This is a genomic window from Pseudomonas sp. B21-047, assembly GCF_024748775.1.
Taxonomy (GTDB): domain Bacteria; phylum Pseudomonadota; class Gammaproteobacteria; order Pseudomonadales; family Pseudomonadaceae; genus Aquipseudomonas; species Aquipseudomonas capeferrum.
On the sequence record NZ_CP087169.1, the window covers coordinates 3,301,101 to 3,757,805 of the forward strand.

Consider the following 456,705-nt stretch of genomic DNA (forward strand, 5'->3'; position numbering starts at 1 on the left):
TTCATGGCCCAATGAGCGAGGTCGAAGCATGCCGTCGGCTGGCGACCGAGCAGCCTCCATGCTCAAATAACCTTCACCGCACGGCCTATGAACTTCACCGGCCCGGTCGGCCGCCCGGTGGGCGAGCCACCGGCTTTTTCAAGCGTCAGCTCGAACAGTTGGTCGGGTTCTAAAGGCGGCATGCTGCTGGCGGGGACGCGGTATTGCTCGCCTGGCTTGATCAGCCCCAGCGAAACGGGCGCGGGCCATTGCGAGCCCTTGGTCCAGAACTGCAGCGCCATGCCGTCAGGTACAGCGTCCTGGCCCAGGGGGATGAGCTCCAAGGCCCGCCCATCGCTTGCCTGCACCACCCATCCCGGCACCTGGTCCGTCGGTGCAACCAGCACCACCAGGTAGCGCGGCGACGGTGCCTGGCTGACCAGCAACAGAAACGTCAGCACCAGGCTCGCTGCGATGCCCACGGCACTCACCCCTTGCCACAGGCGAAGACGCTGCCACCACGCCACGGACGGTTTGGCAAACCACCCCGCGCGCTCGTCCAGGCTGCGCTCTATACGCCCCCATAAGCGGGGGCTGGGTGTCGAGGGTTGGGCAACACGGGTCAGGGCCAGCAGGCGTTCTTCCCACGCATCCACAGCCCGCTGCAGGCGCGGGTCATGCGCCATGCGCGCGGCCAGCGCCGCGCGCTGGTCGGCAGGCAGTGTGCCGAGTACGTACTCCCCTGCCAGCGCCTCCAGCGCGTCCTGGTCTTGATCGGCAGCATCCGCTTTCATCCCATGCACTCTCTGAGAGCCTTGAGGCTTCGCTTGATCCAGGCTTTGACGGTACCTAGTGGCGCGTCGAGCAGGCTAGCGATCTCGATGTGGCTGCACCCGTCCACATAAGCATGCAGGATGCACCGTTGAGGTGACGGCTGCAGTTGCTCCAGGCAGCGGTAGATCCTGCTCGAACCCGACCATGCCTCATCATCGGCACCCGGGAACACGGCGCCGATGGCGTCGATATCGCTTTCGTCAAAAGCGACTTCAAAGCGCACGTCACGTATGTGATTCAACGCCAGGTGCCGGGTGATGCTGTATATCCAACCCCGTGCCGAACCGCGCGCCGGGTCGAAACTCGCGGCGCGGGTCCAGATGCGGATGAAGGCATCGTGGACGATATCCTCGGCGGTTGCGTCATCCCTGGCGATGCGCCGCGTGACGCCCAGCAAGCGTGCGCCTTCATGGGTGTAGAGCGCCTGCAAGGCGCGCCGATCGCCTTGAGCGCACGCCGCCAGGCATGCCTGAAAATCGAAAGGGGTAACAGGCAGGTTCAACGTTCGATCACTCCTAGCATTACCGAGTGCAGCCCCAGCCTTGAGGCCAGGTCTGGCGGTAAGGGTAGATGATCAATCACCCGCCGGCTGCCACAACATCGATCATTTGGCGGCCCAGAACACGTAGTCAGCTTGGTACTTGACGATTTGTCGCTCGCCTTTGTTCTGCGCCATGCAGCCACTTTGCGGCGCAACGCCGCCACGGGTCGCAACGCGCTGGATGTAGCTGACGCCGTGCATGGCACCCGGGCCTTCGGCGGGGTTGGCCTTCACCAGTTGATACGGCAGCGCGGTCTTGTCCACGGGCGCCACAGCGAGCTGGGTCCCGGTGATTTTCGAACCGTCCTTGGCTTGCCAGGTGGCAGGCGGGCCGAAGTAGTCGCCCACTGCCTTGCCCGAACGGTCATTGAGCACCGCTTTCGGGCCTACGAATACCCACTCGGTCTGCCCCGGCATGCTGGCCTTGTCGCGGCATTCGTAGGTGATTTCGCCCACGCCCACGGTTTCCAGGACCACCTTGTGGCCTTCGGGCACCTTCACGGCATCAGGCAGGCCTTGTTGAGCGTGGGCTGTGTGTGAGGCCAGAACCAGGGCCAGGCCAGCGACGAGCGAGCAGGAAACGGATGTGAAGGTCATCGTGCAAACTCCTGATAGGGGGGGGGCGGGGCTGCAGCAAGGCGGCCCTGTCCTGATTACCCGCCACCGTCCTGTTTGGATGCACCCCTGTACAAAAAAATGTGAGGACGCTGACGCACAGCGTCGGAACTTTGCTTGCTTGTCGCAGGCCTTCTTTCTCAGGTGTATTGATAAAAGGAGATACCCGATGAGTGCGCAACTCAGTGGCAAGCGCGTGGCCTTTCTGGTCACCGATGGTTTCGAACAGGTGGAACTGACCGGTCCTCGTGATGCCTTGAAAGATAACGGCGCAGTGGTCGATATCCTGAGTGACACGCCAGGCACCGTTCGCGGCTGGAATCATGACAAGCCTGCCGACGAATTTACCGTGGATGCAACCTTCGACGATGCCCAGCTCGACCTCTACGATGCCCTTGTACTGCCTGGCGGCGTACAAAACTCCGACACCATTCGCCTGATAGCCGGCGCGCAGGAACTGGTAAAAGCCCACGATTCGGCCGGTAAACCATTAGCGGTGATCTGCCATGGTGCATGGCTACTGGTGTCCAGTGGCCTGGTCGAAGGCAAGCGGATGACCAGTTACAAGACACTGCAGGATGATATCCGCAACGCCGGCGGCACCTGGGTGGATGAACAGGTGGTGGTTGATGGCAACCTGATCAGCAGCCGCCAGCCAGATGATATTCCCGCGTTCAACCAGCAGTTGATCAGCGCCCTGGCAGGCTGAACCTGCCCCTTGCAGCCCCTTGCATCGCTCAAGGGGCCTGCACGTCTCTTGCATGTGAACCCGCAAACCATCGAGCGCTATGGCCAGACCAGGGAGGCCGTGGCCTGGAAAATGGCGTTAGGTGCGTTAAAGGACAGCGATGCCCCTGTATGGGCTGACCCGACTGGGTCACTACTACGAGCGCTGGCTGCGCGGGGACCGCGCCTGAATAACGGACACTTCATGAGGGCCACAGTCTCGTCCTGGGTTTACTGAACCAGGATGGCTTGGTGAACCTCGATAGACGGGACGGGCACCACACTGCGCCGCGTCGTCAGCCACTCACGCATCCGTGCGGTATCGAAGATCTGCCCCTCTTCCATCATCACCAGAATCAGCGCTTGGGACATTCGGTAGCACCCGCATTGCGAACAGTGACGCTCTTCCCACCCCGTCGAACACTCGACGGATTCGGCACTTCCCGCGCAAATCAGACAACTCATGAAGCCCCCTTCTGCTTATTTTTGGTAGGAGGTTGAAACAGGGTTAATGAGATGAACTATTTCTGATAGTTACCATGAGATTTCCATGCCAATTCGAAATTCCCTGTTTTTTTTGGGGGGGATTGCATTTGGGCTACAAGGTGCTCGCCAGTGCATTTTTAGCGCCTGTCAGATCGAGCGCCGCGCGGGCGGCGCTTGATCTTCGCAACACCTCCACGCCCAAGACAAGCACGCCAACCATCATCCTTGTTGAACCCTGCTGCACACGGTCGACTCAATGCCTAGTAAGTCTGTATTAACCCGCCCGCACTGAGGTGACGACATGAATGCTATCGATCTGCTGGTTCAAGACCACAACGTGGTTAAAAAGCTGCTGGAAGAACTGTCTTCGACCACTGAACGTGCCGTAAAGAAACGCGCTGAACTGCTGCATCGGATTGAACAGGAACTGCAAGTCCACACCGCCCTGGAGGAAGACATCCTCTACCCTGCGATCAAGCAGGCCGGTGGCAAGGAAGAAGCCAAGATGTATTACGAAGCGAAAGAAGAGCACCGCACCGTCGATTCATTGGTGCTGCCTGATCTGCTTCATACCGAAACCGGCACCCTCGAATTCGCCGGGCGGGTCAAGGTGATGAAAGAGCTGCTGGAGCATCACATCGAAGAAGAGGAAGGCGAGCTGTTCCCGACGGCCAAGAAGCTGCTGGGCAAGGGCCAGCTTGAAGAGCTGGGGCTGGCCATGGAGGCGCAGAAGAAACTGCTCAAGAGCGAGCAGCGCGCCGCTTGAATCGAGTGCACCGTGCCGGGGCCCTCTCGGCTCGCCCTGGCAGGCGCCCAGTAAGAAAATGCGTTGGGGTTGGCGTTGATGGCGAACTGGATCGAATTGCTGGAATGGCCTGCCATGGCGGTCACGGTACTGGCCGCCTGGTGCATAGGCTCGCGCCGCGCCGGGCGTCGCAAGCTTGGCTTCTGCTGTTTCATTGCCAGCAACCTACTGTGGTCAGTCTGGGGCTGGCACGCTCAGGCCTGGGCGTTGATTGTGCTGCAGGTAGTGCTATGCCTCATGAACCTCAGGGGCTGGAAGAAGAACACGGCGGCGGAGCTCCAGTCGTGACGTTCACCTTGGCTGCAGGGGCCTGTTAACCCAGCAACTGGCTCAATACCGCGCGCAATTTCCCCGGTTTGACGGGCTTGTTCAACAGCGGCGCACCGAGCTTTTGCAAAGCACGCCGGCACTGATCGCTGCGGTCTGCGGTGATGATCACCGCAGGGATGGTGGCGTTGAAATGCTCACGCAAGTGCCGGACCACCTCGCAACCCACAACCCCGTGATCCAGGTGGAAATCCGCCAGGATCAGCTCCGGAGCCTGCCCCTGCAAGGCCAACAAGGCCCCTGCCTGGTCGGTCGCGGTCACCACCTCGCAGCCCCACTGAGCCAGCAGCGCGCGCATGCTTTCGAGAATGCTCACTTCGTTGTCCAGCACCAGCAGCCGGCGGCCGGGCAACGGGTTACCGGCGCCGGGCTGCGGCGCGCCCTTGTGGATTGGCAACGGTACTTTCTCGCCGATCGGCACCTCGATGCTGAACATCGAGCCACGGCCGGGCCATGACCGCACCTGGATCCGGTAACCGAGAATCTTGGCGATCCGCTCAACGATGGCCAAACCCAGGCCTACGCCTTTGCGATCAGCGGCGCGGCCAACGTCCAATTGGTTGAACTCAAGGAAAATGGCCTCCAGCCGATCCTGCGCAATGCCACGCCCGGTGTCCCACACCTCCAGGCGCAAGCAGGCGCCGCGACGCCTGGCCCCCAGCAAGATCCGGCCCTGGTCGGTATAACGGCAGGCGTTGCTGAGAAAGTTGCGCAGGATCCGCGTCATCAGCCGCAGGTCGGTGCTGATAGCGTAGTCACCGATGCGTGCCCGCAGTTTAAGGCCTGCCGCGTCGGCCACCGAGCGGAATTCCGAGACCAGCGGCCCGAGCAGTTCATCGAGGCGGTACAACGCCACGTCAGGCTTGACCGCCGCCTGGTCGAGCCGGGAAATGTCCAACAGGTCGGTGAGCAGGTCTTCGGCGCCCTCCAGAGCCTGATGGGTACGCTCCACCAGCACCTGCTCGGCCTCCGGCAATGGCCGTTCGCGCAAGGTCGAGATCAGCAGGCGTGCGGCATTGAGCGGTTGCAGCAGGTCATGGCTGGCAGCAGCCAGGTACTTGTCCTTGCTGCGGTTGGCGGTTTCCGCGGCGTCGCGAGCGTCGCGCAGGGCTCGGGCGATCTGTTTACGCTCGGTAATCTGCTGTTGCAGGTTGCGGTTGGCCTCCAGCAGTTCATCGGTACGGGCAGCCACCCGCTGCTCCAGTTCGTCATTGAGTTGTTGCAGGCGCTGCTGGGCCTGTTTGCGTTCGGTGATGTCGGCGACAAAACCTTCCACCAGCCCTTGCTGGCCGGGTTTGAGTAGCAGGTTCATCAGCACATCGAGGTGGCTGCCGTCCTTGCGCCGCAAACGGGTTTCGTAGCCATGCAGGCTGTGTTCACGTGCTAGGGACGCGGTAATGGCGTGCAGCTCCTCGGCACCGCCGACAAACAGGTTGGCGGCCAGGTCGGTCAGGGAAAACAACACCGCCTGCGGGCTCTCGTAGCCGAGCATGCGCGCCAGCGCCGGGTTGGCGGCACGCATGCCCTCTTGCAGGCTGGCTTGGAAAATCCCGTGGACGGCGTTCTCGAACAGCCATTTGTAACGGTTGCGCTCGGCTTCCAGTTCGTCCAGGCGCGCCGCCAGTTCCGGGTAATGGCTCTTGCGCGCCGAGTGGTCGCCCAGCCCCAACAGCCCGGCCAGCGCCCGCTGCTGCTCGTCAGAGGGCCTCGCCATAGACGACCTCGACATCACGTTGGCTCGACTCACGAGGGTTGGTGAGGATGCACGGGTCACCCATCGCGTGCTGCGACAAAAACGGAATGTCGGACGTGCGCACCCCGTGCAGGCCCAAGGTTTCATGGAAGCCGATAGCGCGCTTCAACGCGATCAGGTGGTCCACCAGGCGCGCGCAAATCTGCCGGTGGTTGAGACCGCGGCAGTCGATGCCAAATACCTCGGCAATCACCTTGAAGCGCTCCGGGGCCGAGCTGTAGTTGAACGCCACCACGTGCTCCACCAGCACGGCGTTGCACAAGCCATGGGGCAAGTCGAGGAACCCGCCCAGGCTGTGGGACATGGCGTGCACCGCGCCAAGAATCGCATTGGAGAACGCCAGGCCGGCCTGCATGCTGCCCAGCATGATTTTCTCGCGCAGGGCGATATCGCCCGGGTTGGCGATCATCTGCACCAGGTTGCCATTGATCAGGCGCATGGCCTCCAGCGCATGGGGGTCAGTCAGCGGGCCGTGGCCGGTGGAGACGAAGGCTTCGATGGCATGCACCAGCGCGTCGATGCCGGTGCAGGCAGACAGGAAGGGGTCCATGCTCAGGGTGGTTTGCGGGTCGATCAGCGAAACGTCCGGCACCACGGCCTTGCTGACGATGGAGAACTTCATGCGCTCCTGCTGGTTGGAAATGATCACGAACTGCGAGACGTCGGCCGAGGTACCGGCCGTGGTGGGGATCAGAATCAGTGGCGGGCTGGGCACCCGGATCATGTCCACGCCTTCGAACTCAAGGATGCTGCGCCCGTGGGCGACCACGATGCCAATCGCCTTGCCGCAATCCATCGGGCTGCCGCCGCCGACGGCGACAATCACGTCGCAGTGGTTTTCCCGGTAGATCTCGGCACCGAGCATTACCTCTTCGACCCGTGGGTTGGGCGACACGGCGCTGTACAGGCAGTAATCGATGCCTTGCGCCTGCAGGCTGGCCTCGACATCCGCCACCCAACCGGCGGCAATCACGCCGGGGTCGCTGACCACCAGCACCTTGCGGGCACCGAAGGTCTTGGCGTAGTTGGCGACGTTATGCCGGCAGCCGGCACCAAAGATGATTTCAGGCGAAACGAACTTGCGAAGCGGGCTGAAGCTCTGGCTCATCGGAAAGCCTGTTTTTTTTGTTCTGAAAGGTAACCGCCAGCGTAAAGCATCCCGCAACGAAAGCAACCAGACCAAAGGGTGGCAAGGGCTCAGCCCCGAAAAATCAGGCGCGACGCCTTTTCGTTGCGCAAGGTCAGTTGCACCATGCCCTGCCCCGCTGCCTGCGCCTCCTCCCGGGCCTTGAGGATGACGCCGTGGTGCGGCGACTTGCTGCACACAGGGTCGGCATTGGCCGCATCGCCGGTGAGCATGTAGGCCTGGCAGCGGCAGCCACCGAGGTCCTGGTGCTTTTCATCGCAGGAGCGGCAGGGCTCCTTCATCCAGGCCGTGCCGCGAAAACGGTTGAAGCCGAAGGCGTCGTTCCAGATATGCTCGATGCTGTGTTCGCGCACGTTGGGGAAGCTCACCGGCAACTGCCGGGCGCTGTGGCACGGCAGCGCGGTGCCATCCGGGGTGATGTCGAGAAACAGATTGGCCCAGCCGTTCATGCAGGTCTTGGGGCGTTCTTCGTAATAGTCCGGCGTGACGAAAATCAGCTTGCATGGATGTCCCTCGGCCTCCAACCGCTGGCGATAACCCTGGGTAATGCGTTCGGCCCGTTGCAACTGCTCACGGGTCGGCAACAGGCCTGCACGGTTGAGCTCGGCCCAGCCGTAGAACTGGCACGTCGCCAACTCGACGAAGTCCGCCTGCAAGGCCAGGCACAGCTCGATGATCTCGGCAATCTGGTCGATGTTATGCCGATGGGTCACGAAGTTCAGCACCATCGGATAACCCTGGGCCTTGACCGCCTGGGCCATCGCCAGCTTCTGCGCGAACGCCTTGCGCGAGCCGGCCAGCAGGTTGTTGACCGCCTCGTCGGCGGCCTGGAAGCTGATCTGGATATGGTCAAGCCCGGCGCGCTTGAAGTCGCGGACTTTCTGTTCGGTCAGGCCGATGCCGGAGGTGATCAGGTTGGTGTAGTAACCCATGCCCCGCGCGGCCTCGATCAGCACTGCCAGGTCTTGGCGCACCAACGGTTCGCCGCCAGAGAAGCCCAGTTGCGCGGCGCCCATCGCCCGCGCCTCGCGGAACACCCGGATCCATTCTTCAGTGGTCAGCTCCTCGCCCTGTTGGGAAAAGTCCAGCGGGTTGGAACAATACGGGCACTGCAGCGGGCAGCGGTAGGTCAGTTCCGCCAGCAACCACAGCGGCGGCCCCGGGCGTGGCTCATTCGATCCAGTATTTGGCACGAGCCACCTCCAGAAACGCCAGCACATCTTCATCCAGCCCCGACACGCCGGGGAAGCGTTGCGCCAGTCTGTCGATGATCAGCGCCACGCTGCGCTGGCCGTCGAGCAATTCGAGGACCCAGCCAGCGCTGGCATTGAGGGTGATCATGCCTTCGGGGTACAGCAGCACATGGCAATCCTGGCGTGGCTCCCATTGCAGGCGAAAACCGCGGCGCAAGCCCAGCACCTGCTCACGCTCGATCAGCTTCACAGGGTAATCCTCCGATGCCAGACGTTGTCCCGAGTGACGCTGTGATACGGCAGCCGCTGCAGCCCATACGCCATGCTCATGGCATCGAGCATGCTCCACAGCACATCGAGCTTGAACTTGAGGATGTCCAGCATGGGCTGCAATTCCCAGAGAAGAAACGGCCATCGCAACGATGGCCGCAAGGCCATCAACGATTGGCGAAGTACATCGTCACTTCGAAGCCAATGCGCAGGTCGGTAAAAGCGGGTTTAGTCCACATGGGGCAGTCCTCTTCTAATGCCGGGCGATTCCGGTAGAGGCATTAATGCACGGGGGGCGACGGGGCCGAATGCTACTTTGGAACGAGCTGGCGGGGTGCGTTGGTAGGGGGTGACACGGGACATTACGCAAACGGGTGACGCGCGCGGGGAGGCGCCCACCCAGAGCCCTCCCCGCGTGCGTCGTTGCATCCAGGCCCAGCGGCACCCTACCGCTGGGCCTGTGTGCGCTTAGAAGAAGCCCAGCGGCTTGATGTCGTAGCTCACCAGCAGGTTTTTGGTCTGCTGGTAATGGTCGAGCATCATCTTGTGGGTCTCGCGGCCCACCCCAGACTTCTTGTAACCACCAAACGCCGCATGCGCCGGGTACAGGTGGTAGCAGTTGGTCCACACGCGACCGGCCTTTATCGCCCGGCCCATGCGGTAGGCGCGGTTGATGTCGCGGGTCCACAGCCCTGCGCCCAGGCCGAACTCGCTGTCGTTGGCGATCGCCAAGGCTTCGGCTTCGTCCTTGAAGGTGGCCACGCCCACCACCGGGCCGAAGATCTCTTCCTGGAAGACGCGCATCTTGTTGTGGCCCTTGAGCAGGGTCGGCTGAATGTAGTACCCACTGGCCAGGTCGCCGTCGAGCCGCTCGGCGCCGCCGCCGGTGAGCAACTGCGCGCCCTCGTCCTGGGCGATCTGCAGGTAGGAGAGGATCTTGTCGTATTGCTGCTGCGAAGCTTGGGCGCCGACCATGGTTTCGGTGTCAAGCGGGTTGCCGCGGGTGATCCTGCCGATCTTCTTCATCACCTCGGCCATGAACGGTTCGTAGATCGACTCCTGGATCAACGCCCGTGACGGGCAGGTGCAAACCTCGCCCTGATTGAAGAACGCCAGCACCAGGCCTTCGGCGGCCTTTTCGATGAACGCAGGTTCGGCCTGCATGATGTCTTCGAAAAAAATATTCGGCGACTTGCCGCCCAGCTCCACGGTGGACGGGATGATGCTCTCGGCCGCGCACTTCATGATGTGCGAGCCCACCGGGGTGGAACCGGTGAAGGCGATCTTGGCAATGCGCTTGCTGGTGGCCAGGGCCTCGCCGGCTTCACGGCCGAAGCCCTGGACGATGTTCAGCACACCGACGGGCAGCAGGTCGGCGATCAGCTCGGCAAACACCGTGATCGACAAGGGCGTCTGCTCGGCGGGTTTGAGCACCACGCAGTTACCGGCGGCCAGGGCCGGGGCGAGTTTCCAGGCGGCCATCAGCAGCGGGAAGTTCCACGGGATGATCTGCCCGACCACGCCCAGCGGTTCATGGAAATGGTAGGCCGTGGTCAGTTCGTTGATCTCTGCCGCGCCCCCTTCCTGGGCACGGATGCAGCCGGCGAAATAACGAAAGTGGTCCGCTGCCAGCGGCACGTCGGCATTGAGGGTTTCGCGTACGGCCTTGCCGTTGTCCCAGCTTTCGGTCACAGCGAGCACTTCCAGGTGCTGCTCGATGCGGTCGGCGATCTTCAGCAGCACCCGCGCGCGCTCCTGCACCGAGGTCTTGCCCCAGGCTTCGGCGGCGGCGTGCGCGGCGTCCAGGGCCAGGTCGATGTCCTGAGTGGTGGAGCGTGGGAATTCGGCAATCGGTTGGCCATTGACCGGCGAGCTGTTGGTGAAGTACTGGCCACCCAACGGTGGCACAAACGCGCCGCCGATGAAATTGCCATAGCGGGGTTTGAAGGCCACGACAGCGCCTGGCGTTCCGGGTTGTGCGTAGATCATGCTGAGCCTCTGCGGGTCGATGCCTGTCCGACGACGGGCGATGGAGCCATGGTAAAAAGCTCCGCGTGCCGGACGAATGCATCGTTGGCAGTGGAGGTCTCGTCATTTGGTAGTAAGGGCACGAAGGGTCGGGGGGTCAGTTTGAGGGTTGTGGTGGTGCGTATATCCTGATCCCTACAACCCCACCCTACCCCCATCAACGCGCTGCAACCGCTGACGTTCGTAACGCGGATAAAGATGGCTGACACTGCGGATCAATTCATACCGGCTCAAGCTGATACTGGCAAACCGCTCGGGAATCGGGCTGCGGATCATCTCGACCATGTCATCCCCCCGCGCTGCACCCTCACGCATCAGGCCATCGAGCCAGCCCAGGTAGTCGCGCATCTGCGCAAACGGCCGCGCATCGCTGGCCACCGGCCCGTGCCCGGGTACAACCCGCTTCCAGGGCAAGGCTTGCAGGGTATCCAGGTCCTTGAGCCAAACCTCCAGCCCCGGGCTGTTGGGCGTGGTCAGAGCACGCTCATGGAACACCAGGTCACCCGCAAACAGCACGCCCGTCTGCTCATCGAAAATCGCCAGGTCAGCGCCGGTATGCCCGCCCAACGCCAACAGCCGCAGCCGGTGGCCGCCAACCTCATGAACGCCTGGTTCCAGCACTCGGGTCGGCAGCACCACCTCGGTGCCGCGCATCCAGTCGCCGACCAGTCGGTACATGTTCTCGGCCATGGCGTCGCCCTGCTGGCGCAAGAGCTCGCTGGTGCCTGCCAGTGCGCCGATGGGCACATCGGCAAAGGCCTGGTTGCCCAACACATGGTCGGGGTGATGGTGGGTCAACAGCAGTTCGACCACCGGCTTGTCGGTGGTCGCGGCAATGGCCTGGCGCATAGCTTCGCCATAGCGTTTGGACGGCCCGCTGTCGATCACTACCACGCCGCTGTCGGTGACGATGAACGCCGTGTTGACGACATTGCCGCCATTGCCCTTGGCGAAATTGTCGGTGCTGCCCTCCAGCAACCAGGTACCCTGCGCGATCTGCCGGGGCGTGAGGCGATAGTCCAGGTCGGCCCAGGCCGGCAGGCCCAGGCATAGCAGCAACAGCAAGGTCCAACGCATGGCGGGCGCCTCGGGTCAGGGAATGAAAGCGAGCAACACGCTCAACGAACGGTCGCCTCGAAGCGGTTGCCACTGTTGTCCTGCAACACCAGCCGGGTCAGCCCAGGGCCCTGGATATCGAAGCCCAGGTTGGGGTTTTCGCTGACCGCCGGGTACAGTTCCAGGCTGGCCAGGCGCTGGCCATCCGCGTCTTGCAACTCGGCATGGTTTAGGAAGAATTCGGGGATGCCGCTGACCAGGCCGTTGTCCATCGGGTGGGCCACCTGCAAACGCAGGCGGCTGGTATCGCCTCGCGGGTAGCGACCGCCCAGCACTTCACCCAGGTGTTCCTCCCAGCCGGGCTGGCTGCGCACCACGCTGGGCGCCGTACAGCCTCCACCTGCAGCATCGATCAAGGTCGAGCCGACATGCCAAAGGCCGTCGCGGGTCAGCACCGCCGCACGCAGCGGCGTGGCCTGCTCAATGCGGATGCGCACCGACAGCCACGGCAGCACGCGCTCGCCCGGCTCGAAATCGACGATGCGCGGCAGCGGGTTGAGCTCGGCCCAGGCAATGATGCGTACCACCTCGCCGGCGAACGCCCGGGCGTCGATTTCCAGCGGCACCTGGCGTGCGTCCTCGGCAAAGGGCGGCGCCAGCAGCTTGACCCGATCATCGAAGACGAAAGCGGCCTGCCCCAGCAACTGCTTGTGGTAGAAGTCCCACATCACCGACGGTACCGGGTCCGGGTGGGCACTCGCTTCAGTGGCCAGGCCCTGCGCTGCCCAGGGCATCCAGCAGGCCAGCAGCATAGTCGTTCGCCAGTTCATCACCTGCTCCTAGGGTTGTCACTCCTCGACGTGCACGCTGTCCAGGTAGGTGCGCACTGCCCACAGGGCTTCCTGGCTCAGGTAGTCGGCCATCTTTGGCATGTACACCCGCCCGTCACGCACCGCGCCGTGGCGCACCCGCTCGACAAACCACTCATCCCCTGCCTCGCCGACATCGAGCATGCGCAAATCCGGGGCGATGCCGCCGGACTTGGCTTCCAGGCCATGGCAGGCAGCGCAGTTCTGGTTGTACGCCGAGGCGCCGATTTCCACGGCCTTGTCGTGCTCGGCGGAGGTACGGTACGGGTTGACCGCCGCCCAGCCGTCGCCGTCCAGGCTGACCCCGGCGTCCTTGATCGGGGTCAAGCCCTTGGTTTCCACTGCCTGGGGCACCACGTTGCCATGGGCCCAGGCCGTACCGGTCAGCAAAGCGCCGGCCAGCAGGCCTGTAGCGAGCAAGACGTTGCGTTTTGTTGTCATTGTTATGCCCTCAAGTTGCACGCAAGGCCTCAACCACAGAGGCCGTGCCGCCATCTTAGAAACAGCCCGCAGGCGGCCGTATGCTGCTTTGGTGGCCGGGCTGTACTCCCTTGGTAGTAGGGCTTGTGGCGAAGGGCCAAATGAGGTGCCGACCGGGAACTTTTCCCGGCAAGTGCGGGACTTTTTCCGTATCCCCGACAGCCGCCCCGCCCCACCCTGTGCAGGCCAAAACTCCACAGGGAACTGCAACCATGACAATAAGATCGCTACCCGCCCTTTCCCCTCTGGCCCTGGGCGTGCGGGCCCTGCTGCTGGCCGGTAGCCTGGCCCTCTGCACGGCGGCCACGGCGGCCAGCGCGCCTGCGGCACCGGCCGGCAAGAACGTGACCTGGGAAGACATCGCCAACGACCACCTGACCACCCAGGACGTACTGCAGTACGGCATGGGCACCAACGCCCAGCGCTGGAGCCCCTTGGCCCAAGTCAATGACCAGAACGTGTTCAAGCTGACCCCGGCCTGGTCGTATTCCTTCGGCGACGAGAAGCAGCGCGGCCAGGAATCCCAGGCCATCGTCAGCGACGGTGTGGTCTACGTCACCGGCTCGTACTCACGGGTGTTCGCCCTCGATGCGAAGACCGGCAAACGCCTGTGGACCTACAACCACCGCCTGCCGGACAACATTCGCCCGTGCTGCGACGTGGTCAACCGCGGGGCGGCGATCTACGGCGACAAGATCTACTTCGGCACCCTCGACGCCCGCCTCATCGCCCTGGACAAGCGCACCGGCAAGGTGGTGTGGAACAAGAAGTTCGGCGACCACAGCGCCGGCTACACCATGACCGGCGCCCCGGTGCTGATCAAGGACAAGACCAGCGGCAAGGTGTTGCTGATCCACGGCAGCTCCGGCGATGAGTTCGGCGTGGTCGGCCAGCTGTTTGCCCGTGACCCGGACACGGGCGAAGAAGTGTGGATGCGGCCCTTCGTGGAGGGCCACATGGGCCGCCTGAACGGCAAGGACAGCACGCCGACCGGCGACGTCAAGGCGCCGTCCTGGCCAGACGACGCCACCACCGAAACCGGCAAGGTCGAGGCCTGGAGCCACGGCGGCGGCGCCCCTTGGCAGAGCGCCAGTTTCGACGCCGAGAGCAATACCATCATTGTCGGCGCAGGCAACCCTGGCCCCTGGAATACCTGGGCGCGCACCTCCAAGGATGGCAACCCCCACGACTACGACAGCCTCTATACCTCGGGCCAGGTCGGCGTCGACCCGAGCACCGGCGAGGTGAAGTGGTTCTACCAGCACACGCCGAACGATGCCTGGGACTTCTCCGGCAACAACGAACTGGTGCTGTTCGACTACAAGGACAAGGACGGCAAGGTGGTCAAAGCCACCGGCCACGCCGACCGCAACGGATTCTTCTACGTGGTGGACCGCAACAACGGCAAACTGCAGAACGCCTTCCCCTTCGTCGACAACATCACTTGGGCCAGCCATATCGACCTCAAGACCGGGCGCCCGGTCGAAAACCCCGGCCAGCGTCCGGCCAAGCCACTACCGGGTGAAACCAAGGGCAAGCCAGTGGAAGTCTCGCCGCCGTTCCTGGGCGGTAAAAACTGGAACCCCATGGCCTACAGCCAGGACACCGGCCTGTTCTACATCCCCGGCAACCAGTGGAAAGAGGAGTACTGGACCGAGGAGGTGAACTACAAGAAGGGCTCGGCCTACCTGGGCATGGGTTTTCGCATCAAGCGCATGTACGACGACCACGTCGGCACCTTGCGCGCCATGGACCCGAGCACCGGCAAGCTGGTCTGGGAGCACAAGGAGCACCTGCCGCTGTGGGCCGGCGTACTCGCGACCAAGGGCAACCTGGTGTTCACCGGCACGGGCGACGGCTTCTTCAAGGCCTTCGACGCCAAGACGGGCAAGGAGCTGTGGAAGTTCCAGACCGGCAGCGGCATCGTCTCGCCGCCGATCACCTGGGAACAGGACGGCGAGCAGTACATCGGCGTGACCGTGGGCTACGGCGGCGCCGTGCCGCTGTGGGGTGGCGACATGGCCGAGCTGACCAAGCCGGTGGCCCAGGGCGGCTCGTTCTGGGTGTTCAAGATCCCGAGTTGGGACACCAAGACCGCTCAGCGTTGATCCCTGCGGGGCGCGGCCAGCCCGCGCCCCGCAACAGCCCTCCTTTCGCCGAGAGCCTTTTGCCATGAACTACCTGACTTTTGCCCTGCTGCTGGCCCTGACACCTGCCCTGGCCGCGAACGCCGACGACGATGGCAACGATACCCCCTTGACCGTCAACGGCTGTGTCATCGCCGAAGCGAGCCAGTGCCCGGGGGCCAATCTGCGTGGCGCCAACCTGGCCAACCAGGACCTGCGCAAGATGAACCTGGCCGGCGCCGACCTGCGCGAGGCCGACCTGCGCCATGCCCAGCTGGACCTGGCCAACCTGGAAAAAGCCCGCTTGCAGGGCGCCAACCTGACCCGCGCCAGCCTGCAGCAGAGCAACCTGCGCTTGGCAGACCTGAGCCATGCCCGGCTCATTGCCATTCAAGGCTGGGGCTTGTTCGCCCAAGGTGCGCAGTTTGAAAGTGCCGACCTGAGCGCTGCGTACCTGCAGTTCGCCCGGCTTTCTGGGGCGAAGATGCACCAGACCAACCTGCAGGCGGCGGACCTGGAGATGGCCTGGCTGAGCAAGGCTGATCTGCAAGGGGCCAAGCTTGGCGATGCCAACCTGCAGGAAGCCAAGTTTGGCCAGAGCAACCTGGCAGGGGCCGACTTGCGCGGGGCGCGGCAGCATTATGGGAATTTCCAGGAGGCGAATATGGAGGGGTGTGCGGGGTGTCCTGAGACTTGGGATAAATGAGTTGGGAGGGGCTGCCAGATTTTTTGTGTGCCCCCCCACAATCCTCATCCCCACCCTCACCCCGCCACCCTCACCACCCCCATGTCGATCCCCAGATGCACCAGCTCGGCATGGGAACTGACTTGCAACTTGCTCTTGAGCAACGTCAGGTGGTTGGACACCGTCTTGGCGCTGATGCACAACTGCTCGGCAATCACCCGCATCGGTGTGCCCTTGGCCAGCATCACGAAAATCTCCATTTCACGCTGGGTCATGCGCCGCATGCGCGGGTCGCTGCCGCGCTGTTGTGGGGTACACGCCAGCTGGGTGGCCAACGCTTGTTCGATGTAGGCATGCCCGGCCAACACCCGCTGCACCGCTTCGATCAACACCTCGGGCGCCGCGTTCTTGGTCAGGTAACCCGAGGCCCCCGCATCCAGCGCCTGGCGCACCAGGGGCAGTTCATCGTGCAGGCTGAAAAACAGCACCCGCAACTGTGGCAGGCGCTGGCGCAGGCGGCGGGTGGTTTCCAGGCCGCTGATGCCTGGCAAGCCAAAGTCCATGATCACCAGGTTCGGCACTTGCTCCTGAACCCGGGCCAGGGCCTCTTCGCCGCTGGCGGCCTCGCGCACCTGCAACGCCGGCAGCACTGCCCGCAGCAGGCTGGCGTAACCTTGACGGACCACCGCGTGGTCATCGACCAGGACGATATTCATCAGACCTCCACGGGCATGTTCAGGGCCAGCGCCCAACCGGCACCCGGCCGGCTGAGGATGCGCAATTCGCCGCCCAGGCTGCGGGCGCGCTCGGCCATCGAATGCAGCCCCACCCCGGGGCGCTGGGGCTGGCATGCGCCGCAGCCGTTGTCGCGGATCAGCAGGCGCACGCCCTTGGCGCTGCGTTGCAGGCGTACCCGCACCTGGCTGGCGCCGGCATGCCGGGCGACATTGGTCAACGCCTCCTGCAGCAACCGATACAAGTGCACCCGGCTTGCCCCACTCAGCGTCGGCAGGTGCTCAGCGACCCGCAGGCGGCAATCGATGCCCTGGCTGGCCTGCCATTGGCTTACCAACTGGCCGAAGGCTTCGGCCAGCGGTACCTGGTGCAAGGCCACCGGATACAGGTCGTGCACCAGCGCACGAAAGCCCTGCTGCAGGTATTCGCAATGGAGTGCCAGGGCCTGCGCGGTCTGCTCCACCCGCGCAGGCTGGTAGGCCACCCTGCGCAGCAGGCAGGCCTGGGCGCGGATGCCCGCCAGGTATTGCCCGAGGTCGTCGTGCAGGGCCTGCGCCAGCCGTGTGCGCTCCTGCTCCTGCACCGCCAGCAGGGCCTGAGTCAGCTGGGCATTGGCGGCCTGGGCCTGGGCCAGCTCATCCAGCAACCCCCTGCCCCGGCGCACCGCCCAGCGGATCTGTAGCAACGGCAGAAGCAGCACTTTGACCAGGCGCATGGGCGGTTCTCCTCAAGGGTTGCGCGCCCAGCCTGGGGTGCGCTGCTGCCCATCGTAGAACCGAGCACCCCCAGCGGATTTACTACCTTGGTGCCGGGTAACCGCTACTTTCTGCATAGGCCCGCAACCCACTGGGGTCATCAGCCACGGCCAACTACTACTTTAGTACTGGCTTTGCTGTCTATCGTCGCATTCACAAAGCACCCCTGCTGGCATGTAATGGGCCTATAACAAAAAGGACAAAGCCCATGCCACGTGCCCTGCCCAGGCTGCCGCGCCCTTTGCTGGCGGCCCTTTCGCTGAGTCTGTCGCTGGGCGTCGCCCAGGCCGACACGACGCCGCTGTTCTCCGCCGAGGGCTATCGCACCGCCCTCTATCGCAGCCCGACCCCGCACCAGGTCGAGGGCGCCCAGGTTATCGATACCGCCACACTGCAGGGCCTGCTGGGGCAACAGCCCAGGCCGGTACTGGTCGATGTCTATCGCCGGCAATGGCTGCAAGGGCGCTTCATCGAAGACCACCCCCACACCAACCTCCCCGGCAGCTACTGGCTGGCCAACACCGGTGACGGTGAGCTGAGCCCGCCCTGGCAAGCCTACTTCGCACGCCATCTGCAAAAAGCCACCGGCGGCCATGTGGATCAACCGCTGGTCTTTTACTGCCGCGCCGATTGCTGGTTAAGCTGGAACGCGGTAAAACGCGCAGCGACCCTGGGCTATAAGAACCTGTATTGGTATCGCGATGGCCTGGACGCCTGGCAAAACGCCAAGCTGCCGCTGCAAGCCGCGCAGCCAGAGCCCTTTCCCTGAACTGACCGCCTGCGAACGCGTGCCCGCCCCATCCAATAACAACGAGGTGAAAAGGCCATGTACAAAATTCTGATTGCCGACGATCACCCACTGTTTCGCGAAGCCATCCACAACGTCATCAGCGATGGTTTCCAAGGCAGCGAAGTCATGGAAACTGCCGACCTGGACAGCGCCCTGGCGCTGACCCAAGCGCATGACGACCTCGACCTGATCCTGCTCGACCTGAACATGCCAGGCATGCACGGCCTCAATGGCCTGATCACCCTGCGCAACGAGGCACCGACCACACCGGTGGTGATCGTCTCGGCCGAGCAGGAAAAACAGATCGTGCTGCAGGCCATCACCTATGGCGCCGTGGGGTTCATCACCAAGTCCTCGCCGCGCTCACAGATGATCGAAGCGATCGAGCAGATCCTCAACGGCAATGTCTACCTGCCCCCAGACATCATCCGCGCCCAGAAGCCCGGCACCAGCCGACGCCTGAACGAGGCCCCGAGCTTCCCGCCGGAGATGCTCCAGGCCCTGACCCGCAAGCAACTGCTGGTACTGGAACGCATGACCAAGGGCGAGTCGAACAAGCAGATCGCCTACACCCTGGATATCGCCGAAACCACGGTCAAGGCCCATGTCTCGGCGATTCTGCGCAAACTCAATGTGCACAATCGTGTACAGGCAATCCTCAGTGCCGGCGATATCGACTTCGGCGACTACCTACGCCGCTGATCAGGCTGCGTGGCGTTGCCGGCCAGCAGGTGGCTCATCGCGGTCTTGAGTTTCATCGGCCGCACCGGTTTGTGCATCAGGGTGTGGCCCAACTCACGGATCTGTTGCTTGAGTTCGTTGCTGTAGTTGGCGGTGATCATCATCACCGCCAACGGCACCGCACGGCGGGCATTGATCCGCGCCACCGCATCAACGCCATTGCAGCCGTTGCCCAGGTGGTAGTCGGCGATCAGCAGGTCGGCTTCGGCGTGGTAGTTGTCCACCTGGCGCGCCAGGTCTTGCTCCGAGAGTGCCGTGACCACCCGGCAACCCCAACCTTCCAGCAGCGTGCGCATGCCGGCGCAGATCGCCGCGTCGTTATCCAGCACCCAGACCCGCGCCCCGCGCAGGCGTTCGAGCATCGGCTCGCTGATTGCCAGGCTCGGCTGTGGCTTGGGCGCGGTGGCGCTCAGCGGCACCTCGACAGCGAACACCGAGCCCTTGCCGAGCCATGAGCGCACACGGATCCGATGGCCGAGGATGCCGGCGATCTTCTCCACGATAGCCAAACCCAGGCCCAAGCCTCGGTCCTGGTCCGGGCGCTGCACATCGCCACGTTTGAACTCCTGGAACATTTCGTCAAAGCGTTCTTCGGCGATGCCGATCCCGCTGTCCCACACCTCGATCCACAGGCCGCGGTGCTGGCGCCGACAGCCCAGCACCACGCGGCCACTGCGGGTGTAGCGGATGGCATTGCTGAGCAGGTTGCGCAGGATCCGCGCCAGCAGCTGGATGTCGCTGTGCACCACGGCCGAACAGCCCACGAAGTGCAACTCAAGCCCTTCGCTGCGCGCCACCTGGGCGTACTCGGCAGCGAGGTTGTCCATCAGCTCGCTGAGGGCGAAGGGTGCGATATCGGCCTTGATAACCCCGGCATCAAGCTTGGAAATGTCCACCAGGGTGCCTAACAGGTTTTCCACGTCTTCAAGGGAATTGCTGACATTACGCACCAATTGAACACTCTGTTGCGGCTCGCGGCGCTCGAGCAAGGCGCTGGTGAACAGCCGCGCCGCGTTCAAGGGTTGCAGCAGATCATGGCTGACGGCGGCGAGGAACTTGGTTTTCGACAGGTTGGCCTGCTCGGCCTCGCGCTTGGCCTCGCGCAAGCGCGATTCAGCGTGGCTGCGCTCATCGATCTCGCGCAGCAGCTGGTCGTTGAGGCGGGTCAGTTCGGCGGTGCGCTCGCGCACCCGTTGCTCCAGGTTCTGGTAGGCCTGGTGCAGGGCCTCGGCGGTCTTGCGGCGCTCGGTAATGTCGCGGATCAGCACGAAGATCCCCACCACTTCACCGTTGGCCAGGCGGTTGGGGACGTAGGAGCGCAGCATGTAGCGCTCCTGATCGTTGATGTTGGTTTCGGCAAGCTCGAACGTCACGCTCTCCCCCGCCAGCGCCCGCGCCACGTAGGCTTCAAGGCGCTGGTAATGCTGCTCGCTGTGGGCCTCGCGCAGGCTCTGCCCGAGCATTACGCCGCGCGGCCAGCAATACCACTGTTCATAGACCTTGTTGGTGAACTCGTAGACCAGGTCGGCATTGAGGTAGGCGATCAGCGCCGGCACATGGTCGGTAATCAGCCGTATCCAGCGCTCGCTTTCGCTGAGGGCTTCGGCGTGCTGGTAGCGCTCGGTGATATCGGTGAAGGTGTTGACGAAACCGCCGGTGGGCAGCGGATGTGTACGGATTTCCAGCATGCGCCCGTCGTACAGGCGTTGTTCGCACTCGTGGATGACCCGCCCGTTGGCGTCGCGGCTGTCTGGGGTCAACAGGCTCAGTTCGCTGTCGCCGATCACCTCGGCAAAGGGCCGGTGGGCAGCGACTGGAGCCAAGCCGCTGAGCTCCAGAAAACGCCGGTTCCACAGTTCCAGAACCCCCTCGGCATTGACCATGGCCACCCCCTGGGACAGGTTGTCCACCGCCCGCTGCAACAGGTGCGACTTCTGTGCCACGGCCTGCTCGCGGCGCAGGGTTTCGCTGAGCTTGACCTCGGTGATATCGGTAAACAGGATCACCCGCCCGCCTTCGCAGGTCGGCCGTTCACTGACTTGCAGCCAGCGCCCGTTGTACAGCCGGTACAGCAGGTGCTCGTCGGCGTGCCCGCGGGTTTCTTCGCTGAACAGGCCACTGGCCGTCATCAGCCGCTTGACCTCGGCCAGGCGCATGCCGGCAATGATGCGCACCCGGGTGTTGGCCCAGAAGGCCTTGAAGCGGCTGTTGCACAGCACGATCCGCTGGTTCTGATCGAACAGCACGAAGGCGTCCGAGATGCTTTCGATGGCGTCTATCAGGTGCTGGTGGGCCGTCTCGGCCCGCAGTCGGGCTTCGCCGAGCAGATGGTTGCCGGCCTTGAGCTCGGCCATGGCCTGGTTCAGGGCATCGGTGCGTTCACGCACCTGCTCGGCCAGCACTACCGAATGCTGGAACGCCGCGTACGGGTCGTTGCCACGCGTCACGCCGGACTCGATGCGCTCGATCAGTGCGCCATTGATCCGCTGCAGCTTATGATTTTCGTGCTGCAGCCGGGCGACCTCGGCCTGCAGTTCAGCGGCTGAGCGCAGCTCGGTTGCGGGCAATGGCGACCCCGGTGAAGGTCTGGTTGATGTGCATGCCATTGAACTGCTCTCCGTAGGTGTTGAAGCCCATCACCCGCTGCTCGCGCAAGAACCCGCCGACCTGCGCCAGGCTGCCCTGGGCTTCCAGCTCCAGGCGCCGCAGGAAGCAGTCACAGCCGATGGTCAGCAGCAACGGGCCGAGGCGCCGGTGCAAGCCATCGAACACGTTGTGCAGGTTTGGCAACAGTGGCCCTGGGGCCATGGCCGTGAGCACGATGCCGTTCTCCACCGCGCAGTAGAAGCTCAGGCTCAGGTCCGGGTGCACTTGCTGGATCGCCCGCACGTAGTACTGGTCGTGGAGACGTACTGCCAGCGGGTGGGCGGCGAAAACCCGGTGATCGAGCTCGGCCACCGGCACGCCGATGTGCCGGGCGTACTCCTCGGCAGCGGGCTCGGCATTGAGCTCGAAGACCCGGCGCTGGGCACTGTCGGCGCCGGTCACCACCAGCTTTTCCTGGCGCGGCAGGATGTGGTGGGTGGTGAACACTTCGAAATCGAGCCAGGTGTTGACCAGCACCACCACCGCCGCACCGCTGTGGAAGGCGCCGCCGAAGTACACATGGGTGCGGGTCAGGTAGTTGTCATCGCCGGCCGAACCGCCGAAATGCGGGATGTCCCCCAGTGCTGCGCTAAGGGCGGCGAGGATCATCTCCTCGCGGCTGGACAAGCCGTCGAGCAGGGTCAGGGCGAAGCTGTGGCCTTTGATCGGCGCCAGGGTATTGCTGCGGCAGGTGCCGACCAGGCGCTCGACCCGCTGTTGGGCGTCGATCAGGCTGAAGCGCTCCATTTCATCGATCAGTTCGGTGGCGATGGAGAAATGCCGATGATCGAACCCCACTGCCGTCACGCAATTGCGGCCGTAGCCCAGCGGGGTGATTTCGCCGGCACTGGTGCAACCGACCAGGCGGATGCCGCCGAAACCTTGTTCGAGGGCCTCGCCCAGCTCGCGTAGATTGTATTCGGCCGAACAGAAGAACAGCACGAAGCCCAGGTGCGGGTGCAGCAGTTGCCGCGCCAGGTCCTGGGCCGCCAGCCGCGCGTCGGTTGCCTGGGACATGGCGCTGACAACACCATCGTTTTGGGCCTGCTGCATCGTGGTCTCCGGCGCGGGGTGTCTGAGGCTTGAGTGTACGGAGGGCGCACGGGGGGACGAATGCTACTTGGGTAGCGGGTTTGGGGTTCGATGGGTGTAGAGGGGGCGGATTGGGGCTTGGCCAGCCAAGGGCCAATCCGTGTTTCGTCCGCCGGCCATTTGCCTAATGCCAGAGCGCTTCTATATTCAGAAAGGCCTCACTGCCGGTTGATCAGAGCATCATGATGTCCACACCCGAGCAATTGATCATCTGCGAGCACTGCGATTGCGTTTATCAGAAGGCATTGCTCGCCAAACATCAGAAAACCGTGTGCACGCGCTGCGGCGGTGTGCTGCAGCGGCACAACGGCTTGACGGTGGAACAACGCCTGGCATTAAGCTTCACGGCTGCGGTGCTGTGGTTGTTTGCCAACTTCTACCCGGTGATGAGCATCAGCCTGCAGGGGCTTAAAAACAGCGCCACGTTATGGGACTCGGTGCTGGCGTTGAGCCAGGGGCCGATTACCTTCATGGCCATGGTCGCGGCCATTTCGATCATCATCGCCCCCGCCTTCCAGCTGCTGTTGCTCATCTGGGTGCTGGGTTTTGCCCTCACCGCCCGCCGCTCCCCCGCGTTCAAGCTGTGCATGCGCTGGCTGGAGACCTTGCGCCCCTGGAGCATGCTCGAAGTGTGCCTGCTGGGGGCGATGGTGGCGGTGTTCAAGCTCGCCGGTATGCTCGATGTGCTGCCGGGTATCGGCCTGCTCGCACTGGCTGTGTTGAGCCTGTTGATGATCCGTATCGCCGGGCGCGATATTCGTGACTTGTGGGACATGCCATGAGCCGGCCACCAACCGCCAGCGAGCTTGACTTGTGCCTGTGCCACAGCTGTGGCCTGGCCTGCGACATGCACGACGAACCGCACCAGTGCCCGCGCTGCGACGCCCCTTTGCATCGGCGCAAGACCAATTCTCTGGGCCGCACCTGGGCTTACCTGCTGGCCGCCCTGGCCTTCTATGTACCGGCGAACGTGCTGCCGGTGATGAACACCATGATGCTCGGCAGCGGCGCCGACAGCACCATCATGAGCGGCGTGCTGGAGTTCTGGGAGCACGGCGCCTGGGACATTGCGCTGATCATCTTCATCGCCAGCATCGCTGTGCCGGGGGTGAAGTTCGTGGCCCTGTCGATACTCTTGATCACCGTCCAGCGCGGCAGTACCTGGGCGCAACAGCAGCGCTCGAAGCTCTACCGTTTCGTTGAACTGATCGGCTATTGGTCGATGCTCGATGTGCTGGTGGTAGCGCTGGTCGCGGCGCTGGTGAAGTTTCAATCGCTGGGTGACATCGAGCCGCGTCCGGGCATCCTGTTCTTTGGCCTGGTGGTGGTGTTCACCATGCTCTCAGCAATGAGTTTCGACCCCCGCATGATCTGGGACACGCCACCTGACAAGGAGCTCATGGATGACCCCATCCAGCAATGACCGCCCGCCCATTCCCGGCCCTGCACCGGTCAAGACTCGGCGCTTCGGCTTTTCCCTGGTGTGGATCGTGCCCATCGTGGCCGTGCTGGTCGGGCTTTCCCTGGTCGTGCACAACCTGATGCAGGAAGGCCCGACCATCACCCTCACCTTCAAGACCGGCGCGGGGCTGGCGGCCAACAAGACCGAGGTACGCTACCGTAACGTGGTGATCGGTCACGTCACCGAAGTGGCCCTGAGTGACGACCAGAAAAACGTCAACGCCACCGTCAAGCTCGACAAGCAGGCCGAGAGCTTCACCCGCGAGGACTCGAAGTTCTGGGTAGTCCGCCCGCGCATCGGCGCCGGTGGCGTGTCGGGCATCGACACCCTGCTTTCGGGCGATTACATCGGCGCCGACATCGGCCAGTCGAGCACCCGCGTGAAGCACTTCATTGGCTTGGAGAACCCGCCGGCCATCACCTACGGCGAGCCCGGCAAGCACTTCACCCTGCACACCCAGGACCTGGGCTCGCTGGACATCGGTTCGCCCGTGTATTACCGCAAGATCCCGGTCGGCCAGGTGGTCGCCTACGCCCTCGACCAGGAAGGTAAAGGGGTGGACGTGGAGATCTTCATCCATGCACCCAACGACGCCTTCGTGAGCGCCAACACACGCTTCTGGAACGCCAGCGGCATTGATGTGGAGGTCGGCGCCAATGGTTTTGCGTTGAAAACCGAGTCATTGTCGTCGATCCTGGTCGGCGGCATCGCCTTCCGCGCGCCGGACTACAACCCGAACGACACGGCCGCCAGCGAGAACCAGCGCTTTGAACTGTTCGCCGACCAGGCTGGTGCATTGGCCCCGCCCGCCGGCAAGGCGCAGTACCTGGCGCTACGCTTCGACCAGGCGATGCGCGGCCTCAAGGTCGGTGCGCCGGTCGAGTTCCTGGGCGTGGAGATTGGCCGAGTGGTCGCGGTGAACCTGGACTTCGATGAAGTCAAACGCAGTTTCCCGGTCAATGTCGGCATCGTCATCTATCCGCAACGCTTGGGCCGGGCGCACGAGAAGATGCTCAAGGTGTTGCAGCACGACCCCAATGACGAAGCCTCCGCCGCCAAGCTGATCGGCACCTTTATCGACAACGGCCTGCGTGCCCAGGCGCGCAGTGGCAACCTGCTCACCGGCCAACTGTACATCGCCCTGGACTTCTTCCCCAAAGCCGAGAAGGTGGCCTTCGACCCGGCGGCCCGCCCGGTGGTCATCCCGACCATTCCAGGCAGCCTGGAGCTGCTTCAGGAGCAGTTGCAGACCATGGTCGACAAGCTCAACCGGCTGCCGCTGGAGCGTATTGCCGGTAACCTCGATGCCAACCTGGTAGAGCTGCGCAAGGGCCTGACCCAGTTCAACGCACGGACCTTGCCAGGGGTGCAGAACACCCTGGCAGAGGTCAGCAATACCTTGAAGTCGGCCAATTCGACCCTGGCAGAAGACTCGCCACAGCGTGAACAGCTGACCCAGACGCTCGACGAGCTGGGGCGCATGTCGCGCTCCCTGCGCGAGCTTGCCGACTACCTGGGCCGCAACCCCGAGTCGCTGATCCGTGGCCGCCCGGACAACGCAGGGCCAATGGACCTGCAAGGGCCGCCCCGCAAATGACCACAGGAGTGTTGAACATGACCCCGTTGCCAAGGATTACCCTGCTGGTCGCGCTATTGGCCCTGGGCGCTTGCCGCAGCGACCCGATCCAGTTCCATACCCTCACGCCGGCGCAGCCGGCACCCACGTCGCACAACGCTGCGGACGAGATCCTGATCGAAAGTGTCAGCGTTCCACCACAGGTCGACCGGCCACAGCTGGTGATCCGCCAGGGCGACAGCAGCCTGGCGATTCTCGAGACGCAGTGGTGGGGCGCCACGCTGGTGGATGAGCTGCGCAGCGCGTTGGTCGACCAACTGAGCAATACCCGCCCCGCTCGCAAGCTGACCCTGCGCGTGGATGTGCAACGTTTCGATTCACTGCCGGGGCAGTACGCACTGCTGGACGCCAGGTGGCGCTTGCGCGCCCGCGAAGCCAATACCCAGCTGACCTGCCGCAGCACCTTGCAGACCGCCGCTGGCAGCAGCATCGATGACGTGGTGATTGCCCAGCAAGCCAACGTCAAGCGTCTGGCGGCCCTGATCAGCCAGGCCGCCGCGTCGTCGAGCGGCACTTGCCCTGCCAATGGTTGAAGCTGCGCATTTACCGTGCCGCCCCTAGCGCCGCCGTCTGCGCTGAGGGCCGCGCCAGCAGGCAGGAGAACACCAGCACAGGAAGCACCGCACAGCTGGCGGCCACCCACAACAGCGCACTGTACCCCCCGCTGACCAGTTGCCCGGCCAACGCCGGCCCTGCCATGGAGCTCAGGGCAAACGCCCCCGGAATCAGCATGATCGACCGGCCACTGCTGTCCAGACGCGCGATGGCCGCAGTCTGATACACGCAGCCCCAGGTGAACCCCACCTCCCAGATCCAGGCGCCCAAGGCATAGCCCAGAAAGCCCTCGGCATTGGCCAGCAGCAACAGCCCGGTGCCCAGAACGGCCAGAACCACCCCATGCGGCAAGCGCACACCCAGGCGGTCACCGACCAAAGCCAATGCGAGGGCCGCCGCGCCGCCCAACAGCTTCAACACGGCGAATACGACCCCCAGTTCAGTCGGCTGCAGGGCCAGGGCATGCCCCAAACGCTCCAGAAACGCCCACAACCCGATCTGCCCGGCACCAAACAGAAAAAAGCATGCCAGCGCGGCATAGGCGGCGGGTGGGCAGCTGAAGCGTGAAAGCAGCGACCCGTGGTGGGCCGGGCCACCCTCACCGACGAAGTCCTCGCGCCTGGGCAAGGCCAGAGCGCTGCAACTCAACAGCAGAATCATCACGGCCAACATCAGCGCTGCGCCGGCGTAGTGAAAGTGCGCAATCAGCAACGGCGGCAAGGCGAACAACACGGCCGCCACCACCGCCAGCTCAATCCCCAGGCGCATACCCAGGGCACGCTCCTTGTTGGCCATCTGCCCCATGATGCGCATGCCAAGGCAGGTCATCAGCGCCGCAAAGAAACCGATCAACGCCCACACCGGCAACTGCGCTGCGGCGGGCAGCCAGGACGACATCCAGTAGGCCGCCGCAGCGCCGAGGGCACAGCCCAGCGTCAGCCCACGCCAGTTCATGCGGTCGATCAACGCCACAGCCACCACGGTGCCCAGCAGGTAACCGGCAAAACACACCGCCCCCAGCATGCCGATCTGCCCGGCATTGAAGCCCAGGCTGTCGACCATCGAGCCGAGCAGGATAGGCAAGGTGTTGAACGGCAGCCCTCCAATCGTCGAAGCGAAACTGGCGGCCAGCATGATCGCCAGCGTTTTACGGCCATTCATGTTCATTGCGCACTCCTGCTCATCTGGGTATCAGCGCTGGCCGACGGTGATGATTTCGCGCCGCTCGGCCATGGCAGGGGGCACGCAGGCTTCGTCCATGAAGAACTGCTCATACCATTCACGCAGCTGATAGACTGGGCCATCGCCTTGCGCCAGGACCGGGTTGTTGACCCGGACCTTGTGCGCCCAGATGTCCACGTCCTGGTAGAACGACTCGCGGTTGCGCATCACGTAGTCTTGAGCTAGGGCGCGGTTCTGCTCTTCGCTCCAGCCATCGATCTTTTTCACCATGCAACCAAAGCGCAGCTCGAAGCTGTTGGCGTTGATCGGTACATGGCAGTTGAGCAGGATCGAATGGATCTCCATGCCCTCGAACACCGCGCGCATACGGGTAAAGTGGGTCGCCGGGCCGTAGTAGGCCGACTCCGCCACCAGGTCGCCGCCCAGGCGCTCGGAATCGCCATGGAAAATCTGCTGGGCAATATGGCCTTCGAAGACGTTGGCAAAGTACTTGGTCGGCGTGCCGTGGACCGGGCCGAAGTGCTGGGCGTCTGCCAGGTTGTCGACCAGCTCCCGCGGGTTGGTCTCGATAATCAGCTTGTCCATGTGCCAGTCGTGCAGCCAGGCGTCGCTGTCTTGCTCCGGCAGGTGCGGGATCACCACGTCGGCGGCCGGGGCGTTGCCCTCCGGGTTGTTCCAGACGAACAACAGGTTGTTTTCTTCACAGGTCAGCCAGCTGCGGGTCTTGGCCTTGGGCGGTATGCGCTTGCAGTAAGGAATTTCCACGCATTTGCCGGTCGCATCGTACTGCCAGTGGTGGAAGGGGCAGACCACCCGATCGTTCTCCAGCGTGCCGCGCGAAAGGTCGGCGCCCATGTGCGGGCAGTGCGCATCAATCACGCTGATCTGGCCCGCGGAGGTGGCGAAGGCCAGCAAGCGCGTGCCGAAGATATTCAGGGTATGCAACTGGCCGTCACGGTAATCGGCCGCTTCACCCAGGCAATGCCAGCCTCGGCCAAAGCGAGGGGCCAGAACACTGTCGACATTGATTGCTGCGAGCTTGGTCATTGTTATTGTTCCTCGTGTGGAAATCCCCGGTAACTTGCCCGGCCAATCTTCACCGAGCAGGCGCCGAGGCTCATCCTCCGCATGGACTAGATAGCCCCCACACAAGCCACTTCGCAGGCTTTGTCTCAGCGCCAGTCGTCGACGATAGCGTGCTCCAGGGCAAAGAGTTGCGCGGCAATCGTGCGCCGTTGGAAGCGTGCGGCCTGCTCCGCAGTGGCCAGCCATACCATTACCTGAGCCGGCACCTGCGGCGGCGCCGTGCCGCTGCGCATGGCCAGCACGCCGCGCTCGCCCAGCGTGGCCTTGAGCGCATCGGTGGTGACTACACCGGGGTTGAGCGTGAACGCGCGAACCCCCTGCCCGCCCAATTCGGCGGCGATGACCCCGCTGGCCCTGGAGACTGCCGCCTTGCCGGCCCCATACGCATAGCCCCAGCCCCCGTCTGCCGCCGCCATCGGCGGGTCGCTTTCGCCAGCGCCCGAGGTGACGTTGATCACCACCCCGGCGCCTTGGGCAAGCATCGCCTTGAGTACCGACTGGGTCAGCAGCATCGGTGCCAATACATAGGCCCTGTACACGCGGTCCAGGGTGTGCGCCTGCAGGCTCATGTACGCCCCGTTCAGGTCATTGCCTTGATAGATGGCGTTATTGACCAGCACATCGATCCGGCCATAGGCCGACAATACCGCCTGGCTGGCCTGCAATACCGATTTGCTGTCGAGCAAGTCCATGGGCACCACCAACGCCTGGCGCCCCAGTGCACGAATGGCTGCCGCGGTGTCGTTGAGGCTGCCGGGCAAGGGCTTGCCTTGCGCATCATGCAAGCGGTGCTCCAGGTGGGTGCCCTCTTCCACCGTGCGGGCACTGATGGCCACATCGAAACCCGCCCGGGCAAAGGCCAATGCCGTTTCGCGCCCGATACCGCGGCTGGCGCCGGTAATGAATGCCACCTTGGTCATGCGTGCTCTCCCTGGGATAAAAGTCAGAAGCGTGCCGGGCGAACCCTGGCATCCATTCCGCCATCGACGAATACCACGCTGCCGTGCACGAAACTCGCCTGCGCCGACTGCAGAAACACCACCACCTGGGCGACTTCCTCCGGGTGGGCCGAGCGCCCCAGCGGCGCGACGAACTCGCGTACCGCCTTGGCGAAGCGCGGGTCGTTGAGCGCCGCCTGGTGCAAAGGGGTCTCGACCGCCCCCGGGGCCACCACATTCAAGCGGATGCCCTGCCGGGCCCAGTCCACCGCCTTGCCGCGCGCGTTGGCGGTCACGGCATATTTGGAGCAGGCGTAGGCCACGTGCGACTGTTCAAGCGCATTGGCCTGCTCCAGGGCGAGGGTTTCGTTGCCCGCGAGCATGGCGGCAACCATCGGCTGCTGGTCGGGGTTCACATGGGTTGCCGCAATCGAGGCGATGACCACCGCTGCCGGCGCCTGGCCTTTGGCCAAGGCCTCGGCCAGGCCATCGAGCAGCTCGGTGACGCCAAAGTAGTTCACCGACACGATGGTATCGGACAACGCGCTGGAGCCCACACCGGCGCAGCAGACCAGGCCGTCGAGCACACCCTCACTCTGTTCGAGCACAGAGGCGATGGCGGCCTGGCGCCCGGCGGCGCTGGACAGGTCGGCAAGCACCTCGGCATTTGCCCGGTCGATGCCGATCACCCGATGGCCTGCGGCACGCAGCAACTGGCACACGGCGGCGCCGATCCCTGAAGCAGAACCGCTGACGGCTGTAACTGGCATAACGTCGTTCCTCGTTAAATGACGGTGCGGGCTAGTATTGGTGGCGCAGCCACCCGCCAACATCGTCCGCACGGACTAAAACGCCCCGGCCTGGCAGGCAGGCGCGGGGCGTTCGTGTGGTGACCGGTGAGGGTCAGGCGCTGTTGCGCAGCGGCGGTGCCAGCTTCAAGGCAGGTGCTTCGAGCTTATCGGGTGCCAGCAGGGCTGCCTTGGGCTTTCCCAGGGCAACCACGCTGTTGAGGATGATGCGCACCAACTCCGTCTGGCGGCGTACGCCGGTCTTGGAAAATATCGAACGCAAGTGGGCGCGGGCCGTGTTGCGGCGCACGTTCAACACTTCGGCCGCTTCTTCAAGCGACAGGCCGTTGGCCAACTCCATGGCCAGCGCGGTTTCGGCGCGGGTCAGGTTGAACAACTGCTTGGTCACGGTCTCGTTGGCCATGGAGCGACCCACCGCATCACGGATATACACGACCACCACCGGTTTGGTTTTACCCTCTGCCCAGTCCTGGGTCGGAATGGCCTCGACCACCACGCCAAGGTTGACGTTGCCGGACGGCCTGGCCACCGACATGGCCTCGGCAGCGGCACTGACCTTTTCATTGCCCATGTCGCGCGCAAAGGCACTGCGCACCAGGCGCTGCAATTCGCGGTTATCGCTGGGGTAGGTCGCTTCCAGGCGCCCGCCGACCAGTTTCAGGCCATCGGCGCGCTCAAGCAGCTCCCGGGCCACAGGGTTCAGGCGCAACACGCTGCCCGTCTGGTCAAGCACGATGGTGGCCACCGACAAGCGGCTGATCGCCTGGGAGTACAGCTCACTGATGGACTCGCTGCGGTCGAGCAGGTTGTGCACGTGCATGGCCCGCCGAAGGTGCGGCAGGAACATCTCGCAGAGGGTGCGTTCGGCCGCGGAAAATTTCGGCGCGCTTTTCGGCCGGGTGATGCGAAAGCGCAGTTTGCCGCCATCAGGCGTGGAGATGTCGGCGCCCATGACATGGTAGATGTCCTGGCTGATGCAGTAGGTCTTGAAGTAGGCCGACCCCGTCCACTCGGCCTCGGTCATCAGGTCTTCGACGGTGAACACACGGTCCAGCGGCTGGTTGCTGAAAGGCGTGACCGCTTGCGGGTAGGCCCAGTAACTGACCTCGCCTTCGCCTTCGATGTCGCCCACCACAATCATCAAGCCCATGTCGGGCTGCTCGGGCACGCGCAAGATCAAGGTCACATAGTTGGCCTGGAACAGACCGCGGATGTGCCGCAAGGACTTGGCCATCAGCTTCTGGTCTAGCGCACCGTCGTAAAACTCGCCAATCAGCCGATCGTACTCATCAAGCTCCAGGCCCATTTCGGCCAAGGCTTGAACGCTCAAGCTGGCATTTTCCATCGCCCGTCTCCTCGCAGGGCACAGCCCAGGCCGTGCCCGTTTTTATTGTTATGATTCGAACACTTGCGCATGCGGTGTGCGGCCAGGCTTGGCCAGCACGAGGGGTTTACCCTGATTGAACCAGGCGGCCAATGCCGGCAGCAGGAAAATCGCCCCCAGCACATTGACCAAGAACATGAATGAAAGCAAGACCCCCATATCGGCCTGGAACTTCAGCGGTGCGAACGCCCAGGTGCACACGCCGATGGCCATGGTCAGGGCCGTGAACACCGCCGCTGTGCCGCGTTGGCACATGGCTTGGTAAAACGCCTGGCGCAGGTCGGCACCGGCAGCCATTTCGTGCTGAATGCGCTCATAAAGGTAGATGCCATAGTCCACCCCTACCCCGACCCCCAGCGCCATCACTGGCAACGTCGCCACCTTCAGGCCGATACCGAGCATGGCCATCAACGCATTGCACAGCACTGCCACGATCGCCAGCGGCACCAGAATGCACAGCACCGCCCGCAGTGAGCCGAAGGTCAGCCAGCAGAACAGCCAGACCGAGCCGAACAGCGCCACCAGCATCACCACTTCGGCATGTTTGACGGCATCGTTGGACGCCGCCATTACGCCGACGTTGCCCCCGCCCAGCAGGAACGTGATCTGCGGCACCTGCACCTGCGCAATGATGCGCTGGGCCTCCTTGACCACATGGGCCACGGTGGCGCCATCGTGGTCGGTGAGAAACACCAGAATCTGCATGTGCTGGCAGCCATCGGTCACCAAGCCGTCTTCGGGTACATAAGCCCGCGCGCCTTGGCTAAGGCCACGGGCCGAGCCCGGAATGGCCGCCCAGCGCGGGTTGCCTTCGTTGTTACCGGCAATCACGGTCTTGCCAAACCCTGCCACGCTCTGCACCGACTGCACCCCGGTGACGCTGCGCATCTGGAAGTCGAACGCTTCGACCGCGCGCATCACCGTCGGCGACAGGCAGGCCTCTTCCACACCTTGGGCCTGAACGAACACGGCCAATACATCCAGACCGATGGAGTAACTGCTGATGATGTTCGCGTTGTCCTGGTTGTAGCGCGATTCGGCACGTAGTTCCGGCGCCCCGGCGCCGATGTCGCCCACCTCCAGCTGCCGCGCCTTGACCACCGCAACACTCAGCAGCATCACGCTGAGCACCAGCACCGCCAGCGCCGGGCGTGGCTCGGCCAGCGCCGACAGCCGCCACCACAGCGGGTGCCTGCCGTGTTGCTGAACCTGCCCCTTGCGCAACACCGCCGGCTCCAGGCGCAGGTGCGAAATGATGATCGGCAGCATCAACTTGTTGGTGATGATCATCAGCATCACACCAATACAGGCTGTCACCCCCAGCTCATGCACGATGGGGATATCGATCAGCATGATCACGGCAAAGCCCAGCGCATTCATCAACAACGCCAGCGAACCGGGGATGAAGATCTTGCAAAAGGCCGACCGCGCCGCCTGCAGCGAGTCCTTCCCGGCCAGTACTTCCTGCTTCCAGGCGTTGGTCATCTGCACCGCATGGGAGACGCCAATGGAGAAAATCAGAAACGGCACCAGGATCGACATCGGGTCGATGCCCAGGCCCATGAGCGGCAGCAAGCCCAACAGCCACACCACCGGCAGCAGCGCCACCAGCAAGGCCACCACGGTCAGGCGCAGCGAGCGCGAGTACAGCCACAGCAACGCCCCGGTGATCAGGAAGGCGACGGCAAAGAAGCCGATGACCGTCATCAACCCCTCGACCACATCGCCCACCAGCTTGGCGAAACCGACGATGTTGATCTCGACCTGGTCGCTGGCGTACTTGGCGCGAATGGCTTCCAGGCGCTCGGCCACTTCAACGTAGTTGACCGCTTTCCCCGTTTGCGGGTCGATGTCCTGCAGGTCGGCACGCACCATGGCCGATTTCAGGTCATTGGCCACCAGGCGGCCCACTTGCCCGGAACGCGCCGCATTGCTACGCACCTGGGCCAGGTCTTGCGGGGTGCCGGTGAAGCGCGGGGGCACCACCACATCGCCAAAAAAGCCTTCTTCGGTAATCTCGATGTAACGCACATTGGCGGTGAACAGCGAGGTCACGCTCGCCCGGCTGACGCCATTGATGAAGAACACATCATCGGTGACCTTGCGCAGCGTCTCCAGAAACTGCGGGTTGTAGATGTCACCTTCGCCTTTCCACTTCACACTCACCAGAAAGCGGTTGGCGCCGGTGAAGTACTGGCTGAACGTGAGGAAATTGACCATGTACGCGTGGCGCACCGGGATCTGCTTGTTGAACCCAGGGTCGAGTTGGGTGTGCGTGGCGCTGTAGCCCAACCCCAGGGTCAGCAGCATGAACAAGGTCAACAGCAGTTTACGGCGAGCCAGCAGCAAGTCGGCGCAACGCTCGACCTTGCGTTCAACCCAGGAATCAACGCGCTTCATGTACAGCCCCCCGCTTGCCAAGGGCGGCAACGCTGTTACCGTTTCCCTGGAATACACCACGCTCACCGGCCACCAGCACCTGGTCAGCCCCCATGACAATGGCCGAGGTCAACGTCCCCAGACCGGGTTGACGATGAATACCGAGCAATCGGCCCTCCCCATCCAGCCGTACCATCGAGCTGCCCGCACCGACAATCAGCACACCTGCGTTGTCGGGCAGCAGCACATGGCCGTACAGCGGTTGGTTACTGCCCACCTTGAGGGCTTGCCACGACTGACCGAAGTTGTCGGTGACAAAGACATTGCCACGCATGCCATAGGCCACCCAGCGTTCGGCGCTCAGGCGCACCACGCCAAACAGTGAGCCGCTGTAGAAGGCAGGCAGCTGCTGCCAGTGCAGGCCGTTATCGACGCTGAGCATCACCAGGCCCTGCTCGCCCACCAGCATGCGCCGCCCGTCCGGGCCGCCATCCATGGCATTGAGGTGCGCGCGGTCGACCGGCAGCGCCAGCGCCTGCCAGCTGAGGCCCGCGTCATCAGAGCGATAGAACTTGCCATAACTGCCGAAGGCGAAGACCTGCTGGCCGCCAGCGGCCCACACACCGAGCAAGGGCTCGCCGGCATCGGCCTCGATATGCACCTCGTGCCAGCTGCTGCCGGCGTCCTGCGAGCGCAGGATCAAGCCGTCCTGGCCAACCGCGATCAGTTGCTCGGTGTTCAGCGCTGCCAGGGCGGTCAGGGAGATATGCCGCTGCGGTTCAACAGTGGCCTGCTGCCAGCTGTGGCCGCGGTCATCGCTGATGAGAATGGTGCCGCGCTCGCCGACCGCGACCTGGCGCTTGCCGAGGTTGAGCAGCCCGTTGACCTGCATGCGGCCAGTGTCGAGCTGGGTGTCGGCGATGCTCACGGGCTGGCGAGGCGTGAACGCCAAGGCAACCACCCCGGCGACCGTGATGCACACCAGATAGGCAATCAGCTGGCGCATGGGCGACTCCTTGCAGCAACATCCAGGCGCTCGACATTATCCATACGGCCCACCCTCTTCTTGTAATAGTGAATCAGCGCCCCGAGGTGCAGTGCGCGCAACGGGTCGTGACTGAGGTGTGTAGATAGTCCGTCTGCTTGGCTGCCGGTACATCGTCCAAATGGCCTAAGCCGGCGCCAAGCAGGCAAGTCCTGGTTAGCAGAGCCTGGTCAGCAGACCTCGAACAGCCCCGCCGCCCCCATGCCGCCGCCGATGCACATCGCCACCACCACGTAGCGCACGCCCCGGCGGCGCCCTTCAAGCAGGGCATGGCCGACCATGCGCGCCCCCGACATGCCGAATGGGTGGCCAATGGCGATGGCGCCGCCGTTGACGTTCAGGCGTTGCGGGTCAATCCCCAAGGCGTCGCGGCAATGCAGCACCTGACAAGCGAAGGCTTCGTTGATCTCCCACAAGCCGATATCGGCGGCCGACAGGCCAAAGCGCTTGAGCAACTTGGGTACCGCCAGCACGGGCCCGATGCCCATCTCCTCTGGGGCGCAACCGGCCACCGCGATACCTCGGTAGATGCCCAGAGGCTGCAGGCCATGCTCAGCGGCCTGGGCGCGGCTCATCAGCAAACTGGCCGAAGCGCCGTCGGAGAACTGCGAGGCGTTGCCGGCGGTGATGAACTCGCCTTGCGCTACCCACTGGCCGTTCTTCCACACCGGCTTCAATGCCGCCAGGTCTTCGGCCCGGGTCGAGGGGCGGTTGCACTCGTCGCGATCGGCCAGCACCTGCTCGTGGCCGTCTGGCTGGCCCTCCTTGTCGAAGCGCAGCTTGTGCGCCTGTAGGGGCACGATTTCATCCACGAACAGGCCATCACGCTGCGCCGCAGCCGTGCGCTGCTGGCTTTGCAGTGCATAGTCATCCTGGGCGGCGCGGCTGATGCCGTAGCGGCGTGCGACGATTTCGGCGGTTTCGATCATCGGGATGTAGGCGCTGGGCATGCAGGCCAGCACCGCCTCGGACTGGTTGCGATAGGTGTTCTTGTGCTTGTTCTGGGTCAGCGACAACGACTCGACGCCACCGGCCACGACAATGCTCATTTCACCGGCGATGATGTTCTTCGCCGCCACGCCGATACTCATCAGCCCAGACGCGCACATGCGGTCCAGGGCCATGCCGGGCACGCTGTCAGGCAGGCCGCCGGTGTAGGCGCACAGCCTGCCGATGTTGTAACCCTGGGTACCTTGCTGCACGGCCGCCCCCATGATCACGTCATCGACCGCCCCCGGTTCGATACCGGCGCGCTCGACCACCGCACGTACTACATGGCCACCCAGTACCGGCGCTTCGGTGTCGTTGAACGCGCCACGGAAGGACTTGGTCAATGCGGTACGCGCAGTTGCAACGATCACTACGTCATTCATGCTCATGTTCAGGCTCACTCACTCGTGGGGTTGAAGGTGTAGCGGCTGATGGTGTCGACCACGCAGCCGGGGCGCTCGGCGCCCTCGATCTCGATACTGATGCGCACCACCACCTGCACTGCCGTGCCGACCCTTTCGGCACTGACGACCTGGCCCTGGCCGCGTACCCGCGCACCCACCTTCACCGCTGCCGGGAAACGCACGCGGTCGGTGCCGTAGTTCACCCCCATGGCCAGGTTGTCGATGGCCATCAGTTGCGGCATGAACAGGTTGGCCAGGGCCAGGGTCAGGTAGCCGTGGGCGATGCAACCGCCGAACGGGCCGCTGGCGGCGCGCTCGGGGTCGACGTGTATCCATTGCTGATCGCCGGTGGCCTCGGCAAACAGGTTGACCCGCGCCTGGGTCATCTCCAGCCAGTCGGTCACGCCCAGGTTCAGGCCCTGGGCCGCCAGCAGCTGCGTGGCATTACTGAATCGTGTGCTCATGGCTTGCCCTCACGCCTGTTGTGAACTGACCGACAGCACTTCGCCGACCATGTACGAGGCGTAATCGCTGGCCAGGAACACCATCACGTTGGCCACCTCCCACACCTCGGCGGCGCGGCCGAAGGCTTCGCGATCGGCCAGCGTGGCCAGCAATGCTTCGCTGGCGGCCTTCTTCAAAAACGCATGCAAGGCAATCGACGGTGCCACGGCGTTGATGCGTACGCCGTACTCGGCGGCCTCCAGGGCACTGCAGCGGGTCAGCGCCATGACCCCGGCCTTGGCGGCGGCGTAGTGGGCCTGCTCCTTCTGTGCACGCCAACCGAGCACCGAGGCGTTGTTGACGATGGCGCCAGTACCGCGCCGTTCCATGTGCGGCAACATCGCGCGGGTCATGCGGAAGGTGCCGGTCAGGGTCACGTCGAGCACCCGCAGCCATTCCTCATCGCTCATGGCAGTGACGCGCTTCTGCCCACCCAGGCCTGCGTTGTTGATCAGCACATCGACCCCGCCCAGGGCCTGTTCGGCGGCACTCACCAGGGCTTGCACCTCATCCTCGATGGTGACGTTGCACAGCTGGCCATACACCGCCTGTAGCCCGGTTTCGGCTTTCAGCTGCTCGACCGCCTGCTCCAGCCGGCGGGGGTGCACATCGGAAATCATCAACGCCCGGCAGCCTTCTTCGGCGCAGCGCCTGGCAGCGGCATAGCCGATACCGGCACCTGCCGCAGCAGTGATGAGTACGGATTTACCGGCCAACAGCTGATGGCCGGGTACATAGGGAGGGGCTTGCTTCACGATGACTACCTCTGACGGAATACAGGTTGCCGACAGGTATAAAGCCCGAGGCCATCGGGCACATCGTCAAAACGGACGGGGGAAGGCATTGCGGGCTGGGTTTTGCAGCGGGCTGACGCACACAGGCGCGGGGTTGCCCCACGCCTGCACCTTTGGGGCTTCAGGCGCCCCAGACCTTCTGCGCCTTGGGCGCTTCGTGCAAGATGGCGGCAACCACTTCGCCCACCTCGCCGACCTGCCAGCGCGCGCCCTTGTCGCGGGTCACCCCGGTTCGCCAACCATCACCCAGGGAAATCCGCCCGCCCTGGCTCTCGAACAGCTGACCGCTGACATGCCCGGATTCAGCACTGCCCAGCCACACCACCAAGGGCGCGACGTTCTCGGCCGCCCAGGCATCGAAGCTGTCGTCGTCGGGCTTTTTGACCATGTCGGGCATGGCACTTTCAGTCATCGACGTGCGCGCCGCCGGGGCCAGGGCGTTGGCAGTGACGCCATAGCGCCCAAGCTCGGCGGCCTGTACCAGCGTCAGTGAGGCGATGCCGCCTTTGGCGGCGGCATAGTTGGACTGCCCGATCGAGCCTTGCAAGCCCGCGCCGGAGCTGGTGTTGATGATCCGCGCCGGTACCGGTGTACCGGCCTTGGCCAGGTCACGCCAGCGCCGCCCGAGAATATTGGCCAGGCAGTAATGCCCCTTGAGGTGCACGCGCATCACCAGGTCCCAGTCTTCTTCCGAGAGGCTGATGAACATGCGGTCACGCAGGATGCCGGCATTGTTGACCAGCACATGCACCTCGCCAAACGCCGCCAGCGCGGCGTCGACGATGTGCTGCGCGCTACTCAGGGTGGTGATATCGTCGTCGTTGGCGATGGCCTGGCCGCCCCGCGTGTGTATCTCGTCCACCACCGCCTCGGCAGCCTCGCGGCGGATGTCGTTGACCACGACATTGGCGCCCTCGGCGGCGAACGCCAACGCATAGGCGCGGCCCAGCCCGCCACCGGCGCCGGTGATAATCACGGTACGGCCTTCACAGATTGCCATGGGAGTGCTCCTGTTGCTGAGTGTTAGCGGCTTCAGAGCCGTTCGATGATGCTGACGTTGGCCTGGCCGCCGCCTTCGCACATGGTTTGCAGGCCATAGCGCCCGCCCGTGCGCTCCAGCGCATGCAGCAAGGTGGTCATCAAGCGTGCGCCAGTGGCGCCCAGCGGGTGGCCAAGGGCAATGGCGCCGCCGTTGAGGTTGGTGCGGGCCGGGTCGTAGTCGAGCTCCTTGGCCCAGGCCATGACCACCGACGCGAACGCTTCGTTGATCTCCACCAGGTCGATGTCGGCCATGCGCATGCCGGCCTTCTTCAACGCCGCGCGGGTCGCGGCAATTGGCGCGGTGAGGTGCCAGATCGGGTCATCGCCCAGTACCGACAAGTGATGAATACGCGCCCTGGGCGTCAGGTTGTAGCGCTTGAGCGCGGCCTCTGACACCACCAGCAAGGCCGCCGAGGCATCGCAGGTCTGGCTGGAGACGGCCGCCGTGATCGAGGGGTATTCCGGGCTAACCGGCTCAAGGCTGGCCATCTTCTCCAGGCTGCTGACACGCGGGGTTTCGTCGTGTGCCAGGCCTTGGCAGGCCACGATCTCGCGGGTGAAGTAGCCGGCATCGGCTGCTGCCAGCGCACGCCGATGGCTTTCCAGGGCGAACACTTCCATGTCGGTGCGGCTGAGCTGCCAGTGATCGGCAATCCGTTGCGCGGCGTAGAACTGGTTGACCGGCTGGCTGCCGAAGCGGGCCTGCCAGCCCTTGCTGCCCGAAAACGGGTCACTGAAACCCAAGGGCTGGCCGGCCAGCATGGCCGACGAAATCGGGATCTGGGTCATGGTCTGCACCCCACCCACCGCCACCACATCCTGGGTGCCACTCATCACTGCCTGGGCGGCAAAGTGCAGCGCCTGCTGAGACGAACCGCACTGGCGGTCGACCGTGGTACCCGGCACATTCAGCGGCAGGCCGGCAGCCAGCCAACTGGTGCGGGCGATGTCACCGGCTTGCGAGCCGATGGCATCGACGCAGCCGAAGATCACATCGTCATACTCCTCGGCCGGTATTGCATTGCGCTCGACCAGGGCCTGCAACACATGTGCACCCAGATCGATGGCATGCACATCGGCGAGGCTGCCTTTGCGCTTGCCGGTCGGGCTACGCAGGGCATCGACAATATAGGCTTGGGGCATGGCTCATTCCTCGAAGGTGGCGCCCGGCCCAAGCCGGGCCTGATCGCTGAGTACATAGGCGGCTACGCGGGCCTTGTGGGTGGCGCGGTCACCCCATGACGGGTCAAGCGACCAGACGCGCTTCATGAACATCTGCAGGTCCACCTCCCAGGTGTAACCCATCGCGCCATGCACCTGGATGCCATGGCGCGCCGCCAGCCAACTGGCATCACAACAGGCCAGCTTGGCTTGCGAGACATACACATCGGCGCCCCGCTCGCCGTGGGCCAATGCGTAGGCGGCGCGATAAAGCGCGGGCTTGGCGAACTCGATCTTGCTGGCGATATCGGCCAGGTGATGCTTGACCGCCTGAAAGCTGCCGATCGGCTTGCCGAACTGCTTGCGCTGGGCCACGTAGTCCACCGACAAGTCAAGGATGCGCTGGGCCAGGCCAAGCAACTGGCCGGCAACCGACAAAGCGCCGCGGTTCAAGGTTTCGGCCCACAACACGCGGCCTTGCTCCCCCCCGATCAACAGCGTATCGGGGCTTGGCTGCCAGCTGACCTTTCCGAGCCGGCGCGAGGCATCTATACTGGCGTTGGCCTGCACATCCACCTGTGCACGCGGCACCGCATGTACCTCATCGCCGTGGGCAAGTATCAGCCACTCGGCCACAGGCGCATCGGGCACCAAGGGGTTGATCGGGTGCCCGATGGCCATGCGCACGCTGCCTTCGGCGATGCGCGGCAACAGGCTGGCTTTCACCGGGTGCTCGGCGGGCAGGCCGTTGAGCAGGCCGGTAACCACATAGGCGGTATCGGCCAGTGAATCGGGAATGGCGTAATACCCCAGCTCCTGGGTCATCAACGACCAGGCCACATCGTCCATGCCCAGGCCGCCGAACTGTTCGGGCACCGACAAGGCGGTCAAGCCCTGTTCGGCGATCTTGCCGCGCAGGTCGGCAGAACGGCCCACGTCGGTTTCCCAGATCTCGCGGAGCATCTCCGGCGCGGCTTCGGTCATCAGAAAACGGCTGATGGCCTCACGAAACGTGAGCTGATCATCGGTAAAGGTAAAGTCCATGGCCGGCTCCTATTTCGGCAGGCCGAGCATCCGCTCGGCGATGATGTTGCGCTGGATTTCGTTGGTACCGGCATAGATCGGCCCGGCCTGGGCAAACAGGAAGCCTTCGAGCCAGGCCCCCGCGACCGCTTGCGGGGCGCTGCTCAACAACTCGCCGTGGGCGCCGAGGATGCGCATGGCGGTGTCATGCATCTTCAGGTCAAGTTCGGACCAGACGATCTTGTTGATGCTCGATTCGGCGCCGATCTGCGCGCCACGGCTCAAGCGGCCCACGGTGTGGTAGGAGGACAGCGCATAGCCTTCGGCGCCCAGCCAGGCCTCGACCACCGCCTCACGGATGCTCGGGTCACGGTCTGCGCTTTCCCGGTTAGCGTGGTACAGCTGCACCAACTTGCGCGCCGTGGCCTGGAACCGCGCCGGCGAGCGCAACAGCAAGCCACGCTCGAAGCCGGCGGTGGCCATTGCCACCTGCCAGCCCTGGCCTTCTTCACCAATGCAGTTTTCCACCGGCACCCGCACGTCGTCGAAGAACACTTCGGCGAAGGTGTTCTTGCCGTTGAGTGCCTTGATCGGGCGAATGGTCACGCCCGGTGAGTCGAGCGGTACGGTGATGAACGACAGGCCATGGTGCCGGCTGGAGTGCGGATCGCTGCGGAACAGGCCAAACAGCCAGTCGGCGAACAGCGCCCGGCTGGACCAGGTCTTCTGCCCATTGAGCACGTAGTGGTCACCGTCGCGAATGGCCTTGCTGGTAATCGCCGCCATGTCCGAGCCGGCATTGGGCTCTGACCAGCCCTGCGCCCACATGTCGACGCTGGAGGCCATGCGCGGCAAGAACCGTTGCTTCTGCGCCTCGGTGCCAAACTCCATCAGGGTCGGGCCGAGCATCAACTGGCCGTTCTGGTTTACGCGCATCGGCGCATCGGCGCCGTAGTACTCTTCCTCGAAAATCAGCCACTCGATCAGGTCACATCCCCGCCCGCCCAAGTGCTTGGGCCACATGACCATCGACAGGCGATGCTCGAACAGCTTGGCCTCCCAGGCGCGGTGCTGCTCGAAGCCCTCACGGGTGTCGTAGCTGCCCAGGGGGCTGGTCGGCAGGTTTGCGGCCAGCCATTCACGGACTTCCTGGCGGAAGGCCTTCTGCTTTGCGGTATAGGCTAGTTCCATGGCGCTCTCTCAGAACTTCGCGTCGCGTTTTTCGACGAAGGCGCGGCGGGTTTCGGCGGAATCCGGGCTGGTATAGGCCTGAAGGGTGAAGCCCTGCTCCCAGCGGTACTTGTCTTCCAGGTTGCCGTCTTCGATGCCGTTGAGGGCTTCCTTGGCAATACGGATCATCGCCGGGCTCTTGGCGGCTATCTTGGCGGCGATTTCCAGGGCGGTTTCGCGCAGTTGCTCGCGCGGCACCACACGCTCGATAAAGCCGTACTGCGCTGCCTCGCCCGCGCTGATCTTGTCGCCGGTGAAAAACAGGTAGCGCACCTTCTGCACCGGGAACAACCGCTGCAGGTGCGCACCGCCGCCCATGGCGCCGCGGTCCACTTCAGGCAAGGCAAAGCTGGCGCACTCGGAGGCGACGACAATATCGGCCGCCCCGGTGATGCCAATGCCGCCACCCAGCACAAAACCATGCACGGCGACGATGACCGGCACCGGCGTGCGATGCACCGCCTTGAACGCGGCGTAGTTACCGGCGTTCACCGCCACGATCCGCTCGGGGTGGGCATCCAGCTCCTTGATGTCGACGCCTGCGCAAAAGCCGCGGCCCTCGGCACGGATGACGATCACCCGCACCTGCGGGTCGTTGCCCAGTGCCTCGACGTGCCGCGCCAGGTCAAACCACTCCTGGCTGTCGAGGGCGTTGACCGGCGGTTTGGCGAGCACCAGTTCAGCAATGCCCGCCTCGATTTGTGTAGTAAATGCTTGATTCACGGTGGTTCTCTCCAAGGCTCAGCGGGGCAATTCAATTAACGGCTCAGGCAGGTCCTGGTCGCGATGGCGGGCCAGCAACGCCTCCAGGCACTGCTCGGCTTCCTGGACGATCTCGTCGATCACCTGCTGGCAAGTTTTCAGTTCGCCAATCGCGGCCGCGACCTGGCCACTGGGCAAAATGCCCTCGTCCGGCACGCCATCGATCATCGAGCGCTGCAACAGCACTGGCTGATTCGCCGCCATCACCGCCTGCGAGACCGCGCCAGGGTCCTCTGCCAGGGCCTGACGCAGCACCGACACCAGGTGCGCCAGGCTCATGCCGGTGTGTTGCTTCCACTTCCAGGCACTGCGCAGGGCAATGCCCAAGCGCCCAAGCGGCCCGGCCTGTTCCAGTCGGTTGATGTACGGGTTGTCGATCATGCGGTGGCGCATGCCATCGACAGCGGTGGTCACCCGCACCCGCTGCGGGTCGTTGACGTTGAGGTAGTGCACCAGGGTGGTCGAGGGCGTGGGCGAGTCTCGGCTCATCAGAAAACGCGTGCCCATGGCAATGCCCACGGCGCCTGCTGCCAGGGCACCTGCCAGGCCACGGCCGGTGGAATACCCCCCGGCGGCAATGACCGGCACCGTCACGGCGTTCAATACCTGCGGCAGCAGGATCGAACTGGGCACGCCCCCGGTGTGGCCGCCGCCCTCGCCGCCCTGGATGGTGACCATGTCTGCGCCCAGCGCCACGGCCTTGATCGCGTGCTTGAGTGCCCCCACGGTGGGGATGCACAGCACGCCGGCAGCCTTGAAGCGGGCGATGGTCTGCTGGTCTGGCCCACGGCCATAGCTCACGGCACGCAGGCGGTGGCGGATGGCCAGGTCGACGCACTGCGCGGCGTTTTCCTGGAACATGTGGAAGTTCAGGCCAAAGTTGCGGCTACCGGTGGCGGCAATCACCTTGTTGATCTCGCCCTCCAGGGCATGTGCGGCGATGGTGGCCCCGGCCAGAAAACCAAAGCCGCCGGCCTTGGTCGTGGCAATTACCAGGTTGGCATCGGCCACCCAGCCCATGGCGGTTTGCACAATCGGGTAACGACAGCCCAACGCGTCGGTCAATGGCGTGTTCATCCAGCGGCTCATGCCTGCTCTCCACTGGCAGCCTGCTTGTTGGCCTGGGCCATGGCCTTGGCATCGAAGCCGCCCAGCTTGTCGCCACTGAGCAGTTCATTGTGGGCATGGGCAAAGTGGTGCCAGGCAAACGCGGCATCCATCGCCGTACGCTTGCCCTGCAGGTCTTCGACGTGGTTGATCGCCTGCTTGGTCAAGGCCAGCCCCATGCGCGGCTGACGGGCAATGTGTGCCGCCAGCGCGTAGGTGCCCTGCTCCAGCTCTGCGCGCGGCAGCACCCGGTTGACCATGCCCATCTGGTAGGCGCGCTCGGCGCCCATGCGGTCGCCGGTAAACAGAAACTCCTTGGCGATGCGCGGGTTCAGCTCATAGGGGTGGGCGAAATACTCGACCCCCGGGATGCCCATGCGCACCACCGGGTCCTGGAAGAAGGCATCGTCGCTGGCGACGATCAAATCGCACACCCAAGCCAGCATCAGCCCGCCCGCCACGCAGGCGCCGTGCACCATAGCGATGGTCGGTTTGGGCAGTTCGCGCCAGCGCCGGCACATGCCCAGGTACACCTCCTGCTCACGTGCATACAGCTGCTCGCCGCCCGGCTTGTTGGTGTGGTCCCACCACAGGTGGGCGCGCTCGAACGGTCGGTTGATGTCACGCCCGGGCGTCCCGATGTCATGGCCCGCGGAAAAGTGCTTGCCCGACCCGCGCAGCACGATGACCTTGACGCCGTCATCGTCGACGGCCTGGCGCAGCGCCGCATCCAGCGCGTAGGTCATCTGCGAGTTTTGCGCGTTATTGAAGGCTGCCCGGTTCAGGGTCAGCGTGGCAATGCCGTCGGCCACGCTGTACAGCACCGGTTCTTGCGTTTCATAGACCGCGTGGTCTTCACGCTGGACGAATTCACTGTCAGGGCTGTTCATGCTCACCTCCCTCCCCTACACCTGACGGATGCCAGGCGGATTGCCCTTGATCGCCGCGCTGCGGTAATCGTGGGGGTCAAGCCGACGGATCAGGGCCAGTTGCGCAGGCGTCGGTGGTGCGGTTTCCATCAGCGCTGGCGACTTGAGCAGCGGGAAACCGGTCTTCTCCTGCACCTCTTCAAAGCTCACCCCAGGGTGCAAGGTGCGCACCTGCACCGCGCGTTCCGGCCCTTCGAAGTCCATCACGCAGAGGTCGGTGACGATGCGGCGGATATCCATCAGGTCACGGCGCACGCCCTGCGGCCAGCGCTCGGCCTTGAAGCCGACGCCAGACACCATGTCCACCTCGCCGCTGACGAATACGCGGGTGTTATGGTTAGGCACGAAGAACGAGTTGATGTGGTTGATGCTGTTGCCAGGCAGGCCACGCACGCCGAGCATGGCCGCCTTGGGCTGGTGATAGTCGCCCACGCAGGACAAGTTGCTCTGGCCCCACCGGTCGATCTGGGTCGGGCCGATCATGGCGTGGCGGCGCCCGCCCCAGACGCACTCGAACACGCGCTCGAAACTCAGGTAACCCGAGTACTTCGGCACGTAGTCACCGCGCGGCCCCAGCGGGATCGGCTCTTCCACCAGGAAGGCCTCACTGTCGGTCATCAGCAGTTGCGGGCTGTGGCTGAGCTTGGCCAGGCTCGCGCCCAGGCGCGGCACCACGCCCAGGCCCGAAGCCAGCCATTCCCCATTGTCGCGCCAGGCCTCGCTGGCGGCGACGATCAACAGTTCGGCGAGGGTGAAATCACAGGGGTTCGTCATGTTCATACTCCTCAGAACACCGGCAGGGGCAACGCGCCCATGCGTGCGGCACCGCCATTCTTGTCGTGATAAGCCGACTCGCCCGGAACCACGAACGCGTCGACATAGGCCTGCCAGCCCCCCGCCTCTGCGGCACTGGCTGCATACTGCTTGAGGTGGTTGAGGTCCCAGCCGTACTCGGGCTGGCAGCAGGTCGGGTGGGCGCCGAACGGTGCATGAATCACGCCGCTGACCAGGTAACGCTCAAAGGTGTTGCCGCGCGCTTGTTCGGCTGTCAGCTCCAGGCGCTCGTGCAGCTGCTCGCAGGACACGAAGCACTGTTGCGCGGCACGGGCAAACAGGTGATCGAAGTACGGGTCCGGGCCGGTCAGCAGGGTGTTGCCCAAGCGGTCGGCGACATTGACGTGGACAAAGGCCACATCCAGGTTCAGCGCCGGCATGGCCAGCAGCACTTCACCATCGGCATAGGGTGACTGAATGGTTTTCAGCGCAGGGTTGAGCGTTGTCACGTCCGTGGCCAGGCCGCAGCGGGTGGGCAGGAACGGCAGGCGCATGGCTGCGGCACGCAGGCCCCACTGGAACATGCCCTCATCGACCTCCAGCAGCTCCAGCCCGCCGGCTTCACGCGCCTTGCGGTAGTAAGGCTCCAGCGGGATGGCATCGAGCGTGGCAAAGCCGAACACCAGCTTCTTGACCTTGCCTGCCGCGCACAGCATGCCCACCTCGGGGCCACCGTAAGCCACCACGGTCAGGTCCTTGACCGCAGAGCGCAGGATCTCGCGCACAACGGCCATGGGCTTGCGCCGCGGGCCCCAGCCGCCGAAGCCGATCGTCATGCCATCGCGCAGTTGGGCCACCGCATCGGCCGCTGTCATTTGCTTGTTCATTGCGTATCTCCTTGCTGTTGGCCGACCGAAAAATCGTGCCCCCACACGCTCACGCGGGTGAATTCGAAGGCCGAGTGCTCGGCCCAGTCCACTTGCAGGCCGCCGTAGCCGTACTCCAGGTCGAAGCCGGACGGGGTTTTCATGTAGAACGAGGTCATGCGGTCATTCAGGTGCTGGCCGAGGGTGGCCGACAATGGCACCTGGTGGGCCTGGCGCCGGTCATGGGCGCGGCCGACCTCGGTCATCGAGTCGACTTCCACCATCACGTGCACACAGCCCGAAGGCACGGCGAACTCGGCCAGAGCCAAGGAGTGATGGCGGCTGTTCTGGCAGTGCAGGAAGTGAATGCGGATGGGTGCTGCCGCCGGGTCCGGACGGAAGTTGAAGATGTCCGACAGCTCGAAGCCGAGCACGTCCTTGGCAAAGGCCACGGTGGCGTCGAAGTCCGGGGCAGGCAGCACGGTGTGGCCCAGGCCCATGTCGCCGGTGAGAAAGCACGGCACACCTTGTGGCGACACGAACGGCAGGCAATCGGAGCGGTGGCCCCAGCTCAGTTCGTGGCGGTTGCCAGACGGGTCGACCACGCACGCCAGGGCTTGCACGCCACGCTGCTCAAGCTCGGCGGCGCTGCCGGCTTCCCAGTGCACGCCAGCCTCGTCCAGCGAGCGCAGCGCGGCGTTGAACGCGCGTTCGCTGGCCAGCTCCCAACCGGACGCCAGGTAGCCCGCCTCGGCGCCTTCGACGATCAACATGCGAAAGGGCCGCTCATCCATTTTCACGTACAGACCGCCGCCGGGTGCTGGCGTGACCATCATGCCCAGCACGTCTTCGGCATAACGTTGCCATTGACTGAGGTTTTCGATTTGAGCGACGAAGTAGCTCAGACCCCGGATATCCATCATGCCTTGCTCCCCAACGACTGGACCTTTGATGAAGTCCATTGTGCTGAGGGCAAGCCATTGCCTCATCGTCCGTTGAGACTAAGCAACTGATCGGAGTGGGAAAACAAACCGGCGCCGGGCAAAAGCAAAAGGGGCGCAGCGCGCCCCCGTGCCGTCATTGCCGGCGCCTACAGGTACAGGATCACCAGGTCATTGATGACCGAAGGGCGCTCGCTGCCGACAACGTGGGTGTTCACCTCCAGGGTCAGTTGCATGCCACGCTTGCCCTGCGCCACCTGCTTGACCCTGGCCCGCGCGTGGATCCGCGAGCCTGCTGGCACCGGTGCCGGGAAACGCAGGCGGTCGGAGCCGTAGTTGACCAGGGTGCTGAAGCCGGTGATCTCGAAGCCCAACGGCAGTTTCAGCCGCGACTGCAACACCTGCACCAGCGCACCGTGGGCAATGGTGCCGCCAAACGGGCTCTCCTTGCGGGCGCGCTGCGGGTCGGTGTGAATCCAGTAGTCATCGCCCGAGAGGCTGGCGAACGCGTCGATCAACGCCTGGTCGACAACGATCTCGTTGCTCCAGCCGGTGAAGGTTTCGCTGACCAGGCTTTGCAGTGCCGGCTCATCGTCCATGGCCACTTTGCGCACGGGGGGCGCTTCGGGGGTGGCTTCGGCGTGCACCTGCTGGGCGCCTGCCCAACGTTGCAGCGGCAATGGGTCGTTGCCCAGGCCGGTGAAACGCAGCAAGCGCGATCCTTGGGCATCGACTTCGGCAAACACGGGCTTGAGGCGCATGCCGACCTTGATCGCCTGCTCGTCCAGCCCCACCAGCGTGGTGTTGATCCGCACCCCTTCATCCAGCTCGACCACCGCCAGCATCTGCGGCATCTCATCGACGAAGTCCGGCAAGGTGGCAATCCGCGCCACGGTAAAGCTGTACAGGCTGGCGCCACCGCTGACCTCACGCCAGCTCAGGGCATGGCCCAGGCAGCGTGGGCAATGACGGCGTGGGTAGAACACCCAGTGGTCGCAGGCAGTGCACTGCTGGATCAACAGCCGCTGTGCCTTCAGGCCCTCCCAGAACGGTGCCGAAATCTCGGTTGGCACCGGCATTGGCTTATTGTTCGACATGCTGGTCATGCTCCCTGAAGAATCAACGCGGCCTGCTCGCTCATCACCCCACCGGTACCAGAGACATACACGCTGTCGCAGCGCTTGAGCTGCCGCTCGCCGGCCTCGCCACTGATCTGCGTCAGCGCCTCGATCACCTGCGACATGCCCCCCGCTGCCCCCGCCTGGCCGAAGCTGAGCTGGCCACCGTGGGTGTTCATCGGAAAGTCGCCGCGCCAGGTGAGGTCATGTTCACGGACAAAGTGCATGCCCTCGCCCTTGGCACAGAACCCGGCATCTTCCAGGGTCAGCAAGGCGGTGATGGTGTAGCAGTCGTAGATTTGCGCGGCATGCACATCGCCAGGCTTGAGCCCGGCCATGTCGAACGCACGACGTGACGCGGGGCCAATCGGGGTGTCGAGCATGTCCTTGGCATAGGAAGGCGACTTGAACGCCAGGTGTTCACCAAAACCGGTAATGAACGCCGGCCGTTTGCGCGCCCGGGCGGCCACCTCCTTGGAGGCGACGATCAGCGCTGCGCCACCGGCCACCGGCATGACGATTTCCAGAATGTGCAGCGGGTCGGCCACACGCTTGCTGGCCAGCACCTGTTCGATGCTCAAGGGCTGGCCGTGGAACATGGCCTGGGGGTTGGCCAGGGCATTGGTGCGTTGGTCGACCGCGATCTTGGCCAGCGCCTGCGGGTCATAGCCGTATTGCGCGGCGTAGCGCTGGGCGATCATCGCATAGCCGGTGTTCTGGCCCATGTGGCCGTAGGGCAGGTCGAATTCCGCCTCGGGGGCGCCAAACGCCGTGCTGTGCCCGCCGTAGCGCATGGCGCGGGCCATGGCGCCAGGGTCTTCATCCGGCCCCATCGGCGCCAGCCGTGCGGGGAGTACGCACAGTACCGCCTGGCACAAGCCAAGCTCGATGGCGGCAGCGGCGCGCCATACCATGCCCACGGAAGTGCAACCGCCGAGGTCGACCACTTCGGCGAAGTTCACGCTCAGACCCAGGTACTCGGCGGCCATGGCCGGCACGAATACCGACGCCTCGTGGAAATGCGGGCCATTGATCACCAGGCCGTCGAGGTCTTCGGCGCGAAGGCCCGCGTCTTGCAACGCTTGCGCGGCAAGATCGGCGACTTGTTCGAGGTGGAACATTCTCGGCGCGGTGGCGTATTTTTCTGGTTTGTACTGGGCGGCGCCTACAATCGCCGCATGACCTTTCAGACCCATGTATCCCTCGCTCGAAGGCTTGTGAATCAGGTTTTTGTTGTGGGGTGACGATGACACAGTTGGGGGGAGCGGGTAATCGTCCGTTTTGATTAGGGGAAGGTTGGGGATGGTGGGGGGGCTAACTGGGGTTCGCCAATGCATTTTCAGCGCCTGTGAGATCGAGCGCCGCCCCACTGCCCCCAAGCCAAGCACCTCAGAAGCTGTACTTCACCGAAAACGACCCATAATCACGGTCCGCCAGTAAGCGCTTGACCGGGTCGGCATCCCCCAGGTAGCTGGTCACACGCAGCGCGACTTCCAGGTTGCCCAGGTACTTGAAGGTCGTCCCCACACTCAGCCGACGATCCCCCTGCAGCCCAGAAATGGTGCCTGCCATCGGCGTGGCCCCACTGAACACGTTGGAGAAGTTCACCGGCACCTCCAGGTCCCACCCTTCGAACACGCCCGGGTAACTGAACGACGCACCCACGGTATAGGCGCTGGCCGTCTTGCTACGCCAGCCCGATGCGGTCTTGTAGGTGTAGTCGTCCGACGGCTGCACCAACGGGCGCATGGAGGGGATCAAGCTGTTGCCCAAGCCCAGCAGGTTCGGCGCCGCAGACGCCTCATCGACGCTGTCGACCCGTACATGGACGATTTCGGCAGTGAGCGACGTCTGGCTGGCCCACGGCCGGTCGCCGAGGATGCGGATGGCCGAAAGCTGCATCTGCTGGCCCTTGCCACGTGCCGGGGTAGGCCCCAGGCCGGTGTTGACCATCACCGGCGCACCGTCGCGGTACGACCACTCGGCCCCCACCTGGGTCTCGCCGATCTTGGTCGACGCACTGACACCGGTCAGCTTGATGTCCTCGAAGTAGGTGATCCGGTAACCGTCCGGGCTACCGAAAAACACGCCAGGCCCGGCCGGATTGACGCGATACCCCACCAAGGCAGTCGCTGGGTTCTTGTCGTGGTAGTTGACATGGAACAGCGACAGCTCCAATGCCTGCACCGGGCGAAACCGCACCTGCACGCCCCACTGCCCGCTATCGCGCGGCTCATCGGTACCCCGGTAGTTGATCCGCGAGCCATCGGCCCCCAGGATAAAGTCGCGCCCCGGCCCGACCACATCGCTGGTGGACAGGTAGCTGCCCACCGGTGGCAGCTCTGTGCCCAGCCACTCGTACTGCACGTAGGCGCCAAAGCTCAGTTGCGGGTTGAGGCGATAAGACGCCGAGACCTGCCCGACCGGCAACAGCACTTCTTTGACCTCGACGCCCGGTTGCGCCGCCTTGACCGCATCGGACGGGCTCTGCACACCGCTTACGCCCGGATAGAACAAGCTCTCGCCCCAGGACTCGACATGCCGGCCCGCCTTCACATCGAGCATCGAGTCATTGGCGAAACGCCAGCCACCGAACACATAGGCATCGAGGAATTTGCTACGCCCGCCGCTGTAGTACTTGGTGTCGCTGGTGAACTCGTTGAAGTCACCGTCCTTGTTCACCGTGCCCGGCGAATCGTTGTCGTTGCTGCGGTGGTACACATCGTCATAGAAGGTACTGGCTCGCAGCACCGCACCGTAGTTGTCCTTGCGCAGGATCATCTCGGCCAGGGCGCCAATGCGGTTGGTGACCAGGCTGCCCTTGTCGAAGTTGCGGTCGCCGTCGTCGGCGTTCAGCGTCAACAGGTCCTTGTCCGGGCTGGCCAGACGCACCCCCAGGCCATAGCTGGTGGTCACGGTCCAGTCCAGCGTTGCACCGTTGTCGAACTCGATGGTTTCGCCCGCCCAGGTTGGCGTCGCCACCAGCCCCATCGCCACCACCAGCCCCGACAACGCGACGCCCGGAACGCGTGGGCCAGCACCTTTCTTGTTGTTTTTATTCGTCACCATGCCTCTCCCGTTTTACGGCCCAGTGGCCGCGCTTGAGTGCAACAACACCACGTCTCGTTCACCCGCTGCTCAGAGCTGCCCCAGCACAGGCCGAGCAACGGCACCCACCGGCGTGCGCCCGTAACGGAACACCCCGTCGATTTCTTCACGCCCCAATTGCCCCTGGGCAATCAGGTAATTGAGGTGCGCCAGGGTCTCGCCCAGGGCCATCAGTTCATCGAATTGCCCGTTCACCTTGGGGAACAGCACCGCCATCAGCTGCACTGCGCTGCGCGGCGCTGTGCAGGCGTCCAGCAGTTGCTGCAGATGCACCAGGTGGTGGTCACGCAATTGGTCAAGGCGCAGGTGCAGGTTAAAGAAGGGCCGCTCGTGCGCCGGCAGTACCAGCACGTCATCCGGTACGCCGCGCAACCCTTCGATGGAGTCGAGCCATTCACGCAGCGGGTTGGCATCCGGCTCGGTCACCTGCACGCAGACACTCGACGTGATACGCGGCAGCACCTGGTCCCCGGCAATCAGCAACTGGTCTTCGGCGCAGTACAGGCAGGCATGCTCCGGCGAATGGCCACGGCCAATGCGCACCTGCCAGCGGCGCCCGCCAATGTTCAGTTCGCTGCCTTCGCTCAAGCGGTGAAAACTGGTGGGCACTTGCGGGCGAAAATGCGCCGAGTTCAGCAACGGGAACAGCGCTTCGGTCTGCTCGGTGCTCAAGCCCGCCCTGCGGTAATGCTGACGAAAGGCCCAACTGCTGCTGGGGTCGTTGTTGGCACCGAGCTGGTGCATGGCCTGGTACTCACTGGCGCTCATGAACACCGGGCAGCGAAAGCGTTCGGTCAGCCAACCGAGCACACCGACATGGTCGGAGTGAAAGTGCGTGCAGATCACCGCCAGCAATGGCAGCCCGCCCAGCACCTGCTCGAACACCCGCTCCCAGGCGTCGCGGGTTTGCCTGTTATTGAGCCCGGTATCCACCGCGACCCAGCCTTGTGCATGCTTGAGCAGGTACAGGTTGATGTGATCGAGCCCGAACGGCAGTGGCATGCGCAGCCATAGCACGCCTTCGGCGACGGCTTGCACTTCACCGTTGGCGGGCGGCGTGGGCCACGGAAAGCGCAGCCCTGCACGCCATTCGTGGCCGTGCGCGTCGAGGCTACTCACGGGCATCACCGGCGAAGGCAGCCAGGCCGAGGCTGGCCAGTACATCGCTGCTGTAGGGCACGTAGCTGCGGCTGCTGTCGTCGCGGATGAACAACGGGTCGCTGAACGCCGAGGGCGCATAGCCCTGGCGCTGCAAGTCGACCTTGCGCAACTTGAAGGTGCTGGTCAGGTCGGCGGCGGCCGACACCCGCACGAACACCGGCGCGGCATAGCGCGGCAGGCGCTGTTCGGTCAAGGCATAGAACGCGGCCGGGTCAAAGCACTGCCCAGGCTGCATCAGTACTGCGGCCATGCCCGCCCGCCCCTCTTGGCCAGGCACGCGCACACCATAGATATTGATCAGTTCAAGGCCGGGGAAATCGCCCAGAGCGGCAGCGACCTCCTGGGTCGAGACGTTCTCGCTCTTCCAGCGGAAGGTGTCGCCCACACGGTCGACGAAATAAAAGTAGCCGTCTTCGTCATAGCGCAGCAGGTCCCCCGAGCTCCAGTAGGCATCACCCTCTGCGAACACGTTGCGACGGATCTTGCTGGCCGTCGCCTCGGCCGAGGTATAGCCCTCGAAACGACCGCCACCGATTTCCGGGTGGTCGATGATAAAGCCCAGGGCCTCGCCGACTTCGCCCACCTCGCACAGCTGGTAGAAACCCTGTTCGTCCCGTGGGTGGCTGTCGGTTTCCACGTCATAGCGCACCAGGCGCAGGTTGCTCTTGTCCCAGAACGGTACCCGTCCACAGGCACCCAGGTAGTTGTCGACGTTGACCAGGTTGGCATTGGACTCGGTCGAGCCCCAGCCCTCGAACACCTGGATATCACCAAAGCGCTGCACCCAGTGTTGCCAGGTGTCGCGTGAAAGCCCTGCCCCCAGCATGCAGCGCAGGCCATGCTCGCGCTCGTCCGCCACCTCAGGCTGGTTGAGCAGGTAGCGGCAGATTTCACCGATGTACTGGAACACACTGATCTGGTGCTCGCGTACGTCCTTCCAGAACTCGCGCACGCTGAACCTGCGCCGCACAACGATTGCCGCGCCCGTCTTCAGTGCCGTGGAGGTCACCGAGGTGGCGGCCGCACCGTGGTACAGCGGCAGGCAGCAATAGAACACGTCGTGCGCCGTGGTTTGCAAGGTGACTTCCATGATGTCGCCCGTCGACATCCAGCGCATGTGGCTGTAACGCGCCGCCTTCGGCAAACCGGTGGTGCCCGAGGTGAAGATCAGCAAGCTGGGCGTTTCTGCCGGCAGGTTGGCGCGCAGGTCACGCGGGAACGGCGTGGCCGGGGCGTTGGCCAAGGCCTGGCTCAAGCCCGTATCGAGGTTGCCCGGCAATGCCCCGGCCCAGGGGCGTTCGCTGTCCGCCGCCAACCACAGGGGCAGCGTCGGCAAGCCTTCGGTGGCGACAAAGTTGCCGAGCACCTCCTCGCCCACGATCACCGCCTTGGCCGCGATGGCGTGCAGCGCGTGCACCAGCGGCTGGCCGCTGACCTGGGTATTGACGAACCCCACCACCACACCCAGCTTGGCCAGGGCGAACCAGCAGCAGAAAAACGCCGGGCGGTTCTCCATGGCCAACGCACACACATCACCCGGGCGCAGGCCGCGGGCGTGGAACACATGGGCCAAACGGTCGGCCTCGGCGTTGACCTGGGCGTAACTCAGCCGCTGTTCGCCATAGATAATGAAGGGCCGGTCCGCATGACGCAGCGCCTGCTCTTCCACCCGGTCGGCCAAGGTGTAGCGGTCGGCCGGTTTGATCCGTGCGCTGGCCTCGGCCCGGCGATCAAGGATGGCCTGCGTCTGCTCGCGCGGCACGGGGCCGAACTCGACACTGGACCGTAGGCTGGCGTTATTGAAATTGTTCATCCCTACCTCCGAAAAACCGGCTGTTCATGCAGGCGCTCAGGCGTGATTCGGGTAGTCCGAATAGCCTCGCGCACCTTTCGTATAAAGTGTCTTGCGGTCGAACCCCGCCAGCGGCAGGCCTGCGCGCAGGCGTGCCACCAGGTCTGGGTTGCCGATGAAGTGCCGGGCAAACGACACCGCCACGCCCTGCCCTGCCTCCAAGGCAGCCGCCGCCGAGGGGCCATCGAAACCGTCATTGAGAACCAGCCCGCTGCGACTGTGGCGCCGCGCCAGGGCGAAGGCGTCCAGCTCGGCCAGGGGCGAGCGCATGATGTGCAGGTAGGCCAGGCCCAAGGGGTCGACGGCCCGGCACAAGGCAGCAGCGGTAGCGGCCGGGTCGGCGTCGCTGATGTCGTTGTAAGGGTTGCCCGGGCACAGGCGCACCCCCACACGCCCGGCACCGATGGCCGCGCTCATGGCCTTGAGCACCTCGACCGGGAAGCGCACGCGGTTCTCGACCGAGCCGCCATAGCCGTCGGTGCGTTGATTGCTGCCCGAGGCCATGAACTGCATCGGCAGGTAGCCGCTGGTACAGTGCAGTTCGACCCCTTCGAACCCCGCCTCACGGGCATCCAACGCCGCACGGCGGTAGTGCTCGATCACCAGGGCGATGTCTTCCGGTGTCATGGCCTGCGGCTCATCGGTGTCCACCAGGCCGGCACTGTCGCTGAACAGCTGGGTCCGTGCGCGTATCGCCGATGGCGCCAGCGTGCGCGCCCCGTCCGGTTTGTTCAGCCAGCTGGCCGCGCGGCCTACATGCATCAACTGCAACACCATCTGCCCGCCCGCCTCGCGCACAGCGCTGGTCACCTTGCGCCAGCCGGCAATCTGCGCGCTGTTGTAGATCGCCGGTGTGCGGCAATAACCCAGGCCATCGGCAGACGGCGCGGTGCCTTCGGCAATGATCAACCCGGCACTGGCACGCTGGCGGTAGTAGTCGACCATTTCGGCCGTGGGTACCGCCTGGTCGGTGGCACGGCTGCGGGTCATCGGGGCCATGACGATACGGTTGGCCAGCGCCAGCTCACCGAGGCGCACCGGTTCGAATAAAAGACTCATCGGGGGTCCTCAGCGCACGCGAATTTTCGGCGCCGAGGCGCCGCGTCGCAGGGTGGCCAGAAAGTGTTCCAGCGGGGCCGCAGCGGCCACGTCCGGCAGCTGTGCCTTGTCGGGGCGATGCGCCCAGAACTCGGCCCAGGACGGGAACAGGTCATGGAAGGTGCCGGCATAGGGCTCACGCCCTGGCCAGCGCATCTTGCGCTCGCCGATCGGCGGTTTGTTCAGGTCGCTGGCATACCAGTAGCACGGCAGGCGGCGGCGAAAGTACCAGCGGCCCTCGATGCGCTCGTAGTCATCCCAATAGAGCATTTGCATGGTGACCCACTCCGGGCCGGTCTCGTGCTCGTTCTTGGAATACACCACACCCACCGCGTGGTCGGCGTCGAGCAGCTCGATCAGGTGCTGGCCCAGGTGGTGCGAGGTGCCGCTGAACTGGCCACGCAGGGTGGTGTCGACCCAGGCCTTGAGGTGCGCACGCCCGACCTTCTCGCGGCCCACGCGGATGTCTTCGGCAAACAGGTTGACGTGTGCGTCGAGGTCGCGCATGTCCAGCGACAGCGAGTACTTAGCGGCCAGCTGGCGGATCTCTTCGATCGACTCGAGGCGCTCGATGCGTGCCAACAACAGGTTCGGCTCCATACTCATCACTCCAGCACCGTGTAGAGTTCCGAGCTGCGCCCGCCATCCACCGGCAGGCAGGCGCCGGTGATATAGGACGCTTCGTCACTGACCAGAAAGACGATCGCGTTGGCCACCTCAAGGGGCAGGCCCACCCGACGCAGGGGGATCAGCTTCTCGGTGTTGGCGCGTGCGCGTGCATCAGCGAGCATGCCCGCCGTCGCCGGGGTGTCGATCACCCCTGGCACCACCACGTTGCACCGCACATCATGGCTGGCGCCCTCGCTGGCGGCCGCGCGGCTGAAGTTGATCACGGCGGCCTTGGCGGCGGAGTAACCGGCCATGCCGGGGGTGCCGAACAGGCCACAGATCGACGCGATATTGACGATCGCCCCGCCGCTGTGAGCCTTCATCAGCGCCATTGCCGTGCGTGTGCCCCAGAACGTGCCGTCGACCGTGGTGCTGAAGTTGGCGTGCCAGTCAGCGCGGGTGGTGGCCTCGATCGGGCCCCAGGTGTAGGCCATGGCATTGTTGACCAGAATGTCCAGGCGCCCATGGCGCTTGGCAGCGGCCTCGATGGCACCGACAAAGGCCTGTTCATCGCTGACGTCGGCCACAGCCGATTCGGCCTGGCCGCCGGCCTCACGAATGGCACTGGCCACCGCGTCCAGGGGCGCCAGGGTGCGCCCGCACAGCACCACCTTGGCGCCTTCCTCAGCCATGCGCGTGGCGGTGGCAGCACCGATCCCTGAACCCGCGCCGGTAATGAATGCCACCTTGCCTTGCAGTCGTCTGCTCATGCTCTGCTCCCGGTTCAAATGAAGGCCATGCCGCCGTTGACGGCGAGGTTCTGACCGGTAATGAAGCTGGCGTCCGCGCTGGCCAGAAACACCGCCGCCCGGGCAATTTCATCGGTCTCGCCCATGCGTCCGAGGGGGATGGCCTTGAGCATGTCCTGCAGCCACTGCTCGGGGATGTCGGCCATCATTGGCGTGTTGGTAGGCCCAGGGACCAAGGTGTTGACGCGAATGCCACTGGCCGCCAGCTCCCGCGCCATGCTGCGGGTAAGCCCCATCACACCGGCTTTGGCCGCGCAGTAATGGCCCGGGCCTTCACCGGTCATGGCCGCCGTGCTGGAAATATTGATCAGCGCGCCCTGGGTGGCGTGCTTGTGCATCAGGCGCACGCCTTCGCGGCTGCACAAGAAGGTGCCCGTGAGATTGACGCCGATGACCCGCTGCCAATGCTCATCCGGGGTGTCGACCAGGGTGTCGACCGAGCCCACACCGGCGTTGTTGACCAGAATGTCCAGCCGCCCGAAGCGCGCTTCGATTGCCGCCATGGCCGCCACCACCGAGGCGCTGTCGGCGACATTGCAGGCCAATGCCAGGGCGTTCTCGCCCAGGCCTTCGACCGTTTGCCGGGCAGCCTGCAGGTTGATGTCGGCCGCCACCACCCAAGCGCCGGCCTGGGCAAAGCGCTGGGCGATCGCCCGGCCCATGCCTTGCCCGGCACCGGTGATCAGGGCCACTTTGTTCGCTAACTTCATCGTTGATCTCCCGCATGCCTTGGCTACCTCGATCGCCGGCACGGTAGGCCGGGCGGTCGAGCACGGGACAAATCATCAACGCTGGCCAACACCCCAACATCGTCCGATAAGACTACGCAGCGTCGTTTACCCAGCGCAGGGCACGCGGCTGGTCTGAATGGACGATGCAGGCGGCTGCAAGAAGTGCGAGGCTCCTGCTTACTAGAACAAGACCGGGAGCATCCGTTGTGAACTCATCGATCCGCGTCACCTGGCGCAGCCACTACGCACTGTTCGTGCTGGCCGTGATTTACATCTTCAACTACATCGACCGGCAACTGATGGCGATCCTGATCGAACCGGTCAAGGCCGAATTCGGCATCTCCGATACCGGCATCGGCCTGCTCTCGGGCGTGACCTTCGCGGTGTTCTACACCCTGTTCGGCTTCCCGCTGGGGCGGCTTTCCGACCGCATCGGGCCAAAACCGGTGATTGCCGCCTGTTGCATCGCCTGGAGCGTGATGACCATGGCCTGCGGCCTGGCCACCAGCTTCTGGCTGCTGGTGCTGGCGCGCATCGGCGTAGCCGTGGGCGAAGCCGGAGGCACAGCGCCTTCGGTGGCGATGATCTCGCAGCTGTACCCGGCGAAAAACCGCTCTACCGCGCTGTCCATCCTGATGCTCGGCTCCAGTTTCGGGGCAATCTTCGGCCTGGGTTTCGGCGGCTGGATCGCCCAGCACTATGGCTGGCGTTCGGCGTTTCTGATCATCGGCGTACCGGGCATTCTGCTCGGGCTGCTGCTGTGGCTGACGGTACGCGCGCCGAAAATCGCCAGCCAGGCGCAACTCAAGGTCGAAGTGATTCAGGAAGGCTGGGCCACCACCGTAGCCAAACTGATGGAAACCCCCTCGTTTGTCTGGCTGCTGCTGACCGGTGCTTCCAGCGCGATTGCCGGTTACGCGATCGGTACCTGGAGCCCCAGCTTTCTGATCCGCTCCCACGGTTTGAACTTGCAGGATGCCGGGTTCCTGGTCGGCGTGGTGGGCGGCACAGGTGCCACCTTCGGCACCTTGGCCTGCGGCATCATCTCTGACCGCATGGCCCGCCGCGACGCGGGCTGGCAAATCGGTGTGCCGTTGCTGGCCACCCTGGTCAGCATCCCGTTCGGCCTGGCGTACTTCCTTTGGCCTACCGGCATTCTGTTTCACCTGGGCAACACGCCGGTCCCTACTGCGTTCCTGTTCTATGCAGGCTTTGCCTTCTTCGGCACCTGGTGGGCAACCCCGTGCCTGGGCGCGGTAACCCACCTGTTCCCGGCCGCGCGCCTGGCCCAGGCCACGTCGATATTCGTCATGGCCATGACCTTGCTCGGGGTTGGCGTCGGCCCGCTGCTGATCGGCGTGCTCAGCGACTGGTTCGCCCCGGCCCTGGGCACTGAAGCCTTGCGCTATGCGCTGGCGACGTCGATATCAATGCTGATGCTTTCCACCGTATTCCTGGGCATGGCCCTGCCGCGCTACCGCGCTCGCATGGTGCAATCGGCAGCCCAGCCCGCCGCCCCTGAAACCGCAGTAACCGCCTGATGAATGGAGAACAGAAGATGTCAGAACAAGACCTACCGCTGCCCGTAGGCCACTTCGTCACCCTGGACAACGGCCTGCGCCTGCACTACCTCGACGAAGGCAGTGGCCCCGTGGTGCTGTGGTTGCACGGCAGTGGGCCAGGCGCCAGTGGCTACAGCAACTTCAAAGGCAACTACCCCGACTTCGTGGCCGCCGGCTTTCGCAACCTGGTCATCGACCTGCCCGGCTTCGGTCGCTCGGACAAACCCGATAACATCCAGTACGACCTGGACTTCTTTGTCAGTGCGGTGTCCGCCCTGCTCAAGGCCCTCGACATCCAGCGCTGCACCCTGCTCGGCAATTCCCTGGGCGGCGCCATTGCCATCGGCCTGGGCCTGGCCGAGCCCGCGCTGCTCGACAAGCTGATCCTGATGGCACCGGGCGGTGTCGAAGAGCGTGAAACCTACTTCAAGAAGATCGGCATCCAGCGCATGGTCGAGCTGTTCAATGCAGGCCCGCTGGACATCGACAAAATGCGCCAGATCATGAGCCTGCAACTGTTCGATGCCTCACAGCTGCCCGACAGCCTGCTAGCCGAGCGTGTGGCGGTAGCGGCGCATCAGCCGCGCTGCCTGTTCTCGACCATGATGGTGCCGAACATGACCGAGCGCCTTGAAGAGTTGCAGGTGCCGATCCTCGGTTTCTGGGGCACCAACGACAACTTCAACCCAGTGGGCGGTGCCATGAAAGTGCTCGACAACGCCCCCAACGCCCGCTTTATTGTGCTCAACCGATGCGGCCACTGGGTTCAGGTCGAACACCGTGAGTTGTTCAACCGCGAGTGCCTGGACTTCCTTCGCCACGCATGAGCCCTGTGCGGCAGCGACAGCCTGGTCGCTGCCGCACACGCTCGTTACCTCCAAGGGCTGAGATAACAATGACAAACTTGTCCCACTTGCTTGCACCTGGGCGAATAGGCCCGTTGCAGTTGCGTAACCGCCTGATCATGGCGCCCATGGGCTCCAACTATGCCGAGGCCGACGGCCACTGCGGCGAACGCATCCAGGCCTACTATGAAGCCCGCGCCGCCGGTGGCGCGGGCTTGCTCATCATGGGCGTGTGTGCCATCGCGTTTCCGGCCGGCACTGCCGAACCATACCAGGTCGGCGTCTCTTCCGATGCGTTCATCCCAGGCCTTGCGCGCCTGGCCGAACGCGTGCACAAGCACGGCGCAAAAATCGCCATGCAACTGCAGCACGCGGGCAAGAACGCCATACGCGACATGGCTGCAGGCCGGCCGTTGTGGGTGCCTTCGCTGCCCCCTGCCAGCAGCTCCGACATGATGCAGGCCCTGACCCCGGAAGAGCTGGCCTCGTTTGTCAGCGCCGTGCGCGGGCGCAAGGGCGGTATCGAAATGCGCGTGATGGACCAGGACGACATCGCGCAGATGGTCGAATGGTTCGCCGCCGCAGCCGAGCGGGCACAGCGGGCGGGTTTCGATGGCGTCGAGCTGCATGCCGCGCACAACTACATCCTCGCCGGGTTCCTGTCGCCGTATTACAACCGCCGCGAAGACCAGTACGGCGGTGTGTTGGAAAACCGCGCACGCTTGCTGCTGCAAGTGCTGGCCGCCGTGCGCGCCCGGGTCGGGCCCAGCTTTGGTGTGTGGCTGCGGCTGGATGCCGAAGAAATGCACACCCCTGGCGGTATCACCTTGGCTGACGCGCAGGCAGTGGCGAAGCTGGCCGAGGCCTCTGGGGCGGACGCCATCAGCGTGTCGGCGTATGCCGCCACCACCAGTGGCGTCGCCTTCACGCAAGCGCCGCTGGTGCAGAAACCCGCGGGGTTTCTGGAGTGGACAGCAGCCATCAAGCAGTGTGTGAATGTGCCGGTGATCGCGGTGGGGCGCATCGAGCCGGAGGTCGGCGAACAGGCAATTGCCACCGGCCAATGCGACTACATCGCCATGGGCCGCAAGCTGCTAGCCGACCCCGAGTTGCCCAACAAACTCGCCGCTGGCCAGCTGCAGGCTGTCCGCCCGTGCATCTATTGCTATGTGTGTGTCAGCCAGATCTTCATCAATGAACGTGTGAAGTGCGCAGTCAACCCGCAAACCGGTCACGAGGTCGAGCGGGTGATCAGCCCGGCCACCACCGTGCAGCACGTGGCGGTGGTCGGCGCCGGCCCGGCCGGCCTGGAAGCCGCACGTGTCGCCGCCTTGCGCGGGCACCGGGTGACCTTGCTGGAACGTGGCGAGCGCCTCGGCGGTACCTTGTTCTTTGCCGCCCTCGCCTACCCGGAAAACGGCCGCCTGCTCGACAACCTGCAGCACCAGGTCCGCCAACTGCCCATCGAGGTGCGCCTTGGCACCGCGGTGGATGCAGCGCTGCTGCGTGAGCTTGCGGTCGACCAGGTGATCGTCGCCACCGGCGCCCAGCGCGCAGCCCCCGACATACCCGGCGCCGACCAGGACCATGTGTGGAGTGGCGATGAGCTGCGCCGCTTGATGACCGGAGATCGCGCCGAGGCCATCGCCAAACGCAAACTGTCGCTGGCCCAGCGCGCCATGATGAAGGCCGGCAGCCTGATCGGCGTTACCGACAGCACCGAAGCCATGCAGAAGCTTTCGCATGTCTGGATGCCCCTGGGCAAGCGCGTGACTATCATCGGCGGTGGGCTGGTGGGGCTGGAGCTGGCGGAGTTCCTCATCGAGCGTGGGCGCCAGGTGTGCGTGCTGGAAAGTTCGAGCCACCTCGGCCGGGAACTGGCCATCGTGCGCCGTTGGCGGGTACTGCATGGCATTCGTGAACATGGCGGGCAACTGTTGACGGGGATTACCGTCACGGCGATTGAAGGCAACCGCGTGCGCTATCAAACGGCCGAGGGTGAAGCGGGCGAGGTGCGCGGCGATTCAGTGGTACTGGCGAGCGGTGCAATGCCGGATACCACCTTGAGCGATGCCCTGGGCCGTGCCGGTTTCAAAGTCGTCAGTATTGGTGATTGTGAGAACTTGGGTTATATCGAAGGGGCGATTGCAGCGGGTCACCGGGCGGGGCGCGAAGCTTGATCTCGTTAGTGTGGTGTTTCATTGGCACTTCTGAAACACCACACTAGGCTTGCGCTTCATCAAGCGCAGAGGGATGACGGGTTGCATTCGATATTTGTCGCAGTAGCGGCGTAGCACTTCGGCGTCGTAGCCCGTGTCAGCAAGCAACCATTTACAGCGTTTGCGCGGGCGGCCACGTTGGGTTGACGGAATGCTGACTTCGTCCAGCAGCAGCTGGGCGTAATTGATGTCTGGCTTGACCGCCAGAGAGTAGGAAGCGCAACGCTATCCCGTTGGCGTCGCAGAGCATGTGGATTTTGGAGGCTCGGGGTACACGTACTGCGGTTGAGTCAATCATCACGTTTTTGCATGTCGATCAAACCTTGATGATTGAGCTTGAGGTGCAGGACGGGAAAGGGCCGCAAAGCGGCCCCAAATGTAACCGGTGCAGGCCCCGTTAACGCCCCATCGCCCGCGCCGCATCAGCGGTGTACATGTCCGGGGTGAACTTGGCTTCGTTGAGGACCGGCCCCTTCTTCGCTTCGTTGGTCATGCCGTAGCCGGTGTACTGGCCCGAGTTCAGGTCCATGAAGAACTGCGAACCCGCTTGCCAGGCGCTCATGTCCGGGTGGTAGTAGTAGTTGACCATCGCATGCTTCCACAATGCGCCACGGCTGTCGTAGTTGTCCGAAAGCACCGAGTTCCAGGTGTCCTCGTCGATGAACAGCACGCGCTTGCCATACACATGGCGATAGCCTTCTTTCAAGGTTGCCTCCAGCACCCACACCCGACGCAACTCATAGCGCATGTAGTCCGGGTTGGGGTGGTTAGGGGTCAGCAAGTTTGCGTATTTCACATCGCCGGCGTTGGGCTTGTACGCGTTGGCGGGTACGTAGATCTCGCGCTTGCCGATCAGCTTCCAGTTGTAGCGTTCGGGCGAGCCGTTGTACAGGCGGTCTTCATCCACGGTCATGGTGCCGTTGGTACCGATCATCGGTTGGTCGTAACCGTACCCGGGCAACTGCCGCACGCGCCGCGTCGAAGGGCTGTAGCTCCAGGCCTGGCGCGGGTTGGCGAGGAAGTTGTAGGGCTCATGCGAGATGCTTACCACACCATTGTCCCGGGCAGGCTTCAAGGTGGTGTTCCAGCTCATCGCCTGGACCGAGTCCTCGGTCTTGGGCTCGACCGTCGGTGAGTTGGCCTGCGACATGTTTCGCGCATGGGCACGCCCCCAGCCGATGCTGCCGTTGGGCAGTACCGACGCCAGGTCGCTGATCTTTTCTTCGGTATAGGCACGCGCCGGAAGTTGGTGATTCCACAGCAGCTCCAGCCCGTTCCTGGGGATCGGGAACGGCACCTGGCCGAGGCCTTCGATGCCCATGCCGTCGTCGACCAGCTTGGCATTCAAGGCGTTGTACTTGACCCGCTCGCAGACGTAGTCCGGGTAGCGGAAGTCGCGATGGCCTGGGTAGATGTTCATCTTGTAGGTGGTGGGGTAACGCTTGAGCAATGCCTTCTGCCCTTCGGTCAGGTGGCTTTCGTACTGGCTCATGTTCTGCGCCGTGATCACCAGGATCGGCTGCTCGTTCGCGTAGGGGTCCACCGGTTGATCACCGGAGAATTTCACATGGTTCCAGCCCGGCACTTCTCCCAGGTACTTACCGGTGTAGGGCGGGATGGTACCTTCGGCGTTGCCGGCTTTTTCTGCACCGACACAGGTGAGTTCCTTACCGAGCTTCGCCGCTTCTTCGGGCGAAACTTGCGCAAGTGCGTTGCCTTGCAGGCCGACATTGACAGCTAATGAAGCTACGAACATCACGCCTTTTGTTATTTTCATCGGGTGGCTCCTTCGCAGACCAGGACTACTGGGGTACTCCATTGTTCCTGATCTGCTGGGGAGAACATCGTCCGGAAAGACTACACAGTCACGCGCCGACCACCAATTGCCTGACCTGCGCCTTGACCAGTTTGCCCGACGCATTACGCGGCAACGGGGTGTACGCCGTATGGACCTCTGCCGGGACCTTGTAGGCTGCCAGGCGCTGGCCAATGAAAGTGCACACCTGCTCGCTGGAGGGCGGTGGCTGCAGCTCGCTGCGCACGACCAGCGCCAGGCGCTCACCCAAAGCCTCGTCGGCTACCGCAAAGGCGGCCGCTTCAAGCACCCCAGGCATCTCGCAGATACAGGACTCCACTTCACTGGCAGAAATCATCTCGCCGGCGCGGTTGATCATGTCCTTGGCCCGGTCGGTGATGAACAGGAAGCCCTCCTCGTCCAGATGGCCAATATCGCCGGTGTCCAACCAGCCGTCCTGCAGCGTCTCGGCGCTGGTCTGCGGCAACTGCCAGTAGGCCGTCATCAAGGTCGGCGAGCGCAACCAGATCAGCCCCGTCTGGCCCGGCGGCAGCGGCGACGTCGGGTGGGGGCCGATGCACACATCGACGATCGGCAGCGGCCAGCCGACCGAGTCAGGTTTGTAGACGAACTGATCGCCGCCCACCGCCGCGCAGATGCCATTGCTTTCGGTCAGGCCGTAGCCACTGCCGCTGATGGCCAGGGGCTTGCACTTGGTGATGTGCGACAGCAGCCGGCCGGACGCCGCCGCACCGCCCAGGCCAAGGCCGTACAAGCTGTCGCTGTCACGGCTGTCGAAGCGCGGCGAGCCGAGCAACTGCTGCATCATCACCGGCGCGCCATTGAACTGGGTGCAACGCTCGTCGCGGATCAGGTCGAAGGCTTTTTCCACGTCCCACTTGTACATCAGCAACAAGCGCCGGCCACTGCGCAGCGCCAGCAAGAACTGCGCATGCAACCCACTGACATGAAACAACGGCACCGCCATCAGGTTGGTCGGCGCCAGGCCGCTGGCGATCACCGCCTTGATCCGCTCGGGCGAGCTCATGGCGCAGAACGCGGCCTGAAACTCCAGCGCTGCCAATGCCTGGCAAATGGCCCGGTGACTGGAAAGCACACCTTTGGCGCGGCTCGTGGTACCAGAGGTGTAGAGGATCAGCGCAGGGTCATCCGGGGCGATGGTGATCGCTGGCAAGCTCAGCGCGGGGGCCTCGATCAGCGCCTCGAAACGCTGGCAGTTGGCTGGCAGCGGTTGCCCTGGCGGCATGCCGACCACAATACTGAGTAGCCGCTCTTCGAGCAGGTCGCCTGCCAGCAGCTGCTGGCGCTGTTCGTCGCACACCAGCACCTGGGCGCCGCTGTCCTGCAGGCCATGGAACAACTCGTCACGCAGCCCCCAGCTGTTGAGCGGTACACACACCGCCCCACAGCGCTGGATGGCGACGAACGCCACCAGCCACGCCGGCTGGTTGCGCATGGCGATGGCTACCCGATCACCTGGGCGCACCGCAAAGCGCTGCACCAGTTGCGCGGCCAGCCGGTCGGCCTGGTCAAAGAACGCAGTGAAGGTCAGGCGCTGCTGCTCCCATACCAGAAACTCACGCTCGCCGTGCGCACGGCCAATATCGATGGCCTCAAGCAGGTTCGCGGCCGCATTGCGAAAATACCGTACCCCACCCTCGGCCGCAGACACCACCTCGTACGGCGAGCCTGGGCCAATCAACTGCTGCCAGGTGGTACGCCACTGTTGCAGGTTCATTGTTCACTTCTCCAAAGACTTGAGGGCGCCATAGCGCGCGCACTGAAAGTCACTGTCACCCAGGCAGGCCTGAGCCACCCGAATGCGCTTGAGGTACAGGCCGACGTCCAGCTCGTCGGTGACGCCGATGCCGCCATGCATCTGCACCGTTTCATTGCTGACCTGCGCCGCGGCTTCACCGGCCTTCCATTTGGCCAGGCTGACCAGGCGGCCACGTTCGCTGGCGCTCAGCGTGCCGTCATCCAGTGCCGACAACCCGGCCATCACCGCGCTGCGGGCCAGCTGCAACTCCACGTACAAGCGTGCCGCCCGGTGCTGCAGGGCCTGGAACGAACCGATCGGCACATCGAACTGCACGCGGGTCTTGAGGTATTCCAGGGTCATGGCAAACAGCTGCTCGGCAGCGCCGAGCATTTCTGCCGCAAGGCACACCCGGCCGCGGTCGAGGGCTTCGTCCAGCGCTGCCCAGGCCGCGCCTGCGCTGCCGAGCAAGGCATCCTCGCCAAGGTGCACGGCACTCAGGCGCAGCCACGCGCAGTTGCGTGAATCGATCAACGACAGCGCATTGGCCTGCAGCCCCGGCGTGTCGGCCGGCACCAGGAACAGGCTGACCCCCTGCTCTTCCCCAGCCTGCCCGGCCGTACGGGCCGCCACCAGGTAGGCATCCGCGCCAAGGCCGTCAATCACGAAATACTTCTCGCCATCCAGGCGGTAACCGCCCGGCACGGCCGTCGCCGCCAGTGCGGTGTGGGCCGGGTCGTGCCGTGGCTTTTCATCCAGCGCCAGGGCCAGGCGCCGCTCACCGCTGATCAGCGCCGTCAGCCACGGGTCCTGCTGCGCAGGTGAGCCCACCAAGTGCAGCAGCGACCCCCCCAGCACCACGCTGGACAACAACGGCGACGCCGAGAGGTTCTTGCCAATGGCTTCGAAAATCGGCCCCAGGCCCATGCAACCAAAATCCAGCCCACCCAGGGCCTCGGGAAACGGTATGCCAGTCCAACCCAGGCCAACAGCCTCTTGCCACACCTGCCGGTCATACCCCGGCGGCTGTGCCAGGTCTCGCAGCTGGCGCTGCGCCGCTACCGGGCTGCGCGCCGCCAGAAACTCATGGGCACTGTCGGCCAACAGGCGTTGCTCATCGCTATACACCAGACTCATGGTCAAACTCCCCTCAGGCGCTTGGCAGGTTCAAGACCCGCTTGGCGATCACATTCAACTGCACTTCCGACGAGCCGCCAGAGATGGTCAAGGCATAGCTGTTGAGCCAGCCGCGGGTAATCGCCAGTTCCTGGGCACTGAACGGCTCATCGGCAACACCCAGCGCGCGATAGCCGAGGGCGTCGAGCAGCACCTCGAACTTGTCGCGCTCCTGCTCGGTATGCACCAGCTTCATGATTGCCATCAGCGCGCTGGTGTCCCGGCCGGCCCGCCCCTCCTCGCCCATGCGCTGCACGGTCAGGTTGTAGGCGTGCTCGTTCATCGCACAGGCCTGGGCACGGGCGCGCAACGCCTGGTCGGCGGGTGCCTGGCTGGCGGGCAGGTATTGCTCGATCAGCGGCAGCAGGTGGAAATGCGTCGGCAGGCTGAACTCGCCGAACTTGGACATGGCCTTGCGCTCGTGCTGCAACAAGCGCTTGCCCAGGTCCCATCCGCCGTTGAGCGGGCCGATCAGCTGGCTTCGCGGAACCCGGACATTGTCGAAGAACACCTGGCAGAACGCCGACTTGCCGCTGATCAGGTCGATCGGCGCTACGCTGACCCCGGGGCTTGTCATGTCCAGCACGATCAGGCTGATGCCCTGGTGCTTCGGCGCCTTGGGGTCGGTGCGCACCAGCGCATACATCCAGTCGGATTTGTCACCGTAGGAGGTCCAGATCTTGGTGCCATTGATCACGAAGTCATCGCCCTCGGCGATGGCCGAGGTTTTCAGGCTGGCAAGGTCGGAGCCGGCATTGGGTTCGGAAAAGCCCTGGCACCAGCGCACTTCGCCGCGGCACATCGGCGGCAGCAGTGCCTGCTTCTGTGCCTCGCTGGCAAATTCCAGCAGCACCGGGCCGAGCATCCAGATACCCAGGTTGATTTGCGGCGGCCGGCACTTGAGCCTGCGCAGTTCGCTTTCGAGCACGGCGTTGTACTCGGCACCCAGGCCTGCGCCGCCGTACTCGACGGGCCATTGTGGGCAAAACCAACCTTTGTCGCGCATGCGCTCGAACCACACGCGGGCATCGTCGCTTGGGAAGTCCACCTGACGGCCGCCCCAGACGATCTCCCCGTCGGGGGTAGGCGTGCGCAGCGACGCGGGGCAGTTGGCCTCCAGCCAGTCACGCGTCGCTTGCCTGAATTGCTCGATTGCGCTCATTCGTTCACCTTGCAGGGACGTTATTGTTATTCATCTGGCGGTGGTTCAACGCTGCGCGCGTGGCATGCCCAGACCAAACTGGGCGATCAACTCGCGCTGGATTTCATTGGTACCACCACCAAAGGTCAGGTTCACCGAAGCCCGCACTTCATACTCCAGCTCACCCTGCAGGTAGGCGGCTGCTGAGCCTGCCCGGGTCAAGCCACTGGCACCGACGATGGCCGACAACTTGCGCAGGATCTCGATAGCCGACTCCGAGCCATAAACCTTGGTTGTCGACGCGAGCGCGACATCAACCCGGTCGCGCTCAAGGTCGGCGGCGATGCGGAAGTTGATCAGGCGCATGGCCTCAAGCCTGGCATAGCACTCTGCCAGATCACGCCGTACCCAGGCATGGTCGGTGGCACGCTGGCCCTGCTCGTCGGCGCAACGCGCCCACAGGTACACCCGGCTGAACAGGCTGACCACTTTGTCTGACCAGGCGCCCAGGCCCAGGCGCTCGTGATTGAGCTGCGCGGTGATCAGCTTCCAGCCACCGTGCAGCTCGCCCACCAGCATCTCCCGGGGGACCCGTACGTTATCGTAATACGTGGCCGCCGTGGGGTTCCCCGAGGTCGGGATCAACGTGCTGGAAAAACCCTCGGCCTGGGTGTCCAGAATCAGGATCGATATGCCCCTGTGGCGCGGCCGTTCGGGGTCGGTACGGGCCGCCAGCCAGATGTAATCGGCCGAGTCGGCGCCGGATGTCCAAAGCTTGCTGCCATTGACCAGAAAACCCTCGGCATCTTCACGTGCGCTGGTTTTCAGCACCGCCAGGTCGCTGCCGGCGCTGGCTTCGGAATAACCGATGGCAAAGTTGATTTCACCGGCGGCGATACCGGGCAGAAACTTCTCTTTCTGCAGCGCCGAGCCATGGGCCATCAAGGCCGGCCCGACCGTGCTGATGGTCACGAACGGCAGCGGCGCACCGGCAATATTGGCCTCTTCGAAGAAGATCAACTGCTCGGTGGCCGCGTAGCCCTGGCCGCCATAGGCTTTTGGCCAGCCTACGGCGAGCCAGCCGTCACGGCCGATCTGGGCGATGGTGCGGCGAAACAGCTCGCCGCCTTCGGTGCCGCGCATCTGCTGGCGCAGTTCGGGGGTCATCAGGTTCTGGAAATAATCCCGAACCTTCAGGCGCAGCGCTCGCTGCTCGGGGGTAAGGTCGACGAACATGGGGGCACTCCTCAAACCGCGCCGAGAATCAGGCCGCTGGTGGGCACGCCGGTACCGGCGGTGACCAGCACGTTTTCTACATCGGCCACCTGGTTCACGGCCGTACCGCGCACCTGGCGTACCGCTTCGGCGATGCCGTTCATGCCGTGGATGTAGGCCTCGCCCAACTGGCCGCCATGGGTATTGATCGGCAGCTTGCCACCACGGGCATGGTGGCCGGCGCGGATGAACGCCTTCGCCTCCCCGCGTTCGACAAAGCCGAACTCTTCCAGTTGCGGCAGCACGAAGGGGGTGAAGTGGTCATAGATGATCGCCGTCTGAAACGCGTCCGGGCCCAGCCCCGACTGGCCGTACAGCGCCTTGGCAACCACGCCCATCTCGGGCAGGCCGGTAATGTCGTCGCGGTAGTACGAGGTCATGACTTGCTGGCCGGCACTGATGCCCTGGGCGCCGGCCTTGATGATCACCGGTTTTTGCTTCAGATCACGGGCACGCTCGGCCGAGGTGATGACCATCGCCACCGCCCCATCGGACTCCTGGCAGCAATCGAGCAGGTGCAAGGGCTCGCAGATCCAGCGCGAGGCCTGATGCTCTTCCAGGGTAATCGGCTTGCCGTAGAAGAACGCCTGGGGGTTGCTGGCGGCAAAATCGCGCACGGCCACCGCCACCCGGCCGAAGTCTTCGGAGGTGGCGCCGTAAGTGTGCATGTAGCGTTGCGCGAACATCCCCACCCAAGCCGCCGGGGTATGGAAGCCATGCGGCATGTACCAGCCGTAATTGACGTTCTCGAAGGTCGGCGTCGAGGCGAAGCCATAGTTGCCGGTGCCAAAGCGGTACCAGGAGCGCTCGTTCATCGCCCGGTACACCACCACCACCTTGGCCACACCGGTGGCCACGGCCATCGCCGCGTGCATCACCGGCCCGCATGCCGCACCGCCGCCGTGCGGCACCTGGGAGAAGAACTTGACGTCCTTGCAGCCCAGCAAGCGTGCAATCTCGTACTCGGGCACCTTGTCCACCGAGTAGGAGCTGAAACCCTCCACTTCGCCGGGGTCGATACCCGCGTCCTTGAGCGCGGCCAATGTGGCTTCCATGGCAAGGCGCAGCTCGGTGCGCCCGGAGTGCTTGGAAAACTCGGTCGCGCCCAAGCCGACAATGGCGGCGCGCCCGGAAATCGACGAATGCATCATCTGTGTTGTCCCCGCGAATTAAGGCAGAACCAGCGCGACCGTGCCGGTCACGTGATTGCCCATGGAGTTCTTGCCCCGGAGGGTCACTTCCAGGCTGCGCGTCGCGGCATCCTGATGCGTCACTTCACCACTGAAGGTCATGCTGTCCCCGGGGTAGTTCGGTGCCCCCAACTTGATTTTCAGGGCACGAAACTGCACTTCGGGGCCGGTCCATTGCTCGATGAAGCGTTGCACCAGGCCATTGGTGGTGAGGATGTTCATGAAAATATGCGGTGAGCCCAGCGCCTGGGCCGCCTCCAGGTCGTGATGGCCCGGGAAGTAGTCACGGGTGGCAATCGCCCCGCCGGCAATCAGGCCGACGGTGATCGGGATCGTCAGCTCCGGCAGTCGTTCGCCGGGCTGCACGTCGTCAAAGCGCTTGGTGTTCTTCGAGGTCATATTTCCATCCCAAGGTGTCGTTTTCGTTCAGCCAGTCGCCAAGCTGCTCCAGGATCGCCGACGACCCTCCCAAAGCACTGCTCAGGGCGCGGCTCCAATACAGGAACCGGTGAATCGGGTACGTCAGGTCAACCCCGATGCCGCCATGCACGTGTTGTGCGGTATGGCCGATACGGTGCCCGGCCTCACACGCCAGGTACGCCGTGGCCAAGGCCTCGCTGGGGGCCGGCAGGCCCGCGTCGAGGCGGTAGCACAGCTGCCAGAGCGCGCTGCGCAGCACCTCCAGTTGCACATGGGTGTCGGCCATGCTCATTTGCACTGCCTGAAAGCTGCCAATGGCGCGGTCGAACTGCTGGCGCTCGCTGATGTAGGCCACCGTGCGGTGCACCTGCTCGGCGCTGACGCCCAGTTGCAACGCGGCCAATGCAGCAATCGCACGCGGCGCCAGCCAGCCCAGGGCCGCTTCAGGCAGCACCTGGCTGGCGCTGATGCGCACGCCCTGCAGGTGTACTTCAGCGTGCGCTTCGCCATGGGTCATCACCCCCGGCACCTTGCAGACACCGGCTTGAGACAGGTCCAGCAGCACCAGCCGCGGCTGCCCCAGCACCCGCGCCGGCAACAGCGCTGCCGCCGATTGTTCGGCCAGTGGCAGCGCTGCAACGCGCCCGCTCAGCTGCCAGTCAGGCCCGTCGGCCGTCGCCAGCAGCTCTATACCGCGCACGTTGGTCAGGCCGTCGAGGGTCAGGCTCAGCAAACTGCTGGCCGTCGCCGCTTGCGCTACCCAAGGCGCCAGGGCCGCACCGCCGAATTCAGCCAGGGTGGCCGCCGCCAGCTGATGCCGCCACAGCGGCACCTGCGCCAAGGCACCGCCCTGGGCATCGAGCACCTGGATCAACTCGGTCATGCCCAAGCCACTGCCGCCGGCAGCCTCCGGGATGGCCAGTGCGTGCAGGCCGGTTTCGACACAGCTCGCCCACAGCGCTTGCATGTAGGGCTGCCCCGACAGGTCCCAGTCGCGCAGGCACTCGTCGGTGCAGTAATCGCTCATCAGGCTGCCTGCCATTTCGGCAATGGCGCGCTGGTCTTCATTGAGTTCGAAATCCATGCTGCCCCCTACTCTGCCAGTGGCCGGAACAACGGCAACGCCAAGTCGTCGTCGAAGGTCTGGAACTCGACCTGCACTCGCTGACCGATGCGCAGGTCTTCACGTGCGACCCCAACCAGGCCGGCGATCAGGCGCACGCCTTCGTCCAACTCGATCAGACCGATCGGGTTGGGGTGGTCGAACGGCGCCACTTCGGGGTAGTGCATGACCACGAAGGAATACAGCTGCCCCTTGCCGCTGGCCGCCAGGGTGTCCCATTCGAAGCTGTGACAGGCGATACAGACCGGCGCTGGCGGGTGGCGCAAGGTCGCGCACTGGGTACAACGCTGGATCAGCAACTGGCCTTGCTTGCAGCCGTCCCAGAAGTACCGGGTGTCATCGCTGACCCCAGGCTTCGGCCGCTTGGCCAGCACCGGCTCCGGTTGGGCGGGCTTGTCGGGGGTGTGCGCCTGGGCTGGGCGGAACTTGAACACCCGGAACAGCAGTTCGCCGACTTTCTCGTCACCGCTGGCCTGTTGTGCGTAGTAGTCCATGATCAAGGTGACAAAAAAACCGGTGCCCAGGCCGGTGGTTTTCTCATCGCCGACCGATTCCAGGCGCGTGGTGTAGTAGAGCTTCTCGCCCAGGCGCAGGTTGCGCTCGAAGGTCAGCTCGGAGTTCACCGCCACCACCGAGGGGTAGCCATAACGCTCGATCAGGCCGAGCACTTCGTAAGGGTTTTCGGCAGTCGACCCTGGGGCATAGTTGTTGATATGGAAGCCTTCCATGCACCAGATCTGCAGCATGGGCGGCGGTGCGACAATGCCGTCGTTGCAGCTGTTGGCTGCAGCCACAGGGTCGGTGTAGAGCGGGTTGTCCAGGCCGATGACTTCGCACCACTGGCGAATCATCGGCGCGTTGACCTCGTCCCAGGCATTGACACGCCCGTATTGGCGGCCGATCAGGGCGCGCACTTCGGATAGCAATTGTGGATCAGCCAAGTTCGTCTCCTGCGTGTTCTAAGCGGCGCCCACGACTGCAACGCCGACGTGGGTCGATCAGTGCGGCGCGACCTGCGCCACGCCGAGATAAGCCGGGCGCTCGCCGCCCCCGTGCAGCAACAGGTTGCAACCGCTGGCGTAACCGGCCAGGGGGGATGCGATGTACAAGCAGGCGTTGCCGATATCTTCGGGCGAGGCCATGCGCCCCGCCGGGATGCCGGCACTGACCGCCGCGATACCGGCATCGTCGCCGTAATGCAGGTGGGCAAGCTCGGTGCGTACCAGGCCCGGGCTGACCGCCACCACGCGCACCTTGGGTGCCCATTCCGCAGCAAGCGACTGCACCAAGGCCAATACACCGGCCTTGGCGGCACCGTAGGCGGCCGTGCCTGGGGAGGCGCGCAAGCCGCTGATGCTGCCGATGAAGACGATGCAGCCGCCGTCGGCCTGCGCCTGCATCAACAGGTTGGCCTGCTGGGCAACATTCAACGGGGCAATCAGGTTGAGGCGGATCACCCCCTCATGAAACCGTGGCGAGGCACTGGCGGCCTCTGCCGACGGGCTGCCGCCGGCGTTGTTGATCAGCACATCCAGGCGCCCGTAGTCCTTGCGCAGGGTGTCGAACAGGCCTTGCAGCGCGGCCAGGTCGCGCACGTCGGCGGCGATGAAATCGGCCTGGGCGTACCCCACGCGGGGCAATTGCTCGGGCGCTGTGCGGCCACACACGACCACCTTGGCGCCGGCCGCCAGAAAGCTGCGGGCAATGCCTGCGCCGATACCTTTGGTACCCCCGGTGACCAACACCACCTTGCCTGTGTAATCCAGCCCCGCGTGACTGCTCATGGCGCATTCCTCAGCCTGTATTGAGCTTCACTCTAAGGGCAATGTGCGCCGCCCTCGTCGTCTGAACGGACGATGAAAACCGGGGGCGTGATCGCAACAATCCGCGCAACGGCGCCCGCCCGCTGGCGCCTTCTGCCTGAGGTTGACCATGTCTGACTCACTGAACGCGCCGGTACTGCTGGAGTACCCGGCCCAAGGCGTCGCCCTGGTGCGGCTCAACCGCCCGCACGCCACCAATGCCCTGAGCCTGGCGTTGCAGGCATTGCTGTCGCAGTACTTCAGCGAGCTGGCCAACAACAGCGAGGTGCGCTGCATCGTGTTGACCGGCGGCGACACAGTGTTCGCCGCCGGTGGCGACATCAACAGCCTGGCGGGGGTGGGGCCGATCGACATCTACCAGCGCCATACCGAGCGCGTCTGGGCACCGATCCAGCATTGCCCGAAGCCTGTGATTGCAGCGGTGTGTGGTTATGCCTACGGCGGTGGCTGCGAGCTGGCGATGCTGGCCGACATCATCGTTGCTGGGCGCAGTGCGCGGTTTTGTCAGCCCGAGATTCGCATCGGCATCATGCCCGGCATCGGCGGTACCCAGCGCCTGGTGCGCGCGGTGGGCAAGGTCAAGGCCATGCGCATGGCGCTGACCGGGCAGCCGATCACAGCCGAAGAGGCCTGGGTGGCAGGGCTGGTCAGCGAGGTGGTGGAGGATGACCAGGTGCTGGCGCAGGCGCTGAAGCTGGCCGACGTGATCGCCGCGATGCCACCCTTGGCGGCCGAGCAGATAAAAGAAGTGATTCTGGCCGGGATGGACGCGCCGCTGGAAGCCGGCCTTGCCCTGGAGCGCAAGGCCAATGCCCTGCTGTTTGCCTCGCGCGACCAGCAAGAAGGCATGCAGGCGTTCATCGAGAAACGCCCGGCACGTTTCGAGGGGCGTTGAAGCCCACGGCAAGGGCGGCGCAACGCCGCCCTTGCCGTTTCAGGCACCCACTGCGTCGCGCAGCTCACCCTTGACCACTTTGTTCGATGCATTGACCGGCAATGCCTGGAAGAAGCGCACATGCCGCGGCACTTTGTAGTTGGCCATGCGCTCCCGCGCCCAGGCGATGAGTGACGGCGCGTCCAGCTGCTGGCCCTGGCGCAGCACCACACAGGCGCAGCCCACCTCCCCCATGCGCTCATCTGCCACGCCGATGACCGCCACCTGGGCAATGGCCGGGTGTTCGATCAGGCCGGCCTCGATCTCTGCCGGGTAACAGTTGAAGCCCCCGACGATGAACATGTCCTTGAGCCGGTCGGTGATCTTCAGGTTGCCATTGGCGTCGAGGTGGCCGATATCACCGGTGTGCAGCCAGCCGTCAGCGTCGATGGCCTGCGCGGTGGCCTCGGGGTCGTTGAAGTAGCCGCGCATCACATGGAAGCCGCGCAGGCAGATCTCCCCCGATTCGCCGGCGGACACCGGTTCGTTGCGCCCCGAGCGGATGCTCACTTGGGTGTCCTCGATCGCCCGACCGCTGGTGCCCGCGATCACTTCTGCCGGGTCATCAGGGTTGCAGATGGTGGCCAACCCGCCGCATTCGGTCAGGCCGTAGGCAGTGGTCACCACGGCCACGCCGAGCTCATGGCGCATGCGCTCGATCAGCACCGGCGGTATGGTCGACGAGCCGGTGACGGCAATGCGCAGGCTCGACAGGTTGGTCTGGGCCAGGCGCGGGTGCGCCAGCATCGACAGGTACAGAGTCGGTGGCCCGGGCAGTACGCTGATGCGCTCGGCGGCAATGCGCTGAAACACCGCTTCGGCATCGAACACGGCATGCGGCAGGATGGTGGCGCCGGCCAGCAGGCAGGTCAGCCAGCCGGCCTTGTAGCCAAAAGCATGGAAAAACGGGTTGATGATCAGGTAGCGGTCGCCTGGCTGCAGGCCGATGACCTTCACGTACTGGTGAAAGGCGCGCAGGGTTTGCCCATGGGCGCTCATCACGCCCTTGGGTTTGCCGGTGGTGCCGGAGGTGAACAACAGGTCGGACAAGTCCCGTGGGCCGACCCCCGCCGCACGCTGGCGCGCCTGCAAGTCACTGACCGCAGCGCCTTTGGCAATGAACGCCGGCCAGTCCAGGTCTACGCCCGCACAGGCCTGCGCTGCCCCCAGCAACACCCGCTGCTGCAGGCTCACGGGGCACAGTGGCTGCAGCATTGCCGGGTAGTCCACACCCAGAAACTGCCCTTGCATCAGCAACACACGGGCCTCGCTGCGCAGCAGGATGTCGGCCGCCTCGGCGCCTTTCATACGCGTGTTGATCGGGACCAGCACCGCGCCGGCGCAATGCACGCCAAGCGCGGCGATCACCCAGTCGCGGCAGTTGGGCGCCCAGATGGCCACGCGGTCGCCCGCTTCGATGCCCAGGGCCATCAAGCTGCGGCACACCTGCAGGGCCAGCGCGGGCAGGTCACGGTAATCGGTAACAACACCCTGCTCCTCGATCGCCGCCCGGCCGGCGTAACGCTCGGCACTGGCGAACATCAGAGCGGGGATCGATAGGGGCAACGGGTCCCAGGTATTCAGGGTGCCTGGGGAAACGGAACATGCTGTCATGGTCACGGACTCGGCAGTCGGGTTATTCGGGGAAGAGCACGCGCAGATGCTCACTGCGGGCCAGCGACTGGCACGCCAGCGTCCAGCCCTGGTCAATTTCGTGGGGTTCCAGCGCGTCGTTGCGCAGCATCTCGACGGCGCCGCTTTCAACGGTGCACATGCAGGTGGCGCAAGCGCCGACCAGGCACGAACTGGGCGGCCTCAGGCCCGCACGGCGCATGGCATCGAGCAAGGTCTCGCCCTCGGCGCACGGCACCTCGAACTCCTCACCGTCCAGGCGTACCGAAAGCAGGCTGGTGGGGTGCGCGGTGTCGACGACGACAGGCACGGCAACCGCCCCCTCTTCGGGCAACGAGACAAAACGCTCCACATGCACCTTGGCCGCCGGCATACCGAGGGCCTGCAATGCGCTGACCGTCGCATCCATGAACGGCCCGGGCCCACAGATAAAGGCTTCGGCATGGGCAAACGGGCGTGCCAGCTCGGCCAGCTGGGTGGCCGACGGTATGCCTTGCACCGAGTCCAGCCAGTGGATCACCTGCAAGCGCTGCGGGTGGGCGCACGCCAGCAGCTTGAGCTGTTCGCGAAAGATCACCGAGGCTTCATCGCGGTTGGCATAAACCAGCAAGATCCGCCCGCTACCGGCCAACAACGCCGAGCGCAGGATCGACAGCATCGGCGTTACCCCGCTGCCGGCACCGAACAGCAGCAGGTCGGTGTCCAGCTGCGGCGGCACGAAGACACCGGCCGGGGCCAGCACCTGCAGGCTATCGCCGGCTTGCACGGCATCGCACAACCAGTTCGAGGCGCGCCCGTCGCGAACCCGCTTGATGGTCACCCGCAGCGGCTCATCAAGCAGTGGGGTGCTGGACAGCGAGTAGCAGCGCGGTAACCAGCCGTCACCGCAGGGCACACGCAAGGTCAGAAATTGCCCAGGCCGGTAGCGAAAATGCGCGGCTTGCGCTTCAGGTAGTTCGAACTCCAGCGAACGGCTGTCAGCGGTTTCTTCAATTACGCGCGTGACGCGCAGGGTCAGGTAATTCAGGCTCATATCAGCGGCTCACGGCTGTGGACTGCGCTGCGCGCCACGGCAGCGGCCGCCGCCTGCCCCGCACGCCGTCCGGAAAACACACAATCGGCCAGCGACAAGCCGCTGACGTACAAATGCGAAGGGATACCGATTGCCGTACGGCCCGCCGCGAACAGGCCTGCGATGGCCTGCCCTTGCCCATCAAGCACGGCGCCGTTGTGCTCATCGACCTTGAGGCCGCCGAGGGTCAGCGCGCCCAGCGGAAACAGCGGGTTGCCCACCGAGATGTCGCAGGCATAGAACGGCCCCTGGTCGAGCACTTGCCGGCTTTGCACAGACTTGCCGAAAGGGTCGCTGGCATCGCCGCGGGCTGCGGCGTTGTAGGCCTGCAGTGCATTGCGCAGTTCATCGCTGCGCATGCCGGTGGCCTGCGCCAGTTGCTCGATGCTCTGGCCCTTGCGCGCCTGCAACAGCATCAGCACCAGTGCTGGCAAGCTCTGGAACCACCAGTAACCGGAGAACAGCGCTTGCTTGATGGACTGCTTGCGCAAGCGGGCGTCGAGCACCAGCCATGCCTTGCCCCCCTGCTCTTCGCACAGCGGCTGGCCCAGGGTGGCGCCGTAGACCTCTTCGTTGACGAAGCGCCGGCCCAGGGTGTTGACCACGATGCCCTTGGGCCAGCACAGCGGCGGGTTGATGAAGCGCCAGGCAGAAACCCGCGCCAGGCGATCGGCCACGGCACCGACACTTAGCCCAAGGCGCAAGCCACTGCCGTCGCAGCCGGTGGCACCTACCTTGAAGTTGCGACGAAACTTCGGCGCATGCTGGCTGATCAGTTCGCGGTTGAAAATGAACCCACCGGTGCTCAACACCACGCCCCGCCTGGCCCGCACCAGCCGTGGCCTGGCAAAGGTGCGCTCGAGGTGGTGCAGGCGCTTGCGCAACGTGTCGCAGTAGCGCGGTGCGAAGTTTTGCAGACGCTCGGCACGTGCTGCCCATTTGCCGTGCAGCCGCGCCTCTTCGCTGCCAGCAGGCAGGCACCAGAGCTCCGCGCCCAGCACACAGCCGCTGCCATCGACCACCAGGCGCCGGGCCGCAGCCTGCACCTGGGCGCGCACACCCTCGCGCAAACATGCAGCCTTCAGGTGCGAATACAGCACCGCGCCGCACTGCCCCTTGCCCACGGTACGGTGGCCACGCGGGGCGGGTGGCAAATCACCGCAGTGCGAAGGCACCGTCTCATTACCGGAGTAATACAGAAAATAGCCATCGGGTGGGTACGAGGTCTTGCCACCGGGCGGCATGCGGTGGTCGTAAGGCGCACCCTGGTGCTCCAGCCACGCCAGGTTGCTGGCGCTGTCCTGGCAAAAGCGCTGCAAGGTGGCGTCCGCCACCACGCCCTGGGTCTCGTGCTTGAGGTAGGCGAACATCGCCTCGGGCGTGTCGTCAAAACCCGCAGCACGCTGCTGGCGAGTGCCACCGCCGGCATAGACTACACCGCCACTCTTGGCGCTGGCGCCGCCGCCGGTGAAGCGGTCGGCGACCAGTACATCAGCGCCCTGGGCGCGCGCTTCAAGGGCTGCGCAGGCACCCGCAGCGCCCCAGCCAATCACCAGCACATCACAGTGCTCATCCCAGCGCAGTGCCTCGGCATCGGCCACCTGCAGCGCGGGTTGGATATCGGTGCAGGTTGATTTGTCAGCAGCAGACATGGCGAATCCTCACGCATGGGCGGCAATGTGCCTGGCCGCGATGTAACCGAAGGTCATGGCCGGGCCGAGCGTGCCGCCGGCGCCGGGGTAGCTGGTGCCCATGACCGACGCCGAGCAGTTGCCAATGGCATACAACCCCGGGATCGCTACGCCGTCCTGGCAAACCACCTGGGCATGCTCGTTGGTCAACAACCCACCCTTGGTGCCGATATCGCCGGCGTCCAGGCGCATGGCGTAATACGGGCCCTTGCTCAGCGGTGCCAGGCACGGGTTGGGTTTGACGTTGCTGTCGCCGTAATAACGGTCGAAGACGTTGCCGCCACGGCCGAATTCGAGGTCGACACCGCTTTGCGCGTAAGCATTCATGCGCGCCACGGTCTGTTGTAGCCCCGCTGCATCGACGCCGATCTGCCCGGCCAATGCCGCCAGGCTGTCCGCTTTGAAATACAAGCTATTGAGCCACTCCTTGCGCAAGCGACTGTCGGGCATCACCTGGGCCGGCATCAACGGGCCCATGGCGTAGTTGAAGCGAAAGTGCCCATCGAAAATGACCCAGGCCGGAATGCTCTTGCCGCCGCCCTGGTTGTCGCGGTACATGGCATCGACAAACTCCAGGTACGGCGCGGCCTCGTTGACAAAACGCAGGCCCCGCCCGTTGACCACGATGGCGCCGGGGAAGGCGCGCTCGGCAAACACCCCGCGTGGTTTGTCTTCGCCGGGTACCGCAATGGTCGGTGCCCACCAGGCCCAGTCCATCAAGGCGGTGGCCGCCCCCAGCGCCTGGCCGGCCTGCAAGGCCGCACCGGTGTTGTTGCCCGGTGGCGTGGCGCTCCAGTCGCGTTGGGTGGGTTGCGGCAGGTACTGCTCGCGCAGCGCCTGGTTCTGCTCGAAGCCGCCCGAACCGAAGATCACGGCATGCCGGGCATGCAGATCAAGGGCTTGGCCGTCACGGCGTACCTGCACACCGCTGACGCGGCCGTTTTCGGTCAACAGCGCTTCAAAGTCGGTGTTCAGCCACAGCGGTACCTGGCGGTCCATCAATGAACGGCGCAGCGAAGCGACCAACGCGCTGCCCAATGCCGCACGGCGGTCACGGCGGCCCTTGCGCCGCCACTTGAAGTCCAGCTTGTAACGCAGCATCAGCCCCACGATCAGCAAGCGCCAACCGAATGAGCGCGACATGACTTTATGGGCATGCCGGGCCGTCCAGGCCACCCGGCCCATGAGCAAGGTCGAAGGCGATGGCTTGCGCAGGTTTTCCAGCTCGTCGCCGAGCAGGCTGGTGTCGAACAACTGCGGGTCGAGGGTGCGGCCGCCTTGCAGTGCGCCGGGCAGTTGCGGGTAGTAATCCGGGTACTTCTCGGCCACGGCGTAGCGCACATGGCTGCTCTGCTCCAGGGCATGGATCATCTGCGGCGCATGTTCAAGGTAGGCGCGCAAGCGCTTCTCGTCGCCGTGTTCACCCGTGGCGGCCTTGAGGTAGCGCAGCGCCAGGTCGACACTGTCGCGGCCGCCCTTGGCAGCAAAGTAGTGGTTGTTGGGGATCCAGATACCGCCGCCGGAAATCGCCGACGTGCCACCAAACTTGTCGCTTTTTTCGACGACCAGTACCGAGAGGCCCTGGTCGGCCGCAAACAGGGCCGACGTCATCGCACCGGCGCCGGAGCCAACGACGATCACGTCATAGTGGGAAGCAGGCTGAGCGTTAGCGTTCATTGTTGTTATGCCTTGGCTGTGTGATCGGATAATCCCGGCGCTGCGGCCAGGGGGCTGCGGGCACGGCTCACACGTAGGGGTCAGGGTTGGGCAGGCCCAGTTGCACCGCCCCCAGGCTGCGGCTGAAGGCCATGTAGTTGTTGGCAATGTGCCCGCGCGCCTGGTGCAGGTCGCGGAACAGCCTGGCCACCGGGTTGGTGTTGTACAGCCCGGACGCGGCCATGCAGCGCAGCAGCTCGTTGACTTTTTCGGCACAGATATTGGTCACATAGGAGGACTGGTAGCGGTACAGCAGACGGGTTTCGACGTCCGGGTACTCGCCCGCCTCGGCCAGCGCCAGCAGGTGCGCGTAGTTGCGCTCCAGCACCAGGCGCAGGCCATCGACGATGATCGTCGCCTCGGCCACCGTGGTTTGCGCCACCGGGTCGTCGGCCGTGCGCATGCCATGCTTGCCAATGTGTGCGGCAGCGTTGGCACGGAACTCGTTGATGGCCCCTTGCAAGGCGCCGATGGCCGATGACGACACGGCACGGGTAAACACCTGGGCAAAGGGAATGGCGTAGATCGGGTTGGTGTTGACCAGGCGCCCCGGTGTCGCCTCGAGGGTGCAGTTGTTGGTGCGCTGCACCCGGTGCGCCGGCACGAAGGCGTCTTCGACCACGATGTCGTGGCTACCGGTACCGCGCAGGCCCAGGACGTCCCAGTTGTGTTCGATGCGGTAGGCACTGCGCGGGATCAGGAAGGTGCCGTGCTCGGCGGGCTGCTCGCCGCTTGCCGGCAATATGCCGCCGAGGAAGCACCATTGGCAGTGTTCACTGCCGCTGGAAAACCCCCAGCGGCCGCTGATGCGGTAACCGCCTTCAACCGGCTCGACCTTGGCCACAGGCATGTAGGTGGACGAGATCAATGTGGCCGAGTCCTGGCCCCATACCTCGCGCTGGGCCTCGACCGGGTAGCGCGCCAGTTGCCAGGGGTGCACACCGATCACCCCGTAGATCCAGGCCGTGGACATGCAGCCTTCGGCGAGGGTCATCTGGATCTCGAAGAAGGTGCGCAGGTCCACTTCGTAGCCACCGAATGACCGCGGCTGCAAGGCCCGCAGCAAACCGGCCTGCTGCAGCTCGAACATCGTCTCGTCAGGTACCCGGAACTCTCGGTCCGCCTGCGCCGTGCGGCTTTTCAGCGCGGGCACCATACGCCGGGCGCGTTCCAGCAGTTCGACTTCTTCGGGCGTTTTTACTCGCATGCTGTCCATCCGTTCGTTCTCCCAATCTCGTTGCGCGGTTGCGCGGGCGGTGATTGATGATCGAACGCAGCAAACGATTATTCATCGTCAAAGCGGACTAGAGCACAGGCCTGGGGCGCCTTCCGTGGCACCGTCTGGTTACACCGGGGCGCGGCGCGCAGCCCAGGGGCGGTCCTGTTCCAGTTGCGAAGCCAGGCGCAGCAGCACGTCCTCGCCACCGAGTCGTGCGGTGAACATCATGCCCACCGGCATGCCGCTGTCGCTCATGCCCAGCGGCAGGGAAATCGCCGGTTGGCCACTGACGTTGGCGAGCACGGTGAAGCCGGCACTGCCCATGGCTTTTTGCGCATAGCTTTCGTAGGGCTGATTCAGCGACAGCTCCCCCAGGGCCGGGGTAAGGCCGGAGGTGACGGGCGACAAGATCACATCGAACCGCTCGAACTGTTGCTCCATGGCCATGCTGATATCTTCGAACGATTGCCGTGCGCGTACCACGCCCTCGCCCGTGACTTTGCTGGCGCGCGCCAACACGCCAAAGGTGATCAGCTCCAGGTCTTGCTGGCCCAAGGCTCGGCCGAGCGCTTTCTCACGGTCATTGACCATGGCCAGCAAGGCATTGCCCATCGCCGCACCATGGGCGCCAAACAACTGCTGGGGCGCAATGGGCAAACGCAGTTCTTCAATCTCATGGCCCAGGTCGAGCAATTGCTTGACGGTTTGTTCGAGCACCTTGGCAACCGCAGGGTCCAGCGCGGCACCGGTCATGGACTCGCGTACCAGGCCCACCCGCAAGCGGCCCGGGTCGCGGCCGAGCTCTTGCACATAGGGCCGTTGCAGCGGTTGCGTCCAGTAGGGGCTGCCAAGCTCGTGCCCCTGCCCGGCGTCGAGGAACAAGGCCGTATCCCGTACGCTGCGCGACACCACGTTGGCGACGCTGGCACCGAACGAGGCTTCCAGGCGCATCGGCCCGCTGGGTGTGCGGTAACGCGTCGGCTTTAACCCCACCACACCGCAATAGGACGCGGGAATACGGATCGAGCCACCGCCGTCGGTGGCATGGGCGACCGGAACAATGCCAGCGGCCACTGCGACACTGGAGCCACCGGACGAGCCGCCGGCACTCATTGCCAGGTTCCAAGGGTTGCGCGTTTGCCCCCAGAGCAGCGACTCGGTGGTGGTGGTCAGGCCAAACTCGGGGCTGGTGGTCTTGCCGAACGGCACCGCGCCGGCCGCTTCATAGCGGCTGATCAAGGTGCTGGTGACACTGGCCGGCGGCGCATCCTTGAACAAGCGGCTGCCGTTACTGGTGCGGGTGCCCTGCAGGAAGGTGTTGAGGTCCTTGAGCAGAATCGGCACCCCTGCCAGCGCGCCCTGGCTCAGGGTGCCCGCCTGGCGCCTGGCGGCAAGCAGCGCCTTGGCGTAATCATCGTGGCGCATATTGACCGCGTTGAGCTTCGGGTTGACCTGCTCGCAGCGCGCAATGGCCGCCGCCAGCAGGTCTTCGGCGCTGAACTGGCCGGCCTGCAGGCCCTTGACCATGTCCCAGGCGTCCAGACCAAGGTAATCGCTGGCCGACAGGCCCGCCGCCCGAGCATCGGCAAAACGCCCCAGCAGCCCTACCCCCACGGCCACGGCACCGGCCTTGAGGACCTGGCGCCGCGGCCACACCTGCACGGCCCCCTCAGCTGCCAAGCCTGCACTGTCGCCGAGGGGCAAAGAGTTCTTTTCCATGTACTGAATTCCGCTTTTTTGTTGTGATTGTCATGTGGTCAGTGCACCTGCGGGCACAACCGCGCTCAGTCCGGTGTGATCTGCGCCACCATGGCTGCCAGAAAGTGTTCGCTGTACGGCGGCAACAAGCCCCATTCGCGGCGTGGGTCGTGCTCGGGCGCCTTGAGCACCGTGCGCATGTGGCTGAATTCGAGAAAACCTTCACGGCCGTGGTAATGGCCCATGCCAGAGGCGCCCACACCGCCGAACGGGGCGTCATGCAGGGCGGCATGCATCATGACGTCGTTGAGGGTGACACCGCCCGACAGGCTGTGCGACAGCACGTGCTGCTGCTCTTGCGGGTCAGTGCCGAAGTAGTACAGGGCCAGCGGCCGCGGCCCGGCGTTGATCCGGGCCAGCACGGGGTCGACCTCGTCATACGGCAGTATCACCATCGCCGGGCCAAAGATCTCTTCACGCAAGATCAGGCTGTCGGCAGGTGGGTCGATCACCAGTTGCAGCGGACGGCGTCGGTTGCCCGCATCGGCCGCTAGCGCGTAGGGCAGGCTCACCACGCGGGCACCGGCGCCCTGGGCCTGCTGGACCAGGTTTTCGACCCGCGCCAGGTGCCGGGCATTGACCACCGCGACCACATCCGGGTTGTCGCTGACCTCAGGAATCAGCTCGCGGTAGGTACTGGCAAACGCGTCGAGAAACCCTTCAAGCTGCTCACGCGGCACGTAGACCAGGTCCGGGTTGATGCACACCTGGCCACCGTTGGTGGTCTTGGACACGGCAATGCGGTACGCCGCCGTGGCCATATCGGCACTGCGCCCGACAATCACCGGCGACTTGCCGCCCAGCTCCAGGGTTACCGGCACCAGGTTGTCGGCGGCGTGGCGCATCACCGACTTGCCCACCTCGGTGCCGCCGGTGAACACAAGATGGTCGAAAGGCTGCGCGGTAAACGCCTTTGCCAGGTCTTCGCCACCGGTGACCACGGCCACTTCGAGCGGGTCGAACCAATCGCCTATCAGCTGGGCAATGAGCGCGGCGGTATGCGGTACCACCTCCGAAGGCTTGAGGATAGCCCGGTTGCCCGCCGCCAGGGCCGAGGCCAAGGGGCTCAGCAAGGTATACAGCGGGGCATTCCAGGTACCCAGGATGCCCACCGTGCCCTTGGGCTGATGCATCACCCAGGCCTCGGCGCCCAGTTGGTCGTACGGCGTGAAGACTTGCCGAGGCTGATCCTGCATCCAGCCCTCCAGGTGATCGCGCGCATGCTTGAGCGACCCCAGCGAACCCAACACATCGTTCATCAGTGAAAAGCCCTGGGGGCGGCCGCCAAAATCGGCATCCATGGCCTCGGCCAACGCCATGTGGTGCGCAACCAGCATGTCGATCACGCGCTGGATACGGGACCGGCGCGCCTGCGCGCTAACGGCCCCTGCTGCGGCAAACGCAGCCTTTTGCTCTGACAACAGGGCCGACAGACCGTCGACGGATGAAATTGCACAACCCATTGGTGCCTCCTCAACTGTTCAAAGGCCAGCATGTGCGCGCTGTACCCACCATGGCCGCCCACCTCGACGCCCTCACCGCAAACTAGCCCCAGACCTGCGCCGGGCGCCTCGTCCATGTGGACGAGTAGGCCGCAAACGTTAGTCCATTGAGACGATGTAAAGCCCCGTAACGCTGGGAATACTGCAAACACGCACAACCACTCCATGAGGCCCATCATGGCAACGCCTGCCTGTTTCGACCCCCAAGCGTTTCGCGCCGCGCTCGGCACCTTTACCACAGGGGTGACCATCATCACCACTCAGGCTGAAGACGGCACGCCGGTTGGCATCACCGCCAACAGCTTCAACTCGGTTTCGCTCAACCCGCCGCTGGTGCTCTGGAGCCTGGCGAAGAATGCCAGAAGCCTGCCGGTGTTCAGCGGTGGCCGCCACTGGAACGTGCACGTGCTGTCCACCGAACAGGAATGCCTGTCCGGGCGCTTCGCGCGCCAGGGCGAAGACAAGTTCGCTGAAATCGAGCTGGACACCGGCATCAGTGCCGCGCCCTTGCTGCAGGACTGCACCGCGCGCTTTCAATGCCGCACCGCCTTCCAATACGAAGGTGGCGACCATGTGATCTTTGTCGGTGAAGTACTGGCCTTCGACCACAGCGACCGCGCGCCGCTGGCCTTCCAGAGTGGCCAGTACGCCCTGGCGATGCGCAAGCCGCGCAGCGAACTGCGCCTGGCCACCACCCCACCGCCGCCTGAATGCAGTTACACCGAAGACCTGCTTGGCTACCTGCTCGGCCGCTCGCACTACCAGATGCTGTATGCCTTGCGCCGGCTGTTGAAAAACCAACAGCTCGACGAGCACGCGTTCTTCATCCTTTCGACGCTGTGCATCCGCGACAACCTGAGCCTTGATGAAATCAACGCGTTCGTCGGCTACACCGGCCACGTGGTCAGCGCGTCGAGCATGCGCTTTCTCGAACGGCAGAACCTGGTGGCCAGGGAAATCGACGACAACCAGGTGCGCTATGTGCTGACCGCCGATGGCCGCGCCGCCTCACTGCAGGAAGTGGCACTGGCCAAGGCCGTCGAGCAGGACATCGCCGCGCGCCTGGGCGCCGGCGATGCCCAGGCACTCAAGGTGTTGCTCAAACGCCTGATCGCCACCTCGGACCCAGGCTTGCCGGACCTTTGGGCGCCACGTTGAGCCAGCCCCGGCAGCACCCCGACAGCCCCCTGCATTGAAAGGACAGCCATGAGCATTCTGCAACGTTTCAACCTCACCGGCAGTGTCGCCATTGTCACCGGCAGCGGCCGCGGCATCGGCCGTGCCATTGCCCTGGCCTACGCCGATGCCGGCGCCGATGTGGTCTGTAGCGCGCGGTCACTGGCCGATGTCGAAGCCGTCGCCGACGCCGTGCGCAGCCGAGGGCGCCGCGCCCTGGCGATCAGCTGCGATGTCACCGACAGCGAGCAGCGCATCGCCCTGGTCAGCCAGGCCCGCGAACAACTGGGGCGCGTCACTCACCTGGTCAACAACGCCGGCGGTGGCGGCCCGAACGACCCGCTGACGATGAGCCCCGAGGCCTTCGAGCAGGTGCTCAGCTTCAACGTCAGCGCCGCCTATGCGTTGTCCCAGCTGTGCGTGCCGCTGATGCGCGAAGCCGGCGGCGGCAACCTGATCAACATCACCTCGGTGGCAGCGCGCTATGCCCAGCGCCACTTCAGCGCCTATGGCACGGCCAAAGCGGCATTGACCCACCTGACACGGCTGCTGGCACAAGAGTTTGCTCCGCAGATCCGGGTCAATGCCATCGCCCCTGGGCCGATCCTCACCGACGCCTTGGCCGGCGTGATGCCGGCTGCCATGCGCAGCGCGATGGAAGCCAACACCCCGCTCAAGTGCCTGGGCCAGCCAGAGGACATTGCCGCAGCAGCCCTGTACCTGGCGTCGCCCGCCTCGGCCTGGGTCACCGGCAAGATCATCGATGTCGATGGCGGCGCCGACTCCAGCGTCTGGCCGGGCTGAGCCTCGTTGCCGCGGCTGGCGCAAGCAGGCTGGCCTTTCGTTCACTTGTCACAGAGCGACCTTTCCATGGATGCGCACCTGATTGAAGCCTTGGGCGACGAGTTGTTCAACGCCCTGCAAACACGCAAGAGCGTGGCACCGCTGACCCAGCGCCACGCCGACATCAGTCTGGACGATGCCTACCGCATCTCCCTGCGCCTGCTCGCCCGGCGTGAAGCCATGGGCGAGCGGGTGATCGGCAAGAAGATCGGCGTGACCAGCCGCGCCGTGCAGGAAATGCTCGACGTGCATCAACCGGACTTCGGCTTTCTCACGGACCGCATGCAGGTTGCCGGCGACAGCGACGTCAGCTTTGCCATCCACCGGTTGATCCAGCCCCGTGCCGAAGGCGAAATCGCCTTCGTGCTGGGCGACGACCTGAAAGGCGGCGAGGTCAGTGCAGACGATGTACTGGCGGCCACCGAGTGGGTGCTGCCGTGCTTCGAAATCGTCGACTCACGCATCGACAACTGGCAGATCCGCATTCAGGACACGGTGGCCGACAACGCCTCCTGCGGGGTATTCGCCCTGGGCCAGCAGCGCATCAACCCGCGCGAGCTGGACTTGGCCCAGGTTCAACTGCAGCTGTTCAAGAACGGCCACACCGCCGGCAGCGGCCTGGGCGCCGCCGTGCAAGGTCACCCTTGCAATGCCGTGGCGTGGCTGGCCAACACCCTGGGCAAGCTGGGCATCCCCTTTCGCAAGGGCGAAATCATCCTGTCCGGTGCCCTGGCACCCCTGGTGCCCGTCGCAGCGGGGGATTTCGTCAGCCTGTCATTGAGCGGCATGGGCGTGCTGCACCTGAATTTCGTGCCCTGACCCGCTCGCTTCAACTTCTTCTGATCGAGAACAATGCCATGCGCCAAAAGATCAAATGCGCCCTCATCGGGCCCGGCAATATCGGTACCGACCTGCTGTACAAGCTCAAACGCAGTGAAGTGCTGGAGCCGGTGTGGATGGTGGGCATCGATGCCAACTCCGAAGGCCTTGCCCGCGCCGCCGAACTGGGCCTGAAAACCACCAGCGACGGCGTCGACGGCTTGCTGGCACATGTCCTTGAAGACGGTATCCAGATCGCCTTCGACGCGACCTCCGCGTATGTGCACGCCGAAAACAGCCGCAAGCTCAATGCCCTGGGTGTGCTGATGATCGACCTGACACCCGCCGCCATCGGCCCTTACTGCGTACCGCCGGTCAACCTCGAACATAACCTTGGCCTGGGCGTGATGAACGTGAACATGGTCACCTGCGGTGGCCAGGCGACCATTCCGCTGGTGGCTGCGGTATCCAGCGTGCAACCGGTGGCGTATGCCGAAATCATCGCGACGGCAGCGTCCAAGTCGGTCGGCCCCGGCACGCGCAAGAACATCGACGAGTTCACCCGCACCACCGCTGCGGCGGTCGAGCAGGTGGGCGGGGCGAAAAAGGGCAAGGCGATCATCATCGTCAACCCTGCCGAGCCGCCGCTGATCATGCGCGACACCGTGCATTGCCTGACCGAAGGCGAGCCCGACCAAGCCGCCATCAGCACCGCCATTGCGAACATGATCGAGCAGGTGCAGCGCTATGTGCCGGGGTACAAGCTGGTCAACGGGCCGGTGTTCGACGGCAACCGGGTGTCGATCTTCATGGAAGTCGAGGGCCTGGGCGACTACCTGCCCAAGTACGCCGGCAACCTCGACATCATGACCGCTGCCGCCGCGCGCACCGCCGAAATGTTTGCCGAAGCGATGCTCAAGGGCGAACTCGCGCTCCCCCGCCCTGCCCCCCACCCTGCCACCGTTTAAGGAGTGCGCCATGGACCTTCACGGCAAACGCATCACCGTACACGACATGTGCCTGCGCGACGGCATGCACCCCAAACGCCACCAGATCTCCCTGCAGCAGATGAAAGACATTGCCTGTGGGCTGGACGCCGCTGGTGTGCCGCTGATCGAAGTGACCCACGGCGATGGCCTGGGCGGCAGTTCGGTGAACTATGGCTTCCCTGCTCACACCGACGAACAGTACCTGTCGGCGGTCATTCCGTTGATGACCCACGCCAAGGTCTCGGCCCTGCTGCTGCCCGGGATCGGCACGGTCGACCACCTGCGCATGGCGTTCGAGCTCGGTGTCAGCACCCTTCGGGTCGCCACCCACTGCACCGAAGCCGATGTTTCGCAGCAGCACATTGCCGCTGCGCGAACGCTGGGCATGGACACTGTCGGCTTCTTGATGATGGCCCATATGAACAGCCCGGAAGGCCTGGCCCAGCAGGGCAAGCTGATGGAAAGCTACGGCGCCAATTGCATCTACATCACCGACTCGGCCGGCTACCTGCTGCCCCACGATGTCAGCGCACGGGTGGCGGCGCTGCGCGCAGCGCTCGAACCCGGGACCGAAATCGGCTTCCATGGCCACCATAACCTGTCGATGGGGGTGTCCAACTCCATCGCCGCCATCGCTGCGGGTGCCACGCGCATCGATGCGGCCTGCGCCGGCCTGGGCGCCGGTGCCGGCAACACGCCGATGGAAGTGCTGGTTGCGGTGTGCGACCGCATGGGCATCGAGACCGGGGTCAGTGTCTTCGGCATCCAGGATGTGGCCGAAGACCTGGTGGTGCCGATCATGGACTTCCCCATCCGCAGCGACCGCGATGCCCTGACGATGGGTTATGCCGGCGTCTATGGCTCGTTCCTGCTGTTCGCCAAACGCGCCGAGCAGAAATACGGCGTGCCGGCACGGGAGATTCTTGTGGAAATGGGCCGCCGTGGCATGGTCGGCGGCCAGGAGGACATGATCGAAGACACCGCCCTGACCCTGGCCAGGCAACGCAAGGCACACGCCTGACCTCCCCTGTCGCCCGGGCGCAGCCTGGGCCTTCGCGCTCGGCACCTGCAGGAGTCACCCATGCGCACTACGCCTGTTTCGCCCCTTGGCTGGCGCAGCCATGGGCTGCTGTTGCTGCTGGCGATGATGTACGCCGACAACTTTGTCGGCCGGCAGATCATTGCCGTGATGATAGAGCCGATCAAACAGGAGTTCGCAGTCAGCGACACCGCCATGGGTCTGGTTTCAGGCCTGGCATTTGCGGCCGTGTATGTACTGCTGGGCCTGCCCGCCGGGCGGTTGGCCGACCACATGCCGCGGACCCGCCTGCTGGCCGCGTCCACGCTGTTGTGGGCGCTGGCGACCGTGGTCTGCGGCCTGGCCGGCAGCTTCGCGATGCTGGTGATCGCCCGCATGGCCGTGGCGGTCTGCGAGTCGCCCAGCACCTCTACCTCGATGTCGCTCATTGCCGACCTCTATCCACCCCACCGACGTTCGTTCGCCATCGCCTGCTACACCGCTGCGCCGACCTTTTCCACGATCATCGCCTTGTGCGTGGGCGCCTGGGTCGTGGATGAATACGGCTGGCGCAGCGCCTTTTTTGCGGTCGCCGTGCCCGCTTTTGTCATCAGCGCGCTGTGCGCCTTTGTCGTGCGCGACCCGGCACGCGGGCGTTTCGACCTCACGGTACAGGCCGCCCATCCCTTGCCGGGCCTGTGGGCCAGCGCCCGTGAACTGTGGGCGCAGCCGCCTTACCGCTGCCTGGTGCTGGCCTGCGGGCTCACCACCTTCAGCGCCTATGGCTATGCGATGTGGAACGCCAGTTTCCTGGTGCGCTCGCACGGTATGCCGCTGCAGTACGCCGGCATCCTCGCGGGGCTGGTGGGCGGCACCTGTGCCGGGCTCGGGGCCTTGTTCAGTGGCTGGCTGACCGACCACCTGGCCGTGAGGAGCCTGCGTTGGCACATTGGCGTACCGGTGATCGGCCATCTGCTGGGCAGCAGTGCGCTGATCATCTACCTGCTGTGGCCCCGCGATATCCTGATGCAGGTGGGTAGCATTCCGGTACCCAGCGCGATGCTCTGGTGCGCACTGACCAGCTTCTTCTCGGTGTGGTGGGTGGGCCCTTCGTTCTCACTGCTGACGCAAATGGTACCGGCCTCGCGCCGGGCAACGGCGGTAGCGTTGCAAACCATTGTCTCGACCTTGTGTGGTGTCGGTATCGGCCCGCTGGCCACAGGGTTGCTCAGCGATGCCCTGATGCCGGTGTTTGCCGAGGAATCGCTGCGTTACGCCTTGCTGCTGGTCAGTTGCACGATCGTCATACCGCTGGCGTTGCTGTGGCGTACCCACCAGCACCTGAACGGCCACGTCCGGGGGGCCAGCTATGCCTAAGCAAGGCAACTTGGCGGCGGATGCCGAATGCGCACGGTTCATCATTGACGCGGCCACCGAACTGCTTGCCGAGGTGGGTTACGGCGCCATGTCCATGCGCCAGTTGGCAAGCCGCGCCGGCTTGCTGCCGGGCAGCCTCTACCACCATGTGGCGAGCAAGCAGGACTTGTTGTCGTGGGTACTCATGGACCTGCTCGAAACACGCGACAGCGCCTGGCGCGCGTTCCAAAAGCGTCGTGGCGTACTGGGTGAATTGCACAGTTTCATACGCTTCGTTCTGGCTTGGCAGGCCGCGCACCCGCTGCACGTCAAGGTGCTGGAGCGCGAACAGCATCACCTGGAACCGCACCTGCAGCAGTGGCTGGCACGCCGCCCGGATAACCTGCGGCTGCAGTTGCAGGCCCTGGTGCACAAAGGCCTCAAGGAAGGGATTTTTGCAGGTATCGAAGCCGAGTCGGCCGCGCTGGCGATCATGGCCCTGGTGGGCACCGCCGACGCGCTGCGCCACACATCGCCGGCGTGGACAGCCTCACGCCTGGAAGCGCACTTCGTACACATGACCCAGCGCCTGCTCCACGTACAGCCCCAGCCGCCCCTCTAGCAGTTGTTCACAGCGTTGAAACTTTCCCAGCGCAAGCCCAGTCCAGACCCCTATCGACCACAGCACGGGAGCAGACAATGACGGGCACGGTAGGCGACTTTCTGGTGGAGCGTTTGTATCAATGGGGGGTGCGGCGCATCTTCGGCTACCCCGGCGACGGCATCAACGGCGTGTTCGGCGCGCTGAGCCGGGCCAACGGCAAGATCCAGTTCATCCAGGCGCGCCACGAGGAGATGGCCGCGTTCATGGCCAGTGCCCACGCCAAGTTCACCGGCGAACTGGGCGTGTGCATTGCCACTTCAGGCCCCGGCGCATCGCATTTGCTCACGGGCCTGTACGACGCGCGCATGGACCACATGCCGGTGCTGGCCATCGTCGGCCAACAGGCACGGGCGGCACTGGGTGGGCACTATCAGCAGGAGCTGGACCTGCTGTCGATGTTCAAGGACGTGGCCGGTGCATTCGTCCAGCAGGCCTCCACACCTTCGCAGGTACGCCACCTGCTCGACCGCGCCGTGCGCACTGCCGTCGGCGAGCGGCGGGTGACGGCGGTGATTCTGCCCAATGACCTGCAGGACCTGCCCTACCACGAACCGCCACGTGCCCACGGCACCGTGCATTCGGGCATCGGCTACAGCAAACCCAAGGTGGTGCCCTATGACAGCGACCTGCAACGCGCCGCCGACGTGCTCGACGCCGGGCGCAAGGTCGCCATCCTGGTGGGCGCCGGGGCCTTGCAGGCAACCGATGAAATCATCGCCATCGCAGACACGTTGGGCGCTGGGGTGGCCAAGGCGCTGCTGGGCAAGGCTGCAGTAGCCGATGACCTGCCCTGGGTGACCGGCGCCATCGGCTTGCTGGGGACCGAGCCCAGTTACCAGATGATGAACGAATGCGACACCCTGCTGATGGTCGGTTCGGGGTTCCCCTATGCCGAGTTCCTGCCCAAGGAGGGCCAGGCCCGTGGCGTGCAGATCGACCTGCAACCCGACATGCTGAGCCTGCGCTACCCCATGGAGGTCAACCTGGTCGGTGACGCTGGCGAGACCTTGCGAGCATTGCTGCCCCTGCTGCAACACAAGACCGACCGGCGCTGGCGCAAGAAGGTCGAGGGCTGGCGCGCACGCTGGGACAACACCCTGGCCAAACGTGCCATGGTCCATGCCGAGCCGATCAACCCGCAGCGCGTGGTGTACGAGCTGTCCCCGCGCCTGCCAGACGACAGCATCGTGACCAGCGATTCCGGCTCTTGCGCCAACTGGTATGCGCGCGACCTGCAGATTCGCCAAGGCATGCAGTGTTCATTGTCCGGCGGCCTGGCCTGCATGGGCGCCGCCGTGCCCTATGCCATTGCCGCGAAATTCGCCCATCCGCAGCGCCCGGTGGTGGCCCTGGTCGGCGATGGCGCGATGCAGATGAACAACCTGGCCGAGCTGATCACCGTGGCCAAGTACTGGCAGCAGTGGGAGAACCCGCAATGGATCTGTGCGGTGTTCAACAACGAGGACCTCAACCAGGTCACCTGGGAACAGCGGGTCATGGAAGGCGACCCCAAGTTCGAAGCGTCGCAGTCGATTCCCGACGTGCCCTACCACCTGTTCGCGATCTCCATCGGCCTGCAGGGCATTTTCGTCGACCGTGAAGAAGACATCGCAGCCGCCTGGGAACGCGCACTGAACGCCGATCGCCCGGTGCTGATCGAGTTCAAGACCGACCCCAACGTGCCGCCCCTGCCGCCGCATATCAAGCTGGAACAGGCGAAGAAATTCGCCAGTACCTTGCTCAAGGGCGACCCTGACCAGGCCGGGGTCATCGTGCAGACGGCCAAGCAGGTGCTCAGTTCGGTGCTACCGGGGAAGAAGTGACGGCAGCTGGGCAGAAACGCTGAACGTTTGCCCGCCAGGGTCAGTCGCACACCGTAGACGCAGTCGACTGTGCGACCCCCAACCGTGAGGACACCCAATGAGCGCAAACTCCCCCCAGAGTGGCGAAGCACATCCCCTCCGCCTGACGATCAACGGCCAGGCCAGGTCGCTGCAGGTTCACCCCTGGACGACACTGCTCGACCTGCTGCGCGAGCAACTGGATCTGATCGGCACCAAGAAAGGCTGTGACCATGGCCAATGCGGTGCCTGCACGGTGTTACGGGACGGCAAACGCGTCAACGCCTGCCTGACCCTGGCCGTCATGTGTGACGGCGCTGACGTGGTCACCATCGAAGGCCTGGCCGAAGGTGACAAACTGCACCCCCTGCAGCGCGCATTCATTACCCATGATGCCTTCCAGTGCGGTTACTGCACCCCAGGCCAGATCTGCTCCGCCGTTGGCCTGGCAGAAGAAGGGCGCGCCTGCACGCGCGAAGCCATTCGCGAGCAGATGAGCGGCAACCTCTGCCGCTGCGGGGCCTACAGCAACATCATCGCGGCGGTGGAAGAAGCACTGCCGCTGATGCGCGCCAAGGCCAACCTGCAGGGAGGGCCGCGCGCATGACGCCGTTCAGCTACCACAAGCCGGCATCGGTCGGCGAAGCCGTCGGCCTGGCCGACGTGTCCTCACGTTTCATCGCCGGTGGCACCAACCTCGTCGACCTGATGAAAGAAAACGTGGTGCGCCCCGAGCGCCTGATCGACATAACAGGCCTCGGGTTGAACGGTATCCAGCCCACCGCGAACGGTGGCGTGCTGATCGGCGCACTGGTCAGCAATGCCGAGCTGGCCTGGGCCTCTGTGATCGAACAGCACTATCCCCTGCTGGCCGAGGCCATTCTGGCAGGCGCCTCGCCGCAGTTGCGGAACATGGCCAGTACCGGCGGCAACCTGTTGCAACGCACCCGCTGTTACTACTTTTATGACACCGGCACACCCTGCAACAAGCGCGCGCCAGGCAGCGGCTGCCCGGCGCGCACAGGCCTGAACCGCATCCACGCCATCCTCGGTGCCAGCGATGCCTGCGTTGCGACACACCCTTCGGACATGTGTGTGGCGCTGGCAGCGCTCGAGGCCGTGGTCCATGTTCAGGGCCGGGCCGGCAAACGCCAGATACCCTTCGCCGACTTTCACCGCCTGCCCGGGGACGCACCGGAGCGCGACAATCAGCTGGCCGCCGATGAGCTGATAACCGCCCTCGAACTGCCGCCCCCCACGTTCGAAGACCACTACCGCTATTTGAAGATCCGCGATCGGGCGTCTTATGCGTTTGCACTGGTATCGGTTGCCGCCGGGTTGAACCTCAATGGCGGCGTGATCCAGGACGCACGCCTGGCGCTGGGTGGCGTGGCCCACAAGCCCTGGCGAGACCCGGCTGTCGAACGCACGTTGATCGGCCAGGCGCCCACGCAGGCGCTGTTCACCCAAGCGGCCGACGCCCTGCTGCAGGGGGCAGAACCCTTGGCCCACAACGGCTTCAAGGTGCCCCTCGCGCAACGTACCATCGTGCGCGCATTAAGCGATGCGGCGCTCGGGGCAAAAGCCAGGGGGGCAACTTCATGAACATCAAAACAGCGGTAGTGGGCACGGCCATGGACCGTGTCGACGGTGTGGCGAAAGTCACCGGGCAGGCGCGCTATGCGGGCGAGTACCCACAGGCCGGGTTGCTGCATGGCAGCGTGGTGTCCAGCACGATCGCCCGTGGGCGGGTGCTGAGCATCGACACTGCCCAGGCACTGAGCGTGCCGGGGGTAATCGCCGTGCTGGACCATGCCCATCGCCCTCGCGTTTCCAGCTACGACAACGATTACAGTGACGCCGACTCGGCCGAGGGCACGCCCTTTCGGCCGTTGTTCAACGATCGCGTGCTGTACAGCGGCCAGCCCCTGGCGCTGGTGGTCGCGCAAAGCCTGGAGCTGGCAAGGTATGCAGGCTCGCTGGTGAAGGTCGAGTACCTCGAAGAACCCCATGAAACCGACCTGGCCAGCGTACTCGACAAAACGCACCCGGCACCCGCCGAAACGCCCGACCCTCGCGGCGATTTTGCCGGGCAGTTTGCCAACGCCGCGGTGCAGGTAGACGCGACCTACCTCACTGCCAACGAACACCACAACCCGATGGAGCCCCATGCTTCGACGGTGCTGTACCAGGCCGACGGCAGCCTGGAAATCCATGACAAGACCCAAGGTACGCAAAATTGCCAGGACTACCTGCACAAGGTATTCGACCTGCCCAAGGAAAAAGTCCGGGTGCTGGCAGCGTTCGTCGGCGGTGCCTTCGGCTCGGGGTTGCGCCCGCAGTACCAGCTGCCCCTGGCGGTGATGGCGGCCTTGCACCTGCAACGTTCGGTGCGTGTCACGCTGACCCGCCAGCAGATGTTCACCTTCGGCTACCGGCCCCGCACCCAGCAACGGCTGCGCCTGGGGGCCGATTCGCAGGGGCGGTTGCTGGCGATTGCCCATGACGCGCTTGGCCAGACCTCACGCTTCGAGGACTTCACCGAGCACCTGGTGGAATGGAGCGGCATGCTCTACCAGTGCGACAACGTTGCCCTGAGCTACCGCCTTGCGCCCCTGGATGTGTACACCCCGCTGGACATGCGCGCACCAGGCGCCGCGTCCGGGATGATCGCCCTGGAATGCGCCATGGATGAGCTGGCGTGCGCAGCCGATATCGACCCGCTAGAGCTGCGCCGTCGCAATTTCGCTGCCATCAATGGTAACGAGGGCAAACCCTATTCGAGCAAGGAGCTGTTGGCCTGCTATGACCAGGGTGCCCAGCGTTTTGGCTGGGGCAACCGCCGCCCACAACCTCGCAGCATGCGCCATGGGCAGCAGTTGGTTGGCTGGGGCATGGCAGGCGGGGTCTGGGAGGCCATGCAGATGAAAGCCAGTGCCAAGGCGCGCATCGATGGCGCAGGGCATTTGACCGTCAGCAGCGCGACTACCGACATCGGCACCGGCACCTACACCGTCATGACGCAGATCGCGGCCGACGCCGCTGGCGCCCGTGTGCAAGACGTGACCTTTGTGCTGGGGGACTCTTCGCTGCCGACCGCGCCGCTGCAGGGTGGGTCTTTCACGGTGTCGTCGGTAGGTTCGGCCGTCCGCCAGGCGTGCCTGGCCCTGCGCAGCAAGGTGCTTGCGCATGCACGCCAGCTTTACCCTGAGGTCGGCAACACGCCGGTGGAAGCAATCGCGTTCGCTGACGGCTACCTGCTGGCAGGTAACCACCGCCTTGCACTCGTGGACATCGTCGCCAGTGCCCCCGAGGGGTTTTTCGAGGTGCAGGTCGAAGCAGCGCCCAGCGCCAAGCGCAAACCCTTCGCCACCGCGACCCATTGCGCCGTGTTCGTCGAAGTGCAAGTGGATGAAGACCTGGGCTCGGTCAAGGTCACCCGGGTGGTCAGCGCTGTGGCAGCGGGCCGCGTCGTCAACCCCAAGACCGCACGCAGCCAGATACTCGGCGGTGTCATCTGGGGTATCGGCATGGCATTGCACGAAGCGACGCAAACCGATCACCGCTTGGGGCGAATCCTCAACCACAACCTGGCGGAATACCACATACCGGTACACGCCGACAGCGGTGAAATCGAGGTCATCTTCGTCGAAGAGCACGACGACATCGTCAACGAACTGGGCTCCAAGGGCGTGGGGGAAATCGGCGTGGTCGGGGTGGCAGCGGCGGTGGCCAACGCCATTTACCACGCCACCGGCAAGCGGGTGAGGGAATTTCCGATCACGCTCGATAAACTGCTGTAGCACGCCCTCAGCTCAGGCAGGCCAGCGTTGTCAGGGCATTGCCCAAGGCTGCGCCCGAAGCGGTATTGTCGAAGATGCACCAGGTTTTGCATCGGCCTCAAAGCGCGCCGGGCTGGCAGCCACTCAGGCGATCTGAAAATCAATCATCCTGGTGTTCCTGAATGAGGTGCCGGCGCTGTAACACGCCCGTATGCATGCACAACGGGGGTATGAAAAGCATGATAATCCAGGCCCGCCACCGCCTTGAGAAAGGCCCAATCGGCCAGGCGCCGCAAGTCACGCCACTCTTGCCATTCGATCAGGTGCAAGCGGTCCATCTCATCGGCCTGGCGTAGCAGCTGCTCGTGGTAGCTGCTGGGGCAATCGCGGCGCAATTGGTGGTCATCGAAATGCTGGAACCATCGGTTGATGGCTTCGAGGCGGCGCTGCGCCAGCCCTGTCTGCTGTGTAAACGCATTCATCCCGGTCATCCCGCGCGCTTCTGACAATCGAGCCGTCGGCAGCACGATAGGTTCATTCAGAACTATCAACGGTCGAAGTCGCCGCTGAACCTGTTGGTCTGAACTTTGCCGTGCCCGCCAGTTTCCTCTGCTTAGCCTCGTACATCCACCACTGCAGGAGATGCATGCCATGAGAGCGTTGACCTATCACGGAGCCAACGATGTCCGGGTCGATACCGTGCCTGATCCCAGCCTTCAGGAGCCGGACGACATCATCCTCAGGGTGACGGCAACCGCCATCTGCGGCTCGGACCTGCACCTCTATCGGGGCAAGATCCCGCAGACCGAATCGGGCGATATCTTCGGCCACGAATTCATGGGCATCGTCGAGGCCACCGGCAAGGACGTCACCCACCTGCAGGTTGGCGACCGTGTGGTAATCCCCTTCGTCATCGCCTGCGGCAGTTGCTTCTTCTGCCAGCACGATTTGTTTGCCGCGTGCGAAACCACCAATACGGGGCGCGGCTCCATCGTCAACAAGAAAGGCATCCCACCGGGGGCAGCCTTGTTTGGCTACAGCCATCTGTATGGCGGCATTCCTGGCGGGCAGGCCGACTATGTGCGCGTGCCCAAAGCCAATGTCGGCCCCTTCAAAGTGCCCACCGACCTGGCCGACGACAAGGTACTGTTTCTCTCCGATATCCTGCCGACCGCCTGGCAAGCGGTGGTCAATGCTGAAGTCGGCCCGGGTTCGTCGGTGGCAATTTACGGTGCCGGGCCGGTGGGGCTGCTGAGCGCTGCCTGTGCGCGAATGCTTGGGGCACAGACCGTGTTCATGGTCGATGACAATGACTACCGCCTGGCGTATGCCCAAGAGGCTTACGGGGTTGTCCCGATCAACTTCGAGCAGGATGACGACCCGGCCGACAGCATCATCCGCCACACACCGGGGATGCGCGGTGTGGATGCCGTGATCGATGCAGTCGGCTTCGAGGCCAAGGGCAGCACCGCAGAAACCGTGATGACGGCGCTGAAGATCGAGGGCAGCAGCGGCAAGGCCTTGCGCCAGAGCATCGCTGCCGTGCGTCGCGGCGGCGTGGTCAGCGTGCCCGGGGTGTATGCCGGCTTCATTCATGCCTTCATGTTCGGTGACGCGTTCGACAAGGGCCTGACATTCAAGATGGGCCAGACCCATGTGCACAAGTACTTGCCTGAACTGTTGGAGCATATCGAGGCCGGGCGCTTGCAACCGGAGATGATCGTTACGCACCGACTTGCCCTGGAAGAAGCAGCCCTTGGCTACAAGCTGTTCGACCAGAAACAGGACAGTTGCCGAAAAGTCATTCTTGTTCCGGGGGCGGCACCCGGAACCCTGGGCAGCGAGTTGGCATAGCGCTGATGAGGGCGGTGCAATCAGGCCCCGCCCTCCCCAACCGATCAGGCCAGCTGGATGTACACCGCGTAAGTGCCCAGCAACACCCAGAAGCCAAGAAAGATCCAGGGCGTGCGAAGTGAGAACAGCAGGGATTTGCGATGTCCCGCCCGGGAGGTTTCAGCCTCACAGAACAGCGGCGATTCATCGTAGGCCAAGCCCATCATCGGCTCACTGCGCAGCAGGTGGCTTTGCTTGAGCTGCCAGTGATCGATGATCCGATAGGCAGCGCGAATACCCGGCCAGGCATTGAGCGAACTCAGAACACCCAGCAGCGCGAGAAAGGCAGGCACGATCAGGGTGAACATCTCACCCCAGCTCTGGTTCAGGTTGCCCATGGATGACACGAACGCAATCACCAGAAAAGACTGTGCAGCAAGATAGGCGTCGGTCCGGTTGGCCAGGATGGTGGTTTCGTACTGGATTTCCCTTCGATAGAAATCAAGACGTTCCTTGGCGGTACCAAACATTCTTGCATTCTTTTCCTCGACCTCATGTTCAGGCGTCGATGGCGTGATGATACGAGGCACTTGCAGGCTCCGGTGTCGTTAAGCCTTGCGCGAAATGCGGGCTGTTCAGCGATAGAGCCATCAAGCGAGCGAAAAATTCAGTGTATCCGCGTGGCCTGACCGTCCGTCGTTGAAACCCGGCATCCACTCCAACACTCGCGATACGACCCTTTCGAATCGGTATGAACGTTCTCAACTGAAGGAGCTTCTGCCATGCGCGACTACCCCACCCCACCCTTCCCGTCACAGCCGCAAAACGTGCCAGGCGCTCAACGCAAGATGGAGCCCTACCCCGATTGTGGCGAGCAGACGTACACCGGCAGCGGCCGCCTCGATGGCAAGATCGCGCTGATTACCGGTGCCGACAGCGGCATCGGCCGTGCGGTGGCCATTGCCTATGCCCGCGAAGGGGCAGACGTTGCCATTGCCTATCTCGATGAGCACGACGATGCGCAGGAAACCGCGCGCTGGGTCGAGGCCGCAGGCCGGCAATGCCTGCTGCTGCCCGGTGACCTGCGGCAAAAACAGCAGTGCTACGACATCGTCGACAAGACCGTGGCGCAATTTGGCCGTATCGACATCCTGGTCAACAACGCGGCGTTTCAGATGGCACATGAGTCGCTTGATGAAATCGACGATGACGAGTGGGTGATGACCTTTGATGTCAATATCACTGCTATCTTCCGCATTTGCCAACGGGCTTTGCCGTCGATGCCCAAAGGCAGCTCGATCATCAACACCAGTTCGGTCAACTCCGATGACCCCTCGCCCAAGTTGCTGGCCTATGCCGCCACCAAAGGCGCCATCGCCAACTTCACTGCAGGCCTGGCGCAATTGCTGGCAGACAAGGGCATCCGGGTCAACAGCGTGGCACCTGGGCCAATCTGGACGCCGCTGATCCCAGCGACCATGCCCGATGAGGCTGTGAAGAACTTTGGCTCGGGCTACCCGATGGGCAGGCCGGGGCAGACCGTCGAGGTGGCGCCGGTGTACGTATTGCTCGGGTCCGATGAGGCCAGCTACATCTCTGGCGCGCGCTACGCAGTAACGGGCGGCAAGCCTGTGCTGTGAAATGCCCTGGCCCTTGCCAGCTCAACCGCTGCCGGCGAAGTTCACATCATGGGCATCGTCGTAAGTGTTGCGGGTTGCACATTCGAACTCAGCTTCGGCGCGTGTTGGAAAACTCAAACTGAGGCGGATCTTGTCTTGTGTGTCGTATAAGTCGTAGCCCTCACCCAGGGCACTGGGGAAACCGATGCGCCGAGGCAAGATCTCTTGTTGACGAGGTACGGCGGGAACCACAACAAAGCGCCTGTGCATGATCAGCCCTCTTCCGGCAGTTCTTTAGTATTAGTCCGACTATGACAAAGACTCAAGACGACTCATGCAAAGTTTTTTATTTCGCAGCATCCAATGCCAACAGCACCGAGGCTATTGGAGCCACAAATGCCGCTCCCCCAGTTGTTCAGGCGTTTTGTCTGAAACTGGCGCGATAAATGAACAGCCTCAAACGGTCACGGAGTCACAACTGAACACAGACCTTCCTGTGTTCGAATAGAGGTATGCGGTCATGGCTAACAATCAGGACAGGGGCGCAAATCAAGGCGACAACGCCGACTCCAAGGCCGGCGATGCAGGCCAAAGAGGTGGCCAGGGTGCAGGCGGTGACATGCCCGACAAACAAAAAGGCAGCCAGCAACCTGGGCAAAAGCCTGAAGACAAGATGAACAAGGATTGGGAACGCTCCAGCGACACCGGCAGCCAGGGTGGGCAGGCAGGTACTGATCAATCCACCGGGCAAAACCCGTCTGGCCCTGGCCGTATGGGCGGCGGTCAAGCCGATCAAGGCGATACGCAGCACCAGGACAAAAATCGTTGATGCCATTGGCCCCGGGGTGGCATTGCTGCCCTGGGGCCAGAACGCAGGCGCATGTCGCTAGAGTTTGAAGCGCACGTGAATCGTGCTTTTACGTTCACTGCGATCCACCGTGATCGCCAGGCTGCCATAGCCCGAATAGCTTTTTACCAGGCGCATGCCCAGCCCGGTACCGGTAGGTTTGGGGTAAGACTCCGGAAAGCCATCGCCCTCGTCCGAGACCGTGATCAGGGCATGATCACCGTGGCCCATTACGCTGACGTCCACCGTGCCTCTTCCATACTTCAGCGAGTTGGTGATCAGTTCGGATATCACCAGGCCCAGGGGCGCCATTCTTTCGGGCGCAAGAATGAACGTGTCAGCATGCAGCACTATCTTGCGGTCGGCCAATGCCTTGCCCAGATCACCCAGCAGCGCCTCTAGATAATCCGAAACGCGCACGTGTTGCGTTTCAGCATTCTGATAAAGACGCTCATGGACGCTGGCAATAGTCAGTACGCGGGTCGCGGCTGTTTCCAGTTGCAGTTTGACCGCTTCATCAGCGGCCATGTTTGCCTGCAACAGCAATAAGGTGTTGACCAAGTGCAGGCTGTTCTTCACCCGGTGGTGGATTTCTTCCAGGTGCAGGTCGGTTTTATTCAACTTGGTATTTTGTGCATCGATCAACGATAACAATTGGGCTTCATGATGCCGACGTTCGGTAATGTCACGCGACACGGCGATAATCTTTGCAAATTCGCCCTGCTCGCCAAATATTGGCGCCACCGTCACATCCCACCATTTCGGCTCATTCTGCAGGGTTGGGCAGAACGCCTCGAAGCGCGCTGACTCCCCACCCGTTACTCTTCTGATAGCGTCCAGCACCACACTGCGGGATTCATCTGGCCAGATCTGCGGCCACGCCACCCCACGTATCTGAGCGAGGTCGCCGATGTGCAACAGGCACATGCCGGCCTCGTTCATGAACTCGATGTCGCCGCTCGCCGAGAGGATTATCACGCAGTCGGGGCTGGCGTTCAGCACACTTTCGGAATACGGGTCCGTAGACTGCATGTCTGCGCCTGCCGTGATCCTTTCCACCGCCATGGAGATGACATTGGCAATGCCTTCCAGGAACACCAGGTCGCTTTCGATGAAGTCCTCGCCATTGCTGCTGTCCGCTTCGAGTACACCGAATGGGGCGGTGGTGCCTCGAATAGGCACGTTGATCGCTCGCTCGATGCCGTATTTCTTGAGCAGCGAGGGGGTTCTGAAACGTTGCTCCTGCCCCAGATGGTTCGACAGCACAGGCCTGTAGGTCGAGATGGCGTAGCCCGCAGGGCTGGCGATATCCCCCCCCACCGTGGCGTGCCCGATATCAGCGTCATCCCAACCCACACCATGGGACAGCAAAAACTCATCGCTGTCGGGTATCGGCGTAAGCACCTTGGCAAAGCGGGTGTCCATGCCCTTGGCCACGGCAGAGCAGGCTTGGGTCAGCAACGTATCCAGGTCAGACGACTTGAGTGACATGACGCCGTACTCGACCACCAGTTCATGCTGGCGATGAAGCCTGGCGTGCGACTTCTGCAACGCGGCGCGAATCGTTTCGTCAGGGGTTTGATGCATGGGGACGATATCCAAAGCTGGTTGAGATGCACGCTGAAACGGTTGCGCCGCTGTGCCAGACGTCACGTAACATAGCAGCAGATGCCAAGCTAAGAACATGGCTGACAGACGTGAATTCAGCTATCTGGTTTATCACCGCTCATCGCCTGGGCGCAACGACGAAAACAGTCTAACTGCGCGGCAAGCAGATGCACCCTGCGCTACCCAAGGCCTGTTCGCACCTTATGGAGCAGGTCACTGACCTGAAACGGTTTGATCAGCAGGTCCATCCCGGTATCCAGGAACGCCTGACGATCCAGCGCAGTCTCGGCGTAGCCGGTCATGAACAGCACCGGTAGCGCCGGGCGGTAACTACGTGCCATATCCGCCAGCTCGCGGCCGCTCATGCCTGGCAGCCCGACATCGGTCAAGAGCAATTCGATACTGGCGTCTTCACGCAGGCAGTCCAGCGCTTGTTCGGTGGTCTCCGCCAAGGTGCAACGATAACCCGCATCGGCCAGCACTTCTGCCACCGACAGGCGTACCGAGGCCATGTCTTCGACAACCAGCACATGCTCGCCGGCGCCCTGCTGGTTCAACGGCGACGCTTGCTCCTCACAGGCCACCTGACGGCTACTGGCCGGCAACATCAACGTCACCTCGGTGCCCTGCCCTGGCACGCTGCGGATCGACACATGCCCGCTCGATTGGCGGGCAAAGCCATAGATGGTCGACAACCCCAGCCCGGTACCTTGGCCGACCGGTTTGGTGGTGAAAAAGGGGTCGAAGACCCTTTCCAGAACCTCAGGCTCGATGCCAGCGCCATCGTCGCGTACGGTCACCGCCACATAGGGGCCGTCTTGCAGGTAGGCATTGCCGTGCGACCAACTCGCGGCAGTGTTGACCCAGATATGCCCACCCTGGGCCAAGGCATCACGGGCGTTGATCACCAGGTTGAGCACTGCGCTCTCCAGCTGGATCGGGTCGACCAGGGCAATCGTCGGCTCGCTGGAAAGCGCCAGCTGCAGCACGATACGTTCGCCAATGGTGCGGGTGATCAGCTCTTCAAGCGAGCGAACCCGTTCGTTGACGTCCACCGGGCGGGTGTCGAGCGGTTGCTGACGTGCGAACGCCAACAGCCTGTGGGTCAGCGATGCTGCGCTCATGGCCGAACTGAGCGCAGCGTCTGCGTAGGTGGGGATTTTCTCCAGTTGGTTTTGCCCCACCCGTTTGCGGATCAGTTCCAGGCTGGTAATGATACCGGTCAGCAGGTTGTTGAAATCATGGGCGATCCCGCCTGTGAGGCTGCCCAGGGCATCCATCTTCTGCAATTGCAGCAATTGCGCCTCGGTCTGCGCCCGCTGCGCCATTTCCCGCGCCAGGCGGGTATTGGCGTCGTCCAGGCGCGCCAGGTGCGAGCGCTCGCGGTGGCGATGCTCGGTGACGTCCTCGACAAACACCAGGCATAACCCCGGCGCCCGGTAGGGCGAGAGCTGCCATTCGGTGTCGCGTTGCAGGCCGCGCACGCTCATGCCCAGGGTGCCACGCCAGCGCCGGCCATCGGCCATGTGCTGGCGCAAGGCGACAATGGCGGCTTGCTGGCCGTCGACAAAGCACTCCTGCAGTGTGTCGGGGTTGCGGTTGTCCTGGATCAGCTGGGCAAATGCACGGTTGCACTCATGCACCTTGAGCCCGGCATCGAGCACGGCGATCGGTGCCGACACATTGTTGAAAATTTCCCGGAAGTTGGCCTCGCTTGCGCGCAGCGCCCGCTCGGTATCGCGCACCCGCATCAGGGTCCGAAGGGTGGCGACCAGTACATCCGGGTCCACCGGGTGCACCAGGTAGGCGTCGGCACCGGCATCGAGCCCGGTAATGATGTCGCCGGTCTGGATCGACGCCGCCGACACGTGAATCACCGGCAGCAAGGCGGTCTCAGGGTCGGCACGGAGCAACCGGACAATATCGAAGCCGCTCATGTCGGGCAGGTTGACATCCAGGATCAACCCATCGATCTGCTCACTGTGGATCAGTGCCAACCCGTCGCCACCGGTGCCCGCTTCAAGGATCTGGTAGCCATGCAACGCCAGGCGCCGGCGCAGCGCATAGCGGGTGGCTGCGTTGTCGTCGACGATAAGCAGGCGAATGTCAGGGTTCATCAGCGCTCTCCTGGGCCAGAGCCAGCGGAATGATGACAAAGAACGTGGAACCGGCGCCCGGTACGCTCTCCACCCCCACCTCGCCGCCCAACAAGGCCGCGAAGCGTTTGCACAGTGACAAGCCAAGGCCGGTGCCGCGCAGGCGTTTCTGCAGCGGCGAGTCGATCTGGGCGAAGTCTTCGAACAAGCCACCCAGCAGCTCAGGGGCGATGCCGATGCCGGTGTCGGTGACAGCAAAACGGATCTGGTCGTTGCCCAGCAGTTGCGCCGACACCCGCACCTCTCCGCGGGTGGTGAACTTGAGCGCATTGGCGATGAAATTGCGCAGGATCTGCGCCAGCTTCTTGTCATCGGTGTAGATCTGCGGCAGCCCCTCTGGCTCTTCGAAGATCAGGTCCACGCTACCGGTGTCGACGATTGGCCGGAACATCCCGCGCAAGGCGGCGAACAGGTCGAGCATGTCGAACCAGGCTGGCGAGATGGTGATACGGCCGGCCTCGATCTTGGCCAGGTCGAGCAGGTCGTCGACCATGTCGCTGAGTTCGCGCGTTGCAATGCTGACGAAGGCCACCTGCAATTGCTGCTCCTTGCTCAGCGGCCCGTCCACCTCATCGGCGAGCAGGCTGGTGATGCTCAGGATCGAGCCCAGCGGCGTGCGGAACTCATGGCTCATGTAGGAAAGGAAGCGGCTTTTCAGGTCCGATGCCTGGCGTAACTGCTCGGCTTGGGTGTCCAGCTCTGCATAGAGCGCCAGCACCCCCTGGTTGGTTTCTTCCAGTTCTGCGCGCAGCGCTTCATTTTCGGCCTGCAGGCGTGCCACACAGGCAGCCTGCGCGGCGCGGTTTTCGGGCGTTGACTCAGGCATGCACGGTCTCCAGGTCGAGCACCAGCACAGTCACATCGTCCCGCCCACGACAGAAGTCGCGATGCAGTACCGCAGCGATCACGGCCGGGTGGCGGTGTAGCAGGCCCGGGTAGGCTTGGAGGTTCCAGCGCGATTGCAGGCCGTCACTGAACATGATCAACAGATTCCCCTTCACATGCGCGTAGTCGAACACTTGCCCCTTACGGTATTGCCCGCCGACGATGCCCGGGTGAGAGGCCAGGCCACGCGGTCTATCGCCACCGACCAATGTTGCGCCAATGTTACCGATGCCGATGAACTTCACGCTGTCGTGCCCCCCTTCATACTGGGCAATCGCAACAGCCCCACCGCGCGTACCTGCCATGGCCTGGTGCAATTCGCCCAGCAGATGTAGCGGTGCACTGAACGGGCTCTGGGCGAACGCCTGGGCACCGGCCTTGGCGGCGCGTTCAGCCTCCTCGCCATGGCCCAGGCCGTCGATCAGCAACGCACTCAAACGCTGCTCGCCGAGCGTCACGTGCCACGTATCACCGCAGGCCGGGTCGTCATGCAGCGAATGCTGGCTGATACCCAGGCGAATGTCCCTGGGCGTATCAGCCTGTTTATAAAGGCGCGCCAGCACCACGGCCCCTTGGGCATCGCTGTGCACATCGAATACCTGCGCCAAGCGGCTGACAGCGCCCAGGCCAATACCCGCGGTTGCGCCGGTGGAGTAACCGTCGACCAGGCAATGGTTGAGGTCGAAACCTTGGCCGCGATCCACCGCCAGCAGTTCGATGCCAGGCTGGCTGGCAGGGCCAAGCACGCGCAGGTGCAGTTCGCCGCATTTGGCATGCTTGAGCACATTGCTGGCCAGTTCTGTCGCGACAATGGCCGCCCGGCCCGCATCGGTGGCGTCAAAGCCCTGCTGTTCGGCGAGTTTCTGCGCGACCCGTCGGGCGTGCCCGACCTGGGTGCCATCATCAATGCGCAGGACCTGGGTCAGGCTTGCGGTCAGGTTCATATCCATCGGGTGATCATTACCCGGGTGCCTTGCCCGGGCGCGGTATTCAGTTCGAACTCATCGACCAGGCGTCGCGCCCCGGTCAGGCCAAGGCCCAAGCCACTGCCGGATGTCCAGCCATCGGTCAAGGCCAGTTTGATGTCGGCAATGCCTGGCCCCTCATCCCGGAAGACCAGACGTACACCCGTACGCCCAGCCTCTTCGATGACCTCCCAGTCCATGTCGCCGCCCCCGCCGTACACCACGGTGTTGCGGGCCAGCTCACTCACGGCCGTGACCAGCTTGGTCAGGTCGACCAGGCGCATGCCGCAGTCACTGGCGAGCTTGCGCGTCAATTGGCGGGCCAGCACGACGTCCTGTTCGATGCGTACCGGCTGGCTGCCATGCTCGCGAATGGTCATGGGCGGCCTACCCGCTTGCGCAACAGGTGCATGCCCCGGTCGACATTGAGTGCAGTGCTGACCCCGGGCAGGGTTAGCCCGAGCTCCACCAGAGTGATCGCGACCGCTGGCTGCATGCCGACCAGGACGGTCTCGGCATCCATGATCCGTGACAACCCCGAAATAGTGGCGATCATGCGGCCGATGAACGAATCGACCATGTCCAGCGCCGAGATGTCGATCAGCACGCCCCGGGCGCTGGTGTGTTCGATGCGATCGGTAAGATCGTCCTGCAGGCGCAGTGCCAGTTGGTCATGCATGTCGACCTGGATGGTCACCAGCAGGAACTCGCCCATTTGCAATATGGGGATACGCTCCATTGCCTCACACTCGCTCGCCAGCAGTGGTACCCAGGCGCGACAACGCCAGTTTCAGCGCATCGGCCAGGTTGGACTTGGTGGTCAGGGTGCCCAGGTCCAGGCCCAGGTGCACGATGGTTTGCGCAATCTGCGGGCGCACGCCGCTGATGATGCAGTCGGCGCCCATCAGGCGGATGGCGGTTACGGTCTTGAGCAGGTGCTGGGCCACCAGGGTATCGACCGTCGGCACACCGGTGATGTCGATGATGGCGATTTCCGAGCCTGTGTCGACGATGCGTTGCAACAACGACTCCATCACCGTCTGGCTGCGCTGGGAGTCAAGCGTGCCGATCAATGGCAGCGCCAGTACGCCCTCCCACAGTTTCACCACCGGGGTGGACAGCTCCAGCAGTTCCTCTTGCTGACGCTTGATCACTGCCTCTCGGTTTTTTTGGTAGGTGCGGATGGTGTGCAGCCCGAAGGCATCGAACAGTGAAGATATTTCCCATAGCTGTTCGGCCAGCAGCGCGGGCTGCTCGCGGTAATGGGCTTGAAGCAGGTCGAACAGCGGCCCTTTCAGGGCAAAGATGAAGAACGCGGTCTGGTGGGATTCCTGACCGACCTGCGCACGGCTGGCAGAGAGTTTTTCCAGGAAGCGGCGCGTCTCCTCCCAGCCTTCGGCGCCAATGTGGGTGCCGCTCTCACGGCCCAGGCCGTCGATCACCAATTGCAGGAAATCACGGGTCTCCTGGCGCAGGTCCTGTTCACGGATATTACGCGCCGCCCCCTTGGCTTCGAGTGCTTCAAGCCAACTACGCTGCAACTGCGCCTGATTGCCGACAATCGCTTCCAACGTACTGCTTTGCAGTGCTGCCATGTCAAGTTCGCTCCGATATGCCTCGCCGGTGCCTCGAGAATCGTGCCGGCTCCGGAAAGTGACATTTGCCAATGAAAATAGTTGTGGCGATCGGCAATTAATTGCATTGCGCCGCCATGCGTGCCGCTAACTCTAGGCCATGTTTACGGCCCGCGTTGGCGACGAGCTATCTCCCGACAAGCAAATCGCAGCCCCCTACTTCCCCAGCCATGCATGAACCGCCGTTTAAACCTCGCCATCGTCGTGACCGCCGCCTCGCGGGCGCTACTGCCCGCCGGCTGCGGGCAAGCTGGCTAGAAATGCAGCGATCTGCCGGCTGCCGCGCAAGTGCACGGTAGCAACATCGGGCCCGATCGCCTGGCGCAGTGCATCGATACCTGGGCGGTAGCCACGGTCGAACTGCCACACGAAATTCAGGAACGTCAGGAACGCCCGGTCGAGCTTCTCTGTACACCCCGCGGGCAGGTCAGGCCGGGGCCGGTTCATCACGCTGCGTACGATCACCCGCTTGAAGCAGGTCAGCCGAGGCGTATCGAGCCAGATGACCAGGTCCGCACGGGGCAGGCGCAGGTCGAAGGTGCGCCGGGCATAGTTGCCTTCACACACCCAGGCCTGCCCCGCAATCGCCTCGCCGACCCGGGTGCGGAACTGCTCGGCGTCAGGCTCGACCCAGCCGGCCTCCCAGAACAAGGTGTCCAGGTGAACCACCGGCAGGCCGAGGCGCTTGCCCAGGGCGCGGGCAAGGGTCGACTTGCCGCTGCCGGCATTTCCCAGAATCACAATCCGTTGCATGGCGGCTTCCTGTGGCGAAAAAAGCCGGCAATTGTGCGGGTTTTGGCCAATCAACCCAAGACCAGAATGCGATCAAAGGCGCCGAATTACACTTTCTTACTCTTTCACGTGTACTCCAGGAAGACTGACCCTCACCAACTCGGCAAAGTACCGCGCACCGGTCATCAGTATTTCGTCGTTGAAGTCATAGCCGGCATTGTGCAGGGGCGTCGCTCCGTCCTGCCCCTCTGCGCCGTTGCCAATGAACACGAAGTTGCCTGGCACCGTCTGGATGAATGCGCCGAAGTCTTCGGAAATCATCATGGGTGACACCTCTGGGTCTATGGCCTTGTCACCCACCACATTGCGTGCAGCTGCAATGGCAATGTCGGTATTGTTCGCCCAGTTTACGGTCGGCGCAAACTCGTGGCTGTACTCGAACCGGCACGTGGCGCCATGCATTCGGCAAATGCCTTCACTGATTTCGCGCAGCGGCTGATGTTCTGGCTGCCGAGCAGCAGCAAGTCGTGTTGCAGCAGCTCGGCCAAGGCTATCTCGCTGCGCCCTTCGAGCGCCCATGGGTGCTCTGCGCAGACATAGGCCCGCAATGGCACCCGCCCCAGATAAAGGCTACGCAAGTCGCTGTCGAGGGCGCTGGGTGTAACCACCATGTCCATGCCTTGATGAAAGCGCTCAAGCAGTTCGGCATGAGGCGCATCCACGGTCAGGATCATCGGGTCGTCCTTGCCCAGCGTGGTGATGAAGGGCGCGATCAACTCACTGATGGTGGCAGGCGTGGCGGCGATGCGCAGGTCGCGCAGTTGGCCGCTGGCCAAGCTTTGCGCGGCAATGCTGATACTGCGCGCCTTCTCCACCAACTGCCGCGCCAGCGGCACGAGGGTATGGCCCGCAGCAGTCAGGGCCAAGCGGTTGCGATGGTGCCCGAACAGCTGCAGGCCCAGCTCCTGCTCCAGGGTCTGGATCTAACGGCTCAACGCGGGCTGAGCCAGGTGCAGTTTATGGGAGGCCGCGGTCACGGTGCCTAGATCGACCACTGCAAGAAAGCACTCGATCCGCCTGATATTCACTGTGCAGGTACTCTTAGGCCAATGCAGGACGTGCCCGTGAACAGGTCATCACAGCTAAGGAAATCACGGGTTCGCATGGCACGCATCATAACGGGCTTTGCAACATTGCTACAGAGGCTTGCGGATACGCCGACGGCGCTCATGCCCCCATGTGCATCTCGCGAATCAGCTTCTTGTTGATCTTGCCAATGCTGGTCTTGGGGATGTCGGCAACGAAATGCACCTGCCGCGGAATCGCCCACTTGTTGATCTGCCCGCAGTCGACGAACTGCTTCAGGTGCGCCTCGAGCATCGGCTGGTCAAGGCTGCCGCCTGATGCACGCACCACCAGGGCGATAGGCCGCTCGCCCCACTGCTCGTCAGGGATGCCGACCACCGCCACGGCGCTGACCGCCGCATGCTGGCTGATCAGGTTTTCCAGGGTCAACGAGCTGATCCACTCCCCGCCGGTCTTGATCACGTCCTTGATCCGGTCCTTGATCTCCAACACCCCGTGGCGGTCGATCGAGCCCATGTCACCGGTGTGCAGCCAGCCGTCCTGCCACAGTTCGGCGCCTTTGAGCGGCTCGTGCAGGTAGCCCTGGGTCAACCAGGGTGAGCGCACCACGATTTCACCCAGCGACTCACCGTCGTGGGGCATGGCGTAACCCTGGGCATCGATGATGCGCAGGTCGACCATCGCCACGGGGGCGCCGGTTCTGATCCGCTGCGTGACCTGCTCGGCCATGGGCAAGGCCAGGTCGGCTTCGCGCAAGTGGGTCAGGGTCAGCAGCGGGCAGGTCTCGGACATCCCGTAGCCACTGTAGATCAACATGCCACGCTCGCTGGCCTGGCGGGCCAGGCCGTGGGTCAACGCGCTGCCACCGAGCAGGATCTTCCAGCGGCTGAAATCGGTGTGCTGGCCTTGCTCGCAGTCCAGCATCATCTGCAACAGGGTCGGCACGCAGTGGGAGAATGTCACCCCTTCGTCGCGGTACAACCGCACCAGGGTGTTCGGCTCGTAGCGCCCGGGGTACACCTGCTTGACCCCCAGCATCGTGGCCACGTAAGGCACGCCCCATGCGTGCACATGGAACATCGGCGTGATGGGCATGTACACGTCGCTGGACCGTAACAGTGGCTGGCCATCGTAGGCGGCGAAGGTGCCCAGTTCGTTGAGGGTGTGCAGCACCAGCTGGCGGTGGGAGAAGTACACCCCTTTGGGGTTGCCCGTGGTGCCGGTGGTGTAGAACAGCGTCGCCACCGAGTGCTCGTCGAAGTCGTCGAACTCGGCTTCAGGGCTGGCGGCGGCCAGCAGCGCTTCGTACTCGCCCAGCACGGGCAACGAAGTGGCCGGCGCCTGCGCGTCCGTAAGCTGCACGTAGCCGCGCACGGTCCCCAGCTGACCGTGAATCTGCTCCAGCAGCGGCACGAAGTCGTCATGCACCAGCACCACTTCGTCTTCGGCGTGGTTCATGGTGTAGGCAACCTGCTCGGGGGACAGGCGCACGTTCACCGTGTGCAACACCGCACCCAGCATCGGCACGGCAAAAAAACACTCGAGCGAGCGGTGGCTGTCCCAATCCAGTAGCGCCACGGTATCCCCGGCCTGCACCCCGGCCGCACGCAGCGCATTGGCCAGGCGCCGGACCCGCTGGTCGAGGTCGCGGTAGGTGTAGCGCAGCTTGTCGGCGTAGACGATCTGCTGTTCCGGCTGGTGGCGGACCCCTGACATCAGCAGGCGTTTGATCAGCAGGGGGTAGGCATAGGCACCGGCTGCCGGCGGCATTATTTTTGTCTTGGCCATGTAGGTAGCTTCCAGTTGTTCGTGTTCGGTTCGACTAAAAGGCACTCACGCGCTCATCCGCGTGGGCGCCTGGGGTTGGCACACGCGCTCGTCAGGTGGCGTCGGCGCAGCACACGTCTCGGGCTCGGCGGCAACAAAGCGCTTGTCCGGCAGCAGGAAGTACGACAACGCCGGGATCAGCACCAGGGCACCCAGCATGTTCCACAGGAACATGAAGGTCAGCAGGATGCCCATGTCGGCCTGGAACTTGATCGGCGACCAGGCCCAACCGACCACGCCCGCCGCCAGCGTGATGCCGACCAGGCCGACCACCCGGCCTGTGAAGGCCACGGCGTTCTGGTAGGCCTCGCCCAACGAGCGGCCCTGGCGCTGGTAGTGCAACTGCACGCTGAGCAGGTACAAGGCGTAGTCCACGCCAATCCCGACACCCAGGGCGATGACCGGCAACGTGGCCACTTTCACGCCAATGCCCATCGCCACCATCAAGGCCTCGCACAGCACCGAGGTCAGCACCAGCGGCAACAGCGCCACCAAGGTCGCCCGCCAGCTGCGGAAGGTGATCAGGCAAAACAGCGTGACCGCCAGGTAGACGAACAGCAGCATGGTGCGGTTGGCGTCACGGACCACGATATTGGTTGCCGCCTCGATGCCGGCGCTACCGGCCGCAAGCATGAACTGGCGCTCTGGGGTGCTGTTTTCGCGGGCAAAGCGGTCGGCGATAGCCACCACATCGTCGAGGGTCTGGGCCTTGTGGTCCTTGAGGTAGGCGATCACCGGCATCAGCGAACAGTCGTTGTTGAACAGCTCCGGGGCGTTGACCGACGCTTGTTGGGCGGCATAGTTGAGCATGTCCTGGTTGCGCTGCAGGCTGCTCATCTTCGGGTTGCCCTCGAACGAGCCTGCGGTGATCTGGCGCACGGCGTTGACCAACGAAACGGTGGTCTGCACGCCCGGGTACTGCTGCAGCTCCCAGGCCAGGCGGTCGGCGAGCATCAGCGTCTGGTAGCTCAGGCAGCCTTCCGGTGGGGTCTTGATCATCACCGCAAACAGGTCGCTGGACAGTGCGTAGTGGCGGGTGATGTAGGCGTTGTCGCGGTTGTAGCGCGAGTCGGCGCGCAGCTCCGGCGCACCGCTGTCGAGGTCACCGATCTTCAGTTGCAGGCTTGCCCAGAAACCAACTGCGCCCATCAGTACGGCCACCAGCACCGCGCCGGTCGCCCACTTGCGCGTGGTGAAGCGGTCGAGCGCATCCCACAGCTTGCCAAAGCCGCGGTGCTCGACGGCGCGGCGGTCGATGCGCAGAGCACGCTCGGCGGCCTTGCGGCCCACGCCGACATACGACAGCGCCACCGGTATCAACAGCAACGAGGTGAAGATCAGTACCGCAACCCCAATGCTCGCGGTGATCGCCAGGTCCTTGATCACCGGGATGTCGATCAGCATCAGCACGGCAAAGCCCACGGCGTCGGCCAGCAGCGCGGTGACCCCGGCCACGAACAGGCGCCGAAAGGTATAGCGCGCGGCTACTTGCCTGTGCGTGCCGCGGCCGATGTCCTGCATGATGCCGTTCATCTTCTGCGCCGCATGAGAGACGCCGATGGCGAAGATCAGAAACGGCACCAGGATCGAATAAGGGTCGATGGCATACCCCAGCCAGCCGACGATACCCAGTTGCCACACCACCGCCGCCAGCGAACAGCACACCACCAGCAAGGTACTGCGCACACAGCGGGTATACAGGTAGATGATCAGCAGCGAAGTGCCCACCGCCAAGGCGAAGAACATCATCACCTGGACCAGCCCGTCGCTCAGGTCGCCCATCAGCTTGGCAAAACCGATGACCCGCACCTTGTACTTGCCGTGGCCCTCCTCGCCTGCCCTGCGCGCCTTGCTGTCGCCGGCGTACTCGTACTTGTCGCGCAGTTGCTGTTCGAGCATCTGCGAGAACTGCCGGTAGTCGATGCCGCGGCCGGTGGCCAGGTCGTGGTCGAGCAGCGGCACCACCAGCATGCTCGACTTGAAGTCGGTCGCCACCAGGCTGCCGACGATGCCGGCACGGTTGATGTTCTGCCGCAGCTGTTCGATGTCGGCCGGCTTGCCCTGGTAGTCGTCGGGCATCACCGTGCCGCCCTGAAAGCCCTCCTCGGTGACTTCGGTCCAGCGCACACCGGGGCTCCACAACGACTTCATCCAGGCGCGGTCCACGCCCTGGGCGAGAAACAGCTCGTCGTTGATCTGCTTGAGCACATTCAGGTACTCAGGGTCGAAAATGTCGCCCTGGGTGTTCTCCACCACCACCCGCACCGAGTTACCCAGGCCGCGCAGCGATTTGCGGTTGTCCAGGTAGTTCTGGATGTAGGGTTGGCTCTGCGGGATCATTTTCTCGAAACTGGGCCGCAACTCCAGGCGGGTCAGCGCCAGGTAGCCCAATACCCCCGTGACCAGCACCATGAACAGCATGAACAGCGGGCGGTAGTTGAAGACCATGCGCTCCAGCAGGTTGCCGGAGCGGGGATCGAAATCCTTCAGGTCGCGGATCACCGGCAGGGTGTCTTGCTTGATGTTGGCCATCACGAGTTCTCTTCGAATGCTCAGGGTTGTTATCGGGCCGGCAGCACGCGTACACCGCGTTCACCCACCAGTACGGTGCCGTTGCTGCGGGCCTGCACCGCAGCGGTCACCGGCGCCGGCGGCACCTGGGGCTGCACGGCAAAACTCAGGCCGCCGTCGCGGCTGCGCAGTACCTGGCCGGCCTGGCTGAACAACCAGTAGTCGCCGTTGCTGTCGATGCTGGCAGCCGTGATGCTTTGCGTAACCCCCGTGTTCACCCGGGCCCAGCTCTGCCCGCCGTCACTGCTGCGCGCCACATGGCCACGCAGGCCATACGCAAGCACTTCGCCGGGTTTGCCGAGCACCCCGAACCAGGTCCCCTGGTAGGGGCTGGGCAAGCTGACGAAACGCTGTTGTCCAGCCTGCCACTTGAGCAGCAAGCCCTGTTCACCGGCCACGTACAGCTCATCACCGATTGCATGGATGGCATTGAGGTGCAGGCCTTGCGGGTTGTCGGTGCGGTCCTGCATCGGCACCCAGCTGTTGCCGCCGTCGTCGGTGCGCAGGATCAGGTTGAACACGCCCACTACGTACCCGTGCCGGGCGTCAACGAACCACACGCCAAGCAAGGGTTTGTCGGCGCCCTCCTCCACCAGCCGCCGGCCTTCGGCGGCAAATGCCGGCCATTGGGGATCGTCCGGATGCGCCTTGGCCAAGGCCTGGTAATGCGCCTCGACCAGCGTGCCGATCTGCCGGCCGTCAAGCTGCCGGGCCCAGCTCGCCCCCCCGTCGCGGCTGTGCAGGACCACGCCATCGTTGCCCACCGCCCAGCCTTCGCGCGCGTTCGCAAAGACCAGGGCGTTGAGGTCGGCACTGACCGGCACACTGGCCTGGTGCCAGTCCTGGCCCTGGTTGTCGGAATACACGATGTGCCCACGCGGCCCCACCGCCACCAGCCGATCCCCCGCCCGCGTCACATCGCGCAGGGGGCTGAGCACCGCCTGCGCGCTCGGCTTGGCCGGCAAGTCCAGCACATCGACATACCCAGCCGCCCGCGCCGGGCCTTGAACGCCAGCCACAGCCATGGCCAACGCCAGCGCCCACGGCGCCCATTTTCTTGAACAAGCCATGCCACATCCTCTGCAGACTCTGCCGGCTGCCCTTCTGGCGCAGCCGGCAGGTTGATCGTCGGGGGTCAGCGAATACCGGCGCCGGCGAGGGCTTCGGGCGACCACTGCGCCTTGGACAGAGGGCTGATGTACTCGATACCACCGTGCGGGCCGATCAGGCCGTTGATGTTGTAGCTGCCGCCGACCAGGTCGTAGACCACATGCGGGTTGTTGTTGGGGATCTGCACGTCGTAGCTCTGTGTGAAGAAGCTGTAGGAGCCGCGATACAACTGGCCTCGGGCGTCGTACTGGTCGGACGCCAGGGCGAACCAGCTGTCCTCGTCCAGGTAGAAGCGGCGTTTGGCATAGATGTGCCGGGCATTGCCCTTGAGAGTGCCCTCGACCACCCAGACCCGGTGCTTCTCCCAGCGCACCTGGTCTGGCGCCAGGTGGTTGGGTGTGGTGAGGCTTTTCGGGTCGTGAATGTAGGTCAACCGGTAGGTGTTGTACGGCACGTACATTTCGCGCTTGCCCACCAGGTGCCAGTCATAGCGGTCCAGCGCACCGTTGAACACATACACATCATCGAAGGTACCGGAGCCGGCCGTACCGGGGTTTGGCGTGTCGTAAGCCAGGTTCGGTGCCAACTTCACCCGGCGCTGGCCCGGCAGGTACTGCCAGGCACGGCGTTCCTGTACCAGTGGGTTGGCGGCATCCTTGAGCATCATCGACTCACCGGCACGGCGTGCCGGGCCTTCGAAGTACAGCTTGGTCTGGAAATAGATGTCCTTGGCTCCGATGACCTTGTTCAGGTCCTCGTAGATCGGGTAGGCGTTGTAGGCCAGGCCCGTGGTGGCCAGGGCTGCCACACCGGCTGCGTCGACGTTCCACGAATCGTACTTGGCCTTCTGCGCTACGCCCTGGTAGCGCAGCAGGTGGTTCCACATGGCTTCGGCGCCCGACTGCGGGATGGGGAACGGCACGCCAGGCAACACATTCTCGATGGCCAGGCCATCCTGCAGCGACTTGGCGTTGGCGGCATTTTTCAGGGTGTTGTCCAGCAGCGCCTTGGGCAATGCCGCCGTACGGTGGCTTGGGTAGACCTCGATGCGGAAGGTGGGGAAGCGCTTGGCCAGCTCCACCGTGGTGGCGGTCAGCGAGCCCTGGTACTGGTCGACGTTCTTGCCATCGATCACCAGCAGTGGCTTTTCCGCCGTATAGGGGTCAGGCCGCAGGGTATCGCCTTGCTTGAAACCGGCAGGCGGGGTGTTCAGGCCGCCCTCGTAGGGCGGGATGGAGCCGTCGGCGTTGCCCGCCTGGTCGGCCCCCACCACGGTCAGGTCCTTGCCCAGCCGGGCGATGTCCTGGGCCGGTGCGCCCGCGTGGGCATGCCCGGCGAAGATGACCGCCAGCGAGGCGCACAGCAGGCTGTTGAGATGCTTCATCGCGTTTCTCCGCTTGTTGTTGTAGTGGCGTTTCAGAAGGTGGTCTTGAACGACGCGGTGACCATGCCGCGGTCCTTCAACAACGGCGCCAGGCCTGCCTGCGAGGTAATCTGGCCGGGGATGCACTGGTAGCGCCCGTTGGTGCCTGGGGTGTTGTTGTCGGTACCGGTTTCGCAGGTATCGAACTTGCCGAAGGAGTCGACATACTTCAGGTCGAACTTGTACTTCTGGTAGACATCGGCGGCGATGCCCACCGAGTAGCTGCCCGAATCCTCGTTGCCGCCCAGTTGCACGGCAGAGTTGCCCTTGAGGCCGACGTTGTAGGACAGCGGCATGGAGATATCGACCCCAGGCAGCGCCTGGAACCAGGTCGGCGTGAAGTTGACCGCCAGGGTGTAGGCGTTGGTGGTGACCTTGTCGACACCCTCGTAGCTGGAATCACCCTTGAAGGTCTGCTCACCCTTGTCGACGCTGACCAGGTGGGTCATGGCGCCCTCCACCGCCAGCGACGAGGCGTCCCACAGTGGCGTGGCACCGAACGTGACCAGGCCGTTGAGCACCACATGCAAGGTCTTGCCGCGGGCCAGGCCGGTCTCGCCGTTGCCCGGCACCTCGCCGATCAGGTTGGTGCCGCCCGCCGTGCCCGCCAAGGCCTGGTACAGCGGCCCGTTGATGGTGGTGAAGTTGCTGATCAGCGGCATGTTCTCGCGGTAGTTGACGTCCAGCCCGACACTCACCGGCCCGACGTTCTTCGCCAGGCTGATGCCGTAGATATCGATGTCGTCGGCGTAGGCCGCCATATAGCTGGTACCGTCCAGGCTGCCGGTGTGCAGGTTGGGCGCATTGATCAGCACGGCCGGGGTCGGGTCGGAGGTGTTGCGGTAGTAGAAGCCCAGGGTGCCGTCGAGCCATTCCGGGCTCCACTTGGCCATCAGGCCGAAGTCGCCCGCGTTGCGTGGCCGGATGTCATGCCCGCGGGGCGCACCGTAGAACGCACCGGCCCCGCCAACGGCATTGGGCACCGGCAGCCAGAAGATATCGCCACCCTCGCCGAGCATGTCGTAGGCGCCCATGTAGGTACCGCCTTCGGGCAGGCGCGAGTTGTCGAACTCGAGGAAGTACTGCGCCGCCAGCGTCAGCTCGGGGTTGACCGTGAAGCTCAACGACAGCTGCTTGCGCGGCAGGAACAGCTCTTTGGTTTCGGTGCCCGGCACGTTGTACAGCTTGGCCAGGTCCAGTGCCGACTGGCCATAGTTGATGCCGTTGGCGGCGTTGAACAATGTCTCGCCCCAGTACACCGAGTGCCAGCCAAGCTTGCCACTCAACATCGACTCGTCGCCGATCTCGGTGTTGTAGAAGACGAAGGCATCGAGAAACTCGCCGGACGGCCCATTGTAGTAACGGTCGCTGTAACGGCTCAGGCCATGATGACGCGCCGGGCCGCCGGCCAGCACGGTGCCCGCCGGCAAGCCTGCGGCCGGGCGCGCCAGCACCAGGTTGCCGGCATTGCCCTGCTGGCCGGGGAACGGGTTGCTGTTCGAGCCGACGTCGTCATAGGCATGGTCGTACCAGCTGGCGGCGCTGACGCGCATGCCCATGCTGCCCTGATAGACGATATCCAGCTCGGTGAGCAGGTCCAGGCGCTGGGTAACCGCGCTACCCACACTGAAATTCTTGTCGCCGTCATTGAGATTGGAGGTGCGGGCGACCTTGGCGTTTTCGCCTTCGACCCGCTGGCCGTAGCTCAGCTTGGCGGTGTTGTCGAAGCGCACGCTCCAGTCGGGGTCGGCGATGTCCAGCTGGAATGCCTGGGCAGCGGGTGCACCGGCGATCAGCAGCGTGGCCATGAGGTTACGGCGGGGAAGGCAGAAGAGAACGTTCTTATTGTTGTTCATGCGATGTCTCTGCTTGGGTGAGTCTCTGCTTGGGTGATAGATGCGCCCTAGTAATCGAGTTGCCGGATCAGGGCCTCGGCGTGGGGCCATGGGCCGTAGCCCGAGGCAGGGTTGAGGTGGCCGACGGCACCGAGCTCGAGCAGCTCGCTGCCCCACTGCGCGGCCATGCCGGCCACTGCGGCGGGGCTGGCCAGGTGGTCATTGCTGCTGGCCGCCAGCAGGCTTGGGAAAGGCAGCGGGCCGCCCGGCAGCGGCGCCCAGCCGTGGGCGCGCAGGCTGTCAGGGCTGGGGTAGCCTTGCGGCCAGTCGCTTTGCAGGTCAGGGGGGGCGGCGAGCAAGGCGCCCTTGATCGGGCGCTGATAACGTGCGGCCCAGTGCACCACCATCAGCACACCGGCACTGTGCGCGACCAGGATCACCGGGCCATCGATTGCGGCCAGTTCACGCTCGATCGCCTCGACCCGCGCCGTGCAACTGAGCCCGTCGGTTGTCAGCGGCGGCACGGCACGCACCTTGGCCAGGCGAGCCTGCAACAGGGTTTGCCAATGTTCTGCCACATGGTCGCGCAGACCGGGAACGATCAGCACGGTAGCGGCGGTTTGCAGTTTTTCCATGTCAGGGCCCTTTGCTCTGGATCACTCGGTCGATTGCCGACTGCTTGAGGGCCAGAGTAAAGCGTCGTTCCGGCACACGCTTTACATTGCGCGTCAGCCATTTTTCAGTTGATGACACAGTTGGCATGGCGGCCCGCACGCCCTTGGTGAGTGGGACCAGCGGTCTGAAAATGGCTTTGCATCCGATGACACAAACGCTATAAGTGACTACCCGCCAGCGCAGCGGGACGCCCATCAAGAACACGTGGAAAACAACAAATATGACCGTGCTCGCCCGTGCTGCTTCGCTGACCAATTACCTGGAAGTCTCCCGCCATCTGGGCCTCAATGGCCATGGGCTGCTGGCCCAGGCTGGCCTCAGCGCTTCATTGCTCGAAGCCCCCGACCAGCGCATTCCAGTCGCTGCTGCGATCAACGTGCTCGAAGAGTCGGCGCGCCTGAGCGGCTGCGAAGCCTTCGGCCTGCGCATGGCCGAACTGCGCCAGTTGTCGGATTTTGGTGAAGTCAGCCTGCTGATCAGCCACCAGCATTCGCTGCGCGATGCGCTGCAGGTGATCGTGCAATATCGCCATGTGCTCAACAATGCCCTGGCGATTCACGTCGAAGAAACCGGCAAGACGGTGATCATTCGCCAGGAAGTCATCACCGAGCAGCCCATGCACAGCCGCCAGGCCATCGAGCTGGCCATCGGTGTCATGCACCGCTTCTGCTCGGCGTTGCTGGGCGCGCACTGGCACCCGGTCAGCGCCAATTTCACTCACGCTGCCCCCGCCGACCTGGCCATCCACCGCCGCATCTTCGGCTGCAAGCTGGAGTTCAACAGCGACTTCAACGGCATCGTCTGTTCCGCCGCCGACCTGGACACGACCAACCCACAGGCTAACGAAGCCATGGCGCGCCTGGCCCAACGCTACGTGTGTGCCCTGCAGGATGACGGCAACCCTTCGCTGGTGCACGAGGTGCGCAAATCGATCTTTCTGCTGATGCCGATGGGCCGCGCCACCATCGAGCACATCGCCCAGACCCAGGGCATGAACGTGCGCACCTTGCAGCGCCGTCTGGAAGAAGATGGCGCCACCTTCAGCGAGCTGGTCAACAGCGTGCGCCGCGACCTGGTGCTGCGCTACCTGGAAAGCCCCGGCTATTCACTGGGGCGTATCGCCGACATGCTTGGCTATTCCATGCACAGTTCATTCACCCGCTGGTTCATCAACCAGTTCGGCCAACCACCGGCCACCTGGCGTGTGCAGCATGACCTGCACACGCCGCACAAACGCGCCCGCAGCGCCGCGCAAGGGCCTGTCACCACGCGTTGAGCGCCTGGTGTATTTGGGGCCACCAGGTGCCTGGCTTGGCATTTTCAGCGCCTATCAGATCGAGCGCCGCCCGCGCGGCGCATCGCGACGCAAGGCCGCTCCTACATCTGTTTCGGGCCAATTATTCCTGAGGCATTTGCGCGCGGCCCCTTGGTGCCCGCCTCAATGTTGCGTCGAACAAACAAGGCGGTCGCGCGCTTATGTCACAGGCATAACTGGCCCGAAACAGATGTAGGAGCGGCCTTGCGTCGCGATGCGCCGCGCGGGCGGCGCTCGATCTCCGCCCCACCTCCAAACCCAAGACAGGCACCTAGCCGCCATCATCCTATCTCCCGACAAGCACAAACCAGCCCCACTTCCCCAACATTCCGTGAAGAAACCTAAAAAAGCCGAGGCCATCCTGGCCTCCGTCGCCTGGGCAAGCGCCAGGCTGTTCATGACAGGGTCTCCTGGCAGGCCATCACGATGAACACCCGATCACCCTCCACCTCCACGGGGTAGCTGGCCACCTTGAGCGCCGTGGAATTGAGCAGGTAGCCGCTGGCCAGGTCGAAGCGCAGGCCATGGGCCCGGCACTGGATAACGCCACCGTCCAGCTGGCCGGCGCACAGCGACGACCCTTGGTGCGGGCAATTGTCGTCAATGGCCAACAAGCGCCCGGCGATATTGAACAGCGCCAGGCTTTTGCCTGCATGCTCGAACAACGCGCGCCCGCCGACAGTGGGCACGCGCTGGGCCGGCACCTCGATACGCTGCGTCATGCGTCGGCCCCCGCTGCTGCCGAACGCGACAGCGCCAGCTGCATGGCGTCGAGCAACGCCTCTGGCGGCTGCGCACCGAACACGGGCAGATGATCGTCGAACACGAAACACGGCACACCCCGGCTGGCGATGTTCGCGCTGGCACTGGCAAACGGCCGGCCATCGCCGCGCAGGCTGCCGGCCATCGCGGCAGGCGCAAAACCGCACTGCTCGGCAATACGCAACAGCGTGGCGCGGTCGCCCAGGTCTTCGCCCAGCCGGAAATACGCTGCAAACAGCCGCTCCAGCAGCGCTTCGAGCTGCTGCTCGCTGCCCAGCTCGGCGGCATGCAACAGCAAGCGATGAGCGTCTGCTGTGTTGGGCATGCGCGCAATGCGGCTGAAATCGAGCTGTTCACCTACCGCACTGGCGGCCTCCTGTACCTGGGCCTGGCGTTGGCGCACCGCCTCGTCACTGCCCAGGCGGCGCTGGTAGAACGCGGCGAACGGCTGGCCGGCCACAGGCATGTCGGGCAACAACTGCACGCCCTGCCAAGCCAGGTTGATCACGACCTCGGGCCGCGCTTCGCGCAACTGCGCCAGCGCACGCTGCAATTGCCGCTTGCCGATCAGGCACCACGGGCAGATGAAATCGACGTACACATCAATCGACAATGAAGGGTTCACGTTCGGGCCTCCAGTACAGGCTCGACAGGCGCTGGCATGCTTTCGCCCAGGGCCAGGCGCGCCATGTCACGGTGGTAGTGGCGCTTGGCGTAGAAGAACACCGCCGCGGCGGCGATGCTGATCAACGGCACCAGTTCAAAGGCGGCCTGCAAGCCGATCAGGTCGGACACCTTGCCGGTGATCAACGGGCCGGTGGCCAGGCCGAGCAAGTTGTTGCTCAAGGTCAGGGTGGCGAAGGCAGTGCCATGCACCGTGTAGTGGGTCAGGTTGGCGACCATGGCGCTGGACGGGCCATTGGTGCCGGCGGCTATCATCATGCCCAGGCAGATGAGCACCAGTTGCGGCATGCCCGCCGGCAAGGCGAAGGCCACCGACAGCAGCACGCAACTGCCCAGGCAATAGGCGATGGCCAGGCTGATCTTGCGATCAGGGCGGTTGCGCCCCATGCGGTCGCACAGCATGCCGCACAGCACGATGCCCACCCCACTGCACAGCACGATGAGCGCCGCCACCGCGCCGGCCTGGTCGGTGCTCATGGCGTAGTAACGGTTCAGGTAACTGGGGAACCAGACGATCACCGTGCCGCCGACGAACAGCTGCAAGCCGCTGCCCACGTAGGCGCTGATGACCGAACGGCTGGAATACAGCGTGCGCAACGGCCGCAATGCCTTCAGCGCAGCCTTGTCGGCGGCATCGGCCAGGCCCCTCGGGGCAATGCGCGCCTCACGCACGATCAACGGGTAGAGCACCGCCAGGGCCAGGCCAAAGAACGCCATGCCGGCAAACGCCCAGCGCCAGCCCAGGTGCTGGGCCATCACGCCGCCCAACGCCATGCCCAGCACCGAGCCGAACATGCCCCCGGCCATGAACGAGCCGGCCAGGGTGGCGCGCATCTCGCGCGGGAACACCGCCACCACCACGGCGATGCCGACGCTGCCGTAAGCGGCCTCGCCAACACCGACCAGAAAGCGCGCGATGAACATCTGCTGGTAGTTCTCGGCGACAGCGCAGCCCAGCGTGGCCAGGCTCCACATCACCGCCATGAAGGTCAGACTCTTGATCCGGCCGATGCGGTCGGCGAGCAAGGACAGCGGAAAGGTCAGCAGGCCGACCATCAAGGCGACGATACCACTGAGCAGGCCGAGCTGGCTGTCGCTGAGCTGCCACTCCTGCTTCAGCAGCGGGAACACGGCATTCAGCACTTGCCGCGACATGTAGTCGGAGATCAACAAACCGAAGGTCAGGGCAAAGACGATCCAGGCGTAGCGCCGGGGGATGCCCAGTGATGTATCAGTGCCGGGTTCTGACGCACTGGCGTGGTAGGTGGCCATGCTGCCTCCTCGGGTATCTGGCTTGGGTTGTTTTTGTTGTTATGGGTAACAGCCGATCAGGTACTACTGGAAGAACAACAGCGCGCTATGGGCCCTGCAAAAACATGTGGGAGCAACTGCCTTGCTCAAGCGGCTCCCACAAGCCCCTGCTCATTCATCACGCGCGCTGTGGCACGCCCTTCTGCCCTGGCCGGCGGTTCGGCGCCATGCCGTTGGCCAGCAAGGTTTGCTCGACGGTCGCGTACTGCTCGCCGATGCGGTAGATGGCGCGCGCTTCCTTGCCGCTGGCCACCTCACGCCCCAGTTCGTGCGCCACGCGCACGGTCTGCTGAATCTGCTGCACCGAGGTGAACGGCTTGCCGTGCTGGTCGATGATGGTGTCTTCGATGCCACAGCGCGGGTGCAGGCCCATGGCCAGGGCCATGGTGTTGAACGGCAGCACATTCTTGAGCAACGACTCCGCAGTCAGGGTGCAACCGTCCGGCGCCCGGTGCACGAAATTGAAGAAGTTGAACGGGTTGGGGCCGTCAAAGCCGCCACCAATGCCGATCCAGGTCAGGTTCAGCGGGCCTTTGTAAACGCCCTTGCGCACCAGGCGCTCGAGGGTTTCCAGGGCATGCATGCCGGTCAGCTGGAAGTGCGGCTGGATGTTGCTCGCCTGCAGGCGGCGCAAGTGCTCTTCGACCCAGGCCGGCCCCGCAGGCACGGTCATTTCACTGTAGGCGGCCTGGATCCCGGGGCTGGCCAGCGATGTGCCTTCCAGGTACTCCGGGTACAGCAGCTCCATGATGTTCATCTGGGTGGTGTTGATCGCCACCGTCACCTGGTCCGGCTTGGGGGTCAGCTCGGCCAGCATGTGCCGGGTGTCGTCGCTCAGCCACTTGGCCGCTTCACCTTCGCCTTCGGGCGCAAAGGAAATCGAGCCACCCACCTGGATGATCATGTCCGGTACCGCTTCGCGGACCCCAGCGATCAGTTCGTTGAACTTGGACAGGCGCTTGGAGCCGGTGCCATCGAGTTCGCGAACGTGCAGGTGGAGCACCGTGGCGCCCGCTTCATAGCAGTCGACTGCCTTTTGCACCTGCTCATCCATGGTGACCGGGATGTCCTGCGGGAAATCATCCGGCATCCACTCGGGGCCATAGGGCGCCACGGTGATGACTACCTTTTCCATGTTTTCCGGGTGCAGCGAGTCGTCGAAGAATTGCATGTCTGATCCTCAGTCTTGTTCTTGTCTGTTCAGAAGGTGCTGTCGCCCATGATCCCGGCACGCTCCATCTTGCGATGGCAGGCCGGGTAGTCCATGACGGCGTAATGCTGGGTGCTACGGTTGTCCCAGATGGCGATGCTGTTGGGTGTCCAGCGCCAGCGCACCTGATACTCGGGGATGTACACCTGGCTCACCAGGTAGCGCAGCAGGTCGGCGGCACCGGGGTTGGCGTCCTGGCCGAAACGCACACGTTCGGGGGTGTGGTAATTGCTGAAATGGGTGGCGAAGGCATTGACGAACAGCACCTTCTCGCCGGTTTCCGGGTGGATGCGCACCACCGGGTGCTCGGCGTCGGGGTAACGCGCCTTGAGCGCAAGGCGCTTGTCCAGCGGCATGGCCGCACCAAAGCTGGCCTCGATGCTGTGCCGGGCGCGCAGCCCTTCGACCCTGGCCTTGATCTCGGCCGGCAGGTTGTCGTAGGCCAGCACCATGTTCGCCCACATGGTGTCGCCGCCTACCGGTGGGCATTCGACGCAGCGCAGCACGCAGCCCATCGGCGGCGCTTCGCGCCAGGTGGCGTCGGTGTGCCAGGCATTCTCATAGCGGTCGGCCGGCTGATCGGGGCGCTTGTAGATCTGCACCAGGCCGGGGTGCTCCGGGTCGCTGCCGGCGACCGGGTGGTCTTCCAGCTCGCCGAAGCGGCGGGCAAAGGCCACATGCTCGGCGCGGCTGATGGCCTGGTCACGCAAGAACAGCACCCGGTGCCTGAGCAGTTGGGCGCGGATCTCGGCGAACAGGCCGTCATCATGAATGGCATCGGCCAGCCTGACGCCCACCAGTTCGGCACCGATGGCGCAGGTCAGTTGTTCGACTTGCATGGCAGTGCCCCCTCAGATGACGAAGATCGACGAACCCGTGGTCTTGCGTGACTCCAGGTCACGGTGGGCCTGCACCGCATCCTGCAGGGCGTAGTGCTGGTTGATCTCGATGCGGATGCGGCCACTGCTGACATGGTCGAACAGCTCGCTGGCCAGGCGGGCTTTTTCCGCCGGCTCGGCGATATAGTCGGCCAGGGCCGGTCGGGTCATGAACAGCGACCCCTTGATCGCCAGGATCTGCGGGTCGAACGGTTCGATGGGGCCGGACGCAGTGCCCACGCAGACCATCAGGCCGCGGCGCTTGAGCGAGTCCAGCGAGCCCATGAAGGTGTTGCGGCCAACGCTGTCGAAGACCACGTTGACGCCCACCCCGTCGGTCAGCTCACGCACGCGGCTGGCCACATCCTCGTGGCTGTAGTTGATGGTGTGGTCGCAACCATGGGCGCGTGCCACCTGGGCCTTGGCGTCGGTGGACACCGTGCCGATCACGGTCAGGCCCAGCAGTTTGGCCCACTGCGAAACGATCAGGCCGACGCCGCCCGCCGCAGCGTGCAGCAGGATGCTGTCACCCGGCTTGAAGTCGTACAGGCGGCGCATCAGGTACGACGCCGTCAGGCCGCGCATGGTCATGGCGGCGGCGGTCTCGAAGGACAGGGTTTCCGGCAGTTTGATCAGTGCTGCTGCGGGAATCAGGCGTTCGGTGCTGTAGGCGCCGAGGGTGTTGATAAAGCCGGTGTAGGTCACCCGGTCGCCAACAGCCACATGGCTGACGCCCTCGCCCACCGACTGCACCACACCCGACGCTTCCACGCCCATGCCATTGGCCAGCGGGATCGGGTAGGTGCCGTTGCGAAAATAAGTGTCGGCGTAGTTAAGGCCGACCGCCACGTGGCGCAGGCGCACCTGCCCAGGGCCCGGCTCGCCGACTTCGACGTCTTCGTAGCGCAGGACCTCAGGCCCTCCGGTTTCGTAGAAACGTACCGCTTTGGCCATGCCAATCTCCTTTCTTGTCGTTCTTGTTAACCGATAAACCGCGTGTTGAAGGGCAATTTAGGCCGTTGCGCCAAGCGGCGCTTATCATCGGACGACAACGGTTTTTCAGTTGATGACAGCGCGCATGGCACAAGCGCTCAGAGCGCTGAAAGGGCACCATCGACGGCGATGGCCTGGCCGGTCATGTAGCTGTTTTCGCGGGCACACATTGCCCGCCCCCCGTGGCGGCACGGGCGAGGATCTTCTTCGCCAGGCTCATTCGGTGCACTTCGTTGGGGCCGTCATAGATGCGGAAGCTACGGGCATCACGGAAGATCCGCTCGACAATCGATTCGCCCGTGACGCCCTGCCCGCCCAGCACCTGCACGCAGCGGTCGATCACCCGCCAGATGGCCTCGGAGCTGAGCACCTTGGCCATGCTCGACTCGAAATTGCCACGCTCGCCCTGGTCCAGTACCCAGGCGCAATGCCAGATAGCCAGGCGCGTGGTATGCAGGTCGATTTCGTTGTCGGCGAGCATGAAGCCCACGCCCTGATGCTCGCCCAGCGGCTTGCCGAACGACATTCGCCGGTTGGCATAGTGGCAGGCCTCGTCATGGGCGCGGCGGGCCTGGCCCAACCAGCGCATGCAGTGGGTCAGGCGGGCCGGCGCCAGGCGCACCTGGGCGTAACGGAAACCTTTGCCCACCTCGCCCAGCACATCGCTGGCCGGCACCCGCAGGTTGTCGAAGCGCAACACCGCATGGCCGCCGGCAAAGCAGCTGTCCAGCGAGCCCATCATGCGTTCCAGGATAAAGCCCGGGCGGTCGGTGTCGGTCAGGAACATGGACGCGCTACCGTCCTCCATGCGCGCCATGATGATCGCCAGCTGCGCGCCTTCGGCACCGGTGATGAACCACTTCTGGCCATTGATGACGTAGTCGTCACCGTCACGCACTGCCTGGGTGGTCAGCATCGAGGGATCGGAGCCGGCACCTGGGCTCGGCTCGGTCATGGCGAAGCACGAGCGGATGTGGCCCTGCACCAGTGGCCGCAGCCAGCGGTCTTTCTGCGCCGGCGTGGCCACGTGTTCCAACAGGTGGATATTGCCTTCGTCGGGCGCGTGGATGTTCAGGGCGACGGGCCCCAGTGGCGAATAGCCCGCCTCTTCGAAAATGATCGCCTTCTCGATATGGCTCAGACCCAGGCCGCCCATTTCACGCGAGGCATGCGGGGTCAGCAGGCCGTGTTCACGGGCCCTGTCGAGCAGCGTCTGGCGCAGCTCAGGCGATGGACCATGGGCTGTCTGGCGGGGGTCATGCTCCATCGGCAGTACCGATTCGGCAATGAAGTGCCGGACTTTGGCTTGCAGGGCGAGCTGTTCGGCTGGCAGGGCAAAATGCATGGTGGGGTTCCTTGTAGAGGCTCAGGCGTGCAGGCGACGCGGGTCGATGGCGGCATGCAACTGCTCCATGACGGTCTTGTCGATCGATGCCTTGCCGGGGTCGTAGGGGGTGTAGTTGAGGGTGCGTATGCACGCGTGGGTTACCTGCGCACCCGCCATGTCGATATCGACGATGTTCAGGCAGGCAGGGTCTTGTTCGAAAGCGGCAAGCCCGCCCAGCCCGGCACCGCTGGCCCAGGCCAGCAGGATGCGGTTGACGGCGTCGTGGCTGACCAGCAGCAGCGATGCCCAGCCGGGCTCGGCCAGCAATTGCTGAAAGCTGTCCAGCACCCGTTGCTGGAACGCCGCCCAGGGTTCACCGCGCAGAAAGGCAGCGCCGCGGTGGTCGGCCATTTGGTAGGCCTGGGCCACTTCGCGGTACAGGCAATCCAGGGGGATTTCCCGCAGGCGGCCGGCCCGCACCTCGCGCAAGGCGGCGCGCTGTTCCACCTCCAGGGCGCGGTGGCCCAGCAGTTGGACGAGGGTCTGGCGGGTGCGCGGGTAGTCCGAACACACCGCACGGTCGAACCGAGTGTGCGCCAGCACACGGCCCAACGCCCGGGACTGGGCCACGCCTTGCGCCGACAACGGTACAGTGCGCGGGTCGAGTGGGCGGCCGTCGGCGTCGAAGTAATCGACATGGCCATGCCGAACCAGATAGCAGCGGCGACGCTGTACGGGCAATTCAGTCATGGGCCAGCACCTTGGGGTTGCTGATGCTCAACTGCGCCCGGTTGATTGCCCGCAGTGCCTCCAGCAAGCGCGTAGCGAGCTGATCGTAGGCCCCTTGGCGAATGTTCCGCGCTAGCCACTCGCGGGCCTGCTCAAGCTCGGTCACTGCCTGGCCGCCCTGTGCCAGCAAGGCCTCCAGGGCCTGGCGCTCGACCTCGGTACAGTCCGCTGCCTGCGCCAGTTCGCGGCTGGCAATCAGCATGGCGCTGGCGACCATCCGCCCTTCGTAGTGCAACCCTTTCGGCAACGCCGGCAGCAAGTGCGTGAGCAGGGCTTCGCGCGCGGTCACAAGCAGGTCATGGGCATCGGGCTGGTTCATGCGTGGCCTCCACGGGTGAGCAAGATGATTTCCTGTTCCAGTTCACTGACCATCCGCCCGGTCAACGCCAGCTCCAGCGAACGTTGCTGGCCCGACACGTGGCGTTGCGCCTGCTGCAGGGCGATCACTGCCCAGCGCAGGTGGGCCATGACTTGCCAAAAGCGCAGCGCCTGGCGGTCCAGTTCCAGCGCCGACACGCTGCGGTACCCGGCGAGCAGGTCATCCAGGCGGCCGACGCCGCCGGCCTCCAGGTCCGGCCGGCCGAACCGCCAGCAACGTGCGGTGAACCAGCCCAGGTCTTCACGCGGGTCACCCCAGCCGGCGAACTCCCAATCCAGCACGCCGGTCAACGCGCCGGCCTCGACCAGGTAGTTGCCGGTGCGGTAGTCGCGGTGGATCAGGCACGCGGGCAAGGGCGCAGGCTTGTTCAGCTCGCACCAGCGCAAGCCCCACTCCAGTGTCGGGTGGCTACCTGGCAAGGCATCCAGAAAGCTACGGTACTGATCGACGCTGGCCTGCACCGCGTCAGGCGCTGCAGCGGGCAGAAACGCCAGCGCCGGTTGCGGCGGACGCAACTGATGCAGGCGCGCGAGGTTGGCGCCCAACTGCCGGCATAGCGCCGAGTTGCCCTCAGGCGCGGCGTGGTCGTGGGTGAGGCGGTGGCCGCTGGCATTGCCGTCGAGGGCCTGCATGATGAAGAAGCTGCGGCCGATCACCTGCACGTCCTGGCACAGCCAGAGTGGCTTGGGCACCTTGACGCCGGCCTGGTGAACGGCGCTGAGCACCGCGAACTCTTGCGCGCGGCTCAGGCTGGCGGCCACAGCGGACACCGCGTCAGTGCGCAGGACCCAACGCTGGGGCTTGCCGGCGACATCGGCTTCGAGTAGCCAGTTTTCCTGGATGGCACCGCCTGACAATCGTTCACTGCGGGTGATGTGCACTGGCGGGGTGTCGAATTGCTGAGTCAGGTAGGTAGACAGTGGCTCATGGGCGCTGGCGATGTCGAGGCGAGCGCTGGGTTGCGGCGCGTGGTGACGGGATGGCATAGGCGGTCCGGTTGGCTTGTTCGTAGGTGAACAGGGCAATAGCAAGATGACTGCCAGGTTTTTTGATATTTAGTTAAGTCTTGTTTATCAATGGGTTGGGTATGGTTTTGCGGGGTGTTCTGGGCAGGTTTGAACGGGGCGGTTTCATTTTTGAAACGGTTGTTCAGGGGTGCACGCTCGACACGACATCTTCAGCGCCTATGAAATCGAGCGCCCGCGCGGCGCATCGCGACGCAAGGCCGCTCCTACATCTGTTTCGGGCCAATTATTCCTGAGGCATTTGCGCGCGGCCCCTGGGTGCCTGTCTCAATATCGCGTCGTACAAACAAGGCGTTCGCGCGCCAATGCCACAGACCTCACTGGCCCGAAACAAATGTAGGAGCGGCCTTGCGTCGCGATGCGCCGCGCGGGCGGCGCTCGATTTACGCCCCACCTCAACACCTGAGCCAAGCGCCTTGCGGCCCCCTCACCCACCCGCCCCCCCAACCAATAACCAAAATTCCCCCCGCACCAAGCGCCCCCTCGGCTAGGATGTCTGGCTGACCCGACGGAGCACTGCTTGCCATGCACCTTCCCGCGCTCAAACCGAACCAGCTGCGCCCGCCCGTAGATCCCCCAAAGGGCCTACTGCGCATACGGTTGCTCGACCAGCTGACCAGTGCGCTGGACGACGGCGCTGTCATCCTCCTGCAAGCGCCCTTGGGCTATGGCAAAAGCACATTGCTTGGCCAGTTCGCCCGCCGCCTGGCAGGCCCCTTCGCCTGGCTGCGCCTGACCCGTGCCGAGAACCAGCCCCTGGCCCTGCTGCTGCACCTGCACGCAGCACTGCAGTTGCCCGCGCAAGCGCGTGACACGCCCCACGGCGAACTGCTGTGGAGCCAGATCCTGGCCGACCTCGAAGCCCACCAGGCACCCGTGACCTTACTGATCGACGACTTGCACCTGCTCAACGCCGCCCAGGCCTGGCACTACCTCGACACCCTGCTGCACGACCCGCCCGCGGCACTGCGCCTGATTGCCGCCAGCGAAGGCCCACCGCCACTGCCGCTGGCCCACCTGCGCCGTAACGGTCGGCTGGTGCTGCTGGGCGCCCGTGAACTGGCCCTGGACAGCGAAGAGACCCAGCAATTGGCACTGGCCCGCAACGTCAGGCTGGGCAGCGATGCGCTGTACCAACTGCGCGCTGGCAGCGAGGGCTGGCCCAGTGGCGTGCTGTTCTGGTTCGAGGCCTACCGCGAGGCACTGCACAGTACCGGCCAGCCACCCGCCGACCTGCGCCCGATCACCCGCCAGGCCTATGCCCATGCCCGGCAGTTTCTTGAAGAAGAACGCCTGCGCCACTTGCCCACGGCGCTACGCAGCTTTCTCGAACACACCGCCGTGGCCCAGGTGTTCGATGCAGGCCTCGCCCGCGAACTGGCCGCCGACACCGATGTCGCGGCCGCGCTGCGCCAGTTGCAGCGCCTGGACCTGATCATCGAAGTGCTGCACGCCAGCCACGCCGAATACCGCTATCACCCTGCCCTGCGCAACAGCCTCTACCAGCGCCTCGAACAACGCGACCCGCAGCGCCTGCGCCTGCTCCATCGCCAGGCGGCAAACTGGCTGCTGGTGCAGCGGCGCTACACCGAGGCGATCTACCAGTTCGGCCGGGCCAGAGACCTGGATGCCGTGCTCGGCATCGTCGACCGGCATGGCTTCGAGCTGTTGCGCGAGGGCAAGGTCAACACCCTGGTCGATGTGCTCGACGAAGTGGCCGGCCATGCCGGCAACGACAGCTTCACCCTGGCGGTGACCGAAGCCTCCACGGTGATGGTCACCAATGATATCGCCCAGGCGTGCCAATGCCTTCGCCAGCTGTACACCCTGCAGCGTCGCCAGGCAGTGCCGCGGCACCCCGAGCGGGTACAGCAGACGGTGATGTTCCTGCGCAGCCGCCTGGCCTACCTGGGCGGCAACCTGGCGCACGGCCTGGCCCTTGCGGCGCGGGCACTGCAGCAGTTCGGGCAACACAACGCGGCGCGTTCGGTGCTGTATTTCGACCGGGCCAACTGCCTGGCGGCCCTGGGTCAACTGCAACCGGCCCACGCCGAAGCCAGCCGTGCCCTGGTCGAGTTGCAGGGCTTCGGCCTGAGCGGCTACACCAACTTGCTGCAACTGCTGCTGGGCCAGATCGAGCTGGCCCAAGGTGCCAGCGAAGCGGCCTGGGCGCGCCTGCAGAACATGGCCGAACTGCCCGCCGCCGGCAGTTCGGGGCGTTTCTACGAACTGTTCCGGCACTTGGGTAAAGGGCTGGCGCTGCTTCAGGCCAACCAGCTGTCTCAGGCGCGCCACGCCTTGGCCCAGGCCGAAGTGCTGGCCCTGGGTTTCCCGCACAGCGCCGCGCTGCCCTGGGTGTTCCACCACCAGGCCTGCCTGCACTGGGCGCTGGGCGAGACCAGCCAGGCCAAGGCGCGCTGGGCCGAAGTGCGGCGCCTGGCCCTGCAGTACCGCTTGTTCACCCTGTATCGCCAGGCCGGGGCCTGGCTGGCGCGCCTGGCGCTGCGCGACAACGACACGGACTACCTGCCCGGCTGGCTCGACCAGTGGCACTGGTGCAACCGCCAGTATGACCAGCAACTGCTGCCGGAGGAGTGGCTGGCCTATGCCTGGGTGCAGCGCCACCTGGGGCAGCGGGACAAGGCGCGGCAGATCCTGGCAACACTGCAGGCTCAGGCCCAGGCCCAGCTGAACCGCCGGCTGTTGCTCGACACCCTGTTGCTCGACGCGGCCCTGCACCAGGACCGCAGCGCCCACGACGACGCCCTGCACAGCCTGGAACAAGCATTGCAACTGGCGTGTCAGCACAGTTTCGGGCAACTGTTGCAGTACGAGGGCGACGCCTTCCTCGAAGCCTTGCGCCAACTGCTGCTGCCGCAGGTTCGCGAACGCCTGGCCCTGGCCGCCCCGGCACCGCCACGCGAACGCCTCAACAGCCTGTTCCGCCCGTTGCTGGCCGGCCGAGAGCACGCCGACAGCGCGTTGATCGTGCCATTGTCACGCCGTGAGCTGGAGGTGCTGCAACGCATGGCACGTGGGCAGAGCAACGGGCAGATCGCCGAAGCGATGTTCATCAGCCTGAGCACGGTCAAGACCCACATCAACAACCTGTTCCGCAAACTCGACGTGGTCGACCGCGACAGCGCCTTGTGCTCGGCACGCGAACTGCAACTGCTGAACTGACTCCACCCCGCGCAACACCGATTCCACCCCCCATTCCACCGGGGGGGTGGACGCGGCGCCCAGGCCTGCCTGCTACAACATGCCGAGTCCACCAGCCAGGAGTCCGGCATGCCCAGCTACAAAGCCCCGTTGCGCGATATCACCTTCGTTGCCCAGGAACTGCTCGACCTGAGCAGCCACTATCAACAGCTGGCCGGCTGCGAAGCCCCCGACGCGGCCACCTTCGCCGCCATCGTCGAGGAAGGCGCCAAGTTCGCCGAACAGGTACTGGCGCCGCTCAACGCCGTCGGCGACCAGCACGGTTGCCAATGGCAGGATGGCAAGGTCAGCACCCCGCCGGGCTTCGCCGATGCCTTCCAGCGTTTCGCCGCCGATGGCTGGCTGGGCCTGGACAAGGACCCCATCTACGGCGGCCAGGGCCTGCCGCCCTCGCTGGGCTTCGTCAACCACGAAATGGTCTGCAGCGCCAACCACGCCTGGGGTATGTACGGCAACCTCACCGGTGGCGCCATCAGCACCCTCAGCGAGCATGCCGACGCGGCGCTGCGCCAGCGTTTGTTACCGCCGATGATTGCCGGCCGCTGGAGCGGCACCATGTGCCTGACCGAGGCCCACTGCGGCTCGGACCTCGGCCTGCTGCGCACCAGCGCCCGGCCCGAGGCCGACGGCAGCTACCGCATCAACGGCAGCAAGATCTTCATCTCGGCGGGTGAGCACGACCTGACGGAAAACATCGTGCACCTGGTGCTGGCACGCATCGAAGGCGCGCCAGCGGGGGTCAAAGGCATTTCGCTGTTCGCCGTGCCCAAGCGCCAGGTGGATGAAGCCGGTAACCTGGGCCAACCCAACGGCGTCAGCTGCGGCGCCATCGAGCACAAGATGGGCATCCACGGCAACGCCACCTGCGTGCTCAATTTCGATGGCGCCACCGGTTACCTGCTGGGCGAGGCCAACCGTGGCCTGAACGCCATGTTCACCTACATCAACGAGTCGCGGCTGGCCGTATCACAACAAGCCCAAGCCCACGCCGAAGCTTCGTTCCAGGGGGCCCTGGCGTATGCCCGCGACCGCCTGCAGATGCGCACCACGCCGCGCCTGCGGGCCGACCAGCCGGCCGACCCGATCATCGGCCACGCCGATGTACGGCGCATGTTGCTGACCCAGAAGGCCTACGCCGAAGGCGGTCGCATGCTCGCCTACACCTGTGCCAAAGGCGTCGACCTGCTGCACCACGGCGCCACCCGGGGTGTGCGCCAGGCGGCAGCACGCCGGTTGGCCCTGCTCACGCCGATTGCCAAGGGCTTCCTGACCGAGACCGGCAACGAGGCGGCGCAGCTGGGCATCCAGGTATTTGGCGGCCACGGTTTCATCCGCGAATGGGGCATGGAGCAGATCGCCCGCGATGTGCGCATCACCGCGATCTACGAAGGCACCAACACCATCCAGGGCATCGACCTGCTGACCCGCAAGGTACTGGCCGATGGCGGCGAGGCCTTGTCCGAACTGCTGGCTGAAATCGAAACCTTCATCCACACCACTTCGGCGTCGGCCGACCTCGCCCAGGCTTTGCACGACCGTGTGATCGCCTGGCGCGAGGTCAGCGAGTGGCTGCGCGACGCCAGCGCCACGGATGCCAACCTGGTTGGTGCCAGCGCGTACGACTACCTGATGCTCTGCGGCTACACCTTGATTGGCTACTTGTGGTTGCGTGCCGCCTGCGTCGCCGAACAGGCACTGGCGGCCGGCAGCGAGGACGTCGCGTTCTACCAGGGCAAACGCGAGACCGCGCGCTTCTACCTGCAGCGCCTGCTGCCCAGGGCAAGCCTGCACGAAACGCTAATCCGCACCGGCAGTGACAACCTGATGCGCATCAGCGACAGCGCCTTCGCCCGCTGACCCTGCACGGCAGCGGTTTTTCCGGTGGTGGCCAAGGCTCCGGGCCACCACCTGTTTTTCCAGGACACTCACAAGAAGGTTCCCATGCAGCTGATCGACTACCGTCGCGACAACCAACTGGCCCTGATCGGCCTGTGCAACGCCCCGGTCAATGCCCTCGGCCACGGCCTGCGCCAGGCGCTGATGCAGGCTTGCACACGGGCCGCCGCCGACCCTGAAGTGAAGGCCATTATCCTGCATGGGCACCACCTGCCGTTCAGTGCCGGCGCCGACATCAGCGAATTCGGCAGCCCACGCACCTGGCAGCAACCCGCCCTGCCCCAACTGCTGGATGAACTGGCCCGCTTCAGCAAACCGCTGATCGCCGCGCTCGACGGTGTGGCCCTGGGTGGCGGCCTGGAACTGGCCCTGGCCTGCAGACACCGGGTCGCCAGCGCCACTGCCCGCCTGGGCTTGCCGGAGGTGCGCCTGGGCCTGCTGCCCGGTGCCGGGGGTACCCAGCGCCTGCCACGGCTGATCGGCGTGGCACCCGCCCTGGCACTGATGCTCGGCGGCGAGCCGATCGATGCCCGCCAGGGCCTGACGTTGGGCCTGGTGGACCACCTGGTAGAGCCCGGCCAGGACCTGCTCGAACAGGCCTGCGCCTTTGCCCGCAGGCAGCTCGCGCACCCCGCCCCTGCGCTCACGCCTGCGCCGCTGTCACAGGGCCTGGCCGATGACTTCTTCGACACGCACGCGGCGCAACTGGCTGCACGCAAACCCGGCCAACGGGCACCGCTGCGGGTGCTGGCAGCACTGCGCGCGGCCTGCGAGCTGCCCTTGGCCGAGGGCCTGGCACGCGAGCAAGCACTGTTCCGCGAAGCCCTGCAAGACCCCCAGGCCACGGCATTGCGTCACCAGTTCTTCGCCGAACGCGAGGCTTTGCGGGTGCCGGGTATCGACGCTGCCACCGCGCTGCGCAGCATCGCTCAGGTCGCCGTGATCGGCGCCGGCACCATGGGCGCCGGCATCGCCATGAACTTCATCAACGCGGGCCTGCCGGTGCGCCTGCTGGAGCTCAAGCCCGAGGCGCTGGACCGTGGCCTGGCGCAGATCCGCAAACACTACGAAAGCAGCATCACCCGCGGCAAGCTCACCCCCGCGCAACTCGAACAGCGCATGAGCCTGCTGCAAGGCACCCTCGACTATGCCGACTTGGCTGACGCTGACCTGGTGATCGAGGCAGTATTCGAGGACCTGTCGATCAAGCAGTCGGTGTTTCGCACCCTCGACCGGGTGTGCAAGCCCGGCGCGATCCTGGCCAGCAACACCTCGACCCTGGATGTCGACCGCATCGCCGCCAGCACCCGCCGCCCGCAAGACGTGGTCGGCCTGCACTTCTTCAGCCCGGCCCATGTGATGCGCCTGCTCGAAGTGGTACGTGGCCGGGCCACGGCGCCCGACGTACTGGCCACCACGCTGAAAATCGCCAAGCGCATCGGCAAGCTGCCGGTGGTGTCTGGCGTGTGCTTCGGCTTCATCGGCAACCGCATGCTCGAACCCTACGCCCGCGAAGCCCATCGCCTGGTGCTCGAAGGCGCCTCGCCGGCCCAGGTGGACAAGGTGCTCACCGACCTGGGCCTGGCCATGGGGGTATTCGCCATGTACGACCTGGCCGGCATCGACGTGGGCTACCTGGTGCGGCAGGCGCGGCGCAACGAACTGGCCCACGACCCGAGCTACTTCCGCCTGGCCGACGAACTCTACAGCCTGGGCCGCCACGGCCAGAAGAGCGGGCGCGGGTTCTACCGCTACGAAGGCCGCGAGCGCATCGAAGACCCCGAGGTGGTGCAGATCGCAGCGCGACTGGCTGGCAAGCTGGGCATCACCCGGCGCAGCATCAGTGACGCAGAAATCCACGACCGCTGCCTGTTCATGCTGATCAACGAAGGCCTGCAACTGCTCGACGAAGGCATCGCCTTGCGCAGTGGCGACATCGACCTGGTCTGGACCAACGGCTACGGCTTCCCTGCCTGGCGTGGCGGCCCGCTGCACTATGCCCGCGACCTGGGCCTGGACAACGTGCTGGCAGGCATCGAGCAACTGCGCGAGCGCCTCGGCGCCTATGGCCAACTGTGGTTTCAGCCAGCGCCCTTGCTACGGCGCCTGGCCGGCAGCGGCAAGCTGCGCGTGCAAGGCCACTGAGCTGCAAAAACCCTCGCCAACAAGGAAAACCTGATGAAAGAAGCCGTCATTCTCTCGACCGCCCGCACCCCGATTGGCAAGGCCTTTCGCGGTGCCCTCAACAACCTGCGCTCACCCAGCCTGGCCGCCCATGCCATCAAGGCTGCCGTTGCCCGCGCCGGCATCGCCGCCGACGAAGTGGAAGACCTGGTGATGGGCACCGCGATGCCCTCTGGCACCGCCGGCTGGAACCTGGGCCGTATGAGCGCGCTGGCGGCCGGCCTGCCGGTTTCGGTGAGTGGCCAGACCCTGGACCGGCAATGCGCCTCCGGGCTGATGGCGATTGCCACCGCCGCCAAGCAGATCATTGTCGATGGCATGCACGTTACCGTCGGCGCCGGCCAGGAGAACATCAGCGCGGTGCAGGTGCGCAACCTCGAATGGGCCTTGGCCGAGCAAGACAACGCGGTCATCCAACAGGTACCGCACGCCTACATGCCGATGCTGCACACCGCCGAGCATGTTGCCCAACGCTACGGCATCAGCCGTGCTGCGCAGGATGCCTACGCCCTGCAATCGCAGCTGCGCACTGCCGCCGCCCAGCAAGCCGGGCTGTTCGAGGCCGAGATCGTGCCAGTGACCGCCCAGCAGTTGATCAAGGACAGGCACACCGGCGAAGTCAGCTACCGCCAGGTGACCCTGACGCAAGATGAAGGCAACCGCCCGCAGACTCGCCTTGACGACCTGGCAGGCTTGCAGCCGGTGGTCGAGGGCGGCTGCATCACCGCTGGCAATGCCAGCCAGCTGTCCGACGGTGCCAGCGCCTGCGTGCTGATGGATGCGCGCCTGGCCGAACAGCGCAACCTCAGGCCGCTGGGCCTCTATCGGGGTATCGCCGTGGCCGGCTTGGCGCCGGAAGAGATGGGCATCGGCCCGGTGTATGCGGTGCCGCGCCTGCTCAAGCAACACGGGCTGAAGGTCGCCGACATCGGCCTGTGGGAGCTGAACGAAGCCTTTGCCTGCCAGTTGCTGTACTGCCGCGACAAACTGGGCATCGACCCGGCGCGCCTGAACGTCAACGGCGGGGCCATCGCCATCGGTCACCCCTATGGCATGAGCGGCGCGCGGATGGTCGGGCATGCCCTGCTCGAAGGCAAACGGCGCGGGGTGCGCTATGTGGTGGTGACCCTGTGCGTAGGCGGCGGCATGGGTGCGGCCGGCCTGTTCGAAGTGCTGTGAAGAAGCCCCAGCCGTCCACAAGTCCCAGCTTGATCATCGAACAAGGAGAAACCATGCTAGCTACCCCCTTTACCCTGGCCGGCAAGACCGTGCTGGTGACCGGTGCCTCCAGCGGCCTGGGTGCCCACTTCGCGCGCCTGGCCCAGGCCGCAGGCGCCCGCGTGGTGCTGGCGGCGCGCCGGGCCGAGCGCTTGCAGGCGCTGGTCGAACAACTTCAAGCCCAAGGCGGAGAAGCGTTGGCCGTGGTGCTCGATGTCACCCGGCGCGACAGTGTCGAACAGGCGTTCGACCAGGCCGAGGCGCATTTTGCCGTGGTCGATGTGGTCATCAACAACGCCGGCATCGGCGACCCTGGGCGCTTCCTCGAACTGAGCGGGCAGGACTGGCAGCACATGCTCTCGACCAACCTCGACGGCGTGTTTCATGTGGCGCAATGCGCCAGCCAGCGCCTGGTGAAGGCCGGCCGCGCCGGGAGCATCATCAACATCGCCTCGATCCTGGGCCTGCGTGTTGGCACCGGCCTGAGCCACTACTGCACGGCCAAGGCCGGTGTGGTGCAGTTGACCAAGGCCATGGCGCTGGAGCTGGCCCGCCACCGGATCCGGGTCAATGCCATCGCCCCGGGTTACTTCAAGACCGAAATGAACGAGGCCTACTTCGACAGTGAGGCCGGCCAGGGCTACATCAAGGATCACGTGCCGATGCGGCGTCTGGGCCAATTGAGCGAGCTGGACGGGCCTGTGCTGTTACTGGCCAGTGACGCCGGTGGCTTCATGACCGGCAGTGTCCTGGCCGTGGATGGCGGGCACCTGGTCAACCCGTTATAGCAAGGAGCCTGCATGCCCGTTGCCGCCTACCTGCCACGCGTGGTCGCGCTGGTCACCCACTTGCGCCAACCACCGGCCCCCAGCCGCATGGCGCGCCTGATCGAACAGGTCAGCGCCGACTACCGCCAGCAGGCCCATATCGAGGTGATCGAAACCACCCTGGCCGAACTGCTGCCGCTGGCGCGCGACCTGGACCGCCACCAGCGGGCAGACATCATTTTGTGTTCCGGTGCCGTCGCCGAGTACTTGCGCCAGCACCTGACGACCAAGGTGCTGGCCCTGCACCCAGGCCAATGCGACCTGGCCCGCGCCCTCACCCTGGCCCGCAGCCGTGCCAAGCGGGTCGGCGTGCTCAACTTTGGCCAGCACCCCGGCCCGGCCACCCTGCCGCCACTGTTCGACCTGCGGGTTCAGCAACATACCTATACCAGCCTGGAACAAGCCCGGGCGCAGGTCGAGCGCCTGGTGCAGGACGGCGTCGAAGTCATCATCGGTTCGCCTACGGTCTGCCAGCTGGCTGATGCGGCCGGCGCCGAAGGCGTGCTCGCCCTGGACAGCGACAGCCTGCGCCAGGCCTTCGACCGCCTGCGCGCGCGGTCCCGGCGCGCGCGCAAGCCGCCCACCCCACAGCCGTTCACCACCCGCTATCGTTTCGATCAGTTGCTCGGCGATGCCCCGGCGTTTCGCGCGACCGTGCAACTGGCGCAGCGCTACGCCACCAGCAACGCCACGGTGCTGATCACCGGTGAAAGCGGCACCGGCAAGGAATGGCTGGCACAGAGCCTGCACCACGCCAGCGCACGCCAGCCGGGGCCGTTCGTGGCCATCAACTGCGCGGCCTTGCCTGAGTCGTTGCTCGAAAGCGAGCTGTTTGGCCATGAAGATGGCGCGTTCACCGGGTCGCGCAAGGGCGGCAAGCCTGGCCTGATCGAGCTGGCCCACGGTGGCACGCTGTTCCTCGACGAAGTCGGCGACATGCCCGTGGCCCTGCAAACCCGCCTGCTGCGCGTGCTGCAGGAGCGTGAGGTGCTGCGCCTGGGCGCCTGCGAGCCGACACCGGTGGATATCCGCGTGATTGCCGCCACCCATTGCGACTTGTCTGCGCGCATCGCCAGCGGGCAGTTTCGCGCCGACCTGTTCTACCGGCTGAACATCCTGCGCCTGGTGGTGCCGCCCCTGCGTGAGCGCGCTCAAGACATCCTGCCGCTGTTCGAAGCGCTGCTCGCCCGGCACGGCACGACACGGCTTGGCGCACCGCAGTTGCAGCCGCTGCTGCCCTTGCTGCTGCGCCACAGCTGGCCGGGCAACATCCGTGAGCTGGACAACATTGCCGAGCGCGCCGCCCTGTGTGCCCCCGCCCTGGAGGGCGCCGATGGCATCGCCCTGGCCAACCTGTTCCCGGAGTTTTTCCAACATCCGCAGGCCCCCACCCAGCCACTGGCCCTCAACGACAACCTGCGCAGCCTGGGCAAGGCCGCCGAGGCGGCGCATGCCCGGCGTACGCTGGCCAGCTACGACGGCAACATGGAACAAGCCGCACGTAGCCTGGGCGTCAGCCGCAGCACCCTGTGGCGGCGGCTGCGGGCGCAGCCCTGAGCAGCGGGCGCAGCCATGCTCAGCTTACGGATGACTTATCGGGTAACGCCCGATACCCTTGGCTTCTGCAGGCCTGAGGGTTTCAGGCCCACTCACTTCCCCCGCAGACGAACATGCCATGAAAACTGCCGCAGGTTTGCTGCTGTCGGCCATCGAGCTGGACCGCGCCAGCACCCTTCCCCTGTACCGCCAACTGTACCTGCAGATTCGCAAGCAGATACTCAACGGCAGGATGCAGGGCGGCGTCCGCCTGCCCTCGACCCGCACGTTGAGCCACGAGTTGGGGCTGTCGCGAATCACCATTCTCAACGCGTTCGATCAGTTGATTGCCGAAGGTTTCCTGGCCTCGCGCACCGGCGCCGGCACCTATGTCGGCAGCGAGTGGGAGAGCCGGGGCGGCCAGGCCGAGCAACAGCGGCCGCCACCGCGCCTGTCCGACCTGAGCCAGTCGATGCTGTCGCTGCGTAGCGACCATTTTCGCGGCATTTCGTACGCCGATTGGGACCCCGCCACACCGACGTCTTTCCTGCCCAGCCACAGCACCTATGAAGCGTTCCCCCAGGCGGTCTGGCGACGCCTGATGAACCAGCACCTGCTCAAACCCACCAAGGCGATGCTGGGGTACGGCGAGTTGCAAGGCTTGCACGCCCTGCGCAGCGCGATCGCCGAGTACGTGTTCGATGCCCGTGGCATTAACTGCGAGGCCGGGCAGGTGGTGATCGTGTCCGGCGCGCAGCAAGCGTTCAACCTGCTGGGCATGCTGTTGCTCAACCCTCAGGACAGCGTGTGGATGGAAGACCCGGGGCACATCGCCGCGCGCATTGCGTTGCAGGCGCAAGGTGCACGGGTGACGGCGTTGCGTGTCGACCCTGACGGGATCGATGTTGAACAAGGGCTGTGCGAGTGCCCTGAGGCGCGGCTGGTGTTTTGCACACCCTCGCGCCAGCACCCGCTGGGCGTCACCTTGAGCTATGCGCGGCGCCAGGCACTGATCGACTGGGCCGCACAGCAACAGAGCTGGATCATCGAGGACGATTGCGACAGCGAGTTGCGCTACAGCGGCCGCCTGCTGCCCGCGCTGTACGCACTGGACCAGATGGCCCGGGTGATCTATGTCGGCACCTTCAGCAAAGTGCTGTTTCCATCACTCAGGCTGGGCTACGTGATTCTGCCGCCGGCGCTGGTCGAGCCCTTCTGCACCCTGCGTGCAGTCATGGACCGCAGCCCGCCGACGCTGCTGCAGGCAACCACCGCAGACTTCATGGCCCAAGGTCACTTCATTGGCCACATCCGCCGCATACGCGGCCTGTACAAGGCGCGCCAGCAGGCGTTGATCGAACAACTCGAACTGCAGGTTGGCGGCTTCTTCACCCTCACCCCGGCCGATGCCGGCATGCACCTGATCGCCTGGTTGCCCACCCACCTCAGCGACGCTGACATCGCCCGGCAACTGGCCGAGCATGGCATCCACACCTACCCCTTGAGCGACTACAGCATCGCCCATGCGCAACCGCCGGCGCTGCTGATCGGCTTTGCCGGCACGCCTGAAAACCAGGCCGCGACGCGGGTCGAGGCGCTGGCCCGGGCCCTGCGCGCACTGGGGTATCTGCCCGGCAACGCTTGAGGCCGGGCAAGTGGTCCTATCGATTGATGGATAATGGATCTATCGAACGTTCCTGACTGGCGCGATAAAGACTGGGCCGGCAAAACCCGGCGCCTGAACCAGGAACGACGCTAATGAACAATAAGATCCAGGAACGTTTCAACGCCTTGCTCAGCCACAACGTGGTCGAACACGCGGCAGCCCCCGTGCTGACGCCCGCCTTGGCCCAACGGTTGCTCGAACGCCTTGCACAGGTGCGCCTGTTTGCTCACGCCTATCCGCTGTTGACCAACCTCACCCACGGCCACGTCACCCCCGCCGACCTGCTGGACTTCGCCTATCGCCACGAACTGCAAGGCCTGAGCCTGCACGTGCTCGACGGCGAGCAGAACAGCCTGAGCCAGATGTCCCCCGGCCAGCTCCAGGCGTTTGCCGACAAGGCCCAGGCACTGGGGCTGGACGTGCACGTGGAAATCAGCAGCACGCTGAAACAGGATGTCGACCAGGTGATCGCCATCGCCAAAGCCCTGGGGGTACGCAACATCCGCGTCTACTCGCGTTATGAGGGCACGCTGTCGCGGGTCATGGACATCATCGAGAGCGACCTGCACTACCTGGCGCAACAGGCCGACGCCCACGACCTGTACTTTGACTTCGAGCAGCACGAAGAGCTCAAGAGCGACGAGATCGCCCAACTGCTCAAGCGCCTCGACCACCCACGCCTGCATGCCCTGTTCGACTTCGGCAACATGATCAATGCCTGCGAACAGCCGCTGCAAGCCCTGCGCAACCTGGCGCCGCACATCCGCCAAAGCCACCTCAAGGGGGTGCGCATCGTCGCCGAACAGAACGGCTTCGGCCATTACGGCGTGCTGCAGGGCAGCGCCGAGGACGACCTGCCCAGTGCACGCATGCTGTACGAATTGCTGATGCTGGGCGACACAGCCCCGCAGGTGATCGCCTTCATCCTCGAACAGGAAAACCACTACGTGGCCCCGGCCTTCCGCCAGCAGCAGGAAGCGGCCGACCCCTTCATCGCTTATCGGGAAATGAGCGAAACACCGCTGCCTGCCGGTTTCACCCTGGCGCGCATGCTGGCTGACGAACACCGTTGGGCCAACAACCAGGTGGCCTACGTGCGCGGCCTGCTGGGCGAATTTCGCACCCTGGCCGAGCTGACCTTGGCCAACGCTTGACCCTGGCGACCCGATTACCTGCGGAGAACAACAATGACATCCCAGAACAAAGCCAAATGGCTCCGATTCCTGATCCTCATCCTGGGCGGCGGCACCGTCTACAAGCTGGCGAACCTGAAGGACGCCTTCTACGTTCCCATGCAGGAATTCATGGGCCTGAGCCACACTGAAATCGGCCTGCTGCTCAGTGCCAACGCGGTCATCGCCACAGCCCTGTTCGTGGTTGGCGGCCTGCTCGCCGACCGCTTCGAGACGCGCAAGTTGATCCCCCTCGGGCTGATCGGCACCGGTTGCCTGGGCGTGTACCTGGCGACCTTCCCCCCGTTCAGCAGTTTGTTGATCGTGTTCAGCCTGCTGGCCGTGTGCGCCGATTGCCTGTTCTGGCCCTCGCTGCTCAAGGCTATCCGCAACCTGGGTAACGACCAGGAGCAAGGGCGCCTGTTCGGCCTGCTCGAAGGCGGGCGTGGCGTGGTGGATACACTGGTCGCCTTTGCCGCACTGGGGGTGTTCGTTGCCATGGGCTCGGGCGAAAACGGCCTGAAGTCGGCGATCCTGTTCTACTCGGTGATCGACTTGCTGGCCGGCACCCTGACCTGGTTCCTGCTCAAAGGCGGCAACGCGCCGTCGGTGGCCAAACCGAAAAACAGCCTGGCGAACCTGATGGAAGCGATCAAGGTACCGGGGATCTGGCTGGTCAGCCTGAACGTGTTCATGGTCTACATCGTCTACTGCGGCCTGACCTACTTCATCCCCTACCTTAAGGAAATGTACGGTTTGCCCGTGGCGTTGGTGGGTGCCTACGGCATCATCAACCAGTACTTCCTGAAGATCCTGGGTGGGCCTGCCGGCGGTTTCATTGCCGACAAACAGTTCAAAAGCACCAGCCGCTACCTGAAATGGGCATTTCTGGCGCTGTTGCCAGTGATGGCGGTGATCCTGCTGATCCCCAAAAGCCCGGGCTTCATCTATGCCGGCATGGCCGCCACCCTGTCCTTTGCGCTGATCGTGTTCTCCATGCGCGGCGTGTTCTGGGCGCCCATGGGTGAAGTCGGCATACCCCAGCACATCACCGGGTCCGCCTTCGGCATCGGTTGCCTGATCGGCTACGCACCCGGCATGTTTGCCTACGTCATCTACGGCGCGATCCTCGACCACTTCCCTGGCCAGCAGGGGTATACCGTCGTCTTCACCTTGATGAGCCTGCTGGCCCTTGCAGGGTTCATGGTGTCCAGCCTGCTCTATCGGGCAGTGCGCAAGCAATCCGTGGCCTCTGATGGGATGCGTGCGGCCCAGGCCTGACCCGCGCAGCGCATGGGCCAGTGGCAAGCCTGAGGGGTTCGGTTCCATGTCGGTCTGGCATCTGACGCCAGCGCGCGGTACAACTGAACCTTTTGGGAGCCCACCATGCTTGGTGTTTTTGAACGACGGCTAGACCCCTTCCCGCCCGACGAGGCGCCACCCCCACCGGTCGGCCTGCTGCGCTTCCTCTGGGCGTGTACGCGCGGTGCCCGTGGCTATGTGCTTGCGCTGGCCTTACTCAGCGCGGCGGTGTCGATCTACGAAGCCTGGTTGTTTTCCTTCCTTGGCCAGGTCGTCGACCTGCTCTCGACCTGGCAGGCCGGCGGCGCTGCAGCCGGGCAGGAACGCCGCGTGCTGTGGGGTATCGGCATCGTGCTTATGACCAGTATCGGGCTGGTGGCACTGCGCACGATGGTGCAGCACCAGGTGTTGGCGATCAATTTGCCGCTGCGCCTGCGCTGGGACTTCCATCGCCTGATGCTGCGGCAAAGCCTGTCGTTCTTTTCCGACGAGTTCTCTGGCCGGGTCACCACCAAGGTGATGCAGACGGCGCTGGCGGTGCGCGAAGTGCTGTTCACCCTCATCGAGATCGCGCCCGGTATCGGTGTGTACTTCATCGCCATCATTGCCCTGGCGGGCGGCTTCGCCTTGAAGCTGATGCTGCCGTTTATTGCCTGGGTCGCGCTGTTCGGGCTGGCGATGGTGTACTTTGTGCCACGCCTGGGCAAAGTCGGCCAGGAACAGGCCCATGCGCGCTCATCGATGACCGGGCGAATTTCCGACGCCTACACCAATATCACCACCGTGAAGCTGTTTTCGCACTCCAAGCGCGAAGCGCACTTCGCGCGTGCGGCGATGGAGGATTTCAAGCAAACCGGCTTTCGCCAGATGCGCCTGGTGAGCCAGTTCGAGATCGTCAATCAGGCGCTGGTGGTCGGTTTGATCCTTGGCGCAGGCGGCTATGCCCTGTGGCTCTGGCACCAGGGTGAGGTAGGCACCGGCGCCGTGGCGGCGATTACCGCCATGGCCTTGCGTGTCAATGGCATGTCGCACTGGATCATGTGGCAGATGACCGCGCTGTTCGAGAACATCGGCACCGTGCAGGACGGCATGGCCACCTTGACCCGCGGCCCCAAGGTGCAGGATGCGCCGAACGCGAGCGTGCTGGAAACCCGCGGCGGCGCAGTGGCCTTCGACAAGGTCAGCTTCAACTACAACGGTGAACGGCAGGTGCTCGACGGCCTGAGCCTGAACATCCGCGCGGGCGAAAAAGTCGGCCTGGTGGGGCGCTCCGGCGCCGGCAAGTCGACGCTGATCAACCTGCTGCTGCGGTTCTATGACGTGGACAGCGGCGAGATTCGCATCGACGGGCAGAACATCGCCCAGGTCACCCAGGACAGCCTGCGCAGCGCCATCGGCATGGTCACGCAAGACACTTCCCTGCTGCACCGCTCGATCCGCGACAACATCGCCTACGGCCGCCCCGACGCAACCGACGCGCAAATCCGCACGGCTGCGGCCAATGCCCAGGCCGATGGTTTCATCGAACAATTGAGCGACCGGCAAGGCCATAGTGGCTACGACACGCTGGTGGGGGAACGCGGTATCAAGCTCTCCGGTGGCCAACGCCAGCGCATTGCCATTGCTCGGGTGATGCTCAAGAACGCGCCGATCCTGTTGCTCGACGAAGCCACCAGCGCGCTGGATTCGGAAGTCGAAGTCGCCATCCAGGAAAGCCTCAACGAGATGATGCAAGGCAAGACCGTCATCGCCATCGCCCATCGGCTGTCCACGATCGCGGCCATGGACCGGCTTATCGTCATGGATGAGGGGCGCATCATCGAGCAAGGCACCCACGCCGAACTGCTGGCCCGCAACGGCACCTACGCCAGGCTCTGGCAGCACCAGAGCGGCGGGTTCCTGGGTGAGGACCAGGGGGTGGCGGAGGCCATGGAGTAAGCCTGAGCGGTGGCAGCCGGTTGCGAAGGCTGCCCCTCACCCGGAAGGTGGCGCTGTTTGCAGGCGCTCGGCATCGGTTATACTTGTTAATCATTTTTTCCCTACCCCCTGACACACGAGACCGCATGAAGACTTCCCCTGCACTCCAATCGGGCGCCGACGGCAGCGAGGCCAGCGCGCCGGCAGACCTCAATGACCTGGTTGGCTACGCCTTGCGTCGCGTGCAGATGAAGGTGTTCCAGCACCTTGTCGATTGCCTGACACCGTACGAGCTGCGGCCCGCACAGTTCTCCGCGTTGGCGATCATCGCGCAGAACCCCGGCCCCACGCAGGCCGAGCTGGCCAAGGCGCTGAACATCGAGCCGCCCCAGGTCGTGCCCCTGCTCAACAAACTGGAAGAAGCCGGGCTGGCCCTGCGGGTGCGCAGCAAGGCAGATAAGCGCTCGTATGGCCTGTACCTGAGCAAGGCGGGTGAGAAGCTGCTGAAAACGCTGTACGGCGTCGCCGAAGAAAGCGACCGCGCCGCCACTGCCAACCTGAATGATGACGAGCGCCAGCAGTTGCTCGCCCTGCTGCGCAAGGCTTATTAGGCTGCCGGAAGGGTTGCCCAGCCCTTTGAACTGCGCTGTCGCGCAGAGAACCTGTGGGAGCGGGCTTGAAGGGGGGTGTCAGCCCACGAACGGCAATGGCAGCTGCGCCGCGTGCAGCCGCTGCAGCCGATAGGCAAAACGCAACCACAGATGGTCAAAGAAATACGCCGCCGTCTGGCGTTTGCGCCGGTAGAACGGTTGATCCGCGTGCACCAGTGCCAGGCGCGCCGACCGGGCCCAGGCATGGCCCAGCAACAACATTGCCAATGCCTGGAGAAAATCACCCGCAGCGCGGTAGGCGTACTCCTGGTCATCGTGCTCGACAAGCCCACCCACCCACGTCTGCAAGCCGTCGCTGGCAACGCGCAGCTGCTGCGCCCAGCGCATGCCTTCAGCGTCGCTGGCCAGGCCTGCTTCTTCCAGCACGTGGGCCAACAGTGCTTGCAGGGCCTCGCCACCATCGCCCAAGACCTTGCGCAGCAACAGGTCGTTGGCCTGGATCTCGTTGGTGCCCTCGTAGATCATCGCCACGCGGCTGTCGCGCACGGTTTGCTCGATGCCCGACTCGGTGACATAACCGTAACCGCCGAACACCTGCAGCGCGTCACTGGCCAGTTGAAACCCTTGCTCGGTGAAAAAGGCTTTGACCACCGGGGTGAGCAAGGCGATGCGCGCCTCCAGCGCTTGCCGGGCCATGCCTTGCGCCTGTTCGGCAAGGTCAATCAGGTGGGCGCTCCAATAACCGATGGCCCGCATGCCTTCGGTCATCGCCCGAGACTGCCAGAGCACCTGGCGCACGGCCGGGTGAAAAGCCACAGGGTCCGCCGCAGCGGCCAATGCACCTTCGGGGCGTAGCACCGCGCGCATCTGCAGGCGCGCCTGCGCATACGCCAAGGCGCGCTGGCCGGCGCTTTCGGCATGGGCCAAGCCCTGCAGGCCCACGTAGGTACGGGCACTGTTCATCATCACGAACAACGCTGCCAAGCCACCCTGCGGCTCGCCGACAAGCCAGCCTTCGGCCTGGTCGAAACTCAGGCTGCAGGTGGCGCTGGCGTGAATACCCATCTTGTGTTCGATGCCGGTGCAATGAACGCCATTAAGCCGGCCTTGCTCAGTCAGCTTGGGTACCAGAAACAGCGAAATCCCACGGCTGCCTGCGGGCGCATCGGGCAACCGCGCCAGCACCAGGTGCAGGATATTGTCGGTCAGGTCGTGCTCGCCGCCGGAAATGAATACTTTGTTGCCGGTCAGCCGATAAGCCCCGGCTTCATCTACCCGCGCCTGTGTGCGCAGCAGCCCCACATCGCTACCGGCCTGGGGTTCGGTCAGGCACATGGTGGGCAGGCACTCACCGCTGACGATTTTGCCAAGCCAGGCCTGGCGAAGCTCGGCAGAGCCAAACTGACGCAGGCATTCGTAGGCGCCATGGGCAATGCCGCTGTACATGGCCCAGCCATGGTTGCAGGCGTAGATCACTTCGTGCAGCGCAGCGCCGAGCAGCAGCGGCAGGCCCTGCCCGCCGTGCGCCTGCGCGCAGGCCAAGCCTGGCCAGCCGCCGTCCACATAACGCTGGTAAGCCTGGCGAAACCCGGTTGGCGTGCTCACATGGCCGTCCTGGAACCGGCAGCCTTCGCGATCACCTGGCCTGTTCAGCGGCACTAGTTGCTGTTCTGCAAAGCGCGCGCCCTCCTCCAGCAACTGTTGCGCCAGGGCACTGTCGACGCCAGCGAAGCGCTCGCATTCGGCCCACGCCGCCGGTGCCTGCAGCCAATGATCGATCACAAAACGGATGTCTTGCAGCGGAGCGCGATAGCTGTGCACGTGAAACTCCTTGTCAAACCATGGCCAGCGGGTTTTCCAGCAGCAAGGCCATGCCCTGGCCGCCACCGACGCAGGCCGAGACCACACCAAAACGCTGGCCACTGGCGCGCAGTTGCCGGGCCACACTGATGACCAGGCGCAGGCCGGTAGCGGCCAGCGGATGGCCCAAGGCGATGGCGCCGCCGCAGGCATTCAAACGCTCAGGGGCAATGCCCAATGCGTGCTGCACCGCTACGATCTGCGCCCCCTGGGCCTCATTGATTTCAAAGCAGGCAATGTCGTCCAGCGCCAGCCCAGCCCGCGCCAGCAGCAAGCGGATGGCCGGTACCGGGCCCAGCCCCATCACCTCGGGCGCCACGCCCACCACGCTACTGGCCCGCAACCAGGCCAAAGGCGTACGCCCGGCCAGCGCGTCGGCCGAACACATCAACACCGCCGCCGCCCCATCCACCACCGCACAGCTGTTGCCCGCAGTCTGTACCCCCTGCGGGTAAAGGGCGGGCAGTTGCTGCAGACGTTCGAACGCGGTCGCGCGTGGGTGGCTGTCTTCAGTGACGGCTTCAACGCCACGCGGCAGGCGAATACCGCGCGGCAGCAAGCCGGGCGCTTCGAACACTTCGCTGCAGACGTTGACGCATTCGTCGCTGAACCACCCGCGCGCCCGTGCCTCCATGGCCCGCGCAAAGCTCATGGCAGCCCAGGCGTCTACGGCCTCGCGGGGGATGCGGTATTGCCGGGCGATATTCTCGGCGGTCTGGATCATGCTGATGCCCACCGCAGGGTCGAACAATGCCTCCCACAGAAAGTCCTTGAAGCCGACCTCGCCGCCCAGCTTGAACCCGCCACGGTGGGTGTAGGCGACAATCGGGTTACGCGACATCGACTCGGCGGCCACGCACAGCACGGTGCCCGCCTCCCCCGCCTGAATCTGCTCACCGGCCTGGCGCAGCAGCTCGAAACCGGTGGCACAGATCCGTTGCACCATCAGCGCCGGCACTGCCTGGTCGACACCGCAATAAAGCCCGATATGCCTGGGCAGCATGTAGGCATCGAAGTCTGCCTGGGCCATGGAGCCGGCCAGTACGCTGTCGACTTCACCGGCATCGAGCCTGGCACGCTGCAACACCGCGCGGCCGGCCTTGATGCCCAGGTCGGTCGGCGAGACCAGGCCGAATGCGCCATTGATATCGACCCACGGCGTACGGATGCCCTCGAGCAACGCGGTCGCCGCAAACGTGCGGAACTGCCCCCGGGCCGTCATGGTGCGTCTACACGCAACGGCCCAGGCCCTGCATACAGGCTGTCGATCAGGCCGTGCCGCAATTGCAGGACCACGCGCTGGTTGAGCGAGCCCTTGTCGGTGATCTCACCACGGTCGATGGACGGTGCGTCGGCGGCCAGGCCGGCGAAGCGGATATAGCTGGCGTTGCCTGTCGCGCCCCGGTTGAGCGTGGCCAGCAGGCTGGCCAGCCAGTCACGCACGGCGGGCGATGCCAGCACCTGGGCGTCACTGGCCTGGGCGCCAAGCCCGGACAACTGCCGGCATTCCGGCAAGCGCGGGAAGATCAGCAAACCCAGGCATTCGCGGTCCGGGCCCAACACCACCACATCCAGCACATAGGGCGCACCCTGCAAGATCACCTGGGTGCGCATCGGCCCAACGCTGACGAACACCCCGGAGGACAACTTGAAGTCCTCGGCAATGCGCCCGTCGAACATCAAACCCAGCTGCGGATTGCCGGGGTCGCACAGGCGCACCGCATCACCGCTGCGGTAGAACCCCTCTTCGTCAAACGCCTCCTGGGTCTGCTGCGATGAGCGCCAGTACCCCGGCATCACGTGGGGCCCGCGAAACCTCGCCTCGAGCTTGCCGTCCACCGGCACCAGCTTGACCTCGCACCCCGGGGCCGGCAGGCCGATGTAGCCGGCCACCGACAACGGCCCGGTGGTGAAGGTGCACGACGGCGAAGTCTCGGTCATGCCCAGCCCCGCCATCATGCGGATGCGTTCGCCGCAGTGGGCCACGGCCACGGCGTCAAGGCGGTCCCAGATGGCCTGGGACAAACCGGCACCGGCGAAAAAGAACAGCTTCATGCGCTGGAAGAACCGCTCGCACAGGGCGCTGTCCTGCTCCAGTGCCTTGACCAGTTCCTCCCAGCCTTTGGGCACGGTCAGGTACGCCGTGGGGGAAATGTCCTTGAGGTTGTGCAGCGTCTGGGCAAAGCCCTGCGGCGTCGGCTTGCCATCGTCGATGTACAGCGTGCCGCCGTTGTACAGCACGATACCGACGTTGTGGCTGCCGCCAAAGGTGTGGTTCCACGGCAGCCAGTCGACCAGCACCGGCGGCACTTCGGCGAACTCCGGGAAGGTCTGCAACAGCATCTGCTGGTTGGCACACAGCATGCCCTGGGTGGTGACCACCGCCTTGGGCAGCTTGGTGGAGCCGGAGGTGAACAGGAACTTGGCCAGGCTGTCCGGGCGCAAGGCGGCAAAAGCCTGGTCGGCACAGGGTTGGGCGACGGTGGCCAGTACCTCGGCGAATGGCGTGCTCGCCCACCCCGCCAGCTCGTCCTGGCCCAGCACCAGGGTAATCGAGGGTTCGAACACCGCATTGATGGCCCTGCCGTAGGCGGCATCAGCCGCGAAGACCAGGCCCGGTTGCAGTGTCTGGACGATATGGCGCAGCTTGCCAAAATCCTGGGACAACAGTGAATACGCTGGCGATACCGGGCAATAGGGAATGCCGGCATACAGCGCGGCCGTGGCCAGTTGCACGTGCTCAAGGTCGTTGCCCGAGAGGATCAGCAGCGGGCGTTCGGCGCTCAGGCCTTGGCCCAGCAACCACGTGGCGATACGTCGAACACGCTGCAACATGGCGGCGTAAGTGATGTGCTGCCACTGCCCGTCGGCAGCGCGGCGTGCGACAAACGTCTGCTCGCTGCGCTGCTGCGCCCAATGCAGCAAGCGCTCCATCAGCCGTGCCGGGTAGGCGTCGAGCGTTTCCACGGGGTCCAGGTACAGCACGTCGCCCTGTTGGCGCACCTGTACCTGGGGCTGCCCGATCTTGACGGCGCGCAACGGCGCACGCTGGGCAACGGAGAGGGTTTCGCAGTCCATGAAGGCTACCTCTGCGTGAGTGCGCCAAGGGCCGAGGGGCCGCCAGGCGCATTCGCTATTGTTGTTGTGAGGTTGTGGGTCAAATCGGGTAGTGCCGCGCGCCATGCTGCACGGTAACCCAACGCAACTGGGTGAAGGCATCGATGGCCGCCGTGCTGCCGAAGCTGCCGTAACCGCTGGCCTTGACCCCGCCAAACGGCATCTGCGCTTCGTCATGCACCGTCGGGCCGTTGATATGGCAGATGCCCGACTCCAGGCGCTGGGCAAGGGCCAGGGCACGTTGGGTATCACGGCTGAAGATCGCCGCGCTGAGGCCGAACTCGGAGTCGTTGGCCAGGGCCAGCAGCGCTTCGTCGCCGCTGGCGCGCAGCACCACTGCCACCGGCCCGAACGACTCTTCGCGGTACAGCCTCATGCCCGCATTGACGTGGTCGAGCAGTACCGGCTGCATGACGCTGCCCGTACGTTCGCCGCCTGCCACCAGGGTCGCACCCTTGCCGATGGCGTCATCGACCAGCGCCTGTATGCGCTCACCGGCCCCGGCATCGATCAATGAGCCCAGCGGCGCGTCGGGTTGCGAGGGGTCTGCCGCACGCAAGCGGCGCACCTTCTCACCCAGCTTGGCCACGAACTCATCGGCCACCGCCTGGTCGACGATCAGCCGCTCGGTCGACATGCAGATCTGGCCCTGGTTGAAGTAGGCACCAAAGGCCGCCGCATCGACCGCAGCCTCCAGGTCGGCATCGGCCAGGACCAGGAACGGTGCCTTGCCACCCAGTTCGAGCACTGCAGGCTTGAGGTGACGCGCCGCCAGTTGCCCAACGATGCGCCCCACATGGGTAGACCCGGTGAAATTCACCCGCCGCACCGCCGGATGGGCGATAAGACGCTCCACCACTGCCGGTGCATCGTGCGGGGCATTGCAGATGACGTTGACCACACCGTCGCCCAAACCGGCCGCCTGCAATACCTGACCGATCAGGCCATGCACCGCCGGGCTGGCTTCGGAGGCCTTGAGCACCACGGTATTACCGCACGCCAGGGGCATGGCAATAGCGCGTGTGGCCAGAATCACCGGGGCATTCCAGGGGGCGATACCCAGCACCACCCCACAGGGTTGGCGCAGGGCCATGGCAAAGCTGCCGGGCACGTCGGAGGGGATGACACTGCCCTGTATCTGCGTGGTCATCGACGCCGCTTCACGCAGAATATTGGCCGCCAGCATCACATTGAAACCGTACCAGTTGGCCTTGGCCCCGGTTTCCCCGGCCATGGCCAGGAATTCGTCGCGCCGGGCATCCAGCGCATCGGCTGCCTTGAGCAAGCGCGCACGGCGCTCGCCCGGCCCCAGCGCGGCCCAGGCGGGGAACGCCGCCTGCGCCGCTTCGACCGCCGCGTCGGCGTCGGCCAGGGTGGCGGCGGCCACCACCGACACCACCTCGCCGCTGACCGGATGGCGACGCTCGAACGTGCCGTCGTCGCTGGCCGTACGGGCCTTACCGCCAATTAACAAGGGCACCTCGAACATCGGGCATTCCTCTTTTCTGATTGTTCGGGAATGAAAACCGCGGCTGCTCAGCGCTTGTAGGCTTGCAGGCCTGGCTTGATGCTTTTGTCGTCGAGGAACTGCTTCAGGCCTTGCGCGCGGCCGTGCTCCGGGTCACGCAGCTGGGCCTGGTCCAGCTTGGCGTACAGGTAGTCCTCGTTCTGCTCCCAGGTCAACTCGCGGCAGCGCTTGAAGCCGTTTTTGGCGGCACGCAGCACAACCGGGTTCTTGTCGAGAAGGTCCTGGGCGAGCAGCACCACTTCATCGCGCAACTGCGCCAACGGCACGCTCTTGTTGACCAGCCCCATCTGCGCGGCTTTGTGCCCGTCGAAGGTCTTGCCGGTCATGATGTAGTACAGCGATTCACGGTGGCCCACGGTGTCGGCCATGGCCTTGCTGACCAGGTTGCCCGGTGGAATACCCCAGTTGATTTCAGACAGGCCGAAGGTGGCCTCGTCGGCGCAGATGGCCAAGTCGCAAGCGACCAGCGGGCTGAAACCACCGCCGAAGCACCAGCCGTTGACCATGGCGATGGTGGGTTTGCTGTAGAAGCGTAGCAGCTTCCACTGCCATTCCGAGGCATCGCGGCGGATGCGCTCCTGAAGGATCTCGGGGCCTGCGTCCACCTCGCGGAAGTACTCCTTGAGGTCCATGCCGGCGGTCCAGGCGCTGCCCTCACCGGTCAACACCAGCACGCGTGCGTCGGCGTCCTGCTCGACGGTTTCCAGTACATCGCGCATTTCACGGTTGAGCGTTGGGCTCATGGCGTTGCGCTTTTCAGGACGGTTGAAGCTGACCCAGGCGATGCCTTGCTCGACGGTGACTTTCACGGTCTGCCAGCGGTTTTCGTATTGGCCCATCACACACCTCTTGTACTGATTGTTCGTTGTGGTTGGCCGAACATTAGCCCGGCCATATAGTTAAGTCAATTAACCATTAATAAAATTATCTATTTTACTTCGAATGCGTCGTAGACCACGGCGTTGCCCAGGCGCATGGCGCTGCCCACGCCCACCGTGCGGTTCAGCCAGGCGTATTGCGGGGCCGAGGTTTCAAAGCGCAGCGTGATGCGGAACTGGTACAGGCTGGGGTCGACGTCCTCGCCGGCGGCGACTTTCTTCATTACCTCGGGCGGGCCGAAGCGGTAGCCCTCGGTGCGCAGGTAGATCAACGCACCGTCATCGGTCTGCAGCAGGTAACGGGTGTCGATAATGGCCACCCCCTCTGGGGTGACCACTTGCCAGTCCGCGCCGTTGTTGAGGATGGTGCCCTTGAGCCGAGCGCCCTCGAAATGCCCACCCGTGATGGGGATGATGCGCCGCTTGCCCTGCCCGCTGGTGCTGCCCAGCTCCCAGATGGGTGCCACCAGGTCGACACTGAAGCGCGCCAGTGGCTCAAGCTTGAGCGGCGGCGGTTCATAGCTGGCCGCCTGGGCCAGTGCGGCGCAACCGCTCAACAGCATGACGGCAAGTGCTTTACCCAGGCTCATGGCGCAACACCTCCCGAGGCTGCAGCTTCGGCCTGCGCTGCACCGCGCCCCAGCAGTGCCATCGCCGCCACGGCAGCCACCACCAGCCCCGGTGAGGCCGCCAGCAACAAACCGCCTACGCCTGCGCCGGCAGCGAGGATCTGCCCGGCCGCCAACGGCCCGGCCATCGACCCCAACCGGCCCACGGCCACCGACGCGCCCACCCCCGTGGCGCGCACGTGTGTCGGGTACAGCGTGGGGGCCAGCGCATACAGCACCAACTGGCCGCCGATGGCGCAATAGCCTGCGGTAAAGCCCGCCAGCAGGAGCAAGCCGAAGCTGGTGGAGAGGCCCAGGCCCGCCAACGAGGCGAGCATGCCGGCATAGGCGATGCACACCGCACGCCCCGCATGGCCACGGTCCATCATGCGCCCGGTGAGGAATGACCCCGCTGCGCCGCCCAGGTTGAACAGGATCTGCACCGCGCCGGCCTGCGGCCGCGTATAGCCCTGGCCAATCAACAGCGAAGGCAGCCAGTTGAGCAGCATGTACAGCACGGTCAAGGTGAAGAAACACGCCAGCCACAACAGCAGCGTGCGGCTCGCCCGGCCTGGGCCGAACAGTTGCGCTGCCAGCCCGTTCTGCGTGCCCGTGGTCGCAGCCTGGGCCCGAAACGCCTGGGATTCAGGCAGCCAGGCCATCAGCACGAAGGCAATCGCGATTGGTGCGAAACCGCCGACATAGAACACCAGGCGCCAGCCCTCACCCAAGCCTGCCATGCCAATCACCGACGCGATGGCGCCGCCCAGGGGGACGCCGCAGTAAGTCAGGCTGACGGCCGTGCTGCGCAAGCGTTCGTGGGCCGCTTCACTGGCCATGGCGATGAGGATCGGCAATGCCGCCCCCAGCCCCAGCCCGGTCATCAGCCGGGCAACCAGCAGCGAGGCATAGTCCCAGGCATGTGCGGTGCCCAGGGAGAACAGCCCGAACAGCAATACGGCCATGATCAGGATGCGTTTGCGGCCCAGGCGGTCGGCCAGCCAGCCGCCAACGAAGGCGCCAGGCAACAGGCCGAGCAAGCCGGCACTGAACACCCACCCCAGCATCGCCGGGGTCAAGGCGAATTCCTTGGCCATGTGCGGCGCCGCAATACCGGTGGCTTGCAGGTCGAGCCCTTCGAGCAGGGCGACGAGAAAGCACAAACCGATAGTCAGTACCGGTCGGTGCGAATGTGCGATTGAACCACTCATGTGCAGCCCTCTTGTTGTTATGCGTAAGGTAATCAGAGCCTGAAGGTGGCGCGCATGGACACGAACGAGGCGTCGTCGCCCCCGGCATCGCGAATGGCAGCGCCTATGTCGTAGTACTTCAGGTCCAGGTCGAGCGTCAGGTTAGGCGTTGGCAACCATCGGGTGTTGACCCGGTAGATGGTGCCCACGTGTCGGCCAGTGCCGCGGGTGTTGGCAAGTACGCTCATGCCAGGCATGTATACCCCGTCGCTGGTGTTCTGTTTCCACACTTCGAACACGCCGGGCTCGAAGCGCAGGTTGCGCCAAGGTGAAAAACCGAAGGTCGGGCCAATGACGATGACGTTGCTCAAGGTGGTCAGGCTGGCCTCGCCGTAGACGCCATTGCGCGGGTACAACGGGTCGAAGGTACCGACCTTGCCATCGCCCACCTCGCTGTCACCACTGGCGGCGTCCAGGCGCATGGCCAGGCGCGGGTTCCACGGATGGCTGAAGGTGTACCCGGTGTCGCTGGACACCGCCCAGGCCCGAATGTCGGCGTTGCCCAGGTGCCCGCGCTGGGCCGCCAGGTCCCAGCTCCAGTCGATGGCTTGGTAGCGGCCGAACACGCGAGTGCCGAAGGTGTAGCGTTTCTCGTCACCGGTTTCCCCCGCCAGGGTGCGGTCGTCGGTTTCCAGGCCGAAGGCGAACAGGTCGATGTTCCACGCCAGGGTCAGCGGCAGCGTGCCATACAGGCCATAGAACTTGACTGCATTGTTGCTGCCGTCATCCCAGCTGTCCTCGCCGGTTTCCACGGGCCGCACGGCAAAGGCATCGAGCTTGCGCCCGTCCTTGAGGTTGAGGCTGGCGCGCAGCCCATCGAAAGTCTGGCGGATGTTGGGCGAATCGCGGTAGGTCACGAACACCTGGTTGCCGTAGGCCATTTCCTGGCGGCCGACGCGTGTGGTGTAGCGCCCACCAGTAAAGTCATGGTTCAGGTCGATAAAGGCCTGGCGCACTTCATTGCGGCTTTCGTCATTGGGCGAGTACAGGTCTTTGCCGAAGGCGCGGGTGTTCTCGACCTGCACGAAGGCGCGCAGCGCATCGTCGAACAGGTGCAGGTCGGCGTGCGCCTGCAGGCGCTGCATCAGGTAGGAATCGTCCTTGATGCCGCGCAAGCCGAAGAACGGTTTGTCCATTGCATCGGCGCGGTAGCGCGCCTCTGCGCCCAATTGCAGCCAAGCGCTGTCGGACAAGCGATGGTAGCGCAGGCCATCGAACGGATCGGTGGCTTTGCCCGGTGCATCCAGAAAGCGGTAGTCCTCGACCCAGCGCGGCGCGCCGGGACGCCCCGGCCGACTGTCCTCCAAGGGGCTGGCAGCCTGTGAAAGCGGAGCGATTGATAACAGCGCCAGGGACAGACATGCCCCCGTCAACGGCTTGGTCATCAGAATATCCTTTCTTGTTGTTGTGAAAATGGATAACTCTGTTAACGATTATTTTGATTAACGATGATGCCGTCAATAGGCGCCAACGCATATCACCGCTGGGGCTGCGCGATCAGTGTTCGCTGATCGAACACTTTTGAAACCCCCGATTCAGGGCCGTTGCCATGCAAAGCCCGTAAAGAAGCGTTTCAGCCACGGGCGCCTGCGGTTTGCATTCCTTGACAAGATCATTAAATAAAAAAATCATGTGGTGCATTCCACCCACAATAATAAAGAGAACCCCATGACACCCTCGAAGCCCTTGCTTGCTTTCGGCCTGCTTCTGCTCGGCGCGAGCCAAGCGTTCGCCGCGCCAACCGTTAAACAACCCAACATTTTGCTGGTGGTCGCGGATGACCTGGGGTTTTCCGACCTGTCTGCGTTGGGCAGTGAAATCGCTACCCCTCACCTGGACAAGCTGCTGGCGGATGGGCGCCTGATGCTGGACTTTCACGCCGCACCCAGCTGCTCCCCCACCCGCGCCATGCTGATGTCCGGCAACGACCCGCACCTCTCCGGGGTTGGCATGATGGCCGAGTCGCGCGGGCGCCTGCCGGCGGGCAGCGAAGTGCAACCGGGGTATGAAGGTGTGCTGGGGGCCAACGTGGCCACGCTCGCCGAGTTGTTGCGCGATGCCGGCTACCGCACCTACATCGCCGGCAAATGGCACCTGGGCATGACCCCGGCGCAGCAGCCGCAGAACCGCGGTTTCGACCAGGCTTATGTACTGCTCGAAGGGGGCGCGGCGCACTTCAAGCAAACCAACATGGGCCTGCTGCCCAACTACAGCTGGACCTTCCGCCACAACGGCGAGCCGGTGGAGCTGCCTAACGATTTCTACTCGACCCGCTGGTTCACCGACCGCCTGATCGACGCCATCGACCAGGGCAAGGCCAGCCACAAGCCGTTCTTCGCCTTTGCCGCCTACACTGCACCGCACTGGCCGCTGCAGGCGCCCGACGCGTACCTGGCGCAATACCGCGGCCGCTATGACCAAGGCTATGAGCAGATTGCCCGCGAACGGCTTGAGCGCCAGCGCAAGGCGGGGTTGGTGCCCGCCGACTTCCCGCTGGAGCCGCAACTGGAAGGCGTGCCGGCCTGGGCGTCGCTGAGCCCTGAGCAACAGCAGCAGTCAGCCCGCACCATGGAGGTTTACGCAGCCATGGTAGCGGCGCTGGACGCCGAGGTCGGACGCTTGGTGGAGCATCTGCGGGCCACGGGCGAACTCGACAACACCCTGGTGTTGTTCATGTCCGACAATGGCCCGGAAAATGCCAACCGTGTAGACCCGGCGTGGATCAAAAGCAACTTCGACAACCGCCTGGAAAACTACGGTCGGCCCGATTCTTTCCTGATGATCGGCTCGGCCTGGGCCCAGGTCAGCGCCCTGCCCAGCCGCCGCTACAAGATGACCACCTACCAGGGCGGCATTCGCGTACCGGCCTTCGTCCACTACCCGGCGACGATAAAACCCGGGCGCAGCGAAGCGCTCGCCAGCGTCCGCGACATCATGCCTACCTTGCTGCAGCTGGCCGGTGCGCCCTTGCCAGGCATCAAGTACCGCGACCGCGATATCGTGCCACCCCAAGGCACATCAGCTTTGGCTTACCTCGAAGGCAAGGACACCCAGATCCACCCCCGCGACGAGGCCCTGGGCTGGGAAATCAACGGGAATGCCTCCTTGCGCAAGGGCGACCTCAAGCTGTTGTTCGATACCACCGACGCAGCGCCGGCCTGGCGTTTGTTCGATTTGAGCAAGGACCCAGGCGAACGCCATGACCTGGCCCCGCAACAGCCCATGCAAGTGGCCGAACTGCTGCGCGACTGGAAAAGCTACGCCCAGCGCAACAACATCGTGACCACGGCCGAGGGGCGGCCTGTTTCCCCCGCGTTGGTCCGCAAGCCATGACTCCCCGGAGGCTCGGGGGTGTGGTACTCGCCCTCGGCGTGCTTGCCGCCGCGTATGCCGCCTGGCCGGTGCCCCCTGCACCGGCGCTGCTATGCAGCAGTTACAGCGGCGTGCCAGAGCCCCACCAGGGGCCTTGGCGAGACGGTATGGTCCGCGTTGACGGGGGCACGTTCAGCTTCGGCTCAGACCGCTTCTACAGCGAAGAAGGCCCGCCGCACCGGGCCAAGGTCTCGGCCTTCTGGGTCGACGTGCACCCGGTCACCAATGCCCAGTTCGCCCGCTTCGTACAGGCCACCGGCTACGTGACCCAGGCCGAACAGGGCATCGACGCACAGGCCGCCCCCGACCTGCCAGACCCGCTGCGGGTGCCAGGCGCAATGGTGTTCAAGCAAGGCGCGCAGGTGTTGCGGCCCGGCTGGCAATTCGTTGCCGGGGCGAACTGGCGCCACCCCCTGGGGCCCGGCAGCCACTGGCACGAGCGGGCCAACCACCCGGTGGTGCAGGTGACCCTGCGCGATGCCCAAGCCTACGCCCGCTGGGCCGGGCGCACACTGCCCAGCGAGGCGCAGCTGGAATACGCGATGCGCGGTGGCCTGCAGGATGCGGACTTCAGTTGGGGCACGGCTGAGCGGCCCAACGGCAACCCCATGGCCAATACCTGGCAGGGCCAGTTCCCGTATCACAATCAAGCGCTCGACGGTTTCACCGGCACCTCCCCGGTGGGCTGCTTCGTGGCCAATGGCTTTGGCCTGTTCGACGCGGGCGGCAACGTCTGGGAGCTGACGCGCAGCGGCTATCGCCCCGGGCATGATGAGGCACGCGACGCCGCCCTCGACCCCACGGGCCCGGCGCTGGGCGACAGCTACGACCCCGTACAACCCGGTACGCCGGTGGTGGTGATCAAGGGGGGGTCACACCTGTGCTCGGCAGATGCCTGCATGCGCTACCGGCCTTCGGCACGGCAGCCGCAGACGGTGTACCTGGCAACGTCTCATGTGGGGTTTCGGACGGTGCGGGCAGCTGCGGCCGACTGAGGCTGCCCAGCTCGCTTGCCGCCTGTGCCAGCCGCTGGGTGGCACGGCGGATCTCGTCCACATCGAGCGAGGCAAAGCCCAGGCGCAAGGCATTTTCGCGGTGGCCGAACGGTGAAAACTGGCCGCCGCCGCGCAGCACCAGGTCCAACTGCAACGCTTTGGCCGCCAACTGGTCGACATCGATCGCATCGTCGAACGTCACCCACAGTGCCAACCCGCCTTCCGGTGCCTGCACCGCTATCTGCTCGCCAAAGGCATCGCGCAGGCAATTCAACAAGGTCTCCCGACGCCGACGGTACTCGCTGGACACCCGCCGCAGGTGCTTTTTCAGCTCGCCGTCATTGATCAGGTCCGCCAGCATCCGTTGCATGACCGCATCCCCCTGCCCCAAGGTCAGCACCGCGGTACGCTCAAGCACCTCGATCACATTCGGCGGCGCCACGATAAAGCTGCAACGAAAGGTGCTGCCCAACGACTTGGACAGCGAACCGATGTAGATCACATGGCGCTGCGAAGGGTCGCTGGCCAGCGGCAAGTAGGGGCGCCCGGCAAAGTGATACTCGTGGTCGTAGTCTTCTTCGATCACGCAAAAATCATGCAGCCTGGCCAGCTCCAGCAATTGCTGCCTGCGTGCGGCATGCAGGCTGACTGTGGTCGGGAACTGGTGATGCGGGGTGAGGTACATCATGCGAACGTCGTGTGCCCGGCACAACGCGTCGACCTGATCGACCCGGCAACCCTCCTCGTCCAGGTCGACGGTAACCAGCCGCGCCCCCAACTGGCGGAATATCTCCCACGCCGGCGGGTAGCTCAGGCGCTCGACCAGCACCACATCACCCGGCTTGAGCAATGCGCTGGCCGTCAGGTACAACGACATCTGCACGCCTTGGGTCAGGCAGATGTGTTCTGCCCCCACGTTCAGGCTGCGGTTATGGCGCAGCATGTCGGCCAATGCGCTGCGCAGGTATTGGCTGCTGCCCTCGCAGCCATGGCGCACGGTGTTGGTGGTGAAACTGGTGCGCAAGGCCTTGCGGTAATAGCGATGCAACACAGCCTGGGGCAGCAGGCGATGGTCACAGGCGCCGTTATCGAAAAACAGCGCGCCCGGCCGATGGTGCAGCGTCGTCACCTGCTCGCTGTGGGTGAAATACGCCACCGCAGGCGCGTCGTTCAGCGCCAGGGCGAAGGCCGGCGGCGCGCCGCGCGCAGGCAGCGTGCCCGCCGCGAGCCGGGTACTGACGAAGGTGCCCCGGCGCTGCACGCTCTCCAGCCAGCCTTTGGTGACCGCCTCTTCGTAGGCGAGGATCACCGTCTTGCGATTGACGTCGAGCAGTTGCGCCATCTCCCGCGTGCCGGGCAACAGTGTGCCGGGGCGCAGGCGGCCCTCGACGATGGCGGTCACCAGGCCTTCGACGATCTTGCGGTACGAGGCCTGCGGCTGAGCCCCATCGAGCTTGAGCAGCGGCCGCCATTTGCGAAGCTGGACCATGTGAATTATCCAGAACTGGAGGTTCTTGTGGTCCTAGTCTAAACGCAACAATCAGGCCTCTCCAGCCCACCCTTGCGCCCTGAGGTCTGTATGCACGATCGCCATGTCATTGAACTCTCGCCCTCGGGCAAGCGCTTCGAAGCCGCCGAAGGCTTGCTGCTCGATGCAATGCTCGCCAGCGGCCTGTCCGTGCCCTTCTCGTGCCGCCGCGGCGCCTGTGGGTCGTGCAAGGTCAAGGTGGTGGCGGGCCAGTATCGGGCCAAACAACGCAGCGACGACACGCCCCCGCCCTGCTACCCCCTCGCCGCCAACGAGATGCTGCTGTGCCAAAGCCATGCCTGCAGCGACATGCGCCTGGAAATCCCCGGCTGGTCAGTGGACACGCCGACCCTGCAGATCAGCGCCCATGTGCTGAGCAAACGCGCCCTGAGCGTGGACATCACCGAACTGGTGCTGCAACCCACGCAGCCCCTCGAGGTACGCGCCGGCCAGTACCTGAGGTTTTGCCTGGCCAATGGCGATAGCCGCTGTTTCTCCATCGCCAACCTGCCAGCGCAGGACCAAGGGCGGTTGGTGTTTCATATTCGCACCCTCAGCGGCGGGCTGTTCACCGCAGGCACCCTGCCGTCCCTGCAGGTGGGCGACGCGCTGCAGCTCGAAGGGCCCGTGGGCGCCTGCACCTGGCAACACGAAGGTGAACGCCCCGTGGTGTTGTTCGCCACCGGCACCGGCTATGCCGGCATCAAGCCGTTATTGCTGACGGCCCTGTCTGGCACTGCCCAGGTCACGTTGTATTGGGGCGGTTCAGCGCAGGCCGACTTCTATGACAGCGCGTTTCTCGACCAGGCCAGCCAGGCACATCCAAGGTTTCGCTGGCACCGGGTGCTGTCGGCACAAGCCCGCGTGCAACAGGTTGCGCTGACGCATGCTCACCCGTGGGCCGACACCCAGGTCTATGCCTGCGGCAACCCTGCGATGATCAGCCAGGCCCGCGCACTATGCCTTGCAGCGGGCGTGCAGGCACACCGTTTTGTCGCCGAGGCGTTTGTGCCCAGCGGCGCATCGGTGCCGGCGACCGCGATGCTCGACACGCTTGACCCGGTACTGGAAAAAGTCGGCCCGCGCTACTCGCTGGACGGCATGCTCGCCGCCCGCGAGCAGTCGGTACGGGCCCTGGCGGCCATCGCCAGCCAGCTGAAAGTCGGCATGACCACCGCCGAGGCGTTGCACATGGCAGGCCAGACGTTGCAGGCAATGGGCGCGTCGCACACCTGGCACCCGACCTATATCCGCTTTGGCGACGACACCATCCGCACACCGCGCCAGGGCATCGACCTGCAGCGTCGGCTGCGTGCCACCGACATCGCCGTGGTCGACCTCGGCCCGGTGTGGGATGGTTATGAAGGCGACTATGGCGACACCTTCGTGTTCGGCGAGCACCCGCTGTATCAGGCCTGCGTCACCGCCCTGCACGAGGTGTTCGAAGAGACGCGCCAAGCCTGGTGCGACGGGCTGACCGGCCGTGAACTGTACGACGTCGCCGAGCGCAGCGCCCTGGTCAAAGGCTGGCAGCTGGAGCGCAACCTGGCCGGGCACCGCATCGCCGACTTCCCCCATGCGCTGTTCGGCCAGGACAAACTGGCCGATCTGGACATCGTACCGAGCGAGATGGTCTGGGTACTGGAGATTCAGCTGTGCCACCCCACGGAGCCGGTCGGGGCGTTTTTCGAAGACATTCTGGTTGGGCAAGCCAGGCCGGCCAAATTTGTGGTGCTTCAGAAACGCCAATGAAACGCCTGGAGATTCTATTCGGGGCCACCAGGTGCCTGGCTTGGCATTTTCAGCGCCTATCAGATCGAGCGCCGCCCGCGCGGCGCATCGCGACGCAAGGCCGCTCCTACATTTGTTTCGGGCCAATTATTCCTGGGGGATTGGCGCGCGGCCCCTTGGTGCCCCCTCAATATCGCGTCGTACAAACAAGGCGGTCGCGCGCAAATGCCACTGGCCTCACTGGCCCGAAACAAATGTAGGAGCGGCCTTGCGTCGCGATGCGCCGCGCGGGCGGCGCTCGATATCTGCCCCACCTCCAAACCCAAGACAGGCACCTAGCCGCCATCACTACATCTCCCGACAAGCACATTTGATCGTGCTTCCAGGGCGCCCTACCCCTGGGCCGAGAACAACGCGAACAGCTGGCTGCGAAAGTGGATGCCTAGCCGGTCGAACGCCCGGTTACGGTAAGTCTTCACAGTACTTTCCTTGATGCCCAGGTCGGCGGCGATGCCAGCGTGGGTCATGCCCTGTAGCAGGCGGGCACAGATGTTCAACTCTTGCGTGGTGAGCTCGGGGCAGCGCTGCAGCAACTGCTGCTGAGGGTTCTTGACCGGGTTCAGGCTGTTCAGCGCCAGGTGCCCGCGCAACAGCTGCAGCAGCGCCGGGCTGAGCGCTTCGCACATCTGCAATTCCTGGTCGTTGAAAAAACCCTGATCATGGTGCCGGTAGAGGTTGAACTGCACTGGGCGCGCCTGTTCGTCCAGGTACACGCTGGACAACCGTTCGATCATCCCATTGCGCTGGTAGATCGCCTCGCGGTATGGCCCATGGCGGATGTCCTGGGCCAGCAGGTGGCCGACCTGCCCGGGGGCCTCCTTCAACGGCTCGAACAAGGGGTCATAACGATGGTAGTGCTCGATGTACGCCTGGCCGCAGCGCAGCACCAGGCTGGCGTCAGGGTGGCGGGTGCCGGCCGCCAGCAGCTGCGGCCGCGCCCCGTCCATGCGCAACACGGAAAAATGCTCGCAGGCCGCCCACTGGCCCAGGCAGTCCAGCAACGCAGCGGGAAAGCCAGGCGTGCCCAACGTGCGGGTCAGGTCGCTGAAAGCGCGAATTTGCGCGGGCAAGGTCGATGCCTGTGGGGTGCTGAGACGAATCATGGCGGCACTCGGCTATTTATTGTTATTGGCTCGGGCAAACAGCGCCCGATAAATAGTTAACCTATTAACTATCAGTCTGCCGCCAATCCACGGCCTTGTCCACCTCACGGGTGACAGCACTGGCAAACGCGCGTCCGTAAGCTGGCCCCGACAACGACAATAATCGGGAACACCCATGAACCAGCACCCACTGAACCTGCGCGTCACGCGCTACGCCGCAGAAGCCAAGGACGTGGCACTGATCGAGCTGCGTGCAGACGATGGCCGGGCACTGCCGCCCTTCAGCGCGGGTGCCCACCTGGAAATCCTCGTCGCAGGCGACCTGCCGCGCCACTACTCACTGCTCAACGCGCCCGATGAACGCGACCGCTACCTGATCGGCGTGGGCCTGGCACCTGATAGCCGCGGCGGCTCGCGTTTCATCCATCAGCAACTGCGCCTGGGCGACACCCTCGCCAGCAGCCTGCCGCGCAACCACTTCGGGCTGGACGAGCACCTGCAACGCTATTGCCTGGTGGCGGGCGGCATCGGCATCACGCCGATACTGGCGATGCTGCGCTGGTGCCAGGCGCACGACAAGGACTGGCGATTGGTGTACAGCGCCCGCAACCGGCAACGCGCCGCGTTCTACGAAACCCTGCGCGCACTGGACCCTGCCCGGGTGCAACTGCACTTCGACGACGAAGCGGGCGGCCATCTGGATACCGCGCAACTGCTCGACACCCTGCGCGATGACGAGCACCTGTACGCCTGCGGGCCAGCGCCGATGCTCGACGCTTTGCAAGCCGCTGCCGGGCCACACGCCGATCGCCTGCACATCGAACGCTTCAGCGCCGCACCGGCCAGCGCCGAGGGCGACCGTGGCTTCACCGTGCACCTGAACCTCAGCGACCGCAGCATCTGGGTCGCCCCCCAGCAAAGCATCCTCGAAGCCCTCGAGGCCCACGGCATCGAGCTGCCGTTTTCGTGCCGGGCCGGCATCTGCGGCAGTTGCCAGACCCGCGTCTGCGCAGGCGTGCCAGACCACCGCGACCTGATCCTCTCGGATGCCGACAGGGCCGCAGGCCACAGCCTGATGATCTGCGTCTCGCGTGCCCTGGGCGACAGCCTGGTGCTGGACCTCTGAACCGCCTCACCCTTCTTCAAGGAGCATCCCCATGTCACTGCCCACCAGCAACCTCATTGCGCATGCCCGCAAAGCCAGCGAACCGATGGCCAACCGCGAGACCCCGTTCATCTACAACGAGTGGTATGTCGCCGCCTTTGACGATGAAGTCGGCCGGCACTTGCTGGCCCGGCGCCTGCTCGACCGCCGCGTGGTGATGTACCGCACAGAGGCAGGCGAGCCGGTCGCCCTGGAAGACCGCTGCGCGCACCGCTCGTTCCCGCTCTCGCGCAGCCATCTGCAAGGCGACACCATCGTCTGTGGCTACCACGGCTTCCGCTACGACGCCGCCGGCGACCTGACCGAGGTGCCGTCACAGAAAAACTGCCCACGTGGTATTGGCGTACGCCGCTACCCGCTGGTGCGCCAAGGGCCGTTACTGTGGATCTGGCTGGGCGAGGAAGCCCTCGCCGACGCGGCGCAGATCCCCCATCAGGCATGGATCGACGACCCGGCCTGGGCCTGCACCTCCGGGTATTTCCATCACCCGGGCAACTACGTCAGCCTGCATGAAAACCTCATGGACCTGACCCACCTGAGCTTCCTGCATGCCAACACCATCGGCACCCCGGACTACGCCAGCGCGCCCTACAAGCTGGACCTCAAGGAAGGCCATTACACCCTGATCCGCGAAGTGGTGCCGACCACCCTGTCGCCAGTGTGGGGCAAGACCACAGGGCTGGAAGGCTGCGCCAGCGCGGCACGCATTGCCACGTCGGAGTTTCTTTCGCCGGGGCTGCACCGGGTCAGCGTGACCTTCTACGACAGCGCCCAGCCGCTGGAGCAGCGCCAGCAGTTCCACATCCGCACCGCGCATATCCTGACCCCGGAAACCGCCAACAGCCTGCACTACTTCATCGTCCATGGGCGCGACTTCGCCCAGCACGACGAAGCCCTGGGCGAGTACATGCACGAGCAGCTGTTCGCCGCCTTCAACGAAGATGTGGAAGGCCTCGGTGCACTGGAGGCCGCGCTCGACGACCGCGACGACCATCACTACGAAATATCCGTGGCCAGCGACGCCCCTGCCGTCGCCACCCGCCTCTACCTGAAGAAACGCGCCGATGCCGAGCGCCAGCACGACAGCCGCAAGGTCGGCTGAAGGCAGCGCTGGCCGCCGTCCATAACAACAATAAAAGGGACATCACATGTTCAAGCCTGAACCGGCTATCACCTGCCTGCGCCTGGCGCTGGTGGCAGCGCTGGCCTTGCCACTGCCCGCCCGCGCCGACTTCATCGGCGACAGCCAGGGCAGCCTGGAGCTGCGCAACTTCTACCAGAACCGCGATTATCGCCAGCACGGGGCCCAGGCTTCCCAGGTCGGCAACTGGTCGCAAGCCTTCATGCTGCGAATGCAATCGGGCTTCACCGAAGGGCCGGTCGGCGTTGGCCTGGACTACCTGGGCCTGCTGGGGGTCAAGCTCGACTCGGGGCGCGGCCGCAGCGGGGACGGCACGCTGCCCTTCGGTTCGCAGTCAGGCCGGCCGGTGGACGACTTCAGCCACATGGGTGTCACCGGCAAGCTGCGGGTGTCGAAGACCCGCCTCGATGTCGGCATCCTCACCCCGACGCTGCCCGTGGTCTTTCGCGATGACATGCGCCTGATGCCCCAGACGTTCGATGGCGCGCTGCTGCAATCGCAGGACGTCGAGCGGCTGACCCTGACCGCCGGGCAGCTCTGGCGCTCGCGCACCCGTGAGTCGTCGGGCAGCGACCGCATGTACCTGGCCGGGCGCAGCGCCGCGTTCGACAGCGGCGCCTTCGATGTGCTGGGCGCCAGTTATGACGTGGGCCACGGCTTGATCGCCAGTGCCTTTCGCGGCGAGCTGCATGACGTGTACCGGCAAGACTTCTACGGCCTGGTGCACACGCTGCCATTAGGGCCGGGGTTGTCGCTGCTCACCGACCTGCGTTACTTCGACAGCACCAGCGCCGGCACTGCCAAGGCCGGCAGCGTCGACAACCGCAACTTCAACATGATGAGCACCCTCAGCGTGGGTGCGCACAAGGTCGGCGTGGGTTACCAGCGCATGTACGGCAACGATGCCTTCCCCACCCTGAACGGCTACACCCCGCCCTACACCGCCAACCTGGTCACGATCGGCACCTTCACCAGCGCCGGCGAAGTGTCGTGGCAAGCCCGCTATGACTACAACTTCGCCGCCCTCGGGCTACCCGGGCTGAGCTTCATGACCCGCTACGTGCGCGGCGACGACATCCGCACCCGCGCGGCCGACGGCCATGAGTGGGAACGCGACACCGACCTCGCCTACGTCATCCAGGCCGGCTACTTCCAAGGGCTGGGCGTGCGTTGGCGCAACGCGGCCTATCGCTCCAGCTACGCCAGCGACATGGACGAGAACCGGCTGATCCTCAGCTACACCCTGAAACTCTGGTGACCCCCTTACACCTGCCCTTCGAGGTAACCCCATGAGCCAGACCTTCGAGTCTCTGCAACACGCGCAGAGCACTGCCAATACCCACCGCCAGATCAGTTGGCGGATCATGCCGCTGCTGCTGATCAGCTACGTCTTCGCCCACCTGGACCGCATCAACATCGGCTTCGCCAAGCTGCAGATGAGCAACGACCTGCAGTTCTCCGACACCGTCTACGGCCTGGGTGCCGGGCTGTTCTTCGTCGCCTACGCGATGTTCGGCGTGCCGGCAAACCTGGTGCTCGACAAGCTTGGCCCACGGCGCTGGATCGCCCTGATGATGGTGACCTGGGGGCTGCTCTCCAGCGCCATGCTGCTGATTGAAAGCGCCCACGGCTTCTATGCCCTGCGTTTCGGCCTGGGGGTGGCCGAGGCCGGTTTCTTCCCGGGCATTCTGGTCTACCTCTACCGCTGGTTCCCGGCCGGGCGCCGGGCCTCGATCACCGCCCTGTTCACCCTGGCAGTCCCCATGGCCGGCGTGGTCGGCGGCCCGGTATCGGGCTGGATCCTCGAACACATGCAAGACACCGCCGGGCTGCGCGGGTGGCAGTGGATGTTTCTGATCGAAGGCCTGCCGGTCGTGGCCTTGGGCCTGGTGATACTGGCGCGGCTGGACGACCGCATCGAAGACGCACGCTGGCTCAGCGACGAACAGAAGCATGCCCTGCGCCAGACGCTGGCCCGTGAAGAAGCACGCAAACAGATCAGTTCCTGGCGCGGGATCTTTGCCAATGGCCAGGTCTGGCTGCTGGTGGCGATCTATTTCGCGGTCATGCTGGCGGTCAACACCCTGGCGTTCTGGATGCCGACCCTGATCCACGGCGCGGGCGTTGCCCACGACAGCCAGATCGGCCTGCTCAGTGCACTGCCCTATCTGGCCGGGTGTTTCTTCATGATTGCCGTGGGGCGCTCTTCCGACCACCACAAAGAACGGCGCTGGCACCTGTGCGTGCCGATTCTGATGTGCGCGGTGGGGTTGACCCTGACCGGCCTGCAGCCGCAGTCACCGCTGTGGGTGATGACAGGCCTGGCCATTGCCGGCATGGGTGCCAGCAGTGCGTTGCCGATGTTCTGGCAATTGCCTCCGGCCTACCTGGCCGGGCCGATACTGGCGCCGGGGTTGGCCCTGATCAGCTCGCTGGGCAGCGTGGCGGCGTTTGTCGCGCCTTACCTGATCGGCTGGATGCGCGACAACACTCAAAGCGCCAGCCTGGCGCTCTACTTGTTGTCGTTGGTGATCGCCTTGGGCGCCTTGCTGGTGCTGCGCACCTCGGCTGCGGTGGTCAACCCACGCTGAGGCAAGGTACGCAGGCAGGCGTGGCTGAGCCACGCCTGCTTCAAGCAACGGTCTTGTCAGGGACGAACCGCCGTGACTTCGATCTCGACGCGCCAGGCTGGGTGTGCCAAGCCTGCAATCTGGAACGCCGAGCGGGCAGGCAGTACTGGCTGCTTGGCCGCTGGCCCGAAGAACTGGGTGTAGCCGGCCATGAAGCCGTCGAAGTCCATCTTGCCGCCGTTCTCCGGCCCGCCTACCAGGAATACCTGCATCTTCACCACATCCTTGAGGCCCAGACCGAGGTCTTTGAGCTGCTTCTGGATGTTTTCAAGCACATTGATGGTCTGCGCTTTGGTATCACCGAAGGATTCCAGAGAATCCTTGGCGGCGTCGGGGTGGATGACCGACGGAACGGAGCCGCTCAGGTAAACGACTGTCTTGCCAGCAGGCACTTCCACAGCGGCCGAAATGGGGAAACTACCTGCGCTATGGCGCACAACATCCTGTGCATGAACGCTCCCGGCACCGGCGATCGTCAGGGCCAATGCAGCAACGGTCTTGAAAGCGACCTTCATGTGTTTCTCCTAAATGATTACCAAGGGTGATGCGCACGCATCGATGACGCGTGCACGGGTCATTCCATTGTCGTAGCAGGTTTAGAATCGATACAAGCTAAACGGCTCTGGATCAAGCACTGGCGCCTTGCCCAGCAGCAGGTCAACCGTCAACTCGGAGGACACCGGGCTCTCCGTCATGCCCCAGCCGGTCGCGGTGTTGATGACCAGGCCAGGGTATTCTTTGACCGTCGAAATGATGGGGTTCTCATCCGGCGCAATGGCCATGGCGCCGCTCCACTGATCGATCAGCTTCGAGTCGTTGAAGGCAGGGAATTCGACCTTGAGTTTGGCCAGGGATGCATCGAGCTCTGGAATGTCAGGGGCCGCAGTCATCAGCCTGTTCTTCTCGAACGGCGACACCTCATCCAGCCTCCAGCTGGTTGGCTGAGTGAACGAGTCGATCAGCTGCTTGTTCAGCGAGATGTGTACCGGGAAGTCTGGGATGGCCAGCAGTGGCAGGTATTTGTAGCCATACATGAACGACTCTTTGACCACCGGCGCAACGACAACGCGCGGCGAGGTGGCGTAGGTACCGTCAGCCTGCTCGCGGAAGTAGATATTCCCCGGCAATGCAACGTTGCCACCCGGGGCACGGGGCGCAGCGCTGATGATTTGCTGGGATTGGTAGGCGGGCAAGGTTGGCACGTCGACGCCCAGGTTCTGCATGAACAACCGGGACCAGGCACCGCCCGCGACGATCACGCGAGACGCGCGAATGGCGCCCTTCTCGGTCACCACATCAGAGATGGCACCTGCCTGGGTTTCCAGGCCCCTTGCCGCGCAGTGGGTGTAGATACGCACACCCATTTTCTTGGCGTACTCGGCCATGACATACGAGGCGCGCTCGGCGTCCAGGCTACCGGAGTCTTCCTCGAAGCCTGCGACCTTCCAGCTGGAGGCTGAGCCGCGCAGCCGTTGATCGAGCTCATTGCCTTGGATGATGCGCGTCTTGAAGGGGATGTCCGAGCCGACTTCGCGGGTTTTCAGATCGATCCACTTTCTGACGCCTTCCAGGTCTTCTTCATCGAAAGGCACTTCGACCCGGCCTTGTGTGCGATAGCTGGTATCCGCACCTACTTTGGCGTTCATTTCACGCCAGCGTTGCTTGGCCAGGTGGTGCAACTGGAACGTCGCATCAGGCATCTTGTAGGTCATGACCTGACCATAGAACCGGCACGACTGCTCGCCGGCAATCTCACCTTTTTCGACGACAACGACGGAGAGGCCACGCTCGACGAGGTTGATCGCGGTCATGAGCCCCAAAATGCCAGCGCCAACAACGACCACGTCCGCTTGCTTGGGCAGCGTGCCCTCGGTGCCCTGTACAAAACCGAAGCGCGGTTTGCCGGGGATCAACCGACCTTCGCGGGTCAGCATAGGCGTCAGAATACCCGCACCCGCCGCAGCGGCCACGACGCCGCCGCCAATCAAAAATTTACGCCTTGTCATTCCCATGACACTTTCCTTTCCAAGCATTCGGTGTGGGTTACATCAGCCCAGACAATGGGCCATAGGCTGGCCGACAGCCCCCGTGGCCAACTTTGTGGCCATCGCGTCAGGCTGACGGTTCAAATTGAGGGCGGGCATTCTGGTGATGCTGTGCAGACGGTGGAATCGCTAAGGACAAATAATTAGTTCAGGGATTTCTTAACTATCATGGAGGGGACATATAAAGTTGATATGGCGACACGCCATATTAGTTATTGGGGATTAGTTGGGGTGAAGTAACTGGATGGTTAATTGTTATATGGGTGAGAGCAGCCAGGTGCCTGTCGTGGGATTAGTGGTGGGGCGTACATCGAGCGCCGCCCGCGCGGCGCTCGAGCTCATAGGCGCTGTAAAAACCAAAGACAAGCACCTAGCCGCCCTCACCCGATCTCCCGACGTACATTCATTCCCACAGAATGCCGGTACACTAACGCCCCTATCAAACCCTACAGAACAATCGCCACAACGCATCTTCGGACTGTTCGGTATTGCCCCTGCACTGCCACCCAAGGAAGAGCGGGATGCTGCAAAACCAGATTCAACACCACTACCCCAGGGCACTGGGCCGCTGGCCAATAAAAGCAACCCGCCAACACCCGACCTTACAAGTGCAGCCTTCAAATAGCGGCTGAGCCAGTATCCAGGCGTTATCGTCGCGTCGGTGATACTTCGCCCAAATGGCAACTTGATTCCAAAGACGCTGCAAGAGAACGGCGTAAAAATACCGCCGCACGCCTGGAGCGTTAACGATTTTCGCGACCTGAACCAATACATGACCGGTGTGATTTCAAGAACCCCCTCATCCTGAAATGACTGGCAGGCGCTCAGCGCCGCACTGATAGCTGGCACCCTCAAGGCTGGCTTCAAACGCTTCAAGCCCCGCGTACACCTGCTGCAACCCACTGATCTGCGCCATCACTTCAAACTTCTTGTCGGCAATGGCCTTGCCCACCAGCGCCCACGGCAACGCTTGCCCACGGTGCCCCTGAAGGATCGCCTGCATTTCCTTGAGTTTGAAGCCCAACTGCTGCGCGCATTTGATGAGCGTCAGCAGCTCAATGCTTTGCTGGTTGTAAACGCGGTACTTTCCCTGACGCTCGGGCGGCGGCAGCAGGCCAATCGCTTCATAGTGGCGGATGGTCTTGATCGTGGTGCCCGACAGCTGGGCGGCTTTGCCGATGTACATGAACGTCCTTTTTCGTTCGGGTGCGCCGCATCTTCACATAGCGCTGCCGGATCGGGAACCACCCGGGCCTGGTCAGCGGCTGGCGATACTGTTGGCCTTCGCGAGCCAGGCTTCGCGTTGCCGCGGGCTGGAGCCGAGCAGCGGCCCGAACGTCAGGGTCTTCAAGGGTTTTATGCCGCAGAACTGCAACGTCGTCTTGCGTACCTGATGAAGGCCAGGCATGCGGTAAACCCATCTGTAATACCACGGGGGAGTGTCCATCGTTACCAGCAGATGCGCCGTTCGCCCTTTCAGGCGTTGCTCGGGGAAGGCTTTGCCTGCGCGGTACTGGAAAGCAAAACCGGGCAGGAACACCCGGTCGAAAAAACCTTTCATCAAAGCGGGAATGCCGCCCCACCAAATCGGGTAGATGAAGGCCAGGTGCTCAGCCCAGGTGATGTCTGCCTGGGCCTTGAGCAGGTCGGGCTCCAGTGGCTGAACCTGCCTGTAGCCTTCGCGCAACACCGGGTCGAAGTTCAAGGCACCAAGGCGTAACATCCGTACATCATGCCCGGCACTGCGGGCTGCCTCGACGTAACGCGCGGCCAAAGCACCGCAGAAACTATCGCCAGAAGGGTGGCCCAGCACCACCAGTACGCGCTTACTCATCATGACCACATCCTGAACGTGAAGCCTTCAGGGTAAAGGCTGCCCGTAACAGGAGAGTCAAGGCCAGCCAGGCCGTTACTGCGAATCCAGATGGTTGATGCACACCACCTTGGGCTGGGTCATGTCTTCATAGGCAAAGCGCACCCCTTCGCGGCCGAGGCTGCCGTACTTGAAGCCGCCAAACGGCATGGCGTCGAAGCGGTAATCGGACGAGTCGTTGATCATCACGCCCCCTGCCTCGATCCGCCGCGCCAGCTTCAGCGCCGTCGACAGGTCCCGGGTAAACACCCCCGCATGCAGGCTGTATTCCGGCGCATTGGCCAGGGCAACGGCCTCATCCAGGGTGTCGAACGGCTCAAGGATCACCACCGGCGCGAACACTTCCTGTAGCCAGATACGGCTGCTGTGGCTGACCTGCTCCAGCACAGTGGGCGCATACAGGGCCCCTTGCCGGCGATGGCCACAAAGCAGCGTTGCACCCTGCTCCAGCGCCTCGTCCACCCACTGCTCGGTGCGACGGGCCGCCTGTTCGGTGACCATGGGGCCGACATCCGTTTCCAGGTTCGCCGGGTCACCCAACTGCAACGCCTTGGACTGCGCCACGAACTGTTCGCGGAATGCCGCGTACACCGCGCGCTGCACGAGGATCCGTTGCGTGCCGATGCAGTTCTGCCCCGCCGCCCAGAAAGCACCCGAGACACAGGACTCTACCGTCGGCTCCAAGTCGCAGTCCGCCAGCACCAGCACAGGGGCATTGCCGCCCAGGTCCATGGCAAGTTTTTTCAACCCTGCGCTGCGGGCGATCGACTCGCCGGTGGCAAAGCCGCCGGTGAAGGAAACCATGCGCACCTCGCGCAGTTCGACCAGCGCCTTGCCCAGTTCGACACCGCCGGTGGCGGTAGTCACCACGTTTTCGCCGAGCCCGGCCTGTACCAGGCAATCGACCAGTTTCAACGCCGACAGCGGCGCCAATTCGGACGGCTTGAGGATCACCGCATTGCCACCGGCAATCGCCGGGCCCAACTTGTGCGCCACCAGGTTCAGCGGGTCGTTGTAGGGCGTGATCGCCACAATCAGCCCCAGCGGTTCGCGGCTGAACCAGCCCTGGCGGGCCTCGGAGCCTTCATAGGCTTCGAACGGCACCACTTCGCCGGCATTGCGCCGCGCCTCCTCGGCGGACAGCTTCAGCGTGTTCACACAGCGCTTTACCTCCTTCTGGGCCTGACGCAGGGTTTTACCGGCTTCGGCCACGATCAGCTCGGCGAACGCGGCAGCATCGGCTTCCACCAACCGCGCCGCCTCTTCCAGAATGCGCGCGCGACGGTGCCGGGGCATTGCTGCACTTTCAAGGCACCCCGCCCGTGCACGCGCCAGCAAGGCGGGCACTGCACTGGCGTCCAGGCAGGGCACACGCCCCACCAGGCGACCGTCAAAGGGGCTCAACACGTCTATGTGGCTTGGCGCTACAGCGTGAACACTGGCCATGCGAGATACGCTCATAAAGGCTCCGTTACTGACGGTGGGTGGTGTGCAGGGCAATGATGTCGGAGAGCAAGGCGTAGGCCGTCTCGATGCGCCCTGCCCCCGGCCCGGACACCGTGACAGCGCCCAGCAGCCCGGTGTCGAACGACACCGCATTAATTGCGCCGCTGATGCCGGCAAGCGGATGCTCAAGTGGCAGCAAGCGGGCTTCGACACTCGCAGACACCGCACCGTCAGCCGCCTTGCTGGCAGCACCGATCAGCTTCCAGCACTGGCCGGTGGCCTGCGCCTTGACGATGTCCGACGCGCTGATGCCGCTGATGCCCGAGCACGTCACATCGCTGACGCTCAAGCGTGCATCCAGCAACTCATTGGCCAGGATCACCACCTTCAGGCGCACGTCATAGCCTTCGACGTCGGCCGTCGGGTCGGCTTCGGCATACCCCAGCTGCTGCGCCTGGGCCACGGCATCGGCGAACGACAAGCCGTCTTTCATGCGGGTCAGGACATAGTTGGAGGTGCCGTTGAGAATGCCCTCGAAGCCTTGTATCTGCGCACCCGCCAGGGCCTGCTTGGCCAGGCGGATCACCGGCGTGCCGCTCATCACCGCGCCTTCGTATTCGAACGCAACGTTGTGCCGCTGGGCCAGCGCCTTGAGCTCGGCCCCGTGCAAGGCAATCGGCCCTTTGTTGGTGGTCACCACATGGATGCCGCTCTCCAGCGCCCAGCGGCAGAAGGTGGCGGCCGGCTCACCATCGACCGGGTTGGTGAAGGTGGCCTCGGCGATGATGTCGGCGCCGGACTGCTTGATGACGGTTTCGTTGAACGCCTCGGCGGTGCCGCCTGGCAGCTGTGCAAACGCGCCCTTTTCGGCTGGCAAGGCCGCCAGTGCGGCAGCGTCCAGGCCATTGCGGTCGACCAGCGAGCCGAGGAACAGGTCGGTGACGCCGACGATCTTCAGGCTGAAGCCGAGGGTGGCCTGCCAGCTGTCGTTGCTCGTTGCAATCAGTTGGGCGAGGCCTCTGTTGACACCGCCAAAACCTACCAGGGCAATTTTGTATTCAGTCACGAAGGCGTTCCTTTTTGCTGTTGTTTGATGGGCTCAGCGTACGAGGTGGCGGCGGGCAGTAGAATTGGCCAAAACGCCGTATTTATTGGGCGATCTGCACAGGCTCGCAGGCCCGCGAATCGGGCCACGCGGTAGCTGACACCGGCTTTGCCGGTGTTCGCGGGGCAAGCCCGCGCCCACAGGGTCGCTGCGTAATCAATGAGATAGATTTTGTTCGGGGGGATAGAAGCGGGGTTAAAAGACGGCGGAGAGGACGAAGGAGGTGACGGTGTTTTCAACACCCTTGATGCCGGCGATTTCTTTCCACACGGCGTGGACCCGCTCCGGGGTAGCGGCATCGACCCTGAGCATCAGGTCAAACTCGCCGCTGAGCACTTCGCACTGCACCACCTCGGGGATGCTCCGCAAGGTGGCCAGCACGTCGTCACCGCGCATGCGGTCGTAGCGATAGACGAAAATCACCGCACTGATCAACGACGATGGCCGGCGGGCGTCCCCCAGCCTAACCGTATAGCCCTGTATCGCACCGTCGCGCTCAAGCCGTTCGATACGCTGGCGCACCGCATTGCGCGACAGGTTCACCTTGGCCCCGAGCTCGGCGTGGGCGATGCGTGCGTTGGCGGTCAGTTCGGCAAGGATGCGCTCGTCCAGCGGGTCGAGAATACGCTTCATGCGGGCCTCGACTGCGCCGCCAGCAAGGCCTTGCACAAGCCATCCAGGTCACCCCGATGCAACGCCGGTGGGCCCTCTTGCACCGGTGGCAGGCAGGCCAGCTCACCCTCCCAGACACCCAGCTGCGCCAGCAGCGCGGCAGACTTGCTTGGCGCGATCTGGCCCAGGGTCACCATCGGCGCACCCAGGCTGCGCCGATGCATGCGGCCCGCCAGTGCGCCGACGGCTGTGTGAGGGTCGACCAGTGTTGCCGCTTGCTCGCGCAGGGTGATGACTTCGCGGCGTACTTCGGCGTCGTCCACCGCATAGGAGTCGAACAATACCCGCGCCTCAAGCCATTGCGCATTGCCGATGCTCAATTCACCACAGGCCTCGAAATGCTCCATCAGCGCTGCGACACGGCTGCCGCTGCGCCCATACAGCTCCCAGATGAAGCGCTCCAGGTTCGAATACAGCGAAAAGTCCATGGCCGGTGACGACGTGCGCTGACTGGCATGGGGGGCGTAGCGGTTGCGATGAAGGAAACGGTGAAGGGCATCGTTGCTGTTGGTCGAAACGATCACCTGGTTGATCGGCAACCCCATTTTCTGCGCAATGAAGCCGGCGTAGATTTCCGCGAAGCTTGCCGCCGGTACGCTGAATGCAACCGGCCGGGTGCCGCCACCCAATTGCAGGGCCGCGTGGAAGTAGAACACGATCTGCGCCAGCACCCCTACCCAGTTGGTCGAGTTGAAACACACCGGTATCAAACCCTCCAGCGGCCAGGCACGAAACAGCCGTGCTACCAGGGTCTGACAGTCGTCGAAACTGCCCTCCACCGGCAGCAGCTGAACACTGGCGGGGTCCGCCGCCTGCAAGGCGACAAGGCGGTCTGCCGGGATCTCGCCCTGCGGGTAGAGAATGGCCAGGCGCACATTGGGCCTGGACGCAAAGGCCTCGATCGCGGCAATGCCGGTATCACCATTGGTGGCCCCGACCACCAGTGCCTCGCCGCCGGAGCGCGTCAGAAAGTGGCTGACCAGCCGCGCCTGGAGCTGCGCGGCGAAGTCCTTCGAGGTGCGTGTGGGGCCATGGAACAACTGCAGGATCCATTCGTTATGGCCAATCTGCTGCAAGGGTGTGATCGCGCGGTGGCTGAAGGCCTGGTAGCTGTCGCTGAGCAGCACGCGCAAGCACGGGTCATCAATGGCATCGCCGACAAAGGGCGCGATGACCCGCCAGACCAGCTCATCGAAGGGCAGCCAGGACCAACTGGCAATCGCCTCAGGGCTGATTACCGGCAAGTACGCCGGCACATACAGCCCGCCATCGGCGGCAGGCCCCGACAGCACGACTTCACGGAAGTCCGCTCGCACATCAGCGTTGCGGGTACTGACGTAATGCATGAAAACTCCCCAGGGTTACGAAGGCCGGTGCGCGTGTGCCACCAGCCAGGATGAAAACAGCGCAGCATCGGGTGGCAGTGGCCGCCCTTGCTCGCGTACCAGGTAAAACGATTCGCTCGCTTCGATGCGCTGGCTGAAGGGTGCGACCAGTTGGCCGTCCCTGAGCAGGTCCTCGACCACGGACGATCGCGCCAGCGCCACCCCCTGCCCCAGTTCGGCCATGCGAATGGTGGACACCAGCGTGTCGAACTGCAGCCCCCGCGAGTAATCGACATCGTCCGCGCCAACCCGCTTGAGCCAGTAGCCCCAGCCCTCCTCGTAGCCCAGCACATGCAGCAGCGGGTGGTGCCTGAGGTCGCGCGGCTGGCGAATGGGCGAGCGCGCCATCAGCGCCGGCGAACAGACCGGCACCAGCACGTCCCAGGTCAAGCGTTGGGCATGCAGCCCGGGCCATTCGCCATTGCCCCAGCGCACTTCCAGGTCGTCCTCGCCATCCGGCGCCTTGACCCACAGGTTGCTGATGTAGCGGATGTCGATGTGCGGGTGCTGGCGGCTGAAGTCAGGCAGCCGCGGGGCCAGCCAGTACTGCAGGAACGACAAGCTGCCGCGCACCTTCACCGGCCCGCGCTGGTGCTGGCCGAAGATCTCGTTGGTGCCCACCGCCAGGCGGCTGATCGCATCCTGCACCACCGGCAGGTAGGATTGCCCCTCTTCGGTCAGGCCCAGGCCCCTGGGCAGACGCTTGAACAAGGCCACGCCCAGGTGGTGTTCGAGTTGCCGAATCTGCTGGCTCACCGCCCCCTGGGTGAGGTGCAGCTCCTCGGCTGCGTGAGTAAAGTTCAAGGCGCGTGCCGACACTTCGAAAGACCGCAGCCAGTTGAGCGGCGGCAGGGTTTTTTGCTTCATCGACACGACCTCGTTCACAGTGGGGTCCGTGCATCATGAACCGGAAGGCTCAGCTCACGCCAACACTCGAACCTGCCGGCGCCAGGGCCGCCAGCCGCTGTGCACGCTTGTTGCGGGTAACCCAGTAGACGAAGTAGCACCAGCCAATGAACGGGATGCCGAAGTACAGGGCGACGCGTTGTTCGGGGTCGAAGGCGATGCCGACACAGGCCAGCACGCAGCAGGCAATCGCGCCCAGCGGCACCCAGGGGTAACCGCGCACCCTGAAGTGCAGGTCTTCGACCCGCCCGCCATTGGCCACGTAATGGCGGCGGAAGGCGATCTGGCTGCCGGCAATGCTCATCCACACCACCACCACCGCCAGGCCGGAAATCGACACCAGCGCCAGGTACACCGTGTCCGGTGCCAGCACGCTGCTGAGCAGCGACGCCGCGGCCCCGGCCATGCTCAGCACGATCGCGTTGACCGGCGTGCCACGCGGCGACAGGCGGGCGAAGCACTTGGGCATATGGCCCTGGTCACTGAGCGTCCACAGCATCCGTGAGGCCGCGTACAGCCCGGAGTTGGCGGCCGACAGCAAGGCAGTGAGGATCACGAAGTTCATGATGTCTGCCGAATACGGGATGCCGATCAGGTCGAAGACCATGACAAACGGGCTTTCGACCAGGCCTGCCTGTTCGCGCGGCAGCAAGGTGGCCAGCACGATGATGGTGCCGACGAAGAACAGCGCCAGGCGCACCACCGTGGTCCGAATAGCCTTGGGCACGCTCACCTGCGGGTCTTTTGCCTCGCCGGCGGCAATGCCGATCAGTTCGGTACCGGAAAACGCAAAGGACACCGCCAGAAGCGTCATCGCAATCGGCAGCACGCCGGTCGGGAACAAGCCCTCGCGGGTGAAGTTGGACAGCCCGATACCCTGCACATGCTGCACATCGAACAAGCCGAAGATGGCGCCAGCGCCGATGGCGATGAAGGCAATCACCGTCAGCACCTTGACCAGCGACAGCCAGAATTCGGTCTCGGCGAACAGGCGCACCGACACCACGTTGCTGACCAGCACCGTGATGGCGAACAGCGCGCTCCAGATCCACACCGGCGTGTCGGGAAACCAGCGGACCATCAGGATGCCCGCCGCGGTGAATTCCGAGCCGATGGCCACGGTCCAGGTCAGCCAGTACAACCAGGCCACCGTGTAGCCGGTGCCTGGCCCCAGGTAGCGGGTGGCATAGCTGCTGAACGAGCCGGTTTCGGGCATCTGCACCGCCAGCTCACCCAGGCAGACCATGACCAGGTAGACCATCACCGCGCCGACGCAATACGCGATCACCGCGCCCAGGGGGCCAGCCTGGTTGACCGTGTAGCCCGAGGTCAGAAACAGGCCCGTGCCGATCACCCCGCCCAGCGCCAACATGACGATATGGCGGGTGTGCATCTCTTTCTTGTACCCGGCCGCTTGGGCCGACGTCGGCTTTGATTGTTCGGTGGACATAATCGAGTTCTCATGAAGTGGCTGGCAATCGACCGGCAAGCGGCCCTGGGGCCGACCCCGTCGATGTGTCAGCGGCTGTTATTGTTATGGCTTTCATGAATCAGGAAGGGCGCGCCCAACGCCTCAGGTCGACACTTCAACGTGCCGATCGCAGCGGTCGCTGCCCTGCCCCTGCTGGGCGCGCACTGTCGCGAACGCCTGGCGCAGGTCTGCCAGCAGGTCAGCGGTATCTTCGATGCCGACCGAAACCCGCACCAGGCCTTCGGAAATGCCCAGTGCCTGACGCTCTTCCAGGGTGTTTTCCACGTGGCTGGTTGTCCGTGCCGGCCCGTAGATGGTTTCCACTGCACCGAGGTTGCCGGCGCGGTGGGCATAGCGCAGCTTAGGCAGCAGCGCGACGACGGTGTCCATCCCGCCTGCCAGGACGAAACTGACGATCGCGCCAAAACCGCGCATCTGCGCGTTAGCGATCGCGTGGCCGGGGTGCTGCGGCAACCCGGGGTAGTTGACCGACTCCACCAGCGGCTCGGTGCACAGGTATTCGGCCAGGGCCTGGGCGCTGGCCTGTTGCTGACGCAGGCGCAGCGCCAGGGTCTTGATGCCGCGAATGATCAAGTAGGCGGAGAACGGGTCCAGCGAGGCGCCGTTGATTTCACGGTAGTGTCGCACCTGCGCCATCAAGGTTTCGGCACCGCAGACGATACCGCCCAGCACATCGCCATGCCCGGACAGGAATTTGGTCGCGCTGTGCACCACCACGTCGACGCCCAGCAGCAGCGGGTTCTGGTTCAGCGGCGTGGCGAAGGTGTTATCGGCAACCACCAGTGCCCCCACACGCTTGGCTGCGGCTACCAGGCGGCGGATGTCGAGGATTTTCAGCGTCGGGTTGCTCGGCGTCTCCAGGTAGACCACATCGCAACCGCGAGCGATTTCACGCTCCATGGCTTCACTGTCGAGGGTGTCGCACAGCGTCACCTCGATGCCCTGGCGGGGCAGAAACTCTTCGAAGATCTTGTTGGTGCCGCCGTAGCTGTCGCGGGTCGAGACCACCCGCTTGCCGTTGCACAGGAAGGTATGCAGTACACCGCTGATGGCGGCCATGCCGGTGCTGAAGGCCACGGCCGACTCGGCGTGTTCCAGGGCGCACAGTTTGTCTTCAAGGACCGCAACCGTCGGGTTGCTCATGCGGCTGTAGATGAAGCCAGGTTGTTTGCCCAGGGCGATGTCGTACCAGGCGTCGATGTCCTGGTAGCCGTAGGCGGCACTGGCGATGATCGGGGTTTGGGTGGCGTTGTAGGGGTGCTCGACCTGTTCACCCTCCCACACCACCTGGGTACCGATACCGGGCTGCACGCCGTGGGCGACCTTTGCTTGGTTATTCATGTAATTGTCTCGCATCGATGAAACACGACGGTGTTTCGACTGGTCTGCGAGGACTATAGAGCGCGCATACGCCCCTGAAAAACGATGCAATAAGGGCCTTAGGGGCGCTTTTTTTAATGGCTTCTGGGGGGCCGCTTTGCGGCCCCGGCGTCTAGCGAACCGCGTGCAAGGCTTGCTGGTCGGCATGGTAGGACGAGCGCACCAGCGGCCCCGACGCCACATTCCTGAAGCCCATCGCCACAGCCTGCTCGGCGAACCAGGCAAAGGTATCCGGGTGCACGAACCGCTGCACCGGCAGGTGGCTGCGCGAAGGCTGCAGGTACTGCCCCAGCGTCAGCATGTCGACCTGATGCTCGCGCATGCGCTGCATCACTTCCAGCACCTCGTCGTCGGTTTCCCCCAGGCCCAGCATCAGCCCGGACTTGGTCGGCACCCCGGGCACCCGGCGCTTGAAGTTCTCCAACAGGTCCAACGACCACTCGAAGTCCGACCCCGGCCGTGCCGCCTTGTACAGGCGCGGCACGGTCTCCAGGTTATGGTTGAACACATCTGGCGGCGCCTGCTCGGTGATGGCCAGGGCCACGTCCATGCGCCCCCGGTAATCCGGCACCAGGGTTTCCAGCGTCGTGCCCGGCGACAGCTTGCGGATTTCGCGCAGGCAGTCGACGAAGTGCTGGGCACCGCCGTCGCGCAGGTCGTCACGGTCCACCGAGGTGATCACCACGTACTTCAGGCGCAGCTCGGCAATGGCAATCGCCAGGTGCTTCGGCTCATCGGCATCCAGCGGTTTCGGCCGGCCATGGCCGACGTCGCAGAACGGGCAACGCCGAGTGCAGATGTCGCCCATGATCATGAAGGTCGCCGTGCCAGCGGAAAAGCACTCGCCCAGGTTCGGGCATGAGGCTTCTTCGCAGACGCTGTGCAGCTTGTGCTTGCGCAGCAGCGCTTTGACCCGGGCGACCTCGGGGGACGTGGCGATTTCCACGCGGATCCAGTCGGGTTTGCGCGGCACTTCCTCGGTGGGCAGAATCTTCACCGGGATGCGCGCCACCTTTTCGGCGCCGCGCAGTTTCACGCCGGCTTGCAGGGGCTGCGGGCGCGTGGCCGCAGTCAGGGTCTGGTTCATGTTCATGCTCCGCCAGTCAGGGCTTCATCCACGGTTGCTTCATCCACGAGGCTTCATCCACGGCCGATTCAGGCGCGGTAGACCGGATATTCCGCACACAGCTTGGCCACCGACCCGGCCACCTGGGCCTCGACATCGGCATCACCAAGGTGGTCGAGGATGTCGCAGACCCAGCCCGCCAGGGCCACACACTGGGCGACTTTAAAGCCGCGGGTGGTGACGGCCGGGGTGCCGATACGCAGGCCCGAAGTCACGAACGGCGACTGCGGGTCGTTGGGCACGGCGTTCTTGTTGACGGTGATGTGCGCGCGGCCAAGGGCGGCGTCGGCGTCTTTTCCGGTGAGGCCCTGGCGGATCAGGCTGACCAGGAACAGGTGGTTGTCGGTACCGCCAGAAACCACGTCGTAACCGCGTTCGATGAACACCTGGGCCATGGCTTGGGCGTTTTCGATGACCTGTTGCTGGTAGCGCTTGAACTCAGGCGCCAGCGCTTCCTTGAAGCACACAGCCTTGGCGGCGATGACGTGCATCAGCGGGCCGCCCTGGGCACCTGGGAATACGGCAGCGTTGAGCTTTTTCTCGATGTCTGCGTTGGCCTTGGCCAGGATCAGGCCGCCACGCGGGCCGCGCAAAGTCTTGTGGGTGGTGGTGGTGACCACGTCGGCGTACGGCAGCGGGTTGGGGTACAGGCCAGCGGCAACCAGGCCGGCGACGTGGGCCATGTCGACGAACAGCAGCGCACCGACCTTGTCGGCGATGGCGCGCAAGCGTGGGAAGTCGAGGGTCTTGGAGTAGGCCGAGAAGCCGGCAACGATCATCTTTGCCTTGTGCTCGACCGCCAGGCGCTCGACTTCGTCGTAGTCGATCAGGCCGGTGTCGGTGTTGATGCCGTACTGCACAGCGTTATACAGCTTGCCCGAAGACGACACCTTGGCGCCGTGGGTCAGGTGGCCGCCGTGGGCCAGGCTCATGCCCAGGAGGGTATCGCCAGCTTGCAGCAGGGCCAGGTACACCGCGCTGTTGGCGGAAGAGCCAGAGTGCGGCTGGACGTTGGCGTAATCGGCACCGAACAGCTGCTTGGCACGTTCGATGGCCAACTGTTCAACCACATCGACGTGTTCGCAGCCGCCGTAGTAGCGCTTGCCCGGGTAGCCTTCGGCGTACTTGTTGGTCAGCTCGGTGCCCTGGGCCTGCATCACTTGCGGGCTGGTGTAGTTCTCCGAGGCGATCAGCTCGATATGGTCTTCCTGGCGCTGCACTTCGCGGCTGATGGCCGCATGCAGCACAGGGTCGAAATCGGACAGGGTCAGGCTTTTATGGAACATGCGTGTGCTTCCTTGTTGTTGTGGGCAGGCAAGGCCCGGACCGGGTCCGGGCCCGAGCGGTCAGGCATCCTGGTAGAGCGACAGGGGTGGGCAGGCGCACGCCAGGTTGCGGTCACCGTAGACGTTGTCCACGCGCCCCACCGGCGGCCAGTACTTGTTATCGCGCAGCGCTGGCAGCGGGTACACCGCCAGCTCGCGGGCATAGCGATGAGGCCATTCGCCGACCAGTTCGCTGGCGGTGTGCGGTGCGTTCTTCAGCGGGTTGTCGAGCTTGTCGAGGGTGCCGTTTTCCACCGCGCGGATCTCCTCACGGATGCAGATCATGGCCTCGCAGAAGCGGTCGAGCTCTTCCTTGGACTCACTCTCGGTCGGCTCGACCATCAACGTGCCCGCCACAGGGAAGGACATGGTCGGGGCGTGGAAGCCGAAATCGATCAGGCGCTTGGCCACGTCTTCGACGCTGATGCCACTGCTGTCCTTTAGCGGGCGCAGGTCAAGGATGCACTCGTGGGCCACCAGGCCGTTCTCGCCGGTGTACAGCACCGGGTAGTGCTCCTCCAGCCGCCGGGCAATGTAGTTGGCACTCAGAATGGCCAGCTGCGAGGCGCGCTTGAGCCCTTCCCCACCCATCATGCGGATGTACATCCAGGTGATCGGCAGGATGCTCGCGCTGCCATAAGGCGCCGCGCAGACAGCGCCCTCTTTGTGCGCCATGTGCGCGTGGCCGGGCAGGAACGGCGCCAGGTGCGCTTTGACACCGATCGGGCCGACCCCGGGGCCGCCGCCGCCGTGGGGGATGCAGAAGGTCTTGTGCAGGTTCAGGTGCGACACGTCACCACCGAACTTGCCCGGTGCGCAGAGACCGACCATGGCGTTCATGTTGGCGCCGTCCAGGTACACCTGGCCGCCGTGCGCATGGATGATGTCGCAGATGCGGGTGATGCCCGCTTCGAACACGCCATGGGTCGAGGGGTAGGTGATCATCAGCGCGGCCAACTGGTCGCGGTGCTGCTCGGCCTTGGCTTGCAGGTCGGCCACATCGACGTTGCCACGCTCGTCGCAGTTGACCACCACCACACGCATGCCGGCCATCTGTGCCGTGGCCGGGTTGGTGCCATGGGCCGACGACGGGATCAGGCACACATCGCGGCCCGCTTCGCCGCGGCTGGCATGGTAGGCGCGGATGGCCAACAGGCCTGCGTATTCACCTTGGGAGCCGGCGTTGGGCTGCAGCGACATTGCGTCATAACCGGTGGCCTCGCAGAGCATGGCCTGCAGTTCATCGGTCAACTGGCGGTAACCGAGTGACTGTTCGGCCGGGGCGAACGGGTGCAGGTTGCCGAACTCGGGCCAGGTGATCGGGATCATCTCACTGGCGGCGTTGAGCTTCATGGTGCACGAGCCCAGCGCGATCATGGTGCGGTCCAGGGCCAGGTCCTTGTCGGCCAGGCTACGCAGGTAGCGCATCAGCTCTGTTTCAGAGTGGTAGCGGTTGAACACCGGGTGCTGCAGGAACGCGGTTTCGCGCAGCAGTTGCGCCGGCAGGCGATCGCCACTGTCAGCGGCCAGGGCGGCGAAATCGGGCAGCGCCTGGCCAGGGGCGGCGAACACCTGCCACAAGGCCTCGACACTGGCCTGCTCGCAGGTTTCATCCAGCGACAGGCCGACGCGGGTCTGGTCAATCAGGCGCAAGTTCAACTGCGCCCCCTGGGCGGCGGCCAGCACCTCGGCCACAGGCTGGGCAGTCACCACGCTGACGGTGTCGAAGAAGTGCGCCTGCTCCACCAGGTGCCCAAGCTGCTGCAGCCCTTGCACCAGGATCGCGGTCAGGCGGTGAACCCGCCGGGCAATCTGCGCCAGCCCCGCGGGGCCATGGTAGACCGCATACATGCTGGCAATGTTGGCCAGCAGCACCTGCGCGGTGCAGATGTTGCTGGTCGCCTTCTCACGACGGATGTGTTGCTCGCGGGTCTGCATGGCCAGGCGCAGGGCCGGGTTGCCGAAGCGGTCGATGGACACACCGACCAGGCGGCCGGGCATGTCGCGCTTGAACGCATCGCGGGTTGCAAAATACGCCGCGTGCGGGCCACCGAAGCCCAGCGGCACGCCGAAGCGCTGAGCGCTGCCCAGCACCACATCGGCATCAAATTCACCCGGTGGGGTCAGCAAGGTCAACGCCAGCAGGTCGGCAGACACCGCCACCAACGCACCGACGGCATGGGCGCGTGCTACCAGGCTGCGGTGGTCGGCGATGGCGCCGGTGCTGGCCGGGTACTGCAGCAGCAGGCCGAAGTATGGCTCAAGGCTTTGCCCCAGCAGCGCCGCTTCATCACCGATGACCACTTCTATGCCCAGGGGTTGGGCGCGGGTGCGCAGCACGTCGAGGGTCTGCGGGTGGCAATGGCGGGAGGCAAAGAACGCCGGCGCCTTGCTCTTGGCCAGGCGTTTGCAGAAGGTCATGGCTTCGGCGGCGGCGGTGGCCTCGTCGAGCAAGGAGGCGTTGGCGATCTGCATGCCGGTGAGGTCGCTGACCAGGGTCTGGAAATTGAGCAGCGCTTCCAGGCGGCCTTGAGAAATCTCTGGCTGGTAAGGCGTGTACGCGGTGTACCAGGCCGGGTTTTCCAGCAGGTTGCGCAGGATCGGCGTCGGCGTATGGCACGGGTAGTAACCTTGGCCGATGTGGTTGCCAAACAGCTGGTTCTTCGCGGCGATGGCCTTGAGTGCTGCCAGGGCTTCAGCCTCGCCCTGCCCTTTGCTCAGTGCGAGCACGCTGGTGCCCTTGATGCTGTCGGGGATGACGCTGTCGATCAGGGCATCCAGGGTGTCGTGGCCGGTCAGCGCCAGCATCGCCTCGATGTCGTGCTCGCGAGGGCCGATGTGACGTGCGATGAACGCGTTATCCGTGGTCAATGCGACAGGTGCGTTGGTCATGTCGATACCCTGGTTCAGGCGTTGTCGGCCAGGAAGCACTCATAGCCTTCCTGGTCCATCAAGGTGTCGAGGTCGGCGAGGTTGGCGACCTGGATGCGGAAGAACCAGCCGTCCTGCATCGGTGAGGCATTGACCAGTTCCGGGTCGTCGGCCAGGGCTTGGTTGACCGCCACCACGCTACCGCTCAGGGGCATGCTGATGTTGCTGGCGGCCTTCACCGACTCCAGCACCGCGACTTCATTGCCCTCGGCGTACTCGCCCGGCTCCGGCAACTGCACGAACACCACGTCACCCAGCGCCTCCTGGGCATAGGTGGTGATGCCGACGGTCAACTCGCCAGTCGCTTCCAGACGCAGCCATTCGTGCTCGGGGGTAAAACGCAGCGTGCTCATGGGTCTTCCTCTCTTGTTATCAGGTAGGTCCCGGTCCAGGACTGAAACTACAAGAGCAAGGGCGATGCCAACTTGTATAAATCCTTTAATTTCAACTAGTTAGTTGAAATTTTGGATCATTTTAAAACGGCTTCTGCGGAACGAAACAACTCCAGCGCGTCGCGCCGAGAGGCGCCCTTGAAGGGGCGTACCAATGAATGAGGGGGCCCCGTTCCAGTGGAGTGCATTCACTCCACTGGAACGTATTGGCACCAGGGCGGCTACGAGGGCCGGCTGGCGATGCCGTATTTGCGCAAGCGCTGGCCGATAGCCGTGTGCGAGGTCTGCAGGCGAGCAGCCAATTGCCGGGTCGAGGGGTACGTCGCATACAGGTTTTCCAGCAGGGACTTTTCAAACCCCTGCACCGCTGCTTCCAGGCTGATGACCGCTTGGGCGTCAGGCTGCTGGCTGCTCAAGGCGGTGCCGGCCAGTTCCAGGTCGTCGCAGTCGATCACCTCCCCTTCGCTGATGGCTGCCGCACGGAACACCACGTTCTGCAACTGGCGCACGTTGCCCGCCCAGCGGTTGCCCAGCAGCAACGGGTGGGTGGCCAGCGCCAGCCGGCAGGGCGAGCGCTGGATCTGCGCGCAGGCCTGGCGCAGGAAGTGCTCGGCCAGCAGCAGGATGTCCTTGCCACGCTCGCGCAAGGGCGGCACCTTCAGGTTGAGCACGTTGAGGCGGTAGTAGAGGTCTTCGCGAAAGCTGCCTTCGAGCACCATGTTTTCCAGGTTGCGGTGGGTCGCACAGACCACCCGGACATTCACCCGCACCTCACCGCCGCCGCCCACCCGACGGAAGCTGCCGTCATTGAGAAAACGCAACAGCTTGGCCTGCAGGTAGGGCGACATCTCCCCCACCTCATCGAGAAACACCGTACCGCCATCGCCCAGCTCCAGCAGGCCAGGCTTGCCGCCGCGCTGTGCGCCAGTGAAGGCGCCGGCGGCGTAGCCGAACAGTTCGCTTTCGGCCAGGCTCTCTGGCAGTGCAGCACAGTTGAGCGCCAGAAACGACGCATCACGCCGGGCGCTGAGGGCATGGCAGGCACGGGCGACCAGCTCCTTGCCGGTGCCTGTCTCACCCTGGATCAGCAGCGGCGCTTCAAGGCCGGCCACTTTGTGCAGGCGCACCTTGAGTTCCTTGAGCGCGGTCGAGTCACCGAGCAGCCCGTCCAGCCCTTCACCAGGGTCGTGCAGCAACGACGCCAGGCGCTCGCCGATGCGGCTTGGCGGGTAAAGGGTGAGCAGGCCGCCGACCAGGGCCTCGGCACCGCCACTGATGGGCGTGGCTTCCAGCAACAGCGCCTGGCCCTGGAAACCCACCTCGCACATGGGCAGGCGAAAGCCCTTGTCGATCAAGGTTTGCGCCAGGTCTGCCTCGGCAAACAGCCGCGACAACGGCTCACCGGCCGGCTCGCGGCCAATCAGGCTGACCAGCGTAGGGTTGGCCAGCAGCACATGGCCGCCAGCGTCCACCGCCAGCACCGGGTCACTCATCGCCGCCAGCAGCGCCTCCAATTGCAGGCGTCGGCGATGGCCGGGCAGGAAGTCGACCAGCTTGACCGCCTGCACACCGGCCACCCGCAACAGCGCAGCATGCAGTTCGTCCAGCACTGCCTGCTGCAGCGCCGGGGCGTCGATGTAGACGTTGGGCGGGATCATTTCCACCGCATCCAGGTTGAGGTTGCGCGCCCCCAGCAGTGCCAGGATTTCCTGGGTGATGCCGACGCGGTCGATGAAGGTGACGTGGATTCTCATCGTGATTCCCTGGTTGGCAAAACGACAACAGGGGGACGGCGCACCCTGCGCTGTCCCCCTGGGTAAACGTGACGTTGGCGATCAATCCGCTTCGAAGGACAACGCGCTGTTCCCCTGTTTTTTCTGGCGGATGGACCGGTAGAACAGGCCCAGCAGCGCGAACCACACCGGCATGGCGAACAACGCCATGCGGGTGTCCGCTTCCAGGGCCAGCAAGCCGAGGATGAAGGCGAAGAACGCCAGGCACACCCAGCACATGATGGTGCCGCCCGGCATCTTGAATTTCGACGCACGGTGCAGGTGGTCGCGCTGCTTGCGGTACGCCAGGTACGACAGCAGGATCATCGACCAGACGAACATGAACAGCAGGGCCGACACCGTGGTGATCAGGGTGAAGGCGTCGAGCATGTTGGGCACCAGGTAGATCACCAGCGCACCGGCGGTCAGGCACACACAAGAGAAGATCAGGCCGTTGGACGGCACGGCGCGGCGCGACAGTGCGCTGAACGTGCCCGGTGCATCACCTTCCATCGCCAGGCCGTAGAGCATGCGGCTGGTCGAGAACACGCCGCTGTTGGCCGAAGACGCCGCTGACGTCAGCACCACGAAGTTGATGATGCCCGCTGCGGCGGGTAGCCCGGCCAGCACGAACAGCTCGACGAAGGGGCTCTTGTTGGCCACCACATCTCGCCAGGGGGTAACGGCCATGATGGCGATCAACGCCAGCACGTAGAAGACGATGATGCGCAGCGGAATGGAGTTGATGGCCCGCGGCAGGTTGCGTTCCGGGTTCTTGGTTTCGGCAGCCGTGGTGCCGACCAGCTCGATGCCGACGAAGGCGAACACCGCAATCTGGAAGCCGGCGAAGAAGCCCATGAGGCCATGGGGGAACATCCCGTCGTCGTTCCACAGGTTGGCCAGCGTGGCGACGTTGCCAGCGGGCGACTGGTAGGCTGCCGCCACCATGTACACCCCAGTGCAGACCAATGCGCAAATGGCCACGATCTTGATCATGGCGAACCAGAACTCCAGTTCACCGAACATCTTCACCGTCAACAGGTTGAGGCTCAGCAACAGCCCGACGCAGCCCAGCGCCGGCAACCACAAGGGAATATCCGGGAACCAGAATTGTGAATAGGCGGAAATGGCGATCACATCGGCAATCCCGGTGACAATCCAGCAAAACCAGTAAGTCCAGCCCGTGAAAAAGCCTGCCCACGGGCCTAACAAATCGGCGGAAAAATCGATGAACGACTTGTACTGCAAGTTGGACAAGAGCAGTTCGCCCATGGCCCGCATGACGAAAAACAGCATGAAGCCGATGATCATGTAGACGAAGATGATCGAAGGCCCAGCCAGGCTGATGGTCTTGCCAGAGCCCATGAACAGGCCGGTGCCAATCGCACCGCCGATGGCGATCAACTGGATGTGGCGGTTGGAAAGATTACGCTTGAGTTCGTGCGTGTCACCCTCAGGCGGACAGTGACCCTGCGGCAAGTTATTCATTGTTATTTACCTTGCTAGTTTAATTGTTTTTATAACGTCACAAGTTCAACTTTCTGGCCGGATATGCCGTGAAACATCCGGACGAGCACAAGGGGATCAGCAAGGACTGTGCCAAGGAGTACAGGCCACTAAACACGGGGTTCTGTGCAACTATCAACTTTTGCCACTGTAATGAAGCCACTCCAGTGGCAAGGCTAAAGGGCACGGTGTACGACACCGAAGCGTCGTATACCGTGCCCTGCCCTGCGCTGTATTGATATCACTACAATGGAGCGCTATCAGTCCAAGCCTCGCTTTCGCGTCTAAAACAGGTGTGCCCCCGCGAATACCGGCGAAGCCGGTGCCAAGTCCGTACTAGGGATGTTTCAACCTGTGCGCACCTCGCGCCGTGGTGCGCGGCTGCGCTGTTGATCCTGCCAATCCTCTACCAACCCGACCGGCACATCGGCCGGCGCCAGCGGCTCGCGCCCGCGCACCAGGTCGGCAGCGCGCTCGGCGAGCATGATGGTCGGCGCATTGAGGTTGCCGTTGGGCTCGCTCGGGAACACCGACGAGTCGATCACCCGCAGCCCCTGCAAGCCGTGCACACGCAACGCCGAGTCGACCACCGCCATGTCGTCCTCGCCCATGCGGCACGAGCCGCAGGGGTGCATGGTGCTTTCCATGTTGGCACGCACGAAGGCATCGATCTGCTCATCGGTCTGCACCTGCGGCCCGGGCGCCAGCTCCTCGCCGCGGAAACGGTCCATCGCCGGCTGGGCAATGATCTCGCGGGTCAGGCGCACGCAGCGGCGGAAGCCCTCGCGGTCCTCTTCACGTTGCAGGTAGTTGAAGCGGATTTCCGGGTGCTGGTAAGGGTCGGCCGACAGCGCCCGCACATGCCCGCGGCTCTTGGGTTTGTTCGGCCCGGTCAGCACCATGAAACCATGGCCCTTGAAGGGTTTGTCGCCGTCATAGCGCATCGCCGCCGGCAGGAAGTGGAACTGAATGTCCGGCCAGCGCAGCCCCTTGGCCGAGCGGATGAAACCACCTGCCTCAAAATGGTTGCTGGCGCCCAGGCCATCTTTGAACAGCAACCAGCGCAGGCCGATCATCGCCTTGCCCAGCAGGCTCATCTTGCCGTTGAGCGTCACCGGCTCCTTGCAGGCGTACTGGATGTAGATTTCCGAGTGGTCCTGCAGGTTCTCGCCCACACCCGGCAGGGCATGAAGCACCTTGATCCCGGCCTTTTTCAGCACCGCCTCGGGGCCGATACCCGAGCGCTGCAGCAGGTGCGGCGAGCCGATCGGGCCGGATGCCACCAGCACTTCGCGGCTGCAATGAACCGTGTGGGTCTGGCCGCCTTCGTCGTACTCGACCCCCACCGCCCGCTTGCCATCGAGCAGGATGCGCCGGGTCATGGCGTGGGTCACGACGGTCAGGTTCGGCCGGCTCATGGCCGGGCGCAGGTAGGCATTGGCGGTGGACCAGCGCACCCCGTCCTTCACGGTCATGTGCATGGCGCCGAAGCCTTCCTGCATGTAGCCATTGCAGTCGTCGGTCTTGATGTAGCCGGCCTCGGCACCGGCTTCTATCCAGGCGCCGTACAGCGGGTTCTGCATGTTGTTGCCGTTGTTGGTGGCGAGCGGCCCGGCGCCACCACGGTAGTCGTCGCCGCCGAACTTGAAATTTTCGGCGCGCTTGAAGTACGGCAGGCAGTTGCGATAACCCCAGCCGTTCGCGCCCAGGCTTTCCCACTCATCGAAGTCGCAGGCATGGCCACGGATGTAGACCAGGCCGTTGATCGAGGACGACCCACCCAGCACCTTGCCCCTTGGGCAGTGCAGGCGTCGGCCGTCCAGGTGGGTTTCGGCGGCGGTCTCGTAGCGCCAGTTGTACTTCTTGGTGTTCATCGGCAAGGAAAACGCACTGGGCATCTGGATCAGCACACTGCGGTCGCTGCCGCCGAACTCCAGCACCAGCACCGTGGTGGCAGGGTCTTCGCTGAGGCGGTTGGCCAGGACGCAGCCGGCAGAGCCTGCGCCGATGATGATGTAGTCGTATCGTTTGTTCATTGTTCTAGTCCTGTACGCGAAGGCCTGCGGCCTCGATGGTGCGTTCATTGCCCTTTGGGTAGCCGCCCCAGCCCAGGCGCGTAGCCAGCAGACGGGTCAGCCCGTAATGCACCAGCCCGGCCAACAGGCAGGACGGCAGCGAGGCGGTGGCGAAGGTGAAGAAGTCGGTATGGGCCAGGGTCTGCGGGTTGAACACCACCACGTAGATGGCAAAGCCTGCCACCAGCGCCAGCAGCGCGATGGGGTTGAAACCCTTGCAGAAGCGCAGCGGCGAGCCGCTTTGCTCGGCATACAGATGGCGTAGGTTCAGGCGCTGCTTGCGCAGGAAGAAGTAATCGGCAATGCCAATGCCGGCCAGGGCGCTGTTCAGTGCCGAGGTCCACACCAGGAAGATGAAGAAGCCGTCGTAGATACCCGGGGCCAACAGCACGATTACCACCGGTATGATGCAGAACAGCCCGATCAATACCCCCCAGCCCAGGCTGCGCAAACGCTCCCCGGCCAGTTGCCGCAGGCCGATCACCGCGGTGTAGAGGATGTTCACCATGCCGGTCAGGTTGGCCAGCGCCAGGAAGCTCAGGGCGATGACGCCGAAGGTCATGCCGCCGGCCAGCCGCATCCAGGCCGTAGGGTCGCTGCTGCCCAGGGTGGTGGCGGCGAACAGGCTGACCGACTCGCCCAGCGAAGCGGCGCCGAAGATGCCCACCAGGTTGGGCCAAAAGGCCGTGCGCTGGTTGCTGCACAGGCGCGACAGGTTGCCGATGTAGGGCCACCAGGAGAACCCTGCGGCGATGTTGATTTCCACCGCGATCATGAAGTTGACGTGCGGGTTTTCGAAGGGTGGCTGCAAAGGCGGCATCGCCAACAGTTCGCCGAAGCTGTAACGGCGGGAGATGAAGTACATCAGCGCCAGCATGATCAGGATCAGGCTGGGCGCGATCACCGCGCTCAGGCGGCGGATCATATCGGGCCCGCGCATGGCCACCAGCGCCGCCAGCACGATGGCCAGCAGGGCCCCGGCGGTCACCAGCCAGTCGCCGGCGTCGGGCTCGCTGTGCTGTACCAGGGTTTCCAGGTTGTCCAGCGCCCGCCCGCACATCAACCCCAGCACCGCCAGCCAGCCCATGGTCAGTATCACCACCGAGAGGATGTACACCAGGCGGCTGCCATTGACGCCGAACATGCTGCGCAGGAAGGTGAACTGCTCGACGCCATATTTGCCACACGGCAGGCAGGTGGACGATGCCGCCAGTACCACGCCGATGATGTTGCCGATGATGATCGCGGCAATCCCTTGCAACGGCCCGACGAACAGCGCGGTGGCACCGCCGATCAAAAACACCCAGGTGGCCACCGCCAACGCCGAGTTGGCGTAGGCATAGCCCCAGAAGCCCCAGACCCGTTCACCCGGCAGCAAGGGCGTGTCGCCGCGTTCGGCGGCCAGGCGAAATTCCTGCTCTCTGGCCCGGCTCATGGCTGGCCCCCCAGCACATACGCGCCGACCACCATGACCAGGGTCAGCACGGCAAGGGCGATGACGTCCGTTGCCTTCAGCGCGCCGGGCCAGTGCGCCCTGCCCTCCAGTTCTTCATAGGCGCGCAGGCGCCGTTCCAGGTCTTGTGTACGCTCGGTATCCACTTGGCTGTTCATGGGCATCACCTCGACGGGTTCTTGTTCTTGAAATTCGATGCGTTCGTGTTGCCTGCGTCGCTCGCCAAACCAGGCGACGCAGGCCGGCCCTGTTCCTCAGGGCAAGGTGATCCAGACCGCCTTGGTCTCCAGCAAAAACTCCAGTTGTTCGGCGCCCATGTCCTTGCCATAGCCCGACTGCTTGTAGCCACCGAACGGCATGGACGGGTCGAGCGTGCTGTGGGCATTGACGTAGACCGTGCCGGCACGCAGGCGCGGGATCAGCCCGTGAACCTTGCCCAGGTCGTTGGAGTAGATCGCCGCCGCCAGGCCGTACTGCGAATCGTTGGCCAGCGCCAGCGCCTGCTCCTCGGCGTCGAAAGGCATGGTTACCAGCACCGGCCCGAAGATTTCCTCACGGACGATGCGCATGTCGTTGGTGCAGTGGGCAAAGATGGTCGGCTGCACGAAGAAGCCAGCGCCCTCGACCGGCTCACCGCCGTAATACACCTGCGCCCCTTCGGCCTTGCCCAGGGCGATGTATTCCAGCACCCGCTGCTGTTGCTGGCGCGACACCATGGGGCTGATGAAGCAGTCCGGGTCCAGCCCCGGGGCGATCTTCAACGTCGCCGTGTAGCGCGCCAGCGCTTCGAGGAAGGCCGGGTAGACACTGCGCTCGACATAAGCACGGGTACCGGCATCGCACACCTGCCCCGAGTTGAAGAACACACCGTTGGCGACCGCCTCGGCCGCAGCAGAGATATCGGCATCGGCGAACACGATCACCGGCGACTTGCCGCCCAGTTCCAGGGTCAGGCGCTTCATCTGGTCCATCGCCGCCTTGCCCACCGAGCAGCCCACCGGGGTCGAACCGGTAAAGCTCAGCTTGTCGATGCCCGGGTGGCTGGACATCGCCGTGCCCACCACGCTGCCGCGCCCGGTGACAATGTTCAGCACACCGTCGGGGATGCCCGACGCCTGCACCAGCTCGGCAAAGCGCAAGGCCGACAGTGAGGTCAGCTCCGCCGGTTTGACCACCACGGTGCAGCCGGTCGCCAGCGCCGCGCCGAGCTTCCAGGCCATGGTTTGCAGGGGGAAGTTCCAGGGCACGATGGCCCCTACCACGCCGACGGCCTCCTTGCGGGTATAGGCCAGGTAGTTGCCCGGCAGCGAGGGCTCGACGGTACGCCCATGGATCTTGCTGGCCCAGCCGGCAAAGTAGCGCAGCGTATCGACGGTGCCCTGAATGTCCACGGCACGGGCCTGGGCGACCGACTTGCCCATGTCGATCGACTCGATCTGCGCCAGCTCGTCGCCATTAGCCTCGACCAGGTCGGCCAGGCGATGAATCAGGCGCTCGCGCTCCAGCGGCTTGAGCTGGCTCCACGGGCCGCCATCGAATTGCGCGCGGGCGGCACGCACCGCACGGTCCAGGTCGTCCGGGGTGCCCATGGGGATGCGCGTCAGCACGCCCTCGGTGGCCGGCTCGATGACCTCGGCGCTGGCACCATCACTGGCCTCCAGCCAGGCACCGCCGATGAACATACGCTGAGGCTTGCTGAGAAAACGCTGGGTGGCCTCTGAAACCCCGAAGGCCTGCAGGTAGGCTTTTACCTTGTTGTCCACGGTACAGTCTCCGGATCAGCGGGCGTTGGCGCGCGCGTGGAAGATGAAGCCGATGCTGTTCATCAGCAACTGCGCGGCAAGAATCGAGGTCACGCCTGCCGGGTCGTAGGCCGGGGCCACTTCCACCAGGTCCATGCCGACGATCCGCCCCTGGCTGCGCCGGGCCAGCGCCTGGATGATCTCCAGCACTTCGTAGTAGAAGAATCCGCCATGGCTCGGTGTGCCGGTGCCTGGGGCGATGGACGGGTCGAAACCATCGATGTCGATGGTGATGTAGTAGTCGCGGCCTTCGGGGATTTTCGCCATCACGCCTTCACAACCCAGGCGGCGCACGTCGCGTACCGAAAGGATCTGCGAGCCGGCGTCGCGCGCGGCATCGTAGTCATCGCGGTTGGAGGACGACACGTTGCGGATGCCCATCTGGGTCATGCCGACGATGTGGTCCAGCTCCGAGGCGCGGCGCAGGGGGCTGCCGTGGCCGTAGCGCACACCATGGCGCTCGTCGACGAAGTCCAGGTGGGCATCGAAGTGCACGATGTGGATCGGCCCATGCCCTTCAAAGGCCTTGATCACCGGCGCATGGATCGAGTGGTCGCCGCCCAGCACCACCGGCATGGCGCCGGCCTTGAGAATCTGGCGCACGGCCGACTCGATGTTGGCATTGCTGCTGGCCATGTCGGTGTGCACGATATCGGCGTCACCGACATCGACCATGCGCAGTTGGTCATCGGTCAGGTAGGTGGCGTCATCTTCGAAGTCGTAGGCGCCGGCATGGCCGAACGAGAACAGGGTCGATGCCTCGCGAATACCGCGCGGTCCGAAACGTGCGCCAGAGCGCCATTGGGTGCCCATGTCGTTGGGCGCACCGAGGATCGCCACATCGGCGTCGATGGCATCCCAGTCGGTGCAGATGGGCGATTTGGCGAAGGTGCAATGCCCGACGAAGGGCAGGTTCAGGCGGCCGGATTCATAACCGTGCTTTGCCATGTTCAGGTTTCTCCACTTATTGTTCTGGTCAGGAGACGGGGCGACTGCTCGACCGCCGTTGCAGCCACTATGGCGGCAGGCCAACAGCGGAAAAATGCGCAAGTGCAGATGCATACATCGGGCAACCCGAAGTATTCGCCCGAATGCCAAAGGCCCGCCGGCATTTCCAGGCGCCAGGCATTGCAGTGATCACGGGTGCGTGGTTAGCTTGAAAAAAAACAATGGCCGGACGCTCATATCAGCCAGCGCGATGTGACGCAGCGATGTGAAGCACCGCCAGGAGGCCACAGTGATCCAGCTCCACGATGTCGATCTGAAGCTTCTCAGGGTGTTCACCACCATCGTCAGGTGCGGGGGCTTTTCTGCCGCGCAGGCAGCACTCAACGCCGGCCAGTCGACCATCAGCGAACAGATGACGCACCTGGAAACCCGCCTGGGGGTCAAGCTTTGCCAGCGCGGGCGCAGCGGCTTTCGCCTGACCGAACAGGGCGTAGCCATCCATGAGGCCACCTTGCGCCTGCTAAGCGCGGTGGAGAGCTTCTGCATGGATGCCGACGTGCTCAAGCAGCACATCAGCGGCAAGCTCAACCTGGGCATCATCGACTCCACCCTGACCGACAACGCCTCGCCCCTGCCGCGCACCACCCAGCGCTTTGTCTCACGCGGGCACGATGCCCACCTGCACATCTACATCGGCGCCCCGGCGGAGCTCGAAGAGCGGGTACTGGACAGCCGGCTGCACCTGGCCATCGGCCACTTCCCGTTGCGCGTGCCGGGGCTGTCGTACCTGCCGCTGTACGACGAAGCCCTGGGGCTCTACTGTGGCCGCCGCCATCCGCTGTATGCCAGCAAGGCGGCCAACGGGCGCCTGCTGGAAGAAGTTCGCCAGTGCCATATCGTCGTGCGTGGCTACATGCAGCAGTACGACCTGGAGCAACTGGGCATCAGCAAGGCCGCCGCAACCGTAGAGAACATCGAGGCAGCGGCGATCCTGATCATTTCCGGCGCCTACATCGGCTTCCTGCCCGTGCACTTCGCCGAGCAGTGGGTCAAGACCGGCGAAATGCGCCGCCTGGGCGCCAGCACACTGGACCTGACCTCCCCCTTCGATGTAATCACCCGGCGTGGCGTGTCGCCGCCACCGATCCTGCAAGCGTTTCTTGAAGACCTGAACACCTGCATCCACCAGGCTGGCGTCTGACCACGCTCGGCTTATGCTGTGCTACGGCTTCCCGCAAGCTGCCCCTCGATCCAGTCCATGAAGGCACGCACCTGGGGCCGCTTCAACTGCTCCTTGCGGGCGACCAGGTAGTAGGCAAAGCGTGATGGCCAGGGCCTATCCACGGCCACCACCAGGCTGCCGTCACGCAGCCCCTCCTCGGCATGCTGCGCCTGGACCAGGGCGATGCCTTGACCGCTCGCGGCCGCGCGCAGCAACAGCAGCTCCTCGTCAAAGCTCGGCCCGCGCCGGCTGCGGCTGTCAGGCTCGAAGCCGTGGGCCTGCAACCACAGCGTCCAGTCGGCACGGTCGGCATCCTGCAGCAGCGGGTACTGCAGGCAATCTACGGGTTCATCCAGGGCCGGCCCACTGGCGAGCAGCGCCGGGCTGCAAACGGGTAGCAGCACAGGCGCCAGCAAAGGCATCGACTGCAGCCCCGGGTAGTCGCCCAGGCCATGGCGCAGGGCAATGTCGACACGCTCGCGCTGCAGGTCGACCAGTGCCGCTGTGGCCTCGACACGAACCTCGATACCGGGGTGCAGCGCGCTGAAGCTACTGAGGCGCGGCACCAGCCAGCTGGACGCGAAGGAAGGTTGCGTGCTGATGGTGAGGGTGCTGGCCCGTGCCAACGCTTCAAGGTCGAGCAAGGCGCTCTCGATTTCGCCGAAACCGCGCGAAACGCCGGGGTACAGGCCCGCCCCGGCCTCGGTGAGCTGCACGCCATGGCGGCTGCGTGTCAGCAGGGTGACGCCGAGGCGGTCCTCCAGCAGGCGAATCTGCTGGCTGATGGCTCCCGGCGTAACCCCCATGCGCTCGGCGGCAGCCTTCAGGCTGCCCAGGCGGGTGGTTTCGCTGAAGGCGCGCAAGGCAAGCAGTGGCAGAACGGCACCCATGGAATTCCTCGATTTAGAAAAACTAACGCTGGCGTAAGAAGCAATCGTTTTAGTATCGCGCTCAATCTGCATAGCATAGCGCTCAGGCCAAACAACTTGCGTTAGTTTTCCTGAGGTTATTCGACATGCATGATCCCTCGCTGGTGCTGTACACCGACAGCTCGCCCAATGGCTTCAAAGCCACCATCGCACTCGAAGAGATGGGCCTGCCCTATCGCCTGGAGCATGTTCGCATCGAGCACGGCGAGCATTTGCAACCGGGCTTTCTCGCGCTCAACCCGGCAGGCCGCATCCCGGTCTTGGTCGACCATGCTGCCAACATCGTGCTGTTCGAGTCTGCTGCCATTTTGCTGTACCTGGCACAGCTCAGCGGCCAATTGCTCGACCCCGCGCCGCAGCCGCGCTGGGCGGCGATCACTTGGTTGATGTACCACAGCGCCAGCATGGGGCCGCTGCTCGGCCAGCGCGTGCACTTCGAATGCTTCGAGGCCACGCCCAACCCTGCGGCGCTCAAGCGCTACCGCAGCCTTACCGAAGGCACCTTCAGCGTCCTCGACCAGCAGCTTGCCACCCAGCCATGGCTGGCCGGAGAGCGCTATTCGATCGCAGACATCGCGACCTTTGCCTGGCTGCACATCGCCGCCCTGGTGGGCTTCGACTTCAGCCCCCACCGCCACCTGGCCCGCTGGTACTGCCAGGTCGAGCAACGCCCCGCCGTGCAACGGGGTATCCGCCTGCCCGCCCCGGCCACTGGCCCATGAAATCGCCCAACCAAGGAACGGCCATGAACCCTACAACTCCCACCTGCGGCGCCAACGCCAGCGCCTTCGCCCAGCACCCCGGCTACCGGCGCATGTTCGCGCCCGATCAACTGACCTTGGGCATCTTCATGCCGCTGCGTTTCTACGACGGCAACATGCAGGCACTGGCCGGGCAGGCACGGCTGGTCGGCGACATCGACCGCCTGGGCTTTGCCGCCGCCTGGGTGCGTGATGTGCCCTTGTTCGACCCGGCCTTCGGTGACGCCGGGCAGGTATTCGACCCGTTCACCTACCTGGCCTACCTGGCCGCGCAGACTCAGCGCATTGCCCTGGTGACCGGCAGCGCGATCTTCGCCTTGCGCCACCCGATCGACCTGGCCAAGGCCGCTGCCACCCTCGATACCCTGTCGGGTGGGCGCCTGGTGCTGGGCATCGCCTCGGGCGACCGGCCCGTGGAGTTTCCAGCCTATGGCTTGGACCACGACAGCCGCGGCGAGCGCTTTGCGCAAAGCGTGGACTACTTCCGGCAACTGTTGGCCGAGCACCCCGGGCCGATCCAGTCGCCGCTGGGCCAACTCGGCAGCGCCCGGCTGCTGCCAAGGCCAGTGTCAGGGCGCATCCCATTGGTGGTGACCGGCTCGTCACGCCAAAGCCTGCAGTGGCTGGGCGAACACGCCGATGGCTGGCTCACTTACCCCGACGCCACCCATAACGTGCTTGGACCACGACGGTTGGCCGAAAAAATCCGCGCCTGGCGCGCAGCGATACCGGGCGGTGGTTTCCGCCCGCACATGACCAACGAATGGATCGACCTGGACGACGACCCGAACTTCCCGCGTACACCGCTGCAAGGCGGCTACGTGCTGCGCACCGGGCGCAACGGGTTGATCGACCTGCTCGGCGAGTGGCGCGAGGCCGGGGTCAACCATGCAGCATTGGGGGTGCAGATGGCGCGGCGCCCGGCCCAGGACATCCTTCAGGAACTGGCCGAAGAGGTACTGCCGCTGTTTCCGGCGCTGGCAGGGCCAGCACCGCATTCGCAGGACTGGTAGCGCGCTGCTCAGTTGCACAGTGGGTCGCGCAATGCATCGGCAGGCCAGTTGCATCAAGCGAAATGGATTGGGAACACCGCCAACAGGTAGAGATAAATCCGACCATACCTTGGTCAAGATCAGATCAAGCATGGCAATCGCCCAAAATGAAAAAGGGCCGCGTACGGTGTGCGGCCCAGAGGCTCAGACGCTGCTGGTAACGCCGCCGTCGACCTTGATGTTCTGGCCGGTAATGTAGGCTGCCCCTTCGCTCGCCAGGAAGGCGATAGTGGCGGCAATCTCCTCACTCGTGCCATAGCGCTTAAGTGGCACACCTTCTCGACGCTGCTCGGTAGCAGGGAGACTGTCGATCCAACCCGGCAGCACGTTATTAATGCGAATGTTGTCAGCGGCGTACTTGTCAGCAAAGATTTTGCTGAACGACGCCAAACCGGCACGGAAAACTGCCGAGGTGGGGAAGAGTTCGCTTGGTTCGAACACCCATGCAGTAGAAATATTGATTATTGCACCGCCGCTCTGGCGCTGCATGTACGGCGTCACCAGTCGCGTGGGACGAATGACGTTGAGCAGGTAGGTCTCCATACCCAGGTGCCAGTCTTCGTCGCTGATCTCAAGGATCGGTGCCCGTGGGCCATGGCCGGCGCTGTTAACCAATACATCGATACGGCCCCATTTCTGAATGACTGCATCGACGAGGCGCTGCAGATCTTCGTTTGACTGATTACTGCCGGTTACGCCGATACCGCCTAACGCTTGCGCCAGGGCCTCCCCCTTGCCAGAGGAAGAAAGAATACCGACCTTGAAGCCGTCGGCAGCCAGTCTACGTGCTGCTGCCGCTCCCATGCCGCTACCACCGGCAGTCACTATTGCTACTTTTTCTACTGACATACATCCTCCTGAGTGAGGCGTGGATGGGTGGTTGGTGAAATGAGACTAACAGCGCTCAGCACCGCTCAGAGAGACAGCAACGCTTGTTCATGTCAGTAGAAAATCTATAGCCTCGCTTCTTCAGGTAGCCATGTTCGGACGGCGGCCACCCGACAAATTCAAAATGATAATTTTTGCATGCCCAAGACAGGGTAGGCCTTGACGTTCGACTACTTCGAAACACGCGTCAGGCCAGGGGCCGCTATCGACCCATTGCGGCCGTTCACAGATGCCTGCTATCGGCTAGGAGTGGACACTCTAGGCGACCCAATTTTTCTGGAGATATCTTCGTCAAATGCGATGGATTTCGATCTGGAGCCCCTCATCCTTATCGGGCGGCTGAAAGTAGCTGGTGATCAGATCAAACTCTGCGTCGGTCGCAGCAAATTCATGTTCGGCACGGCGGTTACGAATATGCAATCTGCTTCGACAGACATCGTCGTGTGCCTCGATGTAGTGAACGCAATGGGCAACCTCGGCCGCGTCAGCCAGGCCCCGCAACCATTGCCGATCCTGGAGAGTGTTGGCAGGGAAATCCAGGACGACTGTCACCCCGGCACGCAACACATCAGTGACGAGCGGGCCCACCACATCTCTAATCTGACGCGAGAAGCGTACGTAATCGGTTACTGACTTGATTTGGTCTGGGTAAAGCTTTGAGAGCCAATGATCCTCGCTTAGCAGAATCGCCGACAGTTCGGTAGCCAAACTTTTTGCCAAAGTTGATTTGCCGGATGCAATCTTGCCAGACATGAGATGAAGCACTGGTGTGGGCATGGGGACGTCTCCTTGTCGAGCCCAGATGATGCTCATTGAATAGCTTCGAAGCAACCAGCGGCCACCCACTGTCTATATTGGGTCCATAGGAGCCGGTGCCGATTGCCTTCTCTCGACCCATTGCAGCCTGCTAGCACGGACGGCCTTTCAGGCATGCTTGATTTCGGTTTGCGCGTCAGCCATGCAGCTGGTGTGGCAAACTCTCTCTTTTTGAAGAAGCCTTGAGAGGAGCACATGGTAATTCGACGATTCAGAATCGGGGATGAGATTGCGCTGTTCCGTGTTTTTTACTCTGCCATACATGACATCGCGTCACTCGATTACACTCGAGATCAAGTCGATGCCTGGGCTCCTGCCGATCTTGATCAAACGCTATGGGCGGAGCACCTTCGAAACCTCCGCCCGTTCGTGGCTGAGGTAGACGGGAAAATTGTGGGCTATGCCGACATTCAATCGAACGGTTACATCGACCATTTCTTTGTGTCGGGTACTCATCCTCGGCAAGGAATAGGCACTTTACTCATGAACCGTATCCATGAAGAAGCCAGGTTACTTGGCATTGATGAACTCACTTCAGACGTCAGCAAGACGGCTGAAGCGTTCTTTGAACTGCACGGTTTTCATGTCGTGCGGCGAGGATTTCCGATCCGCCTGGGCGTAACGCTTCAGAATGCATTTATGCAGAAAAACCTGAAATGCGGCGCATGAATGCCCCAGATCAAATGCGACTAACTGCATTCGCCCCGTTCAGACCTTCGTGACAGGAAACAACCAGTAAGAATTATTATTCCAGTAGCTTAGCGAAGCTCTGGTCAATGCATACTTATTGCTGGCAATGTCCTTTTGACGGATGATCCCGAGAGACTTATCCTGCGCTTATAGAGCTCGAATGAAAAATAGTTATGGACAGTGTTAAATTTGAAGAACCTATGTTTGATCAGTATCTGAAACGATGGGGACTGACAATCGACGGTGATGCTTTCGTCTCGCTGAACGGCAATCTACTACCCGTTCGCCAAGGCAATGTACCCGCCATGCTTAAAATCTCACAAGAGCCGGAGGAACAAGCAGGCAGCCAGCTCATGGCTTGGTGGGCCGGCGACGGTGCGGCGCCTGTGCTGGCCCACGAGGGTGAAGCTTTACTGATGAAGCGCGCGCAAGGCTCGGCCACGCTCATCCAGATGGTCAATAGTGGCCGGGATGACGAAGCCATTCGCATCCTCTGTGCGGTAGTAGCCCGTCTCCACATACCGCGCCCCAAGCCCATCCCTGAACTGGTTCCGCTCGTGCAATGGTTCGAATCGCTATTGAGTGCGGCAGCTACTCACTGCGGCATTCTTGAACACTGTGCGGGGGCGGCACGCGAGCTTTTGGCTGCTCCACGCGATGTCGCAGTACTTCACGGCGATATCCATCACGGTAATGTGCTTGATTTCGGCCAAGCTGGATGGCTTGCCATTGATCCCAAGGGGTTATGCGGCGAGCGCGGCTTTGATTATGCCAATATTCTCTGCAATCCCGACGAAGCAAGCGCGCTTGCACCGGACTGCTTCGCACGACGTATAGCACTCATCGCAGATGCTTCCGGTATTGATCGCCGAAGGTTGTTGCAATGGGTGCTCGCATGGACAGGATTGTCGGCAACCTGGATGCTCGAAGACGGTGCCGAGCCAAGAAGTAGGCTTGAGTTGGCAAAGTTAGCAGCTACGGCACTCAATATCAGCTTTTAGGTTGCAGAATGAGTTATCGGCCAATAACTGTAGATCTCACTTCATTAACCCCAGCATATGAGCGCGGGAGATGAGTATAAGGATATAGGTTGCGGGCGTCTGCTGTCGCCCCAAAACAGACGTATACATAAGTATGTAAGCTCCCAGGCGATTTATTGGAATTGGTGAGATGGCACAGGAGAGCATGGATTGATAGAAGTTCGCAGAGCAACTGTAGACGATGCTGAGGCGTTAGGTGTGATTGGTCCTGCTGCTTATGCGGCAGCATACCATTACCTCTGGAGCGACTGCGTAGCTCTAGTGTTGTGTTTCAGAAATACCACTTAAAATCATTTGCCCAGCGCTCGCGCCGCGCGAGCGACTGAGGCAAGGATGTCCTCGGCCTTCTTGTGCCACCGAAATGGCTTCGGGTTCTGGTTGTAGGTTTCCAGGTAGTACTCGATCGACGCCTCCAGATCTTTAACGCTGACATGTGCCTGCCGCTTGATCCACTTCTCGCTCAGCGTTGAGAAAAACCGCTCAACCAGATTCAGCCAAGATGCCGAGGTCGGCGTGAAGTGGATGTTGTAGCGCGGTCGCGCCGCAAGCCACGCCCTGACTTTGTCGGTCTTGTGAGTCGCGTAATTGTCCATGATCAGATGGATCGGCATATCGGCAGGCACTGACACATCGATCTCCCTTAGGAAGGCGAGAAACTCGGTACTGCGATGTTGTCGTTTGAGTCGGCCAATCACCTCACCGGTTGCCACATCCAGGGCTGCGAACAGCGAGGTCGTTCCGTGTCGTTTGTAGTCATGTGTGCGGGTTGCTGGGTTACCTGGGGAAAGCGGTAGGCCCGGTTGCGTGCGGTTCAGCGCTTGGATCTGGCTCTTCTCATCAACGCAAAGCACCAAGGCTCGTTCGGGTGGGTTCAAGTAGAGCCCAACGATGTCGTGAACCTTGTCGACAAACAACGGATCAGTGGAAAGCTTGAAGGTCTTTTCCAAGTGCGGCTTGATCCCGAACGCGTGCCAGATGCGCATCACGCTTGCAGGAGACAGGCCCGTCTCACGACTCATCCGTCGCGTGCTCCAATGACTGGAGTCGTCGGGCTTACCTTGCAGTACTTGGTTTACCACTTGCTGAACTTGCTCATCGGAAATAGTGCGAGGCCGGCCAGAGCGCGGTTCATCGTTCAGCCCCAGCAGCCCCAACTTAGAGAAGCGCTGACGCCACCGCGAAACCACATCCTTGCTCGTGCCTAAGCGCTGAGCGATGTCATTGCCTGATTCGCCTGCGGCACAGCCGAGAATTATCTCTGCGCGCAGGCGGGCATCCTGAGCGCCTTTGCGAAGTTTGATCCGGCGTAGCAGTTCCGACTTTTCAGTTTCGGAAAGGGTAATGACGGTTGCTGGTCGGCCCATGTCGATGCCCTTGGAGAGTTGGCTTCTACAGAGCCTAGCTCAGATTTTCAGTGGTATTTGTGAAACACCACACTAGGTACGGGGTCGCGTTTGAAGGGCAGCTATGGGTCGAAAGCGGCCAGCCGGGACCGGCTGCTCTCGACCCAAGGCGGACCTGACCCAACGCTCTGTTGCCGGCGATGGGCCGCGAAACGGCCCCGGCATAAAGGTGACTGCTATGGGCCACTTCGCAGCTTGCTGCGCTCAACACTGCCGTACGAAGCGAATGCCGCTCCGTAACCCTGGCAGGCTACCTTCCTGAAATTCACCTTACGGTAGGAGGTTGATGGCTTAGTTCGCCATCACTTCGTCCAGTGCCTGCTCAAGGGTGCTGACCGTGCGCTCGATATTGTGCAGTTTTTCGAGCCCGAACAGGCCGATGCGGAAGGTCTGGAAGTCGGCCGGCTCGTCGCATTGCAACGGCACGCCGGCGGCTATCTGCAGGCCGTGAGCGGCAAACTTCTTGCCGCTCTTGATGTCGGCATCATCGGTGTAGCTGACCACGACGCCTGGGGCCTGGAAGCCGGCTGCGGCCACGCTCTTGAAACCTTTACCGGTCAACATGGCGCGCACCCGATCACCCAGCGCCTGTTGTTCGTCGCGGACCTTGTCGAAACCGTAGGCCTGCATCTCGTTCATCACGTCGTTGAATCGGGCGAGCGAATCGCTGGGCATGGTCGCATGGTAGGCGTGTCCGCCTTGTTCGTAGGCCTGCATGATCTGCAGCCACTTTTTCAGGTCGCAGGCAAAGCTGCTGCTCTGCGTGTGCTCGATGCGCTCGAGGGCCAATGCGCTGAGCATCACCAGGGCACAGCAAGGGGAGGCGCTCCAGCCTTTCTGCGGTGCGCTGATCAGCAGGTCGACTGCGCACTTTTGCATATCAACCCAAAGCGTGCCAGAGGCGATGCAGTCCAGCACGAACAGGCCACCCACCGCATGCACGGCGTCGCCGACGGCCCGCAGGTACTCGTCGGGCAGGATAATCCCTGACGAGGTTTCAACGTGGGGGGCGAAGACAATCTGAGGCTTGTGCGCCTGAATGGCCGCCAGCACTTCCTCCAGCGGCGGGGGCGCGTAGGCAGCCTGGCGCCCGGTGTCGACCGGTCGGGCTTTCAGCACCGTGGTGGCCGCCGGGATGTTGCCCGTATCAAGGATTTGGCTCCAGCGATAACTGAACCAGCCGTTGCGTATCACCAGGCATTGCTGGCCGGTGGCAAACTGTCGCGCTACCGACTCCATGCCGAACGTACCGCTGCCCGGCACTACCGCGACAGCTTCGGCGCCATAGACCTGTTTCAGGGTCTTGGAAATGTTCTTCATCACGCCCTGAAATGTTTGTGACATGTGATTGAGCGAGCGGTCGGTATAGACCACCGAGTACTCGACCAGCCCCTCAGGATCAATACTGGGATAAAGCCTCGACATGGAGTGACTCCGTTGGCAGAGATGTCAGTGGTATCGACCCTGCCTCAAGCCTTGGCAAATGACAAGACTTGGAGCCATACGCGAATGGCCCAGTACGTTCAGCGTAGTGGTACCACTTTCAATCACTCGGAAAATGCCTGCCGCCCGTGCAACCGCTTCCAGGGGAACCTGCCATCGACCGTTACCGCCAATCCACCCTGGGCGCGAAACTGCCCCGTAGCAGGCGCGAAAAACCGCGAGTCAGTATCAATCCCACACGTGCAATCAGTCAGAATCCTCCATGAATGCCAGTAACATATGGCGACAACACACCTACTTCAAGGGCTGCTATCGGCCAGGCGTAGTCAGTTGAATGTACCCGGAAAGCCCGGGAGAATTCAGTCCGCTTTGGCGAATTTGGCAAAGGTCATACCAATGGCACTGTGGTACCGAAATCGATGGCGCGCGGGTTTGCCACCTTCAACGCAGCGCGATCGACAGGAACGAGTCGATGACCTGGCTGCTGCTCCGCTCGGCCAGGTAATACAGGTACGTTTCAGTAAATACCACATCGCCAGCGATGCGGATGACTTTCAGGCAGGGGGCGCCAATGTATTCTGCCTCCGACACCGCGCCGATGCCGAGCTTGCGGATGACCGCTTCGCGCAGCGCCTCGCGGCTGCCGATTTCCATGGCCACCCGCGGGCTGACGTCAGCCTCATGCAAGGCCCGTTCCAGTGCCAAGCGGGTAGTCGAGCCGTGCTCGCGACGTAGCAGTGGCTGCCCCTGCAAGGCTTGCAGGGGCACTTCGTCATGCCTGGCGAAGGGATGTTCGACATGGACGAACAAGATAACCGGATGGCGTGCGTAGCGTTGGGCGACGAATGCCGGGTTTTCCGGCCGCCCGGCTAGTACACCGATGTCGCTCACGTAGTTTTCCAGATCGGCCAGCACCGAGGCCGAGTTGCCGACACGGATGGAGACATCGATTTGCGGATATCGGGCTTGGTAGCGGTCAACCATTTCGATCACATGGAACGGGCCAACCGCGCCAATGCGCAGTTGCCCGCGGTTGAGCTTGCCGGCGTCACGCAGCAGGTTGGTGGCTTCGGCATCGAGCAGCGCCAGTTGCCCTGCGATCGGCAAAAGTGCACGGCCCACGGTGGTCAGTTCGATACGGCGTCCGCGCCGGTGGAACAGTTCGACATTGAACTCGCGCTCCAGGGCCTGGACCTGGTTGGTAGCCGTCGGCTGGCTGACGCCGATGGCCCTGGCCCCGGCGCTGAAGCTGGCATGGCGGGCGACGGCAAGGAAAGTACGCAGGCGTGCAGAAGACATCCATAGATCCTTTGAATGGAAAGGGGGCAAAAACCATATTGAATTGATGCGGTGACTGTCACATGACAGCCCTAGCTTTGGCCTCACCAAAAACAACCCTGCGGTGACGCCATGATTTCCCTTGCCAACCTGCGCCGTTCTGCCCGCTTTATCCTGCTGCCCCTGATGTTTACGCCGGCAGTACAGGCCCAACAGACCCTGACCGTCGGCCTGATACCTTCCGAGGACTCTCAGGCAATGATCAAGAGCAGCCAGTTGGTGCTCGACCAGCTTGAGCAGCGTCTAGGCATGCCGGTCAAACCTTTCGTGGCCACCGACTACAACGGCGTGATCGAAGCCCTGCGTGCCGGCAAGCTGGATGTGGCCTACCTGGGTCCGTTTTCGTACGTGCTGGCCAAACAGATGGCTGATGCCGAGGCGTTTGCCGTGGCCGTGACCCGCAAGACCGGCAGCAGCGCCTACCACAGCCTCATCATCGCCCGTAACGACAGTGGCATTCGCAGCTTGCAAGGCCTGCAGGGGAAGACCTTCGCCTTCGTCGACCCCAGCTCGGCTTCTGGGCACCTGTTTCCCAAGGCGGGCCTGGAGCAGGCTGGCCACGATCCGAAGACCCTTTTCTCGCGGGTGATCTTCTCTGGATCACACGACGCGAGCATCCTCGCCGTGGAAAACCGCAAAGTGGACGCCGCAGCGGTGGCCGATCGCATCCTCGCTAGCGCGGTGCACAACGGGCAGGTTAAACAGCAGGACTTCCACGTGGTGTGGACCTCGCCGGACATTCCCGAATCGCCGATGGTCTGGCGCAAAGGCCTTGACCCTGAGTTGCAAGCCAAGCTGCGCAGTGCATTCGCCGCGATCAAGGATGTGCCCTGGGGCGACCAGGGCATGCTCGACGGTTTTCAGCCCACCAGCGACGCGGCTTATGACGTGGTTCGCGATACCGCCAAGGTGCTTGATCTCGACCTGCGGAGGCTGAAATGATCCGCATCCAGCAATTAAACAAGGGCTATGCCGATAACCCGGTGCTGCGTGGCATCGACCTGCAGGTCCAGGCCGGCGAGTTCCTGGTCATCCTCGGTCAGTCCGGTGCCGGAAAATCCACCTTGCTGCGCTGCATCAACCGCCTGGCACACGCCGACAGTGGCGTGCTGGAAGTCGGCGGCGTGGACGCCATGCAGGCTTCCCAGCAGCGGGAACTTCGCCGGCGCGTAGCGATGATTTTCCAGCACCACAACGTGGTGCCGCGCCTGTCGGTGTTGAAAAACGTGCTGACCGGGCGTCTAGCGTATTGCAGCACTCTGGCCTCGCTGCTGCAGCTGTTCCGACGAGAGGACGTAGCCCTGGCCCATGATTGTTTGGGCCGCGTCGAACTGAGCGACAAGGCCAGCGCGCGCGCCGATTCGCTGTCTGGCGGACAACTGCAGCGGGTCGGCATCGCCCGGGCACTGGCCCAGCGCCCCGATGTGATCCTGGCTGACGAACCCGTGGCCAGCCTAGACCCGAAAACGGCACACCTGGTGATGCGTTATCTGCGCGAGGCGACCCGCACCCTCGGCATCACGGTGGTGTGCAACCTGCACCAAGTGGATCTGGCACGGGCCTTCGGCGACCGTATCGTCGGCTTGGCCAGTGGCCGCCTGGTATTTGATGGTCCGGCGCAGGCCTTGGATGACGCTGCGCTGCAGCGTATTTACCACAGTGCCGCGCCTCGCCAGCCAGGCGATACCCCGCTTGCTGAAAATCTTGCCATCGCTAGTGGCACGAGGGCCTGAACATGAATCCACGTACTCACCAATGGCTGGTGCGCACGCCGGCCACATCACGCGGCTGGCTGGGCAGCGCTGCATTGCTGGTGTTAGTCCTGTGCATCCTGCATTTGAGCGCCGAGGGGGCGCAGTTGAGCTGGACCGAGCTGGCCAGCGGCCTGCCACAGATTGGCGACTTTCTCGGCCGCTCGCTGCCGCCGGACCTGAGCATCCTGCCAAGCCTCTGGCACCCAGCGCTGGAAACCCTGCAGATCGCGCTGTGGGGCACTTTGCTGGGGATTGTCGGCGCCATCCCGCTGGGCTTGCTTGCCGCGCGCAATCTGCACAACAAGCGTTGGCTGTATCAGGGTACTCGGCAACTGCTCAATGTGATTCGTAGCATCAACGAACTGATCCTGGCGCTGGTGTTCGTTTCGGCAGTCGGTCTGGGCCCATTCCCTGGCGTGCTCGCTTTGGCACTGCACGGTGTGGGCATGCTTGGCAAGTTCTTCGCCGAGAGCGTCGAGGAAATCGACCAAGGTCCGATCGAGGCCTTGCAGGCAACCGGCGCTCGGCCGCTGCAGGTGATTATCTTCGGTGTGTTACCGCAGGTCATCACTGCCTGGATTGCCGTGGTGCTCTACCGCTTCGAGGTCAACCTGCGTTCGGCGACCGTGCTGGGCATGGTCGGTGCGGGCGGCCTTGGGTTCGAGCTGGTCAGCAGCTTGAAGCTATTCAAATACCAAGAAACTGCGACCTGCATCCTGCTGATCACCCTGATGGTGGTACTGGCAGACCTGCTTTCCAGCCGGCTGCGCCAAGCCATCCAGGGCTCAGCCCGTCACTGATCCTGTTCCCCCGGCCTTACCCTCTGCGCCCTTCGCTTGCGCAGGGGCGGGGCTTGCCTGGAGAAACCGCGATGCCTGCTGACGCTGTTATCGGTCTCGCCGATACCTGCCTGCGTTTAAACGATTGGAACGAAAGCTGCCAGCCGACGAGCATGGCTGCACCTTCCAACAACAATAAGGAACTGTCCATGCCTGCCTGTTTCCATAATCCTGTCTCGACCGTCTTCGGCGCTGGCAGCCTGGAGCGGATCGCCGACCTGTGCCCGGGCAAGGTCGCCTTGGTGACCTTCCCCGAGGCTGTGCAGTTGGGGCTGGTGGAGCGGGTGCGCGGCCTGCTCGGCGAGCGCCTGGTTTGTGTGATAGACAATGTGCAGCCGAACCCGGACGTGGCGTGGTTGCGCGAAGTCCACGAGCGTTTCTGGGCCGACCATGGCGATTGCGACAGCGTCTTCGCCTTGGGCGGTGGCAGCGCCATCGATACGGCCAAAGCGTTGATCGTAGGGACCGCCTCGGGGCACTTCGATGAACTGCTGGAGTTGTTGGCCAGTGGCAAACCGTTCACTCCGGCTCGGCACAAGCGGCTGATTGCCGCGCCGACCACGGCGGGTACCGGCAGCGAGGTCACGCCGTGGGCCACGCTGTGGGATGCCGGCCGGCAGAAGAAGTACTCCCTGCATTTGCCGTGCACCTGGCCTCAGGTGGCGTTGATCGACCCACAGCTGATGCTCAGCGTACCCGGCGGAGTGACAGTGTCCACCGGGCTGGATGCGTTATCACATGCCCTGGAAGCGATCTGGAACCACAACGCTAATCCTATTTCGGACACCTTTGCAGTGTCGGCCATCGAGGACATCCTGGACTGCCTGCCGCAGTTGCAGCAGGACCTGGGCAACCCCGAGCTGCGCACACGCATGGCGTTGGCCGCGCTCAAGGCCGGGATGGCGTTCTCCAACACCAAGACGGCCCTGGCCCATTCCATCTCGTATGAAATGACCCTGCGCCATGGGCTGCCCCATGGCATCGCCTGTTCGTTCACCCTGCCGATGGTCCTTGGCCTGGCCTGGGGCCGTGACGGCCAACGCGACCGTACCCTGCAGAAGGTTTTCGGCCCTGACCTTGACGCCGCCCAGCAGCGCTTGCGGGGTTTCTTGCATCGCTTGGGCGTGCGCACCGAGTTTGAAGATTACGGCGTGACAGCCGCCGAAGCCGAAGCGATGATCGATGACGCCATGCAGGGTCCACGCGGACGCAATTTCATCGGCTCTCAAGCCGCCTGACGCATCACGCTTTTCCTCCCGCACCGAACAAGAGTGCCGACTCGCCGCGCCCCCGTGCCGGCGGCAGCGAACAAAAGGAAACCGTCATGAACCGTGCACAAACACTGCCTGGCTCGATCCCGACTACCATGCCGTTCCGCCTGGCCCAGTGGCGCATGCTGCTGGCTGCCATGTTCTGCTACCTGTTTTTCTACACGGGTCGTCAGACCTTCGGTTTTGCCATCCCTGGTATCCAGGCCGAATTCGGCCTGAGCAAGGAGACGCTCGGTTGGGCCTCCAGCGCGATGTTGTGGATGTACGCGATAGGCCAGGCCATCAATGGCAACCTGGCCGACAAATTCGGCGGGCGGCGCATCATGACGCTGGGCGCAGTGTTGTCATGTGGCGCCAACTGGGTGACCAGCTTCGCTGGCGGCTTGCTGAGCCTGGTGCTGCCCTGGGGCGTCAACGGCTACTTCCAGGCACTGGGCTGGGCGCCGGGCAGTCGCCTGCTGTCGAACTGGTGGAGCGCCGCCGAGCGGGGCAGGGTCTACGGCTTCTACGTGTTCGCAGCCGGGTGTGCCTCGGTGTTGTCGTATGTCACCTCGGTGGTCATTCTCGATGTGTTGCACCTGGAGTGGCGCTGGATCTTTCGCCTGCCCGTGCTCTTGATGCTGGCAGGAGGCATCGTCTTCTACCTGGTGGCCCGGGAGCGGCCGCAGGACATGGGTTACCCGGCGCTGGACAACACCGGCGTGGCCAATGCCCAGGACCGCAGCAGCGAGGCCACGCAGACGGACCAAGAGACCTCGCGGCAACGCTACCTGGCGGTGCTGAAGAACCCGCGCTTGCTGGTGGCTGCGGTTTCTCTCGGCTTTCAGAACGCCGCTCGCTACGGCTTGATCGTCTGGGTCCCGGTGCACTTCCTCGGTGCCAACTGGCAGAAGGGCGACAGTTTCATCGACCCCAAGTGGATCACCGTCGCCTTGCCCGTGGGTATGGCGGTCGGAGCACTTAGCAACGGCTGGGTCTCGGACAAGCTGTTCGGCAGCAAGCGGTACCTGGCGATCATGCTGTACATGGTGCTTGGCGCACTCACCAGCCTGTGGATGTGGAGCCTCCCGGCGCACAGCGCAGTCGGTCTGCTAGCGTTGTTCCTGTGCGGCTTCTTCGTCTATGGGCCGGCATCGAGTTTCTGGGCACTGTGCCCGGACCTGGTAGGTGCCCGCCGCGCCGGTACTGCGACCGGCATCATGAATTTCTCATCGTATCTCTTCGCCGGGCTGGCTGAGCCGCTGATCGGTCGTATGCTCGATACAACCGGCAATACGTCGCTGATTTTCATCGTGGTCACCACGGCTTGTGCCTGCAGCGCGCTGGTTGCGCTGTTCGTACGCCGTTGAGGGCGCCACCATGCTTTCAGCTTGCAGCTGTTTCTTGATCGAGAGAAGCCATGTACCAGTACCACAAGTGGTTGCGGTCCTTTCATGCAGTCGCCAGCACAGGCAGCTTTACCCAGGCGGCGCAGTTGCTGAGTATCGGCCAGCCCACCATCAGCGAGCAGGTGAGCGGGCTGGAGAAGCGGTTTTCGGTGGAGTTGTTCCATCGCCGCGGCCGCTTCATCGAACTGAGCACAGCTGGCCGCCAGCTGTACGACATCACCCAGGGTCTGTTCGGCCAGGAAGACGAGGCATTGCAACTGCTGCAGAGCTTCCACCAGCGCAAGCAGGGCATGCTGCGGATCGGCGCGGTATCACCTCCCATCGCCATGAGCCTGACCTACGAGCTGATGCAGCATTATCCGCAGATCGAGCTGGAAACCTCGTTCAGCAGCGAGGCCGGGACATTGGAGCGGCTCTACAACTTCGACATCGACCTGGCGATCCTCGCCTTGTCGGAGTTCGACCACCGGCTCAGTACGCGGTTGTATCGCACCTGTCCGATTCTTGCGGTGGTTCGCGACGATCACCCTTGGGCCGGGCAAGCCAGTGTGAGCGTGAAGGAGATAGCCGGTCAGCCAGTGGTGTTGCGCGAACCGGCCTCGCGTACTCGCCAACTGGTAGAAGAAGGCTGCCGCCAGCATGCAGTGGCGTTGGACTGCGCCATGCAGTTGAACAGCCGCGAGGCGATTGTCCATGCAGTGGTGCACGGCATCGGTGTGGGTTTCGTCTCGGCTGTAGAGCATGCCGATCGGCCGGGTACGCGCTCAATCGCCTTCGCCGAGGACCCGTTCCATATCAGCTACTTCCTGTGCTGCCTGGCCATCCGCCGTAAGCGGCCAATCATCGGCGAATTGTTCGATTCGTTGACCAATCACTGATTCAAGCGCTCAACGCCAGCGCGCTACCGTGCTAGGCGGGCTTCGCTCATCGCTTTTTCACTCAAGGAGCAATGTCATGAACTATCAGCAACCCAAGCAACTGCAGGCCGTGATTCTCGATTGGGCCGGTACCGTGGTGGATTTTGGCTCATTTGCACCGACCCAGATCTTCGTTGAAGCCTTCGCCGAGTTCGGCGTGCAAGTCAGCCTGGAAGAAGCCCGCGGCCCAATGGGCATGGGCAAGTGGGACCATATCCGCACGCTGTGCGACCTGCCGGCCATCGCCGAGCGCTATCGGCTGGCATTCGGCCGCACGCCCACCGACAACGATGTGACCGCTATCTACGAACGCTTCATGCCGTTGCAGATCGAGAAAATCGCCGAGCACTCGGCGTTGATCCCTGGCGCTCTGGAGGTCATCGAGCAATTGCGCGCAAAGCACCTGAAAATCGGCTCATGCTCTGGCTATCCGGCAGTGGTAATGGATAAAGTGGTGGCGCTGGCCAGGACCAAAGGCTACGTGGCCGATCATGTGGTCGCTACCGATGAGGTGCCGAACGGGCGCCCCTATCCGGCGCAATCCTTGGCCAACGTCATTGCCTTGGGGATCAGTGACGTGGCCGCATGCGTCAAGGTCGACGACACCTGGCCTGGGATCCTCGAAGGCCGCAGTGCCGGAATGTGGACGGTTGCCCTGACTTGCTCGGGCAATGCGCTTGGCCTGACATACGAACAGTACAAGGCACTGCCGGAGGCAGAGCTTGAGCAGGCGCGCACGCGCATTGGCCAGATATTCGAGGGCGCACGGCCGCACTACCTGATCGATACCATTGCCGAGTTGCCGGGAGTGATCGCCGATATCGAAGCGCGACTGCAACAAGGTGAGATGCCCCAGAGCGTCTGACGCTAAGAGGGTACCGATTGAAGAAGTCGCGCAGCGTTTGGGCTATACGTCTCAGGCGGCGTTCAGTCGGGCGTTCAAGCGTGTTACGGGTAAGACGCCTGGGTTGAGTCGCAGATTGAGGCAGTCGGCTGCCACCTGAAACTGAGTGGAATCAGTGGGGGGGCATAATGGGCGGCTTTGGGTCGACAAGCCGCCTTCCACGAACGGCAGCTTTCGACCCATAGCTGCCCTTCAAACGCGACCCCGTGCCTAGTTCGCGGGCAAGAGAATCACGAAGTTCTTTTTCATGTCTTCCAACACGGTCCATTTGCCCTTGGCGCCCGGTTCGATAATGAACGTGTCGCCAGCAGCTAGTGTGATGGGGGCGCAATCCTCAAGCTCGATGACGCAGCATCCACTCAGGACATGGCAGAACTCCCAAACTTTGTAGTCGATGCGCCACGCGCCGGTGCTGGCTTCCCATTCTCCGGAAATGCGACCTTGCTGTTCATCGTGATAGTACTTGGACGTCAGCGTATGAGGGGTGCCTTCCACGACCGCTTCAAAAAAGGGAAGGTCGCGCACCGGTTGAATATCCAGTTCGCGGAACACCGTCAGTTTCTTGTTCATGGTTTTTTCTCGAGCACGTTGTGGGTAGGGCGATACATCAAATAGGCTTCACCGGTTACGCCTAGCATCGGGTGCGGAACGATCTGGCAGGTTTTAACCATCTGAAAACCGTGACGTTCGTAGAAGCGGCGTGCAGCGTGGTTTTCTTCATAATCGATCAGGCATAGCCCATCCAGGCCAGCGGCCTCAGCGCGCTGCTGGGCGTGGCCAAGAAACTGGACACCCAGCCCCTGGCTACGCCAGGCCTCATCCAGGGCCAGGCTGGATATGTACAAGGTGTCGGGTATTTCCATATCGGAATAAGGCGCGAGGACCGGGTCTGTCTCGACAGGCCTGTCACGGGTCTCGCGCAAGGCATAGCTATGCATCATGCCGATGACGCGCCCTTCGAAAGTAGCCATCAGGCAGTTCTTGTAGGAAAAGTCGCCCTGCTCCCTGGCATAGCGAGACGCACCGACACTCAGCAATGCCTCTCCAGGTGCGGCAAGCTTGCTCCATATGTAATCGGCCATGCCCTCCGATGTCAGTTGAAAGAAGCGCGCAATATCGTGCGCGTCCGAGGCTTGAGCGGGTCTGAAGTCGACAGGCATGTACTGCGCTCCCATGGGATCGGCTGGTTAGTTGTTCAAGGATTACGCCTTTGACAGGGTGGCAGGGTAGCCGGGTTGAACGATTCCCATCATGCTCGGGGCGAACACCGTCAGCACGGCGTGCGACGCTGCCCGGTGCTCAAAGGCAAGTGGCCGCCTACTCAACGACCAGGCCGTTGATACACGCCATCCAGCCACCGCCGGCCTCGTATATGTGGTTTCGCGGGCCTACCTAAGTCAGAACTTCGCCCGCAACGCCACATTGAAATTGCGCGGCTCACCGTAGAAATTCCAGTAATTAGTATTTCCCAGGGTCTGGTAGTACTTCTTGTCGAACACGTTATCAAGGTTGTACTGCAGCTCCAGGTTGCGGCTGATCTCGTAGATGGCGTGCAGGTTGGTCAGGTGGTAGGCATCCTGCCGGATCTTGTAATCCTTGCCGACCTCGGTCTGAGTCATCTTGCTCTGGGCGTAGAAGCTGCCACCTACACGCAGCTGGTTGAGCGTACCTGGCAGGCGGTAGTCGGTTGCAACCTTGAACAAATGGCGTGGCGAGGCGCCGTTGAAGTCTTCGCCTTTCTGCTCGCCCCCCATGTACTTGGACTGGGTATAGGTGTACCCCGCCGATACGTTCCAGTTCGGCAGCACCTCACCGGTCAGCTCCAGCTCGATACCTTTGTTGCGCACTTTGTCGGACGCCCGGTAGCAAGCCCAGGTCTGCGCACAGGTCACGCGCTCGGCACGGCCGGTCTGGTCCGCCTGGAACAGCGCGATAGCGGTTTGCAGGCGCTTGTCGAGGAACTCTCCCTTCAAGCCGATCTCGTAGTTGCTGCCGGTCATCGGCAAAAGCGTTGTGCCCTCCGCATCCTGCGCGCTCTGCGGCTTGAAGATTTCGGTATAGCTGGCGTAGGCCGACCAGTTTTCGTTCAGGTCCTGCACCAGGCCCGCATAAGGGGTGACTTCGCCACTTTTGGAGAAGTGCTTATGGTCTGAGGGTTCACGCACGCCATTGGTGTCATCAAGCGAATCGTGGCTGTACCAGCTCAAGCGGCTGCCGAGAATAAACGTCGTGCTGTCGGTGAGACTGAACCGGCTGGCCACATACACGCCCTTTTGCTCCTGGGTGCGGTTGTATTGCCATTGGTTGACATTGAGGGCGGTCGGTGTAGGTGGGTCAAACGCTGCCAGGTTGTTCATGTCGACGATGTAGCGGTAGCTAGCATCGCGCCCGCCGTGGTAGTCGAAGTCGTCCTTGTTCCAGTTGCCACCCACAATCAGCTCATGCTGGCGGCCCAGCAGCTGGAACGGGCCCGTGAAATAGCCATCGATGCTGGTCTGGGTGTCATCGAAGTGAAAGTGGCGCGGATTGAGGGTGAACAGGTCGGTGCCACCGCCTGGGTAGGTGTAGTTACCCAGGAAATCCGACTTTGCCCACATCTGGTTGACTGCCACCACACCCTTCCAACCGTTGGCAAAGGTGTGCTGGATATCGGCGAACAGGGTGGTATTGCGCTTGTCCAGGTGGTTCCAGTCACCGGTCAGCGAGGTAGAACGCGACATCGGATAGAACGCGCCGCTCTCCTTGCTGGGCAGGCCCGACCAGTCATAACCGGAGTTGCGTTCCTTCTGGTAGGTAAAACCGAAAGTGGCCAGGGTCGACTCATCCAGGTCGACCTCGATGATGCCGTAGAACAGCTGGTTTTCTTTCTGGGCCGTGTCCAGGTAGCTGTTGGCATTGTTGTAGGAAAGGACCGAGCGGCCGCGCAGGGTGCCGGCTTCATTCAGCGGCGCCGACAGGTCGAGCATGGTCTTGTAGTTGTCCCAGGAGCCAACCGAGGTTTCGATCAATGCCTGAGGCTCGGCCGTAGGCCGCTTTCGGACCAAGTTGATCGAGGCGGACGGGTTACCCGCACCTTCCATCAGGCCGGTGGCGCCCCGCACCACTTCTACGCGGTCGTAGATGTCGGTGTTGGGCTTGGAAATGGTGTCCATCGAGTACGGGTTGCCGATGTTGGTAGGCACGCCATCGATCTGCAGGTTTTCGACCGTCTGCCCGCGAGCCTGGTACAGCGAGCGCTCGCTCCCGTTCTTGATGATGGTGACGCCGGTGGCGTTACGCATGACGTCGTCGAGGTTTTGCATGTTCTGGTCATCCATGCGCTGGCGGGTGACCACGGTGACCGACTGCGGCGTTTCGCGCAGGCTCATCGGCAGTTTGGTGGCGGTGGACGAACGCCCCGTCGCGTAGGCCCCGGTGCCCTCGGTCAAGTCGCCCAATCCCTGACTGGAGATAGTGGTGCTGCCCAGGGTCACGGCACCGGCAGCGTTTTCAACCTGACGCACCAGCTGAAATTCCCGCTCGCCGGTGCCCACCGCCTCCACGCCGCTGCCCGCCAGCATCTGCGCCAGCGCCTGCTCGACACGGGTGGCGTGCACCACCTGGCCCTGCTTATTGGCGGTGAGCGTGGCATCACCGCCAATCAACAACCCTGCCTGTTTGGCCAGCAGGTTCAGTTGCTGTGCCAACGGCCCGGCCGGAATGTCGAACATCGCGCGCTGCATTGCTGCGCCGTTGCTTTCGGCCTGGGTGGTGGCAGCGTGACTGCCAAGGGCAAGGAGGATGGCCAAAGTCAGCGGATGAGGGCGCGAAAAAGCAGGATGGCGAAGCAGCATGAAAGGGTCCTTCCGGAAGTAGGATGAAGTAGCGTCATCCCACCAAGCGCATGAGCGTCGCAAAACCAGAAAAAGAATTATGAAATTTCTTCAGCGCGCCTCGATGGAGACCCACCAAGGCAAGGTGCGCACCACCCGAATGGGTAACGCACGCTCGAGCATGGCCAAGGTGCGGTCGGTGTCCAGCAGCGGGAAGGTACCCACCGCACGCAAGTTGTTCAGCACAGGGTCGATGCCCAGGTGGCCGTGACGGTGTTCGCGCAGAACGTCGACTACCTGGCCCAACGGCATGTCCTCCGCCACCAGCACGCCACGGCTCCAGTCCTGGCGCAGAGCCTGCGCAGCTGTTGATGCGCCTGCCTGTTGCGCATCGAACACGAGCATTTGCCCGGCGCCCAGCGTAGTGCGCACACCACTGCCGGCGCAGGTTGCCTGCACCGAGCCTGCAAACACACTCAAGGTCGTTGCCAGCCCCTGATCCCGTACGCTGAACCGCGTGCCGAGTGGCCGCATCCGCCCTGCCCGCGTCTCGACGAACAGTGGTCGTGAGTCCTCGCCGGTCTCGATCAGGATTTCGCCGCGGTACAGACGCAGTTGCCGCACGCCTTCATCGAACTGCACATCCAGTGCCGTCCCGCCGTTCAGCCACAACTGACTGCCATCGGCCAGTGTAAGCGGCCGCACGTCCCCCACGCTGGTGCGATAGGTGGCGAACCAGGCGCGTGGCGAGTCCACCCAACCGCGCTGCCAGCCGCCCCACCCCAACATACCACCCGCGCCCGCTACGCAAAGGCTGCCGAGCACGGCACGACGCGAATGCCGGTGACTGCGAGCGTTGTCGAACACCTGCCGGGCCAGTTCTGCCTGGCCATCGAGGTTGCCGAAGCGCTGGTTGATGTTTTCTACATAGGACCACGCCAGGCGATGCCGCGCATCCTCGGTCAGCCAGGCTTGCCATTGCGCCTGTGTTGCTGCGTCATGCCCTGCTGCGTGCAGCCGCGCGAACCACCCTGCCGCCGCTTGCAGCACGCCATGGTCGAGTTGCCCCCGGCTCATGCCAGCGAATCATCCAGTTCGGCTTCCAGCAACAGGCACTGGTACATCGCCTGAGCCAGGTAGCTGTTCACACTGCGCTCGCTCACGCCCAACTGCTCAGCGATCTCGCGTTGCTTCATGCCCTGCAGTTGCGCCATGGAGAACGCGTCGGCCACCCGCTTGGGCATGCGCTCGAACATCGCCTGCAGTTGTTCCAGTGTTTCGAGGATGACCGCCTGCTGCTCCAGCGAGGGTGCAAGTTGCTCGGGCTGGGCGGCCAACACGTCCAGATAAGCCTGCTCCACCCGCCGCCGCCGCCAGAAGTCGACACACGCATTGCGCGACATGCGCCCCAGATACGCGCGGGCATGCTCGTGGTCATTGAAAGCCCGGGGTTTGGTCAGCAACCGCACGAACACATCCTGCGCCAACTCCGCAGCATCGTGGGCATTGCCGAGCTTGCGCTGCAGCCACTGGCGGATCCAGCCGTGGTGGGCGCGGTAGAGGTTCTCCAGGTCGGAGCCAGCAGTGCCGGGAGAAGCGGTCATGGGAACGGCGCCTAGGGTTGCTAATGCGAATAATTAGCAATTCTAGCGTTGATGCGGATTTCGGGCAATTGGCCAGGTCGGCATCATCTTCTTAGTCATCGTGGCGGCTGTGCAGGCGCGCGGCCGCTTAGTTTATACAACGCGATATCGGGCCATGCACCAAGGGGTTCGCGCGCAAAACCTGCGGGACAATTGGCCTGAAACAAACGTAGGAGCGAGCGATAGCTCGCGATGCGCCGCGCGGGCGGCGCTCGATCTGGTAAGCGCCAGAAATGTCATGACGAACACCTCCAAGCCCACTCCGAACTCAACAGTATGACCGTCCGCTCAGGGTCGAAAGCGACAAGTCGGGAACGGCTGCTTCCGACCCAAAGCTGCCCTTCACGAAGGCGGACAGCTAGGTTCTGTATAAAAGTTTTGTGGGAGCGGCGATGCGGCGATCCCACAATAATGGATGACCATACTTTTCGTACAGAGCCTAATAAGCGTTAGGGAAGCAAGCCTGCTAGTAAGAGCGCTTCCCGAGGATGTACCAAGGAGTCGATTGTGCGCTCGGGACAATTGCGAGCAGAATCCAGCCGTCTTTGAGCAACTCATTGGCGGACGCCTGGCCAAGCACCTCGATAACTTCAGTAGCTTCGTGCAATAGCATGGTGTGATTCAGCCTTCTAGAAAATGTTGAGCGGGTAGCTGACGATCAGGCGGTTCTCGTCGTAATCGCTGGCGTTGAAACTTCTTCTGACGCTGGAGTTTCGCCACCGCACGGCCAAATCCTTCAGCTTGCCGCTCTGGAACACATAACCCAGCTCGGACTCACGTACCCATTCCGCCCCGTCGTGGACATTCCTCAGTTCCACGTTATCGCCATGCACATAGCGCGTCATGAAACTCAAACCAGGGATGGCGTAACCCACAAAGTTGAGGTCATAGCGAACCTGCCAGGACCTTTCGCGGGGATTGTCGAAGGCGTGGTTGAAGGTGTTGTTCGCAAGGTAAATGCCGCCGGTCCCGCCGATGCGCATCCATCCGGTATCACCCGAAACATTTTGCAGCCCGATACTGATCGAGTGCTGAGCGATGTTGAGGCTGAACAGAGCGGAAGCCGTCTGGTTATCCAGCGGGCCTGCCTTTGCAGCCCCCGCATCCTTGCCCCAGAAATAGCCAAGGTTTGAGGTGAGCGATACCGTTTGGCTGAGCTGCCATTTCTGGATCAGCCCAAGGTAGTGCTGCTTGTAGATGTCTTCCAACTCCCCCGACCAGAGCCGGACAGTCGTATTCTTGGAGCTGGAGCGGTAGTCAGCGCCCAGGAATTTGAACGAATCTGACTGCGCTGAGCCGAATGAGAGGTCCTCCATGGAGGAGTCATTTCGAAGGCTGGTTTTGGTGAACTCTCCTGCGGAAAACGACCAGTTCTTGAGCGCTTGCGAAGCGATCTGAGCGCCGCGGAAAGTCTGCGGCAGAGCCCTGAAATCGTCTGCGGTGACGATCGGGAAATTGGGCATCCATTCGCCGACCTTGACCTCGGTGTTCGACAGCTTCGCCTTTAACGCAACCCCAAGCCTGCCGAAACTTCCCGCTGGGTCACCATCGTCATCCTTGGGCAGCAGCAGCGCACCGTACTCCCCTGCGCCTCCATCAAGCTTCACTGCATACTTTCCCAAGACATCCACGCCGAAGCCAACGGTGCCCTGTGTAGATCCTGACTTGAGATCAAAGATAAAACCCTGCGTCCACTCACGAGCATGACTCTGAGTGACACCCGGCGCAGTGAAATTGCGTTCAAAAAAGAAGTTTCTGAAGGTCAGTGTGGCGCGGGTGTCTTCCACGAATCCTTCAGCCCACACATTGATAGGCAGAAGCAGAGCAGGAATGACGAGCACGAGGATTTTGCGATTTGCATGAGTGTTCAAGACCGGTCCCCTGTTGTTTTTATTGAAGGGCTTTTTTGGTCTGTCATCGCCGGTTGAGCGGGCGAATGCCGTCCTTCCGGGAAAACGGATCGTTGTTCGTGTGTGAATCAGAATCCGAATCGAAAGATGCCAAGACCCTGATGCGCAGGGCCCTGGCAGGTGTTTCAGCTGTAGGCCAACACCGAGAATGCTTGATGTTGGCCTTGGCTTGGGATCAGACCAGGCCAGCGCTGCGCAGGGCGTCAGCGATTTCCTTGTCGGCGCCTTCGGCCAGAGGCAGCAGCGGCGAACGCACGGTGGCGTGATCCAGGATGCCGCGGGCAACCAGGCCGTGTTTCAGGGCCACGGTGCCTTCCATGTGGGAACCGCGGTGGTAGACATTGCGGGTTACCGGCAGCAGCTTGTCGTGAATGGCGCGAGCAGCTGGGTAGTCGCGACGCTTGCCAGCAGCGATCAGCTCGATCAGCGGCTCAGGGGTCAGGCCACCATAGCCGACCAGGGCACCGTCCACGTCGAACATGGTGTGCAGCAGGTATTCGTCATGGCATGTCAGAATCTGCAGGTCCGGCACTTCACGACGGATTACTGGGATCTCGGTGTCCCAGCGACGCATGTTACGAACACCGTTCTTCATGGCGAAGACACCAGGCTGCTTGGCGATTTCCAGCTGGGTTTCCAGGTCGTAGGTGGCCTTGGTCACGTCTGGGTACTGGAAGAGGATCAGCGGCAGACCGCTCTCTTCGTAGATGGCCTTGTAACGGTCCTGGGCGGCGCCTTTTTGGTAGCCGAAGCGCAGCCACCCGTGAGATGGGTACACCAGGCCAGCGGCAGCACCGTTGTCTACAGCGCGTTTGGCTTCTTCAGCGGCGACTTGCGTACCTTCGCCGGTGATGCCGGCGATGATTGGCAGACGGCCGCCAACCGATTCTTTGAAAGCCTGGATAACGCGGCCTTGTTCGGCCTGGGTCAGGAAAGTACCTTCACCAGCGTGACCCAAAACAACCAGACCTTTGACGCCTTCGATGCTGCCCAGCCACGAGCCCAGTTTCTGAATGGCTGCGTAGTCAACTTCACCGTCACGAGTGAACGGAGTCACTGGAGCAGGAACGAGGCCTTTCAGGTCGATGGTGTTTTTAGTGCTCATTTTTATTACCTCTGGTTTAGTTAATTTTCGCAACTAACGCATGCGCGGGCGCAAAACAAACATTGATGTGTTCTGAAGTTACTGCTAAGTCAGGTACTGCCGATTGAAGCTTTAATTGAAGCTTAAGGCGAAAGCTCTTCCAAAATCCGCCCTTTGGTTTCAATTGCGAACAAAGCTGTGACTATTGCCGTGATCAGAAGTACTACTGCGAAAGTGCCGAATACGTACTGAACACCAACACCGGAAACTGTAAAGCCAACAATGAGGGGGCCAAGTGCCGAACCCATTCTCAACCAAGCACTGCCCACACCAGTTCCCAAAGCGCGCAGTCGAGTTGGATAAAGCTCTGCCGAGTACAGGTAGAGAGAGAACGTAACTGTTTGTACCAATGCGTATCCCAAACCTGCCAGGGCCAAAATCTTCAGTGGTGCACTGGCGCCAGTAGTTGCCAAGATTGCCAGTGGAATGGCAGCCAAGAACAGTGCTCCCACATACCAGCGGCGACGGCCAACTTTGTCAATAAGCAGTGCGCAAATTACTGCGGCGACTACACCCCCGGCCGAAGTCATGAACCCGTAAGCCAAACTTGTTTCAAGCGGCAAGTTGAAGTGCTGGCGATAAAGGGTTGGCAGCCAGGTAATTAAACCATTGGCGACCATGTAGGAGCCGAACCACAATGCCCAGATCACTAGCGAGCGTTTGAAGTACATGCCTTGGAAAAGCTCTTTCCACCCCAAATCATTTTTGTCCGTCTGGATCTGCGGCACCTCCACAGGTGGTTGGAGCTTTTTGCCGGCTTTCAGCGCGCTGTTTTCCAGCCGGGTGACGATTCGATCAGCTTCGTCCAAGCGGCCCTTGGAGGCCAGCCAACGCGGCGATTCAAACAGGAAGAAACGCAACGGTATCAGCAGCATCGCGGGAACAACTCCCACTGCGAACATGGCTTGCCAACCGTAGATCGGTACCAGGAAGTAACCAATGATCCCGGCCCCGACCAAGCCCAGCAGGAACATGACCTCGTAAAGAAGGAAGAATTTTCCTCGTTTCTTCGAGCCGATTAGCTCGTTGATATAGGCACTGGCTACAGGTACCTCTCCTCCCGTGCCGATGCCTTGAATGAACCGGAACACGATCATCATCGCTGCGCCAGAGGCGAACAAGCAGGCCACGTCCATGGACACGAACAGTAGAATGGTGAAGGTCAGCACCTTCATACGCCCGAGCTTTTCGGCGAGCCAGCCAAAGATCAGCGCACCAAACAGTTGGCCCAGATAGCCCGCAGAAAGGATCATGCCGATCTGCGCACCGCTCAAGCTCCACTCCTTGGCCAGCACTGGCATTGCGTAGGCGATCGCAATGACGGTGTAGCCATCAAAGAATGTCGCGGCACCAATAATGTTCCGAGCCCAGAAAACCTGCTTCGTAATTGGGAGCCGCTCTAACCTGGCGCTTATATTGGCCTGGCTTTTAACCATGTCTGGCAAGGGTTCGGTTTCTACTTGCTGCATTAACATAGCACTTCCTTTTATTATTTTTGCGTTTTTCGGGGACGAGCAAAAGCTTGCCGCGGTAAACACAGTGCAGTGGCGCAGTTCATCTAAAAGCTGTTTTTGAATCAGCTCTGACTTATCACGCTATGTAATCAGTTTTTCGAAAACGACCACTTCATAGCCCGGTCCACGACGGCAGCGAAAAACGCGAGGAAGTTTTTGAGTGGACGTAGAAAGCGTCGTTTGAGAACAGCGACAACGGCCACGTCGGGCAGCGTCGGTAGTAGCGAAGTACCGCGTTTCAAAGATAGAGGCGACACTGTTGAATTGGGTGCGAATGAAAGCTTGCCTCAGGTGTGAACTGGGCGTAGCACGCGAAGGATATGATCCAATCACGGAGAGACTGACATTACTGCGGTTGCCTAGGTCTGAGTAGACGGCACGCTTGGGGCAGGCATGTAAATTAGCAATCTGTTTCATATTTCTTCGCGCCTTATTGTTTTTTCGGATTGCGAAAGTTTTTTCTTATTTTTAAAAAGAATATCACCATCAGTACTCAAGGCCCATCCTTTTTTGGGCCCTTCTACTGCTTTTTTATTCCTTTATGTCATGTTCGTTCCCTTTGACATTCCATTCGCTTTTATGAGGTGTTTCTAACCAGCGCTGCGGCTCTTTAAGAGCCCCACTGACCGCCCACCGAGCCGATCAAACGGGCGCTGTGAATCATCTGGTTGGTCTGAACCTTTTGCAGCTTGCGCTGAGCTTCCAGGTCCAGAGTCTGCGCAGTGAGAACCTCCAGGTAGCTGATGGCACCTTCCTTGTAGCGCTGCGTGGCCAGCGTCGTGGCACGCTGTGCTGCGCCGAGCGCGTCGTTCTCATCCGATGCTTGCCGCTCCAGGTGGTTGAGCATTGCAAGGTTGTCCTCAACCTCGCGTATCAGGTGCGCCAATCGAAAGCTCGAAAAGGTGCAGAGGTCGGTCGATCAACGGTTGGTGCACACGTCAGCCAGGCGACGATAGGAAACGGTCTTCACTGCGCCCTGAGAATCCTCGTAGGTCATGGTGGCCTCAACGACCTGGCAGATCGGCGCGTTTGGCTCGCTCAGCTTGATGACCTTCGCAACATCCAAGCTCTCGCCGTACTCATACGGCGCTGGATCGGCGTTGGCAGTGACCGACAGGGCACTTGCCGAAGAAATTAGGCAAAAGAGGACGGAGTGTTTGAACTTGCTCATCTCAGGGCACTCTTTTTTATGACCGAGCCTGAATGCTAAATCCCGGGGTGCGTGAAAAGTTTGTCCTTTGTGGGACGGTTTGTGTGTGTGATGCACCTGATATCTGTCAAACCTGTCAGAAATGTATCAGCCCTGTATCAGGCTGGTTGTTCGGCTCTTTTCAAAATGCCGCCCGTACCTTAGGCTGAAAGGATTCGAGCCCATCAGATGGTTTACAAATGAGTTCCAGTCAGCACATTGCAATCGTTGATGACTACCCGGACATCCGGGAGCTGGTTGCGCAATATTTGACCCAGGAAGGGTATCGTGTGTCAGCTATGGCTGATGGGGTTGCACTTAGAGAACTGCTTGATAAGGATTCACCAGACTTAATTATTCTTGATGTCATGATGCCAGGTGAAGATGGGTTAAGCCTGTGCAGGCACATCCGCTCTCGCTCTAATACTCCCGTTCTTTTTTTAAGTGCACGCACAGAGGACTTAGACGTCATTCTCGGTCTTGAGATGGGCGGCGATGACTACCTGAAAAAACCCTTCAATCCCCGCGAATTGTTGGCTCGGGTCAAAGCCCTGCTCCGTCGGGCCACGCCCGCAAGCGAGACTGCTTCCAGCCTAGTGGAGGGGTCGATCCGCTTCGGTGAATGGGTGCTCAACTGCAAGCTAAGAGAGTTATGTGGCGCTGACGGCGTATCGGTATCACTGAGTGGGACTGAGTTCAGATTACTGGCTGCGCTATTAGAAAGGCCCGGTGAAATTGTAACGCGCGACGAACTTATAAACAAAGTTTCTGGCCGAACTAGCGAACCATTCGATAGAAGTATCGACAACCAAGTTAGCCGACTTCGCAGAAAAATTGAGCCTGACCCTAAAAACCCGATTTACATCAGAACCCATTGGGGCGGCGGCTATGCATTTGTGCACCCGGTTTCCAAATCAACATGAAATTACGAAACCCAAATCTAGCCGCAAGATTCATCGGGCTCATTCTTTTGGCACTGATAGTCTCGCAAGCGCTGACCCTCAGTATTTTTTGGGACGAGCGCGCGGGGGCGCTTAGGGAGGTGGCGAAGTCTGACTTTCTGAGTCGAACCTCATCACTGGCCTCACTCCTGGACCGAATGCCCGTGGACGAGCGGAAAGTGACGCTTCAAGTCAGCAGCACCGCTTACGAGCGTTTTTGGCTGTTTCCAGCCTCGCCGAGCCAGCCTTCAGAGTGGTGGAAGTTCGCTCGCCAGCATCTGCTTGAGCCGTTGAGCCATGGGCAGCCGCTGGGAACTATCCCTATGCAGTTCCGAAGCGAAGATGAGGTTCCACCGGCAACGATTGATGCGACAGCTGCGTGGTCTGTGCCAAGCGAAGCTTTGTGGCCCTCCACCCGAACGGCCAGGTTCATCTACTTGCCGCAGCTCAATGTCATGGGGGTGGCCACACCGCTGAATGATGGCACATGGTTACATGCCGCTTATGCTAAACCGGTCACGGACTCTCCGTTTAGTCGCCGAGCATTGGTATCCCTGGGTATCACCGCGCTGGCCCTAACCTTGATTGCCGTATTGATCGCTCGGGGTATCAGCCAGCCACTGCGAGATTTAGCGCGCGCTGCCCAGCGATTGGGCCGAGGCCATTCAGACACGGAGCTGCGCGAGCACGGCCCGGAAGATATCCGTCGCACCGCCCAGGCCTTCAACCAGATGCAACGCAGGATTCAGCGCTTTGTCGATGATCGCACGCGCATGCTGGCCGCGGTGGGCCACGACCTTCGAACCCCGTTGACTTCGCTCAGGCTGCGCGTTGAGTTCATTCAGGATCCCGAGATACAGCGCAAGATGCTTGCGACCCTGGACGAGATCACGGCGATCACTGAAGCTGCAATCGGGTATGGCCGTGACAACGCTGTGATCGAGCCAACCAGGACGATGGACATCGGGACCTTGGTTGAAAGCTTGTGCGAAGACTTGGTCGCCTTGGGGATGGCCGTGTCTTTCTCCTGCAACTCAAAAGTCATTTTGGAATGCCGGCCTGACGCGCTGCGGCGAGCTATCCGAAATCTCATCGAGAATGCTGTGAGGTACGGTGAGAGCGCAGTTGTCCGCGTTTACAGTGCTGATAAGCACGTTCACATTTCGGTGAAGGACAAGGGAAACGGTATTCCTGCTTCTGAGCTTGAAGCTGTTTTCAACCCGTTCTATCGGTTGGAGCACTCCAGAAACCGTAATACTGGTGGGGTCGGCCTCGGCCTCTCCATCGTGCGCTCCATAGCCCGTCAGCATGGCGGCGAAGTCAATCTGTTCAACCACCATGGAGGGTTGGAAGCGCTCATTTCGCTCCCTGAAAACTAGCCTGGCCGCTGAAATCCGAGGTGGGATGAAAGATTACCTGATGCTATTCTTTTTGAACGATTTTTTCGCATTCCGAAAACAACAATTACACCAGGTAGATATCGCGCATGGCTCCTAGAACTTCAACAAAAAGCGAAACACCCGCCGCCGACGAGGATAAAAATCAGCGCAGTACAGTGCAGTCCCTTGCCAAAGGATTTCGAGTCTTGGAGGCTTTCACAGCGGAAAGCGACGAGCTGACCCTGAGCCAGATCGCTGCCAAGGCCGATCTCGATCCAGGCACGACCTACCGTATGCTGAATACGCTGGTGGACCTCGGCTATGTTTCTCGAATTCCTGAGAGCAAGCGGTTCTCCCTCACGCTCAAAATCCTGAACCTAGGCTTTCACGCCATTGCTCACACGGACCTGCGCAGTCTGGTTCGCCCTGTGTTGAGGGGACTGGTCAGCGAAACCAGTGAAGCTGCAAGCTTCGCCGTGCTGCAAGGCGCAGACGTCCTCTACCTGGAGCGTGTCAGGGCCGGTATCACTCGGCTTGGAGTGGACATTCGCATTGGTACAACGGTGCCGGCCTGCCAGACAGCGATAGGCCAATCGATCCTCGCGTTCCTTCCTGATCACGAGGTTGAGCGCATCAAGGAGCTTTCCTCGTCCACATCCTTCATGAGCAAATCCCTCTCTCGACCATTGTCCGAGGTGTTGGAGCAGATTCGTAAGGATGGGTACATCATCACAGACTCGCTGTTCGCCGAGGGCCTGCGCATCCTGGCGGTTCCAGTCTTGGATATCGATGGATACCCAGTTGGCGCTATCAGCATTGCAGCGCCGGCAGTGCGGTGCACCACAGAGGAACTTGAACGTCGTGCGCTGTCCGTGACCGTCGCTGCGGCGAAGAATATCGGGCGAGCACTACAGGCTAGTGGGAGCATCAATTCCAGCCCATAAGACTACCGCTAAGCGATCCCCTTAATAGGTCGAACAGCTTCTCATGCACGCGGACTGGGGTATGGCCTAACCCCGGACGCCACCCGCGGAAATTTACGTCGCCTATTTGGGGAGCACCATATACCTATTCGGCAGGGAACGTTCTTCGTCGACCTCCTCCGATCGTACCCTCAGCAAGCCGCCGAGTGCTCGGGCGACCCCTTGCGGCCGCATAAATGACCGAACATCGCACAATAGTTCGATAACCGCACCAATTCCTCCTCCCCCCCCTCTACTGCCGCCCAGTCTTGCGGCACGCTATGGCTCACATCAGCAAAACAACGCCAATCGCTGAGTGGCCCACCAATACCTACTCCAGGAACAACCAGGAGCTCGCCTTGATCAATAAAACGTTTGAGTCCATAGCCAGCGCGGTAGAAGGCATCATCGACGGTTCGACCATCATGGTCGGTGGTTTTGGCACTGCCGGCATGCCGTCTGAACTGATTGATGCCCTGATCGCCACCGGTACCCGCGACCTCACCATCATCAGCAACAATGCCGGCAACGGTGAGGTCGGGCTTGCCGCGCTGCTCAAGGCGGGCAGCGTACGCAAGGTGGTCTGCTCGTTCCCGCGCCAGTCCGACTCCTACGTGTTCGATGAACTGTACCGGGCCGGCAAGATCGAGCTGGAAGTGGTACCGCAAGGCAACCTGGCCGAGCGTATCCGTGCTGCGGGCTCGGGCATCGGTGCGTTCTTCTCGCCGACCGGCTACGGCACCCTGCTGGCCGAAGGCAAAGAAACCCGTGAAATCGACGGCCGCCAGTACGTTCTGGAGATGCCGCTGCACGCCGACTTCGCGCTGATCAAGGCGCACAAGGGCGACCGTTGGGGCAACCTGATCTACCGCAAGGCCGCCCGCAACTTCGGCCCGATCATGGCCATGGCCGCCAAGACCGCCATCGCCCAAGTTGACCAGATCGTCGAACTCGGTGAACTGGACCCGGAACACATCATCACCCCGGGTATCTTCGTCCAGCGCGTGGTCGCCGTCTCCGGCGCTGCCGCTTCTTCGATCGCCAACGCTGTCTGAGGCCTGCCATGACCATCACCCGAAAACTCTCCCGTACCGAGATGGCCCAGCGCGTGGCCGCAGACATTCAGGAAGGCGCCTACGTCAACCTGGGCATTGGCGCACCAACCATCGTGGCCAACTTCCTGGGCGACAAGGAAGTGTTCCTGCACAGCGAGAACGGCCTGCTGGGCATGGGCCCAAGCCCCGCGCCGGACGAAGAAGACGATGACCTTATCAACGCCAGTAAGGAGCATGTGAGCATGCTCCCCGGTGGCGCTTTCTTCCACCACGCCGATTCGTTCTCGATGATGCGCGGCGGCCATTTGGACATCGCCGTATTGGGCGCCTTCCAGGTGTCGGTCAAGGGCGACCTGGCCAACTGGCACACCGGAGCCGAGGATTCCATTCCGGCCGTGGGCGGTGCGATGGACCTGGCCACTGGCGCCCGCCAAGTGTTTGTGATGATGAACCACCTGACCAAGTCCGGCGAAAGCAAGTTAGTGCCCGAGTGCACCTACCCGCCGACCGGCTTCGGTTGCGTCAGCCGCATCTACACCGACCTTGCCGTGCTGGAAGTAACCTCCGACGGGCTGCGGGTGATCGAGATCTGTGCAGATATCGATTTCGAGCAGTTGCAAGCACTGAGTGGTGTGCCGCTGATCCAGCATTCGGCGCAGTAAGCATCATCGCCAAGGCGGACAGCTATCCAGCTTGCTAAGTTGTAGCCGCCCGCCTTGCCGGCGCCTATGTCGTCCTGAATCGCCCCCAATTTGATAGGCGTGTCTGAGTGATCGCTTTTGGCTGAGTGCTGCCCTTCACGAAGGGCCGCTATGGGTCGGAAGCGGTCATCTGCGACCGACCGCTATCGACCCAACGCTGCCGTTCGATAACCGCCCCTAATACCTTTCCTCTTGGAACAACGCACTCACCCACTCGACAAATACCCTCACATTGGGTGACAGATGACGGCGATCTGGAAACAGCACGGAAACGGTCTTCGGCTCGACTGGAACATCTGGCAGAACCTCCACTACACGCCCGCTATCGATGTATCGCTGCAACGCCGGGCGCACCCCTGTACCATCCCGATCCCGCCAGTGCGCAGTAGAGCAAAGCCTCGGCATTGTCGACGACGATGCCGCTGCGCATCTTTACGCTAATCATTTTACCGTTGACCCTGAATCGCCAAGGCATGATCTGGCGGCGCTGCTCAACCATGAAGTTGACTGCCAGGTGCGCCTGCAGATCATCCAGCGTGCCGGGTAAACCATGTTTCTTTACGTAGGCGGGAGCCGCGCAGGTCACCAAAGCAACCTCGCCGATACGTTTGGCAACCAGGCTCGAATCATCCAGATCACCGAGCCGCACGGAACAGTCGATGACTTCCGCGATAAGGTCGTTCAAGTTGTCAGAGGTTGCCAGAGATATTTCCAGGCCAGGGTAGCGCTCCATGAACTCGGGCAGTCGCGGGATTATCACCGCGTGACCGAGTACGGTCTGCATGTCGATCCTGAGCTTGCCTCGCGGCGGACGAGTCGGCGAAAACCAGTCCAGTGTGTCCGCTAGTTCAGCGAGTAATTTCAGGCTGCGTTCGTAGAACTCATCGCCAGCGGGCGTGGTGTTTACTCTGCGCGTGGTGCGGTGTAACAGCTGCACTCCCAATTCGTGCTCGAGATTTTGGATGAGCTTGGAGAGTGCCGGGCGATGTACATTGAGTGCCTCGGCCGCTTTGGTGTAGCTGCCATGCTCAACCACCGCCACGAACATTTGCATGGCTTCGATCAGGTTCATCGCCATCTTCCAGTTACCTGTGCATTGGGACAGACGTACTCTGCACTGAGGACGATAGCGAAGCTAGGCTCCCTCTCAGACACCAAAACAAAGTAAGCCATCACTGCTTGGAAGCAAACAGCGATGGCGTACGACGCCAGTCTCACTGCCGCAGGATGTTATTTAGTCAACCACGACGACGATCTTGCCGATCACCGAATTCGACTCCATTCGGCGGTGTGCTGCCGCAATTTCATTGAGCGGGAAGACTTGGTCGATGACGGGCTTGAGCTGACCACCTGCCAAGCCTTTGGCAACGAATGCCTTGGCATTGGCCAGCTTTTGAATATCTGTGGTGATTTCGAACAGCTCGTAGCCGCGCACGGTCAGGTGTTTGCCAAGAATGTCGAAGACGGGAACCGGGATATCGCGATGATCGAGAGCGCCGTACTGGAAGAAAATCCCGTTGTTGGCCATGGACTTGATCAGCTTGGTTGCCTCGGGGCCACCAACCGGATCGAAAACAATATGCGCACCTTTGCCCTCGGTGATCGCTGCCACCTCGGCAATCAGATCCTCTTCCCGGGTGGCGATGACATGTTTTGCACCTGCATGCAGCAACGCCTGACGCTTGGCACTTGTGCGGGTAAGGGCCACCGGGATGGCTCCCTGCATGTTGGCGATCTGGATCGCTGCCAGGCCGACACTGCTCGACGCAGCCGGGATAAGCACGGTTTCGCCAACCTGTAGATTGCCGTACTCAATCAGGGCGCCGTATGCAGTAACAAACATCATCCAGCTGGCCGCTGCCTCCACGAAACTGAGGTTGGACGGATGCTTGACGACAGCATGCGCAGGCGCATTGACCACCTCGCCGCTTTTCGGCGTGGGTACCGCGACTTCATCGAGGATCAGAACATCAGCGTCACCGGTACAGTGAAAGTGAACAACCTTGGGCATGGCACACCTCATTAACGACAAGAGATAACGGTTCCTTCTGGAAGGCCGTGTTGATCCTACCCACCCTCTTGCCTGCGATAGAGAGCTGATCGGCTCATAAATTGGTACTCAAGAAGAACCAATCCCTAGCTGATCGGCAAACAGAAAGGCACGGATCCGCGAAGCGCAGCCATAGGTCGAAAGCGCCCGCTCATGGATAACGGCTATCGACCCAGAGCAGACCCTGGGTGCTGGGGCACTTCACAGCCCACCGCCGGCAAGCCCAGCCCCCACATGCACAGTGCAGGCGTGTAAGCTGCTTCCATGTCATGGACGGCAGGTCCTGCCACCTGCGTCATCGCTGATTCACAACGGAATCTATATGGAAGCCAAACTCCGCACCGGCGTACACGGTGGCTATTGCACGCTTGACTGGAACAGTGGATGCGACGTATCGCTCAATTACCCACGCCAGGCTTTGATGAGTGGTATGTCTTTGAGCGCTTGCCAGACTGGACGAAGCTCTCGAAATTCAGAAGCGCAATCGCATTTCAACCTTTTGCCGATGGGGTCAAGGCCGACGAGTTCTGGTCGCAAATTGAAGATCTGCAACCTGAGCACGCCCTCTTGGGCGCATGCCCAAGCCTGCTGCTGATAACTCGGGACGAAGCTGTTTACGAGCGCACTCTGGCGCTCTATTCCGCATCGGTGTTTCCCATTGGTGGATGATGCCTCTCGCATCGCCTGCGACGCTGATCTGGCTGCAGAAAAAGGGAAGTAGCGACCATTCGCAACGCGTCAGGCGCAGGCCTGACAACGCACAGCGACGGGCGGGACACGGCCGTCGCTATCCACCCCAAGGCGTCTACGGCCGAAGGTCGGGCGCAGGCTGGCGGAAACCTCGTGTCAGCCAGGTGAGGAAGACCACAGGGTTGAGCGTGCCGAAAAACTGCTTTGGGCGGTTTGTCGGCCCGGCCCATGAAGTCAAGCAGGCGGCTGGTGCACGGCCCCTGAAAGGCAGAATCTGCCGAGCCGGTCATGGCGCATTCACGGAAACAACAGCGATTCATCCTGTTTGGGCTGCTCCCAAGCGCTTTATGGAATATCCTTGCACCACGCAATCAACTTCGAAGCAGTGAATTGAACGATGGGTTTTGAACAACTAGCTGAGCTACGTGACCGCCTCAGGTCGGAAAAACAACAGGCCATGGCCGATAGCGCAAAACACCCCAAGCGCAAGCCTTCCCCGCAGGCGAAGCCTCGTGCCCAGGATCCGGCAGTGGAAGCGATCTGGCCATTGCAGAAGCATTTTCCGTTGGCCTTCCCTGTCAACCCGGCCCCCAAGGTGCCGCTCAAGGAGGGTATCTTCAAGGATGCCGAGCAACACCTGGAGCTGCTGGGTCTGACCCGCGAGCAGCTTAAGCTGGGCATCTCTACCTGGTGTCGGGGGGCTCGGTACTGGGCAAGCATGGTGGAGAATGCGCCGCGCCTGGACTTGAATGGGCAAGTAGCTGGCACTGTGACCGCCGCACAGGCATTGCACGCGAAGCAACAAGCTTCGCGGCAACGCAGCCAGGGCCGACGTGATCGTGTGAAGCCAAAGGCGAGTGCCCCGGCCCCTGCCGCCGATGCCACAGCGGAGCCGTCTACGGACTGAGTCCAGTCGCACGCTGCACTGTGCTTTTCAGCAAATCAGCCCAGGTGATGAAGCACGGCTGGCGAACATGCAGGAGGAGATGACAGCGATCTGTCATCTCCTCCTGCACTGCAGTTCCGGCGTCACAGCAGATCTGTAGCCGGGTACAACGTTAGTGCGTCTTTGCGCAAGCTGAATGATTTCGGCGTACGCTCAGGATTCCCCAGGCGATACCCAGAACGGCAGAAATTACCGATCCGCAAAGCACGCCTACCTTTGCTGCGCCGAGCAGACTGGCATCGGCGAACGCCAATGTGGCGATGAAGATCGACATGGTGAAGCCGATGCCGGCCAGCAAGCCGATAAGGGTGACGCCGGTCCAAGTGACACCCGCTGGCAATGTGCACCACCCCAGACGGACCATCAGCCAGCTCACGCTCAACACTCCAAGTGGTTTACCCGCCACCAATGCAATACCGATACCCAGCATCACCCAATGTGGCGCATCGCTGGACAAGTCAATGCCCTGCAGATTGACCCCCGCATTGGCCAGCGCAAACAGCGGCATGATCGCGTATGCCACCCAAGGGTGTAGCGCACTTTGTATCCGAACTACCGGCGGCAAAAGCTCGCGCTGAGCCAAGCGCAGTCGTTTGAGGGGATCAATCAACTCGTTGACGCCCTGCTCCGGTGCCTTTGCGCTGCCAATCAGCTCGCCAGTGAATCGTCCGATCGCATCCAGTGGGCGCTCGCGCATTGGCATAGCGACGACGGGGGTCATCATCCCGAGAATCACCCCGGCCAGCGTGGGGTGGGCACCGGTCATCAATATCCCGCCCCAGGTCACGACGCCTGGAAGAATATAGGCATAGGCAGACCCGACCCCTATTTTTTGCAGGCCAATGACCATTGCCAGCCCCACTCCAGCCACTGCGAATCCTGAATAATCCAATCCGCCCGAGTAGAAGAAGGCAATGATCAGGACAGCAATGATGTCGTCGATGATGGCAAGGGCCAGCAAGAACACGCGGATATTCGATGGGATCGACTTGCCCAGTAGTGCCAACACGCCCACCGCGAACGCAATGTCGGTGGCGGTGGGCACTGCCCAGCCGTTTTGTTGCGGTGCTTGATGGTTGAACCCCAGATAGAGCAGCGCAGGGACTGCAACGCCACCCAATGCTGCAGCCATCGGCAAGGTCGCCTGGCGCAGGCTGGACAACGCCCCTTCATGGATCTCGCGGCGGATTTCCATACCTACAACCAGGAAGAAAATGGTCATCAAGCCATCGTTGATCCAAAAATGCAGGGACTGCGAGACAACGTGCGAGCCAATGCCGAATGACACCGCGGTATGCCACAAGGCTTCATAGCTGGCAGCGGCCGGGGAGTTGGCCCAGACCAACGCGGCTATGGCGCTAATCAACAGCACGACGCCACTGACCGCTTCGATATGGAGGAAGCGCTCCAGGTTGGCAAACGCTCGCTGGGCCAGTTGTTGAGCACGGGGCAATTCTACTGTTTGCATAGGCAAGGTCACTCGCGCGCGGCGGCCCGACCGGCGTTACTTTTAACCTGCCTCACCGCCCTATGCGGCTAGCACCCAGGCGAAGTCTACAGAATCATCCTAGGCGTTGCGAACCCCGGATACGCCTCAGGCGCTGGTCATTACCCTGCAACTTACGGTTTTCTGCCTAGACTGACTGTTGTTCTGATACGCCACAGCGCGCACGGCGTAGAACCCTGGGAAAAATAAAAACGAGAGGATGCTCCTGATGTTCAAATCTCTATCCATCGTCTTCACCTGCGCGTTGGCGCTAGGCACCCTGAGCCTTGCCCATGCGGCAGATCCGGTCATCATCAAGTTCTCGCACGTGGTCGCGGACCAGACGCCCAAGGGGCAAGGCGCCCTGATGTTCAAGAAACTGGTAGAGGAACGCTTGCCCGGCAAGGTCAAGGTCGAGGTCTATCCGAACTCCTCGTTGTTTGGCGACGGCAAGGAGATGGAAGCGCTATTGCTAGGCGATGTGCAGATGATTGCGCCTTCCCTGGCCAAGTTCGAACAGTACACCAAGTCCCTGCAACTCTTCGACCTGCCCTTCCTGTTCAATGACATCGCTGCGGTCGACCGCTTTCAGTTGAGCCCACAGGGCCAGGGGCTGCTGAAGTCGATGGAAAGCAAGAACATTACCGGCCTGGCCTACTGGCACAACGGGATGAAGCAATTGTCAGCCAACAAGCCACTGCATGTGCCCGCCGATGCCCGTGGCCTGAAGTTCCGGGTGCAGGCCTCTGCCGTACTCGAAGAGCAGTTCAAGGCTGTCCGCGCCAACCCGCGCAAGATGAGTTTTGCCGAGGTTTATCAAGGGTTGCAGACCGGTGTGGTGAATGGTGCGGAGAACCCCTACTCGAATATCTACAGCCAGAAAATGCATGAAGTGCAGAAGTACATCACTGAATCCAACCACGGTGTACTGGACTACATGCTAATCACCAACACCCCGTTCTGGAACGGATTACCGGCGGACGTTCGCAGCGAGCTGGACAAGATCGTTGTTGAAGTCACCGCCCATGTGAACAAGGAAGCTGAGCAACTCAATGAGAGTGACAAGCAACGCATCCTCGCGGCGAAGACCACTGAAATCATCGTGCTGACCCCGGCGCAACGCGAACAATGGCGAGACGCGATGAAACCGGTCTGGAAAAAGTTCGAAAGCGATATCGGACCTGAACTGATCCAGGCAGCCGAAGCCGCCAACAAGGCTCAATGATCGCAAGGCAGATGCTGCCGGGGCGGCGTCTGCCAGTCGCCCTCGACGTGAGATACCATCGATGAAAGCGCTTCGGCGAATATGGGAACACTTCGAGGAAGGCTTTATCGTCTTCCTTCTGGCCGCCATGACATTGGTCACGTTCATTTACGTGATCCTCAACAATTTCTACAGCCTTTTCTATTGGCTTGCCGATCGCTGGCCGAGCGCAAGCACCCCGTTGTTTGCCATTGGCGACGAAATCATGGGCATGGCTCAAGCGATGACCTGGAGTACCGCGCTGACCAAGGCGCTGTTTGGCTGGCTGATTTTTTTCGGGCTGGCCTATGGTGTGCGCACGGGCGGGCATATCGGGGTGGATGCACTGGTCAAGCTCACCCGCCGGCCGGTGCAGAAATTCATCGGCGTCGTGGCCTGCTTGTGCTGTCTGGCCTATGCAGGATTGCTCAGTGTCGCCAGCTTCGAATGGATTCAGACACTGATGATCGCAAGTATCGGCGCTGAGGATCTGGGCCACTTTGGCATCATGCAATGGCATATCGGGCTGATCGTACCCTTGGGGTTTGCCCTGGTTTTCATCCGTTTTGCCGAGATTCTTGTGCGCATCTTGCGCAACCACCAGACCGGCCTGGGCCTGGCCGACGAAGCCGCTGACGCGCTGAAGCTCGCCGAGCACGAGGATGACAAGCCATGACCATTGCGTTCTTGTTCGTAGCCCTGTTCGTCCTGATGTTCATCGGCGTGCCCATCGCGATCTCCCTCGGCCTGGCCGGCTCCATGACAATCATTTTCTTCAGCCCCGACTCGGTGCGTTCGCTGGCGATCAAGCTGTTCGAAACCTCGGAACATTACACGCTGCTGGCCATTCCGTTCTTCCTGCTGGCCGGTGCCTTCATGACCACCGGTGGTGTTGCCCGCCGCTTGATCGACTTCGCCAATGCTTGTGTCGGGCACATTCGCGGCGGCCTGGCCATCGCCGCAGTACTGGCCTGCATGTTATTCGCTGCCCTTTCCGGATCCAGCCCGGCGACCGTGGCTGCCGTGGGGTCAATCGCCATTGCCGGTATGGTCCGCTCCGGTTATCCGCAGGCCTTTGGTGCAGGCATTATCTGCAACGCCGGTACGTTGGGCATCCTCATTCCGCCTTCGATCGTGATGGTGGTCTACGCCGCGGCCACGGAGACCTCCGTCGGCAAGCTGTTCATGGCCGGTGTGGTGCCTGGCCTGCTTTTGGGAACAGCGCTGATGGTGGCGATCTATATCGTCGCCGTTAAGAAAAACCTGCCCGCCCTGCCGCGCGCGACACTGCGCGAGTGGTTGGGTACGGCGCGCCAGGCGATCTGGGGCTTGTTGCTGATGGTCATCATCCTGGGCGGCATCTATTCCGGGATGTTCACCCCAACCGAGGCGGCGGCTGTAGCGGCGGTTTACTCGGCCTTCATTGCCTTGTTCGTCTACAAGGATTTGACGTTTCGTGAAACGCCCAAAGTCCTGCTGGAATCCGCCAAGCTGAGCATCATGCTGATGTTCATCATCGCCAACGCCATGCTTTTCGCCCATGTACTGACCACCGAACAGCTTCCACAACAGATAACAGCCTGGGTGATCGACGCGGGCCTGACGCCCGTGACCTTTCTGCTGGTGGTCAACATCGTGCTGCTGATTGCCGGTGCCTTCATGGAGCCGTCGGCGATTATCCTGATCTTGGCGCCGATACTCTTCCCCATTGCCATGAAACTGGGCATCGACCCGATTCACCTCGGCATCATCATGGTCGTCAACCTTGAAATCGGCTTGATCACACCGCCGGTGGGCCTGAACCTGTTCGTCACCTCGGCAGTGACCGGGATGTCATTACCCGCGACCATCAAAGCGGCGATGCCCTGGTTGATGATTCTGCTGCTGTTCCTGGTGCTGGTGACCTATGTACCTTGGATTTCGCTGGTCCTGCCGGCCTGGCTGGGTATGAGCTGATGCTGACTGCCTGGCCCCTTCGGCGCTGCGATCAACTACAGTGCAATCACTCTGGATAAAAGACATAACAAGACGGAGAAGTTCCCCATGCGAGTAAAGACACGCTTCGCCCTGCTGGTCGCCGCTACCTTGGCAGTCAGCACCGCAGCTCAAGCCGCGCCAGTGTTCATCAACATTCTCACCGGTGGGACCAGCGGGGTTTACTACCCGATCGGTGTCGGCTTGTCGCAGATCTACAGCGATGGCATTGCCGGCTCCAAGACCTCGGTCCAAGCCACCAAGGCCTCGGTGGAGAACCTGAACCTGCTGCAGGCTGGTCGAGGCGAGCTAGCGCTCGCGCTGGGCGATTCGGTTGCCGATGCCAAAAACGGCGTGGAGGACGCAGGCTTCAAGACACCGCTGACCAAGTTGCGTGCCCTTGGCGGGGCCTACCCCAACTACATTCAAATTGTTGCCAGCAAGGAATCAGGGATCAAGACGCTGGCCGATCTCAAAGGCAAGACGATCTCGGTCGGGGCACCCAAGTCCGGTACTGAGCTGAACGCCCGTGCGATCTTCAAGGCTGCGGGGCTTACTTATCAGGACATGGGTAAAGTGCAATACCTGCCGTTTGCTGAATCCGTCGAACTGATCAAGAACCGGCAATTGGATGCGACCCTGCAATCGTCCGGGTTGGGCATGGCCGCGATTCGCGACCTGGCCTCTGTCATGCCCCTCAACTACGTCGCCATCCCGCCTGAGGTGGTCACGAAGATTGGCAACCCGGCCTATCAGAGCGAAATGATTCCGGCCAACACGTATGACGGGCAAACCGAGGCGGTGCCGACGGTTGCCATCACCAACATACTGGTGACCCGCGCAGACATGTCCGATGAAGTCGTCTACGAGATGACCAAGCTCTTGTTCGAAAACTTGCCACGGCTGGGTAACTCACATTCGGCAGCCAAGGACATCAAACTGGAAAGCGCAGCCAAGAATCTGCCAATTGCACTGCACCCAGGCGCCGAACGCTACTACAAGGAAAAGGGCGCGCTGTAGCTGCACGAGGCGCAGTGGGTTGTATTGCCACTGCGCCATCGATTCTTTCCAGTGTGGCCATGAGGCAGGCAATCAATGAGTGACGAGCATCAGGGTATTTCCGCGAACCCGCGGGACTGGCCAAGAACCTTGTTTTATGTAGCGTTGCTGTTTTCGATTTTCCAGATCGTCACCGCAGCCTTCTCCCCCATCTCAAGCCAGGTGCTGCGTGCAGTACACGTCGGTTTCCTGCTCTGGGTGGTATTCCTCAGCTATCCAGCCCATGGCCAGGCCCGCCCCTGGCAACCGCTGGCCTGGCTGCTCAGCCTGGCTGGCATCGTCACCGCGCTGTATCAATGGGTGTTCGAGGCAGACTTGATCCAGCGCTCCGGCGACCTGACGCCAGCTGACATGGTGATCGGCGTGCTGCTGATCGCGCTGATCTTCGAAGCCGCTCGACGGGTGATGGGCATTGCACTGCCAATCATCTGTGGATTGTTCCTGGCCTACGGCTTGTTCGGTGAATACTTGCCCGGCGAACTGGCCCACCGAGGCTATGGTTTCGACCAGGTCATCAATCAACTGTCCTTCGGCACTGAAGGGCTCTATGGGACACCCACCTACGTTTCGGCTACCTATATCTTCTTGTTCATCCTGTTCGGCGCCTTCCTGGAGCAAGCAGGCATGATCAAGCTGTTTACCGACTTCGCCATGGGCTTGTTCGGTCACAAGCTGGGAGGACCGGCCAAGGTCGCCGTCGCTTCATCCGCGTTGATGGGGACCATTACTGGCTCAGGCATTGCCAACGTGGTGACCACGGGGCAATTCACCATCCCGCTGATGAAGCGCTTTGGTTATCGGTCCGCATTTGCCGGCGGCGTGGAAGCTACCTCCAGCATGGGCAGCCAGATAATGCCGCCAGTAATGGGCGCGGTTGCCTTCATCATGGCCGAAACCATCAATGTGCCGTTCGTGGAAATTGCCAAAGCGGCGTTGATACCCGCCATGCTGTATTTCGGCTCGGTGTTCTGGATGGTCCATCTGGAGGCCAAGCGTTCCAACCTCAAAGGCTTGCCTAAAGACCAATGCCCCAGCGCTTTCGGCGCGGTAAAGGAAAGCTGGTACCTGCTGATTCCTCTAGTAGTGCTGGTTTACCTGCTGTTTTCCGGGCGTACCCCGCTGTTCTCCGGCATGGTCGGGTTAGCCTTGACCGCCATTGTCATTCTCGGCTCGGCGATCATTCTCAGGGTGCAGAGCTTCGGCTTGCGCTGTGCATTCTGGATTGCGCTGGGTATTCTCTGCACAGGCTTTTTTCAACTCGGTATCGGTGTGATTTTTGCGGTCGTTGCCGTGCTGATGGTGTTTTGCTGGTTTATCAAGGGCGGCCGGGAAACCCTGACCATTTGCCTGCACGCGTTGGTCGAAGGTGCACGGCATGCGGTTCCGGTAGGGATCGCCTGCGCGCTGGTGGGGGTGATCATCGGCATCGTCTCGCTCACAGGCGTTGCTTCAACCTTTGCCGGTTACATATTGGCGATCGGCCGGGAGAACCTGCTGCTGTCACTGATATTGACGATGATCACCTGCTTGGTGCTAGGCATGGGTATCCCAACCATCCCCAACTACATCATCACCAGCTCGATCGCAGCCCCTGCGCTGCTGGAACTGGGCGTGCCGCTAATTGTGTCGCACATGTTCGTGTTCTATTTCGGGATCCTCGCCGATCTGACCCCACCGGTCGCCCTCGCCTGTTTCGCCGCAGCCCCCATCGCCAAAGAAAGCGGATTCAAGATCAGCCTGTGGGCGGTACGCATTGCCCTGGCAGGTTTCGTCATCCCCTTCATGGCGGTCTATAACCCGGCGCTGATGCTGCAGGGCGATAATCTGTGGATGACGGCCTACATGTTGATCAAGACCCTTCTGGCAGTCGGCCTCTGGGGAGTAGCGTCCACCGGTTACCTGCAACAGAAAATGGCCATCTGGGAGCGCTTGTTGAGTTTGGGTGCGGGGGCCTTGTTGATCGTGGAGCTGCCGCTGACCGACGAGATCGGTTTCGCGCTTGGGATTCTGGTATTGCTGCAGCATGTCTGGAGGTCCAGGCACGCAAGGACGGCGAACGCATGATCGGCTTGTGCCTGGGGCTGGATGGCGGGGTCTGGGCGCAACTGCCGGTGTCCCATTTCACCCTGGCATGGAATCACAGCATCGAGAAGATACGCTGGGAGGAAGACTATCGCCTCACCCGCGAAGGCCTGGTGTTGGAAGGCGCCAGGATTCGAGGTAATGGTGCAGGCATGGAGATACCCGATGATGCTCGATTGGAGCTGGGCAGTTGGCATTTCAAGCGCACGTTGCCGCCCCTGCAACCTTTGAAACTAGGACGCACCCCCGAAGCTGGCGACTATCAGCTATGCCTTGAGCAGGTGTGTCACGCCATGAGCCATTGGGTTGGAACGCCCTCTACCAACCAGCCCTTCATACAGCTGTGGAGTTGCGAGACAGATAGGCATCCGGTACAGAACACCAATTCCTATCGAGCCACCTACTGAAAGCCGCCGCGCTGTAGCAGACGCTCTGCATTGGGCGTCTTATCGATCGTACTGATGATTACTATCGAGCGGCGCGCCTGTGTGGTGGCGCCCACCCACTCGTATAATCGCCTTCAATTTTCGCCCTCTCCTCGCCTGCTGCAGGCGACATCCCCCTTGGAACCCAGCATCATGCCAAGCGACAGCCAGGCCCCTAGCGGCCTTCCCGAACATAACCAACAAAGCGTCAAACAGCAGTGGCTGGCGATTCTTTCGGTCGCCGTGGGTGCCTTCGCCCTGGTCACCAGTGAGTTTCTCCCGGTGGGCGTGCTCAACGACGTTGCCAGCGACCTCGGCATCAGCGCAGGCCAGGCCGGCCTGATGGTGACCCTGCCCGGCATCATGGCCGCCCTCGCCGCCCCTTTGCTGTCGGTGGGCATTGGCGCCATGGACCGCCGTTACCTGCTGATCGGCCTGACGCTGATCATGATCATCGCCAACGCGGTGGTGGCCTACGCCAGTGACTTCAGCCTGCTGCTGTTCGGCCGCGTGCTGCTGGGCGTCAGCATCGGCGGCTTCTGGGCCACGGCCATTGCCCTCAGCGGCCGCCTGGCACCCAAAGGCGTGGGCGTTGCCCAGGCCACCTCGATCATCATGGTCGGGGTAACCCTGGCCACCGTGCTGGGCGTGCCCGTGGGCACCTGGCTGAGTGGCCTGATGGGCTGGCGCATGACCTTCCTGGTTACCGCGCTGGTGGGTGTACCGGTGCTGCTGGCGCAGGTCCTGCTGCTGCCGCGGCTCAACCCGGACAAGGCCATCCGCATCAGTGACCTGCCGGCCCTGTTCATCAACCCACAAGCGCGGGTTGGGTTGATTGCGGTATTGCTGATTGGCCTGGCGCACTTTGCCGCGTACACCTATGTGGCACCCTTCTTCAAACAGAACGCCGGCTTCGATGGGCCGACGATTGGCTCGCTGCTGTTGCTGTATGGCGTGGCCGGGGTAATCGGCAACATCTTCGCCGGCTTCGCCGCCAACCGCAGCGTGCGCCACACCCTGATGCTGGTGGCCGTGATGATTGGCGTCAGCACCGCCCTGTTCCCCCACTTCGCCACTGGCATGACAGGCGCTGCAATGTTGATCGCACTGTGGGGCTTCGCCTTCGGCGCCTTCCCGGCGTGCGCCAGTATCTGGATGTTTGTGGTCGCGCCCAAGGATGTCGAACGCGGCATGCCCCTGTTCGTGGCGATGTTCCAGGTGATTATTGCGCTGGGCTCGTTCTTCGGCGGGCAGATCGTCGACCAGTTGGGCAGCTCGGTGCTGTTGAGCCTGGCCACGGCGCTGGTAGGTTGCGGCTTTGTCACAGTGCTGGTGCTGGGGCGTAGCGTCACTAACCGATTGGCCGTTCAGCCCTGCTGACAGGCCGTAGTAAAAAACCGGCATCAAACCGCGAGCGGGTACTCACCCGCTCCGGTTCAACTGGGGCAACCTGCCGCTGGTCGACAGCACGGGCGATGGAGCGCCGCGCAACGTGACGGCGTTGGTGACCTGGAAGTATTGCTTTTCAGTGATGAATAATCAGATTTAACCCCTTCCTTGTAGGCCTTTTCCCAAACATACTCCTGCCGCCTTTTTTCCGTTGCGGCCGCTCAGGCACCGCTCTAGTCTCGGCCTGTCGCTGCAAACAGCGATCGGCTTTGACAGGCCGCGACGGTATTAAGTATATGGCTCGCTTCTATGGCGGCTGTACGTGCGGGCACGCTTGCGTGCGCCGGAACTTTGCTTAATCCGCCGGTCTGTCAACCCACGTACAGCTGCCACCCTTCTGTTTGACAGCAGGCAGGTGGCCGCACCTTGAAAAGGATTAAGTGATGTTAAAGGTCGTTCCCGATCCACCCCACAACCACCACTCTCTCGAAGACACCCTCATCCAGGCTGCGGACTACGCGCTGTGCGCACAGACCGTGGCCCATCAGGCGATTCTGCTTCAGCCCAAGTCCCCTGTGTCGATCCTTATGATGACGACCATGCATGAGCTGGAGGCGCTGCGTGTGCTGCTTGAGTCGGCGTTGATTCAGGTGCAGATGCCAGCAGAGCCGCGTACTCGGCATTAAGGGCCTATGCGATGTGTTGCCTGGTCTGGCCTCTTCGCGGGGCAAGCCCGCTCCCACAGGATCACCACAGACTCGAGCCTGATGTGTACTTGTGGGAGCGGGCTTGCCCCGCGAAGAGGCCAGACCAGGCTGCAAAACTTCAGCGCATTGGCCAAGGCGCTGATGGACGACGCGGAACTGGGCATGATGCATTGAGGCCCGTGTAGACAAGTGTGGTGTTTCAGAATACCAATGAAAATTACGTGCCCAAAGCGTGTCCTGCACGGATGACTGGGGCCAGAATGGCCTCGGCTTTTAAGGGGGATGCCTGGAGATTGTATATGGGGCCACCAGGTGCCTGGCTTGGCATTTTCAGCGCCTATGAAGAGCGCCGCCCCACCTCCAAACCCAAGACAGGCGCCTAGCCGCCATCACCCTATCTCCCGATAAGCACATAGCGGCCGCACATTGGATGATCTTAAGCCCAAAGCGCCCAATGACTCAGAACGGGTTCCAGAAATGCTTCAACAGTCTCAGGCCCTCTGGGAGCAATACGCCGAGGCGGAATGCAATGGGTTATACGAACAGAATATCGCTGGGACTATTCGGGGTTCCGTTTCGCAATATTGCAGATACCGCATGGCCCTCCAGCGCCTGACTGAATTGGACGAATGGTGAGTGGTCAGATTTTTACCGTACAAGGGTGTCACGATCATCGCCACCGCCATCATGAAGATGGCTAAAGCCCCTGTGAAATCAATTCAGTACCCCTCGATCAGGCCCCAACCTAGAATACGTCTCAACTAGAGAGCCTATAAATATTCGAGTGGGACAGCCGACCATGACGAACACAGATTTCAACTTTTCCATCAAGGCCATTCGTTTCGACGAACATTATCACCCCGCCGAAAACACACGCCTCACGACCAACTTCGCCAACCTGGCGAGGGGCGCGAGCCGCCAGGAAAACTTGCGCAACACCCTGGGGATGATCGACAACCGCTTCAACGCCCTGGCGCATTGGGACAACCCAAAAGGCGACCGTTACAGCGTCGAGCTTGAGATAATTTCCGTCGCGATGACGATCGATGCTGAACGCAGCGATCACGCCCTGCCCTTGATTGAAATATTGAAAACCCACATCGTCGACCGAAAAACCGGCGAGCGCATCGCCGGCATGGTGGGGAACAATTTTTCGTCCTACGTGCGCGATTACGACTTCAGCGTACTGCTACTGGGGCACAACAAAAACCAGCCAGCGTTCAGCACACCTGAGCATTTTGGCGAGCTGCATGGCAAGCTGTTCAAGCGCTTCGTGAACTCCGCCACCTACAAACAGCACTTTGCCAAGCCCCCGGTCATCTGCCTGAGCGTGTCGAGCAGCAAGACTTACCATCGCACTGAAAACCAGCACCCGGTGCTGGGCTTTGAATACCAGCAAGATGAATACTCCTTGACCGATGAATACTTCGGGAAGATGGGATTGAAAGTGCGTTACTTCATGCCTGCAAACAGCGCTGCGCCGTTGGCTTTCTATTTTTCCGGCGATCTGCTCAGTGACTACAGCAACCTTGAGCTGATCAGTACCATCAGCACCATGGATACCTTCCAGAAAATCTACCGCCCCGAAATCTACAATGCCAACTCGGTGGCAGGAAAGTCCTACCAGCCCAGCTTGAAGCACGAAGATTATTCGCTGACACGCATTGTTTATGATCGGGAAGAACGTAGCCGGCTGGCTATTGAACAGGGACGATTTGTCGAAGAGCACTTCATCAAACCTTACCACGCCATGCTTGAGCAGTGGTCCGCCCACTACGCTTCCTGACTTACGCAAATACAAGGTCTTCTTTCATGAAAAAGCTGTTACCCACGTCGACTGCCGGCAGTTTGCCCAAACCCTCTTGGCTCGCACAACCCGAAACACTTTGGTCCCCCTGGAAGTTGCAGGACGAGGCGTTGACCGAAGGCAAACAGGATGCACTGCGCCTGTCATTGCAAGAGCAGCAACACGCCGGCATTGATATCGTCAGTGATGGCGAGCAAACGCGCCAACACTTTGTGACGACCTTCATCGAGCACCTCAGCGGCGTTGATTTCGAGAAACGTGAAACCGTGCGCATCCGCGATCGCTACGACGCAAGCGTACCGACGGTGGTGGGTGCTGTCGCTCGGCAAAAGCCCGTGTTTGTAGAAGATGCCAAGTTTTTGCGTCAGCAAACCCGGCAGCCCATCAAATGGGCGCTGCCAGGCCCCATGACCATGATTGATACGCTGTACGACAACCATTACAAAAGCCGCGAAAAACTGGCGTGGGAATTCGCCAAGATTCTCAACCAGGAAGCCCGGGAGCTAGAGGCTGCCGGTGTGGACATCATCCAGTTCGATGAACCCGCCTTTAATGTCTTCTTCGACGAGGTCAATGACTGGGGTGTGGCCACGCTGGAAAGGGCCATTGAAGGCCTCACGTGTGAAACGGCCGTGCATATTTGTTATGGCTATGGCATCAAAGCCAACACCGACTGGAAAAAGACCCTGGGCAGCGAGTGGCGCCAATATGAAGAAGCGTTCCCCAAACTGCAACAATCCAGCATCGATATCATCTCGCTGGAATGCCACAACTCGCACGTCCCGCCGGACCTGATGGCGCTCATTCGCGGTAAGAAAGTGATGGTAGGCGCCATTGACGTGGCGAACCACACCATTGAAACCCCCGAGGAAGTCGCCGCTACCCTGCGCCAAGCACTGCAATTTGTAGATGCCGACAAACTCTACCCGTGCACCAATTGTGGCATGGCCCCCTTACCTCGCCAGGTCGCCAGGGGCAAGCTGAATGCGCTGAGTGCAGGCGCAGACATCGTGCGCAGAGAACTCCTGGCCCATTAAAGGCCCCCTCACGTCAGGACCTACCATGTCACTTCCCAGTACTGCCATCGCGCCATCGAGCTTTCGCGAAGCGCTCGGGCACTACGCGTCCGGTATCACGGTGATCACCTCGCTCATCGATGGCGCGCCGATTGGCTTCACCTGCCAGTCGTTCTATAGCGTGTCGATGAGCCCGCCGCTGGTGTCATTCAGCGTGATGGCCAGTTCGGCCAGCTACCCCGGCATTCGCCAGGCGGGCCGCTTCGCGGTCAATATCCTTTCGGGTGAACAGGTGGGGATTTCCAACCAGTTCGCCCGCAGAGGCGCGGACAAATGGCATGGGGTCAAGTGGCAGGCGTCGCCGCTGGGTAATCCGGTCATCGCCGGCAGCCTGCACTGGCTGGATTGCGAGATTCACGCCGAACACGCAGCCGGTGACCACGTGATCGTGATTGGCGAAGTGAAAGCGCTGAACGTGCAGGACGCCGCAGCGACGCAACCCTTGCTGTATTTCAAAGGACAATATTGCAACCTCGCCGCGCATTGCGCGATTTGAGCGTTGCCCTCTTCTCATGATCGACTTGAGACACCTACGCACCCTTCATGCCCTGCGCGAAACGGACAGCCTGCCCGAGGCCGCCGAGTTCCTGCACCTGACGCAATCGGCGCTCTCGCACCAGTTCCGGGAGCTGGAAAGTCGCCTCGGCATGCCCGTGTTCGTGCGCAAGTCCAAGCCGGTGCGCTTCACCACGGCCGGCCTCAAGCTGCTGCAACTGGCCGACCAGGTGCTGCCACTGATTCGCACCACGGAGCGCAAGCTGAGCAAACTGGCTGGCGGTACGGCCGACCGGCTGCACATCGCCATCGAGTGCCACAGTTGCTACCAATGGTTGATGCCCTCGGTGGACGATTTCCGCGAGGCATGGCCAGAGGTTGAACTGGACCTGGCCTCAGGGTTGTCGTTCGCGCCACTGCCGGCCCTGGAACGGGGGGACCTCGACCTGGTGGTGACCTCCGACCCGGTGACCGTGCCAGGTATCACCTACGTGCCGCTGTTCGGCTACGAGGCAATGCTGGCCATCGACAAGCACCACCCCCTGCGCGAAAAGCCCTACCTGGAACCCGCCGACATCGCCAGCCAAACCCTGATCACGTACCCGATCGAGCGCAACCGCCTGGACATCTTCACCCGCTTCTTCGACCCCGCCGACCTCGAGCCCGCCCAGGTACGCACCGCCGAGATGACCGTGATGATGATGCAGCTGGTGGCCAGCGGCCGCGGGGTTTGCTGCCTGCCGAACTGGGCGGTGCATGAATACACCTCGCGCGGCTATGTCATTGCCAAGCGCCTGGGCGAGAAAGGGCTGCAAGCCACGCTATTCGCGGCGGTTCGCAGCGATATGCTGGAAATGCCTTACATGAGGGACTTCCTGCTTACAGCAAAAGACATTTCCTTTGCGACTTTGGAGGGTGTCAATGCGGTGTAAGGCCCGTTGCCTGATAGCTATGGCTCGTAAGCTGTTGCTCAACACAGGCTAGTGTGGTGTTTCAGAAATACCAATTAAGATTACTTACCTAGGGCCCGTTCCGCACGGGCGACTGAGGCCAAAATGACCTCGGCTTTTTTATGGTCTTCACGGAATGTTGGGGAAGTGGGGCTGCCATGTGCTTGTCGGGGTATAGGGTGAGGGCAGCTAGGTGCCCTCACCCTATACCCCGACACGGCTCACCATCGGCAGTCCATTTTGTGGGAGCGGGCTTGCCCCGCGAAGAGGCCGAGCCAGAAAATGGGGTTGACTGGCACGGGCTACGCCCGTGTTCGCGGGGCTAGCCCGCTCCCACAGACGGCAGGAAGAACGACTACGGCCAGGCGTAGGCAGCATGTGAGCCGCCCTAGCCGTCCCCCTCCTGCACAGTAACCCTCACCCCCGTGCTTGCAATTTCGTACTCGGATTCAGAAATCCTACGCACCGCCCCACCAAACTGCATCTCGAAATGCTTCAGCCCTTCATGCCGAATCATGCCGTTTGGCGAGCGTTCAATCGTCTCGTCCTGATAAATGTTGATCACGTAGACCACGTTGTCCGTACCCACCCCGACGATCTTCCCAACATATTTATCTGCCATGTCCGCACTCCCTGAGTAAACCCCACAGTTGCTGCAACTGAGATGCTGACTGTTCAAGGATGTGCGCAATGGCGGTAAGGGTCTGTACGCTACCGAACAGACCCCTCACGTCATTCTGCCAGCCGACGCCGAAGACGCAGGGCTGGATGTTATCCTCGACACTTCAACCCGTTTGGCGGTATTGGACGGCGAACGAAGGACAAAAGGAAAATGTCATGCGCACACGCACCCTCCTCGCGGCAATCGGTACCGCTTTCACCTTGATCTCAGCCCCGGCATCAGCCACCCAGCCCGCATCGCAGGCGTCGGCAACGTTGAGCAAAGACCGCATCTCGGTAACCGTTGAGGGCGCCGGCCCGGATGTCATCCTGATCCCAGGCTTGGCGTCTTCCCGCGAAGTGTGGCAAGACCTGGCCGCCAGGCTAAAGCATAGCTACCGCCTGCACCTGGTGCAGGTTGCAGGCTTTGCTGGAGCACCGGCCGTCTCCAACCCGCAAGGCAACGTGGCCGCCCCAACGGCCGAGGCCATCGCTGACTACATCCGCACCCAGCACCTCAAGGCCCCGGTGATCATTGGCCACTCGCTGGGTGGCGAGGTGGCGCTGATGCTCGGTGCGCGTCATCCCGACCAGGTCGCACGCCTGATGATCGTCGATGCCCTGCCCTTCTACACCCTGCTGATGGACCCCGCCGCCACTCGCGAAACTGCCGCACCGCATGCGGCGGCGTTCCGTGATGCGCTGCTGGCGTCACCGCCGGCGCAAACCGAGGCCATGCAGCGCGCCTCCATAGCCCGCCTGGCAAAAAGCGAAGCGGCCAGGCCTGCACTGCTCGCGGCGGCATTAGGCTCGGACCGGCAGACCACGGCCGATGCCACCTATGAACTGATGACCACCGACCTGCGCCCTGAGCTCGGTCGCATCCAGGTGCCGGTAGAAGTCGTCTATGCCTACGACCCTCTCTACGGCATACCCGCTGCCAACGTCGAGGCCACCTTCCGCAACGCCTACGCCACCACCCCGCACATCCGCTTCAAGCGCATCGACGACAGCTTCCACTTCGTCATGCTCGACCAGCCACAGGCGTTCGCCAACGCGGTCACCGATTTTCTGAAACCGTAGCGTTTGCCGCAGCCGTTCAGCGCTTGAGCAGGGCAATGAAAAACAACCCGCCAAGCGCTGCGGTGGCAATGCCGATGGGCAAGTCTTGCGGGGCGATCAAGGTGCGTGCAGCCACATCCACCCAAACCAGAAAAATCGCCCCCAGCAGTGCACTCACCGGCATCAGCCGGCGGTTTTCCGCACCCACCAGCGCCCGCGCCATGTGCGGCACCATCAGGCCGACGAAGCCGATGGCGCCCGACAGCGATACCAGTACGCCGGTCAGCAGCGAGGTGCAGGTGAACACCTGCAGGCGCAGGCGTCGGCCGTTGAAACCCAGGCTCAGCGCCGTCTGCTCACCACTCATCAGCGCATTCAGGCCGCGCCCCAACATTTGCAGCGTGACCAGCCCCAGCACCACGCACAGCGCCGGCAGCCAGATGACATGCCAGCGCGCCGCGCCCAGGCCACCCAGCATCCAGAACACCACCGAAGCGGCGGCATGCTGATCGCCTGTGTACAACAGCAGGTTGACCACCGCCATCAGCACGAACGACACGGCGACGCCCGCCAGCAGCAGGCGGTCGGTTTCCATGCGGCCATTGCGCCGGGCCACGCCGATCACCAGCAACATGCTCGCCGCCGCGCCCATGAACGCCGCCAGTGGCAAGCTGAAGACCCCGATGAATTCGCCCAGGTAGAGCATCACCAGCACTGCCCCCAGCGCCGCCCCCGAGCTGACACCCAACAGGTGCGGGTCTGCCAGGGGGTTGCGGGTCACGGCTTGCAGCGCGCTGCCGACCAGCGCCAGGCCGGCACCCACCAAAGCCCCCAGCAACACCCGGGGCGCGCGGATCAGCCAGACGATATGGGCCTGGCTCTGGCTCCACTCACCCGGCATGTCGATGCCCAGTTGCTGGCCGACAATACCGGCAACCTTGGCCAGCGGCACCGACGCGGGGCCAAAGGCAAGCGCGATCAGGCACGACAGCAGCAACACGACACTCAGCAGCACGATCAGCCACCGGTACGCCGCAGTGCTGTGCCCGACCCTCATCGGGCAGCACCTTGGAGCAACGGGGGATGCAATGCATCGGCAAGCTTTTCGATGGCCACTGCGTTCTCCACGGACGGTGTCACCTCTAGGTAGGTCAGCACAATGAAGCGCTGATCATGAATCGCCCGCACGTCTTTCAACGCAGGTTGGCGCAGCAGGAAGTCGCGCTTCTGCTGCCAACTGCTGGGGCCGTAGTCGACGATCAGAATGACCTCCGGGTCGCGCTCTACCACGCTTTCCCAGTTCACCTCGGTCCAGCTGGCGGCCACATCGTCCATCACGTTGAGCCCGCCGGCGGCTTCGATCAGGGCCTGGGGCACGCCAAGCCTTCCCGAGGTGGTGGGGCGGTCTTCGCCACTGTCGTAAAGGAACACCCGTGGCATGTACCGCGCCTGCCCGACCCGATGCTGCACTTCACCGATACGCGCGCGCATGCTGGCGATCACGCGGTCGGCCTGGGGCTCGACCGAGAATATCCGCCCCAGGTTGCCCAGGTCGCGGTAGACATCGTCCAGGCTGGCCCGCTGCTGGGCCATGACCCACGAGCACGACTCGCTCAGCTCGTACACCGGGATGGCAAATGGCGCGAGGGTGCTGGGGGTCACCGGGCCGCCAACCTGCATGCCGTAGTTCCAGCCGGCAAAAAACAGATCGGCTTCAGCCGCCAGCAAGGTTTCGATGGCCGGGTAGCGGCTGGCCAGCTGCGGCACGCCCTGCAGCGCCGTGTCCAGCCACGGGTCGCGGTGCTTGCGGGCGCTGAAACCGGTGTAGCCGACGATGCGCTCGCGCAGCCCCAGGTGCAGCAGCATGGCGCTCATGTTCACATCGTGCACCACCACTCGCTGCGGTGCCTGGGTGAACGTCACGTCGCGGTCACAGCTGCGCACGCTCAAGGGGTAGTCGCTGGCCGTGGCAGGCAGCGCGGTCAGGATCGACAGCAAGCCGATCAGGTAGCGAAGGGTCATGGTCGTGTGATCCAGGTAATACGTGGGTAAGGGTGCAGAGGGTGGCGGTCGACCAGCGCCTCGACACCGAAGACCTGCCTGAGCAGGCCGGGGGTCAGCACCGCTTGCGGCGTGCCGCTGGCAACAAGGCGCCCGCCGTCGATGACGTACAGCCGATCACAGAACGCGGCCGCCAAGTTAAGGTCGTGAAAGCTGGCCAGAATGCTCAGGCCCAGGCTGCGCAGGTGCTGGAGCAGCTCCAGCTGGTAGCGTGGGTCCAGGTGGTTGGTCGGCTCATCGAGCATCAGCAACTGCGGTGCCTGCACCAACGCCCGGGCCAGCAGCACGCGCTGTTTCTCGCCCCCGGACAGGCTGGCAAACGCTCGCTCGGCCTGCTCGGCAAGGCCCACCTGCGCAAGTGCCTGCACCACGTGCCGGGCATCCTCGGCACTGTCGCCATCGAACAGGCCCTTGTGCGGCGCGCGGCCCATGGCAACCACCTCGGCAACGCTCAAGCCGAACTCATCGGGAAACTCCTGCAGCACCACCGCGATGCGTTGTGCGCACCATCGCGCGCTGCGCTGCCAGATGTCATCCGCGCCAAGGCTCACCCGGCCTTGGTCAGGTGGGTTGGCGCGGTAGGCGCAGCGCAGCAGGCTGGTCTTGCCGCTGCCATTGGGGCCGATCAGGCCGACGAACTCACCCGGCCCCACGTGCAGGTCCACGCCTTGCAACAGCGGGCGCGGTGCCCGCCCCCGTTCCTGCGGGGCCCAGGCGAGGGCCTCGATGTGCAGTTGCGTCATGGGCATCACCTCCAGGAGGCACCGGCCAATGACCGGTGCGACAGGCTCAGAAGCTGTAATCAGCCGTGACGAAGAATGAGCGCGGCTCACCCAGGTACCACTGCCGGCCGTTGTTGCCGGTGGTGATGGCGTACTGGCGATCGAACAGGTTGTTCAACTGCAGGCCCAGGGTCAGGTCCGGTTGCACGTGCCAGTCAACAGTGGCGTCGACCACGGTGTAGCTGGGCACCTGAACGGTATTGGCATTGTCGGCGTAACGGCTGTCGACATAACGCGCCCCGGCACCGGCACTGAAGCGTTGGCCGAAATCCTTGCTCAACCACAGGTTGGCGGAACGGCGAGGCACCTCGGTGGGCTGGTTGCCGGAGTAGTCGTCGGTACCATTGGTAAATTCGTCATACTCTGCCCGCACCCAGGCGGCGTTGGCGGACAGCTGCACGTCGTAGGGCAGGCGCAGTTCGAGGGTGGCTTCGATACCGTCCGACGACTGCTGGCCGACCTGCTGTTGCAGCGTCGGGTTGAGCGGGTCGGTGCTTAGCAGCTTTTTCTTGACGATATGGTACGCCGCCAAGGTCCACTCCCCTCGCCCCTCGGGCAGCATCTGCTTGATGCCCACTTCGGTTTGCTTGGCGGTGCTCAGGTCCCACTGCTGCTGAGCGGCGTCGAGGGTCAGCAGGTCGCTTACGCCTTCGGTACTGGTGGCGTACTGGCCGTAGACCGACAGGTCCTCGGTAACCGCGAACACCAGCCCGGCGCGCCAGTTGTTGCCGGACAAGCTGCGGTCGGTGCGGGTTTCGGTATCCAGGTCGTCGCTGTGCAAGTGCACCTGGTCGCGGCGCACGCCGGTGATCAGCGACAGGCGCTCGGTCAACTGCGTGCGGTTTTCGGCAAACAGCGAAAACTGCTTGGCCTGGTTGGCTTCGCGCGAGCGGAAGGGGTCGTTGCTGATGTATTCGCCACCCCCCGAACCCGACAACGGCACCGTATCGGTCAGGGTGTTGCCGAAGTCGTGTTTGCGCACGAAGCGGATCGTGTTGTAGTCGGCGCCCACCACGGTCTGGCTGTCGAGGCCGAACAGCGAGTGTTGCAAGGTGAACGACTGGCGGTCACCGAGCTGTTCCTGGGTCTGTTTGATGCTGATGAAGCTGCTACGGCGCACCTGGTCACCTGGCAACCAGGTGTAGGTCTCGGCGTTGCGCCAGCGACGCTGGGCCTTGAGGAAGTACAACTGGTTGCTGGCGGTCAGGTTGTCGTTGATCACCCAGTCGGTCACCAGGCGCGTGGACTGGTCGTTGTAATGCAGCTCGGCGTTGTCGACGTTGTAGTTGTGGTCGCGCAGCGACTCGCGGTAGTGCCCACCCACCAGCGGCGTACCCATGTACTGCTGCGGGTTCTGGTCACCGTAGTCGTGGCTGAGGGTGAAGCTCAGCTCATCACTGGGCTGCCAGCGCAGCGCGCCGCTGATGGCGAGGCTCTGCGAGTCGCCGCGATCGACCCAGCCGTTGCTGGCCTGTTTGTTCAGGTTCAGGCGATAGCTCAAGGTATCGGTCAGCGAACCGCCGCTGTCCAGGGCCATCTGCCGGCGGTCATCCGAGCCGTAGCCCAGGCGCAGGTGGTTGCGGATTTCACCCTCGAACGGCTTCTTCGGCACCACGTTGATCACCGCGCCGGTGGCGCCCTCCCCGTACAGCACCGATGCCGGGCCGCGCAGCACATCGATGCGTTCTACCGACCAGGTGTCCACCGGGAAGGTCACCGTGCCGGCGCCTACGTACAACCGGGTGCCGTCGTACAACTGCATGGTCGAACTGTGCCCGGTAAAACCGCGGGCCGACAACGCCGTGCCGCCGTTGCCGGGGGTACCGATGAAGGTGATGCCGGGCGAACGGGTCACCGCGTCCTGAACCGTTGCGTTGTTGCGCTTGAGGATTTGCTCGGCACTGATGCTGGTCACGCTGGCGGGTGTTTCCAGCGGCGTCAGGCCAAGCCGCGAGCCACTGGTGCCTGGGGTATGCAGGTCGGGCTGCGGGTTACGCTCGGCCGTGCCGGTAATGTCCGTGGCCGGCAGCGCCAGGGCGTTGTCCGCCTCGGCGGCGTGGGCGGCAACGCTAAGGAAAACACAGGGCAGCAGGCTTGCATGCAACAGCGAGCCTGGCAGAAAACTGAACAGCGAATAACGGGACATGTCGTTCCACTTGAAGCAGGAATGAGAGAATCCCGGGGGAACAACGCAAAGGGGCAGCGCAGGCGCACACGCCTACGGAAACCGGCCTGCGCCCGCCCACCGCGGGTTTGCCAAACAATGCTTCAGGCCGGTCTCCGGGCTCGCGAGGGGCATGAAGCATTCACCTTCCCATGCCGAGGCACAGTGGTGTCTTGAATGCTTCTCTCGCATACCGTTGCGGGGGCAGCGCCGGACTGATCATCGCGCGATGACGAACCGGCTTCCCGTTTCACCCCATGCACGGCGGCAGGGGGCACCTGAAACAGGCGCGCAGATGACCATCAAAATGCCGCTACGTCAACCGCCCTGTACAGCGCAAAGGCGCTGCTACGCGACAGCAACGGCTAGACTGGCTGTCTGTACCCGCGTCACAACCCGACTCGCTGGCGGCACCTGCGCACATGAGTTTCATTGTCTGGGTGGCCATGCTCGGCAACATGCTCTCTTTTGGCGGGCTGGTGGAGCGGGCGATGGAGGTCTTTCTGGTGACCTTGCTCGGGGTCGTGTTGATCGAGCACTGGGACTGGCGAGCGCTGGTCGTCGGCGCGGCATCGGTAGCCTCTACTGCCTGTTCTACGCGCTCAATCACCAGATGCTGCCCAGCGTTGCCGCGTCGAGTACCAACCTCACGTTGTCGGTGGTGGCGCTGAGCATCGTGGTGCATGGGCTAAGCGTCCAGCCCCTGCTGGCGCGCTACGAAACCGGCCGAAAACGCCGCGGCCAATAGCCCCTCAGGGGCGTCGCCCGCTGGCAGCGACGCCCCTGAGGTTTTCAGGACGGGAAGCCCAACCCCGAAGACAAGTCAGTGTCCGCTGTTCGATGCGTGCCCGTGGGCGCCTCTTTCGCGGTGGCTTCCCTTACCGACTCTTTTACCGCCTCCTTGGCTTGCTCACCCTTGGCCTTCAGCGTGTCGGTCAAGCGGTCACTGCTGGCGCCCATCAGCTCATCCTCTTTACGGGTGCCGGGCAATGCCGCGCCCAAGGCTGCACCCAAGGCGATGCCTAGCGCCGCCAGCACCAAAGGCTGCTCCTTGAGCAACTGATCGAACTGGCCTTTCAGAGCCGTGGCCTGGTCACCGATCTGCTGGGCGCTGCCGCGCAGGCTGTCAGCCGACCCGTGCACCGTGTCGCGCGCGCCCTGCCCCAGCTCGCCAGCCCGGTCACGCAGGTCATGGGCCTTGCTGCTCACCGCGTGGCCGGCATCGTGCAGCGCCTCTGTGGCATGGGCAAAAGCCCCCTTCACACTGTCGACCGCATCACCCAGTTTTTCGCCCAGGCCTGGGCCGGTGTGCGCAGGGCCAGGGTTGAACGGGCGATTCTGATTGAAGCCAAGCCACGCCAGGCCAAGCACCGTGAGGGTGGTCGGCACCGGGTTGTTTTTCAAGGTGGTGCCCAGGTTATGGAAGAACTCCCCGCCGCTGCCCTTGCTGTAAGCCAGCACCTGGTCCATCAGCTGGCCCGGGCTCAGGCGCTGTTCCAGGGCATCGACCAGGTCACTGATATGCTCGCGCTTGGCATTGATCTGTTGCTCGAGCAGGTCAGGGTCTTTCTGCGTTTCTTGTTCGAAAGAAGTGCTCATGGCAGTTTCCTCTTCAGCGCATCCTTGTCCTGCTGCAGGGCATGCAGCGTGCGATCCGGGGCCAGTTGAGCAGGCTCGAACTGCTTCTTGCCGGCCTGCAGCATGATGAACCCGATGATCACCGTTGCCGCCCCGACGATAAGCGCTGCAAGCCAGGGCACGAGCACCATCGACAAGGCATACACCGCTGCCAGCAGCAGGATGATGAAGCCCGCCAATAGCACGATGGCGCCTACCGCCACCGCTGCCGTACCGGCCTTCACGGCGTTGAGATTACGCTGCAGTTCGGCCTTGGCCAGGGCCAGCTCCTGGGTGAACAGCTCTGGGATTTCGCGCATCAACTGACGCAGCAAACCGCCCACCCCGACCGTGTCCTCTGCCGGGGTATGTAGCCCCGGCGCAGGTTGTAGAGGGTCTTTGTTCATCATTCACCTCCTTTGAGCGGGTCACGCTCCAATGGGCCACCGCTTACCGGCGTGCCGCCGCCCATGCCGACAGGGTCGACCGGGGTGTAGGGTTTGTGCGTGGACACGTCGCTGGCGCGGTCCGGCATCGGCGCAGCGGCGTGCCTGGGCTCGCTGCTGCCTTGCCCTGGCACCGGCGACGGCGCCGTAGTGGCGTGGCTGGCGCTGGCGCGCAGAAAGCGGGACAAGGCAAACCCTGCCGCCACACTGCCAGCCAGGAACAGCGCCGGATTGTCCCGCGCCAGGCGAGACCCTCGGTGCAGCAGGTCCTCAGCACTTTCATGGCGGATTTGTTCGGCAAAATTGCCCATCCACTCGGCAGCTTCGCCCAGGTAGTGGGAAAGCCCCAGGCTGTCGTTGCCCTGCAACGCGGATGCAGCCGAGCGTGCACCTTGTTGCAAGGAGTCAAGTTGCTCGGCGGCTGTGGTGCGGTAGTGCTCGTACTGCTCGGTGCCCTGGTGCTTTGCCTCGCTCAGTAGGGCGCCGGCCTCGTCGGTAATGGCGTGCAGGTGATCCTGGGGGCTGCTCGGCGGTGCCGCCGAGCCTTGATCGCGTTCCATGGTCATATCCCTCGCAAATGAACAACCGGCAGGTGCCGGACTGTGTGCCTTCATTCGGGGGACGTAGCGCTGGGGCCGGGAGTTCAGTCAGAGTGATCGGCAGCCATTGCCCTCTGCACCAATGGCCTGCACGGGGTTTACTGGGGGGCAAAGCTTAAGTTTGTCGGGGCCGCCAGGTGCTTGGCTTGGTTTATTCAGGGGGGCGGATATCGAGCGCCGCCCCCCTGAATAAACCAAGCCAAGCACCTAGTCAGACTGCAGATCAACCAACCACTGGCCTCAACAACACCTGCGCTTCATACAGCGGCGGCAAATAGCGCAGCCGTATCTCGTCAACGCTCAACCGTGAGGCGTGGGTGGTGACCGTCAGGGTCGCCTTCAATTCACCGCTGCGGTCCAGCAGCGGCACGCCCAGCACACGCATACCGACTTCATACTCCTGGTCGACGATGCAGAAGCCCTGCTGGCGTACCCGTTGCAGCGCTTGCTCCAGTAGCGCCCTGTCTGTCTGCGTGTAGGGCGTGAGCTGGCGTAACGGGTTGCGCGAGAAATACGCGTCGCGCGCTGCCTCGCTCAGCGCGGCCAGCCAAATTCGCCCCCCGGCCGTGCAGTACATCGGCACCCGTGAACCGGGCCTGATCGACAACGAGGCGATGTGGCTGTAGCGGCTGCGCACCAGGTGGATGATTTCATCGCCGTCTCGGGTGCCGACCGAGACATGTTCCTGGGTCTGCCGGGCAACCTGCTCGACGATGGGCCGCAGCATGCGCGGCAATTGCGCCGAATCCACGTAGGCCTGGCCAATGCGCAGCGCCTTGGGCGTGAGCCAGTAATGGCGGCTGTCGGTGTCGGCAAAGCCTTCGTGTACCAGGGTCAGCAGGAAGCGCCGCGCAGCGCTGGGGGTAAGGCCTGACTGACTGGCCGCCTGCGGCACGGTCAGGCGCGGCTGATCGACGCTGAACAGCTGCATCAACGCCAGGCCTTTCTGCAAGCCGGCGATCAGGTCGCGGGGGTGGATCTGCGGTTTGTCCATGCCTTCACCTCGTGCGGTCTGTCGTGATCCGGGCTGTACATTGTTCAGCACTCTGGTTCGATAATCGCCAGGCCACTGCGATTATCGCACTACTTGCCCGACAAGCGCATTGTCCCCCACCCCCTCGCACGCCACCCTTGCCTGCACAACAACAGCAAGCACGGAGGTCAGCATGATTCGGGGTTCGACAGAACTGGTCGCCATCGTCGGTTCACCCATCGCCCAGGTGAAATCGCCTGAAAACTTCAACACCTGGTTCGCCAGCCATGGCTGCGACCTGGCGATGCTTCCCATCGACTTGCAGGAAACGGCGCTGGACGCCTTCGTCGACAGCCTGCGTGGCTGGCGCAACCTGCGCGGTTGCGTGGTCACCGTGCCCTACAAACAGGCGCTGGCCACGCGCCTGGACGGCCTGAGCGAACGCGCTGGCGCACTGGGCTCGGTCAATGTGGTGCGGCGCGGCAGCGACGGGGGCCTGCTGGGTGACAACGTCGACGGCGCAGGCTTCCTCAGCGCCGCGCGCAAGCAGGGCTTTCAGCCGGCGGGCAAACGCGCACTGGTGATCGGCTGTGGTGGGGTCGGCAGCGCCATCGCTTATGCCCTGTGTGAGGCTGGCGTGGGCCAGGTCACCCTGAGCGACCCCTGCTCGGCACGGGCGGGCGCGCTTTGCGAACTGCTTGGCAACACCTTCCCCAACCTCGAAGTTGCTACCCAATACCACTCGCTGGAGGCGTTCGACCTGCTGGTCAACGCTTCGCCCATCGGCATGGGCGGCAGCGACGAGCTGCCTGTGCCTGGCGCCCTGCTGGACACCCTGCAGCCCTGCACCCTGGTTGCCGACGTGGTCACCTCGCCAGAGATCACCCCCTTGCTGCACAGGGCACGCCAGCTCGGTTGTGCGATCCAGACCGGGCCACAGATGGCCTTTGCCCAACTCGGACTGCTCGGCGCCTTCATGGGCGTCACCCCGCTGGAGATCTGAGGCACTGCCCTCACCGTCGGCTGGCTCGTCGCCAGCCCTATTGCCGAACGCCTGCAGGCATCGGCCCCTCACCCGGAGACTGTCGCATGTACTTTGAACTGAGAACCTACACCCTCGACCCGCTGAAAATGGCCGACTGGCTGGCCCTGTACCAGAGCCATGCGCTGGCGGTGCAGAGCGAACACCTGGGCAACCTGGTCGGCTTCTTCACCAGCGAATTCGGCGAGGTCAACCAGGTGGTGCACCTGTGGGGCTATGCCAGCCTCGACGAGCGCATGCAGCGCCGCGCAGCGATGGCTGCGGACCCGCGCTGGGCGGAGTTCTCCAAGCGCAATCGCGAACTGGGCGCCGTACTGCGGTTGCAATCGCGGCTAATGCGCCCGACCGGCTTTTCGCCCCTGCAGTGAATGCCTTGCCCCCCACCTGACCGGAGCGCACCCATGCAATCCCTGGAATGTGACGTACTTGTCCTCGGCTCCGGTGCCTCTGGCCTGGCTGCCGCAGTAACCGCCGCGCATCATGGCCTGAAGGTGATCGTCGCCGAAAAGGCCAGCCAGTTCGGCGGCACCAGCGCCTGGTCGGGGGGGTGGTTGTGGATCCCCCGCAACCCGCTGGCCATCGCTGAAGGCTACGTCGAAACCGACGATGCGCCCGAACGCTACCTGCGCGCGCAAACCCACGTTGCCGAGCTGAGCCCGCGCCAGCAGGCGTTCTTGCGCCATGGGCCGGAAATGGTGGCGTTCTTCCAACAGCACACCGCTGTGCAGTTCCAGTCCGGCACAAAGATGCCCGACATGCACGAGGGCGACGGCAGCGCACCGGGTGGGCGCTTCCTGTGCGCGCAGCCATTCGACGGGCGCCTGCTCGGGCACTGGGTGCACCGCCTTCGCCCCCCTTTGGACATCGTCAGCCTGGCCGGCATGGGCATCGCCGGTGGGGCGGACATGGCCGCGTTCTTCAATGCCAGCCGTTCGCCCAAGGCCGCCTGGCACGTTGGCAAGCGCCTGCTGCGCCATGGGCGCGACTTGCTGCTGCATCGTCGCGGCCTGCACCTGGTCAACGGCAATGCGCTGGTGGCGCGCCTGCTGCGCAGCGCCCTCGACCTGGGCGTGACGCTGCTGCATGCGCGACAGGCCACAGGGTTGCTCAGGGATGGGCGCATCACTGGCGTTCAGTTCAGCGATGGTCAGGTGATCCACACACGACGCGGTGTGGTGCTGGCCTGCGGCGGATTCCCGCATGACCGCCAGCGCATCGCGCAACTGATACCCCATGCGCCCGAAGGCGATCGCCACTACTCCGCTGCACCCTTACAAAACAGCGGCGACGGCCTGCGCCTGGGCGAGCAGGTTGGCGCACAAGTCGCCACCTCGGCGGCCCACGCCGGGGCCTGGGCGCCGGTGTCACAGGTGCCACGAAGCGACGGTAGCCTCGGCCATTTTCCGCACCTGATCGACCGTGCGAAGCCCGGTTTCATTGCCGTGCGCCGTGACGGCCGGCGGTTCGTCAACGAGGCCGACAGCTACCATGCCTTCATGAATGCGCTGTTCGCGGCCACGCCGCCAGGCGAGGCACCTGAGGCCTGGCTGATCTGCGATCACGCAGCGCAGCGCCGCCATGGCATCGGCTGGGCCAAGCCGTTCCCCTTCCCTACCGGCTTCTATGAACGGCGTGGCTACCTGTTCAGCGGCCCTAACCTGGCGCAGTTGGCCGCACGCTGTGGGATCGACGCCCAGCAACTGCAGCGCAGCGTGGCCCGTTTCAACCACTACGCAACGCAGGGCACAGACCCGGACTACCAGCGCGGCGCCTCGCGCTACAACCGCGCGCAGGGCGACCCGCTGCAAGCGCCCAACCCGTCACTGCGGCCCCTGCTGCACGGCCCCTTTCATGCGGTGAAGCTGCTGCCGGGCAGCCTGGGGACGTTCGCCGGCCTGTGCACGGAGGCGTCTGCCCAGGTCCTGGACAGCGAACAGCACCCGATACCCGGCCTCTATGCAGTCGGCAACGATATGCACAGCATCATGGGCGGGCACTACCCAAGCGGCGGCATCACCCTTGGTCCCGGCATGACCTTCGGCTACCTGGCGGGCAAAGCGCTGTGCGGCCCCGCAACTTAGCGCAGCAGCACTTTTGTTCGATCAGCGAACAGTAGCCCCATCTTTGAATTGACGCTCAATCATTCACTGCTCACCATTAAATGACCTTGCGTGCCCATCCTTGCCATGGGCAAAACCGCATTCCAGACGCACTGCCGTTCAAAACAATTTCAAGAAACGACCTCACATGACCCCTTCCAAGTTCAACACTGCCACCCCCCGCCTCGCCCATGGCTCCATCGGCGACAAGGTGCGTGGCGCCTTCGCCGTCGGCAAGACCCGCTGGGGCATGCTGGCCCTGGTGTTCTTCGCCACCACCCTCAACTACATCGACCGCGCCGCCCTCGGCATCATGCAACCGGTCCTGGCCAAGGACATGGGCTGGACGGCGATGGACTACGCCAACATCAACTTCTGGTTCCAGGTCGGCTACGCGATCGGCTTTCTGCTGCAGGGCCGGTTGATCGACAGGGTTGGGGTCAAGCACGCCTTCTTCGTTGCGGTGCTGCTGTGGAGCCTGGCCACCGGCGCCCACGGCCTGGCCACCTCGGCGGCCGGCTTCATGGTCTGCCGCTTCATCCTCGGCCTGACCGAGGCGGCCAACTACCCAGCCTGCGTGAAGACCACACGGTTGTGGTTCCCTGCCGGCGAACGCGCCATCGCCACCGGCCTGTTCAACGCCGGCACCAACGTCGGTGCCATGGTCACCCCGGCGCTGCTGCCGCTGATCCTGGCCGCCTGGGGCTGGCAGGCCGCGTTCATTGCCATGGGCAGCCTTGGCCTGGTGTGGGTGGTGTTGTGGGGGTTGAAGTACTTCAACCCGGAAGCGCACCCGCACGTGCGCCAAAGCGAGCTGGACTATATCCAGCAGGATGACGAGCCGGAAGCGAAGCCGATGCCGTTTCGCCGCATCTTGCGCCAGCGCGGCACCTGGGCCTTCGCCGTGGCTTACTCGATCACCGCGCCGGTGTTCTGGTTCTACCTCTACTGGCTGCCACCGTTTCTGAACCAGCAGTACGCGCTGGGCATCAGCGTGACGCAGATGGGTATCCCGTTGATCCTGATCTGGTTGACTGCGGATTTCGGCAGCATTGGCGGCGGGATACTTTCGTCGTGGCTGATCGGCCGCGGCGTGCGTGCGATCCGCGCACGGCTGATCTCGATGCTGATCTTTGCCTGCACCATTGTCAGTGTGGTCTTTGCTGCCCACGCCAGTGGCCTGTGGGTCGCAGTGCTCGCCATTGCCGTGGCGGTCGGCGCGCACCAGGCCTGGACCGCGAATATCTGGAGCCTGGTCATGGACTACACACCCAAGCACCTGGTGAGCACGGTGTTCGGCTTTGGCAGCATGTGTGCGGCCATTGGTGGGATGTTCATGACGCAGATCGTCGGCAGCGTGCTGACGGTCACCCACAACAATTATGCGGTGCTGTTTACCATGATCCCGGTGATGTACTTCCTGGCGCTGGTGTGGATGTACTTCATGGCGCCGCGTGGGGTTGAGGGGGCTTAGTGCCTGGCATTGGATGTGTGTTGGTGCATAGATCGAGCGCCGCGCGGGCGGCGCTCGATATCCACCCCACCTCAAAACCCAAGCCAGGCACTTGGCCGCCCCTACCCTATCTCACACCCGCGCCAGCACCGCCTTGGCCTTCTCCAGCGCCAGCCGCGCCCGCTGCTCGCCGCTGACACCTTGCTCCAGCAACTGCCGCGTCGGAATCTCCAGGCTCAGCGGCACGCTTGCCGGCAAGCCGCGCAACAACCCGACCAGGTCAGCATCGCCATCACCGGGGAAGCGCCGTTCATTGCGCGCCTGGCGCAATATCTCGCCCATATCCTCCGGCACCGGGCCGGCCACGTCGCACAACTGGGCGTAACGCATGCGCTGTGGTGCCAGGCGCGCCAGGTCGTCGAGCGAGGAGACAGAGCGGTTGAAATGGAACGCGTCCACCAGCACACAGCCATTTTCCCGGCCAGCGTTGGCTACCACACGCATGGCCTGGCGCAAGTCGCGAACGTCGGTCCAGGGCATGAACTCCAGGTGCGGATGGATACCGTAACCCGCCGCCAGGTCGCACAGCTCGGCAAAGCGCTCAGTAAGGCGGGCCTCGTCCGGGTCGTTGCCGGCAACCAGCAGTTCGGTACCCCCCAACTCGGCACCCACCGCCAGAATGGCCTCGAAATCAGCCACACAGGTTTCAGGCTTGAGGCGCAGGATTTCCAGGTCGAGCACCTTGATACCGGTGTCGCGCAGTCGCGCCTGGGTCTGGCGACGCAACTCGGCATCGGCAACCAGCGGGAAGTGCTGTTCCTCCGGGGTGGCCGCGACCAGGCGCAGGCCCACGTGGCTGTAGCCGGCTCGGGCGGCAGCTTCCACCATGGCGGGCGGCGAAAGCTCGAGCACCGTCAGCGCGGCAAGGGAAAAAATACGGTCAGTCATGTTCGTTACCTGAAAGCAAAAAAGGTGTGATCGAAGGTCGCGCTTTGCTCGCGTGTCAGGCAATGATCGCGGGGGCACACGCTCGGCCGCTTTCGGCGGCCTGGCGGATCGCCTCGATCAGGGCCAAGGTACGGGCGCCGTCTGCGGCGTCGGTCAGCGGTGCTTCTTCACCGCGGGCAACGCGCACGAAGTGCTGCAGTTGCAAGGTCAATGCCTCGCCCGCCGGGGTGCCAGCCTCGCTTTGCAGCAACGGTGTATGCCAACCCGAGCCGGCTTCGGCGTACTGCCAGCGCTTGAGCTGCGGAATACTCAGCGCACCCTGGGTACCCGCCAGCAGGAAGCAGGGCTGGCCATCCTGGCGCGGGTAGATCGGGCTCTCGCCAGACGTCAGCTCCCAGCTCCAGGGTGCAGCCACCGCGTCGGAGCCCGTCAGGCTGCCCAGCGCGCCGTTGGCGAACTGCAGCAGTACCGCCGCGCTGTCTTCATTGGCATAACCGCGTACATCGTTGCGGGTGAACGCCTGTACCTGCACTACCTCGCCGCACAGATAACGCAGCAGATCCAGGTCGTGGATCAGGTTGGTCAACAAGAAACCAGCGCCTGGCTCACGGCGCCAGGGGGTGTCGAAGTAGCTGTCGGGCTTCTGCAACTGCCACAGCGCGGTGACGTTGACCAGCCTGCCCAGGGCGCCGTCGGCGATCATCCCACGGGCACTGGCGATCAAAGGGTTATGCCGTCGGTGGTGGCCGACCAGCACGGGCACGCCACAGCGTCGAGACGCCTCCACCAGCGCACGGACTTCATCCAGGTGCACGCCCACCGGTTTTTCCAACAGCACCGGCACACCGGCCTCGATGCAATCGAGCGCGGTGGCCACATGCAGGTTATTGGGGTTGGCGACGATCACCGCCTCGGGCTGGACTACCTCCAGCATGCGGCGGTGGTCAGCAAAACAAGGTACCGCGCATTCGGCCGCGAAGGCCTCGGCCTGCGGGCCAGGGTCTGCCACCGCGCACAACTGGGCTTGTGGGACCTGGCGCAGGTGCTGGTAATGCTGGCGGCCCATGATGCCGGCGCCAATCAGGGCGATACGAAGCGGTGCGTTCAACGGATTGTCCTCTTGTCATTGTTGTCGGTTCACGGATTACGGAACACTGTTCCAGAATCCACAATCGACAATTTAGAACCCCGTTCCGCTTTACAGAAGCACCGCACGCACAGACTGTGCGGTTATCGACCACAAACGCACAGGCGTGCGCATGTCAGGCAAACAGTTCGCTGGCCTGGCTGGCGGCGGACAGCTCGTCGGCTGCGGCCAACAGCTGCGCCGCCAGTTCAGGCAAACGCGTAGGCGCCAGCCGTGCGCTGGGGCCTGCAATGCTCAGCACGCCAATCACTTCGTCGGTACGGGGGCGCCGCACCACGGCGGCCAACGCCGACGTGCCCACTGCCGAGGTTTGCTCGACCCAGGCATAGCCCCGCTCGCGTGCCCGTTGCAGGTAGCCCAGCAGCTCGTCCGTGGAGCGCGGTGCATTCGGGCCGAACTGCGCGGGGTCGGCAATGCCCTGGCGCAACACCATCTGCACGGCATCGGCATCGCTCAGGCTGGCCAGCCAGGCATGCCCGGAGGCGGTGTAGAACAAGGGCGCATCGCGGCCCATGTCGGGGTCGTAGCGCAAACCCGAGCGCGCGCCCTGGGACTTGGCGATCCAAGTCTGGCGGCTACCGTCGATCACACCGAGGCGCACCAGCTCGCCGCTGTCCTGGGCCAGGCGGTCGAGAATCGGCTGGATGATGTCGGCACCACTGCTGGAGAGGTAGCGAAAGCCCAGCGCCACCAGCTTGGCAGACAACTGGTAGCGGCTGTTATCGCGGTTCTGCCGCACGTAGCCCAGGCGAATCAGCTCGGCCAGCATGCGGTGGGTGGCGCTTTTGGGAATCTCCAGGCGCTCGGCCAGGGTCTGCAGGGCAAGGCCCTCTGGCTCGCCGGTAAGGCTTTCTACAAGACTGAAGGCGCGTTCGATCTGACTACCAGCCATGACTAAGGTCCCTGAAAATGTGGCGAATTCTGGAAGATGATTCCACAACCAAGGCTACCGTGCAGCAGCGCTACGCTGAAGTGTCCGGTAATCGACCATTACCACGCGGCGCGGCTTGCATCTTAAATCGTCACACGCGAAGAATATGGAATCACATTCCAATAATACCCCCGGAGACCCTGCAATGCCCACCGACACCTTGCAAGCCGAATACGACGTACTGGTCATTGGCTCCGGCGCAGCCGGCCTGGCTGCGGCGGTAACGGCTGCCTGGCATGGGCAACGCGTGCTGCTGGTAGAGAAGGCGCCAGTGTTCGGCGGCGCCACCGCCTGGTCCGGCGGTTGGGCCTGGGTGCCACGCAACCCGCTGGCGCGCCGCGCCGGTATCGAAGAAGACATCGAGCAGCCACGCACCTACCTGCGCAACGAACTAGGCGTGCATTATGACGCTGAACGGGTGGATGCCTTCCTCCAGGCCTGCCCGCACATGGTCGCCTTTTTCGAGCAACACACCGCCCTGCAGTTCGTCGACGGCAACGCTATCCCCGACATGCACGGCGACACCCCCGGCGCCGCCACCGGCGGCCACCAGGTCATCGCCGCCCCCTATGATGCCCGTGAGGTGGGCGCGCTGTTGCCGCGCCTGCGCAAGACCCTGCGTGAAACCTCGTTCATGGGCATGCCGATCATGGCCGGTGCCGACCTGGCCGCCTTCCTCAACATGACCCGCTCGCCACGGGCCTTTGTGCAGGTTTGCAAGCGCTTTGGCCGCCACCTGTACCACCTCGCCCGTTATGGCCGGGCCATGCACTTGGTCAACGGCGTGGCGCTGGTGGCGCGCCTGGCCAAGTCGGCCGAAGACCTTGGCGTGCGCCTGCTGGAGTCTGCCCCAGCCAAGCGCCTGCTGATCGAGGACGGCCAGGTGCGCGGGGCTGTGATAGGCACACCGCAGGGCGCTATGACGGTGCGGGCGAAAGCCGTGGTACTCGCCGCCGGTGGCTTCCCCCACGACAGTGCGCGGCGCCAGCAGCTGTTTGCCGGTGACGCCACCGGCCATGACAACCTCGCCCTGCCCCCGCCGTCCTGCTCGGGCGATGGCCTGCGCCTTGGCGAGTCGGCTGGCGGCGTCGTCGCCACCGACCTGAAATCAGCGGTGGCCTGGGCACCGGTCTCCAAGGTGCCGCACCGCGACGGCAGTGTCGGCCACTTCCCGCACATCATCGAGCGCGGCAAGCCGGGGGTTATCGGGGTACTGGCCAGTGGCAAACGCTTCGTCAACGAGGCGCACGGTTACTACGACTATGTATCGGCCATGCTCGAGGCGGTGCCGCAGGGCGAGCAAGCCTGCTCGTGGCTGGTCTGCGACCACCGCTTCTTGCGTCGCTACGGCCTCGGCCACGCTCGCCCCGCGCCGCTGCCGGTATGGCCGCACCTACGCAGCGGCTACCTCAAGCGCGGCGCCAGCCTCGAACAATTGGCCAGCGCCTGTGGCATCGACCCAGCCGGGTTGAGTGCCACCGTCGCTGAGTACAACCGCTATGCGCGCCTGGGCCAGGACCCGGCATTTGGCCGCGGCTCCACGCCGTTCAACCGCAAGCAGGGTGACCCGGCTTACAGCGGGCCTAACCCCTGCGTCGCACCGATCGAACAAGGGCCGTTCTACGCGGTGAAGGTGCAGCCAGGTTGCTTTGGCACCTTCGCCGGCCTGCGCACCGACGGCCACGCCCGCGTGCTGGATGACCAGGGCCAACCGATCGGCGGGCTGTATGCGGCGGGTACCGACATGGCCAGCGTGTTTGGCGGCTGGTACCCCTCCGGCGGTATCAATCTGGGCCCGGCGCTGACCTTCGGCTACGTGGCCGGGCGGCATATTGCCGGGGCTCACGCACCGCAATGAGGCGGGTCTGTACGCTACCGAACAGACCGGCACTGCCTGGCCGGCGCACACTGCCCACCTGACCGGCCAGCTCACGGCACCCGACTCACCATGGACAACCCTTGGCTTCACGCACTCACCTACGTGCAACGCCTGGCCAACCGTGCCCGGCGCTGGCGTGCGCCGCGCCACACGTTCACCTACGAAAGCCTGCTGCGCTCGGAGCTCTACAGCGCCCAGCAACTGGCCGACCATGGCAGCTGGCTGGCCAGCCAGCACCGTTTGAGCAAACTGCCGGCCGACGACTCGCTGCTCGAACGCCTGGCCGACAACGAACGCATGCTCTACGCCAGCTGTTCGGCCCTCGCCAGCGCGCTGCCCGACGCGCGCCCGACCTTGCCTGCAGCGCAGTGGCTGCTCGACAACTTCTACCTGGTCGAAAGCCATATCCGCATTGCCAAACGCCACCTGCCGGCCGACTACAGCCTGCAGCTGCCACGCCTGGACACCGGTGCTTCGAGCGGCTTGCCGCGGGTCTATGACATTGCCCTGGAAACCATCTGCCACGGCGATGGCCGGGTCGATGCCGAGAGCCTGAGCCATTTCGTCGAGGCGTATCAGCACACCGCCACGCTGACCCTCGGCGAGCTGTGGGCGATCCCGATCATGCTCAGGCTGGCGCTGATCGAAAACCTGCGCCGCGTCGCCGCCCGGGTCATGGCCAGCCTGGCAGACCGCGACCTGGCCAATGACTGGGCCGACAAGCTTGGCGAAACCGCCGAACGCGATGCCAAGAGCGTGGTGCTGGTGGTGGCCGACATGGCCCGCTCGGACCCACCCATGACCACCGCCTTCGTCGCCGAACTGGCCAGGCGACTACAGGGCCACAGCAGCACGCTCACCCAGCCGCTGGCCTGGATCGAGCAGTTGCTCAGCGAGTCGTCCTTGAGTATCGAGCGCCATGTGCAGCTCGATGCGCAGCAGCAGGCCATCGACCAGGTGTCGATCAGCAACAGCATCGGCAGCCTGCGCCTGCTGTCGACCATTGACTGGCGGCTATTCGTCGAACACCTGAGCCACGTCGAACACATCCTCGGCGAAGACCCGGCGGCTGTGTATGCCGCCATGGACTTCGCCAGCCGCGATCACTATCGGCACATCGTCGAACAGCTGGCACGGCATAGCGCCTTCAGTGAAGAACAGGTGGCGCGCACGGCAATCGAGCTGGCGCAGGCCGCACACGCACAACCACGCGAGCAGGCAGCGCATGTCGGTTATTACCTGGCTGGCGATGGCTTGCTGCTGCTCGAACGGCAGCTTGCTGCGCGGGTGGCACTTGCCGAGCGTTGGCAGCGCCTGTTGCACCGGGCGCCGCTGGCCTTCTACCTGGTGCCGGCGGCGCTGCTGTCGTGCCTGCTGGCCTGGGGCTTCGTGGCTGGCATTGCCGCCGAAGGCTGGCCCATCTGGGTGGCAGCGGCCATGGCGTTGCCGGTGCTGCTGACCACCAGCCGGCTCGCCCTCGGCCTGGTCAACTGGCTGGTGACGCTGACCGTGAAGCCTGCGTTCCTGCCCCGGCTGGACTACACCGAAGGGATTCCCGTCGAGGCCCGTACCCTGGTCGTGGTGCCCAGCATGCTGGGCGCTGCCGGCGACGTCGAGGAACTGGTCGAAGGCCTTGAGGTGCGCTTTCTGGCCAACCGTGACGAGCACCTGCATTTCGCCCTGTTGACTGACTTCATGGATGCCCCCGAGCAGACCCGGCCCGACGACATGGCCCTGCTCGACCTTGCCAGCGACGGTATTCGCGCGTTGAACGCGAAGTACCCGAGCGGGGCTGAGCGCTTCTTCCTGCTGCATCGCCCCAGAGAGTGGAACGCCACTGAGCGCTGCTGGATGGGCCGTGAGCGCAAGCGCGGCAAGCTGGCTGAGCTCAATGCCCTGCTGCGTGGGCGCGGCGCCGAGCGTTTCATGCGCATCGTCGGCGACCTGCGCGCGCTGGACCGGGTGCGCTATGTCATCACCCTGGACACCGACACCCAGTTGCCGCGCGATGTGGCGCAAAAGTTCGTCGGCGCCATGCAGCACCCGCTGAACCGCGCACGTTTCGATGCCACGAGCGGTCGCCTGCAGTCAGGCTACGCGATCCTGCAACCGCGGGTGGGCATCAGCCTGCCCAGCGTGTCGCGCTCAACCTACGCACGGCTGTTCGGCAGCGATGCCGGGGTCGACCCCTACACCCTGGCCGTGTCGGATGTGTACCAGGACCTGTTCCTCAGTGGCTCGTTCATTGGCAAAGGCATCTACGCAGTGGATGCCTTCGAACGCGCACTGGAGGGGCGCTTTGCCGACAACCGTGTACTGAGCCACGACTTGATCGAGGGCTGCTACGCCCATGCCGGCCTGCTCAGTGACGTGCAGTTGTTCGAGGCCTACCCGGCACGCTACAGCGCCGATGTGAAGCGCCGCCACCGCTGGATACGGGGTGATTGGCAACTGCTGCCCTGGCTGCTGCCGTGGCCGCGCACCGGGCTGCAAGGCCAGGCGCAAAGCGGGCTGAGCGCGCTGTCGCGATGGAAGATTGTCGACAACCTGCGCCGCAGCCTGGAGCCGGCCGCCCTGCTGAGCGCGCTGCTGTGGGGCTGGCTGGCCAGCGCCTCGCCGCTGCTGTGGACGCTCGCGCTGCTGGGCCTGCTACTGACCCGCCCTGTGCTCGATTCGCTGCTCGAACTGCTACGCAAGACCATCGATGTGCCGCTGGCCGAACACCTGCTGGCGGCCCTGCACACCTCAAGCATCTATTTCGTGCGGGCTGGGTTGTCGCTGGCCTGGTTGCCGTTCGAGACCCTCTACAGCCTGGACGCCATTTGCCGCACGCTGTGGCGCCTGGCCGTGAGCAAACGCCGGCTGCTGCAATGGAACCCCTCGCGGGATGACGAACGCACCAGTGCCGATACCCTGCAAGCGTTCTATCGCGAACAATGGGTACAACCCGGGCTGGTGCTGTTGCTGGTGGGGGCATTGGCGATGCGTCCGAGTGTGCTGTTGCTGGCCGCCCCCATCCTTGCCCTGTGGCTGCTTGGCCCGGCCCTGGCCTGGTGGCTCAGCCGCACGCGGGGGCGCAGCGCGTTCGCGCCGCAGGCACAGGAGCTGCGGTTTCTGCATCGGCTGGCCCGGCGCAACTGGGCTTTTTTCGACCGGCATGTCGGGCCTGATGATAACTGGCTGCCACCTGACAACCTGCAGGAGCCGCCTTTCCCAAGCATCGCCCACCGCACGTCGCCGACCAACATCGGCATGGCCCTGCTCTCGCACCTGGCGGCTCATGATTTCGGTTACTTGACTGCCGACCGACTGTTCCAGCGCCTGACCCAGATGATCGACAGCATGGGCCAGTTGGAGCGCTACAAGGGGCACTTCTACAACTGGTACGACACTCAGACCCGAACGCCATTGTACCCGCTCTACATCTCTGCAGTGGACAGCGGCAACCTGGCCGCCCTGCTGCTGACGCTAAGGCCAGGGCTGCTGGCGATGGCCGATACTCCTGTGCTGGACCGCCGCCTGAGCCAGGGCCTGCTGGACACCCTGGACATCCTGCGCGAAGCGTTCACCACCGCGGGCCGTGCCGACGAGCCGCTCCAGGCCTTGGGCAAACAGCTCTGGCAAGCCCATGAACAGCCAGGCCCGCTGCCCGCCTCGCTGCTGGAACAGCTCGCCGAGCAGCTACAGGGGCTAATCCAGCAGTACGCGCCACGCGCGGGCGAGGCCGACGACTGCCTGTTCTGGTTGCAGGCGATGCACCAGCAATGCCTGGACCTGGGCGGCGAGGTGCACGCCTTCCAGTTGCCACCTGGCAACGACTCCACGCTTCAGGCACCGTTGAGCTGGCGCCAGCTGGCCGAACTGCTGCCAGAGCAGTGGCCTGCCGCCGAACGTCCGGCCGTGGCCGACATACGCACGCTGGCCCGCCAGCGCATCGCACAGTCGCAAAGGCTGGCGCTGCGCATCGCCGCCATGGCCGACATGGACTTCACCTTCCTGTACGACAACCAGCGTGACCTGTTCGCCATCGGTTACAACGCCGATGAACATCGCCTCGATTCAGCCTTCTATGACCTGCTGGCATCGGAGATGCGCCTGACCAACTTCGTGGTCATCGCCCAGGGCCAGGTGCCCCAGGCCAGCTGGTTCGCCCTGGGCCGGCTGCTGACCAGCAATGCCGGGGTGCCGGTGCTGTTGTCCTGGTCGGGTTCGATGTTCGAATACCTGATGCCGCTGCTGGTGATGCCGAGCTACGAAGGCACCCTGCTCGACCAGACCTGCCAGGCCGCCGTCGAGCGGCAGATCGACCACGGCAATGTGCTGGGCATCCCCTGGGGCGTTTCAGAGTCGGCCTACAACGCCTTGGACGCTCACCTGAACTACCAATACCGGGCGTTTGGCGTACCGGGCCTGGGCCTCAAGCGCGGCCTGGGTGAAGAACGGGTGGTCGCCCCCTACGCCAGTGCACTTGCCCTGCTGGTGGCGCCAGGCGCCGCCTGCCGAAACCTGCAACGCCTGTGCACCCTGGGGCTGGCCGGCCGCTTCGGGTTGTACGAGGCCATTGACTACAGCGAGTCACGGCTGCCCCCCGGCCAGCAGGCCGTGGTGATCCGCTCGTTCATGGCCCACCACCAGGGCATGAGCTTGCTGGCCCTGACCGCCCTGCTGCTGGACAAACCCATGCAACGGCGCTTCGCCTCAGACCCGCAATTTCAGGCGAGCATGCTGCTGTTACAGGAGCGCGTACCGAAAACGGCCGCGCCCTACCTGCACACCCTGCAGGCCCCGGCTGTGGACGCTGCGGGCCAATCCGGCGAAACACGCTTGCGGGTGTTCAGCGAGCCGAATCGGCGCCACCCCGCCGTGCAGTTACTGTCCAACGGCCGCTACCACGTCATGGTCAACCATGTCGGCAGTGGCTACAGCAAGCGCGACGCGATGGCGCTGACACGGTGGCGCGAGGACGCCAGCTGCGACGCCCTGGGCAGCTTCTGTTACCTGCGTGACGTCGCCAGCGCAGCGTTCTGGTCTACCACCTACCAACCGACGCGGCATCGCGGCAAGAACCAGGAGGCGATCTTCAGTGATGGCCGCGCCGAGTTCCGCATCCGTGAAGGCGACTTCGACTGCCACACCGAAATAGCCGTTTCCCCCGAGGACGACATCGAACTGCGGCGCCTGCACCTGACCAACCATGGTGACCAACAGCGCACCCTGGAGCTGACCAGCTACGCCGAAGTGGTGCTGGCACCCGCCCTTGCCGATGCGTTGCACCCGGCGTTCAGCAAGCTGTTCGTGCAGACCGAACTGGTCCGCCCGCTGCAGGCCATCATCTGTTCCAGGCGGCCGCGCTCGCAGCAGGACGCCGTGCCGTGGATGTGCCATGTGCTCGCGGTGCATGGCGCCGACATCGATGCCGTGTCCTACGAAACCGACCGCGCCCGCTTCATAGGGCGCGGCCGCACGCTGGTCGCCCCGACGGCTCTGGACGCGCAGACAGAGGCCTTGTCCGACAGCGCCGGGGCGGTGCTTGACCCGATCGTGGCGATCCGCTGCCGTATCAGCCTGGCACCCGGCCAGAACGCCACGGTCGACCTGGTCACAGGGGTGTCCGACAGCCGCGACGCCTGCCTGCAGCAGATCGCCAAGTACCGCGACCGGCACCTGGCCGACCGGGTGTTCGACCTCGCCTGGCCACACAGCCAGGTGCAGTTGCGCCAGCTCAACGGCTCGCTCAACGATGCCAGGCTGTTCGAGCAGATGGCCGCTTCGGTGATCTACCCCAACGCGGCGCTACGGCCCCGCGGCGTCCCGCTGGCCGACGACCGGCGCAGCCAGTCAGGCCTGTGGGGCCAAGGGCTGTCGGGGGACCTGCCAATCGTGCTGGTGCAGATCAGCGACCCGGCCAACATCAACCTGGTCAAGCAGATGGTGCTTGCCCATGCCTATTGGCGACAGAAGGGCCTGGCGCTGGACCTGGTGATCTGGAACGAAGACCAGGCCGGTTACCGCCAGCAATTGCAGGATCTGATCATGGGCATCGTCACCTCCGGCAGCGAGGCGGCGCTGCTCGACCGCCCCGGGGGCATCTTTGTGCGCCCCGCACAGCAGCTGTCGGCAGAGGACCGCACCCTGACCCTTTCGGTAGCGCGGCTGGTGCTCAGCGACAGCCTTGGCACCCTCGCCGAACAACTGCACCACCGCCGCACACCGCCCGCACCCGCCGCGTTCGAGCCAGCTCCGGCAGCCCCGCAGGCGAAAGCCGATGGCCCCGCGCCGGCCCCCGCACCCGCGCTGATGCTTGCCAACCGCTACGGGGGGTACAGCAGCGACGGCCAGGAATACGTCATCCACCACGACCAGGCTCAGCCACCCCCGGCGCCCTGGGCCAATATCCTCGCCAACCCGCAGTTTGGCAGCGTGCTGTCGGAGGCCGGCAGTGCCTATACCTGGTACGAGAACGCGCACGAGTATCGGCTGACACCCTGGCACAACGACCCGGTCTGCGACCCCAGCGGCGAAACCCTCTACCTGCGTGACGAGGACAGCGGCCAGTACTGGTCACCCACGCCGATGCCGTGCCCCGGCCCTGGCCGCTATCGCACCCGCCATGGCTTTGGCTACAGCGTCTTCGAATACACCGACGACGGCCTGGACAGTGAGTTATGGGTACATGTCGCGCTGGATGCACCAATCAAGTTCAGCCGGCTCAAGCTGCACAACCGCTCGGCGCAGGCGCGGCGGTTGTCACTGACCTGCTACGTCGAGTGGGTGCTGGGCGATCTGCGCAGCAAGTCGGCCCTGCATGTAGTCAGCGAGATCGACCCGGTCAGCGGCGCCTTGTTTGCCCGCAATAGCTATGCCGAGGGGTTTTCCAGGCATGTGGGGTTTGTCGATTGCGACCTGCCCTTTTACGGTATTACCTGCGACCGCAGCGAGTTCCTTGGGCGCAATGGCGATTGCCAGGCGCCGGCCGGCATGCACCAGGCACGGTTGTCGGGGCGCACGGGCGCGAGGCTGGACCCGTGCGCGGCGGTGCAGGTCAACGTGCTGCTACAGCCTGGCGAACGCCGAGAGGTGGTGTTTCGCCTGGGTGCCGGGCCCAACGCCGAAGCCGCCAGCCGCTGTGTACAGCAATACCGCGGGCTGCGCGCGGCCATGGATGCGCTGGAGAAGGTGCGGGCCTACTGGCGCGAGACCTTGGGCAGCGTGCAGATCGAAACCCCGGAGCCGTCGCTGGACGTGCTGGCCAACGGCTGGTTGCTGTACCAGGTGATTGCCTGCCGCTTCTGGGCGCGCAGCGGTTACTACCAGTCGGGCGGCGCCATTGGCTTTCGCGATCAGTTGCAAGACAGCATGGCCATGCTCCACGCCGCCCCGGCCCTGGCGCGCCAGCACCTGCTCGACTGCGCCGGTCACCAGTATGCCGAAGGCGATGTGCAGCACTGGTGGCACCCACCCCTGCAACGGGGTGTACGCACCCGCTGCTCGGATGACCTGTTGTGGCTGCCACTGGCAACCAGCCGCTACGTGGCGCTGACCGGTGACCGCTCGGTGCTCGACGAGCCGGTCGGCTACCTGGAGGGGCGTGCGCTGAACGCGGGTGAAGAGTCCTATTACGACTTGCCCACCCAGGCGAACCTGGTCGAGAGCCTGTACCAGCATTGCCAGCGCGCCCTCGGGCATGCCCTGCAGTATGGCGCCCACGGCCTGCCGTTGATGGGCAGCGGGGACTGGAATGACGGCATGAACCGCGTCGGTGAACAAGGCCTTGGCGAAAGCGTGTGGCTGGGGTTCTTCGGCCACGAGGTGTTGCGGGCATTCGCCAGCGTTGCCCTGCGCCACGGCGACAGCACCTTCGCTCTGCAGTGCAGCCGGCAGGCGGCCACCCTGGCCGAGCACCTGGAGCAGCATGCCTGGGACGGTGACTGGTACCGCCGCGCCTGGTTCGACAACGGCCAGCTACTCGGCTCGGCAAGCAACCAGGAATGCCGCATCGACTCCGTGGCGCAGAGCTGGGCGGTGCTTTCCGGGGTTGCCCCGCCGGCACGCGCGCAGGCCGCCATGGCGGCGCTGGACAAGCACCTGGTGCGCCGCGACATCGGTATCGTCACACTGCTCGACCCACCCTTCGACCACGGCGACCTGGACCCCGGCTACATCAAGGGCTACCTGCCCGGCGTGCGCGAAAATGGCGGCCAGTACACCCACGCGGCCATCTGGGCGAGCATGGCCTATGCCCGCCTGGGCGATGCCGCCAAGGCCTGGGAACTGCTGCGCTTGATCAACCCGGTGCGCCAGGGTGCTAGCGGGCTGATAGAAACCTACAAGGTCGAACCCTATGTGATGGCCGCCGATGTCTATGCCGTCGCCCCCCATGCAGGGCGCGGTGGCTGGAGCTGGTACACAGGCTCGGCGGGCTGGATGTACCGGCTGATCGTGGAAAGCCTGCTGGGCCTGCAACGCTGCGGTGACACCCTGCGGATCGAGCCACTGCTGCCAGCGGACTGGCCCGGTTATACCCTGCACTACCGTTTTGGCAGCACCCTGTACCGCATAGAAGTGCGCAACGGCGCTGACACCGAACTGACCCTGACCCTCGACGGCCAGCAACTGGCCCAAGCGGTGCTGCCACTCAAGGATGATGGCGTGTTGCACCAGGTGATCGCCGAGTACCAGCCGTCAGCCTTGCCCACCCATTGAGGCCTGCCGCACGGCAGCACCTGCGCGCTGGGCTAACCTTGTTGCTTCAGCTGCAGCCCTCGACGGTGCCAAGCAATGCCCCCTACGTCCAGCCCCTTGCACAATCACTTGCTGGCCGCGCTTTCGGCAGAAACGTTCGACCGCCTGCAACCGCACCTGGAACGCAGCAACCTGCCGCTCGGCAAGGCGCTCTATGAGTCCGGCGACACCCTGCGCCATGTCTACTTCCCAACCGATGCAATCGTCTCGCTGCTGTATGTGATGGAGAACGGCGCCTCAGCGGAAATCTCGGTGGTGGGCAATGAAGGGCTGGTCGGCATCGCCGTGTTCATGGGCGGCGAGAGCACCCCCAGCCGGGCGATCGTGCAAAGTGCTGGGCATGCCTACCGCCTGCCCGGGCAGCGCCTGAAGGACGAGTTCAACCGTCATGGCGAGCTGATGATGCTGATGCTGCGCTACACCCAGGCGCTGATTACCCAGATGGCGCAGACGGCGGTGTGCAACCGGCATCACTCCATCGACCAGCAACTGTGCCGCTGGCTGCTGCTATCGCTGGATCGGCTGCCGGGTGACCGGCTGTGCATGACCCAGGAGCTGATCGCCAACATGCTGGGCGTACGTCGCGAGGGGGTGACCGATGCCGCTGGCAAACTCCAGCGGCTGGGGGTGATCGAATACAATCGAGGGCACATCAGGGTGCTCGACAGGGCGCACCTGGAACAGCTCAGTTGCGAATGCTACGCCGTGGTCAGGAAGGAGACCGAGCGCCTGCTCCCCTATCTGCCACAAGCACGCCCCACCGTTTAGCTAAGGGTCACGGATAACAGGCCTATGGCCCAATGCTGTCCACTCAAGTTCGCCAACGCCGCTCTGCGGCCCTTTCGCGGCACAAGGCCGCTCCAGTGTCCGCGTGAGGCCTGTACATGTTGGCTTGCGCGGTCGTTGTAGGAGCGGCCTTGTGCCGCGATGGGCTGCGAAGCAGCCCTAAGTGAGCAGCATTAGCCTATGGCCTTATCTTCTGCTGTGGCTGATAGCTGTAGCGCTCAGCCGCCGAGGCTCTGGAGGGGTCGGGACGACCTGAACCTTTTTCGCTTTCCCTGGGCGACTCGTCGAGGTAGTCATCGCGATCTTCGGGTCGAGAACGCTTGACGTCCTCGCTATCGTCTTCATCTTTCCCGGTTGGCCAGTCTTCGTCTTGCCCAGGTTCGACACCCGTGGCATCGACATCTGTGAAGCGCTTGCCAGTGGTCATACGCACCTCTCAATGCTCAGAAGTCCTGAGCTAAGACGAGTGTGCGCCTTCCAGGCTCGGCGCAGTTTTATATCGGACCAGTTGCCGTCGCGGCATTTGTCGCGCGCGCGTGTTGCAGGGCCGCCAGGCATGTATATATGATAAGCATTATCGTTTGCAGTAATGACTCACCTGGCGGCCGCACACCATGCTCCCTTCCCCTGATCCCCTTTTGTGCGATGTCGCGCTGCTCTACCGCCAGCAGCACAGCTGGTTGACGCGCTGGCTCAGGCAGCGCCTGAATTGCTCACAAAGCGCAGCGGACCTGGCCCAAGACACCTTCATCCGGCTGTTGAACAAGGAGCAGGTGCCGCAACTGCATGCGCCGCGTACCTTTCTGGCCAAGGTGGCGCAGAGCGTGTTGTGCAACCACTACCGGCGGCAAAAGCTCGAACGCGCCTACCTTGAGGCGCTGGCGACGCTGCCTGAGCCGGTGGTGCCAAGCCTGGAGACCCAGGCGATCCTGCTGGAAACCCTGATCGCCCTCGACGCGGCCCTCGATGGCCTGGAGCGCCCGGTGCGTGAGGCGTTCCTGTTGTCGCAGGTGGATGGCCTGGGGCACGCCGAAATCGCGCAACGGCTGGCCGTGTCGGTCACCACGGTCAAGCGCTACATCATCAAGGCAGGTGCACTGTGCATCATGCTCGACCACAGCCTGGACCTGCCATGAACGGCCAGGGCGCAACGTCGATCCCAGGCGAGGTCGCCGAGCAGGCCATGCACTGGCACCTCGAACTGCAAGAGCCGGCCGTCAGTGCCGCCACCCTGGCCGCCTGCATGAGCTGGCGCCAGGCGCACCCGCTACATGAACATGCCTGGCAACGGACCCAAGTGTTTGCCCAACGCCTGCGCGAAATGCGCAGCCCGGGCCAGCGCCCCTTGGCCCATGCGGCGCTGCGGCCGCAGCAGTCGCGGCGCACTGCGCTCAAGCAATTGTCGCTGCTGATGGCCGCAGGCGCAGGGGCCTGGTACTTGAAGGACGCCGCGCTGGTACAAGACTGGCGCGCTGATTACCACAGCCGCATCGGCGAGCAGCGGCGCCTGACCCTGGCCGATGGCACCCAGGTACAGCTGAACACCGACAGCGCCCTCAATGTGGCATTCGACCAGCAGGCACGCCGCCTGAGGCTGCTGCGCGGCGAGATGCTGATCACCCGCCCCGCCCTCGCCGATAGCCGCCCGCTGTGGGTAGACACCGAGCACGGCCGCCTTGAGTCGACGCTGGCGCAGTTCAATGTGCGGCTGCACGGCCAACATACCCAGGCCACCGTGTATCAGGGCAGCGTGGCGCTGCAACCAGCCCTGCATGCCCACCCGCCCATCCTGCTGGGCGCCGGAGAACAGGCCAGTTTCAACCAGCAGGGCTTGCTGGCACGGCAGGCCGTGGCCGCTGTCGCCCCCGCCTGGAGCCAGGGCATGCTGGTTGCTCAAGGCCAGCCCCTGGCTGCGTTTATCGAAGACCTGGCCCGCTATCGCCGCGGACACCTGGCCTGCGACCCGGCCTTGGCCGGCCTGCGTGTATCCGGCACGTTCCCGCTGGAAAACACCGACAAGATCATTGCTGCCGTGGCGGAAACCTTGCAGTTGGAGGTGCAGCATTTCACCCGCTACTGGGTGACATTGAAGCCGCGCATGGCCTGACGCAAAAAAGTTGCGCAGGGGTGGTCCGATTTCGCGCCTCACGAGACTTAACCCTCAGCACTTCAAATCAATGGGGGAACACTTGTGAATCGCACCGCACGCAAACGCCAGGGCTGGCAACGCTCAGTCTCGCAGAAACTCGCCGGCGCCGTGGTCCAGGGCATCGCTTGCATGGGCGCAAGCGCCCCGCTGCTGCTGATGCCCGCCTGGGCCACGGCCGCCGCACAGGCGCAGGCAGACTTCGACATCCCCGCAGGCCCCCTGGCGCCGGCATTGGCCCGCTTCGGCCAGAGTGCGCACATTCTGCTGTCCTACCCCACCGCATTGACCGAGGGCCGCAGCACTTCCGGGCTTGCTGGCCGCTTCGACATCGACCAGGGCCTGGCGATACTGCTCGCCGGCACAGGGCTTGAGGCCAGCCGCGGCGTCAACGGCAGCTATTCGCTGCAAGCCAGTGCCAGCACAGGCGCCCTGGAGCTGAGCGCGGTGTCCATTTCTGGCAAGGCGCCAGGCTCGACCACAGAAGGCACCGGGCTCTACACCACCTACTCGTCGAGCAGCTCGACGCGCCTCAACCTCACCCCACGCGAGACGCCGCAATCGCTGACGGTGATGACCCGCCAGCGCCTGGACGACCAACGCCTGACCAACCTCACCGACACACTGGAAGCCACCCCAGGCATCACCGTGGTGCGCGATGGCCTTGGCTCGGAAAGCGACTCGTACTGGTCGCGCGGCTTTGCCATTCAGAACTACGAGGTCGACGGTGTTCCGACCAGCACCCGCCTGGACAACTACTCGCAAAGCATGGCGATGTTCGACCGTGTCGAAATCGTGCGTGGCGCCACCGGCCTGATCAGCGGCATGGGCAACCCTTCGGCGACGATCAACCTCATCCGTAAACGCCCGACTGCCGAGGCCCAGGCCAGCATCACCGGCGAGGCCGGTAACTGGGACCGCTACGGCACAGGTTTCGACGTGTCCGGGCCGCTGACCGAAACCGGCAACATTCGCGGGCGCTTCGTCGCCGACTACAAAACCGAAAAAGCCTGGATCGACCGCTACAACCAGCAGTCGCAGCTGATGTATGGCATTACCGAATTCGACCTCAGCGAAGACACCTTGCTGACGGTGGGCTTCAGCTACCTGCGCAGCGACATCGACTCGCCCCTGCGCTCCGGCCTGCCCACACGCTTCTCGACCGGTGAGCGCACCAACCTCAAACGTTCGCTCAACGCAGCGCCGGACTGGTCCTACAACGACCACGAGCAAACCAGCTTCTTCACCTCCATCGAACAGCAACTGGGCAACGGCTGGAGCGGCAAGATCGAGCTCACCCATGCCGAGAACAAGTTCGACGAGCTGTTCAACTTTGCCATGGGTGAGCTGAACCCGGATGGCAGCGGCCTGTCGCAGTTGCCGGTGCGCTTCTCGGGCACGCCGCGCCAGGACAACCTCGACCTGTACGCTACCGGGCCGTTCAGCCTGTTCGGCCGCGAGCATGAACTGATCACCGGCATGACCCTGTCCCAGTACCGGGAAAACACCCCGAGCTGGGGCGGCTGGCGCTATGACTACGCAGGCTCGCCCGCTGGGGCCATCGACAACCTGTTCAACTGGGACGGCAAGTCGGCCAAGCCGGCCTTCGTCGAAAGTGGCAAGTCGTCGATCGACGAAGACCAGTATGCGGCGTACCTGACCTCGCGTTTCAGCGTCACCGACGACCTCAGCCTGATCCTCGGCAGCCGCCTGATCAACTGGAAACGCGACACCTCGGACCGGCCTTATGGCGGCGACGAAACCGAAGTGAATCGCGAGGAAAACGGCGTCTTCATCCCCTATGCCGGCGTGGTCTACGACCTGGACGACACCTGGTCGCTGTACGCCAGCTACACCAAGATCTTCAACCCGCAAGGGTCGTGGGTCACCGACGAGAGCAACAAACCGCTCGACCCCATGGAAGGCGTAGGCTACGAGCTCGGCATCAAGGGCACTCACCTGGATGGCAAGCTCAACTCCAGCCTCGCGGTGTTCAAGCTGGAGCAGGACAACCTGGCCATCTGGCAACACGACAACGTCTACAGCGCCGAACAGGACACCACCTCCAAGGGCATCGAGCTTGAGCTTAACGGGGAACTGGCCGAGGGCTGGCAAGCGTCGGCCGGTTACGCCTACTCGGTCACCACCGATGCCGACGACCAGCGCATCAACACCAACCTGCCGCGCAACAGCTTCAAGACCTTCACCAGCTACCGGCTGCATGGGCCGCTGGACAAGATCACCATCGGTGGTGGGGTGAACTGGCAGAGCAAGGTCGGTGCCGACCTGCATACCTTCAGCCAGGGCAGCTACGCGGTCACCAACCTGATGGCGCGCTACGACATCAACCAGCACTTGAGTGCATCGGTGAACCTGAACAACGTGTTCGATCGCGAGTACTACAGCCAATCGGGCTTGTACGGGGTTTATGGTACGCCGCGCAATGTGATGACCAGCTTCAAGTACAGCTTCTGAACCCAATGAAGCCGGGGCGCAAAAGCGCCCCCGGCTTCAGCTAGTCCGCAATCACTACCACCTCTTTCAAGCGCTCGCTCGCCGGCGCCGGGCGCCCGTACAGATACCCCTGAAAATGCGAGCAGCCCTCCGCTGCCAGCCGCCGCATCTGCTCTTCTGACTCCACGCCCTCGGCCGTGGTCTTGATCATCAAGCTGTTGGACAAATCGGTAATGGCCCGAATGATCGACATCGCCTCACGGCTGTCGCACATGTCGTGCACGAACGACTTGTCGATCTTGATCCGGTCGAACGGGAACGAGCGCAGGTACCCCAGCGACGAATAACCAGTGCCGAAATCATCCAGCGAAATGGACACGCCCAGGTCTTTCAGTGCCCGCAGGGTGCGCACATTTTCTTCACTGTTGCCCAGCAACACCGACTCGGTGATCTCCAGCTCCAGGCGCCGCGCCGGCAACCCCGAATCGGCCAGGGCCAAGGCCACGGTGTGGACCAGGTTGGCATTCTTGAACTGCACCGGTGACAGGTTGACCGACACTGTCTGCTCACTGTCCCAGCTGGCCGCCTCCTGGCAGGCCAGGTTCAACGCGCGGATGCCCAGTTCATGGATCAGCCCGGTCTCTTCGGCGATGGGGATGAAGTCCATGGGCATGACCATGCCGCGGGTCGGGTGCTCCCAGCGCAGCAGCGCCTCGTAGCCCGTCACGCTGCTGGTCTGCTGGTCGACCACTGGCTGGTAATGCAGCTCCAGTTGGCCCAGGTGCAACGCCGTGCGCAGGTCGGTTTCGACCAGGCGGCGCTGGCGGGCGGCGACGTCCAGCTCGACGTTGAAGCACTCGTAGCGGTTGCGGCCATTGCGCTTGGCCTCGTACAAGGCCATGTCGGCATAGCCGAGCAGTTGCTCTGCCTGGTCGTTGTCGTCCGGGGCGATGGCCACACCGATACTCACACCCACGGTGAACTGGTGCCCCTCGATCTGAAACGGCGGGCAGATCGCGTTGATGAGGCGCTGGGCGGTGTTGCACGCGGCATCGCGGCCATCCAGGCCGGTGAGCACCACGGCAAACTCGTCACCGCCCAGGCGGGCCAGGGTGTCGTGCTCGCGCAGTTCGCGCCGCAGGCGCTTGCCCAAGGCACGCAGCAGCTTGTCGCCGAACGCATGGCCGAGTGAATCGTTGATGTTCTTGAAGTTGTCCAGGTCCAGGCACAGGGCTGCGGTCAGCTTGGCGTTCTCGTCACCGCGCACCAAGGCTTGGCGCAGGCGCTCATGGAACAGCGTGCGGTTGGGCAACCCGGTGAGGGCGTCGTGGTGCGCCATATGGTGGATCTGCGCATGGGCGGCCAACTCTTCGGTGGCATCTTCGGCCACGAACAGCACGTAGTCGGCCTGGCCCTCGCGGTTCTGGCTGAGCAGCGTACGGCTGCGCAGGGTGCGTGGGCCACGCAGGGTGTCGACCCGGGTCTCGGCGGCGTAGCCTTTGCTGCTGCGCGCGCCCCGGGCGAGCTGCTGCTCCAGGTACTCGGCAGCGGCCGGCGCCAGGCTGTCGGCGGGCCGTTGCCCGATCATGCGCGTGCCTGGCCCACCGAACAGGCGCTCGGCCTGCTGGTTGGCCAACAGGATGCGTTGGCTCTCCAGGTCCTGCACGATGACACTGGCGGGGATGTTGGCAATCACCGAGTCGAGAAACTGCGACAGCTTGGCCATTTCCTGGCTGTACTGCTCGGCCAGTTCCTTGGCCTTGAGCAGCTCCAGCTCCTGGTGGTGGCGTTCGGAGATGTCACGGGTGACCTTGGCGAACCCCACCAGGCGGCCGTCATCGTCGTGCACCGCGTCAATCACTACATGCGCATGGAACGCCGAGCCATCTTTGCGCAGGCGCGAGCCGACCTCTTCGAAACGCCCCGTGCATCGCGCCTGCTCAAGGTTGTATTCGGGCAGCCCGGCAGCCCGTTCGGCATCGTTGTAGAACACCGAATAGTGCTGGCCGACGATCTCGTCGGCATGGTACCCCTTGGCCCGCTGGGCGCCGGGGTTCCAGTTGGCGACGATGCCTTCGGGGGTGAGCAGGTAGATGGCATAGTCCACCACGCTCTGGATCAGAAACCGGTACATGATGTCGGGGCTTGCGACTAGCGACATGAAATTAACCTGAACCTTCGACGGGTACGAAAAGGAACCCCGGCAGTTGCGCGGCGGGGTCTTGTACAGAGGTAGTGGCATTATGCCGCCAACCTGGATTTTGTGAAGTGGCTCACAAAATTTTGCTGCACGGTTCTTTGGTGTTTGAAGGTTTGGAGGCGGCTAGGTGCTTGTCTTGGGTTTGGAAGTGGGGCGGATACTGGCAACTCACAAGCTAAGTACGGTCACCTCCATGATCGTCTCCGACATCATGGTCGGGACCGTCGTCCGCGCCATGCCCTACACCGTGGGCCTCACCCACATTGTGGTTGGCCTCATGGTTGGCACCATCATCGGCCCCGTTACGTCCGCTGTCACCCCGGCCTGAGCTGGCATGTCCGCCGCCGTCGCCACTGTGTCCGCTGCCACTGCCGCCATGGCCACCGCCACCGCCGCCACTGCCACTGCCGCCGCCACCGCCGTGGCCTCCACCTCCACCTCCGCCGCCATGGCCACCACCACCGCCACCATGACCGCCACCTCCACCGCCGCCATCCTTCGCATACGCACTGGACGCACCGCCCATGGAGTCAGGCACCAACACTGCCGACGCTGACAAAACCGCGCCGATCGCCAAAGCCAACAAGCATTTCTTGAGCATGATGTGCCTCCGCTTGGAGTAGCACGGGGTTGCACAGGGCACCCCGTGAGTTCCGGCCCCCGTGGGGCGACCTGCAACCAGTGCGGCCTTCCATCTGCAGCGAGTGAACGAGGTCCTTCAGGGCCAGCTGGCCAGTTAGTGCAAAATGTTTCTTACGTCCTGAGCGTAGTCATGCCGCCCGGCTTGTCGCCGACCAGTCATCCGAATGGCGCCTAAACGGTCACTGTGCGCGGCATCAGGTCGTACGGGTGCTTCCAACCGGGTGTGCCCTTGATACGCGCTTTCCAAGCCTCGATATGGGTGAATTCGGCCAGCGCGATACCGGTGTTTTCAGGCATGAACACATACCCCGCCAGCGACAGGTCGGCGATGGTCAACCGCCCGCCGACCATGAAGGGGGTTTTGGCCAAGTGCGCATCGACGATGCGATAGGCCGCCGTGGCGCGATCACGCAAGAACTTGGTCACCTCCGTTTCGCCCATCTTTTTCAGGCAGTAGATGAACCGCAGCGCCGCGTAGTAGCTGGTGAACTTGTGGTTGTCGAACAGCATCCAGCGCCAGATTTCGCGTTTCTCGTCCTCATCGCGCGGGCCAAACTGGCCGGTCTGTTCGGCCAGGTATTCGAGGATCAGCGCAGATTGGGTGAGCGACTTGCCAGCGTGCTCCAACACCGGCACCTCGCCTTGCTCGTTCACGTCATCGCGCCAGGATTGCTCGCGGGTCTGGCCGTTGAAGAAGTCGACGAAGACCGGCTGCCAGGCCTGGCCGGTGAGTTCGAGCATGAGGGCGACTTTGTAGGCATTACCGGATTCTGCGAAGCAGTGGAGTTTGTATTCGGACATGGCAGACCTTCAGTTTACTTTGAATGATCGTTGGCTGCTGGGGGCCGTTGCATGGGCCAATCACCGGCCAACCGAGCAAATCACGAGCAACTCGCAAAGGTCAATTCAAAACCTCCCACGACCCGTCACTCCCGTTATATGCCCGCCGCGTGCGTCGTGCGACAGTGAGGAAAACAACACGGATAAACCCCATGTACAGAAACACCTCTACCCCTGCGGACGACAACGGTTGCGGCTGGTTCCACCTCAGCCCCCGGCGCCAGCCTTGCGCCGCGCATCGGGGGCGGAGCGAAGCACGCTGGGTGGTGCTCGGTGCCGGCTTCACCGGCCTTGCGGCAGCACGGCAACTGGCGCTGCATCACCCCGACGACGAGATCGTCCTGGTGGAGGCCCAGGAAGTCGGCTTCGGCGCCTCGGGGCGCAATTCGGGCTTTGCCATCGACCTGCCCCACGACATCGGTGCGCCTGACTACATCGGTGAGCTGGCCACTGCGCGAATGAACCTCAAGTTGAACCTGCGCGCGCAGTCGATACTGCACAAGCTGATCGGCCAACACGGCATCGACTGCCAGTTACGCCCGGACGGCAAGTACCAGGCCGCCGTCGAAGACAAGGGCTTGGCCGTACTGGAAGCCTACCGCAGCGGCCTGGAAAAACTCGGCCAGCCCTACCAGATGATCGATGCCCATGACCTGCCGGCACACCTCGGCACGTCGTTCTACCGCAAGGCGCTGTACACGCCCGGCACCCAGTTGCTGCAGCCGGCCGCCCTGGCCAAAGGCCTGGCGCAAAGCCTGCCCGGCAACGTGACGCTGTACGAACACACCACCATCACCCGCCTTGAACAGGGCTCGCGCATCACCCTCAAGCACGCCCACGGCGAAATCGTTGCCGACCAATTGCTGCTGACCAACAACGCCTTCGCCTCGTACTTCGGCTTTTTGCCGGGCCGGCTGCTGCCGATCTTCACCTACGCCAGCATGACCCGCCCCCTGAGCGACGACGAGCAGGCACGCCTGGGCGGCAAGGCAAGCTGGGGCATCATCCCCGCCGACCCGTTCGGCAGCACCCTGCGGCGCACCCCGGACCAGCGCCTGCTGGTGCGCAACAGCTTCAGCTTCAACGCCGACGGCCGTGCCAATCAGCGCCACTTGCAGCGGGCCGCTCGACAGCACCGGGTGTCGTTCGAACGGCGCTTCCCGATGCTCTCGGGTACGCCGTTCGAGTTCACCTGGGGCGGCGCGATGTGCCTGTCGCGCAACCACCTGTCGCACTTCGGCACACTGGCACCCAATATCCATGCTGCGCTGTGCTGCAACGGCCTGGGCATTACCCGGGGCACCGCTACCGGTACCTTGCTGGCCGATTGGCTGAGCGGTGAGCGCGACGAACTGATCGACTTCCTGCTGGGCTCGGCGGGGCCTAACCGCAACCCACCGGAACCGCTGCTGAGCATGGGCGTGAACCTGAACCTGCACTGGGGCCAGCGCCGTGCCGGCCTGGAAAGCTGACAAGGAGGCATCATGCATAGTCTGGGTATTCTCGGGGTCGGCGAGCTGACCGAAAAAGTGGTGATGGGCCTGCGCCGCAGTGGTTTCGACGGCGCGATCCTGCTGTCGCCACGCAACGCCCAGCGCGCCGAAGCGCTGGCCCACACCCAAGGTTGCCAGGTACTGCCGAGCAACCAGGCGGTGGTCGATCAGGCCGAGCTGGTGATGCTGGGCGTGCGCCCGGCAGCGCTGGCACAACTCGCCAGCGAGGTGCGCCTGCGCCCCGGGCAACGCTTGCTGTCGTTGGCGGCGGGTGTGGGCCTGGCACAGTTGCAAGCGGCCTTCCCTGCGGCCCACTGCGTGCGCGTGATGCTGTCTTACGCGGCGCAACACAACCAGGCCACCGTGGTGGTCTGCCCGCCGGACGTGCCTACCGAGCAGGGCCTGGGCGCGCTGGGCAACCTGGTGGTGCTGCAGGATGAAGCCGCGTTCGAGCTGGCCACGGTTGCCGCGTGCATGAACGGCTGGTTCTACTTCCTGTTGCACGATTTGCAGCAGTGGCTGACCGACAAGGGTCTGCCGGCTGCCGAAGCGCGTGCTCTGGTGCTGGGCAACCTGCACGACTGTGTGACCAGTGCCCAGCGCCAGCCCGAGCACACGCTGAAGGCGTTGGGGCAGGCGATTGCCACGCCAGGCACCTTTACCGCCGATGGGCTGGCGGTACTGATGCATCAGCCAGTGAGTGCCAGCTGGGGCGCGGCCTGCGAGGTGGTGCTGGATGGGCTGTTGACGCGGTCCAGGTAACGTCCTCTTACGTACCGTCCGCTTGCCCGGCCAGTGCAACCTTGGGTGGCAGCTGCAACAAGCCACGCGGCAAGCGGAAGCCTTTGAAAGGCTGTTGGGTAATCGGGTTGAAGGCTTTTTCAGCATTCAGCCGATAGCGCATCACGCCGTCTCCGGTCCTGAAGCTCAGGTCCACGCTGGTTGCGGTGCGCCCATTGAGCGAGCCGCGGCTAAGCAAGCGGAACATCGACCAAGGCCCGCGGTACTCCAGGCTGCTGCTATTGCCGTTCTGCCGGAGCAACGTAAGGTTGCTGCGCACTTTGCGCCCCAGGGTATTGGGCCAGACAACCCCGCTGATCTGGCTTGGACCATGGGTGTAAGCAATCAACTGGCCATCCAGGTCCAGCAGACTGGTGCGCTGATTGGCGCTGAGCCCCAACGGCTCGATGCTGAATTGCACACTCAGGTTGCCACGCTGGTCGAAGAAGGTCTCGCGGATGCGGTCTGCCAGCGCCAACTGTTCGATCACGTCGCTGCGGATCAAGGACTGCCCCTGACCTGACTGCAGGGCTTCGAGGTTGTCGTTCAGGAACACCTTCAGGTACTGATCATTGAACTGTTGCAGGCGACCCTTCGGCCCAAAGAACGCCTCGAAGTCTTCCAGAGAGGCATCGGGCGCTTTCACCACGAAGGGGTAGCGCCCCGCCAGGCGTTGCTGGAAGAAGCTGTACACTTCAACGTCCCAGCGTCGCTCCAGTTCACGCAACGCTTCCACGTTCAACACCCGCGCGGTTTGATCCGCGACTTTTCTTACCTGGAAGTTGAGGGGTTCCGGCAACCCCGTCGCAACACGCTGCAAGGTACCGATCGGGTCGTGCCCCGTCATCGAGAAGCGCTGATGCACCGCTTGCAGGGCTGCCTTACCTCGATCGGGGCTGTCCTGCACCGCCTTGGCATAGTCGTGGACGGCGGCAATGGCGGCGAGCGTTTCATCGTAGTAACTCGGTTTATCGCCTGTTGCCTGCAACATGGCACTGAGGCCCGCGAATGCCCGCTGAATCGCTAACGTCTGTTGTTGCGCGGGTGGGCGACTTGCAGGCTGCAGCGCAGCAGCCTCACTCGGCGCTTCAATGCCTGCTGCCGAGGACAGCGACGTGTTTTCGCGCACGGTATCCAGCAGCCGCTGCAGCGGCGCTGCTGGCCCCGTCATCTGTTGCAGGATCACGACAGCATGATCCAGGTCGCGAAAGTCAGCCACCGCAAACGCATTCAGGGCACGCCGCCAGCTGTCGATGTAGTCGGTGCTGTACAGATTGCGCAAGCGTTCGCTCAGCGCCTCCCGGTCGGCGTCCGAATAGTCAAGTTGCGCGCGTTCGCCGAGTGCCCACTGGTCGATCATCGCCATTTCGGCGAACCGCTGGCTGCGCGGTTCAAAATACGCCGTGTAGCCTTTGGCGGTCAGCATGGGGGCCAGCAGAAGGTTATCCTCCCGTCCGGCCCCTGCAGACGGCTGGTAAACCACATCGAACGCCGGGCCCACTTGGTGACGCAGGTCCAAGCCGATGTGTAGCTGCTCCTGGGCCTGTTGCTTGAGGCCTGCATACACCCGCTGTGGCAACGGCACCTTGCGCAATGCCTGCTGCACTTCACTGACCCGCTGGCGGAACTGCGGCAGATCTGCATCGGCATACGCCAAGGCATATTCTAGGTGCTGCATGAGGTCGCGCTGCAGCTGCCCCTGGCCTGGAAACGCCTGTTGCCACTGCCGTGCCATCCACTCCTCGACCCATTCAGGCCGGCGGCTCTTGCGGTCTTCGAGCATACGGTAAACCCTGAGCGCCGCCATTTGCTGCTCACTGCCGGGGGGCGCCGCGTTCATGGCATCGATCACTCCGCTGGCCAAGGCCGGCAAGAAGCGCTTGGAGAGCAAGCTCAGGTAGGCTTCGTCCACCCGGGGCCCGATGGCGCGGCCCTGATACAGGCCCAAATCCGCCACACCAGGCCACGCAGCACGGTAATCGCCAAACACCGATACCGCATCACGGATCTGGTCCAGTGGCTCCAGCAAATTGCGGCCGGTCGGGTCCAGGCGCTGATCCACTTCGTGATGGCTGTACTCCTGGCTCTTGGCAAGCACCCCGGCGGCCTTGGTGCCATTGATATCGAAGTAGCGTTGCCAACTGGCAATGGCGATGCAGAACGCAAGCAGGCCTACGCCAGAACCCACCCACAGCAATTGGCGCTTGCTGCGAGCCACCTTGACATTGTCCCCGGCAAGGCCGGCCTCCTGGAAGATCACCCGCGCAAAAGCCCGTTGGACGAAGTAGACCAGTGCCTTGCCTGGCGCCTTACCTTCACGCAAGGGAAGCTTCGTTTTATAGGGCTGAGCCGCTTCTCGGATGAATGCATTACGCATTTCGCCTTGCTGCGTGACGGATGACCAATACACACCACGGACCAAGGCCGGTGTGGTGAAACGGTCACTTGCCAAGGCCTCGCGTAGAAACCCTAGCAATATCGGCCGCAGCCCGATCAACTGCGCATGCAAGGAAAACAGCCGTGCGCGCAGGGGTGCACTGCCCACTGAATCGATACGGTCCACGACCTGCTCGAACAGCTGGCAAATCAAGCGATCGTAGTGTTCAGCGTATTCGTCCAGCCAGGCGTCGAACGCTTCGACCGCATCCAGCTTGAACGTGAACCCCAGCATGTTTGCGCGGCTGGCCGCTGAGAGCTTGCTGTAGAAAGGATCAAAACCATCGAGCAGATCGAATTTGCTGAGCACCACATACAGTGGCAAGCGCGAACCCAGCTGACTGCTTACCTCGTGCAAGCGTGTGCGCAACACATGGGCCAATGCCGTGCGTTGCTCAGGTGACCCATGCAACAGCCCGGGCAGGTCGACAACCAGCAACAAGCCATTGAGCGCTCTCTGGCTTCTATTGCGCAGCAACCAGCCCAACAGATGGCTCCACAACTTGCCCTGGGTGCCTTCAGATACCGCGGGCTCACTGTTCGGCGAGCTTGCCAGCGCGCCCTGACTGATGAAGGCGCCGGGTGGGTCGATGATCACTGCATCATTGCTGATCCACCACCCCACCGGGTATGCAAGCGCTTCAGCCTGCCGGCCGCGTGCTTGGGCCTTGTCGATACGCGTCAGGGAAAAACTCTGATCGGTGCAATCGATGAAGCTGCTCTTCCCGGCATGCTCATCGCCCAGTACCAGATACCACGGCAACCGATACAAAGCCCGTCGACCGCCTGCATTGTCCAGATACCGCGCAAGGCCCTGGTTCAACGCCTTCTCTTGGGCGTGGACGAAGGGCAGCGCAGGGTCCGACTCAGCAGCCGTTGCCAGAGCCTGCTCAGCTTGCAGGCGGCGAAAGCGCGCACGCAGTATGACCAGCCAGCACACCAAGGGCACCAGCACGAGCACCAGGCTCGCCAGACTGCGATGGGCCACGCTCGCCAGTGGCTGTTGTTCACGCCATGTCCAGTGCGGGCCAAGCCACCAGATGGCAACCAACATCAGCGCAGCGCCAATAGCCAACAGCAGCGGCAGTGCCAGGCCAATGCGCGTAGCCACCGGCAAGCCCCAGCGTTTGAGTTGCTTCCATAGTTGATTCATGAGGGCTCCTGGTCCTTGTTCTGGTTGGCCAACGCTGGGGCTGTGGCGTACTGCTGGAGCCGCTGGAACACCTCGGGCTCCCAGGCGTCGGCGGTGGTTTGCTGCATCGTGCGGGCCACACCGGCGCACAGGTCCTGGGCCAGCCAGGACACGCCCCGCGCCGCCAGCAAGTCAGCAGCAATCACGGTGGTATGGCAGCGATCACGAGGGGCACGAAAATCCGCCTGCAGCGCTTGCAAGCGGAGCAGAACCGGCTCTACACCGCCACTTTCCAGTTGGCTGACCAACTCCTCGCGCAAGCCGCTGAACTCATGAGTGGGGGCACCCTGCTCGCCCTGCCCCTGACCGCCCTTGAGCCAAGCCAGGCATTGGTCATCGACAAACACCCTGCCGTCGCTGAAGCCCAGCTGCTGCAGGGCGGGCATACGCTGTACGAACCGCGCGGTGGTCGCGCGGATCGCCTCAGCGACCTCGCCCATCGCCAGCCGCGAAGCGGTAGTCGCGGCCAGAAAACTGCCGCGAATCCAGAAGGGGCATGCCGCCACACTCTTTTCGATCCGCTGCAGTAACCCCGGGTCAATCACCGTGCCGGCGATAGCGTCTTCGTAGGCCCCTGCTATATCCAACGGAACCGCCATCAGTTCCGTACGGTTGCCGCCCTGCCTGGCTTGGGGTGCTGCCTGGAGGTGCGCCCACAAGCCAAAACGACGTAACTGATAGCCGGTCGGGTCGTACGGGTCCTGTTGATTGATGAGCTCGGCCATGGTCAACACGGCCCGTCGTGTCTCTCGTTCGTTGCCCATCGACACACGTGGCATAGGCGTGGCGATGACTTCGGCCAGCGGCGCAACATCAATGCTTGCCGCAGGCGCCTTGGGCGACGCATCAGGCTCGCCGATGCCGTCGGCAACCGCCGTGTGTTTACTAAGCAAGCGCTGCAGTTCGCCCAGCAGGCCCGCGTCCAGTTGGGCGATGCCCTGCTGCTGTTGCAGGCACGTCAACGCTTGCTGCGCCGCCGTCGCAAGCGCCGGCGTATAGGTGAAGCGGTCAAGGCGCGGCAACGCTTCGATCAAGCGGTTGAGCATCAAGGCCGCCAGCTTGCGTTTGCCCAGGAAACCTTTAGGGCCGGGCTTTGGATGGGCGGGTTCCCAGTAGTGTTCGACCATGCCGGCCAACAACGCCAACGTGTAGCCCCAGCGCTCCCAGCAGCCACTGCGCAGCCACGCAACACTGAGGTGAGAGACGATGCGCAGGTGCTTGCATTGCTGGCTCAGGTAAAGCCGGGACGCCTCTTCAATGTAAACCCAGTCGATCGAGGCTTCCTGCAGCCCGCCCAGCTTGACCATCTCCTGGTCAATGGCCTGGTAGGTTTCGTCCTCCACATCGAACAGCCCAGCAGGGACCGCCGGATCAATCGGTGCGAGCAACCCTGTGATGTGCTGCGCAGGCACCTGCTGCGCTACCACCGGCATGTGCTTCGCACCTGGCGGATCAAAGGGTCCAGACCTTGAGCATCAAAAATCAGCCCATCGACTTCGTTGTGATCACTCACAACTTCGATGCGCTGCGCCCCTATCAGCTGCTTGATCTGCTCGATCGCCGGCAAACCTCGCCCCGCGTCGAGCACTTGCCCGTTTTCCATCACCTGCCAGGGCGTCGCATTCGTAGACCCACCTTCCCCCTTCAGCCGCACAGTCACCCAGCTCGCGCCGATGGGCTGCCTGGCAATCAACTGCAGCCGGGAGATGTGCTGTATGCAACTGATGGCCAGATAGGAAGGGTCATCGCCTGAGGCAATGGCGGGGGCCGAAATGACCCATTCAGGTGCGCGGTCACTGCCCTCGCTTTGGCTGCCAATGCGAAACGTCAGGTCATCTGCCGTACGTGTGGCCTCATTTGCCATCACCCGTAACACGCTGGTTGCTTCCAGCTCCGGTGCTGACCACTGTTTTTTCGCCTTGTGCGCAGGTGTGCCGGCCGCCTGGTCGAAACAGGCCAACCGCTCAATGTTAGACACGATCGCGGGGCAGTCCTGAATAGGGCTTGCCAGCACCGGCTGCAGGAAAAACACCAACGAAAGACCGGCGACATATGCACAGCGAATTATCATTCCAAGTTCACTCTCTACAAACAGAATAAATGCCCTACATGGCCGTGCACACTTTTCCTACAAGCACGCACCAATAAACGCACTCACACACAGCCGACCCAAATAAAATCACCACGAGCCTAGTACATAGAACCAACTGCACACAAACAAATATTCGCTTACATTTTCCCGCTCGACCAAGAGACATTATTTACTGCATGGTTTTTATAGGCCACCGACAACTATATAGAGCCAACCATTGAAACTTAGGAAATTTCCTACAAAACAAGTATCGCAATTAAACACACGACAATACGGACCTTGCAGAAAACGATCAAAAACAACCAGTGAGTTAAACGCCAATGTCAAAAAACACAGGCTCTGTAGCGCCTAAAGAGCGCATAAACATCAAGTATGTTCCTGCCACCGGGGACGAACAGGCCGAAGTAGAGCTGCCGCACAAAATGCTCGTCCTGGGCGATTTCGGCTTGGATGACAGCCGGGCGCTAGAAGACCGCGCGGTCATGCGCATTGATAAACACAGCTTCAACAACGTCCTGAGCGAAGCCGACGTGCGCCTGAATATGTCAGTGCCCTCCCTGCTCAGCACCGCCCCCGACGCCGAGCTGGCGGTCAGCCTGCAGTTCAAGTCCATCCATGACTTCGGGCCGGACCAGATCGCTCGACAGGTACCCGAACTGAACAAGCTATTGGAGCTGCGCGAGGCGCTGGTCGCCCTGAAGGGCCCGCTGGGCAACGTGCCGACATTCCGCAAGCAACTGCAACACCTGTTGAGCAATGAGCAAACCCGCAAGCAGCTCGCCAAAGAACTGGACCTGGTGCTTGAGGCGCCAAAAGAAGACTGAGACAACGGAGCGAACCCATGCCAAAGCAAAACAGCACTACCGTCGCCGTTGATACCCCTGCCGAAACGTTGAGCCCAACCACGCTGCTTGACCAGATCATGGCGCAAACCAAATTGGTGCCTGCGCAAGAAGGCTATCAGGTCGCCCGGCAGGGTGTATCTGCCTTTATTGCCGACATCCTCAAAAACCATGACCCAGAGCAACTTATCAATAAGCACCGTGTCGACCAGATGATTGCGGAACTGGACCGGGTGCTCAGCAAGCAGATGGACGCCATCGTGCATCAGCCCGCGTTCCAGCAGCTTGAGTCTTCCTGGCGCGGGCTGAAACTTCTGGTCGACCGCACGGACTTCCGCGAAAACATCAAGCTCGAAGTGTTGCATGTCAGCAAAGCCGATTTGCTCGATGATTTCGAACATGCGGCTGATATCACATCCAGCGGCATGTACAAACACGTTTACACGGCCGGTTACGGCCAATTCGGTGGCGAACCGGTTGCGGCCATGGTGAGTGACTATAACTTCGGCCCGTCCTCACCGGACATCAAACTGCTGAGCTACATGGCCTCGGTGGGCGCCATGTCGCATGCGCCCTTTCTCGCAGCGCCGTCCCCCGAATTCTTTAACTTGAGCAGTTTCGAAGAGCTGCCCAATCTCAAGGAAATCAAAGACATTTTTGCAGGGCCTCGGCATGCCAAGTGGCGGGCTTTCCGTGAAAGCGAGGACGCCCGTCACGTGGCCCTGACCGGGCCGCGGTTCATGCTTCGCTCCGTCTACCACCATCAGGACCAGCCGATCAGCAGCTTCAACTACGACGAGAACATCGACGGCCGGCATGACAATTATCTCTGGGGCAGTTCCGCGTTCCTGCTGGCCAGTTGCATCAACGACAGCTTTGCCCGCTACCGCTGGTGCCCGAATATCATCGGCCCGCAGTCGGGTGGCGCCGTCGAAGACCTGCCGGTTCATTTGTACGAATCCTTGGGCCAGTTGCAGGCCAAGATCCCGACCGAAGTGCTGATCTCCGATCGCAAGGAATTCGAGCTGGCTGAAGAAGGCTTCATCGCCCTGACCATGCGCAAAGACAGCGATAACGCGGCGTTCTTCTCCGCCAACTCGGTGCAGAAACCCAAGCACTTCCCGAAAACCGCTGAGGGCGTGCAGGCCCAGACCAACTACAAGCTTGGCACCCAGTTGCCCTACCTGTTCATCGTCAACCGGCTTGCCCACTACATCAAGGTGCTGCAGCGCGAACAGATCGGCAGCTGGAAGGAACGGCGGGACCTTGAATCCGAGCTCAACAAATGGATCAAGCAATACGTCGCCGACCAGGAAAACCCTTGCGCCGATGTTCGCAGCCGCCGCCCGCTGCGTGCAGCCAGGGTTGAAGTCTCGGACGTTGCCGGTGACCCGGGTTGGTACCAGGTTTCACTCGCCGTGCGCCCGCACTTCAAATACATGGGTGCGAATTTCGAGATTTCCCTGGTCGGGCGGCTCGACACGCAATGAGCGCCCTTTTCGATCGCTTGATGGCGGACCAGTCCACTCCCCGAGAGCCGTCCCGGCGGGAGAGCGCTTCGCAAAAATTCGCCGCCATCAAACGCCACCTTGAAACCTTGCTCAACGCCCGCCAGGGGTGCTCGCAGAGCAGCCCTGACCTGGGCCTGCGTGACTTCAACGGGCATGACGTGAGCAGCGGCGAATTGCTTGCGCAAGTGAGCGCGGATATTCGCCGCCCCCTTCAACGCTACGAGCCACGCATACAGCTGCGCACCCTTAAAGCCGTACCCGATGTTCACGCCCCACTGGACTTGCATTTCAGGTTGGATTGCCACGTACAGGTCAACAACCACACGGAGCAGCTGCAACTCGAGCTGCTGGTCAACGGGCACAACCGTTACACCCGAGTGAGGTGACCCATGTCACTAAAGGACCGATTCAGCGAAGAGTTGCACTACCTGCGCGAGCTGGGGAACGACTTTGCCAAGGACAATCCACAGCTCGCCCGGCTGCTAGGCAAGGGAGGTAGCGACCCCGATGTGGAACGCCTGATGGAAGCCTTCGCGTTCCTGACGGCCAAGCTGCGGCTCAAGCTGGAAGACGACCTGCCAGAGCTGACCCACCCCATGCTGCAGTTGCTGTGGCCGAATTATCTGCGGCCCCTGCCCAGCGCGACGATCATCCAGTTCACGCCGCTCAAGCAGTCCCTCAGCCAGTCACAGCACATCCCCAAAGGTTCAAGGCTGTTCTCGAAGCCAGTAGACAGTGTGGCCTGCGAATTTCGCACCTGTACTGCGGTGAATATCCATCCGTTCGAGATCGAGGCGGTGGGCGCAACCCAGACATTGGACAGTTCGGTGGTTCGCATCGACCTTCAAGCATTGGTTGAGCGGCCACTGAACAGCCTGGGCTGCTCCAGCCTCGACTTCCACCTCAGCGGCGATAGCAGTAACGCCCGCACGCTGTACTTGTGGCTTTCCCAGTACCTGAAGCAAGTCAGCGTGACCATCAACGGTGAGGTGCGCCGGCTACCGGCCAGCAGCGTCCTCTTCCCGGGGTTCAGCCCCGACGACGCCTTGTTGCCCTACCCGCAGAACGTCTTTGACGGCTATCGCATCCTGCAGGAGTACTTCGTCTTCCCCCAGCGGTTTCACTTCTTCAGCGTGACCGGGCTGGAAAAACTGTGGCCCGTTCATGCCAGCCAACAGGTGAGCATGGCGTTTCACTTCACGCGTCAACTACCTGACTCACTGCGTGTCGGCAAAGCAGACTTCAGCCTGTATTGCACACCGGCGGTCAACCTGTTCGCGCACAGCGCCGAACCGATCGACCTGTCCAACGAGCACGCCCAGGTCCAACTGAAGCCTAAAGGCTCAGAGCAGTCCGTTTACGAAATTTTCAGTGTCGACCACGTCATCAGTACCCGAGCGACGACAGATGGGGGTAGCGGCGAGTACCTGCGGACCTTCCGCCCATTCGAGTCGTTTGCGCATGAAATCGAGCACGTGCAAGGGCGCACCGCGCTGTATTACCGCTACCAGCTCGAAGACTCGCTGCGCGGTGATGGCGTCACCCATCGCATCTCGTTCGTCCGCGCCGATGCCAACGCCTACATTGGCCAGCTGGAAACAGCGTCGATAGACCTGACCTGCACCAATCGGGACCTGCCGCTGGCGTTGGGCGTCAATGACATCAACGTGCTCACCGAGGTCACGCCGCCGCTCGCCGCCTATACCAACATCTGCGCGCCTACCCGCCCCTATCGCCCCGTGCTGGACGGTCAGTTGCAGTGGGCATTGGTCTCCAACATGTCGCTCAACTACCTGTCGCTGCTCTCGGTAGAGCCGTTGAAAGCGGTCATCCGTACCTACGACTTCGCAGCCTTGCACGATATCCAGCAAGCACGCACCACCGCTAAACGCCTCGACGGCATCCGTGAAATTCACACCGAACCTATGGATTGGCTGATCAAGGGGCAGCCCATCCGCGGCCTGCACACCCGGTTGAAGCTGGACCAGGCCGCCTTCCTCTGCGAAGGCGACTTGTACCTGTTCAGCTGCGTGCTCGCCCACTTCTTCGCGCTGTACGCGAGCATCAATTCCTTCCATCAACTGGAAGTGATCAACACCACCAACAACGAGCACTACACATGGCCAATCCAGACCGGCAAGCAACCGCTGATCTAGCCGACAGGCTGCTCGCCGACGCGCACCAGTACAACTTCTTCCAGTTGCTGGAGCGCTTGCACGGCTTGCACGGTGATGACCTGGAACCGCGCTGGCCAGACGAGGCCACCCGGCTGCGCGTGCGCCTGGCCAGCGATCCGCGGCTGACCTTCCCTGTGTCGGACGTATACAAAGCCGAACGCGTGCCCGGTGAACAGCCGCGCTATCGCGTTTGCACCACCTTCATGGGCTTGCATGGCACGGACTCACCGTTGCCCACCTATTACCTGGAGCAGCTGGCTTATGAACATGCGCAGGGTATTGGCGTGCGGCCGGCCTTCTTCGACTTCTTCAACCATTATGTGCTCAGCCTGCTGCATCGCATCTGGCGCAAATACCGCTACTACATCCGTTTTCAGCCGGGTGCCAGCGATGAATTCTCGCAGTACGTGTTCGCCCTGCTCGGGCTGAACAACAAGCAACTTCGAGGTGACACAGCGCTGCCCTGGAGCCGGCTGCTCAGCTTTGCCGGCGTCATCGCCAGCCGCAGCCGCGCGCCGGGCACCGTCGCCGGCATCATTGCCCATTGCTTCGATCTGAAGCACGTGCATATCCGTGAATTCGAAACGCGCTCGGTGCCCACTACGGGCAAACAGCGGGTCAGCCTCGGGCGTAGCAACGGCGAGCTGGGCAGCAGCTTCATGGTCGGCAGCCGCACGCGCACCCGCAGCAGCAAGTTCACCCTGGTGATCAGTGAGCTAGACCAGGCCCAGTTGCGAGACCTGCTGCCCAGCGGCATCAACTTCGGCCGCGTGCGGGCATTGATCGACTTTCTACTGCGTGATGGCCTGGCTTATGACCTGGAACTGCGGTTGAAGCAGAACGCGCTGCCACCTTTCTGCCTGCACCGTAACCAAGGCGCCTATCTGGGCTGGACCAGTTTTGTCGATGACCGCCATGGCGAGATCAGCCCCGTCGTGCGCTTTCGGGGGCGCGCATGAGCACATTGATCTTGAGCATCTCCAACCTCGACCAGTTGCAGCACGGCGTCACTGCTCGGCATGCGTTCGATTGCAAGGGCGGCACCATCGGCAGCGAAGGCGCCAATTGGCTGATCGATGACCGTCACCATACCGTTGCAGCGATCCACTGCGAAATCCGTTGGCTAGAGGGCGGCTTCTGCGTGATCGACCGCTGCAACCGCACCTACCTGAACGACAGCATCAACAGTCTGGGAGCACTACCCCCCAGGCGCCTTCTGGAAGGCGACCAACTGCGTATTGGCGCTTATCGGCTGCACATTCAGTACGCGCTCACCCATGCGCAGTCGCTGGAGGACCTGTTCAGCCCTGCCCCGCGCGTGCTCGACCAACTGATAGCCGATGGTCCAACCCAGGCTTGGCAACCGAGGCATTCAGCCCCCCACGCAGCCGTCGAGATCTGCTCGGTGTTCGAGCCTGCCAGTGGCAATGACCCTCTGGCAGCACTGAATGCCGTGCCGGATGCGAGGGCGTCGGAAGACAACCTGCTGCAACGTTTGATTGCAGGAGAACGCCCATGACGCGTCATCCGTTGGTAATCGCCCTGCTGGTCGCAATGGTTGGGCTCTCCGCCTGCACGTCCTTGAGCAGAGTAAGGCAAGTGGTCATGGACCCTTCACTGCCCATTGGGCCGCCCAAGGATCATCCCACCGAGGTCGCGTTCAGCATTAATGCCAGCCCCACGCTGAATGGCAACCCGAACAGCATCGACCTGCCGACTGAACACGAGAGCGTCCTGGAGCCCAGCCCCTATGGGGTCAGCTTGAGCGCGGGCGACCCTTATGCACTGACAGAGAAAGTGGCGAGCCTGTTCGCGTTCTTGCAGGCGCAATTTCCAGCGATGTCCCCCGTCGAAATGGCCGAGGACGACGAAGCTGACCTGCAACGCTCCCCCTTGGAAGAGAGCACACCCGGCAGCTATGACGACCCAACGGTAGTCCTTACGTTGCCACGCACAACGGCCGTCGCCGCAGAACCTGTTGCGACCCCCATCGCCATCAAGATCCTGCAACTGCGCGACGACTCACTGCTGCGTAACAGCGTGTATCGACTGCTAGACGAAGACCCGGCCACGGCCCTGCGCAGCACCTATATCCGCGATGACGATTACCTGCTGCGCCCCGGCCAGTTCAAGTTCATCCCCTTCGCGCCCATCGAGCCCGAGACCCGTTTCGTCGCAGTCATCGGCGACTACCAAAACCAGGAAAACGCCACCTGGCAGCAGGTGCTGCGCATTCCCCCACGGGGCCGCCAGATCATCCTTTCGGTGCTGGTCAACGACACACAGATCCTGCTCAAGGAGGAAGACTGATGACGCTTGCACACCTGTTGCCCCTCTCGCTTACCCACGCTGACATGGAGCCCTCATGAGTTCACGTAACCCCGTCCTGTGGCCCGAGGGCCTGTTCGTCAAGCCGCAACATTTTCAGCAGGCGGCCCGGGCCACGGAAGCGGCGCTGCACCAGCGCCTTGGCAGCCTCAGCGCAGCCTTTTATGGCTTCAGCGAACTGCAGTTGAACGATGAGTACCTGAGCCTGGGCAAGATCGCCATCACCCGGGCGCGGGGCATCATGCCGGACGGCACGGTGTTCGATATACCCGCAGACCTGCCGCCGCCGCCGCCGCTGGAAATCGATGATGATGGCGCCAAAGACAGTGAGGTGTACCTGTGCCTGCCGCTGCGCACCGAGGGCGGCCGCGAAGTGAGCTGGCCCGACAACACCGCCAACTTCCGTTACATCGCCCAGGCGTATGAGATCAAGGACACCCACACCGCCGACGGTGATTTGGCTCAGGTCGACCTCGCCATGCCCAACCTGCAGCTCAAACGCAAAGCCGAAGACAGCAGCGCCTACACCCGCCTGGCCCTGGCCCGTATTCTCGAACGGCGCCCCGACGGCAGCCTGCAGCTGGATGAAGCGTTTTACCCCACCAGCATATCGGTGCGCGCGGTGCCGGCGCTGCAGCGCTTTCTCGAAGAAATCTGCAATACCCTACGCGAACGGGCACGCAACCTCGCCACCCGCATTGGTGCATCGGGCCAGTCCGGGATCGCCGACATCCGCGACTTCAACCTCTTGCAAGCCATGAACCGCTGGTGGCCCTGCTTCCGCCACCTGGCCAGGCAAGCGCAGACGCACCCTGAGCAGCTCTACCTGTGCATGAGCCAGGCCTGTGGCGAGCTGGTGACCTTCACCGACGAGACCCGGCTGGCGCAGGAATACCCTGCGTATCACCACACCGCGCTGCACACCTCATTCAAACCGCTGCAAGAAACCTTGCGCCGGGCATTGAGCACAGTCCTGCAACCACGCGCCGTGTCGCTACCGTTGGAGTCCCTGGACTACGGCGTGATGACGACGACGCTGGAAGATCGCCGCCTGATCGACGAAGCCGACTTCATCCTCGCCGTGCGCGCCAATCTACCACCACAATCGCTGCGCCAGATGTTTGTGCAGAAAGCCAAGGTTACCTCGCTGGAGTCATTGAACGACCTGGTGCCACTGCAACTGCCCGGTATCCCCTTGAACCCCTTGCCCGTGGCACCTCGCGACCTGCCCTTCCATGCAGGTTTCAGCTACTTCGAACTGGACCGGCGAGACCCGGCCTGGGCGTGCATGACAAAGGCCAATGGGTTCGGCATCCACATTGCGGGTGAATTCCCGGGGCTTGAATTGCAGTTCTGGGCGATCAGGGGCGAATGAGATGACAGAGAACAGTCAAGACAGTGTGGGTGAACATTTCGGCATGCCAGGCAAGGCGCCTATAGAGGGCAAGCGGTCTGCAGGGAACGCCGAGCCAGAGAAGGAACAGGCTGAGCCTACCTTCGAGGGTTATGCCGCTGATCCCGACTTCCAGCTACGGGGCGGCTACGCAAACCTGATGCTGGATGCTGCTGCCCCCCTGTTCGGCCTGGTCATGCGCCTGCGCACCCTCGATACATTGCCCAACATCAAGGACGTGCACGGGCAAGTCCGCAACCAGATCGCTAACATCCAGGAAGAAATGCGCCAGCACGGCTATGACCCCGCTCAGTTGCTGGCGTACTCGTATGGCCTGTGCCTTTACATTGATGAAGCCGTCATGGAAAGGCCCTGGGGCAAGAACAGCTGTTGGAGCCAGGAGCCACTGCTCAGCATCTTCCACCACGAAACCTGGGGAGGGGAGAAATTCTTCACCGTGCTTTCCCGCCTGATGCAAGAACCCCAGCGGTATCAGGACGTACTGGAGTTCATGTACTTCGCGCTGGCCCTAGGCCTGAAGGGCAAGTACGCCATCGCCCCGAAGGGCGAAGAAACACTCAATGCCTTGATTCACCAACTCCACGGGATCATCCGCGAGCTCCGCGGCCCTACGCCGGAAGACGTCTGCGACCCCTACACCCACGTGGCCCCGCGCAACTTTCGCATGAACCGGCAATGGCCGTGGTGGAGCCCTCTGCTGGCGTGCGCCTTTGCCATGGCGGTGGCCTATGGGATCTACAGCTACCGCCTGCACCTGGTCACCACCGAGGTACTGGAGTCGCTCAACGGCATTTTGCAGCAATAACCAACCGCCACACGGCGCCACTGAATTCAACGAATTAGCGGGGTTGCTGCCTCGCTGACAAGCCCATCGTTTCCGATGGCCACGCCACCTTGGGGTGCGCGTGTTTTATCCAAATGGACGCAGGAGAAACTGCCATGCCAACACCCGCTTACATCGCAATTGAAGGTACGTTTCAAGGCCTGATTACGAAAGACGCTTTCACACCTGACTCTGTAGGTAATGTTTATGTCGAAGGCCACGAGAACGAGATCCTCGCTCAGGAAATCAAGCATCAGGTAACCGTGCCGACTGACCCACAGAGCGGACAACCCTCTGGGCAACGCATTCACAAGCCCTTTGTGTTTACGTGCGCGCTGAACAAAGCAGTTCCTATGTTGTATCAGGCACTAGTAAGGGGTGAAGTACTACCTATGACCACTGTCCGGTGGTATCGAACATCGGTTGAAGGGAAGCAAGAGCATTTCTTCACAACAGAGCTAGTTGACGGAATCATTGTCGACATCAACAGCGTACTACCCCATGCACAGAATAAAGTGAACGAAAATTATACACAGCTCATTGAGGTATCGATGACTTATCGCAAAATTACCTGGGAGCATAGAGTAGCCGGGACGTCGGCTATTGACGATTGGCGCAAACCCATAGAAACCGCCGTTTGATCTAGCACGCTTGCAGCCGGGCGGGCAATTATGCCCGGCTGTCAGAACTACCAGGCGGCCGACAAGGATCTCTTATGCCTCGCCAATCCGATCTGCATTACAGCTTTCAGCCCCTCGTGGGCGATGCTCAATTCGACGTCGTGTCGTTCACGCTCAAGGAAGGCATCAGCCAACCCTTCTCGCTCGCGCTGGAACTGACCAGCTTCCAGGACGACATCGACTTCGGCCAGCTGCTCGACCAACCTGTGCTATTCACCCTCTGGGACCGCGAACGCCCCGTGCGTCATGTGCATGGCCTGGTCAGCCGTTTCAGCCAAGCGGAGAGTGGCTTCTACCGCACCTACTACCACGCGCTGATCGAACCGCAGCTGGCCCGCGCCAAGCTGCGCTCGAACTGGCGCATTTTCCAGCACAAGAGCGTCCCGCAAATTCTCGAACTGATGCTCAAGCGCCAAGGCATCAAGCAGTTCGAGCTACGCGCTTCCATGGACCATCAAGCGCGCGAGTTTTGCGTTCAGGCCGGCGAAACGGACCTGGACTTCATTGCCCGCCTGGCCGCTGAGGAAGGCTTCGTCTACCGCTTCGAGCACAGTGCAAAGCGCCACAACCTGATCATCACCGACCGGCTGCAATCGCTCGGTATGATCAGCCTTGGGGCCATCAAGGCCGAGGAGGAAGACGAGGGTTTCTTCGAAGAGGGCAAGCCGCTCGTTCCCTACACCGTGCTGTACCAAGCCAACAGCGGCGGCGACCAGGAAAAACCCTGCCTGCGGCGCCTGCGCTACAGCGAACAGGTACGTAACGCCCAACAGGTGCAGCGCGACTACACAGTCAATAGGCATAAAATAATCTATTCATACGAGGAAATTTTTTTCTACGCTGGCATAGCAGAGCAACAAAACTGGTAAAACCTCCAAAAACTTAGCAGGTTATCGTATAAAAAATAGCCGGAGAAGATATGGCCCGTAGCTAGTGAAACGCTTCGACAAGTTCGCGAAGAGCTATGCCGGCATGGTCTCAATTACTCAGCACCTAATTGACCATGCGCCGAGAACAAACAAGGGCAATGGACACGAGCACTGACTTGGCTGTATTTCTTGAGCAACTACCAGGCACAATTAGAGCAGTTAGAAAAAGACAGAAAACCACCTTAGACTTTTATGAGCAAGGCATAGAAAGATACTTAGAAATCTCTACTCCAGACATCGATGACCTGCATGACGTTCTTTGCACTAGCCATACTAAACTGGAGGCCCGACCCTGAAATCGAAAAAAATTACAGCCCTGAGTTACTGGAAATGTTATGCATAGCAAACAATACCCTTATCACAATATTGACAGAAGTATCGCCAAGCATAATCAATCACCCTTGAATCATGGATTGGAGGAACACTTAAGTTTATTTGTAATTTCGGTGATACCTATCGAGACCTAACTACCAATGACGATCTGAACAGCTTCGAGCCGCTGGACAGAATTGACGGAATGCCAAACAGCGAGGAAGTCCTCTTAGGCGGCCTGCCCGAACAGCTGACAAATATCCAGGGTAATACAGGCTGGTGCAGCGAGTATGTGACATGGGGAACCCCACGCGGCGAGTGGCCGGCCCCGAAGCAGCATTCTGCACGGCTCACTCGACGTACGCGTGATCGAAGCGCGTTTCAAGACCGCCCCCATCAACGCGCACCGCATAACAGCAGTGAGCAAGCCTGACATGGCTGACACCGTAATGGCCCACTAACAAGGCCAGTGGCCCCCCGAGTCTGTATAGCGCCCATAGGCAGCGGCATCGCCACCCGCACCCTACCCCGTCACCACTGGGCTGGACACCCGCACAGGCGTGGCCGCCATCCTGCGCGCCAACGAAATTTAATAAGTCCCGTTACGGCAGGTGCCAAGCCACCCGGCAAGGGCATGCCATGACCCGTCCCAACCGTTATATGGAACCTCTGCGGCCCGGTGCGATAGTGCGGCGGCGCTACTGCGTCGAATAACAACAAGAGGTAAGTCCAATGTCCGTATCGAAACGCTCCGTCGAAGATGCGCCACTCAATGCGTTCCACCGCAAGCTGACGGTCTATTCCGCTGGCGGGCCGTTCCTCGACGGCTATGTGCTGAGCATCATCGGCGTGGCCATGCTGCAGATCACCAATGCCCTGCAACTGTCCGCCTTCTGGGAGGGGCTGATTGCTGCCTCGGCGCTGATCGGGGTGTTCCTTGGCGGGTTTCTGGGGGGGTGGTTCACCGACAAGTACGGGCGCAAGGTGCTGTACCTGATCGACCTGATCGCCATTGTCGGGTTTTCGGTGGCGCAGTTCTGGGTGGAGTCGGCCTGGGCGCTGTTTGCCTGGCGGCTGTTGATCGGTATCGCGGTGGGCGCCGACTACCCCATCGCCACCTCGCTGCTGGCCGAGTTCCTGCCACGCAAGCAACGCGGGCCGCTGCTGGCCGCGATGGTGCTGATGTGGTTCGCCGGGGCCGCCGCTGCCTACATGGTCGGTGAGCTGTTGCTGCGTGTCGGCGGCGACGACGGCTGGCGCTGGGTACTGGCCAGTGCGTTGGTGCCGGGTGCCTTGTTCCTGATTGCCCGTAGCGGCACGCCGGAATCACCACGCTGGCTGCTGAGCAAAGGCCGCACTGCCGAGGCGGATGCAGTGATCAAGCGGGTTTATGGCCAGGACTACTCCATTGCCGACCTGCCGGAGCAAGTCAGCGACAAACCCGTGTCGGTGTGGTCGCTGTTCCACTCCGGCTACGGCAAGCGCATGGCCTTCGTCACGCTGTTCTGGACGTGCGCCATCGTGCCGCTGTTCGCCATCTACGCGTTCGCCCCGAAAGTGCTGCAGGCGCTGAAACTCACCGGTGACTGGGCGGCCTATGGCTCGATCGCCATCACCTTGCTGTTCACCCTGGGCTGCCTGGTGGCCACCAAGCTGATCAACCGCCTGGGGCGGCGCAAGATGCTGATCCACAGCTTCCTCTGGTCGGGCATGTCGCTGTTGCTGCTGGGCCTGTTCCCCGATGCATCACCCACCACCGTGCTGGTGCTGTTTGGTGCCTATGCGGTGCTGATTGGCGGTGCTCAGGTGCTGGAGTACGTCTACCCCAACGAACTGTTCCCCACCGAAATCCGCGCCTCCGCCGTGGGCCTGGCCACTTCGCTGTCGCGTGTTGGCGCGGCCGTGGGTACCTACCTGGTGCCGATCTCGCTGGTGTCCTACGGCATTGCCAACACCATGTTCGCCGCCGCCTTGATCTCGCTGTTCGGTGCACTGATCTCGTGGTGGCTGGCGCCAGAGACCAGCAAGCTCGACCTGCAACAAGCCGCCGCGCTGGGCAGCACCAGCGCTGCACCGTCACCGTCCCACAAAACTGTCGCTCGTAAAGCCTGAAGGAGCCCTTCCATGACTCAAGTACTTACCGTTGTACGCAATGCCGCTGCTTCGCCCTTGGGCGCACCCGCCCCTGCCCGCCTGCCGATCAGCGAACCGATTGCCCTGGCCGCCACGGCGCAGGAGCAGACCGATGAAGCGGTCGGCGCCAGCATCGGCGTCTGGGAAAGCAGCGCGGGGGTGTTCCGCCGCTACCTGAAAAACCGTGAGTTCAGCCACATCGTCAGCGGCAGTTGCACCTTCACCCCCGACGGCGGCGAGCCGGTCGAGCTGCGGGCGGGCGACGCGGTATTGTTCCCGGAGAACTGCGAAGGCGTGTGGGACATCCACGAGACCCTGCGCAAGACTTACGTGTTGTTCTAGGCGTGAGACAGTTCGGATCGAGACTCAGGGGTTTGGCTGGTTTTGACAGTGCATCTGACTGAGATTTTGGGGCCGTTAGCGGCCCCAAAAAAGCTTGAGCAACACCCTACAACTCCGGGTCCAGCCCTACCTTGTCCCCATGCCAATCGAACCGCTCCACCTCGTGGCGCCGCTTGCGGAAGCTGTACGGCGTCTCGCCATACTGCTTGCGGAACCACAAGATGAAGTGCGACGCATCGGAAAACCCGCACGCCAAGGCAATGGTGGTGATGTTCTGGCTGGTATTCACCAGCAACCGCCGCGCATGGTCCAGGCGCAGCTTGCGCCAATAGTTGGCCGGTGGTTCCTGGGTGTTGGCGACGAACTCGCGATGCAACTGGCGAGGATGGGTGCCCACCGCCTCGGCCACGGCCTTGAGCGTCATCGATGCATCCAGGTTGGCGCGCATGAAGGCAATGGCGCGCTGCACGCGGTCGTTCTGGTACACCGAATCACTGGCGGCCTGGCTTTCCTGCTGGTCGGCGCGCTCGTCCACCAGCAGGTACTCCAGCCCTTTCTGCGCGCGCACCGCACCGCAATGCCTGCGGATCAGGTTGGCCGCCAGGTCGATCGCCGTGCCGCCCGGGCAGGTGATGATGCCACGGTCATCCACATAGCTCTTGTCGATCACTGCGGTGGACAGCGGGAAGCGCTCCTTGAACTCGTCGCGCAAGGTGAAATGCAACGCGCAACGCCGGCCATCGAGCAGGCCTGCCTTGCCCAGCACGAACGACGCCGAACACAGGGCAATGATCGGGATGTTCGCGGCATGCACCTCACACAGCGCATCAAGCAGCCAGCCTGGCGGGTTGCGCGTTTCGCTCAACAGCCCGCCCGCCAGCACGATGTAGTCGTACTGGGCAAACAGGTTCAGCGGCTTGGTTGGCGAAATGGGCATGCCACAGCTGGCGGTGATCGGTTGGTCGTCGAGGGTCATCCAGTCCCATTGGCAGTACACCTGCTGGCTGCGGAACGACTTGTCGGCGGCGAAGCGCAGCGAATCGACCAGCCCGGCGACGGGCACCAAGGTGAACTGATTGAGAAGGAGGAAACCGACCCGCAGTTCAGGCTTGATCTGCGAGACGGTTTCGGCGGCCTGCGGTTGTTGTAGGTATTGTTCGGCGACCATGGACGCTGCTCTCATCACATCCGAAGTGAATGCCATTCTAAGCGTACACCGGCGTCCGCCCTATCATATTCAGCACTATAAATAGAAGATCTCAGACAAGGCAGGACGCTACGGTTGTCTGTCTAGATACCCCGCCAAGGCCTCGCTCTTCCTTACTCTGACAAGGGTGCCAGTCCCTCGCTGAGCGAACGCCTACTTCCTATCAATTGTCATGACTGTAATATCGCCCCCTGGCCGCGCTGAGCATCATGTAGGCACAAGACAAACATGCTCAGAGGCACCCCTCATGTACCGTGGATTCTGGTATGCCCAGGCGCTGGACCTGGACAACGACCTCGCCCCTGCCCTGCAGGACTCGATTCAAGCCGACGTGTGTATCGTCGGCGGCGGCTTCCTTGGCTTGTGGTCGGCTATCCGCCTGAAGCAGGCCCACCCGGAACAAACCATTGTCATCGTCGAGCGTGACCGCTGTGGCTCGGGTGCCAGCGGACGCAACGGCGGCGTTGCCACCAACTGGTGGGGCAAGTACCTGTCGGTGCGCACCATCTGCGGCGACGCCGAAGCCAGGCGCATCTGCGAGGCCGCCGAGTCGGCCATCGACGAAATCGGCAGCTTCTGCCAGGAACACGGGATCGATGCCCAGTACCGCAAGGACGGCTGGCTGTGGACTGCCACCAACCCGCGCCAGATGAATTCGTGGCGAGTGCTGACCGACGGCCTGCAGAAGCTCGACGTCAACCCCTTCCAGGAACTGGACCGCCAGACCATTCGCGGGCGGGTCGGCTCGCCGCTGGTGCTGGGCGGCATCTACGACCCCAACGCCGCCACCGTGCAGCCCGCCATGCTCGCCCGTGGCCTGCGCCGGGTGGCGCTGAAACTGGGCGTGCAGATATTCGAGAAGTCACCGTTCACCCACCTGCAGCGCGGCGCCAACCCCGTGGTGCACACTGCCAAGGGCCAGGTAAAAGCCAAACAAGTGGTACTGGCACTCAACGCCTGGGGCGCGCAGTTCCCGGAGCTGCGCCGGATGATCGCGATCATGTCCAGCGACATGGTGGCGACGGCACCGGTCAAGGCCAAGCTCGATGCCATCGGCTTCAGTGGCGGCGAATGCATGACCGACTCGCGCACCGTACTCAACTACTGGCGCAACACCCCCGATGGGCGCGTGGTGTTCGGCAAGCCACTGGGCCAGTTCGCCTACGCCGGGCGCATTGGCAACCTGTATGAAAAACCCTCGCCGGCGGCCGACAAGGTCGCAGCCGAACTGCGCCGCCTGTACCCACAACTGCAAGATGTGCCAGTGGTCAGCAGCTGGACCGGCCCCATCGACCGGGCCATGAAGGGCTTGCCGAACTTCGGCTACCTCGACCACCACCAGAACATCAGCTACGGCATTGGTTTTTCCGGTAACGGCGTGGCGACCACCGTGTTTGCCAGCCGCATCATCAAGTCGCTGGTCGAGCACGCCAATGACGAATGGGCCAACTGTGGCCTGGTCAACCAGAAGATGAAAATGTTGCCGCCAGAGCCGTTGCGCTTCTTCGGCGCGCACCTGGTGCGTGACGCCCTGGTTCGCAAGGAAACCCTCGAAGACCATGATCAGGATGCCGGTTTCGTCACCCGCCGCCTGGTGGCCATGGCCCCGGCCGGCTACGTGCCAGCCCAGAAAAAATAAGGAACGGACCGTGAGCGAACATATCGTACTGCTCGACGACGAGGGCCTGGCGCCCTCCACGCGCCTCAAGCGCCCCGACTGCGCGCACACCTGGCAGCAGTTTGCCTACACCTGCCCCGAGCAGATGCTCGACCACCTGCAGGACGCGACCATCGCCTTCACCTGCAGCGTGCCACTGCGTGAGGAACACCTGCGCCAGTTGCCGAAGCTGAAGATGATCTCGCTGGCCCTCACTGGCCGCGATATCGTCGACGTCGATTACTGCGACGCCCATGGCATCGAGGTCGCCAGCGTGCCGGGCTATGCCGCCAACACCGTGGCCGAGCACAGCCTGGCGATGATCCTCGAACTGTTCCGCCGCCCGGCCGCGTTCACCCGGCTGATGCGCCAGGTGCATGCCGGCGAGAAACCGTACCAGAACATCTACTTCAACCACCGCATCCGCGATGTGCGCGACAAGCAGTTGGCGATCATCGGCAGCGGCCCGATCGCCCTGCGCCTGGCGCACCTGGCGCGAGCCTTCGGCATGCAGGTGCTGTTCGAAGACCGCGGCGGCAAGCGCCAGGGCCCGGACTGCCGACCGTTGGCCGAATTGCTGCGCAGCTGCGACGTGCTGTCGATCAACTGCCCACTGACGCCGGCCACCTACAACCTGATCGATGCCGCGCAGTTGGCGCTGATGAAGCCCGATGCCGTGGTGGTCAATACCGGCCGTGGCGGCGTGGTCAATGAGGCTGCGCTGATCCAGGCGCTGCAGGCAGGCCGCCTGGGCGGCGTGGCACTGGATGTGGTCGAGCAGGAGCCGCTGCACCCGAGCAACCCGCTGTTCCAGCTGATCGACCGCGACGACTTCTTGCTCAACCCGCACATCGCCTGGAGCAGTGAAGATGCCATGCAGCAGTTGATGGACAGCGCCGTGGACAACATCAGCGCTTTCGTCGCCCGCCAAGCCAACGCAAAAAGGATCCGAAGCGCATGACCCTGGTCACCAAGAGCAACTATGTCGATGGCGCCTTCGTCGCGCTGGACAGCAGCAATGATGTGCTGGAAAACTGCAACCCGTCCAACCCCAGCGAGGTGGTCGAGCGTTTCGTGCGGGCCGACCAGGCGCTGACCGAGCGGGCCCTGCTGGCTGCCCGCCGGGCCGCGCCCGCCTGGGCCCGCAGCAACCCGCAGCAACGCGCCGACGCACTGGACTTCATTGGCACAGAAATACTTGCCCGCCGCGAAGAACTGGCCACGCTGCTGGCCCGCGAGGAAGGCAAGGTGCTGCGTGAGGCACTGGGCGAAGTCGACCGGGCCGGCCGTTCGTTCAAGTTCTACGCCCAGGAAGCCCTGCGCGCCGAAGGCGAAAAGTACCCATCGGTGCGCCAGGACGTGGGCATCGATGTGTTCACCCAGCCACTGGGCGTGGTCGCCATCATCGCCCCGTGGAACTTCCCGATCGCCATCCCGGCGTGGAAGATCGCCCCGGCGCTGTGTTTCGGTAACTGCGTGGTGTTCAAGCCGGCCGAACGGGTGCCCTCCTCGGCCTGGGCGCTGGCCGAGATCATCTCGCGGGCCGGCTTGCCCGCCGGGGTGTTCAACCTGCTGATCGGGCCAGGGCGCAGCGTGGGCGACACCCTGATCCGCTCGCCGCTGGTTGATGGCATCAGCTTCACAGGTTCCGAGCACACCGGCCGGCAGATCGCCAGGCTGGCCGCCGAAGGCATGAAGAAAGTGCAACTGGAGATGGGGGGCAAAAACCCGTTGATCGTGCTGGACGATGCGGACCTTGAACAGGCAGTGGAGGTGGCACTGAACGGCTCGTTCTACAGCACCGGCCAGCGCTGCACGGCCAGTTCTCGGGTCATCGTCACCGAAGGTATTCATGACGCCTTCGTGGCGCGCCTGGCGGAGCGCACCCGCGCGCTGAAGGTGGGCGATGCGTTGCAAGCGGCTACCGACATCGGCCCCGTGGTCGATAGCCGGCAGTTGGAGCAGAACCTGTCGTACGTGGCCTCTGGCCTTGAGCAGGGCGCGAAGCTGGTGTGTGGTGGGGAGCGTATCGACAACCAGGCCGGGGCCTACCTGTTCACCCCCGCCCTGTTCACCGAGGTCACGCCGCAGATGCGCATCTACCGCGAGGAGATCTTCGGGCCGGTGCTGAGTGTGCTCAAGGTGAGTGATTACGACGCGGCGTTTGCGGCTGCCGAGGACACTGCATTTGGCCTTTCAGCCGGGATCGTGACCACTTCGCTGCGCCACGCCGAGCATTTCAAACGGCACAGTTCAGCGGGGATGGTGATGGTCAACCTGCCCACGGCGGGGGTGGATTATCACGTGCCGTTTGGCGGCAACGGCGCTTCGAGCCTGGGCTCGCGGGAGCAAGGGACCCATGCGCGGCAGTTTTTTACCCGGGTGAAGACCACTTACCAATTGGCGTAAACGGCGCTTGGTGGCGCCATGCGGCGGCAACCCAGGAATTGAACTACTCGCACGTTGAGGCGCTCTTAAACACTGAGTGGTTTATTTCCTTGGGCTTCACGCTACTGGAGAATACGCTATGCGCCACCTATTCCTCGCCCCCGCGCTGCTGCTCCTGCTGCCTGCCGGTGCTGCCTTGGCCCGCGTCGACGCGGGCGACGTGGCCACCTCGGCCGGTGTTTCCGCTTCGTTGTATTCGACCTTCAAGGACGACAAACGGATCATCCCGGCCCGTGACGAGCTGTCTGCGTTCGTCGCCAGCGGTGGTGCGATCCGCGGCGCCTATGTGGAGTCGGCGCTGGAACAGGCGCGCAAGGACCATCCCGGCCTGCAGGCCAATGATGAAGAACTGGCCCGGGCCATACTCTCGCAGGACGACCCTGTCGCCGACCATTGATAATACCGCCCTGAGCAAACCCGCCCCTACCCTTTTCGCAGCGTGTGTAGGTGCGGGTTTGTGCGGCAACAGTTCTCACATTGCTCGCAGTCGGCTGAAGGGATGATAGGCTTCCAGCAACAATAACAATTGCCGCCGAGTGAGCCGATGAACATCCTCTACGACGAGCGGGTCGATGGGGCGCTGCCTGCCGTGGACCTGCCCGCCCTGCTGCAGGCCCTGCATCAAGCGTTGCCGGGCCTGGCGATTCTGCACCGCGCGGAAGACCTCAAACCCTATGAATGCGACGGCCTCTCGGCCTACCGCACAGTGCCGCTGCTGGTGGTGCTGCCCGAGCGTCTGGAGCAAGTGCAGACCTTGCTGCAACTGTGCCACCAGCGCGGTGTGCCGGTGGTGGCGCGCGGTGCCGGCACCGGTCTCTCTGGCGGCGCCTTGCCACTTGCCAAAGGCATTCTGCTGGTGATGGCGCGCTTCAATCGCATTCTCGAAATCAACGCCCAGGGCCGCTTCGCCCGTGTTCAGCCCGGGGTACGCAACCTGGCCATCTCCCAGGCTGCAGCGCCCCATGGCCTGTACTACGCCCCCGATCCCTCATCACAGATTGCCTGCACCATCGGCGGCAATGTGGCGGAAAATGCCGGCGGCGTGCATTGCCTGAAGTACGGTTTGACCGTGCACAACCTGCTCAAAGTGGAGATGCTCACGGTCGAGGGCGAACGCCTGACGCTCGGCAGCGACGCCCTCGACAGCCCCGGTTTCGACCTGCTGGCACTGTTCACCGGCTCCGAAGGCATGCTCGGCATCATCACCGAGGTGACCGTCAAGCTGTTGCCCAAGCCCCAGGTGGCGCGGGTGCTGCTGGCCAGTTTCGACTGCGTGGAGGATGCAGGCAGGGCTGTGGCCGAGATCATCGCCGCCGGGATCATCCCTGGCGGGCTGGAGATGATGGACAACCTGGCGATTCGCGCCGCCGAGGACTTCATCCACGCCGGCTACCCGGTGGGCGCGGCGGCGATCCTGCTGTGCGAGCTTGATGGTGTCGAGGCAGACGTGCATGACGACTGCCAACGGGTCGCAGCGGTGCTGACCCAGGCAGGCGCCCGCGAGGTGCGGCTGGCTTGCGACGAGGCTGAACGCGCGCGCTTCTGGGCCGGGCGCAAGAACGCGTTCCCGGCGGTGGGGCGCATCTCGCCGGACTACTACTGCATGGACGGCACCATCCCCCGCCGCGAGCTGCCCCGGGTGCTCAAGGGCATCAGCGAACTCTCCGAGCAGTACGGCCTGCGTGTGGCCAACGTGTTTCATGCCGGCGACGGCAACATGCACCCGTTGATCCTGTTCGATGCCAACCGCCCAGGCGAACTGGAACGCGCCGAGGCCATCGGCGGCAAGATCCTCGAACTGTGCGTGGCCGTGGGCGGCAGCATCACCGGCGAGCACGGCGTCGGGCGAGAGAAGATCAACCAGATGTGCGCGCAGTTCAACCGCGACGAAATCACCCTGTTCCACGCGGTCAAGGCCGCTTTCGATCCGCAGGGTTTGCTCAACCCGGGCAAGAACATCCCTACCCTGCACCGCTGCGCCGAGTTCGGCGCGCTGCACGTGCACCACGGGCAGCTGCCCTTCCCCGAGCTGGAGCGCTTCTGATGAGCAAGGACCGCGACATGAGCCAGGCCCTGCTGGACCAGGTCAACCAGGCACTGAGGCTGGGCACCGCGCTGCGTATCCAGGGCGGCAACAGCAAGGCCATGCTGGGCCGCCCGGTGACCGGGGAGCTCGTCGATACCCGCAACCATCGCGGCATCGTCAGCTATGACCCGACCGAGCTGGTGATTACCGCACGCGCTGGCACGCCGCTGCTGGAGATCGAGGCGGCGCTGCACGAAGCCGGCCAGATGCTGCCTTGCGAACCCCCACACCTGGGCGCCGAAGCCACCCTCGGCGGCGTAGTCGCTGCGGGCTTGTCCGGGCCACGGCGGCCATGGGCCGGGGCGGTGCGCGATTACGTGCTCGGCACTCGTGTCATCACCGGCCACGGCAAGCTGCTGCGCTTTGGGGGCGAGGTGATGAAGAATGTTGCGGGGTACGACCTTTCGCGGCTGATGGCCGGCAGTTTCGGGTGCCTTGGCCTGCTCACCGAGGTGTCGCTGAAGGTATTGCCGCGGCCGCGCCAATGCCTGAGCCTGTGCCTGCCGATGGGCCGCCAGCAGGCGCTCGCGGCACTGGCCGAATGGGGCCAGCAGCCGCTGCCGATCAGCGCCGCCTGCCATGACGGCGAGGCACTTTACCTGCGCCTGGAAGGCGGTGAAGGCTCGGTGCAGTCGGCACGCCAACGCCTGGGGGGCGACGAGCTCGACAGCGGGTTCTGGCACGACCTGCGCGAACAACGCCTGGCCTTTTTCGACGACCCGGCGCCGTTGTGGCGGTTGTCCGTGCCCATCGCCAGCGGGGCGCTGAACTTGCCTGGGCGCCAGCTCATCGACTGGGGCGGTGCGCAGCGCTGGCTGAAGTCGAGCGCATCGGCCCAGTCGCTTCGTGCCGCCGTCGCCCAGGTCGGCGGCCATGTCACCGGCTACGCGCCAGGTGAGGACAGCAGCGCACCACTGCCTGCGGCCCTATTGCGCTACCACCGGGCACTCAAGCAACAGCTCGACCCCCAGGGCATTTTCAACCCTGGCCGCCTGTACCCGGACTTGTGAGGCCCTGCCATGCAAACCAATCTGAGCGAAGCCGCCAAACGCCTGGCCCGCGCCGAAGAGGCCGAAAGCATTCTGCGCAGCTGCGTGCACTGTGGGTTCTGTACGGCCACCTGCCCCACCTACCAGTTGCTCGGCGACGAACTGGACGGGCCACGCGGGCGCATCTACCTGATCAAGCAGGTGCTCGAAGGCGCGCCGGTCACCACCAGCACGCAACTGCACCTGGACCGCTGCCTGAGCTGCCGCAACTGCGAAACCACCTGCCCTTCCGGCGTGAAGTACCACGACTTGCTGGACATTGGCCGCGCCGTGGTCGAACAACAAGTACCGCGCCCGCTTGGCCAGCGCCTGCTGCGCCAGGGCCTACGGGCCGTGGTGCCGCGCCCCGCACTGTTCAAGGCCCTGAGCTTCACCGGCCAGGCGCTGCGCCCGCTGTTGCCGGCGCTACTCAAAAGCAAGTTGCCGGCCCAGGTCGCCGCACCCGGACAAAGACCGGCGCCGCGCCATGCGCGCCGGGTGCTGTTGCTCGAAGGGTGCGTGCAGCCTGCACTGTCGCCCAATACCAACGCCGCCGCCGCACGCCTGCTGGACCGCCTCGGCATCAGCGTCGAACCGATCCGCGAGGCCGGTTGCTGTGGCGCGGTGGATTACCACCTCAACGCCCAGGCCCAGGGTTTGCAGCGCGCCCGGCGCAATATCGACGCTTGGTGGCCGGCCATCGAGGCAGGTGCCGAAGCCATCGTGCAGACGGCAAGCGGCTGCGGCGCATTTGTGCGCGATTATGCCCACCTGCTGGAGAAGGACACGCAGTACGCCGCCAAGGCTGCACGGGTCAGCGCCCTGTCCCGTGACCTGGTGGAAGTGCTGCGTGAAGAGCCGGTCGAGCAACTTGGCCTGTGCGCCGAACAACGCCTGGCCTTCCATTGCCCCTGCACCCTGCAACACGCCCTCAAGCTCAGCGGAGCAGTGGAAAGCCTGCTGACACGGCTGGGCTTCACCCTCACCCCGGTGCCGGACGGTCATTTGTGCTGCGGCTCGGCCGGAACCTACTCGTTGACCCAACCTGAGCTGTCACGGCAATTGCGCGACAACCGCCTCGACGCCTTGGAAAGCGGCATGCCGTCTATTATCGTCACCGCCAACATTGGCTGCCAAACCCACCTCGACGGGGCCGGGCGCACACCAGTAAGGCACTGGATCGAAGTCGTCGATGCGGCCTTGAACCCGGAGAACAACCAGGCATAGCAAGCCCGTGATCGCTGCTGATTGGACAGCAGGGGATAGCGGCAAGGAGAAGTGACCAAGCCTTCAGCGCGATCTGCAATTGATTCAGGCCTGGATCTAGGTGCACCAAAAGGCAGGCTACAGCGCACAGACGGAACCTGCCCATTGGCCAACTCAGACCTTTCTTACAAGCTATTCGGAATCGGCTTACTTGTGGCTTTCCACCAGTAAAAACATGATCAGCATTCTCGATCCAGAGGAGGCTGCGCATGCACCCACAGAACCGCACCACCGCCGAACTACGCAGCGCCCTGCGTGAATTGATCGCCCACGAAATAAGCAACCCGGACGATGACCCGCACCTGTCGGGGGTGCTGTTTTTCTGCGCCACCGACGAGCGCACCCGTGAGTTGATCGAACGCATCGAGCTGCTGGCCAGCGAGGTCTTCTTCGACGCCAGTGGGCGTGCCATTACCCACAGAATGCAGGCTGTTGCGGTTGACGGGGTGCGTATCAAGCACAAGCACAAGGCGCCAACCGATGAGACGGTAATACGCATAGCACTGTCCGACAAGGGCTACATCACCGTGAGTGCGGCACGCTTGTAAAGCGCCACATTCGCACTGTGCGATGAATCGCGATCCGCTATCCTCAGCATTCCCCTGCTCCGGACCGTTTCATGGAACTGCACATCCGCCTTGAAGGCCGCAAAGGCCTGGCCGACCAGCTGTACCGGCAATTGCGCGCGGGCATCGACAGCGGCCACCTGGCCGCTGGCACCCAACTGCCACCCACCCGTCTGCTCGCCGAACAACTGGGCGTGTCACGCAAGACCGTGGCCGAGGCCTACTCGCGGCTGACCTACGACAACCTGCTCAGTGGCGTGGTCGGCCGTGGCTCCTTCATTACCCCGCAACTGCCTGTGCGCACCAACGAAGTGGCCGCCATCCCCCTGGCGGGTGCCGCATCCCTCGAGCGCTGGCAACAACGGGCTACCGTGCTGGGCAGGCGGCAACTGCAAGCACCGTCGCGCTATGACTTCGTCGGCGGCGCCTCGAGCAAGGCGCAGTTCCCCTTCGACCAGTGGCGCAGCTGCCTCAACTACGCCTTGCGCCGCAGCCAGCGCCATCCAGAGCGGCAGTTCACTGCCCAGGGCCTGCCCGAACTGCGCGAAGCCATCGCCCACCACATCGCCTACGCCCGCGGCGTGCACTGCAGCGCCGCGGACGTGCTGGTGTGCAATGGTGCGCAACAGGCGCTCGACCTGATCGCCCGGGTGCTGATCGAACCCGGTTGCCCGGTGGCCATGGAAGACCCCGGTTACCCGCCCGCACGGCAACTGTTTCTGGCCTTGGGCGCACGCCTGCAGTCAGTAGCGGTGGATGATGAAGGGATGTGCGTCGAACAGATCGCCGATGGCACACGGCTGATCTACGTGACTCCTTCGCACCAGTTCCCATTGGGTATGCCGATGAGCGAACCGCGCAGGCGGGCCTTGTTGGCACGCGCCGCCGAGCTTGGCGCATTGATCATCGAGGACGACTACGACTGCGAATTCCGCTACCAAGGGCCCGCCGCCGACGCCCTGCAGCGCCTTGACCGACATGGCCTGGTCGCCTACGTCGGGACCTTCTCCAAGACCCTGTTGCAGGAGTTGCGCCTGGGCTATGCGGTGCTGCCACCCGCCGTGCTGCAGGCCGCCTGCGTGGCCAAGCACCTCAGCGACTGGCACAGCCCGACCCTGCTGCAATGGGCCCTGGCCCGCTTCATCAGCGAAGGCCACCTGAACAGGCACATCCGCCGCTGCCACGACGTCTACAGCGCCCGCCGCGAACGCATCCTCGCGCGCCTGGAGGGCGACCTGGCGCCTTGGTTCAGCGCCATACCGGCCAGCGCCGGTTTCCACCTGAGTGCGCTGGCCAAGCCTGGGGTGGATGTCGAACTGCTGGCCAACCTCGCACGCAAGGTGGAGGTCGGCCTCTATTCGCTGGCACCGTTTTTCAGCGAGGTGCCGGTGCGTCCCGGGCTGGTGCTAGGCTTTGGCGCCATCGAGCTGCTCGACATCGACACCGCGCTCGACCGCGTTTGCGATACCCTGCAACGCCTCAGTTGACCGGCGCCGCCTGGCCCTTGCCCGCCGGCCGTGCGATGGCGGCGGCATAGCCGCGTGGCGCGAAACACACTGTCACCAGCAGCATTGCCAGCACCGTCACCGTCAACAGCGTCCATGACGCCTGAAAGTCGCCACTGACATCGCGCAGCCAACCGGTGATGTACGGCACGATACCGGTGATGATAAAGCCGATACCCTGGACAAAGGCCGCTAGGCTGCCAGCCTCGGCGGGCGTTTTCAGGTGCTCCAGGGTCAGCGTCAGGCTCTGGCTGAAACAGGCCCCCAGGCCGAAACCGATCATCGCGACCCACAGGCCCATCGACAGCGTTGGCGCCAGCAACAGGCCAAGGAAACCTGCCAGCTGGATCGATAGCGCCAGCCACAACCCAGGCCGACGATCCACCCAGCGACGCAGCAGCAACGGCAGGCCCAGCGCGCCGGCAACCTGAAAGATCGTCATCAGGCCCACCAGGTCGCCGCCGCCCTGGGCAGTACCGCCATGCTCCAGGTGATAGGCCGGCAGCCAGGCGACCATGCTGGTGTAGCCGCCATTGATCAGGCCGAAATACAACGCCAGCAACCAGGCACGCCGCGTACCGAACCAGTGCCCGCCAGCGGCGCCCGCCAGCTTGGGCGCATCCTGGCGCGGCCGCAGCAGCGTCCAGGCCAGCATCGCCAGCAATGCCGGGATGGCCCACAGGCCCAGCCCGGCCTGCCAGTGGCCAAAGTACCCACTGATATGCGGCCCAAGCACCGCCGCCAGGCCACCACCACTCATCAGCGCTGCGGAATACATACCCATGGCGCCCGCCAGGCGACCCGGGAACCAGCGGTTGACCAGCCCCGGCATCATGCCCTGAACCACCGCGACGCCGAGGCCGGCGACCACTGCGCTGGCAATGAGCGCCCAGGCGCTGCCCAGTTGCAGCCGCCACAGGCAGGCCAGCGCGATCGCCGCAAGGCCCGCGAGCATGCCGCCATGCTCGCTGATCCAGCGCCGCAGCCAGGGTTGCAACAACGGCACCAGGCCCATGCACAGCACCGGCAGCGCGGTCAGTAGCGCCGCCTGCTGGTAACCCAGGCCCGTGCTGGCGCGCATGGGTTCGAGCAGCGGCCCGATGCTGGTAAGGATCGGCCGCAGGTTCAGTGCCAGCAGCATCACCAGCAACACGTTCAAAGCCGCTCTCATTGCGCGTTGGCCTGCTGCCACTCAAGGTACAGGTCGGCTTCGCCACTCGGTTTCAGCGCCCGCACTGGCAGGCTCTGTTGCTGCGGCGGGCGCGTCATCTGCGCGTAGACTGCGGCCGTGGACAACCCATAGGGCTCGCCCTCATCGTTGCCATAGGCGAACCAAGCCCGTTCGATGCCGCACAGGTGCATGGCCGCCAGGCACATCGGGCACGGGTGGCCGCTGGCATAGATTTCGGCGCCGTCCAGGCGCGCCTGGCCCAGGGCATGCGCGGCCTTGCGAATGGCCAGCAGTTCGGCATGGGCGGTCGGGTCCTGGCTGCTGTGGATCTCGTTGACCGCGCGTGCCACCACGCGCCCCTGATACACCAGCACGGCGCCAAAAGGCCGACCACCGGCCTTGATGTTGGCACGGGCCAGATCGAGCGCTTCGCGCATGTAGCGTGCTTCGGACATGAATCGGTGCTCCTGTTGCAAGACCTGGCCATTATCCCGGCTTGCTGGCGTTGACAGAAATGAAGAGATTGGATGCACGTCAGTGGCCACCTGAATGCACCGATTGGCCTCCCGGCAAACGCTGCGATTGGCTATCGGGCCGATCGACGGGCAGCGCTAAGGTAGCGCCATGTCCACCCCACACCTTCTGGAGAACACCATGAACACGCGTATCGAATGGGCCAAGCACGCACCGGAAGCCTACAAAGCCATGGTTGGCCTGGAACAGGCGCTGGCCAAGAGCGGCCTGGAAAATTCGTTGCTCGAACTGGTGCGCCTGCGCGCTTCGCAGATCAACGGCTGCGCCTACTGCATCAACATGCATGCCAATGACGCACGCCAGGCCGGCGAAACCGAAGCACGCCTGCAGACGCTGAGCGTGTGGCAAGAAACCGCCTATTTCACCCCGCGCGAACGCGCCGCGCTGGCCTGGGTAGAAAACCTGACCCGCTTGCCGGAGCGCGGTGCGCCACAGCCTGAGTACGAGGCGCTGCAAGCCCATTTCGAGCCGCAGGAAGTGGTCAACCTGACGCTGGCCATCGCCACCATCAATGCCTGGAACCGCTTCGGCGTCGGGTTTGCCATGGTTCCGGCGTAATCGATTGCTGATTGCCTGTACCGGCCCGTTTGCGGCCGATACTGGCACACCTACCGCGCAACCAACCTGGCGCGATAGCTGCCCGGGCTCTGCCCCGTCCATTTCTTGAACGCCCGGTGAAACGCGCTGGGTTCCTGAAACCCCGCCAGCTCAGCCACTTCGGCGATGCTCAGTACCCCTTCGCGCAGGTGTTCAAACGCCATTGCCCGGCGCACTTCGTCCTTGATTTGCTGGTACGAACGCCCTTCCCGCTCCAACTGCCGGCGGAAGGTGCTGGCGCTGATACCCTGCAGCTGCGCCAACGCCGCCAAGGTCGGCCACTGCCCATAGCGCCGCGCACGCAGGTGGCGATAGACCTCGGCCACCAGGCCATTCTGGTTGCGAAAGCGAATCACCAGGCCTTGGGGCGCGCTACGCAAGAAGCCCTTCAAAGCTTGCAGGTTCTGCACCACGGGCAGGCGCAAGTAAGCGCTGTCGAACTCCACTTCGGTACGCCCACTGCCCAGGCGCAGGTCAGGCCCCCACAGCAGCAGGTCGTCGTCCTGGGCAGGGCGCGACACCGCCAGTTCGGTGCGGTCGATGCCAATGCGCCGCCCCGCCAGCCAGCACAGCAGGCCGATCATCAGCACCAGGTAGGTTTCCTCGGCGTATACCCGGGTCAGCGGGTCGGCGATGCTCGACTGCACGCTGATCACTGCCCTGCCCGCGCGCACCGTGAGGCTGCCGCGCAGGTCACGCAAGAACAAGCCAAAACCGCCCATGCACTGACGCAGGGCTTTTTCCAGGTTCGGCTCCAGAATCAGGCCGCGGCAGATCAAGGCAAAGCTGCCCAGCGGCATGCCGTGGCTGTCGAGGCAGAAGAACTCGTCGTCCAACCGTTGAATCAGCGCCAGCCACAGCTGGGCGAATGCCTTGGCCGGCACGCGGGCCTGGGGCTGGTCGAGCAGCTGTGGATCGATGCCGACCGCACGCAGGTGTGCATCGCGCACGTCCGGGCGGTCGCGCAGGGCGTGCAGCATGGCCTTGAGGAAGTACACGGCGACCGTATCGCTATCGCGCATGGCGGGTTTCGCTGTCTATGCTGAGTGGCAAAAACTGCCAGGTTGAATGAACAGATCCGGCATAGGCTCTGGCAGAGCCTTTGCCTAGACTCGGGTGGACAAAGGGATCGCCGGCCATTCTCGCAGAGCCAGGCCCGGTCCCGCCATGCCTTCGCAATCGGAGCCCTTATGAGCAGCGCAGAAATCTACGTCGTCAGTGCCGTCCGTTCAGCCATTGGTGGCTTTGGCGGCTCTCTCAAGGACCTGCCGCTGGCAGACCTCGCCACCGCCGTGACCCGCGCCGCCATCGAGCGTGCCGGCGTGGATGCCGGGCAGATCGGCCACATGGTGATGGGCAGCGTGATCCCCACCGAGCCGCGTGATGCCTACCTGGCCCGGGTGGCGGCGATGAACGCCGGCATCCCCAAGGAAACCCCGGCCTTCAACGTCAACCGCCTGTGCGGCTCGGGCTTGCAAGCCATTGTTTCGGCAGCGCAGTGCCTGCTGCTGGGCGACACCGACGTGGCCCTGGCGGCGGGCGCCGAGTCCATGAGCCGCGGCCCGTACTTGCTGCCGCAGGCACGTTGGGGCGCGCGCATGGGCGACTTGCAAGGCATCGACTACACCGTCGGCGTGCTGCAGGACCCCTTCGAACACTTCCACATGGGCATCACCGCCGAGAACGTTTCGGCCAAGCACGGCATCACCCGTGAAATGCAGGACGAGCTGGCCCTGACCAGCCAACGCCGCGCCGCACGCGCCATCGCCGAAGGCCGCTTCACCAGCCAGATCGTCCCGCTGGAACTGAAAACCCGCAAAGGCAGCGTGCAGTTCAGCGTCGATGAGCACGTGCGTGGCGATGTCACCGCAGAACAACTGGCCGCCATGAAGACCGTGTTCAAGAAAGACGGCACCGTCACCGCCGGCAATGCCAGTGGCATCAACGACGGCGCTGCCGGCCTGGTGCTGGCCAGCGGTGACGCCGTGCGCCGTCTGGGCCTGAAGCCGCTGGCACGCCTGGTGGCTTACGCCCATGCCGGCGTCGAGCCCGAGCTGATGGGCCTGGGCCCGATCCCGGCGACCCGCAAGGTGCTGGAAAAAACCGGCCTGCGTGTGCAGGACCTGGACGTGATCGAGTCCAACGAGGCCTTCGCCGCCCAGGCCTGCGCCGTAGCCCGTGCGCTGGACTTCGACCCGGAAAAGGTCAACCCGAACGGTTCGGGTATCTCCCTCGGCCACCCGGTCGGCGCCACCGGTGCGATCATCGCCACCAAGGCCATCCATGAGCTACACCGCATTCAGGGCCGCTACGCCCTGGCCACCATGTGCATAGGCGGTGGCCAAGGCATCGCCGTGGTCTTCGAGCGCGTCTGAGGGAAACTGACCCATGAACATTGAACAAATTGCCGTGATCGGCGCGGGCACCATGGGCAACGGTATCGCTCAAGTGTGCGCGGTGGCGGGCTACCAGGTGCTGCTGGTGGACGTGTCCGATGCCGCGCTGGAGCGTGGCGTGGCAACCTTGAGCAAAAACCTGGAGCGCCAGGTCAGCAAAGGCACGCTCGACGCCGACAAGGCCGAGGCAGCGAAAACCCGCATCCGCACCAGCACCGACTATGCCCAGCTCAGTGGCGCGCAGCTGGTGATCGAGGCGGCCACCGAAAACCTGCAGCTAAAGCAGCGCATTTTGCAGCAAGTGGCCGGCAACGTTGCCGCCGACTGCCTGATTGCCACCAACACCTCGTCGCTGTCGGTGACGCAACTGGCCGCGAGCATCGAGCACCCGGAGCGTTTCATCGGCGTGCACTTCTTCAACCCGGTGCCAATGATGGCCCTGGTCGAGATCATCCGTGGCCTGCAGACCAGTGACAGCACCTATGCCCAGGCCTTGCTGGTGACCGAAAAGGTCGGCAAGACCCCGATCACCGCCGGCAACCGCCCAGGCTTCGTGGTCAACCGCATCCTGGTGCCGATGATCAACGAAGCGATCTTCGTGCGCCAGGAAGGCCTGGCCAGTGCCGAGGACATCGACACCGGCATGCGCCTGGGTTGCAACCAGCCGATCGGCCCCTTGGCACTGGCCGACCTGATTGGCCTGGATACCCTGCTGGCGATCATGGAGGCCTTCCATGAGGGCTTCAATGACAGCAAGTACCGCCCTGCCCCGTTGCTCAAGGAAATGGTCGCGGCCGGTTGGCTGGGGCGCAAAAGCGGCCGCGGTTTCTTCACCTATTGAGGAGCGAGTGCCATGCCCCCGGTTAACGCTGCGATGCGCTGTGCCAGCTTTGAAGAGCGACGTGACCAGGCCATGGCGCTGTTTGCCGAGAAGGGTTTTGGCCAGGTCAGCATGCGTGAACTGGCAGCCCACGTGGGGTTGACCGCCGGTTCGCTGTATCACCATTTCCCGAGCAAGCAGGACCTGCTGTACGACTTGATCGAAGAGTTGTACGAGGAGCTGCAGGCCACCCTGGACCAAGGCCGCCGCGCCATGGCCCGGGGGGCATCGGCGTTGTCGTGCCTGATCGCGGCGCATTGGCAGTTGCATGCCGAGCGGCCCTTGCAGTTTCGCCTGGCAGAGCGGGATTTATGTTGTTTGAGCGAGGCGCAACAGGTGCACCTGGCGTCGTTGCGCAAGCGCTATGAGGCAGGGTTGCTGCGTTTGATTGCACCGCAGGCGAAACTGCCAGGGCAAGCGCTGGAGGCTACTGCGCATGTGCTTGCGACGTTGCTCAACCAACTGCCGGGGTGGCTCAAGGCATTGCCTCAAGAACAAGGCTTGGAGCTGATGGAGAACTTGCTGGTCGGTGGGATCGAGCGGACGCTGCGATAGCCTGCCAGGGCCTCTTCGCGGAGCACAGCGGATCGCCGCACCGCCGCGAAGGCCAGCTGCCTCAGCGCAACAGCGCCTGAATCTGTTCGTGCAGGGTATCCAGGTCGAACGGCTTGGCCAGGATCGGCGCCTTGCGCGTGATCGGGCTGCCCGATTCGAGAATCTCCGCCGGGTAGCCACTGATGAAAATCACCTTAAGCTCCGGTCGCAGTTTTACCGCAGGCTCGGCGATCTCCACCCCCGAAATGCCCCCTGGCAATCGAAAATCAGTGACCATCAAATCCAGGTGCGGCTTGCTCGCCAGGATCTTGAAGGCCTGTTCACCGTCTTCGGCCACCAGTACGTGATAACCCTCGCCTGCCAGGTAATCACGCAAAATCATGCGAATGGCCGGTTCATCCTCGACCACCAGCACCACATCTTGTGCATCTTCACTCATGATAACGCCTTGAAATTCTTACAGTTGGCCATCTGACCCCAGGCTTACGCAGAGGTTGCCCGCGCCTGGTCGTTTTGTTGTTGGAACGTTGCCAGCGGCAATTGCAGGGTGAATGTGGCGCCCTGGCCTTCCTCGCTGTCAACCAGAATCCGCCCACCGTGGGCCTGGACGATCTGCTCGGAGATGAACAGCCCCAACCCCAGCCCACCGCTGGCCTGCTGTGCAGCGACCCGCTCGAACTGCTGGAAGATCCGCTGCTGGTTGGCGGCGCTGATACCGATGCCCTGGTCCTGCACCTGCACCCAGGCCATGCCATCCTGCTCGAACACGCGAACCTCCACCGGCTTGCGTTCGCCGTAACGCATGGCATTGGACAACAGGTTGGCCACCACTTGTTCAATCCGAAACTCGTCCCACTCGCCCTGCAACGTTTCGCAGCACTGCAGCACAATGTGCGTTTCCAACGCCGTGGCCTGGGCCGTGAAGTTTTCCACCAGGCCACGCACCAGCTGGCCGATGTCAAACACCTTGGGGCGCAACGACAACTTGCCGGTACGGATGCGCGAGACGTCGAGCATGTCCTCGATCAAGCGGATCAGGCTGTTGATCTGCCGTTCGTCACGTTCGACCATGGCCTGCAGCTTGTCGGCGCTGAAAGCCTCCAGGTTGCCCCGTGCCAGGTGCATCTTGCGCAGCTGGGTTTCCAGGATCAGGCCATTGAGCGGCGTACGCACCTCGTGCGAGACGATCGACATGAAGTCGTCGCGCATGCGCACTGCATGCTCCAGCTCGCCCCGCGCCAGTTGCAGCTGGTTCAGCAATATCTCCTGCTCCTGGCGGCTGCGTTCCAGGGCTTCGAGCTGCCGACCTAGCACCTTGCGCTGGCGAAACAGGTCGACGAACACCGAGACCTTGCTTTTTACCGCCAGGGTGTCGAGCGGCTTGTGCAGAAAGTCCACCGCCCCGCTCTCGTAGCCCTTGAAGGCGTAATTCATCTCGCGCCCCGCCGCACTGACGAACACGATCGGGATGTTCTTGGTCTTGTCGGTGCCGCGCATCAACTCGGCCAGCTCGAAGCCGTTCATGCCCGGCATCTGCACATCGAGAATGGCCAGCGCGAATTCGTGCTCCAGCAGCAGCGACAACGCAGCTTCGGCAGACTGGGCCTGGTGCACCTCGCGGTCTTCGCCCTGGATCAGGGCATCGAGCGCCAGCAGGTTTTCCGGCAGATCGTCGACGATCAGCAGTTTGGCGATGGTGTGGCTTAGCATGCGCGGGTTTCCAAGGTCGCGAGCAGTTGCCCGATACCGCTCAGAGTAAGGATATGGTCGGGCTGATGCAGGGCCAGGGCGGCCTCTGGCATCAGGGCGACCTGTGCGTCGCGAGGGTCCTGGACAATTGTGCGGCCCCCATTGTTCTTGATGTAGGCAAGGCCCTTGGCGCCGTCTTCGTTGGCACCGGTGAGCAGCACGCCAAGCAGGCCGTCGCCATAGGCATCGGCCGCCGAAATGAACAGAAAATCGATCGCCGGGCGGGAGAAATGCACAGGTGCCTCCTGGCTCAGCGACAGCGTCAGGTCGTGCTCCACCGACAAGTGATAGCTCGGCCCCGCCACGTAGACCTGCCCGGCACTGATCCGTTCCTTGTCGCACGCCTCGCGCACCGGCCGGTGCAAGCGCCGCTGCAGCACTTCGGCCAGTTGGCTGTGGCGGTCGTCCGGCAGGTGCAGCACGCACAGCACCGGAAGGCTGAACGCCGGTGGCAGCGCGCCGAGCACCTCGAACAGTGCCGCCACCCCGCCCGCCGAGGCGCCAATCACCACTGCACGTACGCCGTTCATGATTTGCGGTAGATCCGTTCGGGCTTGACCAGTGGCTCGAAGCGCTCGCTGTAGGCCGAAAAATCTACCGACTCCTTGCTGCCCAGCACCAGGAACCCCCGATGGCAGAGCGACTCATGGAACAGCCCCAAGGCCCTATCCTGCAGCTCCTTGTTGAAGTAGATCAGCACGTTGCGGCACGACACCAGCTGGGTTTCGGAGAACACGCTGTCGGTGGCCAGGCTGTGGTCGGCGAAGGTCACGTTGTCACGCAGGCTGCTGTCCATGATGGCGTTGCCATAGGCCGCGGTGTAGTACTCGGCGAAGTCGCGACGGCCACCGGCCAGGCGGTAGTTTTCTTCATACTCGCGCATGCTCTGCATCGAGTAGATACCTTGCTTGGCCTTGTCCAGCGAATGCGGGTTGATGTCGGTGGCATAGAGGATGGTGCGCTCGAGCAGGCCTTCCTCTCGCAGCAGGATGGCCATCGAGTACACCTCTTCACCGGTGCTGCAGCCGGCGACCCAGATCTTGATCGACGGCCATGTGCGCAGCAGCGGCACCACTTCATTGCGCAGCGCCAGGAAGTGGCTTGGGTCACGGAACATCTCGCTGACCGGGATCGTCAGGAACTGCAGCAACTGCATGAACATGCCCGGGTCGTGCAGCACCCGCTCCTGCAGCGCCGAGACTGTCAGGCAGTCGAACTGGCGCAAGGCATGAAGGATCCGGCGTTTGATCGAAGCGCCGGAGTAGTTGCGAAAATCGTAGCTGTACTTGAGGTAGATCGCCTCGATCAGCAGCCGGATCTCGATGTCGGTGTTGCGCTCGCTAGTCAAATTCGCTCCAGTTGCGGCAGCCACACCCGGATCAACGAGAACAGGCGGTCCAGGTCGATCGGTTTGGCCAGGTAATCATTGGCGCCAGCCTGCAGGCAACGCTGCTGGTCATCCTTCATCGCCTTGGCGGTCACGGCGATGATCGGCAGCTTGCGCCAGCGCGCTTGCTGGCGGATCAGCCGTGTCGCCTCGAAGCCGTCCATCTCCGGCATCATCACATCCATCAACACCAGGTCGATGTCGTCGTGCTGCTCCAGGCGCTCGATGGCCTCGCGCCCGTTTCGGCCGATCTCGACGATGGCGCCCTTGTGCTCCAGGGCACTGGTGAGGGCGAAGATATTACGCACATCGTCGTCCACCAGCAGCACTTTGCGGCCCTCGAACACCTTGTCGCGGCTGCGCGCGGTCTTGAGCATGCGCTGGCGCTCATGGGACAGCTGCGATTCGACTTTGTGCAGGAACAACGTCACTTCGTCGAGCAGGCGCTCAGGCGAGCGAGCGCCCTTGATGATGATCGAGCGCGAATACTTGAGCAGGTCGGCCTCTTCTTCACGGGTGAGGTTGCGCCCGGTGTAGACGATCACGGGTGGGAATGAACGGATGTCCTCTGCGGTCATGCGCTTGAGCAGCTCGTTGCCAAGCATGTCGGGCAGTTTGAGGTCGATGATCATGCAGTCGTAGATGTTCTCACGCAGCAGCGCCAGGGCGTCCTGGGCCATGGCCACGGCGGTGATCTCGACATCGTCGTCGCCGATCAGGCGGGCGATGCTTTCACGCTGCAGGTCGTCATCTTCCACCAGCAGGATGTGCTTGAGCTTCTGGGTCAGTTTGGCTTCCAGGCGGGCGAACACTTCCTTGAGCTCTTCGCGGCTGGTCGGCTTGACCGCGTAACCCACCGCGCCCATGTGCATGGCCGCCTCGACGCGGTCTTCGACCGAAATGATGTGCACCGGAATGTGCCGGGTGCCGGCCAGCTCCTTGAGGCGCTGTAGCACGGTAAGGCCGGAGTGGTCGGGCAGGCGCATGTCCAGCAGCACGGCATCGGGAATGTAGCGCGCGGCCAGCTCGAAGCCTTCGTCGGCGCCCTGGGCCACCAGGCAGCTGTAACCCAGTTCGTGGGCCAGGTCGAAGAGGATCCGGGCGAAGTTCGGCTCGTCTTCGATCACCAGGATGCAGCGGTTGTCGAACGGCGCCCGGTCGCGGTCATCGGCGAAGGTAAGCGCCGGCAGTTTCGGTGCCGTGGCGGTGGAAACCTTGGGCGCCGGCGGCAGTGTGTCGACCGCAGGCCGCAGGCTGAGCGCCTCGACCTCCTCGCTTTCAACCTCGTAGCGCTCCGGTACGATCAGGCTGAACACGCTGCCTTGGCCCGGGCTGCTGTCGACGCTGATCTGCCCACCCAGCAAATGCGCCAGGTCGCGGGAAATCGACAGGCCCAGCCCAGTGCCGCCATAGCGGCGGTTGCTGCTGCCGTCGACCTGGTGGAAAGCGCCGAAGATCGCCTGCTGCTGGTCGGCGGCGATGCCGATGCCAGAGTCGCGGACGGCGAACACGATGCCGGTGCCGGCCTGGTAGCTGATGGTCATGTCGACCTGGCCCTGGTCGGTGAACTTGATGGCGTTGGACAACAGGTTCTTGAGGATCTGCTCCAGCCGTTGCCGATCGGTGAACAGTGTCACCGGCACCTGGGGTTCGAGCTTGACCTCGAAGGCCAGCCCCTTGTGCTCGGCCAGTGGCAGGAACATGCCGCGCAGGCCTTCGACCAGGCGCGCCAGCTGGGTGGTTTCTGGCCGCACTTCAAGCTTGCCGGCCTCGACCTTGGCGATGTCGAGGATATCGTTGATCAGGTTGAGCAGGTCGTTGCCAGCCGAATAGATGGATTCGGCGAACTTGATCTGCTCCCCGGTGAGGTTGCCCTCGCCGTTTTCCGCCAGCAGCTTGGCCAGGATCAGCGAGCTGTTGAGGGGCGTGCGCAGCTCGTGGGACATGTTGGCAAGGAATTCGGACTTGTACTTGCTTGAACGCTGCAGGTCATCAGCACGGGCCTGCAGCTCTTGCTGGGCCTGGCTGAGCTCGTCGTTCTTGCGGTCCAGGGCATCGGTGCGTTCGGACAACTGCTCGTTGGTCTGCTCCAGTTCGGCCTGCTGGGTCTCCAGGTGGGCCTGGGACTCCTTGAGCACGCGGGACTGTTCTTCGAGCTCTTCGTTGGCGGTTTTCAGCTCTTCTTGCTGCACTTGCAGCTCTTCGTTCAACTGCTGGGTCTCGGCCAGCACTTCCTGCAGACGCTGGCGATAACGCGCACTTTCGATGGACATGCCAAGGTTGCCGCCAACCCGCTCCATCAGCTCTTCATCGCGCGCCTGCAACGGGCGCAGGAACCCCAGTTCGATCACGCCGTTGATCTGCCCATCATCGGTGGCGGGCATCAGCAGTGCGCTGCGCGGCAGGCCATTGCCAAGGCCGGAACTCAAGCGGTAATAGTCGTCGGGCAGGTCCTCCAGGCGCAACAGCCGACCTTCACGCACAGCTTGGGCCAGCAAGCCATCGTGGTCGCCCTTGATCTGCTCGCGGGCCTGCTCTTCGGCGCTCAGGCCATAGCTGGCCACGCGCACCAGGCTGCCATGCTCATCGCGCACATACACCGCGCCGACCACGCTGCCCAGCGCCGCCGCGAAGAAGCGCAGGATGTTGTCGCCGAGCATCGGCAGGGTCAGTTGCCCCAGTACCTGCTGGGCCAGTTGGGTCTGGCCGTTGCGCAGCCAGGCCTGGTGCTCCAGACGCTCAGCAGCGCGCCGCTGGGCCTCGAGGTTTTCCGCGTAGCTGCTCGACAGCGCCAGCAGGTCGCGGCGCCCGAGGTAGGCCAGCAAGGCACTGAGGCCGACGATGAGCAGCACGAAGACCGAGATCGCGGTCACGGTGACCGAGCTGACTTTCTCGTTACGGGCCATGCGCAGTTGCTGCTCGGTGCTGATCAGGCCGTCGAATTCCTTGCGGATCTCGTCGGTGATGCGCTTGCCCCGCCCGTTGCCGATCGATGCCTGGTAGTCGCCCTGGTTACGGCGCAGGGTAATCATCTGGTTGCCGAAGTCGTTCCAGGCCTGCTGCAAGGCCATCAGCCGGTCGATACGGTCAACCTGCTGCGGGTTGTCCTCGACCATTGCGCGCAGGCTCTGAAGGCTGCCAAGAATTTTCGGCTTGGCCACCTCATAGGGGTCGAGAAAGCGTTCGTCCCCGGTGATCAGGAAGCCGCGCATGCCGGTTTCCATGTCGATCGACAGCTTGACCGTCTCGTTGGCATTGCCGATCACCCGATCGGTATGCTCGACCCATTGCATGGCCGAGAGCAGGTAGTTGATCACCGCGACAAACGCCACGGCCCCCAAAAGCCCCACCCCAAGGGGCAGGCCGATGTTGCGGCTCAACAGCTTGCGGAAGCTTTGCTGGTCTATCGAGGCTGCTTGAATCATGTGATGACGCCCGAGCGAAAAAGTCCATTAAGAAGTGCGGCGAAAGACCGTTATTATTGCCAGCCACTGTGCTCACTGATAACAGCGAGTCTAACCAGCTTTGCCGAGCCTGGCAGGGCATTTAGCCAGTATTTGAAGGCTGGGTTTGCCAATCGTTCCATCTGATTGCAAGGATCGGTATCCTCGGGAACTTCTGCTGGCGTGCAGCGTACAGATTAAAGACATTCATTTGCACAGGAACCCAACCATGCACCTTCTGGTAGTCGAAGACGACGACATCGTACGCATGCTGATGGTCGAAGTGCTCGCCGAATTGGGCTACGAAGTCATCGAAGCGCAAGACGCCACCACCGCCTTGCGAGTGCTCGAAGATGCTTCGCAGGCCTTGGCGCTGATGATGACAGACGTGGGCCTACCGGACATGCGCGGCGAAGAGCTGGCGCACCGTGCACGCGCACTGCGCCCGTTACTGCCGGTACTGTTTGCCAGTGGCTATGCCGAGAATGTCAACGTGCCAGAGGGCATGCACATGATCAGCAAGCCGTTCGGCATTGACCAGTTGCGCGACAAGGTCATGCAGATACTGCCCCCCCCCTGAACCCTGCGCGCACTCTTCGCGGCCACCCGCGAAGAGGCCCGCCCCCCTGCAATCGATTACAGCGTTCGGCGCAACAGGTAGGTGTCCATGATCCACCCCTTGCGCAATCTCTCCTGCGCCCGCACCTGCAAAATCCTCGCCTTCACCGCCTGCAACGGCCCGGCAATCAACACCTCGTCCGCGGTCCCCAGGTAGGCCCCCCAGTAAATTATCAGGTCAGGGTCATCGAGCGCAGCAAACGCGCCCTGCCCGTCGAGCATCACCACCACATTGTCGATGCGCGCCTGCTCGGCCAGGCGACGCCCCGGCAGCACGGTCAGCGGTTCACCGATACGGTTGAGCGGCACCTGATGCCGAGCGGCCAGGGCCTGGACGCTACTGATGCCGGGGACCACCTGCAGGCGCACTGCCAACCCGCCTTCGCGGACAAGGTCGAGAATGCGCAGGGTGCTGTCGTACAGGCCAGGTTCGCCCCACAACAGAAAGGCACCGGCTTCGCCGACAGCCACCTCGTCTTCGATCATGCGGGCATACAGCGCGGCGCGCTGGCGGTGCCAGTCCTGCACCGCGCCCACATAATCCGCCGCCTGGCCGTCGCGCGAAGGGTCGGCCACCTGCACCAGCCGGTAGCCACCCTCGGGTCGATAGCGTTCGAGAATCGCCTTGCGCAAGCGCACCAGTTCGTCCTTCTGCGTGCCCTTGTCGAGCACGAAGAAAACGCTGGCGCGACGTAGCGCCTCGACCGCTTCATAGGTGATCTGAAGCGGATCACCCGGGCCGATGCCAATCAACAACAGGTCTTTCATTGCCCTGCCCTTTGCCACTACCCGTGACCATTCTCGGCCAGCCATGGGTCTTTGGCAAAGCCACCGGCTAGAAGATGGAGAAGTTGTAACTGACGATGACGCGAGTCTCGTCCATGTCACGTGCCCACTTCTCATAGTTGCTGCGGTAAGTGGAGTTGCGCAGACGTACGCTGACATCCTTGAATGTGCCACTTTGCACCTGGTACTTGAACTCGGTGTCGCGTTCCCATTCCTTGCCTTCGCCCGTGCTGCCCGGGACCTTGATATGGTCGCCATTGATGTAACGGGTGAAGAAGGTCAGGCCGGGGACACCCAGCGCTTTGAAGTCATAGTCATAACGCAGTTGCCAGGAACGTTCCTGGGCGGCGGCGAAGTCGTTGACCTGGGCGTAGTTGACCAGATAAGGGTTGCTGCCATCCAGGTACGGCATGGTGCTGTCACCGTACATGCGCTGCCAGCCGGCACTGACCTTGTGGCCCCCCAGGCTGTAGCCGAGCATACCGCTGAAGGCACGGTGGTCGATGGCGCCTGCGCGGGCATTGCCGATGTCGTCGCTCTTGATCAGGCGCAGGTCGGCCGACAGGCTGCCCACCGCCAGCGGCTGGCTCGCCACCAGGCCGAGAAAGTGCTGGCGATAGATGTTCTCCAGCTTGGCCACCTGGTACTGGGCGCTGACACGGTCACTGAAACGGTAGTCGAGGCCCGCCAGGTCGAAGTGGTCGGCTTCGATATCGCAGGCATAGCGCTTGTTCTTGCAGTGCACGCGAATGTCCTGGCGGTCAGTGGAGTCCCGTGCGGTGTACTTGTTCAGGCGCGCCAGGGTGAACTTCAGATCGTGTATTTCTTCGGAGGTCAACAGCGCGCCGTGGAACAGTGTGGGCAGCAGCCGGCCATCGTTGTATTTGATCAGCGGCATGTCCGGCATCATCGAGCCGTACTTGAAGACCGTGTTGGACACTTTGACCTTGGCCGCCAAGCCCATCTTCGCGTATTGATCCGCCGAATGCCGCGGGTCGTGGCCAGAAGACGGCAGCAGGCCGCTGTTACTGTCCGCCGGGCTGGAATCGAGCTTTACCCCGAACAGGCCGATTGCATCAACGCCAACGCCTACCGGCCCCTGGGTAAAGCCGGACTGCACATTGAGGATAAAACCTTGCGCCCACTCTTCGCGCTTGGAGGCGCCCTGGCTGGAACTGCTGAGGCCATCACGGAAGTCGCGGTTGAAGTAGACATTCCGCGCTTCGACCTTGGCGCTGCTGTCTTCAAGAAAACCGGCGGCCTGGGCATTGACGCCGGCACACAAAAGGAACAAGCCGGCAACACGGCGCCCTGGGGCGTGAGGGAGGGGGGCAAACATGCGTGGAAACATCCAGAAAGAAAGGCAAAAAACAACCTGCAGCAAACACCTGCTGCGGTACTGCGACACGCCCGAACAGTCGCCGGGCATCATCTGAAATGATCGCGCAAAGGCTCTGGCTCAGGCCATTGGACCTTGGTCTAGAACCGTTCGCGATGGCCCTCGAACTCCTCACGAAATAGCGCCCGGAAAACCTGTAAAGTTCCGTGCTTACTTATAAAAAGTTTGCAGTTTACCCAGTAGCAATGAATGACTACACTCGATGTCAGCGAACAGCGGAACCCACCCCGTGGCCGGCGTTTTGTACTACTTCAATGTTCGTCACGCCCTGCCACGAAAGACGTACAGGAGTGATTACAGTGTCCAGACTTGCAGAGTTTCGTGCTGCCGAAAAAGCGCTTCAGGAACAAATGGCTCAACTGGAAGCGCTGAAAAAGGATGCCGGCCTCAAACGCGAAATCGAATTCGAGCAGAAACTAGTCGGCCTGATGAAAAGCTATGACAAGGGCCTGCGCGATATCATCGCCATCCTCGACCCCAAGGCGGCAACTCGGGCCACCAGTACTGCCCCCAAACAACAGCGCCGACCGCGCGTGGTCAAGGTGTACGAGAACCCCCACACCGGCGAGCTGATTGAAACCAAAGGGGGCAACCATCGTGGGCTGAAGGCCTGGAAGGAAGAGTACGGCGCCGCCACGGTAGAAAGTTGGGTACGCTGATGAAACGTCCACATGTACTTCACACTTTTTTCACAAGGGCTGGCTCACTATCGAGACAGCTAAAGGACTAGCGACCCCACGCGCCCGCACATGCGGGCCTCTCTTCCAGCGCCCTGCCTCGTGCAGGGCGCTTTCATTTGCGCAATCGCTTCACTGCCGTATCATGGCCAGCCTGTCTGTTTTGCCGGTGCCTCGCGCCCGGCCCCGTCTCAGGAGTTCCCATGAGCCTGCACGATCTGCAAACCCTGCCTGGCGTCACCGCGCAGCCGGATACCGCCACTGCCAAATTCGTCTTCAACCACACCATGCTGCGGGTCAAGGACATCGAGAAGTCGCTGGACTTCTACACCCGCGTCCTGGGCTTCCGCCTGGTGGACAAGCGCGACTTCCCCGAAGCCGCCTTCAGCCTGTACTTCCTGGCCCTGGTCGACCCGGCGCAGATCCCTGCCGATGACGCCGCGCGCCACCAGTGGATGAAGTCGATCCCAGGTGTTCTGGAGCTGACCCACAACCACGGCACCGAACACGACGCCGATTTTGCCTACCACAACGGCAACACCGACCCACGCGGTTTCGGCCACATCTGCATTTCGGTGCCAGACGTGCGCGAAGCCTGCGCGCGCTTCGAAGCACTCGAAGTCCCCTTCCAGAAACGCCTGGCAGATGGGCGCATGAACCACCTGGCCTTCGTCAAGGACCCGGATGGCTACTGGATCGAAGTGATTCAGCCGACTGAACTCAAGGGCTGAGCCTCAACGCTATTCGCTCGTCGGGCCGGGAACTCTCGGCCCCTTGCTGTGGTATATGAAAGTAACGGTTTCATAAGCACAGCGAGGTAAGGACGATGCAATCTCTTCACTGTGAACACCGCAAGTACACCATCACCGCCAGCGTGATGCCCCACCCCGACTCCCCCCTACCCTACGCCGCCGGGTGCCTGATCACCGACCCTGAAGGGCATACCAGCAGGCGCATCCCCATGCCGATGAAGTTCTTCTCGGACCTTGAGAACGCCCAACACGTGTCACTGGCGCATGGGCGTGCCTTGGTGGATCAGCAGTTGGACAAGGGCCACAAGGCGTTCTGATTGCTAACCGGTGCTGGCCCCTTCGCGGCTACCCGCGAAGAGGCCGGTCAAGACGACCTAGATATCCCTGGCATATACCACAGCAGCTTCAACCTGCTCACGTGTCGGCCGCACGTCGGTATACAGCACGAACTGCTCCAGTGCCTGCAATGCAATCACCTCCAGGCCTGTGATCACCGGCTTGCCCAACGCCTGCGCCCGCTTGATCAAGGGCGTCTGCGCCGGCATCGCCACCACATCGAATACCCGCTCTGCCGCTGCAATGGCGTTCTCGGAAAACGCCAGCACGTCGGCCTCCGGCCCACCGGCCATGCCAATGGGTGTCACGTTCACCAGCATCGGCGGGCACAGGTCACCGAGTTCGGCAACCCACCGATAACCACAGACATCCGCCAGTTGCCGCCCAGCCTGCTCGTTGCGCGCCACGATCATGCCCTCGTTGAAGCCCGCATCACGCAGGGCGCTGGCCACCGCCTTAGCCATGCCGCCACTCCCGCGCAGGGCAAAGGCGGTGGCCGGGTCGACCTGATGCTGCTCCAGCAATTGACGCACCGCCAGGTAATCGGTGTTGTACGCCTTCAGATGGCCGCCGGTATTGACCAGCGTGTTGACCGACTCGATGGCAGCGGCGGAGGGGTCAACCTCATCGACCAGGGCCATGCAGGCCTCCTTGTAGGGCATCGACACCCCACACCCGCGAATCCCTAGAGCACGAATGCCCGCCACCGCCGCCGGCAGGTCGTCGGTGCTCATGGCCTTGTAGTAGAAGTCCAGGCCCAACTGCTGATACAGGTGGTTATGGAAACGCACGCCGAAGGTACCGGGCCGGCCGGCCAGGGAGATGCACAGCTGCGTGTCTCTGCTGGGAGTCGTCGACATAACCTGCTCCTTTTTCAGAACTGAATCGTTTTTTCAGCGTATCAGACGCAGCCGCTTGTCGTCCCTTACACAACGTTTATGGCGGGCGTGATCGCGCTCGCCACGCTGGTGATCGTTGATAAAACTAATGACCACTATCGAGCAAGTTGATTTCAAACCACCGAGGCTGCTGCGTAAGGTAGGGCCATGTTCCACAGGAGGTCCCCATGGCCACTATCCAGATCATGTCCGTTGTTGGCAGCGCCGTCCCCCCTTCACTGCGTCAGCAGGGCCAGCTGGCGTGCTGGTACCTGGTGCGCAACGGCGAGCCCGTGAGCGGCCCCCTGCTGACCCGCGCCTCGGCCCAAGCCCTGGCTGAGCAGTTGCAGCCAGGTACCCTGGTCGCTTGACCTGAACGTGTTGTGCGTTGCTCCCTCTCCCTTTTGCGGCCCGCCTTTTGGCGGGCCTTTTTTTTCTTCACGGAATGCTGGGGAAGTGGGGCTGCTATGTGCTTGTCGGGAGAAAGGGTGATGGCGGCTAGCTGCCATCACCGTGTGCGGTAACCGAACGATTGTTGCTGACGCCTTGCATGTGCCAGCGCATACGTGCAAGGGTAAAAAAGGAACGTCAGCCACCAAAAAGGAAGATAAGCACCTTATGCTTGGAATCACACGTATCCATCGCTACGTGCGCCCATTGCCTGCAAGCCAAGCTGCAGCCAGTGGGCGTGACGTCAACGGCAAACCAGGCGCCCGCCTGGCCGCAAAGCTTACCGCCCTCCTCTGCACACCCCGCGCCGTCCCGCCCTACCTCTGGGTCGACCCCGAGCGCGCCCCTGTCGATCGCCTGCCCCCTACCTGACCGCCCATGCGCCGTCATACCGCACTCGCCATTCAGTGACTGAAGGTGGGATGTTTCACGCAAGAAAAGGGGCAACACCCAATGATCATGTTTCAGGGCAAGAAAATTCACAGCGCCATCTTCGACATGGATGGCACGATGTTCGACACCGAGCGCCTACGTTTCAGAACGCTGAAACAGGCTTCGCTGGAAATCTTCGGCAAAGCCTTGAGCGAGCAGACACTGATCGGCTCGCTGGGCCTGAGCGCGAAAAGGGCCGAGGCCCTCGCCAAGGCCCACAACGGCGATGACTTCCCTTATGCGCAGATCCGCCAGCGCGCCGACGAGCTCGAACTTGAGCACGTGCGCAACCATGGCGTGCCGATCAAGGCCGGCCTGCTCGAGGTGCTGGAGCGCCTGCGCAAGTCCGGCCTGACCCTGGCGGTCGCCACTTCCAGCCGACGTGCCATCGCCGAGGAGTACCTGATCAATGCCAACGTGCTCAAGTACTTCGACATCACCGTCTGCGGCGACGAAGTCAGTCAAGGCAAACCCCACCCAGAAATCTTTCTGCGCGCCGCCCGCGCGCTCAATTGCCAACCCAGCCAGTGCTTCATGGTCGAGGACTCGGAAAACGGCTTGCTCTCGGCGATCCGCGCCGAGGGCCAGGCAATCCTGATCGAAGACATCAAGCCGCCCGCGCCCGAGGTCAAGGCCGGCGCGCTTAAAGCCTACCCTGGCATGCACGCTTTCCTCGCCGACTTGAGCGAGTGCGTGCCCGACCTGGGCATGCCGGCGCTCGACGATTCGTTCCCTGCTTCACTGAACCAGTTCCGTGTCGGCATCCACGGCTTCGGCGCTATCGGTGGAGGCTACCTGACCCAGGTGTTGTCCCATTGGGACGGCTACACGCGTCCCTGTGAAATCATTGCCGCGACCCGTTCACGCATGCTCCGGGAATCAGTCGCTGCGTTCGGCCGCTACAGCGTGCGCTACGGCGCCAGCGCGTTCGACCAGACCATCGACAATGTGCGCATGATCGACATGGACGACGAGGAGGCGGTGGTCGAGATGTACAACGCCGCCGAAGTGGTCGGCATGAGTCTGCCCGAACAGGCAATCCATCATCAGGCCAGGGCCATTGCCAAGGGCTTGCTGCGACGCTTCGAACGCAGGGGGCGCGAGCTGACGCTCCTGATCGTGTTGAACAAGATCGGCGGTGCAGCGTTCGTCCGGCGCCAGGTGCAAGCGCAGTTGGCATTGCTGTGCACGCCACAGGTGTGCAAGCAGGTGCTGGAAAAGACCCACTTCGCCGAAACGGTAGTCAGCCGCATCGTTTCCAAGATCAGCAATGACGCGCTGGTTCGGCAGTTGCGCATCAAGTCGCAGATCTTCAGGAACAGCCTGGAGGACGAGCCGACGGTCACCCGCAAACCCGCCACGCCGGCCCCTGAGTACGAACGGCTGATCGGGCACTTCAGGCCTTTTGCGCAGTCCAGCAGCGCCATGAGCCAGTTGCACCTGATCCTGTTCAACAGCGAGCCCGACATGCCGCTGTACGTGGAGCGTGGCAGTGATTTGCTGGAGCGGCTGCGCCAGGTGAAAACGGTCGCGGACATTACCCAGATCCAGATCATCAAGAACCGTTTGTGGAATGGGCCGCATGCAATCATCGCCTGGTATGCCAGCCTGCTGGGGCATACCTGGGTTGGCCAGGGGATGGGGGACGCCCGTGTCAGTGCGCTGGCAGAGCGTCTCATTCACCAGGAAGTGGCGCCGGCATTGATGGCCGAGTACCCGCAGATGTCAGAGGTTGTCAGCAGCTTTGCCAATGCGTTCCTCGAACGGTGCAAAACGTCGTTCAAGGACCCTTGCGTGCGGGTCGGGCGCGATCCGATGCGTAAATTGCAGCGTAACGAGCGCATCCTCAGCAGTATAGACCTGGCGCGCAAGCATGGCATTCAGACGCCTGCGCTGGCGTTCGGGGCGGCGCTGGCCATTCACTATGCGCTGCACGGCAACGCCAGCAAGGACCGGGAAGCCCAGTTGATGAAGACGCTGTACAAGGCCAGTGACGAACGTGTCGAAGCGGTGTTGACCCATGACGGGGATTATCACGGCAAGCCTTACCTGGGACTGGACCCGGTCAGTGATGCGGACCTGGTCGAAAGCATTTCGGCCAACTTCCGGCTGTTGCAGCAACGGGACAGGGCTGACTGGACCCTACCCTCTGCGTTGACGCGCGGATCATCTCCATCCCACCTCTGCGAAGTGACGGAATGCGACCGGTGATGGCTCCGAGTTGGCCACGCTTGAAACGAGGGTAATGGGTACAGGATGGGTACAGGATTAAATTTCGTTCACGTAGCGCCCTTTAGTCATAAGGCATTCGACAGCAATTCAGCCATACTCCAGACATGTTTTTCACGTTTTGAAGAGTTTCGCAAAGCGGAGAAAGCCCGTATTTACGGGCCCTCCAGCCCTCCCCGCGACATTCCATCCCCCTCCAAAACACAGCCATTGGTACAAAAATTGGTACGAGCCAGCTGTACGTCCATCCAGCACATTCCAGTGATGCTGCAGTAGTGTGAGAATCGATCCTCAGGCCGCATCACAAGCGGCCTGTGCATCGCTTCTGTCTAATACAGATCGGCTAGTTTCGGCGACTTTCGACCAGTAAAACCGAGAGGCTTTCGAGCGGTTATAGACACCATGCCCCTCCTCCGGCGTCCTGCCGAGTAGCCCGCCTAATCCAGCGTGGGCGCAACATTCCCTACCCCTTTGATCACCTTGATGCCCCATTCGGGCAGTGGCTCGTGGTAGCCGAACAGGCCGCAGGCGTACATGTCCTCGTGCTCGTTTAGGCCGTAGAGCCGCGCCGCCTCGGCAAACTCCAGCATCTCGCACAGCTGGTCTTCGCCCACTTCCCCGCGCCGGTGGGCGGCCATGGCCATCTCAGCCAGGACGGCAGCTCGGTTATCTGGATCGGTGGCTAGGGCGAACTGGTCGTTGAGCTCGTCCAGCCAGGCCCGCGGTAGTCGGCTCATCATTCTGCCTTGCACCACCACGACTGCGCGTACATCACGCCGCCGATCTCCTCGATGCCGTTGATGTTCATGTCGAGTTGGGCCATGCCGTTGACCTTGGCATCGTGCAGCCGGGGTATCACGTCAGGCCCAGGGGTCGGGTTGAACACCCAGGCCTGGGTCGCGACCCGGCCCAGTGGCTCACTGTGATTGTCGCCGATGTGGATGTCTGCCCGGAGCGGCGTGATCTTCCCGAGCTGACTGGTGGGGATAGCCACGCCATTCACGCGGCGGCGAACGAGGAGGAAATACATAGGCACCTATACTGTACAAAAACACAGTATCCTATAGGCGAAACCTGGTACGGGGAATTGCCGATCAGCGGGTCAGTGCAATGGTGGTAGATCCTTTCCACGAGCCTTGGCTATGACCCGAAGCTGGTAGTCGGACACCGCCTGGAACAGAGATTCAGCCAGCAGGCGGAGCCGTTCAACCTCCTCTGGTGGAGCGCTACAATCCTGAGCCTCGTGGTAGGCACGGAATGCGTCCACTGCCTGCTGGATCAGCGGCTCGCCGGCCTCAACCATTCCTACGAAAGTACGCTTGTCCATTACCATGCCCAGGCTAGTTTCCCTGCGAATATTAGCCTCTTTCGAGAAATTTGGCTGAGACACAACGCATGGCGAAGCCGTCTGTGTGGCTTCACCCCTTACTATGTTCGGGGGATGACGGTCCCGTCCCGCGCTTGATGCCACGCGGCCCCATGATGCCCCAGATAGCCAGGCCGACGACGGGCAGTGCCAGTAGTAACAGCGCCCACAGCGCTTTGGTCGCATCGGCTTTGTCACTGCGAAAGACACTGACAATGGCCCACAGATCGACAAGTAGAATGATCACCGCCACGGCGATCCAGAAATACGTCACAGGCTCGGTCATGACCGCCTCTCCTATTCCAAATGACAGGCCACGAAAACCATGGCCTCGTATAAAAGGGAAGCCTGCGTGCCGTTCAAAGTTCAGGCAGCTTTATCCGGCATAGATGAATGGACGCCACGCACACTGAACCAACTTTGCCCGCCACACGTCCATCGCAAAACAGCACTCGGATGGCCCACTATGTCTAAAGATCCAGTATTCGAGGCGCTTGACTACCTAAGGACCCACAATCTGGTCCTGACCACTGCCGAATCATGCACAGCTGGCGCCATGGTCTCATTGCTGGCGGCAGTACCGGGTACCGGCGAAGTACTTGAAAGCGGTTACGTCGTTTATTCGCCCAGCGCCAAAAGAAGGCTCCTAGGCGTTAGCCAACAAACCATTGAACGCTACGGGCTCACCAGCGAGGCAGTGGCCTGGGAAATGGCATTGGGTGCGTTGAAGGACAGCGACGCCACGGTTGCCATCGCCAGCACCGGTGTCGCAGGGCCAGAGCCGCAAGACGGCATTGCACCGGGCACTGTCTGCTTTGCCTGGGCATTCGCCGGCGAACCGCTTGCCGTTTTCACCCGGACGCAGCGTTTCTTTGGTGACCGTGCAGACACCATCCGCCAGGGAGCATTGTTCGGGTTGTCACACCTGGTGCACTACCACCAACGCTGGCTGCGCGGTGAGCGCGCCTGAGGACTAAGGCCGTGCGCGAAGACGAGCTGATCTCAAGGCACCACCCGGTCGAGGAAGACATGCCCATGCAGCGCCGTGTATGGCGCTTCGAGCGGGTTGGATGGTACTCGCTGGTGCTGATCGTGTTGCTTGCCCTGGCCGGATTGTTTGGCAATGGTCCGCTCAGTGACGCCCAGGCCGTGAGTAGCGACGGCCGTGTACGGGTCGAGTATCAGCGGCTCAGCCGTACAGGCAGTACCGATAGCATGCGAATCACAGTTCGCGGCGCCCCCGGGAAACCGGTCATACTGCTGCTGGGCGGAACCTTACTGCAGGAGGCCAGTATCGAGACCCTGCAGCCCGAGCCGCAGGTGTCGCGATCTCATGGCGAGGCACTGCTGCTGGAACTTGGCACCAGCGAAGACGGTGTGGCCACCCTCTACCTGACGCTGCGCAGCGACTATGTCGGCACCCTTGAAGGCAGTGTCAGGGCAGGCCCGAGCAGCGCGGTACATTTCACTACCTTCCTGTACCCCTAGGAGCGTGACATGGACTCCATCCTTCGTGCGGCAGGCATGTACATTGTCCTGATGTTGCTGTTTCGTGTGGCTGGCAGGCGCTCGTTGGCCGACCTGACCACGTTCGACTTCGTGCTGTTGTTGATCATTGGCGAAGCGACTCAGCAGGCTTTGTTGGGTGAAGACTTTTCCTTTACCAACGCTGTTCTGGTGATTGCCACGCTGATAGTGCTGGATGTTGGTCTGTCGTTGGCCAAGTTGAATTCCAGACCTTTGGCACGTCTGCTCGACGGCCATGCAACGCTGGTGGTGGAACACGGACGCTTTCTTCACCAACGCATGCGCCGGGCACGGCTGACCGAGGACGATATCCTCGAATCTGCACGCGACAGCCAAGGCATCGAGACCGTCGAGCAAATCAAATTTGCTATCGTCGAGAGAAACGGCAAGATCTCGATTATCCCCCAGAACTGACATCAGCTTTCGGCCGTAGCAGATATTTCGTCAGATAGCGGGGACAGGCTGTGAGCCCCTCCACCAGCACCATCTCGAAACCATGGAAGTGTTCGGTCGGGATATCAATACACCGAGACCTGGCAACGGTACCGGCGCTCGCACTAGGAATATCGGGCAATGGGAGGCGAGAGCGAGCGGAAGCCATCTTCACTCGAACATCCTCGAACGGCCGGCAGAGAAACGGCCTTCCGCGATAGTCGGATTTGAGATCCTGATGCAGCTTAGTCGGCCGAATGAACATAGGTCGCTGACGCTAGCGTCCGGCCAATAGTGGCAACAAGCTCGTCGATGGACCAAGGCTTGAAAAGGTAGCTGAAAGGGGGAGCGACTGTTGACGTATCAAGTTGAAAACCGGAAGTCAGGATGGCCGGCAGCCCTGGCCATTTTTCATGAACCATGGAGATAAACTCCATGCCCTTGATGCAGCCGGGCACACCATGGTCGACGATCATCAAGGAGCAGGCACCCTTTGATTCAAGAAGTCGAATCAGGGCGTCTTCGGCGTTGCCGAATGCAACACAGGTGGCCCCCATCTCAGCCAGGATTGCTACCAGCACTGTTCGAAGAGTCTCATCATCCTCGACAACTACTACAGTCATTCCTGACAAAGACGGACGATCCATGTCGAGTTTCATCAGACTCTCCAACCACGATCAGGCCATGAGTGTTTCAGCTTCAGAACAATGAGTCGATGGCGGCATTAGGCCACATCAAATTGTGGACGCCAGGGCAGATGTCGCCCTGGCAAACCACGTGCCGACTACGCACTTTAAGGAGAGGCGGAAAACTTCTTCATATCAACTGCAGGCGCCACAAATTCAGGGCCCTGCCCTGTAGGGCGCCACCGCACTTTGGAGATGCCATAGCGCTCAGCCATTGGGCGACTGACCTTCTTGATCTTGTGCTGACCGAATCTGGGAATGATGCCCACCCCAGCATCGCAGCTCGCCCAATGCCAAGCCTCAACGTTGTCCATTCGTTCCTGCCGGATGATGAAAGTACGGTAATCACCGTGAAGTTCATACTCGATCACGTAAAGTTTATGTTCTGCCATTGGACTCTCCTCCATAGAATCACCGTCAATGGAGCTACACAGTGGGTAAAAAATTCCGTTTTTTTGACCGTACGGTCACGCTCCTCCGCTCAACAGCTAAGATGGCGGTCGACGCCTTTACAGCGAGTCGTGCTCTCGCTCGCACTGCTGGCCAGCTATTTGGGCTCGGTCATAAGCTTTCGCCAATTCTCCCGCTCGAGCATCAGCCCGTGCGAACAGGTCGGAGAGCACCATGGCGGCGCGGGTGGCTGCCTGGCCTCGGGCGATAGCGGCGGTATCCGTGCCGGGGCAACTGACGGTGGCAGCGAGCTTGGCACCTTCGTCGCGCAGCCGCTGGCCAGCAGCATCGGCGCCAGCAGCGCCAGCATCAGCAATCGTTCTTTCTTCATGCGCTTTTACCCTCGCCTCTTGCTGCGCGTCTGCGCTCCGGTGTTCTTCCTGGCGTGCGGATCGTTCGCCGATTACCGCGGCCAAGCGGTCGCCACTGTCCCGTTGCGCTGATACCTGAGCGCCCTTCGCCCGCTCTACCGATATGCCGTGCTGGTACGCGCCCCAGTGGGACGCCAGAAGCACAAGCACAATGGCAGCCGTAGCAGGCCAAGCACTCATGACAGAGCCCGCCGAATACCCTCATCAATGATCATCGACGGGTAAGGGTTACCGCCGTTCTCGTGGATGATGATGCCTAGCACCATCTCGCGCAGCGTGGTCGGGTCTTTGATGTCGATCGGGTCCGTGGCCCGAACGCCAAGGAGCTTGGCCACGGCAGCGGCGTAGGCCTGGGTGTCGTTCTCGTTGCTCGGTGCCCAACGGTTGATGGTTTCGAGCACGGTGTCGATCCCCTTCCCGCCTACTCCCGGCATCCCGTCCTTGCCGCGGTAGTTGATCAGCAGCTTGCCCAGGGCGCGAATGCCGTTTTCGGGATGGTCAAATCGGGCGAAGCGCGGCTTGGCGACTCCCTCTTCCAGGCCGAGCTGCCCCTGCCAGGCGTTGCGCGGGTTGTAATCGATGTTGCCGGGGTTCTTGTTGCGGACTCCGCGAGGTGTGGTCATAGGTTTCTCCAGGCACAAAAAAGCCCGCACTAGGCGGGCTTGGGATGGTTGCAAGGGTTTAGGCAGCAGGTTCTTCAGGCGCCGGTGCGGTCTCGGGCTCTGCCGGCGCCTTCGCGGTGATTGACACCTTGGCGCTGTACTCCTTCAGCACCTGGGCTGTGAACACCTGCGCGGTCGGGAACTGGTTCAGGATCGCACGAGCGCGGGCGTCGGCTTCCTCGGCAGTGGCAAAGCGGGTGTTGTTCTCAGCGTCGTAGGCGTTGCTGAGGTTGATGGCGATGTAAGGCATGGGTTTTCTCCAGGCAAAAAAATACCGCCAGGCTGGCGGTGTGTCGTAAGTCGGGGTGGATCAGGCCGGCAGTGCTGGCCAGTCGATCGTGGCAGGGTAGCCAGGTTGCTCGGGCAACCGATTGAGCGCTACGCGGTACCGCTTCCAGGCTTTCAGGGCCTCGGCCTCGGCCGGGGTGGCGTCGTCCAGCTCCACCGCATCCTGCAGCGGCGCAATGGCCGCATCTGCAACCGTTCGCCGCTGAGCAATCTCGGCGGTAGCGGTAGCCCGCAGCTGCTCACTGGCGGCTTGGGCTTTGTCTTTGACGGTGACCAGCTGGCCCCAGTCGATCGCAGCAAAGCCCTGCGCCGGCGCTGGTTGTTCCGCTGCAGGAATCGGCAGCACGACCAGGCCGTCAGCGGGGGAAACGATGTCATGCGGGAAACACGCCGCTGGGGTGGCATCGATCGGGATAGGTAGCTGCAGAGTGATCGCCAGCAGGCCGTCCAGGCGCTCCACTGGGGCGATCACCCAAGGGCAGCGCGTTGCCTCTGCCGGCAGCGTGGCGCCCTCGGGGAGCGGTGAAAAGTCCAGGGTAAGGCCGTTGATGGTCAGGCTGTCACCCTGCTTGTAGATCGTCAGAACTGCCGGGGTAATCGGCAATACTGGGCTGAGCTTGATTCGCATTAGAACCACCTGCCAATGGCAATGTATTGGTATTGAACATCGGATGCCGTGGCATACCGATACGACCAGCTATCGGCATAAACCAGGTTGGTGGTAGCGCTCCACCAGATGCCGTTCATTGCCTGCTCTCCGATCGCCGCTTGGTTACCACTCGCCCCGATCGAACCGAGTGGCGTAGCGAGAATGCGCGGTACTGCAGCAAAGGCCACCGGCATAGTGGCCCGGCCATTGGCCTGCGCACTCAATGCTTGCTTAGGGACCGTGATCACCCCCCAGCAGATCTGGGTGCCATCCGCCAAGCGAATGAACTCGCCGTTGGCGTTGGATCCGCGCTGCAGCAGTGCGCCGGTGGGCACACCCCCCGCCTGACTGACCGCACCGAGGATGTTGCCCCTTTGAAAGCCGGTGGCGATCCATGTGTACAGTTCGTCGAAATTCGCGATGGCTTTTACCCACGCGCTCCGTCGGTCGTCCCCTCCCGCGCCGGTGGGCGCGGTGCCGAGATTGATTGTTTGCTTGGCCATAGTATTCCTTGCTAAAGAGTTGGTCGGGCGGCGAACAAAGTCCGGCCATTTGGATCAACTGGGTTAATGCCGCTGTAGTTCTCGGTATAAGCCTGCAGCATATCCCGCCTACCATTGAGAAAACCCGCAATGGTAGGCAGCCAGGGAGTAGTAGTCCCGGCAGGCACATACGTTGGTGACAGGAGTGCATTAGCTAAAAAGTAGTCGCCCGCATTGTTGGTCCAAGGCATTTGACAACTAGCCGCATAGTAACCAATGCCAACAATTGGACTTCCTGCTACAACAAATGATGTAGTTGTCGGCTGACTGTTCAATCGAACAACGTTATTCGTGGATGTGAATATGTCCACCCCCGACGCATCGCTTACTTTAGAGCCATACGCTCCCACAGGCAGCGGACTGGCCGAGTAGCTACCCACGAACCAATCCACTTGCATCGCCTCCAGCCATACGGGCCCGAAATCAGGGTGCATGTACTTGGCGACTCGCCATCCCGTCCAGTTGCCTGGCTGCCCCTGCACATAGAAGTTCGAGAGCATCAAGTGCCCAGGGCCATTCACGAACACCAGCGGTCGCTCGTACGTCGTGATGGGCGTCGGAAAATCATACCCATTGAGGAATGGCTGATCCCGGTTGGCCCACGAAGGGAAAGTGAACGAACCCTGATATATCACATTGAGGACGCGGTTCACCGAATCAATCTGTGACTGGAAAGCATTGTTTACTGAGCGAATCCCGTATTGACCCGAGGCCAAAAAAGGAGCGCCACCACTCGACAACACCAACACTTGCCACGTTTGGTTGAAGCCGCGCCTTATCGTGAGCTGGCCCGGGGAGTACCAGGCTTGGGGTGACCAGTTACTGGCAGGGTCGGTCACCGGTGCCAGCCGATCCACCACCACAAAGGAATCGCTCTTGATCTCAGGTACCGAAAAGGTCTGCTCGAAGCTACCGTCGCACGTCACCTGGAGAATCTTCAGCGAGCGAATCGGCGTGCTTCCGGTGTCGAGCGTAATCCTGGCGGATGCATCTTTTGTCCGCAGTCCGTAGATAGTGGCCATCAGGTCAATCTCCCCACCGCTACACGCTCAACACCGTTCACGTCGTACACATACAAGCCGCCGTTGTTCAGAAGCGTTGATCCGGCAGCATCCTGTCCGCGCACGGTGAATGAACCGGACGCCAGATTGATCTCTATCAGCGGCAAGCCTTGGGCGTTAACCGCCTGAGACCGAAGTGTCATGCCCACGATCAGGTTCTGAATGAATGCCTGGTTGATCAATGCCGAGTTCAAGAACAGCTGGCCATCCTGGAACACAAACAAGCTCGCCTCTGGCCCATTCAACCCGTTGATGATCGCCACGCGGTCAGCCGACAGCAGGATCTCGCCAACCGCCCCATCACTTCCTTGAATGATGCCGGTGGCCACCTTCTTGCCGTTGGCATTGGTCTCGGTCTTCCAGGAAGACATGGCAGACACCTTGCCATCGACACCTGCAACCACTTCACTCACCTGCTGCACCGAAGCATTGGTCTGCCCCATCTGCGCCTGGACGGTTTCGACCTGCCGTCCTATGGCAATGCCGTCCTCGATCCGGGCCGATTGCTCGGTCCAGACCCCCACCAAGCCCCCCGTGGCGCCGGCTAGGCCGGTGCTATCGCCTTCCATTTCCGGGTTCACTTGGACATACAGCCCGTCCAGACGCGTGGCTGCAGCAGTGATTGCCGTCCCCTGCTGCTTGACCGTCGTGTCCATCTGGCTGATGGCGGTTGCCTGGGCGCTGTTCACGCCTTCGGCATCCGTCATACGGTTGGTCAGGCTGAGCAGGGATTGGCCTTGGCTGGTCAGCGTGGTGCCCTGCTGGGTCACCGTACTGCTCAGACTACTGATGGCATCCGCATTCGCCGCATCCGCTGCGGTTACCCGGCGCGCAACGATGTTGCACCAAACCGACCGGCCACTTCCGTCCGCTGGCTGGATCCGGCTGACGAAGCGCGCCGTCACTGCCGCCGCCGGCGCCGTGATCCGACCCGTGAAGGTTTGAAACCCTCCGCCCGCTGAGAAGGTGAAGCCGTTCAAATAGCCAAGGTTGGCCCCTGCCTTATCGAAGAACTGCATCTGCAAGTTGCCGGTTTGACCGGCGGTCATGTAGGCCCGGTATACGTCAGCAGACAGGTCGAACTGATCGCCACCCGCAACGCTCACGTTTGCAGCCAGCCCGCAGAAGCTGTTCGCATAGAAGGCGATGCCCTTGCTGGCCGATGGGTGCACCGACAGCCCAGCGATCCCTGGGCTCCCTGTCCACGGGTCGACCAGACCATCTTCGAACGTGCCGCGCAGCACCAGGTTATCCGGCTGCTGGCTAATGGAAGCTTTCAGCTGGGTGAGCGCTGTGCCTTGGCTAGTCAGCGTCGTACCTTGACTGGCCACCGTGTTGCTGAGCGACTGCAAGGCAGATGCATCAGCTTTGGACGCTACTTGCGTCAGCGCTGACTGCGCTGCCGCGGCGGCGTCGGTGGCCACCTTGTCTGTCACAGACGCCCAGGCGCTGCCATTCCACCGTTTTGGCGTGTTGGCGTTGCCGGTGATGTCGATCCACAGATTCTCTGCTTGACGTTCAGCGACTGCTGGAGTGGCAGTCTGGTACAGCACCTTGCCTTTACTGCCTGCCAGATCAGCAGCCGCCTGTGCCGCCTGTTGGGCGGTGCTGACGTTGCCATTCGTGGTTTGCAAGCTGTTGGTCAGGTTGGTGATGCTGCTGCCCTGACTCGACAAGGTGTTGCCCTGGTTCGTCACCGTGGTGCTGAGCGCCTGCAGCGCCGAGGCATCCGCCTTGGTTTGAGCAACCGCCAGGGCGTTGGCCGCTGCCGCAGCAGCATCCGTGGCCGCCTTGTCACTGACCGCCACCCAGGTATTGCCGCTCCAGCGTTTCGGCGTATTCGCGTTGCCGGTCGTATCGATCCAGAGGTTCTGGGCCAGGCGGTCGGCCACATCAGGCGCCGCCGCTTGCACGATCACTTTGCCCTTGCTGCCGGCCAGGTTCGACGCAGACTGCGCTGCCTGCTGCGCCGCAGTGACGTTCTGGTTGGTGGCCGCCAAGCTGTTGCCCAGGCTGGTAATCGAGCTGCTGGCCGAGGACAACCCGCTCTCGGTCTGCGTCACTCGAACATCCAGCGCCTGGTCGGCCGCCGCCAGCACGCCAGTTGCGCGCGCCGACGGCCCTGCCACAAACGGCGAAGGGACGTCACTCTCGCCCACCCGCTTCTCGACCATGATCGAGTCCACCACCATCGAGGCGCTGGCCGCAGCGTGGCGGTTCGGGTAGATCAACAGGCCGACCTTGCCGCTGGTAGCGATGGTGATCGGGAACGTAATGCGCGTGCGTTCCGTGGTGTACGGCAGGGTCACCGATCGCGAGGTTACCCCGTCGTACAGGTTGGCCATCATCGAACCGGCCGTGACGCCCTTCACATACATCGACACCAGGTAAACCCCGGGCTCGACACGGATGTTGTAGCTGGCCTGGTTGTTGGCCGGGGCCATGACGATGTAAGAGAACAGGCTATCGGTATCAGCACGTAGGGAGTAGCCGAAACCGGAATCGGCTTCGGGCACGGACACACCCGTCTTGGTCAACAAGGCGCCGCCGGTCACCGGCAATGTGCTCGACGCCAACCAGCTGTAGTCACTGTCGAGCAGGTTGGCGCCGTTGCCGGCCAGATTGCCGATCGAGGCTTGCAGCCCGGTGAGCGCGTTGCCCTGGCTGGTTAGCGTATTGCCCTGACTGGTGACGGTGTTGCTCAGGGTCTGCAGCGCGGAGGCCTCGGCTTTCGTGGCCACCTGCGCCAAGGCGCTGGCTGCCGCTGCCGCTGCATCTGTTGCCGCCTTATCAGTCACCGCTACCCAGGCCGAGCCCGTCCAGCGTTTGGGGGTGTTTGCACCTCCTGTGGTGTCGATCCAAAGGTTTTGCGCCAGGCGCTTGTCGGTCGCCGGCGCGGCGGTGCCATAGATGACCTCGCCCTTGGCACCAGCTTTATCAGAAGCCGCCTGGGCGGCCTGCTGCGCGGTTGTCACGTTGCCGTTCGTGGTCTGGAGACCATTGTTCAGCTGGGTGATGCTCGCGCCCTGGCTGGTCAAGGTGCTGCCCTGATTCGACACGGTGGTGCTCAGCGTCTGCAGGGCCGACGCGTCTGCCTTGGTTTGAGCGAGCGCCAGGGCATCGGCTGCGGCGGCTGCCGCGTCCGTTGCAGCCTTGTCGGTCACCGCGACCCAGGCGGACCCGGTCCAGCGCTTAGGCGTATTGGCGTTGCCTGTTGTGTCGATCCACAGGTTCTGTGGAAGACGATCCGCTGTCGCCGGTGCCGTCGCCTGGATGATGACCTTTCCCTTTCCTCCTGCAAGGGCGTTGGCAGCATCGGCGGCCTGCTGTGCCGCAGCAGCGTTACCAGTGGTGATCGCTAGGTTGCTGTTCAGCTCGGTCAGGGCCTGGCTCTGACTGGTCAGCGTGGCGCCCTGCTGGGTGACCGTGCTGGTGAGGTTGGACACCGCATCAGCGTTGGCAGTGTCGGCCGCCGTGACTCGACGAGCGATGATGTTGCACCACAGCGAACGCCCGGTACCGTCCGCTGGCTCGGTGCGGGTCACGAACCGGGCCGAGACCGCACCGTCTGGCGCAGTGATGCGACCGGTGTTCGTTTTGAACCCCGTACTCGCCGCCGGTACCGCGAACGCGGTGAAGTAGCCCAGGTTGACGTTGGCCTTGTCATAGAACTGCATCTGCAGCCGGGTGGTCTGTCCCGCCGTCATGTAATTCGGCCAAATATCCGCAGAAAGGTCGAACTGCTCGCCCCCCCTGGTCAGGACATTCAAGCCCACACCGCAAAAACTGTTGTTGTAAAACGCGATGCCTTTGCCGGCCGACGGGTGCGCCGAGATATTGGTGATCACCGGGTCGGCGGTCCAGGGATCGACTATGCCATCCTCGAAGCTGCCCCGCAGGATCAGGTTGTCGGGCTGCTGGCCAATCGAGGCCTTGAGCTGGGTCAGCGCGGCGCCTTGACTGGTCAGGGTGGTGCCCTGGCTGGTCACGGTCGAGTTCAGCGCCTGGAGCGCAGAAGCATCGGCCTTGTTCGCCACCTGTGCCAGCGCGCTGGCTGCGGCTGCAGCCGCATCAGTCGCCACCTTATCGCTGACGGCCACCCAGGCACTGCCGTTCCAGCGTTTGGGCGTGTTGGCTGCGCCGGTGGTATCGATCCACAGGTTCTCGGCCTGGCGGTCGGCAACCGCCGGCGCAGCCGACTGATACAGCACCTTGCCCTTGCTGCCGGCCAGACCGGCCGCTGCCTGCGCCGCCTGCTGAGCAGTGGCTACGTTGCCGTTGGTGGTCTGCAGACTGTTGTTGAGCTCGGTGATGCTGCTGCCCTGGCTCGACAGCGTATTGCCGTGGTTGCTGACGGTCGTGCTGAGCGCCTGCAGTGCCGAAGCGTCGGCCTTGCCGGCCAGCTGCGACAATGCCGACTGAGCGGCCGCCGCGGCGTCGGTGGCTACCTTGTCCGTCACAGCCACCCAGGCAGTGCCGTTCCATCGTTTTGGGGTGTTGGCGTTGCCGGTCGTGTCGATCCACAGGTTCTGCGGAAGACGATCAGCAGCGGCCGGCGCAGTCGCCTGCACCAGCACCTTCCCTTTGCCACCCGCCAGCGTGGCCGCGTCCTGGGCGGCCTGCTGGGCAGCGGTGACATTCTGGTTGGTGGTGGTCAGGCTGCTGCCCAGCGCGGTGACAGCCGAGGCGTTCGCCTCGTCGCCACTGATCCGCGCAGTACGCTCATCCACGACCGAGGCCACTGAGGCCGACGGCGCGATCTGGCCGACGGCAATCCAGTCGATCTCGAAAACATCCCCTGCGGTGCCGCTGATCCACAGGTAGAACCTGGTGATCGTACTGTCCGACCAGTCGCTGCCACCATTGGTGAGCTGCGACATGTCCCACTCGAGCACCATGGTCTGCCCGATCGCCAGACCAGGGTTCGGGATGATCTTGTTGTACGCGGTCGACGAGCCGTGCCCGGCCGTGGCGTAGGACACCTGGCCAGTCCAGCCGCTACCCGCGCGCCGGGTGATCCGGCAACGGATACGGTCGTGGTCCCGCCCTTTGATCGAGACCACCGGAGCGTTGAGGTATGCGCCAGCGCCATCGTTCGTGACGATCAAGCGGCCGTTTTCAACCACCAGCGTGCAGCGAGTACCAGACCAGCCCTCAGTGGTGGAGGCAAAACCGTAGTTCAACGTCGAGTCAAACCCTCCGGATTCGGCGCGCAGCGTGGCGATCTGCGAGGCCAGGGCAGAGTCAGCATTTGTCCGTGCCGTGGTCTCGTTGCCGATCGCGGCCGAGTTCGACGCAGTGCTGGCCGCCACGGTGTCGATGCGTTGGCCGAGCGCATTGTCCGCATTGGTGCGAGCAGTGATCTCGGTCTGAATGGCCGAAGCGTTGTTGCCAGTCGATGCGGTGACTGTATCGATGCGCTGGCCCAATGCGTTGTCGGCCGACTGCCGAGTCTGCGCCTCACTCATGATCGCCGCCCCGCGCGCTTGGGCCTCGGACAGCAGGCCCTGCGCACGGGCTGCGGCTTCGTCGCCGATCGCCTTGGTGCGCGCTTGGGTTTCTACGGCAATCGCCTTGTTGCGGTCCACGACCTCAGCAGCGATGGCCTGGGTTCGAGCTGCCGTCTCTGCGGCAATGGCCTGGCCCCGGGCGGTGGCCTCGGCCGCGATTGCTTGTCCGCGAGCTGTTGCCTCAGCAGCAAGGCGCTGAGCAACCGAACCGGCCTGAGTGGGCGGACCAGAGATCAGCGAGATCTCTTCACGCAGCGCAGGGTAAAGCGCGCCATTGGTGATCTTGTCCTTAAAGTACTCCTCATATTCGGCCTGGTTACTGCTGGATGCCCCGCTCACGCCGGCACCTGTCGGATACCACGGGCCGACGTTGCCAGAACGATCGACCAGGCGCGCCCAGAAGAAGAACTGCAGGCCCGCCGCGCCAAGCTGCAGGGTGTGGTCCTTCTGCGGGTAAGCGAAATCGCCCAGCTTGGTCGCTCCCTCACGGGAGTTGGTCTTGCTGTACCAGATTTCGGTCCGCTGGGTGTCTTCGGCGCCAGCCGGGAAGCCCCAAGCCAGCCCAATGGCGTAGACCAATGCCGAGGTATTGAGGAGCGCCACGGCAGGTGGCAGACCTTCCTTACCCTTCAATTGGGTAAGCGTCGAGTCGCGCCAGATCGACGTGATATCGAACGAGCTGACCGCCCGCACGCGGGCCAGGTAGGCACCCGCATAGATGCCCACCACATCTACAGACGCCGCACCGGTGCGCTGCACGCGAACCCAGTTGCCGTTGTCCTTGCGCCACTCCACGTCATAGGCGACCGCGCCCTGCACTGCGGGCCAGGAAATGGTCATGGTGTTCACGCCGATACCTTGATCCACCGCGTAGGCAGAGGTCAGGGTCACGCTGGCCGGCGGCAGGACAGTGGTCACCGGAATGACACTGATCGGGCGCTCGTCCAGTTTCGCGCCGGTGTCGATCGCCGCAAACTTGCTCGGGTTGAACTCAAGTGCGGTGATTTCGTAGTCGCCCTCCTGGGTTCGGGTAGTCTTGAGCACCCGGAACAGCTGGATCGCCAAGTCGCCATAGTCGATTGCCCACTGCAGTTCAGGCTCTGGCTGTACGCCGTAGGCGGTCGTCACGGTAACTGCTCGCCCCACAACCGACTGAACGGTGCGAGCCTGGGCGGTGCCGTTCGGCAGGTTCAGGATCAGGCGGTCACCGGCCTTGATCGGCGTGTCACGGTCCAGTGTCACGACGCGCCCGGCTGCCGACGAAATCCGGCCACCATTCGGACGGCCGGCCACCAATTCATCAGCCACCGGGATGACGTAGCCAGGCAGCGGAATACGGCCTTCCATACCGGTTTTGAAGGTGACGGTGCGGTCCTGGCTGTTGCTCAGCAGCGCCCACTTGCCACGGCGCTGGGCCTCGGAGGCACGGGTGCAGCCAATGGCCGAGATTTCTACCGGACGGTCCCGGTACCGGCGTTGCAGCGCCAGGTCAGTCACCGGAATCACGTCGGTGTCGTAGTTGTTCGCAGGGTTGTCGTAGCTGACCAGGGCCCGGCTGTAGTGCGTGTTGCGCTCGGCGCCGCCATATACGAAGTCACCGTCGATGACGTTTGCCCGGGTGAAGACATAGTCAATGTCCTGGGCGCGCGGCATGTCCGCCTGCATGAACAGCGAACCATGCGCCCAATACACCATGCCTCGATAGATGGCCGACAGATCGCGCAGCAGCGTCCAGGCCTCAGCACGGCCCTGCAGGTTCATGTCGCAAAGGAATCGCGGCTCTTGGCCGCCCTGCCCGTCCGGTACCTGCTGGTCGCAGTACTGGGCGATGCGGTACATCTCCCACTTGTCGACCATCCACGGCTTGATGCGCTTGCCCAGCCCGAAACGATCCTCGACGCATAGTCCATAGGTGACGAACGCGGGGTTGTTGGTCCAGGCCAGCTTGAAGGTACCGTCCCATACACCGGTGTAGCTGCGGGTCAACGGATCGTAGTCGGTCGGTACCGGCCAGCGCTTAGCCTTGCACTTCACCGTCACCGAAGGAATGTTCTGGAACTGCTGGGCGTCGAACTCGATGTACAGCAGCGCGGTATTCGGGTACCGCAGCTTCTCGTCGATGATCTCGGTGTAGCCCGCGATGGTCATCGTGTCGGCGATGGTGCCGCTGTTGGCGTTCGGAGTGATGCGCCGCACGCGCAACATCCAGCCCGATGTGGCCGCTGGCAGATTCACTCGCACGGAGCGCTGGTACCCATTGGTGGTCTTGCCGTCCACCGCTCCCAGATGAGCCTCGACGTATGCGCCGCCATCGGTGGCGATATCGATGGCATACTCGATGCGGTAGCCATTGGTGTTGCCGCTGCTGTCCTGCTGAGCTAGGCGCGGCCAGGACATACGTACACGGACGGCGGAAAGCTGAGTATTGCTCAGGGCGCGTGTGAAGGGGTTGTCGCTGCGAAGTTCGACGTTGACGGTGGACTCGCTCTCCACCGACGGAATACCCTGGATGTAGTCCTGTTCGACGGAGCCAGGCCGCCACTCCCACTTCACACTAGGGAAGTTCACGTTGCCGCTGGCGTCCATGATCGGCGTGTTGTCGAGATAGATGTCGCGATCAGTCGGCGTGCCGTCGAACTCACCTTCTCCCACGGCGATCAGGATCTTGCCGATGTTGGTCGACTGGAGGCTATCCGGAGCCTCAACAGGCGTTTTCGGCTTGCTGCCGCCGCCCTTGGCGCCAGCGATATCCAGGTGAGCTGATGCGCCCATGCTTTCCTCCGAACAATAAAAAACCGCCCGGAGGCGGTTGCTTTGTCGTGCGGCACTCAGGCCGCATCGAGTCCTAACGTCATCTGAAGTTGTTCACGCCAGTATTCGACCTGATGAATCAGAGCGGGTTTGCGCCCCTTCCATCGAGCCAGTTCGCGTCCACTTAGGCTGGCGACCTGCTGTCCATCGTCCAGAGCACGGCAAGCCCGGTCGAACTGTTGCTTTTCATTCAGCTCACCGCGCAGCAGGGCATCAATGTGCAGGTCGCACCAGACGGCAAACTTCAGATCGAGCCATCGAGCAAATGCCACCGCTAGCTTCGGGTGAAACCATGTGCCGCCGCCACGATCCGAACGCGCCTTGCTCGTTTCTACAAGTGATCCAGCGTCACATGTAAGCGCTTCGGCAAGCGCATTGAGGTATTCCTTTGTCTCGCCCTGCTTCAGCCAGTCAACCGGCCGCTTTCCAAATCTTTTGGCCACGTCGGTGGCGTTGATCCAGCCCTCACTGTTGAAGCGAACAGCTTGGCCTTGGTAGTGAAACGGGATGACGTTGTTGTTCATGGGTAGCTCCTTCCGCCTGAAGAAGGTGGTGCAGGCAGGGGCGTAGGCGTAGCAAAACCGTCCCTTTTCGGTTGATCTGACCTAGCCTGCACCGGTATCCCCGAGGGGATTCGCGGGCACAAAAAAACCCCGACACGCTTTCACGTCCGGGGCATTGGCATTTCTACAGGCACAAAAAAAGCGCCATCAGGCGCCGATCTCATGCAACTTGTACCACATAGCTGAAAAGTACTAAAAAAGTGCAAATCCCGTCAAGGCTGCTACCTGTCTTGCGCCTCGATCGACGCGGAAATGATTGCCCCGCCCCAGCGGCGTTCGCCAATGCAGATCGGAACAGGATTGCCGCTGGCTGTGGTGTTCTTGGCGCTGCCGAAAGCGTACGAGGGTTTGTTCTCCGCCGCTGCACTCAGGGAAAGACCTTGAGCTTGCGGGCTGAGCAACTGAATCACCCCTCCGATAGCCATTGAAGCACCGACAGCAGCAGCGACACCCCAGCCGCCAGCGCCTGCTGCAAACGCCGCCCCTAAGCCTCCTGAGGCAACAGTAGCCGCTACGATCAATGCAACGCCGATCACCGTCTGGAGGAGACCTCCACGCTTACTGCCAGCGACGACAGGGACAACTCGAATCTCGCGCGTGCCTGACCTGGAGAAGTCATCAGCGCCGACGTTCTTGCCGTTGCGGAAAACCGCAAACCTCAGCCCGAGGCGATCCAGTCGTTTTATCTCATCTTCAAAGCCCTCGATGGTTGCCTTGAGCGCTTGAAAAACCTCCCACGTCGACCCCGAGTCAATCGCCCTGCGGTGCAACCGCCCGAACTTCTGGGCGAGTGATCCTGAAAGCTTGATAGTGGTCATGGGCGTATAGATGATCGAACTCGCGGTCATGAAATCCTCCAGGCAATAAAAAACCGCCCGGAGGCGGTCTACTCACAGGCAGCCTTTCACTGCCTCGATACGACGATTCTTTCGCCAATCCATTAGGCCTGTTTGGAAATACAGATCAGCCGTAGTTCCCGTGCCTGATGACCTGAAATCAGCGAACTCAACTTCTCCAACACTGATGACTGTTCTGCCTCCACCCGCAAGCGGCTGAATCGACGCGCCGTAGTGAGAGCCCATCATCGACTGGTTTTGCCAAGCGAACAATACGCACTCGGCAACCTGGTCGACGGGCTTTACGCTGGCGAATGACGATGCAGGCCCGCTGGCCCGTTTTTCGTTCATCGAGGCACACCCGGCCAGCAAAGCCAGACCCAGAGCACCGATCAGAATTCGCATATGACCCATCCTTGAAATGCGCGACTGTAGCAGCCGGCCTGGCCAAGCATCCAGCGTGGATGAAACGCCAGTACCACACCTAAGCACGGTTAGCGTAGCCTTTAGCCACTATCCAGCAGAAAAATGGATCAAAACCTTCAATGGAAGAAGCAACAAAAGAACTATTGCCAACGCTGCAACTACTGCTGCCTGGCTTCTTGGCGACAATTATCTTTTACTGGTTTGCAGATGTACCTAAGCCTTCTCAATTTGAGCGGATTTTGCAAGCTCTTATATGCACCCCAATAATCAACCTAATTGTTGGCGCGACAGGGTGGCTTTTGATTTTTATCGGCCAATTTTTTTCGGTCGGAGTTTGGAAAGAATCGAATGTTATTTATTACTCGATTTTCACATCACTGGCCTTCGGTACCCTCCTAGCACTTGCATGCAATAAGGATATATTTTTCTCATTAGCCAGAAAGCTAAAAATCACCTCCAAGGCATCTCACAGTAGTCACATCCACGTGTTTAGAAAATACGGCGACGTCGCCGCCGTTCTTCAGCTTAATGATGGCCGGCGAATTATGGGCTACATAGCCGCTCATCCATCGACAGACCCAGGTAGCTTCTACTTGGTAGATGAGCCGCACTGGATAGATGGCTCAAGCTTGTTAAAATGCGAGGGCACTGCATCTTTGATGATCAATGCAGACAAAGTCAACTGGGTAGAATTCACACAAGGAGTATCAAATGGCTAATGATGAAAATAAAGATCTACAACAGCGATTTCTCGACGGCGAAGTTTTTGTCGGAAATGAACATTTAATGCCGACCAACATCCGTCAGCCAATGCCAACTACTGCACCTACTCCGCCGCCACCCCCCCCTTCTGACGCTAACCAGAAAAAATAAAAGACTCCCAGCCCTTGGACTGCTAGCCCAAGGGCTGGGGTTGCGCCAATATCGGCGCGACTATGATTTTGAGGCCAAATGGAAGCGCAGCAATATCGAGAGATTCAAAAAATTGTGAACTCCCATGCATCTGATATTCAAGCTCTCACGGCTATGGTTTTGAGGTCTGCTTGCGCACATCCATGTTTCTCAGGGTGAGCAAGGCATAGCTTACGCCGAAGCGCGTAGGATGACGGCATCGAAGTCATGGGGACCAGCTTTTGGGGTCAGGTCAAACGGTAACTTGCCTTCGCAGCTTTTGAATTCAGCGCGTCAGCTTGTCTGAGTGACTTAAGGCGAAGCTTTTGCTCCAGACGAACAAGCGGATGCTCCAAAAGTCGACTTACTCTTGAGACTTCCCACAAAACCCTCTGGCAGACCGCTTCAAACACCGGAGAACCGACCCTTACCAATAATGACAGTGCTGGTGATATAAGCTTTGTCGTCAGACATTCCAAAAGGCCGATTCATTGACTGCTCCTGCGGCCCTACTCCTTCATGTTGGTTGTATTACATCTTTGTGCCTGAGGATAAGGCGCGTCCGGTCAAACCACGGCCCACCGAACACGACGATTTCTGATGGCCTGCCGAGCAGGTGGTGCAACATAAATGGGCCAAGACCGAAGACCTGGGCCTGCTCCTCAGGCAACTGCGCGTCGGCGCCAAGGTAAATGCCGGCATGATTTGGATGAGCCGTGCGCCCGATGGCCATTATTAACATGTCGCCGGGCTGAGGCTGGCTGACCTGGTAGAAGCCAGCAGCTTCATAGGCCTGCTCGTAAAGGCTCGGGCCGTCTGCCTGCTCCCACCACCCTTCCTCCCTCGCGTAAGCCGCGAACTCCAGGCCCCACTCGCGTTTGTACCAGTCTGCGCATACCTGCCAGCAGTCCCAGGCGCCGTGAACAAACGGCCGGCCCAGTAACGGCGTATGGCCGGTTGGCGTGATGGTGCGCAGGTCGCCTTCCGGCCATGACAGGATGTACCAAGGCAGGCCCGTGGCCTCGCACATTGCCAGATCGCGCGGCGACGGCCTGCTGGTGGCGTCCGGGTGCGAGTGCACAATGCCGATCACCTCACCCACGTCTTCGGCTGCTGCGTACTGCTCCGGCGCAATCTGGAATTCCTCTGCAGGTTCGGTAGCCGTGTTCTCGCAGGCCACATAGCGCTGGGCGCGACCTACGGCAACGATCAGCCCGCAGCACTCGCGCGGGTATTCAGCCGCGGCGTGCGCCTGCACGGCGGCAAGGATGTGTTTGCGCATGGTCAGCTCCGTGCGATCAGCGAAACGGCTGGGAAGCCGCCGAAAGGCAGTTGGCTGCCCTGGCCGTGTCGAACAATGCAGCCCGAATCCAGGCAGCCATTGCACTGGTCCTTGGCCGGGTCGTCCGTGGGGTTGCCGTCGAGGTCGAAGTAAGGGCCGGTGTAGCCGCAGTTCGGGCCCCGGTAACCTGCAGTCATTGCCCAGTGACAGAGCTGCGTCATCTGCCGGCCGATCGTTTCCCCGCCAACATCACCCGGGCTGGCCAGCTCCCAGGCAACCGTGGTGCCGCTCTCAGAAACCTTCTGATCGATGTACCAGACCTCGATCGCTTCCTCGGTGGGCTCCGCTTCCGGATTACCATCGGGGAAATTTGCAGCATCCAGATAGCGCGCCATGGTGTGGCGCATCGTCAACTTGAACTCGAGCAAGTCATCGAAGGCCAGGCACAGGGCGGTGATCCGGCCGTTGACATTGCCTACGGTAAGCGTGGGCCGCACGGCGGTGCCGTCCGAATTGGCTTCGATGCCATCGATCTGCATTGGCCAGGCCCCGTACTCGTTGCCCTGCCACCAGATCGACTTGGCCGGCAACTGGTCGGCATTCACGCCAGCGGCGGCCAGCTCTTGAGGCGTGTGCGGAATAGCATGACCATGAAAGCGGAGCATGTCTGCGCCGAAATCCGAGCCGTCCAGTTCAAACAGCAGAATCTCCGCCCCAGGCTCCAGCTTCTGCAACTGAGTGATCAAGCTCATGGATGAAACGCTCTCTCAAAGGTTGCCGTCAGCACCACCACCCCACCCGGCTTGCGCTGCTGCCGAAAGGCCTTGCAGCGGTACATGCCGAGTACACCCTCGGAGTTGCTCCACAAGAACGCGGTAGCGCCCCGGTGCCGCCGAATGAAGGCCAGGATGGGCGCGACCTCGTCAGCCAGGCCGCCGAACGACAGCGACCAGCTGTCTGTTTCGGCATTCAAGCCATCGGTGGACACTTGGGCATAGTTGTCACCGAACTGTGATGTCCGAGTCCGCAGGGTGCTGTCACCGCCAGCCTCGTCGTCAGGTGTCCAAGTAAATGTTTCGATCGCCATCAGCGTCTCCCGTTGCTGTTTCGATAGCTCACGCCTCCGGCACGCCAAGAATCAGCAATGGCGCGCTCAGCTACACCCTGCATCTGCTTCTGCATGTTCTGCTGAAGCGCAGTGCTATCAAGCTCCATACCCTCGTCACTCCTATCCGGAACGGTTAAATACATAGGAGCATCAACCTGCACGAGTGTGCCGCCGCTCGCGGAGCCGCCGACCATCTGTACACCCAGAGATCCGTCAGGACCGCGGGCCAAGGGCATGATCGCCTCAGGCCCATCCTCACCAGCGACTCCCAGCCCGCCATTGCCCATGCCGAACATGGTCGGCGTGTTCAAAATGTTGTTGGTGGCGAACCCGGCGCCTTTGGCGAACATCTGCACACCGTTCGACCAGGCGCCACCCAAGGCCTGCGGAAAATACGTGCTTCCATAGCCAGCCTGGGATGCGCCCAGGTTAGAGGAGATCGCTCCGGCAGATCCCGGAGTCATGCCATTGCCGGACCCGGCGCCGAAGTAGCTGCCGACTGCCGAGACCCCCAGCCCCACAAGCCCACTCAGCAACGAGCTTGCTGCTTGTTGACTGGCGATCCTGGCCATATCCGAGAGCACGCTAACGGTGAAGCTCTTGAAGTTGGCCTTCCCCGTCATGGCAAACTCGGCCACAGCGTCACGTGCCGTATTGAAACCGGTGGTGAGCATGTCGTCAGTTGCGCCAGCCACGTTCGCTGCGTCAGCCTGGATATTGGCCCAAGCCCGCTTGGCGCCGTTTCGGTAGTCGCGCTGCGCCTGCAATCTAGCCTCGAAGCCGTCGACCTCCATTTGCAACTCACGCGCCTGGTAGTCGGCGAGGTCTGCCAGCCGCTGCTGGTAGGCGTCCTGACTGAGCCGGCGCGACACGTCCTCTTGCTGCTCCTCCAGTTGTCGACGCGCCTCCGCATATTTCTGCCGGACGGTGTTTAACCGGTCGGCCTCTTCACGCTGGTCATCGCCCATACCTACGCCGGCCACATCCGCATTGATTGCGTCCTGACGGGTCTGCAGGACCACTTCCATCGCCTTGCGATAGGCCTCGGCACTGTTACGCCGCACCTCGGCAAGCTTCCGCTCTTCCTCGGCTCGCTTCTGCAGGACGGGATCGGCATAGGCCGTGTTGAGGTTCTTGATGCCGAGCTCCATCTCGGCGGCGGTGATCTTGCCTGCGGCTTGCGCCTTGCGAAGCCCCTGCACGCCCTCCGCCAGATCCTCCAGCCGCTTTTTCTCGGGCAACGCGCGGTCGATGATCGCGTCGAGGGCCTTGATCTCATCCTTTAGCGCCTTCGTGCGGTCCTTGCTGCCCTCGGCGGCATCCTTGTTGGCCTTCTTCTGCGACTCGATCGCGCTGGCAGCCGAAAGAATCGCCTGGCGATCTGTTTCGGTGAGGTCAGCGTTTTCCGCGATGTATCGGTTGGCGATTTTCGTCGCATCGCCATTATCCTGCAGGCCTGCCAGCTGCTTCTGGAGCGTTTCCAGGTAGGTCTGCCCTGCCGAGCTCATGCCGACCTTCGCGGCATTGTTCGCCTGGGTGGCCGAGGTGTTTTCTTCGGTGATCCCGGTGAGCACCCGAAGGGTTTCGGCAATCAGGCCTGAACGCTGATCGGCATCGCTGACAGCGCCAGCCTGGGTGATCCACTGCTGCAGGGTTCCGGCCGGAAGCTGTAGTCGGGCGCCTACCTCCTGCAGGATGGGCGACAACCCCTGACCGGCGGACCGTGCTTCGTTTAGGCGGTCAATCAGGCCTTGGTATTCGGCAAGCTGGCGGTTGTATTGGCCACCGGAGTCACGCGCCGGCGCAGTGACTACAGCAGACCGGATGGACTGGGCCAGGTCGCCGTATGCGTCCTTGACCTTGTCTGCAGAAGTGATCTGTTCCTGCTGCCACTTGACCAACGACGCTTCGCGCTGGTCCTTGTTGAGCTTCGCGAACTCTTCCCGCAACTGCGAGACCGGCTTATGCATCTCTTCGAGGCTGATGCCCGCCCGATCTGCGTTATCGCGCAACAACAGGAAGCTGGCCGCTGCGGTACCTGCCAGCAGGGCCAGGCCCATCGGTCCGCCCAGTACACCAAGCAAGCCGGCGCTGACAGTTCGAAGGCCACTCTGGGCAGTTGCTACCGCTGCAGTAGCAGCAGCTTCTCTCTGCCGCGCCTGAGCCAGCTGGATCGACATCTGCGTCTGAACCGCAGTGCCTTGCGCTGCCGCAGCCTCGCGGGCGGCCAGGATGGTTGCGGTTTGCGCCTTGCGCTGATCGGCGATGGCCGCCTGCAAAACTGCCTCGGCCTGGGCAATACGCGCTGCACGGTCAGCCCGTGCCGCCTGGACGGCCAAGCCAGACTTGGCCACGTAGTTGGTCAGGGCCGCAGCACCGACACCGCCCATGGCCACGGCCACCAGATCCACGTTGTCCGCCAGCGCAATCAGCACGTTCGCCAGGCCTGCGACTATGCCGGTTTGCTCCTCCATACCCCCCAGGAATGCCTGAATGGCGTTGCTGATGCTTACCATCGCGTCCTGGACGCTGGTGGACATATCGGCCGCAGCCTTGCGGTTGACCTCCACGGTTCGCAGCAGGCCGGTATTGATATCATCGAGCGACAGCTTGCCCTGGACACCGAGCTTTCTGATCTCCTCCGCGCTCTTGCCTGTAGCGGTGGCGATGGCAGTGACGATGGTGGGCATGGCGTCCTGAATGGACACCCAGCCATCCGCTTCAACTTTTCCGGTCTGCAATGCCTTGGAGTAGGCATCCAGTGCGGAGCCGGCCTTGTCGGCAGCGGCAGCGTTGGTCACAAGCAGGAAGCTGAAGCTGTCGGTGATATCCAGCGTCTGCTGGGTGTTGAAGCCCAGACTGCGCATCACATCTGCGGTGCGGATGTACAGCTCTTGGGCCTCAGCCAGGGGCCGGTAGGTTTCCTGAGCAGTTTGCAGCAGGTGCTCCTGCACCGCCTGGTACTCACCAGCGCTGCCGGCTGCGGCCTTCATGCGGTCGGACATCTGACCGTAGGCGTCAACCTGCTGAATGATGCTGCCAATCAGGCCGGCACCTGCGACGGCGGCAAAGGCGCCACGCATCAGGCCCCCAGCCCTCTGAGCAGCAACACCGGCGGTGTCGAACGCAGAGTCAACCTGTTCCAGGTTGCGGTCGATCGACTGGGCGGTGCGTGCCACCACCTGGTCCGCGCTGGCCAGTTCGCGGCGCAGCTGTGCCGTGGTGGCCTCGATCTGGACCAGCATCCCCTGGACTTGTTGGTCGGCCATGCAAATCTCCAAGCACAAAAAACCGCACGGAGGCGGCACGCTGTCTACTGTTTGGGCCGCCCTCGCAGGAAGCTCTTCAACTTGTCCGCAACGCGTTTACGCGTCTGCGGGGACGCCGGGGCTTGCCCCTGGCCTTGGCCCTGCCCTCGTCCGGTCCAATCGAGCCGAGCATCGAGAGCGAGCATGATTTGCGGGATGGGGGTGTGCCACGCGGTGTCAGGCGGCCAGCCAAGCCAGCCGGTGGCCACGCCGAACAAGTAGTCGACGTAGCTGCCGTTCTTCACTGCGCTGTGCTGACCGCCTCGTCCTTTCCCCGGGCAGCCACGCTCGGTGGCACCGGGTTGAGCAGGACGGTGATGAACTCGGTCAGCTTGCCGGACACTTGAGCCACGCCGGTGTGAAACACTTCACCTGCGATGACGGGGTGCTGATCCGGCTTCAGGTCTGCCCTGCGACAACAACGTCGGCACAGGCGGCGATGCTCATCAGGCGCATAGCCTCCAGCGCGCCGCGCAGCCCGCCAAAACGGGCCTCAATGCGCAGCGCCGCATCCAGCGTGGGCTTAAGAGTGTAGCTGCGCGCACCGATCACCAGTGTGACGGTGCCATGCAGGGCTTCGCTCATTGGGGTTCTCTCAACGATGGAAGGGGCTCAGCCCCTTCGGTCATGGGGCGGCCGGGCCGGCAGGGATTTCGATGATGTCGGTGTTGATCGCGAACGTCATATTGCGACGCACCACGTTATCAGCCGCGCCTGGAGCCACTGTGTTGTTCATCACCTTCACGCCGAAGTAGAAGGTGGTCGGCAGAATGGCAGGGGTTGCATCTGGGTCACCGTCGTTGAGCGTGACCTTGACGTTGTAATTGCCCTTGGAACGGTCCTTGTGCGCTACCGATACGGCCTTCTGACCGGCATCACCGCTGTCCAGCCCTACGGTCAGGGTCATGTTCCCGGCGTCGGCGGTGCCCTTGTACTTGCGCACGCGGCCATCGCTCAGAGCAGTGAAGTTCACTGCGCTGAAGGTGTCGCCAAATTCGCCGAGATCTTCGATCTCGCCCACCTGCACGTACGTGTCGGCCTTGTATTCGGTTTCGCTGTCGGCACCGGTCTTGCCGCCGATGGCAAGGCGGCAGCCGGCGGCTGTATTGAGGTTGTCGTCGGCCATGGGGGTTCCTCCAAAGGCACATTGGATTAAAGCCGCGGCGCGGCCGGTGGGTAGTTCAGTGGGTAGTGATCACGCGGACGGTGATCGAGCCCTGGTATGTGATGCCGTCGGCGTCGCGCTGGGCGTCGGACTGCTCGACCCGAACGGAAACCGCTCGGCCCACCTCCAGCGGCAGCCGGCGCTCATCGAGGGCGGCGATGACTTCGCCGTTGATGCGTTTGACCTCGGCTTGGCCCACGGCATCGGACCAGACCGACAGGTAAAGCAGGCGCGTTTCGCGCTTGCGGCCCGAGATCGGGCTGCTGTTGACCGAAACCTCTCGATCGATGGAGACGTACGGCATTTCGGCGTTCAGCGGCGCGCCGTCGTATATCGGGCAGCTGACCTCGGCCTGAAGCCTAGCGAAGATCGCCTCTTGCAGAGCCAGGGATGGATCAGCCATTGCCTACCCCTTGGCTTGCCTTGCGCAGCGTTCGGTTCACGGCGGCTTTGATGTCAGCCATGACAAACTCCCGATTGACCTGGATGGAGGGCCGCAGCCAGGGATGAGCCGGCCTAGCCGGGATATCTGGGTACTTGCCGAAGAAGTGCGTGCCATCACTTTTGTTGGTGACACGCCGATTGCGATCACCGGTCAGCTTGCCGCCGGTATAACCCTTGGTGCCGTATTCGATGAAGCGCAGGTAAAAGAACCGCCGGTTGTCGCGCTTGCCACGGATGCCGATCTGGGCATCTAAACCGCTGGGCGAAACGTAAACCCTGAGCGCGGCAGCAGCTGCTCCGGTGTCCTTGGGCATCAACTCACGCTGGGTCTCCAGGATGCGGTTCGCCGCCTCTAGCATCGCGGGCTGCAACTCGTTGTCCATCGTCTTGTGGATGTTGCGCAGCGTCCGGCGTAGCCGGATGTCACCGCGAAGGCTCGACCGGCGCGCCATACCCTACTCCTTGGCCGGATCAGCCTTTGCGGGCTTCGCGGCCTTGTCGGTGACCGCTTCGGCGTACCCCCGGGCAATCAGGCCTTCGCCATAGGCCTTGTCGACCTCAAACTCTTCGCCCTTCTCACGCTCACCAGATGCGCCCGTCAGCGGGCCTAGTGCTCGAATTTTCATTCTTCACCTCATGGGTTTGGGACTGATGAGCAAAGAAGCCTCATCAGCGAATTATCGTTATCGGGCAGCACAGCTTCGACTTTGTAAGTCACCCCGCGTCTTGTTATTCGCCAACCGGCAACTATGTCGGCGCGCGGCCTGGCGATGATCTCGGCGGTGACTACAGACGCCAGCTTCTCAGCTACTGGTGCCACCCTTCCGGTGGGGGTACGAATCTCAGCCCACATGATGGGCGGGGTTGCCGGCAGCCATGTCACCGTCGCGCCGCCAGACTTGTTCCGCTCTTCAAGAGGGAACGCCACCTGGCAGCGATTACGCAGCGGGCCGGCCCTCATATGCCCCACCCAATCCGGTGAGGTGTCAGGAGCGCCACCGATCCTTTGGGCAGTTCGGTGGCAATGGTCCCGATCACCACATCCTCACGGTTGGCGTAAAGGTGGCCGAGGATCAGCAGGCAGGCAGCCTTGATCTGCTTGTTGCAGACCATGGGGGTGTCGCCGGCATCCCCGACGGCGACTGCCTCATCCATCGTCTGCTGGTCGGCGTAAAAGCGGCGGTTCAGATAGTCCATCGCCTGCCCTTCAGCCGCCTCGATCAGGAGCTCTAGGTATTCGTCATCGTCGTCGGGATCCCGCAGGTGATGCCTGGCGATGGCTATGCTGGTGACCGGCATATCGCTACTCCTTCAGCGGCTCAAACGACGCCAGCTTACGATCAACCAACTCTTCAGCATGCCGCCGAGGCACTGAGTAAGCCGGGCCACCACGGCGCCGGAGCTCGCCCTCATCCATGTAGGACCGCATCGGGTAGACCTGAAGAGTTGCTGGATTAGGGTTAGCCGCAACCTGATCCTCGCCAACTGGCTGGGCGATATCGTCGCCACTCTCAGCCACCGCCGGCCCGTTCTGTCCTGCGCGTTCCGATGCCCCCCCTTCAGAAGCGGAGGCTTCGGCACTGGTGCTCAGGTCGGTTGCTGAGACGATCGATCCAGGCCCCGAGTTTTCCGGTGCTTCTGGCCGTGTCTGCTCTGTGCTATCTCCCGAGCCTGAATCAGTTTCAGAAGCGCCCGATTCGCCAGAATTTGGCGACGCTGCATCACCAAGTGTGAGGGTCAAAGCCCCATCTTCAGGCTGGCTGCCGCTCGTTTCAGCGGTCGAGGCAGTATCCTGCGGCTCAACCGTGGACTCTTGTTTTTCCTGTTTACGTGCCATATGAGTACTCCAGTGGGGCGCTTTTACCGGCGCCTCATCGTGGGAGGTTTAGGGGGTGACGGTTGTAAGCGGGCCGGTCACGAAAGCCTCTTCGCGATAGATCGCAAAGGCCAGTCGCTCTTCTGCCCGAATGGTCGCCATGTTTTTCTCGAAGTCGTCACCGTTCTCGGTCGAGATCAGCACTTCGATTTCCATGCGGTCGAAGATCTGGGCGCCGAGTTTGAACGCACCGACGAGGAAGTCGTTCTGTGTCATGGCCTGGGTAGAAACCACAGGGCGATTCCAGAGTTTCGCGTTGGTGCCTTCCTGAGGCTGGCCGATGATGTAGCGGCCTTCCCCGTCCTTGGTCAGCTCAATGGCCGCCCAGTCGATCGGGTTGAGCACGATGCCGTCGGATGGAAACTCGGCCAGTTCGGCCTGCAGCAGCGCCAGGCGCAGGCGGTCAATGCGCTGCTCGCCCACTACAGCTACACCAGCCGGGGCGGCGTACAGTTGAGCAACGGTCATGAGGCCCTGCAGGTTCACGCCGGTGCCGTTGCCGTAAAGCAACTGAGCTTCTTCCGCCATGGTGAGGCCGTAGCGTGCACGACCGTCAATATAGCTCTGCAGTGCCTTGGCATCGTCCAGCATCTGGCGGCTGGCTTTGAACAAATGGGCGATGGTCCGCACGTTCGCAGTGGCCAGGCCGAAGGTCAGATCGGAGTACGGCTTGGCCGTGTTCTCCGCCACCGTACGGGCGTTGTTGGTGAAGCCGGTTTCACGGACGTACTCGATGGAGTTCGATTCAGTGGTTCCCGGAGCAACCAGGTCGCGGACGGTCAATCGGCGTTGAGGCGGGGCAATGATCCCCGGCAAGCGCTGAGTCTGCACCAGGTCACCACCGGTTGCGGTGGTGATGGCCGCGCGCGGCACGGAGACCCGACGAGAACCACGGAAGGACGAGTTCATATCCTTCATTTCTTCGCTTTCGATCACGAGAGCGCCGACCGATTTCTGGGGCTCTTCCTGATGGCTGCGATCCCGGCTTGCGTTGACAAGCTTCTGCTCGGCCTCGCCCAGGCGCGCCTGAAGCTCGCCTTGCTTGGTGAGTAATTCATCGACCTTGGCGCGGGTTTCGGTATTCATTTCACCGGAGGCTTTGATTTGCTTTTCGGTCGCCTCGGCCTGGCTTTTGATCTGATCGCCAATGCCCTTGAGGCTGGCGTTGAGTTCTTTGACTTGGGCTTCAAAGTCCATGGTCACTTTCCTTTCAGAGAATTGAGGAGGTTGGTTGCCGCGCTCAGAGAGGCGGAGAGGTCTGGCGCGACAGCGCGGGGCTTATCGGGCGGGGCAGCGTTATGCGTACCCCCGCCGGCAGCGCGAGGCATGCCGGACTTGAAACTGGCGAATAGTTCTCGGCGCTCGGAGCGAGGCATGCCGCCCTTGGCCAGGGCTACATCCATGGCCTTGAGTGCATTGGCTTGAGCGGCGTCTTCGGTTTCGCGCTCGGTGACCTCGGTGGACGACAGCAGCCCAGTAGCCAGACCAAGCTCCACGGCACGCTTGCCACGGATGTAGGTTTCGTCGTCCATCAGTTCGGCCATGTCCTCTGCCGGCTGCCCGCTAGTCTCGGCATAGAGGTCGGCCATCGCGGCGTCGAACTCCTCCATGTCGGCGGCGATATCGCGCAGGTAGTTGCGATTTCCGGCGAGCCAGGTCCAGCAGTTGTGGATCATGAGAAAGGCGCTACTGGCCACCTCTCGCTTTTTGCCAGCCAGGAAGACAATCGAGGCAGCGCTGGCCGCCATGCCGAGCACCTTGGTGGTGACCTCATGACTGTGCTCTTGCAGGCGGTTGTATATAGCAATGCCTTCGAACATGTCGCCGCCGGGCGAATTGATGTAAACGGTGACGTCGCGCTCGCCGATAGCACGCAGCGCGGCATCGATTCGTTTGAGCGTGACCCCCTCGCCGTACCAGTCTTCACCGATCACGCCGTACACCGTGATGGTGTCCGATGTGTTTTCAACGGCCGCATGGATCGCGGGATTCCACTTATCGAGCGCGCGCGGGCTCATCTCGCTGCGCAGGCCGCGAGACTGGATCTTGTGTTTCATGGATTACTCCCGAGATTTGCTTTCCGGCTCTTGCAGCCAGTTCATCAGTGCAGCCCGTGCGGCCTGACCATCGTTTTGCTTGCCCAGCTGGTCCAGCGGCACCAGGTTCGATTGCACGGTCAGTACATCGCCACCAGGCATGCTGGGAAGATTCTCTTTCCGCCGCCCCTCGTTTCGGGTCAGGTAGCCGTTCTGCCCCATCGTGCTGAGATAGGCCGCACGGCCCGCGCTATCCGCACGCAGAAATGCTTCAAGCGAGTACTCGGCATAAAACTTGATCCGGTCAACCGCCGTCATGCACCACTTGTTCACGCACTGCTCGATTGGCGCCGTGAAGGACATGATGCAGTAGGTGAGAAACGCGATCTGCTGCTGCTCCAGTCCTGTTCCCCAGTTGCTGCCCTTGTCGGTCTTCATCACCATCCAAGGTGGGACCCCGAACCAGCGGCAGATTTCCTCGATGCTGTGCGCTCTCGACTCCAGCAGTTGCGCATCGGCGGGGTTGATGCCGATCATTTCCGGCTTCACACCCTGCTCGAGCACGGGGCTCTTGCCGGCATTCAATGCTCCGGAGATCGTCTTCACGTATTCACGAAACTCAACGCGCTGAGCGGGGTTCAGCGTCTTGTCCACCGAAAACGCGACAGTGGGCATCATGCCATTGCGGAAGGTACTGTTGGCGGCATCGTCTGCCGACATCGCCGAACCGAACACATCCGCGCCGTATCGAATAGCTGAAAGGCCGACTCGGCCATCCAGGGTAAAGGCCGGAATGTGCAGCATGTCCTGCCGCTGGATTTCTCGGCGGGCGCCCTTTCGGGGCCTGAAGAAATACCTGAGTCGTCCATCATCGTCGAACTCGAGGTCGACTCTCGACGGCATCAGAAAATCCAGGGCGATGACGCGACCAGCAGAGCGGTGGATCTCGCAATAGGCGTTCCCCCAGAGCAGCATCGAAGCGACGACTGCCTGCCAGAAGTGGAAGGCGGCCATGTCTTCGTTGGGGCTGGTGTGCACCACATCATAGAGCGGGAAGTCTCGCGCGCTCTCACGACTGCCATCTGGCATGCGCCGGTAGATGCTCAACGGCAAGCCAGCTACGGAGGTCGAGATAATCCGAACGCACGCCCACACGGTGGATAGCCGCATGGCCTGATCGACGCTGACTGACTTACCACTGCTGGAGTGGGCACCGTTAAAGGCACTCCAGAAACCTCCATCAGACAGCTTGATAGTCTTGCCCAGCCATTCACTCATACTGGCTGAAGGCTTGGCGGCAGCAGTCCCCAATGCCTGGGATAGGGTTTTAATCACTGACAAGCCCTCTGCGGATGAAGCCGGCGATACAGAAGAAGCTCAGCGATCCCGCCAGCAAGGCCCAGCCGGTACCAGCCAGCATCCAGACCCCGCCGCATGCCAGGCAGAAAGCGACCACTGCGCAGGCGATGAAAATATGAAATGCGTTCATGCGATCAGTGGATCCCGAATGCCTGCCATGAAATTGTCCATCCCGCCCCTGCCCTCTGGATTAAGGCTCAGCAGTGAAACGGCGTTGAATGTAGCCATCAGCGGGTCAATCTTTGCGGTGCCCGATGCTTGCTTGGTGATCAAGAAGGCGTTGGCTGAAGGCACACCCTTGGCATTTCCGCAGGACCAGGCCATGAGCGGCTGACCACAATGGAGCAGCGTGCCCTCGGCAAGCTTGCGTTCCGTCGTTTTGATTGCTCCGGTGAGTTTCCAGCCTTGAGAGATCCCCACGATCTTGTCTTCCTCAACGCCAGCATCCGCAAGCGCGTCGAGTACTGCACCGATGCCGGCCGGGTCGAGACCGACTTTGTCGAGTAGCCCGGTGTTATTGACGCGGGCCACGATGGCCGCAAATTGCTCAACGTCATCACCGATGCGATCCACAATGGTGATGTCGCCCGCCTTCTCCAGGTCTCTCAAGCGTGGCGCTTCTGACTTGCGCCGCTCCAGAACCGAGGGATGCGCCCAAGCGTGAGCCCAGTGGAACCACCTGCGGGTTCCGGTCTCTCGGCCCATCACGGCAAGACCGAGCAAGTCATCAAGACCGCCGCCGTCACCGCCAACATCAATGACCTCGCATCGCGTGAGGATTTCGTCGAGGCTGAGCCACGCTGAAGCCTGAGCCTCCCAAAACTCCGCCCCAACCCAAGCATCGGACATCAGCGCAAGGCCGATCTCGATGTTGAGGTGCTTTGCCAGGAAGCCGCGCAACTCAGCCTCGCCGTCCAGCTCAGCCTGCATAAAGAGGCGCTCAAGCGTAGGTCGGTCGACGGAATAGTCGATGTTCGGATTGACCAGGTGGAAGTTCTCGGGCTTCCGCGCCTCGCCGCTCTTGATCATCTCCTGAGAGAACTCGTAGATGATCGGCAAGAAGCGGTTGTCATCGATTCGGCCATCACGCACGCCGCGTGCATAGCTGAGCTTGGAGCGGAACACGCCGGCCGGCGGCTCGTTCGACTGGGTCGTCAGCCAGATGATGAAGCCTTCGGGTCGCGACAGCAGACCGCCAGTAGCCTCGCGGATCATGTCAGCGGCTTTCGGGTTCTTGCCGAACAGCCAAGCTTCGTCGATGAGGACGCCGACGGCTTTCTTGCCGCCCACCACGTCGCTATCCGCAGCCACCACCTTCAAGGTGGCGCCGGTCTCGCGATGAGTGATCAGCCGCAGGTGCGGCTGGACATGCAGCAGCGCTTTCAGCTCATCGTCATTGTTGACCATGTCCTTGGCCGGGATGAACGAGTTGTCGGCAATCTCCTTGGTCGGCGCCAAGATGATGAACTCAGCCGAAAGCCGCCAGTTGCGGATCAGTGCCGTCAGCATGATCCCTGCAGCGATCGTAGATTTACTGTTTTTCTTCGGGATGCACAGCATCACTTCCCGAATCAAACGCTCGCCGGTCTCGCTGTTGTAGCTGCCGAAGATGGCCCCGGCGAACGCCAGGACCCAGGGTGCGCAGGCGGCCTCAATGGTGGGGCTGCCCGGGGCATCGACGATCTTCAGCCCCTTGAACACATCGAGTCCGGCTTCAGCTTCGTCTGGAAACAGCGGCTCAGGGATGATTGATTCGCCCGCTGCCAGACACCTCCACCAATCCGGGCAGGCTGTTGTCCATTGCATAGGTCAGTTCTTCACTACGGAGAGAGGCGGCTTGCCCTGGGAGTACTTGCCTTTGCCGACCTGCTTGGCGGCCTCGGCCTTCTGCTCTTTCTTGCCCTGGTCGGCGACCTTGCCGTGCACATAAGGCATTAACGTCTTGGCCGCTTCCAGCCGCATGCGCATGTCGGCGCTTTCAGCGTTCATGAGCTCGGTGAGGAACTCGCGGGGATCATCCGTCTCGGTTAAAGACAGCTCGTCCGCCTGCTGCACTTGGGGCTGTTCTGCTTTAACTTTTCGAAAGGGTTTAACCTCGGTGCTGGTGGCCTGCTTTTGCTTTAAGCGGCGCCCGACCTCTGCAAGGACATCGGGGTCCTTCGCAAGCTTGGAGCCCGCTTGGGACGCGGTCTTCTCGGAATATTCAGCGGCGAGCGCCGCCTCACGATTTGTGGCCCCCGACAACAAAGCGTCAACAAACCGCCGCTTCTTGTCGGTTAAAGCCATGGTTAACTTTTCCTGAAACGGGAAAAAATGTGTACATGGGGTCGGTGGCGGTCTAGCTAGATGAGAATCCCTAGCTTTTGCCCCCCCTACCCCTTTTGAAGCACGTCACTGACGTACCTCATGAGTCGCCCTGCCGCCTCGCGAGGATCCGCTGACGCCTCAGCCACCCAGGCCGGCAGCCTCCTCGGCCTGCTTGACCGAGTCGTGGCAGGGCTTACAGAGCGGCTGCCAGTTGGCCTGATTCCAGAAGAGATCCTTGTCGCCTCGGTGCGCCACGATGTGGTCGACGACGCTGGCCGCTGCCGTTCGCCCCTGCCGGGCGCAGTAAGCGCACAGCGGGTTATCACGCAGGTACTGCTCTCGCGCCTTCTGCCACCGGTAGTCGTAGCCACGTTGGGAGCTGGTCATGCCGCTCCGCCAGCTGCCAGGTGTGACCACCTTGACCCGCGACCCTGCGCTCTCCTTGATGCGCGATCCGAGCGTCTTGAGCCTGGCCATTACTGCGTCACTCGGTTCAGCGCTTCGTCAGCTTTGTCGGCTGCTTGAGTCGCGGTGGTTGCTGCCTTCGACGCCTTGGTAGCGGCGCTCTCGGCTTTGCTGGTCAGCTCATCCAGGCGCTTGTCGCGCTCGGTCATGGCAGCGTCGTAAGCTTGGCGAATCTCGTCGACCTGGCGTGCCTGAGTGCTCGCCATGGCCCAATAAGCCGACTGCCAACCCAGTACAGCGCCACCTGCGATAAGCAGTATGGCGATGACCCATACCTCAGCCCGTCGCCACCAGCGTCTGGCTATGAATTCCAATGCGCATTTGTCCATCACTCGGCACCTCCAAGCTGAGCGCGAAGTCGTGAGATCTCCTCGCTTTGGGTGGTGACCTTGTCGGTCAGCTGCTCAACCTGCCTGGTCAAGGCGAGGATATTGCCCTCCAGGCGACCGACCGATATCGCCAGATCATTGCGCTCCTTGGCGAACTGATCAGCGCGGGCTTCTGCCAGCTTGCGGGCTTCGCGCTCGGAGTCGAGCAGTTCATTCAAGCGGCGGACGGTGCCGATATCGGCATTGTCCATGGCGCGGTCTGCGGCATCTTTCGAGAGGAACTTCCTCAACCACAGGAAGCCGCCAAGCAATACAGTGCCCGTTCCGCCCAGCCAGGTGGCTGTGCCTGGGCCGAGGTCGGTCGGGTCCATTCAATACTCCAAGGAAATAAGATCGAATCCTGTGTCAGCTACGATGCAGCATCCCGCCAGGCTTCAGCTCGTCGCGGATGACTTGGCGAATGATGTTGGCCAGACCATCGTCAACACCAAAACGCTCAGCGCTCAGCAACTGCTCGCCCAGCTTCGAATCGTGGATCAGCCCGGCCATTACCTCCAGCCCGCTCTCCAGGGTGGCGGTTGGGATCGAGGTGAGTGCGCCGATGCAGCTGGCCAGCGCGACATCAGCCTCGGCCCGGGCTGACACCTCAGTTCGAATGGAGGCTGATTCGATGGCTGCTTCGTTGATGTACATCTGGGCCTGGACCCGAGTCGTATCGAGGGCAGTGTCTGCCGAAGCGGCCGCCTTGCGGCAATCGCATGGCGAATCGATCCTGCTCGTCAGGTTGCTGATCGCCTTCCCCTGAGCTGTGATCATCCCGCCTTGAGAAGTAATCGTGCCGCCCTGACTCCGGACGGTGCTCGACAGCGCCGTGACCGCAGTGCTATCCGCCTTGGTTGATAACTGGGCCTGCAATCCGCCAACCTCGGCACGTAGGCTGGCGATGGTGGTTTGTATAGCATCAAGCTTGGCGAGGATCTGCCCGGACATCTGCATGCTCCAGAAACAAAAAAGGCCCGCCGGAATGGCGAGCCCTTGGATACGTGGAATGGCGGCCCCGTGCTATCGTCGCAACCCCTACCACCGCGACACAGGATGGAACCATGGCAAACTTCATCATCACCTTTGAGTTCAAGTCTGATGAAACTCGGAAAGCGCGATATGACTCGTTCGTAAAGAAAATAAACGAGCTCACTGAGTACAAGCACTGGGATGAAACCACATCGTTCTACTGCCTCCAGCTTGATACGACAGCGGAAGATCTGTGCTCAGCCCTGTACTACGGCAGTGAGTTCAATGCCAACAAGGACAAAATGGTGGTGATTGACGTGAGCAATCGGAAAAAGGCAGTGAAAGGGCAACTCGAATACCCTGCCCTGCTTGAGAAGTACCTAGGCTTCTGACGGGAAGCTGACACCTTTAGCCATCTGCGTCTCAATCTCCGAAACCCTGGACTCATATCGCGCCAGAACCTCTCGATTGAGCCGCAGCGCATCAGCTAGCTGTTTCTCTCGATCAACGGCTTCGGCATGAAGCCTTGTCAACTCGCCCAGCTTCGCTTCTTGCGCAATCACCGACTCCACAGCTTGGCGGTACGAGCTCTTCATGCTGATCTCCAAGAACAAAAAAGCCCCGGCGGACGCCTAGGCTCGGAAAGGGTGCGGAGGGCCGGCGCTTCCCGGCTTGTTGGTCTGGCTCGCTGGGTCACGTACCCCAGACTCTCATCGCGTAGCCGATCAGGGAGCGCACGGCTTTGATCGACGCCACTACCGACTTAGCCCAGCTGCCTGGGCAGGTCATCCGCAGAAGCGAAAAACCCCGACGCAATGGCCGGGGTTCGTCTGTGTCGCGTTGCTTGCAAGCTGGACACGCTGCTATGAAAACAGGTGTTTATCCGCGCGGAAAGCTTTTTATGCAGCCTCGCGCAATTGCTCCAGGGCGCAATCGATCCAGGCCACTCCAGTGTTGATCAGCTCGCGCGCCTTAGCTTCGCTCATCTTGTGCTCGCGGGCGACCCGCAGTGCCGGCCACTTAGCACCGAAGTACAGCCAGACGAAACCACCCATCTGCGGGTTGCGCTTGTTCAGCCTGGCTACAGCGCCGTCCACCGCAAGCGCTAGATCGTCCGTGATCACGTATTGCTTGAGCCCGCCTTCCGCTGGGGCGTGTTCCTTCATAAGCGCATACAGCGGGCAGACATACTGAGGCACGCCCCTGCCATCCATGAGCCACCAGCCCCATTGCTCGAGCATGTACGCGGTGTCACCAAGGGCCTTGTCTACGTAGGTTCGTTTCTTCATGTCCTTCCCCCTCAATCCCCGGTGTAATTGGTGCCGCCGGCGCCGCGCCGGTTGCTTCCCTGATATGTAGCCTCAGGCCCGGATGCCTGAGGGTTCTTCAACTGCTCGATCTGCCGGAGCGCTGCCCGAAGCCTCATGCTGAGCTGGGTCACCAGTTCATCCAGGGCCAGAGCCTCGCCGGTTGCAGCCGCCACAAAGCCCGAGGCGTTGCAGTGGTCACATGGCAGTTCGTGAAACACACCCTGAGTGACCGCTCTCCCACGGCACAAAGGGCATTTACCCAACTCGATCACGGCCTTCTTGAAGGATGGGCCGTGGATTTTTGCTCATTGGCCCTCCGGTCGATCAGTGAGGGTTTTCGTGCCACTGCCGGTAGCAGGGGGTCTTCCGGGCCCAATTACAGCGTCCCTCTGTGCGCCTCCAGAAACCGAGCTTGCTTCGGCTGCTGTTCGCTTCAGGCTCGCTCTCAAACCAATGCCAGTCACCCTCTTCGTCTTGAGCCAGCCAGGCAGCCCAAGCCGGCGCGTCATCCCAATGCGGAGTAGCCATCATTTCGAATCCTCGCTTATGGTGGATACCGGAAATCCGTCGAAACCCGCACGTTCTGCCGCCCGCGAGAGAATCCATGAATCCATTGATCTATCACCGGTCAAGCCGTGAAACCGACTCGAAACCCTTCTGATCAAGGTGTGCGTGCCACTTCTCCAGCGCCTCACGCTTTGCGGGCCATGACGTCGGACTGGATGTACACCTTCACGTTTGTGGCCCATGGCATGGTTGATCAGTAGCTCGCCCACCAGGTGGTCAACACCCAGGTCAGCCCAGCCGGTGCGGGCCAGCTTGCGTAGGTCGTGGCTGGTCCATTCGCCTTGCCCCATGACCGCGAAACACAGCAGAGGCCTTCGCTTCACTCATAGGCTTGCCCTGTCGGCCCGGGAACAGGAAACTGGCCGTCATATCCCTGGTTGCGCTGGATCTCGCGGTAAGCCATCAACAGGAAGCGCACCTGGTCGGTCAGTGGCAGTCGGTGCTGAAACGCCGGTCTTGGTGTGCTCGGCAGGAATGAACCACTCCCGCTCGGCCAGGCTGATGTGGTTTCCAGCGGGCCAGTCGGGTTTCACCCAGCCGGGTACCGTGGCACAGCATCATCAGCGCCAGTACGCCATGCTGCGGGAGGTTCGCCAGGGTGCTCTTCATGCGCGACATCAGGTCTTCCAGGTGCACACCGCGCAGCCGCGACGGCTTGACCGTGACCTTGGCCTTCGAGAAGTCGCCAAAGCGAATGCCGGCCATGGGATTGGAAACTGAGCAGGCCGAGCTTGGTGGCCTGCCGGAAGGCCAGTGCCAGCAGCTGGAAACACCAGGCGCACGTAGTCGATCGACAGCGACTCTTGCAGTGGCCCACATCAGTTTCGCGATCGAGCAGCGCCTTGTCGATTTTGGGCCAGCGGGATTTCGCCCAAGCGAGGCACCAGGTGCTGCTTGATAGCCGACGCCGCCGTGCTCTTGCGCTTGCCCGACAGGTTGCGGTCACGGGACATGCGCTCAGCGAACCAGGACAGCAGCTCACCAGTCAGCACCCAGCTCGATAAGCTCGATCCTTCGCCAGCCTCCAGTCGCAGACGGATATCCGGCAGCGCTGCGGCCACCTTGGCGGCGCTCAGTTTCTGGGTACGAGCCGATCAGGTTTCCACTTACCCTTGTGGATCAGGTACCAGGACCCGCGCTCACGGGAAACGGTGGAACCGAAAAATACAGGCCGTGATTGCCCAGGGCACGCAGGTCGCGCACCTGGCCGGCGGCCTGCCGGCGAATCTCTGCATCGCTGATTTTTCACAGTGGCGGTGTTGGTCATGCTGCAAACCTCCGTTTTTAGGCAGGGCCAGGTACGCCCTCAGGCACTCCATGGCGTCGAAATGCCCCTGACACACAACGGCCAGGTAGCCTTGGTCGTTTCAGCCGGCGAATGCACGCTTGCTGGCTGGAGGAGACAGGCGCCGGGTCAACGGTCGCCTTGAATTCGATGTACAGACCAAAGTACCCGCCTCGGGCCATGGTCAGCACCAGGTCGGGGATGCCGGCCTTCACGCCCTGGGACTTGAGTTTTCAGCGCCACGCCCTTGTGCCGGTGGACCGCCGTTCGGGACGTGGTAGATCAGCTCGAACACCTCGGGATAGCGCAGCTGGATCTCTTCGAGCAGGGCAGCCTGTTTCCTGCCCTTCCCTGTCCACGGGCTTGGCGCGGGAAAACCTTGGTCTTGTACGGGCGAAGGGCGGGAGCATTCATGCGAAACAGAACCCCCTCGCTGATCAGTTGAGCCTGCGTCCGCATCACGCCTTCGGCGTGGTACTGGCGGGCAGTGCTACGGTCGATTTTGCCGGCTACGGCCGTCACAGGCGTCATGGCAGGCGCTGCAGGCCCAAGCGCCCTGCAGGTCGTTCGGTTTTGCGACCCACGCCGCAGGTGCCGGCCATGCGGTAGTGCGCCAGAAACGGTGGTTTTCCGGGTTTGCCGTTGCACACGCCCGGGATGCGCACTTGGCACTCCCGGCCACGGGCGGCCTTGGTCAGTTTTGTTTTGGAGCACAAGATCGCCTCCTTGCAGGTTTATTTATCGGCGCCCCCGCCAAGCGGGCACGCATGGCGGCTAGGGCAGAGTTTTCCGACTTGCGGGGTGCTGCGTGCGGCAAACCTCTGCGGGAAGGGCTAGTGGCATCTTCTGCAGCGGCTCCCCAGCCATCAGCCGACGAACCGCAATGCTGTAGTTTGCGCTCGAAACAGCTTCGAACTGGCGTCGGACGGCAGCTTGTTAAGGTTCTCGAAGCCGCATTCCTTGGCCGCGTGCCAGATCGCGTCGTGACTCCACTTGCCCCGGCCAGCCATCGCAGGATGGGCATTGCGAGTTGCTTCGCGGAAAGCGGCCGCCAAGGCCGGCAGACCGAGCATCTCTGGTGACGGCTGGCACCACTGGATAAACTCACCGGGCGGCGGGATGAACGGCGCCCCCGACTGGCGGCAGCGCATCAGCCCAAACTGCAACTGCTCGGGCTTGCAGATTCCAGCCTCCAGAAACGCGGTAAGCCATTGCTGCTTGGACGCGTTGTAGGTGGCCTGGTCTGGCCAAGCCTGCTTCCAGGCGGTGCAGATCGAGCGCAGATCGCGGAACAGGTCGTTGATCACCTCCGCAGTCTTCCGATTGAGTTCGGCCTTCACGTCATCGGGCAGCTCATATCCAGTAGGGATGTGCTGGCCGGACTGGACCTTGGCCCATAGGCCATGAGTGACAACTGCGACTGGGTTCATTGGGCGCTTCCTTGCTCGATCCACGACGTATCACTGTCGTCGAGCTGCTGGCCACCAGGCCCTGGCCTCAGAGGAACGACCTTCGCTGCATTCGCAAGGTCGCGCTTTCTCCAGCCGACCAGGTCGGCGATCCACTGGCTCTCGGTTTTGGCCAGCCCCTTCGCGTCGTGATGGACGACAAAGCCCGAAATAGCCTTTTCCGAGAATTCCTCGATGGCCACCCCTGAGCGCTTGGCGTAAGCCTCAAGCTGAACCTGGTCAGGAATCCAATCGAGGAACATCGCGAACGGCTCACGCGGAGAGTGTGTATTACTTCCTTTCCCTTCCCTTCCGGGGGTGAAGCCTCGACTGCCGCTAGACGAGCCTTCGCCGACTTCTCGGTGAGCGCTCGGCGAGGGCTCCACGAATTCAGGGTGCTTTACCGTAGGTCTGTCGATCTTTTGGTGGTGCCATCCGTTGACGTGCAGGTACTGCTTCGACGCCGCCTCGTAGAGGGTAATCAGTCGGTTCGTTACCAGCTCAGTGAGCAGCCCTTCCACAGTAAGCGAAGTGATGTCGTCGCCAGGGAAAACGAGAGCTTTGATGGTCTTAGGGGACATCGGGTGATTGCCTGCGTCATCGCAGAAGTTCCAAATCCCGATGAAGAGGAGTCGAGCCATCGCCGAGCACTCCATGACCTGTTCACTGGTCCAGAACTCTGGCTTGATGGTGCGGATACGAGCCATTACGAACGCCCTCCATGACTGACAGCCTGACGCGTCAGATGTGGCGAAATACCAAAACCTGACGTGGAATGCGTGGTATTGCCTGCATCGTCTATGCGGTGCATAATCGACCTCGTAGTTGTTTTAGAAGACCGCCCTGCCAGGCGGTTTTTTTATGCCCGCAATACGGGCGTTATGGGTGTCCGGTGCATCCGTGGTAGCTTTTTGCTTCCACCCGAAAAGGCCATCGGAGGCCGGACATATGCGTTATCAGCAGAGTGCAGGGAAACTCCTTGAAGCCCTGGCGAATGAGGCCCCAAGCGGCATTCGCGAGATCAGTCGGGATCCGTTCTTGGGCAACCAGATCAATAAGCTCTATTACGCCTACCCACAGTTCCTGCTTGAGTGCCTTGACAAGCAGTTGCGAGCCAGGCTCTACCTGCCGTGGGAAGAGCCAGAAAGATTCGAACCTCTTCGGCTGCACCTGGCGCTCACTCATCACTGGCGCCTTGAGGAGGTTCGCTCCATGAAGGAGCACGAATTGCTGGAACTCCTCCGCCCAGAGCTGATGGCGATCCGGCTTGACCCTGCTGATGTCCAGAGTGTTGTTGATCGGCTGGACAATCTTGTAGACGGCCAAATTCACCAAGATCTTCTGAAGCGCAGCCGGAGCGAGTAACTGCATTTCGCTGCCTGGCGAGCTCAAGGGAACGTTGAAACTCATCAACTTTGGTTAGCAAGCGATCTCTCTCGGCTTCATGCCAGGCGGCCTTATCCTCAAGCGTTTCGTAGCCGTCGCCTTTAGGCCACAGCATCACCAGTGGCGCCTCAGGACCTGCGTCCAATGCCTCAATGCCGGCCAAAATTTGGTAAGCCGCTTCGACAGGAGTGCCCGTCGCTCGAGCCGTAATGGCTTGCACTGCAACTTCCCGATCCAGGCCTGAAAGGTGCGCTCGAACATTGCGCGCGTCCGCCTCAGTGCAGGTGCTGGTCTGTTCTTTGTTCATCGCCCTCTCCTACTGGTTACATTCACAGGTGTTTTGGTCATCTACTGGCGGTTCGCCATTCGGTCGATACTCCGATGCATGAATAGGCAACGAAGCTTTTCGCTCGGCATGGTCTAAGCGGCTGTTCTTTTTGAGCTTTTCTTTCTCGGCTTCACCAGTTCCGCATGCAGCTGATCGATCGCAGTTCCGGCTACGTAGCTCGGATTGCTGATATGTCCATTGCGGATGCGGAAAATCGTCGAGATGTCGCATTTGGCACGCTCGGCAATGGCCTTGTAGGTCAGGCCTGAGCCAAGCAATGCATCCAATTTGCTTGGAAGATCGGTAGCACTCATGGCTGCCTCCTTTGTAGATATGCACATAATCATGCACTAGTGCATATCTGTCAACGATGCACCGTATTGCCCTATGCACTGCTGGGAGGCAGCATTGCACCTATGCATAAATCGATAGATAAAATTCTTGCTCAGCTGATGGCCGAAAAGGGCATCAATCAGGTAGAGCTGTCTGAACGAACGGGGGTTGGTCAATCGACCATTTCCAGGATTCTCAAGCCCCACGGGACTAAAGGGATCAAAGAACCGGCAGACAGGCAGGTCAGGCCCTTGGCTGATTACTTTGGCGTCAGCACTGACCAGCTACGGGGCTATGAGCCGCTCAACCACAACGAAGCTGATCCTCAGCCCCATGAATCACTATCGACTTCAGATATTGTCCGCCAAATGCTGGCCAAGCACGGCAAGGGGCTGTCTGCCGATGCTCGAAAGAAAATCGCTGACGCCATCGAGGAAAAGTCCGCGGAGCAATCAGCCAGTAACCTGCTGACCGCTGACTTCTCACGGCCAGGCTTGGTCGGAGATGAGGTATGGATTGCTCACTATGATGTGCGAGGAGCAATGGGCGATGGTGAAGTAGCTCACGACTTCCCTGAAATGCTGCAGGACATCCGAGTGAGCCCTACTCACCTGCGAGAGATGGGGGTCGAGTTCAAAGAGCATTTCCATCTGAAGCTCATAACGGGTGTCGGTCAGTCCATGGCTCCGACCATCAAAAGCCGCGACCCCTTGGTCGTTGACATCAGCATCCGTGAGTTCGTGGGCGACGGCATCTACTATTTCTCCCATCAGGGTCATCAGTACATCAAGCGCCTGCAGAAGAAAGGACGCGATCACTTCAAGATGATTTCGGACAACACGAATCATCCGCCTGAAGACATCCGGATTGATGAGACCTACATCCAGGCCCGGGTGCTGCTGGTATGGAATGCACACTTGGTTTAGCGGCAGCGATCTCTGTATCAAGGGCTGAGCACAAGCCGCAACGTTAGACGCCAAACTATCAAGCAAAAGGAGCTGTGCTAAAGTGACTGACAAACCGCAACGTCCCCCTCAGCCAAGACCCAACACTATCCCCTCACGCCCAACTCCTACTAAAGACGGCTGGGGTAAAAGAGACGGCGGTGGCGGTCCTAACACCATATCCGAAAGCAGACCGGTGCCTCCAAGGCCTAAAAGAGACCCTTGACCATGAACGATATCGACATTGCCACAGAGGTGTATGAGCTGGAGTTTTATGTTCAGCGCAATGTCAGATATCACATGCGTCGTGGAGCTTTTTTCCTGCGTTGGGGGCGGTTTACCGCCTTCGTAGGGGTTGTATTCGGGTCGGCCACTGTTACGTCTTTGATCGCCGGCTCCTCTGCTTTTTTTGTAGGTGGGTCAGCTTTGTTGGTCACTTTGGCTTCCTCAGTAGACTTGGTAGTAGGGACCGGCCAGCGCGCTTGGCTTCACAACGATCTGCGGAAGCGATACCTGGACATCGAAGCGGAGATGCTGGCTTCCCCTCCGGATGCAGCCAAGCTGCGCGAAATGAAAAGTAGAATTCGTCGGATCGAAGCCGACGAGCCGCCGACCCTGCCGGCATTAGAACTGCTCGCTCGTGATGACGTGATCCGATCAATCTATCCCCGCGAGGAGGCCGAAAAGCATGTCAGTCGCCTTGGCTGGTTCAAGCGAACAACTGCCCAATGGTTCGATTGGGATACCTCGAACGCTTGAGCTTCACTAGCAGTAATCCAGCTCCTACATGCTTTTTCCGGCCTGTCAGAAAGGTGCCTCCTCCTCCAGCTTCTCCTCCTTCCAATCCTTTTCAACGACCAGGTCGTCACGATCCTCGGCGCTCTGCGGCTCCCACCGAACCGTCACGCTCTCGTCGTCATTGAACGTCAGGTCCAGCTCCGGCGTTTCGGTCAACAGCCCCATCACCTCCTCCCACTCCATGTCCCCATCCGTGTCCAGGCGATGGATTGTCACCCAGCGCTGCGACTGCGCGATCGGGTGATTGATCATCGAGGACACCCGCAGGCTCAGGCGCTCTAGCCCGGTGACTTCTTGGCGTGCCTGAGGTGCTGCCTTGTTTTTCTTGGCCATGTCGCTCTCCTTTAGACTGTACACATATCCAGTACGGCAAAGGATAACTAAGCCCGTAGGAAAAGGTAAACCCCTCGAAGCTACGCGCGCTCTGAAATTGCTAGGGAAATCTTTTATGCACCAGTGCATTGACATCAAGATTGCACTGGTGCATATTTTACTCATCGCAGGTACTTACCAGGTACTGCAGAGGCCATCCCTGGCCACCGCTCTTTACACAACCAGACGTGACCACCTCGACGCACCCAGGCCATTACCTGGGTCGGGACAAGCTAAGTCGTCGACCACGCAGCCTCTGGATAGCTGCCGGACTCCCCTCATGGGAGGACGCCAAACCATGCAAGCCAGTCGGGAAGAACACCGAACACGAAATGTGTGACCCGGCCAGGTGGGGATAGCCGCGGCAACAAGCATGGTGCGGACAATGATTTCACTGGCTGGCCTTGGCGACAGGGCCAGACGGGAAATCACCTGCATGAGCCAACCAAGCTCGCAACTGAAAAAGCTGAACGGTTCGACGGCAACCGAGCCGCAGTCCGTATGGGGCTGACACCCTTCCCCCTATCACCATCAGGAGAAGTGCCAATGACCGTAAACATCAACAACCTGACGATAACCACTCCCGTAGCTACTTCCTCCACCAATCCTGTAGCACTGGAGGTCAGTGGCGCCGAGGCGATCGCTCAGCTCCCCAGTGTCGTCACTGTCCTGACCGACGGATCAGTACAGTTTTCAGCCCCAACGAAAGGTGCTTCGAGCAAAAGCACACACCGCACCCGCTGCGAGTGGAAAGAGCCGGTGTACTGGGCTCTGGCAAGCGCGGCCGAACACATCAACATGCAGGAGATGACACTCACGAAGGTCAACTCCGCGCAGAAAGTGGTGATCTCGCAACTGCACGTGAAGGACGATGACAGCCCGCCAGTGAAGGTCTTCTGGAGCAAAGGCAACATCACCTTGGGCTTCCGCGAAACGTTCGACCAGGCCACGCCGATCAATACCACCCTGCTCAAAGGCGTGCCTCTGGGTTCGAAGTTCACCGTCACTATCCGCGTGCTCGCCTCGGGCGCTTTGACCGTGACCGCCAGTTGCAATGGCAAGGCCGGGTCGTCCGGCAGTCTCCACATGGACAGTTCCTGGCGCTCATCGCTGCTGAACTTCCACGGCGGCGTCTACAACCAGGTCGATTACACGGATGCCACTCCGGCTGAAGATGGGTCGATCTGCATTATCAGCAGCCTCTCGTTGACGCATCGCTGACCCATTACAGCCGGAAAGACGGCCCGATGCCCTGCTCCCCATCGCAGGCTGCATCGGTGATCCACATTGAACGCGAGTTGATCGCCGCGAATTGTGAGCCTGGGTAGCGTCTCGCCCTTTGGTGAGGCGTCCGGTCACCCGGTTTGCCCCGGAATGTGGATCACCGATGCAGTTTTCATCGATTTAAAGCGCATCACCGTTGACCATATGCAAATTAAGGCTCACCGCAGTAAAGATTAATCGACGTACACGCAGGCGAATCCGGGGCCTACCCGGCCAGACCAGATGCATGTGAGGTAGCGCTCACCGCCTGCACCCTTCCCTTCACATCGACTGCATTAGGCAGGCGCCAGGCCACCTTTCACGGTGGGTTTGGTCACCCGCGCTTGGCGTCTGACCAATGCGGTTGCTGAGGACAATCATGGAAACGATCACTTGCGGCTCATGGATTGGCCAGCTCGGCAAGGCGCTGGCTCCGCGCGAGCTTGAAGCATTGCTTTGGGTGGCCCAGGGCCTCACCACCAAGGAAATCGCCCGCCAGATGGCGGTCAGCCCGGGCACCGTAGCCAATCGAATCGAGGCCGCGCTGTTCAAGCTGGAAGCTGGCCGCCGCATCGAGGCGGTCACCAAAGCCATGCGCCAGCAGATCATCAGCCCGCTCTGCATCGCCCTGGCCGGCCTGATCGCCATGCACGCAGTGATCAACGACAGCGACCCCATGCGCCGCGATCGCCGCGCGCCGGAGCGCCGCACCGCCCAAGTTCGAATCGTTCGCAAGGCCGAGGCCTTCGAGCTCCACGCCTGACCGAGGATCAAACTATGCAAACAGCAACAAGCATCGCCTTCGCTCGAGGCGTTCCGCAACTTATGGAGCTCTTGGCCAGCACCAAGATTGCTCGCGAGGAGGCCCAGGCGCGCGTCAAGGTCGCAGCACCGCGATTTCAAGCCAAGAGCCGCGGCAAGATTTGGGAAGTGATCGACATCAGCACCGGTGTCGTCATGGGCATCGCCTACCAGTACGAGACCGCCCTGGTGTTCGTAAACGCGATGGAGGCCGGGGCCGCCAGCAAAGGCACACGGCAATGAGCAAGCGCAAGCCGCACAACATGCGCTCCCGGCTGGAGCGGACCTGCCGCGCGTTGGTCTCGGCCAACCATACCGCCGTCGTGAATATCGATCCCAGCGGCCAGCAGGTGCTGATCAACTGGAAGAACCTCAAGCAGATCTGCGTGCGCCAGGTGGTTGATGCCGTATGCGACATACCGCACCGCTGGACCATCTACTTGAGCGTGCTGTGCCGGACAGAGCTCGGCGAGCGGTACCACAAGTCGATTGAGGTCGCGCCACAGGGCAACTACCGGGCCGACCACCTGACTGACGTAATCGAGACTACCTACACCGACCTGCGAGCCACGGCCAACCCTAACCACTTGGTCGCGGCCGGCTGGATCGCCATACCCACCGACACAACGATAGATGAAGCAAAGGCCGCCAAGATATTTGCCGCCGTCGGCGCCTGGAATCAGCGTACGGCAGCATAATATGTGCCTACTGCCCACGCTCTGGCTCACTAAACGTGGGGCAGCGCTTACTTTTTGCTTTCAGCGGCGGCTTTTATTTTCACCAGATGCTCCTGCCGTTTGTGCCTAGCGACATACCAGTCCTTTATCAATGTCTCGATAAGCTCAATCAGCAACTGCGCTTCCTCTGGATCCACTTCAATAATTATATTGATGTCCTTTTCCATATGAGCGCCAATGTTGCCTATTTTTCTCACCGCATCAATTGCATCCCAAGTATCCGGATCAATTTTTTCTTGAAGCGCTTCAATCTCATCAACAAGGCGCCCTTTAACAATTTTCCAATAGTCTCTGATAATTCCCTGAAGACACCGGCGCGAAAGTGTTGCGGATGCCTTAGGACTCAGCCCAACTATAGAGCAAGCCTCTTCATAATCCTGACGAACTGCCAACGGAACATAATCGGGGAAAGCTAATGCGCTGCTTGACGGCTTTAAACGCCAGCTCTGTATAACTGGCGGCGAGAATTTTGTCCTGCCACTGGAATAAATTGTATGCCCAAGCTTTGCACTGATAGTCACCTGCCGACAATCGTTGTTCGGACAAACAATCGTATTCACATAAACGCCAAGCTCTTGGTTTTCGACGTTATTATGATTGAAGTAGTGCAAGGAACCACTTTGATTCTGTTCAGTAATAGTTGAACTATGAGAACAATAGGGGCAAATCCAGTTAAATGCCATTCCACTCATCCTGATAATGATTGATTACGATGTCGCGAGACATCAATCCTATTCCAATTCAATACCAAATTGCCAGCATGCCACGGAGGAACACCCATGCCCATCCGCCACGCAGTGATGCACTTCATCGACAAGAAGCCAGACGGCAGCCCAGCGGTCCTGCACATGGCCAGCGCCAGCCTGCCGGAAAGCGGCGCCATCGAGAACCTGGTGCACGACGTCAACGACGGCTACAACGCCAAGACCGGCAAGGCCTGGGGCTTCTTCCATGGCGAATCCGGCGCCTACCCTCTCAGCGGGTGGCTGGCCAAGGTCGTCAGCGGCGACATGCAGTTCATCGAATTCACGCGCACCGCGGTTGAGCACCTGACCCGCCTCATGGAGGAATCCAACCTGGCTGTTGGTGGTCACGTGCTTTTCGCCCTGTACCAGCAGGGCCTGACCGACTACCTGACCGTCGCCATTCTGCGCGAGGCCGAGACGATTTCGGTTTCCGATGACCTCACCGTTTCGGTTTCTCGCCACCTCGATACCAGCGCCCTGCACTTCGCCGCCCGGATCAACCTGAGCGAGTGGAAGAACAACCCGGCGTCGAGGCAATACATCTCGTTCATCAAGAGCAAGAAGGGGCGCAAGGCCTCGGACTACTTCCGCGACTTCATCGGCTGCCAAGAAGGCATCGACAGCCCAGGCGAAACCCGCACGCTGCTCAAGGCCTTCAACGATTTCGTAAAGGCCCAAGAGCTTCCGACCGAAACCGCCAGCGAGAAGAGCCAGCATCTGGTGGCCTATGCCCACGCGCAGGATAAGATCGGCGAGCAGGTCAGCCTAGATGATCTGTCCGAGGCCCTAGACGAAGACAGGCCGAAGACCTTCGCCGACTTCATCCGGGCCGGCGACTACGGGATATCCGAGAGCTTTGCCGCCGACAAGCGCACCCTGACCCAATACCGCCGCTACACCGGCCGCGCCGAGGGCATGTCGATCAGCTTCGAGGCGCACATGCTTGGCAAGCGTGTCGAATTCGACCAAGACAACGCCTGTCTGACTATCAAGAACCTGCCGACGCACCTCATGAATCAGCTGAAGCGTGCAGCAGAGCATGAAACTCCGGCGCTGCACACCATGTTCTCTAAACGATGACATATTTGCGGCGAGAAACCTGCCTGGAGGCAGTAAAACCGCGGTGTAGCTCGAACTAGCCGGCTATTTCCCCTGGCTTCCTGTAAGTGTGGAATTTTGTCTAGAATCTGTTTGCATATAAGAAATGCCAGCATGAACACCTATGGTCACTAGCAGAAAAAGCATCACAACACAAAACCATACGGACCACTTCTTTGTCGATTTATATGCTGGCTCGCCTAACTTTACAGTTTCCCACTCAGCTTTGAGAATGCCCCGCGACATATTCGTTATTTCGTTGGCCGCACTATGGATTTGCTCTTTGATGGCGCTAAGCTTTTGGATATCACCTTCTTCCTTGAGCTCTGCCAGCTTTGCTCGGCAATAATCAAACTTGTGCTCTATTCTACTAAAGCTCAAATCATCAGGCTTAAAATGAAGACACACCTTTGAATATGCATGATAGACTTCTTGGGTAAGCAAATTAGCTCGCTCAAGCCCATCTTTAAAAGCTTCACGATGGAAATCCGCCAAGGATTTTTTTACTTCTTTCTCAGGACCTTCTGCCTGACTATATTCCTTCGTCAACCTTTCATGGCTAACACTGAGCTTCCGCGCAGTAATAATGATACTTGCTTGAGCGTTTATTTTAGCTATCAGCTCTGCCAATGCAGCACGTACAGAGTCAGTCCAAGACTGACGATAATCAGTAGTTTTGCTTTCCTTTTCGTTTACTAACTTTACAATACTAAGTGCAGCAGTTATAAAGCCTGCCAATGCTGTGAGAAATGCGGTCAGCAAAATTTTATCCATGAATTCCTCCGCTACTGTGAGCTCTACACCCTAATCGACGCATTAGACACCGCGCAGCATTAAATTGCCACCATGCCGCATCCGTCCACGGAGGGCGGCGCATGCATGGAGAAAGCCATGAACAACTACAACTGCGACTACGTTCGCCGACACTACGACGTGCCGGCGGAGATCGGGCGCCGCGTGATCGCCAACGGTGAGCCAGGCGTCATCATGGCCGACCGCGGCCACTACATCGGCGTCATCCTCGACAGCGATCCGAAGAAGCGTATCCGCAACTACCACCCAACCTGGGAAATGCAGTACGGCGAGATGGCCGAGAAGCTGCCGCTCAAGCAGTGGGAAGTGCTAACCAACTGCATGTACGACTGGGATGACGTCAGGTACATGCTTGGCGATGCCCGCCATTACGTGCAGCGCGTGTGGGCGGCGACACGCAGTCAGGCCAAGTACCGGGCATATCGAGAGCTGGCCGAGTGCTTCAACGACGACGCAACCGCCATGCTGTCGTTCAAGGTCCGCGCCGCCTGATCCTCCGGCGCTGCCCGCCAGCGCCTTACCCTATTCAACGATAACGCCTCCCCGGCGAGGGCAAGGCCGGAGTTAGCTAGCATCATCAGAACCAGCTCAGGCATTTCTTCCTGGATAGGTTGATGAGTGCGCGCTGCAGGTCTTCAGCGTGAGGCCGAGCAGCGGAAACATATTCGTGAGCATCGTGTGCCGAAGACTCCTCAATCAGATCGAATAGCTTCTTTTGGAGACCAAACCAGCTTTGAGCGGTTTCCTTGAACTCTTTCTCGGTGAATAGCATCTCCAGCATTGTGATGTCGGATGCCAACTCGTACCGAGTTACGGGCCAATTTTCATCAAGCTGGTCCTTTTCATGCTTCGTGAGCCCATGTATCTGATGCTCTCCATTGACTTCACTGTCAAGGAACCTATTGATTAGATCTGCCTTCTTGAGAGCCGAGCCTATTCGCTCATATCGCTCGCTCCAGAGTTTCTCCCTTTTGGTTCGAACGATGGCGAAGTAAGCGCCCACCGCCGCACCTAAAATGGCCAGCACCAGCGGTATCCAAAATGTATCCATCAACGCTCTCCTAGGGCTATCGCTGGCCTCTCAATACCCCACTTCAACGAATCACGCCACCCCGGCGAGGACCGCCCATGTCTGCATTTCAGAAAAAGAACCCGCTCGACTTCAAAACCCAGTACGGCCTTGGCTTCGATCCGCAAGATGACGAGATCGTGGTGGACTTCTTCTGCGGTGGCGGCGGCGCCGGTACCGGGCTGGAAATGGGTCTGGGCCGCCCGGTGACGGTGGCCAAGAACCACAGCCCGGCGGCCATCAGCATGCATACCGCCAACCATCCGGCAGCTCGCCACTTCACCACCGACGTATTCGAGGGTGACCCGGACGAAGAATGCCAGGGCCGGGCCGTGGGCTGGTTCCACATGAGCCCCGACTGCACGCACCACAGCCAGGCCGCAGGCGGGCAGCCGCGCAAGCGCGAGATCCGCAACCTGTCGTGGATCGGCTTAAAGTGGGCCGGCAAGAAGAAGCCGCGGGTGATCAGCTTGGAGAACGTTAAGCAGATTTTGCAGTGGGGGCCGTTGATGGCGAAGCGCGACAAGGCGACCGGGCGGGTCATGAAGCTGGATGGCACCGTGGCCACAGTCGGCGAACGCGTGCCAGTGCAGCAGCAGTTCTTGGTGCCCGACCCGAAGCGGCGCGGCATCACCTGGCGCCGGTTTGTGCATCTGCTCGAAGGCAAGGGCTACCAGGTTGAATGGCAGATCATCAAGGCCTGCGACTTTGGCGCGCCCACCAGCCGGGAGCGCCTGTTCATGATCGCCCGCTGCGATGGCCAGCCAATTGTGTGGCCAGAGCCAACCCACGCCAAGAACCCCGCCAAGGGCCAGCAGAAGTGGCGCACCGCCGCCGACTGCATCGATTGGAGCGTGCCGAGCAAGAGCATCTTCGGTCGGAAGAAGGCGCTGGCCGATGCGACGTTGCGCCGTGTAGCCAAGGGCATGAAGAAGTTCGTACTGGACAACCCGCAGCCCTTCATCGTCCCGATCGCGAACTGGTCGGGTGAACTTGCCCAGTCGGCAGATGAGCCGCTGCGCACTGTCACATCCTGGCCGCGCGGCGGATCCTTCGCCATGGCAAGCCCGGTGATTCTTCCAGCAACGCACCAGGGAGCCGACCGAGTGAATAACCCAGGCGATCCCCTGCCAACGGTAACTGCGGCCAACCGTGGCGAGCTGATGATGGCCAGCCAGGTGATGATCGGGGCCGGCGGCCCGGTGTATGCCGGCAAGCCAGTAGCAGCTGACCAGCCCATTGGCACCCTGATGACCCAAAGCCACCGGGCGCTGGCATCGGCGCATCTGGTCAAATTCAGGTTCAACAGCGAGGGAGCAGCCATTACCGATCCGGTACCGACCATGACGAGCGGCGGCAACTACAAGAGGCCCGCGGGCGCAGCCCATGCCATGGGCGTGTGCACAGCCTTCATTGAACAAGCCAACGGCGGGTTCAACACCACACCAGCCAAGGGCGCAGACGAGCCGCTGACCACAGTCACCAACACCGGCAGTCAGCAGCGCCTGGTAACTGCCAGCCTGGCCACGCTACGCCGCAACTGCGTTGGCCGGGCCGTGGATGAGCCGGTACCGACAATGACCGCCGGTGCCGAGCACCACGCCCTGGTCGAGTACAAGCTATCACCGGAGCACGAGGAAGGCGCCCTGCGCGTCGCCGCGTTCCTGATCAGCTACTACGGGACGGAGAACATCAGCGCCTGCGACTCGCCGGCGCCGACCGTGACCACCAAGGACCGCCTTGGCCTAGTGACCGTCTTCGTGAGGGGCACGCCGTATGTGATCGTCGACATCTGCCTGCGCATGCTGCAGCCGCACGAGCTCTACCGCGCTCAAGGATTCCCGGCCAGCTACATCATCGACAAGGGCGCCGACGGCAAGCCGTTCACCAAAACCGAACAGGTGCACATGTGTGGCAACAGCGTAAGCCCGCCGCCAATGGCTGCTCTTGCGCGCGCCAACGACCCGTGGCGCGTAGCTGACCAACAAGCGGCAGCCGCCTAGTCTTCGACTAGCCTGAACTGCATCTCTACGGGGCCGCCAGGTGCACGGGGCTCCATGACAGCTACATGCTTAGCTCCACACTGCTGACAAAAGAAGACCTGACGGTCCAATGCCTCGTCGTGACTCAACTCTGCGTCTGTTTCTTTCTCGCAGTTCAGGCAGACGAATTTTCTGGTCATCGCCATTCCTCCTGCTCCATGACACATTCGGCGTATCCCGCCCTGGCTGGCTCCGAGGTATCCCCATGCCCACAGAAAACCGATCCAACAGTACTGAAATAGCCAAATGCGAAAGCGCCATTCCCGGCTATCAGGCAATCCCCCCAGGTGGCAATGTAAGACGCTCAATCCTCCGACCTAGCACCCGCGATTAGGGATTTGCTCGGGATTATTGCGGTAAAGCTACCGGTGAAACTGTGCCTTAGCTCCCTCGGCATCTCAAAAGAGAAATGGACAAGCCACGAGCCATCGCCAAGTTCGAGCGTATCCGTGCGGTACCGCTCCACTTGAGCTTCATCAATACCCACTTCCTCGGCGACTTCTTGATTTGTCGGCACGGGATCCATTGGTTTACGTCTCCTTGCTGTGGATCGGGGTTTAATGAGCTCAAGCGTGCAAAGCGTTTCCAGCAGGATTACGCCCCTCGCCCTGGCGAAACAACAGAGGATAGTCGGCTGGTTAGCCGGAGCACTGTTGTACTCCCTCTAGACTCAGGAAACTTTTTATACGCACTGCGAGCGCGAAGACACGGCACCAACCGCACGATTCAAAACTGCGATTGTCCCGGGGGTTTGGTAAGGATCAATCCACTGCCAGCTATTGCTGGCCAAAAGACCGCCTATAGCGATCAACCTCAGGTTTTCCGGATCCAAACCTAGTTGGTCTGCTGCAGCAAGCACTGAAAGCAATGCTTGCTCCAATTGAATTTCCAATTCGTTAACTGAAGACATGGGTCTGTCCTCCAAACGTTTCAGCCCTCACCTACCACTTACGGCGGCTGACCTCGGTTTGGAAGCAGGGTTTCCATAAGCCAAGCGACGAGCGCGTCCAACGCCCCAAGCCAAAGCCCTAGTCATCGACTCGCCAGGCCTGGAGTTGAAGGCTTCTTCGTGCAGCACAGTACCAGAGGGCGCATAGACACCTATGAACATCTGCGTGCTACCAGTGCGAGATAACCTGACTTGCACATCGATCTGAGTGCCATCATCAAGAATCTCGTCATGGGTTCGATGGTGAAGGCTGAGGTCTGCCCAATCCCAAAACAGTTGTCCTCGATTTCTCATAATTCCTCCTGAAACTTCGGTGCGTTCTCCTTGGTAGTAGAAATCAAAAATAGCGAACCTATCCCGCTAGACAACCACATTTTGCGTATCTGAGTACTAAATCTGACAACCGGCTAAAACTTATACATTTTTCCTATCCTGTATAGCTTTCATAGGAGCTTCTACAACTCTTCACTGATAGTCATAGCGAATTTCATCCACTCCTCGAAGCTTTTGAGCTGATTTGCAAGCTCCTCCTCCCAAGAGAGGCTACCTGATGAGCTGTATGCCACTCGGTTCATCAATGAAGAAGTCGACCTATCGAGTTCTCTGAGGAGCTGGTACGCACGGTATCTCTGGTCGGAATCAAGCATTTCTTTCTCTCACAGCTCTCCGAACTCTCACAGCCCCACTACCGGTTAGCGGGGCTAGCTGGCCGTATGCCATGTAGACAATCCACACCCAATTTCATTCCTGATGAAAGCTGAAAAACAACGGCTTTAAGGAGAAACCATGCCGGCAAAAATCAAGCTCATCCAATCTGTGGCCGTCGAGCGCGACGAGAACGGGTGGTGGCACCATCCCGGATTTTCCGACTTTTGCGGTATTGAAGACCCGGCCCCGTACAAGGCCTGGACCGCCGAGCAAGGCCTGGAACTGAAAACCTGGGACATGGATGCAGACCTGGACTACCACCCCTACTTCGACGGCGAGGCCCACTGCAACGGATGGGAACCAGAGTCGCCTGGGCCTGAGCGATTCCTGATGGGCATCTTCGACACGGAGGACGGCCCGCATGTGCAATGGGCCCGGCGCGAGGTTACACCATGAACCAGGCAAAGGAGCGCCCGATCCTGTTCAGCGGGCCGATGGTCCGCGCCATCCTGGACGGCCGGAAAACTGTCACCCGCCGCCCTATCAAGCCGAGCATGCGGGGATTTGATGTCTCGTTCGAACTTCACCAGCAGGATGACGGCTCTTGGCGACCGCTGCACACGTTCGACGAGAGCTGTATGGACGATCAAGGCACCGAGCACCCGGTCGTTTGCCCTTATGGCAAACCAGGTGACCGCCTGTGGGTCCGCGAGACCTGGTACTGCGATCATTTCGAAGTGATGCGCGGCCCCTATCTCAAGCCGGCTGATTTGGACGTTACTGAGGCTCGCGGCGACGGAACGCTGGTCTACGCCGCTGATGGGCTAACACCGTACGAAGCCGATCAGCCCGCTTGGAAACCCAGCATCCATATGCCCCGCTGGGCCAGCCGCATCCTGCTGGAAGTCACCGACGTGCGCGTCGAGCAGCTGCAGGCCATTTCCATCGGCCAGATCTGCAAGGAGGGCCTGGCGAGCTCGATTTACGAGTTCATCCCTGTGACGACGGCCTTTGACGCTTTCGCCGAGGTGTGGGACTCGATCAACGGGCCTGGAACATGGGAGGCCAATCCATGGGTCTGGGCTGTCGAGTTTAAGCAGGTGCAGCCATGACCCGCCTCGCCCTCTGCCTCCTGCTGCTGGCCACCGGCGCCAGCGCAGACCCGCTGCCGCATGGCGTCCGCGTGTTCCATGACGATGAGCGCGGCGCGACCTGCTGGCTGTACGGCTTCAGCTCGCCCGGCGGTATCAGCTGCATCCCCGACAGCCAGCTGCAGGCCGGCAACGAGCGCCAGCTCTCCCCGCACGAAACCCAACCCGAACCTACACCCGCTCTGGCGCCTGGGCGCTGGATTGATGAGAGGTATCAGCTGTGAGCAAAGCCGCCCGCAAAGACGTGCTCGACGAGATGACCAAGGAAGACCTGGTGGAGTGGATCCGGTCTCAGCATTTCTTCATGAAGCCGAAGAAAAGCGAAGTGCTGTACCTGCGCTGGAAGCGGCAATCGGCGGACGTCATTGCCGAAATGGAGAAGGAAAATCGAGCGCTTGACCACCTGGACTTTGGCGAGCGCGATCGACTGGCCAAGCAGTTCAACGCATCAACAGATCCGAATGAGCGGCTTCGGCTGGCCGAGAAGATCGAACCATATGACAAGGCTCTGAGGGACCACCTGAACCGCTCCGAAGCAATCAACCGCAAGCAGAAGCGGATTGACGCCCTCTACGATCAGATTGGGGTCGAGCAACAGAAGGAGCGCCGCGCATGACCGACCTGATCGAAGTGAAGACGGTAGACCTGGCCGGCGAGGCGCTGGGATGGGCCGTGGGCAAGGCGGAAGGCCTGGATGTGTTCCTGGCCCCGCCAGAGTACGGCAACCCTTGGCGCGTGTTTGCCCGGTACCGCGCCACGGTGACCGAGCACACCAAGCGCTTCAACCCTTGGGAAGACTGGGCGCTGGGCGGGCCGCTGATCGAGAAACACATGGTCAGCCCCCATTGCCCGCAGAGCACCGACGATGTTTGGGCCAGCTGGGTAATCACCAATAAGGGGGAGTTTTGCCAGGCTGGTGACAACGCCCTGATCGCCACCTGCCGCGCCATCGTCGCCGCCAAGCTCGGCGATACCGTCCAGGTGCCGAAGGAGCTGATGCCATGATCGCTTTCGCCTACATGGCCTACCTAGTATGGAAGGCGCCGCGATGAGCAAGCCGCATGCGCGAACCCGCACCGGTGCGAAGGTTACCCTCACCGTCGAACTGACGAACCTAGGATCTTGGGGACCGGACTGCACACTGGACCAGGTCTACCGTCAGGCCCGAGAGGCGGCGATCGGTCGCCTGAACAAGGTATTCAAGGACCACCTTGATACTACCCGTATTCTCGGCCCGATCGTCGTCGAAGCCGTAACCACCGATCTCGAAAAGCGTTAACCCCTCCCCCTAGAACTCAAGCCCGTCGACGGGTCGTCCATAAGTGCGTCGCGGCTAGCAACACCCCAGGTATAGCCATGCCCAGGCCGCTGTAGATGAAGGCAGGCTGATCTGACAGCAGCCCTCCCATAACGAACCCGATGCCCGTCGGTATGAGCGTGACCGCTACGTAGCCAAACGGCTTCCTGGCTTCCTTTGCCATTTCAATGCTCCTTGTTTTGGGGGCACTATTTAAACATGCGTGCCCGCCGCTGTGCGCGGGCGAGGAACCTCTATGTCTGAACGCAAAACGATGTGCATCTACCATGGCAACTGCGCTGACGGCTTCGGCGGCGCCTGGGTCGTCCGCAAGGCCTTGGGCGACCAGGTTGAGTTCGTTGCCGGCGTGCACGGCCAGGAACCGCCTGACGTTGAAGGCAAGGACGTCATCATCGTGGACTTCAGCTACAAGTACGAAGTCATGGCCAGACTGAGCTGGAAGGCTCACAGCATCATCATTCTGGATCATCACAAGTCGGCGGCCGAGGACCTGGGTAAGTTCCCGCCCTTCCACGCTGGCGTTCGGCACGATGGCCGGCACGCCGACGGCACGGTCGCGCTGGGCTGGGAAAGCGCGCACATCTTCATGAATTCGCAGAACTCCCCGGCGATCGCCTGCTGCTTCGACATGAACCGCAGCGGCGCCATGCTGGCCTGGCACCACTTCTTCCCCGGGCAGGAGCCGCCAATGCTACTGCGCCACATCGAGGACAGGGACCTGTGGCTGTTCCAGTTGGATGGGACCCGCGAGATTCAGGCCAACCTATTTAGCTATCCCTACGACTTCGAAGTCTGGGACACGCTCATGGCGACTGATGTGCAGACCCTCCGCGCGGACGGCGCCGCGATTGAGCGAAAGCACCAGAAGGACGTTGCCGAGCTGGTGGCTGTGACCAAGCGCCGCCTGGTCATCGCCGGTCACGATGTGCCTGTGGCCAGCCTGCCCTACACGCTCACCAGCGACGCCGGCCACCTGATGTCGCAAGGCGAGCCGTTCGCAGCCTGCTACTGGGATACACCGGAAGGCCGAGTCTTCAGCCTGCGCAGCAATGATGATGGCCTAGACGTCTCGGAAATCGCTAAGCAGTACGGCGGTGGTGGCCACCGCAATGCCTCAGGTTTCCGAGTGCCATTTGGCCACGAACTGACCAAGTAACTCCCCCTCCTTCAACAAACCCCGGCGGCAACGGCTGCCGGGCGAGGATGACCTATGTCTGCAATAAACCGATTCCACGAAGTCGCCAATGATGCACTGGTAAAAATCAGCAACCACCTGACGGCCGAAGCCAAGCTGTCACTAGTGATCTACACCCCGGGTGAGCCAGAGCAAGACATCCTCCTCAAGGGACCCGGCGTCGATACAGACGAGGTCTTGAACACCATACGCCGGCGGGGCGGCCTTAGCCTTGATGGTGACAACGCCTACAAGCGCGGGATATGCGATGTAGCCGTAGGCGCCATGGCTGCCGGGAAACAGAGCATCAACCAGCCGCCCGAGGGGCATTGGGGTCAGCGGTTCTGGGATATCGGCCGGGCTGAGAGGGCACTGCAGGAAGAGCTGATTCAGGCGCTCCGACTGGTCCGCAAAGAACTGGACGCCTGCCAGCGGGTGATCCACTACGCCGGTGGCTTCGATCCGGCTTACGTCGATGATGCCCAAGTCGCTCTCAAGGCTACTGACGCAGTATTGGCCAAAGCCCCTCTCTGACCACCTACCTGCCGCCACAGGCGGCGTGGAGACCATCATGCAAGACGAAGAACGCCAGCCGGTGGCCTATGTATCCGACAAGGTACCGGAAGAGAAGATGGCCGAACTGGTCGGAACGACTAAGCGGGCGTTGGAAGGCAAACGCAGCCGTGGCGTGATCCCTGAGGGGGTTTGGAAAAAGATCGACGGCCGGATTTTTTACAGCATCAGGAGATACGAAGCGTGGCTGGAAGGAAGCTGGGGTTACCCACTGGAGTCGAATTCATCGGCAAATCAATCAGGATCCGTTTTACTTGCAACGGTGAGCGTCGGTCCGAGACTCTCCCGTATCCCCAAACAGCCAAGGGGATCAAAGCGGCAGCCGATCTACGCGCTCAAGTAATCAGCCTGGCCAACCACGGCGTGTTGGACGAAAAGCGGTACGCCGAGCTATTTCCGGCATCCAGCTATACAGCGCCAGCCTACGAGCTGATGTTTGGCGAGTACGCTCAAAGCTGGCTGAACAGCCTGGAAGTGGTGCACGACACGCGGGTCAATTACAAGGGGTTGATGAACAACTACTGGATGCCACATCTGGCGACGCTGCCTATCAAGGCGGTCACGCCGATGGTGCTGAGGGAGGTGGTCGCGAAGACCGAGTGGAAGAGCTCGACAGTCAAACGCGCCGCTATTGCCAGGGTCAAGGCGATGTTCAGGGCGGCGGTGTATGACGAGGTGGTAGAAAGGAACCCGGCGGCATCGATCCAGCTGCCGCAGAAGAACAAGAAGCAGATCCACCCCTTCACCGTTGAAGAGGCGGAAGCATTGATTGAGTGGATGTATGGGAACTTTTCCCAGTGCAACCAGGTGTTCGCAGCATTCTATGAGTTCGCCTTTTACACCGGCATGCGCACGGGTGAGGTAATGGCGCTGCGCTGGGACGAGATCGATTTCGAGAAGAAGACGGCCCACGTCTGTCGGATCGTGGTCGAGAAGCAGGTGATTGAGCGGACCAAGACCAAATACACCCGGACCGTGATGCTGAACAGCCGTGCCTTGGGCGCGCTGGCCAGGGCAAAGGAGATCGCGCACTACCGATCGAAGCAGAAGCGGCGGGTTTCAACCGAATCGCCATTCATCTTTCAACCGTCGGGATCATCGCCACACATCACCGTGCCCGAAACCGCAGGCAAGCACTTCAACCAGGCGGTCGAAGCGAAGGGATTCAAACACCGGCCGCAGTACAATTGCCGGCATACATATGCCACGATGTGCCTCATGTCAGGGATGAATCCAGCTTTTATCGCGGGGCAGCTTGGGCACTCGGTTCAGGTTCTCCTTTCCACCTATGCCAAGTGGCTGAACTCGGCTAACGATTGGGCCGAGTTGGCGAAGCTTGAAATGCAGCTGATTGGTACAAAATTGGTACAGGATTAAATTTCGTTCACGTTGCGCCCTTTAGTCATAAGGCATTCGACAGCAATTCAGCCATACTCCAGAATGCAGCGGTTTTTGGGGGAAAACCCTTGCACAGCCAACGACATACCAACCTTTAGTGAGCCTCAACGTGAAAACATCCCTGTCTATCCTCAGCCTGCTGCTGTTGCTCACAGGTACCGCGACCCTCCCGTCGACTGCTGCTGCACAACCCCCGACCCAGGTGCAACGCGACCCGGCCAAATTGCACCTGGCCTCTGGCAGCGCGCTGCTGATCGACCTGAATACCAACCGGGAACTGTATTCGAGCCATGCCGATCGCGTGGTCCCTATCGCTTCGGTCACCAAACTGATGACGGCGATGGTGGTGCTGGACGCCAAACTGCCGATGAACGAAATGCTCACCATGACCATCGCCAACAACCCGGAGATGAAAGGCGTGTATTCGCGCGTGCGCCTGGGCAGCCAACTGGACCGCCATGAAACGTTGCTGATCACGTTGATGTCTTCGGAGAACCGCGCCGCCAACACCCTGGCCAACCATTACCCGGGCGGTTACCCGGCGTTCATCAAGGCCATGAATGCCAAGGCGCGTAGCCTGGGCATGGCGCACACCCGCTATGTCGAGCCGACTGGCCTGTCGACGCTGAACGTGTCCACTGCCCGCGACCTGTCCAAGCTGCTGATGGCGTCGCGCAAGTATCCGATGCTGAGCGAGCTGTCGACCACCCGCGAGAAGACCGTGGCGTTCCGCAAGCCTAATTACACCCTGGGCTTCCGTAACACCGACCACCTGGTGAACAAGAGCAACTGGGACATCAAGCTGACCAAGACCGGCTTCACCAATGAAGCTGGCCATTGCCTGGTGCTGCTGACCCGAATGGACAACCGCCCGGTGGCCATGGTGATCCTCGATGCGTTCGGCAAATACACCCACTTCGCCGATGCCAGCCGCATGCGTCAGTGGCTGGAAACCGGGGCAGCCAAGCCAGCGCCGGCAGTGGCCATGCAGTACAAGGCCGATCGGCAGGTCAAGGGCCGCCTGGCGTCCGAGTAACCGCCATAACCCAAGGCTGCACGGCCTGCTAGGCCGTGCCGCTGACCATGCCGCCCGCGCTGCTGCCACCCTCTTGCTGCAGCAGCTCCAGCAACTGCGCCGTGGCAGCCATGATCTGCCCGTTGAGGGTGGCGATGCTTGCCTGCTTGGCGCCCACAGCAGCCGCCTTGGCAGTTTCGTCCATCTTGCTGTTCTGCAGCGCGGCCAGCTGCTTCTGCTCCTCGACCAGTTGCTTTTGCAGGTCCTTGATCAGCTGACGCAGCTCCTTCACGGTGTCCGAGTCGCCGTTGTCAGTCTCCGTGGATTGCGCCTGCCCAGCCCCGGCAATCTTCATGCTGTCGCTACTGATGCTCAAGGGTCCCAGTGCCTCACCGGCCTCTTGTGCCTGCGCGCGCTCGGTGGCTGCATTGGCACTCAGCGTCTGCGCCGAGACGCCGTTGATCATCAGGTTGCTTGCCGTTATCCCGCTCATGTCGATTCCCTGCCTGAAAGATAGGTCCTTACCGTAACCCCCCTATCGGCCGCCCCATGCAGTTCTTTAGCCCGCTTAAATTCCCCCCTGCCTGGCTCGTTCCAAGAAATGTACTTGCGCAGGAGCCGGAGCCCCGGCGGGCGTCCACATTCGACCATTCAGGGAATCGCAGCCATGAGCCAGTCCTCACACCAGGAAACAATCAAAGATCTGATCGGCGTGGGCTTCGGCCCTTCCAACCTGGCCTTGGCCATCGCCCTGGAAGAACTCGCTCAGTCCCAGGGCCACGCCCTGGACGCGCTGTTCATCGACAAGCAGAAAGACTACCGCTGGCACGGCGAAACCCTGGCCACCCAGAGCGAGCTGCAGATTTCGTTCCTCAAGGACTTGGTTTCCCTGCGCAACCCGACCAGCCCCTACAGCTTCGTCAACTACCTGCACCAGAAGCAGCGCCTGGCCGACTTCATCAACCTCGGCACCTTCTACCCCTGCCGCCTGGAGTACAACGACTACCTGCGCTGGGCCGCAGAGCACTTCGCCACCCAGGCGGTGTATGGCGAGGAAGTGGTGCGCATCGAACCCGAGGTGAATGCCGGCCGGGTCGAACACCTGCGCCTGGTATCGCGTGACCAGCAGGGCCGCGAATACAGCCGCCGCACCCGCTCGGTGGTGGTCGGCAGCGGCGGCACGCCGAAAATCCCGGAAAAATTCGGCGCGTTCAAGGACGACCCGCGCGTCTTCCACCACTCCCAATACCTGAGCAGCCTGAACAAGCTGCCGTGCACCGAAGGCAAGCCGATGCGCATCGCGGTGATCGGCTCCGGCCAGAGCGCCGCCGAGGCGTTCATCGACCTCAACGACAGTTACCCGTCGGTCAAGGTCGACATGATTCTGCGTGGCTCGGCCCTCAAGCCGGCCGACGACAGCCCGTTCGTCAACGAGATCTTCTCGCCGGGCTACACCGACCTGGTCTACAACGAGCCGGCCGATCAACGCAGCAAGCTGTTGGGCGAGTACCACAACACCAACTACTCGGTGGTCGACCTGAACTTGATCGAGCGCATCTACGGCATCCTCTATCGCCAGAAGGTCGCGCACCAGTTCCGCCACAACGTGCTGTGCCGACGCCAGGTAGAAGCGGTGGTGGCCACCCGTGAAGGCCTGGAACTGACCCTGCGCGACCTGGCCACCGGCCAGCAGCAGACCCACCGCTATGACGCCGTGATCCTGGCCACCGGCTACGAGCGTCGCTCGCACCGCGACCTGCTGGCGCCGCTGGCGGGCTTCCTGGACGACTTCAGCGTCGACCGCAACTATCGGGTCCTGGCCAGCCCAGACCTGCAGGCCTCGGTTTACCTGCAAGGCTTCTGCGAAAACAGCCACGGCCTGAGCGATACCTTGCTCTCGGTGCTGCCCTCCCGCGCGGCCGAAATCGGCCAGTCGCTGTACCAGGACCTGTCGCGCCTGAACGGCCGTTCGCAGCCGGCTGTCGCCTTGACCCGCGCCTGATTGCCCGCCTCTTCAAGCCGGCCTGACGCCTCGCGCGCAGGCCGGCTTACGCCTTCTGAAACATTTGCTTGCATTTAAAACGGCAGGATTTCCATTCTCATTCGTCTTTATAGATGCAGCCCTCTAGGTTGGGCATAAGCTCGACTACACATTTCAGAAGACGATCAGATGGCCAAATCACCGAAAAAATCCAAATCCAAGCTGTGGTTCCTGGTCCACAGCTGGCTCGCCCTACCGATCTGGTTCTTTGTGCTGATCGTCTGTTTTACCGGCATGCTCGCCGTGGTCAGCCAGGAAATCGTCTGGCTGGCCAACCCGGACGTGCGCGCCAGCAAGCCTGACGGCGATGCCGAACGCTTGAGTTATCAGCAGGTGCTCGACGCTTTGCACAAGGCCGAGCCGGACATGGCCGTGGAGTCGCTCAGGCAGCCGGATGGTTCGCACTTCGCGCTGACCGCCGATGTGACCTTCCCTGACGGCACCAGCCCAACGCTCTACGTCAACCCCTACACCGGGGCCATCCAGGGCAAGAGCCCGGACTTCAACTTCGAAGGCTTCACCCGCGCCTTGCATGGCTGGTGGCTGGTGCCCTTCACCAATGGTTTCAGTTGGGGTTGGTACCTCGTCTCGATCCTCGGCCTGCCGATGCTGGCCTCGCTGGTCACGGGCCTGGTGGTCTACAAGAAATTCTGGAAGGGCTTCTTCAAGCCAGTGCGCACCGGCCATGGTTCGCGTATCTTCTGGGGCGACCTGCACCGGCTGGCCGGGGTCTGGTCGATCTGGTTCATTGCGGTCATTTCCATTACCGGTACCTGGTTCCTGATCCAGGCGATCCTGTTCGACAACAACATCAGCATCTCCAGCCGACCTATCGTGCCGGTCATCGCCCGTGAGGATGTGCCGCAAACAGCCGATGGTAGCCAGGCGCCGCGCATTGATGTGGATGAAGCGGCGCGCATCGCCGGCTTGGCGATCCCGGGCCTGGAGATCAGCTCCGTCTCACTGCCTGCTACTGCCTACAGCCATGTCACCCTGGGTGGCCGCGGCTGGTACCCGCTGATGTTCCAGTCCGCCGCCGTCAACCCCTACACCCGCACCGTCGACAGCCAGTTCTTGATCAGCGACCGCTCTGCCCTGGAGTTTGTCACCGAGTCCATGCGCCCCCTGCACACCGGCGACTTTGGCGGCCTGCCGATCAAGCTGATCTGGTTCTTCTTCGGCCTGGTCCTCACCCTGATGGTATTCAGCGGCCTGCTGATCTGGACCAAACGCACCGCCCAGGCGACCGCCGCCGCCCTCAAGCGCAGCGAGCGTGCGCCACGTGTGGCAAGCCGTGAAACCACCGTGGAGATCCGCCCATGAGCCAGGCCCAGACCCTGCCCACCAGCCCGCTCAAACAGTGGTGGCTGAAGTGGCGCTTTCACCTGAATATCCTGCTGATCCTCATCCCGCTGGGGTTCATGCCCAAGTACTTCGCCGACGCCAAGCTGTTTCGCGGCGACGCGGGGCTTGGGGTGAACGTGATCAGCGACATCCAGGTCGGCCCCTACAGCCTGGACCTGGCCGAAATGCGCGACGAGGCGCCACGCGCCGACGGCCCGGCGGGCCACTTCAAGTCGTTCAATGCCTCGCTGTGCAAGGCGTGCATCAATGACGTCAAGGCGGTCTACCTGCGCATTGGCAAACCGCGCAGCCTGCGCGCCGCTGGCACCATCTTCTTCGGCGCACCGTATCGCATGGGCACCAACCTGCCGATACCGCCACGCACTCAGCCTGATGCACAAATCTGGATCACCCTCGAAGGCTGGGACGGCAGCATGCACCAAGCTTCAGTGCCACTGGCCAAGGCTTCGCCCGCCACCGTGGCGTGGCTCGAAAAACAAGGAGGCAAGAAATGAAACACCTGATGCGCAAGCTCGCCCTGCCCTTGCTGGTGCTGGCCGCCGGCCCCGCCCTGGCACACAACCCGATGTGCGAATGCGAAGAGGTCGCCAGCGGCCAGGTCAAATGCACCGGCGGCTTCTCGGATGGCAGCGGCGCCCCTGGGGTGACCCTGGATGTGATCGGCTACGACGAGCAGGTGCTGGTTGGCGGCAAGCTCGGCGACGACTCGACCCTCACCTTCAAGCGCCCCGACGGTGAGTTCTACGTGCTGTTCGATGCCGGCCCTGGGCACGTTGTCGAAGTCGACTACGCCGACATTGGCCAACCATGAGCACGCCTACCATGAGCCGTGCCCAGGTCGTACGCCCGGCTGGCGCTGGGCACGAAACCCTGTACGTGCTGCTGGTCAGCCTGCTGATCGTGATTCTTGCCGCTACCGTGGTGATGCTGCGCGGCGAACGCGAGGACGAGCAGGCCATCGCCAGCCACCAGATCGACGCCCGCCGCGACCTCACCGCCGCTGAACAGGGGCTTTACACCGACCTGCGCGTGGCCTTCGACGAGATCCAGCTGCTGCGTGAAGAAACCGCCGCCGTGCCCAGTGTGCAAGCCCTGGCCGACGAAGGCCTGCCACCCTTCGTGGTCGACGCAGGCAGCCAGAGCCGCGGTAGCCACCAGTGGTCATGGCTGGAAACCGGCGCCTACCTGGGCCGCAGCCAGGCCCCGCAGGTAGCGGGCAGCCTGCTGCTGATCCTGCCGGGCGACAGCAGCGGCCAGGCAGATGTCTGGCTACGCCGCGACAGCGCTGCCGTCACGCCGGATGACCTGGGCCACGCCGCCCTGATCGCCGCCGGCTGGCAACAGGTGGTCAGCCACTACGACGCCGGGGTCACCCGCGAACACCGTCACTGAACCCAAGGACTTCCCCATGTTCCGCTCCGCCCTCGCCCTGCTTCTGGCCCTTGCCCTGCCGGCAATGGCCCTGGCCGATAACGGCAAGCCGTTGCGCATCGGCATTACCCTGCACCCGTATTACAGCTACGTGAGCAACATTGTCGGCGACAAGGCCGAAGTGGTGCCGCTGATTCCGGCGGGGTTCAACCCGCATGCCTACGAACCACGGGCCGAAGACATCAAACGCATCGGTACGCTGGATGTGGTGGTACTCAACGGTGTCGGCCATGATGATTTCGCCGACCGCATGATTGCCGCCAGCGAAAAGCCCGGCATCGCCACCATTGAAGCCAACCAGAACGTGCCTTTGCTGGCCGCCACCGGTATCGCCGCCCGGGGTGCCGGCAAGGTGGTCAACCCGCACACGTTCCTGTCGATCAGCACCACCATCGCCCAGGTCAACAACATTGCCCGGGAGCTGGGCAAGCTCGACCCCGACAACGCCAAGCTCTACACGCAGAATGCCCGCGCCTATGCCAAGCGCCTGCGTGCCCTGCGTGCCGAAGCCCTGGCCAAGGTTACCGAAGCACCCAGCGCCACCTTCCGCGTGGCGACCATCCATGCGGCCTACGACTACCTGGTGCGTGACTTCGGCCTGGAGGTCACAGCGGTGGTCGAGCCGGCCCATGGCATCGAACCCAGCCCGGCCCAGCTGAAAAAAACCATCGACCAGCTCAAGGCGCTGGACGTCAAGGTGATCTTCTCGGAAATGGACTTCCCGTCCGCCTATGTCGAAACCATCCAGCGCGAGTCGGGCGTGCGCCTGTACCCGCTGACGCACATTTCCTACGGCGACTACACCAAGGAGAAGTACGAGGTAGAGATGAAGCGCAACCTCGATACCGTGGTCCGCGCCATCCAGGAGAACCGCGCATGACCGCCGCCGCCCACCTCGACGCGCCCAGTGGCCCGCGCATCGAATTCGCCGGCATCGACCTGACCCTCGGGCGTACCCGCATTCTTGAGCAGGTCAGCTTCAACGTGGCGGCCGGCAGCGTGCATGCGATCGTCGGCCCCAACGGCGGCGGCAAGAGTTCGCTGATCAAGACCCTGCTCGGGCAGATGCCCCACCAAGGCCAGTTGACTTTGCACTGGCCCAGCGCCCTTGAGGTGATCGGCTATGTACCCCAGGCGTTGGAGTTCGACCGGGGCCTGCCGATGACCGTGGACGATTTCATGGCCGCGATGTGCCAGCGCCGGCCGGCCTTTCTGGGGCTGTCGCGCCGCGTGCAACCGGCCATCGATGCCGCCTTGGCGCGGGTCGGCATGCTCGACAAGCGCAAACGGCGCATGGGCGCGTTGTCGGGCGGTGAGCGTCAACGGGTGCTACTGGCCCAGGGCCTGATCCCCGAGCCGCAACTGCTGGTGCTGGATGAACCCATGTCGGCCCTCGATGAAGCGGGCATCCAGGTCTTCGAACAACTGCTGCACAGTTGGCGCCAGTCCGGCACCACCGTGCTATGGATCGAGCACGACCTGCAAGCCGTGCTGCGCCTGGCCGACCGGGTCACCGGCCTGAGCCGCCAGGTACTGTTCGACGCGCCACCGGCACAGGCCCTGACCCCGGAGCGCCTGCTCAGCCTGTTCTCCGTTCACCCGCGCAGCGAGAGCCTTGCCTGATGAGTTTTGAAGCATTTCGCCAACTGGTCCAGGAATGGGCCAACGCCGGCTACCTGCCCGAGGCACTGGCCTACGGCTTCGTGGTCAATGCCCTGCTGGCCGGCCTGATGATCGGCCCGGTGCTGGGCGGCCTGGGCACCCTGGTGGTGGTCAAGCGCTTTGCCTTCTTCTCCGAGGCGGTCGGCCATGCCGCGCTCACCGGCGTGGCCATCGGCATCCTGCTGGGCGAGCCCTATACCGGCCCCTACGGCAGCCTGTTCGGCTACTGCCTGCTGTTCGGCATCCTGCTCAACTTCCTGCGCAACCGCACCGGGCTGTCGCCGGATACGCTGATCGGCGTGTTCCTGTCGGTGTCCCTGGCCCTGGGCGCCAGCCTGCTGCTGATGCTGGCGGGCAAGATCAACGTGCATATCCTTGAGAACGTGCTGTTCGGCTCGGTACTGACCGTCAGTGCCCAGGACCTTATGGTGCTGGGTATCGTCGCGGTGCTGGTACTGGCCCTGGCCTTGCCCCTGTACAACCGCATCATGCTGGCCAGTTTCAACCCGCAACTGGCGGCGGTGCGCGGGGTAGCGGTAAAGACCCTGGACTACCTGTTCGTGGTGCTGGTAACGCTGGTCACCGTGGCTTCGGTGAAGGTGATCGGGGCGATTCTGGTCGGCGCGCTGCTGGTGATACCGGCGGCGGCCGCACGCCTGGTCAGCCAGTCACTGAAGGGCTTTTTCTTCATTTCGGTGCTGATCGCCACGCTGAGCACCCTGCTCGGCATTCTGCTGCCAATCGTCTACGACCTGCCGGTGCCCTCGGGCGCGGCAATCATCCTGGTGGCCGGTATCTGCTTCGCCTTGGCCGCGCTGGCCCGCGCCCTCGTTCCACGCCTGCAAGGAAACCCGGCATGAACCTGAAACAGCTGACCTTGGCACTGGCCCTGGCGGGCCTGCCCTCGCTCTCTTTCGCCACGCAAGTGCTGACCACCCTGCCCGTCACCCACAGCCTGGCCACGGCGTTGCTCGACGGTACCTCGGTGCAACTCAAGCGCGCCGCACCTGCCAACCTGCCGGCCAGCCGCCAGCCGTCCTACTTCAGTGGCCGCGGCGGCGCCACCCTGGAGAAGGCCGCGCAACAGGCAGACGCCGTCATTGGCGTACGCTCGATCTGGCGTGATGACCCGCTGTACCCGATGGCCCGGCGCAGCAACATCCGCATCGTCGAAATCGATGCGGCGCGGCCGGTGGACGGTGCCTTGCCGGGGATTGCAGTGACCGGTGACGATGCCTACGGCGCGTACCCGTGGCTCAACCCGACCAACCTCGGGCGCATGGCCGATGTGGTGGCCAATGACCTTGAGCGCTTGTCGCCGGCTGACAAGGCGAAGATCCAAGGCAACCTGGCAGGCCTCAAGCGCCAGTTGCTGGAGTTGACGGCCAACAGCCAGACCCAACTGGCCGAGGTCGACAACCTTACGGTGGTGAGCCTGTCCGAGCGCTTGGGGTACCTGGCCAGCGGGTTGAACCTGGATGTGGTGGAGCAGGCGCTACCGGCCGAGGGCAAGTGGGATGAAGCGGCGCTCAAGGCGCTGGGGGACAACCTGAAGAATCAGGATGTGGCACTGGTGCTCGACCACCGCCAGCCGGATGCCGCGGTGGCCGAGGTGATCAAGGCCTCTGGGGCGACGCTGTTGGTGGTGGAGAGTGATGCCGATGATGCTGTGGCAGGGTTGAAGGCCAGTGTCGAGCAGGTGGTTGGAGCATTGACCGAAAGCTGACGCCTGGTGCTAGGAGCGCCCTTGCAGGGCGCTCCTACACAAGGTTTTAGCGCTAGCGCTTCATGCACCGCTGATAACGCTCATCCACCCTGCCGGCGAACCACGCGGTGGTCAGTTTGCGGGTAATTTTCGGGCTCTTCAGCTGAATCCCAGGCAGTACCGCACGCGGCACCGGCTTACCCGCCGCTGCATCCGCCAAGGCGAATACCCCGCTGTACAGCTTGCTGTCTTCAAAGGCCAGGCTGTCGCCCAATTCCAGCTGGCTGCGAATCTGCGGGTTGCGCAACCCCAGCTTCACCCCCAGCCTGCGCGCCGCCTGCTCGGTGCTCCCTGGCATGATCGCGCCTGGGGCAATCAAGTCCCCGTCCAAGGCCAGGTTGGCTCCCGCCACCTTGCTCAGCGCAGCCTGGAACGCCGCATTGCGGCTGGCGTACCAGCCTGCGTTGAAATCTGCGAAACGGTACAGCTGGCGGTCGTAATGCACCGGGTAGCCGAGCAGGTGGGCAATCCCGAAATACATGCCCCCACGCCGGCTGAACACTTCCTGGCGTACCGTGCCGTCGTAGGTGTAGGGGTAACCCTTGGCATGCTGTTCGGCAAATTCGATGCTCACCTGCATCGGCCCGCCGGTGTGCACCGGGTTGAGCCCGCCCAGCAAGGTCTTGCCCAATGGCAGGCGGGCAATGACTTCGTCGAACAGTGCACTCAGCTGCTTCTCGCTGCGTACCGCAAGTAGCCGCTGCTGATAGCTTTGGCCGTTACCGGACGGCGTTTTCAGTGCACCGTCGACCAGCAAGCGCGGGATGTGCAGGCGCGCGGCGCGGCGGTCGATCTCGTCACGGGCGATACGGCCCAGGTTGGGCACCTGCGGGTCGGCATTGAAGGTCGACTCTTGCTCGGTCACCGCCAGTACCGCGCACAAGTTGCTCTTGCTGGGGGCAATGCGCTGGGCTTCGAAGGCCTGCTGAATGTCCTTGGCCCAGCCCTCACGGTCCTTGGCCTGAGCGGGTAAAAGCCGCAGCAACTGCGCACGCACCTTGGCCGGGTCCGCTTCTGGTTCTTCTTCACGGCGCCCGGCACAGCCTTGCAGCAGCGCCAGGGCCATCAGCCCCGCCGCCAGTAACCGCGCGTTCAGGGCTGCTCACCGACCAGGTAGGTCTTGCTGATATGGCGGAACAGCGGATGGCTGGCACTGCCCATCAGCTCGAACAGCACCATCTCGCGGGTCACGATGTGCGCCCCGGCTGCGCGCATGCGCGCCAGGCCTGCAGCCTTGCTGGCGGCCGTGCGGCTGTCACAGGCATCCTCGACCACGAACACCTGCTTGCCCAACGCCAACAGGCCGAGCATGGTCTGCAACACGCAAACGTGGGTTTCCATGCCGCAGACGATCACCTGCTCACGCGCCATCAGGCTGGCCGGCAGGCACTCGGCGGCCACACAGGAAAAATGGCTTTTTTCCACTACCTCGGCAGCGGGCGACGCAGCAATCAGCTCTGCCAACGTATGGCCAAGCCCTTTGGGGTACTGCTCGGAAACCACGGTGGGCAGCTCCAGCTCGGCAGTCGCCGCCAACAACCAGCGCGCCCGCGCGCGGGTGCCTTCAGGGTCGCTCATGGCGCCGATGAGTTTATCCTGGATGTCGACGACCAGCAGCGTGGCCTTGTGTGGATTGATCAGCATTGTCTGCCCCTTGCCTGGGAAAAGGCCTAGACTCCCCCAGGCAAGCGGTGACGTCAATCAGGCAGAAAGCCGATGCGGCTCAAGCGACGCGGCCAGCACGCCGAGCACGCGGTCCTCGTGTTCGTGGATGAAGAAGTGGCTGCCGGGGAACACTTCCAACGAAAAGTCCCCCAAGGTTTCCTTGCGCCAGGCCAGCAGTTGCTCCTCGCTGGCTCGGTCATCCTCGCCACCCAGCACGTGCAGCGGGCACTGCAACGCAGGCCGCTGACGATAGGCATAACGGCCGCAGAGCAAGAAATCGGCACGCAGAATCGGCAAGGTCAGGCTCATCAGCTCGGCGTTGCCCAGTACTTCCTCTGGCGTACCGTTGAGTTCGCGCAACTCGCTGATCAGCTCATCGTCGCTTTTAGGGTCGCGCCAGTTCTTGCCGTCATAGTCTTCACGCCGGGTAGGGGCGGCGGTGCCGCAGGCAAACAACGCCAACGGCGGCGGACAACCCAGCGCCTGCAGCTCGTGGGCCAGCTCGAAGGCCAGCAACGCGCCCAGGCTATGGCCAAGCAGTGCGTAGGGCGCGCTGGCCGCCAAACGCTGTTCGGCTGCCAGTTGCCGGGCGAGCGCCTGCATGTCGGTTTGCAGCGCTTCCCCCATGCGCGCGCCGCGCCCAGGCAGCTCCACCGGCCGCACCTGAAGCCAGGCTGGCAGCTTGCGCCGCCAGCGGCTGTAGACCATGGCGCTGGCCCCCGAGTACGGCAGGCACAGCAGGTTCAGCGTGGTCACTGCGCTGCGGCTTCGGCCATCTTCTGGCGCAGGCTCAGCGGTCGCATGTCGGTCCAGACTTCGTCGATGTAGGCCAGGCAGTCTTTTTTCAGGCCGCTCTTGCCCACTGCACGCCAGCCAGTGGGGATTGCCTTGTAGTCGGGCCAGATCGAGTATTGCTCTTCGTGGTTGACCACTACCTGGAACTGGATATCGTCGCGGTCGAAAACGGAAGTCATTGCCTGTCTCCTTGAGTGATAGAGGCCGATACGCGTAGGGCGTAGGGCGGCTCTTAAGTAGACGTAGGGTGGTGCGGAAAAATTAGGGGGATTTGGGGTGCAAGACTTGGGCCTTGCAGCGCCTGTCAGCCAATTCACCGGTCCCCCTTCAAGCCCCCCGCAGCAGGTCATGGTCATCGAGCAAGCGATAAGCCACCTGCGGATTACGCTCCAACCCCCGCCGAATCGCTGCCGGTATCAACTGCCGGGTCTTGCGGCACAACCCCGGCTGCTCATCCAGCTCGATCACGATCCCGCGCATGGTCCGCACCTCGTTGAACCCAGGCGCAATGCGCACACGAATACCCAGGTTCTCGTACATCCGTTGCTGCAGCCGCTGCAGGTCATCCAGGTCCTTGAGGTTTTCCAACCGCTCGATCAGGCGTTTTTCTTCCTGCCGGGTAAGCAGGAGGATGCGCTGCGCCGCCGGCGGGTGCTCGGCCAGGTGCTCGCGGCCGCAGTTACAGGCACCAGGGGGGCAAGGTTGGCGAAGGCTGGGTGCTGTGCTCATGGGCCAAGCATAGCGCGTGCCGGCCTCTTCGCAGGTACACCCACCCTGACAGGGAGGACGCAGCCTTAAAAAATTTCCTGTCAGGATAAAAAGTTTCACAAAACCCTAGACCGCGACACACCTCTTCGCCTATAAATCGCCTAAAGGAAATTAATATTCCTAACAGGAAACAATATTCGCCGCCCCGCGAACCTCTTTGCCCTTGTGCCGACCTGCCCCACTCCACCACGAGGCCCCGACATGCACCCCGCTCCCGATCATTTCATCCTGCGCGTCAGCTGCCCGGCCGTGTCCGGCATCGTCGCCGCAGTGACCACCTACCTGGCCGAGCACGGCTGCTACATCAGCGAGATGGCGCAGTTCGACGACGAGGACAATGGCCGCTTCTTCATGCGCGCCGTGTTCCGCTACAACACCGGCGTGAGCGGCGACACAGCGCAACTGGAAGCGGGCTTCACCGATGTTGCCCAGCGCTTCGACATGGACTGGAGCCTGCACAGCAGCGCCCGCCCGATGCGCGTGCTGCTGATGGTCAGCAAGTTCGACCACTGCCTGTCCGACCTGCTCTACCGCCACGCCAAGGGCGAGCTGGACATGCACATCACCGCCGTGGTCTCCAACCACCTCGACCTGCGCCCCATGGCCGAGCGCCAGGGCATCCGTTTCGTCTACCTGCCGGTGACCAGGGAGACCAAGGCCGAGCAGGAGGCCGCGCTGATGCGCATCGTCGAGGACAGCGGCACCGAGCTGGTGGTACTGGCGCGCTACATGCAAATCCTCTCCGACGACCTGTGCCGCCAGCTGTCCGGCCGGGCAATCAACATCCACCACTCGTTCCTGCCCGGCTTCAAGGGTGCCAAGCCCTATCACCAGGCCTATCAGCGGGGCGTCAAGCTGATCGGTGCCACCGCCCACTACGTCACCAGCGACCTCGACGAAGGCCCGATCATCGAGCAGGAAGTGCAGCGCGTGGACCACGCCTACGCCCCCGAAAACCTGGTGGCGATCGGTCGTGACACCGAGACCATCGCATTGTCCCGTGCGGTGAAGTACCACCTGGAGCACCGGGTGTTCCTCAACCACGACCGCACGGTGATCTTCAAATGAACGCCACCCTCAGCGTCAAACTGATCGACGGCAAGGCCACCGCCGCGCGGGTATTGGCTGAAGTCCGAGAGCAGGTGCAGACCTTGCGTCAGGGCGGCGTGCAACCGGGCCTGGCCGTTGTGCTGGTGGGGGCAGATGCCGCCAGCCAGGTGTATGTGCGCAACAAGGTGCTGCGTGCCGAGGAAGTGGGCATCCACTCGCTGGAACATCGCCTGCCCGCCGACACCTCCCAGGCTCAACTGCTGACCCTCATAGACCGGCTCAACCGCGACAGCGCGGTCAACGGCATCCTCGTGCAGTTGCCACTGCCGGCGCATATCGACGCACACCGCGTACTGCAGGCCATCAACCCGCTCAAGGACGTGGATGGCTTTCACAGTGAAAACGTCGGCGGCCTGGCCCAGGGCCGCGATGTGCTCACCCCTTGCACGCCCAGTGGCTGCATGCGCCTGCTGCGCGATGCCTGCGGTGAGCTGCGCGGCAAGCATGCGGTGGTGGTCGGCCGCTCGAACATCGTCGGCAAACCCATGGCCGCGTTGCTGTTGCAGGCCGACTGCACGGTGACCGTGGTGCACTCGCGCAGCCACGACCTGCCAACGTTGTGCCGCCAGGCCGACATCCTCGTCGCGGCGGTCGGCAAGCCAAGGTTGATCGGTGCCGACTGGCTCAAGCCCGGCGTGGTGGTGATCGACGTGGGCATCAACCGCATCGATGAACACGGCCGCAGCCGCCTGGTCGGCGATGTCGACTTTGCCGCCGCCTTGCCCCAGGTCGCCGGCATCACCCCGGTGCCCGGCGGCGTCGGCCCGATGACCATCGCCTACCTGATGAAAAACACCCTGCTCGCCCTCGACCTGCAACAACAGGCCGCCCACCAGGAGCGCACCGCATGCCTTTCGCCCTGCTGAAATACGGCCTGAGCGCCGACTACCCGGTGGAGGTCGACCTGCCACCCCCTTGCGACCTCAAGCCGCACTACGACGTGGTGATCATCGGTGGCGGCGGCCACGGGCTGGCCGTCGCCTATTACCTGGCCAAGTACCACGGCATCACCAATGTCGCGGTGCTGGAAAAGGCCTACCTGGGCGGCGGCAACACCGCACGCAACACGGCGGTGATCCGCTCCAACTACCTCACCAGCGAAGGCGTGCGCTTCTACGCAGAATCCGTGCGGATGTTCCAGAACCTGTCCAACGAGTTCGACTTCAACATCATGTACTCCGAGCGCGGCCAGCTCACCCTGGCGCACACCGACGCCACCGTGCGGGCCTTCCGCCAGCGGGCCGAGGTCAACAAGCACTTCGGCGGGCGCACCGAGATGATCGACCGCCAGCAGATTCGCGAGCTGGTGCCAAGCCTCAACCTCGACCCCGGCCACCTGCCGGTGCTGGCTGGGCTGTGGCATATCGACGGCGCCACCGCGCGTCACGACGCCGTGGCCTGGGGCTATGCCAAGCAGGCGGCCAAGCGCGGTGTGCAGATCCACCAGCTAACCGAAGTGCAGGAGCTGCTGATCCGCAACGGGCGCATCGAGGCGGTCAAGACCAACCGCGGCACCGTGCAGTGCGGTTGCGTGGTGCAGGCGGTGGCCGGGGCCAGTTCGCTATTGATGGCCAAGGCCGGCATCCGCGCGCCGATCCATACCTACCCGCTGCAGGCCATGGTCACTCAGCCGTTCAAGCCGTTTCTCGATCCGCTGGTCAGCTCGTCGGCGCTGCACTGCTACGTGCAGCAGACCAGCCGTGGCGAAATCGTCTTCGGCGGCGGCTCCGACCCCTACCCGCTGTACAACACCCGCTCCACCCTCGACCTCAAGGAAAGCCTGCTGGCCCACGCCATCGAGATGTTCCCGTTCATGGCCAACGCCAAGCTGATGCGCCAATGGGCCGGGAGCACCGAGATGACCCCGGACTACAGCCCGATCATGGGCCTGTCGCCGGTCGACAACTACTACCTGGACGCCGGCTGGGGTACCTGGGGCTTCAAGGCCACGCCCATCTGCGGCAAGACCATGGCCGAGCTGGTCGCCAGTGGCGGCAAGGTGCCAGAGATGATCGCGCCGTTCGCCCTGGAGCGCTTCAGCCGCTTCCAGCAAGTCAACGAGATGGGCGCCACGGCGGCCAGCCACTAGAGGAACGCACGATGAAGATCCTCACCTGCCCCTTGAACGGCCCGCGCAACATCAGCGAATTCACCTACGGCGGCGAGTTCAAGCTAATGCCCGACCCGGCCCGTTGCAGCGACGTCGAATGGGCCGACTACGTGTTCAACAGCGACAACCTTGCCGGCGTGGTCACCGAATGGTGGCTGCACAACGCTTCCAGCTACTGGTTCCTGGCCGAGCGCCACACGGTCAGCGACCAGGTGCTGCGCACCTTCGACCCAAACGAAATCTTCGACCGCCGTGTCGAGTTCACCCCAGCCGCCAACCCGGAGATAGCCGGATGAACAGCCTCACTCGCCTCCCCGCCCCCATGGGCCTTTTGATCGACCGCGAGCGGCCGCTGCGCTTTATCTTCGATGGCCAGGCCTGCCAGGGCTTTGCGGGCGACAGCATCGCCAGCGCACTGCTCGGCAGTGGCCGCTGGCTGCTGTCGCGCTCGTTCAAGTACCACCGCCCGCGTGGCCCGCTGAGCCTGGCCGGGCAAGATGCCAACACCTTGGTGCAACTGTCCGACGAACCCAACGTGCTGGCCGATATGGAGGCGGCCCGTGATGGCCAGGTGGTCGAAGGCCAGAACTTCAACGGTAGCCTGGAGCACGACCGTGACGCCTACCTGGGCAAGTTTTCGCGGTTCATGCCGGTTGGCTTCTATTACCGGTCGTTCTACAAGCCCAAAGGCATGTGGAAGGTCTGGGAGCCGCTGATCCGCAAGAAAGCCGGCCTTGGCGTGCTCGACCTGGGCTTCAAACCGCAGTACCACGACAAGGCTTACCTGTTTGTCGACGTGGCCGTGATCGGCGGCGGCCCTGCTGGCCTGCGCGCGGCGCTGGACGCGGCCTCTGCCGGGGCCAAGGTGCTGCTGATCGAGCAGCAGCCCGTGCTGGGCGGTTCGCTCACCTACGCCCGCTTCGACATTGCCGGCACCCGCGCCACCCGCCTGCGCCAGGCATTGCTCGATGCCGTCGAGGCCCACCCGAACATCCAGGTGCTGCTGCAGGCCACCTGCAACGGCTGGTTCACCGACAACTACCTGCCGGTGATCCAGCACACACGCCTGTACAAGGTGCGTGCCACTCGCTGCCTGGTCACGGCCGGTGCGTTCGACCAGCCGGTGGTGTTCCGCAACAACGACCTGCCTGGGATCATGCTGACCAGCGCCGCGCAACGGCTGATGAAGTTGTACGCGGTCAAGCCGGGGCAGCGTGCGGTGGTCCTCACCGGCCACGACGACGGCTACCTGGCGGCCCTCGACCTGCAAGATCAAGGCGTGGCCGTCGCCGCCCTGGTGGACATGCGCGCGGCGCCGGCAGACGCCGCATTGGCCAGCGAGCTCAAGCGCCGCGACATCCCTCTGCACCTGGGCAGCACCGTTTATGAAGCCCTGCACGGCAAGGGCATGCGCCATGTCAGCGGCGTCGACATCCGCCCCATCACCGGCCAAGGCAAGGTGGGTACGCAAGGCCTGCGCCTGGCCTGCGACCTGCTGTGCATGTCGGCCGGCTACATGCCGGTGTATCAACTGCTGTGCCAGGCAGGCGGCAAGCTGGCATACGACGTCGACCGTGATGCCTTCAGCCTCAGCAACTTGCCAGTCGGTCTGGCTATCGCAGGGTCGGTGAATGGCCGGCATCACCTGGACAACGTGCTCGCCGACGCGACCCGCGCCGCTGCCGAGGCGGTCGCGGCGCTGGGCCTGCCAGCGCCCGCGCTGAAGGCTTTCGGCCCCGAGGCCAAGGTCAACTTCCCCTGGCCGATCTTCCCGCACCCCAAGGGCAAGGACTTCGTCGATTTCGATGAAGACTTGCAGGTGCGCGATATCGTCAACGCCACCCGCAGTGGCTACCGCGACGTGCAACTGGTCAAGCGTTTCTCCACGGTGGGCATGGGCCCGTCCCAGGGCCGGCATTCGGCGCTGCCCACCGCGCGCCTGGTGGCCCAGGCCACCGGGCGCAGCATCAGCGAAACCGGCGTGACCACCGCCCGGCCACCCTTTCAGGCCGAGAAGCTGGCGCATGTCGCCGGCCGTGCCTTCGACCCGTACCGGCAGACGCCGATGCACCGCCGCCATGTGGCGGCGGGCGCGAAGATGATGCCCGCCGGCATCTGGCAGCGCCCTGCCTACTACGGCAAACCCGACGAGCGCGAACGCTGCATGCAGGAAGAAGCCCGCCATGTGCGCGAGAAGGTCGGCCTGATCGACGTCTCCACCTTGGGCGGCCTCGACGTGCGCGGCCACGACGCCGCCGAACTGCTCGAACGCCTGTACACCTTCGGCTTTGCCAAGCTGGCCATCGGCCGCACTCGCTATGCGCTGATGACCAACGAGCATGGCGTGGTGATCGATGATGGCGTGTGCGCCCGCCTGAGCGAGCAGCATTTCTACGTCACCGCCACCACCAGTGGCGTCGACCGCATCTACCAGCAGATGCTCAAGTGGAACGCGCAGTGGCGGCTGGACGTGGACATCACCAACGTCACCGCCGCCCTGGCCGCCGTCAACCTGGCAGGCCCGCTGTCGCGCCAGGTGTTGGCCACGGTGTGCGAGGGTGTGGATCTTTCGGCCGAGGCCTTCCCTTACCTGGGCGTGCGCCTGGGCAAGGTGGCCGGCATCGCGGCGCGCATCTTGCGGGTCGGTTTCGTTGGCGAGCTGGGCTATGAGGTGCATGTGCCGGCGCGCCATGCCGAACGCCTGTGGGACGCGTTGATGCAGGCCGGCGCCGGGCTGGGTATCCGCCCCTTCGGCGTCGAGGCTCAGCGCCTGCTGCGCCTGGAAAAGGGCCATGTGATCATCAGCCAGGACACCGACGGCATGACCCACCCGGCCGAGATCGACATGCAATGGGCAATCGGCCGCAAGAAGCCGTTTTTCGTCGGCAAACGTTCGATCGAGATCCTTGAAGCGCAGCCGCTCAAGCGCAAGCTGGTCGGCTTCACCCTGCCCAAGGGCAGCCCGCAGCCACTGGAAGGCCACCTGGTGCTGGACGGCCCGGACATCAGCGGCAACGTCACCTCCTGCGAGTACTCGCAAACCCTCGGGCAGATCATCGGCCTGGCCTACGCCGGCGCCCATCAGGCCACGCCTGGCATGCACATCCCGATCCGCGTCGAGGGCGGGGTGATGGTCAATGCCAAGGTGGTGCAACTGCCCTTCCACGACCCCGACAACCTGCGCCAGGAACGCTGAGCCATGACCAACTTGAACACGCAAGCATTCCTCTCAAACGGCCCGCAGACCTGCGCGTTGACCGACCTCACCGATTTGCCGCGGGTCGGTTTTAGGGGCAGCGACAGCGCGGGCTACCTGCAAGCGCACGGTTACCATTTGCCATCGCTGCCTAACCAGGCGCTGCGCCAGGACGACGGTGGCTGGGTGGCGCGCCTGTCGGCCAGTGAGTACCTGCTGTTGGGCAGCCTCAGCGACCAGGGCGCGAGGGTGGCCGCGCAAGAGGCCGACTGGGTGCAGGATGCCCAGCGCAACTACCTGCTGCCGCGCCAGGACAGCCATGCCTGGCTGCAGTTGTCGGGGCAGCATTGCAGCGCGGTGATGGCCAAGCTGTGTGGCGTTGACCTGCGTGCACAGGCGTTTCCGGTCGGTGCCGTGGCGCAGACATCGGCGGCGCGGATCAACGTGATGGTGGTGAATGTGGCCAGTGAGGGGGTGCCGAGGTTGCAGATCCTGTTTGATCGGCCTTCGCTGGCGTATTTCCGCGAGGCGATGCTGGATGCCATGGCGGAGTTCGATGGGCGGCTTGTCGGGTGAATCCCCAAACAAGCCCACACGATCAATACAGGCCGTTCAGCACTTGAAGTTGCGCCAATCGCTCCCGTAGAAACTCGACAAACCCCTGCACCGGCCTGGCCACCTGCCGGTGCTGCGGATACACCGCCGACAACTGCAACGCCGGCGGTGTCCAGCCTTGCAGCAGGCTTACCAACCGCCCATCGGCCAACGCCTGCCCGACAATGAAGGTCGGCAGGTACGTCACCCCCATCCCGGCAATCGCCGCGTCCCTTAGCAGCTCGCCATTGTTGGCCCGCATCCGGCCGGTCACCGCGATGGCCTGAGCCTTGCCACCTTGGGTGAACTGCCATTGCACCTGCCGTGAATGCCCATAGGGCAGGCAGTCATGCTCGGCCAGCGCTTCGGGCCGCTGCGGCACGCCTCGCGCGTCCAGATACGCCGGGCTGGCGCAATACACCCGCTCGACGCTGGCAATCCGCCGCGCGATCAGGCTGGAGTCCTCCAGCGCGCCGATGCGCAGGGCCAGGTCGTAGCCTTCGCCGATCAGGTCCACGGCACGGTCGCTGAGGTCCACCTCCACATCCAGCTGCGGGTGCAGGCGCAGAAACTCGGTCAGCAGGCAGCCCAGGTGCGACATGGCAAACGACAGCGGCGCACTCAGACGCAAGGTACCGCGCAGGGCCTGGGCCTGGCCGCTGATGTCGTGCTCCACCTGTTGCACCTCGCCCAGCAGGCGCAGCGCCGACTGGTAGTAGTGCTGGCCGAGCGGCGTGGCGTCCAGGCGCCGGGTGGAGCGGTTGAGCAGGCGCACGCCCAGGCGTTCTTCGAGCTGCATCAGGCGCCGGCTGACCGATTGCTTGGACATGCCCAGGCGGTCGGCGGCAGCGGTGAAGCTGCCGGCTTCCATGACCTGGGCAAAGATACGCATGTCTTCGTAGGGGTTCATTGTCTCGCTCTTGATGACAGTCCGCCGCTTTATAGCGGTTTTCCACCCTCAGCGCAGCTGCATAATGCTTTACATTTCTACGAAAATAACGCCAAGCATCGGCATTACCACGTAAAGCAATTCACTACTGCGATTGACAATAGAATCCCTGACACCATGAGGCCCATTGCTAATTGCATACGGAACTTCAAATACCCTGGAAACTCATCATGATCATCAGGATGCAAGGTGCCGCGCCGAATGAAGAGGCTTGGCCAGATGAGAGGCGTCGTCATACCTGCAATTATCAAGAAGCGAGACTTGAGGCCAAAATCACCTGAAGTCCGCTGTTCTTCCTTCAAGGCGGCACTGCGGCGGAACGAATCGCACATGACCTGATAGTGACGAGACATGGCTATATGCCAATTTATCGCCAGGCCCCCCAGCAACGCCACGACCGGAACAAACATTAACACCAGTCGAACGCCTATGGGCCAACCGCTCAAGTCAATCATAGATAGCCTCGTAGATCTGCTCTCCTAAAAACTCACCAAAAGCTTCGACGCCTTTTGAACTGCCGAACGCCAACCCACCAACAGTGACAATGCCACAGGCAGCTTTACCCCAAGCACCGAATTTACAGACTGCGGATGCAGCCGACTTTCCAGCGGCAGCCCCCACCGCCCCCCCGACAAGGCCTCCTGAAAAAGTACCTGCCTCTGTAAAGCGTAATTTCTTACACTCATCGGTCTCACCTGCACGGCAAGCTTCATGTACTTTCAGGTAGGAAGCACCGGCGCCAAGTCCGATCCCAACCCAACCGCCATACTTCAGATACTTTGAGACCTTTGCCACTTCGTCCAGATGCGTCACGTAACCCGGGATCTGCCCTGGCACACCCGCTTTCTTCCAGTGATGCACCACACTCTTGGTAGAGATCCCGAGATCACGTCGTAAATTATCGTAGCTTCCCAAACCTAGCGATTTGTTCAGAAACGCCGTGCGCAATTGGCCATCCAGTTGCTTGTGGAGCTCCTTGCGCAACGCAAAAAACTCAGGGCTATTTAGATGGCCATGGAGCGCAAATTGGCGTTGGTGTAAAGCTTCGATGCCTTTCAACGTATCCTTCACCTGCGACAGCCCCCGCTCCAGCATGTCCTTGCCCACCCCCATTGACTGACTTGCGCCATTGAGCACCCCGGCAATCTCACCGATGTGCTTCATCATGAAGTTTGCCTCCTCCTCGGAAAGGATCGCCAGCGACGCTCTTGCCTCCTCCGCCACCATAATCAATTCGGCCTCCGCTGCACTGCAGGAAAACCCGCTGTGGGGGCTGCCGAGCACAAAAATTTCACCCGCCTTGAAACCCTCTGGGTACGTAGGATTCAAGCGCTGCAATAACGCCACTGGCAAAGGGCTGTGCGTCGCGCCAAGGCTCTGAAGCACCTGCTCGAACGACATGCTGCGTTGCACAATATGGAAGCCAGGCTCAAGTATCGATGATGAGCCGACGGGAGATGCGTTGTACACTTGAGCAGGACTCTGCCCTGATGAAGGCGCCGAATGGCTGACGGCAGAGGCAGGCGATGCAGCCTGAGCAGGACGGCTGCCAGCCCGGTGCATGGCTGACTGCGCGATGACCCGGTTGCTGCCGTTTGGGCAATCACACTTGACCAGCGCCCCATCGACAACAGCCGGTTTACCTCCGATGACGAAAGCATTCACCCCTTCTACAATGACACCGACCTTCTTGCAGTTAGGGCACTCGGTCGTGGCATCGCCCAGGCGCAGCGCACGTCGGTTGTCCCCCCGGTAGTTCGTACTGCTGGCAATGCAGACTGCGCCTGTGGTGGTGATATCGCCATCCAGCGCTTGCCCTTTTCCATGTATCGATATGCGCGTCATGAATAGCCTCCGGCCTTAGAAAGCTGGAAGCTAGCACTGGAAAAACATGTACAGACCTGGTTCGAGGAAAATCAGAATTACCTTACAAGAACGCCAGTACTCATCCGCTCAGGGCTCGAACCCCTCGACAATGATGACCTCAGCCTTCGCCACGCCTTGGCGATGGCCGCAGGCGTCCTGGTACAGCTCGGACCGGTAACAGGCCAGCGCCTGCTCATACGATTCGAACTCGATCACCACACTGCGCTGCGGCGTCTGCCTGCCTTCCATCGCCTCGCTGCGCCCACCCCGGGCCAGGAACCGCCCGCCGAAAGCCGCAAAGGCGGAAGGCGCACGCTGGGTGTACTGCTGGTACTGCTCAGGGTCGGTCACGTCCACGTGGGCGATCCAATACGCTTTCATCCGCTGATCTCCTGTTGCAAATCTATTTGTGTATGATGGTATACCATAATAATCACCCCATCACAGCGAGCGTGCAACATGGCTTTCAACAGCATCGAAGAACTCCTCGAAGACTACCGGCAAGGCAAAATGGTACTGCTGGTGGACGACGAGGATCGAGAAAACGAAGGCGACCTGCTGATCGCCGCCGAGCGCTGTGACGCCCAGGCCATCAACTTCATGGCCCGCGAAGCCCGTGGCCTGATCTGCCTGACCTTGACCGACGATCACTGCCAGCGCCTGGGCCTGGAGCAGATGGTGCCGGCCAACGGCAGCGTGTTCAGCACCGCCTTCACGGTGTCGATCGAAGCCGCCACGGGCGTTACCACCGGTATTTCCGCGGCTGACCGGGCACGCACCGTGGCTGCGGCCATGGCGCCGAGCGCACGCCCCGAAGACCTGGTACAGCCTGGGCATATCTTCCCCTTGCGTGCCCGCGAAGGCGGTGTGCTGACCCGCGCCGGCCACACCGAAGCCGGCTGCGACCTGGCCCGCCTGGCCGGTTTCAGCGCCGCTTCGGTAATCGTCGAAGTGCTCAACGACGACGGCACCATGGCCCGCCGCCCGGACCTGGAAGTGTTCGCAGCACGGCACGGCATCAAGATCGGCACCATCGCCGACCTGATCCACTACCGCCTGAGCACCGAACAGACCATCAAGCGCATCGGCGAACGCGAACTGCCCACGGTGCACGGCACCTTCCGCCTGGTCACCTATGAAGACCGCATCGAAGGCGGTGTGCACATGGCCATGGTGATGGGCGATATCCGCCGTGAACAGCCCACCCTGGTGCGTGTGCATGTGATCGACCCGCTGCGCGACCTGGTGGGCGCCGAATATGCAGGCCCGGCCAACTGGACGCTGTGGGCGGCGCTGCAGAAGGTGGCCGAAGAAGGCACCGGCGTGGTGGTGATCCTGGCCAACCATGAATCCTCGCAGGCGTTGCTCGAACGCGTGCCGCAACTGACACAGCCGGTGCGGCCTTACCAACGCGGGCAGTCCAAGGTGTATTCGGAGGTCGGTACCGGGGCGCAGATTCTGCAGGATCTGGGCGTGGGCAAGCTGCGCCATCTGGGGCCGCCGCTGAAGTACGCGGGGCTGGCGGGGTATGAGCTGGAGGTGGTGCAGAGCATTCCCTTCGAACCCGGTGTGGAAGGCTGACACCGCCCCTACACCCAACAGCGTTGGGATGTTTGCAGAGGTGGAGTGATGGCCGGTCGCCTTCGCCTCTTGCCAAAAGTTTGGAATACCATAATATGATATCCCGTAGACCTTGAATGTGCAGGCCAGCACCTAGAATCACAATCGGCCACACGACACTTTGTTTTAGCTGCTCCCCGAATACTGTTGGCGGGCGCACCAAAAGCCCCGCCTCGAATAACAAAAGCAACGAGGGCGTAACCATGCTGTTGAGCAAACGTGTAACCGCAGTGCTGTCCGCCAGCCTGCTGACCCTGGCATGTCAGGCCACACAGGCCGCTGACAGCCTGAACTTCGTCAGCTGGGGCGGTACCACCCAGGACGCCCAGAAAGAAGCATGGGCCGTACCCTTCTCCAAATCGACCAACATCAAAGTCGTCCAGGACGGCCCGACCGACTACGGCAAGCTCAAGGCCATGGTCGAGAGCGGCAACGTGCAGTGGGACGTGGTCGACGTCGAAGCCGACTTCGCCCTGCGCGCCGCCAGCGAAGGCCTGCTCGAACCCCTGGATTTCAACACGGTCAAGAAAGACCGCATCGACCCGCGCTTCGTCTCCGATCATGGCGTCGGCTCGTTCTTCTTCTCGTTCGTGCTCGGCTACAACGAAGGCAAGCTCGGTGCCAACAAGCCGGTGGACTGGACCTCGCTGTTCGACACCAAGACCTACCCCGGCAAGCGCGCCCTGTACAAGTGGCCGAGCCCCGGCGTGCTGGAGCTGGCCTTGCTGGCCGACGGCGTCGCGCCCGACAAGCTCTACCCGCTGGACCTGGACCGCGCCTTCAAGAAACTCGACACCATCAAGAAAGACATCGTCTGGTGGGGCGGTGGCGCCCAGTCGCAGCAATTGCTGGCCTCCGGTGAAGCCTCGCTTGGCCAGTTCTGGAACGGCCGCGTCTACGCCTTGCAGCAAGACGGTGCACCGGTTGGCGTGAGCTGGAAGCAGAACCTGGTCATGGCCGACTTCCTGGTCATCCCCAAAGGCGCCAAGAACAAGGACGCGGCCATGAAGTTCCTGGCCAACGCCAGCAGCCCCGAAGGCCAGGCCGATTTTGCCAACCTCACGGCGTACGCACCGGTCAACCTGGACAGCGTGCCCAAGCTCAAAGCCGACCTCGCGCCAAACCTGCCGACCGCCTACGCCCAGGACCAGGTAACCCTGGACTTCGCCTACTGGGCGAAGAACGGCCAGGCCATCGCCGCGCGCTGGAATGAGTGGCTGGTCAAATGAAAGTCGCCATCAACGCCCTGCACAACGCGCAAGGTGCCCCCACGGGCACCGGCGCCCCGGGAACGGCCCCCCGCCGCGTGAGCCTGGGCCAGCGCTGGAAAGGCAGCCGCAACCTGCTGCCTGCCTTGCTGTTTCTTGGCCTGTTCTTCTTCGCCCCGCTGATCGGCCTGTTGCTGCGCGGTGTGCTGGAGCCGGTGCCGGGCCTGGGTAACTACGAGCAGTTGTTCGCCAACTCGGCCTACGCCCGGGTGCTGTTCAACACCTTCTCGGTGGCTGGGGTGGTAACGCTGATCAGCGTGCTGCTGGGCTTCCCGCTGGCCTGGGCGATCACCCTGGTACCCAATGGCTGGGGCCGCTGGCTGCTGAACATCGTGCTGCTGTCGATGTGGACCAGCCTGCTGGCGCGCACCTACTCGTGGCTGGTGTTGCTGCAGAGTTCGGGGGTGATCAACAAGGCGTTGATGGCCATGGGGATCATCGATACCCCGCTGGAAATGGTGCACAACCTCACCGGCGTGGTAATCGGCATGAGCTACATCATGATCCCGTTCATCGTGCTGCCGCTGCAGGCGACCATGCATGCCATCGACCCGATGGTGCTACAAGCAGGCTCGATCTGCGGCGCCAGCCCATGGACCAACTTCTGGAAGGTGTTCCTGCCGCTGTGCCGCTCGGGGCTGTTCTCGGGGGCGTTGATGGTGTTCGTGATGTCGCTCGGTTACTACGTCACCCCAGCCCTGCTCGGCGGTGCGCAGAACATGATGCTGCCCGAATTCATCATCCAGCAGGTGCAGTCGTTCCTCAACTGGGGCCTGGCCAGCGCCGCCGCCGCACTGCTGGTGGTCATCACCCTGGTGCTCTTCTACCTGTACCTGAAGCTGCAGCCGGAATCCCCGGTCGGCAACGCGAGGTAATCCGCCATGCTCCTGTCACCCAATGCCATGGGCCGCCCGCTGCGTACGGGCTTGTACCTGACCACCGGGGTCATCGCCGCCTTCCTGTTGTTGCCGGTGGTGTTCATCGTGCTGCTGTCGTTCGGCTCGTCCCAGTGGCTGGTATTCCCGCCACCGGGCTGGACCTTCAAATGGTATGACCAGTTCTTCTCCAACCCTGAGTGGATGGACGCAGCCCTGGCCAGCCTCAAGGTCGCCGTGCTGACCACGGTCGCCGCAGTACTGCTGGGCCTGCCCACCGCGTTTGCCCTGGTACGTGGCCGCTTCCCCGGCCGCGAGATGCTCTACGGCCTGTTCACCATGCCGATGATCGTGCCGCTGGTGATCATCGCCGTGGCGGTGTATGCGCTGTTCCTCAAATTGGGCTACACCGGCACGCTGTTCGCGTTCGTGGTCAGCCACGTGATCGTCGCCCTGCCCTTCACCATCATCTCGATCATCAACTCGCTCAAGCTGTTCGACCAGTCGATCGAGGACGCTGCAGTCATTTGCGGGGCCTCGCGTCTGCAGGCGATCTTCAAGGTGACCTTCCCGGCCATTCGCCCGGGGATGATCGCCGGCGGCCTGTTCGCCTTCCTCGTCTCGTGGGACGAAGTGGTGCTCAGCGTGATGATGGCGAGCCCCGACCTGCAGACCCTGCCCGTGAAGATGTGGACCACCCTGCGCCAGGACCTGAGCCCCGTGATCGCCGTGGCCTCGACGCTGCTGATCGGCCTGTCCCTGCTTGTGATGATTATTGCCGCCGCCCTGCGCCGGCGCACCGAAGTCAACGCCTGAGTGCCGGAGAGAACAACAATGAGTGCAGTGATCAAAGACAACGCGCACACCAAGACCCTGGTCAGCCTGCGCGGCCTGAACAAGCACTACGGCGACTTCACCGCCGTGGACAACCTAGACCTGGAAATCCAGGACGGCGAGTTCCTGACCTTTCTCGGCTCCAGCGGTTCGGGCAAGTCCACGACCCTGTCGATGCTGGCCGGTTTCGAGACCCCGAGCAGCGGCGAGATTCTGGTCGAGGGCCAATCGCTGGTGAACGTGCCGCCGCACAAGCGTGATATCGGCATGGTGTTCCAGCGCTACTCGCTGTTCCCGCACTTGAACGTGCGCGACAACATCGCCTTCCCCCTGGCCATCCGCAAGCTTGGCAGCGCCGAAATCAACAAGCGGGTCGACGCCATGCTCAAGCTGGTGCAACTGGAGAAGTTCGCCCACCGCAAGCCTTCGCAGATGTCCGGCGGCCAGCAGCAGCGCGTGGCGATTGCCCGGGCGCTGGTCTACGAGCCCCGCATCTTGCTGATGGACGAACCGCTGGGCGCGCTCGACAAGAAGCTGCGTGAGGACCTGCAGGACGAACTGCGCCAGTTGCACCGGCGCTTGGGCATCACCATCGTCTATGTGACCCATGACCAGGAAGAGGCCATGCGCCTGTCCCAGCGCATCGCTATCTTCAGCCATGGCAAGATTGTCGGGCTGGGCAGTGGTTACGACCTTTACCAGAACCCGCCGAACGCGTTCGTCGCCTCGTTCCTGGGCAACTCCAACTTCCTGCGGATCAAGGCCAGCAGCAACGGCGCGGGCAGTTTCGAGGGCCAGCCTGTGGCGATCCGCCTGACCGCCGGTTTGGCTGCCGGGCAGGAGGCGCTGATCATGGTGCGCCCGGAAAAAGCCTTGGCGCTGAGCACCGCCCAGGCTGCGGCGCAACCCCTGCCGCCCGGCTGGAACGAGGTGGCTGCCAAGGTCGCCGAGGTGCTGTTCCTGGGTGAAAGCCAGACCTGCCATGTGGTCACCGCAGGCGGTACCGAGATGACCGTGAAGGCGCTGTCTGCGGCAGGCATGCCGATGCAGCCCGGCGACACCGTTAACGTGCGCTGGGCGGTGGCCGATGCCTGCGTCTATACCGAGTGGGCAGAAAGTGACCTGAGCAAGTCGGCAGGCGCGCACTGAGGGTGCTGGGGCCGCAAAGCGGCCCTAGGTGACTGTCATATTTCCATCACGCAACCGTCGTAATCTGCCGGGCAACTCTATGCCATAGGTAGCCCGGCATGCCCCGCCTGCTGCTCGCTCTACTCGCCCTGCTGCCGCTATCGGCCCTGGCCGATTCTGCCCATTTGCGCGTGCAGGGCTCCAACACCATCGGTGCTGCGCTGCTGCCGGCCTTGGTCCAGGGGCAATTGCGCTCGCAACAGGCAACCGCCATCGAGCAGGCCCCCGGCGCGCAGGCCAACGAAACCGTCATCACTGCCCGCGACGTGCGCGGGCAACCGTTGCGTATCGATATCGCCGCGCATGGGTCCAGCACTGGCTTCGCTGCCTTGGGCCGTGGCGAGGCCGACCTGGCTGCCGCCTCACGGCCAATCAACGACGCAGAAGTGCGCCAACTGCAGGCCCTGGGCAATTTGCGCGCGGCCAGCGCCGAGCAGGTCATCGGCCTGGATGGCGTGGCGGTGATCGTGCACCCCGACAACCCGCTGCCACAACTGACCACCCGGCAACTGGCGCAGATCTTCTCTGGGCAAGTCCAGCGCTGGGACCAGCTGGGCATCACCGGAGGGTCGATTCACCTTTACGCCCGCGACGATCGTTCCGGCACCTACGAAACGTTCAAGGCACTGGTGCTCGACCCTCATCAGGGCGCGCTGTCGCCCCAGGCCCAGCGCTTTGAGTCCAGTGATGAGCTGGCCGAGCGGGTCAGCAGCGACCGCCAGGCCATCGGTTTCAGCAGCCTGGCCGCAGTGCACGGGGCCAAGGTGCTGGCAGTAGCCGAGGGCGATGCGCCGGCCATGCTGCCGCAGCGCGCGCAGGTGGCCAGCGAAGATTACCCACTGTCGCGGCGCTTGTATTTCTACCTGCCAGCCAATGCCAAACCTCAGGCCAAAGCCCTGGCCGACTTCACCCAGAGCCCGGCGGGCCAGGCCATCGTCGCCCAGCTGGGTTTCGTCTCGCAGCAAGTCAAGGCCCAGGCAGTGCAGCCCCAGGCCGACATGCCGCCGCGCTACCGATCGCTGGCCCAGCAAGCGCAGCGGCTGAGTGTGAACTTTCGCTTTCAGGAAGGCAGCGCCAGCCTCGACAACAAGGCCTTGCGCGATGTGCAGCGGGTGGCCGACTACCTGCGCCAGGCGGGCAAGCTGCAGAGCAAGGCGGTGCTGGTGGGGTTTGGCGACCCCAAGGAAACACCGGGGCGTGCGGCGCTGCTTTCACGCTTGCGGGCGCTGGCGGTGCGCCGCGAGCTGGCACGCGATGGTGTGGACGTGCTGGAAGTGACCGGCATGGGCGATGAGCTGCCGGTGGCCGGGAATGACCAGGAACAAGGTCGCTTGCGCAATCGGCGGGTGGAAGTGTGGGTCTATTGAAGCGCCCGCGCACCAGGCAAAGAAATGTAACAGGTCGGCGTTCGGCATCCCGGGGAAACGCGGCTAGGCTCAAGCCTATGTGATACCGGGCCCCTCTGACGGCTGCCAAGCCGCCATGTCGGATCACTGTTGCCATGCAACGTCGACAATCAAGGAGGGGCTCATGACAGCTCTGCACACATTCCTCACCACCCCGTTTCTCGGTACCAGCACCTGGTTGTGGCTGGTGTTCATGGCCATCGTCATCGGTTTGCTAGTGCTCGACCTGGGCGTGCTGCACCGCCAGGACCGCGAGATCGAAATGCGCGAGAGCCTGCTGCTGTACTCGGGTTATTTCAGCGTCGGCGTGCTGTTCGGGGCCTGGGTCTGGTTCGAGCTGGGCGCGCAGTCGGCGCTGGAGTTCTACACCGGGTTCCTGGTCGAGCAGTCGCTGTCGATGGACAACGTGTTCGTCATGGCGATGATCTTCGGCTTCTTCGCCATCCCCCGCCGCTACCAGCACCGGGTATTGTTCTGGGGCATTCTGGGTGTGGTGTTCCTGCGCGCGATCATGATCGGCGTGGGTGCGACACTGGTGCAGAACTTTGAATGGGTGTTGTACATCTTCGGCGCTTTCCTGCTGTTCACCGGGGTGAAGATGGCGCTGTCGAAAGAAGACAGCCATCTGGACCTGGCCAACAACCCGGTCCTGAAATTCGTGCGCCGGCACATGCGCGTTACCGACCAGATCCACGGCTCGCATTTCTTCGTGCGCCTGACCCCGCCCGGGCACAGCAAGGCGCTGCGCTATGCCACGCCGCTGTTCCTGGCGCTGGTGCTGATCGAACTGGCCGACCTGGTATTTGCCGTCGACAGCGTGCCAGCGATCTTTGCCATTACCCAGGACCCGTTCATCGTCTACACCTCGAACATCTTTGCCATCCTGGGTTTGCGTTCGCTGTACTTCGCACTTTCGGCATTGATGCACCGGTTCGTGTACCTCAAGTATGCGCTGGCGATGGTGCTGATCTTCATCGGCTGCAAGATCTTCTACCACGGCATGGTGGGCAAGGTGCCGGCGTTGCTGTCGTTGGGGGTGACGTTTGGGTTGTTGTTGGGTGGGGTGGTGGTGTCACTGGTCAAGACGCGGGGGGACAAAGCGACGGTGGAGGCAAAATTGCAGCATCTTCCGCCTGAGAAAAGTGACGATGAGCAGAAGGAGAAAGACCCGCAATTGCGGGTCTGACTGACGCGCATCTCATACGTTCTAATGGACCATTGTCGCAGCAGGCATAAGTCAATTATCAAGAAACAAAAATTACTTCATTTTGGAAATTTCTATAACACAAGCTGCGAGCATCAGCCACCCAAAACCAATGATGATAAGCCATGCAGACACAGCCAGCCATCGCTTCAATTTTGGTGGGAAAACTTTTAGCTCGTCAGCATCGAGCTGGCCTCGACGAAGCACAAACCCAGGGAATGTGACAACCCCCCCAATTGCACAAACCAACATGAGCCGCCACTTAAAGCTAGAGCCACCCCATGCAATCTTCAAGCTCTCAATATACGAATTACTTTCAATCGAAGAGCAAACTATCTCATAATTTCGCGTCAAAGCTATATAGGCACTTATCGACACACCTGACAGAGAAATTACAAATGGCATCAATACAAATGATAGCTTTAGCGCAGCAGGCCAAGCATCAATATCAATCACTTGTTGCCCCATAGATGTATTCGCCTGTCCATTCCCCGAGAACTTCACCCCCCTTGCCGCCTACGAATCCTCCGCCCCCAACTACTAAAATACCGCACAATGGTGTCGCAACTCCCCCAGTACCTACGGCGAAAAAAGCACATGCTGTTCCCGCAGCTAAACTCGCAAGTGCAGAGCCTGCTATTCCACCGCTAACGCTGCCGCTGAATTTTCCGGCCTCTACAAAACGGGCGCTTCTACAAGCCTCCGTGTTCCCTGCCTGGCAAACCTCTTTCACATTGAGATACGACGATGTCCCACTGAGTCCAATAGCCGCATTCCCACCATACTTAAGGTACTTGGAAAGCTTCGCTACTTTATCAAGATGCGTCGCATACCCCGGTATCTGCCCCGCCCCACCCGCTTTCGACCAATGGTGCACAAGACTCTTGGTAGAAATATTCAGACTCTTCTTTAAACGTTCATAGTTGCCGAGGTTAAGCTGTTTATTGAGCAGCGCCGCTTTCAACTGAACATCCAGTTGCTGCAACAGCTGGCGCCGCGAGGCGAAAAACTCACGACTGTTCAAATGCCCGTGCCGCAAGAACTCACGCTGATGCAACTGCTCGATCTGGTTCAGCGTGCTCTTGACCTGTTTCAACCCTTGATCGAGCATGTCCTTGCCCACGCCCATCGACTGGCTGGCACTGCTCAGCAAACCGGCAATCTCAGCCTGGTGCTGCACCATGAAGTCGGATTCTGCGAAATCGAGCACCGCCAACGCGCGCCTTGCATCCTGAGCGGCAGCCATCAGCTTGGCCTCCTCGAGGGTACAGGCATCACCATTGTCCGGGTCACCGATGACGAAGATTTCCCCAGCCTTGAAACCTTGCTCGAACGTGGGGTTGAGCCGCTGCAAACGGGAGATCGGCAAGGTGGCGTCGTGCTCGGATAATTGCAGCAGAACCTGAGAGAACGACATGCTTTTGGGCACCACGTAGAAGCCCGGCTCCAACGTGCCTGGCATCGCAGTCACCGCGCCCTGCACGAGGCTTTTCGGATGGGCGCCGGCCGCTGCCTCGGTAGGCATTGCGCGACTGTTCGCAAGTGCCTGCCTGGATAGCGGGGCCGCACCCAGTGGTGCTACGACCCGATTGCTGCCGGACGGGCAACCACACGCCACCAGTGCACCGTCCATGGCCACGGCTTGACCGTTGGAGATGAAGTACCGAACGCCCTCAACGACAGTCCCTTGCTCGCCACAGCGCGGACAAGGCGTCGTTTTGTCCCCCTCCCGAAGCACCCTGCGGCCATTGCTCAAATAACCGAGGCCGGCAGCGATGCAAATAGCACCTGTCGTGGTGACATCGCCATCAACCGCCTGGCCTTTACCACCCAGATTGACACGCATCGGCAAGTACCTTGTGCAAAAAGTAAGGTATCGAAACCTAACAGCTGCAAAGGGCTTTTAGTGCCTGAACGTGAAAACCAGACACTTCCTACACTAAATACACATTTCATTTACAGCTGGCTCTCAAGAGCATTCCACGAGTACGGCACTACAACTTCCTACATCACCCACCGAATTCCCTGATTGTTCAACCCCTCCTTTTTTAGCCAGCATGCGCGTTCTCCGGACAAGGATTTTCCATGCAAAAGCTTACCCTCCCTGACATCACCCAAATACGCATCAACCGCAAGTTTTTCGCCGCAATCACCCTCCCGGTACTAGTCGTCGGCGGCCTCGCTGCATTGTTCAACGCAGTGTTGTTCTACAACGAAGCAGGCCAGATGACCCATGTGCGTACGATATTCGGCGAAGAAAAAGTTGTCGAAGACGTGGGCTATGCAACCCAATGGTTTGGCCGCAGTACTGTCTGGCGCCGGACCATCGGTGTACAGTCGGCGCTGCAAGTGGACGGGCAGGACGAAGCCCGCCGTGGGCACCCTTCGGTAACGCTGGACAACCTGCCCATCGTGTTCCTGGGCAACGTCGACGCCAAGGCCGAATTCAGCACCCAGTTTCGCCTGCCGTCAGGCGACGACTTTCTCAAGATTGCTCAGGAATACCGCACGCCGGACAACTTCCTGCAACGCGCGCTGTTGCCGGCAGTCAAGGAAACATTGCAGGCCACCGCCTCGTTGATGAGCGCCGATGACTACTACGCCGGTAACCGCAGCCACTTCGGCGCCGAATTCGAAAACCAGTTGCGCAACGGCCTGTACCTGACCAGCCGCAAGGAAATTCGTGTGCAGCGCGACAACTATCCGGCTCAGACAGCCATCCTTCAAGCCGGTACAGACCAGGGCAGCTTTGGCGATAACTCTGCGACCCGTTTCATCATCGAGAAGAAACTCGACAAGGACGGCCAGGAAATGCGTAAGCAGCAACAGTTCCGGTTGTTCGGCGTCGAAGTCGTCGATGCTCGGGTGACGCATATCGACCCCAACCCGCAATATCAGGAGCGAATGGTTCGGGTGCAGCAAGCATTGGCCGAACTGGCGGTGGCCCGGCAGAACAGGCTCAAGGAGGAAGAAGAAAAGCAACTTGTCTCTGCCCGCGGCGCCAAGGATGTCGAAGCCAAGCGCCAGGAAAGCCTGCGCCAGCAGATCGAACGCACCACCGCAGCCGAAACCGAGAAGCAACTCACGCTGATCAACGCGGAGCGAGAAAAACGGCGGGCCGAGATCGACAAGCAGACCGCTGAACTCCTGCGTGACAAGGCCCGGGTAAATGCCGAAGCCACCCGAATAACTGCCGATGCCGAGGCTCACGCACGTGAAGCATCGATCAAGGCCGATGGCGCGCTGCAAACCAAGCTTGACGCGCTGGTGCAGATCAATCGCGCCTGGGCCGATGCGGCGGCACGCGCCCCGGTGCCCAACGTGATGATGGGCGGCGGGGCAGAGTCCGGCATCGGTCGCCAGGATGAAATGACCAAGCTCATGAGTGTGCTGGCAACCAAGGCTGCAAAGGATCTGGTGGTGGACCTCAAGACGCCGTGAGCCGTTGAATGCCTTCTGCCCGGCATACGAGCAAGAAGGCCACCGGCTTCATCTTGAACTGCGCAGCATCTCCACCGGCACATACTTGCCGATCTCATATTTGCCAATCGCCGCCCGGTGCACTTTGTCCGGCCCAAGTCAGGGCTTGCCTGGGGGCTGGCCATTACCGGCCCGCACATAAAAAATCTGACAGTTCCCGGCTACTTATATTTTACCAGTGCCCATATAACCAACATCCAAACAGCGCCCCCCAGGCTCAGACACGCTGAAAGAACAAGTCTGCGCTTGAGGCGGAGCGGGAAAGCGGCCAACTCGTTCAAATCCAACCGCCCTGCACGCAATTCGACCCACGGAAATGCTACAAGCCCGCTTACTGTGCATACCAGCATCCATCGCCACTTAAAACCGCTATTCCCCCAAGCACCCTTTACTGTTTGAAAATAAGGATTACTGGTGATGGAGGAGCAGACGACATCGTAATCCTTAGTCAGAGTTGTATATGCACTTATGGCGACTCCCGGAACACCTATTACAAAGGGACTGAGTAAAAGAATAAGCTTTGCCATTGCTGGCCAGCCCGTAATGTCAATCATGGGTGACCTCGTAAATGAATTCTCCCGCTGACTCACCAAATGCTTCACCAGCAGTACTTCCCGCCAGCCCTCCTGTCCCTACTAATACAATCCCGCAGACGGGTATGGCAAGACCTCCCGTCCCTATGGAAATAGCGCCACATAAAGTACCGGCTACCGCACCCATAGCCCCAGAAGCAAGCATCCCTCCGACCAATCCACCTGAAAAACTGCCCGTTTCAGTGAACCGAACCTTCTTGCAAGCAGCAGCCTCACCCGCTCGACATACACCCTGAACTTTCAAGTAAGACGAAGCACCGCCTATTCCAACCCCCACATGTCCACCATATTTTATAAATTTACTAAGTCTCGCAACCTGATCCAAGTGTGTCGCATACCCCGGTATCTGCCCCACCCCACCCGCTTTCGACCAATGGTGCACAAGGCTTTTGGTAGAAATATTCAGACTCTTCTTTAAACGTTCATAGTTGCCGAGGTTAAGCTGTTTATTGAGCAGCGCCGCTTTCAACTGAACATCCAGTTGCTGCAGCAGCTGGCGCCGCGAGGCGAAAAACTCACGACTGTTCAAATGCCCGTGCCGCAAGAACTCACGCTGATGCAACTGCTCGATCTGGTTCAGCGTGCTCTTGACCTGTTTCAACCCTTGATCGAGCATGTCCTTGCCCACGCCCATCGACTGGCTGGCACTGCTCAGCAAACCGGCAATCTCAGCCTGGTGCTGCACCATGAAGTCGGATTCTGCGAAATCGAGCACCGCCAACGCGCGCCGTGCATCCTGAGCGGCAGCCATCAGCTTGGCCTCCTCGAGGGTACAGGCATCACTATTGTCCGGGTCACCGATGACGAAGATTTCCCCAGCCTTGAAACCTTGCTCGAACGTGGGGTTGAGCCGCTGCAAACGGGAGATCGGCAAGGTGGCGTCGTGCTCGGATAATTGCAGCAGAACCTGAGAGAACGACATGCTTTTGGGCACCACGTAGAAACCCGGCTCCAACGTGCCTGGCATCGCAGTCACCGCGCCCTGCACGAGGCTTTTCGGATGGGCGCCGGCCGCTGCCTCGGTAGGCATTGCGCGACTGTTCGCAAGTGCCTGCCTGGATAGCGGGGCCGCACCCAGTGGTGCTACGACCCGATTGCTGCCGGACGGGCAACCACACGCCACCAGTGCACCGTCCATGGCCACGGCTTGACCGTTGGAGATGAAGTACCGAACGCCCTCAACGACAGTCCCTTGCTCGCCACAGCGCGGACAAGGCGTCGTTTTGTCCCCCTCCCGAAGCACCCTGCGGCCATTGCTCAAATAACCGAGGCCGGCAGCGATGCAAATAGCACCTGTCGTGGTGACATCGCCATCAACCGCCTGGCCTTTACCACCCAGATTGACACGCATCGGCAAGTACCTTGTGCAAAAAGTAAGGTGTCGAAACCTAACAGTTGCAAAAGGGCTTTTAGTGCCTGAACGTGAAAACCAGACACTTCCTACACCAAATACATACTTGTTCAGCCAGCTCATCCGTAGCCAGCATGCGCGTTAATCGGACAAGGAATTCCCGTGCAAGAACTTCCGATTCTTCATCTTGAACTGCGCAGCATCTCCACCGGCACATACTTGCCGATCTCATATTTGCCAATCGCCGCCCGGTGCACTTCGTCCGGCCCGTCGGCCAGGCGCAAGGTGCGCTGCATGGCGTACATGTAGGCCAAGGGGAAGTCACCGCTCACGCCCGCGCCGCCATGCATCTGGATCGCCCGGTCGATGACCTTCAAGGCCACATTCGGCGCCACCACCTTGATCTGGGCGATTTCACTGCGTGCGACCTTGTTGCCCACGGTGTCCATCATGTACGCCGCCTTGAGCGTCAGCAGGCGTGCCATGTCGATTTCCATGCGCGAGTCGGCGATCTTGTCGACGTTGCCGCCCAGCCGGGCCAGAGGCCGGCCGAAGGCAGTGCGCTCGACCGAGCGTTTGCACATCAACTCCAGCGCCCGCTCGGCCATGCCGACCGAACGCATGCAGTGGTGAATACGGCCTGGGCCTAGGCGCCCCTGGGCGATCTCGAAGCCGCGGCCTTCGCCGAGGATCACGTTTTCATAAGGCACGCGCACATTCTCGAACAGCACCTCGGCATGGCCATGTGGCGCGTCGTCGTAGCCGAACACCGGCAACGGCCGCACTATCTTCACGCCCGGCGTATCGGTCGGCACCAGCACCATCGAGTGCTGCTGGTGGCGCGGCCCCTCAGGGTCGGACAGGCCCATGAAGATCATGACCTTGCAACGCGGGTCACACGCGCCGGATGTCCACCACTTGCGGCCGTTGATCACCCATTCATCGCCATCACGCACGGCGGTGGCAGCCATGTTGGTGGCGTCTGATGAGGCCACGTCCGGCTCGGTCATGGCGAACGCCGAACGGATCTCGCCGCGCAGCAGTGGCTCCAGCCACTGGCGTTTCTGCGCCTCGCTGCCATACCGCACCAGCACTTCCATGTTGCCGGTATCCGGTGCCGAGCAGTTGAACGGCTCTGGCCCGAGCAGCGAGCGGCCCATGATTTCGGCCAGTGGGGCGTATTCCAGGTTGCTCAGCCCGGCGCCGTACTCCGACTCGGACAAGAACAGGTTCCACAACCCCTCGGCGCGGGCCTTGGCCTTGAGCTCTTCCATGATCGCGGTGGGCTGCCAGCGATCACCCTCGGCGACCTGGCGCTCGAACACCGCTTCTGCGGGATAGACGTAGGCATCCATGAACGCAGTGACGCGCTCGCGCAGTGCCTGGACCTTGGGCGAATAGGCGAAATCCATCGGGGCTACCTTCACGGTTCGGAGTACATGGGCCAGAGCCTAGAGCAGCAAGCGCCCATCCACCTAGTCTATTTTCCGCGTGTATAAACATTCATAACCGATATATGATCGGGCAATAATTCCAACAATGAGCGGCGCACATGAACCTCAGCAAGGTCGACCTCAACCTGTTCATCGTCTTCGATGCCATCTACACCGAAGCCAACCTGACCCGCGCCGGGCAGATTGTCGGCATCACTCAGCCGGCGGTGTCCAATGCCCTGTCGCGACTGCGCGAAACCTTCAACGACCCGCTGTTCGTGCGTACCGCGCAAGGCATGGTGCCCACGCCCATGGCCCAGAACATCATTGGCCCGGTGCGCAACGCCCTGGCCCTGCTGCGCACGTCGGTGCAGGAAAGCCGTATCTTCAACCCGCAGCAGGCCAACAAGACCTTTCGCATCAGCATGACCGACCTGACCGAAGCGGTGATCCTGCCGCCGTTGTTCCAGCGGCTGCGCCGCCTGGCACCTGCAGTGCTGATTGAAAGCTTTCTGTGCAAACGGCGCGAAACCACCAAGGAACTGGCGGCCGGGCGCCTGGATTTCGCGGTCGATGCCCCGCTGAACACCGACCCGCAGGTGCGCCACGTCAAACTGATGCAAGACCGCTACGTCTGCGCCCTGCGCCAAGGCCACCCGCTGGCCGACAGCAAACTGACCCTGGACAGCTACCTGGGCATGACCCATATCCATATTTCCAGCCGCCGCAATGGCCTGGGCTATGTTGACCTGGCCTTGGGCAAGATGGGCGTACAGCGCAAGGTTGCCTTGCGCTCACAGCATTACCTGATGGCTTCGCAGGTGTTGCAGCAGACCGACATGGCCATGACCGTGCCCGAGCGTTTCGCCCGCCGTCATCAATTGCGCTACCAGCCATTGCCGGTAGACGTACCGGCGCTGGAAACGCACTTGTACTGGCACGAGAGCACTGACCAAGACCCTGCCAACCGCTGGATGCGCGAGCAGATCATCGAGTTGTGCGAACGGGTGGTGGCCGAGGAAGAACGCGCGCTGGCGCCGGCCTGAGGCGATTGCCAAAGGTCGTTTACGCCGAGTATTGAAAATTAATTTCTCCAGAAACGGGCAAAGCGAGAATTATTTTCCAAGCCTGGGCACAATCAGCCAGGCATAAGACAAAAACCATCAGCCCACGGGCGGGTACGCTTGCACCAACGATCATCGAATCCAACGTGACAGACACGGACCCGCCCCCATGCCCAGCGCCCCGCTCTACTTCGACTACGCCGCCACCACCCCCGTTGACGACCGCGTCATCGAAACGATGCTCGCCTGCCTTGGCCGCCACGCCAACTTCGGCAACCCCGCCTCCAGTGGCCATGCCTATGGTCAGGCTGCCCGCAACGCGGTGGAACAGGCACGCCAGCAGGTGGCCGAACGCGTTGGCGCCCGTGCTGATCAGCTGGTGTGGACGTCAGGCGCGACCGAATCCAACAACCTCGCACTCAAAGGCATCGCCCAAGGCATCAGCCAACCGGGCCACCTGATCACCAGCCAGCTGGAACACAAGGCCGTGCTCGACACGGTCGCTGAACTGGAGCGCCAAGGCTGGTCCATCACGCGCCTGGCTGCGGATGCGGCCGGGCTGATTCAGCCCGATGCCGTGCAGGCGGCATTGCGCGCCGATACCCGCCTGGTCTCGCTGATGGCGGTCAACAACGAATTGGGTACCGTGACCGATTTCGCCGCCATTGGTGAGCGTGTGCGTGCCCATGGGGCGCTGTTGCATGTGGACGCGGCCCAGGCGGTGGGCAAGCTGGCCATCGACCTTGCGGCAATGGCGGTGGACCTGATGTCGTTCTCGGCCCACAAAGCCTATGGCCCCAAAGGCATCGGCGCGCTCTACGTCGGCCCGCGTGCCCGCGAACTGATGCGCGCGCAGATGCACGGCGGTGGGCATGAGCAGGGGCTGCGTTCCGGCACCCTGGCAACCCACCAGATCGTCGGTATGGGTAGCGCCTTCGCCCTGGCTGGCCAGCCGGGCGACAGTGAACACCAGCGCATCGAACAACTGGCCCAGCGCCTGCGCGACGGGTTGCTGGCCTTGCCGGCGGTAAGCCTCAATGGCTGTGCCACGCAGCGCATCCCGCATACCTTGAACCTGTGTATCGATAGCCAAGGCTTCAACAGTGCCGCGTTGGCCAGTGAGTTGGCGTTGTCGACCACGTCGGCCTGCAACTCGGCGAGCAATGCACCCTCGCATGTGCTGCTGGCCCTGGGGCTGGATGAAAGCCGGGCGCGCAACAGCGTGCGCTTGAGTATCGGACGCTTCAGCACCGAGGCCGAAGTAGATAAAGCACTCGAGGTGTTCGCCAGGGTCACAGCGGCGGCTTCGCTGGCGCTCTGGTAAGGCGCAAACAGCAGGGGCCGGCGGGCGGCCCCTGGCGCTATCAGAGGAAGGTGAATACCTTCGCAGCCGGCAACCGCGACTTGTTCAGCCCCGCATTGAAATCACCCTCGCTACGGTAGCCCAGGCTCAAGATCACCACACTGGTAAAGCCCTGCTCACGCAAGCCCAGTTCGGCATCCAGTACCTTGCTGTCGAAGCCTTCGATGGGCGTGGCATCCAGGCCATGCGCCGCCGCACCGAGCAGCGCGGTGCCAAGGGCCAGGTAGGTCTGCTTTTCCATCCAGTGCTGCACGTCTTTCTGGTCGAAACGGTGCAGGTCGACGTAATGGCGACGGCTCTGGTTCTGCGCGGCGCGGGCCTGCTCGTCACGAAAACGACCATCGGCGGCTTCCTGGTCTAGCAGCGCCTGCAGATGAGCCTCGGGCATTTCGGTACGGGCGCAGAACACGATTACATGGGACGCATCGAGGATCTTCGGCGAGTTGTAGGCGAAACGGTCCTGGGTGCTCTTGGCCAACCGTGCCTTGCCTTCGGCGCTGTCGGCGACGACGAAGTGCCAAGGCTGGGAGTTGACCGAGGACGGGCTGTGGCGCAGTTGCTCGAGCAACGCGTCGATCGTGGCCTGAGGAATGCGGCGCGAGGCGTCGTAAGCCTTGGTGGTGTAGCGGCGCTTGGCCAGGGAAACGGTATCCATGCAACAACTCCTGCGGTGAAAATGGGATGTGTCGCGCATGTTATCTTTCCTGTAAAAAAGAAAAACCGGCACAATGCAGCAACACTTTCATCCCAGGAGTGAAAATGCTACGCATCGCCGACCTCGAACTGTTCGTGCGCAGCAGCGTGCTGGGCAGCTTCACCGCCGCCGCCCACGAGGCCGAACTGCTGCCGGGCCAGGTGGCCGCCGCCATCAAGCGCCTGGAGCGTGAGCTGGACGTACGCCTGTTCGCGCGCACTACCCGTAGCCTGCGCCTGACCGCCGAGGGCGAGCTGTACCTGCCAACGGCGCAGAACGTATTGGAAAGCCTGCGCCAAGGCCGCGAGGACCTGCACGGCAACGCCAGTACCTTGCGCGGGACCCTGCAGGTTTCGGCACCTTCGGACATGGGCCGCAACATGCTGCTGCCTTGGCTGAGCGCATTCCGTCGCGAGCACCCGGCGCTGCACCTGCGCTTCTTTCTGTCCGACCAGATGGCCGACCTCAATCGCGACCCGGTGGACATCGCCATCCGCTATGGCCTCAACCAGGACGCCAACTACATCGCCCTGCCCCTGGCCAACTGGAACCGTCGGGTGCTGGTTGCCTCCCCGGACTACCTGGCGCGCCACGGCCGCCCGCAGACACCGGAGGCCCTGCAGCAACATGCCTGCCTGTTGTACCTGCAACAGAACCGCGTCTATGACAAATGGCGGGTGGGCAACCGCACCGTGCAGGTACGGGGGCCGCTGGTCAGCGACGACGCCGACGTGATTCGCCGACTGGCCCTGCTAGGTGAAGGTATCGTCTATAAATCGTGGCTGGATGTGAGCGCCGACATCGAGGCGGGCGAGCTGGAGATCCTCTTGCCGGAGTACCTGGGCGAGCCGACGCCGGTCACCTTGGTCTGCCCACACCGCAAGCAACTGACCCCGGCAGTGACGCAGTTGCACCTGTGGCTGCGCGAGCGCTTCGAAGCTCTGCGGCCCCGGCTGCTGAACAAGGGCTGCACAATCGTTCCAGACTGATACGGGTACGTGCGTTAAGGTAGCCATTTCCCCCACGGGCTGCACCCATGAGCAACTGGATCGTCCTCAAGCAAGACGCCGACACCGGCATCGAGTCGGTCCGCGCGCATTTCACCGGGCATGCCTACGACCCCCACTGGCATGACAGTTTTCTGGTCGGTATCACCGAGCAAGGCGTGCAGCAGTTCAACTGCCGGCGGGTGCGCCATCGCAGCACGCCGGGGCAGGTGTTTCTGCTGGAGCCCGGCGACCTCCACGACGGCCTCGCGCCGACCGAAGAAGGCTTTACCTACTCGACGCTGTACCTGGAGCCTGCATGGCTCGAAGACCAGTTACGAACGCTGTTCGAGCATGCACCCAGCGCCAGCTTGCCCAGCTTTGCCGATACCCTGTGCCACGACGCGCGCCTGGCACGGGCCACCGCACTGGCCTTTCACACCGTGCACAACCAGGATTTTCGCATCGTTCGCCAGACGGCCATGGACGACCTGCTTGCCTGCCTGACCCGCCACCTGCACTGGCGCAAACGCCTCAACCCAGACCCTCGCCTGCCGCTGACCGCTCAGCGCGCACGTGACTACCTGCATGCTCACCTGGACCGTGACATCGGCCTGGAAGACCTGGCCCAGGCCTGTGGCGTCGACCGTTTTCGCCTGACCCGCGCCTTCAAGGCCGCGTTCGGCCTGGCACCGCACGCCTACCTGATACAGTTGCGCCTGGCCCGCGCCCGGCGCCTGCTCGCCCAAGGCCAGACGCCCGCTGAAGTGGCCATGGCGCTGGGCTTTGCCGACCAGAGCCACCTGGGCCGCTGGTTCCGCCGGGCCTATCGGTTGACCCCGGCCGACTACCGCAGGCGCTGCTCAAACCTTCCAGACTGACGGCGGCCTGACGGCGAACATGGTGCTTCGACCCCTCGGAGCTTTGTGTCATGTCGCAGTCGTTGTTGCCCTTCATTCTCTTCGCCCTGGTTGCCAGTATCAGCCCGGGGCCGACCAACTTGTTGATTCTGGCGCACGGTGCACGGCAGGGCCTGCGCGCAAGCGTGGCACCGATCCTGGCCGGTTGTGGCGCCGCCGCAGCGGTGGTGCTGCTGGTCGGGCTTGGGCTGGGCGAGCTGTTACTGCGTCACCCCCTGGCCCAGCAACTGATGAGCTGGGCTGGCGTACTCTGGTTGAGCTGGCTGGCCTGGCGCATTCTGCGCAGCGCCGGGCAGCCCTTGGACCTCAGCGCAGACAAGCACTTTGATGCGTTCAGCGCAGCTTCGCTGCAAGTGGTCAACCCGAAAGTGTGGATGATGGCAGTGGCGGTGATCGGGGTATTTGCCGCGCCGGCGCTGCCGGTGTGGCAGTTGGCGCTGGTGTTTCTGCTGATCGCCCTGCCGTGCATGACGGCCTGGGCGCTGCTGGGGGTGGGCAGTGCACGCTGGTTGCAGGCCCCTGCGCGGTTGCTGTGGTTCAACCGAGGGTTGGCGGGGATGTTGCTGGTGTCGGCCTGGGCGGCGCTGCTTGGTTGAATTTGATGGTGGCTGCGCCGGCCGCTTCTCGGGCAAACCCACGAAGCGGCCGGCACGGTCAATCAGATGCCTAAGGCTTCGCGAAAGCGCCGAGTGCTGGCGAAGGCCAGGGCCAACCCCACCACCGCCACACAGCCTCCGACCAGGCCAATATAGGCCACATCCATCTGGCTGCTGACGATACTGCCCAGCAGTGCCCCACCGCCGATCCCGATGTTGTAGATACCCGAGAACAAGGCCATGGCCACGTCGGTGGCATCGGACGCCAGCTTCAAGGTCTTGGACTGCAACGACAGGCTGAAACTCAGGATCGCCACACCCCAGAACATGCTCAACGCACAAAACACGTAGAAGTTGCCCGACAGCGGCAACAGCAACAATAGGCAAGCCGCCAGCAGGCCGATCGAACCCACCAGAAAGCCTTGGGGGAAACGTTCACTGTAACGGCTGAACAGCACCGAACCGAACACCCCGGCGCCACCGAACAACAGCAGCAGCAACGTAGTGCGCTCGCCACTGATCTGCGCCACGTTCAGGGCGAAGGGTTCGATGTAGCTGTAGGCGGTGAACTGTGCGGTGATCACCAGCGTCACCAGCAGGTAGGTGACGACCAGGGCCGGGCGCTTGAACAGGATCGGCAGGCTGCGTAGCGAACCGGAGTTCTGGCTTGGCAGCAGCGGCAACGACTTCATCAGGCAAAGCATGGTGGCCAATGCCACCCCGGCAATGCTGAGGAACGTTACCCGCCAGCCCAAGGCTTCCCCTACCACGCGGCCCAGTGGAATACCCAACACCATCGCCAGGGTGGTGCCGGTGGCCAGCAGGCCGAGTGCCTTGGCCTGCTGGCCAGGCGGCGCCACGCGCACCGCCAGCGACGCAGTGATGGCCCAGAACACGGCATGGGCCAGGGCGATGCCGATGCGGCTCACCAGCAGCATGGCAAAGCTCTGCGACAGCCACGACAACAGGTGGCTGACGATGAACACCAGAAACACGAACAACAGCAGGCGCCGTCGCTCGATGTTGCGGGTCAGCAGCATCATCGGCAGCGACGCCAGGGCGACCACCCAGGCATAGATGGTCAGCATCAGGCCGACCTGAGCGGTGCTCATGTCGAAGCTGCGGCCAATGTCGCTGAGCAGCGCCACCGGGACGAATTCGGTGGTGTTGAAGATGAAGGCCGCCAAGGCCAGGGCAATGACGCTCAGCCAGCTGCCGCCACCGGTGGTCGGCGGCAGGACGGTGGGTATGGGTCCGTTCATGGGTGGAATTCTATGCTCCGCAGGCATGGCGAAAAGACGCGCGTCAGGGGCCAAGTATCGGCCGCGCTGAGGCACGGGTTTGTTATTGGAAGGAATGCCGGCATGGTACGCGTCAATACCAGGCCTCACAACCCGCGCACATTGCGCGTAACATGCGCGCTTTGTGTGAACTGCAAGCGGAACAAGGAGCCCGATCCGCCCATGGACAAGCAACAACCCCAGCAGCAGTGGCAGCAGGCGGTCACCGCCTACGCCCAGGCCATCAACCGCTACGTCGCGCAAGGCTGCGAGCAGGGCTGGGATGACCTCGAAGAACCCCAGCACGCTGCCACCGAGCACTTGCTCGACGCCTGGCAGGCCGCCCTGCAAGCGATCAACCAGCCGGGGGTAGACGAACAGCAACGCCAGGCCTTCCGCACGGCCTGGCCGCCTGCACACCTGCCGCTGGTGCCATTGCTCGACACGCATGGGCAAGGTATCAGCAATGTCTTGCTGCTGGACGACGGCAGCCTGCTCGCACGCATTGGCATGCCCTATGAAAAGGGCCAGGTAGTACGCATCGATCAGCAGGGCGTGACGCCGGTCATCGGTATCGAGCATTTCGGCCGTTGCCCGCAGCGCCGCTACTTTGCCCTGGCCAACGCCGAGGGCGTGCGCGTGACCGATGGCTGGGGCGGCCCGCAGGTCGCCCGGCTCCCTTGGCCTAGCGGGTTGGAGGGGCTGCCAGCCGGTTACCCCTTCGACCCCTTCGACCTGCCGCCGACCCCCACCACGCTGGTGCCCTTCGCGCAAGGCCAACGGGTACTGCTGGTGAGCGCCGAGGGCATCTTCCTGCTGGCGGCCGAAGGCGCCACCCGGTTGCTGCCGCGCCAATCGCAAATACTCGAAGAGCTGGCCGAAGGCACCGACCCGGACGATATCGCCTTGGGCCTGGCCATGGAGCATGGTGCGGTGTCGCCGGATGGGCGCCTGATCGTGGTCGGCGAACAGAGCAGCCGCCATCTGGTGTTGGACGATCAGTTGGCGCTGGTGGCGCAGGTAGGCCCAGGTGGTGAGTACCCGCATTTCGCCCTGTTCAACCGCCGCGGCGACCAGTTGATCGTCAATGCCTGCCACTTCTACAACGGCGGCACGCTCGGGGTACGCGTGGCCGACCTGCCGGGGCTGGATACCGACTACTACAGTGAAGACCCACGCACACCGCTGCTGCAGGATGGGGCGCGGGTTTACGCTGGGGTCGCAGGCGATGGCGAGTATATCGTCGGTGACGCCTACGGCTACTTGCGGGCCTTTGGCGAGGATGGCGCGGAACACTGGCAGCACTACCTGGGTTCGACCATCAGTGCCATGGACATCAGCGCGGACGGGCGCACGCTGGTTGCGGCGAGCCATGCCGGCTTCATTTCGGTGATTGCCCTGGGCAGCGGGCGGCCTGAATGGCAGATCGGCACCGGGGCGCATGGCGAAGTGCGGCGGTGGTTGTTCTGGAAGGGGTGGGACAAGGCGCTGGCCTGGTAAATCTGCACTGGCCCTTTCGCGGGCAACGCCGCGAAAGGGCCAGTGCAGGCCAACCCGTGGATCAACCCTGAAGCGTGGCCATGTCGATCACGAAGCGATACTTCACATCGCCGGCAATCATCCGCTCGTAAGCCTGGTTGATATTGCGGATATCGAGCATTTCGATGTCGCAACGGATGTCGTGCTCGGCACAGAAATCCAGCACTTCCTGGGTCTCGGCGATACCGCCGATCAACGACCCGGCCAGTACCCGGCGCTTGAGCACCAGGTTGGCCGCGTGCACCGCCGGGTCGATCGGTTCGATCAGGCCGACCAGGATGTGCACGCCATCGAACTTGAGGGTTTCCAGGTACGGGTTGAGGTCGTGCTGCACCGGGATGGTGTCGAGCAGGAAGTCAAAATGGCCGGCCGCAGCACGCATCTGCTCGTCATCGGTGGACACGATCACATGGTCGGCACCCTGGCGGCGGGCTTCTTCGGCCTTGGCCTGGGAGCGGGTGAACAAGGTCACTTCCGCGCCCAGGGCCTTGGCCAGCTTGATGCCCATGTGGCCGAGGCCGCCCATGCCCAGGATGCCGACCTTGTGGCCCGGCCCTACTCCGTGGTGCTTGAGCGGCGAATAGGTGGTGATGCCGGCGCACAGGATAGGCGCGGCGCTGGGCAGGTCCATGCCGGCGGGGATACGCACCACAAAGTGCTCGCTGACCACGATGCTGCTGGAGTAGCCGCCCATGGTGTTGCTGCCATCGACCCGGTCCGGCGTGGCATAGGTCATGGTCGGGCCTTCCAGGCAGTATTGCTCCAGGTCCTTGGCGCATGCCTCGCAGTGGCGGCACGAGTCGACCATGCAGCCGACGCCTACCAGGTCGCCGACCTTGTGTGCAGACACCTTGTCGCCCACGGCGGTGACGCGGCCGATGATCTCGTGGCCCGGCATCAGTGGGTACACGGCGATGCCCCACTCGTTGCGTGCCTGGTGGATGTCGGAGTGGCACACGCCGCAATACAAGATGTCGATAGCGACGTCGTCCGGGCGCGGGCTGCGGCGTTCGAAGGTCATGGGGGCCAGTGGGCTGGTCGGGGTTTGGGCGGCATAACCGATGGCGGTGTACATGCGGGACCTCGCAGAGAAGTGAAACGATTCAGGCGGCGCATTCTGCGCGTCATGCCCCACCTCGCCCACCGCAGATTCTCCGGCATCCATGCCCGATTCTCCGGAGTTGCCTGCCAGCATCTGACGCTAGACCGTCAATCTGCGATGATGCAACTGTCTGATTCTCTGCCCAGGTTAACCATGCAGCTCACTCGTCACGTCGACGCCAATGCCCCCCTTTGCGCGCTGATCCGCCGCCTCGCCACGCGTCCGGGCTTCGTCCCCACCCACCTGCCCCAGGTTCAGGTGCTGAGCTGGGACCACTATGTGGCCAGCAGCCCGCAGATCTACGAGCCGAGCCTGATGATCCTGGCCCAGGGCAGCAAACTCGCGCGCCTGGGGCCACGCACCCTGGAGTACGGCGCCGGCCACTACCTGGTCCAGGCGCTGTCGGTGCCGTTCATGTGTGAAACCTTTGCCACCGGTGATGCGCCTCTGCTGGGCGTGGCGGTGGACATTGACCGTGGCGTGCTCGGTGAACTGGTGCAAAGCATGGACCTGGCCCCGGATGCCGCCGTACAGGCGCAGACCCCGCAGTCGATGACGTCGGCGGCCCTGGATGCGCCCATGCGCGACAGTGTCGAGCGCCTGCTGCAGTGCCTGCAGGACCCGCTGGATGCCAAGGTGCTCGGCCCGGCGCGGGTGCGCGAAGTGCTGTATACCGCGCTGCGCGGCCCGCAGGCCGGGGTGCTGCGGGCACTGGTCGAGCAGCAGGGGCATTTCGCCCGCATCGGCGCCGCCCTCGCCCACCTGCGCGAACACTACACCGAGCCACTGAGTGTCGAGGCACTGGCTGCGCGTGCCAACATGAGCGTGTCGACCTTCCACGAACACTTCAAGCGCTGCACCGACATGGCGCCGATGCAGTACCTCAAGCGCCTGCGGCTGCTCAAGGCGCAGCAGATGTTGATTGGTGAGGGCCTTGGCGTGGCGCAGGCGGCGCACCGGGTGGGGTACCAGAGCACCTCGCAGTTCAGCCGCGAGTACAAGCGCCAGTTTGACCGCAGCCCTGGGGATGAGACGGCTTATCAGAGCTTGCCGGTTTAGTTGCGGGGGGAATGTGTGGGGTGTTCAGGTGCCTGGCTGGGGATTTGTGGGGGAGCGGATATCGAGCGCCGCGCGGGCGGCGCTCGATATCCGCCCCACCGCCAAACCCAGCCGTACACCCCGAAGACCCACGCCCCCATTGCTACCCACCAGACTCCCCAGCTACCATTGAGAACGATTCACACTCACAACTGGATGCCAGGCGTTGGACAGCACCTCGACCCGCAAGCTGGGCTTCTTCTTCAGCGACCATCACCGCTGGCTGCTCCAACACATCTTCAAACGCCTGCGCAATCGCGCCGACGCCGAAGACACTGCGGCCGAAGCGTTCTGCCAGATGCTCGGCGCACGTGTCGACCCGGACAGCATCCAGCAGCCGCGCGCCTACCTCTCGACCATCGCCCGGCGGCTGATCTTCGACCGGCATCGCCGCCGCCAACTCGAAGTGGCCTACCTCGAACGCTTGGCACTGCTGCCCGAGCCAGTCGCCCCTTCGGCCGAAGAGCAACTGCTGCTGATCGAGGCACTGGTGGCCATCGATAAGGTGCTGGACGGTTTGCCCGCCGTGGTCAAGGCCACCTTCCTGTTCAGCCAGCTCGACGGCATGAGCTATGTCGACATCGCCGCCCGGCTGCAGATCAGTGAACGCACCGTCAGCCGCTACATGAAGCAGGCCCTGCGCCAGTGCTACCTGTGCGAGGTGCAAGCATGAGCGCAGCCGGCCTGGACCCGATAAGCGAGCAGGCCATCGACTGGATGGTCGCGCTGAAAGCCGGCACGCCAGACGAGGCATTGCTGCAACGCCTGGCCCACTGGTTGCGCCAGGACCCCGCGCACCAACGGGCCTGGGACCGCTTGCAACAGCGCGTCGGCAGCCCGTTTGCCGCGTTGCGCGCGCTGGACCGGCGCGCCCCCGGGCATGCCGCCGATGCGCGCCAGGTCTTGCTCGCCCCCACCCACTCCCGGCGCGAAGTGCTGGGGGCCCTGGCTGGCCTGAGCGTCGCTGCTGCCGCAGCCTGGGGCGGCTGGCGCAGCGACGGGGCGCAAAACTGGTTGGCCGACCTGCACACCGCCAGTGGCGAACGGCGCAGCTTCACCTTGGCCGATGGCAGCCGCCTGAGCCTCAACAGTGGCAGTGCCGTCGACCTGGACTTCGATGCCAACCAACGGCTGCTGATACTGCGCCGCGGAGACCTGTTGATCCAGGTCGCGGCAGACCCGCGACGGCCGCTGCGGGTGCGCACGGCGCAAGGGCAGGTGCAGGCGCTGGGCACCCGTTTCCTGGTGAGCCAGGAAGCCAACGCCACCCGCGTTGTGGTGTTCGAGCACAGCGTGCGCGCCAGCCTGCCCGATGGCCGCTGGCAAGACCTGCAACAGGGGCAGGCAGCACTGCTGCGCAGCGATGGCATCCAGCGTCTGGATGGCGAGCAACAACAACGTGCAGCCTGGCTGCAGGGCCGCCTGGAAGTGCTCGACGAACCGCTGCATGCCGTGGTCGATGCGCTGCGGCCGTACCAACGGGGCTATATCCGGGTAGCGCCAGCGGTACGAGACATACGCGTGCAAGGTGTATTCCCGCTGAACCAGCCACAGCAGGCGCTGGCGGCCCTGGCCGAGGCCCTGCCGATCAGCGTCGAGCGCTATGGCCCGTGGCTGATGATGATCGGCCCCGAGCACAATAAATGAAAATATTTGTGAAAATCATTCGCAGACGTGTCCGGTTTTCGTTTCTCGTCCCACCTATCTCCTGACAAGCCACTTCATTCGGGAGAATTCTGTGCTCAACCTCTGGCCCCGCGCCCTGCCCCTCGTCGTCGCCCTGACCAGCCTCAACGCCCATGCCCAGGTGCAGACCCTGGCGTTCGACCTGCCGCCCGCCAGCCTGGCTACCACCCTTAACCGGATCGCGAGCCAGAGCGGCTACATCATCGCCCTCGAACCGCAACGGGTGCGTGGCAAGCAAGCGCCCGCGGTGGTCGGCCAGATGAGCGCCGAGCAAGCCATGCAAGCCGCCCTTGCCGGTAGCGGCCTGCAATTGCGGCTCACCAGCAGCGGGCACTTCAGCGTCGCCCCGGCCACCCCTGAGACCGACGTGCTGGAGCTTGGCAGTACCAGCATCACCGACAACTACCTGGATGCCACCAGCGAAGGCAGTGGTTCGTACGCAGCCCGTGCGGTGACCCTTGGCAAAGGCACCCACAGCCTCAAGGAAATCCCCCAGTCGGTAACGGTGATCACCCGTAAACAGCTGGACGACCAAGGCATCACCGACCTGCAGGATGCACTCAACCACACCACCGGGATCGTCGGCGCACAGGGCATCGGCCCTGGCGTGGTGGTGACTTCGCGCGGCTTCCAGATCGACGACTGGCAGTACGACGGCGTGCCGATTCCACGCAACACCTACTCGCTGGGCAACTGGGCAACCCAGGACTTGGTGTTCTTCGACCGCGTGGAGGTGCTGCGCGGCGCCTCGGGCCTGTTGCAAGGTACCGGCAGCCCCGGCGGCGCGATCAATCTCGTGCGCAAGCGTGGCCAGGCCACCCCGACGGTCACTGTCACCGGCAAGGCCGGC

429 protein-coding genes, 12 pseudogenes and 1 riboswitch (2 of these 442 running past the window's edge) are annotated in these 456,705 nt (G+C 62.7%); of the genes and pseudogenes, 192 read left to right on the forward strand and 249 right to left on the reverse strand.

The window, feature by feature from the left end; all coding sequences use genetic code 11:
* Positions 1–15: the 3' end of a proteasome-type protease gene (locus tag LOY26_RS14905; RefSeq protein WP_258713723.1), read on the forward strand. It extends 720 nt beyond the left edge of the window; only the last 15 of its 735 coding nucleotides appear in the window; its start codon lies off the left edge, out of view; it ends in the stop codon at positions 13–15.
* Between the two features lie 47 nt (positions 16–62).
* On the opposite strand, the gene LOY26_RS14910 is transcribed toward LOY26_RS14905, so the two are convergent.
* The 3 genes from LOY26_RS14910 to LOY26_RS14920 all read right to left on the reverse strand — a co-directional run bounded on the left by LOY26_RS14910 (position 63) and on the right by LOY26_RS14920 (position 1,951).
* Positions 63–773, reverse strand: coding sequence for an anti-sigma factor domain-containing protein (locus LOY26_RS14910; RefSeq protein ID WP_186664261.1), 711 nt, complete (start codon positions 771–773; stop codon positions 63–65).
* A complete protein-coding gene (locus LOY26_RS14915; RefSeq protein ID WP_258713724.1) occupies positions 770–1,315 on the reverse strand; it encodes a sigma-70 family RNA polymerase sigma factor in 546 nt (181 codons plus the stop codon). The genes LOY26_RS14910 and LOY26_RS14915 overlap by 4 nt, the downstream gene beginning before the upstream one ends.
* Positions 1,316–1,417: 102 nt before the next feature.
* Complete coding sequence (locus tag LOY26_RS14920; protein WP_186656079.1) at positions 1,418–1,951, reverse strand: DUF3455 domain-containing protein; 534 nt, start codon at positions 1,949–1,951, stop codon at positions 1,418–1,420.
* A gap of 187 nt (positions 1,952–2,138) precedes the next feature.
* On the opposite strand from LOY26_RS14920, the gene LOY26_RS14925 reads away from it, so the two are divergent.
* A complete protein-coding gene (locus LOY26_RS14925) occupies positions 2,139–2,678 on the forward strand; it encodes a type 1 glutamine amidotransferase domain-containing protein (protein WP_186664263.1) in 540 nt (179 codons plus the stop codon).
* Positions 2,679–2,926: 248 nt separating this feature from the next.
* Here LOY26_RS14925 and LOY26_RS14930 read toward each other — a convergent pair whose 3' ends face one another.
* Positions 2,927–3,067: a hypothetical protein gene (locus LOY26_RS14930; RefSeq protein ID WP_186664265.1), complete on the reverse strand. Its 141-nt coding sequence runs from the start codon at positions 3,065–3,067 to the stop codon at positions 2,927–2,929.
* 415 nt (positions 3,068–3,482) lie between these two features.
* Here LOY26_RS14930 and LOY26_RS14935 point away from each other — a divergent pair, with 415 nt between their 5' ends.
* Complete coding sequence (locus LOY26_RS14935; RefSeq protein WP_033698471.1) at positions 3,483–3,947, forward strand: hemerythrin domain-containing protein; 465 nt, start codon at positions 3,483–3,485, stop codon at positions 3,945–3,947.
* Between the two features lie 78 nt (positions 3,948–4,025).
* Complete coding sequence (locus tag LOY26_RS14940) at positions 4,026–4,274, forward strand: hypothetical protein (RefSeq protein WP_186656090.1); 249 nt, start codon at positions 4,026–4,028, stop codon at positions 4,272–4,274.
* Positions 4,275–4,299: 25 nt separating this feature from the next.
* On the opposite strand, the gene LOY26_RS14945 is transcribed toward LOY26_RS14940, so the two are convergent.
* From LOY26_RS14945 to pedF, 10 genes and pseudogenes are all read right to left on the reverse strand, one after another.
* Positions 4,300–6,027, reverse strand: a complete 1,728-nt coding sequence (locus tag LOY26_RS14945; RefSeq protein WP_186664267.1) for a NahK/ErcS family hybrid sensor histidine kinase/response regulator — start codon at positions 6,025–6,027, stop codon at positions 4,300–4,302.
* On the reverse strand, positions 6,011–7,174 hold the full coding sequence (gene ercA, locus LOY26_RS14950) for an alcohol dehydrogenase-like regulatory protein ErcA (protein WP_033698473.1): 1,164 nt from the start codon (positions 7,172–7,174) through the stop codon (positions 6,011–6,013). The genes LOY26_RS14945 and ercA overlap by 17 nt, the downstream gene beginning before the upstream one ends.
* A gap of 89 nt (positions 7,175–7,263) precedes the next feature.
* The gene (pqqE, locus tag LOY26_RS14955) at positions 7,264–8,406 is read right to left on the reverse strand and encodes a pyrroloquinoline quinone biosynthesis protein PqqE (protein WP_258713725.1); all 1,143 of its coding nucleotides are present in this window, start codon (positions 8,404–8,406) and stop codon (positions 7,264–7,266) included.
* Positions 8,384–8,656 (reverse strand): pyrroloquinoline quinone biosynthesis peptide chaperone PqqD, encoded by a 273-nt coding sequence (gene pqqD, locus LOY26_RS14960; protein ID WP_186656103.1) that lies wholly within the window; start codon positions 8,654–8,656, stop codon positions 8,384–8,386. Before pqqD ends, pqqE begins: the two co-directional genes overlap by 23 nt.
* Positions 8,653–8,790: pseudogene (locus LOY26_RS14965) on the reverse strand (pyrroloquinoline quinone biosynthesis protein C); the annotation flags it as partial. The gene pqqD and the pseudogene LOY26_RS14965, both read right to left, overlap by 4 nt.
* Before the next feature lie 53 nt (positions 8,791–8,843).
* Positions 8,844–8,915: a pyrroloquinoline quinone precursor peptide PqqA gene (gene pqqA, locus LOY26_RS14970; protein WP_003253598.1), complete on the reverse strand. Its 72-nt coding sequence runs from the start codon at positions 8,913–8,915 to the stop codon at positions 8,844–8,846.
* A gap of 229 nt (positions 8,916–9,144) precedes the next feature.
* Positions 9,145–10,665 carry an aldehyde dehydrogenase family protein gene (locus LOY26_RS14975; RefSeq protein WP_258713726.1) on the reverse strand — a complete coding sequence of 507 codons (1,521 nt, stop codon included), beginning with the start codon at positions 10,663–10,665 and terminating at the stop codon, positions 9,145–9,147.
* Between the two features lie 174 nt (positions 10,666–10,839).
* Entirely contained in the window at positions 10,840–11,781 is a 942-nt protein-coding gene (locus LOY26_RS14980) for a quinoprotein relay system zinc metallohydrolase 1 (RefSeq protein WP_258713727.1), read from the reverse strand.
* Between the two features lie 41 nt (positions 11,782–11,822).
* Positions 11,823–12,590 carry a quinoprotein dehydrogenase-associated SoxYZ-like carrier gene (locus LOY26_RS14985; RefSeq protein ID WP_095064530.1) on the reverse strand — a complete coding sequence of 256 codons (768 nt, stop codon included), beginning with the start codon at positions 12,588–12,590 and terminating at the stop codon, positions 11,823–11,825.
* Positions 12,591–12,608: 18 nt separating this feature from the next.
* The gene (pedF, locus tag LOY26_RS14990; protein WP_047583160.1) at positions 12,609–13,070 is read right to left on the reverse strand and encodes a cytochrome c-550 PedF; all 462 of its coding nucleotides are present in this window, start codon (positions 13,068–13,070) and stop codon (positions 12,609–12,611) included.
* Between the two features lie 251 nt (positions 13,071–13,321).
* On the opposite strand from pedF, the gene exaA reads away from it, so the two are divergent.
* Together exaA and LOY26_RS15000 are read left to right on the forward strand one after the other, a co-directional pair.
* Positions 13,322–15,217 (forward strand): quinoprotein ethanol dehydrogenase, encoded by a 1,896-nt coding sequence (exaA, locus tag LOY26_RS14995; RefSeq protein ID WP_095064532.1) that lies wholly within the window; start codon positions 13,322–13,324, stop codon positions 15,215–15,217.
* Between the two features lie 64 nt (positions 15,218–15,281).
* Positions 15,282–15,941, forward strand: a complete 660-nt coding sequence (locus LOY26_RS15000; protein ID WP_186664277.1) for a pentapeptide repeat-containing protein — start codon at positions 15,282–15,284, stop codon at positions 15,939–15,941.
* A 56-nt stretch (positions 15,942–15,997) separates the two neighbouring features.
* On the opposite strand, the gene LOY26_RS15005 is transcribed toward LOY26_RS15000, so the two are convergent.
* Both LOY26_RS15005 and LOY26_RS15010 read right to left on the reverse strand, forming a co-directional pair.
* Positions 15,998–16,636 (reverse strand): response regulator transcription factor, encoded by a 639-nt coding sequence (locus LOY26_RS15005; RefSeq protein ID WP_186660873.1) that lies wholly within the window; start codon positions 16,634–16,636, stop codon positions 15,998–16,000.
* Positions 16,636–17,352, reverse strand: a pseudogene (locus LOY26_RS15010) (sensor histidine kinase); the annotation flags it as partial. The gene LOY26_RS15005 and the pseudogene LOY26_RS15010, both read right to left, overlap by 1 nt.
* A 266-nt stretch (positions 17,353–17,618) precedes the next feature.
* Here LOY26_RS15010 and LOY26_RS15015 point away from each other — a divergent pair.
* Both LOY26_RS15015 and LOY26_RS15020 read left to right on the forward strand, forming a co-directional pair.
* Positions 17,619–18,179, forward strand: coding sequence for a PQQ-dependent catabolism-associated CXXCW motif protein (locus LOY26_RS15015; RefSeq protein WP_186660875.1), 561 nt, complete (start codon positions 17,619–17,621; stop codon positions 18,177–18,179).
* Positions 18,180–18,236: 57 nt separating this feature from the next.
* Positions 18,237–18,902: a response regulator transcription factor gene (locus tag LOY26_RS15020; RefSeq protein ID WP_033698488.1), complete on the forward strand. Its 666-nt coding sequence runs from the start codon at positions 18,237–18,239 to the stop codon at positions 18,900–18,902.
* Here LOY26_RS15020 and nahK read toward each other — a convergent pair.
* Together nahK and nosP are read right to left on the reverse strand one after the other, a co-directional pair.
* Positions 18,887–21,547 (reverse strand): hybrid sensor histidine kinase/response regulator NahK/ErcS', encoded by a 2,661-nt coding sequence (nahK, locus tag LOY26_RS15025; RefSeq protein WP_077068451.1) that lies wholly within the window; start codon positions 21,545–21,547, stop codon positions 18,887–18,889. The two genes, LOY26_RS15020 and nahK, sit on opposite strands and share 16 nt — an antisense overlap.
* The gene (gene nosP, locus LOY26_RS15030; protein ID WP_186660877.1) at positions 21,477–22,640 is read right to left on the reverse strand and encodes a nitric oxide-sensing protein NosP; all 1,164 of its coding nucleotides are present in this window, start codon (positions 22,638–22,640) and stop codon (positions 21,477–21,479) included. The genes nahK and nosP overlap by 71 nt, the downstream gene beginning before the upstream one ends.
* Before the next feature lie 224 nt (positions 22,641–22,864).
* Here nosP and LOY26_RS15035 point away from each other — a divergent pair, with 224 nt between their 5' ends.
* From LOY26_RS15035 to LOY26_RS15050, 4 genes are read left to right on the forward strand one after another with little or no spacing between them, the layout of a single operon-like run.
* Entirely contained in the window at positions 22,865–23,461 is a 597-nt protein-coding gene (locus LOY26_RS15035) for a paraquat-inducible protein A (protein WP_033700120.1), read from the forward strand.
* Positions 23,458–24,102, forward strand: coding sequence for a paraquat-inducible protein A (locus tag LOY26_RS15040; protein WP_258713728.1), 645 nt, complete (start codon positions 23,458–23,460; stop codon positions 24,100–24,102). The genes LOY26_RS15035 and LOY26_RS15040 overlap by 4 nt, the downstream gene beginning before the upstream one ends.
* Positions 24,083–25,738: an intermembrane transport protein PqiB gene (locus tag LOY26_RS15045; protein WP_186660879.1), complete on the forward strand. Its 1,656-nt coding sequence runs from the start codon at positions 24,083–24,085 to the stop codon at positions 25,736–25,738. The genes LOY26_RS15040 and LOY26_RS15045 overlap by 20 nt, the downstream gene beginning before the upstream one ends.
* 17 nt (positions 25,739–25,755) lie before the next feature.
* Positions 25,756–26,310 (forward strand): PqiC family protein, encoded by a 555-nt coding sequence (locus LOY26_RS15050; protein ID WP_258713729.1) that lies wholly within the window; start codon positions 25,756–25,758, stop codon positions 26,308–26,310.
* A gap of 10 nt (positions 26,311–26,320) precedes the next feature.
* On the opposite strand, the gene LOY26_RS15055 is transcribed toward LOY26_RS15050, so the two are convergent.
* The 29 genes from LOY26_RS15055 to LOY26_RS15195 form a co-directional block, all read right to left on the reverse strand.
* Complete coding sequence (locus LOY26_RS15055; protein WP_258713730.1) at positions 26,321–27,499, reverse strand: MFS transporter; 1,179 nt, start codon at positions 27,497–27,499, stop codon at positions 26,321–26,323.
* A gap of 24 nt (positions 27,500–27,523) precedes the next feature.
* Positions 27,524–28,561, reverse strand: a complete 1,038-nt coding sequence (locus LOY26_RS15060) for a Rieske 2Fe-2S domain-containing protein (RefSeq protein WP_186664283.1) — start codon at positions 28,559–28,561, stop codon at positions 27,524–27,526.
* Between the two features lie 125 nt (positions 28,562–28,686).
* Complete coding sequence (locus tag LOY26_RS15065) at positions 28,687–29,520, reverse strand: SDR family NAD(P)-dependent oxidoreductase (RefSeq protein ID WP_258713731.1); 834 nt, start codon at positions 29,518–29,520, stop codon at positions 28,687–28,689.
* A 23-nt stretch (positions 29,521–29,543) separates the two neighbouring features.
* Positions 29,544–30,308, reverse strand: a complete 765-nt coding sequence (locus LOY26_RS15070; protein ID WP_186664287.1) for an SDR family oxidoreductase — start codon at positions 30,306–30,308, stop codon at positions 29,544–29,546.
* A gap of 133 nt (positions 30,309–30,441) precedes the next feature.
* The gene (locus LOY26_RS15075; protein WP_186664289.1) at positions 30,442–31,692 is read right to left on the reverse strand and encodes a helix-turn-helix transcriptional regulator; all 1,251 of its coding nucleotides are present in this window, start codon (positions 31,690–31,692) and stop codon (positions 30,442–30,444) included.
* A gap of 48 nt (positions 31,693–31,740) precedes the next feature.
* The gene (locus LOY26_RS15080; protein WP_258713732.1) at positions 31,741–34,131 is read right to left on the reverse strand and encodes an RND family transporter; all 2,391 of its coding nucleotides are present in this window, start codon (positions 34,129–34,131) and stop codon (positions 31,741–31,743) included.
* Positions 34,118–35,116 (reverse strand): YCF48-related protein, encoded by a 999-nt coding sequence (locus LOY26_RS15085; protein WP_258713733.1) that lies wholly within the window; start codon positions 35,114–35,116, stop codon positions 34,118–34,120. Before LOY26_RS15085 ends, LOY26_RS15080 begins: the two co-directional genes overlap by 14 nt.
* A gap of 209 nt (positions 35,117–35,325) precedes the next feature.
* On the reverse strand, positions 35,326–36,534 hold the full coding sequence (locus LOY26_RS15090; protein ID WP_186664295.1) for an acetyl-CoA C-acyltransferase: 1,209 nt from the start codon (positions 36,532–36,534) through the stop codon (positions 35,326–35,328).
* Between the two features lie 8 nt (positions 36,535–36,542).
* Positions 36,543–37,013 (reverse strand): MaoC family dehydratase, encoded by a 471-nt coding sequence (locus tag LOY26_RS15095; protein WP_186664297.1) that lies wholly within the window; start codon positions 37,011–37,013, stop codon positions 36,543–36,545.
* Positions 37,014–37,022: 9 nt separating this feature from the next.
* A complete protein-coding gene (locus tag LOY26_RS15100) occupies positions 37,023–37,808 on the reverse strand; it encodes an SDR family oxidoreductase (RefSeq protein ID WP_186664300.1) in 786 nt (261 codons plus the stop codon).
* A 160-nt stretch (positions 37,809–37,968) separates the two neighbouring features.
* Positions 37,969–38,847 (reverse strand): SDR family oxidoreductase, encoded by an 879-nt coding sequence (locus LOY26_RS15105; protein WP_258713734.1) that lies wholly within the window; start codon positions 38,845–38,847, stop codon positions 37,969–37,971.
* Positions 38,848–38,879: 32 nt separating this feature from the next.
* Positions 38,880–40,031: an acetyl-CoA C-acetyltransferase gene (locus tag LOY26_RS15110; RefSeq protein ID WP_258713735.1), complete on the reverse strand. Its 1,152-nt coding sequence runs from the start codon at positions 40,029–40,031 to the stop codon at positions 38,880–38,882.
* A 3-nt stretch (positions 40,032–40,034) separates the two neighbouring features.
* Positions 40,035–41,093, reverse strand: coding sequence for an acyl-CoA dehydrogenase family protein (locus tag LOY26_RS15115; protein WP_186664306.1), 1,059 nt, complete (start codon positions 41,091–41,093; stop codon positions 40,035–40,037).
* A gap of 9 nt (positions 41,094–41,102) precedes the next feature.
* On the reverse strand, positions 41,103–42,263 hold the full coding sequence (locus LOY26_RS15120; RefSeq protein WP_186664308.1) for an acyl-CoA dehydrogenase family protein: 1,161 nt from the start codon (positions 42,261–42,263) through the stop codon (positions 41,103–41,105).
* A gap of 9 nt (positions 42,264–42,272) precedes the next feature.
* Positions 42,273–43,025, reverse strand: coding sequence for an enoyl-CoA hydratase family protein (locus tag LOY26_RS15125; RefSeq protein WP_186664311.1), 753 nt, complete (start codon positions 43,023–43,025; stop codon positions 42,273–42,275).
* 18 nt (positions 43,026–43,043) lie between these two features.
* Positions 43,044–44,153: a nitronate monooxygenase family protein gene (locus tag LOY26_RS15130; protein ID WP_186664313.1), complete on the reverse strand. Its 1,110-nt coding sequence runs from the start codon at positions 44,151–44,153 to the stop codon at positions 43,044–43,046.
* Positions 44,150–45,061, reverse strand: a complete 912-nt coding sequence (locus LOY26_RS15135; protein ID WP_258713736.1) for an enoyl-CoA hydratase — start codon at positions 45,059–45,061, stop codon at positions 44,150–44,152. The genes LOY26_RS15130 and LOY26_RS15135 overlap by 4 nt, the downstream gene beginning before the upstream one ends.
* 15 nt (positions 45,062–45,076) lie before the next feature.
* A complete protein-coding gene (locus LOY26_RS15140) occupies positions 45,077–45,874 on the reverse strand; it encodes a CoA-transferase subunit beta (protein WP_186664317.1) in 798 nt (265 codons plus the stop codon).
* Positions 45,875–45,885: 11 nt separating this feature from the next.
* Positions 45,886–46,761, reverse strand: a complete 876-nt coding sequence (locus LOY26_RS15145; RefSeq protein ID WP_186664319.1) for a CoA transferase subunit A — start codon at positions 46,759–46,761, stop codon at positions 45,886–45,888.
* Positions 46,758–47,663: a VOC family protein gene (locus tag LOY26_RS15150; protein WP_186664321.1), complete on the reverse strand. Its 906-nt coding sequence runs from the start codon at positions 47,661–47,663 to the stop codon at positions 46,758–46,760. The genes LOY26_RS15145 and LOY26_RS15150 overlap by 4 nt, the downstream gene beginning before the upstream one ends.
* Positions 47,664–47,830: 167 nt before the next feature.
* On the reverse strand, positions 47,831–48,778 hold the full coding sequence (locus LOY26_RS15155) for an OB-fold domain-containing protein (RefSeq protein WP_186664323.1): 948 nt from the start codon (positions 48,776–48,778) through the stop codon (positions 47,831–47,833).
* Between the two features lie 5 nt (positions 48,779–48,783).
* Positions 48,784–49,995, reverse strand: coding sequence for a thiolase family protein (locus LOY26_RS15160; RefSeq protein ID WP_186664326.1), 1,212 nt, complete (start codon positions 49,993–49,995; stop codon positions 48,784–48,786).
* Positions 49,996–50,188: 193 nt separating this feature from the next.
* A complete protein-coding gene (locus LOY26_RS15165) occupies positions 50,189–51,865 on the reverse strand; it encodes a DUF1302 domain-containing protein (RefSeq protein WP_408980775.1) in 1,677 nt (558 codons plus the stop codon).
* A gap of 72 nt (positions 51,866–51,937) precedes the next feature.
* The gene (locus tag LOY26_RS15170; RefSeq protein WP_258713737.1) at positions 51,938–53,026 is read right to left on the reverse strand and encodes an MBL fold metallo-hydrolase; all 1,089 of its coding nucleotides are present in this window, start codon (positions 53,024–53,026) and stop codon (positions 51,938–51,940) included.
* The gene (locus LOY26_RS15175; protein WP_186664332.1) at positions 53,019–54,881 is read right to left on the reverse strand and encodes a long-chain-acyl-CoA synthetase; all 1,863 of its coding nucleotides are present in this window, start codon (positions 54,879–54,881) and stop codon (positions 53,019–53,021) included. The genes LOY26_RS15170 and LOY26_RS15175 overlap by 8 nt, the downstream gene beginning before the upstream one ends.
* A gap of 36 nt (positions 54,882–54,917) precedes the next feature.
* Complete coding sequence (locus LOY26_RS15180; RefSeq protein WP_258713738.1) at positions 54,918–55,979, reverse strand: alkene reductase; 1,062 nt, start codon at positions 55,977–55,979, stop codon at positions 54,918–54,920.
* Positions 55,980–55,988: 9 nt separating this feature from the next.
* On the reverse strand, positions 55,989–56,618 hold the full coding sequence (locus LOY26_RS15185) for a nuclear transport factor 2 family protein (RefSeq protein WP_186664456.1): 630 nt from the start codon (positions 56,616–56,618) through the stop codon (positions 55,989–55,991).
* Positions 56,619–56,623: 5 nt separating this feature from the next.
* Positions 56,624–57,397 (reverse strand): SDR family NAD(P)-dependent oxidoreductase, encoded by a 774-nt coding sequence (locus LOY26_RS15190; protein ID WP_186664336.1) that lies wholly within the window; start codon positions 57,395–57,397, stop codon positions 56,624–56,626.
* A 14-nt stretch (positions 57,398–57,411) separates the two neighbouring features.
* Positions 57,412–58,146: an SDR family NAD(P)-dependent oxidoreductase gene (locus LOY26_RS15195; protein WP_186664338.1), complete on the reverse strand. Its 735-nt coding sequence runs from the start codon at positions 58,144–58,146 to the stop codon at positions 57,412–57,414.
* Between the two features lie 227 nt (positions 58,147–58,373).
* On the opposite strand from LOY26_RS15195, the gene LOY26_RS15200 reads away from it, so the two are divergent.
* From LOY26_RS15200 to LOY26_RS15210, 3 genes are all read left to right on the forward strand, one after another.
* On the forward strand, positions 58,374–59,708 hold the full coding sequence (locus LOY26_RS15200) for an MFS transporter (RefSeq protein ID WP_186664340.1): 1,335 nt from the start codon (positions 58,374–58,376) through the stop codon (positions 59,706–59,708).
* Positions 59,709–59,725: 17 nt separating this feature from the next.
* Complete coding sequence (locus tag LOY26_RS15205; protein WP_186664342.1) at positions 59,726–60,556, forward strand: alpha/beta fold hydrolase; 831 nt, start codon at positions 59,726–59,728, stop codon at positions 60,554–60,556.
* A gap of 68 nt (positions 60,557–60,624) precedes the next feature.
* A complete protein-coding gene (locus tag LOY26_RS15210; protein WP_186664344.1) occupies positions 60,625–62,754 on the forward strand; it encodes an FAD-dependent oxidoreductase in 2,130 nt (709 codons plus the stop codon).
* Between the two features lie 45 nt (positions 62,755–62,799).
* Here LOY26_RS15210 and LOY26_RS15215 read toward each other — a convergent pair.
* The 11 genes and pseudogenes from LOY26_RS15215 to LOY26_RS15265 all read right to left on the reverse strand — a co-directional run.
* Positions 62,800–63,140: pseudogene (locus tag LOY26_RS15215) on the reverse strand (transposase); the annotation flags it as partial.
* A 50-nt stretch (positions 63,141–63,190) separates the two neighbouring features.
* On the reverse strand, positions 63,191–64,570 hold the full coding sequence (locus LOY26_RS15220) for a DUF1329 domain-containing protein (RefSeq protein ID WP_186664346.1): 1,380 nt from the start codon (positions 64,568–64,570) through the stop codon (positions 63,191–63,193).
* Between the two features lie 88 nt (positions 64,571–64,658).
* Entirely contained in the window at positions 64,659–66,347 is a 1,689-nt protein-coding gene (locus LOY26_RS15225; RefSeq protein WP_186664348.1) for a class I adenylate-forming enzyme family protein, read from the reverse strand.
* A gap of 3 nt (positions 66,348–66,350) precedes the next feature.
* Positions 66,351–67,505, reverse strand: coding sequence for an acyl-CoA dehydrogenase family protein (locus tag LOY26_RS15230; RefSeq protein ID WP_258713739.1), 1,155 nt, complete (start codon positions 67,503–67,505; stop codon positions 66,351–66,353).
* Between the two features lie 13 nt (positions 67,506–67,518).
* Complete coding sequence (locus LOY26_RS15235) at positions 67,519–68,706, reverse strand: acyl-CoA dehydrogenase family protein (RefSeq protein ID WP_258713740.1); 1,188 nt, start codon at positions 68,704–68,706, stop codon at positions 67,519–67,521.
* A 45-nt stretch (positions 68,707–68,751) separates the two neighbouring features.
* Positions 68,752–69,921 carry an acyl-CoA dehydrogenase family protein gene (locus LOY26_RS15240; RefSeq protein ID WP_258713741.1) on the reverse strand — a complete coding sequence of 390 codons (1,170 nt, stop codon included), beginning with the start codon at positions 69,919–69,921 and terminating at the stop codon, positions 68,752–68,754.
* A gap of 11 nt (positions 69,922–69,932) precedes the next feature.
* Positions 69,933–71,111 carry a lipid-transfer protein gene (locus tag LOY26_RS15245; RefSeq protein WP_186664357.1) on the reverse strand — a complete coding sequence of 393 codons (1,179 nt, stop codon included), beginning with the start codon at positions 71,109–71,111 and terminating at the stop codon, positions 69,933–69,935.
* Positions 71,112–71,129: 18 nt separating this feature from the next.
* Positions 71,130–71,549 carry a MaoC family dehydratase gene (locus tag LOY26_RS15250; RefSeq protein ID WP_186664359.1) on the reverse strand — a complete coding sequence of 140 codons (420 nt, stop codon included), beginning with the start codon at positions 71,547–71,549 and terminating at the stop codon, positions 71,130–71,132.
* A complete protein-coding gene (locus LOY26_RS15255; protein ID WP_186664361.1) occupies positions 71,521–72,654 on the reverse strand; it encodes an acyl-CoA dehydrogenase family protein in 1,134 nt (377 codons plus the stop codon). The genes LOY26_RS15250 and LOY26_RS15255 overlap by 29 nt, the downstream gene beginning before the upstream one ends.
* 8 nt (positions 72,655–72,662) lie before the next feature.
* The gene (locus LOY26_RS15260; RefSeq protein ID WP_186664363.1) at positions 72,663–73,634 is read right to left on the reverse strand and encodes a bifunctional MaoC family dehydratase N-terminal/OB-fold nucleic acid binding domain-containing protein; all 972 of its coding nucleotides are present in this window, start codon (positions 73,632–73,634) and stop codon (positions 72,663–72,665) included.
* 57 nt (positions 73,635–73,691) lie between these two features.
* Positions 73,692–74,477: an SDR family oxidoreductase gene (locus LOY26_RS15265; RefSeq protein WP_258713742.1), complete on the reverse strand. Its 786-nt coding sequence runs from the start codon at positions 74,475–74,477 to the stop codon at positions 73,692–73,694.
* A gap of 148 nt (positions 74,478–74,625) precedes the next feature.
* On the opposite strand from LOY26_RS15265, the gene LOY26_RS15270 reads away from it, so the two are divergent.
* Complete coding sequence (locus LOY26_RS15270) at positions 74,626–75,411, forward strand: enoyl-CoA hydratase (RefSeq protein ID WP_258713743.1); 786 nt, start codon at positions 74,626–74,628, stop codon at positions 75,409–75,411.
* Positions 75,412–75,450: 39 nt separating this feature from the next.
* On the opposite strand, the gene LOY26_RS15275 is transcribed toward LOY26_RS15270, so the two are convergent.
* The 7 genes from LOY26_RS15275 to LOY26_RS15305 all read right to left on the reverse strand — a co-directional run bounded on the left by LOY26_RS15275 (position 75,451) and on the right by LOY26_RS15305 (position 86,001).
* Complete coding sequence (locus LOY26_RS15275; protein WP_258713744.1) at positions 75,451–77,064, reverse strand: FadD3 family acyl-CoA ligase; 1,614 nt, start codon at positions 77,062–77,064, stop codon at positions 75,451–75,453.
* A 22-nt stretch (positions 77,065–77,086) separates the two neighbouring features.
* Complete coding sequence (locus LOY26_RS15280; RefSeq protein WP_258713745.1) at positions 77,087–78,115, reverse strand: ferredoxin--NADP reductase; 1,029 nt, start codon at positions 78,113–78,115, stop codon at positions 77,087–77,089.
* The gene (locus LOY26_RS15285) at positions 78,112–79,806 is read right to left on the reverse strand and encodes an FAD-binding protein (RefSeq protein WP_258713746.1); all 1,695 of its coding nucleotides are present in this window, start codon (positions 79,804–79,806) and stop codon (positions 78,112–78,114) included. Before LOY26_RS15285 ends, LOY26_RS15280 begins: the two co-directional genes overlap by 4 nt.
* Before the next feature lie 9 nt (positions 79,807–79,815).
* On the reverse strand, positions 79,816–81,522 hold the full coding sequence (locus LOY26_RS15290) for an FAD-dependent oxidoreductase (RefSeq protein ID WP_186664375.1): 1,707 nt from the start codon (positions 81,520–81,522) through the stop codon (positions 79,816–79,818).
* Between the two features lie 67 nt (positions 81,523–81,589).
* Entirely contained in the window at positions 81,590–82,777 is a 1,188-nt protein-coding gene (locus tag LOY26_RS15295; protein WP_186664384.1) for an acyl-CoA dehydrogenase family protein, read from the reverse strand.
* Positions 82,778–82,906: 129 nt separating this feature from the next.
* Positions 82,907–84,499, reverse strand: coding sequence for an amidase (locus tag LOY26_RS15300; protein WP_186664386.1), 1,593 nt, complete (start codon positions 84,497–84,499; stop codon positions 82,907–82,909).
* A gap of 65 nt (positions 84,500–84,564) precedes the next feature.
* Positions 84,565–86,001, reverse strand: coding sequence for a coniferyl aldehyde dehydrogenase (locus tag LOY26_RS15305; protein WP_258713747.1), 1,437 nt, complete (start codon positions 85,999–86,001; stop codon positions 84,565–84,567).
* Between the two features lie 216 nt (positions 86,002–86,217).
* Here LOY26_RS15305 and LOY26_RS15310 point away from each other — a divergent pair, with 216 nt between their 5' ends.
* The 11 genes from LOY26_RS15310 to LOY26_RS15360 all read left to right on the forward strand — a co-directional run bounded on the left by LOY26_RS15310 (position 86,218) and on the right by LOY26_RS15360 (position 98,549).
* Positions 86,218–87,198 (forward strand): flavin reductase, encoded by a 981-nt coding sequence (locus LOY26_RS15310; RefSeq protein WP_186664390.1) that lies wholly within the window; start codon positions 86,218–86,220, stop codon positions 87,196–87,198.
* A 48-nt stretch (positions 87,199–87,246) separates the two neighbouring features.
* Entirely contained in the window at positions 87,247–88,020 is a 774-nt protein-coding gene (locus LOY26_RS15315; protein WP_186664392.1) for a glucose 1-dehydrogenase, read from the forward strand.
* 66 nt (positions 88,021–88,086) lie between these two features.
* A complete protein-coding gene (locus LOY26_RS15320) occupies positions 88,087–88,878 on the forward strand; it encodes a fumarylacetoacetate hydrolase family protein (RefSeq protein WP_258713748.1) in 792 nt (263 codons plus the stop codon).
* A gap of 38 nt (positions 88,879–88,916) precedes the next feature.
* Complete coding sequence (locus LOY26_RS15325; protein WP_258713749.1) at positions 88,917–89,846, forward strand: acetaldehyde dehydrogenase (acetylating); 930 nt, start codon at positions 88,917–88,919, stop codon at positions 89,844–89,846.
* Between the two features lie 10 nt (positions 89,847–89,856).
* Positions 89,857–90,888, forward strand: coding sequence for a 4-hydroxy-2-oxovalerate aldolase (gene dmpG / locus LOY26_RS15330; RefSeq protein ID WP_186664405.1), 1,032 nt, complete (start codon positions 89,857–89,859; stop codon positions 90,886–90,888).
* Positions 90,889–90,948: 60 nt separating this feature from the next.
* Complete coding sequence (locus LOY26_RS15335; RefSeq protein WP_258713750.1) at positions 90,949–92,262, forward strand: MFS transporter; 1,314 nt, start codon at positions 90,949–90,951, stop codon at positions 92,260–92,262.
* Positions 92,255–92,863, forward strand: coding sequence for a TetR/AcrR family transcriptional regulator (locus tag LOY26_RS15340; protein WP_258713751.1), 609 nt, complete (start codon positions 92,255–92,257; stop codon positions 92,861–92,863). The genes LOY26_RS15335 and LOY26_RS15340 overlap by 8 nt, the downstream gene beginning before the upstream one ends.
* Before the next feature lie 77 nt (positions 92,864–92,940).
* Positions 92,941–94,728 (forward strand): thiamine pyrophosphate-requiring protein, encoded by a 1,788-nt coding sequence (locus tag LOY26_RS15345; RefSeq protein ID WP_186664411.1) that lies wholly within the window; start codon positions 92,941–92,943, stop codon positions 94,726–94,728.
* A 97-nt stretch (positions 94,729–94,825) separates the two neighbouring features.
* A complete protein-coding gene (locus LOY26_RS15350; RefSeq protein WP_258713752.1) occupies positions 94,826–95,353 on the forward strand; it encodes a (2Fe-2S)-binding protein in 528 nt (175 codons plus the stop codon).
* Complete coding sequence (locus tag LOY26_RS15355; RefSeq protein WP_186660890.1) at positions 95,350–96,351, forward strand: xanthine dehydrogenase family protein subunit M; 1,002 nt, start codon at positions 95,350–95,352, stop codon at positions 96,349–96,351. The genes LOY26_RS15350 and LOY26_RS15355 overlap by 4 nt, the downstream gene beginning before the upstream one ends.
* Positions 96,348–98,549 carry a xanthine dehydrogenase family protein molybdopterin-binding subunit gene (locus LOY26_RS15360; RefSeq protein WP_258713753.1) on the forward strand — a complete coding sequence of 734 codons (2,202 nt, stop codon included), beginning with the start codon at positions 96,348–96,350 and terminating at the stop codon, positions 98,547–98,549. Before LOY26_RS15355 ends, LOY26_RS15360 begins: the two co-directional genes overlap by 4 nt.
* A gap of 143 nt (positions 98,550–98,692) precedes the next feature.
* Here LOY26_RS15360 and LOY26_RS15365 read toward each other — a convergent pair whose 3' ends face one another.
* On the reverse strand, positions 98,693–99,019 hold the full coding sequence (locus LOY26_RS15365; RefSeq protein WP_309475599.1) for a hypothetical protein: 327 nt from the start codon (positions 99,017–99,019) through the stop codon (positions 98,693–98,695).
* Between the two features lie 160 nt (positions 99,020–99,179).
* Between LOY26_RS15365 and LOY26_RS15370 the strand changes: the two genes are divergently transcribed.
* Positions 99,180–100,382: a zinc-dependent alcohol dehydrogenase gene (locus tag LOY26_RS15370; protein ID WP_258713754.1), complete on the forward strand. Its 1,203-nt coding sequence runs from the start codon at positions 99,180–99,182 to the stop codon at positions 100,380–100,382.
* Between the two features lie 44 nt (positions 100,383–100,426).
* Here the strand turns inward: LOY26_RS15370 and LOY26_RS15375 are convergent, their stop codons facing one another.
* Positions 100,427–100,951 carry a hypothetical protein gene (locus tag LOY26_RS15375; protein ID WP_186660899.1) on the reverse strand — a complete coding sequence of 175 codons (525 nt, stop codon included), beginning with the start codon at positions 100,949–100,951 and terminating at the stop codon, positions 100,427–100,429.
* 192 nt (positions 100,952–101,143) lie between these two features.
* Between LOY26_RS15375 and LOY26_RS15380 the strand changes: the two genes are divergently transcribed.
* Positions 101,144–102,001, forward strand: a complete 858-nt coding sequence (locus LOY26_RS15380; RefSeq protein ID WP_258713755.1) for an SDR family oxidoreductase — start codon at positions 101,144–101,146, stop codon at positions 101,999–102,001.
* A gap of 21 nt (positions 102,002–102,022) precedes the next feature.
* Here the strand turns inward: LOY26_RS15380 and LOY26_RS15385 are convergent, their stop codons facing one another.
* Positions 102,023–102,256: a hypothetical protein gene (locus LOY26_RS15385; RefSeq protein ID WP_186664458.1), complete on the reverse strand. Its 234-nt coding sequence runs from the start codon at positions 102,254–102,256 to the stop codon at positions 102,023–102,025.
* A 343-nt stretch (positions 102,257–102,599) separates the two neighbouring features.
* Here LOY26_RS15385 and LOY26_RS15390 point away from each other — a divergent pair, with 343 nt between their 5' ends.
* Positions 102,600–102,809, forward strand: coding sequence for a hypothetical protein (locus LOY26_RS15390; protein ID WP_238347534.1), 210 nt, complete (start codon positions 102,600–102,602; stop codon positions 102,807–102,809).
* 57 nt (positions 102,810–102,866) lie between these two features.
* On the opposite strand, the gene LOY26_RS15395 is transcribed toward LOY26_RS15390, so the two are convergent.
* The 17 genes from LOY26_RS15395 to LOY26_RS15470 form a co-directional block, all read right to left on the reverse strand.
* On the reverse strand, positions 102,867–104,414 hold the full coding sequence (locus LOY26_RS15395; protein WP_186664423.1) for a sensor histidine kinase: 1,548 nt from the start codon (positions 104,412–104,414) through the stop codon (positions 102,867–102,869).
* Positions 104,415–104,614: 200 nt separating this feature from the next.
* The gene (locus LOY26_RS15400) at positions 104,615–106,552 is read right to left on the reverse strand and encodes a response regulator (RefSeq protein ID WP_186664425.1); all 1,938 of its coding nucleotides are present in this window, start codon (positions 106,550–106,552) and stop codon (positions 104,615–104,617) included.
* On the reverse strand, positions 106,542–107,417 hold the full coding sequence (locus LOY26_RS15405; protein ID WP_186664427.1) for a sensor histidine kinase KdpD: 876 nt from the start codon (positions 107,415–107,417) through the stop codon (positions 106,542–106,544). Before LOY26_RS15405 ends, LOY26_RS15400 begins: the two co-directional genes overlap by 11 nt.
* Positions 107,410–108,426 carry an anti-sigma regulatory factor gene (locus LOY26_RS15410; protein WP_186664429.1) on the reverse strand — a complete coding sequence of 339 codons (1,017 nt, stop codon included), beginning with the start codon at positions 108,424–108,426 and terminating at the stop codon, positions 107,410–107,412. The genes LOY26_RS15405 and LOY26_RS15410 overlap by 8 nt, the downstream gene beginning before the upstream one ends.
* Positions 108,417–108,821: an anti-sigma regulatory factor gene (locus LOY26_RS15415; protein ID WP_186660907.1), complete on the reverse strand. Its 405-nt coding sequence runs from the start codon at positions 108,819–108,821 to the stop codon at positions 108,417–108,419. The genes LOY26_RS15410 and LOY26_RS15415 overlap by 10 nt, the downstream gene beginning before the upstream one ends.
* A complete protein-coding gene (locus LOY26_RS15420; RefSeq protein ID WP_033698520.1) occupies positions 108,818–109,180 on the reverse strand; it encodes an STAS domain-containing protein in 363 nt (120 codons plus the stop codon). Before LOY26_RS15420 ends, LOY26_RS15415 begins: the two co-directional genes overlap by 4 nt.
* Positions 109,181–109,184: 4 nt before the next feature.
* Positions 109,185–110,036 (reverse strand): STAS domain-containing protein, encoded by an 852-nt coding sequence (locus tag LOY26_RS15425; RefSeq protein ID WP_258713756.1) that lies wholly within the window; start codon positions 110,034–110,036, stop codon positions 109,185–109,187.
* Positions 110,037–110,300: 264 nt separating this feature from the next.
* Positions 110,301–110,828 carry an AAA family ATPase gene (locus LOY26_RS15430; RefSeq protein WP_047583374.1) on the reverse strand — a complete coding sequence of 176 codons (528 nt, stop codon included), beginning with the start codon at positions 110,826–110,828 and terminating at the stop codon, positions 110,301–110,303.
* 96 nt (positions 110,829–110,924) lie between these two features.
* Positions 110,925–111,269 carry a M20/M25/M40 family metallo-hydrolase gene (locus LOY26_RS15435; RefSeq protein ID WP_258713757.1) on the reverse strand — a complete coding sequence of 115 codons (345 nt, stop codon included), beginning with the start codon at positions 111,267–111,269 and terminating at the stop codon, positions 110,925–110,927.
* Positions 111,215–111,733 carry a LysR substrate-binding domain-containing protein gene (locus tag LOY26_RS15440; RefSeq protein ID WP_258713758.1) on the reverse strand — a complete coding sequence of 173 codons (519 nt, stop codon included), beginning with the start codon at positions 111,731–111,733 and terminating at the stop codon, positions 111,215–111,217. Before LOY26_RS15440 ends, LOY26_RS15435 begins: the two co-directional genes overlap by 55 nt.
* Before the next feature lie 57 nt (positions 111,734–111,790).
* Positions 111,791–111,895, reverse strand: a complete 105-nt coding sequence (locus LOY26_RS27065; RefSeq protein ID WP_408980737.1) for a LysR family transcriptional regulator — start codon at positions 111,893–111,895, stop codon at positions 111,791–111,793.
* A 139-nt stretch (positions 111,896–112,034) separates the two neighbouring features.
* A complete protein-coding gene (locus tag LOY26_RS15445; RefSeq protein ID WP_156311478.1) occupies positions 112,035–113,681 on the reverse strand; it encodes a fatty acid--CoA ligase in 1,647 nt (548 codons plus the stop codon).
* 45 nt (positions 113,682–113,726) lie between these two features.
* A complete protein-coding gene (locus tag LOY26_RS15450) occupies positions 113,727–116,252 on the reverse strand; it encodes an RND family transporter (protein ID WP_258713759.1) in 2,526 nt (841 codons plus the stop codon).
* A 29-nt stretch (positions 116,253–116,281) separates the two neighbouring features.
* A complete protein-coding gene (locus tag LOY26_RS15455; protein ID WP_258713760.1) occupies positions 116,282–117,361 on the reverse strand; it encodes a YCF48-related protein in 1,080 nt (359 codons plus the stop codon).
* 65 nt (positions 117,362–117,426) lie between these two features.
* Positions 117,427–118,785, reverse strand: a complete 1,359-nt coding sequence (locus LOY26_RS15460; RefSeq protein ID WP_258713761.1) for a DUF1329 domain-containing protein — start codon at positions 118,783–118,785, stop codon at positions 117,427–117,429.
* A 32-nt stretch (positions 118,786–118,817) separates the two neighbouring features.
* Positions 118,818–120,680 carry a DUF1302 domain-containing protein gene (locus LOY26_RS15465; RefSeq protein ID WP_258713762.1) on the reverse strand — a complete coding sequence of 621 codons (1,863 nt, stop codon included), beginning with the start codon at positions 120,678–120,680 and terminating at the stop codon, positions 118,818–118,820.
* Between the two features lie 47 nt (positions 120,681–120,727).
* Positions 120,728–121,294: an alpha/beta hydrolase gene (locus LOY26_RS15470; RefSeq protein WP_258713763.1), complete on the reverse strand. Its 567-nt coding sequence runs from the start codon at positions 121,292–121,294 to the stop codon at positions 120,728–120,730.
* A gap of 260 nt (positions 121,295–121,554) precedes the next feature.
* Between LOY26_RS15470 and LOY26_RS15475 the strand changes: the two genes are divergently transcribed.
* Complete coding sequence (locus LOY26_RS15475; RefSeq protein WP_033698543.1) at positions 121,555–122,610, forward strand: AraC family transcriptional regulator; 1,056 nt, start codon at positions 121,555–121,557, stop codon at positions 122,608–122,610.
* A gap of 434 nt (positions 122,611–123,044) precedes the next feature.
* Here LOY26_RS15475 and LOY26_RS15480 read toward each other — a convergent pair whose 3' ends face one another.
* The 10 genes from LOY26_RS15480 to LOY26_RS15525 all read right to left on the reverse strand — a co-directional run bounded on the left by LOY26_RS15480 (position 123,045) and on the right by LOY26_RS15525 (position 131,968).
* The gene (locus LOY26_RS15480; RefSeq protein WP_033698544.1) at positions 123,045–123,371 is read right to left on the reverse strand and encodes a Rieske 2Fe-2S domain-containing protein; all 327 of its coding nucleotides are present in this window, start codon (positions 123,369–123,371) and stop codon (positions 123,045–123,047) included.
* Entirely contained in the window at positions 123,368–124,036 is a 669-nt protein-coding gene (locus LOY26_RS15485; protein ID WP_258713764.1) for a DsbA family oxidoreductase, read from the reverse strand. The genes LOY26_RS15480 and LOY26_RS15485 overlap by 4 nt, the downstream gene beginning before the upstream one ends.
* Positions 124,033–125,367: an MFS transporter gene (locus LOY26_RS15490; protein ID WP_258713765.1), complete on the reverse strand. Its 1,335-nt coding sequence runs from the start codon at positions 125,365–125,367 to the stop codon at positions 124,033–124,035. The genes LOY26_RS15485 and LOY26_RS15490 overlap by 4 nt, the downstream gene beginning before the upstream one ends.
* A 157-nt stretch (positions 125,368–125,524) precedes the next feature.
* Positions 125,525–126,577: a 3-keto-5-aminohexanoate cleavage protein gene (locus LOY26_RS15495; RefSeq protein ID WP_258713766.1), complete on the reverse strand. Its 1,053-nt coding sequence runs from the start codon at positions 126,575–126,577 to the stop codon at positions 125,525–125,527.
* 29 nt (positions 126,578–126,606) lie between these two features.
* Positions 126,607–127,455 (reverse strand): TauD/TfdA family dioxygenase, encoded by an 849-nt coding sequence (locus LOY26_RS15500; protein ID WP_258713767.1) that lies wholly within the window; start codon positions 127,453–127,455, stop codon positions 126,607–126,609.
* 12 nt (positions 127,456–127,467) lie between these two features.
* On the reverse strand, positions 127,468–128,448 hold the full coding sequence (locus LOY26_RS15505; protein WP_033698552.1) for a quinone oxidoreductase: 981 nt from the start codon (positions 128,446–128,448) through the stop codon (positions 127,468–127,470).
* 181 nt (positions 128,449–128,629) lie between these two features.
* Complete coding sequence (locus LOY26_RS15510; protein WP_258713768.1) at positions 128,630–129,832, reverse strand: acyl-CoA dehydrogenase family protein; 1,203 nt, start codon at positions 129,830–129,832, stop codon at positions 128,630–128,632.
* A 21-nt stretch (positions 129,833–129,853) separates the two neighbouring features.
* Positions 129,854–130,564, reverse strand: coding sequence for a histidine phosphatase family protein (locus LOY26_RS15515; protein WP_258713769.1), 711 nt, complete (start codon positions 130,562–130,564; stop codon positions 129,854–129,856).
* Positions 130,557–130,922 carry a DUF6285 domain-containing protein gene (locus tag LOY26_RS15520; RefSeq protein ID WP_258713770.1) on the reverse strand — a complete coding sequence of 122 codons (366 nt, stop codon included), beginning with the start codon at positions 130,920–130,922 and terminating at the stop codon, positions 130,557–130,559. Before LOY26_RS15520 ends, LOY26_RS15515 begins: the two co-directional genes overlap by 8 nt.
* Positions 130,919–131,968, reverse strand: a complete 1,050-nt coding sequence (locus LOY26_RS15525) for a phosphotransferase family protein (RefSeq protein WP_258713771.1) — start codon at positions 131,966–131,968, stop codon at positions 130,919–130,921. The genes LOY26_RS15520 and LOY26_RS15525 overlap by 4 nt, the downstream gene beginning before the upstream one ends.
* A 564-nt stretch (positions 131,969–132,532) precedes the next feature.
* Between LOY26_RS15525 and LOY26_RS15530 the strand changes: the two genes are divergently transcribed.
* From LOY26_RS15530 to LOY26_RS15580, 11 genes are all read left to right on the forward strand, one after another.
* Entirely contained in the window at positions 132,533–135,190 is a 2,658-nt protein-coding gene (locus LOY26_RS15530) for a LuxR C-terminal-related transcriptional regulator (RefSeq protein ID WP_258713772.1), read from the forward strand.
* A gap of 108 nt (positions 135,191–135,298) precedes the next feature.
* A complete protein-coding gene (locus LOY26_RS15535; RefSeq protein ID WP_258713773.1) occupies positions 135,299–137,086 on the forward strand; it encodes an acyl-CoA dehydrogenase C-terminal domain-containing protein in 1,788 nt (595 codons plus the stop codon).
* Between the two features lie 84 nt (positions 137,087–137,170).
* Complete coding sequence (locus LOY26_RS15540) at positions 137,171–139,270, forward strand: 3-hydroxyacyl-CoA dehydrogenase NAD-binding domain-containing protein (RefSeq protein ID WP_258713774.1); 2,100 nt, start codon at positions 137,171–137,173, stop codon at positions 139,268–139,270.
* Between the two features lie 33 nt (positions 139,271–139,303).
* On the forward strand, positions 139,304–140,488 hold the full coding sequence (locus LOY26_RS15545) for an acetyl-CoA C-acyltransferase (RefSeq protein WP_258713775.1): 1,185 nt from the start codon (positions 139,304–139,306) through the stop codon (positions 140,486–140,488).
* 53 nt (positions 140,489–140,541) lie between these two features.
* A complete protein-coding gene (locus tag LOY26_RS15550) occupies positions 140,542–141,315 on the forward strand; it encodes an SDR family NAD(P)-dependent oxidoreductase (protein ID WP_258713776.1) in 774 nt (257 codons plus the stop codon).
* A 12-nt stretch (positions 141,316–141,327) separates the two neighbouring features.
* Complete coding sequence (locus LOY26_RS15555; RefSeq protein ID WP_258713777.1) at positions 141,328–142,911, forward strand: sigma 54-interacting transcriptional regulator; 1,584 nt, start codon at positions 141,328–141,330, stop codon at positions 142,909–142,911.
* Positions 142,912–143,029: 118 nt separating this feature from the next.
* Positions 143,030–144,535, forward strand: coding sequence for a PLP-dependent aminotransferase family protein (locus LOY26_RS15560; RefSeq protein ID WP_258713778.1), 1,506 nt, complete (start codon positions 143,030–143,032; stop codon positions 144,533–144,535).
* 113 nt (positions 144,536–144,648) lie between these two features.
* Positions 144,649–145,710: a sugar phosphate isomerase/epimerase gene (locus LOY26_RS15565; protein ID WP_258713779.1), complete on the forward strand. Its 1,062-nt coding sequence runs from the start codon at positions 144,649–144,651 to the stop codon at positions 145,708–145,710.
* A 33-nt stretch (positions 145,711–145,743) separates the two neighbouring features.
* Complete coding sequence (locus tag LOY26_RS15570) at positions 145,744–147,009, forward strand: MFS transporter (protein WP_186660924.1); 1,266 nt, start codon at positions 145,744–145,746, stop codon at positions 147,007–147,009.
* 105 nt (positions 147,010–147,114) lie between these two features.
* Positions 147,115–148,968 (forward strand): ABC transporter ATP-binding protein, encoded by a 1,854-nt coding sequence (locus LOY26_RS15575; protein WP_186660926.1) that lies wholly within the window; start codon positions 147,115–147,117, stop codon positions 148,966–148,968.
* A gap of 125 nt (positions 148,969–149,093) precedes the next feature.
* Positions 149,094–149,558, forward strand: coding sequence for a MarR family winged helix-turn-helix transcriptional regulator (locus tag LOY26_RS15580; protein WP_033698571.1), 465 nt, complete (start codon positions 149,094–149,096; stop codon positions 149,556–149,558).
* A gap of 78 nt (positions 149,559–149,636) precedes the next feature.
* On the opposite strand, the gene LOY26_RS15585 is transcribed toward LOY26_RS15580, so the two are convergent.
* The 8 genes from LOY26_RS15585 to LOY26_RS15620 form a co-directional block, all read right to left on the reverse strand.
* On the reverse strand, positions 149,637–151,379 hold the full coding sequence (locus LOY26_RS15585) for an acyl-CoA dehydrogenase (protein WP_258713780.1): 1,743 nt from the start codon (positions 151,377–151,379) through the stop codon (positions 149,637–149,639).
* Between the two features lie 13 nt (positions 151,380–151,392).
* Positions 151,393–152,640, reverse strand: a complete 1,248-nt coding sequence (locus tag LOY26_RS15590; protein ID WP_258713781.1) for a thiolase family protein — start codon at positions 152,638–152,640, stop codon at positions 151,393–151,395.
* Positions 152,637–154,496, reverse strand: coding sequence for a feruloyl-CoA synthase (locus tag LOY26_RS15595; RefSeq protein WP_186660933.1), 1,860 nt, complete (start codon positions 154,494–154,496; stop codon positions 152,637–152,639). The genes LOY26_RS15590 and LOY26_RS15595 overlap by 4 nt, the downstream gene beginning before the upstream one ends.
* A gap of 79 nt (positions 154,497–154,575) precedes the next feature.
* Complete coding sequence (locus LOY26_RS15600) at positions 154,576–156,024, reverse strand: aldehyde dehydrogenase (protein WP_258713782.1); 1,449 nt, start codon at positions 156,022–156,024, stop codon at positions 154,576–154,578.
* Positions 156,025–156,071: 47 nt separating this feature from the next.
* Positions 156,072–156,902, reverse strand: a complete 831-nt coding sequence (locus LOY26_RS15605; RefSeq protein WP_186664445.1) for a p-hydroxycinnamoyl CoA hydratase/lyase — start codon at positions 156,900–156,902, stop codon at positions 156,072–156,074.
* Between the two features lie 89 nt (positions 156,903–156,991).
* Positions 156,992–157,531 carry a DUF3237 domain-containing protein gene (locus tag LOY26_RS15610; protein WP_033698580.1) on the reverse strand — a complete coding sequence of 180 codons (540 nt, stop codon included), beginning with the start codon at positions 157,529–157,531 and terminating at the stop codon, positions 156,992–156,994.
* Positions 157,528–158,760, reverse strand: a complete 1,233-nt coding sequence (gene mhpT / locus LOY26_RS15615; protein ID WP_033698581.1) for a 3-(3-hydroxy-phenyl)propionate transporter MhpT — start codon at positions 158,758–158,760, stop codon at positions 157,528–157,530. The genes LOY26_RS15610 and mhpT overlap by 4 nt, the downstream gene beginning before the upstream one ends.
* A 32-nt stretch (positions 158,761–158,792) precedes the next feature.
* Positions 158,793–160,184, reverse strand: coding sequence for an alginate export family protein (locus tag LOY26_RS15620; RefSeq protein WP_258713783.1), 1,392 nt, complete (start codon positions 160,182–160,184; stop codon positions 158,793–158,795).
* 283 nt (positions 160,185–160,467) lie between these two features.
* Between LOY26_RS15620 and LOY26_RS15625 the strand changes: the two genes are divergently transcribed.
* Both LOY26_RS15625 and LOY26_RS15630 read left to right on the forward strand, forming a co-directional pair.
* Positions 160,468–162,132, forward strand: coding sequence for an arylsulfatase (locus LOY26_RS15625; RefSeq protein ID WP_258713784.1), 1,665 nt, complete (start codon positions 160,468–160,470; stop codon positions 162,130–162,132).
* A gap of 20 nt (positions 162,133–162,152) precedes the next feature.
* Entirely contained in the window at positions 162,153–163,166 is a 1,014-nt protein-coding gene (locus LOY26_RS15630; RefSeq protein WP_258713785.1) for a formylglycine-generating enzyme family protein, read from the forward strand.
* A gap of 4 nt (positions 163,167–163,170) precedes the next feature.
* On the opposite strand, the pseudogene LOY26_RS15635 reads toward LOY26_RS15630, so the two are convergent.
* A pseudogene (locus tag LOY26_RS15635) lies at positions 163,171–164,655 on the reverse strand (PLP-dependent aminotransferase family protein); the annotation flags it as partial.
* Positions 164,656–164,745: 90 nt separating this feature from the next.
* On the opposite strand from LOY26_RS15635, the gene LOY26_RS15640 reads away from it, so the two are divergent.
* Entirely contained in the window at positions 164,746–166,446 is a 1,701-nt protein-coding gene (locus tag LOY26_RS15640) for a M24 family metallopeptidase (RefSeq protein ID WP_258713786.1), read from the forward strand.
* Positions 166,447–166,817: 371 nt separating this feature from the next.
* Here the strand turns inward: LOY26_RS15640 and LOY26_RS15645 are convergent, their stop codons facing one another.
* Complete coding sequence (locus LOY26_RS15645) at positions 166,818–167,588, reverse strand: helix-turn-helix transcriptional regulator (protein WP_050506076.1); 771 nt, start codon at positions 167,586–167,588, stop codon at positions 166,818–166,820.
* A gap of 175 nt (positions 167,589–167,763) precedes the next feature.
* Between LOY26_RS15645 and LOY26_RS15650 the strand changes: the two genes are divergently transcribed.
* From LOY26_RS15650 to LOY26_RS15665, 4 genes are all read left to right on the forward strand, one after another.
* The gene (locus LOY26_RS15650; protein WP_258713787.1) at positions 167,764–168,714 is read left to right on the forward strand and encodes a PDR/VanB family oxidoreductase; all 951 of its coding nucleotides are present in this window, start codon (positions 167,764–167,766) and stop codon (positions 168,712–168,714) included.
* 31 nt (positions 168,715–168,745) lie between these two features.
* A complete protein-coding gene (locus LOY26_RS15655; RefSeq protein ID WP_258713788.1) occupies positions 168,746–169,855 on the forward strand; it encodes an aromatic ring-hydroxylating dioxygenase subunit alpha in 1,110 nt (369 codons plus the stop codon).
* 46 nt (positions 169,856–169,901) lie between these two features.
* Positions 169,902–171,152 carry an OprD family porin gene (locus LOY26_RS15660; protein WP_050506077.1) on the forward strand — a complete coding sequence of 417 codons (1,251 nt, stop codon included), beginning with the start codon at positions 169,902–169,904 and terminating at the stop codon, positions 171,150–171,152.
* Between the two features lie 106 nt (positions 171,153–171,258).
* The gene (locus LOY26_RS15665; protein WP_371925449.1) at positions 171,259–172,485 is read left to right on the forward strand and encodes an MFS transporter; all 1,227 of its coding nucleotides are present in this window, start codon (positions 171,259–171,261) and stop codon (positions 172,483–172,485) included.
* 56 nt (positions 172,486–172,541) lie between these two features.
* Here LOY26_RS15665 and LOY26_RS15670 read toward each other — a convergent pair whose 3' ends face one another.
* Together LOY26_RS15670 and LOY26_RS15675 are read right to left on the reverse strand one after the other, a co-directional pair.
* A complete protein-coding gene (locus LOY26_RS15670) occupies positions 172,542–173,039 on the reverse strand; it encodes a RidA family protein (RefSeq protein WP_033698594.1) in 498 nt (165 codons plus the stop codon).
* 81 nt (positions 173,040–173,120) lie between these two features.
* Positions 173,121–174,536 carry an FAD-binding oxidoreductase gene (locus LOY26_RS15675; protein ID WP_033698595.1) on the reverse strand — a complete coding sequence of 472 codons (1,416 nt, stop codon included), beginning with the start codon at positions 174,534–174,536 and terminating at the stop codon, positions 173,121–173,123.
* A 586-nt stretch (positions 174,537–175,122) separates the two neighbouring features.
* Between LOY26_RS15675 and LOY26_RS15680 the strand changes: the two are divergent.
* Positions 175,123–175,377, forward strand: a pseudogene (locus LOY26_RS15680) (cytochrome C); the annotation flags it as partial.
* Here LOY26_RS15680 and LOY26_RS15685 read toward each other — a convergent pair.
* The 20 genes from LOY26_RS15685 to speB form a co-directional block, all read right to left on the reverse strand.
* On the reverse strand, positions 175,369–175,755 hold the full coding sequence (locus tag LOY26_RS15685; protein WP_258713789.1) for a MerR family transcriptional regulator: 387 nt from the start codon (positions 175,753–175,755) through the stop codon (positions 175,369–175,371). The pseudogene LOY26_RS15680 and the gene LOY26_RS15685 sit on opposite strands and share 9 nt — an antisense overlap.
* Before the next feature lie 72 nt (positions 175,756–175,827).
* A complete protein-coding gene (locus LOY26_RS15690; RefSeq protein ID WP_258713790.1) occupies positions 175,828–176,406 on the reverse strand; it encodes an NAD(P)H-dependent oxidoreductase in 579 nt (192 codons plus the stop codon).
* 72 nt (positions 176,407–176,478) lie between these two features.
* Entirely contained in the window at positions 176,479–177,903 is a 1,425-nt protein-coding gene (locus tag LOY26_RS15695; RefSeq protein ID WP_258713791.1) for an aldehyde dehydrogenase family protein, read from the reverse strand.
* Positions 177,904–177,913: 10 nt separating this feature from the next.
* A complete protein-coding gene (locus LOY26_RS15700; RefSeq protein WP_095064563.1) occupies positions 177,914–178,954 on the reverse strand; it encodes a homoserine dehydrogenase in 1,041 nt (346 codons plus the stop codon).
* 234 nt (positions 178,955–179,188) lie between these two features.
* Positions 179,189–179,626, reverse strand: a complete 438-nt coding sequence (locus tag LOY26_RS15705; RefSeq protein ID WP_047583424.1) for an Lrp/AsnC family transcriptional regulator — start codon at positions 179,624–179,626, stop codon at positions 179,189–179,191.
* Complete coding sequence (thrC, locus tag LOY26_RS15710) at positions 179,623–181,011, reverse strand: threonine synthase (RefSeq protein ID WP_047583404.1); 1,389 nt, start codon at positions 181,009–181,011, stop codon at positions 179,623–179,625. The genes LOY26_RS15705 and thrC overlap by 4 nt, the downstream gene beginning before the upstream one ends.
* Positions 181,012–181,026: 15 nt before the next feature.
* Entirely contained in the window at positions 181,027–181,917 is an 891-nt protein-coding gene (locus tag LOY26_RS15715) for a LysR substrate-binding domain-containing protein (RefSeq protein ID WP_033698604.1), read from the reverse strand.
* A gap of 49 nt (positions 181,918–181,966) precedes the next feature.
* Positions 181,967–183,406, reverse strand: a complete 1,440-nt coding sequence (locus LOY26_RS15720; protein ID WP_186660993.1) for an amino acid permease — start codon at positions 183,404–183,406, stop codon at positions 181,967–181,969.
* Positions 183,407–183,529: 123 nt separating this feature from the next.
* On the reverse strand, positions 183,530–184,789 hold the full coding sequence (locus LOY26_RS15725; RefSeq protein ID WP_258713792.1) for a cystathionine gamma-synthase family protein: 1,260 nt from the start codon (positions 184,787–184,789) through the stop codon (positions 183,530–183,532).
* Between the two features lie 151 nt (positions 184,790–184,940).
* Positions 184,941–185,915, reverse strand: a complete 975-nt coding sequence (gene lipA, locus LOY26_RS15730) for a lipoyl synthase (protein ID WP_238338660.1) — start codon at positions 185,913–185,915, stop codon at positions 184,941–184,943.
* Positions 185,916–185,983: 68 nt separating this feature from the next.
* Entirely contained in the window at positions 185,984–187,240 is a 1,257-nt protein-coding gene (gene glyA / locus LOY26_RS15735; RefSeq protein WP_258713793.1) for a serine hydroxymethyltransferase, read from the reverse strand.
* A gap of 60 nt (positions 187,241–187,300) precedes the next feature.
* Positions 187,301–190,171 (reverse strand): aminomethyl-transferring glycine dehydrogenase, encoded by a 2,871-nt coding sequence (gene gcvP, locus LOY26_RS15740; RefSeq protein ID WP_258713794.1) that lies wholly within the window; start codon positions 190,169–190,171, stop codon positions 187,301–187,303.
* Between the two features lie 14 nt (positions 190,172–190,185).
* A complete protein-coding gene (gene gcvH / locus LOY26_RS15745; RefSeq protein WP_258713795.1) occupies positions 190,186–190,563 on the reverse strand; it encodes a glycine cleavage system protein GcvH in 378 nt (125 codons plus the stop codon).
* A gap of 260 nt (positions 190,564–190,823) precedes the next feature.
* A complete protein-coding gene (locus tag LOY26_RS15750) occupies positions 190,824–192,356 on the reverse strand; it encodes a sigma-54-dependent transcriptional regulator (protein ID WP_186661564.1) in 1,533 nt (510 codons plus the stop codon).
* An 81-nt stretch (positions 192,357–192,437) separates the two neighbouring features.
* Complete coding sequence (cycA, locus tag LOY26_RS15755; RefSeq protein ID WP_258713796.1) at positions 192,438–193,862, reverse strand: D-serine/D-alanine/glycine transporter; 1,425 nt, start codon at positions 193,860–193,862, stop codon at positions 192,438–192,440.
* A gap of 365 nt (positions 193,863–194,227) precedes the next feature.
* On the reverse strand, positions 194,228–195,916 hold the full coding sequence (betA, locus tag LOY26_RS15760; protein WP_186663063.1) for a choline dehydrogenase: 1,689 nt from the start codon (positions 195,914–195,916) through the stop codon (positions 194,228–194,230).
* Between the two features lie 4 nt (positions 195,917–195,920).
* Positions 195,921–197,390, reverse strand: a complete 1,470-nt coding sequence (locus LOY26_RS15765) for a cytosine permease (RefSeq protein ID WP_047583413.1) — start codon at positions 197,388–197,390, stop codon at positions 195,921–195,923.
* A complete protein-coding gene (locus tag LOY26_RS15770; RefSeq protein ID WP_258713797.1) occupies positions 197,387–197,566 on the reverse strand; it encodes a hypothetical protein in 180 nt (59 codons plus the stop codon). Before LOY26_RS15770 ends, LOY26_RS15765 begins: the two co-directional genes overlap by 4 nt.
* A 96-nt stretch (positions 197,567–197,662) precedes the next feature.
* On the reverse strand, positions 197,663–199,171 hold the full coding sequence (locus tag LOY26_RS15775; protein ID WP_186663065.1) for an aldehyde dehydrogenase: 1,509 nt from the start codon (positions 199,169–199,171) through the stop codon (positions 197,663–197,665).
* Between the two features lie 15 nt (positions 199,172–199,186).
* Complete coding sequence (gene speB / locus LOY26_RS15780) at positions 199,187–200,158, reverse strand: agmatinase (protein ID WP_033698620.1); 972 nt, start codon at positions 200,156–200,158, stop codon at positions 199,187–199,189.
* Between the two features lie 289 nt (positions 200,159–200,447).
* On the opposite strand from speB, the gene LOY26_RS15785 reads away from it, so the two are divergent.
* Positions 200,448–201,359, forward strand: coding sequence for a LysR family transcriptional regulator (locus LOY26_RS15785; RefSeq protein WP_258713798.1), 912 nt, complete (start codon positions 200,448–200,450; stop codon positions 201,357–201,359).
* Between the two features lie 11 nt (positions 201,360–201,370).
* On the opposite strand, the gene LOY26_RS15790 is transcribed toward LOY26_RS15785, so the two are convergent.
* The gene (locus LOY26_RS15790) at positions 201,371–202,270 is read right to left on the reverse strand and encodes a LysR substrate-binding domain-containing protein (RefSeq protein ID WP_186663067.1); all 900 of its coding nucleotides are present in this window, start codon (positions 202,268–202,270) and stop codon (positions 201,371–201,373) included.
* Between the two features lie 125 nt (positions 202,271–202,395).
* Here LOY26_RS15790 and LOY26_RS15795 point away from each other — a divergent pair, with 125 nt between their 5' ends.
* Together LOY26_RS15795 and LOY26_RS15800 are read left to right on the forward strand one after the other, a co-directional pair.
* A complete protein-coding gene (locus tag LOY26_RS15795) occupies positions 202,396–203,031 on the forward strand; it encodes a glutathione S-transferase family protein (protein ID WP_258713799.1) in 636 nt (211 codons plus the stop codon).
* A 23-nt stretch (positions 203,032–203,054) separates the two neighbouring features.
* Complete coding sequence (locus LOY26_RS15800; protein WP_047583416.1) at positions 203,055–204,083, forward strand: LLM class oxidoreductase; 1,029 nt, start codon at positions 203,055–203,057, stop codon at positions 204,081–204,083.
* A gap of 183 nt (positions 204,084–204,266) precedes the next feature.
* Here LOY26_RS15800 and LOY26_RS15805 read toward each other — a convergent pair whose 3' ends face one another.
* Positions 204,267–204,971 carry an SDR family oxidoreductase gene (locus LOY26_RS15805; protein ID WP_258713800.1) on the reverse strand — a complete coding sequence of 235 codons (705 nt, stop codon included), beginning with the start codon at positions 204,969–204,971 and terminating at the stop codon, positions 204,267–204,269.
* A 330-nt stretch (positions 204,972–205,301) separates the two neighbouring features.
* Positions 205,302–205,787 carry an ATP-binding protein gene (locus LOY26_RS15810; protein WP_258713801.1) on the reverse strand — a complete coding sequence of 162 codons (486 nt, stop codon included), beginning with the start codon at positions 205,785–205,787 and terminating at the stop codon, positions 205,302–205,304.
* A gap of 234 nt (positions 205,788–206,021) precedes the next feature.
* On the opposite strand from LOY26_RS15810, the gene LOY26_RS15815 reads away from it, so the two are divergent.
* On the forward strand, positions 206,022–206,495 hold the full coding sequence (locus LOY26_RS15815; protein ID WP_033698630.1) for a GNAT family N-acetyltransferase: 474 nt from the start codon (positions 206,022–206,024) through the stop codon (positions 206,493–206,495).
* A gap of 221 nt (positions 206,496–206,716) precedes the next feature.
* Positions 206,717–207,517: an aminoglycoside phosphotransferase family protein gene (locus tag LOY26_RS15820; protein WP_177447968.1), complete on the forward strand. Its 801-nt coding sequence runs from the start codon at positions 206,717–206,719 to the stop codon at positions 207,515–207,517.
* Positions 207,518–207,846: 329 nt separating this feature from the next.
* Here LOY26_RS15820 and LOY26_RS15825 read toward each other — a convergent pair whose 3' ends face one another.
* The 3 genes from LOY26_RS15825 to LOY26_RS15835 all read right to left on the reverse strand — a co-directional run bounded on the left by LOY26_RS15825 (position 207,847) and on the right by LOY26_RS15835 (position 211,701).
* A complete protein-coding gene (locus LOY26_RS15825) occupies positions 207,847–208,920 on the reverse strand; it encodes an IS630 family transposase (RefSeq protein WP_033698628.1) in 1,074 nt (357 codons plus the stop codon).
* 330 nt (positions 208,921–209,250) lie between these two features.
* Entirely contained in the window at positions 209,251–210,384 is a 1,134-nt protein-coding gene (locus tag LOY26_RS15830; RefSeq protein ID WP_258713802.1) for an aminotransferase class V-fold PLP-dependent enzyme, read from the reverse strand.
* Positions 210,385–210,843: 459 nt separating this feature from the next.
* Complete coding sequence (locus LOY26_RS15835) at positions 210,844–211,701, reverse strand: LysR substrate-binding domain-containing protein (RefSeq protein ID WP_258713803.1); 858 nt, start codon at positions 211,699–211,701, stop codon at positions 210,844–210,846.
* 111 nt (positions 211,702–211,812) lie between these two features.
* Here LOY26_RS15835 and phnD point away from each other — a divergent pair, with 111 nt between their 5' ends.
* The 8 genes and pseudogenes from phnD to LOY26_RS15875 form a co-directional block, all read left to right on the forward strand.
* Positions 211,813–212,682 carry a phosphonate ABC transporter substrate-binding protein gene (gene phnD / locus LOY26_RS15840; RefSeq protein WP_186663083.1) on the forward strand — a complete coding sequence of 290 codons (870 nt, stop codon included), beginning with the start codon at positions 211,813–211,815 and terminating at the stop codon, positions 212,680–212,682.
* Complete coding sequence (gene phnC, locus LOY26_RS15845; RefSeq protein WP_186663082.1) at positions 212,679–213,473, forward strand: phosphonate ABC transporter ATP-binding protein; 795 nt, start codon at positions 212,679–212,681, stop codon at positions 213,471–213,473. The genes phnD and phnC overlap by 4 nt, the downstream gene beginning before the upstream one ends.
* Positions 213,474–213,475: 2 nt before the next feature.
* Complete coding sequence (gene phnE / locus LOY26_RS15850; protein ID WP_258713804.1) at positions 213,476–214,294, forward strand: phosphonate ABC transporter, permease protein PhnE; 819 nt, start codon at positions 213,476–213,478, stop codon at positions 214,292–214,294.
* 188 nt (positions 214,295–214,482) lie between these two features.
* Positions 214,483–215,571, forward strand: coding sequence for an iron-containing alcohol dehydrogenase PsrA (gene psrA / locus LOY26_RS15855; RefSeq protein ID WP_186663080.1), 1,089 nt, complete (start codon positions 214,483–214,485; stop codon positions 215,569–215,571).
* An 86-nt stretch (positions 215,572–215,657) separates the two neighbouring features.
* Positions 215,658–216,953, forward strand: a complete 1,296-nt coding sequence (locus LOY26_RS15860; RefSeq protein ID WP_258713805.1) for an MFS transporter — start codon at positions 215,658–215,660, stop codon at positions 216,951–216,953.
* 50 nt (positions 216,954–217,003) lie between these two features.
* Positions 217,004–217,870: a LysR substrate-binding domain-containing protein gene (locus tag LOY26_RS15865; RefSeq protein ID WP_186663078.1), complete on the forward strand. Its 867-nt coding sequence runs from the start codon at positions 217,004–217,006 to the stop codon at positions 217,868–217,870.
* Positions 217,871–217,946: 76 nt separating this feature from the next.
* Entirely contained in the window at positions 217,947–218,774 is an 828-nt protein-coding gene (phnX, locus tag LOY26_RS15870; RefSeq protein WP_186663077.1) for a phosphonoacetaldehyde hydrolase, read from the forward strand.
* A gap of 4 nt (positions 218,775–218,778) precedes the next feature.
* Positions 218,779–218,913 (forward strand): annotated as a pseudogene (locus LOY26_RS15875) (helix-turn-helix domain-containing protein); the annotation flags it as partial.
* Positions 218,914–219,023: 110 nt separating this feature from the next.
* On the opposite strand, the gene LOY26_RS15880 reads toward LOY26_RS15875, so the two are convergent.
* The 10 genes from LOY26_RS15880 to LOY26_RS15925 all read right to left on the reverse strand — a co-directional run bounded on the left by LOY26_RS15880 (position 219,024) and on the right by LOY26_RS15925 (position 230,007).
* Positions 219,024–219,383, reverse strand: a complete 360-nt coding sequence (locus LOY26_RS15880; protein ID WP_186663086.1) for a cupin domain-containing protein — start codon at positions 219,381–219,383, stop codon at positions 219,024–219,026.
* Positions 219,380–219,973, reverse strand: a complete 594-nt coding sequence (locus tag LOY26_RS15885) for a GNAT family N-acetyltransferase (RefSeq protein WP_258713806.1) — start codon at positions 219,971–219,973, stop codon at positions 219,380–219,382. The genes LOY26_RS15880 and LOY26_RS15885 overlap by 4 nt, the downstream gene beginning before the upstream one ends.
* Positions 219,974–220,210: 237 nt before the next feature.
* Positions 220,211–222,646 (reverse strand): TonB-dependent siderophore receptor, encoded by a 2,436-nt coding sequence (locus LOY26_RS15890; RefSeq protein ID WP_258713807.1) that lies wholly within the window; start codon positions 222,644–222,646, stop codon positions 220,211–220,213.
* A gap of 90 nt (positions 222,647–222,736) precedes the next feature.
* Complete coding sequence (locus LOY26_RS15895; RefSeq protein ID WP_258713808.1) at positions 222,737–223,702, reverse strand: FecR domain-containing protein; 966 nt, start codon at positions 223,700–223,702, stop codon at positions 222,737–222,739.
* The gene (locus LOY26_RS15900; protein ID WP_186663090.1) at positions 223,699–224,229 is read right to left on the reverse strand and encodes a sigma-70 family RNA polymerase sigma factor; all 531 of its coding nucleotides are present in this window, start codon (positions 224,227–224,229) and stop codon (positions 223,699–223,701) included. Before LOY26_RS15900 ends, LOY26_RS15895 begins: the two co-directional genes overlap by 4 nt.
* A 668-nt stretch (positions 224,230–224,897) precedes the next feature.
* Positions 224,898–226,139 carry an OprD family porin gene (locus LOY26_RS15905; protein WP_258713809.1) on the reverse strand — a complete coding sequence of 414 codons (1,242 nt, stop codon included), beginning with the start codon at positions 226,137–226,139 and terminating at the stop codon, positions 224,898–224,900.
* Positions 226,140–226,353: 214 nt separating this feature from the next.
* Positions 226,354–227,283, reverse strand: coding sequence for a dihydrodipicolinate synthase family protein (locus tag LOY26_RS15910; protein WP_196135580.1), 930 nt, complete (start codon positions 227,281–227,283; stop codon positions 226,354–226,356).
* 122 nt (positions 227,284–227,405) lie between these two features.
* Positions 227,406–228,791 carry an MFS transporter gene (locus LOY26_RS15915; RefSeq protein WP_258713810.1) on the reverse strand — a complete coding sequence of 462 codons (1,386 nt, stop codon included), beginning with the start codon at positions 228,789–228,791 and terminating at the stop codon, positions 227,406–227,408.
* A 655-nt stretch (positions 228,792–229,446) separates the two neighbouring features.
* A complete protein-coding gene (locus tag LOY26_RS15920; protein ID WP_258713811.1) occupies positions 229,447–229,722 on the reverse strand; it encodes a TolC family protein in 276 nt (91 codons plus the stop codon).
* 33 nt (positions 229,723–229,755) lie between these two features.
* Complete coding sequence (locus LOY26_RS15925; RefSeq protein WP_258713812.1) at positions 229,756–230,007, reverse strand: DUF2790 domain-containing protein; 252 nt, start codon at positions 230,005–230,007, stop codon at positions 229,756–229,758.
* A 218-nt stretch (positions 230,008–230,225) separates the two neighbouring features.
* Between LOY26_RS15925 and LOY26_RS15930 the strand changes: the two genes are divergently transcribed.
* The 5 genes from LOY26_RS15930 (at position 230,226) to LOY26_RS15950 (ending at position 235,024) form a co-directional block, all read left to right on the forward strand.
* Positions 230,226–230,948 carry a response regulator gene (locus LOY26_RS15930; RefSeq protein WP_258713813.1) on the forward strand — a complete coding sequence of 241 codons (723 nt, stop codon included), beginning with the start codon at positions 230,226–230,228 and terminating at the stop codon, positions 230,946–230,948.
* Positions 230,945–232,345, forward strand: a complete 1,401-nt coding sequence (locus LOY26_RS15935; protein ID WP_258713814.1) for a cell wall metabolism sensor histidine kinase WalK — start codon at positions 230,945–230,947, stop codon at positions 232,343–232,345. The genes LOY26_RS15930 and LOY26_RS15935 overlap by 4 nt, the downstream gene beginning before the upstream one ends.
* Before the next feature lie 107 nt (positions 232,346–232,452).
* Positions 232,453–233,289 (forward strand): IclR family transcriptional regulator, encoded by an 837-nt coding sequence (locus LOY26_RS15940; protein WP_258713815.1) that lies wholly within the window; start codon positions 232,453–232,455, stop codon positions 233,287–233,289.
* 377 nt (positions 233,290–233,666) lie between these two features.
* On the forward strand, positions 233,667–234,362 hold the full coding sequence (locus LOY26_RS15945) for a 3-oxoacid CoA-transferase subunit A (protein WP_258713816.1): 696 nt from the start codon (positions 233,667–233,669) through the stop codon (positions 234,360–234,362).
* 8 nt (positions 234,363–234,370) lie between these two features.
* Positions 234,371–235,024: a 3-oxoacid CoA-transferase subunit B gene (locus LOY26_RS15950; protein ID WP_258713817.1), complete on the forward strand. Its 654-nt coding sequence runs from the start codon at positions 234,371–234,373 to the stop codon at positions 235,022–235,024.
* Positions 235,025–235,385: 361 nt separating this feature from the next.
* Here the strand turns inward: LOY26_RS15950 and LOY26_RS15955 are convergent, their stop codons facing one another.
* Positions 235,386–236,135 (reverse strand): LysR family transcriptional regulator, encoded by a 750-nt coding sequence (locus LOY26_RS15955; RefSeq protein ID WP_258713818.1) that lies wholly within the window; start codon positions 236,133–236,135, stop codon positions 235,386–235,388.
* 162 nt (positions 236,136–236,297) lie between these two features.
* Positions 236,298–237,074, reverse strand: coding sequence for a zinc-dependent alcohol dehydrogenase family protein (locus LOY26_RS15960; RefSeq protein ID WP_258713819.1), 777 nt, complete (start codon positions 237,072–237,074; stop codon positions 236,298–236,300).
* Between the two features lie 423 nt (positions 237,075–237,497).
* Here LOY26_RS15960 and LOY26_RS15965 point away from each other — a divergent pair, with 423 nt between their 5' ends.
* Positions 237,498–237,782, forward strand: coding sequence for a hypothetical protein (locus tag LOY26_RS15965; RefSeq protein WP_258713820.1), 285 nt, complete (start codon positions 237,498–237,500; stop codon positions 237,780–237,782).
* A gap of 418 nt (positions 237,783–238,200) precedes the next feature.
* On the forward strand, positions 238,201–238,710 hold the full coding sequence (locus tag LOY26_RS15970; protein ID WP_258713821.1) for a ProQ/FinO family protein: 510 nt from the start codon (positions 238,201–238,203) through the stop codon (positions 238,708–238,710).
* A gap of 151 nt (positions 238,711–238,861) precedes the next feature.
* Here LOY26_RS15970 and nhaA read toward each other — a convergent pair whose 3' ends face one another.
* The gene (gene nhaA / locus LOY26_RS15975) at positions 238,862–240,217 is read right to left on the reverse strand and encodes a Na+/H+ antiporter NhaA (RefSeq protein WP_258713822.1); all 1,356 of its coding nucleotides are present in this window, start codon (positions 240,215–240,217) and stop codon (positions 238,862–238,864) included.
* A 247-nt stretch (positions 240,218–240,464) separates the two neighbouring features.
* Between nhaA and LOY26_RS15980 the strand changes: the two genes are divergently transcribed.
* From LOY26_RS15980 to LOY26_RS16035, 13 genes are all read left to right on the forward strand, one after another.
* Complete coding sequence (locus LOY26_RS15980) at positions 240,465–241,460, forward strand: TRAP transporter substrate-binding protein (protein WP_258713823.1); 996 nt, start codon at positions 240,465–240,467, stop codon at positions 241,458–241,460.
* A 61-nt stretch (positions 241,461–241,521) separates the two neighbouring features.
* Entirely contained in the window at positions 241,522–242,154 is a 633-nt protein-coding gene (locus LOY26_RS15985; protein ID WP_186660861.1) for a TRAP transporter small permease, read from the forward strand.
* Positions 242,151–243,434 (forward strand): C4-dicarboxylate TRAP transporter large permease protein DctM, encoded by a 1,284-nt coding sequence (gene dctM / locus LOY26_RS15990; RefSeq protein ID WP_186660859.1) that lies wholly within the window; start codon positions 242,151–242,153, stop codon positions 243,432–243,434. Before LOY26_RS15985 ends, dctM begins: the two co-directional genes overlap by 4 nt.
* Before the next feature lie 87 nt (positions 243,435–243,521).
* Positions 243,522–244,472, forward strand: a complete 951-nt coding sequence (locus LOY26_RS15995) for a TAXI family TRAP transporter solute-binding subunit (protein WP_186660856.1) — start codon at positions 243,522–243,524, stop codon at positions 244,470–244,472.
* A 75-nt stretch (positions 244,473–244,547) separates the two neighbouring features.
* On the forward strand, positions 244,548–246,575 hold the full coding sequence (locus tag LOY26_RS16000; protein ID WP_258713824.1) for a TRAP transporter permease: 2,028 nt from the start codon (positions 244,548–244,550) through the stop codon (positions 246,573–246,575).
* Positions 246,572–247,000 (forward strand): DUF1850 domain-containing protein, encoded by a 429-nt coding sequence (locus LOY26_RS16005; protein ID WP_186660852.1) that lies wholly within the window; start codon positions 246,572–246,574, stop codon positions 246,998–247,000. Before LOY26_RS16000 ends, LOY26_RS16005 begins: the two co-directional genes overlap by 4 nt.
* 171 nt (positions 247,001–247,171) lie before the next feature.
* Positions 247,172–248,398, forward strand: coding sequence for an MFS transporter (locus LOY26_RS16010; RefSeq protein WP_033700140.1), 1,227 nt, complete (start codon positions 247,172–247,174; stop codon positions 248,396–248,398).
* A gap of 452 nt (positions 248,399–248,850) precedes the next feature.
* Positions 248,851–249,093: a hypothetical protein gene (locus tag LOY26_RS16015; protein WP_033698660.1), complete on the forward strand. Its 243-nt coding sequence runs from the start codon at positions 248,851–248,853 to the stop codon at positions 249,091–249,093.
* A 447-nt stretch (positions 249,094–249,540) separates the two neighbouring features.
* Positions 249,541–249,750 carry a lysozyme inhibitor LprI family protein gene (locus tag LOY26_RS27070; RefSeq protein ID WP_408980738.1) on the forward strand — a complete coding sequence of 70 codons (210 nt, stop codon included), beginning with the start codon at positions 249,541–249,543 and terminating at the stop codon, positions 249,748–249,750.
* 163 nt (positions 249,751–249,913) lie between these two features.
* Entirely contained in the window at positions 249,914–250,900 is a 987-nt protein-coding gene (locus LOY26_RS16020) for a DUF1852 domain-containing protein (protein ID WP_258713825.1), read from the forward strand.
* A gap of 26 nt (positions 250,901–250,926) precedes the next feature.
* The gene (locus LOY26_RS16025) at positions 250,927–251,958 is read left to right on the forward strand and encodes a methionine synthase (protein WP_258713826.1); all 1,032 of its coding nucleotides are present in this window, start codon (positions 250,927–250,929) and stop codon (positions 251,956–251,958) included.
* A 25-nt stretch (positions 251,959–251,983) separates the two neighbouring features.
* Complete coding sequence (locus LOY26_RS16030; protein WP_258713827.1) at positions 251,984–252,493, forward strand: flavin reductase family protein; 510 nt, start codon at positions 251,984–251,986, stop codon at positions 252,491–252,493.
* Positions 252,494–252,509: 16 nt separating this feature from the next.
* Positions 252,510–253,424: a LysR family transcriptional regulator gene (locus LOY26_RS16035; protein WP_186663100.1), complete on the forward strand. Its 915-nt coding sequence runs from the start codon at positions 252,510–252,512 to the stop codon at positions 253,422–253,424.
* A 406-nt stretch (positions 253,425–253,830) separates the two neighbouring features.
* Here the strand turns inward: LOY26_RS16035 and LOY26_RS16040 are convergent, their stop codons facing one another.
* Positions 253,831–254,064 (reverse strand): hypothetical protein, encoded by a 234-nt coding sequence (locus LOY26_RS16040; RefSeq protein WP_095065529.1) that lies wholly within the window; start codon positions 254,062–254,064, stop codon positions 253,831–253,833.
* A gap of 215 nt (positions 254,065–254,279) precedes the next feature.
* Here LOY26_RS16040 and LOY26_RS16045 point away from each other — a divergent pair, with 215 nt between their 5' ends.
* The gene (locus LOY26_RS16045; RefSeq protein ID WP_047583784.1) at positions 254,280–255,185 is read left to right on the forward strand and encodes an alpha/beta fold hydrolase; all 906 of its coding nucleotides are present in this window, start codon (positions 254,280–254,282) and stop codon (positions 255,183–255,185) included.
* A gap of 16 nt (positions 255,186–255,201) precedes the next feature.
* Here the strand turns inward: LOY26_RS16045 and LOY26_RS16050 are convergent, their stop codons facing one another.
* Genes LOY26_RS16050 through LOY26_RS16065 form a run of 4 tightly spaced genes read right to left on the reverse strand, consistent with a single transcriptional unit; the run spans position 255,202 to position 260,153 of the window.
* Positions 255,202–256,221 (reverse strand): iron ABC transporter permease, encoded by a 1,020-nt coding sequence (locus LOY26_RS16050; RefSeq protein ID WP_033698673.1) that lies wholly within the window; start codon positions 256,219–256,221, stop codon positions 255,202–255,204.
* The gene (locus tag LOY26_RS16055; protein WP_186663101.1) at positions 256,218–257,186 is read right to left on the reverse strand and encodes an ABC transporter substrate-binding protein; all 969 of its coding nucleotides are present in this window, start codon (positions 257,184–257,186) and stop codon (positions 256,218–256,220) included. Before LOY26_RS16055 ends, LOY26_RS16050 begins: the two co-directional genes overlap by 4 nt.
* On the reverse strand, positions 257,183–257,968 hold the full coding sequence (locus tag LOY26_RS16060) for an ABC transporter ATP-binding protein (RefSeq protein ID WP_186660828.1): 786 nt from the start codon (positions 257,966–257,968) through the stop codon (positions 257,183–257,185). Before LOY26_RS16060 ends, LOY26_RS16055 begins: the two co-directional genes overlap by 4 nt.
* 46 nt (positions 257,969–258,014) lie before the next feature.
* Positions 258,015–260,153: a TonB-dependent siderophore receptor gene (locus tag LOY26_RS16065; RefSeq protein ID WP_258713828.1), complete on the reverse strand. Its 2,139-nt coding sequence runs from the start codon at positions 260,151–260,153 to the stop codon at positions 258,015–258,017.
* Positions 260,154–260,260: 107 nt separating this feature from the next.
* Positions 260,261–260,468, reverse strand: a riboswitch (cobalamin riboswitch).
* 149 nt (positions 260,469–260,617) lie between these two features.
* Between LOY26_RS16065 and LOY26_RS16070 the strand changes: the two are divergent.
* Positions 260,618–260,919 (forward strand): annotated as a pseudogene (locus tag LOY26_RS16070) (sodium:proton antiporter); the annotation flags it as partial.
* 44 nt (positions 260,920–260,963) lie between these two features.
* Here LOY26_RS16070 and LOY26_RS16075 read toward each other — a convergent pair.
* The 4 genes from LOY26_RS16075 to LOY26_RS16090 form a co-directional block, all read right to left on the reverse strand.
* Positions 260,964–261,770, reverse strand: coding sequence for a DUF3618 domain-containing protein (locus LOY26_RS16075; protein WP_033698680.1), 807 nt, complete (start codon positions 261,768–261,770; stop codon positions 260,964–260,966).
* Positions 261,767–262,195, reverse strand: a complete 429-nt coding sequence (locus tag LOY26_RS16080) for a phage holin family protein (protein ID WP_258713829.1) — start codon at positions 262,193–262,195, stop codon at positions 261,767–261,769. The genes LOY26_RS16075 and LOY26_RS16080 overlap by 4 nt, the downstream gene beginning before the upstream one ends.
* Complete coding sequence (locus LOY26_RS16085; RefSeq protein ID WP_033698683.1) at positions 262,195–262,794, reverse strand: hypothetical protein; 600 nt, start codon at positions 262,792–262,794, stop codon at positions 262,195–262,197. The genes LOY26_RS16080 and LOY26_RS16085 overlap by 1 nt, the downstream gene beginning before the upstream one ends.
* A 262-nt stretch (positions 262,795–263,056) precedes the next feature.
* Positions 263,057–263,827 carry an IclR family transcriptional regulator C-terminal domain-containing protein gene (locus LOY26_RS16090; RefSeq protein ID WP_186660820.1) on the reverse strand — a complete coding sequence of 257 codons (771 nt, stop codon included), beginning with the start codon at positions 263,825–263,827 and terminating at the stop codon, positions 263,057–263,059.
* A gap of 172 nt (positions 263,828–263,999) precedes the next feature.
* Here LOY26_RS16090 and LOY26_RS16095 point away from each other — a divergent pair, with 172 nt between their 5' ends.
* The 4 genes from LOY26_RS16095 to LOY26_RS16110 all read left to right on the forward strand — a co-directional run bounded on the left by LOY26_RS16095 (position 264,000) and on the right by LOY26_RS16110 (position 268,421).
* Complete coding sequence (locus LOY26_RS16095; RefSeq protein ID WP_258713830.1) at positions 264,000–264,809, forward strand: shikimate dehydrogenase; 810 nt, start codon at positions 264,000–264,002, stop codon at positions 264,807–264,809.
* Positions 264,810–264,895: 86 nt separating this feature from the next.
* Positions 264,896–265,216 carry an NIPSNAP family protein gene (locus tag LOY26_RS16100; RefSeq protein WP_095065537.1) on the forward strand — a complete coding sequence of 107 codons (321 nt, stop codon included), beginning with the start codon at positions 264,896–264,898 and terminating at the stop codon, positions 265,214–265,216.
* A 33-nt stretch (positions 265,217–265,249) separates the two neighbouring features.
* Positions 265,250–266,929 carry an FAD-dependent oxidoreductase gene (locus tag LOY26_RS16105; RefSeq protein WP_258713831.1) on the forward strand — a complete coding sequence of 560 codons (1,680 nt, stop codon included), beginning with the start codon at positions 265,250–265,252 and terminating at the stop codon, positions 266,927–266,929.
* 166 nt (positions 266,930–267,095) lie between these two features.
* Positions 267,096–268,421, forward strand: a complete 1,326-nt coding sequence (locus LOY26_RS16110) for an MFS transporter (RefSeq protein WP_033698689.1) — start codon at positions 267,096–267,098, stop codon at positions 268,419–268,421.
* 111 nt (positions 268,422–268,532) lie between these two features.
* Here LOY26_RS16110 and LOY26_RS16115 read toward each other — a convergent pair whose 3' ends face one another.
* The 3 genes from LOY26_RS16115 to LOY26_RS16125 all read right to left on the reverse strand — a co-directional run bounded on the left by LOY26_RS16115 (position 268,533) and on the right by LOY26_RS16125 (position 271,387).
* Entirely contained in the window at positions 268,533–269,348 is an 816-nt protein-coding gene (locus LOY26_RS16115; RefSeq protein ID WP_186663105.1) for a sugar phosphate isomerase/epimerase, read from the reverse strand.
* 55 nt (positions 269,349–269,403) lie between these two features.
* Positions 269,404–270,456, reverse strand: coding sequence for a Gfo/Idh/MocA family protein (locus LOY26_RS16120; protein ID WP_258713832.1), 1,053 nt, complete (start codon positions 270,454–270,456; stop codon positions 269,404–269,406).
* A 154-nt stretch (positions 270,457–270,610) separates the two neighbouring features.
* Positions 270,611–271,387, reverse strand: a complete 777-nt coding sequence (locus LOY26_RS16125; RefSeq protein ID WP_033698693.1) for an IclR family transcriptional regulator — start codon at positions 271,385–271,387, stop codon at positions 270,611–270,613.
* Positions 271,388–271,571: 184 nt separating this feature from the next.
* On the opposite strand from LOY26_RS16125, the gene LOY26_RS16130 reads away from it, so the two are divergent.
* The 3 genes from LOY26_RS16130 to LOY26_RS16140 all read left to right on the forward strand — a co-directional run bounded on the left by LOY26_RS16130 (position 271,572) and on the right by LOY26_RS16140 (position 282,815).
* The gene (locus LOY26_RS16130) at positions 271,572–273,284 is read left to right on the forward strand and encodes an FAD-dependent oxidoreductase (RefSeq protein WP_186663106.1); all 1,713 of its coding nucleotides are present in this window, start codon (positions 271,572–271,574) and stop codon (positions 273,282–273,284) included.
* A gap of 90 nt (positions 273,285–273,374) precedes the next feature.
* Positions 273,375–282,008: a GH36-type glycosyl hydrolase domain-containing protein gene (locus LOY26_RS16135; RefSeq protein WP_258713833.1), complete on the forward strand. Its 8,634-nt coding sequence runs from the start codon at positions 273,375–273,377 to the stop codon at positions 282,006–282,008.
* 75 nt (positions 282,009–282,083) lie between these two features.
* Positions 282,084–282,815 (forward strand): Crp/Fnr family transcriptional regulator, encoded by a 732-nt coding sequence (locus LOY26_RS16140; protein ID WP_186663107.1) that lies wholly within the window; start codon positions 282,084–282,086, stop codon positions 282,813–282,815.
* 196 nt (positions 282,816–283,011) lie between these two features.
* Here the strand turns inward: LOY26_RS16140 and LOY26_RS16145 are convergent, their stop codons facing one another.
* On the reverse strand, positions 283,012–283,260 hold the full coding sequence (locus LOY26_RS16145; protein WP_033698701.1) for a hypothetical protein: 249 nt from the start codon (positions 283,258–283,260) through the stop codon (positions 283,012–283,014).
* A 187-nt stretch (positions 283,261–283,447) separates the two neighbouring features.
* Between LOY26_RS16145 and LOY26_RS16150 the strand changes: the two genes are divergently transcribed.
* From LOY26_RS16150 to LOY26_RS16160, 3 genes are all read left to right on the forward strand, one after another.
* Positions 283,448–283,969, forward strand: coding sequence for a sigma-70 family RNA polymerase sigma factor (locus tag LOY26_RS16150; protein WP_186660805.1), 522 nt, complete (start codon positions 283,448–283,450; stop codon positions 283,967–283,969).
* Positions 283,966–284,940, forward strand: a complete 975-nt coding sequence (locus LOY26_RS16155) for a FecR domain-containing protein (RefSeq protein WP_186663108.1) — start codon at positions 283,966–283,968, stop codon at positions 284,938–284,940. Before LOY26_RS16150 ends, LOY26_RS16155 begins: the two co-directional genes overlap by 4 nt.
* Positions 284,941–285,111: 171 nt before the next feature.
* The gene (locus LOY26_RS16160; RefSeq protein ID WP_408980776.1) at positions 285,112–287,454 is read left to right on the forward strand and encodes a TonB-dependent siderophore receptor; all 2,343 of its coding nucleotides are present in this window, start codon (positions 285,112–285,114) and stop codon (positions 287,452–287,454) included.
* Positions 287,455–287,494: 40 nt separating this feature from the next.
* Here LOY26_RS16160 and LOY26_RS16165 read toward each other — a convergent pair whose 3' ends face one another.
* A complete protein-coding gene (locus LOY26_RS16165) occupies positions 287,495–289,594 on the reverse strand; it encodes a bifunctional diguanylate cyclase/phosphodiesterase (RefSeq protein WP_033698706.1) in 2,100 nt (699 codons plus the stop codon).
* Positions 289,595–289,826: 232 nt separating this feature from the next.
* Between LOY26_RS16165 and LOY26_RS27075 the strand changes: the two genes are divergently transcribed.
* Both LOY26_RS27075 and LOY26_RS27080 read left to right on the forward strand, forming a co-directional pair.
* Positions 289,827–289,961 (forward strand): hypothetical protein, encoded by a 135-nt coding sequence (locus LOY26_RS27075; RefSeq protein ID WP_258714933.1) that lies wholly within the window; start codon positions 289,827–289,829, stop codon positions 289,959–289,961.
* A gap of 6 nt (positions 289,962–289,967) precedes the next feature.
* Positions 289,968–290,189, forward strand: a complete 222-nt coding sequence (locus LOY26_RS27080) for a hypothetical protein (protein ID WP_408980739.1) — start codon at positions 289,968–289,970, stop codon at positions 290,187–290,189.
* 257 nt (positions 290,190–290,446) lie between these two features.
* Here the strand turns inward: LOY26_RS27080 and LOY26_RS16180 are convergent, their stop codons facing one another.
* Positions 290,447–291,076, reverse strand: a complete 630-nt coding sequence (locus LOY26_RS16180) for a glutathione S-transferase family protein (RefSeq protein ID WP_258713834.1) — start codon at positions 291,074–291,076, stop codon at positions 290,447–290,449.
* Positions 291,077–291,267: 191 nt separating this feature from the next.
* Between LOY26_RS16180 and LOY26_RS16185 the strand changes: the two genes are divergently transcribed.
* Complete coding sequence (locus LOY26_RS16185; protein ID WP_258713835.1) at positions 291,268–292,587, forward strand: FAD-binding oxidoreductase; 1,320 nt, start codon at positions 291,268–291,270, stop codon at positions 292,585–292,587.
* A 12-nt stretch (positions 292,588–292,599) separates the two neighbouring features.
* Positions 292,600–293,370 (forward strand): NAD(P)-binding domain-containing protein, encoded by a 771-nt coding sequence (locus tag LOY26_RS16190; protein ID WP_186660797.1) that lies wholly within the window; start codon positions 292,600–292,602, stop codon positions 293,368–293,370.
* Positions 293,371–293,377: 7 nt separating this feature from the next.
* Here LOY26_RS16190 and tssM read toward each other — a convergent pair whose 3' ends face one another.
* From tssM to vasI, 3 genes are read right to left on the reverse strand one after another with little or no spacing between them, the layout of a single operon-like run.
* Positions 293,378–296,977 carry a type VI secretion system membrane subunit TssM gene (tssM, locus tag LOY26_RS16195; protein WP_186660793.1) on the reverse strand — a complete coding sequence of 1,200 codons (3,600 nt, stop codon included), beginning with the start codon at positions 296,975–296,977 and terminating at the stop codon, positions 293,378–293,380.
* Positions 296,974–298,449 (reverse strand): type VI secretion system protein TssA, encoded by a 1,476-nt coding sequence (gene tssA, locus LOY26_RS16200; protein WP_186663113.1) that lies wholly within the window; start codon positions 298,447–298,449, stop codon positions 296,974–296,976. The genes tssM and tssA overlap by 4 nt, the downstream gene beginning before the upstream one ends.
* The gene (gene vasI, locus LOY26_RS16205; protein WP_186663114.1) at positions 298,437–299,087 is read right to left on the reverse strand and encodes a type VI secretion system-associated protein VasI; all 651 of its coding nucleotides are present in this window, start codon (positions 299,085–299,087) and stop codon (positions 298,437–298,439) included. The genes tssA and vasI overlap by 13 nt, the downstream gene beginning before the upstream one ends.
* Before the next feature lie 341 nt (positions 299,088–299,428).
* Between vasI and tssB the strand changes: the two genes are divergently transcribed.
* The 13 genes and pseudogenes from tssB to LOY26_RS16270 all read left to right on the forward strand — a co-directional run bounded on the left by tssB (position 299,429) and on the right by LOY26_RS16270 (position 312,599).
* A complete protein-coding gene (gene tssB, locus LOY26_RS16210) occupies positions 299,429–299,932 on the forward strand; it encodes a type VI secretion system contractile sheath small subunit (protein ID WP_186660765.1) in 504 nt (167 codons plus the stop codon).
* A 17-nt stretch (positions 299,933–299,949) separates the two neighbouring features.
* Positions 299,950–301,440 carry a type VI secretion system contractile sheath large subunit gene (gene tssC / locus LOY26_RS16215; protein WP_186660756.1) on the forward strand — a complete coding sequence of 497 codons (1,491 nt, stop codon included), beginning with the start codon at positions 299,950–299,952 and terminating at the stop codon, positions 301,438–301,440.
* Positions 301,437–301,847: a type VI secretion system baseplate subunit TssE gene (gene tssE, locus LOY26_RS16220; protein WP_258713836.1), complete on the forward strand. Its 411-nt coding sequence runs from the start codon at positions 301,437–301,439 to the stop codon at positions 301,845–301,847. Before tssC ends, tssE begins: the two co-directional genes overlap by 4 nt.
* A gap of 3 nt (positions 301,848–301,850) precedes the next feature.
* On the forward strand, positions 301,851–303,617 hold the full coding sequence (gene tssF, locus LOY26_RS16225; protein ID WP_186660745.1) for a type VI secretion system baseplate subunit TssF: 1,767 nt from the start codon (positions 301,851–301,853) through the stop codon (positions 303,615–303,617).
* Positions 303,581–304,597, forward strand: a complete 1,017-nt coding sequence (gene tssG / locus LOY26_RS16230) for a type VI secretion system baseplate subunit TssG (protein WP_186660736.1) — start codon at positions 303,581–303,583, stop codon at positions 304,595–304,597. The genes tssF and tssG overlap by 37 nt, the downstream gene beginning before the upstream one ends.
* Entirely contained in the window at positions 304,594–305,157 is a 564-nt protein-coding gene (locus LOY26_RS16235) for an FHA domain-containing protein (RefSeq protein ID WP_186660734.1), read from the forward strand. The genes tssG and LOY26_RS16235 overlap by 4 nt, the downstream gene beginning before the upstream one ends.
* Positions 305,154–305,948 carry a type VI secretion system lipoprotein TssJ gene (gene tssJ / locus LOY26_RS16240; RefSeq protein ID WP_186660732.1) on the forward strand — a complete coding sequence of 265 codons (795 nt, stop codon included), beginning with the start codon at positions 305,154–305,156 and terminating at the stop codon, positions 305,946–305,948. The genes LOY26_RS16235 and tssJ overlap by 4 nt, the downstream gene beginning before the upstream one ends.
* Before the next feature lie 55 nt (positions 305,949–306,003).
* Complete coding sequence (tssK, locus tag LOY26_RS16245) at positions 306,004–307,341, forward strand: type VI secretion system baseplate subunit TssK (protein WP_186663116.1); 1,338 nt, start codon at positions 306,004–306,006, stop codon at positions 307,339–307,341.
* A 1-nt stretch (position 307,342) separates the two neighbouring features.
* A complete protein-coding gene (gene icmH / locus LOY26_RS16250) occupies positions 307,343–308,185 on the forward strand; it encodes a type IVB secretion system protein IcmH/DotU (RefSeq protein ID WP_408980740.1) in 843 nt (280 codons plus the stop codon).
* Positions 308,186–308,319: 134 nt separating this feature from the next.
* A complete protein-coding gene (locus LOY26_RS16255; protein WP_186663117.1) occupies positions 308,320–308,844 on the forward strand; it encodes an Hcp family type VI secretion system effector in 525 nt (174 codons plus the stop codon).
* Between the two features lie 74 nt (positions 308,845–308,918).
* A pseudogene (locus LOY26_RS16260) lies at positions 308,919–309,674 on the forward strand (type VI secretion system Vgr family protein); the annotation flags it as partial.
* A gap of 1,182 nt (positions 309,675–310,856) precedes the next feature.
* Entirely contained in the window at positions 310,857–312,236 is a 1,380-nt protein-coding gene (locus LOY26_RS16265; protein WP_186663119.1) for an MFS transporter, read from the forward strand.
* A 12-nt stretch (positions 312,237–312,248) separates the two neighbouring features.
* Positions 312,249–312,599: a cupin domain-containing protein gene (locus LOY26_RS16270; protein ID WP_258713837.1), complete on the forward strand. Its 351-nt coding sequence runs from the start codon at positions 312,249–312,251 to the stop codon at positions 312,597–312,599.
* 106 nt (positions 312,600–312,705) lie between these two features.
* Here the strand turns inward: LOY26_RS16270 and LOY26_RS16275 are convergent, their stop codons facing one another.
* Positions 312,706–313,767 (reverse strand): GlxA family transcriptional regulator, encoded by a 1,062-nt coding sequence (locus LOY26_RS16275; RefSeq protein ID WP_258713838.1) that lies wholly within the window; start codon positions 313,765–313,767, stop codon positions 312,706–312,708.
* Between the two features lie 286 nt (positions 313,768–314,053).
* On the opposite strand from LOY26_RS16275, the gene LOY26_RS16280 reads away from it, so the two are divergent.
* The 9 genes from LOY26_RS16280 (at position 314,054) to LOY26_RS16320 (ending at position 324,344) form a co-directional block, all read left to right on the forward strand.
* On the forward strand, positions 314,054–315,445 hold the full coding sequence (locus LOY26_RS16280; protein ID WP_186661248.1) for an FAD-binding oxidoreductase: 1,392 nt from the start codon (positions 314,054–314,056) through the stop codon (positions 315,443–315,445).
* Positions 315,446–315,455: 10 nt separating this feature from the next.
* Positions 315,456–316,424: an NAD(P)-dependent oxidoreductase gene (locus tag LOY26_RS16285; protein ID WP_047580973.1), complete on the forward strand. Its 969-nt coding sequence runs from the start codon at positions 315,456–315,458 to the stop codon at positions 316,422–316,424.
* Positions 316,421–317,872: an aldehyde dehydrogenase family protein gene (locus tag LOY26_RS16290; RefSeq protein ID WP_258713839.1), complete on the forward strand. Its 1,452-nt coding sequence runs from the start codon at positions 316,421–316,423 to the stop codon at positions 317,870–317,872. The genes LOY26_RS16285 and LOY26_RS16290 overlap by 4 nt, the downstream gene beginning before the upstream one ends.
* 118 nt (positions 317,873–317,990) lie before the next feature.
* On the forward strand, positions 317,991–318,308 hold the full coding sequence (locus LOY26_RS16295; protein WP_012271811.1) for a DUF2388 domain-containing protein: 318 nt from the start codon (positions 317,991–317,993) through the stop codon (positions 318,306–318,308).
* 147 nt (positions 318,309–318,455) lie between these two features.
* Positions 318,456–319,955 carry a glycolate oxidase subunit GlcD gene (glcD, locus tag LOY26_RS16300; RefSeq protein ID WP_258713840.1) on the forward strand — a complete coding sequence of 500 codons (1,500 nt, stop codon included), beginning with the start codon at positions 318,456–318,458 and terminating at the stop codon, positions 319,953–319,955.
* A complete protein-coding gene (gene glcE / locus LOY26_RS16305) occupies positions 319,955–321,007 on the forward strand; it encodes a glycolate oxidase subunit GlcE (RefSeq protein WP_258713841.1) in 1,053 nt (350 codons plus the stop codon). The genes glcD and glcE overlap by 1 nt, the downstream gene beginning before the upstream one ends.
* A 9-nt stretch (positions 321,008–321,016) precedes the next feature.
* The gene (gene glcF, locus LOY26_RS16310) at positions 321,017–322,252 is read left to right on the forward strand and encodes a glycolate oxidase subunit GlcF (RefSeq protein ID WP_258713842.1); all 1,236 of its coding nucleotides are present in this window, start codon (positions 321,017–321,019) and stop codon (positions 322,250–322,252) included.
* Between the two features lie 248 nt (positions 322,253–322,500).
* Entirely contained in the window at positions 322,501–322,839 is a 339-nt protein-coding gene (locus LOY26_RS16315; protein ID WP_186661260.1) for a hypothetical protein, read from the forward strand.
* 71 nt (positions 322,840–322,910) lie between these two features.
* Positions 322,911–324,344, forward strand: a complete 1,434-nt coding sequence (locus LOY26_RS16320; protein ID WP_186663126.1) for a PLP-dependent aminotransferase family protein — start codon at positions 322,911–322,913, stop codon at positions 324,342–324,344.
* Here LOY26_RS16320 and LOY26_RS16325 read toward each other — a convergent pair.
* Together LOY26_RS16325 and LOY26_RS16330 are read right to left on the reverse strand one after the other, a co-directional pair.
* Positions 324,337–325,533, reverse strand: a complete 1,197-nt coding sequence (locus LOY26_RS16325) for a cyanate transporter (RefSeq protein ID WP_186661264.1) — start codon at positions 325,531–325,533, stop codon at positions 324,337–324,339. The two genes, LOY26_RS16320 and LOY26_RS16325, sit on opposite strands and share 8 nt — an antisense overlap.
* Positions 325,530–325,988 carry a nucleoside deaminase gene (locus LOY26_RS16330; protein ID WP_186663128.1) on the reverse strand — a complete coding sequence of 153 codons (459 nt, stop codon included), beginning with the start codon at positions 325,986–325,988 and terminating at the stop codon, positions 325,530–325,532. Before LOY26_RS16330 ends, LOY26_RS16325 begins: the two co-directional genes overlap by 4 nt.
* A gap of 199 nt (positions 325,989–326,187) precedes the next feature.
* Here LOY26_RS16330 and LOY26_RS16335 point away from each other — a divergent pair, with 199 nt between their 5' ends.
* Complete coding sequence (locus tag LOY26_RS16335) at positions 326,188–326,625, forward strand: carboxymuconolactone decarboxylase family protein (protein ID WP_186661299.1); 438 nt, start codon at positions 326,188–326,190, stop codon at positions 326,623–326,625.
* 50 nt (positions 326,626–326,675) lie between these two features.
* Here the strand turns inward: LOY26_RS16335 and LOY26_RS16340 are convergent, their stop codons facing one another.
* Positions 326,676–327,686, reverse strand: coding sequence for an AraC family transcriptional regulator (locus tag LOY26_RS16340; RefSeq protein WP_258713843.1), 1,011 nt, complete (start codon positions 327,684–327,686; stop codon positions 326,676–326,678).
* Positions 327,687–327,854: 168 nt separating this feature from the next.
* Here LOY26_RS16340 and LOY26_RS16345 point away from each other — a divergent pair, with 168 nt between their 5' ends.
* From LOY26_RS16345 to LOY26_RS16355, 3 genes are read left to right on the forward strand one after another with little or no spacing between them, the layout of a single operon-like run.
* The gene (locus LOY26_RS16345; protein WP_033698835.1) at positions 327,855–329,039 is read left to right on the forward strand and encodes an acetyl-CoA C-acyltransferase family protein; all 1,185 of its coding nucleotides are present in this window, start codon (positions 327,855–327,857) and stop codon (positions 329,037–329,039) included.
* Positions 329,040–329,052: 13 nt separating this feature from the next.
* Complete coding sequence (locus LOY26_RS16350; RefSeq protein ID WP_033698836.1) at positions 329,053–329,901, forward strand: 3-hydroxybutyryl-CoA dehydrogenase; 849 nt, start codon at positions 329,053–329,055, stop codon at positions 329,899–329,901.
* Between the two features lie 12 nt (positions 329,902–329,913).
* Positions 329,914–330,495, forward strand: coding sequence for a TetR/AcrR family transcriptional regulator (locus LOY26_RS16355; RefSeq protein WP_258713844.1), 582 nt, complete (start codon positions 329,914–329,916; stop codon positions 330,493–330,495).
* Positions 330,496–330,556: 61 nt separating this feature from the next.
* Here the strand turns inward: LOY26_RS16355 and LOY26_RS16360 are convergent, their stop codons facing one another.
* From LOY26_RS16360 to LOY26_RS16380, 5 genes are read right to left on the reverse strand one after another with little or no spacing between them, the layout of a single operon-like run.
* Entirely contained in the window at positions 330,557–330,934 is a 378-nt protein-coding gene (locus tag LOY26_RS16360; protein WP_186661272.1) for a response regulator, read from the reverse strand.
* Positions 330,935–330,978: 44 nt separating this feature from the next.
* Positions 330,979–332,205, reverse strand: a complete 1,227-nt coding sequence (locus LOY26_RS16365) for a hybrid sensor histidine kinase/response regulator (RefSeq protein WP_186663131.1) — start codon at positions 332,203–332,205, stop codon at positions 330,979–330,981.
* Complete coding sequence (locus tag LOY26_RS16370) at positions 332,199–332,774, reverse strand: chemotaxis protein CheB (protein WP_033698842.1); 576 nt, start codon at positions 332,772–332,774, stop codon at positions 332,199–332,201. The genes LOY26_RS16365 and LOY26_RS16370 overlap by 7 nt, the downstream gene beginning before the upstream one ends.
* Positions 332,771–333,592 (reverse strand): protein-glutamate O-methyltransferase CheR, encoded by an 822-nt coding sequence (locus tag LOY26_RS16375; protein WP_033698843.1) that lies wholly within the window; start codon positions 333,590–333,592, stop codon positions 332,771–332,773. The genes LOY26_RS16370 and LOY26_RS16375 overlap by 4 nt, the downstream gene beginning before the upstream one ends.
* Positions 333,589–337,056 (reverse strand): response regulator, encoded by a 3,468-nt coding sequence (locus LOY26_RS16380; RefSeq protein ID WP_258713845.1) that lies wholly within the window; start codon positions 337,054–337,056, stop codon positions 333,589–333,591. Before LOY26_RS16380 ends, LOY26_RS16375 begins: the two co-directional genes overlap by 4 nt.
* 247 nt (positions 337,057–337,303) lie before the next feature.
* Here LOY26_RS16380 and LOY26_RS16385 point away from each other — a divergent pair, with 247 nt between their 5' ends.
* Complete coding sequence (locus LOY26_RS16385; RefSeq protein WP_186663133.1) at positions 337,304–337,654, forward strand: response regulator; 351 nt, start codon at positions 337,304–337,306, stop codon at positions 337,652–337,654.
* 56 nt (positions 337,655–337,710) lie between these two features.
* Here LOY26_RS16385 and cobF read toward each other — a convergent pair whose 3' ends face one another.
* Together cobF and LOY26_RS16395 are read right to left on the reverse strand one after the other, a co-directional pair.
* Entirely contained in the window at positions 337,711–338,460 is a 750-nt protein-coding gene (gene cobF / locus LOY26_RS16390; protein ID WP_186663134.1) for a precorrin-6A synthase (deacetylating), read from the reverse strand.
* A gap of 67 nt (positions 338,461–338,527) precedes the next feature.
* Complete coding sequence (locus tag LOY26_RS16395; RefSeq protein ID WP_258713846.1) at positions 338,528–339,817, reverse strand: OprD family porin; 1,290 nt, start codon at positions 339,815–339,817, stop codon at positions 338,528–338,530.
* 359 nt (positions 339,818–340,176) lie between these two features.
* Between LOY26_RS16395 and LOY26_RS16400 the strand changes: the two genes are divergently transcribed.
* The 3 genes from LOY26_RS16400 to LOY26_RS16410 all read left to right on the forward strand — a co-directional run bounded on the left by LOY26_RS16400 (position 340,177) and on the right by LOY26_RS16410 (position 341,623).
* On the forward strand, positions 340,177–340,536 hold the full coding sequence (locus tag LOY26_RS16400) for a histone-like nucleoid-structuring protein, MvaT/MvaU family (protein WP_033698852.1): 360 nt from the start codon (positions 340,177–340,179) through the stop codon (positions 340,534–340,536).
* Positions 340,537–340,757: 221 nt separating this feature from the next.
* Positions 340,758–341,285 carry a lactoylglutathione lyase gene (gene gloA, locus LOY26_RS16405; RefSeq protein ID WP_047580995.1) on the forward strand — a complete coding sequence of 176 codons (528 nt, stop codon included), beginning with the start codon at positions 340,758–340,760 and terminating at the stop codon, positions 341,283–341,285.
* 95 nt (positions 341,286–341,380) lie between these two features.
* Positions 341,381–341,623 carry a hypothetical protein gene (locus tag LOY26_RS16410; protein ID WP_186663136.1) on the forward strand — a complete coding sequence of 81 codons (243 nt, stop codon included), beginning with the start codon at positions 341,381–341,383 and terminating at the stop codon, positions 341,621–341,623.
* Positions 341,624–341,680: 57 nt separating this feature from the next.
* Here the strand turns inward: LOY26_RS16410 and LOY26_RS16415 are convergent, their stop codons facing one another.
* The gene (locus LOY26_RS16415; protein ID WP_258713847.1) at positions 341,681–342,502 is read right to left on the reverse strand and encodes a shikimate 5-dehydrogenase; all 822 of its coding nucleotides are present in this window, start codon (positions 342,500–342,502) and stop codon (positions 341,681–341,683) included.
* Between the two features lie 206 nt (positions 342,503–342,708).
* On the opposite strand from LOY26_RS16415, the gene LOY26_RS16420 reads away from it, so the two are divergent.
* The 3 genes from LOY26_RS16420 (at position 342,709) to mtlD (ending at position 345,613) form a co-directional block, all read left to right on the forward strand.
* Positions 342,709–342,891: a hypothetical protein gene (locus tag LOY26_RS16420; RefSeq protein WP_033698857.1), complete on the forward strand. Its 183-nt coding sequence runs from the start codon at positions 342,709–342,711 to the stop codon at positions 342,889–342,891.
* A 247-nt stretch (positions 342,892–343,138) separates the two neighbouring features.
* Complete coding sequence (locus LOY26_RS16425) at positions 343,139–343,342, forward strand: hypothetical protein (protein WP_186661285.1); 204 nt, start codon at positions 343,139–343,141, stop codon at positions 343,340–343,342.
* Positions 343,343–343,423: 81 nt separating this feature from the next.
* Positions 343,424–345,613, forward strand: a complete 2,190-nt coding sequence (gene mtlD / locus LOY26_RS16430) for a bifunctional mannitol-1-phosphate dehydrogenase/phosphatase (protein WP_258713848.1) — start codon at positions 343,424–343,426, stop codon at positions 345,611–345,613.
* A 455-nt stretch (positions 345,614–346,068) separates the two neighbouring features.
* Here mtlD and LOY26_RS16435 read toward each other — a convergent pair whose 3' ends face one another.
* From LOY26_RS16435 to LOY26_RS16450, 4 genes are all read right to left on the reverse strand, one after another.
* The gene (locus LOY26_RS16435) at positions 346,069–346,371 is read right to left on the reverse strand and encodes a hypothetical protein (protein ID WP_186661289.1); all 303 of its coding nucleotides are present in this window, start codon (positions 346,369–346,371) and stop codon (positions 346,069–346,071) included.
* Positions 346,368–346,661 (reverse strand): hypothetical protein, encoded by a 294-nt coding sequence (locus LOY26_RS16440; protein WP_258713849.1) that lies wholly within the window; start codon positions 346,659–346,661, stop codon positions 346,368–346,370. Before LOY26_RS16440 ends, LOY26_RS16435 begins: the two co-directional genes overlap by 4 nt.
* Positions 346,662–346,733: 72 nt before the next feature.
* Positions 346,734–346,958 carry a hypothetical protein gene (locus LOY26_RS16445; RefSeq protein ID WP_258713850.1) on the reverse strand — a complete coding sequence of 75 codons (225 nt, stop codon included), beginning with the start codon at positions 346,956–346,958 and terminating at the stop codon, positions 346,734–346,736.
* A 91-nt stretch (positions 346,959–347,049) separates the two neighbouring features.
* Positions 347,050–347,283, reverse strand: coding sequence for a PLDc N-terminal domain-containing protein (locus LOY26_RS16450; protein WP_258713851.1), 234 nt, complete (start codon positions 347,281–347,283; stop codon positions 347,050–347,052).
* A gap of 180 nt (positions 347,284–347,463) precedes the next feature.
* Here LOY26_RS16450 and LOY26_RS16455 point away from each other — a divergent pair, with 180 nt between their 5' ends.
* The 3 genes from LOY26_RS16455 to LOY26_RS16465 all read left to right on the forward strand — a co-directional run bounded on the left by LOY26_RS16455 (position 347,464) and on the right by LOY26_RS16465 (position 348,938).
* The gene (locus LOY26_RS16455; protein WP_258714915.1) at positions 347,464–347,967 is read left to right on the forward strand and encodes a CinA family protein; all 504 of its coding nucleotides are present in this window, start codon (positions 347,464–347,466) and stop codon (positions 347,965–347,967) included.
* Positions 347,968–348,032: 65 nt separating this feature from the next.
* Positions 348,033–348,485, forward strand: coding sequence for a hypothetical protein (locus LOY26_RS16460; RefSeq protein ID WP_258714916.1), 453 nt, complete (start codon positions 348,033–348,035; stop codon positions 348,483–348,485).
* A gap of 9 nt (positions 348,486–348,494) precedes the next feature.
* The gene (locus LOY26_RS16465) at positions 348,495–348,938 is read left to right on the forward strand and encodes a DUF421 domain-containing protein (RefSeq protein ID WP_258713852.1); all 444 of its coding nucleotides are present in this window, start codon (positions 348,495–348,497) and stop codon (positions 348,936–348,938) included.
* Positions 348,939–349,201: 263 nt separating this feature from the next.
* Here LOY26_RS16465 and LOY26_RS16470 read toward each other — a convergent pair whose 3' ends face one another.
* From LOY26_RS16470 to LOY26_RS16525, 12 genes are all read right to left on the reverse strand, one after another.
* Positions 349,202–349,615 carry a response regulator gene (locus LOY26_RS16470; RefSeq protein WP_186654704.1) on the reverse strand — a complete coding sequence of 138 codons (414 nt, stop codon included), beginning with the start codon at positions 349,613–349,615 and terminating at the stop codon, positions 349,202–349,204.
* A 134-nt stretch (positions 349,616–349,749) separates the two neighbouring features.
* The gene (locus LOY26_RS16475) at positions 349,750–350,034 is read right to left on the reverse strand and encodes a DUF6555 family protein (RefSeq protein ID WP_186654706.1); all 285 of its coding nucleotides are present in this window, start codon (positions 350,032–350,034) and stop codon (positions 349,750–349,752) included.
* Between the two features lie 117 nt (positions 350,035–350,151).
* Complete coding sequence (locus tag LOY26_RS16480) at positions 350,152–350,643, reverse strand: DUF2514 domain-containing protein (RefSeq protein ID WP_186654708.1); 492 nt, start codon at positions 350,641–350,643, stop codon at positions 350,152–350,154.
* Positions 350,640–351,086 (reverse strand): structural protein P5, encoded by a 447-nt coding sequence (locus tag LOY26_RS16485; protein ID WP_258713853.1) that lies wholly within the window; start codon positions 351,084–351,086, stop codon positions 350,640–350,642. The genes LOY26_RS16480 and LOY26_RS16485 overlap by 4 nt, the downstream gene beginning before the upstream one ends.
* Before the next feature lie 58 nt (positions 351,087–351,144).
* Positions 351,145–351,375: a hypothetical protein gene (locus LOY26_RS16490; protein WP_258713854.1), complete on the reverse strand. Its 231-nt coding sequence runs from the start codon at positions 351,373–351,375 to the stop codon at positions 351,145–351,147.
* 60 nt (positions 351,376–351,435) lie between these two features.
* A complete protein-coding gene (locus LOY26_RS16495; protein ID WP_258713855.1) occupies positions 351,436–352,041 on the reverse strand; it encodes a tail fiber assembly protein in 606 nt (201 codons plus the stop codon).
* Positions 352,041–352,565: a hypothetical protein gene (locus LOY26_RS16500; protein WP_258713856.1), complete on the reverse strand. Its 525-nt coding sequence runs from the start codon at positions 352,563–352,565 to the stop codon at positions 352,041–352,043. The genes LOY26_RS16495 and LOY26_RS16500 overlap by 1 nt, the downstream gene beginning before the upstream one ends.
* 11 nt (positions 352,566–352,576) lie before the next feature.
* On the reverse strand, positions 352,577–353,626 hold the full coding sequence (locus LOY26_RS16505; RefSeq protein WP_258713857.1) for a hypothetical protein: 1,050 nt from the start codon (positions 353,624–353,626) through the stop codon (positions 352,577–352,579).
* Positions 353,626–361,947 carry a DUF1983 domain-containing protein gene (locus tag LOY26_RS27085; protein ID WP_258713858.1) on the reverse strand — a complete coding sequence of 2,774 codons (8,322 nt, stop codon included), beginning with the start codon at positions 361,945–361,947 and terminating at the stop codon, positions 353,626–353,628. The genes LOY26_RS16505 and LOY26_RS27085 overlap by 1 nt, the downstream gene beginning before the upstream one ends.
* A 56-nt stretch (positions 361,948–362,003) precedes the next feature.
* The gene (locus tag LOY26_RS16515; RefSeq protein WP_258713859.1) at positions 362,004–362,510 is read right to left on the reverse strand and encodes a KilA-N domain-containing protein; all 507 of its coding nucleotides are present in this window, start codon (positions 362,508–362,510) and stop codon (positions 362,004–362,006) included.
* Between the two features lie 260 nt (positions 362,511–362,770).
* Entirely contained in the window at positions 362,771–363,397 is a 627-nt protein-coding gene (locus LOY26_RS16520; protein WP_258713860.1) for a tail assembly protein, read from the reverse strand.
* A gap of 42 nt (positions 363,398–363,439) precedes the next feature.
* Positions 363,440–363,790, reverse strand: a complete 351-nt coding sequence (locus LOY26_RS16525) for a hypothetical protein (protein WP_258713861.1) — start codon at positions 363,788–363,790, stop codon at positions 363,440–363,442.
* Positions 363,791–363,930: 140 nt separating this feature from the next.
* Between LOY26_RS16525 and LOY26_RS16530 the strand changes: the two genes are divergently transcribed.
* Together LOY26_RS16530 and LOY26_RS16535 are read left to right on the forward strand one after the other, a co-directional pair.
* Positions 363,931–364,530, forward strand: coding sequence for a DUF6338 family protein (locus LOY26_RS16530; protein ID WP_258713862.1), 600 nt, complete (start codon positions 363,931–363,933; stop codon positions 364,528–364,530).
* Entirely contained in the window at positions 364,523–364,684 is a 162-nt protein-coding gene (locus LOY26_RS16535; protein WP_258713863.1) for a hypothetical protein, read from the forward strand. The genes LOY26_RS16530 and LOY26_RS16535 overlap by 8 nt, the downstream gene beginning before the upstream one ends.
* Before the next feature lie 535 nt (positions 364,685–365,219).
* Here the strand turns inward: LOY26_RS16535 and LOY26_RS16540 are convergent.
* From LOY26_RS16540 to LOY26_RS16650, 23 genes and pseudogenes are all read right to left on the reverse strand, one after another.
* Complete coding sequence (locus LOY26_RS16540) at positions 365,220–365,984, reverse strand: C40 family peptidase (protein ID WP_258713864.1); 765 nt, start codon at positions 365,982–365,984, stop codon at positions 365,220–365,222.
* A 2-nt stretch (positions 365,985–365,986) separates the two neighbouring features.
* Positions 365,987–366,736 (reverse strand): phage minor tail protein L, encoded by a 750-nt coding sequence (locus LOY26_RS16545; RefSeq protein ID WP_258713865.1) that lies wholly within the window; start codon positions 366,734–366,736, stop codon positions 365,987–365,989.
* Complete coding sequence (locus tag LOY26_RS16550) at positions 366,733–367,071, reverse strand: phage tail protein (RefSeq protein WP_258713866.1); 339 nt, start codon at positions 367,069–367,071, stop codon at positions 366,733–366,735. The genes LOY26_RS16545 and LOY26_RS16550 overlap by 4 nt, the downstream gene beginning before the upstream one ends.
* Positions 367,071–370,361, reverse strand: a complete 3,291-nt coding sequence (locus LOY26_RS16555; protein ID WP_258713867.1) for a phage tail tape measure protein — start codon at positions 370,359–370,361, stop codon at positions 367,071–367,073. Before LOY26_RS16555 ends, LOY26_RS16550 begins: the two co-directional genes overlap by 1 nt.
* Positions 370,362–370,405: 44 nt before the next feature.
* The gene (locus LOY26_RS16560; protein WP_258713868.1) at positions 370,406–370,645 is read right to left on the reverse strand and encodes a hypothetical protein; all 240 of its coding nucleotides are present in this window, start codon (positions 370,643–370,645) and stop codon (positions 370,406–370,408) included.
* Positions 370,642–370,985: pseudogene (locus tag LOY26_RS26910) on the reverse strand (hypothetical protein). Before LOY26_RS26910 ends, LOY26_RS16560 begins: the two are co-directional and overlap by 4 nt.
* 40 nt (positions 370,986–371,025) lie before the next feature.
* Positions 371,026–371,526, reverse strand: coding sequence for a hypothetical protein (locus LOY26_RS16570; protein ID WP_060709072.1), 501 nt, complete (start codon positions 371,524–371,526; stop codon positions 371,026–371,028).
* 55 nt (positions 371,527–371,581) lie between these two features.
* Positions 371,582–371,968 (reverse strand): DUF3168 domain-containing protein, encoded by a 387-nt coding sequence (locus tag LOY26_RS16575; protein WP_232858382.1) that lies wholly within the window; start codon positions 371,966–371,968, stop codon positions 371,582–371,584.
* Positions 371,961–372,461 (reverse strand): HK97 gp10 family phage protein, encoded by a 501-nt coding sequence (locus LOY26_RS16580; RefSeq protein WP_258713870.1) that lies wholly within the window; start codon positions 372,459–372,461, stop codon positions 371,961–371,963. Before LOY26_RS16580 ends, LOY26_RS16575 begins: the two co-directional genes overlap by 8 nt.
* Before the next feature lie 3 nt (positions 372,462–372,464).
* A complete protein-coding gene (locus LOY26_RS16585) occupies positions 372,465–372,635 on the reverse strand; it encodes a hypothetical protein (protein WP_020190149.1) in 171 nt (56 codons plus the stop codon).
* An 8-nt stretch (positions 372,636–372,643) separates the two neighbouring features.
* Positions 372,644–372,970, reverse strand: a complete 327-nt coding sequence (locus tag LOY26_RS16590; protein ID WP_258713871.1) for a phage head closure protein — start codon at positions 372,968–372,970, stop codon at positions 372,644–372,646.
* The gene (locus LOY26_RS16595) at positions 372,967–373,308 is read right to left on the reverse strand and encodes a head-tail connector protein (protein WP_258713872.1); all 342 of its coding nucleotides are present in this window, start codon (positions 373,306–373,308) and stop codon (positions 372,967–372,969) included. Before LOY26_RS16595 ends, LOY26_RS16590 begins: the two co-directional genes overlap by 4 nt.
* Positions 373,309–373,312: 4 nt before the next feature.
* Positions 373,313–373,846 (reverse strand): hypothetical protein, encoded by a 534-nt coding sequence (locus LOY26_RS16600; protein ID WP_258713873.1) that lies wholly within the window; start codon positions 373,844–373,846, stop codon positions 373,313–373,315.
* A 48-nt stretch (positions 373,847–373,894) separates the two neighbouring features.
* Entirely contained in the window at positions 373,895–375,082 is a 1,188-nt protein-coding gene (locus LOY26_RS16605) for a phage major capsid protein (protein ID WP_258713874.1), read from the reverse strand.
* A 2-nt stretch (positions 375,083–375,084) separates the two neighbouring features.
* Positions 375,085–375,942, reverse strand: coding sequence for a head maturation protease, ClpP-related (locus LOY26_RS16610; protein WP_258713875.1), 858 nt, complete (start codon positions 375,940–375,942; stop codon positions 375,085–375,087).
* 3 nt (positions 375,943–375,945) lie between these two features.
* Entirely contained in the window at positions 375,946–377,256 is a 1,311-nt protein-coding gene (locus tag LOY26_RS16615; protein WP_258713876.1) for a phage portal protein, read from the reverse strand.
* Positions 377,249–377,410 carry a hypothetical protein gene (locus LOY26_RS16620; RefSeq protein ID WP_096426472.1) on the reverse strand — a complete coding sequence of 54 codons (162 nt, stop codon included), beginning with the start codon at positions 377,408–377,410 and terminating at the stop codon, positions 377,249–377,251. Before LOY26_RS16620 ends, LOY26_RS16615 begins: the two co-directional genes overlap by 8 nt.
* Complete coding sequence (locus LOY26_RS16625; RefSeq protein ID WP_258713877.1) at positions 377,407–379,086, reverse strand: terminase large subunit; 1,680 nt, start codon at positions 379,084–379,086, stop codon at positions 377,407–377,409. The genes LOY26_RS16620 and LOY26_RS16625 overlap by 4 nt, the downstream gene beginning before the upstream one ends.
* Before the next feature lie 3 nt (positions 379,087–379,089).
* Complete coding sequence (locus LOY26_RS16630) at positions 379,090–379,566, reverse strand: terminase small subunit (RefSeq protein WP_258713878.1); 477 nt, start codon at positions 379,564–379,566, stop codon at positions 379,090–379,092.
* Positions 379,567–379,725: 159 nt separating this feature from the next.
* Positions 379,726–380,064 (reverse strand): HNH endonuclease, encoded by a 339-nt coding sequence (locus LOY26_RS16635; protein WP_186654720.1) that lies wholly within the window; start codon positions 380,062–380,064, stop codon positions 379,726–379,728.
* Positions 380,064–380,381, reverse strand: coding sequence for a hypothetical protein (locus LOY26_RS16640; RefSeq protein WP_186654722.1), 318 nt, complete (start codon positions 380,379–380,381; stop codon positions 380,064–380,066). The genes LOY26_RS16635 and LOY26_RS16640 overlap by 1 nt, the downstream gene beginning before the upstream one ends.
* Positions 380,381–380,752 carry a chemotaxis protein gene (locus tag LOY26_RS16645; protein WP_186654725.1) on the reverse strand — a complete coding sequence of 124 codons (372 nt, stop codon included), beginning with the start codon at positions 380,750–380,752 and terminating at the stop codon, positions 380,381–380,383. The genes LOY26_RS16640 and LOY26_RS16645 overlap by 1 nt, the downstream gene beginning before the upstream one ends.
* A gap of 34 nt (positions 380,753–380,786) precedes the next feature.
* Positions 380,787–381,371, reverse strand: a complete 585-nt coding sequence (locus LOY26_RS16650; protein ID WP_186654727.1) for a hypothetical protein — start codon at positions 381,369–381,371, stop codon at positions 380,787–380,789.
* A gap of 113 nt (positions 381,372–381,484) precedes the next feature.
* Here LOY26_RS16650 and LOY26_RS16655 point away from each other — a divergent pair, with 113 nt between their 5' ends.
* Positions 381,485–381,784, forward strand: coding sequence for a hypothetical protein (locus LOY26_RS16655; protein ID WP_186654729.1), 300 nt, complete (start codon positions 381,485–381,487; stop codon positions 381,782–381,784).
* Here the strand turns inward: LOY26_RS16655 and LOY26_RS16660 are convergent.
* From LOY26_RS16660 to LOY26_RS16700, 9 genes and pseudogenes are all read right to left on the reverse strand, one after another.
* A complete protein-coding gene (locus LOY26_RS16660) occupies positions 381,773–381,988 on the reverse strand; it encodes a hypothetical protein (RefSeq protein WP_258713879.1) in 216 nt (71 codons plus the stop codon). The two genes, LOY26_RS16655 and LOY26_RS16660, sit on opposite strands and share 12 nt — an antisense overlap.
* 303 nt (positions 381,989–382,291) lie before the next feature.
* Positions 382,292–382,681, reverse strand: coding sequence for an antiterminator Q family protein (locus LOY26_RS16665; protein WP_186654734.1), 390 nt, complete (start codon positions 382,679–382,681; stop codon positions 382,292–382,294).
* An 11-nt stretch (positions 382,682–382,692) separates the two neighbouring features.
* The gene (locus LOY26_RS16670) at positions 382,693–383,001 is read right to left on the reverse strand and encodes a hypothetical protein (protein ID WP_258714917.1); all 309 of its coding nucleotides are present in this window, start codon (positions 382,999–383,001) and stop codon (positions 382,693–382,695) included.
* Between the two features lie 694 nt (positions 383,002–383,695).
* The gene (locus LOY26_RS27090; protein ID WP_258713880.1) at positions 383,696–383,974 is read right to left on the reverse strand and encodes a hypothetical protein; all 279 of its coding nucleotides are present in this window, start codon (positions 383,972–383,974) and stop codon (positions 383,696–383,698) included.
* Between the two features lie 113 nt (positions 383,975–384,087).
* Positions 384,088–384,330: a hypothetical protein gene (locus tag LOY26_RS27095; protein ID WP_258713881.1), complete on the reverse strand. Its 243-nt coding sequence runs from the start codon at positions 384,328–384,330 to the stop codon at positions 384,088–384,090.
* Positions 384,331–384,552: 222 nt separating this feature from the next.
* A pseudogene (locus LOY26_RS16685) lies at positions 384,553–384,964 on the reverse strand (VRR-NUC domain-containing protein); the annotation flags it as partial.
* Positions 384,965–384,974: 10 nt separating this feature from the next.
* Positions 384,975–385,270: pseudogene (locus tag LOY26_RS16690) on the reverse strand (DUF1364 domain-containing protein); the annotation flags it as partial.
* 150 nt (positions 385,271–385,420) lie between these two features.
* Positions 385,421–385,984 carry a replication protein P gene (locus LOY26_RS16695; protein ID WP_258713882.1) on the reverse strand — a complete coding sequence of 188 codons (564 nt, stop codon included), beginning with the start codon at positions 385,982–385,984 and terminating at the stop codon, positions 385,421–385,423.
* Positions 385,981–386,709 carry a DnaT-like ssDNA-binding domain-containing protein gene (locus tag LOY26_RS16700; protein ID WP_258713883.1) on the reverse strand — a complete coding sequence of 243 codons (729 nt, stop codon included), beginning with the start codon at positions 386,707–386,709 and terminating at the stop codon, positions 385,981–385,983. The genes LOY26_RS16695 and LOY26_RS16700 overlap by 4 nt, the downstream gene beginning before the upstream one ends.
* A gap of 241 nt (positions 386,710–386,950) precedes the next feature.
* On the opposite strand from LOY26_RS16700, the gene LOY26_RS16705 reads away from it, so the two are divergent.
* Entirely contained in the window at positions 386,951–387,367 is a 417-nt protein-coding gene (locus LOY26_RS16705) for a hypothetical protein (protein ID WP_258713884.1), read from the forward strand.
* Positions 387,368–387,808: 441 nt separating this feature from the next.
* Here LOY26_RS16705 and LOY26_RS16710 read toward each other — a convergent pair whose 3' ends face one another.
* Positions 387,809–388,030 (reverse strand): hypothetical protein, encoded by a 222-nt coding sequence (locus LOY26_RS16710; protein WP_258713885.1) that lies wholly within the window; start codon positions 388,028–388,030, stop codon positions 387,809–387,811.
* A 102-nt stretch (positions 388,031–388,132) separates the two neighbouring features.
* Here LOY26_RS16710 and LOY26_RS16715 point away from each other — a divergent pair, with 102 nt between their 5' ends.
* The gene (locus LOY26_RS16715) at positions 388,133–388,975 is read left to right on the forward strand and encodes a LexA family transcriptional regulator (protein ID WP_258714918.1); all 843 of its coding nucleotides are present in this window, start codon (positions 388,133–388,135) and stop codon (positions 388,973–388,975) included.
* 246 nt (positions 388,976–389,221) lie between these two features.
* Positions 389,222–389,752: a hypothetical protein gene (locus tag LOY26_RS16720; protein ID WP_258713886.1), complete on the forward strand. Its 531-nt coding sequence runs from the start codon at positions 389,222–389,224 to the stop codon at positions 389,750–389,752.
* A gap of 45 nt (positions 389,753–389,797) precedes the next feature.
* Here the strand turns inward: LOY26_RS16720 and LOY26_RS16725 are convergent, their stop codons facing one another.
* The gene (locus LOY26_RS16725) at positions 389,798–390,124 is read right to left on the reverse strand and encodes a DUF1654 domain-containing protein (protein ID WP_258713887.1); all 327 of its coding nucleotides are present in this window, start codon (positions 390,122–390,124) and stop codon (positions 389,798–389,800) included.
* Positions 390,125–390,709: 585 nt separating this feature from the next.
* Here LOY26_RS16725 and LOY26_RS16730 point away from each other — a divergent pair.
* From LOY26_RS16730 to LOY26_RS16745, 4 genes are all read left to right on the forward strand, one after another.
* Complete coding sequence (locus LOY26_RS16730) at positions 390,710–391,384, forward strand: polysaccharide lyase family 7 protein (protein WP_258713888.1); 675 nt, start codon at positions 390,710–390,712, stop codon at positions 391,382–391,384.
* Between the two features lie 421 nt (positions 391,385–391,805).
* Positions 391,806–392,189 carry a response regulator transcription factor gene (locus tag LOY26_RS16735; RefSeq protein WP_028698333.1) on the forward strand — a complete coding sequence of 128 codons (384 nt, stop codon included), beginning with the start codon at positions 391,806–391,808 and terminating at the stop codon, positions 392,187–392,189.
* A gap of 14 nt (positions 392,190–392,203) precedes the next feature.
* Positions 392,204–392,470 carry a hypothetical protein gene (locus LOY26_RS16740; protein ID WP_198749191.1) on the forward strand — a complete coding sequence of 89 codons (267 nt, stop codon included), beginning with the start codon at positions 392,204–392,206 and terminating at the stop codon, positions 392,468–392,470.
* On the forward strand, positions 392,467–392,925 hold the full coding sequence (locus tag LOY26_RS16745) for a hypothetical protein (RefSeq protein WP_258713889.1): 459 nt from the start codon (positions 392,467–392,469) through the stop codon (positions 392,923–392,925). The genes LOY26_RS16740 and LOY26_RS16745 overlap by 4 nt, the downstream gene beginning before the upstream one ends.
* A gap of 47 nt (positions 392,926–392,972) precedes the next feature.
* Here the strand turns inward: LOY26_RS16745 and LOY26_RS16750 are convergent, their stop codons facing one another.
* A complete protein-coding gene (locus LOY26_RS16750) occupies positions 392,973–393,647 on the reverse strand; it encodes a DUF4145 domain-containing protein (protein ID WP_258713890.1) in 675 nt (224 codons plus the stop codon).
* 96 nt (positions 393,648–393,743) lie between these two features.
* Between LOY26_RS16750 and yejK the strand changes: the two genes are divergently transcribed.
* On the forward strand, positions 393,744–394,790 hold the full coding sequence (gene yejK, locus LOY26_RS16755) for a nucleoid-associated protein YejK (protein WP_258713891.1): 1,047 nt from the start codon (positions 393,744–393,746) through the stop codon (positions 394,788–394,790).
* 63 nt (positions 394,791–394,853) lie between these two features.
* Here the strand turns inward: yejK and LOY26_RS16760 are convergent, their stop codons facing one another.
* Positions 394,854–395,582, reverse strand: coding sequence for a hypothetical protein (locus LOY26_RS16760; protein WP_258713892.1), 729 nt, complete (start codon positions 395,580–395,582; stop codon positions 394,854–394,856).
* 117 nt (positions 395,583–395,699) lie between these two features.
* Between LOY26_RS16760 and LOY26_RS16765 the strand changes: the two genes are divergently transcribed.
* Complete coding sequence (locus tag LOY26_RS16765) at positions 395,700–396,113, forward strand: hypothetical protein (protein ID WP_258713893.1); 414 nt, start codon at positions 395,700–395,702, stop codon at positions 396,111–396,113.
* 85 nt (positions 396,114–396,198) lie between these two features.
* On the opposite strand, the gene LOY26_RS16770 is transcribed toward LOY26_RS16765, so the two are convergent.
* Positions 396,199–396,672: a hypothetical protein gene (locus LOY26_RS16770; protein WP_232891368.1), complete on the reverse strand. Its 474-nt coding sequence runs from the start codon at positions 396,670–396,672 to the stop codon at positions 396,199–396,201.
* 77 nt (positions 396,673–396,749) lie between these two features.
* Between LOY26_RS16770 and LOY26_RS16775 the strand changes: the two genes are divergently transcribed.
* Positions 396,750–398,693: a DNA cytosine methyltransferase gene (locus LOY26_RS16775; protein ID WP_258713894.1), complete on the forward strand. Its 1,944-nt coding sequence runs from the start codon at positions 396,750–396,752 to the stop codon at positions 398,691–398,693.
* A 721-nt stretch (positions 398,694–399,414) separates the two neighbouring features.
* On the opposite strand, the gene LOY26_RS16780 is transcribed toward LOY26_RS16775, so the two are convergent.
* A complete protein-coding gene (locus tag LOY26_RS16780; protein ID WP_258713895.1) occupies positions 399,415–399,642 on the reverse strand; it encodes a hypothetical protein in 228 nt (75 codons plus the stop codon).
* 27 nt (positions 399,643–399,669) lie between these two features.
* Complete coding sequence (locus LOY26_RS16785; protein ID WP_258713896.1) at positions 399,670–399,975, reverse strand: hypothetical protein; 306 nt, start codon at positions 399,973–399,975, stop codon at positions 399,670–399,672.
* Positions 399,976–400,467: 492 nt separating this feature from the next.
* Between LOY26_RS16785 and LOY26_RS16790 the strand changes: the two genes are divergently transcribed.
* The 11 genes from LOY26_RS16790 (at position 400,468) to pbpG (ending at position 406,979) form a co-directional block, all read left to right on the forward strand.
* A complete protein-coding gene (locus LOY26_RS16790) occupies positions 400,468–400,785 on the forward strand; it encodes a hypothetical protein (protein WP_258713897.1) in 318 nt (105 codons plus the stop codon).
* Positions 400,782–401,441 carry a hypothetical protein gene (locus LOY26_RS16795; RefSeq protein WP_258713898.1) on the forward strand — a complete coding sequence of 220 codons (660 nt, stop codon included), beginning with the start codon at positions 400,782–400,784 and terminating at the stop codon, positions 401,439–401,441. Before LOY26_RS16790 ends, LOY26_RS16795 begins: the two co-directional genes overlap by 4 nt.
* Positions 401,438–401,704 (forward strand): hypothetical protein, encoded by a 267-nt coding sequence (locus LOY26_RS16800; RefSeq protein ID WP_258713899.1) that lies wholly within the window; start codon positions 401,438–401,440, stop codon positions 401,702–401,704. Before LOY26_RS16795 ends, LOY26_RS16800 begins: the two co-directional genes overlap by 4 nt.
* Complete coding sequence (locus LOY26_RS16805; protein ID WP_258713900.1) at positions 401,701–402,096, forward strand: hypothetical protein; 396 nt, start codon at positions 401,701–401,703, stop codon at positions 402,094–402,096. Before LOY26_RS16800 ends, LOY26_RS16805 begins: the two co-directional genes overlap by 4 nt.
* Positions 402,093–402,485: a DUF2591 domain-containing protein gene (locus LOY26_RS16810; protein WP_258713901.1), complete on the forward strand. Its 393-nt coding sequence runs from the start codon at positions 402,093–402,095 to the stop codon at positions 402,483–402,485. Before LOY26_RS16805 ends, LOY26_RS16810 begins: the two co-directional genes overlap by 4 nt.
* A gap of 43 nt (positions 402,486–402,528) precedes the next feature.
* The gene (locus tag LOY26_RS16815; protein ID WP_019471584.1) at positions 402,529–402,759 is read left to right on the forward strand and encodes a hypothetical protein; all 231 of its coding nucleotides are present in this window, start codon (positions 402,529–402,531) and stop codon (positions 402,757–402,759) included.
* Between the two features lie 274 nt (positions 402,760–403,033).
* Positions 403,034–403,954 carry a DHHA1 domain-containing protein gene (locus LOY26_RS16820; protein WP_258713902.1) on the forward strand — a complete coding sequence of 307 codons (921 nt, stop codon included), beginning with the start codon at positions 403,034–403,036 and terminating at the stop codon, positions 403,952–403,954.
* A 54-nt stretch (positions 403,955–404,008) separates the two neighbouring features.
* Positions 404,009–404,506, forward strand: a complete 498-nt coding sequence (locus tag LOY26_RS16825; RefSeq protein WP_186654802.1) for a hypothetical protein — start codon at positions 404,009–404,011, stop codon at positions 404,504–404,506.
* A gap of 37 nt (positions 404,507–404,543) precedes the next feature.
* The gene (locus LOY26_RS16830) at positions 404,544–404,888 is read left to right on the forward strand and encodes a hypothetical protein (RefSeq protein ID WP_258713903.1); all 345 of its coding nucleotides are present in this window, start codon (positions 404,544–404,546) and stop codon (positions 404,886–404,888) included.
* A complete protein-coding gene (locus LOY26_RS16835; RefSeq protein ID WP_309475619.1) occupies positions 404,789–405,922 on the forward strand; it encodes a tyrosine-type recombinase/integrase in 1,134 nt (377 codons plus the stop codon). Before LOY26_RS16830 ends, LOY26_RS16835 begins: the two co-directional genes overlap by 100 nt.
* Positions 405,923–406,052: 130 nt before the next feature.
* Complete coding sequence (pbpG, locus tag LOY26_RS16840) at positions 406,053–406,979, forward strand: D-alanyl-D-alanine endopeptidase (protein WP_033698861.1); 927 nt, start codon at positions 406,053–406,055, stop codon at positions 406,977–406,979.
* Positions 406,980–407,007: 28 nt separating this feature from the next.
* Here the strand turns inward: pbpG and LOY26_RS16845 are convergent, their stop codons facing one another.
* On the reverse strand, positions 407,008–407,451 hold the full coding sequence (locus LOY26_RS16845) for a hypothetical protein (protein ID WP_258713904.1): 444 nt from the start codon (positions 407,449–407,451) through the stop codon (positions 407,008–407,010).
* 174 nt (positions 407,452–407,625) lie between these two features.
* Here LOY26_RS16845 and LOY26_RS16850 point away from each other — a divergent pair, with 174 nt between their 5' ends.
* The 9 genes from LOY26_RS16850 (at position 407,626) to LOY26_RS16890 (ending at position 415,183) form a co-directional block, all read left to right on the forward strand.
* Positions 407,626–408,960, forward strand: a complete 1,335-nt coding sequence (locus LOY26_RS16850) for a lysine N(6)-hydroxylase/L-ornithine N(5)-oxygenase family protein (RefSeq protein ID WP_033698863.1) — start codon at positions 407,626–407,628, stop codon at positions 408,958–408,960.
* Positions 408,961–409,128: 168 nt separating this feature from the next.
* On the forward strand, positions 409,129–410,322 hold the full coding sequence (locus tag LOY26_RS16855) for a PepSY domain-containing protein (RefSeq protein ID WP_047580997.1): 1,194 nt from the start codon (positions 409,129–409,131) through the stop codon (positions 410,320–410,322).
* Complete coding sequence (locus LOY26_RS16860) at positions 410,319–410,858, forward strand: thiamine pyrophosphate-binding protein (protein WP_258713905.1); 540 nt, start codon at positions 410,319–410,321, stop codon at positions 410,856–410,858. Before LOY26_RS16855 ends, LOY26_RS16860 begins: the two co-directional genes overlap by 4 nt.
* Positions 410,855–411,175, forward strand: coding sequence for a hypothetical protein (locus tag LOY26_RS16865; protein WP_033698867.1), 321 nt, complete (start codon positions 410,855–410,857; stop codon positions 411,173–411,175). The genes LOY26_RS16860 and LOY26_RS16865 overlap by 4 nt, the downstream gene beginning before the upstream one ends.
* Before the next feature lie 11 nt (positions 411,176–411,186).
* Positions 411,187–411,756, forward strand: coding sequence for a DUF6162 family protein (locus LOY26_RS16870; protein ID WP_033698869.1), 570 nt, complete (start codon positions 411,187–411,189; stop codon positions 411,754–411,756).
* A gap of 16 nt (positions 411,757–411,772) precedes the next feature.
* Positions 411,773–412,675, forward strand: a complete 903-nt coding sequence (locus LOY26_RS16875; protein ID WP_033698871.1) for a metal ABC transporter substrate-binding protein — start codon at positions 411,773–411,775, stop codon at positions 412,673–412,675.
* The gene (locus tag LOY26_RS16880; protein WP_047581000.1) at positions 412,672–413,418 is read left to right on the forward strand and encodes a metal ABC transporter ATP-binding protein; all 747 of its coding nucleotides are present in this window, start codon (positions 412,672–412,674) and stop codon (positions 413,416–413,418) included. Before LOY26_RS16875 ends, LOY26_RS16880 begins: the two co-directional genes overlap by 4 nt.
* Complete coding sequence (locus LOY26_RS16885; RefSeq protein ID WP_033698874.1) at positions 413,418–414,317, forward strand: metal ABC transporter permease; 900 nt, start codon at positions 413,418–413,420, stop codon at positions 414,315–414,317. Before LOY26_RS16880 ends, LOY26_RS16885 begins: the two co-directional genes overlap by 1 nt.
* On the forward strand, positions 414,314–415,183 hold the full coding sequence (locus tag LOY26_RS16890; protein WP_033698876.1) for a metal ABC transporter solute-binding protein, Zn/Mn family: 870 nt from the start codon (positions 414,314–414,316) through the stop codon (positions 415,181–415,183). The genes LOY26_RS16885 and LOY26_RS16890 overlap by 4 nt, the downstream gene beginning before the upstream one ends.
* 52 nt (positions 415,184–415,235) lie before the next feature.
* Here the strand turns inward: LOY26_RS16890 and LOY26_RS16895 are convergent, their stop codons facing one another.
* The 5 genes from LOY26_RS16895 to LOY26_RS16915 form a co-directional block, all read right to left on the reverse strand.
* Entirely contained in the window at positions 415,236–416,288 is a 1,053-nt protein-coding gene (locus tag LOY26_RS16895; protein ID WP_186654818.1) for a DUF1615 domain-containing protein, read from the reverse strand.
* A 26-nt stretch (positions 416,289–416,314) separates the two neighbouring features.
* On the reverse strand, positions 416,315–416,866 hold the full coding sequence (locus tag LOY26_RS16900) for a hydrolase (RefSeq protein ID WP_258713906.1): 552 nt from the start codon (positions 416,864–416,866) through the stop codon (positions 416,315–416,317).
* Between the two features lie 57 nt (positions 416,867–416,923).
* Positions 416,924–417,643, reverse strand: coding sequence for a thioesterase II family protein (locus tag LOY26_RS16905; protein WP_186654823.1), 720 nt, complete (start codon positions 417,641–417,643; stop codon positions 416,924–416,926).
* The gene (locus LOY26_RS16910; RefSeq protein ID WP_033698884.1) at positions 417,640–417,861 is read right to left on the reverse strand and encodes an MbtH family protein; all 222 of its coding nucleotides are present in this window, start codon (positions 417,859–417,861) and stop codon (positions 417,640–417,642) included. Before LOY26_RS16910 ends, LOY26_RS16905 begins: the two co-directional genes overlap by 4 nt.
* A gap of 148 nt (positions 417,862–418,009) precedes the next feature.
* Positions 418,010–418,411: a hypothetical protein gene (locus LOY26_RS16915; RefSeq protein WP_033698885.1), complete on the reverse strand. Its 402-nt coding sequence runs from the start codon at positions 418,409–418,411 to the stop codon at positions 418,010–418,012.
* Positions 418,412–418,651: 240 nt separating this feature from the next.
* Between LOY26_RS16915 and purU the strand changes: the two genes are divergently transcribed.
* From purU to LOY26_RS16945, 6 genes are read left to right on the forward strand one after another with little or no spacing between them, the layout of a single operon-like run.
* Positions 418,652–419,518 carry a formyltetrahydrofolate deformylase gene (purU, locus tag LOY26_RS16920; protein ID WP_033698887.1) on the forward strand — a complete coding sequence of 289 codons (867 nt, stop codon included), beginning with the start codon at positions 418,652–418,654 and terminating at the stop codon, positions 419,516–419,518.
* On the forward strand, positions 419,515–420,426 hold the full coding sequence (gene folD, locus LOY26_RS16925; protein WP_258713907.1) for a bifunctional methylenetetrahydrofolate dehydrogenase/methenyltetrahydrofolate cyclohydrolase FolD: 912 nt from the start codon (positions 419,515–419,517) through the stop codon (positions 420,424–420,426). Before purU ends, folD begins: the two co-directional genes overlap by 4 nt.
* Positions 420,408–421,649, forward strand: coding sequence for an FAD-dependent oxidoreductase (locus tag LOY26_RS16930; protein ID WP_258713908.1), 1,242 nt, complete (start codon positions 420,408–420,410; stop codon positions 421,647–421,649). The genes folD and LOY26_RS16930 overlap by 19 nt, the downstream gene beginning before the upstream one ends.
* An 11-nt stretch (positions 421,650–421,660) precedes the next feature.
* Positions 421,661–421,966 (forward strand): sarcosine oxidase subunit delta, encoded by a 306-nt coding sequence (locus tag LOY26_RS16935; protein ID WP_033698890.1) that lies wholly within the window; start codon positions 421,661–421,663, stop codon positions 421,964–421,966.
* Entirely contained in the window at positions 421,963–424,866 is a 2,904-nt protein-coding gene (locus LOY26_RS16940) for a 2Fe-2S iron-sulfur cluster-binding protein (protein WP_258713909.1), read from the forward strand. Before LOY26_RS16935 ends, LOY26_RS16940 begins: the two co-directional genes overlap by 4 nt.
* A gap of 3 nt (positions 424,867–424,869) precedes the next feature.
* Complete coding sequence (locus LOY26_RS16945) at positions 424,870–425,442, forward strand: sarcosine oxidase (RefSeq protein ID WP_186654832.1); 573 nt, start codon at positions 424,870–424,872, stop codon at positions 425,440–425,442.
* Between the two features lie 22 nt (positions 425,443–425,464).
* Here the strand turns inward: LOY26_RS16945 and LOY26_RS16950 are convergent, their stop codons facing one another.
* The 4 genes from LOY26_RS16950 to LOY26_RS16965 form a co-directional block, all read right to left on the reverse strand.
* Positions 425,465–426,370: a LysR family transcriptional regulator gene (locus LOY26_RS16950; protein ID WP_047581006.1), complete on the reverse strand. Its 906-nt coding sequence runs from the start codon at positions 426,368–426,370 to the stop codon at positions 425,465–425,467.
* 104 nt (positions 426,371–426,474) lie between these two features.
* A complete protein-coding gene (locus LOY26_RS16955; protein WP_186663144.1) occupies positions 426,475–426,864 on the reverse strand; it encodes a hypothetical protein in 390 nt (129 codons plus the stop codon).
* Complete coding sequence (locus LOY26_RS16960) at positions 426,857–428,254, reverse strand: PAAR domain-containing protein (protein WP_186663145.1); 1,398 nt, start codon at positions 428,252–428,254, stop codon at positions 426,857–426,859. Before LOY26_RS16960 ends, LOY26_RS16955 begins: the two co-directional genes overlap by 8 nt.
* Positions 428,255–428,362: 108 nt before the next feature.
* Positions 428,363–428,656: a DUF1330 domain-containing protein gene (locus LOY26_RS16965; RefSeq protein WP_186663146.1), complete on the reverse strand. Its 294-nt coding sequence runs from the start codon at positions 428,654–428,656 to the stop codon at positions 428,363–428,365.
* Between the two features lie 78 nt (positions 428,657–428,734).
* On the opposite strand from LOY26_RS16965, the gene ribBA reads away from it, so the two are divergent.
* The 7 genes from ribBA (at position 428,735) to LOY26_RS17000 (ending at position 436,652) form a co-directional block, all read left to right on the forward strand.
* Entirely contained in the window at positions 428,735–429,856 is a 1,122-nt protein-coding gene (ribBA, locus tag LOY26_RS16970) for a bifunctional 3,4-dihydroxy-2-butanone-4-phosphate synthase/GTP cyclohydrolase II (protein ID WP_033698897.1), read from the forward strand.
* Between the two features lie 242 nt (positions 429,857–430,098).
* Positions 430,099–431,124: a polyamine ABC transporter substrate-binding protein gene (locus tag LOY26_RS16975; protein ID WP_033698898.1), complete on the forward strand. Its 1,026-nt coding sequence runs from the start codon at positions 430,099–430,101 to the stop codon at positions 431,122–431,124.
* Entirely contained in the window at positions 431,121–432,038 is a 918-nt protein-coding gene (locus tag LOY26_RS16980; RefSeq protein WP_033698899.1) for an ABC transporter permease, read from the forward strand. Before LOY26_RS16975 ends, LOY26_RS16980 begins: the two co-directional genes overlap by 4 nt.
* 6 nt (positions 432,039–432,044) lie before the next feature.
* Positions 432,045–432,854 (forward strand): ABC transporter permease, encoded by an 810-nt coding sequence (locus tag LOY26_RS16985; RefSeq protein ID WP_186654843.1) that lies wholly within the window; start codon positions 432,045–432,047, stop codon positions 432,852–432,854.
* A gap of 18 nt (positions 432,855–432,872) precedes the next feature.
* A complete protein-coding gene (locus tag LOY26_RS16990) occupies positions 432,873–434,021 on the forward strand; it encodes an ABC transporter ATP-binding protein (protein WP_186654846.1) in 1,149 nt (382 codons plus the stop codon).
* Positions 434,022–434,119: 98 nt separating this feature from the next.
* Positions 434,120–435,427: a substrate-binding domain-containing protein gene (locus LOY26_RS16995; protein WP_186663147.1), complete on the forward strand. Its 1,308-nt coding sequence runs from the start codon at positions 434,120–434,122 to the stop codon at positions 435,425–435,427.
* Between the two features lie 163 nt (positions 435,428–435,590).
* A complete protein-coding gene (locus LOY26_RS17000) occupies positions 435,591–436,652 on the forward strand; it encodes a TerC family protein (RefSeq protein ID WP_033698903.1) in 1,062 nt (353 codons plus the stop codon).
* 72 nt (positions 436,653–436,724) lie between these two features.
* On the opposite strand, the gene LOY26_RS17005 is transcribed toward LOY26_RS17000, so the two are convergent.
* Complete coding sequence (locus LOY26_RS17005; protein ID WP_156311234.1) at positions 436,725–437,126, reverse strand: hypothetical protein; 402 nt, start codon at positions 437,124–437,126, stop codon at positions 436,725–436,727.
* Positions 437,119–438,516, reverse strand: a complete 1,398-nt coding sequence (locus LOY26_RS17010) for a PAAR domain-containing protein (RefSeq protein WP_186663149.1) — start codon at positions 438,514–438,516, stop codon at positions 437,119–437,121. Before LOY26_RS17010 ends, LOY26_RS17005 begins: the two co-directional genes overlap by 8 nt.
* A 239-nt stretch (positions 438,517–438,755) precedes the next feature.
* Here LOY26_RS17010 and LOY26_RS17015 point away from each other — a divergent pair, with 239 nt between their 5' ends.
* Positions 438,756–440,111, forward strand: coding sequence for an SPFH domain-containing protein (locus tag LOY26_RS17015; protein WP_258713910.1), 1,356 nt, complete (start codon positions 438,756–438,758; stop codon positions 440,109–440,111).
* A 48-nt stretch (positions 440,112–440,159) separates the two neighbouring features.
* Here LOY26_RS17015 and LOY26_RS27100 read toward each other — a convergent pair.
* The 3 genes and pseudogenes from LOY26_RS27100 to LOY26_RS17025 form a co-directional block, all read right to left on the reverse strand.
* Positions 440,160–440,246, reverse strand: a pseudogene (locus LOY26_RS27100) (hypothetical protein); the annotation flags it as partial.
* Between the two features lie 450 nt (positions 440,247–440,696).
* Positions 440,697–442,094: a PAAR domain-containing protein gene (locus tag LOY26_RS17020; protein WP_258713911.1), complete on the reverse strand. Its 1,398-nt coding sequence runs from the start codon at positions 442,092–442,094 to the stop codon at positions 440,697–440,699.
* 182 nt (positions 442,095–442,276) lie between these two features.
* Positions 442,277–443,506 carry an acyl-CoA dehydrogenase gene (locus LOY26_RS17025; RefSeq protein ID WP_258713912.1) on the reverse strand — a complete coding sequence of 410 codons (1,230 nt, stop codon included), beginning with the start codon at positions 443,504–443,506 and terminating at the stop codon, positions 442,277–442,279.
* Positions 443,507–443,646: 140 nt separating this feature from the next.
* Between LOY26_RS17025 and LOY26_RS17030 the strand changes: the two genes are divergently transcribed.
* Positions 443,647–444,573, forward strand: a complete 927-nt coding sequence (locus tag LOY26_RS17030) for a LysR family transcriptional regulator (protein WP_186663152.1) — start codon at positions 443,647–443,649, stop codon at positions 444,571–444,573.
* Between the two features lie 187 nt (positions 444,574–444,760).
* Positions 444,761–445,915: a cysteine desulfurase family protein gene (locus tag LOY26_RS17035; RefSeq protein ID WP_186663153.1), complete on the forward strand. Its 1,155-nt coding sequence runs from the start codon at positions 444,761–444,763 to the stop codon at positions 445,913–445,915.
* Between the two features lie 40 nt (positions 445,916–445,955).
* Here LOY26_RS17035 and nfsB read toward each other — a convergent pair whose 3' ends face one another.
* Entirely contained in the window at positions 445,956–446,609 is a 654-nt protein-coding gene (nfsB, locus tag LOY26_RS17040; RefSeq protein WP_095063613.1) for an oxygen-insensitive NAD(P)H nitroreductase, read from the reverse strand.
* A 104-nt stretch (positions 446,610–446,713) separates the two neighbouring features.
* Here nfsB and LOY26_RS17045 point away from each other — a divergent pair, with 104 nt between their 5' ends.
* Genes LOY26_RS17045 through LOY26_RS17055 form a run of 3 tightly spaced genes read left to right on the forward strand, consistent with a single transcriptional unit; the run spans position 446,714 to position 449,150 of the window.
* Positions 446,714–447,637 carry a LysR family transcriptional regulator gene (locus LOY26_RS17045; protein WP_033698913.1) on the forward strand — a complete coding sequence of 308 codons (924 nt, stop codon included), beginning with the start codon at positions 446,714–446,716 and terminating at the stop codon, positions 447,635–447,637.
* 47 nt (positions 447,638–447,684) lie between these two features.
* The gene (locus LOY26_RS17050) at positions 447,685–448,515 is read left to right on the forward strand and encodes an AraC family transcriptional regulator (RefSeq protein ID WP_186654863.1); all 831 of its coding nucleotides are present in this window, start codon (positions 447,685–447,687) and stop codon (positions 448,513–448,515) included.
* 50 nt (positions 448,516–448,565) lie between these two features.
* Complete coding sequence (locus tag LOY26_RS17055; protein WP_186663154.1) at positions 448,566–449,150, forward strand: LysE family translocator; 585 nt, start codon at positions 448,566–448,568, stop codon at positions 449,148–449,150.
* Between the two features lie 62 nt (positions 449,151–449,212).
* Here LOY26_RS17055 and LOY26_RS17060 read toward each other — a convergent pair whose 3' ends face one another.
* On the reverse strand, positions 449,213–450,412 hold the full coding sequence (locus LOY26_RS17060; RefSeq protein WP_186663155.1) for a sugar transporter: 1,200 nt from the start codon (positions 450,410–450,412) through the stop codon (positions 449,213–449,215).
* Positions 450,413–450,613: 201 nt separating this feature from the next.
* Between LOY26_RS17060 and LOY26_RS17065 the strand changes: the two genes are divergently transcribed.
* The gene (locus LOY26_RS17065) at positions 450,614–451,930 is read left to right on the forward strand and encodes a hypothetical protein (protein ID WP_186654865.1); all 1,317 of its coding nucleotides are present in this window, start codon (positions 450,614–450,616) and stop codon (positions 451,928–451,930) included.
* 61 nt (positions 451,931–451,991) lie between these two features.
* Here the strand turns inward: LOY26_RS17065 and calA are convergent, their stop codons facing one another.
* Positions 451,992–453,044 (reverse strand): vanillin reductase, encoded by a 1,053-nt coding sequence (gene calA, locus LOY26_RS17070; RefSeq protein ID WP_186655255.1) that lies wholly within the window; start codon positions 453,042–453,044, stop codon positions 451,992–451,994.
* Between the two features lie 180 nt (positions 453,045–453,224).
* Here calA and LOY26_RS17075 point away from each other — a divergent pair, with 180 nt between their 5' ends.
* From LOY26_RS17075 to LOY26_RS17090, 4 genes are all read left to right on the forward strand, one after another.
* Positions 453,225–454,130: an AraC family transcriptional regulator gene (locus LOY26_RS17075; RefSeq protein WP_186654868.1), complete on the forward strand. Its 906-nt coding sequence runs from the start codon at positions 453,225–453,227 to the stop codon at positions 454,128–454,130.
* A 205-nt stretch (positions 454,131–454,335) separates the two neighbouring features.
* Positions 454,336–454,842 carry a sigma-70 family RNA polymerase sigma factor gene (locus LOY26_RS17080; protein ID WP_186654870.1) on the forward strand — a complete coding sequence of 169 codons (507 nt, stop codon included), beginning with the start codon at positions 454,336–454,338 and terminating at the stop codon, positions 454,840–454,842.
* Positions 454,839–455,816 (forward strand): FecR domain-containing protein, encoded by a 978-nt coding sequence (locus LOY26_RS17085; protein WP_258713913.1) that lies wholly within the window; start codon positions 454,839–454,841, stop codon positions 455,814–455,816. Before LOY26_RS17080 ends, LOY26_RS17085 begins: the two co-directional genes overlap by 4 nt.
* 91 nt (positions 455,817–455,907) lie before the next feature.
* A protein-coding gene (locus LOY26_RS17090; protein ID WP_258713914.1) for a TonB-dependent receptor crosses the window boundary here: on the forward strand, positions 455,908–456,705 show its 5' portion. The gene runs 1,632 nt beyond the window's last position; only the first 798 of its 2,430 coding nucleotides appear in the window; the start codon lies at positions 455,908–455,910; its stop codon lies beyond the right edge, outside the window.

Bases quoted from the DNA above. Each gene is read 5' to 3' on its own strand.
- LOY26_RS16010 (WP_033700140.1), top strand. From the start codon at position 247,172: ATGCCAAGCGACAGCCAGGCCCCTAGCGGCCTTCCCGAACATAACCAA.
- tssJ (WP_186660732.1), top strand. From the start codon at position 305,154: ATGACGCGTCATCCGTTGGTAATCGCCCTGCTGGTCGCAATGGTTGGG.
- LOY26_RS15450 (WP_258713759.1), bottom strand. From the start codon at position 116,252: ATGGCCAACATCAAGCAAGACACCCTGCCGGTGATCCGCGACCTGAAG.
- LOY26_RS16545 (WP_258713865.1), bottom strand. From the start codon at position 366,736: ATGAGCTTGATCACTCAGTTGCAGAAGCTGGAGCCTGGGGCGGAGATT.
- LOY26_RS15890 (WP_258713807.1), bottom strand. From the start codon at position 222,646: ATGCTGCTTCGCCATCCTGCTTTTTCGCGCCCTCATCCGCTGACTTTG.
- yejK (WP_258713891.1), top strand. From the start codon at position 393,744: ATGCCCATCCGCCACGCAGTGATGCACTTCATCGACAAGAAGCCAGAC.
- LOY26_RS15610 (WP_033698580.1), bottom strand. From the start codon at position 157,531: ATGAGCCTGGGTAAAGCACTTGCCGTCATGCTGTTGAGCGGTTGCGCC.
- LOY26_RS16500 (WP_258713856.1), bottom strand. From the start codon at position 352,565: ATGGCCAAGCAAACAATCAATCTCGGCACCGCGCCCACCGGCGCGGGA.
- LOY26_RS16415 (WP_258713847.1), bottom strand. From the start codon at position 342,502: ATGTCGACGACTCCCAGCAGAGACACGCAGCTGTGCATCTCCCTGGCC.
- LOY26_RS16005 (WP_186660852.1), top strand. From the start codon at position 246,572: ATGATCGGCTTGTGCCTGGGGCTGGATGGCGGGGTCTGGGCGCAACTG.
- LOY26_RS16370 (WP_033698842.1), bottom strand. From the start codon at position 332,774: ATGAACGGCGTACGTGCAGTGGTGATTGGCGCCTCGGCGGGCGGGGTG.
- LOY26_RS27075 (WP_258714933.1), top strand. From the start codon at position 289,827: ATGATCGTCTCCGACATCATGGTCGGGACCGTCGTCCGCGCCATGCCC.
- LOY26_RS15365 (WP_309475599.1), bottom strand. From the start codon at position 99,019: ATGACCGGGATGAATGCGTTTACACAGCAGACAGGGCTGGCGCAGCGC.
- LOY26_RS15500 (WP_258713767.1), bottom strand. From the start codon at position 127,455: ATGCAAGTCGAACAACTGACCTGCGCCATCGGTGCCGAACTGGTGGGC.
- LOY26_RS16600 (WP_258713873.1), bottom strand. From the start codon at position 373,846: ATGGCACGTAAACAGGAAAAACAAGAGTCCACGGTTGAGCCGCAGGAT.
- LOY26_RS15070 (WP_186664287.1), bottom strand. From the start codon at position 30,308: ATGCCAGTTACAGCCGTCAGCGGTTCTGCTTCAGGGATCGGCGCCGCC.
- LOY26_RS16750 (WP_258713890.1), bottom strand. From the start codon at position 393,647: ATGGCATTTAACTGGATTTGCCCCTATTGTTCTCATAGTTCAACTATT.
- LOY26_RS15605 (WP_186664445.1), bottom strand. From the start codon at position 156,902: ATGGGCCAATACGAAAACCGCTGGCAGACCGTGAAAGTCACCGTCGAG.
- LOY26_RS15355 (WP_186660890.1), top strand. From the start codon at position 95,350: ATGACGCCGTTCAGCTACCACAAGCCGGCATCGGTCGGCGAAGCCGTC.
- LOY26_RS16570 (WP_060709072.1), bottom strand. From the start codon at position 371,526: ATGGCCGACGACAACCTCAATACAGCCGCCGGCTGCCGCCTTGCCATC.
- speB (WP_033698620.1), bottom strand. From the start codon at position 200,158: ATGGCAAAGCACGGTTATGAATCCGGCCGCCTGAACCTGCCCTTCGTC.
- LOY26_RS15655 (WP_258713788.1), top strand. From the start codon at position 168,746: ATGTCACTGCCCACCAGCAACCTCATTGCGCATGCCCGCAAAGCCAGC.
- LOY26_RS16235 (WP_186660734.1), top strand. From the start codon at position 304,594: ATGAGCACATTGATCTTGAGCATCTCCAACCTCGACCAGTTGCAGCAC.
- tssK (WP_186663116.1), top strand. From the start codon at position 306,004: ATGAGTTCACGTAACCCCGTCCTGTGGCCCGAGGGCCTGTTCGTCAAG.
- LOY26_RS16895 (WP_186654818.1), bottom strand. From the start codon at position 416,288: ATGGCCCTGGCGCTGCTGCAAGGCTGTGCCGGGCGCCGTGAAGAAGAA.
- LOY26_RS15995 (WP_186660856.1), top strand. From the start codon at position 243,522: ATGCGAGTAAAGACACGCTTCGCCCTGCTGGTCGCCGCTACCTTGGCA.
- LOY26_RS16575 (WP_232858382.1), bottom strand. From the start codon at position 371,968: ATGGCTGATCCATCCCTGGCTCTGCAAGAGGCGATCTTCGCTAGGCTT.
- LOY26_RS16770 (WP_232891368.1), bottom strand. From the start codon at position 396,672: ATGGATACATTTTGGATACCGCTGGTGCTGGCCATTTTAGGTGCGGCG.
- LOY26_RS15060 (WP_186664283.1), bottom strand. From the start codon at position 28,561: ATGACCAAGCTCGCAGCAATCAATGTCGACAGTGTTCTGGCCCCTCGC.
- LOY26_RS16880 (WP_047581000.1), top strand. From the start codon at position 412,672: ATGACCGCCGCCGCCCACCTCGACGCGCCCAGTGGCCCGCGCATCGAA.
- LOY26_RS16740 (WP_198749191.1), top strand. From the start codon at position 392,204: ATGCAAACAGCAACAAGCATCGCCTTCGCTCGAGGCGTTCCGCAACTT.
- LOY26_RS16125 (WP_033698693.1), bottom strand. From the start codon at position 271,387: ATGGCTGGTAGTCAGATCGAACGCGCCTTCAGTCTTGTAGAAAGCCTT.
- LOY26_RS16465 (WP_258713852.1), top strand. From the start codon at position 348,495: ATGGACTCCATCCTTCGTGCGGCAGGCATGTACATTGTCCTGATGTTG.
- LOY26_RS15930 (WP_258713813.1), top strand. From the start codon at position 230,226: ATGAGTTCCAGTCAGCACATTGCAATCGTTGATGACTACCCGGACATC.
- LOY26_RS17045 (WP_033698913.1), top strand. From the start codon at position 446,714: ATGCTACGCATCGCCGACCTCGAACTGTTCGTGCGCAGCAGCGTGCTG.
- LOY26_RS15150 (WP_186664321.1), bottom strand. From the start codon at position 47,663: ATGATGGATATCCGGGGTCTGAGCTACTTCGTCGCTCAAATCGAAAAC.
- LOY26_RS16040 (WP_095065529.1), bottom strand. From the start codon at position 254,064: ATGGCAGATAAATATGTTGGGAAGATCGTCGGGGTGGGTACGGACAAC.
- LOY26_RS16760 (WP_258713892.1), bottom strand. From the start codon at position 395,582: ATGGATAAAATTTTGCTGACCGCATTTCTCACAGCATTGGCAGGCTTT.
- LOY26_RS15550 (WP_258713776.1), top strand. From the start codon at position 140,542: ATGCTAGCTACCCCCTTTACCCTGGCCGGCAAGACCGTGCTGGTGACC.
- LOY26_RS15115 (WP_186664306.1), bottom strand. From the start codon at position 41,093: ATGGACTTTACCTTTACCGATGATCAGCTCACGTTTCGTGAGGCCATC.
- LOY26_RS15690 (WP_258713790.1), bottom strand. From the start codon at position 176,406: ATGATGAGTAAGCGCGTACTGGTGGTGCTGGGCCACCCTTCTGGCGAT.
- LOY26_RS16425 (WP_186661285.1), top strand. From the start codon at position 343,139: ATGCTTGGAATCACACGTATCCATCGCTACGTGCGCCCATTGCCTGCA.
- psrA (WP_186663080.1), top strand. From the start codon at position 214,483: ATGCCTGCCTGTTTCCATAATCCTGTCTCGACCGTCTTCGGCGCTGGC.
- LOY26_RS15000 (WP_186664277.1), top strand. From the start codon at position 15,282: ATGAACTACCTGACTTTTGCCCTGCTGCTGGCCCTGACACCTGCCCTG.
- LOY26_RS16080 (WP_258713829.1), bottom strand. From the start codon at position 262,195: ATGAACAAAGACCCTCTACAACCTGCGCCGGGGCTACATACCCCGGCA.
- LOY26_RS15980 (WP_258713823.1), top strand. From the start codon at position 240,465: ATGTTCAAATCTCTATCCATCGTCTTCACCTGCGCGTTGGCGCTAGGC.
- LOY26_RS16655 (WP_186654729.1), top strand. From the start codon at position 381,485: ATGGCAAACTTCATCATCACCTTTGAGTTCAAGTCTGATGAAACTCGG.
- LOY26_RS17030 (WP_186663152.1), top strand. From the start codon at position 443,647: ATGAACCTCAGCAAGGTCGACCTCAACCTGTTCATCGTCTTCGATGCC.
- LOY26_RS16155 (WP_186663108.1), top strand. From the start codon at position 283,966: ATGAACGGCCAGGGCGCAACGTCGATCCCAGGCGAGGTCGCCGAGCAG.
- LOY26_RS16830 (WP_258713903.1), top strand. From the start codon at position 404,544: ATGCAAGACGAAGAACGCCAGCCGGTGGCCTATGTATCCGACAAGGTA.
- LOY26_RS15270 (WP_258713743.1), top strand. From the start codon at position 74,626: ATGTCTGACTCACTGAACGCGCCGGTACTGCTGGAGTACCCGGCCCAA.
- LOY26_RS16975 (WP_033698898.1), top strand. From the start codon at position 430,099: ATGCTGTTGAGCAAACGTGTAACCGCAGTGCTGTCCGCCAGCCTGCTG.
- LOY26_RS16650 (WP_186654727.1), bottom strand. From the start codon at position 381,371: ATGTCCGGGCAGATCCTCGCCAAGCTTGATGCTATACAAACCACCATC.
- LOY26_RS16515 (WP_258713859.1), bottom strand. From the start codon at position 362,510: ATGAACAACAACGTCATCCCGTTTCACTACCAAGGCCAAGCTGTTCGC.
- LOY26_RS15965 (WP_258713820.1), top strand. From the start codon at position 237,498: ATGCGACGTATCGCTCAATTACCCACGCCAGGCTTTGATGAGTGGTAT.
- LOY26_RS16380 (WP_258713845.1), bottom strand. From the start codon at position 337,056: ATGATTCAAGCAGCCTCGATAGACCAGCAAAGCTTCCGCAAGCTGTTG.
- dctM (WP_186660859.1), top strand. From the start codon at position 242,151: ATGACCATTGCGTTCTTGTTCGTAGCCCTGTTCGTCCTGATGTTCATC.
- LOY26_RS14940 (WP_186656090.1), top strand. From the start codon at position 4,026: ATGGCGAACTGGATCGAATTGCTGGAATGGCCTGCCATGGCGGTCACG.
- LOY26_RS16385 (WP_186663133.1), top strand. From the start codon at position 337,304: ATGCACCTTCTGGTAGTCGAAGACGACGACATCGTACGCATGCTGATG.
- tssF (WP_186660745.1), top strand. From the start codon at position 301,851: ATGTCACTAAAGGACCGATTCAGCGAAGAGTTGCACTACCTGCGCGAG.
- LOY26_RS15705 (WP_047583424.1), bottom strand. From the start codon at position 179,626: ATGAAGCGTATTCTCGACCCGCTGGACGAGCGCATCCTTGCCGAACTG.
- LOY26_RS16480 (WP_186654708.1), bottom strand. From the start codon at position 350,643: ATGAGTGCTTGGCCTGCTACGGCTGCCATTGTGCTTGTGCTTCTGGCG.
- nosP (WP_186660877.1), bottom strand. From the start codon at position 22,640: ATGCAGCAGGCCCAAAACGATGGTGTTGTCAGCGCCATGTCCCAGGCA.
- LOY26_RS16710 (WP_258713885.1), bottom strand. From the start codon at position 388,030: ATGAGTGCTACCGATCTTCCAAGCAAATTGGATGCATTGCTTGGCTCA.
- LOY26_RS15765 (WP_047583413.1), bottom strand. From the start codon at position 197,390: ATGAGCCGGGCCAGAGAGCAGGAATTTCGCCTGGCCGCCGAACGCGGC.
- LOY26_RS15815 (WP_033698630.1), top strand. From the start codon at position 206,022: ATGGTAATTCGACGATTCAGAATCGGGGATGAGATTGCGCTGTTCCGT.
- LOY26_RS17050 (WP_186654863.1), top strand. From the start codon at position 447,685: ATGAGCAACTGGATCGTCCTCAAGCAAGACGCCGACACCGGCATCGAG.
- LOY26_RS16150 (WP_186660805.1), top strand. From the start codon at position 283,448: ATGCTCCCTTCCCCTGATCCCCTTTTGTGCGATGTCGCGCTGCTCTAC.
- LOY26_RS16020 (WP_258713825.1), top strand. From the start codon at position 249,914: ATGACGAACACAGATTTCAACTTTTCCATCAAGGCCATTCGTTTCGAC.
- LOY26_RS15160 (WP_186664326.1), bottom strand. From the start codon at position 49,995: ATGGGTCTGAAAGGTCATGCGGCGATTGTAGGCGCCGCCCAGTACAAA.
- LOY26_RS15570 (WP_186660924.1), top strand. From the start codon at position 145,744: ATGACATCCCAGAACAAAGCCAAATGGCTCCGATTCCTGATCCTCATC.
- LOY26_RS16810 (WP_258713901.1), top strand. From the start codon at position 402,093: ATGACCGACCTGATCGAAGTGAAGACGGTAGACCTGGCCGGCGAGGCG.
- LOY26_RS15675 (WP_033698595.1), bottom strand. From the start codon at position 174,536: ATGGGAATGACAAGGCGTAAATTTTTGATTGGCGGCGGCGTCGTGGCC.
- LOY26_RS15410 (WP_186664429.1), bottom strand. From the start codon at position 108,426: ATGGATATGAACCTGACCGCAAGCCTGACCCAGGTCCTGCGCATTGAT.
- LOY26_RS16640 (WP_186654722.1), bottom strand. From the start codon at position 380,381: ATGGACAAATGCGCATTGGAATTCATAGCCAGACGCTGGTGGCGACGG.
- LOY26_RS15135 (WP_258713736.1), bottom strand. From the start codon at position 45,061: ATGAACAGCCCTGACAGTGAATTCGTCCAGCGTGAAGACCACGCGGTC.
- LOY26_RS15040 (WP_258713728.1), top strand. From the start codon at position 23,458: ATGAGCCGGCCACCAACCGCCAGCGAGCTTGACTTGTGCCTGTGCCAC.
- LOY26_RS16015 (WP_033698660.1), top strand. From the start codon at position 248,851: ATGTTAAAGGTCGTTCCCGATCCACCCCACAACCACCACTCTCTCGAA.
- LOY26_RS15045 (WP_186660879.1), top strand. From the start codon at position 24,083: ATGACCCCATCCAGCAATGACCGCCCGCCCATTCCCGGCCCTGCACCG.
- LOY26_RS16325 (WP_186661264.1), bottom strand. From the start codon at position 325,533: ATGAGAGCGGCTTTGAACGTGTTGCTGGTGATGCTGCTGGCACTGAAC.
- LOY26_RS16775 (WP_258713894.1), top strand. From the start codon at position 396,750: ATGTCTGCATTTCAGAAAAAGAACCCGCTCGACTTCAAAACCCAGTAC.
- LOY26_RS15510 (WP_258713768.1), bottom strand. From the start codon at position 129,832: ATGCATTTTGCCCTGCCAGCCGAACAGCTCGCCCTGCAAGCCAAAGTC.
- LOY26_RS16435 (WP_186661289.1), bottom strand. From the start codon at position 346,371: ATGATGAGCCGACTACCGCGGGCCTGGCTGGACGAGCTCAACGACCAG.
- LOY26_RS15210 (WP_186664344.1), top strand. From the start codon at position 60,625: ATGACAAACTTGTCCCACTTGCTTGCACCTGGGCGAATAGGCCCGTTG.
- LOY26_RS15155 (WP_186664323.1), bottom strand. From the start codon at position 48,778: ATGTCGAACAATAAGCCAATGCCGGTGCCAACCGAGATTTCGGCACCG.
- LOY26_RS16395 (WP_258713846.1), bottom strand. From the start codon at position 339,817: ATGTTTGCCCCCCTCCCTCACGCCCCAGGGCGCCGTGTTGCCGGCTTG.
- LOY26_RS15315 (WP_186664392.1), top strand. From the start codon at position 87,247: ATGAGCATTCTGCAACGTTTCAACCTCACCGGCAGTGTCGCCATTGTC.
- LOY26_RS15370 (WP_258713754.1), top strand. From the start codon at position 99,180: ATGAGAGCGTTGACCTATCACGGAGCCAACGATGTCCGGGTCGATACC.
- cycA (WP_258713796.1), bottom strand. From the start codon at position 193,862: ATGAATAACTTGCCGCAGGGTCACTGTCCGCCTGAGGGTGACACGCAC.
- gcvP (WP_258713794.1), bottom strand. From the start codon at position 190,171: ATGACCAACGCACCTGTCGCATTGACCACGGATAACGCGTTCATCGCA.
- LOY26_RS16095 (WP_258713830.1), top strand. From the start codon at position 264,000: ATGATTCGGGGTTCGACAGAACTGGTCGCCATCGTCGGTTCACCCATC.
- LOY26_RS16765 (WP_258713893.1), top strand. From the start codon at position 395,700: ATGAACAACTACAACTGCGACTACGTTCGCCGACACTACGACGTGCCG.
- LOY26_RS16705 (WP_258713884.1), top strand. From the start codon at position 386,951: ATGCGTTATCAGCAGAGTGCAGGGAAACTCCTTGAAGCCCTGGCGAAT.
- LOY26_RS15345 (WP_186664411.1), top strand. From the start codon at position 92,941: ATGACGGGCACGGTAGGCGACTTTCTGGTGGAGCGTTTGTATCAATGG.
- LOY26_RS15305 (WP_258713747.1), bottom strand. From the start codon at position 86,001: ATGGGTTGTGCAATTTCATCCGTCGACGGTCTGTCGGCCCTGTTGTCA.
- LOY26_RS16275 (WP_258713838.1), bottom strand. From the start codon at position 313,767: ATGGTCGCCGAACAATACCTACAACAACCGCAGGCCGCCGAAACCGTC.
- LOY26_RS15470 (WP_258713763.1), bottom strand. From the start codon at position 121,294: ATGGAAAAACTGCAAACCGCCGCTACCGTGCTGATCGTTCCCGGTCTG.
- LOY26_RS17060 (WP_186663155.1), bottom strand. From the start codon at position 450,412: ATGAACGGACCCATACCCACCGTCCTGCCGCCGACCACCGGTGGCGGC.
- LOY26_RS16045 (WP_047583784.1), top strand. From the start codon at position 254,280: ATGCGCACACGCACCCTCCTCGCGGCAATCGGTACCGCTTTCACCTTG.
- LOY26_RS15130 (WP_186664313.1), bottom strand. From the start codon at position 44,153: ATGAGCCGCTGGATGAACACGCCATTGACCGACGCGTTGGGCTGTCGT.
- LOY26_RS15310 (WP_186664390.1), top strand. From the start codon at position 86,218: ATGGCAACGCCTGCCTGTTTCGACCCCCAAGCGTTTCGCGCCGCGCTC.
- LOY26_RS16030 (WP_258713827.1), top strand. From the start codon at position 251,984: ATGTCACTTCCCAGTACTGCCATCGCGCCATCGAGCTTTCGCGAAGCG.
- LOY26_RS15235 (WP_258713740.1), bottom strand. From the start codon at position 68,706: ATGAGCGCAATCGAGCAATTCAGGCAAGCGACGCGTGACTGGCTGGAG.
- LOY26_RS15140 (WP_186664317.1), bottom strand. From the start codon at position 45,874: ATGACGAACCCCTGTGATTTCACCCTCGCCGAACTGTTGATCGTCGCC.
- LOY26_RS15880 (WP_186663086.1), bottom strand. From the start codon at position 219,383: ATGAACAAGAAACTGACGGTGTTCCGCGAACTGGATATTCAACCGGTG.
- LOY26_RS16065 (WP_258713828.1), bottom strand. From the start codon at position 260,153: ATGTCCCGTTATTCGCTGTTCAGTTTTCTGCCAGGCTCGCTGTTGCAT.
- LOY26_RS15495 (WP_258713766.1), bottom strand. From the start codon at position 126,577: ATGCAATTCTTCGACGACTCGCTGCACCCGGAAAACATGGAAAAGGTA.
- LOY26_RS16035 (WP_186663100.1), top strand. From the start codon at position 252,510: ATGATCGACTTGAGACACCTACGCACCCTTCATGCCCTGCGCGAAACG.
- LOY26_RS16645 (WP_186654725.1), bottom strand. From the start codon at position 380,752: ATGGACCCGACCGACCTCGGCCCAGGCACAGCCACCTGGCTGGGCGGA.
- LOY26_RS15725 (WP_258713792.1), bottom strand. From the start codon at position 184,789: ATGAATAACCAAGCAAAGGTCGCCCACGGCGTGCAGCCCGGTATCGGT.
- vasI (WP_186663114.1), bottom strand. From the start codon at position 299,087: ATGATAATTCGCTGTGCATATGTCGCCGGTCTTTCGTTGGTGTTTTTC.
- LOY26_RS15515 (WP_258713769.1), bottom strand. From the start codon at position 130,564: ATGACTGAATTGCCCGTACAGCGTCGCCGCTGCTATCTGGTTCGGCAT.
- LOY26_RS17000 (WP_033698903.1), top strand. From the start codon at position 435,591: ATGACAGCTCTGCACACATTCCTCACCACCCCGTTTCTCGGTACCAGC.
- thrC (WP_047583404.1), bottom strand. From the start codon at position 181,011: ATGCATTACGTCAGTACCCGCAACGCTGATGTGCGAGCGGACTTCCGT.
- LOY26_RS16160 (WP_408980776.1), top strand. From the start codon at position 285,112: ATGGGCGCAAGCGCCCCGCTGCTGCTGATGCCCGCCTGGGCCACGGCC.
- LOY26_RS17065 (WP_186654865.1), top strand. From the start codon at position 450,614: ATGGACAAGCAACAACCCCAGCAGCAGTGGCAGCAGGCGGTCACCGCC.
- LOY26_RS16100 (WP_095065537.1), top strand. From the start codon at position 264,896: ATGTACTTTGAACTGAGAACCTACACCCTCGACCCGCTGAAAATGGCC.
- LOY26_RS15055 (WP_258713730.1), bottom strand. From the start codon at position 27,499: ATGAACATGAATGGCCGTAAAACGCTGGCGATCATGCTGGCCGCCAGT.
- LOY26_RS15665 (WP_371925449.1), top strand. From the start codon at position 171,259: ATGCCGCTGCTGCTGATCAGCTACGTCTTCGCCCACCTGGACCGCATC.
- ribBA (WP_033698897.1), top strand. From the start codon at position 428,735: ATGGCTTTCAACAGCATCGAAGAACTCCTCGAAGACTACCGGCAAGGC.
- LOY26_RS16960 (WP_186663145.1), bottom strand. From the start codon at position 428,254: ATGACGCGCATATCGATACATGGAAAAGGGCAAGCGCTGGATGGCGAT.
- calA (WP_186655255.1), bottom strand. From the start codon at position 453,044: ATGTACACCGCCATCGGTTATGCCGCCCAAACCCCGACCAGCCCACTG.
- LOY26_RS16345 (WP_033698835.1), top strand. From the start codon at position 327,855: ATGAGCAGCGCAGAAATCTACGTCGTCAGTGCCGTCCGTTCAGCCATT.
- LOY26_RS15340 (WP_258713751.1), top strand. From the start codon at position 92,255: ATGCCTAAGCAAGGCAACTTGGCGGCGGATGCCGAATGCGCACGGTTC.
- LOY26_RS17025 (WP_258713912.1), bottom strand. From the start codon at position 443,506: ATGGATTTCGCCTATTCGCCCAAGGTCCAGGCACTGCGCGAGCGCGTC.
- LOY26_RS17020 (WP_258713911.1), bottom strand. From the start codon at position 442,094: ATGCGTGTCAATCTGGGTGGTAAAGGCCAGGCGGTTGATGGCGATGTC.
- LOY26_RS16585 (WP_020190149.1), bottom strand. From the start codon at position 372,635: ATGAAAATTCGAGCACTAGGCCCGCTGACGGGCGCATCTGGTGAGCGT.
- LOY26_RS16485 (WP_258713853.1), bottom strand. From the start codon at position 351,086: ATGACCACACCTCGCGGAGTCCGCAACAAGAACCCCGGCAACATCGAT.
- LOY26_RS15900 (WP_186663090.1), bottom strand. From the start codon at position 224,229: ATGACCGCTTCTCCCGGCACTGCTGGCTCCGACCTGGAGAACCTCTAC.
- LOY26_RS15240 (WP_258713741.1), bottom strand. From the start codon at position 69,921: ATGTTCGTCGACCTTACCCCCGAGCAGCGAGCGCTGCGCCTGAAGGTT.
- LOY26_RS16135 (WP_258713833.1), top strand. From the start codon at position 273,375: ATGGACAACCCTTGGCTTCACGCACTCACCTACGTGCAACGCCTGGCC.
- LOY26_RS15350 (WP_258713752.1), top strand. From the start codon at position 94,826: ATGAGCGCAAACTCCCCCCAGAGTGGCGAAGCACATCCCCTCCGCCTG.
- LOY26_RS16700 (WP_258713883.1), bottom strand. From the start codon at position 386,709: ATGGCTCGTATCCGCACCATCAAGCCAGAGTTCTGGACCAGTGAACAG.
- LOY26_RS16620 (WP_096426472.1), bottom strand. From the start codon at position 377,410: ATGAACGCATTTCATATTTTCATCGCCTGCGCAGTGGTCGCTTTCTGC.
- LOY26_RS15505 (WP_033698552.1), bottom strand. From the start codon at position 128,448: ATGGCCAAAGCGGTACGTTTCTACGAAACCGGAGGGCCTGAGGTCCTG.
- LOY26_RS16785 (WP_258713896.1), bottom strand. From the start codon at position 399,975: ATGAGAAATCGAGGACAACTGTTTTGGGATTGGGCAGACCTCAGCCTT.
- LOY26_RS16635 (WP_186654720.1), bottom strand. From the start codon at position 380,064: ATGGCCAGGCTCAAGACGCTCGGATCGCGCATCAAGGAGAGCGCAGGG.
- LOY26_RS14920 (WP_186656079.1), bottom strand. From the start codon at position 1,951: ATGACCTTCACATCCGTTTCCTGCTCGCTCGTCGCTGGCCTGGCCCTG.
- LOY26_RS16605 (WP_258713874.1), bottom strand. From the start codon at position 375,082: ATGGACTTTGAAGCCCAAGTCAAAGAACTCAACGCCAGCCTCAAGGGC.
- LOY26_RS16140 (WP_186663107.1), top strand. From the start codon at position 282,084: ATGCCCCCTACGTCCAGCCCCTTGCACAATCACTTGCTGGCCGCGCTT.
- LOY26_RS15650 (WP_258713787.1), top strand. From the start codon at position 167,764: ATGAACCAGCACCCACTGAACCTGCGCGTCACGCGCTACGCCGCAGAA.
- tssA (WP_186663113.1), bottom strand. From the start codon at position 298,449: ATGCCGGTGGTAGCGCAGCAGGTGCCTGCGCAGCACATCACAGGGTTG.
- LOY26_RS16825 (WP_186654802.1), top strand. From the start codon at position 404,009: ATGTCTGCAATAAACCGATTCCACGAAGTCGCCAATGATGCACTGGTA.
- LOY26_RS15910 (WP_196135580.1), bottom strand. From the start codon at position 227,283: ATGAGCACTAAAAACACCATCGACCTGAAAGGCCTCGTTCCTGCTCCA.
- LOY26_RS15695 (WP_258713791.1), bottom strand. From the start codon at position 177,903: ATGAGCGTATCTCGCATGGCCAGTGTTCACGCTGTAGCGCCAAGCCAC.
- LOY26_RS16520 (WP_258713860.1), bottom strand. From the start codon at position 363,397: ATGACCGCGAGTTCGATCATCTATACGCCCATGACCACTATCAAGCTT.
- tssE (WP_258713836.1), top strand. From the start codon at position 301,437: ATGAGCGCCCTTTTCGATCGCTTGATGGCGGACCAGTCCACTCCCCGA.
- nfsB (WP_095063613.1), bottom strand. From the start codon at position 446,609: ATGGATACCGTTTCCCTGGCCAAGCGCCGCTACACCACCAAGGCTTAC.
- LOY26_RS15640 (WP_258713786.1), top strand. From the start codon at position 164,746: ATGCACGATCGCCATGTCATTGAACTCTCGCCCTCGGGCAAGCGCTTC.
- tssM (WP_186660793.1), bottom strand. From the start codon at position 296,977: ATGAATCAACTATGGAAGCAACTCAAACGCTGGGGCTTGCCGGTGGCT.
- LOY26_RS15255 (WP_186664361.1), bottom strand. From the start codon at position 72,654: ATGGATTTCGAACTCAATGAAGACCAGCGCGCCATTGCCGAAATGGCA.
- LOY26_RS16105 (WP_258713831.1), top strand. From the start codon at position 265,250: ATGCAATCCCTGGAATGTGACGTACTTGTCCTCGGCTCCGGTGCCTCT.
- LOY26_RS16055 (WP_186663101.1), bottom strand. From the start codon at position 257,186: ATGACCCTTCGCTACCTGATCGGCTTGCTGTCGATCCTGACCGCGCTG.
- LOY26_RS16665 (WP_186654734.1), bottom strand. From the start codon at position 382,681: ATGAAGAAACGAACCTACGTAGACAAGGCCCTTGGTGACACCGCGTAC.
- LOY26_RS16330 (WP_186663128.1), bottom strand. From the start codon at position 325,988: ATGTCCGAAGCACGCTACATGCGCGAAGCGCTCGATCTGGCCCGTGCC.
- icmH (WP_408980740.1), top strand. From the start codon at position 307,343: ATGACAGAGAACAGTCAAGACAGTGTGGGTGAACATTTCGGCATGCCA.
- cobF (WP_186663134.1), bottom strand. From the start codon at position 338,460: ATGAAAGACCTGTTGTTGATTGGCATCGGCCCGGGTGATCCGCTTCAG.
- LOY26_RS16460 (WP_258714916.1), top strand. From the start codon at position 348,033: ATGCAGCGCCGTGTATGGCGCTTCGAGCGGGTTGGATGGTACTCGCTG.
- LOY26_RS16590 (WP_258713871.1), bottom strand. From the start codon at position 372,970: ATGAGGGCCGGCCCGCTGCGTAATCGCTGCCAGGTGGCGTTCCCTCTT.
- LOY26_RS16490 (WP_258713854.1), bottom strand. From the start codon at position 351,375: ATGCCTTACATCGCCATCAACCTCAGCAACGCCTACGACGCTGAGAAC.
- betA (WP_186663063.1), bottom strand. From the start codon at position 195,916: ATGAACAAACGATACGACTACATCATCATCGGCGCAGGCTCTGCCGGC.
- LOY26_RS15390 (WP_238347534.1), top strand. From the start codon at position 102,600: ATGCCCGACAAACAAAAAGGCAGCCAGCAACCTGGGCAAAAGCCTGAA.
- LOY26_RS16335 (WP_186661299.1), top strand. From the start codon at position 326,188: ATGAACACGCGTATCGAATGGGCCAAGCACGCACCGGAAGCCTACAAA.
- LOY26_RS16780 (WP_258713895.1), bottom strand. From the start codon at position 399,642: ATGTCTTCAGTTAACGAATTGGAAATTCAATTGGAGCAAGCATTGCTT.
- LOY26_RS15120 (WP_186664308.1), bottom strand. From the start codon at position 42,263: ATGGAACTAGCCTATACCGCAAAGCAGAAGGCCTTCCGCCAGGAAGTC.
- LOY26_RS15555 (WP_258713777.1), top strand. From the start codon at position 141,328: ATGCCCGTTGCCGCCTACCTGCCACGCGTGGTCGCGCTGGTCACCCAC.
- LOY26_RS15280 (WP_258713745.1), bottom strand. From the start codon at position 78,115: ATGAGCCTGAATTACCTGACCCTGCGCGTCACGCGCGTAATTGAAGAA.
- LOY26_RS16820 (WP_258713902.1), top strand. From the start codon at position 403,034: ATGTCTGAACGCAAAACGATGTGCATCTACCATGGCAACTGCGCTGAC.
- LOY26_RS15205 (WP_186664342.1), top strand. From the start codon at position 59,726: ATGTCAGAACAAGACCTACCGCTGCCCGTAGGCCACTTCGTCACCCTG.
- LOY26_RS16865 (WP_033698867.1), top strand. From the start codon at position 410,855: ATGAAACACCTGATGCGCAAGCTCGCCCTGCCCTTGCTGGTGCTGGCC.
- LOY26_RS15590 (WP_258713781.1), bottom strand. From the start codon at position 152,640: ATGACGGCCCGGGGGCAGTTCCGCACGTTTGCGGCGACCGCGTTGCTC.
- LOY26_RS15285 (WP_258713746.1), bottom strand. From the start codon at position 79,806: ATGTCTGCTGCTGACAAATCAACCTGCACCGATATCCAACCCGCGCTG.
- LOY26_RS16890 (WP_033698876.1), top strand. From the start codon at position 414,314: ATGAACCTGAAACAGCTGACCTTGGCACTGGCCCTGGCGGGCCTGCCC.
- LOY26_RS15415 (WP_186660907.1), bottom strand. From the start codon at position 108,821: ATGACCATTCGCGAGCATGGCAGCCAGCCGGTACGCATCGAACAGGAC.
- mhpT (WP_033698581.1), bottom strand. From the start codon at position 158,760: ATGAGTGGTTCAATCGCACATTCGCACCGACCGGTACTGACTATCGGT.
- LOY26_RS16445 (WP_258713850.1), bottom strand. From the start codon at position 346,958: ATGGACAAGCGTACTTTCGTAGGAATGGTTGAGGCCGGCGAGCCGCTG.
- LOY26_RS15445 (WP_156311478.1), bottom strand. From the start codon at position 113,681: ATGGCCAAGACAAAAATAATGCCGCCGGCAGCCGGTGCCTATGCCTAC.
- purU (WP_033698887.1), top strand. From the start codon at position 418,652: ATGCACCCCGCTCCCGATCATTTCATCCTGCGCGTCAGCTGCCCGGCC.
- LOY26_RS27090 (WP_258713880.1), bottom strand. From the start codon at position 383,974: ATGGCCGGCATTCGCTTTGGCGACTTCTCGAAGGCCAAGGTCACGGTC.
- LOY26_RS15295 (WP_186664384.1), bottom strand. From the start codon at position 82,777: ATGGACAGCATGCGAGTAAAAACGCCCGAAGAAGTCGAACTGCTGGAA.
- LOY26_RS15535 (WP_258713773.1), top strand. From the start codon at position 135,299: ATGCCCAGCTACAAAGCCCCGTTGCGCGATATCACCTTCGTTGCCCAG.
- LOY26_RS15795 (WP_258713799.1), top strand. From the start codon at position 202,396: ATGCATGATCCCTCGCTGGTGCTGTACACCGACAGCTCGCCCAATGGC.
- LOY26_RS16870 (WP_033698869.1), top strand. From the start codon at position 411,187: ATGAGCCGTGCCCAGGTCGTACGCCCGGCTGGCGCTGGGCACGAAACC.
- pedF (WP_047583160.1), bottom strand. From the start codon at position 13,070: ATGACAACAAAACGCAACGTCTTGCTCGCTACAGGCCTGCTGGCCGGC.
- LOY26_RS16845 (WP_258713904.1), bottom strand. From the start codon at position 407,451: ATGAGCGGGATAACGGCAAGCAACCTGATGATCAACGGCGTCTCGGCG.
- LOY26_RS16610 (WP_258713875.1), bottom strand. From the start codon at position 375,942: ATGAAACACAAGATCCAGTCTCGCGGCCTGCGCAGCGAGATGAGCCCG.
- LOY26_RS16955 (WP_186663144.1), bottom strand. From the start codon at position 426,864: ATGATTGACTTGAGCGGTTGGCCCATAGGCGTTCGACTGGTGTTAATG.
- LOY26_RS16190 (WP_186660797.1), top strand. From the start codon at position 292,600: ATGCATAGTCTGGGTATTCTCGGGGTCGGCGAGCTGACCGAAAAAGTG.
- LOY26_RS14975 (WP_258713726.1), bottom strand. From the start codon at position 10,665: ATGATCTACGCACAACCCGGAACGCCAGGCGCTGTCGTGGCCTTCAAA.
- LOY26_RS15245 (WP_186664357.1), bottom strand. From the start codon at position 71,111: ATGATGCATTCGTCGATTTCCGGGCGCGCCGCCATTGTCGGCTTGGGC.
- LOY26_RS16735 (WP_028698333.1), top strand. From the start codon at position 391,806: ATGGAAACGATCACTTGCGGCTCATGGATTGGCCAGCTCGGCAAGGCG.
- LOY26_RS15145 (WP_186664319.1), bottom strand. From the start codon at position 46,761: ATGAACAAGCAAATGACAGCGGCCGATGCGGTGGCCCAACTGCGCGAT.
- mtlD (WP_258713848.1), top strand. From the start codon at position 343,424: ATGATCATGTTTCAGGGCAAGAAAATTCACAGCGCCATCTTCGACATG.
- LOY26_RS16090 (WP_186660820.1), bottom strand. From the start codon at position 263,827: ATGGACAAACCGCAGATCCACCCCCGCGACCTGATCGCCGGCTTGCAG.
- LOY26_RS16295 (WP_012271811.1), top strand. From the start codon at position 317,991: ATGCGCCACCTATTCCTCGCCCCCGCGCTGCTGCTCCTGCTGCCTGCC.
- LOY26_RS15405 (WP_186664427.1), bottom strand. From the start codon at position 107,417: ATGCCTGAGTCAACGCCCGAAAACCGCGCCGCGCAGGCTGCCTGTGTG.
- LOY26_RS16630 (WP_258713878.1), bottom strand. From the start codon at position 379,566: ATGGCTTTAACCGACAAGAAGCGGCGGTTTGTTGACGCTTTGTTGTCG.
- LOY26_RS16595 (WP_258713872.1), bottom strand. From the start codon at position 373,308: ATGCCGGTCACCAGCATAGCCATCGCCAGGCATCACCTGCGGGATCCC.
- LOY26_RS17015 (WP_258713910.1), top strand. From the start codon at position 438,756: ATGCAAAAGCTTACCCTCCCTGACATCACCCAAATACGCATCAACCGC.
- LOY26_RS16110 (WP_033698689.1), top strand. From the start codon at position 267,096: ATGACCCCTTCCAAGTTCAACACTGCCACCCCCCGCCTCGCCCATGGC.
- LOY26_RS17055 (WP_186663154.1), top strand. From the start codon at position 448,566: ATGTCGCAGTCGTTGTTGCCCTTCATTCTCTTCGCCCTGGTTGCCAGT.
- LOY26_RS16060 (WP_186660828.1), bottom strand. From the start codon at position 257,968: ATGACGCAACTGCACATCGAGGCCCTCGCCTGGGCCCCGCAGGAACGG.
- LOY26_RS16340 (WP_258713843.1), bottom strand. From the start codon at position 327,686: ATGCGCGATAGCGATACGGTCGCCGTGTACTTCCTCAAGGCCATGCTG.
- LOY26_RS16420 (WP_033698857.1), top strand. From the start codon at position 342,709: ATGGCCACTATCCAGATCATGTCCGTTGTTGGCAGCGCCGTCCCCCCT.
- LOY26_RS15985 (WP_186660861.1), top strand. From the start codon at position 241,522: ATGAAAGCGCTTCGGCGAATATGGGAACACTTCGAGGAAGGCTTTATC.
- LOY26_RS15790 (WP_186663067.1), bottom strand. From the start codon at position 202,270: ATGGGTGCCGTTCTGCCACTGCTTGCCTTGCGCGCCTTCAGCGAAACC.
- LOY26_RS16795 (WP_258713898.1), top strand. From the start codon at position 400,782: ATGAACCAGGCAAAGGAGCGCCCGATCCTGTTCAGCGGGCCGATGGTC.
- LOY26_RS15095 (WP_186664297.1), bottom strand. From the start codon at position 37,013: ATGAGCACACGATTCAGTAATGCCACGCAGCTGCTGGCGGCCCAGGGC.
- LOY26_RS16180 (WP_258713834.1), bottom strand. From the start codon at position 291,076: ATGTCCGAATACAAACTCCACTGCTTCGCAGAATCCGGTAATGCCTAC.
- LOY26_RS17085 (WP_258713913.1), top strand. From the start codon at position 454,839: ATGAGCGCAGCCGGCCTGGACCCGATAAGCGAGCAGGCCATCGACTGG.
- LOY26_RS16535 (WP_258713863.1), top strand. From the start codon at position 364,523: ATGGCTAATGATGAAAATAAAGATCTACAACAGCGATTTCTCGACGGC.
- LOY26_RS15015 (WP_186660875.1), top strand. From the start codon at position 17,619: ATGCCACGTGCCCTGCCCAGGCTGCCGCGCCCTTTGCTGGCGGCCCTT.
- LOY26_RS15525 (WP_258713771.1), bottom strand. From the start codon at position 131,968: ATGCCATCCCGTCACCACGCGCCGCAACCCAGCGCTCGCCTCGACATC.
- LOY26_RS15915 (WP_258713810.1), bottom strand. From the start codon at position 228,791: ATGCAGCAAGTAGAAACCGAACCCTTGCCAGACATGGTTAAAAGCCAG.
- LOY26_RS15545 (WP_258713775.1), top strand. From the start codon at position 139,304: ATGAAAGAAGCCGTCATTCTCTCGACCGCCCGCACCCCGATTGGCAAG.
- tssC (WP_186660756.1), top strand. From the start codon at position 299,950: ATGCCAAAGCAAAACAGCACTACCGTCGCCGTTGATACCCCTGCCGAA.
- LOY26_RS15805 (WP_258713800.1), bottom strand. From the start codon at position 204,971: ATGTCAGTAGAAAAAGTAGCAATAGTGACTGCCGGTGGTAGCGGCATG.
- LOY26_RS15750 (WP_186661564.1), bottom strand. From the start codon at position 192,356: ATGAGAATCCACGTCACCTTCATCGACCGCGTCGGCATCACCCAGGAA.
- phnD (WP_186663083.1), top strand. From the start codon at position 211,813: ATGATTTCCCTTGCCAACCTGCGCCGTTCTGCCCGCTTTATCCTGCTG.
- LOY26_RS16660 (WP_258713879.1), bottom strand. From the start codon at position 381,988: ATGAAGAGCTCGTACCGCCAAGCTGTGGAGTCGGTGATTGCGCAAGAA.
- LOY26_RS15810 (WP_258713801.1), bottom strand. From the start codon at position 205,787: ATGCCCACACCAGTGCTTCATCTCATGTCTGGCAAGATTGCATCCGGC.
- LOY26_RS15960 (WP_258713819.1), bottom strand. From the start codon at position 237,074: ATGCCCAAGGTTGTTCACTTTCACTGTACCGGTGACGCTGATGTTCTG.
- LOY26_RS16745 (WP_258713889.1), top strand. From the start codon at position 392,467: ATGAGCAAGCGCAAGCCGCACAACATGCGCTCCCGGCTGGAGCGGACC.
- LOY26_RS15225 (WP_186664348.1), bottom strand. From the start codon at position 66,347: ATGAACCTGCAACAGTGGCGTACCACCTGGCAGCAGTTGATTGGCCCA.
- LOY26_RS15580 (WP_033698571.1), top strand. From the start codon at position 149,094: ATGAAGACTTCCCCTGCACTCCAATCGGGCGCCGACGGCAGCGAGGCC.
- LOY26_RS16290 (WP_258713839.1), top strand. From the start codon at position 316,421: ATGACCCTGGTCACCAAGAGCAACTATGTCGATGGCGCCTTCGTCGCG.
- glcD (WP_258713840.1), top strand. From the start codon at position 318,456: ATGAACATCCTCTACGACGAGCGGGTCGATGGGGCGCTGCCTGCCGTG.
- phnX (WP_186663077.1), top strand. From the start codon at position 217,947: ATGAACTATCAGCAACCCAAGCAACTGCAGGCCGTGATTCTCGATTGG.
- LOY26_RS15830 (WP_258713802.1), bottom strand. From the start codon at position 210,384: ATGTCGAGGCTTTATCCCAGTATTGATCCTGAGGGGCTGGTCGAGTAC.
- LOY26_RS16815 (WP_019471584.1), top strand. From the start codon at position 402,529: ATGAGCAAGCCGCATGCGCGAACCCGCACCGGTGCGAAGGTTACCCTC.
- LOY26_RS15430 (WP_047583374.1), bottom strand. From the start codon at position 110,828: ATGCAACGGATTGTGATTCTGGGAAATGCCGGCAGCGGCAAGTCGACC.
- LOY26_RS16050 (WP_033698673.1), bottom strand. From the start codon at position 256,221: ATGAGGGTCGGGCACAGCACTGCGGCGTACCGGTGGCTGATCGTGCTG.
- LOY26_RS15770 (WP_258713797.1), bottom strand. From the start codon at position 197,566: ATGAACAGCCAAGTGGATACCGAGCGTACACAAGACCTGGAACGGCGC.
- LOY26_RS15970 (WP_258713821.1), top strand. From the start codon at position 238,201: ATGGGTTTTGAACAACTAGCTGAGCTACGTGACCGCCTCAGGTCGGAA.
- LOY26_RS16555 (WP_258713867.1), bottom strand. From the start codon at position 370,361: ATGGCCGACCAACAAGTCCAGGGGATGCTGGTCCAGATCGAGGCCACC.
- LOY26_RS15360 (WP_258713753.1), top strand. From the start codon at position 96,348: ATGAACATCAAAACAGCGGTAGTGGGCACGGCCATGGACCGTGTCGAC.
- LOY26_RS16530 (WP_258713862.1), top strand. From the start codon at position 363,931: ATGGAAGAAGCAACAAAAGAACTATTGCCAACGCTGCAACTACTGCTG.
- LOY26_RS16450 (WP_258713851.1), bottom strand. From the start codon at position 347,283: ATGACCGAGCCTGTGACGTATTTCTGGATCGCCGTGGCGGTGATCATT.
- LOY26_RS16075 (WP_033698680.1), bottom strand. From the start codon at position 261,770: ATGAGCACTTCTTTCGAACAAGAAACGCAGAAAGACCCTGACCTGCTC.
- LOY26_RS15005 (WP_186660873.1), bottom strand. From the start codon at position 16,636: ATGAATATCGTCCTGGTCGATGACCACGCGGTGGTCCGTCAAGGTTAC.
- LOY26_RS15835 (WP_258713803.1), bottom strand. From the start codon at position 211,701: ATGTCTTCTGCACGCCTGCGTACTTTCCTTGCCGTCGCCCGCCATGCC.
- LOY26_RS16255 (WP_186663117.1), top strand. From the start codon at position 308,320: ATGCCAACACCCGCTTACATCGCAATTGAAGGTACGTTTCAAGGCCTG.
- LOY26_RS15940 (WP_258713815.1), top strand. From the start codon at position 232,453: ATGGCTCCTAGAACTTCAACAAAAAGCGAAACACCCGCCGCCGACGAG.
- LOY26_RS15230 (WP_258713739.1), bottom strand. From the start codon at position 67,505: ATGAGTCTGGTGTATAGCGATGAGCAACGCCTGTTGGCCGACAGTGCC.
- LOY26_RS15540 (WP_258713774.1), top strand. From the start codon at position 137,171: ATGCAGCTGATCGACTACCGTCGCGACAACCAACTGGCCCTGATCGGC.
- LOY26_RS16995 (WP_186663147.1), top strand. From the start codon at position 434,120: ATGCCCCGCCTGCTGCTCGCTCTACTCGCCCTGCTGCCGCTATCGGCC.
- LOY26_RS15425 (WP_258713756.1), bottom strand. From the start codon at position 110,036: ATGGCAGCACTGCAAAGCAGTACGTTGGAAGCGATTGTCGGCAATCAG.
- LOY26_RS15300 (WP_186664386.1), bottom strand. From the start codon at position 84,499: ATGGAAAAGAACTCTTTGCCCCTCGGCGACAGTGCAGGCTTGGCAGCT.
- LOY26_RS16115 (WP_186663105.1), bottom strand. From the start codon at position 269,348: ATGACTGACCGTATTTTTTCCCTTGCCGCGCTGACGGTGCTCGAGCTT.
- phnE (WP_258713804.1), top strand. From the start codon at position 213,476: ATGAATCCACGTACTCACCAATGGCTGGTGCGCACGCCGGCCACATCA.
- LOY26_RS15455 (WP_258713760.1), bottom strand. From the start codon at position 117,361: ATGGCTTGTTCAAGAAAATGGGCGCCGTGGGCGCTGGCGTTGGCCATG.
- LOY26_RS16360 (WP_186661272.1), bottom strand. From the start codon at position 330,934: ATGAGTGAAGATGCACAAGATGTGGTGCTGGTGGTCGAGGATGAACCG.
- LOY26_RS15185 (WP_186664456.1), bottom strand. From the start codon at position 56,618: ATGGAGCCGAACCTGTTGTTGGCACGCATCGAGCGCCTCGAGTCGATC.
- LOY26_RS16410 (WP_186663136.1), top strand. From the start codon at position 341,381: ATGCAATCTCTTCACTGTGAACACCGCAAGTACACCATCACCGCCAGC.
- LOY26_RS15090 (WP_186664295.1), bottom strand. From the start codon at position 36,534: ATGAGCATGAATGACGTAGTGATCGTTGCAACTGCGCGTACCGCATTG.
- LOY26_RS15085 (WP_258713733.1), bottom strand. From the start codon at position 35,116: ATGCGCCAGCTGATTGCCTATCTGGTGTGCATCACGGTCGCCGGGGTG.
- LOY26_RS16855 (WP_047580997.1), top strand. From the start codon at position 409,129: ATGGCCAAATCACCGAAAAAATCCAAATCCAAGCTGTGGTTCCTGGTC.
- LOY26_RS15865 (WP_186663078.1), top strand. From the start codon at position 217,004: ATGTACCAGTACCACAAGTGGTTGCGGTCCTTTCATGCAGTCGCCAGC.
- LOY26_RS16540 (WP_258713864.1), bottom strand. From the start codon at position 365,984: ATGCGCAAACACATCCTTGCCGCCGTGCAGGCGCACGCCGCGGCTGAA.
- LOY26_RS16085 (WP_033698683.1), bottom strand. From the start codon at position 262,794: ATGGAACGCGATCAAGGCTCGGCGGCACCGCCGAGCAGCCCCCAGGAT.
- LOY26_RS15560 (WP_258713778.1), top strand. From the start codon at position 143,030: ATGAAAACTGCCGCAGGTTTGCTGCTGTCGGCCATCGAGCTGGACCGC.
- LOY26_RS16365 (WP_186663131.1), bottom strand. From the start codon at position 332,205: ATGCTAAGCCACACCATCGCCAAACTGCTGATCGTCGACGATCTGCCG.
- LOY26_RS15400 (WP_186664425.1), bottom strand. From the start codon at position 106,552: ATGAACCCTGACATTCGCCTGCTTATCGTCGACGACAACGCAGCCACC.
- LOY26_RS16715 (WP_258714918.1), top strand. From the start codon at position 388,133: ATGCATAAATCGATAGATAAAATTCTTGCTCAGCTGATGGCCGAAAAG.
- LOY26_RS16505 (WP_258713857.1), bottom strand. From the start codon at position 353,626: ATGGCCACTATCTACGGACTGCGGACAAAAGATGCATCCGCCAGGATT.
- LOY26_RS17035 (WP_186663153.1), top strand. From the start codon at position 444,761: ATGCCCAGCGCCCCGCTCTACTTCGACTACGCCGCCACCACCCCCGTT.
- gcvH (WP_258713795.1), bottom strand. From the start codon at position 190,563: ATGAGCACGCTGCGTTTTACCCCCGAGCACGAATGGCTGCGTCTGGAA.
- LOY26_RS15380 (WP_258713755.1), top strand. From the start codon at position 101,144: ATGCGCGACTACCCCACCCCACCCTTCCCGTCACAGCCGCAAAACGTG.
- LOY26_RS14945 (WP_186664267.1), bottom strand. From the start codon at position 6,027: ATGGCGAGGCCCTCTGACGAGCAGCAGCGGGCGCTGGCCGGGCTGTTG.
- ercA (WP_033698473.1), bottom strand. From the start codon at position 7,174: ATGAGCCAGAGCTTCAGCCCGCTTCGCAAGTTCGTTTCGCCTGAAATC.
- LOY26_RS16860 (WP_258713905.1), top strand. From the start codon at position 410,319: ATGAGCCAGGCCCAGACCCTGCCCACCAGCCCGCTCAAACAGTGGTGG.
- LOY26_RS15575 (WP_186660926.1), top strand. From the start codon at position 147,115: ATGCTTGGTGTTTTTGAACGACGGCTAGACCCCTTCCCGCCCGACGAG.
- LOY26_RS14980 (WP_258713727.1), bottom strand. From the start codon at position 11,781: ATGCGTTGGACCTTGCTGTTGCTGCTATGCCTGGGCCTGCCGGCCTGG.
- LOY26_RS15685 (WP_258713789.1), bottom strand. From the start codon at position 175,755: ATGTACATCGGCAAAGCCGCCCAGCTGTCGGGCACCACGATCAAGACC.
- LOY26_RS15715 (WP_033698604.1), bottom strand. From the start codon at position 181,917: ATGAAGCAAAAAACCCTGCCGCCGCTCAACTGGCTGCGGTCTTTCGAA.
- LOY26_RS17010 (WP_186663149.1), bottom strand. From the start codon at position 438,516: ATGCGTGTCAATCTGGGTGGTAAAGGCCAGGCGGTTGATGGCGATGTC.
- LOY26_RS16145 (WP_033698701.1), bottom strand. From the start codon at position 283,260: ATGACCACTGGCAAGCGCTTCACAGATGTCGATGCCACGGGTGTCGAA.
- LOY26_RS15320 (WP_258713748.1), top strand. From the start codon at position 88,087: ATGGATGCGCACCTGATTGAAGCCTTGGGCGACGAGTTGTTCAACGCC.
- LOY26_RS15530 (WP_258713772.1), top strand. From the start codon at position 132,533: ATGCACCTTCCCGCGCTCAAACCGAACCAGCTGCGCCCGCCCGTAGAT.
- LOY26_RS15660 (WP_050506077.1), top strand. From the start codon at position 169,902: ATGTTCAAGCCTGAACCGGCTATCACCTGCCTGCGCCTGGCGCTGGTG.
- LOY26_RS15325 (WP_258713749.1), top strand. From the start codon at position 88,917: ATGCGCCAAAAGATCAAATGCGCCCTCATCGGGCCCGGCAATATCGGT.
- glyA (WP_258713793.1), bottom strand. From the start codon at position 187,240: ATGTTCCATAAAAGCCTGACCCTGTCCGATTTCGACCCTGTGCTGCAT.
- LOY26_RS15620 (WP_258713783.1), bottom strand. From the start codon at position 160,184: ATGACCAAGCCGTTGACGGGGGCATGTCTGTCCCTGGCGCTGTTATCA.
- LOY26_RS15175 (WP_186664332.1), bottom strand. From the start codon at position 54,881: ATGAACAATTTCAATAACGCCAGCCTACGGTCCAGTGTCGAGTTCGGC.
- LOY26_RS16915 (WP_033698885.1), bottom strand. From the start codon at position 418,411: ATGAGCACAGCACCCAGCCTTCGCCAACCTTGCCCCCCTGGTGCCTGT.
- LOY26_RS15800 (WP_047583416.1), top strand. From the start codon at position 203,055: ATGAACCCTACAACTCCCACCTGCGGCGCCAACGCCAGCGCCTTCGCC.
- LOY26_RS14925 (WP_186664263.1), top strand. From the start codon at position 2,139: ATGAGTGCGCAACTCAGTGGCAAGCGCGTGGCCTTTCTGGTCACCGAT.
- LOY26_RS15480 (WP_033698544.1), bottom strand. From the start codon at position 123,371: ATGACGCAGCGTATCGAGGTGCCGGCCCAGCGCGTGCCCACTGTCGGC.
- LOY26_RS16350 (WP_033698836.1), top strand. From the start codon at position 329,053: ATGAACATTGAACAAATTGCCGTGATCGGCGCGGGCACCATGGGCAAC.
- LOY26_RS15465 (WP_258713762.1), bottom strand. From the start codon at position 120,680: ATGAACAACAATAAGAACGTTCTCTTCTGCCTTCCCCGCCGTAACCTC.
- exaA (WP_095064532.1), top strand. From the start codon at position 13,322: ATGACAATAAGATCGCTACCCGCCCTTTCCCCTCTGGCCCTGGGCGTG.
- LOY26_RS16525 (WP_258713861.1), bottom strand. From the start codon at position 363,790: ATGCGAATTCTGATCGGTGCTCTGGGTCTGGCTTTGCTGGCCGGGTGT.
- LOY26_RS16945 (WP_186654832.1), top strand. From the start codon at position 424,870: ATGACCAACTTGAACACGCAAGCATTCCTCTCAAACGGCCCGCAGACC.
- tssB (WP_186660765.1), top strand. From the start codon at position 299,429: ATGTCAAAAAACACAGGCTCTGTAGCGCCTAAAGAGCGCATAAACATC.
- LOY26_RS15645 (WP_050506076.1), bottom strand. From the start codon at position 167,588: ATGATTCGTCTCAGCACCCCACAGGCATCGACCTTGCCCGCGCAAATT.
- LOY26_RS16965 (WP_186663146.1), bottom strand. From the start codon at position 428,656: ATGAAAGCGTATTGGATCGCCCACGTGGACGTGACCGACCCTGAGCAG.
- LOY26_RS15050 (WP_258713729.1), top strand. From the start codon at position 25,756: ATGACCCCGTTGCCAAGGATTACCCTGCTGGTCGCGCTATTGGCCCTG.
- LOY26_RS16950 (WP_047581006.1), bottom strand. From the start codon at position 426,370: ATGAACCCCTACGAAGACATGCGTATCTTTGCCCAGGTCATGGAAGCC.
- LOY26_RS15950 (WP_258713817.1), top strand. From the start codon at position 234,371: ATGACCATCACCCGAAAACTCTCCCGTACCGAGATGGCCCAGCGCGTG.
- LOY26_RS15885 (WP_258713806.1), bottom strand. From the start codon at position 219,973: ATGCCTGTCGACTTCAGACCCGCTCAAGCCTCGGACGCGCACGATATT.
- LOY26_RS15895 (WP_258713808.1), bottom strand. From the start codon at position 223,702: ATGAGCCGGGGGCAACTCGACCATGGCGTGCTGCAAGCGGCGGCAGGG.
- LOY26_RS14985 (WP_095064530.1), bottom strand. From the start codon at position 12,590: ATGAACTGGCGAACGACTATGCTGCTGGCCTGCTGGATGCCCTGGGCA.
- LOY26_RS16940 (WP_258713909.1), top strand. From the start codon at position 421,963: ATGAACAGCCTCACTCGCCTCCCCGCCCCCATGGGCCTTTTGATCGAC.
- LOY26_RS16695 (WP_258713882.1), bottom strand. From the start codon at position 385,984: ATGAACCCAGTCGCAGTTGTCACTCATGGCCTATGGGCCAAGGTCCAG.
- LOY26_RS15435 (WP_258713757.1), bottom strand. From the start codon at position 111,269: ATGCATGGCGCCACGTGCCGGTTCGAGTACAGCCACGAGTTTGCGCCG.
- LOY26_RS15105 (WP_258713734.1), bottom strand. From the start codon at position 38,847: ATGGCAATCTGTGAAGGCCGTACCGTGATTATCACCGGCGCCGGTGGC.
- LOY26_RS16470 (WP_186654704.1), bottom strand. From the start codon at position 349,615: ATGAAACTCGACATGGATCGTCCGTCTTTGTCAGGAATGACTGTAGTA.
- LOY26_RS16440 (WP_258713849.1), bottom strand. From the start codon at position 346,661: ATGTATTTCCTCCTCGTTCGCCGCCGCGTGAATGGCGTGGCTATCCCC.
- LOY26_RS16720 (WP_258713886.1), top strand. From the start codon at position 389,222: ATGAACGATATCGACATTGCCACAGAGGTGTATGAGCTGGAGTTTTAT.
- LOY26_RS16850 (WP_033698863.1), top strand. From the start codon at position 407,626: ATGAGCCAGTCCTCACACCAGGAAACAATCAAAGATCTGATCGGCGTG.
- LOY26_RS15625 (WP_258713784.1), top strand. From the start codon at position 160,468: ATGACACCCTCGAAGCCCTTGCTTGCTTTCGGCCTGCTTCTGCTCGGC.
- LOY26_RS16875 (WP_033698871.1), top strand. From the start codon at position 411,773: ATGTTCCGCTCCGCCCTCGCCCTGCTTCTGGCCCTTGCCCTGCCGGCA.
- LOY26_RS15460 (WP_258713761.1), bottom strand. From the start codon at position 118,785: ATGAAGCATCTCAACAGCCTGCTGTGCGCCTCGCTGGCGGTCATCTTC.
- LOY26_RS15250 (WP_186664359.1), bottom strand. From the start codon at position 71,549: ATGACCTCGAAGAACACCAAGCGCTTTGACGACGTGCAGCCCGGCGAA.
- LOY26_RS15925 (WP_258713812.1), bottom strand. From the start codon at position 230,007: ATGAGCAAGTTCAAACACTCCGTCCTCTTTTGCCTAATTTCTTCGGCA.
- LOY26_RS16730 (WP_258713888.1), top strand. From the start codon at position 390,710: ATGACCGTAAACATCAACAACCTGACGATAACCACTCCCGTAGCTACT.
- LOY26_RS15820 (WP_177447968.1), top strand. From the start codon at position 206,717: ATGTTTGATCAGTATCTGAAACGATGGGGACTGACAATCGACGGTGAT.
- LOY26_RS15860 (WP_258713805.1), top strand. From the start codon at position 215,658: ATGAACCGTGCACAAACACTGCCTGGCTCGATCCCGACTACCATGCCG.
- LOY26_RS15065 (WP_258713731.1), bottom strand. From the start codon at position 29,520: ATGACCAAGGTGGCATTCATTACCGGCGCCAGCCGCGGTATCGGGCGC.
- LOY26_RS15290 (WP_186664375.1), bottom strand. From the start codon at position 81,522: ATGAACGCTAACGCTCAGCCTGCTTCCCACTATGACGTGATCGTCGTT.
- LOY26_RS16025 (WP_258713826.1), top strand. From the start codon at position 250,927: ATGAAAAAGCTGTTACCCACGTCGACTGCCGGCAGTTTGCCCAAACCC.
- LOY26_RS16455 (WP_258714915.1), top strand. From the start codon at position 347,464: ATGTCTAAAGATCCAGTATTCGAGGCGCTTGACTACCTAAGGACCCAC.
- LOY26_RS16165 (WP_033698706.1), bottom strand. From the start codon at position 289,594: ATGTCGCTAGTCGCAAGCCCCGACATCATGTACCGGTTTCTGATCCAG.
- LOY26_RS15035 (WP_033700120.1), top strand. From the start codon at position 22,865: ATGTCCACACCCGAGCAATTGATCATCTGCGAGCACTGCGATTGCGTT.
- gloA (WP_047580995.1), top strand. From the start codon at position 340,758: ATGAGCCTGCACGATCTGCAAACCCTGCCTGGCGTCACCGCGCAGCCG.
- LOY26_RS15110 (WP_258713735.1), bottom strand. From the start codon at position 40,031: ATGCCCCAAGCCTATATTGTCGATGCCCTGCGTAGCCCGACCGGCAAG.
- LOY26_RS15190 (WP_186664336.1), bottom strand. From the start codon at position 57,397: ATGAGCAGACGACTGCAAGGCAAGGTGGCATTCATTACCGGCGCGGGT.
- LOY26_RS16265 (WP_186663119.1), top strand. From the start codon at position 310,857: ATGTCCGTATCGAAACGCTCCGTCGAAGATGCGCCACTCAATGCGTTC.
- LOY26_RS16000 (WP_258713824.1), top strand. From the start codon at position 244,548: ATGAGTGACGAGCATCAGGGTATTTCCGCGAACCCGCGGGACTGGCCA.
- folD (WP_258713907.1), top strand. From the start codon at position 419,515: ATGAACGCCACCCTCAGCGTCAAACTGATCGACGGCAAGGCCACCGCC.
- LOY26_RS15335 (WP_258713750.1), top strand. From the start codon at position 90,949: ATGCGCACTACGCCTGTTTCGCCCCTTGGCTGGCGCAGCCATGGGCTG.
- LOY26_RS16355 (WP_258713844.1), top strand. From the start codon at position 329,914: ATGCCCCCGGTTAACGCTGCGATGCGCTGTGCCAGCTTTGAAGAGCGA.
- LOY26_RS16900 (WP_258713906.1), bottom strand. From the start codon at position 416,866: ATGCTGATCAATCCACACAAGGCCACGCTGCTGGTCGTCGACATCCAG.
- LOY26_RS15265 (WP_258713742.1), bottom strand. From the start codon at position 74,477: ATGAGCAGTCACGCGGGGCTGGATTACACAGGCAAGGTGGTGTTGGTC.
- LOY26_RS15825 (WP_033698628.1), bottom strand. From the start codon at position 208,920: ATGGGCCGACCAGCAACCGTCATTACCCTTTCCGAAACTGAAAAGTCG.
- LOY26_RS27085 (WP_258713858.1), bottom strand. From the start codon at position 361,947: ATGGGCGCATCAGCTCACCTGGATATCGCTGGCGCCAAGGGCGGCGGC.
- LOY26_RS15595 (WP_186660933.1), bottom strand. From the start codon at position 154,496: ATGGACTGCGAAACCCTCTCCGTTGCCCAGCGTGCGCCGTTGCGCGCC.
- LOY26_RS15420 (WP_033698520.1), bottom strand. From the start codon at position 109,180: ATGGAGCGTATCCCCATATTGCAAATGGGCGAGTTCCTGCTGGTGACC.
- LOY26_RS27080 (WP_408980739.1), top strand. From the start codon at position 289,968: ATGTCCGCCGCCGTCGCCACTGTGTCCGCTGCCACTGCCGCCATGGCC.
- phnC (WP_186663082.1), top strand. From the start codon at position 212,679: ATGATCCGCATCCAGCAATTAAACAAGGGCTATGCCGATAACCCGGTG.
- LOY26_RS16625 (WP_258713877.1), bottom strand. From the start codon at position 379,086: ATGCAATGGACAACAGCCTGCCCGGATTGGTGGAGGTGTCTGGCAGCG.
- LOY26_RS15520 (WP_258713770.1), bottom strand. From the start codon at position 130,922: ATGAACCAGCCCGATGCCCATGACCTGCTTGTGACCGCGCGCGAAGCC.
- LOY26_RS15075 (WP_186664289.1), bottom strand. From the start codon at position 31,692: ATGGAAAATGCCAGCTTGAGCGTTCAAGCCTTGGCCGAAATGGGCCTG.
- LOY26_RS16885 (WP_033698874.1), top strand. From the start codon at position 413,418: ATGAGTTTTGAAGCATTTCGCCAACTGGTCCAGGAATGGGCCAACGCC.
- LOY26_RS16550 (WP_258713866.1), bottom strand. From the start codon at position 367,071: ATGGCGATCGAAACATTTACTTGGACACCTGACGACGAGGCTGGCGGT.
- LOY26_RS15720 (WP_186660993.1), bottom strand. From the start codon at position 183,406: ATGTCCACCGAACAATCAAAGCCGACGTCGGCCCAAGCGGCCGGGTAC.
- LOY26_RS15275 (WP_258713744.1), bottom strand. From the start codon at position 77,064: ATGACAGCATGTTCCGTTTCCCCAGGCACCCTGAATACCTGGGACCCG.
- nahK (WP_077068451.1), bottom strand. From the start codon at position 21,547: ATGGCATGCACATCAACCAGACCTTCACCGGGGTCGCCATTGCCCGCA.
- LOY26_RS16790 (WP_258713897.1), top strand. From the start codon at position 400,468: ATGCCGGCAAAAATCAAGCTCATCCAATCTGTGGCCGTCGAGCGCGAC.
- LOY26_RS15195 (WP_186664338.1), bottom strand. From the start codon at position 58,146: ATGAAGTTAGCGAACAAAGTGGCCCTGATCACCGGTGCCGGGCAAGGC.
- LOY26_RS16985 (WP_186654843.1), top strand. From the start codon at position 432,045: ATGCTCCTGTCACCCAATGCCATGGGCCGCCCGCTGCGTACGGGCTTG.
- LOY26_RS15670 (WP_033698594.1), bottom strand. From the start codon at position 173,039: ATGAAGGTCGCTTTCAAGACCGTTGCTGCATTGGCCCTGACGATCGCC.
- LOY26_RS16935 (WP_033698890.1), top strand. From the start codon at position 421,661: ATGAAGATCCTCACCTGCCCCTTGAACGGCCCGCGCAACATCAGCGAA.
- dmpG (WP_186664405.1), top strand. From the start codon at position 89,857: ATGGACCTTCACGGCAAACGCATCACCGTACACGACATGTGCCTGCGC.
- LOY26_RS15180 (WP_258713738.1), bottom strand. From the start codon at position 55,979: ATGAGTCTTTTATTCGAACCGGTGCGCCTCGGTGAGCTGGCGCTGGCC.
- LOY26_RS16910 (WP_033698884.1), bottom strand. From the start codon at position 417,861: ATGACTTCCGTTTTCGACCGCGACGATATCCAGTTCCAGGTAGTGGTC.
- LOY26_RS16725 (WP_258713887.1), bottom strand. From the start codon at position 390,124: ATGGCCAAGAAAAACAAGGCAGCACCTCAGGCACGCCAAGAAGTCACC.
- tssG (WP_186660736.1), top strand. From the start codon at position 303,581: ATGGCCAATCCAGACCGGCAAGCAACCGCTGATCTAGCCGACAGGCTG.
- LOY26_RS16980 (WP_033698899.1), top strand. From the start codon at position 431,121: ATGAAAGTCGCCATCAACGCCCTGCACAACGCGCAAGGTGCCCCCACG.
- LOY26_RS14910 (WP_186664261.1), bottom strand. From the start codon at position 773: ATGAAAGCGGATGCTGCCGATCAAGACCAGGACGCGCTGGAGGCGCTG.
- LOY26_RS16580 (WP_258713870.1), bottom strand. From the start codon at position 372,461: ATGGCGCGCCGGTCGAGCCTTCGCGGTGACATCCGGCTACGCCGGACG.
- LOY26_RS16280 (WP_186661248.1), top strand. From the start codon at position 314,054: ATGTACCGTGGATTCTGGTATGCCCAGGCGCTGGACCTGGACAACGAC.
- LOY26_RS14935 (WP_033698471.1), top strand. From the start codon at position 3,483: ATGAATGCTATCGATCTGCTGGTTCAAGACCACAACGTGGTTAAAAAG.
- LOY26_RS16475 (WP_186654706.1), bottom strand. From the start codon at position 350,034: ATGGCAGAACATAAACTTTACGTGATCGAGTATGAACTTCACGGTGAT.
- LOY26_RS15395 (WP_186664423.1), bottom strand. From the start codon at position 104,414: ATGCATCAAACCCCTGACGAAACGATTCGCGCCGCGTTGCAGAAGTCG.
- LOY26_RS16800 (WP_258713899.1), top strand. From the start codon at position 401,438: ATGACCCGCCTCGCCCTCTGCCTCCTGCTGCTGGCCACCGGCGCCAGC.
- LOY26_RS15080 (WP_258713732.1), bottom strand. From the start codon at position 34,131: ATGAAGCGCGTTGATTCCTGGGTTGAACGCAAGGTCGAGCGTTGCGCC.
- LOY26_RS15020 (WP_033698488.1), top strand. From the start codon at position 18,237: ATGTACAAAATTCTGATTGCCGACGATCACCCACTGTTTCGCGAAGCC.
- LOY26_RS15935 (WP_258713814.1), top strand. From the start codon at position 230,945: ATGAAATTACGAAACCCAAATCTAGCCGCAAGATTCATCGGGCTCATT.
- LOY26_RS15220 (WP_186664346.1), bottom strand. From the start codon at position 64,570: ATGAAAATAACAAAAGGCGTGATGTTCGTAGCTTCATTAGCTGTCAAT.
- LOY26_RS15475 (WP_033698543.1), top strand. From the start codon at position 121,555: ATGACCGTGCTCGCCCGTGCTGCTTCGCTGACCAATTACCTGGAAGTC.
- LOY26_RS16495 (WP_258713855.1), bottom strand. From the start codon at position 352,041: ATGCGAATCAAGCTCAGCCCAGTATTGCCGATTACCCCGGCAGTTCTG.
- LOY26_RS16130 (WP_186663106.1), top strand. From the start codon at position 271,572: ATGCCCACCGACACCTTGCAAGCCGAATACGACGTACTGGTCATTGGC.
- LOY26_RS15600 (WP_258713782.1), bottom strand. From the start codon at position 156,024: ATGTTCGAGGTGCCCTTGTTAATTGGCGGTAAGGCCCGTACGGCCAGC.
- glcE (WP_258713841.1), top strand. From the start codon at position 319,955: ATGAGCAAGGACCGCGACATGAGCCAGGCCCTGCTGGACCAGGTCAAC.
- LOY26_RS16270 (WP_258713837.1), top strand. From the start codon at position 312,249: ATGACTCAAGTACTTACCGTTGTACGCAATGCCGCTGCTTCGCCCTTG.
- LOY26_RS16990 (WP_186654846.1), top strand. From the start codon at position 432,873: ATGAGTGCAGTGATCAAAGACAACGCGCACACCAAGACCCTGGTCAGC.
- LOY26_RS14930 (WP_186664265.1), bottom strand. From the start codon at position 3,067: ATGTCCCAAGCGCTGATTCTGGTGATGATGGAAGAGGGGCAGATCTTC.
- LOY26_RS16930 (WP_258713908.1), top strand. From the start codon at position 420,408: ATGCCTTTCGCCCTGCTGAAATACGGCCTGAGCGCCGACTACCCGGTG.
- LOY26_RS15490 (WP_258713765.1), bottom strand. From the start codon at position 125,367: ATGGCCACCTACCACGCCAGTGCGTCAGAACCCGGCACTGATACATCA.
- LOY26_RS15955 (WP_258713818.1), bottom strand. From the start codon at position 236,135: ATGAACCTGATCGAAGCCATGCAAATGTTCGTGGCGGTGGTTGAGCAT.
- lipA (WP_238338660.1), bottom strand. From the start codon at position 185,915: ATGAACCAGACCCTGACTGCGGCCACGCGCCCGCAGCCCCTGCAAGCC.
- LOY26_RS16315 (WP_186661260.1), top strand. From the start codon at position 322,501: ATGCACCCACAGAACCGCACCACCGCCGAACTACGCAGCGCCCTGCGT.
- LOY26_RS15565 (WP_258713779.1), top strand. From the start codon at position 144,649: ATGAACAATAAGATCCAGGAACGTTTCAACGCCTTGCTCAGCCACAAC.
- glcF (WP_258713842.1), top strand. From the start codon at position 321,017: ATGCAAACCAATCTGAGCGAAGCCGCCAAACGCCTGGCCCGCGCCGAA.
- LOY26_RS16185 (WP_258713835.1), top strand. From the start codon at position 291,268: ATGTACAGAAACACCTCTACCCCTGCGGACGACAACGGTTGCGGCTGG.
- LOY26_RS16320 (WP_186663126.1), top strand. From the start codon at position 322,911: ATGGAACTGCACATCCGCCTTGAAGGCCGCAAAGGCCTGGCCGACCAG.
- LOY26_RS17075 (WP_186654868.1), top strand. From the start codon at position 453,225: ATGCAGCTCACTCGTCACGTCGACGCCAATGCCCCCCTTTGCGCGCTG.
- nhaA (WP_258713822.1), bottom strand. From the start codon at position 240,217: ATGCAAACAGTAGAATTGCCCCGTGCTCAACAACTGGCCCAGCGAGCG.